377 protein-coding genes, 8 tRNA genes, 3 rRNA genes and 17 pseudogenes (2 of these 405 only partly in view) are annotated in these 461,373 nt (G+C 65.6%); 249 read left to right on the top strand and 156 right to left on the bottom strand.

Annotated elements, in window-relative coordinates; genetic code table 11:
• From MKAN_RS06390 to MKAN_RS06340, 10 genes are all read right to left on the bottom strand, one after another.
• Positions 1-1,033, bottom strand: partial view of an FHA domain-containing protein gene (locus MKAN_RS06390; protein ID WP_023366359.1) — the 5' portion only. Its footprint begins 1,358 nt before the window's first position; only the first 1,033 of its 2,391 coding nucleotides appear in the window; its start codon is at positions 1,031-1,033; the stop codon falls past the left edge of the window.
• Between the two features lie 221 nt (positions 1,034-1,254).
• Positions 1,255-3,033, bottom strand: a complete 1,779-nt coding sequence (locus MKAN_RS06385) for a serine/threonine-protein kinase (RefSeq protein WP_023366355.1) — start codon at positions 3,031-3,033, stop codon at positions 1,255-1,257.
• A 377-nt stretch (positions 3,034-3,410) separates the two neighbouring features.
• Positions 3,411-4,571 (bottom strand): ATPase/transcriptional regulator EmbR, encoded by a 1,161-nt coding sequence (gene embR, locus MKAN_RS06380; RefSeq protein ID WP_036392504.1) that lies wholly within the window; start codon positions 4,569-4,571, stop codon positions 3,411-3,413.
• Between the two features lie 321 nt (positions 4,572-4,892).
• Positions 4,893-5,588, bottom strand: a complete 696-nt coding sequence (locus tag MKAN_RS06370; RefSeq protein WP_023366349.1) for a C39 family peptidase — start codon at positions 5,586-5,588, stop codon at positions 4,893-4,895.
• Between the two features lie 204 nt (positions 5,589-5,792).
• Entirely contained in the window at positions 5,793-6,506 is a 714-nt protein-coding gene (locus MKAN_RS06365) for a C39 family peptidase (protein ID WP_023366347.1), read from the bottom strand.
• 129 nt (positions 6,507-6,635) lie between these two features.
• Positions 6,636-7,034, bottom strand: coding sequence for a DUF4189 domain-containing protein (locus MKAN_RS06360; protein WP_023366345.1), 399 nt, complete (start codon positions 7,032-7,034; stop codon positions 6,636-6,638).
• Positions 7,035-7,101: 67 nt separating this feature from the next.
• Positions 7,102-7,836 (bottom strand): LppX_LprAFG lipoprotein, encoded by a 735-nt coding sequence (locus tag MKAN_RS06355; protein WP_036392843.1) that lies wholly within the window; start codon positions 7,834-7,836, stop codon positions 7,102-7,104.
• Between the two features lie 171 nt (positions 7,837-8,007).
• On the bottom strand, positions 8,008-8,343 hold the full coding sequence (locus MKAN_RS06350; RefSeq protein WP_023366341.1) for a DUF732 domain-containing protein: 336 nt from the start codon (positions 8,341-8,343) through the stop codon (positions 8,008-8,010).
• 127 nt (positions 8,344-8,470) lie between these two features.
• Complete coding sequence (locus MKAN_RS06345; protein ID WP_103798008.1) at positions 8,471-10,390, bottom strand: ABC transporter ATP-binding protein; 1,920 nt, start codon at positions 10,388-10,390, stop codon at positions 8,471-8,473.
• A gap of 2 nt (positions 10,391-10,392) precedes the next feature.
• Positions 10,393-12,141, bottom strand: a complete 1,749-nt coding sequence (locus MKAN_RS06340; RefSeq protein ID WP_023366337.1) for an ABC transporter ATP-binding protein — start codon at positions 12,139-12,141, stop codon at positions 10,393-10,395.
• Between the two features lie 148 nt (positions 12,142-12,289).
• Between MKAN_RS06340 and MKAN_RS06335 the strand changes: the two genes are divergently transcribed.
• The gene (locus MKAN_RS06335; protein WP_036392846.1) at positions 12,290-12,847 is read left to right on the top strand and encodes a DUF3558 domain-containing protein; all 558 of its coding nucleotides are present in this window, start codon (positions 12,290-12,292) and stop codon (positions 12,845-12,847) included.
• Positions 12,844-13,386 (top strand): DUF3558 domain-containing protein, encoded by a 543-nt coding sequence (locus MKAN_RS06330; protein ID WP_023366333.1) that lies wholly within the window; start codon positions 12,844-12,846, stop codon positions 13,384-13,386. Before MKAN_RS06335 ends, MKAN_RS06330 begins: the two co-directional genes overlap by 4 nt.
• A 42-nt stretch (positions 13,387-13,428) precedes the next feature.
• On the opposite strand, the gene MKAN_RS06325 is transcribed toward MKAN_RS06330, so the two are convergent.
• The gene (locus MKAN_RS06325; RefSeq protein WP_023366331.1) at positions 13,429-13,950 is read right to left on the bottom strand and encodes a SixA phosphatase family protein; all 522 of its coding nucleotides are present in this window, start codon (positions 13,948-13,950) and stop codon (positions 13,429-13,431) included.
• 33 nt (positions 13,951-13,983) lie between these two features.
• Positions 13,984-15,348 carry an HNH endonuclease signature motif containing protein gene (locus MKAN_RS06320; RefSeq protein ID WP_023366329.1) on the bottom strand — a complete coding sequence of 455 codons (1,365 nt, stop codon included), beginning with the start codon at positions 15,346-15,348 and terminating at the stop codon, positions 13,984-13,986.
• 236 nt (positions 15,349-15,584) lie between these two features.
• On the opposite strand from MKAN_RS06320, the gene MKAN_RS06315 reads away from it, so the two are divergent.
• From MKAN_RS06315 to MKAN_RS06280, 8 genes are all read left to right on the top strand, one after another.
• On the top strand, positions 15,585-18,881 hold the full coding sequence (locus MKAN_RS06315) for a helix-turn-helix transcriptional regulator (protein ID WP_371686067.1): 3,297 nt from the start codon (positions 15,585-15,587) through the stop codon (positions 18,879-18,881).
• A gap of 473 nt (positions 18,882-19,354) precedes the next feature.
• Positions 19,355-19,843 carry a hypothetical protein gene (locus tag MKAN_RS06310; protein WP_225722861.1) on the top strand — a complete coding sequence of 163 codons (489 nt, stop codon included), beginning with the start codon at positions 19,355-19,357 and terminating at the stop codon, positions 19,841-19,843.
• Positions 19,840-20,595 carry a hypothetical protein gene (locus MKAN_RS06305; RefSeq protein ID WP_023366323.1) on the top strand — a complete coding sequence of 252 codons (756 nt, stop codon included), beginning with the start codon at positions 19,840-19,842 and terminating at the stop codon, positions 20,593-20,595. The genes MKAN_RS06310 and MKAN_RS06305 overlap by 4 nt, the downstream gene beginning before the upstream one ends.
• A gap of 239 nt (positions 20,596-20,834) precedes the next feature.
• Positions 20,835-21,902: a cupin domain-containing protein gene (locus MKAN_RS06300; RefSeq protein WP_023366321.1), complete on the top strand. Its 1,068-nt coding sequence runs from the start codon at positions 20,835-20,837 to the stop codon at positions 21,900-21,902.
• A gap of 251 nt (positions 21,903-22,153) precedes the next feature.
• Positions 22,154-23,305, top strand: coding sequence for a metallophosphoesterase family protein (locus MKAN_RS06295; RefSeq protein WP_023366319.1), 1,152 nt, complete (start codon positions 22,154-22,156; stop codon positions 23,303-23,305).
• A complete protein-coding gene (locus tag MKAN_RS06290) occupies positions 23,302-25,923 on the top strand; it encodes an AAA family ATPase (RefSeq protein ID WP_023366317.1) in 2,622 nt (873 codons plus the stop codon). The genes MKAN_RS06295 and MKAN_RS06290 overlap by 4 nt, the downstream gene beginning before the upstream one ends.
• Complete coding sequence (locus MKAN_RS06285; RefSeq protein ID WP_023366315.1) at positions 25,916-27,544, top strand: GMC family oxidoreductase; 1,629 nt, start codon at positions 25,916-25,918, stop codon at positions 27,542-27,544. Before MKAN_RS06290 ends, MKAN_RS06285 begins: the two co-directional genes overlap by 8 nt.
• Before the next feature lie 68 nt (positions 27,545-27,612).
• Positions 27,613-28,863, top strand: a complete 1,251-nt coding sequence (locus MKAN_RS06280) for an alpha/beta hydrolase (protein ID WP_036392509.1) — start codon at positions 27,613-27,615, stop codon at positions 28,861-28,863.
• On the opposite strand, the gene MKAN_RS06275 is transcribed toward MKAN_RS06280, so the two are convergent.
• From MKAN_RS06275 to MKAN_RS06260, 4 genes are read right to left on the bottom strand one after another with little or no spacing between them, the layout of a single operon-like run.
• Positions 28,850-30,514 carry an ABC transporter family substrate-binding protein gene (locus tag MKAN_RS06275; RefSeq protein ID WP_023366311.1) on the bottom strand — a complete coding sequence of 555 codons (1,665 nt, stop codon included), beginning with the start codon at positions 30,512-30,514 and terminating at the stop codon, positions 28,850-28,852. The genes MKAN_RS06280 and MKAN_RS06275 overlap by 14 nt on opposite strands.
• Complete coding sequence (locus MKAN_RS06270; protein WP_023366309.1) at positions 30,511-32,346, bottom strand: dipeptide ABC transporter ATP-binding protein; 1,836 nt, start codon at positions 32,344-32,346, stop codon at positions 30,511-30,513. Before MKAN_RS06270 ends, MKAN_RS06275 begins: the two co-directional genes overlap by 4 nt.
• Entirely contained in the window at positions 32,343-33,242 is a 900-nt protein-coding gene (locus tag MKAN_RS06265) for an ABC transporter permease (protein WP_023366307.1), read from the bottom strand. The genes MKAN_RS06270 and MKAN_RS06265 overlap by 4 nt, the downstream gene beginning before the upstream one ends.
• Positions 33,239-34,216, bottom strand: coding sequence for an ABC transporter permease (locus tag MKAN_RS06260; RefSeq protein WP_023366305.1), 978 nt, complete (start codon positions 34,214-34,216; stop codon positions 33,239-33,241). The genes MKAN_RS06265 and MKAN_RS06260 overlap by 4 nt, the downstream gene beginning before the upstream one ends.
• Positions 34,217-34,393: 177 nt before the next feature.
• Here MKAN_RS06260 and MKAN_RS32490 point away from each other — a divergent pair, with 177 nt between their 5' ends.
• The 6 genes and pseudogenes from MKAN_RS32490 to MKAN_RS06225 all read left to right on the top strand — a co-directional run bounded on the left by MKAN_RS32490 (position 34,394) and on the right by MKAN_RS06225 (position 42,351).
• The gene (locus MKAN_RS32490; protein WP_023366303.1) at positions 34,394-35,920 is read left to right on the top strand and encodes a PE family protein; all 1,527 of its coding nucleotides are present in this window, start codon (positions 34,394-34,396) and stop codon (positions 35,918-35,920) included.
• A 610-nt stretch (positions 35,921-36,530) separates the two neighbouring features.
• Positions 36,531-38,099: a PE family protein gene (locus tag MKAN_RS32485; RefSeq protein WP_023366299.1), complete on the top strand. Its 1,569-nt coding sequence runs from the start codon at positions 36,531-36,533 to the stop codon at positions 38,097-38,099.
• Positions 38,100-38,241: 142 nt separating this feature from the next.
• Positions 38,242-38,733 (top strand): beta-class carbonic anhydrase, encoded by a 492-nt coding sequence (locus tag MKAN_RS06240; RefSeq protein ID WP_023366297.1) that lies wholly within the window; start codon positions 38,242-38,244, stop codon positions 38,731-38,733.
• Positions 38,734-38,889: 156 nt separating this feature from the next.
• Positions 38,890-39,887, top strand: a pseudogene (gene cysD, locus MKAN_RS06235) (sulfate adenylyltransferase subunit CysD).
• Positions 39,887-41,737 (top strand): adenylyl-sulfate kinase, encoded by a 1,851-nt coding sequence (gene cysC, locus MKAN_RS06230; RefSeq protein ID WP_023366293.1) that lies wholly within the window; start codon positions 39,887-39,889, stop codon positions 41,735-41,737. The pseudogene cysD and the gene cysC overlap by 1 nt, the downstream one beginning before the upstream one ends.
• Positions 41,738-41,865: 128 nt before the next feature.
• Positions 41,866-42,351, top strand: coding sequence for an Rrf2 family transcriptional regulator (locus tag MKAN_RS06225; protein WP_023366291.1), 486 nt, complete (start codon positions 41,866-41,868; stop codon positions 42,349-42,351).
• Here MKAN_RS06225 and MKAN_RS06220 read toward each other — a convergent pair.
• Together MKAN_RS06220 and MKAN_RS06215 are read right to left on the bottom strand one after the other, a co-directional pair.
• Positions 42,348-42,737 (bottom strand): VOC family protein, encoded by a 390-nt coding sequence (locus MKAN_RS06220; RefSeq protein ID WP_023366289.1) that lies wholly within the window; start codon positions 42,735-42,737, stop codon positions 42,348-42,350. The genes MKAN_RS06225 and MKAN_RS06220 overlap by 4 nt on opposite strands.
• 40 nt (positions 42,738-42,777) lie before the next feature.
• Positions 42,778-43,191 (bottom strand): VOC family protein, encoded by a 414-nt coding sequence (locus tag MKAN_RS06215; RefSeq protein ID WP_023366287.1) that lies wholly within the window; start codon positions 43,189-43,191, stop codon positions 42,778-42,780.
• Between the two features lie 39 nt (positions 43,192-43,230).
• Here MKAN_RS06215 and MKAN_RS06210 point away from each other — a divergent pair, with 39 nt between their 5' ends.
• On the top strand, positions 43,231-44,109 hold the full coding sequence (locus MKAN_RS06210) for an LLM class flavin-dependent oxidoreductase (protein WP_023366285.1): 879 nt from the start codon (positions 43,231-43,233) through the stop codon (positions 44,107-44,109).
• A 1-nt stretch (position 44,110) separates the two neighbouring features.
• On the opposite strand, the gene MKAN_RS06205 is transcribed toward MKAN_RS06210, so the two are convergent.
• Positions 44,111-45,826: an NAD-binding protein gene (locus MKAN_RS06205; RefSeq protein WP_023366283.1), complete on the bottom strand. Its 1,716-nt coding sequence runs from the start codon at positions 45,824-45,826 to the stop codon at positions 44,111-44,113.
• Positions 45,827-45,970: 144 nt separating this feature from the next.
• Between MKAN_RS06205 and MKAN_RS06200 the strand changes: the two genes are divergently transcribed.
• Complete coding sequence (locus MKAN_RS06200; RefSeq protein ID WP_023366281.1) at positions 45,971-46,441, top strand: SRPBCC family protein; 471 nt, start codon at positions 45,971-45,973, stop codon at positions 46,439-46,441.
• Positions 46,442-46,453: 12 nt separating this feature from the next.
• Here MKAN_RS06200 and MKAN_RS06195 read toward each other — a convergent pair whose 3' ends face one another.
• Complete coding sequence (locus tag MKAN_RS06195) at positions 46,454-47,371, bottom strand: DUF2971 domain-containing protein (RefSeq protein WP_133163491.1); 918 nt, start codon at positions 47,369-47,371, stop codon at positions 46,454-46,456.
• Between the two features lie 115 nt (positions 47,372-47,486).
• Here MKAN_RS06195 and MKAN_RS06190 point away from each other — a divergent pair, with 115 nt between their 5' ends.
• The 3 genes from MKAN_RS06190 (at position 47,487) to MKAN_RS06180 (ending at position 49,287) form a co-directional block, all read left to right on the top strand.
• Entirely contained in the window at positions 47,487-47,972 is a 486-nt protein-coding gene (locus MKAN_RS06190; RefSeq protein WP_172836728.1) for an NUDIX domain-containing protein, read from the top strand.
• Between the two features lie 105 nt (positions 47,973-48,077).
• The gene (locus MKAN_RS06185; protein WP_023366275.1) at positions 48,078-48,599 is read left to right on the top strand and encodes an Rv2253 family sensor-like surface protein; all 522 of its coding nucleotides are present in this window, start codon (positions 48,078-48,080) and stop codon (positions 48,597-48,599) included.
• A 49-nt stretch (positions 48,600-48,648) separates the two neighbouring features.
• Entirely contained in the window at positions 48,649-49,287 is a 639-nt protein-coding gene (locus MKAN_RS06180) for a hypothetical protein (protein ID WP_023366273.1), read from the top strand.
• A gap of 11 nt (positions 49,288-49,298) precedes the next feature.
• Here MKAN_RS06180 and MKAN_RS06175 read toward each other — a convergent pair whose 3' ends face one another.
• The 5 genes from MKAN_RS06175 to MKAN_RS06155 all read right to left on the bottom strand — a co-directional run bounded on the left by MKAN_RS06175 (position 49,299) and on the right by MKAN_RS06155 (position 54,155).
• Complete coding sequence (locus MKAN_RS06175) at positions 49,299-50,723, bottom strand: DUF2254 domain-containing protein (protein WP_023366271.1); 1,425 nt, start codon at positions 50,721-50,723, stop codon at positions 49,299-49,301.
• Positions 50,724-50,886: 163 nt separating this feature from the next.
• Positions 50,887-51,222: a DUF732 domain-containing protein gene (locus MKAN_RS06170; protein WP_023366270.1), complete on the bottom strand. Its 336-nt coding sequence runs from the start codon at positions 51,220-51,222 to the stop codon at positions 50,887-50,889.
• 281 nt (positions 51,223-51,503) lie between these two features.
• Positions 51,504-52,154 carry a sensor domain-containing protein gene (locus MKAN_RS31030; RefSeq protein ID WP_023366267.1) on the bottom strand — a complete coding sequence of 217 codons (651 nt, stop codon included), beginning with the start codon at positions 52,152-52,154 and terminating at the stop codon, positions 51,504-51,506.
• 562 nt (positions 52,155-52,716) lie between these two features.
• On the bottom strand, positions 52,717-53,424 hold the full coding sequence (locus tag MKAN_RS29355) for a sensor domain-containing protein (RefSeq protein WP_160937578.1): 708 nt from the start codon (positions 53,422-53,424) through the stop codon (positions 52,717-52,719).
• A 658-nt stretch (positions 53,425-54,082) separates the two neighbouring features.
• Positions 54,083-54,155: transfer RNA gene (locus tag MKAN_RS06155), tRNA-Arg, on the bottom strand.
• A 125-nt stretch (positions 54,156-54,280) separates the two neighbouring features.
• Here MKAN_RS06155 and argS point away from each other — a divergent pair.
• The 21 genes from argS to MKAN_RS06050 all read left to right on the top strand — a co-directional run bounded on the left by argS (position 54,281) and on the right by MKAN_RS06050 (position 76,218).
• Positions 54,281-55,933, top strand: a complete 1,653-nt coding sequence (gene argS / locus MKAN_RS06150; RefSeq protein WP_036392520.1) for an arginine--tRNA ligase — start codon at positions 54,281-54,283, stop codon at positions 55,931-55,933.
• 68 nt (positions 55,934-56,001) lie between these two features.
• On the top strand, positions 56,002-57,336 hold the full coding sequence (gene lysA, locus MKAN_RS06145) for a diaminopimelate decarboxylase (protein ID WP_225722916.1): 1,335 nt from the start codon (positions 56,002-56,004) through the stop codon (positions 57,334-57,336).
• A 3-nt stretch (positions 57,337-57,339) separates the two neighbouring features.
• The gene (locus MKAN_RS06140; RefSeq protein ID WP_023366259.1) at positions 57,340-58,665 is read left to right on the top strand and encodes a homoserine dehydrogenase; all 1,326 of its coding nucleotides are present in this window, start codon (positions 57,340-57,342) and stop codon (positions 58,663-58,665) included.
• Positions 58,662-59,744, top strand: a complete 1,083-nt coding sequence (gene thrC / locus MKAN_RS06135) for a threonine synthase (protein WP_023366257.1) — start codon at positions 58,662-58,664, stop codon at positions 59,742-59,744. Before MKAN_RS06140 ends, thrC begins: the two co-directional genes overlap by 4 nt.
• Positions 59,745-60,066: 322 nt before the next feature.
• Positions 60,067-61,014 carry a homoserine kinase gene (gene thrB, locus MKAN_RS06130; protein WP_036392863.1) on the top strand — a complete coding sequence of 316 codons (948 nt, stop codon included), beginning with the start codon at positions 60,067-60,069 and terminating at the stop codon, positions 61,012-61,014.
• A 267-nt stretch (positions 61,015-61,281) separates the two neighbouring features.
• A complete protein-coding gene (gene rho / locus MKAN_RS06125) occupies positions 61,282-63,141 on the top strand; it encodes a transcription termination factor Rho (RefSeq protein ID WP_023366253.1) in 1,860 nt (619 codons plus the stop codon).
• Between the two features lie 181 nt (positions 63,142-63,322).
• Entirely contained in the window at positions 63,323-63,568 is a 246-nt protein-coding gene (gene rpmE, locus MKAN_RS06120) for a 50S ribosomal protein L31 (protein WP_023366251.1), read from the top strand.
• Positions 63,569-63,801: 233 nt separating this feature from the next.
• Entirely contained in the window at positions 63,802-64,875 is a 1,074-nt protein-coding gene (gene prfA, locus MKAN_RS06115) for a peptide chain release factor 1 (RefSeq protein WP_023366249.1), read from the top strand.
• Positions 64,872-65,720, top strand: a complete 849-nt coding sequence (prmC, locus tag MKAN_RS06110; protein WP_023366247.1) for a peptide chain release factor N(5)-glutamine methyltransferase — start codon at positions 64,872-64,874, stop codon at positions 65,718-65,720. Before prfA ends, prmC begins: the two co-directional genes overlap by 4 nt.
• On the top strand, positions 65,717-66,376 hold the full coding sequence (locus MKAN_RS06105) for an L-threonylcarbamoyladenylate synthase (protein ID WP_023366245.1): 660 nt from the start codon (positions 65,717-65,719) through the stop codon (positions 66,374-66,376). Before prmC ends, MKAN_RS06105 begins: the two co-directional genes overlap by 4 nt.
• Complete coding sequence (gene rfe, locus MKAN_RS06100) at positions 66,373-67,578, top strand: UDP-N-acetylglucosamine--decaprenyl-phosphate N-acetylglucosaminephosphotransferase (protein ID WP_103797783.1); 1,206 nt, start codon at positions 66,373-66,375, stop codon at positions 67,576-67,578. Before MKAN_RS06105 ends, rfe begins: the two co-directional genes overlap by 4 nt.
• 227 nt (positions 67,579-67,805) lie before the next feature.
• Positions 67,806-68,291 (top strand): ATP synthase subunit I, encoded by a 486-nt coding sequence (locus MKAN_RS06095; RefSeq protein ID WP_023366241.1) that lies wholly within the window; start codon positions 67,806-67,808, stop codon positions 68,289-68,291.
• Positions 68,284-69,033, top strand: a complete 750-nt coding sequence (atpB, locus tag MKAN_RS06090) for a F0F1 ATP synthase subunit A (protein WP_023366239.1) — start codon at positions 68,284-68,286, stop codon at positions 69,031-69,033. Before MKAN_RS06095 ends, atpB begins: the two co-directional genes overlap by 8 nt.
• A 60-nt stretch (positions 69,034-69,093) precedes the next feature.
• Positions 69,094-69,339, top strand: a complete 246-nt coding sequence (locus tag MKAN_RS06085) for a F0F1 ATP synthase subunit C (RefSeq protein ID WP_003406686.1) — start codon at positions 69,094-69,096, stop codon at positions 69,337-69,339.
• A 10-nt stretch (positions 69,340-69,349) separates the two neighbouring features.
• Entirely contained in the window at positions 69,350-69,874 is a 525-nt protein-coding gene (locus tag MKAN_RS06080; RefSeq protein ID WP_023366237.1) for a F0F1 ATP synthase subunit B, read from the top strand.
• Positions 69,875-69,880: 6 nt separating this feature from the next.
• Positions 69,881-71,221, top strand: coding sequence for a F0F1 ATP synthase subunit B/delta (locus MKAN_RS06075; RefSeq protein ID WP_023366235.1), 1,341 nt, complete (start codon positions 69,881-69,883; stop codon positions 71,219-71,221).
• Between the two features lie 62 nt (positions 71,222-71,283).
• A complete protein-coding gene (gene atpA, locus MKAN_RS06070; protein WP_023366233.1) occupies positions 71,284-72,945 on the top strand; it encodes a F0F1 ATP synthase subunit alpha in 1,662 nt (553 codons plus the stop codon).
• A gap of 6 nt (positions 72,946-72,951) precedes the next feature.
• A complete protein-coding gene (locus MKAN_RS06065) occupies positions 72,952-73,869 on the top strand; it encodes a F0F1 ATP synthase subunit gamma (protein WP_023366231.1) in 918 nt (305 codons plus the stop codon).
• 29 nt (positions 73,870-73,898) lie between these two features.
• Positions 73,899-75,368 carry a F0F1 ATP synthase subunit beta gene (gene atpD / locus MKAN_RS06060; protein WP_023366229.1) on the top strand — a complete coding sequence of 490 codons (1,470 nt, stop codon included), beginning with the start codon at positions 73,899-73,901 and terminating at the stop codon, positions 75,366-75,368.
• Between the two features lie 33 nt (positions 75,369-75,401).
• Positions 75,402-75,767: a F0F1 ATP synthase subunit epsilon gene (locus MKAN_RS06055; protein ID WP_023366227.1), complete on the top strand. Its 366-nt coding sequence runs from the start codon at positions 75,402-75,404 to the stop codon at positions 75,765-75,767.
• Positions 75,768-75,774: 7 nt separating this feature from the next.
• Entirely contained in the window at positions 75,775-76,218 is a 444-nt protein-coding gene (locus MKAN_RS06050; protein WP_023366225.1) for a DUF2550 domain-containing protein, read from the top strand.
• 94 nt (positions 76,219-76,312) lie between these two features.
• Here the strand turns inward: MKAN_RS06050 and MKAN_RS06045 are convergent, their stop codons facing one another.
• A complete protein-coding gene (locus MKAN_RS06045) occupies positions 76,313-76,915 on the bottom strand; it encodes a cob(I)yrinic acid a,c-diamide adenosyltransferase (RefSeq protein ID WP_023366223.1) in 603 nt (200 codons plus the stop codon).
• Between the two features lie 71 nt (positions 76,916-76,986).
• On the opposite strand from MKAN_RS06045, the gene murA reads away from it, so the two are divergent.
• From murA to rrf, 4 genes are all read left to right on the top strand, one after another.
• On the top strand, positions 76,987-78,243 hold the full coding sequence (murA, locus tag MKAN_RS06040) for a UDP-N-acetylglucosamine 1-carboxyvinyltransferase (protein ID WP_023366221.1): 1,257 nt from the start codon (positions 76,987-76,989) through the stop codon (positions 78,241-78,243).
• 284 nt (positions 78,244-78,527) lie between these two features.
• Positions 78,528-80,058: ribosomal RNA gene (locus MKAN_RS06035) — 16S ribosomal RNA — on the top strand.
• A 276-nt stretch (positions 80,059-80,334) separates the two neighbouring features.
• A 23S ribosomal RNA gene (locus tag MKAN_RS06030) occupies positions 80,335-83,441 on the top strand.
• 81 nt (positions 83,442-83,522) lie between these two features.
• Positions 83,523-83,636 (top strand): 5S ribosomal RNA (gene rrf, locus MKAN_RS06025).
• The 16S, 23S and 5S rRNA genes sit together here, the layout of an rRNA operon.
• Positions 83,637-83,689: 53 nt before the next feature.
• Here rrf and MKAN_RS06020 read toward each other — a convergent pair.
• From MKAN_RS06020 to MKAN_RS06005, 4 genes are all read right to left on the bottom strand, one after another.
• Positions 83,690-84,187, bottom strand: a complete 498-nt coding sequence (locus MKAN_RS06020) for a methylated-DNA--[protein]-cysteine S-methyltransferase (protein ID WP_023366219.1) — start codon at positions 84,185-84,187, stop codon at positions 83,690-83,692.
• Positions 84,184-85,701, bottom strand: coding sequence for a DNA-3-methyladenine glycosylase 2 family protein (locus MKAN_RS06015; protein ID WP_036392864.1), 1,518 nt, complete (start codon positions 85,699-85,701; stop codon positions 84,184-84,186). The genes MKAN_RS06020 and MKAN_RS06015 overlap by 4 nt, the downstream gene beginning before the upstream one ends.
• Before the next feature lie 89 nt (positions 85,702-85,790).
• Entirely contained in the window at positions 85,791-87,416 is a 1,626-nt protein-coding gene (locus MKAN_RS06010) for an adenylate/guanylate cyclase domain-containing protein (protein WP_023366215.1), read from the bottom strand.
• Between the two features lie 259 nt (positions 87,417-87,675).
• Positions 87,676-89,289, bottom strand: a complete 1,614-nt coding sequence (locus tag MKAN_RS06005) for an adenylate/guanylate cyclase domain-containing protein (protein WP_023366213.1) — start codon at positions 89,287-89,289, stop codon at positions 87,676-87,678.
• 326 nt (positions 89,290-89,615) lie between these two features.
• Here MKAN_RS06005 and nucS point away from each other — a divergent pair, with 326 nt between their 5' ends.
• Both nucS and MKAN_RS29340 read left to right on the top strand, forming a co-directional pair.
• Positions 89,616-90,287, top strand: coding sequence for an endonuclease NucS (gene nucS / locus MKAN_RS06000; protein ID WP_036392865.1), 672 nt, complete (start codon positions 89,616-89,618; stop codon positions 90,285-90,287).
• A gap of 2 nt (positions 90,288-90,289) precedes the next feature.
• On the top strand, positions 90,290-90,583 hold the full coding sequence (locus tag MKAN_RS29340) for a hypothetical protein (RefSeq protein WP_080674020.1): 294 nt from the start codon (positions 90,290-90,292) through the stop codon (positions 90,581-90,583).
• Positions 90,584-90,592: 9 nt separating this feature from the next.
• Here MKAN_RS29340 and mce read toward each other — a convergent pair whose 3' ends face one another.
• On the bottom strand, positions 90,593-91,048 hold the full coding sequence (gene mce / locus MKAN_RS05995) for a methylmalonyl-CoA epimerase (protein ID WP_023366209.1): 456 nt from the start codon (positions 91,046-91,048) through the stop codon (positions 90,593-90,595).
• A gap of 82 nt (positions 91,049-91,130) precedes the next feature.
• On the opposite strand from mce, the gene MKAN_RS05990 reads away from it, so the two are divergent.
• Together MKAN_RS05990 and MKAN_RS05985 are read left to right on the top strand one after the other, a co-directional pair.
• Entirely contained in the window at positions 91,131-92,324 is a 1,194-nt protein-coding gene (locus MKAN_RS05990) for an acetyl-CoA C-acetyltransferase (RefSeq protein ID WP_023366207.1), read from the top strand.
• A gap of 176 nt (positions 92,325-92,500) precedes the next feature.
• The gene (locus MKAN_RS05985; RefSeq protein WP_023366206.1) at positions 92,501-93,415 is read left to right on the top strand and encodes a thioredoxin family protein; all 915 of its coding nucleotides are present in this window, start codon (positions 92,501-92,503) and stop codon (positions 93,413-93,415) included.
• A 43-nt stretch (positions 93,416-93,458) separates the two neighbouring features.
• On the opposite strand, the gene glgB is transcribed toward MKAN_RS05985, so the two are convergent.
• Positions 93,459-95,666 carry a 1,4-alpha-glucan branching protein GlgB gene (glgB, locus tag MKAN_RS05980; RefSeq protein ID WP_036392867.1) on the bottom strand — a complete coding sequence of 736 codons (2,208 nt, stop codon included), beginning with the start codon at positions 95,664-95,666 and terminating at the stop codon, positions 93,459-93,461.
• A 5-nt stretch (positions 95,667-95,671) separates the two neighbouring features.
• Complete coding sequence (locus tag MKAN_RS05975) at positions 95,672-97,759, bottom strand: alpha-1,4-glucan--maltose-1-phosphate maltosyltransferase (RefSeq protein ID WP_023366202.1); 2,088 nt, start codon at positions 97,757-97,759, stop codon at positions 95,672-95,674.
• Positions 97,760-98,005: 246 nt separating this feature from the next.
• Here MKAN_RS05975 and glgP point away from each other — a divergent pair, with 246 nt between their 5' ends.
• Complete coding sequence (gene glgP / locus MKAN_RS05970) at positions 98,006-100,654, top strand: alpha-glucan family phosphorylase (RefSeq protein WP_023366200.1); 2,649 nt, start codon at positions 98,006-98,008, stop codon at positions 100,652-100,654.
• Here the strand turns inward: glgP and MKAN_RS05965 are convergent, their stop codons facing one another.
• Together MKAN_RS05965 and MKAN_RS05960 are read right to left on the bottom strand one after the other, a co-directional pair.
• On the bottom strand, positions 100,655-102,628 hold the full coding sequence (locus tag MKAN_RS05965) for an ATP-dependent DNA helicase (protein ID WP_023366198.1): 1,974 nt from the start codon (positions 102,626-102,628) through the stop codon (positions 100,655-100,657).
• A gap of 34 nt (positions 102,629-102,662) precedes the next feature.
• The gene (locus MKAN_RS05960; protein WP_230589266.1) at positions 102,663-103,922 is read right to left on the bottom strand and encodes a nicotinate phosphoribosyltransferase; all 1,260 of its coding nucleotides are present in this window, start codon (positions 103,920-103,922) and stop codon (positions 102,663-102,665) included.
• Between the two features lie 117 nt (positions 103,923-104,039).
• On the opposite strand from MKAN_RS05960, the gene clpS reads away from it, so the two are divergent.
• The 9 genes and pseudogenes from clpS to MKAN_RS05915 form a co-directional block, all read left to right on the top strand.
• The gene (clpS, locus tag MKAN_RS05955; RefSeq protein ID WP_023366194.1) at positions 104,040-104,345 is read left to right on the top strand and encodes an ATP-dependent Clp protease adapter ClpS; all 306 of its coding nucleotides are present in this window, start codon (positions 104,040-104,042) and stop codon (positions 104,343-104,345) included.
• Positions 104,346-104,369: 24 nt separating this feature from the next.
• Complete coding sequence (aosR, locus tag MKAN_RS05950; protein ID WP_023366192.1) at positions 104,370-104,957, top strand: oxidative stress transcriptional regulator AosR; 588 nt, start codon at positions 104,370-104,372, stop codon at positions 104,955-104,957.
• Positions 104,958-104,973: 16 nt separating this feature from the next.
• A complete protein-coding gene (locus MKAN_RS05945) occupies positions 104,974-106,023 on the top strand; it encodes a P1 family peptidase (RefSeq protein ID WP_023366190.1) in 1,050 nt (349 codons plus the stop codon).
• 34 nt (positions 106,024-106,057) lie between these two features.
• Complete coding sequence (locus MKAN_RS05940) at positions 106,058-106,438, top strand: M67 family metallopeptidase (protein ID WP_230589265.1); 381 nt, start codon at positions 106,058-106,060, stop codon at positions 106,436-106,438.
• A 52-nt stretch (positions 106,439-106,490) separates the two neighbouring features.
• The gene (locus MKAN_RS05935) at positions 106,491-106,763 is read left to right on the top strand and encodes a MoaD/ThiS family protein (RefSeq protein WP_023366186.1); all 273 of its coding nucleotides are present in this window, start codon (positions 106,491-106,493) and stop codon (positions 106,761-106,763) included.
• Positions 106,764-106,772: 9 nt separating this feature from the next.
• On the top strand, positions 106,773-107,744 hold the full coding sequence (locus MKAN_RS05930) for a cysteine synthase (protein ID WP_023366184.1): 972 nt from the start codon (positions 106,773-106,775) through the stop codon (positions 107,742-107,744).
• Between the two features lie 50 nt (positions 107,745-107,794).
• On the top strand, positions 107,795-108,463 hold the full coding sequence (locus tag MKAN_RS05925) for a rhomboid family protein (protein WP_023366182.1): 669 nt from the start codon (positions 107,795-107,797) through the stop codon (positions 108,461-108,463).
• On the top strand, positions 108,460-109,275 hold the full coding sequence (gene murI, locus MKAN_RS05920) for a glutamate racemase (RefSeq protein ID WP_023366180.1): 816 nt from the start codon (positions 108,460-108,462) through the stop codon (positions 109,273-109,275). Before MKAN_RS05925 ends, murI begins: the two co-directional genes overlap by 4 nt.
• A gap of 70 nt (positions 109,276-109,345) precedes the next feature.
• Positions 109,346-109,612 (top strand): annotated as a pseudogene (locus MKAN_RS05915) (MBL fold metallo-hydrolase); the annotation flags it as partial.
• 42 nt (positions 109,613-109,654) lie between these two features.
• On the opposite strand, the gene MKAN_RS05910 reads toward MKAN_RS05915, so the two are convergent.
• Positions 109,655-110,772, bottom strand: a protein-coding gene (locus MKAN_RS05910) for an IS3 family transposase (RefSeq protein ID WP_122443431.1) whose coding sequence is annotated in 2 segments (ribosomal slippage) — positions 109,655-110,505 and positions 110,505-110,772 — 1,119 coding nt in all. Because the reading frame shifts where the segments join, the coding sequence is not laid out codon by codon here.
• An 81-nt stretch (positions 110,773-110,853) separates the two neighbouring features.
• Between MKAN_RS05910 and MKAN_RS05900 the strand changes: the two are divergent.
• The 7 genes and pseudogenes from MKAN_RS05900 to rdgB form a co-directional block, all read left to right on the top strand.
• Positions 110,854-111,363, top strand: a pseudogene (locus MKAN_RS05900) (MBL fold metallo-hydrolase); the annotation flags it as partial.
• A gap of 32 nt (positions 111,364-111,395) precedes the next feature.
• Positions 111,396-111,842, top strand: coding sequence for a helix-turn-helix transcriptional regulator (locus MKAN_RS05895; protein WP_036392870.1), 447 nt, complete (start codon positions 111,396-111,398; stop codon positions 111,840-111,842).
• A gap of 5 nt (positions 111,843-111,847) precedes the next feature.
• Complete coding sequence (locus MKAN_RS05890) at positions 111,848-112,270, top strand: VOC family protein (RefSeq protein WP_036392872.1); 423 nt, start codon at positions 111,848-111,850, stop codon at positions 112,268-112,270.
• A gap of 38 nt (positions 112,271-112,308) precedes the next feature.
• Positions 112,309-112,478 (top strand): annotated as a pseudogene (locus MKAN_RS31700) (DUF1801 domain-containing protein); the annotation flags it as partial.
• Between the two features lie 190 nt (positions 112,479-112,668).
• Entirely contained in the window at positions 112,669-113,448 is a 780-nt protein-coding gene (rph, locus tag MKAN_RS05885; RefSeq protein ID WP_023366169.1) for a ribonuclease PH, read from the top strand.
• A gap of 296 nt (positions 113,449-113,744) precedes the next feature.
• Positions 113,745-114,344, top strand: a complete 600-nt coding sequence (locus MKAN_RS29335) for a DUF4395 domain-containing protein (RefSeq protein WP_225722859.1) — start codon at positions 113,745-113,747, stop codon at positions 114,342-114,344.
• A gap of 33 nt (positions 114,345-114,377) precedes the next feature.
• Positions 114,378-114,980 carry an RdgB/HAM1 family non-canonical purine NTP pyrophosphatase gene (gene rdgB, locus MKAN_RS05880; RefSeq protein WP_225722858.1) on the top strand — a complete coding sequence of 201 codons (603 nt, stop codon included), beginning with the start codon at positions 114,378-114,380 and terminating at the stop codon, positions 114,978-114,980.
• A 178-nt stretch (positions 114,981-115,158) separates the two neighbouring features.
• Here the strand turns inward: rdgB and MKAN_RS05875 are convergent, their stop codons facing one another.
• Together MKAN_RS05875 and MKAN_RS05870 are read right to left on the bottom strand one after the other, a co-directional pair.
• The gene (locus MKAN_RS05875; RefSeq protein ID WP_023366165.1) at positions 115,159-115,512 is read right to left on the bottom strand and encodes a DUF3817 domain-containing protein; all 354 of its coding nucleotides are present in this window, start codon (positions 115,510-115,512) and stop codon (positions 115,159-115,161) included.
• Positions 115,509-115,883, bottom strand: a complete 375-nt coding sequence (locus tag MKAN_RS05870; RefSeq protein WP_023366163.1) for a hypothetical protein — start codon at positions 115,881-115,883, stop codon at positions 115,509-115,511. Before MKAN_RS05870 ends, MKAN_RS05875 begins: the two co-directional genes overlap by 4 nt.
• Before the next feature lie 366 nt (positions 115,884-116,249).
• Here MKAN_RS05870 and MKAN_RS05860 point away from each other — a divergent pair.
• Positions 116,250-116,333 (top strand) — tRNA-Leu (locus MKAN_RS05860).
• A 477-nt stretch (positions 116,334-116,810) separates the two neighbouring features.
• Complete coding sequence (locus tag MKAN_RS28690) at positions 116,811-117,188, top strand: DUF4267 domain-containing protein (RefSeq protein ID WP_160937581.1); 378 nt, start codon at positions 116,811-116,813, stop codon at positions 117,186-117,188.
• A gap of 135 nt (positions 117,189-117,323) precedes the next feature.
• On the opposite strand, the gene MKAN_RS05850 is transcribed toward MKAN_RS28690, so the two are convergent.
• On the bottom strand, positions 117,324-118,484 hold the full coding sequence (locus tag MKAN_RS05850; protein WP_023366157.1) for an acyl-CoA dehydrogenase family protein: 1,161 nt from the start codon (positions 118,482-118,484) through the stop codon (positions 117,324-117,326).
• A gap of 71 nt (positions 118,485-118,555) precedes the next feature.
• Between MKAN_RS05850 and fabG the strand changes: the two genes are divergently transcribed.
• The 6 genes from fabG to MKAN_RS29330 all read left to right on the top strand — a co-directional run bounded on the left by fabG (position 118,556) and on the right by MKAN_RS29330 (position 124,061).
• Positions 118,556-119,296: a 3-oxoacyl-ACP reductase FabG gene (fabG, locus tag MKAN_RS05845; protein ID WP_023366155.1), complete on the top strand. Its 741-nt coding sequence runs from the start codon at positions 118,556-118,558 to the stop codon at positions 119,294-119,296.
• On the top strand, positions 119,293-120,504 hold the full coding sequence (locus MKAN_RS05840; protein ID WP_023366153.1) for an acetyl-CoA C-acetyltransferase: 1,212 nt from the start codon (positions 119,293-119,295) through the stop codon (positions 120,502-120,504). The genes fabG and MKAN_RS05840 overlap by 4 nt, the downstream gene beginning before the upstream one ends.
• Before the next feature lie 2 nt (positions 120,505-120,506).
• Positions 120,507-121,718: a CoA transferase gene (locus tag MKAN_RS05835; protein ID WP_023366151.1), complete on the top strand. Its 1,212-nt coding sequence runs from the start codon at positions 120,507-120,509 to the stop codon at positions 121,716-121,718.
• Positions 121,711-122,904 (top strand): acyl-CoA dehydrogenase family protein, encoded by a 1,194-nt coding sequence (locus tag MKAN_RS05830; RefSeq protein WP_023366149.1) that lies wholly within the window; start codon positions 121,711-121,713, stop codon positions 122,902-122,904. Before MKAN_RS05835 ends, MKAN_RS05830 begins: the two co-directional genes overlap by 8 nt.
• Before the next feature lie 4 nt (positions 122,905-122,908).
• The gene (locus MKAN_RS05825) at positions 122,909-123,616 is read left to right on the top strand and encodes a GntR family transcriptional regulator (RefSeq protein ID WP_023366148.1); all 708 of its coding nucleotides are present in this window, start codon (positions 122,909-122,911) and stop codon (positions 123,614-123,616) included.
• 85 nt (positions 123,617-123,701) lie between these two features.
• Positions 123,702-124,061: a hypothetical protein gene (locus tag MKAN_RS29330; RefSeq protein ID WP_080674018.1), complete on the top strand. Its 360-nt coding sequence runs from the start codon at positions 123,702-123,704 to the stop codon at positions 124,059-124,061.
• On the opposite strand, the gene MKAN_RS05815 is transcribed toward MKAN_RS29330, so the two are convergent.
• Positions 124,058-124,855 (bottom strand): TetR/AcrR family transcriptional regulator, encoded by a 798-nt coding sequence (locus MKAN_RS05815; protein ID WP_023366144.1) that lies wholly within the window; start codon positions 124,853-124,855, stop codon positions 124,058-124,060. The genes MKAN_RS29330 and MKAN_RS05815 overlap by 4 nt on opposite strands.
• A gap of 172 nt (positions 124,856-125,027) precedes the next feature.
• On the opposite strand from MKAN_RS05815, the gene MKAN_RS05810 reads away from it, so the two are divergent.
• The 7 genes from MKAN_RS05810 to MKAN_RS05780 are packed head-to-tail and all read left to right on the top strand — an operon-like array spanning position 125,028 to position 132,840.
• Positions 125,028-126,035, top strand: a complete 1,008-nt coding sequence (locus MKAN_RS05810) for a dihydrodipicolinate synthase family protein (protein WP_023366142.1) — start codon at positions 125,028-125,030, stop codon at positions 126,033-126,035.
• A gap of 33 nt (positions 126,036-126,068) precedes the next feature.
• Positions 126,069-126,896 carry an enoyl-CoA hydratase gene (locus tag MKAN_RS05805; protein WP_023366140.1) on the top strand — a complete coding sequence of 276 codons (828 nt, stop codon included), beginning with the start codon at positions 126,069-126,071 and terminating at the stop codon, positions 126,894-126,896.
• Between the two features lie 8 nt (positions 126,897-126,904).
• Positions 126,905-128,110: an amidohydrolase family protein gene (locus tag MKAN_RS05800; protein ID WP_036392876.1), complete on the top strand. Its 1,206-nt coding sequence runs from the start codon at positions 126,905-126,907 to the stop codon at positions 128,108-128,110.
• 21 nt (positions 128,111-128,131) lie between these two features.
• Entirely contained in the window at positions 128,132-129,724 is a 1,593-nt protein-coding gene (locus tag MKAN_RS05795; protein WP_036392542.1) for an acyl-CoA synthetase, read from the top strand.
• Positions 129,721-130,551: an amidohydrolase family protein gene (locus tag MKAN_RS05790; protein WP_023366134.1), complete on the top strand. Its 831-nt coding sequence runs from the start codon at positions 129,721-129,723 to the stop codon at positions 130,549-130,551. Before MKAN_RS05795 ends, MKAN_RS05790 begins: the two co-directional genes overlap by 4 nt.
• Before the next feature lie 2 nt (positions 130,552-130,553).
• Positions 130,554-131,618, top strand: coding sequence for an acyl-CoA dehydrogenase family protein (locus MKAN_RS05785; RefSeq protein ID WP_023366132.1), 1,065 nt, complete (start codon positions 130,554-130,556; stop codon positions 131,616-131,618).
• 16 nt (positions 131,619-131,634) lie between these two features.
• Positions 131,635-132,840, top strand: a complete 1,206-nt coding sequence (locus MKAN_RS05780) for an acyl-CoA dehydrogenase family protein (RefSeq protein ID WP_023366130.1) — start codon at positions 131,635-131,637, stop codon at positions 132,838-132,840.
• Positions 132,841-132,923: 83 nt separating this feature from the next.
• Here the strand turns inward: MKAN_RS05780 and MKAN_RS05775 are convergent, their stop codons facing one another.
• Positions 132,924-134,423 carry an acyl-CoA carboxylase subunit beta gene (locus MKAN_RS05775; protein ID WP_023366128.1) on the bottom strand — a complete coding sequence of 500 codons (1,500 nt, stop codon included), beginning with the start codon at positions 134,421-134,423 and terminating at the stop codon, positions 132,924-132,926.
• Between the two features lie 44 nt (positions 134,424-134,467).
• On the opposite strand from MKAN_RS05775, the gene MKAN_RS05770 reads away from it, so the two are divergent.
• The gene (locus MKAN_RS05770; protein ID WP_023366126.1) at positions 134,468-135,490 is read left to right on the top strand and encodes an LLM class F420-dependent oxidoreductase; all 1,023 of its coding nucleotides are present in this window, start codon (positions 134,468-134,470) and stop codon (positions 135,488-135,490) included.
• A pseudogene (locus MKAN_RS05765) lies at positions 135,487-136,722 on the top strand (cytochrome P450). Before MKAN_RS05770 ends, MKAN_RS05765 begins: the two are co-directional and overlap by 4 nt.
• 532 nt (positions 136,723-137,254) lie before the next feature.
• Here MKAN_RS05765 and MKAN_RS28685 read toward each other — a convergent pair.
• The gene (locus MKAN_RS28685; RefSeq protein WP_023366120.1) at positions 137,255-138,565 is read right to left on the bottom strand and encodes a serine hydrolase domain-containing protein; all 1,311 of its coding nucleotides are present in this window, start codon (positions 138,563-138,565) and stop codon (positions 137,255-137,257) included.
• A 77-nt stretch (positions 138,566-138,642) separates the two neighbouring features.
• On the opposite strand from MKAN_RS28685, the gene MKAN_RS05755 reads away from it, so the two are divergent.
• The 3 genes from MKAN_RS05755 to MKAN_RS05745 all read left to right on the top strand — a co-directional run bounded on the left by MKAN_RS05755 (position 138,643) and on the right by MKAN_RS05745 (position 140,771).
• Positions 138,643-139,470 carry an SDR family NAD(P)-dependent oxidoreductase gene (locus MKAN_RS05755; RefSeq protein WP_023366118.1) on the top strand — a complete coding sequence of 276 codons (828 nt, stop codon included), beginning with the start codon at positions 138,643-138,645 and terminating at the stop codon, positions 139,468-139,470.
• Between the two features lie 81 nt (positions 139,471-139,551).
• The gene (locus tag MKAN_RS05750) at positions 139,552-139,992 is read left to right on the top strand and encodes a VOC family protein (RefSeq protein ID WP_023366116.1); all 441 of its coding nucleotides are present in this window, start codon (positions 139,552-139,554) and stop codon (positions 139,990-139,992) included.
• Positions 139,989-140,771, top strand: coding sequence for an SDR family NAD(P)-dependent oxidoreductase (locus tag MKAN_RS05745; protein ID WP_023366114.1), 783 nt, complete (start codon positions 139,989-139,991; stop codon positions 140,769-140,771). Before MKAN_RS05750 ends, MKAN_RS05745 begins: the two co-directional genes overlap by 4 nt.
• Before the next feature lie 196 nt (positions 140,772-140,967).
• On the opposite strand, the gene MKAN_RS05740 is transcribed toward MKAN_RS05745, so the two are convergent.
• Positions 140,968-142,200, bottom strand: coding sequence for a cytochrome P450 (locus MKAN_RS05740; protein ID WP_023366112.1), 1,233 nt, complete (start codon positions 142,198-142,200; stop codon positions 140,968-140,970).
• A gap of 102 nt (positions 142,201-142,302) precedes the next feature.
• Here MKAN_RS05740 and MKAN_RS05735 point away from each other — a divergent pair, with 102 nt between their 5' ends.
• From MKAN_RS05735 to MKAN_RS05720, 4 genes are read left to right on the top strand one after another with little or no spacing between them, the layout of a single operon-like run.
• On the top strand, positions 142,303-142,662 hold the full coding sequence (locus tag MKAN_RS05735) for a Rieske (2Fe-2S) protein (RefSeq protein ID WP_023366110.1): 360 nt from the start codon (positions 142,303-142,305) through the stop codon (positions 142,660-142,662).
• The gene (locus tag MKAN_RS05730) at positions 142,659-143,723 is read left to right on the top strand and encodes an amidohydrolase family protein (RefSeq protein WP_023366108.1); all 1,065 of its coding nucleotides are present in this window, start codon (positions 142,659-142,661) and stop codon (positions 143,721-143,723) included. Before MKAN_RS05735 ends, MKAN_RS05730 begins: the two co-directional genes overlap by 4 nt.
• Positions 143,720-144,907 carry an amidohydrolase family protein gene (locus tag MKAN_RS05725; RefSeq protein ID WP_023366106.1) on the top strand — a complete coding sequence of 396 codons (1,188 nt, stop codon included), beginning with the start codon at positions 143,720-143,722 and terminating at the stop codon, positions 144,905-144,907. Before MKAN_RS05730 ends, MKAN_RS05725 begins: the two co-directional genes overlap by 4 nt.
• Positions 144,904-145,869, top strand: coding sequence for an alpha/beta hydrolase (locus MKAN_RS05720; RefSeq protein ID WP_023366104.1), 966 nt, complete (start codon positions 144,904-144,906; stop codon positions 145,867-145,869). The genes MKAN_RS05725 and MKAN_RS05720 overlap by 4 nt, the downstream gene beginning before the upstream one ends.
• Before the next feature lie 13 nt (positions 145,870-145,882).
• Here MKAN_RS05720 and MKAN_RS05715 read toward each other — a convergent pair whose 3' ends face one another.
• Together MKAN_RS05715 and MKAN_RS05710 are read right to left on the bottom strand one after the other, a co-directional pair.
• Positions 145,883-146,527 carry a hypothetical protein gene (locus MKAN_RS05715; protein ID WP_023366103.1) on the bottom strand — a complete coding sequence of 215 codons (645 nt, stop codon included), beginning with the start codon at positions 146,525-146,527 and terminating at the stop codon, positions 145,883-145,885.
• Positions 146,524-147,240 carry a hypothetical protein gene (locus MKAN_RS05710; protein WP_023366101.1) on the bottom strand — a complete coding sequence of 239 codons (717 nt, stop codon included), beginning with the start codon at positions 147,238-147,240 and terminating at the stop codon, positions 146,524-146,526. The genes MKAN_RS05715 and MKAN_RS05710 overlap by 4 nt, the downstream gene beginning before the upstream one ends.
• 195 nt (positions 147,241-147,435) lie before the next feature.
• Between MKAN_RS05710 and MKAN_RS05705 the strand changes: the two genes are divergently transcribed.
• Together MKAN_RS05705 and MKAN_RS05700 are read left to right on the top strand one after the other, a co-directional pair.
• Positions 147,436-148,578: an acyl-CoA dehydrogenase family protein gene (locus MKAN_RS05705; RefSeq protein WP_036392886.1), complete on the top strand. Its 1,143-nt coding sequence runs from the start codon at positions 147,436-147,438 to the stop codon at positions 148,576-148,578.
• Positions 148,575-149,810 carry an acyl-CoA dehydrogenase family protein gene (locus tag MKAN_RS05700; protein WP_023366096.1) on the top strand — a complete coding sequence of 412 codons (1,236 nt, stop codon included), beginning with the start codon at positions 148,575-148,577 and terminating at the stop codon, positions 149,808-149,810. The genes MKAN_RS05705 and MKAN_RS05700 overlap by 4 nt, the downstream gene beginning before the upstream one ends.
• On the opposite strand, the gene MKAN_RS05695 is transcribed toward MKAN_RS05700, so the two are convergent.
• Genes MKAN_RS05695 through MKAN_RS05685 form a run of 3 tightly spaced genes read right to left on the bottom strand, consistent with a single transcriptional unit; the run spans position 149,779 to position 152,411 of the window.
• Positions 149,779-151,038: an MFS transporter gene (locus tag MKAN_RS05695; RefSeq protein ID WP_023366094.1), complete on the bottom strand. Its 1,260-nt coding sequence runs from the start codon at positions 151,036-151,038 to the stop codon at positions 149,779-149,781. The two genes, MKAN_RS05700 and MKAN_RS05695, sit on opposite strands and share 32 nt — an antisense overlap.
• Positions 151,039-151,042: 4 nt before the next feature.
• Entirely contained in the window at positions 151,043-152,098 is a 1,056-nt protein-coding gene (locus MKAN_RS32480) for a PPE family protein (RefSeq protein WP_023366092.1), read from the bottom strand.
• Positions 152,099-152,114: 16 nt separating this feature from the next.
• Positions 152,115-152,411, bottom strand: coding sequence for a PE family protein (locus MKAN_RS05685; RefSeq protein WP_023366090.1), 297 nt, complete (start codon positions 152,409-152,411; stop codon positions 152,115-152,117).
• Positions 152,412-152,517: 106 nt separating this feature from the next.
• Between MKAN_RS05685 and MKAN_RS05680 the strand changes: the two genes are divergently transcribed.
• Entirely contained in the window at positions 152,518-153,012 is a 495-nt protein-coding gene (locus MKAN_RS05680; protein WP_023366088.1) for a MarR family winged helix-turn-helix transcriptional regulator, read from the top strand.
• Between the two features lie 18 nt (positions 153,013-153,030).
• On the opposite strand, the gene MKAN_RS05675 is transcribed toward MKAN_RS05680, so the two are convergent.
• Positions 153,031-154,992, bottom strand: coding sequence for a SpoIIE family protein phosphatase (locus MKAN_RS05675; RefSeq protein ID WP_023366086.1), 1,962 nt, complete (start codon positions 154,990-154,992; stop codon positions 153,031-153,033).
• A gap of 124 nt (positions 154,993-155,116) precedes the next feature.
• Complete coding sequence (locus tag MKAN_RS05670) at positions 155,117-155,857, bottom strand: GAF and ANTAR domain-containing protein (protein ID WP_023366084.1); 741 nt, start codon at positions 155,855-155,857, stop codon at positions 155,117-155,119.
• Positions 155,858-156,213: 356 nt separating this feature from the next.
• Between MKAN_RS05670 and MKAN_RS05665 the strand changes: the two genes are divergently transcribed.
• Complete coding sequence (locus MKAN_RS05665) at positions 156,214-156,774, top strand: hemerythrin domain-containing protein (protein WP_023366080.1); 561 nt, start codon at positions 156,214-156,216, stop codon at positions 156,772-156,774.
• Between the two features lie 13 nt (positions 156,775-156,787).
• Here MKAN_RS05665 and MKAN_RS05660 read toward each other — a convergent pair whose 3' ends face one another.
• From MKAN_RS05660 to MKAN_RS29325, 3 genes and pseudogenes are all read right to left on the bottom strand, one after another.
• The gene (locus MKAN_RS05660; RefSeq protein WP_023366078.1) at positions 156,788-157,993 is read right to left on the bottom strand and encodes an amidohydrolase family protein; all 1,206 of its coding nucleotides are present in this window, start codon (positions 157,991-157,993) and stop codon (positions 156,788-156,790) included.
• A gap of 71 nt (positions 157,994-158,064) precedes the next feature.
• Positions 158,065-159,066 carry a hotdog fold thioesterase gene (locus MKAN_RS05655; protein ID WP_023366076.1) on the bottom strand — a complete coding sequence of 334 codons (1,002 nt, stop codon included), beginning with the start codon at positions 159,064-159,066 and terminating at the stop codon, positions 158,065-158,067.
• 81 nt (positions 159,067-159,147) lie between these two features.
• Positions 159,148-159,541, bottom strand: a pseudogene (locus MKAN_RS29325) (hypothetical protein); the annotation flags it as partial.
• A 145-nt stretch (positions 159,542-159,686) separates the two neighbouring features.
• Here MKAN_RS29325 and MKAN_RS05650 point away from each other — a divergent pair.
• The 5 genes from MKAN_RS05650 (at position 159,687) to MKAN_RS05640 (ending at position 164,651) form a co-directional block, all read left to right on the top strand.
• Positions 159,687-159,929, top strand: coding sequence for a hypothetical protein (locus MKAN_RS05650; RefSeq protein ID WP_129111698.1), 243 nt, complete (start codon positions 159,687-159,689; stop codon positions 159,927-159,929).
• 225 nt (positions 159,930-160,154) lie between these two features.
• Positions 160,155-161,930 (top strand): IS1634 family transposase, encoded by a 1,776-nt coding sequence (locus MKAN_RS05645; protein WP_225722800.1) that lies wholly within the window; start codon positions 160,155-160,157, stop codon positions 161,928-161,930.
• Positions 161,931-162,034: 104 nt separating this feature from the next.
• Positions 162,035-162,751: a PPE domain-containing protein gene (locus tag MKAN_RS29320; RefSeq protein WP_141563909.1), complete on the top strand. Its 717-nt coding sequence runs from the start codon at positions 162,035-162,037 to the stop codon at positions 162,749-162,751.
• Positions 162,752-163,509: 758 nt separating this feature from the next.
• Positions 163,510-164,076, top strand: a complete 567-nt coding sequence (locus MKAN_RS30330; RefSeq protein ID WP_139800321.1) for a hypothetical protein — start codon at positions 163,510-163,512, stop codon at positions 164,074-164,076.
• A gap of 11 nt (positions 164,077-164,087) precedes the next feature.
• Entirely contained in the window at positions 164,088-164,651 is a 564-nt protein-coding gene (locus MKAN_RS05640; RefSeq protein ID WP_036392894.1) for a hypothetical protein, read from the top strand.
• Positions 164,652-165,221: 570 nt separating this feature from the next.
• On the opposite strand, the gene MKAN_RS05635 is transcribed toward MKAN_RS05640, so the two are convergent.
• The 6 genes from MKAN_RS05635 to MKAN_RS05610 form a co-directional block, all read right to left on the bottom strand.
• Positions 165,222-166,976, bottom strand: a complete 1,755-nt coding sequence (locus MKAN_RS05635; protein ID WP_023366062.1) for a PE family protein — start codon at positions 166,974-166,976, stop codon at positions 165,222-165,224.
• A gap of 120 nt (positions 166,977-167,096) precedes the next feature.
• Positions 167,097-168,593, bottom strand: coding sequence for a class I adenylate-forming enzyme family protein (locus MKAN_RS05630; protein WP_023366060.1), 1,497 nt, complete (start codon positions 168,591-168,593; stop codon positions 167,097-167,099).
• The gene (locus MKAN_RS05625; protein ID WP_023366058.1) at positions 168,590-169,525 is read right to left on the bottom strand and encodes an acyl-CoA dehydrogenase family protein; all 936 of its coding nucleotides are present in this window, start codon (positions 169,523-169,525) and stop codon (positions 168,590-168,592) included. Before MKAN_RS05625 ends, MKAN_RS05630 begins: the two co-directional genes overlap by 4 nt.
• Positions 169,522-170,697, bottom strand: coding sequence for an acyl-CoA dehydrogenase family protein (locus tag MKAN_RS05620; RefSeq protein ID WP_023366056.1), 1,176 nt, complete (start codon positions 170,695-170,697; stop codon positions 169,522-169,524). The genes MKAN_RS05625 and MKAN_RS05620 overlap by 4 nt, the downstream gene beginning before the upstream one ends.
• Entirely contained in the window at positions 170,694-171,800 is a 1,107-nt protein-coding gene (locus MKAN_RS05615) for an acyl-CoA dehydrogenase family protein (protein ID WP_023366054.1), read from the bottom strand. The genes MKAN_RS05620 and MKAN_RS05615 overlap by 4 nt, the downstream gene beginning before the upstream one ends.
• Positions 171,797-172,846, bottom strand: a complete 1,050-nt coding sequence (locus tag MKAN_RS05610; RefSeq protein ID WP_023366052.1) for an acyl-CoA dehydrogenase family protein — start codon at positions 172,844-172,846, stop codon at positions 171,797-171,799. The genes MKAN_RS05615 and MKAN_RS05610 overlap by 4 nt, the downstream gene beginning before the upstream one ends.
• Before the next feature lie 84 nt (positions 172,847-172,930).
• Here MKAN_RS05610 and MKAN_RS05605 point away from each other — a divergent pair, with 84 nt between their 5' ends.
• Positions 172,931-173,812 carry an LLM class flavin-dependent oxidoreductase gene (locus MKAN_RS05605; RefSeq protein WP_023366050.1) on the top strand — a complete coding sequence of 294 codons (882 nt, stop codon included), beginning with the start codon at positions 172,931-172,933 and terminating at the stop codon, positions 173,810-173,812.
• On the opposite strand, the gene MKAN_RS05600 is transcribed toward MKAN_RS05605, so the two are convergent.
• From MKAN_RS05600 to MKAN_RS05580, 5 genes are all read right to left on the bottom strand, one after another.
• Positions 173,754-174,494 (bottom strand): SDR family oxidoreductase, encoded by a 741-nt coding sequence (locus MKAN_RS05600; protein WP_023366048.1) that lies wholly within the window; start codon positions 174,492-174,494, stop codon positions 173,754-173,756. The two genes, MKAN_RS05605 and MKAN_RS05600, sit on opposite strands and share 59 nt — an antisense overlap.
• Before the next feature lie 5 nt (positions 174,495-174,499).
• On the bottom strand, positions 174,500-175,321 hold the full coding sequence (locus tag MKAN_RS05595) for a FadR/GntR family transcriptional regulator (RefSeq protein WP_023366046.1): 822 nt from the start codon (positions 175,319-175,321) through the stop codon (positions 174,500-174,502).
• Between the two features lie 281 nt (positions 175,322-175,602).
• The gene (locus MKAN_RS05590) at positions 175,603-178,482 is read right to left on the bottom strand and encodes an MMPL/RND family transporter (protein ID WP_023366044.1); all 2,880 of its coding nucleotides are present in this window, start codon (positions 178,480-178,482) and stop codon (positions 175,603-175,605) included.
• A complete protein-coding gene (locus MKAN_RS05585) occupies positions 178,479-178,883 on the bottom strand; it encodes an MmpS family transport accessory protein (RefSeq protein WP_036392902.1) in 405 nt (134 codons plus the stop codon). The genes MKAN_RS05590 and MKAN_RS05585 overlap by 4 nt, the downstream gene beginning before the upstream one ends.
• 210 nt (positions 178,884-179,093) lie before the next feature.
• A complete protein-coding gene (locus MKAN_RS05580) occupies positions 179,094-179,702 on the bottom strand; it encodes a TetR/AcrR family transcriptional regulator (protein ID WP_036392551.1) in 609 nt (202 codons plus the stop codon).
• An 82-nt stretch (positions 179,703-179,784) separates the two neighbouring features.
• On the opposite strand from MKAN_RS05580, the gene MKAN_RS05575 reads away from it, so the two are divergent.
• The 7 genes and pseudogenes from MKAN_RS05575 (at position 179,785) to MKAN_RS05545 (ending at position 188,200) form a co-directional block, all read left to right on the top strand.
• Positions 179,785-182,184: a CaiB/BaiF CoA-transferase family protein gene (locus MKAN_RS05575; RefSeq protein WP_023366038.1), complete on the top strand. Its 2,400-nt coding sequence runs from the start codon at positions 179,785-179,787 to the stop codon at positions 182,182-182,184.
• Between the two features lie 236 nt (positions 182,185-182,420).
• Positions 182,421-183,798 (top strand): annotated as a pseudogene (locus MKAN_RS05570) (HNH endonuclease signature motif containing protein).
• Between the two features lie 244 nt (positions 183,799-184,042).
• Positions 184,043-185,170, top strand: a complete 1,128-nt coding sequence (locus MKAN_RS05565) for an aromatic ring-hydroxylating oxygenase subunit alpha (protein WP_036392905.1) — start codon at positions 184,043-184,045, stop codon at positions 185,168-185,170.
• Between the two features lie 76 nt (positions 185,171-185,246).
• On the top strand, positions 185,247-186,752 hold the full coding sequence (locus tag MKAN_RS05560; RefSeq protein WP_225722914.1) for an AMP-binding protein: 1,506 nt from the start codon (positions 185,247-185,249) through the stop codon (positions 186,750-186,752).
• A 59-nt stretch (positions 186,753-186,811) separates the two neighbouring features.
• Positions 186,812-187,237: a nuclear transport factor 2 family protein gene (locus MKAN_RS05555; RefSeq protein WP_023366030.1), complete on the top strand. Its 426-nt coding sequence runs from the start codon at positions 186,812-186,814 to the stop codon at positions 187,235-187,237.
• 58 nt (positions 187,238-187,295) lie between these two features.
• Positions 187,296-187,769, top strand: a complete 474-nt coding sequence (locus MKAN_RS05550) for an FAS1-like dehydratase domain-containing protein (RefSeq protein WP_080674201.1) — start codon at positions 187,296-187,298, stop codon at positions 187,767-187,769.
• Positions 187,766-188,200, top strand: coding sequence for a MaoC family dehydratase (locus MKAN_RS05545; RefSeq protein WP_023366026.1), 435 nt, complete (start codon positions 187,766-187,768; stop codon positions 188,198-188,200). Before MKAN_RS05550 ends, MKAN_RS05545 begins: the two co-directional genes overlap by 4 nt.
• Here the strand turns inward: MKAN_RS05545 and MKAN_RS05540 are convergent.
• A complete protein-coding gene (locus MKAN_RS05540; RefSeq protein ID WP_023366024.1) occupies positions 188,178-189,668 on the bottom strand; it encodes an aldehyde dehydrogenase in 1,491 nt (496 codons plus the stop codon). The two genes, MKAN_RS05545 and MKAN_RS05540, sit on opposite strands and share 23 nt — an antisense overlap.
• A 90-nt stretch (positions 189,669-189,758) precedes the next feature.
• On the opposite strand from MKAN_RS05540, the gene MKAN_RS05535 reads away from it, so the two are divergent.
• On the top strand, positions 189,759-191,123 hold the full coding sequence (locus tag MKAN_RS05535; protein ID WP_023366022.1) for a hypothetical protein: 1,365 nt from the start codon (positions 189,759-189,761) through the stop codon (positions 191,121-191,123).
• Between the two features lie 37 nt (positions 191,124-191,160).
• On the opposite strand, the gene MKAN_RS05530 is transcribed toward MKAN_RS05535, so the two are convergent.
• Positions 191,161-192,309 carry an aromatic ring-hydroxylating oxygenase subunit alpha gene (locus MKAN_RS05530; RefSeq protein WP_023366020.1) on the bottom strand — a complete coding sequence of 383 codons (1,149 nt, stop codon included), beginning with the start codon at positions 192,307-192,309 and terminating at the stop codon, positions 191,161-191,163.
• 175 nt (positions 192,310-192,484) lie between these two features.
• Here MKAN_RS05530 and MKAN_RS05525 point away from each other — a divergent pair, with 175 nt between their 5' ends.
• The 3 genes from MKAN_RS05525 (at position 192,485) to acpS (ending at position 203,393) form a co-directional block, all read left to right on the top strand.
• Positions 192,485-193,207 carry a DUF1906 domain-containing protein gene (locus MKAN_RS05525; RefSeq protein ID WP_023366018.1) on the top strand — a complete coding sequence of 241 codons (723 nt, stop codon included), beginning with the start codon at positions 192,485-192,487 and terminating at the stop codon, positions 193,205-193,207.
• Between the two features lie 534 nt (positions 193,208-193,741).
• Positions 193,742-202,972, top strand: coding sequence for a type I polyketide synthase (locus MKAN_RS05520; protein WP_036445427.1), 9,231 nt, complete (start codon positions 193,742-193,744; stop codon positions 202,970-202,972).
• Between the two features lie 28 nt (positions 202,973-203,000).
• Positions 203,001-203,393, top strand: a complete 393-nt coding sequence (gene acpS, locus MKAN_RS05515; protein ID WP_023366014.1) for a holo-ACP synthase AcpS — start codon at positions 203,001-203,003, stop codon at positions 203,391-203,393.
• Positions 203,394-203,408: 15 nt separating this feature from the next.
• Here the strand turns inward: acpS and MKAN_RS05510 are convergent, their stop codons facing one another.
• From MKAN_RS05510 to macS, 3 genes are read right to left on the bottom strand one after another with little or no spacing between them, the layout of a single operon-like run.
• Positions 203,409-205,202, bottom strand: a complete 1,794-nt coding sequence (locus tag MKAN_RS05510) for a DUF2339 domain-containing protein (protein WP_036392908.1) — start codon at positions 205,200-205,202, stop codon at positions 203,409-203,411.
• A gap of 58 nt (positions 205,203-205,260) precedes the next feature.
• Positions 205,261-205,917, bottom strand: a complete 657-nt coding sequence (locus MKAN_RS05505; RefSeq protein WP_023366010.1) for a response regulator — start codon at positions 205,915-205,917, stop codon at positions 205,261-205,263.
• Complete coding sequence (macS, locus tag MKAN_RS05500) at positions 205,910-207,055, bottom strand: MacS family sensor histidine kinase (RefSeq protein ID WP_023366008.1); 1,146 nt, start codon at positions 207,053-207,055, stop codon at positions 205,910-205,912. The genes MKAN_RS05505 and macS overlap by 8 nt, the downstream gene beginning before the upstream one ends.
• Positions 207,056-207,085: 30 nt before the next feature.
• Between macS and MKAN_RS05495 the strand changes: the two genes are divergently transcribed.
• Positions 207,086-208,420, top strand: a complete 1,335-nt coding sequence (locus MKAN_RS05495) for a dipeptidase (RefSeq protein ID WP_036392911.1) — start codon at positions 207,086-207,088, stop codon at positions 208,418-208,420.
• A gap of 243 nt (positions 208,421-208,663) precedes the next feature.
• Positions 208,664-209,026, top strand: coding sequence for a hypothetical protein (locus tag MKAN_RS05490; RefSeq protein WP_023366004.1), 363 nt, complete (start codon positions 208,664-208,666; stop codon positions 209,024-209,026).
• A gap of 295 nt (positions 209,027-209,321) precedes the next feature.
• Here the strand turns inward: MKAN_RS05490 and bcp are convergent, their stop codons facing one another.
• Complete coding sequence (bcp, locus tag MKAN_RS05485) at positions 209,322-209,810, bottom strand: thioredoxin-dependent thiol peroxidase (protein WP_036392557.1); 489 nt, start codon at positions 209,808-209,810, stop codon at positions 209,322-209,324.
• A 91-nt stretch (positions 209,811-209,901) separates the two neighbouring features.
• Here bcp and MKAN_RS05480 point away from each other — a divergent pair, with 91 nt between their 5' ends.
• Positions 209,902-210,129: a DUF3618 domain-containing protein gene (locus tag MKAN_RS05480; protein ID WP_023366000.1), complete on the top strand. Its 228-nt coding sequence runs from the start codon at positions 209,902-209,904 to the stop codon at positions 210,127-210,129.
• A 214-nt stretch (positions 210,130-210,343) separates the two neighbouring features.
• Here the strand turns inward: MKAN_RS05480 and MKAN_RS05475 are convergent.
• Positions 210,344-210,416 (bottom strand) — tRNA-Lys (locus MKAN_RS05475).
• A gap of 207 nt (positions 210,417-210,623) precedes the next feature.
• On the opposite strand from MKAN_RS05475, the gene MKAN_RS05470 reads away from it, so the two are divergent.
• Positions 210,624-211,820: a L,D-transpeptidase gene (locus tag MKAN_RS05470; RefSeq protein ID WP_023365998.1), complete on the top strand. Its 1,197-nt coding sequence runs from the start codon at positions 210,624-210,626 to the stop codon at positions 211,818-211,820.
• 22 nt (positions 211,821-211,842) lie between these two features.
• Here MKAN_RS05470 and MKAN_RS05465 read toward each other — a convergent pair whose 3' ends face one another.
• The gene (locus MKAN_RS05465) at positions 211,843-212,274 is read right to left on the bottom strand and encodes a hypothetical protein (protein ID WP_225722857.1); all 432 of its coding nucleotides are present in this window, start codon (positions 212,272-212,274) and stop codon (positions 211,843-211,845) included.
• Here MKAN_RS05465 and MKAN_RS05460 point away from each other — a divergent pair.
• The gene (locus MKAN_RS05460) at positions 212,245-212,859 is read left to right on the top strand and encodes an SAM-dependent methyltransferase (RefSeq protein ID WP_023365994.1); all 615 of its coding nucleotides are present in this window, start codon (positions 212,245-212,247) and stop codon (positions 212,857-212,859) included. The genes MKAN_RS05465 and MKAN_RS05460 overlap by 30 nt on opposite strands.
• Positions 212,860-212,867: 8 nt before the next feature.
• Here the strand turns inward: MKAN_RS05460 and MKAN_RS30325 are convergent, their stop codons facing one another.
• The 3 genes from MKAN_RS30325 to orn all read right to left on the bottom strand — a co-directional run bounded on the left by MKAN_RS30325 (position 212,868) and on the right by orn (position 213,765).
• Positions 212,868-213,023 carry a hypothetical protein gene (locus tag MKAN_RS30325; RefSeq protein WP_155254701.1) on the bottom strand — a complete coding sequence of 52 codons (156 nt, stop codon included), beginning with the start codon at positions 213,021-213,023 and terminating at the stop codon, positions 212,868-212,870.
• Positions 212,991-213,066, bottom strand: a tRNA-His gene (locus tag MKAN_RS05455). Before MKAN_RS05455 ends, MKAN_RS30325 begins: the two co-directional genes overlap by 33 nt.
• A 51-nt stretch (positions 213,067-213,117) precedes the next feature.
• Positions 213,118-213,765 (bottom strand): oligoribonuclease, encoded by a 648-nt coding sequence (gene orn, locus MKAN_RS05450; RefSeq protein ID WP_036392914.1) that lies wholly within the window; start codon positions 213,763-213,765, stop codon positions 213,118-213,120.
• A 107-nt stretch (positions 213,766-213,872) separates the two neighbouring features.
• On the opposite strand from orn, the gene MKAN_RS05445 reads away from it, so the two are divergent.
• The gene (locus MKAN_RS05445; protein WP_023365990.1) at positions 213,873-215,471 is read left to right on the top strand and encodes a helicase HerA-like domain-containing protein; all 1,599 of its coding nucleotides are present in this window, start codon (positions 213,873-213,875) and stop codon (positions 215,469-215,471) included.
• Positions 215,472-215,747: 276 nt separating this feature from the next.
• Here MKAN_RS05445 and MKAN_RS30320 read toward each other — a convergent pair whose 3' ends face one another.
• Together MKAN_RS30320 and MKAN_RS30315 are read right to left on the bottom strand one after the other, a co-directional pair.
• Positions 215,748-216,233: an SPASM domain-containing protein gene (locus tag MKAN_RS30320; protein ID WP_129111696.1), complete on the bottom strand. Its 486-nt coding sequence runs from the start codon at positions 216,231-216,233 to the stop codon at positions 215,748-215,750.
• 31 nt (positions 216,234-216,264) lie between these two features.
• Positions 216,265-216,858: a hypothetical protein gene (locus tag MKAN_RS30315; protein ID WP_129111695.1), complete on the bottom strand. Its 594-nt coding sequence runs from the start codon at positions 216,856-216,858 to the stop codon at positions 216,265-216,267.
• A 482-nt stretch (positions 216,859-217,340) separates the two neighbouring features.
• On the opposite strand from MKAN_RS30315, the gene MKAN_RS05440 reads away from it, so the two are divergent.
• The gene (locus MKAN_RS05440) at positions 217,341-217,655 is read left to right on the top strand and encodes a PE family protein (RefSeq protein WP_023365986.1); all 315 of its coding nucleotides are present in this window, start codon (positions 217,341-217,343) and stop codon (positions 217,653-217,655) included.
• Positions 217,656-217,936: 281 nt separating this feature from the next.
• Here MKAN_RS05440 and MKAN_RS30310 read toward each other — a convergent pair whose 3' ends face one another.
• Together MKAN_RS30310 and cmrA are read right to left on the bottom strand one after the other, a co-directional pair.
• The gene (locus MKAN_RS30310; protein WP_023365984.1) at positions 217,937-218,107 is read right to left on the bottom strand and encodes a hypothetical protein; all 171 of its coding nucleotides are present in this window, start codon (positions 218,105-218,107) and stop codon (positions 217,937-217,939) included.
• 132 nt (positions 218,108-218,239) lie between these two features.
• Positions 218,240-219,046 carry a mycolate reductase gene (gene cmrA / locus MKAN_RS05435; protein ID WP_036392917.1) on the bottom strand — a complete coding sequence of 269 codons (807 nt, stop codon included), beginning with the start codon at positions 219,044-219,046 and terminating at the stop codon, positions 218,240-218,242.
• 450 nt (positions 219,047-219,496) lie between these two features.
• Here cmrA and MKAN_RS05430 point away from each other — a divergent pair, with 450 nt between their 5' ends.
• On the top strand, positions 219,497-220,837 hold the full coding sequence (locus MKAN_RS05430; RefSeq protein ID WP_023365980.1) for an MFS transporter: 1,341 nt from the start codon (positions 219,497-219,499) through the stop codon (positions 220,835-220,837).
• Here MKAN_RS05430 and MKAN_RS05425 read toward each other — a convergent pair.
• On the bottom strand, positions 220,834-221,625 hold the full coding sequence (locus MKAN_RS05425; protein ID WP_036392567.1) for an MmpS family transport accessory protein: 792 nt from the start codon (positions 221,623-221,625) through the stop codon (positions 220,834-220,836). The two genes, MKAN_RS05430 and MKAN_RS05425, sit on opposite strands and share 4 nt — an antisense overlap.
• Positions 221,626-221,864: 239 nt before the next feature.
• On the opposite strand from MKAN_RS05425, the gene MKAN_RS05420 reads away from it, so the two are divergent.
• Positions 221,865-222,923, top strand: coding sequence for an LLM class flavin-dependent oxidoreductase (locus tag MKAN_RS05420; protein WP_023365976.1), 1,059 nt, complete (start codon positions 221,865-221,867; stop codon positions 222,921-222,923).
• Here the strand turns inward: MKAN_RS05420 and MKAN_RS05415 are convergent.
• A complete protein-coding gene (locus tag MKAN_RS05415) occupies positions 222,910-223,551 on the bottom strand; it encodes an SACE_7040 family transcriptional regulator (protein WP_023365974.1) in 642 nt (213 codons plus the stop codon). The genes MKAN_RS05420 and MKAN_RS05415 overlap by 14 nt on opposite strands.
• Before the next feature lie 108 nt (positions 223,552-223,659).
• Between MKAN_RS05415 and MKAN_RS05410 the strand changes: the two genes are divergently transcribed.
• The 11 genes from MKAN_RS05410 to MKAN_RS05360 all read left to right on the top strand — a co-directional run bounded on the left by MKAN_RS05410 (position 223,660) and on the right by MKAN_RS05360 (position 236,700).
• Positions 223,660-225,303: an AMP-binding protein gene (locus MKAN_RS05410; protein WP_023365972.1), complete on the top strand. Its 1,644-nt coding sequence runs from the start codon at positions 223,660-223,662 to the stop codon at positions 225,301-225,303.
• A 122-nt stretch (positions 225,304-225,425) separates the two neighbouring features.
• A complete protein-coding gene (locus MKAN_RS05405) occupies positions 225,426-226,169 on the top strand; it encodes a CoA transferase subunit A (RefSeq protein WP_023365970.1) in 744 nt (247 codons plus the stop codon).
• A 100-nt stretch (positions 226,170-226,269) separates the two neighbouring features.
• A complete protein-coding gene (locus MKAN_RS05400; protein WP_023365966.1) occupies positions 226,270-226,917 on the top strand; it encodes a CoA transferase subunit B in 648 nt (215 codons plus the stop codon).
• Positions 226,914-228,494: a carboxyl transferase domain-containing protein gene (locus MKAN_RS05395; protein ID WP_023365964.1), complete on the top strand. Its 1,581-nt coding sequence runs from the start codon at positions 226,914-226,916 to the stop codon at positions 228,492-228,494. Before MKAN_RS05400 ends, MKAN_RS05395 begins: the two co-directional genes overlap by 4 nt.
• Positions 228,495-228,498: 4 nt before the next feature.
• Positions 228,499-230,472 (top strand): acetyl/propionyl/methylcrotonyl-CoA carboxylase subunit alpha, encoded by a 1,974-nt coding sequence (locus MKAN_RS05390; RefSeq protein ID WP_023365962.1) that lies wholly within the window; start codon positions 228,499-228,501, stop codon positions 230,470-230,472.
• Positions 230,469-231,635: an acyl-CoA dehydrogenase family protein gene (locus MKAN_RS05385; RefSeq protein WP_023365960.1), complete on the top strand. Its 1,167-nt coding sequence runs from the start codon at positions 230,469-230,471 to the stop codon at positions 231,633-231,635. Before MKAN_RS05390 ends, MKAN_RS05385 begins: the two co-directional genes overlap by 4 nt.
• Positions 231,632-232,195 (top strand): MaoC family dehydratase, encoded by a 564-nt coding sequence (locus MKAN_RS05380; protein WP_099184203.1) that lies wholly within the window; start codon positions 231,632-231,634, stop codon positions 232,193-232,195. Before MKAN_RS05385 ends, MKAN_RS05380 begins: the two co-directional genes overlap by 4 nt.
• Positions 232,192-233,013: an HpcH/HpaI aldolase/citrate lyase family protein gene (locus tag MKAN_RS05375; RefSeq protein WP_023365956.1), complete on the top strand. Its 822-nt coding sequence runs from the start codon at positions 232,192-232,194 to the stop codon at positions 233,011-233,013. Before MKAN_RS05380 ends, MKAN_RS05375 begins: the two co-directional genes overlap by 4 nt.
• Before the next feature lie 322 nt (positions 233,014-233,335).
• Positions 233,336-234,427, top strand: coding sequence for a pyruvate dehydrogenase (acetyl-transferring) E1 component subunit alpha (pdhA, locus tag MKAN_RS05370; protein ID WP_023365954.1), 1,092 nt, complete (start codon positions 233,336-233,338; stop codon positions 234,425-234,427).
• Between the two features lie 9 nt (positions 234,428-234,436).
• Positions 234,437-235,498, top strand: a complete 1,062-nt coding sequence (locus MKAN_RS05365) for an alpha-ketoacid dehydrogenase subunit beta (RefSeq protein ID WP_023365952.1) — start codon at positions 234,437-234,439, stop codon at positions 235,496-235,498.
• On the top strand, positions 235,495-236,700 hold the full coding sequence (locus MKAN_RS05360) for a dihydrolipoamide acetyltransferase family protein (RefSeq protein ID WP_023365950.1): 1,206 nt from the start codon (positions 235,495-235,497) through the stop codon (positions 236,698-236,700). Before MKAN_RS05365 ends, MKAN_RS05360 begins: the two co-directional genes overlap by 4 nt.
• A gap of 182 nt (positions 236,701-236,882) precedes the next feature.
• On the opposite strand, the gene MKAN_RS05355 is transcribed toward MKAN_RS05360, so the two are convergent.
• Positions 236,883-238,160 (bottom strand): PPE family protein, encoded by a 1,278-nt coding sequence (locus MKAN_RS05355; RefSeq protein WP_023365948.1) that lies wholly within the window; start codon positions 238,158-238,160, stop codon positions 236,883-236,885.
• Between the two features lie 886 nt (positions 238,161-239,046).
• On the opposite strand from MKAN_RS05355, the pseudogene MKAN_RS32915 reads away from it, so the two are divergent.
• Positions 239,047-239,624, top strand: a pseudogene (locus MKAN_RS32915) (2-oxo acid dehydrogenase subunit E2); the annotation flags it as partial.
• Between the two features lie 330 nt (positions 239,625-239,954).
• Entirely contained in the window at positions 239,955-240,374 is a 420-nt protein-coding gene (locus MKAN_RS05345; protein ID WP_023365944.1) for a PE family protein, read from the top strand.
• A 105-nt stretch (positions 240,375-240,479) separates the two neighbouring features.
• Here MKAN_RS05345 and MKAN_RS05340 read toward each other — a convergent pair.
• Positions 240,480-240,553, bottom strand: a tRNA-Arg gene (locus MKAN_RS05340).
• 187 nt (positions 240,554-240,740) lie between these two features.
• On the opposite strand from MKAN_RS05340, the gene lipQ reads away from it, so the two are divergent.
• From lipQ to MKAN_RS05295, 9 genes are all read left to right on the top strand, one after another.
• Entirely contained in the window at positions 240,741-241,994 is a 1,254-nt protein-coding gene (gene lipQ / locus MKAN_RS05335; protein ID WP_036392930.1) for an esterase LipQ, read from the top strand.
• A gap of 213 nt (positions 241,995-242,207) precedes the next feature.
• Entirely contained in the window at positions 242,208-243,680 is a 1,473-nt protein-coding gene (locus tag MKAN_RS05330) for a WS/DGAT/MGAT family O-acyltransferase (protein ID WP_023365940.1), read from the top strand.
• Entirely contained in the window at positions 243,677-245,455 is a 1,779-nt protein-coding gene (locus tag MKAN_RS05325; protein ID WP_023365938.1) for an HAD-IB family hydrolase/lysophospholipid acyltransferase family protein, read from the top strand. The genes MKAN_RS05330 and MKAN_RS05325 overlap by 4 nt, the downstream gene beginning before the upstream one ends.
• The gene (locus tag MKAN_RS05320; RefSeq protein WP_023365936.1) at positions 245,452-247,839 is read left to right on the top strand and encodes a glycerol-3-phosphate 1-O-acyltransferase; all 2,388 of its coding nucleotides are present in this window, start codon (positions 245,452-245,454) and stop codon (positions 247,837-247,839) included. The genes MKAN_RS05325 and MKAN_RS05320 overlap by 4 nt, the downstream gene beginning before the upstream one ends.
• Positions 247,840-248,609: 770 nt before the next feature.
• Complete coding sequence (locus tag MKAN_RS05315) at positions 248,610-249,125, top strand: single-stranded DNA-binding protein (RefSeq protein ID WP_036392933.1); 516 nt, start codon at positions 248,610-248,612, stop codon at positions 249,123-249,125.
• A gap of 77 nt (positions 249,126-249,202) precedes the next feature.
• Complete coding sequence (gene ettA, locus MKAN_RS05310; protein ID WP_023365930.1) at positions 249,203-250,879, top strand: energy-dependent translational throttle protein EttA; 1,677 nt, start codon at positions 249,203-249,205, stop codon at positions 250,877-250,879.
• Between the two features lie 433 nt (positions 250,880-251,312).
• Positions 251,313-256,136, top strand: coding sequence for an NAD-glutamate dehydrogenase (locus MKAN_RS05305; protein WP_023365928.1), 4,824 nt, complete (start codon positions 251,313-251,315; stop codon positions 256,134-256,136).
• A complete protein-coding gene (locus tag MKAN_RS05300) occupies positions 256,133-256,549 on the top strand; it encodes an acyl-CoA thioesterase (protein WP_023365926.1) in 417 nt (138 codons plus the stop codon). Before MKAN_RS05305 ends, MKAN_RS05300 begins: the two co-directional genes overlap by 4 nt.
• A complete protein-coding gene (locus MKAN_RS05295; RefSeq protein WP_042313363.1) occupies positions 256,546-257,232 on the top strand; it encodes a DUF8010 domain-containing protein in 687 nt (228 codons plus the stop codon). Before MKAN_RS05300 ends, MKAN_RS05295 begins: the two co-directional genes overlap by 4 nt.
• 16 nt (positions 257,233-257,248) lie before the next feature.
• Here MKAN_RS05295 and MKAN_RS05290 read toward each other — a convergent pair whose 3' ends face one another.
• The 4 genes from MKAN_RS05290 to MKAN_RS05275 all read right to left on the bottom strand — a co-directional run bounded on the left by MKAN_RS05290 (position 257,249) and on the right by MKAN_RS05275 (position 260,684).
• The gene (locus MKAN_RS05290) at positions 257,249-257,875 is read right to left on the bottom strand and encodes a class I SAM-dependent methyltransferase (RefSeq protein ID WP_023365922.1); all 627 of its coding nucleotides are present in this window, start codon (positions 257,873-257,875) and stop codon (positions 257,249-257,251) included.
• 16 nt (positions 257,876-257,891) lie between these two features.
• Entirely contained in the window at positions 257,892-259,481 is a 1,590-nt protein-coding gene (locus MKAN_RS05285; protein WP_023365920.1) for a glycoside hydrolase family 13 protein, read from the bottom strand.
• Positions 259,481-259,876: a globin gene (locus MKAN_RS05280; RefSeq protein WP_036392944.1), complete on the bottom strand. Its 396-nt coding sequence runs from the start codon at positions 259,874-259,876 to the stop codon at positions 259,481-259,483. Before MKAN_RS05280 ends, MKAN_RS05285 begins: the two co-directional genes overlap by 1 nt.
• A 73-nt stretch (positions 259,877-259,949) precedes the next feature.
• A complete protein-coding gene (locus tag MKAN_RS05275; RefSeq protein WP_023365916.1) occupies positions 259,950-260,684 on the bottom strand; it encodes a hypothetical protein in 735 nt (244 codons plus the stop codon).
• Between the two features lie 232 nt (positions 260,685-260,916).
• Here MKAN_RS05275 and MKAN_RS05270 point away from each other — a divergent pair, with 232 nt between their 5' ends.
• From MKAN_RS05270 to MKAN_RS05260, 3 genes are all read left to right on the top strand, one after another.
• The gene (locus MKAN_RS05270) at positions 260,917-261,591 is read left to right on the top strand and encodes an HNH endonuclease (RefSeq protein ID WP_036392577.1); all 675 of its coding nucleotides are present in this window, start codon (positions 260,917-260,919) and stop codon (positions 261,589-261,591) included.
• Between the two features lie 62 nt (positions 261,592-261,653).
• On the top strand, positions 261,654-261,881 hold the full coding sequence (gene ctaJ / locus MKAN_RS05265) for an aa3-type cytochrome oxidase subunit CtaJ (protein WP_023365912.1): 228 nt from the start codon (positions 261,654-261,656) through the stop codon (positions 261,879-261,881).
• On the top strand, positions 261,868-262,335 hold the full coding sequence (locus MKAN_RS05260) for a DUF5130 domain-containing protein (RefSeq protein WP_036392579.1): 468 nt from the start codon (positions 261,868-261,870) through the stop codon (positions 262,333-262,335). The genes ctaJ and MKAN_RS05260 overlap by 14 nt, the downstream gene beginning before the upstream one ends.
• A gap of 67 nt (positions 262,336-262,402) precedes the next feature.
• Here the strand turns inward: MKAN_RS05260 and pepN are convergent, their stop codons facing one another.
• Positions 262,403-265,006 carry an aminopeptidase N gene (pepN, locus tag MKAN_RS05255; protein WP_036392948.1) on the bottom strand — a complete coding sequence of 868 codons (2,604 nt, stop codon included), beginning with the start codon at positions 265,004-265,006 and terminating at the stop codon, positions 262,403-262,405.
• A gap of 140 nt (positions 265,007-265,146) precedes the next feature.
• Between pepN and MKAN_RS05250 the strand changes: the two genes are divergently transcribed.
• A complete protein-coding gene (locus MKAN_RS05250) occupies positions 265,147-265,758 on the top strand; it encodes an Rv2466c family mycothiol-dependent reductase (protein ID WP_023365906.1) in 612 nt (203 codons plus the stop codon).
• Here the strand turns inward: MKAN_RS05250 and MKAN_RS05245 are convergent.
• The gene (locus tag MKAN_RS05245; RefSeq protein WP_023365904.1) at positions 265,755-266,177 is read right to left on the bottom strand and encodes a type II toxin-antitoxin system VapC family toxin; all 423 of its coding nucleotides are present in this window, start codon (positions 266,175-266,177) and stop codon (positions 265,755-265,757) included. The genes MKAN_RS05250 and MKAN_RS05245 overlap by 4 nt on opposite strands.
• Before the next feature lie 6 nt (positions 266,178-266,183).
• A complete protein-coding gene (locus tag MKAN_RS05240; RefSeq protein ID WP_036392951.1) occupies positions 266,184-266,447 on the bottom strand; it encodes a type II toxin-antitoxin system VapB family antitoxin in 264 nt (87 codons plus the stop codon).
• A 100-nt stretch (positions 266,448-266,547) separates the two neighbouring features.
• Between MKAN_RS05240 and MKAN_RS05235 the strand changes: the two genes are divergently transcribed.
• The 3 genes from MKAN_RS05235 (at position 266,548) to MKAN_RS30300 (ending at position 268,281) form a co-directional block, all read left to right on the top strand.
• A complete protein-coding gene (locus MKAN_RS05235; protein ID WP_023365900.1) occupies positions 266,548-267,027 on the top strand; it encodes a ribose-5-phosphate isomerase in 480 nt (159 codons plus the stop codon).
• Between the two features lie 33 nt (positions 267,028-267,060).
• Positions 267,061-267,867, top strand: a complete 807-nt coding sequence (locus MKAN_RS05230) for an Fpg/Nei family DNA glycosylase (protein ID WP_023365898.1) — start codon at positions 267,061-267,063, stop codon at positions 267,865-267,867.
• An 87-nt stretch (positions 267,868-267,954) separates the two neighbouring features.
• Entirely contained in the window at positions 267,955-268,281 is a 327-nt protein-coding gene (locus MKAN_RS30300) for an Mtp family mycobacterial-type pilin (protein ID WP_133163539.1), read from the top strand.
• A gap of 46 nt (positions 268,282-268,327) precedes the next feature.
• Here MKAN_RS30300 and MKAN_RS05225 read toward each other — a convergent pair whose 3' ends face one another.
• Together MKAN_RS05225 and MKAN_RS05220 are read right to left on the bottom strand one after the other, a co-directional pair.
• A complete protein-coding gene (locus tag MKAN_RS05225; protein ID WP_023365896.1) occupies positions 268,328-269,512 on the bottom strand; it encodes a serine hydrolase domain-containing protein in 1,185 nt (394 codons plus the stop codon).
• Between the two features lie 30 nt (positions 269,513-269,542).
• Positions 269,543-269,613, bottom strand: a tRNA-Gly gene (locus tag MKAN_RS05220).
• A gap of 146 nt (positions 269,614-269,759) precedes the next feature.
• Here MKAN_RS05220 and MKAN_RS05215 point away from each other — a divergent pair.
• From MKAN_RS05215 to clpP2, 4 genes are all read left to right on the top strand, one after another.
• Positions 269,760-269,836: transfer RNA gene (locus MKAN_RS05215), tRNA-Pro, on the top strand.
• A 36-nt stretch (positions 269,837-269,872) separates the two neighbouring features.
• A complete protein-coding gene (gene tig, locus MKAN_RS05210; RefSeq protein ID WP_023365894.1) occupies positions 269,873-271,375 on the top strand; it encodes a trigger factor in 1,503 nt (500 codons plus the stop codon).
• A gap of 105 nt (positions 271,376-271,480) precedes the next feature.
• Entirely contained in the window at positions 271,481-272,089 is a 609-nt protein-coding gene (clpP1, locus tag MKAN_RS05205; RefSeq protein ID WP_023365892.1) for an ATP-dependent CLP protease proteolytic subunit ClpP1, read from the top strand.
• Positions 272,086-272,721: an ATP-dependent CLP protease proteolytic subunit ClpP2 gene (clpP2, locus tag MKAN_RS05200; protein WP_023365890.1), complete on the top strand. Its 636-nt coding sequence runs from the start codon at positions 272,086-272,088 to the stop codon at positions 272,719-272,721. The genes clpP1 and clpP2 overlap by 4 nt, the downstream gene beginning before the upstream one ends.
• A 2-nt stretch (positions 272,722-272,723) precedes the next feature.
• On the opposite strand, the gene mmuM is transcribed toward clpP2, so the two are convergent.
• Entirely contained in the window at positions 272,724-273,602 is an 879-nt protein-coding gene (gene mmuM, locus MKAN_RS05195; RefSeq protein WP_036392584.1) for a homocysteine S-methyltransferase, read from the bottom strand.
• A 292-nt stretch (positions 273,603-273,894) separates the two neighbouring features.
• Between mmuM and clpX the strand changes: the two genes are divergently transcribed.
• From clpX to proB, 17 genes are all read left to right on the top strand, one after another.
• Entirely contained in the window at positions 273,895-275,175 is a 1,281-nt protein-coding gene (clpX, locus tag MKAN_RS05190) for an ATP-dependent Clp protease ATP-binding subunit ClpX (protein ID WP_023365883.1), read from the top strand.
• A 382-nt stretch (positions 275,176-275,557) separates the two neighbouring features.
• Complete coding sequence (locus MKAN_RS05185) at positions 275,558-277,519, top strand: 2-oxoacid:acceptor oxidoreductase subunit alpha (protein WP_023365881.1); 1,962 nt, start codon at positions 275,558-275,560, stop codon at positions 277,517-277,519.
• A gap of 68 nt (positions 277,520-277,587) precedes the next feature.
• Positions 277,588-278,679: a 2-oxoacid:ferredoxin oxidoreductase subunit beta gene (locus tag MKAN_RS05180; RefSeq protein WP_023365879.1), complete on the top strand. Its 1,092-nt coding sequence runs from the start codon at positions 277,588-277,590 to the stop codon at positions 278,677-278,679.
• 1 nt (position 278,680) lies between these two features.
• Entirely contained in the window at positions 278,681-279,286 is a 606-nt protein-coding gene (mobA, locus tag MKAN_RS05175; protein WP_023365877.1) for a molybdenum cofactor guanylyltransferase, read from the top strand.
• 1,089 nt (positions 279,287-280,375) lie between these two features.
• Positions 280,376-280,993, top strand: a complete 618-nt coding sequence (locus MKAN_RS05170; RefSeq protein WP_036392956.1) for a transglycosylase family protein — start codon at positions 280,376-280,378, stop codon at positions 280,991-280,993.
• A gap of 114 nt (positions 280,994-281,107) precedes the next feature.
• Positions 281,108-282,364 (top strand): saccharopine dehydrogenase family protein, encoded by a 1,257-nt coding sequence (locus MKAN_RS05165; RefSeq protein WP_036392958.1) that lies wholly within the window; start codon positions 281,108-281,110, stop codon positions 282,362-282,364.
• Positions 282,365-282,436: 72 nt separating this feature from the next.
• Positions 282,437-283,039 carry a DUF937 domain-containing protein gene (locus MKAN_RS05160; protein WP_023365871.1) on the top strand — a complete coding sequence of 201 codons (603 nt, stop codon included), beginning with the start codon at positions 282,437-282,439 and terminating at the stop codon, positions 283,037-283,039.
• A gap of 44 nt (positions 283,040-283,083) precedes the next feature.
• Positions 283,084-283,704 (top strand): LysM peptidoglycan-binding domain-containing protein, encoded by a 621-nt coding sequence (locus tag MKAN_RS05155; protein ID WP_023365869.1) that lies wholly within the window; start codon positions 283,084-283,086, stop codon positions 283,702-283,704.
• A 136-nt stretch (positions 283,705-283,840) separates the two neighbouring features.
• Entirely contained in the window at positions 283,841-286,441 is a 2,601-nt protein-coding gene (locus MKAN_RS05150; protein ID WP_230589262.1) for a valine--tRNA ligase, read from the top strand.
• Positions 286,438-287,880 (top strand): bifunctional tetrahydrofolate synthase/dihydrofolate synthase, encoded by a 1,443-nt coding sequence (gene folC, locus MKAN_RS05145; protein ID WP_023365865.1) that lies wholly within the window; start codon positions 286,438-286,440, stop codon positions 287,878-287,880. Before MKAN_RS05150 ends, folC begins: the two co-directional genes overlap by 4 nt.
• Positions 287,877-288,281, top strand: coding sequence for a DUF4233 domain-containing protein (locus tag MKAN_RS05140; RefSeq protein WP_023365863.1), 405 nt, complete (start codon positions 287,877-287,879; stop codon positions 288,279-288,281). Before folC ends, MKAN_RS05140 begins: the two co-directional genes overlap by 4 nt.
• A gap of 49 nt (positions 288,282-288,330) precedes the next feature.
• The gene (gene ndk / locus MKAN_RS05135; RefSeq protein WP_023365861.1) at positions 288,331-288,741 is read left to right on the top strand and encodes a nucleoside-diphosphate kinase; all 411 of its coding nucleotides are present in this window, start codon (positions 288,331-288,333) and stop codon (positions 288,739-288,741) included.
• A 322-nt stretch (positions 288,742-289,063) separates the two neighbouring features.
• On the top strand, positions 289,064-292,078 hold the full coding sequence (gene rne, locus MKAN_RS05130) for a ribonuclease E (RefSeq protein ID WP_036392588.1): 3,015 nt from the start codon (positions 289,064-289,066) through the stop codon (positions 292,076-292,078).
• 213 nt (positions 292,079-292,291) lie between these two features.
• Entirely contained in the window at positions 292,292-292,603 is a 312-nt protein-coding gene (rplU, locus tag MKAN_RS05125) for a 50S ribosomal protein L21 (protein ID WP_023365855.1), read from the top strand.
• 13 nt (positions 292,604-292,616) lie between these two features.
• Entirely contained in the window at positions 292,617-292,871 is a 255-nt protein-coding gene (gene rpmA, locus MKAN_RS05120; RefSeq protein WP_023365853.1) for a 50S ribosomal protein L27, read from the top strand.
• Positions 292,872-292,950: 79 nt separating this feature from the next.
• The gene (gene obgE / locus MKAN_RS05115; protein ID WP_023365852.1) at positions 292,951-294,390 is read left to right on the top strand and encodes a GTPase ObgE; all 1,440 of its coding nucleotides are present in this window, start codon (positions 292,951-292,953) and stop codon (positions 294,388-294,390) included.
• On the top strand, positions 294,390-295,496 hold the full coding sequence (gene proB, locus MKAN_RS05110; RefSeq protein ID WP_023365850.1) for a glutamate 5-kinase: 1,107 nt from the start codon (positions 294,390-294,392) through the stop codon (positions 295,494-295,496). The genes obgE and proB overlap by 1 nt, the downstream gene beginning before the upstream one ends.
• Positions 295,497-295,498: 2 nt before the next feature.
• On the opposite strand, the pseudogene MKAN_RS05105 reads toward proB, so the two are convergent.
• Positions 295,499-295,862, bottom strand: a pseudogene (locus tag MKAN_RS05105) (TetR/AcrR family transcriptional regulator); the annotation flags it as partial.
• Between MKAN_RS05105 and MKAN_RS05100 the strand changes: the two are divergent.
• Complete coding sequence (locus MKAN_RS05100) at positions 295,848-297,104, top strand: cytochrome P450 (RefSeq protein ID WP_036392960.1); 1,257 nt, start codon at positions 295,848-295,850, stop codon at positions 297,102-297,104. The pseudogene MKAN_RS05105 and the gene MKAN_RS05100 sit on opposite strands and share 15 nt — an antisense overlap.
• On the opposite strand, the gene MKAN_RS05095 is transcribed toward MKAN_RS05100, so the two are convergent.
• Complete coding sequence (locus MKAN_RS05095; RefSeq protein ID WP_023365843.1) at positions 297,076-297,942, bottom strand: NAD-dependent protein deacetylase; 867 nt, start codon at positions 297,940-297,942, stop codon at positions 297,076-297,078. The genes MKAN_RS05100 and MKAN_RS05095 overlap by 29 nt on opposite strands.
• A gap of 72 nt (positions 297,943-298,014) precedes the next feature.
• Here MKAN_RS05095 and MKAN_RS05090 point away from each other — a divergent pair, with 72 nt between their 5' ends.
• On the top strand, positions 298,015-300,057 hold the full coding sequence (locus tag MKAN_RS05090; RefSeq protein ID WP_023365841.1) for an NAD(+) synthase: 2,043 nt from the start codon (positions 298,015-298,017) through the stop codon (positions 300,055-300,057).
• Between the two features lie 437 nt (positions 300,058-300,494).
• Positions 300,495-301,856 carry an HNH endonuclease signature motif containing protein gene (locus tag MKAN_RS05085; protein ID WP_023365839.1) on the top strand — a complete coding sequence of 454 codons (1,362 nt, stop codon included), beginning with the start codon at positions 300,495-300,497 and terminating at the stop codon, positions 301,854-301,856.
• 4 nt (positions 301,857-301,860) lie between these two features.
• On the opposite strand, the gene MKAN_RS05080 is transcribed toward MKAN_RS05085, so the two are convergent.
• Genes MKAN_RS05080 through MKAN_RS05070 form a run of 3 tightly spaced genes read right to left on the bottom strand, consistent with a single transcriptional unit; the run spans position 301,861 to position 304,495 of the window.
• Positions 301,861-302,373, bottom strand: a complete 513-nt coding sequence (locus MKAN_RS05080; RefSeq protein ID WP_023365837.1) for a LeuD/DmdB family oxidoreductase small subunit — start codon at positions 302,371-302,373, stop codon at positions 301,861-301,863.
• Complete coding sequence (locus MKAN_RS05075; protein WP_023365835.1) at positions 302,370-303,617, bottom strand: 3-isopropylmalate dehydratase large subunit; 1,248 nt, start codon at positions 303,615-303,617, stop codon at positions 302,370-302,372. The genes MKAN_RS05080 and MKAN_RS05075 overlap by 4 nt, the downstream gene beginning before the upstream one ends.
• Positions 303,608-304,495: an isocitrate lyase/PEP mutase family protein gene (locus MKAN_RS05070; RefSeq protein ID WP_023365833.1), complete on the bottom strand. Its 888-nt coding sequence runs from the start codon at positions 304,493-304,495 to the stop codon at positions 303,608-303,610. Before MKAN_RS05070 ends, MKAN_RS05075 begins: the two co-directional genes overlap by 10 nt.
• An 84-nt stretch (positions 304,496-304,579) precedes the next feature.
• Here MKAN_RS05070 and MKAN_RS05065 point away from each other — a divergent pair, with 84 nt between their 5' ends.
• On the top strand, positions 304,580-305,395 hold the full coding sequence (locus tag MKAN_RS05065; RefSeq protein WP_023365831.1) for a GntR family transcriptional regulator: 816 nt from the start codon (positions 304,580-304,582) through the stop codon (positions 305,393-305,395).
• Here MKAN_RS05065 and MKAN_RS05060 read toward each other — a convergent pair.
• On the bottom strand, positions 305,388-306,251 hold the full coding sequence (locus MKAN_RS05060; protein ID WP_178131771.1) for a ribokinase: 864 nt from the start codon (positions 306,249-306,251) through the stop codon (positions 305,388-305,390). The two genes, MKAN_RS05065 and MKAN_RS05060, sit on opposite strands and share 8 nt — an antisense overlap.
• 136 nt (positions 306,252-306,387) lie before the next feature.
• Here MKAN_RS05060 and MKAN_RS05055 point away from each other — a divergent pair, with 136 nt between their 5' ends.
• The gene (locus MKAN_RS05055; RefSeq protein ID WP_036392964.1) at positions 306,388-308,592 is read left to right on the top strand and encodes an adenylate/guanylate cyclase domain-containing protein; all 2,205 of its coding nucleotides are present in this window, start codon (positions 306,388-306,390) and stop codon (positions 308,590-308,592) included.
• On the top strand, positions 308,589-309,992 hold the full coding sequence (locus MKAN_RS05050) for a mechanosensitive ion channel family protein (RefSeq protein WP_023365823.1): 1,404 nt from the start codon (positions 308,589-308,591) through the stop codon (positions 309,990-309,992). The genes MKAN_RS05055 and MKAN_RS05050 overlap by 4 nt, the downstream gene beginning before the upstream one ends.
• A 103-nt stretch (positions 309,993-310,095) precedes the next feature.
• On the opposite strand, the gene MKAN_RS30295 is transcribed toward MKAN_RS05050, so the two are convergent.
• The 8 genes from MKAN_RS30295 to MKAN_RS05010 all read right to left on the bottom strand — a co-directional run bounded on the left by MKAN_RS30295 (position 310,096) and on the right by MKAN_RS05010 (position 318,192).
• Positions 310,096-311,067 carry a hypothetical protein gene (locus MKAN_RS30295; RefSeq protein ID WP_023365821.1) on the bottom strand — a complete coding sequence of 324 codons (972 nt, stop codon included), beginning with the start codon at positions 311,065-311,067 and terminating at the stop codon, positions 310,096-310,098.
• Entirely contained in the window at positions 311,054-312,124 is a 1,071-nt protein-coding gene (locus MKAN_RS05040) for a vWA domain-containing protein (RefSeq protein WP_023365819.1), read from the bottom strand. The genes MKAN_RS30295 and MKAN_RS05040 overlap by 14 nt, the downstream gene beginning before the upstream one ends.
• Positions 312,121-313,215, bottom strand: coding sequence for a hypothetical protein (locus MKAN_RS05035; protein WP_023365817.1), 1,095 nt, complete (start codon positions 313,213-313,215; stop codon positions 312,121-312,123). The genes MKAN_RS05040 and MKAN_RS05035 overlap by 4 nt, the downstream gene beginning before the upstream one ends.
• A complete protein-coding gene (locus tag MKAN_RS05030) occupies positions 313,206-313,679 on the bottom strand; it encodes a hypothetical protein (protein ID WP_023365815.1) in 474 nt (157 codons plus the stop codon). The genes MKAN_RS05035 and MKAN_RS05030 overlap by 10 nt, the downstream gene beginning before the upstream one ends.
• A complete protein-coding gene (locus tag MKAN_RS05025) occupies positions 313,669-314,541 on the bottom strand; it encodes a DUF58 domain-containing protein (protein ID WP_023365813.1) in 873 nt (290 codons plus the stop codon). Before MKAN_RS05025 ends, MKAN_RS05030 begins: the two co-directional genes overlap by 11 nt.
• A gap of 7 nt (positions 314,542-314,548) precedes the next feature.
• Positions 314,549-315,550: an AAA family ATPase gene (locus MKAN_RS05020; RefSeq protein ID WP_036392969.1), complete on the bottom strand. Its 1,002-nt coding sequence runs from the start codon at positions 315,548-315,550 to the stop codon at positions 314,549-314,551.
• Between the two features lie 37 nt (positions 315,551-315,587).
• On the bottom strand, positions 315,588-316,532 hold the full coding sequence (locus MKAN_RS05015; protein ID WP_051404515.1) for a DUF4878 domain-containing protein: 945 nt from the start codon (positions 316,530-316,532) through the stop codon (positions 315,588-315,590).
• A gap of 979 nt (positions 316,533-317,511) precedes the next feature.
• The gene (locus MKAN_RS05010) at positions 317,512-318,192 is read right to left on the bottom strand and encodes an esterase (RefSeq protein ID WP_023365807.1); all 681 of its coding nucleotides are present in this window, start codon (positions 318,190-318,192) and stop codon (positions 317,512-317,514) included.
• A gap of 245 nt (positions 318,193-318,437) precedes the next feature.
• Between MKAN_RS05010 and MKAN_RS05005 the strand changes: the two genes are divergently transcribed.
• Both MKAN_RS05005 and MKAN_RS05000 read left to right on the top strand, forming a co-directional pair.
• Positions 318,438-320,621 carry an adenylate/guanylate cyclase domain-containing protein gene (locus MKAN_RS05005; protein ID WP_036392593.1) on the top strand — a complete coding sequence of 728 codons (2,184 nt, stop codon included), beginning with the start codon at positions 318,438-318,440 and terminating at the stop codon, positions 320,619-320,621.
• Positions 320,618-322,021 carry a mechanosensitive ion channel family protein gene (locus MKAN_RS05000; protein WP_023365801.1) on the top strand — a complete coding sequence of 468 codons (1,404 nt, stop codon included), beginning with the start codon at positions 320,618-320,620 and terminating at the stop codon, positions 322,019-322,021. The genes MKAN_RS05005 and MKAN_RS05000 overlap by 4 nt, the downstream gene beginning before the upstream one ends.
• 27 nt (positions 322,022-322,048) lie before the next feature.
• Here MKAN_RS05000 and MKAN_RS04995 read toward each other — a convergent pair whose 3' ends face one another.
• On the bottom strand, positions 322,049-323,761 hold the full coding sequence (locus MKAN_RS04995; protein WP_023365799.1) for an amidohydrolase: 1,713 nt from the start codon (positions 323,759-323,761) through the stop codon (positions 322,049-322,051).
• Positions 323,762-324,060: 299 nt separating this feature from the next.
• Here MKAN_RS04995 and MKAN_RS04990 point away from each other — a divergent pair, with 299 nt between their 5' ends.
• From MKAN_RS04990 to MKAN_RS04980, 3 genes are read left to right on the top strand one after another with little or no spacing between them, the layout of a single operon-like run.
• Positions 324,061-325,374, top strand: a complete 1,314-nt coding sequence (locus tag MKAN_RS04990) for a glutamate-5-semialdehyde dehydrogenase (protein WP_225722856.1) — start codon at positions 324,061-324,063, stop codon at positions 325,372-325,374.
• Positions 325,375-325,399: 25 nt separating this feature from the next.
• Entirely contained in the window at positions 325,400-326,275 is an 876-nt protein-coding gene (locus MKAN_RS04985; RefSeq protein WP_023365795.1) for an AAA family ATPase, read from the top strand.
• A 13-nt stretch (positions 326,276-326,288) separates the two neighbouring features.
• Positions 326,289-327,728, top strand: coding sequence for a vWA domain-containing protein (locus MKAN_RS04980; RefSeq protein WP_023365793.1), 1,440 nt, complete (start codon positions 326,289-326,291; stop codon positions 327,726-327,728).
• 6 nt (positions 327,729-327,734) lie between these two features.
• On the opposite strand, the gene MKAN_RS04975 is transcribed toward MKAN_RS04980, so the two are convergent.
• Entirely contained in the window at positions 327,735-328,772 is a 1,038-nt protein-coding gene (locus MKAN_RS04975) for a class I SAM-dependent methyltransferase (protein ID WP_036392596.1), read from the bottom strand.
• A 769-nt stretch (positions 328,773-329,541) separates the two neighbouring features.
• On the opposite strand from MKAN_RS04975, the gene nadD reads away from it, so the two are divergent.
• The 5 genes from nadD to MKAN_RS04950 are packed head-to-tail and all read left to right on the top strand — an operon-like array spanning position 329,542 to position 332,777.
• On the top strand, positions 329,542-330,177 hold the full coding sequence (gene nadD / locus MKAN_RS04970; protein WP_023365789.1) for a nicotinate-nucleotide adenylyltransferase: 636 nt from the start codon (positions 329,542-329,544) through the stop codon (positions 330,175-330,177).
• Entirely contained in the window at positions 330,174-330,554 is a 381-nt protein-coding gene (rsfS, locus tag MKAN_RS04965) for a ribosome silencing factor (RefSeq protein ID WP_023365788.1), read from the top strand. The genes nadD and rsfS overlap by 4 nt, the downstream gene beginning before the upstream one ends.
• The gene (gene gpgP / locus MKAN_RS04960) at positions 330,551-331,216 is read left to right on the top strand and encodes a glucosyl-3-phosphoglycerate phosphatase (RefSeq protein ID WP_023365785.1); all 666 of its coding nucleotides are present in this window, start codon (positions 330,551-330,553) and stop codon (positions 331,214-331,216) included. Before rsfS ends, gpgP begins: the two co-directional genes overlap by 4 nt.
• Positions 331,206-331,943, top strand: coding sequence for a diglucosylglycerate octanoyltransferase (gene octT / locus MKAN_RS04955; protein ID WP_036392599.1), 738 nt, complete (start codon positions 331,206-331,208; stop codon positions 331,941-331,943). The genes gpgP and octT overlap by 11 nt, the downstream gene beginning before the upstream one ends.
• A gap of 3 nt (positions 331,944-331,946) precedes the next feature.
• Complete coding sequence (locus tag MKAN_RS04950) at positions 331,947-332,777, top strand: DegV family protein (protein WP_023365781.1); 831 nt, start codon at positions 331,947-331,949, stop codon at positions 332,775-332,777.
• 11 nt (positions 332,778-332,788) lie between these two features.
• Here MKAN_RS04950 and MKAN_RS32475 read toward each other — a convergent pair whose 3' ends face one another.
• The 4 genes and pseudogenes from MKAN_RS32475 to MKAN_RS04930 all read right to left on the bottom strand — a co-directional run bounded on the left by MKAN_RS32475 (position 332,789) and on the right by MKAN_RS04930 (position 339,066).
• Complete coding sequence (locus tag MKAN_RS32475) at positions 332,789-334,315, bottom strand: PecA family PE domain-processing aspartic protease (protein ID WP_023365779.1); 1,527 nt, start codon at positions 334,313-334,315, stop codon at positions 332,789-332,791.
• 231 nt (positions 334,316-334,546) lie between these two features.
• Positions 334,547-337,426: an MMPL/RND family transporter gene (locus tag MKAN_RS04940; RefSeq protein WP_023365777.1), complete on the bottom strand. Its 2,880-nt coding sequence runs from the start codon at positions 337,424-337,426 to the stop codon at positions 334,547-334,549.
• Positions 337,423-337,851 carry an MmpS family transport accessory protein gene (locus tag MKAN_RS04935; protein ID WP_099184953.1) on the bottom strand — a complete coding sequence of 143 codons (429 nt, stop codon included), beginning with the start codon at positions 337,849-337,851 and terminating at the stop codon, positions 337,423-337,425. Before MKAN_RS04935 ends, MKAN_RS04940 begins: the two co-directional genes overlap by 4 nt.
• Positions 337,852-338,016: 165 nt before the next feature.
• Positions 338,017-339,066, bottom strand: a pseudogene (locus MKAN_RS04930) (NAD(P)H-dependent amine dehydrogenase family protein).
• Between the two features lie 164 nt (positions 339,067-339,230).
• Here MKAN_RS04930 and MKAN_RS04925 point away from each other — a divergent pair.
• The gene (locus MKAN_RS04925) at positions 339,231-340,361 is read left to right on the top strand and encodes a GNAT family N-acetyltransferase (RefSeq protein WP_023365773.1); all 1,131 of its coding nucleotides are present in this window, start codon (positions 339,231-339,233) and stop codon (positions 340,359-340,361) included.
• Between the two features lie 200 nt (positions 340,362-340,561).
• On the opposite strand, the gene MKAN_RS28670 is transcribed toward MKAN_RS04925, so the two are convergent.
• Genes MKAN_RS28670 through MKAN_RS04910 form a run of 3 tightly spaced genes read right to left on the bottom strand, consistent with a single transcriptional unit; the run spans position 340,562 to position 343,460 of the window.
• The gene (locus tag MKAN_RS28670) at positions 340,562-341,134 is read right to left on the bottom strand and encodes a VOC family protein (RefSeq protein WP_023365771.1); all 573 of its coding nucleotides are present in this window, start codon (positions 341,132-341,134) and stop codon (positions 340,562-340,564) included.
• Positions 341,135-341,176: 42 nt separating this feature from the next.
• Entirely contained in the window at positions 341,177-342,286 is a 1,110-nt protein-coding gene (locus tag MKAN_RS04915; protein WP_023365769.1) for an acyl-CoA dehydrogenase family protein, read from the bottom strand.
• Between the two features lie 7 nt (positions 342,287-342,293).
• Positions 342,294-343,460, bottom strand: a complete 1,167-nt coding sequence (locus tag MKAN_RS04910; RefSeq protein ID WP_023365767.1) for an acyl-CoA dehydrogenase family protein — start codon at positions 343,458-343,460, stop codon at positions 342,294-342,296.
• A gap of 307 nt (positions 343,461-343,767) precedes the next feature.
• Between MKAN_RS04910 and MKAN_RS04905 the strand changes: the two genes are divergently transcribed.
• From MKAN_RS04905 to holA, 3 genes are read left to right on the top strand one after another with little or no spacing between them, the layout of a single operon-like run.
• Positions 343,768-344,649 carry a ComEA family DNA-binding protein gene (locus MKAN_RS04905; RefSeq protein ID WP_036392604.1) on the top strand — a complete coding sequence of 294 codons (882 nt, stop codon included), beginning with the start codon at positions 343,768-343,770 and terminating at the stop codon, positions 344,647-344,649.
• Positions 344,650-344,663: 14 nt separating this feature from the next.
• Positions 344,664-346,238, top strand: a complete 1,575-nt coding sequence (locus MKAN_RS04900) for a ComEC/Rec2 family competence protein (RefSeq protein WP_371686066.1) — start codon at positions 344,664-344,666, stop codon at positions 346,236-346,238.
• A 30-nt stretch (positions 346,239-346,268) separates the two neighbouring features.
• A complete protein-coding gene (holA, locus tag MKAN_RS04895; RefSeq protein WP_099184951.1) occupies positions 346,269-347,234 on the top strand; it encodes a DNA polymerase III subunit delta in 966 nt (321 codons plus the stop codon).
• A gap of 3 nt (positions 347,235-347,237) precedes the next feature.
• On the opposite strand, the gene rpsT is transcribed toward holA, so the two are convergent.
• Positions 347,238-347,501, bottom strand: coding sequence for a 30S ribosomal protein S20 (rpsT, locus tag MKAN_RS04890; protein ID WP_023365759.1), 264 nt, complete (start codon positions 347,499-347,501; stop codon positions 347,238-347,240).
• A 138-nt stretch (positions 347,502-347,639) separates the two neighbouring features.
• Between rpsT and MKAN_RS04885 the strand changes: the two genes are divergently transcribed.
• From MKAN_RS04885 to MKAN_RS04875, 3 genes are read left to right on the top strand one after another with little or no spacing between them, the layout of a single operon-like run.
• The gene (locus tag MKAN_RS04885; RefSeq protein ID WP_023365757.1) at positions 347,640-349,274 is read left to right on the top strand and encodes a circularly permuted type 2 ATP-grasp protein; all 1,635 of its coding nucleotides are present in this window, start codon (positions 347,640-347,642) and stop codon (positions 349,272-349,274) included.
• Positions 349,274-350,251 (top strand): alpha-E domain-containing protein, encoded by a 978-nt coding sequence (locus tag MKAN_RS04880; protein WP_023365755.1) that lies wholly within the window; start codon positions 349,274-349,276, stop codon positions 350,249-350,251. The genes MKAN_RS04885 and MKAN_RS04880 overlap by 1 nt, the downstream gene beginning before the upstream one ends.
• Complete coding sequence (locus MKAN_RS04875) at positions 350,251-351,090, top strand: transglutaminase family protein (protein WP_023365753.1); 840 nt, start codon at positions 350,251-350,253, stop codon at positions 351,088-351,090. The genes MKAN_RS04880 and MKAN_RS04875 overlap by 1 nt, the downstream gene beginning before the upstream one ends.
• Here MKAN_RS04875 and MKAN_RS04870 read toward each other — a convergent pair.
• A complete protein-coding gene (locus MKAN_RS04870) occupies positions 351,087-352,499 on the bottom strand; it encodes a PE family protein (RefSeq protein WP_023365751.1) in 1,413 nt (470 codons plus the stop codon). The two genes, MKAN_RS04875 and MKAN_RS04870, sit on opposite strands and share 4 nt — an antisense overlap.
• A gap of 92 nt (positions 352,500-352,591) precedes the next feature.
• Positions 352,592-353,434 carry a ribonuclease Z gene (locus MKAN_RS04865; RefSeq protein ID WP_036392994.1) on the bottom strand — a complete coding sequence of 281 codons (843 nt, stop codon included), beginning with the start codon at positions 353,432-353,434 and terminating at the stop codon, positions 352,592-352,594.
• Positions 353,435-353,583: 149 nt separating this feature from the next.
• On the opposite strand from MKAN_RS04865, the gene MKAN_RS04860 reads away from it, so the two are divergent.
• The gene (locus MKAN_RS04860) at positions 353,584-354,012 is read left to right on the top strand and encodes a CBS domain-containing protein (RefSeq protein ID WP_023365747.1); all 429 of its coding nucleotides are present in this window, start codon (positions 353,584-353,586) and stop codon (positions 354,010-354,012) included.
• Between the two features lie 91 nt (positions 354,013-354,103).
• On the opposite strand, the gene MKAN_RS04855 is transcribed toward MKAN_RS04860, so the two are convergent.
• Positions 354,104-354,715, bottom strand: coding sequence for a type II toxin-antitoxin system PemK/MazF family toxin (locus MKAN_RS04855; protein ID WP_023365745.1), 612 nt, complete (start codon positions 354,713-354,715; stop codon positions 354,104-354,106).
• Between MKAN_RS04855 and lepA the strand changes: the two genes are divergently transcribed.
• The gene (lepA, locus tag MKAN_RS04850; RefSeq protein ID WP_099184190.1) at positions 354,694-356,694 is read left to right on the top strand and encodes a translation elongation factor 4; all 2,001 of its coding nucleotides are present in this window, start codon (positions 354,694-354,696) and stop codon (positions 356,692-356,694) included. The genes MKAN_RS04855 and lepA overlap by 22 nt on opposite strands.
• 396 nt (positions 356,695-357,090) lie before the next feature.
• Here the strand turns inward: lepA and MKAN_RS04840 are convergent, their stop codons facing one another.
• The 3 genes and pseudogenes from MKAN_RS04840 to MKAN_RS29305 form a co-directional block, all read right to left on the bottom strand.
• Positions 357,091-359,145 (bottom strand): glycoside hydrolase family 15 protein, encoded by a 2,055-nt coding sequence (locus MKAN_RS04840; RefSeq protein WP_023365739.1) that lies wholly within the window; start codon positions 359,143-359,145, stop codon positions 357,091-357,093.
• A 53-nt stretch (positions 359,146-359,198) separates the two neighbouring features.
• Complete coding sequence (locus MKAN_RS30290; protein WP_155254700.1) at positions 359,199-359,372, bottom strand: hypothetical protein; 174 nt, start codon at positions 359,370-359,372, stop codon at positions 359,199-359,201.
• A gap of 99 nt (positions 359,373-359,471) precedes the next feature.
• Positions 359,472-359,830, bottom strand: a pseudogene (locus MKAN_RS29305) (FAD-dependent monooxygenase); the annotation flags it as partial.
• 111 nt (positions 359,831-359,941) lie between these two features.
• Between MKAN_RS29305 and MKAN_RS04830 the strand changes: the two are divergent.
• The 5 genes from MKAN_RS04830 (at position 359,942) to MKAN_RS04810 (ending at position 364,366) form a co-directional block, all read left to right on the top strand.
• Positions 359,942-360,145 carry a hypothetical protein gene (locus tag MKAN_RS04830; RefSeq protein WP_023365732.1) on the top strand — a complete coding sequence of 68 codons (204 nt, stop codon included), beginning with the start codon at positions 359,942-359,944 and terminating at the stop codon, positions 360,143-360,145.
• Positions 360,146-360,498: 353 nt separating this feature from the next.
• Positions 360,499-361,542, top strand: coding sequence for a sulfate ABC transporter substrate-binding protein (locus MKAN_RS04825; protein ID WP_023365730.1), 1,044 nt, complete (start codon positions 360,499-360,501; stop codon positions 361,540-361,542).
• Complete coding sequence (gene cysT / locus MKAN_RS04820; RefSeq protein WP_023365728.1) at positions 361,539-362,438, top strand: sulfate ABC transporter permease subunit CysT; 900 nt, start codon at positions 361,539-361,541, stop codon at positions 362,436-362,438. The genes MKAN_RS04825 and cysT overlap by 4 nt, the downstream gene beginning before the upstream one ends.
• The gene (cysW, locus tag MKAN_RS04815) at positions 362,435-363,253 is read left to right on the top strand and encodes a sulfate ABC transporter permease subunit CysW (protein WP_023365726.1); all 819 of its coding nucleotides are present in this window, start codon (positions 362,435-362,437) and stop codon (positions 363,251-363,253) included. Before cysT ends, cysW begins: the two co-directional genes overlap by 4 nt.
• Before the next feature lie 27 nt (positions 363,254-363,280).
• Positions 363,281-364,366 carry a sulfate/molybdate ABC transporter ATP-binding protein gene (locus MKAN_RS04810; protein WP_225722912.1) on the top strand — a complete coding sequence of 362 codons (1,086 nt, stop codon included), beginning with the start codon at positions 363,281-363,283 and terminating at the stop codon, positions 364,364-364,366.
• A gap of 88 nt (positions 364,367-364,454) precedes the next feature.
• Here the strand turns inward: MKAN_RS04810 and MKAN_RS04805 are convergent, their stop codons facing one another.
• Positions 364,455-364,691 (bottom strand): DUF6480 family protein, encoded by a 237-nt coding sequence (locus MKAN_RS04805; protein ID WP_023365722.1) that lies wholly within the window; start codon positions 364,689-364,691, stop codon positions 364,455-364,457.
• A gap of 534 nt (positions 364,692-365,225) precedes the next feature.
• On the opposite strand from MKAN_RS04805, the gene MKAN_RS04800 reads away from it, so the two are divergent.
• Positions 365,226-365,720, top strand: coding sequence for a hypothetical protein (locus MKAN_RS04800; protein ID WP_129111689.1), 495 nt, complete (start codon positions 365,226-365,228; stop codon positions 365,718-365,720).
• A gap of 216 nt (positions 365,721-365,936) precedes the next feature.
• Here MKAN_RS04800 and MKAN_RS33195 read toward each other — a convergent pair whose 3' ends face one another.
• From MKAN_RS33195 to MKAN_RS32910, 5 genes and pseudogenes are all read right to left on the bottom strand, one after another.
• Positions 365,937-366,074 (bottom strand): hypothetical protein, encoded by a 138-nt coding sequence (locus MKAN_RS33195; protein WP_023365718.1) that lies wholly within the window; start codon positions 366,072-366,074, stop codon positions 365,937-365,939.
• A 62-nt stretch (positions 366,075-366,136) separates the two neighbouring features.
• Positions 366,137-366,349 (bottom strand): annotated as a pseudogene (locus tag MKAN_RS33190) (CbiX/SirB N-terminal domain-containing protein); the annotation flags it as partial.
• Entirely contained in the window at positions 366,328-367,071 is a 744-nt protein-coding gene (locus tag MKAN_RS04790; RefSeq protein WP_023365714.1) for a phosphoadenylyl-sulfate reductase, read from the bottom strand. The gene MKAN_RS04790 and the pseudogene MKAN_RS33190, both read right to left, overlap by 22 nt.
• Positions 367,068-368,735, bottom strand: a pseudogene (locus tag MKAN_RS04785) (nitrite/sulfite reductase). The gene MKAN_RS04790 and the pseudogene MKAN_RS04785 overlap by 4 nt, the downstream one beginning before the upstream one ends.
• Positions 368,736-368,851: 116 nt before the next feature.
• Positions 368,852-368,905, bottom strand: coding sequence for an Ms4527A family Cys-rich leader peptide (locus MKAN_RS32910; protein ID WP_364469835.1), 54 nt, complete (start codon positions 368,903-368,905; stop codon positions 368,852-368,854).
• A 423-nt stretch (positions 368,906-369,328) separates the two neighbouring features.
• Here MKAN_RS32910 and MKAN_RS04780 point away from each other — a divergent pair, with 423 nt between their 5' ends.
• The 4 genes from MKAN_RS04780 (at position 369,329) to hemW (ending at position 373,538) form a co-directional block, all read left to right on the top strand.
• Positions 369,329-369,856: a hypothetical protein gene (locus MKAN_RS04780; RefSeq protein ID WP_225722855.1), complete on the top strand. Its 528-nt coding sequence runs from the start codon at positions 369,329-369,331 to the stop codon at positions 369,854-369,856.
• A gap of 92 nt (positions 369,857-369,948) precedes the next feature.
• The gene (locus tag MKAN_RS04775) at positions 369,949-370,305 is read left to right on the top strand and encodes a transglycosylase family protein (protein ID WP_042313332.1); all 357 of its coding nucleotides are present in this window, start codon (positions 369,949-369,951) and stop codon (positions 370,303-370,305) included.
• Between the two features lie 183 nt (positions 370,306-370,488).
• A complete protein-coding gene (locus MKAN_RS04770; protein ID WP_036392622.1) occupies positions 370,489-372,330 on the top strand; it encodes a PE family protein in 1,842 nt (613 codons plus the stop codon).
• 35 nt (positions 372,331-372,365) lie between these two features.
• Complete coding sequence (hemW, locus tag MKAN_RS04765; RefSeq protein WP_036392626.1) at positions 372,366-373,538, top strand: radical SAM family heme chaperone HemW; 1,173 nt, start codon at positions 372,366-372,368, stop codon at positions 373,536-373,538.
• A gap of 7 nt (positions 373,539-373,545) precedes the next feature.
• Here the strand turns inward: hemW and MKAN_RS04760 are convergent, their stop codons facing one another.
• Complete coding sequence (locus tag MKAN_RS04760; protein WP_023365700.1) at positions 373,546-374,781, bottom strand: sodium-dependent bicarbonate transport family permease; 1,236 nt, start codon at positions 374,779-374,781, stop codon at positions 373,546-373,548.
• Positions 374,782-375,070: 289 nt separating this feature from the next.
• On the bottom strand, positions 375,071-375,280 hold the full coding sequence (locus MKAN_RS04755) for a hypothetical protein (RefSeq protein ID WP_023365698.1): 210 nt from the start codon (positions 375,278-375,280) through the stop codon (positions 375,071-375,073).
• A 439-nt stretch (positions 375,281-375,719) separates the two neighbouring features.
• On the opposite strand from MKAN_RS04755, the gene MKAN_RS04750 reads away from it, so the two are divergent.
• The 3 genes from MKAN_RS04750 to MKAN_RS04740 all read left to right on the top strand — a co-directional run bounded on the left by MKAN_RS04750 (position 375,720) and on the right by MKAN_RS04740 (position 379,050).
• Positions 375,720-377,015, top strand: a complete 1,296-nt coding sequence (locus MKAN_RS04750) for a salicylate synthase (protein ID WP_042311799.1) — start codon at positions 375,720-375,722, stop codon at positions 377,013-377,015.
• Between the two features lie 195 nt (positions 377,016-377,210).
• A complete protein-coding gene (locus MKAN_RS04745; protein WP_178131779.1) occupies positions 377,211-377,963 on the top strand; it encodes a sigma 54 modulation/S30EA ribosomal C-terminal domain-containing protein in 753 nt (250 codons plus the stop codon).
• A 70-nt stretch (positions 377,964-378,033) separates the two neighbouring features.
• Complete coding sequence (locus tag MKAN_RS04740) at positions 378,034-379,050, top strand: acyl-ACP desaturase (protein WP_023365691.1); 1,017 nt, start codon at positions 378,034-378,036, stop codon at positions 379,048-379,050.
• Positions 379,051-379,071: 21 nt separating this feature from the next.
• Here MKAN_RS04740 and MKAN_RS04735 read toward each other — a convergent pair whose 3' ends face one another.
• From MKAN_RS04735 to MKAN_RS04725, 3 genes are read right to left on the bottom strand one after another with little or no spacing between them, the layout of a single operon-like run.
• Positions 379,072-379,956 (bottom strand): SDR family NAD(P)-dependent oxidoreductase, encoded by an 885-nt coding sequence (locus MKAN_RS04735; RefSeq protein WP_042313331.1) that lies wholly within the window; start codon positions 379,954-379,956, stop codon positions 379,072-379,074.
• Positions 379,934-380,935, bottom strand: coding sequence for an alpha/beta hydrolase (locus MKAN_RS04730; RefSeq protein WP_023365687.1), 1,002 nt, complete (start codon positions 380,933-380,935; stop codon positions 379,934-379,936). The genes MKAN_RS04735 and MKAN_RS04730 overlap by 23 nt, the downstream gene beginning before the upstream one ends.
• Positions 380,936-380,993: 58 nt before the next feature.
• The gene (locus MKAN_RS04725) at positions 380,994-382,688 is read right to left on the bottom strand and encodes a (2,3-dihydroxybenzoyl)adenylate synthase (protein ID WP_080674198.1); all 1,695 of its coding nucleotides are present in this window, start codon (positions 382,686-382,688) and stop codon (positions 380,994-380,996) included.
• Between the two features lie 156 nt (positions 382,689-382,844).
• Here MKAN_RS04725 and mbtG point away from each other — a divergent pair, with 156 nt between their 5' ends.
• A complete protein-coding gene (gene mbtG / locus MKAN_RS04720) occupies positions 382,845-384,203 on the top strand; it encodes an NADPH-dependent L-lysine N(6)-monooxygenase MbtG (RefSeq protein ID WP_023365683.1) in 1,359 nt (452 codons plus the stop codon).
• Positions 384,204-384,463: 260 nt separating this feature from the next.
• On the opposite strand, the gene nbtC is transcribed toward mbtG, so the two are convergent.
• The 3 genes from nbtC to MKAN_RS04705 form a co-directional block, all read right to left on the bottom strand.
• Entirely contained in the window at positions 384,464-387,469 is a 3,006-nt protein-coding gene (nbtC, locus tag MKAN_RS04715; protein WP_332909374.1) for a nocobactin polyketide synthase NbtC, read from the bottom strand.
• A 73-nt stretch (positions 387,470-387,542) separates the two neighbouring features.
• A complete protein-coding gene (locus MKAN_RS04710) occupies positions 387,543-388,847 on the bottom strand; it encodes a beta-ketoacyl [acyl carrier protein] synthase domain-containing protein (RefSeq protein WP_023365679.1) in 1,305 nt (434 codons plus the stop codon).
• Positions 388,844-389,602, bottom strand: a complete 759-nt coding sequence (locus tag MKAN_RS04705) for a thioesterase II family protein (protein WP_023365677.1) — start codon at positions 389,600-389,602, stop codon at positions 388,844-388,846. Before MKAN_RS04705 ends, MKAN_RS04710 begins: the two co-directional genes overlap by 4 nt.
• Before the next feature lie 218 nt (positions 389,603-389,820).
• Between MKAN_RS04705 and MKAN_RS04700 the strand changes: the two genes are divergently transcribed.
• The 5 genes from MKAN_RS04700 to MKAN_RS04680 all read left to right on the top strand — a co-directional run bounded on the left by MKAN_RS04700 (position 389,821) and on the right by MKAN_RS04680 (position 404,609).
• Positions 389,821-390,759, top strand: a complete 939-nt coding sequence (locus MKAN_RS04700) for a methionyl-tRNA formyltransferase (RefSeq protein ID WP_023365675.1) — start codon at positions 389,821-389,823, stop codon at positions 390,757-390,759.
• Positions 390,760-390,800: 41 nt separating this feature from the next.
• Positions 390,801-395,786, top strand: coding sequence for a non-ribosomal peptide synthetase (locus MKAN_RS04695; protein ID WP_036393008.1), 4,986 nt, complete (start codon positions 390,801-390,803; stop codon positions 395,784-395,786).
• Positions 395,787-395,804: 18 nt separating this feature from the next.
• Positions 395,805-400,361: a non-ribosomal peptide synthetase gene (locus tag MKAN_RS04690; RefSeq protein ID WP_023365671.1), complete on the top strand. Its 4,557-nt coding sequence runs from the start codon at positions 395,805-395,807 to the stop codon at positions 400,359-400,361.
• A 35-nt stretch (positions 400,362-400,396) separates the two neighbouring features.
• Positions 400,397-403,885 (top strand): non-ribosomal peptide synthetase, encoded by a 3,489-nt coding sequence (locus MKAN_RS04685; RefSeq protein ID WP_023365669.1) that lies wholly within the window; start codon positions 400,397-400,399, stop codon positions 403,883-403,885.
• A gap of 217 nt (positions 403,886-404,102) precedes the next feature.
• On the top strand, positions 404,103-404,609 hold the full coding sequence (locus MKAN_RS04680; RefSeq protein ID WP_036393010.1) for an MTB12 family secreted protein: 507 nt from the start codon (positions 404,103-404,105) through the stop codon (positions 404,607-404,609).
• A gap of 6 nt (positions 404,610-404,615) precedes the next feature.
• On the opposite strand, the pseudogene MKAN_RS04675 reads toward MKAN_RS04680, so the two are convergent.
• The 3 genes and pseudogenes from MKAN_RS04675 to MKAN_RS04665 all read right to left on the bottom strand — a co-directional run.
• Positions 404,616-405,195, bottom strand: a pseudogene (locus tag MKAN_RS04675) (sigma factor-like helix-turn-helix DNA-binding protein); the annotation flags it as partial.
• A 31-nt stretch (positions 405,196-405,226) separates the two neighbouring features.
• A pseudogene (locus MKAN_RS04670) lies at positions 405,227-405,576 on the bottom strand (hypothetical protein).
• A 157-nt stretch (positions 405,577-405,733) separates the two neighbouring features.
• A complete protein-coding gene (locus tag MKAN_RS04665; RefSeq protein ID WP_023365661.1) occupies positions 405,734-406,048 on the bottom strand; it encodes a type II toxin-antitoxin system VapB family antitoxin in 315 nt (104 codons plus the stop codon).
• 215 nt (positions 406,049-406,263) lie between these two features.
• Here MKAN_RS04665 and hrcA point away from each other — a divergent pair, with 215 nt between their 5' ends.
• Genes hrcA through MKAN_RS04650 form a run of 3 tightly spaced genes read left to right on the top strand, consistent with a single transcriptional unit; the run spans position 406,264 to position 409,268 of the window.
• Positions 406,264-407,295, top strand: coding sequence for a heat-inducible transcriptional repressor HrcA (gene hrcA / locus MKAN_RS04660; RefSeq protein ID WP_023365659.1), 1,032 nt, complete (start codon positions 406,264-406,266; stop codon positions 407,293-407,295).
• Between the two features lie 59 nt (positions 407,296-407,354).
• Positions 407,355-408,503 (top strand): molecular chaperone DnaJ, encoded by a 1,149-nt coding sequence (gene dnaJ, locus MKAN_RS04655; RefSeq protein ID WP_023365657.1) that lies wholly within the window; start codon positions 407,355-407,357, stop codon positions 408,501-408,503.
• A gap of 18 nt (positions 408,504-408,521) precedes the next feature.
• Positions 408,522-409,268, top strand: a complete 747-nt coding sequence (locus MKAN_RS04650) for a 16S rRNA (uracil(1498)-N(3))-methyltransferase (protein WP_023365655.1) — start codon at positions 408,522-408,524, stop codon at positions 409,266-409,268.
• A gap of 22 nt (positions 409,269-409,290) precedes the next feature.
• On the opposite strand, the gene MKAN_RS04645 is transcribed toward MKAN_RS04650, so the two are convergent.
• The gene (locus MKAN_RS04645; RefSeq protein WP_023365653.1) at positions 409,291-409,674 is read right to left on the bottom strand and encodes a type II toxin-antitoxin system death-on-curing family toxin; all 384 of its coding nucleotides are present in this window, start codon (positions 409,672-409,674) and stop codon (positions 409,291-409,293) included.
• Positions 409,671-409,868, bottom strand: coding sequence for a hypothetical protein (locus tag MKAN_RS04640; RefSeq protein ID WP_023365651.1), 198 nt, complete (start codon positions 409,866-409,868; stop codon positions 409,671-409,673). Before MKAN_RS04640 ends, MKAN_RS04645 begins: the two co-directional genes overlap by 4 nt.
• A gap of 115 nt (positions 409,869-409,983) precedes the next feature.
• On the opposite strand from MKAN_RS04640, the gene MKAN_RS04635 reads away from it, so the two are divergent.
• The 8 genes from MKAN_RS04635 to era all read left to right on the top strand — a co-directional run bounded on the left by MKAN_RS04635 (position 409,984) and on the right by era (position 417,273).
• A complete protein-coding gene (locus tag MKAN_RS04635; protein WP_023365649.1) occupies positions 409,984-410,553 on the top strand; it encodes a nuclear transport factor 2 family protein in 570 nt (189 codons plus the stop codon).
• Between the two features lie 69 nt (positions 410,554-410,622).
• Positions 410,623-411,414, top strand: a complete 792-nt coding sequence (locus tag MKAN_RS04630; protein ID WP_023365647.1) for a phthiotriol/phenolphthiotriol dimycocerosates methyltransferase — start codon at positions 410,623-410,625, stop codon at positions 411,412-411,414.
• Between the two features lie 82 nt (positions 411,415-411,496).
• Positions 411,497-412,942, top strand: coding sequence for a cytochrome P450 (locus tag MKAN_RS04625; protein WP_133163534.1), 1,446 nt, complete (start codon positions 411,497-411,499; stop codon positions 412,940-412,942).
• A 146-nt stretch (positions 412,943-413,088) separates the two neighbouring features.
• A complete protein-coding gene (locus MKAN_RS04620) occupies positions 413,089-414,138 on the top strand; it encodes a PhoH family protein (RefSeq protein ID WP_036392639.1) in 1,050 nt (349 codons plus the stop codon).
• 49 nt (positions 414,139-414,187) lie between these two features.
• The gene (gene ybeY, locus MKAN_RS04615; protein WP_023365641.1) at positions 414,188-414,724 is read left to right on the top strand and encodes an rRNA maturation RNase YbeY; all 537 of its coding nucleotides are present in this window, start codon (positions 414,188-414,190) and stop codon (positions 414,722-414,724) included.
• Complete coding sequence (locus MKAN_RS04610) at positions 414,721-416,052, top strand: hemolysin family protein (RefSeq protein WP_023365639.1); 1,332 nt, start codon at positions 414,721-414,723, stop codon at positions 416,050-416,052. The genes ybeY and MKAN_RS04610 overlap by 4 nt, the downstream gene beginning before the upstream one ends.
• Positions 416,030-416,365 (top strand): hypothetical protein, encoded by a 336-nt coding sequence (locus MKAN_RS04605; RefSeq protein ID WP_023365637.1) that lies wholly within the window; start codon positions 416,030-416,032, stop codon positions 416,363-416,365. Before MKAN_RS04610 ends, MKAN_RS04605 begins: the two co-directional genes overlap by 23 nt.
• Positions 416,362-417,273, top strand: coding sequence for a GTPase Era (gene era / locus MKAN_RS04600; RefSeq protein ID WP_023365635.1), 912 nt, complete (start codon positions 416,362-416,364; stop codon positions 417,271-417,273). Before MKAN_RS04605 ends, era begins: the two co-directional genes overlap by 4 nt.
• Positions 417,274-417,299: 26 nt before the next feature.
• Here era and MKAN_RS04595 read toward each other — a convergent pair whose 3' ends face one another.
• Complete coding sequence (locus MKAN_RS04595; RefSeq protein ID WP_036392642.1) at positions 417,300-418,808, bottom strand: amidase; 1,509 nt, start codon at positions 418,806-418,808, stop codon at positions 417,300-417,302.
• Positions 418,809-418,869: 61 nt separating this feature from the next.
• Here MKAN_RS04595 and recO point away from each other — a divergent pair, with 61 nt between their 5' ends.
• The 3 genes from recO to MKAN_RS04580 are packed head-to-tail and all read left to right on the top strand — an operon-like array spanning position 418,870 to position 421,002.
• A complete protein-coding gene (gene recO, locus MKAN_RS04590; protein ID WP_036392645.1) occupies positions 418,870-419,667 on the top strand; it encodes a DNA repair protein RecO in 798 nt (265 codons plus the stop codon).
• Positions 419,660-420,553 (top strand): decaprenyl diphosphate synthase, encoded by an 894-nt coding sequence (locus MKAN_RS04585; RefSeq protein WP_036392649.1) that lies wholly within the window; start codon positions 419,660-419,662, stop codon positions 420,551-420,553. The genes recO and MKAN_RS04585 overlap by 8 nt, the downstream gene beginning before the upstream one ends.
• Positions 420,553-421,002 carry a hypothetical protein gene (locus MKAN_RS04580; protein WP_023365627.1) on the top strand — a complete coding sequence of 150 codons (450 nt, stop codon included), beginning with the start codon at positions 420,553-420,555 and terminating at the stop codon, positions 421,000-421,002. Before MKAN_RS04585 ends, MKAN_RS04580 begins: the two co-directional genes overlap by 1 nt.
• A 77-nt stretch (positions 421,003-421,079) precedes the next feature.
• Here MKAN_RS04580 and MKAN_RS04575 read toward each other — a convergent pair whose 3' ends face one another.
• Complete coding sequence (locus tag MKAN_RS04575) at positions 421,080-421,472, bottom strand: Fur family transcriptional regulator (protein WP_023365625.1); 393 nt, start codon at positions 421,470-421,472, stop codon at positions 421,080-421,082.
• Positions 421,469-421,861, bottom strand: coding sequence for an ArsR/SmtB family transcription factor (locus MKAN_RS04570; RefSeq protein WP_023365623.1), 393 nt, complete (start codon positions 421,859-421,861; stop codon positions 421,469-421,471). The genes MKAN_RS04575 and MKAN_RS04570 overlap by 4 nt, the downstream gene beginning before the upstream one ends.
• Before the next feature lie 191 nt (positions 421,862-422,052).
• Between MKAN_RS04570 and MKAN_RS04565 the strand changes: the two genes are divergently transcribed.
• From MKAN_RS04565 to MKAN_RS31010, 7 genes and pseudogenes are all read left to right on the top strand, one after another.
• Complete coding sequence (locus MKAN_RS04565) at positions 422,053-423,447, top strand: glycine--tRNA ligase (protein WP_023365621.1); 1,395 nt, start codon at positions 422,053-422,055, stop codon at positions 423,445-423,447.
• A 308-nt stretch (positions 423,448-423,755) separates the two neighbouring features.
• On the top strand, positions 423,756-425,648 hold the full coding sequence (locus MKAN_RS04560) for a PPE family protein (protein WP_023365619.1): 1,893 nt from the start codon (positions 423,756-423,758) through the stop codon (positions 425,646-425,648).
• 280 nt (positions 425,649-425,928) lie between these two features.
• Positions 425,929-427,806: a PPE family protein gene (locus MKAN_RS33185; protein ID WP_023365617.1), complete on the top strand. Its 1,878-nt coding sequence runs from the start codon at positions 425,929-425,931 to the stop codon at positions 427,804-427,806.
• A 522-nt stretch (positions 427,807-428,328) separates the two neighbouring features.
• A complete protein-coding gene (locus MKAN_RS04550; RefSeq protein ID WP_041803325.1) occupies positions 428,329-429,504 on the top strand; it encodes a PPE family protein in 1,176 nt (391 codons plus the stop codon).
• Between the two features lie 21 nt (positions 429,505-429,525).
• Positions 429,526-429,633, top strand: a pseudogene (locus MKAN_RS31015) (type VII secretion protein EsxI); the annotation flags it as partial.
• A 291-nt stretch (positions 429,634-429,924) separates the two neighbouring features.
• Positions 429,925-431,109 (top strand): PPE family protein, encoded by a 1,185-nt coding sequence (locus MKAN_RS04545; protein WP_036393197.1) that lies wholly within the window; start codon positions 429,925-429,927, stop codon positions 431,107-431,109.
• 21 nt (positions 431,110-431,130) lie between these two features.
• Positions 431,131-431,238 (top strand): annotated as a pseudogene (locus tag MKAN_RS31010) (type VII secretion protein EsxI); the annotation flags it as partial.
• A gap of 163 nt (positions 431,239-431,401) precedes the next feature.
• Here MKAN_RS31010 and MKAN_RS04540 read toward each other — a convergent pair.
• Positions 431,402-432,190, bottom strand: a complete 789-nt coding sequence (locus MKAN_RS04540; RefSeq protein ID WP_023365611.1) for a GAP family protein — start codon at positions 432,188-432,190, stop codon at positions 431,402-431,404.
• A gap of 600 nt (positions 432,191-432,790) precedes the next feature.
• Between MKAN_RS04540 and MKAN_RS04535 the strand changes: the two genes are divergently transcribed.
• From MKAN_RS04535 to MKAN_RS04510, 6 genes are all read left to right on the top strand, one after another.
• A complete protein-coding gene (locus MKAN_RS04535; protein ID WP_036393039.1) occupies positions 432,791-434,326 on the top strand; it encodes a phospholipase C in 1,536 nt (511 codons plus the stop codon).
• Between the two features lie 214 nt (positions 434,327-434,540).
• Entirely contained in the window at positions 434,541-436,073 is a 1,533-nt protein-coding gene (locus MKAN_RS04530) for a phospholipase C (protein ID WP_023365606.1), read from the top strand.
• A gap of 392 nt (positions 436,074-436,465) precedes the next feature.
• The gene (locus MKAN_RS04525) at positions 436,466-437,992 is read left to right on the top strand and encodes a phospholipase C (protein ID WP_036393202.1); all 1,527 of its coding nucleotides are present in this window, start codon (positions 436,466-436,468) and stop codon (positions 437,990-437,992) included.
• Positions 437,993-438,286: 294 nt separating this feature from the next.
• On the top strand, positions 438,287-438,610 hold the full coding sequence (locus MKAN_RS04520; protein ID WP_089025206.1) for a hypothetical protein: 324 nt from the start codon (positions 438,287-438,289) through the stop codon (positions 438,608-438,610).
• Positions 438,611-438,757: 147 nt separating this feature from the next.
• Positions 438,758-439,054: a WXG100 family type VII secretion target gene (locus MKAN_RS04515; protein ID WP_036393043.1), complete on the top strand. Its 297-nt coding sequence runs from the start codon at positions 438,758-438,760 to the stop codon at positions 439,052-439,054.
• Between the two features lie 38 nt (positions 439,055-439,092).
• Entirely contained in the window at positions 439,093-439,377 is a 285-nt protein-coding gene (locus tag MKAN_RS04510) for a WXG100 family type VII secretion target (RefSeq protein WP_023363993.1), read from the top strand.
• A gap of 195 nt (positions 439,378-439,572) precedes the next feature.
• Here the strand turns inward: MKAN_RS04510 and MKAN_RS04505 are convergent, their stop codons facing one another.
• A complete protein-coding gene (locus MKAN_RS04505) occupies positions 439,573-441,582 on the bottom strand; it encodes a TPM domain-containing protein (RefSeq protein ID WP_023365598.1) in 2,010 nt (669 codons plus the stop codon).
• Positions 441,583-441,704: 122 nt separating this feature from the next.
• On the opposite strand from MKAN_RS04505, the gene MKAN_RS04500 reads away from it, so the two are divergent.
• Both MKAN_RS04500 and dnaG read left to right on the top strand, forming a co-directional pair.
• On the top strand, positions 441,705-442,988 hold the full coding sequence (locus tag MKAN_RS04500) for a deoxyguanosinetriphosphate triphosphohydrolase (protein WP_023365596.1): 1,284 nt from the start codon (positions 441,705-441,707) through the stop codon (positions 442,986-442,988).
• 16 nt (positions 442,989-443,004) lie between these two features.
• Positions 443,005-444,945 (top strand): DNA primase, encoded by a 1,941-nt coding sequence (gene dnaG / locus MKAN_RS04495; protein WP_023365594.1) that lies wholly within the window; start codon positions 443,005-443,007, stop codon positions 444,943-444,945.
• A gap of 21 nt (positions 444,946-444,966) precedes the next feature.
• Here dnaG and MKAN_RS04490 read toward each other — a convergent pair whose 3' ends face one another.
• Positions 444,967-445,233, bottom strand: coding sequence for a hypothetical protein (locus MKAN_RS04490; protein WP_042313320.1), 267 nt, complete (start codon positions 445,231-445,233; stop codon positions 444,967-444,969).
• Between the two features lie 193 nt (positions 445,234-445,426).
• Here MKAN_RS04490 and MKAN_RS04485 point away from each other — a divergent pair.
• A tRNA-Asn gene (locus tag MKAN_RS04485) sits at positions 445,427-445,502 on the top strand.
• Positions 445,503-445,506: 4 nt separating this feature from the next.
• Here MKAN_RS04485 and MKAN_RS04480 read toward each other — a convergent pair.
• The 5 genes from MKAN_RS04480 to MKAN_RS04460 are packed head-to-tail and all read right to left on the bottom strand — an operon-like array spanning position 445,507 to position 449,376.
• Positions 445,507-445,974: a DUF4395 domain-containing protein gene (locus MKAN_RS04480; RefSeq protein ID WP_023365591.1), complete on the bottom strand. Its 468-nt coding sequence runs from the start codon at positions 445,972-445,974 to the stop codon at positions 445,507-445,509.
• A gap of 26 nt (positions 445,975-446,000) precedes the next feature.
• On the bottom strand, positions 446,001-446,420 hold the full coding sequence (locus MKAN_RS04475) for a thioredoxin family protein (RefSeq protein WP_036393047.1): 420 nt from the start codon (positions 446,418-446,420) through the stop codon (positions 446,001-446,003).
• A gap of 51 nt (positions 446,421-446,471) precedes the next feature.
• Entirely contained in the window at positions 446,472-447,158 is a 687-nt protein-coding gene (gene cysE / locus MKAN_RS04470; protein WP_023365588.1) for a serine O-acetyltransferase, read from the bottom strand.
• A gap of 2 nt (positions 447,159-447,160) precedes the next feature.
• Positions 447,161-448,093: a cysteine synthase A gene (cysK, locus tag MKAN_RS04465; protein ID WP_023365586.1), complete on the bottom strand. Its 933-nt coding sequence runs from the start codon at positions 448,091-448,093 to the stop codon at positions 447,161-447,163.
• Positions 448,090-449,376: a TQXA domain-containing protein gene (locus MKAN_RS04460; RefSeq protein WP_023365584.1), complete on the bottom strand. Its 1,287-nt coding sequence runs from the start codon at positions 449,374-449,376 to the stop codon at positions 448,090-448,092. Before MKAN_RS04460 ends, cysK begins: the two co-directional genes overlap by 4 nt.
• Positions 449,377-449,738: 362 nt before the next feature.
• Here MKAN_RS04460 and MKAN_RS04455 point away from each other — a divergent pair, with 362 nt between their 5' ends.
• Together MKAN_RS04455 and MKAN_RS04450 are read left to right on the top strand one after the other, a co-directional pair.
• On the top strand, positions 449,739-450,662 hold the full coding sequence (locus MKAN_RS04455) for a family 2A encapsulin nanocompartment shell protein (protein ID WP_023365582.1): 924 nt from the start codon (positions 449,739-449,741) through the stop codon (positions 450,660-450,662).
• A complete protein-coding gene (locus MKAN_RS04450) occupies positions 450,649-452,568 on the top strand; it encodes a family 2A encapsulin nanocompartment cargo protein cysteine desulfurase (RefSeq protein WP_023365580.1) in 1,920 nt (639 codons plus the stop codon). Before MKAN_RS04455 ends, MKAN_RS04450 begins: the two co-directional genes overlap by 14 nt.
• Positions 452,569-452,586: 18 nt before the next feature.
• Here the strand turns inward: MKAN_RS04450 and MKAN_RS04445 are convergent, their stop codons facing one another.
• A complete protein-coding gene (locus MKAN_RS04445; RefSeq protein WP_023365578.1) occupies positions 452,587-454,227 on the bottom strand; it encodes an NAD-dependent malic enzyme in 1,641 nt (546 codons plus the stop codon).
• Between the two features lie 98 nt (positions 454,228-454,325).
• The gene (locus MKAN_RS04440; RefSeq protein WP_036393055.1) at positions 454,326-458,513 is read right to left on the bottom strand and encodes a bifunctional nitrate reductase/sulfite reductase flavoprotein subunit alpha; all 4,188 of its coding nucleotides are present in this window, start codon (positions 458,511-458,513) and stop codon (positions 454,326-454,328) included.
• A 489-nt stretch (positions 458,514-459,002) separates the two neighbouring features.
• Here MKAN_RS04440 and MKAN_RS04435 point away from each other — a divergent pair, with 489 nt between their 5' ends.
• Both MKAN_RS04435 and MKAN_RS04430 read left to right on the top strand, forming a co-directional pair.
• A complete protein-coding gene (locus MKAN_RS04435) occupies positions 459,003-459,467 on the top strand; it encodes an LppP/LprE family lipoprotein (RefSeq protein WP_129111962.1) in 465 nt (154 codons plus the stop codon).
• Positions 459,468-459,684: 217 nt separating this feature from the next.
• Positions 459,685-461,223 (top strand): nitrate/nitrite transporter, encoded by a 1,539-nt coding sequence (locus tag MKAN_RS04430; protein WP_023365572.1) that lies wholly within the window; start codon positions 459,685-459,687, stop codon positions 461,221-461,223.
• A 2-nt stretch (positions 461,224-461,225) separates the two neighbouring features.
• On the opposite strand, the gene MKAN_RS04425 is transcribed toward MKAN_RS04430, so the two are convergent.
• A protein-coding gene (locus MKAN_RS04425; protein WP_023365570.1) for an acyl-CoA dehydrogenase family protein crosses the window boundary here: on the bottom strand, positions 461,226-461,373 show its final stretch. It continues 1,805 nt past the right edge of the window; the window shows 148 of its 1,953 coding nt (coding positions 1,806-1,953); its start codon lies off the right edge, out of view; it ends in the stop codon at positions 461,226-461,228.

Here is a 461,373-nt window from a genome sequence, read left to right as displayed (position 1 = left end):
TGCGCTGGTTGCGTTCGGCGGCCGACACGTCGTGGGGAAAACGCAGCCGCGCAGCGTAATTGAGCGCGCGGCGCACCGTCAGCGGGGTGTGCAAGATGTCGTCTTGGGGCACGAACCCGATCCGGTGGCGCAGCTCGGCGTAGTTGTCATACAGGTCACGGTCGTCGTAGCGCACGCTGCCGCTGGTGGCCGGGCGGAACCCGGTCAGCGCCCCCAGCAGCGTGGATTTACCGGCCCCGCTGGGCCCCACCACCGCCAACAGGCTGCGCTGGGGCAGGGCAAAGCTGACATCGGCCAACAACACCTTGGATTTTTTGGAGCCCTTGTTGGTGACCACCCGCAGGTTGGCGGCCTCATAGGAGATGTCGCCGGTGTCAACGTATTCCACCAGCCGATCCCCGGACAGATGCAACAGCTGATGACCGATGCCGACAATGTCGCTGGGCCCCAGCAGCGCCCGGCTGATCCGGGTGCCGTTGACGTAGGTGCCGTTGGCGCTGTTGTTGTCGACCAGCTCCCACTGACTGCCCGAACGGCGCAGCATCGCATGCCGGCGCGAGACCAGCAGATCATTGAGCACCACATCGTTGTCGGGGCCACGCCCGATCGTCACCACCAACTGATCAATGGCATGCACCGCCGTGGGCGGGCGGGCCACCGTCGTCTGACCCACCACCGCCACAGGCTGCGGCGCCGCCGCCTCGGGCCGCCCGCCCGGCGCCAACTGCACCAGCTCACCCGAGGACGCCGACCCCAACATCACCGACACCGGCCGCGCAACGGCCACCCGCTCGACGCGGGCGCCCTCGACAAACATCCCATTGCTGCTGTGGTTGACCAAAACCCAGCCCCCCGGGCCCGGCTGCAACACCGCATGATCACGCGACACCCGCGGATTATCCAACCGCACATCAGCCTCAGCCGACCGACCAATCGTCCACACCCGATTCGGCGTGGCATGCCAGACCCGCCCACCAGCACGCACCTCCAACCGGGGCACATCCATCACGACCGCCTCGGTCCTACCCTCCATACCCAGCCTCCGGCACCTCCACCCCACAACCCCAAACCACTCACCACCCCACGGCAACGTAGCAATTTTGCATCCGTTACGGGGTGGAAAAGTCGTGCTTGGGAACCGCCAAGACGGCTACGGTTACACGGTTTGGCCCATCTCGTGCATCTTGGTCATCGCCGCCCATGCCGACAAACCTTGTTGTGCTGCTTGGGCTTCAGCTCTACTGACGGTCCGGATCAGCCGTACTTCGCCCACCAGGTGTGCAGTTCGTCGATGGTGGCCGGATCGCCGAAGACGTCGCTGAGCATCAGCTTTTCTTCGTTGGTCCAGATCACGTTCGGGTGGTTCTTATAGGTGCCACAAGCGATCATGCCGGCCGTCACGTTCGGCGTCCTGTCGTAATGCCAGCCGTCCGGCGACGGCCCTTCCCCGGGGCAGTTCATCAGATCTACCGCGGCGATGTCGTCGTTGAAGGCCTTTTTGAGCGCGTCAAGAGTCGGGAACAGTCCGTAGATGGCGCGGCTGGGGCCGCCCTGGTTGGTGTTCTGCCCGCAGTTGTACATGGCAGTCGCTCCGGTCCAAACGCTGTCCGGCTTGGGACTGGTCGGTGTGCACGTGCCACTGGTGTAGCCGGACGGCAGATAACTCATCAGCCTGCTTTGCGGGTCCCCGGCGGGGGTGGTTGTCGCCGGGGAACTCGGGGTTGTCGGCTTGGTGGTGGGGACGGAGGTCGTGGTGTCCGCCTTCGGGGTGGAATCCGGTCTAGTCGCCAACCAGACCCCGATGGCGGCAACGACGAGAACGACCACCAGTGCGGCAGCGCCGGCCACGATCGGCCACGGGTTGCGCTGGCGCGATGCGGGCTGATTCCAGGGTGCCGGGCCGCCGAGCTGTTGTGGCGGCGTGCCCGGTGGCGTGCCCCCCCAGCCGCCGCCTTGGTAGTACTGCGGGACCGGGGCGGGCTGACCGGCGGCCGGAATGGGACCGCTCGCGGGTGCCCACGCGGGCTGCCCGGTCGGGCTCGCCGGTGGCAACGGCCCCGAACCAGCCGGTTCCGGGTACTGCGGCGCCGGTGGCGGTGTGGCAGCAGCAAGCGTCGGCGGCTGGGGCGCAAAAGCGGTGCCCGGCAGGGTCGCTTCCTGGCTGCGGCGCAGGATGTCGGCCGCGTGGTCTTGATCCGGGTCGCTGAGCGCGTCGTGGGCGGCCCGGGCGAAATCGCCCGCGCTGGCATAGCGGTCCTCGGGCCTCTTGGCCATGCCGCGCGCGATCACCGCGTCCAACCCCTTGGGAATCCCCGAGCGCACGGCGCTGGCCTGCGGCACCGGATCCATCAGGTGCGCGGTGACCAATGTGGACGCGCTGTCGGCACGATAGGGCGGGGAGCCGGTCAGACATTCGTACAGCACGCACGCCAATGCGTAGATGTCGGCGCGGTAGGTCACCTCGTCGTTGGAAAACCGTTCGGGCGCCATGTATTTCCAGGTGCCCACCGCCGTGCCCAATTGGGTCAGCTTCTCGTCGGTGGTGGCGCTGGCGATGCCGAAGTCGACGAGGTAGGCGAAGTCGTCGCGGGTCACCAGGACGTTGGGCGGTTTGACGTCACGGTGCATCACCCCGGCGGCGTGGGCGGCGTCGAGCGCGGAGGCGACCTGGCTGATGATGGCCACCGCCCGCGGCGGGGTCAGCGGACCGAAACGCTTGAGCAGGGTGTCCAGGTCGGTGCCCTCGATCAGACGCATCTCCAGGTACATCTGCCCGTCGATTTCGCCGTAGTCGTGGATGGGCACCACATGGGGTTCCTGCAACCGACCGGCGGTGCGGGCTTCGCGCTTCATCCGCTCGCGAAATACCGGGTCCTTACTGAACTCCGCGGTCATCAGCTTGACCGCGCACGGCCACTCCTTGACGGTGTTCTCGGCTTCGTAGACCTCGCCCATACCGCCACGGCCCAGCAGCCGCTTGAGGTGGTAAGGGCCGAACATCGACCCCACACGCGAATCTGGCGCCTCGCCCATCGCTGATCCTCCCTCGACCCAACCCGAATTCCGCCGACCCTATCAAGCGGGCACGAGATATCGCAGCGAGTGCGACCCATCGGCCCAGCAACCCGTGACGGTAACCATGACGGTATGCCCTCGCCAACCTGACCGCATGAAAACGGGGCTTATCCGTCCGCGGGCGACCGGGCACCGGGGTGCCCCGTCGATCTTCGGATGAACACGGTCGGCCACGACGGCCGTCCGGTTATGGCCGCGCGCTAGCCGGGTGCCAGGCCGTGCGGTCACCGCGCGGCGAAAAGCCCTGGCGCAGTGCGACACTGAGCCGGCACCCGTCCTGTCCAGCCGGCTCGTCGCGGTCAAAGCAGTTGCGACACAACCGTGCTGGCGCCAGGCTAGCGGTCACGCCGGGCAGCGATCTGAAAGGTGAATTCGTGGTCGCAGATGCGGATGTGATCGCCATCGTTGAGCGTGGCGGCGCCGCGGATCCGCTGGTGCCCTACGTGCACACCGTTGGATGACCGGAGATCGTTGATGATGTAGTTAGTCCCGGTGTCGATGATGACCGCGTGATGGCGGCTGACCTTCGCGCTGTCGAGCACGATGTCGTTGTCACTGAGACGGCCGATACGGGTCGCCGCGGTGCGAAGCGGGTGGTCGTGCCCGGTGGCGATGTCGTGCAGGCAGGCCATGGCTTGTTGTCCGGTCACCATGGTGCGCTGGTCGAGCACGGTGACGGTGCCGACGGCGGTGGACTTCGCATTCATCTTGGCGTCCAACGGTTCCTGGCGCAGGATGCGTTCGTTGAGACCCCGCAGGGTCGGGCCGGGGTCGATGCCGAGATCCTCGGCCAGGGTTGTCTTTACCCGCCGGTACGCGCTCAACGCGTCGGATTGCCGATCGGTGAGGTAATAGGCGGTGATCAGCTGCGCCCACAGTGGTTCGCGATACGGGTGTTCGACAGTGAGGGCCTCCAGTTCGGTGATCACCTCAGCAGCGCGGCCGCAAGCGATCTCGGCTTCCGCCTTGGCGGTGTGGGCGAGAATCTTGTCCTCCACGAGCGCGGTGGCGAACGCGTTGACGAACTGGAAGTCGCGCAGGTCATCGAGCACGGGCCCACGCCATACCCGCAGTGCCGCAGCCAAATGCCGGCTGGCCTGTTCGAATTTGCCGGCAGCGGCCGCGTGTACCCCGGCAGCTTTTTCTGCGATGAACCGCCCGAGATCGCAGCTGTTCTCCGGAATGCTGAGCCGGTAGCCCGGGGGTGCCGCGGCCAATATGGCCCGGGGGTCGACCCCGGCGCCGCTGAGCAGCTTGCGCAGGTTGGACACGTAGGAATGAATGCTGGCCCGGGCCCCGGAGGGAGGCCACTCCTCCCAGAGGGCGGTGATCAGCGCGTCGACCCCGACCGGCCGGTTGCGGTTGATCACCAGCATGGCCAGGACCGCCCGCTGTTTAGGGGTGCCGGTCGGTACCAGGGCGCCGTCGATGCTCATCTCCAGCGGTCCCAGCAGACCGAATTCGAGACGTTTGCCCGTCATCGCGTTACCAGCCATCCCGGGTCCTCCGCGGCTTCATCTGCGCCTCATCTGCCTAGTGTCAAGCAACCGTCATCAATGGTCTTCATCAATGGCCTTCATCAATGGCCTTCATCAATGGCCTTCATCAATGGCCATTGTGGTACGAAGTTCGCCGATCCGGTACGAACCGACTGCCCGGGCACGTCGGTCCCGTCGCGCCGCCGGACCGCAAACGCCCGGTGATCGGTGTCCTCGAAGCGAATCACCTTGTCGCCCTGCGCGACACGCGATCGGCGGGTAGCTCAACGGGCGCGTTGCCGGCGGTGTCTGCCCGCCGCCGCAGTCCCGTGGTCGTCGTCAGGTGCCGGTGGTGACGACCAGGAAGTCGTGGCTGGTGGCCCATGCCTTGATGAAGGTCTCGATGGGGACCTGCTCGTCGCGGCCTTGTTTGGTACCGCTGTCGTTGAGGTGCACGATGCCGTTGGCGGTGTCGACTCCGGTGACCACCACCGCGTGGTCGGAGCGCGGATTGCCGTCGCTGTCTTTGTTTTCGATCGGCTGACCCCAGATCATTTCGGCGTTGAGGCTGACGATAACCTTGTGGCCGCCTCCCAGGTACTGCTCGAGCGCCTCCATGCCCGTGGGAATGCCGGTTTGCGGGGCGTCGTCGGTGTCGGTGACCTTGGCGTCAACGCCGTAGTGCGCCAGCAGGGCCGGTACGTCCCACATGCTGGTGCCCATGCCGGAATTCGGGTTCGACGGGTCAGCGGGCCTGATGTAGATCGAGCCGGGGTGGACGGTGCTGGGTGTCGACTGGGCCACCTTGACGATCGCCCTCTCCGAAGGTTCCTTGCCGGTGATCTGACCGATCACGTCGGCGCTCGACATGATGACGCAGTCGTCGTATTTCTGGTAGCGCCACCACTTGGCGGCCGCCACCGGGTCGCCGTACATCGTGCCCGTCGCCGCATCGGCCGGGACGGCCAGTCCCAGTGCCAGCGCGCCCGCGAAGGTGGCGGCGACGGCGGTCTTGGCGATGGTGGAGATCTTCATCGGTCTTTCCCTTTTTCTCGTTGTCTCGTTCCGCCCCCGTTGGACGGCTGCGGAATGGGCGTTGAGAAAAGGTTCGGATGACGGCCTTTTCGTTATCTCTATGAATCCTTGAAGTGATCTACCGGTGTATGTGGAGTTCCAGAACCGATGGCGGGCAGCCGACCCGGTGCTCGGGTGGCTGCCCGCCATCTGTGGGGCCAAGAACTACTTGTGTGTTTCCTGGGTGACGGTCATGAAGTCGTGGCTGGTGGCCCACGCCTTGACGAAGGTGTCCAGCGGGATCTGCTCGTCGCGACCGTCCGGGTTGCCGCTGTCGTTGAGGTGCACGACGCCGTTGGCGGTGTCGACACCGGTGACCACCACGGCGTGGTCGGCCCGCGGCTGGCCGTCGCTGCCCTTGTTCTCGATCGGCTGGTTCCAGATCATTTCGGCGTTGACGCCGACGATCACCGCGTGGCCGCTGCCCAGATACTGCTCGAGCGCGTCCAGGCCGGTGGCGACGCCGGTCTGCGCGGCGCTGTCCGAGTCGGTGTTGACGCCGTGGACTCCGTAGTGCGCCAGCAGTGTCGGCAGGTCCTCCGGGTTGGTGCCCATGCCCGAGTTCGGGTCGTTCTTGTCGGTCGGCTTGATGTAGATCGAGCCGGGGTGGCTGGCGCTGGGCGTCGACTGGGCCACTTTGATGATGGCCCGCTCCGAGGGCAGCTTGCCCGTGATCTGGCCGACCACGTCGGCGCTGGACATGATGGCGCAGTCGTCGTAGTTCTGATGGCGCCAGTACTTGGCGGCCGCGGCCGGGTCGCCGAACATGGTCCCGCCGACGGATGCGTCGGCCTGGCTGGCCAGGCCCAGTGACAGGCCGGCTGCAAGTGCGGCGGCGACGGCTGCCTTGGCGACGATGGAGATGTTGACGGTCTTCATGGCCGGGTCCTTTCTCAATTCCGCTCCGGTGGCGGGGCTGTTGAGAAAAGGCTCTGATGGTGGCCTATTCGTTATCTCGTCGAATTCTTGGAGTGACCTCGGGCCGCGACCCGACCGTGCGGGGGTGCGTCAGTTGCAGGCCCACGTGTCGATGTAGCCGCCGTCGAGTTTGCTCAGCGCGTCTTTCATGGCGGCGCTGAGGTTGGGACCCGTGCCGCCCCTGTAGTCGCGGTCTTTCGCGGCGACCGCGCCGCAGGCGGTGAACGAGGTGAGCACCTTGCAATCGGAGTAGCCGCACGACTTGACCGCGGTGGCTTCGGCGGCCGCCTTGGTGGGGTAGGCCCACGACCGGCCCCACGACCCGTTGCTGGAATAGGCGATCGCACCGTAGGAATCGGTGGCGCGTGCCGCGGGCGCCGGCGCCACGGTCGCCGCGGTTGTTGCGATGGCCGCGATGGTCGCGATGACAACCGCCAGCCGGGTGACCGTCACGGCGAACCGGCGCCGATGGGGAACCATCATCGTCATTGGTGAATCCTTTCCGAGCGTCGGCGGTCCGGCCGGATCAACATGCCGTGACGCCATCCGCCAGTGGCTAGACCGGTTTGGCAGCAGTGACCTGTTTGCCCCAGTCGGACATTGTCAGCGTCACCGAACTGTTGGGGGCCGGGACGATCTGGATTTGCACGAGATGTGAGGACCCGTCCGATGCGGTCCACACGGTGGTGGGCACCGTGGAAACGTTCTCGGTGGTCAACCGTGAGCCGGCCAGCGTCGCGATGTCGTCGGCACTCGATTTCCCGGTGATCTTGGTGGTGGCGACGCCGTTCACCTGCTGGGAGCCGGCCACCGACGCATCCTTGAGGTTGGCCAGTACGTTGGCCAAGCCCTTGTCGGGGTCCAGCAGCACCGACACGTTGTAGATCGAGGCGCCGTTGCCGAAGTCGGTGTACACGCCAGGTTGGCCGAGGTCGGAGTAGAGGTGACCGTCGACATAGACGAATTTGACGTCCTGGGTGTCCTTGCCGACGAGCATCGTCGCGCTGCCGGTGGCGACGGTCTGCGGTGTGTTGGATACATCACCGTCGAGCTTTGTCACGCGCAGGTTCGGCACGTCGCCCTGCACGGCGAGGCTGAGGTGCATACCGGTGACCTTGCGCATCACGTCGGTGGCCTGCTTGAGCAACCTCGCCGCCTCCCCGCTGGTAGCGGTGGCCGTAGCGCTCGACGATTTGGCGCCGGTATCCGGATGTCCGCAGCCGCTGATCGTCAGGGCGACAGCGAGTCCGGTGGCCGCGGCGGCGACAACGCTTCGACGCGCAAGCTTCATCGACATCTCCTTAGTCAGCCCGCAGTTGCTCAAGCCGAACTCCGAGCTTAGTGAGCCCTGGGTTGCGGCCGGCCGGTCTGGGTCCACCTACCGCGCCGCGGCTGACTGTTGCAGAATGCGCGATGCGGGGATCCCGGTTCTCGGGATCCCCGCATGCTGTGTGGGAGTCGATCAGGTGAGCTGGCTGGCGTACTGCGGGCAGTAGTCCTTGGTTGCGTAGACGACGAAGTAGGCGGCTTGCTTGGAGGTCAGGTTGGTCTGGCTGAGGATTTCACTGGCGATTTGGGATCCGGTTGCGCCGGCCGCCAATTCGGTGCAGACCTGGTGGCCCTCTTGGACCGCCGCCTGTGGCGAGCTGAACGTAACGCCAACCGACTCCATCTGCGAGATGAATGCCGCGTCAGCTGCGGTGGTGGCCGAGGCGACGCCGGCGGCGGCGACGGCAAGCCCGACGGCGGCGGCGCCGACGGCGGTGGCCAGGACTGCGGTGAGGCGTGCTGAGAACATTGGTGAGGTCCTTTGCTGAGTGCTGTGGGTTTCCTGCTTGGTGACCTCAGGTTCGGATCGACCTCTTGGCGAATTCTCAATAACTTCTTGATAACTTCCCGGCACCGGTTCGCCCGGCACGGCGAGGTTAGGCCTGACTCATCGCGTAGTAGGCACCGCGCCGGCCCAGCAGTTCGGCGCGGTTGCCTTGTTCGACGATCCGTCCAGCTTGTACGACCATGATGCGGTCGGCGTCGCGAATCGTCGAAAGCCGGTGGGCGATAATGAAACTCGTTCTGTCTCGGCGAAGTTCGCACATCGCTTGGGCGATGAGCAGCTCGGTGCGGGTATCGACCGAGCTGGTGGCCTCGTCCAGGATCAGCAGTTGGGGGCGGGCGAGGAACGCACGCGCGATGGTGATCAGCTGCTTCTCGCCGGCGCTGATGTTGCTTCCGTCGCCGCTGATCCGGGTCTCATAGCCGTCCGGCAGGCTACGCACGAAACGGTCGACATGCGCCGCTCTGGCGGCTTCGGTTATCTCGTGGGGCGCTGCGTCCGGCCGGCCGTAGGCGATGTTGTCGGCAATCGTCCCGTCGAACAGCCAGGTGTCTTGCAGCACCATGCCGATCCGTGACCGCAGTGCTTGCCGGCTCATCGAGGCGATGTCCACGCCGTCGATCAGGATCCGGCCGGAATCGACCTCGTAGAACCGCATCAGCAAGTTCACCAGCGTGGTCTTGCCCGCGCCGGTCGGTCCGACGATCGCCACCGTGCTACCCGGTTCGGCCACCAGCGATACGTCCCGGATCACCGGGTGACCGGGGTAGTAGCCGAAGCTCACGTGTTCGAACTCGACGCGACCGGGCCGGCTCGGGCCCTGGACCGGCTCCGGGCCCCGGATAGCCGACGCCAGCGCCGGCTCGGGCGATTCTTCGGCCTCGTCGAGCAGCTCGAACACCCGCTCAGCGCTGGCCACCCCCGATTGCAGGGTGTTGTACATCCCGGCCACCTGGCCCACCGGCGTGTTGAACTGGCGGACATATTGAATGAAAGCCTGGACACTGCCCAGCGTGATGTGTCCGGTGGCCACCTGCAGCCCACCCGCCACGGCGACGGCGACGTAACCGAGGTTGCCGATGAACGTCGTCGCCGGTCCGACCAGACCGGACAAGAACTGCGCGCCGAAGCTGGCCTGGTAGACGTCGTCGTTGAGCTTGCGGAATTCTTCTCGCGCGGCGGCCTGGTGGCCGAAGGTCTTGACCACCGTGAAGCCGCTGTATGTTTCTTCGATGTGGGCGTTGAGGCGCCCGGTGCTGGTCCAATGCGCAACGAACAGTCCTTGCGAACGTCGCGTGATCACCCGCGTCACCAGAAGCGACAGCGGCACCGTCAGCACCGTGATCAGCGCCAGCAGCGGCGAGATCCACACCATCATGAAGAGCACGGCCAGCACCGTCAGAATGGACGTCACCAGCTGGCTGATCGTCATCGACAGCGACGACTGGACGTTGTCGATGTCGTTGGTGACCCGGCTCAACAACTCGCCGCGTTGACGTCCGTCGAAGTAGGACAACGGCAGCCGGTGCACCTTGTCCTCGACATCGGACCGCAACTTCGTTATGGTCCGCTGCACCGTCACGTTGAGCAGCCGGGCCTGTGTCCAAATCAAAAGCGACGCAACCACATACAGCGCCAGTGCCAGCGCCAGCGTGCGTCCCACCGCGCCGAGGTCCACCCCCTGGCCCGGCACGACATTCATCCCCGACAGCAGGTCCGCGAAGGCGTTGTCACCACGGGCCCGGGCCGCCGCGACGGCCTGCGCCTTGGTGATGTCGGCCGGCAGCCGTCGCCCGATCACGCCGTTGAACAACAGGTCGGTGGCATGGCCCAGGATTCGCGGAACGACCACGCTGATCGCCGTACCGGTGATACCCAAAGTGATCACCGCAAGGCTGAGCCGGCGTTGCGGCGCGAGCCGTTTCACCAGACGCGCCGCCGAACGCCAGAAGTCTTGCGACCGCATGGTGGGCGCCGGCGCCGCGCCGCGCGGCCGCTGGTTCATTGCCATGCTCACGGGACGCCCCCGGCGCCGACGGTCACCGACTGCGAGACGGCGAATTCGGCATAGGTGGGGCAGTCGGCCAGCAGGGCTTCGTGGGTGCCCGCGCCGACGATCCTGCCGTCGTCGACGACGAGCACCTGGTCAGCCTGGCGCGCAGTCGAAACTCGTTGGGTGACAATGATAATGGTTGAAGCTGCGGCCACCTCGCGCAGGTGTGAGCGAACGCGAGCCTCGGTGTGCACGTCCAGAGCCGAGAACGCATCGTCGAAGAGGTAGATGGCGGGGCGGCGGATGACGGCCCGCGCGATCGCCAGCCGTTGCCGCTGCCCACCGGAGAAGTTGATCCCACCCTGGCCGACGCGCATGTGCAGCCCGTGCGCCCCCACGAAATCGTCGGCAGCGGCGACGCGCAGCGCCTCCCACATCTCCGCGTCGGTTACCGACTGGTTCGGAGCCGCGCCGTAACGCAAGTTGTCGGCGACGGTACCCGAAAAGAGGTAACCGCGCTGGGGTACCAAACCGATTGCTGCCCAAAGCCGTTCGGTGTGATAGTCACGGACGTCGATGCCGTCGATCAGGACGGCGCCGTCAGTGACGTCACGGAGCCGGCAGATCAGCGAGACCAGGGTCGACTTGCCCGACCCCGTGCTGCCGACGATCGCGGTCGTGGCACCCGGCCGTGCGGTCAGCGAGATATCTTGCAGCACCGGGCAATCAGCGCCCGGATAGGTGAACGTCACACCGTCGAGGTGGACCACACCGGTGATCCCGTCGGGCGGAAACGTGGGATTTGCCGGGTTGCCGATGGCGGAGCGGGTGGACAGCACCTCGGTGATGCGTTCGGCGCACACCGATGCTCGCGGCAGCACGACCAGCGTCATCGTCGCCATCAACACCGCCATCAGAATCTGGGCGAAATACGACAGGAAGGCGCTCAGCGAGCCCACCTGCATCTGGCCGTTGTCGATGCGCAGGCCGCCGAACCAGATCACCGCGACGCTGGACGCATTGATGGTCAATGTGGTCACCGGCAGCATCAGCGCTTGCCAGTTACCCGCTGCCAGTGCGGTCTTGGAGAGCGCCGTGTTCGCCCGGGCGAACCTGTCCCGCTCGAAGCCTTCCCGGGTGAAGGCGCGGACCACCCGGACCCCGGACAGTTGGTCTCGCAGCACTCGGTTTATGCCGTCGATCAGGCTCTGCATGCCGCGAAACAACGGCAGCAGGTGCGTCATGATCCAGTAGTTCGCTACCGCCAGGACCGGGACGCTGACCAGTAGCAGCCAGGTCAGCGCTGCTTCCTGGTGAATTGCCATGAGAATGCCGCCGATGCTCATGATCGGCGCGGCGACCAGCACGGTCGCCGTCGTCTGCACCAGGAACACGATCTGGCGCACGTCGTTGGTGCTTCGGGTCAGCAACGTCGAGGCGCCGAACCGGGCGGTCTCTCGTTCCGAGAAGGTGACGACGTGTTCGAACACGGCTGAACGCAGGTCACGGCCGAAGCCGGTCCCGGTCCGTGAGCCGACGTAGAGCGCACCGACCGCGCACAGCGCCTGTAAGCCGGTGACGCCGAGCATCACCACGCCTAGCCGGACGATGATGGTGGTGTTGCCCTTGGCGACGCCATCGTCGATGATCGCGGCGTTGACGGTGGGAAGGTACAGCGACGCCAGGGTGCTGATCAGCTGCAACACCATCAGTACCGCGACCAGCCGACGGTAGGGCCGGAGGTACTGGCGCAGCAGTGCCAGGAGCATGGGGTAACTGTCGCACATCGCGGCTGCCCGGCACCGGCGCCAGGTTCGCTCCTGAGACCGAAAGGCCTGATCAGCGAGCGTGTCGGTGGTTGACCTGTGGGGCTGCGGCTACAGTGCATGCTGTGACCGGCAGAAGAAGAGGTACGCGGTGCGGCGCAATGTGACGACGCTGGTGTTGGCGGCGTCGGCCCTGGTGGCTTTGACGCCCGCGATCGCTGGGTGTTCCAATTCCGGCGCCAACCAGCCGGGTGCGACGATTTCGTCGACGCCCGGCAACGCCGCGGGTAAGCACGGGCCGTTTTTCCCGCAGTGCGGCGGCGTCAGCGATCAGACGGTGACCGAGCTGACCAGGGTCGGCGGGCTGATCAACACCGCCAAGAACTCGGTGGGCTGCCAATGGCTGGCGGGCGGCGGCATCATGGGACCGCACTTCTCCTTCTCCTGGTACCGCGGTAGCCCGATCGGGCGGGAGCGCAAGACCGAGGAACTGTCGCGGGCGAGCGTCGAGGACATCAACATCAACGGCCACAGCGGCTTCATCGCGATCGGCAACGAGCCCAGTCTGGGCGATTCGTTGTGTGAAGTGGGGATCCAGTTCCAGGACGATTTCATCGAGTGGTCGGTGAGCTTTAATCAGAAGCCATTTCCCCCGCCGTGTGATGTCGCCAAGGAATTGACCCGCCAATCGATTGCGAACGCGAAATGAGACGTGTCCTGGTCGGTGCCGCCGCATTGATCACCGCGCTGATTTTCCTGGTGGGTTGCACGAGGTCGATTTCCGGCACCGCCGTGAAGGCGGGCGCGGGCGGGGTGCCGCGCAACGACAATTCCGAAAGGCAATATCCGAACCTGCTCAAGGAATGTGAGGTCCTGACCACCGACATCCTGGCCAAGACCGTCGGCGCAGATCCGCTCGACATCCAAAGCACATTCGTGGGCGCGATATGCCGGTGGCAGGCGGCCAACCCGGCCGGTTTGATCGACATCACCCGGTTCTGGTTCGAGCAGGGCAGTCTGGGCAACGAACGCAAGGTCGCTGAGGGCCTGAAATACCAGATCGAGAATCGCACCATCCAGGGCATCGACTCGATTGTGATGCGGACCGGAGATCCCAACGGCGGATGCGGCGTGGCCAGCGATGCGGCCGGAGTGGTCGGGTGGTGGGTCAACCCGCAGGCGCCCGGTATCGACGCCTGCGGGCAGGCCATCAAGCTGATGGAGTTGACGCTGGCCACCAACGCCTGAGTCGGCGGTTGCGGATGGCGCCAACGGCACCTCTATGCCCGGTCAACCCTCCCGCGGCACATGGAAGGCGACGAGTGCGGCACCGCCGGGTTCGAGGTCTTGCCAGCGGTCGGAGACTCGCAGCACTGCGATCGCCGACGTCGGGAACTTCTCCGAAATACGTTGTGCAGCGGTGTCATTGGTGCCATGGGTGCCATCGGCGGCGGCCAGGATGAGGGCCAGCGCTGAGGTGGTGGGCTCGTGCCCGACCACGAGGAGAGTCTTGACGCTATCGGCTACCCGGTTGATCTCCTCGATCACGGCGCCGGGTGTGGCGCCGTAGAGCCGCTCGGTGTAACGCACCGGCGCATCGACGCCGGTGCGTGCCAACGTCTCTCGGGTGCGGGTGGCCGTCGAGCACAGCACACCGTCGACCCTCGGCACGTTGGCCCGCAACCAGTTTCCGGCCAGCCCGGCCTCGCGGATGCCTCGTGACGCCAGCGGCCGGTCGTGATCGGCAACGCCGTCCGGATACGCCGACTTCGCGTGTCGCATCAGCACAAGGGTGCGGCGCTGCTCATTCATTGGGCTCACGTTAATGAGTGGGGCAGCGGGTGGTTATGCCGCGTCCTCATCGTCGTCTCCGTCGCGCAGGAGTTTCTCCGGGTGGTGGAAGGTGTTGGTGGTGGGCTGGCCGTGGTCTAGATGCGGCGGCGGTATCCATTCGGTGTCGCCGTGGGCGTTTTTGCGGGTGGTCCAGCCGCTGTCGAGGAGTTTGTGGTGGGGTCTGCAGGCCAGGGTGAGTTGGTCGATGTCGGTGCGACCGGTGGTGGCCCATTCCCGCACGTGATGGACCTCGCAGCGATAGCCCGGTACGTCGCATCCCGGTGCGCTGCAGCCACGATCGTTGGCGTACAGGACAATTCGTTGTCCGGGCGACGCGAGGCGTTTGGTGTGGTAGAGGGCCAGGGGTTTGCCGTTGTCGAAGAGTGCGAGGTAGTGGTGGGCGTGGCGGGCCAGGCGAATCACATCCGACATGGGCAACAAGGTGCCCCCGCCGGTGAGCGCCTTGCCGGCGGCGGCTTCGAGGTCGTCGAGTGTGGTGGACACGATGATGGTGGCCGGCAGGCCGTTGTGTTGGCCCAGCTCACCGCTGGCCAGCAGCCCGCGCAGGCCGGCCAGCAGTCCGTCGTGGTTGCGCTGGCTTTGCGAGCGGCTGTCACGCTGGGCGGCCGCCTCGGGTGCCGGGCCGTCGACCACCGGGCTTTCGTCGTGCGGGTTGCACATGCCCGGAGCGGCCAGCTTGGCCAACACCGCGTCGAGGGTGGCGCGTGCCTCCGGGGTCAGATAGCCGCTGATCCGCGACATCCCATCCAGCCCCTGCTTTCCCACGGTCAGACCGCGTCGCCGTGCCCTGTCCTCATCGGTGAAGGTGCCGTCGGGATTGAGGCAGTCCATGAGTCGCTGAGCCAGCTTGGCCAATTGGTCGGGCCGGTACTGGGTGGCCAGCCGGGCCAGATGGGCCTCGGCTTTCTCGCGCGTCTCGATGTCCACCTCGACGGGCAGGTGACGAAGGAAGTCGCGGATCACCCGTACCTGACCTTCGCCGATATGGCCGCCGCGCTGGGCGGCAGCGGTGGCGCCCAGCTGCGGCGCCAACGGTTCGCCGGTCAGCGCGCGGCGCTCACCGAGTTCGGCGGCCTCCGCCACCCGCCGGCTGGCCTCTGCCCGCGTGATCCGCAGCCGGGTGGCCAACGCCGAGGGCGGCCGCCCGCCCAACTCCTCCTCGCTGGCCTGCTCGACGATCTGGTTGATCAATGCATGCTCGGCTACCGGTAGCCGGCGTGCCACCCGCTCCAGACGCTCCAGTACCCGCAACCGCTCAGGCGTGGTGAGCGCGTCGAAAGACGTCTCAATCAACGCGTCGACGTCGGCATCGAGACGGTCGAGCACCGCCACCACCGACTCCCGATCCGAACGCATGTTCGAAGACTATCGCAGCCCACCGACAGACTCGTCGGCGAGCGCAAGCTCCTCGAGCCATGCATCCCCGGGCCCGGATATCCCGGTGACCGGCTTCCAGGGGCCGGTAAGCGGCCATCGGCGGAAATGCCTAATTCCGCGATCCGCGCAGTCGCGTAACAGGGCGCACCCGGCAACTCGCAGTATTGGCCATTTCGCTGATGTTTTGCGATCGGCGTATCCGCATGCTGGCTACCATGAGCGAAATCGACTGGAGCGACGTGGGCATGGGCGAGCTGCCAACCGGAACGGTGACGTTGCTGCTGGCTGACATTGAGGGCTCGACACGGCTGTGGGATACGCACCCCGGCGAGATGGCGGCCGCTATCACCCGCTTGGATCGGGTGGTATCCGAGGCGATCGCCGCCCACGACGGTGTCCGGCCGGTCGAGCAGGGCGAGGGCGACAGCTTCGTGATCGCGTTTGCGCGCGCCTCCGACGCGGTGGCCTGTGCCGTGCGGTTGCAGCGCGCGCCGCTGGCACCGATCAGGCTGCGTATCGGCGTGCACACCGGTGAAGTTCGGCTACGCAGCCAAACCGGCGGAGACGCCAACTACGTCGGGCCGGCGATCAATCGCACCGCACGGCTGCGCGACCTGGGTCACGGCGGCCAGACGGTACTTTCGGGCACCACCAGTGATTTGGTCGTCGACCAGCTCCCGACCGATGCGTGGTTGGCCGATCTCGGCAGTTACCCGTTGCGCGATCTGCCTCGGCCCGAGCGGGTTGTGCAGCTGTGCCATCCAGACCTGCGCAACGACTTTCCGCCGCTACGCACGCCGGAAACCGTTGCGACTCATAATATTCCGGTAGAACTGACGAATTTCGTTGGTCGCCAACCCGAAATCGCGAGCCTGCGCGACACGCTGGCGGGCAGCCGGCTGGTCACCCTGACCGGGGCGGGTGGGGTGGGCAAGACGCGGCTGGCGGTGCATGTCACCGCGCTGATCGCCGACAAGTTCCGCGACGGCGTGTTCTACGTGGATTTGGCGCCGATCACCCATCCCGACGTCGTGCCGGTCACGGCGGCCCGGGCGCTCGGTCTACCGGATCAACCGGGCCGATCAACCATGGACACGCTGTTGCGGTATATCCGCGAGCGTCAGCTGCTGATCGTGCTGGACAACTGCGAGCACCTACTCGACGCCAGCTCCAAGCTGGTGGCTGCGTTGCTTGTCGCCGCGCCGGGCTTGACGGTCCTGGCCACGAGCCGCGAGCCGCTTGGGGTGGCAGGAGAAGCGGCCTGGCAGGTGCCCTCGCTGTCGCTGGCCGACGACGCGGTCGAGTTGTTCGCCGACCGTGCCCGCCTGGCCCGGGCGGGTTTCACCGTCAGCGACGACAACGCCGTTGCGGTGAAACAGATCTGCGCCCGCCTCGATGGCATGCCACTGGCGATCGAACTGGCGGCTGCGCGAGTGCGGACGATGTCGCTGACAGAGATCGTCGACGGCCTGCATGACCGATTCCGCTTGCTGACCGGTGGTTCGCGCACCGCGGTGCGCCGTCAGCAGACGTTGCGGGCCTCGGTGGACTGGTCCCACGCGCTGCTCACCGACACCGAACGCAGCCTGTTTCGCCGGCTCGCGGTGTTTCTCGGTGGCTTCGACCTGGACGCCGCGCAAACGGTTGCCGGAGCCGACGACATCCAGCGTTACCAAGTGCTCGATCAGCTCACCCTGCTGGTGGATAAGTCGCTGGTGCTCGCCGAAAACACGAGTGGCCGAACGCGATACCGGCTGCTGGAGACCGTCCGCCAGTACGCACTGGAGAAACTGAGCGAATCCGAAGAGGCCGACGCCATCCGGGCGCGACACCGCGACTACTACACGTCGATGGCTGCGCTGCTGGACACGCCGGGACGTACCGACTACGAGCAGCTGCTTGTGCAGGCCGAAACCGACATGGACAATTTGCGAAGCGCTTTCACCTGGAGCATGGAAAACTCCGACCTGGAACAGGCGCTGCGCCTCGCGTCCGCGCTGCAACCGCTCTGGCACACGCGGGGCCGCATCCTGGAAGGGTGTGCGTGGTTCGACGCTATACCCATCGACGACGCGAGCGAACACCAAGTCACGGCCGCCACGCGCGCTCGGGCGTTGGCCGACATGGCGGTTGTCACCCTATTTCGGGGCGACAACACGGCTCGAGCGCAGCGCGCCTTGACGATTGCTCGTGAGCTCGACGAACCGGCTCTGCTGGCGCGGGTCCTGACGGCCTGCGGCATCGTCGCGGGCTACCTCTACGACGCCGAGGCGGCCGCAGCGTACTACGCCGAGGCGGCGGGCCTGGCCCGCGCAATCGGCGACCAGTGGAGGCTGAGCCAGGTCCTTGCCCAGCAGTCGAATACGGCTGTCATGCAGGGTGATCCGGTCGCGGCCCAAGCCGCCGCCGAAGAGGGGTGTGATCTCGCCGACGCCGTCGGCGATCGGTTCGGCGCGCGGCTATGTCGCCTCAGTCTCGGCTGGGCACTCTTGATGCGGGGCGAACTGATCCAGGCTGTAGCACAATTCAGCGCGGTGGTGGCCGATTGCCAAGCGGCCCACGATGAGTTTCCCACCGCGTCCGGCCTCATGGGCCTCGGTGTTGCGCACGCACAGCGGGGTGAGGTGAGCGCGGCAGCAGAGGCCGCGGAAGTGGCGCTGGAGGCCGTGGCGGACCTCGGCGAGTATTTTTTGGGATTGGGCTACGTGGCCGCAGCGCAAGCGGCGCTGGCCGGCGGCGATGTGGCGGAGGCACAGGTCGCGAGCGAGGCGGCTTGGCGCTACTTGAGCGTGGCTCAGCCCAAGATGGCGGTGGCGCAGCGCGGCTTCAACGCCGTCGAAGCCGCACGGGCACTGGGTGATCTCACCGCGGCGCGATCGTGGGCCGATGACGCCGTCGCCGTGGCGACCGGCTGGCACCGGGTGGCGGCGTATTTAGCCCGCGCGCGGGTGGCGACGGCTCAGGGCCTGCAAGACCTGTCGGAGCGCGACGCCCATGACGCCCTCACGTGCGCAGCGGACAGCGGCGTGTACCTCCACCTTGCCGACACCCTCGACTGCCTGGCCGACCTCGGCAAAGGCACTGACAATTGCCGAGCGGCAAGGCTTTTCGGCGCGGCCGATGCCTGTCGCCGGCGGATGGGGCAGGTGCTGTTCAAGATCCACCAACCCGACTACGAGGCGTCGGTGGCCGGACTGCGAGACACGATGGGTGATAACGATTTCGATGCCGCATGGGCAGCAGGCGCGACCCTGAGCGCCGAAGAAGCAATCGGCTACGCCCAGCGCGGCCGCGGCGAACGCAAACGTGCGTCCAGCGGCTGGGAGTCGTTGACCCCGGCCGAACTCGACGTTGTCCGGTTGGTCCGCGAGGGGCTGGGCAACAAAGACATCGCCGGACGGCTCTTCCTGTCACCACGTACGGTGCAGGCCCATCTGACGCACGTCTATACCAAGCTCGGTCTCACCTCCCGGGTGCAGCTCGCTCAAGAGGCGGCCCGGCGTTGTCAGTGATGGGTTGATACAGGGCTCTATACGGGGATCTCTACGGACAGCTGACTGGCGTGCGACCTCCGCTGCAGTGTGAGATGTTTCGTCAATCCGCGTGATAACGCAGACGGGAGGATCCGATGGCGTCCAGTAGGCGATTCGCGGCGCGTGTTTGGCGGTCAGGGACGCGCGCGCAGCACCGGTCGTGGCCATACCCGGTGGCCGGGGCGGCGCTAGCCATGCTCGGCGCGTGTGGGGTGACGATGCTTGTGATTGGCCCCCGCGCAAACTCGTCGACGAGTCTGGCATCGCGCGCGGATTGGGTTCTGGCCGGCGCGCTTCCGTCGAGTGACGACTTTCCGGCGGATTGGGGCTATGGCCTGTCTGGGTCGTTGCGCCGCTCGTCGCTCCCGGAAACCACCGCCTCGAGCACCGCGCCGCAGCCTGGCCCGCGAGCCGTGTATGAACCGGCGCAGTGCACAAAAATCCCGCAACTGTTGACCCATTCCGGCGCGGCACTCGCCGCGGAGCTGGACGTCGACCGCTACACCCAGCTGTTCGCCCGCAACGCTCGAATCTGGGATTGGCCGGCGACCGGGGAAAGCGACGAGCACGGCCCTAGTGCGCATTTCGAAATCTCGGTGGTTCCCGACGGTCCGGAGCGTATCGCCAATTACCTGGATTGGCTGGGCCGGTGCGGGTCCTACCAGGTGACCAACTACGACTTCAACGGGCGGTTCAAAGATCACCGCTCGGCCACCACGGTGCGCAAGGACCACTGGACCGACGACGCCGTTGTCGCCGCCGTCGTCACCAGGACATTTGTCACCGCCGGCAGGGACGAACCACCGGTGACCTACCTCGTCAGCTACTACGCGTTGCGTGGCGTCATCCTGGAATGCTCCGTCCACATGGAAACCACCGGGGATCGCGAGCTGGTGCAGCGTCGCGCCGCCGAAACGCTGCAGCGATTGCGCGCCCTATGAGCGGCACATCCGGCGACGGCAGGTCCGCGGGCGCCCAACGTGATTCGCGCGCGCCGCTTTTCAGTGCCGCGCTGTTGTGTTTGGTTGCCATCGCCGCGGTACTGGCGACTGCGCCTGTCGCGCTGCGACATTGGCGACCAACCGTCCAGTCGCTGGCCCCGGGACTGGCGGCGCTGTCTGACCAACAGCTGGCCGACCTGCTTCCCAAACCGGCCGACTTCCCGACAACATGGACCGTCGACACCAGGACCGGCGCCGACAGGTTCGGATACTTCAGGACGCAACCGTTCCGTAGCGGTGACCTGGACTACGATCCGCCCGAATGCGCCAACATCAATGACCTAGCTCCCGGCATCGCCGGCGGCGCCGAAATCGCGGGCCGCGATCCCGCCGATCCGCCCGAACGTTTTGGCCAGCATCCTGACGTCCGCCTGCAAATCGGCCGCGAGTTCAACCAAAGCGGCTTTGACGCGATGACCGCCCGGGTGTCCCGGTGCGCACGATTCACCTTCGCGGACACCATAAACCACACGGTGCATGTGATCGAAGACTCGCGCTCCGCTCGCGGGCCGCGTCTCTTCCGGATCTCGGTCACCACAGCTTTCGCAGGCTCCACCAACGCCGCGAGGACGCAATACCTCTCCTTCGCGCAGCTGTCGAACCTGGTGCTTGTCGGCGACGCCACCACAAGCAATCAGCATGTCCTCGACGTGCTATTCGAAAGCACCCTGCGCCGCATCGGCTCCGGCTGAGCGCGCCCCTTACTGCGCGCGCACGAGCACCGAAAACCCGTCCTAACAACCGATCCGCACCGGGTCGGCTTTCCGGCCGTCGCCGACACTAGCGGTCCAAACGCCGAGCGCGGACGCGTTTGATAACCAACGCTGATCGACACATCGAAACCGGGTCTTGGACGGCTCGTCGCCCACGCGGGGATCGTTGAGGGCAGCGATCCACTGCGATCTTCGATCCAGAAGTTGAGGAGAATGAAATGCTCACGCAGACAAGCACACACGTCGCATCGCTGATTGACGGTGAAAGCGGTGAAATTGTCGAAGAGTCCGACCTCGGTTCCATCCAGCGGCTGACGGCCGACACCTTCCCCATCCTCAAGGGGCTGTCGATCAAGCGGCTGCTGATCAACCCGGGCGCGATGCGAACGCCGCACTGGCACGCCAATACCAACGAACTGACCTACTGTGTTTCAGGCACCGCTCTGGTCTCGGTGCTCGACACCGGTAGCCAGTTCGCCTCATTCGTGGTGCACGCCGGCGACATGTTCCACATCGACTCCGGCTCGCTGCACCACATCGAAAACATCGGCACCGACGTGTGCGAATTCATCATCGCGTTCCGCAACGAACGGCCCGAGGACTTCGGGCTCGGGGCAGCGTTTGGCGCCATGACCGATGCGGTGCTCGGCAACACCTACGACCTGCCGGCCTCGGATTTCGCGGCGATGCGCCGCAGCACCACCGACCGCGCCCTAGCCGCCCGCGCCGGGGCACCCGATGTTCCTGACACGGCGTACTTCAATGACCCACACAAGTTTTCTGTCGATGCGATGACTCCGCCCGTGAGCATGGCGGTCGGCTCGGCCAGGACCGCGCGGCTGCAATATTGGCCGGCACTCAAAGACTTGTCGATGTACTCCCTACGAATCCGCGAGGACGGGATGCGTGAGCCGCACTGGCACCCGATCACCGCCGAGATGGGCTACGTCAACCGGGGCTCGGCGCGCATGACCGTGATGAGTCCCGGCGGCGAGCTGGACACGTGGTACCTGCGACAAGGCGACGTCTACTTCATTCCTCGCGCCTACCCGCACCACATCGAGGTCGTTGACGCCCCGGAAATGCACTTCTGCATCTTCTTCGACCAGCCGACCCCCGGCGACATCGGCTACCGGACGTCGGTGAGTGCTTACTCGCGCGAAGTGCTTGCGGCGACCTTCAACACCCACCTCGAGGACCTGCCCGACTTCCCGTTCACCAAAGCCGACCCGCTGATTGTCAACCGGCTCAACCCACTTGACGCCCACGCTGTAGGGGAGCGCTGAGATCAGGACCGTCGCTGCAATATTTCGATACCCGCCGCATCTGCCACGGCGCCTGCCGGCACGCGACGTCAATTAACGCCGCAGAGGAACTCAACGACTTCGCCGCGAAACCAGAGTGACGCGAGTGATTGCCTGTCAACGACACCGCGGCCCCGAGCCGAACCTGCCGAGCGAGGTCCCGCGACTTGTCGGCACCGAGTCCTACACTCGCGGTGCCTTGATAGACATGCGCTTCAGAGGGAGGTGCCGGGATGCGATTCCTGCACACCGCCGACTGGCAATTGGGCATGACCCGGCACTTCCTCGCGGGTGACGCCCAGCCGCGCTATTCCGCGGCCCGCCGCGACGCAGTCGCCGGACTCAAAGCGCTGGCGGCCGACGTCGGCGCCGAATTCGTGGTCGTGGCAGGCGACGTCTTCGAACACAACCAACTCGCTCCTCAGGTGATCAGCCAATCCCTGGAGGCCATGCGCGCCATCGGAATTCCCGTGTACCTCCTGCCCGGCAACCACGACCCGCTGGACGCGTCGTCGGTCTACACCAGCGCGCTGTTCAAGGCCGAACGCCCAGACAACGTGGTGGTGCTCGACCGGCCCGGCGCGCATGAGGTGCGGCCGGGTCTGCAGATTGTCGCCGCACCATGGCGGTCGAAAGCGCCCACCACCGACCTGGTCGCCGAGGTGCTGGCAACCCTGTCCGCAGCGGATGACACCCGGGTGCTCGTCGCCCACGGCGGCGTGGACGTCTTGGATCCCGACCGCGACAAACCCTCCCTGATCCGCCTCGCCGAACTCGACCGGGCACTGGCCGACGGCCAGATTCACTACGTGGCCCTTGGTGATAAACATTCGCTGACCAACGTGGGCGCCAGCGGCCGGGTGTGGTACTCCGGCTCCCCGGAAGTGACCAATTTCGACGATGTCGAAGCAGACCCGGGTCACGTCCTGGTGGTGGACATCGACGAAAGCATCCCCGAAAGACCCGTAGCCGTCGAGCCCCGTCATATCGGCCGCTGGCGTTTCGTCACGTTGCACAACCAGGTGGATACCAGCCGCGACATCGCCGATCTGGACATGAACCTGGACCTGATGACCGACAAGGTATGCACCGTGGTGCGGCTGGCACTGACCGGCTCATTGACGGTCGCCGACCGCGCCACCTTGGACGCCTGCCTGGACAAATACGCGCGACTGTTCGCCTGGCTGGGTCTGTGGGAGCGTCACACCGACCTGGCGGTGATACCGGCAGACGGCGAATTTGCCGACCTCGGCATCGGCGGGTTCGCCGCCGCCGCGGTCGATGAGCTGGTCGCAACTGCACGCGCGGGCGACACCGAATCGGCTACCGATGCTCAGGCGGCTCTGGCGCTGTTGCTTCGGCTCACCGACCGGAGCGTCGCGTGAAGCTGCACCGGCTCGTCGTGACGAACTACCGCGGGATCACCCACCGGGAGATCGCCTTCCCTGATCACGGGGTAGTGGTGGTCTGCGGTGCCAACGAGAGCGGCAAGTCGTCGATGATCGAGGCGCTGGACCTCCTGCTGGAATCCAAAGACCGCTCCACGAAGAAAGAAGTCAAGCAGGTCAAGCCCACCAACGCTGACGCCGGCTCGGAGGTCACTGCCGAAATAAGCGCTGGCCCTTATCGTTTCGTATATCGTAAGCGCTTCCACAAAAAGCCCGAGACCGAGCTGACGGTGCTGGCGCCGCACCGCGAGCAGCTGACCGGCGACGAAGCGCACGATCGGGTTCGGGCAATGCTGGCCGAGACGGTCGATACCGAGCTCTGGCATGCCCAGCGAGTGCTGCAGGCGGCGTCGACGGCCGCGGTGGATCTGTCCGGGTGCGATGCGTTGTCGCGCGCGCTCGATGTCGCCGCCGGAGCCGACGTGTCCCCCTCCGGCGCCGAACCCTTGCTGATCGAACGGATCGACGCCGAGTACGCGCGCTACTTCACCGCGACCGGCCGGCCCACCGGGGAGTGGGCCGCCGCCATCAACGAACTCGCCCAGGCCGACGCCGCGGTGGTGCAGTGCGCCGCTGCCGTCGCCGAGGTCGACGAGCGGGTTCGTCGCCATGCCGAGCTGACCCGGCGGGTGGCCGAATTAGCGGAACAACGGGCCGCTGCCGGTCCTCGGCTCGTCGCGGCGCAGGCCGCGGCGGACAGGATCGCCGCGCTGACCAACGAAGCGCGGGAAGCACAACTCATCGCCGCCGCTGCGGCCGCGGCCAGTGCCGCATCGACGACAGCACATGCCGAGCGGCTGAGCCTTGTCGCCGACGTCGACGCCGGCGGCGCCGCCGTCGCGGCCCTGCAGGCCGAAGCGCACCAGGCCGTCGACCGGCAGGCGGCGGCAACCGCGGCGGTAGCTGCCTGCGACGCCGCCGTCGAGCAGGCCATGCACGCGCTGTCGGCCGCACAGCGTCGCGCCGAATCCGCGCGGCGCTCGCTCGACCAGATCGTCGATCGCGAGGAGGCTGACCGGCTAGGGGCTCGGCTGGACAGGATCGACACCACCCGGCGCGAACGTGATCGCCTGGATGCCGAACTGGCCGCGGTGACGGTCACCGAACGGGTGATGCGCCGCATCGACGAGGCTGCTGCGGCTGCGGATCGGTCAGACGGACAGCTCGCGTCGATCTCCGCCGCGGTGGAATTCACCGCGGCTGTCGACATCGAGCTTGTCGTCGGCGAGCAGCGGGTGTCGTTGCCGGCGGGCCAATGCTGGTCGATCACGGCCGCCGGGCCCGCCGAGGTGGTGGTGCCGGGTGTCCTCACGGCGCGGATCAGCCAGGGTCCGGCCGCGCAGGAGATGCAGGCTAAACACGTTGCGGCACAACAAGAGCTGGCCCAAGCATTGACAGCCGGTGGAGTAGCCGCCGTGGCGGATGCGCGCGCTGCCGACCGGCGTCGCCGGGAACTGCAAAGCACGTGCGATCAGCTGACCGCCACCCTGGACGGCCTGTGCGGCGACGACCAGGAGGATCAACTCCGAGCCCGACTGGCGCAATTGCAGGCCAGCCAACCCGCCGAGCCGGATCTGTTCGCGACGGACGCCGCGGCCGCCCGAGTCGAACTGCAAGCGGCCGAGGCCGCCCGCATGGCCGCGGAGACCGAGTGCGAAACCCGGCGCCGGACTGCCGCAGCCGCTGCTCGCCAGCTGGCCGAGATATCCACGCAGGCAACGGTGCTTGGGCATCAGGTGGAAACGCGGCGCGCCGAACTCGACGCGGCCCGTGCCCGGTTGGCGCAGGAGCGGTCCTCGGTCAGCGATGCAGACCTTGCGGTCAAAGCCGACGCGGATCTGCGCGCGCGAGAAACGGCCGAGCGGCGGGTGGGCGAGCTGGCCGAAGCGCTTGCCGCCATGGCGCCCGACGCGGTGGCCGCCGAGCTGGCGGAAGCCATCGATATGGCGGAGTCGCTGCGCCAGCGCCACGACGATGCCCTGAACACGTTGCGAGAGATCAGCATTGAACTCTCGGTGTTCGGCAGCGAGGGCCGGCAAGGCAAGCTCGACGCCGCCGAGACGCAGCGTGAGCACGCCGCTGGCCGGCATGCCCGCGTCGGCCAGCGGGCCAGGGCCGCGCGGCTGCTGCGCTCGGTGATGGCGCGCCACCGCGACAGCACCCGCCTGCGTTACGTCGAGCCGTACCGCGCCGAGTTGCATCGGCTCGGCCGGCCGGTGTTCGGGCACACCTTCGAGGTGGAGGTCGACAGTGACCTGAAGATCTGCAGCCGCACCCTGGACGGCACCACCGTGCCCTACGAGTCGTTGTCCGGGGGTGCCAAAGAGCAGCTCGGCATCCTGGCCAGATTTGCCGGGGCTGCCCTGGTTGCCAAGGAGGACACCGTTCCGGTGGTGGTCGACGACGCGTTAGGGTTCACCGATCCAGACCGGTTGGCCAAGATGGGGGAGGTATTCGACACTGTGGGCACCCATGGACAGGTGATCGTGTTGACGTGCAGTCCCGGCCGCTACGACGGTGTCGCCAACGCGCACCGCATCGATCTCCATGGCTAGCGATCCGCGGCCGTCCCGCGGTTCACCGGCGACAGACATCCAGTGCGACTACGTGGTGGTGGGCACCGGCTCGGCCGGGGCGGTCGTGGCCAATCGGCTCAGCGAAGATCCGGCGACCTCGGTAGTGGCCCTGGAAGCCGGCCCCCGCGACAAGAACCGCTACATCGGCATTCCGGCGGCGTTTTCCAAGTTGTTCCGCAGCGAGGTCGACTGGGACTACCTGACCGAGCCGCAGCCGGAGCTTGCCGGTCGTGAAATCTATTGGCCCCGGGGCAAAGTGCTAGGCGGTTCGTCGTCGATGAACGCCATGATGTGGGTGCGCGGGTTCAAAGCCGACTACGACGAGTGGGCGCGGCGGGCCGGCCCGCAATGGTCGTACACCGAGGTGCTCGGATACTTCCGTCGAATCGAAAACGTCACCGCCGCCTGGCATTTCGTCAGCGGCGACGACAGCGGGGTGACCGGTCCGCTGCACATCTCCCGTCAGCGCAGCCCGCGGCCGTCGACCGCGGCCTTCCTGGCCGCGGCACGTGAGTGCGGCTTTGCCGGTGCGCAGCCCAATTCGGCAGAGCCGGAAGGCTTTTGCGAGACCATTGTCACGCAGCGCCGCGGTGCGCGATACAGCGCGGCCGACGCCTACCTCAAGCCCGCGATGCGCCGCAAGAATCTGCGTGTGCTCACCGAGGCCACCGCGACGCGAATCGTCATCGACGGAAACCGGGCAGTCGGCGTGCAATACCAGCGCGACGGCCAAGCCGGTGTGGTCCAGGCCCGTCGTGAGGTGGTGCTCTGCGGCGGCGCCGTCAACAGTCCGCAACTGTTGATGCTCTCCGGCATCGGGGACCGCGATCACCTCGCCGAGCACGGCATCGAAACCGTCTACCACGCGCCCGAGGTAGGGCAGAACCTGCTGGACCACCTGGTCACACCGATGGGGTTCGACGTCGCCGGCGACAGCCTGGCCGCGGCCGAAAAGCCGCGACAGGTGCTTGACTATCTGCTGCGGCGCCGCGGGATGCTCACGTCCAACGTCGGCGAGGCATACGGCTTCGTCCGCAGTAGACCCGACCTCGCGCTGCCTGATCTGGAGCTGATCTTTGCCCCGGCACCCTTTTACGACGAGGGTCTGCGCGTCCAGCCGCCGGGCCACGGGGTGGTGCTCGGGCCGATCCTGGTCGCCCCGGAAAGCCGCGGCCAGGTGACGCTGCGCTCGGCCGACCCGCATGCCAAACCGGTCATCGACCCGCGCTACCTCTCGGATCGCCACGGAGCCGACCGGGCCGCGATGATGGCCGGTTTGCGGATGTGCGCCCGCATTGCCGAGGCGCCGGCACTCAAACGTCTGCTCGGGCACATCGCCCGGCCGCGCAATTGCACCGAGTTGAACGAGGCGACCCTCGAGTTGGCGCTGGAAACGTGCTCGCACACCCTGTATCACCCGCTGGGCACCTGCCGGATGGGCACTGACGACAACAGCGTGGTCGATCCGCAGTTGCGGGTCCGCGGGGTCGAGCGGCTGCGGGTCGCCGACGCATCGGTGATGCCGAGCACCGTCAGGGGACACACTCATGCGCCATCGGTGCTGATCGGAGAGAAGGCCGCCGACCTCCTGCGCGGCTGAGGCACCACCGCTGAACTGCCGGCCTTGGCGGTTCTCGGCAGAATGGTACCCATGGCGGGGCAATACCGATGACGATGAATGCCAAACGGCGCCGGGTGCACGACAAGTTGGCGAAACTGCCGGGGGTGCGGCCGGTGCGCCGGCCGGTGTCACCCGGCAGTGACGACGAGTTCGATCTGTACTACGTGCGCACCGGTCGCAAATCCACGCATCCGCTGGTCATCATCCCGGGAGGGCCGGGAGTGGCGTCGATGCGGTTGTATCAGGGACTGCGCCGGCGCGCCGCCGCGGCCGGTCTGGACGTGATCATGATGGAGCACCGTGGCGTCGGCATGTCGCGCCACGACGACTCCGGTGCCGATCTGCCGCCGCAGGCGCTGACCGTCGACCAGGTCGTGGACGACGTGGCGGCGGTCCTCGACGACGCGCACGTGGACTCGGCCGTCGTCTATGGCACGTCGTACGGCACCTATATCGCGGCGGGCCTGGGGGTGCGTCATCCCTGCCGCGTGAAGGCGCTGATCCTCGACTCCCCGGTGCTGTCGCGCCACGACATCGTGCTGGCGCGCGACGCTCTCCGCAGGCTGCTGCTGAAAGGCGATGGTCCGGAGACGGCCGCGCTGGCGCCCAAGGTTCGGCGGTTGGTCGGCTCCGGGGTGATGAGCGCGTCGGCGGCCCAGGTCGCGGCGGCGATTTACGGCTACGGCGGGGCCAAGCTCCTCGGCCGGCAGCTGGACCTGTTGCTCGACGGCCGAACCATGTTGTGGCGTGCGCTGTGCCGGGTCACCACCGTGGTCGACCGCAAGGTGCCATACCGCTACGAGAACGATCTGGTCAGCCGTATCGCATTCCGCGAACTGGACTACGCCGCCGAACCGGACGGCCTGCCCCTCGACCCCGCGGTGGCGATGCGGGAAACCCTCACCGCCACAGCCGTTTTCGAAGCAGAACCATATGACCTGGTGGCCGAGATGCCGAAATTCAGCTGGCCGACGGTGGTGGTTTCCGGTGGCCGCGACCTCATCACCCCGCCCGCGGTGGCGGAACGTGTGGCGTCGCTGGTGCCCGGCGCGGTGCTCTTGGAGCTGCCGACCATGGCGCACAGCGCCCTGGATTTTCGGGAGCCCGCCGCCCTGGCCATCGCCGAAGCGGTATGTCGTGGCGAACACAACCGGCTCGCCGACCAGGTGCCCATGCTCGACGCGATGCCGCCACGCGCCCCGGTGCGGCTGCTGTGGAAGGCGATCGACATGGCTGCCGCTGCGGAGGCGGCCGTCCTACCGGCGCGGCGCCAGGTCGGCCAGGTCAGTCCCGCATGAATCCGATCGCGGTGTAATCCAGGTCGGCCAGGCCCGTGGCACCGAAGTTTGCCAGCGTGCTGCGCACCGCAATGGTTCCGGGCGATTGGGTCAGCGGCAGGCTGAATCCTTCCGCCCACACCAGTTTGTCGACCTCGTTGGCCAGCTCACGCGCCTTGGCCGGGTCGAGTTCCTGCAGCGTCCGCTCGATAGCGGCGTCGATCTCGGGGCTGCCGATTTTGCCGAAGTTACTTTCCCCGTCGGAGGTGTAGATCTGGGTGAGCGACGACAGCGGAAACGCGTCGCCGACCCACCCGAACAACGCGATATCGAAAGCTCCTACGTTGATGTAGTTGCTGAAAAAGCCGCTGCCGGAACGGGATTGCAGCTCGAGTCGAACGCCGATCGCAGCCAGGCTGTGCTGAGCGACCTGCCCGAACTGCCGAGTGCTCTGGGCGTCGTAGAACAGCAAACGCACCACCAGCTGGCGGCCGTTCTTCTCCCGGAACTTGCCGTTGAGCTTCCAGCCCAGCGCGTCGAGGTCCCGCTTGGCCTGCTCCGGGTCATAGGGGGTGCTGTTGTCTTGGTAGCCCTCCTGCCCGGCGACAAAGATGTGATTGTTCAGCGGGCTCGGATCGCTGGTGAGGCCGTAGAGGGCCACCTTGGCGATGGTCCGGCGGTCGATCCCCTTGCAGATCGCCAGCCGTAGCGCCGGATCGGCGAGAATCGCCCCGGGCGCGCCGTTGATGGTGAAGTGACTCCAGCTCGGAGCGGGAGCCCGCCGGATGGAGATGCCCTTGGTGCGCTCGGCGATGGTGAGTTGATCAAGCGAGCCGATTCCGGTCGCGTCGATCGTCGCGTTCTGCAGCGCCGGCAACCGTGCGGCGTCATCCAGCACCAGGTAGGTGATGCTGTCCAGCCGCGGCCGCTGGCCCCACCATTTGGGGTTGCGGGTCAAGACGATTCGCTGCGTGCTGCGGTCCAGAGAGCTCACGATGAACGGGCCGGCCGACGGGCCCGGCGCGTTCAGCTGGCCCGTGTTGAATGCCTCCGGCGTGGCGGTCATGCTGGCGGGCAGCAGCATCCCGTTGCCGGCGAACATTCCGCGCCACTCCGCGTAGTGCTTGGCGAAGGTCACCACGGCTTGGCGGTCGTCGGCGCCCCGGGTCACCGAGGCCACGCGGTCGGAGCCGTTGAGCGACGCGATCGCGAAGTTCTTGTCGGCGCCGCTGGTCGCGTGGATTTGGCTGGCGATGTCGCGCCAGGTGATCGGCGTGCCGTCGGACCAGAATGCCTTGGGATTGATGGTGTAGGTGATGACCTGCGGGTCGGTCTGGGTGAGTTCGACGCTGGTGAAGTAGTTGGTGTCGACTGTGGTCGAGCCGTCGGGCCCGATGACGAACGCGCGCGGCAAGGTGGCCTTCAACATCGCCGAGACCTCGGCCGAATTACCGTCGATGTGCAGGGTGTTGAAGTTGGGCGGGAAGTCGCTGAGCGCCAGGCGCAGGTTGCCGCCGTCGCGCAGCGTGGCCGGATTCTGCGGGTTGATATCGCTGGTCGTGCCGACGGCGCCATTGGGTGCGCCCGACGGTGTCACGGGCGCGGCCGAGCAGCCGGCGACCATCAGGGCGGCGATCAGTAGCGCAAGGATGACGCGGGTCCTGTTGGTCATGTTTGCCTGGGATTCGGTTGCGGCACCGCTCCAAGCAGCCGCCGCGTGTACTCGTGTTGTGGATTGGCGAAAACTCCCCGGCTGTCACCCTGCTCGACGATGGCGCCGGCGTACATGACGACGACATCGTGGGCGAGGTGTTTGACCACCGAAAGATCGTGGGAGACAAACAGATACGAGAGCCGGAATTGCTCTTGCAGGTCCAGGAGCAGGTTGATGATCCCGGCCTGGATCGACACGTCGAGCGCGGACACCGGTTCGTCGAGCGCCAGGATCTTGGGCTGCAACGCCAGCGCCCTGGCGATTCCGATGCGCTGCTTCTGGCCGCCGGAGAACTCCGCGGGATAGCGGCTGGCATCAGAGCGGCGGAGCCCGACGATGTCGAGCAGTTCGGCCACCCGGGCGTGGGTGTCGGTCTTGCTGAAGCCGTTGGCCTGTAACGGTTCGGCCAGCAGATCGGAGACGGGAAGCCGCGGATCCAGCGAGGCCACCGGGTCTTGGAAGACGACCTGGATGTCGCGGCGCAGCGCGCGCCGGCTCGACGGGGTCAGGGCGGCGACATCGGCGCCCAGCACTTCGATCGATCCCGATTGCGGCACAGCCAATTCCAGGATTTGATGCAGGGTGGTCGACTTGCCCGAGCCTGATTCACCGACGATGCCCAGCGTGCGGCCCTGCTGCAGTTCGAAACTGACGCCGTCCACGGCGCGAACTTCGCCGATCGACCGGCGCAACAGCAGGCCCTTGGTCAGCCGGTAGGTCTTGACCAGGCCGCTCACCCGGACGACGACCGGTGTGTCACAAGGTTCTGGCGCGATACGCTCGGTTTTCACACCGTAGATGTCGGCGGCGCTGCGGCCGTTGACCTGATCGGTGCGGATGCAGGCGGCCCGGTGATCCGCGCCGACCTGGATCAATTCGGGCTCGGCGCTGCGGCATTCGTCGATCACCAGCGGGCAGCGGGGCGCGAACGGGCAACCCGGATCCATACCGGCCAGCGATGGAGGGGCGCCGGGAATCGGCACCAGCCGGGTGCCCTGCGCGGCGTCCAGGCGGGGGACCGATCCCAACAGCCCCACGGTGTAAGGCATCTGGCGATCGCGGTACAGGTCATTGACCCCGGCGGACTCGACGACCCGGCCGGCGTACATCACCAACGCCCGGTCGGCGAACTCCGCGACCACCCCGAGGTCGTGGGTAATGATCAACACCCCGGCGCCGGTGACGTCGCGGGCCGTCCTGAGCACGTCGAGGATCTGCGCCTGCACGGTGACGTCGAGTGCGGTGGTCGGCTCGTCGCAGATCAACAGATCCGGATCGTTGGCAATCGCGATCGCGATCACCACACGCTGCCGCTCGCCGCCGGAAAGCTCGTGGGGGAAGGCGCGGGCGCGTCGCTCGGCTTGCGAGATACCCACCAGCTCAAGCAGTTCCACGGCGCGTCGGCGGGCCTCCTGCTTACCGACTCGGGACTGATGGACCCGGATCGCTTCGGCGATCTGGTCGCCGACGGTGTAGACGGGGGTCAGGGCGGACATCGGATCCTGGAACACCGTGCCGATCACCTTGCCGCGGACCCGTGACATCCCGTCGTCGCCAAGACCGAGCAGTTCGGTTCCCTGCAGCCGCACCGAGCCGCGTACCTCGGCGTACTCGGGCAGTAGTCCCACGACCGCCATGGCTGCCGCGGACTTACCCGATCCGGATTCGCCCACCATCGCCACCACTTCGCCCGGATCGACGCGGTAGCTGATGCCGCGCACCGCGGTCACCGGATCGCCGTCGGTGGGGAAGGCGACGGCCAGGTCGGTCACCTCGAGCAGGGCGGTCATCGCTCACCGCGGCGCAGTGTTCTGCTGCCCGGGTCCAGGGCGTCGCGCAGGCCGTCGCCGGTCAGGTTGGCGCACACCAGAATCAGCACCAGTACCCCGGCCGGAAACAGAAACACCCACGGGTACGTCGTCGCGGACTGGGTGCCGTCGGCGATCAGCGTGCCCAGCGATACATCGGGTGGCTGGATACCGAAACCGAGGAAGCTCAAACCGGTTTCGGCCAATATCGCGGATGCCACGTTCAGGGCCGCGTCGATGATCAGGATCGACGCCACATTCGGGATCACGTGGCCGGTGATGATCCTGCGGCTGGAAACCCCCATAAACCTTGCCGCACGGATAAATTCGCGCTCCCGCAAGCTCATCGTCATGCCACGTACCATGCGGGAGCTGACCATCCAGCCGAAGCCGGCCAGCAGCAACACCAGGAACATGATGTTGGCCGAATTCTTGGTTCGCGGAGTGACGATGGCGATCAGGATGAAGCTGGGCACCACCAACAGCAGGTCGACCACCCACATGAGTGCCCGGTCCCGCCAGCCGCCGAAATACCCCGAGATCGCCCCCACGGTAGCGGCGATGCCGGTGGAGATCACCGCGACACAGACGCCGATCAGCATCGACTTCTGCATGCCCCGCAATATCTGGGCCAGCAGGTCTTGGCCCAGCGCATTGGTGCCCAGCCAGTGCCGCGTGTTGGGCGGTTGCAGCAAGGCGTCGAAATCAAGGTCGTCATAGGAATAGGGGAGTAGCGCGGGCAGCGTGTAACAGCCGACGAACAGCAGCACCAGCACGGCGAGGGAGACCACCGCGGACCGGTTGCGCAGGAAGCGGCGCAGCACCAGGGCGCGCCGCGACGTGAACTCGGCGACCTCGGGCTCGGCTAAGGCGGTCATGCCACTCGCACTCTCGGATCCAGGGCCGCATAAATGACATCGGAGAGCAGGCCGGCCAGCAGGACCACCGCGCCGGAGAACACCGTGATCGCCGCGACGATGTTGGTGTCCTGGGTTGAAATACCCCGGACCATCCATTCGCCCATGCCATGCCAGCCGAAGATCTTCTCGACGAAAACCGCTCCGGTGACCAGTCCGGCCACGCCGTAGGCGAATAGCGTGGCCATCGGTATCAGGGCGGTCCGCAGCCCGTGTTTGATCAGCGCGCGCCGCCGGGTCAGCCCCTTGGCGCGGGCGGTGCGGATGAAATCCTGACCCAGGACGTCCAGCATCGCGTTGCGCTGATAGCGGCTGTAACCGGCGGCAGCTCCCAGCGCCAGCGTGAGCGACGGCAGGACTAAATGCTTCAGCCGGTCAGCGAAGGCTTCCCACGTCCCGGCCGCCACGCCGGGTGCGGTCTCGCCGGTGTAGTCGAATAGTTGCAGACCCAGCGCCCAGTTGACCCGCAGGGCGCCCAGGATCAGGAGGTTGGCCACGACGAAGGTCGGCGTGCTCAGCACCAGCAACGCCAGCATGGTGATGACGCGGTCACTGAGCCGGTATTGACGGATGGCGCCCCACGCCCCGATCGCCACACCCAGAATCGTGCCGACCACCGATCCGATGATGAGCAGCCGCAGGCTGGTTCCGATGCGCCGCCCCAGCTCGGCGCCGACGGGCTGGCCGGTGATGGTGACCCCGAAGTCGCCGCGAACGGCGTGGGAAACCCAGTTGGCGTAGCGGATCGGGATGGGCCGGTTCAATCCCAGTTGGGCGGCTTTGGCGTCGATCACCGCTTGCGGAGGCCGCGGACTGCGCTGCATCAGGCTTTCCAGCGGCGAGAACGCAAGAGAAGTCAGGCAATACGTCAAAAACGACGCCAGCGCCAGCAGCACGAGGTAATTGAGCAACCGGCGCGCCAGAAAGCGTGTCATGCCCCGCCACCGTGCCGCATTGGGACAGGGTAGCGAGACTCGGTGACAGATGGCGCACCGCTTCGGAGCCGACCTGCACATTTCACGACTTCTGAACATTCGCCGAAGGGCGCTCGGACAGGCTTTCCGCGGACTCGGGCTGGCCTTGGCCCGTTTGACGACGCATGGAGGACGCAGATGTCGTTCGTGATCGCAGTACCCGACTTCATCGGCGCCGCAGCAACCGAGCTAGCCAATATCGGTTCGACGATCAGCTATGCCAACGCGCTGGCCGCCCTGCCGACGACGGCCATCCCCGCCGCAGGGGGCGATGAGGTCTCGGCTGCCATCGCGGCGTTGTTCGGCGCACATGCTTGGCAGTATCAGGCGATCAGCGCGCAAGTGGCGGTGTTTCACGACCAATTCGTGCGCAATCTGCAAGCCAGCGTGACCGCGTATGCGAGCACCGATGCGGCCAGTGCCCTTGCCGCAGCAGAGCAACAAGTCCTCGACGTGGTCAACGGTCCCGCCAAGCTGCTGACCGGCCGCCCGCTGATCGGCGACGGTGCTGACGGAATATCCCCCGGCCAGGACGGTGGCGATGGCGGGTGGTTGATCGGCAACGGCGGCGACGGCGCCGACGGGACGGCACCTGGTCAGGCCGGCGGTCGAGGCGGCGACGCCGGTTTCATCGGCAGTGGCGGAAAGGGGGGCAGGGGCACCGATTTCCGCGTGATAGACGGATTGCAGGGCGGGTTCGGTGGCCGGGGAGGTAATGCCTGGGGATTCGGTAACGGCGGCGCCGGCGGGGCGGGTGGAATGCTGGCCGACGGTGGTCGTGGGGGTGATGCCGGGTTCTTTGCCGGCAACGGCGGGCCGGGTGGGGCAGGCGGGGGCTCTCCGCTGCCGGAGAATTTGGGCATCGGTCCCGGCATCCCCGGCGGGCGTGGCGGTGACGGCGGCGATGCCTTCCTTTACGGATTCGGTGGGGCCGGCGGGCCAGGCGGCGCCGGTGGTCCCGGCGTCGCCGACTTCAACAGCGACGCTGTATTCGGCGGTGGGCCCGGGGGCTCTGGCGGTAACGGCGGCACCGGCGGGTTCATCGGTGGTGGCGGTCCCGGCGGCGCCGGCGGGCCCGGCGGTACGGGTACCACGAGCGACGGCGGCGGCGGCGCCGGCGGCAGGGGTGGCGACGGCGGAATCGGCGGCTCCACCCGCCTGATCGGTCCCGGCGGTCACGGCGGCGCCGGCGGCCCCGGCGGTCAAGGCGGGTCCAGTCTTAACGCGGCCCTGGCCAACGGCAACGGCGGTGGCGGCGGCGACGGCGGTGCCGGCGGCTCGGGCGGGATCTCCTTCCCCTATGGCCCGCCGGACAACTTCGTGCAGCAGCTGCTGCAGCACCGTGGCGGTTACGGCGGCGACGGTGGCCCCGGCGGTAGCGCGGGGCAGGGCGCAGGGTTACCGGGCATCGGCGGCACCGGTGGTAAGGGCGGCAGCGGTGGCAATCTCTACGGCATGCCCGGCCTGCAGGGTGTCGACACCGTCACCAATTTCGTGACAGCGTTTGCTACGGGGCAGATGCAACTGACGACTGTAGTACAACCCGGTGAAGCTGGCGGAGTCGGCGAATTAGGTAACGGTCCAGGTGGGATCCTCGGCAATGGTGGCGGCGGTGGAGTCTACGCGGGCGGGGAGGGCGGGACCGGTGGTTCCCCGGCGGGTTAGCTAGACGCGGGTACCTAACGCCCACGTCAGGCACCGTCACATGACCGCCCGGCGTACCCGCCCGGTCTCGATGTGACCAGCTCGATGTGACCTGAAGGCCGCCTCGACATGAGCTGCGCAGGGTGTGGCTATGCCGGCGGCCCGGTTTGGCCCTTGCACTCATATGCGTGGCGGACGTTGATGTCGTTCGTCTGTGCGTTACCCGAGTTCGTCGATGCCGTGGCGGCGGAGTCGGGCCGCGGCTGCTCGACGATCAGCCAGGCGAATGCGGCCGCTTGCTGTCCCGACGACGTCGATCGCGGCCGCTGGGGCCGATGAGGCGTCGGCCGCCGGGTCACCCGCAGCTGGCGGCCAAACCGATTGGACTCGCGACGGAGCCGGCGGGGCAGCAGGATCCGGAGCCGGCCGATCCGCCACGCCGACGTCAACCGCGTCAGGAGCGCCCGGGCTACCGCCCCGCCTCGCGGCCAGCCCAACCACCCTCCAAGCGCCACCTGATCGGATGGACCAGCGCATTTCATGACTTCCAAACGTTCGTCTCAGAGCTCCTCGACAGGCTTTGCCCAGATCCGGGCACGAATGACGTCCGGTTGGGCTTAGGAGGACGCAGATGTCGTTCGTGATCGCAGTGCCTGAGTACGTCGACGCCGCCGCAACGGAATTGGGGCGCATCGGCTCGACGATCAGCCAGGCGAATGTGCTCGCCGCTTTCCCGACGACGACGATCGCGGCAGCAGGCACCGATGAGGTGTCCGTGGCCCTCGCGGCGTTGTTCGGGTCGTTTGGCCAGCAGTATCAGGCGATCAGCGAGCAAATGACGGCATTTCATGACCAGTTCGTGCGCAACCTACAGGCCGCGGTGAACGCCTACGCGAGCACCGATGCGGCCAATGCGCTCGCCGCGGCAGGGCAACAAGTGACCAATGCCGTCAACGGGCCCACGCAGGCGCTGACCGGGCGCCCACTGATCGGCGACGGCGCCGACGGGATAGCCCCCGGTCAGAACGGTGGCCACGGCGGGTGGCTCATCGGCAACGGCGGCGACGGCGCGCCGGGCGCTCCCGGCCAGGCCGGCGGCCGCGGTGGCGACGCCGGGTTCATCGGCAACGGTGGCCGTGGCGGGGCCGGCGGCGCGTCTATTTCTAGGCCGACGTCAACGCCCTTGCCTGGCGGGGCCGGCGGGGACGGGGGTAGGGCCTGGGGGTTCGGTGAGGGCGGCGCCGGCGGGTCGGGCGGAGCCGGCCAAGCCGGCGGCCGCGGTGGCGACGCCGGGTTCATCGGCAACGGTGGGCGCGGCGGGGCCGGCGGCGGGTCTATTTTCGGGCAATTCCCGCTAGACCCCACACGTGGCGGTGCTGGTGGGGACGGGGGTAATGCCTGGGGGTTCGGTAACGGCGGTGCGGGTGGGCCGGGAGGGATGCTCGCCGATGGCGGTCGCGGAGGTAACGGCGGATTCTTCATCGGCAACGGTGGGAACGGCGGGTCGGGAGGAATCACTGCGTTCGGAGCCGCCCACAACGATCCGGGGCTCAGCGGCGGGCGCGGCGGTGACGGTGGTCATGCCTTCCTCTACGGAGTCGGCGGCGACGGTGGAGCGGGCGGCGACGGAGCTCCCGGAGGCCGCGGCGCACTTTTCCAGTCCGCAGTGAACCCCGGCGGCCGTGGCGGTGATGGTGGTCATGGCGGCACCGGTGGGCTGATCGGCGGCGGTGGGGCGGGCGGGAACGGGGGCGCCGGCGGCCGCGGCAGCGAAGACCTTAGTTTTGGCGCTATCGACGGCGGCAATGGCGGTGCCGGCGGCAACGGCGGTATCGGCGGCAGCACCCGGCTTATCGGCCCCGGTGGTTTCGGCGGCGACGGCGGGCCCGGCGGCCGCGGCGGAAATGGCCGCATTGCGGTCGACTTCCAGGGCCAAACCCACATCGGGCGCAACGGAGACGGCGGCGCTGGCGGCAACGGCGGTGCCGCGGGCTCGGGCGGCATTCCCTATGGCTACGGCGGAAACCCCACCTTGCTGCAGTATGGCGGCGGTGACGGCGGCGACGGCGGCGACGGTGGCGACGCCGGCCGTGGGGCCGGCGCAAAGCCCGGGGTCGGGGGTGCCGGCGGCAGCGCTGGTACCGGTGGTTCACTCTACGGCGAAGATGGTTCAGGCGGGGTGACCGGCAAATCCAGCTGAGCCGGGTAGCGGCATCGATGCAAACCCGCGGGCTGAATCCGATCCGGTTGATTTTCATGGCTGAAATCCGGGCAGCCGATTGTTACGATCCTCGGGCGGCATCGTTCTGCGCAGTAAGACACCGATTCCCGAGGAGCCTGGCGTGACGGTCACCGACGAATACCTGTCTCACAACACCGAGTACGCAAAAACTTTCCAGGGGCCGCTTCCGCTGCCGCCCAGCAAACACATCGCGATTGTTGCCTGCATGGACGCCCGGATCGACGTCTACCGCGTGCTGGGCATCAACGAGGGCGAGGCCCATGTCATCCGCAATGCCGGCGGAGTGGTCACCGACGATGTGATCCGCTCGCTGGCCATCAGCCAGCGGCTGCTGGGTACCCAGGAGATCATCCTCATCCACCACACCGATTGCGGGATGCTCACCTTCACCGACGACGACTTCAAGCGCGCCATCCAGGACGAGACCGGCGTAAAACCCCCGTGGGCGGCCGAGTCATTCCCTGACGTCGCCGAGGACGTGCGCCAGTCGTTGCGCCGCATCGAGAACAGCCCCTTCGTCACCAAACACGTCTCCCTGCGAGGGTGCGTCTTCGACGTCGCCACCGGCAGGCTCAACGAAGTGACGCCGTAGCGCTGCCGTCCCACCTGCCTCGGGGGATCACGAATCACGAATCGCGACCCCGCATCCCACCTATCGGCAACTCACGCCTCGGTCAGGCAATCGCTAGGAACTTGCCAGCGGTCCTGTCGTTGACAGCGGCTGCACCGGCTGGTTCCATTGGTGACAATGACCACAAACCTGGTCAATCCAACCAACTTTATCAAGTATGAGGCCCGGACAATGACAGGAAAGCCATGACCAGCGGCGTGAAGGCCGGCCCCGCGCCAGGGCAGTACGAGTTGAGCCATCTGCGCTTACTCGAAGCCGAGGCGATCCACATCATTCGCGAAGTGGCCGCTGAGTTCGAACGGCCGGTGCTGTTGTTCTCCGGCGGCAAGGACTCCATCGTTATGCTGCACCTGGCGCTCAAGGCATTTCGTCCGGGACGGCCGCCGTTCCCCGTGATGCACGTCGACACCGGGCACAACTTCGACGAGGTGATCGCGACCCGCGACGAGCTGGTCGCAGAGTCCGGGGTGCGGTTGGTGGTGGCATCGGTGCAGGACGACATCGACGCCGGGCGGGTCGTCGAAACCCCGCCGTCGCGCAATCCGCTGCAGACGGTGACGTTGCTGCGGGCCATCCGGGAGAACAAGTTCGACGCGGCGTTCGGGGGAGCCCGACGCGACGAGGAGAAGGCGCGCGCCAAGGAACGGGTGTTCAGCTTCCGCGACGAATTCGGCCAGTGGGACCCCAAAGCCCAGCGGCCCGAGCTGTGGAACCTCTACAACGGACGGCATCACAAGGGTGAGCACATCCGGGTCTTCCCGCTGTCGAACTGGACCGAATTCGACATCTGGTCCTACATCGGCGAGGAGAACATCACCTTGCCGTCGATCTATTTCGCCCACCGGCGCAAGGTGTTTGAGCGCGACGGGATGCTGCTGGCCGTGCATCGCTACCTGCAGCCGCGCGCCGACGAGCCGGTATTCGAGGCCACGGTGCGGTTCCGCACCGTCGGTGACGTCACCTGCACCGGGTGTGTGGAATCAGATGCCTCGACGGTGGCTGAAGTCATCGCCGAGACGGCGGTGTCCCGGCTGACCGAACGCGGGGCGACCAGGGCTGACGACCGGATCTCGGAGGCTGGGATGGAAGACCGCAAACGGCAGGGGTACTTCTGATGACTGCATCCACCACGCTGTTGCGCATCGCGACCGCCGGATCCGTCGACGACGGCAAGTCGACGTTGATCGGGCGGCTACTCTACGACTCCAAGGCGGTCATGGAAGACCAGTGGGCGTCGGTGGAACAGACGTCGCGGGAACGCGGCCACGACTACACCGACCTGGCTCTGGTCACCGACGGTCTGCGGGCAGAGCGTGAGCAGGGCATCACCATCGATGTCGCCTACCGTTACTTCGCCACGCCCAAGCGAAAATTCATCATCGCCGACACTCCCGGCCACATCCAGTACACGCGCAACATGGTCACCGGCGCGTCGACCGCTCAACTGGTGATTGTGCTGGTCGATGCGCGTCACGGCCTGTTGGAGCAGTCCCGCCGGCACGCTTTCCTGGCCTCGCTGCTGGGCATTCAGCACATTGTGCTCGCGGTCAACAAGATGGACCTGATCGGTTGGGACAAGGACAAGTTCGAGGCGATTCGGGACGAGTTCCACGCCTTCGCCGCCCGCCTGGATGTGCAAGACGTCGCCACGATCCCCATCTCCGCGCTGAACGGCGACAATGTCGTGACCAAGTCCGACGAGACACCGTGGTACGAGGGACCGGCGCTGCTGACCCATCTCGAAGAGGTCTACATCGCGGGTGACCGAAATCTGGTCGACGTGCGGTTCCCGGTTCAGTATGTGATTCGCCCGCATACTCTCAAGCATCAAGATCACCGCAGCTATGCGGGCACCGTGGCCAGTGGGGTAATGCGTCCCGGTGACGAGGTGGTCGTGTTGCCGATTGGTAAGACAACGCGGATCACCGCCATCGAAGGCCCCAACGGTCCAGTGCCGGAAGCGTTTCCGCCGATGGCGGTCTCGGTGAGCATTGCCGACGACATCGACATCTCCCGCGGCGACATGATCGCCCGCACCCACAACCAGCCGAGGGTCGCCCAAAGTTTCGACGCGACGGTGTGCTGGATGGCAGATTCGTCGGTGTTGGAGCCGGGCCGGGACTACATCATCAAGCACACCACCCGAACCACCCGCGCCCGCGTTACCGGGCTCGACTACCGGCTCGACGTCAACACGCTGCACCGCGACAAGACGGCAACCGCCTTGAAGCTCAACGAGCTTGGCCGGATCTCGCTGCGCACCCAGATGCCGCTGCTGCTCGACGAATACACCCGCAACGCCGCCACCGGATCGTTCATCCTCATCGATCCCGACACCAACGGAACCGTCGCGGCGGGCATGGTGTTGCGCGAGGTCGCGGCCCACACGCCCAGCCCCAACACCGTGCGGCACAAGTCGCTGGTGACAGCCAACGACCGGCCGCGGGGACGCACCGTATGGTTCACCGGGTTGTCCGGCGCGGGCAAGTCGTCGGTGGCCACGCGGGTGGAGCAGAAGCTGCTCGAAAGCGGTGTTCCCGCTTACGTTCTCGACGGCGACAACCTGCGGCACGGGTTGAACGCCGACCTGGGATTCAGTATGGCCGATCGCGCCGAAAACCTGCGGCGGCTGGCGCATGTGGCGGTATTGCTCGCCGACTGCGGCCATGTCGTCCTGGTTCCGGCGATCAGCCCCCTGGCTGAGCACCGCGCGTTGGCCCGGAAAGTGCACGAAGACGCCGGGTTTGACTTTGTCGAGGTGTTCTGCGACACGCCGCTCGAAGACTGTGAGCGGCGCGATCCCAAGGGCCTGTACGCCAAAGCGCGCGCGGGGGAGATCACGCACTTCACCGGGATCGACAGTCCGTATCAGCGGCCGAAGAATCCCGACCTGCGGCTCACCCCCGACTGCGGCCTTGACGAGCAGGCGCAGATGCTGATCGACCTGCTGGAGTCTGAGGCCTAAGGGACGGATCCATAGCGCAACGCTTCGCGTTGCGCATCGTCGCTCAGGCGGTGCCGGATTGCCACGCTCCTTCTCGCAACGCTTCGCGTTGCGCATCGTCGCTCAGGCGGGTGGCACAATCCTGAAGCATGCGGATGTCGGCCAAGGCTGAGTACGCGGTGCGGGCGATGGTCCAACTCGCCACGGCTCCCACCGGCAACCTGGTCAAGACCGACGATTTGGCCCAGGCTCAGGGCATACCCCCGCAATTTCTCGTCGACATCCTGACCAACCTGCGCACCGACCGCCTGGTGCGCAGCCACCGTGGTCGCGAGGGCGGTTATGAGCTGGCGCGTCCGGGCAGCGAGATCAGCATTGCCGACGTGCTGCGCTGCATCGACGGACCGCTGGCGAGCGTGCGTGATATCGGGCTCGGCGACCTGCCCTACTCGGGACCCACCGCAGCGCTGACCGATGTGTGGCGGGCGCTGCGGGCAAGTATGCGGTCGGTGCTGGAAGAAACCACCCTGGCCGACGTCGCCGCCGGCACGCTACCCAAGCATGTCGCACAACTTGCCGACGACTATCGAGCGCAGGAGAGCAAACGCCACGGGTCAACCCGCAGCGGGGATTAGCCGCCCGAACCGTACGGCCGGGTGAGGATCTCCAGGAAATGTCCGGCAGGGTCCCGGAAATACACCCCACGCCCGCCATCGCGATGATTGACCTCGCCGGGCCTGGTGGCACCGGGGTCGGCCCAGTGTGCCAATCCGCGGGATTGGATCCTGCCGTAGATGGCGTCGAATTCCTCCTCGGAGACCAGGAAGGCGTAGTGCTGACGACGGATTTCGTCGTCTGCCGGGACGTCGGCGTAATCGAGGGAGGCGCCGTGTTCGAGTGGGACAACCATGAAGTGGCCGACCGCAACCGGCTTGGGCAAGCCGAACAGGTCGGTGAGGAACTCCGCGGACTCTCGCTTGTCGTGCGACGCAACAATGGTGTGATTGAAGCTGATGCCCATGTGTTGGCCTCCCCTCCTTTGCGGCGCCGTGTCGCGCCCGCTATTTGGGCGCGGTGAGTTCCAATGCAATGTTGTCGGGGTCGCGGAACTCGAGAATGTATGCCGGCCCGATGTCTTTGATCGGCTCGTGCCGGATGCCGAGATCGTCGAGATGTGTAGCAGCAACGTCTAATTCGGCTCTGCTGCCGACCCGGAACGCGATGTGGTCCAGGCCGGTGCGATCCTCGTCGAAGCGGTCGTCGGCTACTGGCCGCAGGCCTAACAGCGCGCCGCCGAGGTCGTAGATGACGCCGCCGAACAGAAAGCCCAACTGCCGGCGCGTTGCATCGTCGGCGTTGTCGGGAACTTCGATCAGCACCGGCCAGCTGAACACGCTCTCGTAGAACCGCCGCGATCGCTCGATATCGGTGACCGTGAGCCTGACATGCGCAATCGACGTGCTGGCGAACCCCATCTAGGCCATGCTGCCAGAATCGCCATCGTGCAGATAGCCATGACCATGCCCGTGATGGAGCCCGACCTCGACGCGGCGGTGCTCAAGAAGTGGGCGCGCGCAATAGACGACGGACCGTTCTCGTCGCTGTGCTGGGGCGAGCGCATCGCGTTCGACAACCCCGACAGCCTGACGCTGCTGGGTGCGCTGGCCGCCTGGACCGACCGGGTCCGGTTGGTGACGACGGTGATCGTGCCCCAATTGCATCACCCGGTGCTGCTGGCCAAAGCCCTGGCCACCGGCGACGTGCTGAGCGGTGGCAGGTTGACGGTGGGAGTCGGGATCGGCGGCCGGCAGGAGGACTACCACGCCGTGGGCGCCGACTGTTCGACGCAGACGATGCGCGGCATGGCCGAACGGGTGGCGGTCATGAAGCGGGTCTGGGCCGGCGAGAAGATCACCGAGTCACGGCGGCCGATCGGCCCGGCGCCGGTGCAGGCCGGCGGCCCGCCGCTGCTCGTCGGGACAATCGGGCCAAAGACCCTTCGCAGCGCCGCCGCATGGGCCGACGGGCTCGCAGGAACAACCCTCGACCTCGACGTCGCCAGGCAGAACGAGCTCTACGACGTTGCTCGCACCGCCTGGGCCGAAGCAGGCAAACCCAAACCACACCTGGGGACGTCGTTCTGGTTCGCCTTCGGGTCGCCGGATCAAGCACGCGCGCAGGTGCATCGTCACCTGCGGCACTACATGAACTGGATCCCGGCCGAATACGTCGATGCCATGGCGCCGATGACCGGCTGGGCGGGTGGTGAGGAGCAACTGCTGGCGGTGCTGCGAAAGTTCGACGAGATCGGCACCGATGAGGTTCAGCTGATCCCGACCAGTGCTGACGTCGATCAGCTTCGTCGCGCCACCGACGTGGTTGCCGCACTGTAGATCAACCAGTCGCCGCCTCGGGCAAGCCACCGACCGCGCGCTGCTGCACGGGTTGGCCCTTGCGTAGCGTCGCCAGCAGCTCGCGGTAGGGGCCGACGAGATAGACGGTGTCGCCGGCCCGCAGCCGTGCCTCCCGGCGCGGATGCAGGGTGACCGGCTCGTCGGCCCTGGTGATCGCGATGACCCGGGTATCGGTTGACAACTCGTACATCGGCAGCCCGTCGAGTTCGCTGCCGATGCCCACTTGCATTCCGCCCACCATGAAGGAACTTTGCCCCACCGAAAAGGTGCCCAGCACCTGCAGGCCCATTGCGGCGCCGATGAACCACGGTGCCGCCAATTCCACGGTCGAGCGCACACTTTCGAAGCCGAACCGCTGGGCCACCGCGGTGCCCAGCGTGCGGTCGTAGACGCGCAGGACGAGCGGAACGCTGCGTCCCTTGGCCTTGAGGCCACCCAGCATTTCCCGCAGCACGATCCCGGCTTCGACGTTGACCATGTCGTCCTGGGTGAGCACCGCCACCGCGCGGGCGTGAGCGACGCAGGCCGATTCCAGTGTCTGTGGCAACGTCGCATCACCAAAGATGACCGGCACCTCCAGCTCGGCCGCCGATGACAGGTATCGGCTGTTTTCGTCGAGCTCGATGACCGCGACGTCGTAGCCGGCGGCGGTCAAGTCCCTGACCACCCGGATGCCGAACGAGCCGAGCCCGACGACGATGACGTGGTTACGTAGGTGGCGTACCCGCATCCGTCCGGCCGAACGGGTGAAGCGGCGCGACAACAGCAGGTCGGCGAGGAAAGCGACCAGAATCGCGGTGAGGGTCACGCCGGCGAACATCAGCGAGATGCTGAACACCCGCAGCCACGTGGGCTGGTGGGCGAAGCTGAAGTCGCCGTAGCCCACGGTCGCGATCGTCTCGGTGCTGAAGTACAGCGCATCCAGCCACGTCATCCCGGGTGGGCGCAGGTAGGCAAAGCGCAACAAAATCGTCGATCCGACGAGCAGGACCGCCATCGCGGCCAAAGCCCGATAGAACATCGGGTTCACGTCGTTACGGAAAGTGCGTACCGCGTCGGACAGCTGGCGAAGCCACAGCAGGCGGAAACGCGTCGCTGTGGGCCGGGGGACCTTGATGCCGCGGACGGCCAGCTCGTCCGCGGTGCCGATCATCGCGGTCTGGTCGCCGGCGTGGACGCGCAGATCGCGGCCCGGACAGGCCACCAGCTCGCCGGGGTTGGACGAGTCCTTGCCGCGGACCACGGCCACCGGCGCAAGGTCGCCGTAGATTTCCCGCAAGGTCGCCTCCCGCGGTGCCTCGGACCGCCAGACGACGAACTTCATGCCGGCCACCTCGAACGGGTGAGCGGTGCGCGCCAAACAGGCCTCGACGACCGAAGGCGCAGCCAGATCAGCGACGTCGAGGATCGCGCCGGGCTCGTTGGCGGCAGTCATCGCTTCGCGCAGGACGTCGTTGGCCAGCCTCGCCACCACACGCACGTGCGGGTCGGCTTTCCTTGCCAGCAGCGCGATCTCGAGGTTTCGCGCGTCGTCGTCGCCGGCGCAGATGACGGCGATCGCCTGCGAAAGCTCGGCATCTTTGAGCTTGTCGGCGGCCAGCTTGACAATGTGGACGCCGGCGCTGTTCAGCTCCTCGACAATCGTGTTCGCCAGCGCGTCGTCACCGCTGACGATGATGTGCCGGCGCGCTCTCACCGATACCGCCGTGGCACCGGGTCGTCTGGCATTTTCAACCCTCCGCTGGCCGCTGTCGCTATCTACGGCTATCTGGCACCGTAACGGTTTGCCGGCCGAACATGTGCCGTAACTCGGCGCGCAGTCGGGTGGGATACTCGGGCCATGCCCACTGCCCGGCGCGGTCAGGAAAGTATCGATATTTCCGCACCTCCCGATCTGGTGTACGACCTCGTTGCCGACGTCACCCGGATGGGGGACTGGAGCCCGGAGTGCTATCGGTGCGAGTGGCTCGACGGGGTTTCCACGGCGGCCCCGGGTGCGCGGTTCCGCGGGTACAACCGGCTCGGTCTGATGCGCTGGGAAAGGACCGCGGTGGTGGGCACGGCCGAGCGGGGCCGCGAATTCAGCTTTACCACCGTCAACGACGGTGCCGGCCGTGAAGAAACACGCTGGCGATACACCATGGAGCCGACGCCGTCGGGCGGAACACTGCTCACCGAATCTTTCGAGTTTCTCTGGTGTTCGATGGTCAACAGGTTGGCCGAAGCGGCTATTCCGCGGGGGCGACAAATGGACCGCGGCATTCAGGAAACACTGCGACGCATCAAGAAAGCGGCCGAAACGGCGGCGTGAATCGCGGATATGTCAAATATCCCGATATGGCACGTTTGACCGAATCACCTCGGCTTTTGGGTACCAACGCCGCAGGTAGCGGCACAGTGACAGGGTTTTGGCGTCGCAGTGTTCGCTGGGCCCCACGAGCACGCCTTTGACCGCGCTTCGGTCGAATTCAAACCGCACCCGCGGGATCAAGCCGATGCGGGACGTGGAATAGAACGTCTCTGACGTATGGGATATCAGCCGCTGTTCTGCTTCGCCGAAGAACTTCTTGTGCTTCATCGAAGCCGCTAACGGAATTATTCGCCGGACCAGGCGCTGCTGAGCCGGATGAATGCCGGTGCCCGGGTCGTCGCCCACGGCGTTGATCAGCTCGTCGATATGGTCGTCGACCAGCCGGGCCACCCGCGCCGACTGCCGCTCCGGTAGATATTCCACCGGATGCAACTCGGGCACCGGGGTGGATTCACTGATCGGAAGTTCGGTGGGCAGGGTCGTCTGCTTGACGGAATCTTTCAGTATTCGGCTGTCGAACTCGATCGCGTAGCCGCCGTTGGCGTAGCCGCGCCACTGGGACAGGTCGTCTCCGAACATCGAAAAGCAGGCCACAAACGGTCCGAAATCGTCGGCGATCAGCTCTTGGGCGCGCAGCACGTTCTTACAGACGCCCAGGATCGCAGACGATCGCAATTCAGGTTCCGTCTGTGTGGACGCTTTAACGTGCTCCCCGTACCGCGCAATCATCGCGCATATGGCTTCCACGCCGTAGGAGAACTCCTGGGAGTCGTTCAGGTACGCGACATGAGTTCCCCAGATTTGTCCGGAGTCGAGAATTCCCTTGAGGCCCTTGATGTCTGTGTAGTGGTAAACGCTGCCGTCGCTTTCACGCACCGGCCAATCGGTTACTTGTTCTGCTGAGCCGCCCGCAGCTGCGTCATCGGACACGTCGCCTAGTGAAGCATGTCGGCCGAGGAGCGCTCCCCGCGGCGGCTGCCGCAATACTGGCCGGGTGCCCTACATCGAACCCGTCGCGTCCCGCGAGATCTATCGCAATCGCTGGATGGTGCTCCGCGAAGACGACATCCGCCGCCCCGATGGCAGCCCCGGGATTTACGGCGTGGTCGACAAGCCGACCTACGCGCTCGTGATGCCGTATGACGGGCGACGATTCCGGCTGGTCGAGCAATTCCGGTATCCCGTCGGGGCCCGACGCTGGGAGTTCCCGCAGGGCACTGCGCCCGATTTGGCCGATCTGGAGCCCGCCGAGCTGGCCGCGCGTGAGCTGCGCGAGGAGACCGGATTGTGCGCGGCGTCGCTTGAGTTGCTGGGCCGGCTCGACACCGCTCCGGGAATGACGAGCCAGCGTGGGTGGGTGTATCTGGCCACCGACATCACCGAGGGGGATTCCGATCCTGAGCACGAGGAGCAGGACATGTGCAGCGCCTGGTTTCCGCGTGGCGATGTCGAGCAGATGATCCGCTCTGGAGTGATCGTCGACTCGCAGTCGATCGCCGCGTATGGGTTGTTCCTCGTACTCGGCCGATGACGCGGATTGCCCTGTGTTGCTCACAGTTTCGACGCTTCTGCAGCCGAACGCGATCGTGTCCGCGCTGAGACCTGATTGCGTCGTCGAAGCCGCACCATATACCCGATGCGTCCGATTTCCAGGTGGGAAGCCCGTGTCGCCGGGATGCTCGCTGCCGCCGTGATCGCGGTGGTCGGCAACCCTGCCGTTGCGCTGCACGCGGCGACGCCATCGTGGAACGGGAAATACTCGCTGGTGCGCTACGCCGCAGTCAAGTCCGGCACCAGCATGGCCGCCGGCCAGGCCGAGCCCACCTTCAGCGCGGACTACGTCTTCACGACGACCTGTTCGGCCGCCAACTGCGTCGCCACTGCCACCAACGGGCCCACACCGAAGAACCCGACGCTGCCCCAGCCTTCTCACTACGCCTGGGATGGCACCAAATGGGTGGAGCACTTCGACTTCCAATGGGATTGCTACCTGGGAGAGGGGGTGGCCAAAGTGTGGGCGCCTGCGCGGTCGTGGGCGTTCTACACGCCTCAGTCAGACGGGTCGATGCGGGGCACCTGGCATACCGACATCGACAACGGTCCGTGCCGCGGCTCCGTCGAAATGCCGGTGGCGGCGTTTCCTGCTCGACCTCAGTAGGGCGGGCCGGTTGCGCCACGACCGAGGTACTGGCCGATAGCCTGATCGCATGACCGTGGGCGAGTCCGTTGCGCAGTCGCTGCAACAGTGGGATCGAAAACTGTGGGACGTGGCCATGCTGCACGCGTGCAACGCCGTCGACGGCACCGCCCGAAAACGCTATCCGGCGTTGGGAGTCGGCACGCGTTTCAGGAGAGTCATCCGGGATTCGCTCGACATCTTCGGTGTGATGGCGACTCCCGGTGTCAACCTCGAAGAAACGCGCTTTCCGGTGGCGGTGCGATCCGATCTGCCGGACAAGCGTCCCGACATTGCCGATGTTCTGTTCGGGATTCACCGGTGGTTGCACGGTCACATCGACGAAGGCCCGGATGGCTTCGAGGTAACGCCGTACGTGAACTCCGGTGCGGTACTGCGCACCGCAAATGACGGCAAAATTCAGCTGACCAAGTTCGCGATCCTGGGAATGCTGGCCGTGGCGGTGTTTGCGCCGGAGAACAAGGGCGAGTCCATTCCGGCCGATTACCAGCTGAGCTGGTTTGACCATGTGTTCTACATCAGTGTCTGGTGGGGTTGGCAAGACCACTTCCGCGAAATCGTCAACGTCGACCCGTCGTCGCTGGTCACGCTCAACTTCGGCGACATGTGGGATAGATGGACGCCGGTTTCGGCGACGGACAAGGCGTAGTCCCTGGGGCATCACCGAATGTCCGGGTCTTCGGCGGCCGTAATTGTCGAGGCCGCCGCCTGCGCCGCAGCCACCTGGCCGAACGCGGACGACGAGGGCGCCAAAGTACCGGGATTCTCCACGACCTCGGTCGCTCGTGCTGCGGCACTGACAACCAGGGCCCGATCCGCCTCGTCCGCCAACTCGCGCTGCGCAGCCCGGGCAACAAGGGCGATCTGGGTCCGCACCGCCGCTCGGCGTGAGGGGTCGACACAGTTCTGGGCGACGGCGCTCAACAGCTGCAGCAGCGCCGCAAGCACCAGCGGTTCGTGCATCCCGTAGCGACGAACCTGCCCACATCCGACCTGAAGGTAGGCAGCAAAGCCAGGGTAGGGAAGCCAGACGAGGAGTTCCCCGGCCCCGTCGCGGCGTACGTCGTCCGGAAGGGCCCGGGCGGCCAGCACCGACTCGACGGCCGAAAGATGGTGCACCACTTGGATCGCCGTGTACGGGTCGTTTATCGCCGGCGACAATGCCCGCAGCGCGATATCGACCAGCTGGCGCAGTCCGAAGCGGACATCTTGGTGCAGGGTGCGCTCGAACCCGATGTGCACATGACGCAAACAGTTTTGGGGGAAGTCTGATACCGGGGGACGCGGCGCCGCGCCGCCGCGCCAGCACCAGCCGAGCAAGCCACCGGCGGTGACGTAGTCGCCGACGAAAGTGACGAGCAGCACGGCATGCTTGTCGACCGCCGCTAATTCAGCGATGTCTTCGATGTCGACGGTTTGCAGATAGCCCGATTGCGGGGCCAACAGCGGCACCGCATCTTGCGGCGGGTTGGGTGGGGTTTCCACGCGCCGATCCGGCGAATCCGGGTCGGGGTACATCTCGTCGATCAGGCGAAGTGTGCGCAGCCGTACCTTCTCCATGATGGTGTCGATCTGGATCGAGTGCATGAGGTGGTGCAGGAAGTAGATCAGCGCGCCGAGGCTGACGAACGCCAGCGCGAGCGATCCGCTGACCGCGACCTTGGGAACAAACGCGGCTCCGCCGACATGCTCCCCGACCGTGTGTAGCCCGCCGGTGCTATAGGCGAAGGTGCAGGCGAAGACCGCCAGCACCACCTGGTTGGGCACATCGCGCAGGAAGGTTCGCAACAACCGGACGGAAAATTGGCTCGAGGCGATCTGCAGGGACAACACCGTCAGCGAGAAGACGATGCCGATCGTGGTGATCATGGTGGCGGACACCACGATCAGCACCCCGCGGGCGTCGCCGGCGGTGCCCTGAAACATCACCTTGTCGATCAGCGAGCCGGATTTGACGGGGATCAGCGACAGGATAGCCCCGGCCCCGAGACCGAGTATGACGCCGAGGGTCGGCAGCACCCAGACCGCGCCCTGCAGGTAATCCCGGATGACGCTGCGTCGGCTGAGGACGCTGCTTGCGGTCACCGATCAAGCATGCACCCTGGGCAATTGATAGGCGCAACGTTTGCCCACGCCGGAGACCCACGTCGCGTTCGTACCGAGGCGGTTTGGTCAATCAAGGCAACGCGGCACTAAACCGGCGCATGTGGGAACCCGGTCGGGGCCGCCGCATGCGCCGAGGCACTTGTTAGTCCGAGGTCACGTACTGCGGGCAGTAGGCCGATGCGGCGTCGATAGCGAACGTCTTGGCGCCCTTGGCGCTCAGACCGGTCGACTCGGCTACCGCGTTGATGACCTCCTTGGCCGAGTGGCCTTCGTCGAGGGCAGTGCAGACTGCGTGCGCTTCGCTGATCGCGCGCGCCGCGGTCGGCGGGGTGATCCCGTCCGCTTTCAGCTGCGCGAGGAACGCGTCATCGACGGAGTTGGCGCTGGCGGCGCCGGCGGAGCCGAGTGCCGCTAGGCCGAGGGTGGCGGCAGTCAGGGCGGCGCCGGCCATGGGGCCGGCGAAACGGCGAGTGAACATCGTGGATCTCCTGGTGCTGATCTGTTTGGGGCAGCGCTGGTGTGCTTGACCTCAGAATCAGTGCCGGGCCTATACGGATCCTCAATAGATTCTTGTCGAATTCGCGATGTCATAATTCGTCCACGCGGCCAGCGATTCGCGCAGCTCACGGAGCCGTTGCTGATTCCGGCGTGTCCGATGAGGCCGAGATAGTTGGGCGTGACGATGCCGGAGTAAGCCAACGCCCACGGAGCCGACGCGGAGAGTTGCTGGTGGGGTCGAACATCGGCGCTGGGCGCGGCTTACGACTGGGCGTCAACCTTGTTGTCAACCGCGGTGACAAATTGGGGTACTACAGATCCCGGCACGTTTCTTCCGCAGAGTTCAAGGTCTATGACGACATTGTTGCGTGCGCTGAGGGCGCGCTGGCAGTTCCAACCCTGAGCCTCCTGGATCATGGTCATTGCGAGAATACCGTCGGCCTGTGAGGCAGGCCCGGTTGTCCAAAAGAGGTTGCGTGGATCGTCTTTCTTAACGTTGCGGGTGTTGATCTCGCGATTGGCGCACTTTTTCCAGCTGGCTGCCGCGTCTGTCACAAAGGCTCGAGCGCCTTGAGCGTCCGAGAAGGACACGACGGCTTGAGTGAGTCGCCATCCTTTTGCTGTCGCGTCGCTCAGTGCTTGCGAACGAACCCCAGTCCAGCTGCTCTGCTCGTACGCCTTCTGCTCGGCAGCCCCTACCACGCCGGCGCAATCTTCGTCGACGATTGCCGTGGCAGCCAGTTTGTCTTGGACCGGCTCTCCCGACAGGGTCTGGGCACCCACCAGGTTCGCGGCTTCCTGCGAGCTCAGTAGCACATCTGATAGCGCAGACGGGGAGACAGTCTTGGTGCCGGTGCGGTGCGGCTCGTACACGATCACCGTGACCAGCAGGCCAATCGCTATCGTTGCCATGGCAATCGTGATCCGCCACCACCGCCGGACGCTGCGGCTACCATCATGCGACCACTGGCGCTGACTGGGGCCAGGATGACCGAGATAGGACGGGGTCGCCCGATTCGGCCAATAGGGGCTACCGGTGAACGGAGGCTGTGGTCCGGAAGAACTGTGGTAGCCAACCGGTGGCGCATGCAGCGGCTTAGCGGGGTGTGACGGAAGGGGGCTCGCAGTCGGGCCGGCCGGCGCCGCCGACATCGGCGCTGGCGTCCAATGTGATTCGGTGTGTATGTCGCGGGGTGGTGACCATTGCGCCGACGGTATGGGTCCGCTGTGCCGTCCACCGTGGTGGTCTACCCGTGGTTGCGGATCGGCGGCCTGCTGGCTCGGGATCCTGGCCGGGCCTACTTTGTCGCCGACGCCTTCTGCAGCAGGGTCGCCGGGAGTGCTCATTTCCTACCTCCTGATCGCGTGGAAGCAGTATTAGTCTTGAGAGCCCAGCACTGGTGGCCCTCCTTTTGAAGGGTCTCCGCGATTCGAAGCTGATCGCTTTGCTTGTTCGGTCCAACGCTGTCCATGTTCACTGCGTCGGTATCCGGGCGGCGACTTTGTTGACGAGTTCGGGGGCTTGATCGCTACCGCCGAAGTCACACACCCTCATGTCGATCACAACGTTGCTGCGGGGCATCAGCGCGCGCTGACAACCCCATCCGGTTCCGCCCGTCTTGACCCAGGACACCGTCAGCACACTGTCGAGAACTTTCGGATCGCCAACAGCGATGGTGCCGCCTTCGTGGCGGTTGACCAGAACCTCAGTTCTGGCACAGTGGTCCCACTTGGGTGCTATGTCTTCGAAGAAGGCCTCGGCATCTTTTGCCGTCGGAAACGCCACAAGCGACTGCAACGTCAATTTCGGGTACACGTCGCCCGGGCCGTGGATTTCCTCCACTAGCGCATCTATGAAGCGCGTACCGCCGTAGACCTGCTTCATGCCCGGCGCCCAAATGCCAGCGCAATCCGGCGGGTCGGCAGTATCCATAAACAAGCCGTTGTTGCTTTGGTAGACAGTCATTCCCGACGTATGCAAGATGTCACCAAGCTCCGCAGGGCTCAAGAGAAGATCTTTGAGATTTTCCGGGTGAACGAGACCCGGTGTCGTCGGTACCGACAAGCCAGGCGGCTCGCGGTGGGGTAAGGCAGAAGGTGCGTTGGCGCTCACCGTGCGGCGGACGAGGATGACGCCCAGCGCAAAAGACGCGAACGTGAAGATTGCCGTGGCCAGTATCAACCATCGTTTGGCGCGCGGGGGGCGGACTGGCCGCGACCCAAACGATGCAGGGGCCGGCCAGGCTGGTGCGCTAGGGGCCTGCGCGAAGAGAGTGTGCGGCCGGTGGCTGTTCCACGAAATGCTTTGTCCTGCCGCGGATGGATCGCGGCTCGCGCCGGAGTTCAAGGGTCGCTGGCTCAACCGGTCAAAGGTATGGGGTGGTTCATTACCTGTCATGCGGTCAGTCCGTTTCGTCGTTATCGCGGGGTATCCCCAATTCCTTCAGACGAGCGGACCCTGGCCGTACGTGCTCGCCCTGTGCGTGATCGAATTCTAGATCGAGATTGTGTTTCGGGAATGCCGCACTTTCTAAGCCACGTTGCGGAATCGGGTCTGGCTTAAGCCCTTCGTCCCAAGCAATCGTCATGCAGTGGCGTCTTGGACGGTGAGTATGAGCGCAGGAACGTCACGCCAGAATCGACGCTGCCAGCGTCGCTATCCTCGGCTATAACCCACGTCGCCTTCTTGATCGTCTTGATCGCAAACGTTGATATCGGCGCACCTGCACCGGGATGCCGGGGAAACTATCTGCGACTCGCTTCACAGCACCCGCGACTTTCAACCACGAGGTCAGATCCGTAAGCTCCGCCGATCCTCGATGTGCGGCCATCTGAAGCTGTGCCCCCGGCAGGATTCGAACCTGCGACCTTCTGCTCCGGAGGCAGACGCTCTATCCCCTGAGCTACGGGGGCGCATCAACACCATGGTGCGCCATTGGGGCTTGAACAAGCACGGACAGACTAGCGCATCGCGGTTGCCGCCGGGCCACCGCTCTGGGTTCGAGCCCCGAGCGGCCCAGACCATAGGATGGACGTTCGTGACCCCCGCCGACCTGGCTGAGCTGCTCAAAGCCACCGCTGCCGCGGTGCTGGCCGAGCATGGCCTCGACACGTCTGCCTTGCCCCAGACGGTCCTCGTGGAGCGGCCACGCAATCCCGAACACGGCGACTACGCCAGCAACCTGGCATTGCAGCTCGCCAAGAAGGTCGGTGTCAACCCGCGCGAACTGGCCGGATGGCTCGCCGCGGCGCTGACGAAAGCTGACGGTATCGCCTCGGCAGAAGTAGCGGGACCGGGATTCATCAACCTGCGCCTCGAGACCTCGGCGCAGGCCCAGATCGTCAACAGCGTCATCGACGCCGGCGACCATTTCGGGCACTCCGACCTGTTGGCCGGACAGAAAATCAACCTGGAATTCGTCTCGGCCAACCCGACCGGGCCGATTCACATCGGCGGCACCCGCTGGGCCGCCGTCGGCGACGCGCTGGGCCGCTTGCTCACCACGCAGGGTGCCGACGTGGTCCGCGAATACTATTTCAACGACCACGGCGCCCAAATCGACCGATTCGCCAACTCCTTGATCGCCGCCGCCAAGGGCGAGCCCACCCCGGCCGACGGCTACGCCGGCAGCTACATCACCGACATCGCCGCGCACGTGCTGGAAAAAGCTCCCGACGCGTTGAGCCTTCCCGATCCCGAGATGCGGGAGACGTTCCGCGAGATCGGTGTCGACCTGATGTTCGCCCATATCAAAGAGTCATTGCACGAGTTCGGCACCGACTTCGACGTCTACACCCACGAAGACTCGATGCACACCACCGGTCGCGTCGACCAGGCCATCGCAAGGCTTCGCGAGACCGGCAACATCTATCAGAAGGACGGCGCAACGTGGTTGCGCACCAGCGCTTTTGGCGACGACAAGGACCGTGTGGTGATCAAGAGCGACGGCAAGCCGGCTTACATCGCCGGTGACCTCGCCTACTACCTCGACAAGCGGCAGCGCGGTTTCGACCTGTGCATCTACATGCTCGGCGCCGACCATCACGGCTACATCGCCCGGCTCAAGTCGGCCGCGGCCGCATTCGGTGAGGATCCGGCGACCGTCGAGGTGCTCATCGGCCAAATGGTCAACCTGGTGCGTGACGGCCAGCCGGTCCGGATGAGCAAGCGGGCTGGCACCGTCATCACCCTCGACGACCTGGTCGAAGCGCTCGGCGTGGATGCCGCGCGCTACAGCCTCATTCGCTCGTCGGTGGACACGGCGATCGACATCGACCTGGCGCTGTGGTCTTCGGCGTCGAATGAAAACCCGGTCTATTACGTCCAATACGCACATGCCCGGCTATCCGCCCTGGCGCGCAACGCCGCTGAACTGGGGCTGATACCCGACACCGCGCACCTGGAGCTGCTCAGCCATGACAAAGAGGGCAAGCTGCTGCGGACCATCGGGGAGTTCCCGCGGGTGCTCGAAACCGCGGCAGCCCTGCGTGAGCCCCATCGAGTGTGCCGCTACCTGGAGGACCTGGCCGGCGACTATCACCGCTTCTACGACTCCTGCCGGGTGTTGCCCCAAGGCGACGAGCAGCCCACCGACTTGCACAGGGCGCGCCTGGCGCTGTGCCAGGCTACTCGCCAAGTCATCGCCAACGGGTTGGCAATACTCGGAGTCACCGCCCCGGAGCGAATGTGACCACCCATTCCGCCGGCGCCCGCCACGCCGAAGACAACCGGCCAGCGCGCCCGCAGTCGGCGCAGGAGCTGCTGCGACTCGACCCGAATGTGTGGCCGCGCAATACGGTTCGCGACCAATCGGGCGTAGCCTGCATTGCCGGGGTACCGTTGACCGAGCTGGCTCACGAGTACGGAACTCCGCTGTTCGTCGTCGACGAGGACGACTTCCGCTCCCGCTGCCAAGAGATTGCCGCGGCGTTCGGCGGCGGGCACAACGTGTACTACGCCGCCAAGGCTTTCCTCTGCAGCGAGATCGCGCGCTGGGTGGAAGAGGAAGGCCTCTCCCTCGATGTGGCCACCGGCGGGGAGTTGGCCGTCGCACTGCACGCTGATTTTCCTCCAGAACGAATCACCCTGCACGGCAACAACAAGTCTGTTGCGGAGTTGACAGCTGCGGTCAAAGCCGGTGTGGGCCATGTCGTTTTGGATTCGATGATTGAGATCGAGCGACTTGATGCCATCGCGGCGCAGGCAGGCGTCATTCAAGACGTCCTGGTAAGGGTCACCGTCGGCGTCGAGGCCCACACCCACGAGTTCATCTCCACCGCACACGAAGACCAGAAGTTCGGGCTGTCGGTGGCCAGCGGAGCCGCGATGGCCGCGGTTCGACGGGTTTTCGCCGCCGACCACCTGCGACTGGTCGGTCTGCACAGCCACATCGGTTCGCAGATTTTCGATGTCGCCGGCTTCGAAATCGCCGCACACCGCGTCATCGGCCTGCTGCGCGAGGTCGTCGGCGAATTCGGAGCCGAGAAGACGGCGCAGCTGTCCACCGTCGACCTCGGCGGCGGTTTGGGCATCTCCTATGTGCCCGCTGATGATCCGCCGCCGATCAGCGAACTGGCGGCCAAACTGAGCGCCATCTTGAGCAACGAATCTGCGGCGGTGGGGCTGCCCACGCCCAGGCTGGTGGTCGAGCCCGGACGGGCCATCGCTGGACCAGGCACCATCACGCTGTACGAGGTCGGCACCGTCAAGGACGTCGACGTGAGCGCCACCGCGAACCGGCGCTATGTCAGCGTCGACGGCGGCATGAGCGACAACATCCGAACGGCGCTTTACGACGCGGAGTACGACGTCCGCTTGGTGTCGAGAGTCAGCGACGCGCCGGCGGTGCCCGCACGTCTCGTCGGAAAGCATTGTGAGAGCGGCGATATCATCGTGCGCGATACCTGGATGCCCGAGGATCTTCGCCCCGGCGACCTGCTCGGCGTAGCCGCGACCGGCGCCTATTGCTATTCGCTGTCAAGCCGTTACAACCTGATCGGCCGTCCCGCTGTGGTAGCCGTGCGGCGGGGAAAGGCGCGCCTGGTACTGCGTCGGGAGACGGTCGACGATCTGCTGAGTCTGGAGGTGAGGTGACCTGTGCCGGGTGACGAAAAGCCGGTCGGCGTAGCGGTTCTCGGGCTGGGCAATGTCGGCAGCGAAGTGGTGCGCATCATTGAGGAGAGCGCTGACGATCTCGCTGCTCGAGTGGGCGCCCCGCTGGTACTGCGCGGTGTCGGCGTCCGCCGGGTGGCGCCCGACCGCGGAGTACCGGTCGAATTGCTGACCGACAACATCGAAGAACTCGTCTCGCGCGAGGACGTCGACATCGTCGTCGAAGTGATGGGTCCGGTGGAACCATCCCGCAAGGCGATCCTGACCGCGCTCGAGCACGGCAAGTCGATTGTCACCGCAAACAAGGCCCTGCTGTCCACGTCCACCGGCGAACTGGCCCAGGCCGCGGAAAGCGCGCATGTCGACCTCTATTTCGAGGCGGCCGTCGCCGGAGCCATCCCGGTGATTCGCCCGCTGACGCAGTCGCTGGCCGGTGACACGGTGCTGCGGGTCGCCGGCATCGTCAACGGCACCACCAACTACATCCTCTCGGCAATGGACAGCACCGGCGCCGACTACGAAAGCGCTCTGGCCGACGCGAGCGCGCTGGGCTACGCCGAAGCCGACCCCACCGCGGACGTCGAAGGCTACGACGCCGCGGCCAAAGCCGCGATCCTGGCATCCATCGCCTTCCACACCCGGGTACACGCCGACGACGTCTATCGCGAAGGCATCACTAAGGTCACCCCGGCCGACTTCGAGACCGCACATGCCCTCGGCTGCACCATCAAGCTGCTGTCCATCTGCGAGCGGATTACGGATGATGATGGGCAACAAAGAGTGTCAGCTCGCGTTTATCCGGCGCTGGTACCGCTGACGCATCCGCTCGCCACCGTCAACGGCGCGTTCAACGCCGTGGTGGTCGAAGCCGAGGCCGCGGGTCGGCTGATGTTCTACGGTCAGGGCGCCGGCGGTGCGCCCACCGCATCGGCGGTGACCGGCGACCTGGTGATGGCGGCGCGCAACCGGGTGCTCGGCAGCCGTGGGCCACGCGAATCCAAGTATGCCCAACTACCCATCGCACCAATGGGTTTGATCTCAACCCGTTATTACGTCAGCATGAACGTCGCCGACAAGCCAGGTGTATTGTCCTCGGTAGCAGCGGAATTCGCCAAGCACGACGTGAGCATTGCCGAGGTTCGCCAGGAAGGCGTGGCGGATGAAGGCGGTAAACGGGTGGGTGCCCGAATCGTGGTCGTCACCCACCTGGCTACTGATGCTGCGCTTTCGAAAACCGTTGCAGCGCTGGCTGATTTGGATGTCGTGCAGGATGTGACGAGCGTGCTGCGACTGGAAGGAACCGGCCTGTGACCACCCCGCGAACTGCCACCCACCAGCCCTGGCCGGGCGTGATCGCTGCCTATCGCGACCGGTTGCCGGTGGGCGACGACTGGACCCCGGTCAGTCTTCTCGAAGGCGGTACCCCGCTGATCGCCGCGACCAGGATCTCCGAACAGACCGGTTGCACAATTCATCTCAAGGTCGAGGGACTCAACCCCACCGGCTCCTTCAAGGACCGGGGCATGACGATGGCGGTCAGCGATGCGCTGGCCCGCGGACAGCAGGCCGTATTGTGCGCGTCGACCGGAAACACCTCGGCGTCGGCGGCGGCGTATGCGGCCCGTGCCGGCATTACCTGTGCGGTGCTGATACCCCAGGGCAAGATCGCGATGGGCAAGCTGGCTCAGGCGGTTATGCACGGCGCCAAGATCATCCAGATCGACGGCAACTTCGACGACTGTCTGGAGCTGGCCCGTAAGATGACCGCCGATTTCCCCACCATCTCATTGGTCAACTCGGTCAACCCGGTCCGTATCGAGGGCCAGAAAACGGCGGCTTTCGAGGTCGTCGACGCGCTCGGCGTCGCGCCCGACGTACACGCACTCCCAGTCGGCAATGCCGGCAACATCACCGCTTACTGGAAGGGCTACACCGAGTATCACCGCGATGGGGTGATCGACAAGCTGCCCCGCATGCTCGGCACTCAGGCGGCTGGAGCCGCGCCTCTGGTACTGGGTAAGCCGGTGAGCCACCCGGAGACCATTGCCACCGCGATCCGTATCGGCGCTCCCGCATCGTGGGCGCAAGCCGTTGCGGCGCAACAGCAATCGAACGGGCGCTTCCTGGCTGCAACGGACGAGGAAATTCTGGCCGCATATCACCTGGTCGCTGGCGCTGAAGGGGTTTTCGTCGAGCCTGCGTCCGCAGCCAGCATCGCCGGCCTGCTCAAAGCCATCGACGACGGTTGGGTGGCTCGCGGCTCGACGGTGGTGTGCACGGTGACCGGCAACGGCTTGAAGGATCCCGACACGGCGCTCAAGGACATGCCGGTGGTGTCTCCGCTACCGGTTGACCCGGTGGCCGTCGTCGAGCAGCTGGGCTTGGCCTAATGGCGATCGCAAGCGCGGCCAAGCCGGGCGCGGCGGGTCGCCGCTCGTCAAGCACCGCGGCGATCGCAAGCGCGGCGAAGCCGGGCGCGGCGGGTCGCCGCTCGTCAAGCACCGCGGCGATCGCAAGCGCGGCGAAGCCGGGCGCGGCGGGTCGCCGCTCGTCAAGCACCGCGGCGATCGCAAGCGCGGCCAAGCCGGGCGCGGCGGGTCGCCGCTCGTCAAGCACCGCGGCGATCGCAAGCGCGGCCAAGCCGGGCGCGGCGGGTCGCCGCTCGTCAAGCACCGCGGCGATCGCAAGCGCAGCGGGTCCGACGGAGGCCTGTTGGTGACCCAGTCACTGCCTGCCGGGCTGGTGGCGAGTGCCGTGGTGGCGGCATCCAGCGCCAACCTGGGCCCGGGATTCGACAGTATCGGTCTGGCATTGAGCCTCTATGACGAGATCGAGGTCGAAACAACGGATTCCGGTTTGACGGTGCTGGTTGAGGGGGAAGGTGCCGATCAGGTACCGCTGGGTCCCGAGCACCTGGTGGTGCGGGCTATCCGGCACGGGTTGCGGGCCGTTGGCGCCCAAGCCGGGGGCCTGGTGGTTCGCTGCCGCAACGCCATCCCGCACTCCCGCGGTCTGGGCTCTTCCGCGGCAGCTGTTGTCGGCGGCCTCGCAGTTGTCAATGGCCTTGTGGTACAGGTTGATTCGAAGCCCTTAAGCGATGCGCAACTGATTCAGCTTTCCTCGGAGTTCGAGGGTCATCCCGACAACGCTGCGGCCGCGGTGCTCGGAGGTGCGGTGGTCTCCTGGATCGACCGCACGGGTGATTGCCCCAATTACTCGGCTGTGCCTCTGCACCTTCATCCCGATATCCATCTCTTCTCGGCGATTCCCGAGGAGCGGTCGTCGACCGCGGAGACTCGGGTGCTGCTTCCGGCTCAGGTCAGCCACGACGAGGCGCGTTTCAATATCAGTCGCGTCGCGTTGCTGGTGGTCGCACTGACCCAACGGCCCGACCTATTGATGCCGGCCACGGAAGATGTGCTCCACCAACCCCAACGTGCGCCGGCGATGCCGGCATCGGCGGAATATTTGCGGCTGCTGCGGCGTCATAATGTCGCAGCGACCATTTCTGGGGCTGGTCCAGCGCTCATCACCATGACGACGGAGCCGGAACTGCCCTCAGAAGCGGTGGAGTACGGCGCCGCGCATGGATTCTCAGTCACTGCGATGACTGCCGGAGACAGAGTTCGCTGGAACCCGGGAGTCGCCATCATCGGTTGATCCGTAGCGGCATGGGAGCGTTTGCTTGCTTCCGGCCAGGAAGCGGGCTATCCTCGGAGCCGTCCAGCAATCGCAGCATCTGCATCTGCAAACATACTGCCTTGCCGCTAGGACAACTACCAATTCTTCTCGTGGACGAGGTTCGCCTTATTCGCGCCGATCCTGGCGATCACCGTTTCAGAGTCGATGATTGGGCGCACTCGGCGATTTGGCTGAATGCAACGAACCCCCCGTGTGACGTGATCAGCGGGGGAAGAAAGGAATTCCGTGACTGATACGGACCTCATCACGGCTAGCGAAAGCACCGGCGCCGAAAAGCAGCCGGAATCCGTGACCAAAGACACTTCAGACGTCAATACCATGGCGCCGGGCGGATCATTGTCCACCATGGTGTTGCCCGAGCTGCGTGCCCTGGCTAACCGAGCCGGCGTCAAGGGGACGTCGGGTATGCGTAAGAACGAACTGATCGCCGCAATTCAGGAGATCACCGGGCAGGCTAACGGTGCTTCGGCCAGCTCGACGTCATCCCAGGACTCCGACCGATCGGAGCCGACGGTGACCGCGAAGGCAGCCGCTGGTGAAGAGGCCCCCGCAGAGGGCCGCAGCGATTCGGGTGAGACCCAGCGACGGGAACGGCGCAAGTCCTCGCGTGAGGCGGGCACATCCGCCGCCGAATCGGGTGACCAAGCTGCTGCCGGGGAGGATGCGGCCACCACTGACGAGGACGCCAAAGGCCGGCCTGGGCAAGGAGGCGCCAGGACCGACGAACGAGGCGACAAGACCGATGAACGAGGAGACAAGACCGACGAGCGGGAAGACTCGGGCGGCGAGCAGCAAGGCTCAGGTGGCCAGCAGGCCCGCGGCGACGAGGACGGCGAAGGACGGCAGGGCCGCCGGGGCCGCCGGTTCCGCGACCGCAGGCGTCGTGGTGAACGGTCGGGTGACGGCGCTGAAGCCGAGGTGCGCGAGGACGACGTCCTCCAGCCGGTAGCCGGCATCCTCGACGTGCTCGACAATTACGCATTCGTGCGCACGTCCGGCTACCTGGCCGGCCCGCATGACGTCTACGTATCGATGAACATGGTGCGCAAGAACGGGTTACGCCGTGGTGACGCGGTGACCGGTGCCGTCCGGGTGCCCCGAGAAGGAGAAGCGGGCGACAAAAATCCGCGGCAGAAGTTCAACCCCCTGGTACGCCTGGACAGCGTCAACGGCGGATCGGTGGAAGACGCAAAGAAGCGTCCTGATTTCTCCAAACTGACGCCGCTGTACCCCAACCAGCGACTGCGCCTGGAGACGACGACCGACCGGCTCACCACGCGGGTGATCGATCTGATCATGCCGATCGGCAAGGGCCAGCGCGCCCTGATCGTGTCGCCGCCCAAGGCCGGTAAGACCACCATCCTGCAGGACATCGCCAACGCCATCACCAGGAACAACCCGGAATGCCACCTCATGGTCGTGCTCGTCGACGAGCGGCCCGAGGAGGTCACCGACATGCAGCGATCGGTCAAGGGCGAAGTCATCGCCTCAACGTTCGACCGGCCGCCGTCAGACCACACCTCTGTTGCCGAGCTGGCGATCGAGCGCGCCAAACGACTCGTCGAGCAGGGTAAAGACGTCGTGGTGCTGCTCGACTCGATCACCCGGCTGGGCCGTGCCTACAACAACGCCTCGCCCGCGTCGGGCCGGATCCTGTCCGGTGGCGTCGACTCCACCGCGCTGTACCCACCCAAGCGCTTCCTGGGCGCGGCCCGCAACATCGAGGAAGGCGGCTCGCTCACCATCATCGCCACCGCGATGGTCGAGACCGGGTCCACCGGTGACACCGTCATCTTCGAGGAGTTCAAGGGCACCGGCAACGCCGAGCTCAAGCTGGACCGCAAGATCTCGGAGCGCCGAGTTTTCCCGGCCGTCGATGTGAACCCCTCGGGCACTCGCAAGGACGAGCTGTTGCTCTCGCCGGACGAGTTCGCCATCGTGCACAAGCTGCGCCGCGTGCTGTCGGGCCTGGACGCTCACCAAGCCATCGACCTGTTGATGTCGCAGCTGCGCAAGACGAAGAACAATTACGAATTCCTCGTCCAGGTGTCGAAGACCACACCGGGCAACATGGACAACGACTAGCCGGCTGATTTCGGCGCCCGTCGCGGGGAATGCGCGGGCACATCCCGGTGTTTGGGCTGATGGTGATTGAGCTGGCATAATCGTCGCTTGACCACCAGAACCACTTCAGGTTCTCGAGTTCGGCCTGACCCGCCACAACCGAACGCCGGCCGCACGAGCGGCAACGATCGAAGAGGACAGCATGAAATCTGACATTCATCCCGCCTACGAGGAGACCACCGTGGTGTGTGGATGCGGGAACACGTTTCAAACTCGCAGCACCAAGTTGGGCGGCCGCATCGTGGTCGAGGTTTGCTCGCAGTGCCACCCGTTCTACACCGGCAAGCAGAAGATCCTCGACAGCGGCGGCCGGGTTGCCCGCTTCGAAAGGCGTTATGGCAAGCGCAAGGTCGGGGCTGACAAGGACGAAGCCGCAGCCAAGAAGTAACCGGATTACCGACGCCCGAACTGTGCAAGCCGGTGCACAGGCCGGGCGTCGGTTCGTGTATGTGACTGCCCGGTTGTTTCCCGCAGCCGGCTTGGGATACTGCCCCGAGAGGCAGGTGCCCCGGCCTCATGGGGGTATACGCCCAGGTCCGGCAAAGCGGGAAGACTCCCCGCGGACTACCGGGCCCGTAATTGTCGCCGGGTGCATGGTGCAGAGCTGGCAGGAGGTGTGACATGACGCAACCGGTGCACACGATCGACGTCCTCCTGGCCGAACACGCCGACCTCGAGCACGCGCTGTCCGATCCGGAGTTGCACAGCAACCCCGGTGCGGCGCGCAAGGCCGGACGCCGATTTGCGTTGCTTGCACCGATCGTCGCCACTCACCGCAAACTGGTAGCCGCTCGGGAAGACCTGGAAACCGCGCGCGAGCTGGCCGCCTCCGACGACTCGTTCGTAGCCGAGGCCGCCGAATTGGAGGCTCGGGTAGCCGAACTGGATGCCCAACTCACCGACATGCTGGCGCCGCGCGACCCGCACGACGCCGACGACATCGTGCTCGAAGTCAAATCCGGTGAGGGAGGCGAGGAGTCGGCGCTGTTCGCCGCCGACCTGGCCAGGATGTACATCCGCTACGCCGAGCGGCGCGGCTGGACCGTGACCGTACTGGATGAGACCACCTCGGATCTGGGCGGCTACAAGGACGCCACGCTGGCCATCGCGAGCAAAGGTGATTCAGTCGACGGCGTGTGGTCGCGGATGAAGTTCGAAGGTGGAGTACACCGGGTACAACGGGTCCCGGTGACCGAATCCCAAGGGCGCGTACACACATCGGCGGCCGGTGTGCTGGTCTACCCGGAACCCGAAGAAGTGGGCGAAGTCCAGATCGACGAGTCGGATTTGCGCATCGACGTCTACCGCTCCTCGGGCAAGGGCGGCCAAGGGGTCAACACCACCGACTCCGCGGTGCGGATCACCCATCTACCCACCGGGATCGTCGTCACCTGCCAAAACGAACGATCCCAGCTGCAGAACAAGACCCGCGCCCTGCAGGTGCTGGCCGCCCGGCTGCAGTCAATGGCCGAGGAGCAGGCACTGGCCGACGCTTCTGCGGATCGGGCCAGCCAGATCCGCACGGTGGACCGCAGCGAGCGCATCCGCACCTATAACTTCCCGGAGAACCGGATCACCGATCACCGAATCGGTTACAAGGCATACAATCTCGATCAGGTTCTGGATGGCGACCTGGATGCGCTGTTCGACGCACTCGCTGCCGCGGACAAGCAGGCCCGGTTACAACGGTCATGACCTCGCTGCGCCACGCGATCGATTCGGCTGCGGCCCTGCTGGCCGAAGCCGGGATCGACTCCGCGCGTTGGGATGCCGAGCAGTTGGCTGCTCATCTGACGGGCACCGAGCGCGGTTTGCTTGCCGTGCTTGACCACGCCCCCGGTGCTGAGTTCTTCGCGCAATACCACGACATCGTCACCGCCCGCTCGCGGCGGGTGCCGCTACAGCATCTGACCGGGACGGTGTCGTTCGGCCCGGTGGAGCTGCGTGTGGGCCCGGGTGTGTTCATACCGCGCCCGGAAACCGAGGCGCTATTGGAGTGGGCCACCGCGCAACCACTTCCGCAGCGAGCGGTCATCGTCGACCTGTGCACCGGTTCCGGCGCACTGGCGGTCGCACTGGCCCGGCACCGGCCGGCCGCGAGAATCATCGGCCTCGACGACTCCGAAGCAGCCTTGGAATACGCCCGCCGCAACGCCGAGGGCAGCAACGTCGAACTGATCCGAGCCGACGTCACCACACTCGGCTTGCGGCCCGACCTCGACCGGAGGGTCGACCTGGTCATCGCCAACCCGCCCTATGTTCCAGACAATGCCACTGTGGAACCCGAAGTAGCCCAACATGATCCGCGACACGCCGTGTTCGGCGGCCCGGACGGGATGGCGGTGATTGCGCACGTGGTGCGGCTGGCCGGCCGCTGGCTGCGTCCCGGCGGCCTGCTGGCCGTCGAGCACGACGACACCACTTCCGGATTGACTGTCGAATTCATCAGCAGCACGGGCCTTTTCGAGACCATCGTGGCACGCAAAGACCTGGCCGGACGGCCCCGCTTCGTGACGGCCGGCAGGCGGGAAACATCATGACGCCCGCCGAGCTGTTCAACTGTGCCGACCCCGGCCAGCGATCCAGCGGAATCACCGCTGCGGTCGCGGCGCTCAAGGCGGGCCGGCTGGTTGTCATGCCGACCGACACTGTCTACGGGGTCGCCGCCGACGCCTTCGACCGCAGCGCAGTCGACGCGTTGCTCGCGGCGAAAGGGCGTGGGCGCGATATGCCGGTAGGAGTACTGGTCGGCTCCTGGCACACGATCGAGGGGCTCGTTTATTCGGTGCCGCCCGGGGCGCGCGAACTGATTCGCGCATTTTGGCCCGGAGCGCTGAGCTTGGTCGTGGTGCAAGCACCATCGCTGCAGTGGGATCTCGGCGATGCGCGCGGCACCGTCATGTTGCGGATGCCGCTGCACCCGGTCGCCATCGAACTGTTGCGTGAGGTGGGGCCGCTGGCGGTGTCCAGCGCCAATGTCTCGGGTCAGCCTGCCGCGGTGGACGCCGGCGAGGCGCGCCGGCAACTCGGTGACCGCGTCGACGTCTATCTCGATGGGGGACCGGCTGCGCAGCAGGCCGCCTCGACGATCGTCGACCTGACCGGAGCCACCCCTCGCATTCTGCGGCCGGGTCCGGTGAGCGCGGAACGGATCGCCGAAGTGCTCGGGGTGGACGTGGCCACCCTGATCGCCTGAAGTACGGTCTCGAGGTGTCCAGCGATGTGACCAGCCTTGCCGGTGGTTTGCTCGCACTTTCTGTTCGCAGCGCGGGCGTCCCGCTGCGTGAGCTCGCCCTGGTCGGACTGACCGCTGCGATCGTCACCTACTTCGCGACGGGGCCGGTGCGGGTGCTGGCGACCCGGCTGGGCGCCGTCGCCTACCCGCGCGAACGAGACGTGCACGTGACGCCGACCCCCAGGATGGGGGGACTGGCGATGTTTCTCGGCGTTGTCGCCGCGGTCTTCCTTGCTTCGCAGCTTCCCGCCCTTACCCGCGGGTTCGTCTATTCCACCGGCATGCCCGCAGTGCTCGTCGCGGGTGCGGTCATCATGGGGATCGGTCTCATCGACGACCGCTGGGGCCTTGACGCGCTGACCAAGTTCGCCGGTCAGATCACCGCCGCCAGCGTGCTGGTCACCATGGGGGTGGCCTGGAGTGTCCTCTACATCCCGGTGGGTGGCGTCGGAACCATCGTGCTGGACCAAGCGTCCTCGATCCTGCTCACCCTGGCGTTGACCGTGTCGATCGTCAACGCGATGAATTTCGTCGACGGCCTCGACGGTCTGGCGGCCGGGCTTGGCCTCATCACGGCGCTGGCGATCTGTATGTTCTCGGTGGGCCTGCTTCGCGACCACGGCGGTGACGTGCTGTTCTACCCGCCTGCCGTGATCTCGGTGGTGCTTGCCGGGGCATGCCTCGGCTTTCTGCCGCACAACTTTCACCGGGCCAGGATCTTCATGGGTGATTCCGGTTCCATGCTGATCGGGCTGATGCTGGCCGCCGCCTCCACCACCGCAGCAGGCCCGATCTCGCAGAACGCCTACGGGGCACGCGATGTGTTTGCTCTGCTGTCACCGTTTCTGCTCGTGGTGGCCGTCATGTTCGTGCCGATGCTGGACCTGCTGCTGGCGATCGTTCGGCGTACCCGTGCGGGCCGTAGCGCCTTCAGTCCGGACAAGATGCACCTGCACCACCGGCTGCTGCAGATCGGTCATTCTCATCGTCGGGTGGTGCTGCTGATCTACCTATGGGTGGGCATCGTTGCATTCGGCGCGGCGAGCACGATCTTCTTCGACCCACGCCACACCGCGGCGGTGATGCTGGGCGCGATCGTCATCGCCGGCATCGCGACCGCGATCCCGCTGCTGCGCCGCCGCGACTACTACGACGACGAGTAGTAGTGGCGCTGACCTTGTGGTACGGTGCTGCTAGAACCCCGCAAAGAATCTCGCGGGCTGCCGGCCACCCGGCCTGTCGGATGGGTATCCGACCACGCCGATCGACGACCGACACAGGGAGCTACCCCTTGGGTGATTCCACCGCGACCCTTGCGATACGCTCGGCGGGCCACCGCTCAGTCGATCGGTGGTTTTCCGCTCCGTCTACCCGGGATTGAGGTGCTGCAGTGACGACACCAGCGCAGGACGCGCCGTTGGTGTTTCCCTCTGTTGCTTTCCGCCCGGTTCGCTTGTTGGTCATCAGCGTTGTACTGACCGCGGCGGCGATGCTCGTCGCCGGTTTAGGCGGGCACCTGATGGTCGGGGTGTTCTTGGGTGTCGGCTTGCTGCTGGGTTTGCTCAACGCCCTCTTGGTCCGGCGCTCGGTCGAGTCGATCACGGCAAGAGAGCATCCGCTGAAGAGCTCGATGGCCCTTAACTCCGCGTCGAGGCTGGCGATCATCACTGTTCTCGGGCTGATCGTGGCCTACATTTTCCGGCCCGCCGGGTTGGGGGTGGTGTTCGGACTCGCGCTCTTCCAGGTGTTGCTGGTGGCAGCGACCGCGTTGCCGGTCTGGAAGAAGCTCCGCGCCGGTGGGGGCTCTTCCAGTGACGACGGCGGTGTATTGACGGCATCTGAAGGGACGGAAGTGAGGAGCCCCAGCGATGACTGAGTCGATCCTGGCCGCTCAGATCGAGGTCGGCGAGCACCACACCGCCACCTGGCTCGGTATGACAGTGAACACCGACACCATCCTCTCGACGGCCATCGCCGCGGTGATCGTCATCGCGCTGGCGTTCTACCTGCGCTCGAAAGTCACGTCGACGGATGTGCCGGGCGGTGTGCAATTGTTCTTCGAGGCCATCACGATCCAGATGCGCAATCAGGTCGAAGGCGCCATCGGTATGCGGATCGCACCGTTCGTGTTGCCGCTGGCGGTGACCATCTTCGTGTTCATCCTGATCTCCAACTGGCTCTCCGTCCTCCCGGTGCAGTACACCGACAAGAACGGCCAGACCACCGAGCTGCTCAAACCGGCCGCTGCCGACATCAACTACGTGCTGGCGCTGGCATTGTTCGTCTTCGTCTGCTATCACGCGGCCGGCATCTGGCGCCGGGGTCTCGTCGGGCACCCGATCAAGCTGCTCAAGGGGCACGTGGCGATCCTCGCGCCGATCAACGTCGTCGAAGAGCTCGCCAAGCCGATCTCGTTGTCGCTTCGTCTTTTCGGCAATATCTTCGCCGGCGGCATCCTGGTCGCGCTGATCGCACTGTTTCCGCCGTATGTCATGTGGTTGCCTAATGCGATCTGGAAATCGTTCGACTTGTTCGTCGGCGCCATCCAGGCGTTCATTTTCGCTCTGCTGACGATCCTCTACTTCAGCCAAGCGATGGAGCTTGAGGAACATCACTAAACCGCACCGCTAACGAAACCTGGTCAACCGCAACCAGAGTCATCAAGGAGGATAAAAGGAATGGACCCCACTATCGCTGCCGGCGCCCTCATCGGCGGTGGACTGATCATGGCCGGCGGCGCGATCGGCGCCGGTATCGGTGACGGCGTCGCCGGTAACGCGCTTATCTCCGGTGTTGCCCGTCAGCCCGAGGCGCAAGGACGGCTGTTCACCCCGTTCTTCATCACCGTCGGTCTGGTCGAGGCTGCCTACTTCATCAACCTGGCGTTCATGGCGCTGTTCGTCTTCGCCACGCCCGTCAAGTAATTCGGCTGCGATGGGTGACCTGAACTCGATTGTTCTGGCCGCTGGCCAGGCAGCGTCGGGGGCGGAAGAAGGCGGCAAGAACCAAAACTTCCTCGTTCCCAACGGCACCTTTTTCTTCGTGCTGGCCATCTTCCTGGTGGTGCTCGGCGTCATCGGCACTTTCGTCGTGCCGCCGATCCTCAAGGTATTGCGGGAACGTGACGCCATGGTGGCCAAGACATTGGCCGACAGCAAGAAGGCGGCCGAGCAGTTCGCCGCTGCCCAGGCCGATTACGAAGAGGCCATGAGGAAAGCCCGAGTCCAGGCGTCGTCCTACCGCGACAACGCGCGGGCCGAAGGTCGTAAGGCCGTCGAAGACGCGCGCGCCCGTGCCGAACAAGAAGTGGCGTCGACGTTGCAAACGGCCAACGAGCAACTGAAGCGCGAGAGGGACGCCGTGGAACTGGATCTACGCGCCAATGTGGGAACGATGTCGGCGACGCTGGCCAGTCGGGTACTGGGCGTCGACGTCACCACCTCGGCCGCGACGAGGTAGTCAATCATGTCGACATTCATCGGACAGCTGGTCGGGTTCGCGGCCATCGTGTTTCTGGTGTGGCGTTATGTTGTGCCGCCCGTGCGGCGCCTGATGAGTGCCCGGCAGCAGACCGTGCGCCAGCAGTTGGCTGATTCGGCCGCTGCGGCCGACCGGTTGACCGAGTCGACGGCGGCGCACAGCAAAGCAGTGGAAGCCGCGACCGCGGAGGCTGAAAGGGTGGTCGAAGAGGCCAAGACGGATGCCACGCGGATCACCGAACAAATGCGGGCCCAAGCCGAGGTCGAGGCCGACCGTATCAGAGTTCAGGGAGCTCGTCAGGTCGAGTTACTCCGCACGCAGCTGACCCGTCAGCTGCGCCTGGAGCTCGGCCACGAATCCGTGCGCCAGGCAGGGGAGCTGGTTCGCAACTACGTTGCCGAGCCGGCCCAGCGGTCGGCTACGGTTGACCGCTTCCTGGACGAACTCGACGCTATGGCGCCGGCGGCGGCCGAAGTCGAATATCCGGTCGCGGCGAAGATGCGATCGGCCAGCCGACGGGCGCTGCAAAGCCTGGTCGACAAATTCGGCACGCTCGCCAAGGGCCTCGACAATGATGGGTTGTCAACTCTCGCCGACGAGCTGGTATCGGTTGCCAAGTTGCTGGATCGGGAAATCGTGGTCACGCGCTACCTCACCGTGCCGGCCGAAGACGCGACACCCAGGGTGCGGCTGCTGGAGCGGCTGGTCTCCGGCAAGGTCGGCAATGCCGCACTCGAGGTGTTGCGGGCAGCTGTTTCCGAGCGGTGGTCGGCGAACTCCGATTTGATCGACGCCATCGAGCACGTGTCGCGGCAAGCCCTGTTGGAAATCGCCGAACGCGAGGGTCAGGTCGACGAAGTCGAAGACCAATTGTTCCGGTTCTCGCGCATCCTCGATGCCCAGCCTCGACTTTCCATCCTGCTCGGCGATTACGTCGCTGCTCCCGAAGGCCGTGTCCGGTTGTTGCGCAACGTACTCGACCGCGCCGGCAGCAGCGTGAATCCGATCGCGCTCTCGTTGCTGTCCCAGACGGTCGAACTCTTGAGGGGTCAGCCGGCCGAAGACGCGGTACTGCTGCTAGCCGAAGTTGCAGTGGCTCGTCGCGGTGAAGTCGTCGCGCAAGTCAGTGCGGCGGCCAACCTCACCGACGCGCAGCGCAACCGGGTCACCGACGTGTTGAGCCGCATTTACGGCCACCCCGTCACCGTGCAGCTACAGATCGACCCCGAACTGCTCGGCGGCCTGTCCATTGCGGTCGGTGATGAGGTGATTGACGGTACGCTCTCGTCTCGTTTGGCCGCAGCCGAGGCTCAGCTACCCGACTAATGACGAAGCCCGACCGAAACCCGTACTAGTCAGCACAATCCGAAGTAGGAAGACGAAAAGCCATGGCCGAGTTGACAATCTCCGCTGATGACATTCAGAGCGCGATCGAAGAGTACGTGGGCTCCTTCACCTCGGACACCGCCCGCGAGGAGGTCGGCACCGTGGTGGATGCCGGCGACGGTATCGCACACGTCGAAGGTTTGCCCTCGGTGATGACGCAGGAGCTGCTCGAGTTCCCGGGCGGCGTCCTCGGCGTGGCCCTCAACCTCGACGAGCACAGCGTCGGCGCGGTGATCCTCGGTGACTTCGAGAACATCGAGGAAGGCCAACAGGTCAAGCGCACCGGCGAAGTTCTTTCGGTCCCGGTCGGCGACGCGTTTCTGGGTCGCGTAGTCAACCCGCTTGGTCAGCCGATCGACGGTCGCGGCGACATCGACGCCGAGACGCGGCGGGCGCTGGAGCTTCAGGCCCCGTCCGTGGTGCAGCGGCAAAGCGTCAAGGAGCCGCTGCAGACCGGTATCAAAGCCATCGACGCGATGACCCCGATCGGCCGGGGCCAGCGGCAGCTGATAATCGGCGACCGTAAGACCGGCAAGACAGCGGTGTGCGTCGACACCATCCTCAACCAGCGGGAGAACTGGGAGAGCGGTGACGAGAAGAAGCAGGTGCGCTGCGTTTATGTGGCCATCGGGCAGAAGGGCACCACGATCGCCTCTGTCCGACGCGCGCTGGAAGAGGGCGGCGCCATGGACTACACCACCATCGTCGCGGCACCGGCGTCGGATTCCGCCGGCTTCAAATGGCTTGCGCCCTATACGGGTTCGGCCATCGCACAGCACTGGATGTATGACGGCAAGCATGTGCTGATCGTCTTCGACGACCTGACCAAGCAGGCCGAGGCGTACCGCGCGATCTCGCTGCTGCTGCGGCGGCCACCCGGGCGCGAGGCCTACCCCGGCGACGTGTTCTACCTGCACTCGCGGCTCCTGGAGCGCTGCGCGAAACTGTCCGACGACCTCGGTGGCGGCTCGCTGACCGGTCTGCCGATCATCGAGACCAAGGCCAACGACATTTCGGCCTACATCCCGACGAACGTCATCTCGATCACCGACGGGCAGTGCTTCCTGGAGACCGACCTGTTCAACCAGGGCGTGCGGCCGGCCATCAACGTCGGCGTCTCGGTGTCCCGTGTCGGCGGCGCCGCACAGATCAAGGCGATGAAAGAAGTGGCCGGTTCGTTGCGGCTGGACCTTTCGCAGTACCGCGAGTTGGAAGCCTTCGCTGCTTTTGCCTCGGACCTGGACGCCACCTCGAAAGCGCAGCTGGATCGTGGCGCCCGACTGGTCGAGCTGCTCAAGCAGCCCCAGTACCAGCCGATGCCGGTGGAGGAGCAGGTTGTCTCGATCTTCCTGGGCACGGGAGGTCATCTGGACTCGGTTCCGGTCGAAGACGTCCGGCGCTTCGAAACCGAACTGCTGGACCACATTCGGGCCTCCGAAGAGAAGCTGTTGAGCACTATCCGCGACACCCAGAAGCTCACCGAGGAAACCGAGAAGGCGCTGACCGACGTCATCAACCACTTCAAGAAGGGCTTCGCGCCCTCAGGTGGCGGATCAGTGGTGCCCGACGAGCATGTCGAGGCTCTCGACGAGGAAAAGCTCGGCAAGGAAGCGGTGGAAGTCCACAAGCCGGCGCCGAAGAAAGAAAAGAAAGAGAAGAAGTAGCAACCAATGGCTGCCACACTTCGTGAACTTCGCGGGCGGATCCGCTCGGCCGGCTCGATCAAGAAGATCACCAAGGCCCAGGAGCTGATCGCGACGTCGCGTATAGCCAGGGCACAGGCTCGACTCGGGTCCGCCCGGCCTTACGCCGAGCAGATCACGCAGATGCTCACCACCTTGGCCGCAGACGCCGCGCTCGACCATCCGCTACTCGTCGAGCGCCCCGAGCCGAAGCGAGCCGGCGTGTTGGTGGTGTCCTCCGACCGAGGTCTGTGTGGCGCATACAACGCCAACGTCTTCCGGCGTTCTGAGGAGCTGTTCTCCCTGCTGAGGGAGGAGGGCAAGCAGCCGGTTCTCTACGTTGTCGGCCGTAAAGCGCTGGCCTACTACACGTTTCGGCATTGGGATATCACCGAGTCGTGGACGGGATTCTCCGAGCAACCCAAATACGAAAATGCGGCGGAGATCGCGTCAACCTTGGTCGACGCGTTCATGATGGGCACTGGCAACGGCGAAGGCCAGCAGACCGACGACAATCAAGGCGTCGATGAACTGCACATCGTCTTCACCGAATTCAGGTCGATGTTGTCGCAGTCAACGGAGGCCCGCCGGATGGCCCCGATGGTGGTCGAATACGTCGAGGAAGAGCCCACCCCGCGCACCCTTTACTCCTTCGAACCGGACGCGACGACACTGTTCGAGTCGCTGCTGCCGCGATACCTGACCACTCGGGTGTATGCCGCGCTGCTGGAATCCGCGGCATCGGAGTTGGCATCGCGGCAACGAGCGATGAAGTCGGCCACCGACAACGCCGACGACCTGATCAAGGCCCTGACGCTGATGGCGAACCGCGAGCGCCAAGCCCAAATCACCCAGGAGATCAGCGAAATCGTCGGTGGCGCAAATGCGCTCGCAGACGCCCGCTAGGTAGCCCCCACGAGGAAGCGAAGAAAATTATGGCTGCTACTACTGACACCAACGCAAAGACCGACAAGGCGAAAAAGCCGGAGCGCTCGGAGACCAGCGGCCGGGTGGTGCGGGTTACCGGCCCCGTCGTCGACGTCGAGTTTCCGCGCGGCTCCATCCCGGAGCTGTTCAACGCTCTCCATGCCGAGATCGACTTCGAGTCACTCGCCAAGACGCTGACGTTGGAGGTGGCTCAGCACCTCGGCGACAATTTGGTGCGTACCATCTCGCTGCAGCCCACCGACGGACTGGTCCGCGGAGTCGAGGTGACCGACACCGGCAAGCCGATCTCGGTGCCGGTCGGTGAGGCGGTAAAGGGCCACGTCTTCAACGCGCTGGGGAACTGTCTGGACGAGCCCGGCTACGGAGCAGACTTCGAGCACTGGTCGATTCACCGCAAGCCGCCGGCTTTCGAGGACCTGGAGCCCCGGACCGAAATGCTTGAGACCGGTCTGAAGGTTGTTGACCTGCTGACCCCGTACGTGCGTGGTGGCAAGATCGCGCTGTTCGGTGGCGCCGGCGTCGGCAAGACGGTGCTGATCCAGGAGATGATCAACCGCATCGCCCGCAACTTTGGCGGTACGTCGGTGTTCGCCGGTGTCGGGGAGCGCACCCGCGAGGGCAACGACCTGTGGGTCGAGCTTCAGGAAGCCAACGTGCTGAAGGACACCGCACTGGTTTTCGGCCAGATGGATGAGCCACCCGGCACCCGTATGCGGGTCGCGCTGTCAGCGTTGACCATGGCGGAGTGGTTCCGCGACGAGGCGGGCCAGGACGTGCTGTTGTTCATCGACAACATCTTCCGGTTCACCCAGGCCGGTTCGGAGGTCTCCACACTGCTCGGCCGGATGCCGTCAGCGGTGGGATACCAACCGACGCTGGCCGATGAGATGGGTGAGTTGCAGGAGCGCATCACCTCCACGCGCGGGCGTTCCATTACGTCGATGCAGGCGGTCTACGTGCCCGCCGACGACTACACCGACCCGGCGCCGGCGACGACGTTCGCCCACCTGGACGCCACCACCGAGCTGTCGCGTGCGGTGTTCTCCAAAGGCATCTTCCCGGCGGTCGACCCGCTGGCGTCGAGCTCCACCATCCTGGACCCCGGCGTCGTCGGTGACGAGCACTACCGGGTTGCTCAGGAGGTCATTCGAATCCTGCAGCGCTACAAGGACCTTCAGGACATCATCGCCATTCTGGGTATCGACGAGCTGTCCGAAGAGGACAAGCAGCTGGTGGGACGGGCGCGGCGGATCGAGCGCTTCCTCTCGCAGAACATGATGGCGGCCGAGCAATTCACAGGTCAGCCGGGTTCGACGGTGCCGGTGAAGGAAACCATCGAGGCGTTCGACCGGTTGACCAAGGGCGAATTCGACCACGTTCCGGAGCAGGCCTTCTTCCTGATCGGTGGCCTCGACGACTTGGCGAAAAAGGCGGAAAGCCTCGGTGCAAAGCTGTAACGAGCATCGGACCGAGCTGAAAGGTGGTGTGCCATGGCGGAATTGAACGTTGAATTCGTTGCTGTCGACCGCAAGATCTGGTCCGGCAAGGCGACATTCCTTTTCACCCGCACCACCGTCGGTGAGATCGGCATCCTGCCGCACCACATTCCGCTGGTGGCCCAGCTCGTCGACGACGCAATGGTTCGTCTGGAGCGGGAGGACGACAAGGATCTCCGCGTCGCCGTTGACGGCGGGTTCATGTCGGTAACCGAAGACGGAGTCACCATTCTCGCCGAATCCGCGGCATTCGAGTCGGAGATCGACGAGAGCGCCGCCAAACACGACGCCGAGTCCGAGGATCCCCGGATCGCCGCCAAGGGACGTGCGAGATTGCGCGCTATCGGCGCGATCGACTGACACGTCGATGAGCGTGCCCATGGTCGGCATGGTCGTGCTCGTTGTCCTGTTGGGTGTTGCCGTGCTCGCCCTGAGTTACCGGCTGTGGAAGCTACGCCGTGGCGGTACCGCGGGAATCATGCGAGATATCCCCGCGGTCGGAGGTCACGGTTGGCATCACGGCGTGATCCGCTACCGCGGTGCCGAAGCCGCCTTCTACCGGCTGTCCAGCCTGCGCTTGTGGCCGGATCGCCGGCTTAGTAGGAGAGGCGTCGAGATCGTGGCCCGGCGCGCACCACGCGGCGATGAGTTCGACATCATGACAAACGAGATCGTCGTTCTGGAACTGCGTGACGCGACCCAGGATCGCAGGTCGGGGTACGAGATCGCGTTGGACAAGGGGGCGTTGACCGCGTTCCTGTCGTGGCTGGAGTCGCGTCCTTCACCGCGTGCACGACGCCGCAGTGTCTAGCCTCGTCAACTTCGAAAGTTCAAGCGCCCGAAGCGATCTACGGGTGGCCGCGACGGCCGGCGAGGGCGGGCAACTACTGGATAGCTGTGCGGCCTTACTTCTCGGGCTTGTCTTCTCCGGAGCCACCGCCAGGCCGCCACATCAGGTCACCTCGCGGGTTGGCCACCCTGGACAGAATGAAGAGCAGATCCGAAAGCCGGTTCAGGTACTTCGCCGGTAGGACGCTGACCCCTTCCTGATGGGCGCTAACGGCGGCCCATGCCGACCGCTCGGCTCGGCGCACCACCGTCCGGGCGACGTGCAGGAGGGCCGACAGCGGCGAACCGCCGGGAAGCACAAAGGAATTCAGTGCCGGCAGGGCCTCGTTGTATGTGTCGCACCACTTTTCGAGCCGGTCGATGTAGGTCTGGGTGATTCGCAGCGCGTGGTGCGAGGAGTCTTCCGCCGGCTTTTTCAAGGGGGTGGACAGATCCGCGCCGACGTCGAACAGATCGTTTTGGATCTGTCGCAGCACGTCGGTCAGCTGGCGGTCCGGGTTTCCCAGTGCCACGGCCACACCGATCGCGGAGTTGGCCTCGTCGCAATCCGCGTACGCCACCAGGCGAGCGTCGGTTTTCGGGACCCGTGAGAAATCGCTCAACCCGGTGGTACCGTCGTCGCCGGTTCGGGTATAGATGCGGGTCAGGTGCACAGCCATAGCAAAAACGGTACCGGGCGCACTTGGTTGGCCGACTGACAAGCCGATAGCGCTTCACTAGACTGACCCGGGTGGCGGAGCGATTCATGGTGACTGGTGGTAACCGGTTGTCAGGCGAAGTCGCCGTCGGAGGCGCGAAAAACAGCGTTCTCAAGCTTATGGCCGCGACACTGCTGGCCGAAGGCACCAGCACAATCACCAACTGCCCGGACATCCTCGATGTGCCGCTGATGGCGGAAGTGCTGCGTGGGCTGGGTGCCACCGTGGAGCTCGACGGCGATGTCGCGCGCATCACCTCACCAGACGAACCGAAGTACGACGCCGACTTCGCCGCGGTGCGCCAGTTTCGGGCCTCGGTCTGCGTGCTGGGACCCTTGGTCGGGCGATGCAAACGGGCCAAGGTCGCTCTCCCCGGCGGCGATGCGATCGGTTCGAGGCCGCTGGATATGCATCAGGCAGGTCTTCGGCAACTGGGTGCGCGGTGCAATATCGAGCACGGGTGCGTGGTGGCCCAGGCAGAAACCTTGCGCGGTGCGGAGATTCAGCTGGAGTTTCCCTCAGTGGGAGCTACCGAGAATATCTTGATGGCTGCCGTATTGGCCGAGGGTGTGACCACCATTCACAACGCGGCGCGGGAACCCGACGTGGTCGACCTGTGCACGATGTTGAATCAGATGGGCGCGCAGGTGGAAGGTGCCGGTTCGCCGACGATGACCATCACCGGCGTCCCGCGGCTGTACCCCACCGAGCATCGCGTGATCGGGGACCGCATCGTCGCTGCCACCTGGGGTATCGCCGCGGCGATGACACGTGGCGACATCACCGTGACGGGCATCGACCCGTCACACCTCCAACTGGTACTGCACAAATTGCACGACGCGGGCGCTACCGTCACCCAGACCGATGACAGCTTCCGCATCGTGCAGTACGAACGCCCGAAGGCCGTCAACGTTGCGACCTTGCCGTTCCCCGGTTTTCCGACCGACCTGCAGCCGATGGCGATCGCGTTGGCATCGATCGCCGACGGTACCTCCATGATCACCGAGAATGTGTTCGAGGCGAGGTTCCGGTTCGTCGAAGAGATGATCCGGCTGGGGGCTGACGCGCGCACTGACGGCCACCACGCGGTTGTGCGGGGCCTGCCACAGCTATCCAGTGCGCCCGTCTGGTGCTCGGACATCCGGGCGGGGGCTGGCTTGGTCCTGGCCGGGCTTGTCGCAGATGGTGACACCGAGGTTCACGACGTGTTCCACATCGACCGCGGCTATCCGTTGTTCGTCGAGAACCTGGTCAGTCTCGGCGCCGAGGTCGAGAGGGTATGCTCTTAGATACGCCCGGCAGCCCCGGTCATCTTCTCAAAGTTGGCCGGAACCGGGGCTTGACCAAGCCGCCAGAATCGTATTAAGCTGGCAGGGTTGCCCCGAAGCGGGTGAAGACAAGCAAGCGTGTTGTTTGAGAACTCAATAGTGTGTTTGGTGTAATTGTTTGTTGTTGTTTTTTTGGCTACGCCGTTCACTCCCCGTGTGGGGCGTAGTCGCATATTCAGATGCCAGTAATTGGCGTCTTGTCAGGTATCTCTGATTGTAAATTCGCCTCGTTATCGAGGGGTTTTTGTTTGGAGAGTTTGATCCTGGCTCAGGACGAACGCTGGCGGCGTGCTTAACACATGCAAGTCGAACGGAAAGGTCTCTTCGGAGACACTCGAGTGGCGAACGGGTGAGTAACACGTGGGCAATCTGCCCTGCACACCGGGATAAGCCTGGGAAACTGGGTCTAATACCGGATAGGACCACTTGGCGCATGCCTTGTGGTGGAAAGCTTTTGCGGTGTGGGATGGGCCCGCGGCCTATCAGCTTGTTGGTGGGGTGACGGCCTACCAAGGCGACGACGGGTAGCCGGCCTGAGAGGGTGTCCGGCCACACTGGGACTGAGATACGGCCCAGACTCCTACGGGAGGCAGCAGTGGGGAATATTGCACAATGGGCGCAAGCCTGATGCAGCGACGCCGCGTGGGGGATGACGGCCTTCGGGTTGTAAACCTCTTTCACCATCGACGAAGGTCCGGGTTCTCTCGGATTGACGGTAGGTGGAGAAGAAGCACCGGCCAACTACGTGCCAGCAGCCGCGGTAATACGTAGGGTGCGAGCGTTGTCCGGAATTACTGGGCGTAAAGAGCTCGTAGGTGGTTTGTCGCGTTGTTCGTGAAATCTCACGGCTTAACTGTGAGCGTGCGGGCGATACGGGCAGACTAGAGTACTGCAGGGGAGACTGGAATTCCTGGTGTAGCGGTGGAATGCGCAGATATCAGGAGGAACACCGGTGGCGAAGGCGGGTCTCTGGGCAGTAACTGACGCTGAGGAGCGAAAGCGTGGGGAGCGAACAGGATTAGATACCCTGGTAGTCCACGCCGTAAACGGTGGGTACTAGGTGTGGGTTTCCTTCCTTGGGATCCGTGCCGTAGCTAACGCATTAAGTACCCCGCCTGGGGAGTACGGCCGCAAGGCTAAAACTCAAAGGAATTGACGGGGGCCCGCACAAGCGGCGGAGCATGTGGATTAATTCGATGCAACGCGAAGAACCTTACCTGGGTTTGACATGCACAGGACGCGTCTAGAGATAGGCGTTCCCTTGTGGCCTGTGTGCAGGTGGTGCATGGCTGTCGTCAGCTCGTGTCGTGAGATGTTGGGTTAAGTCCCGCAACGAGCGCAACCCTTGTCTCATGTTGCCAGCGGGTAATGCCGGGGACTCGTGAGAGACTGCCGGGGTCAACTCGGAGGAAGGTGGGGATGACGTCAAGTCATCATGCCCCTTATGTCCAGGGCTTCACACATGCTACAATGGCCGGTACAAAGGGCTGCGATGCCGCGAGGTTAAGCGAATCCTTTTAAAGCCGGTCTCAGTTCGGATCGGGGTCTGCAACTCGACCCCGTGAAGTCGGAGTCGCTAGTAATCGCAGATCAGCAACGCTGCGGTGAATACGTTCCCGGGCCTTGTACACACCGCCCGTCACGTCATGAAAGTCGGTAACACCCGAAGCCAGTGGCCTAACCCTCGGGAGGGAGCTGTCGAAGGTGGGATCGGCGATTGGGACGAAGTCGTAACAAGGTAGCCGTACCGGAAGGTGCGGCTGGATCACCTCCTTTCTAAGGAGCACCACGAAAAGCATCCCAACAAGTGGGGTGCAAGCCGTGAGGGGTTCTCGTCTGTAGTGGACGAAAGCCGGGTGCACGACAACAAGCAAAGCCAGACACACTATTGGGTCCTGAGGCAACACTCGGGCTCTGTTCGAGAGTTGTCCCACCATCTTGGTGGTGGGGTGTGGTGTTTGAGAATTGGATAGTGGTTGCGAGCATCAAATGGATGCGTTGCCCTACGGGTAGCGTGTTCTTTTGTGCAATTTTATTCTTTGGTTTTTGTGTTTGTAAGTGTCTAAGGGCGCATGGTGGATGCCTTGGCATCGAGAGCCGATGAAGGACGTGGGAGGCTGCGATAAGCCTCGGGGAGCTGTCAACCGAGCGTGGATCCGAGGATTTCCGAATGGGGAAACCCAGCACGAGTGATGTCGTGTTACCCGCATCTGAATATATAGGGTGCGGGAGGGAACGCGGGGAAGTGAAACATCTCAGTACCCGTAGGAGAAGAAAACAAAAGTGATTCCGTAAGTAGTGGCGAGCGAACGCGGAACATGGCTAAACCGCACGCATGGGTAACCGGGTAGGGGTTGTGTGTGCGGGGTTGTGGGATCGATACGTCTCAGCTCTACCCGGCTGAGGGGCAGTCAGAAAGTGTCGTGGTTAACGGAAGTGGCCTGGGATGGTCTGCCGTAGACGGTGAGAGCCCGGTACGTGAAAACCCGGCACCTGCCTTGTATCAATTCCCGAGTAGCAGCGGGCCCGTGGAATCTGCTGTGAATCTGCCGGGACCACCCGGTAAGCCTAAATACTCCTCGATGACCGATAGCGGAATAGTACCGTGAGGGAATGGTGAAAAGTACCCCGGGAGGGGAGTGAAAGAGTACCTGAAACCGTGTGCCTACAATCCGTCAGAGCCCTTTCGTGGGGTGATGGCGTGCCTTTTGAAGAATGAGCCTGCGAGTCAGGGACATGTCGCGAGGTTAACCCGTGCGGGGTAGCCGCAGCGAAAGCGAGTCTGAATAGGGCGTATCGCGCGCGAGCGTGTGTAGTGGCGTGTTCTGGACCCGAAGCGGAGTGATCTACCCATGGCCAGGGTGAAGCGCGGGTAAGACCGCGTGGAGGCCCGAACCCACTTAGGTTGAAGACTGAGGGGATGAGCTGTGGGTAGGGGTGAAAGGCCAATCAAACTCCGTGATAGCTGGTTCTCCCCGAAATGCATTTAGGTGCAGCGTTGCGTGTTTCACCACGGAGGTAGAGCTACTGGATGGCCGATGGGCCCCACTAGGTTACTGACGTCAGCCAAACTCCGAATGCCGTGGTGTATAGCGTGGCAGTGAGACGGCGGGGGATAAGCTCCGTACGTCGAAAGGGAAACAGCCCAGATCGCCGGCTAAGGCCCCAAAGCGTGTGCTAAGTGGGAAAGGATGTGCAGTCGCAGAGACAACCAGGAGGTTGGCTTAGAAGCAGCCACCCTTGAAAGAGTGCGTAATAGCTCACTGGTCAAGTGATTGTGCGCCGATAATGTAGCGGGGCTCAAGCACACCGCCGAAGCCGCGACAACCGCAAGGTTGGGTAGGGGAGCGTCCCTCATTCAGCGAAGCTGCCGGGTGACCGGTGGTGGAGGATGGGGGAGTGAGAATGCAGGCATGAGTAGCGATAAGGCAAGTGAGAACCTTGCCCGCCGAAAGACCAAGGGTTCCTGGGCCAGGCCAGTCCGCCCAGGGTGAGTCGGGACCTAAGGCGAGGCCGACAGGCGTAGTCGATGGACAACGGGTTGATATTCCCGTACCCGTGTGTGGGCGCCCGTGATGAATCAGCGGTACTAACCACCCAAAACCGGATCGATCACTCCCCTTCGGGGGCGTGGAGGTCTGGGGCTGCGTGGAGCCTTCGCTGGTAGTAGTCAAGCGATGGGGTGACGCAGGAAGGCAGCCGTACCAGTCAGTGGTAATACTGGGGCAAGCCAGTAGGGAGAGCGATAGGCAAATCCGTCGCTCACAAATCCTGAGAGGTGACGCATAGCCGATTGAGGCGAATTCGGTGATCCTCTGCTGCCAAGAAAAGCCTCTAGCGAGCACACACACGGCCCGTACCCCAAACCGACACAGGTGGTCAGGTAGAGAATACCAAGGCGTACGAGATAACTATGGTTAAGGAACTCGGCAAAATGCCCCCGTAACTTCGGGAGAAGGGGGACCGGAATACCGTGAACACCCTTGCGGTGGGAGCGGGATTCGGTCGCAGAAACCAGTGAGAAGCGACTGTTTACTAAAAACACAGGTCCGTGCGAAGTCGCAAGACGATGTATACGGACTGACGCCTGCCCGGTGCTGGAAGGTTAAGAGGACCCGTTAACCCGCAAGGGTGAAGCGGAGAATTTAAGCCCCAGTAAACGGCGGTGGTAACTATAACCATCCTAAGGTAGCGAAATTCCTTGTCGGGTAAGTTCCGACCTGCACGAATGGCGTAACGACTTCTCAACTGTCTCAACCATAGACTCGGCGAAATTGCACTACGAGTAAAGATGCTCGTTACGCGCGGCAGGACGAAAAGACCCCGGGACCTTCACTACAACTTGGTATTGGTGTTCGGTACGGTTTGTGTAGGATAGGTGGGAGACTGTGAAACCTCAACGCCAGTTGGGGTGGAGTCGTTGTTGAAATACCACTCTGATCGTATTGGACACCTAACGTCGAACCCTGAATCGGGTTCACGGACAGTGCCTGGCGGGTAGTTTAACTGGGGCGGTTGCCTCCTAAAATGTAACGGAGGCGCCCAAAGGTTCCCTCAACCTGGACGGCAATCAGGTGGCGAGTGTAAGTGCACAAGGGAGCTTGACTGCGAGACCTACAAGTCAAGCAGGGACGAAAGTCGGGACTAGTGATCCGGCACCTCTGAGTGGAAGGGGTGTCGCTCAACGGATAAAAGGTACCCCGGGGATAACAGGCTGATCTTCCCCAAGAGTCCATATCGACGGGATGGTTTGGCACCTCGATGTCGGCTCGTCGCATCCTGGGGCTGGAGCAGGTCCCAAGGGTTGGGCTGTTCGCCCATTAAAGCGGCACGCGAGCTGGGTTTAGAACGTCGTGAGACAGTTCGGTCTCTATCCGCCGCGCGCGTCAGAAGCTTGAGGAAACCTGTCCCTAGTACGAGAGGACCGGGACGGACGAACCTCTAGTGCACCAGTTGTCCCACCAGGGGCACCGCTGGATAGCTACGTTCGGACAGGATAACCGCTGAAAGCATCTAAGCGGGAAACCTTCTCCAAGATCAGGCTTCTCACCCACTTGGTGGGATAAGGCCCCCCGCAGAACACGGGTTCGATAGGCCAGACCTGGAAGCTCAGTAATGAGTGAAGGGAACTGGCACTAACCGGCCGAAAACTTACCAACACAAATAATCGCAACCACTTTCCACGCTCACGGTGTCAGCCGTGAGTCCACACCCCCCACCAATACAAATTTACATAGAGTTACGGCGGCCACAGCGACAGGGAAACGCCCGGTCCCATCCCGAACCCGGAAGCTAAGCCTGTCAGCGCCGATGATACTGCCCTTCTCGGGTGGAAAAGTAGGACACCGCCGAACATACAAAAACACCCCCGTTTATCGGGGGTGTTTTTGCATTGACAGGGCTCATTTCAGTCGAACAAAGTCAAATTGACCGATACGCGGTTCTTCTCCAATTCGAGCAGTGCTTGCTTTCGGTCAAGCCCGCCCCCGTACCCGGTGAGCTTTCCGCTGGCCCCAATGACCCGATGGCACGGGACGATGATGGCGATGGGATTTCGCCCGTTGGCCAAGCCGACGGCACGCGCCGCGCCCGGGACACCGATCTGTTCGGCGATTTCTCCATAGGATCGAGTTTCCCCGTAGGGAATCGTCAGCAAGGCTTTCCATACCCGCTGCTGGAATTCTGTGCCACGCAGGTCCAGGTCGACATCGAAATCGCGGAGGCCCCCGGCGAAATAGGCGTCAAGCTGTTCGACTGCGGCTGGAAAGGCACATTGATTCGGTGACCAACCGGATCGGTTCGGCTCATGGGTTTGATCGTCCATCCGCAGGTTGGTCAATACGGCCCCGCGCCCAGCTAGAGTCAACGGTCCGATCGGGCTGTCGATGGTGCGGTAATGAATCATGCGACTTCCTTCGGCGGCTTTTGTGGCCAATGGTTCACCGGGTGCTCGAGCGTGGTCCACAAATGTTGTGTGGCATATGACCGCCAGGGTCGCCACCGGGCGCTTCGCTCGGAAAGTGCGCGTCGTTGTTCGGGCAGGCCCAGTTGTCTGGCGGCCAACCGGACACCGAGATCACCGGCAGGAAATGCGTCGGGGTCACCCAGGCCGCGCATCGCAACGACCTCGGCCGTCCAAGGGCCCACCCCCGGCAGGGCCAGCAACTGGCTGCGCGCCTCCGTCCAGTCGCAACCGGCGTCCAGGCTGATCCTCCCGTCAGCAAGGCCACTGACGAGCGCGCTGAGCGTGCGCCGACGCGCCCCGGGGACGGCCAGATGGGCGGGGTCGATCTGCGACAGCTGCTCCACCGACGGGAAGGTGTGGGTAAGGCCGCCCGCGGCATCGTGCACTGGCTGCCCGTAAGCGGCGACAAGTCGGCCCGCGTGGGTCCGCGCGGCTTTGGTCGAAACCTGTTGAGCCAGCACCGCCCGTATCGCGAGTTCAGCCTCATCGACGGTACGCGGAATCCGCTGTCCGGGTGCGTTGGCGACCACTGGAGCCAACGCCGGATCCCCGCTGAGTGCCTCGACCACCGCGTCGGGATCGGCATCAAGGTCCAGCAGCCGACGGCACCGTGCGGTGGCGGCCGCGAGATCGCGGAAGTCGTCGAGTACCAGCAGACAGCGAACATGATCGAGCGCCGGTGTCAGCGTGACCAGGCCGCTGCCCGAGGAAAGTCGCAGTGTGCGTCGGTACGCGCCATTGCGGACCTCCTCGCAACCGGGGACCGCGCCGGCGGCCAGATGGCCGAAGACGCCCTCATAGGCGAATGGCGTACGGGCAGGCAGCCGCAGGGATATCGCTGCCGGGCCAGCGTGGTGCACGGCGGCCCCGGATTCGGCGGATCCCGACCGGCTTGCAGCGCGCTTGCGCAACGCCGTCGGCGTGCTGTCGCAAACCAGGCGCACGGTGTCGTTGAATTGCCGGATGCTGGAAAACCCGGCCGCAAAAGCCACCTCCCCGAACGGCAGATCGGTGGTCTCAATCAGCACCCGGGCCGTTTGCATTCGTTGGGCGCGGGCCAGTGCCAGTGGGCCGGCGCCCACCTCCGCACGCAGCAGCCGTTGCAGCTGACGCGGGGTGTAACCGAGACGGGCGGATAGCCCGGTGACGCCTTCGCGGTCCACCGTGCCGTCGGCGATCAGCCGCATGGCCCGGGCCACCACATCACCGCGGATGTTCCATTCCGGAGAACCGGGAGACGCGTCAGGACGGCAACGTTTGCATGCCCGGAAGCCCTCCTGTTGGGCCGCCGCAGCCGTGGGCAGGAACCGCACGTTGCGCGCGAACGGCGGCCGTACCGGGCAACTGGGCCGACAGTAGATCCGGGTCGTCAAGACCGCGATCACGAACCAGCCGTCGAACCGGGCGTCTTTGGCCTGGACCGCACGGTAGCAGCGTTCGAAATCTTCGTGCACAGTTCGACAATTACACCTGATCACCGACATGGCTGGCGGGAAAGCGACATCGTAGTAGGCACCGTCGCGCCCGGGCGGGTGGCCGGAGGTCACCTACGCGGTGTGGCCGGTTCGATCGGCGATGCCAGTCGAGTCGGCTGCTTGTGCCCACGAAGCTTCACGTGTCTTCCCAAAGTCCAATGGGCACGCTCACTTTCGCTCGCTGCCTCGACGGTCTGCGCCGAAGCCAGTAACTTGCCGGGGCGTGATTTCGCGCGTTCGCACAGTCGGGCCGCTTCGTTCACCGGCTCGCCGATCACGGTGTATTCGAACCGCTCCTTGGAGCCCACATTGCCGGCAACGACCTGTCCGGACGCCACCCCGATGCCTGCCTGGCACTCCCGCATTTCCTCGGCCAGCCGCTGAGCCAGGGTCCGCGCACAGGCCAACGCCTGGTCTTCGGGTTGGTCCAGATGGTTGGGGGCACCGAAGATGGCCAGCGAGGCGTCGCCCTCGAACTTGTTGACCAGCCCGTAATGGCGATCGACCTCTTCGACCACGATCGCGAAGAAGCGGTTGAGCAACTGCACGACCTCGGCCGGGGGTTGGCTGGTCACCAACTTGGTCGAGCCGACGATGTCAAGGAACACCACGGCGACGTGGCGTTCCTCCCCGCCCAGTTTCGGCCGCTCCCGCTCGGCGGCAAGCGCGACCTCACGTCCGACATGGCGGCCGAACAGGTCACGCACCCGCTCGCGCTCCCGCAGGCCGTGGACCATCGCGTTGAAACCACGCTGCAGCTCACCGAGCTCGGTTCCGTCGAACACCACCAGGTCGCCGCGGAGATCCCCTCGTTCCACGCGCTGCAGTGCCGCTCGGACCACGCGTACCGGTGTCGCCGTGAGCCAGGCCAAGATCCACATCAGGACAAACCCGAAGACCAATGTTGCCATCGACACGATAAGCACGCCGACCGCGAACTGGGTTGCCGTGAGATTCCGCATCCCGATCTGGAAGATCGCGATCAGGGCAATGCCGACGATGGGAACACCCGATCCCAGCAGCCACACCATCATGGTTCGCCCCATGATTCCCGATGCCAGTCGCCGGGGCGGCGGTCCCGCCTCGAGCGCCTGGGCCGCTACCGGACGTAACGCGAACTCGGTGAGCAGGTAGCTCCCGGTGGCGACCAGGAGTCCGCAAAAGCTCACCGCGAAGAGGAAGCGGGGGATGAACATGGTGTTGGCCATGCCGTAGAGCGTCGTCAGCAGCGCCGCGCCGACTCCCCAGAGGATCAAGTCGACGATGGCGACCCGCCAGGGTGTCAGGAAGGTGTTGCGCTCGTCGTCGTGGGTTGGCGGGCGTTCCTCGATTGCCCAGCGCAGCGCGATCACAGTTCGTCGCGTGATCCAATACGCTCCGAGCGCCAACGCCACCACGATGTAGGCCGGTACAACGGCGAACGACACCCACAACGGCGCATCGGAAAAGACACTCGGCTCGGGAATCGCGACCGTTACCAACAGGATGGAGACCGCTATCCCGATCACGTTTGCCGCCACCACCATCACCGTCAAGATGACCTGGATGCGTATCCGCCGGCGCCGTTGGTCCTCCGATACCCTGCCGAGCAGCCAGGAGCCGTAGGCGGGGGTCTCTGATAGCCGGCCGCTCTGACGGGTCACCGTCTCAAGTACCCGGCCCAAACGTTGCGCCATACTTTCCTCGGCCACCATTGTGGCGTCAGTCTAATCTCGCATCATTCGCGTGGCTGACGTGCTGCCCCGAGTGGTTCGGGTCGGTCTGGTTGCGGGCAACGAGTAAACCCTGGTGATGGCCTCGTGGTGCGATTCGAAAATAGCTGCAGTCATTGGCCTTTCGGTTCTCGGCAATGCATGTGGTGATCGGGCGCGGCGTCGATCTCGAAGCTCCGAATTCGGCAGTTGCCCGCTAGCAGTGTTGGTTGGCGACTGGGTTGCTCCGGTCGGTGGCTTGCTACCCGGCTTGTACCGGCGATGCCAGCCGGGTTTGCTGGTCGTGCCCGCGAAGTGTCACGACCTCGCCCAGGGACCACAGGGCACTCTCGTGTTCGGTTGCGCCCCGCACGGTGTCGGCGGTCGCCAACAGTTGACCCGGATGTGATTTGGCCAGTTCGCAAAGCCGGGCCGCTTGGTTGACCGGCTCGCCGATCACGGTGTATTCGAACCGTTCGTTGGCGCCGACATTGCCGGCGACCACTTGTCCCGATGCCACGCCGATGCCCGCCGGGCACTCGGGAACTTCGTTGGCCAGTCGTTCGGCGATGGCGCGTGCGGCGGCCAGGGCCTGGTCTTCGGGTCGGTCAAGGTGGTTGGGGGCGCCGAAGATGGCAAGCGACGCGTCGCCCTGGAACTTATTCACCAAGCCGCGATGACGGTCGATCTCGTCGATGACGACTGCGAAAAACCGGTTCAGCAACTGCACGACGTCGGCCGGGGGTTGGCTGGTCACCAACTTGGTCGAGCCGACGATATCGATGAACACCACGGCGACGTGACGCTCTTCACCGCCAAGTTTCGGCGGCTGGCGTTCGGCGGCGAGGGCGACCTCACGGCCGACGTGCCGGCCGAAGAGATCACGCACCCGTTCACGCTCACGCAGGCCGTGGACCATCGCGTTGAATCCACGCTGCAGCTCACCGAGTTCGGTGGCGTCGAACACCACCAGATCGCCAGCCAAGTCGCCCTGCTCGACGCGCTTGAGCGCCGCGCGTACCACGCCCACGGGCGTTGCTGTCATCCAGGCAAGCATCCACATCAGGACGAACCCGAAAACCATAACGGGCGTCCACAAGATCAGCACTGAAACGATGTACTGGTCATTCTCGAGCTCCCAAAACGTATTTTCGAATAGCGCGGTGAGGGCGATACCGATATTGGGTAGGCCCGAACAGAGCAGCCATACCACCATGGTGCGGCTCATGATGCCTGGCACGAGGGATCGCGACGTTGGTCCTACTTCGAGCGCCCGGGCGGCCACCGGGCGCAGCGCAAATTCGGATAACAAATAGCTGCTGGTGGCCACGAGGACGCCGACCACGCTCATCGAAAACAGGAACCGCGGGATAAATACTGGGTTGGCCATGCCGTAGAGGGTGGTCCACAAGGCCATCCCGAATCCCCATACGAAAAGAACCGCCAGCGACACGCGCGCTGGGATGCGGAACGTGTCGCGTGCCTCGTCTGGGGTTGGTGTGCGTTCCTCGATTGCCCATCGCAATGCGCGAGTTGTTTGCCGGGTAAGCCAAAGTGCGCCCAGCACCACAGCGAGCACGTTATAGGCGGGTACGAGCCCGAAGGACAGCCAACGCGGCGCGTCGAAGATCACGCTCGGTTTCGGGAAGGCAACCGTCAGCAGCAGAGCCGCGATGGTGATCCCGACCAATTGCGCGGCCAGAATGGTGACACTCATCATCACCTGGATGCGTATCCGCTGACGTTGCTGGCTTTCCGATGCACGTCCGAGCAGCCAAGACCCGTAAGCAGGGGTTTCTGACGGCCAGCGGAACCAGCGGGCCACTTTATCAAGCACCCGATCCAAGCGCTGCGCCACGGCCTTCTGGGACGACATCGTGGCAACAGCCTAAGTTGTCGGACCGGCTCTGACTGATTTTCCGCGGAAGTGTGTCGGTAATGGCTGTCGATAGCCGAAAGATCCTGTCCCGCAGCGCAGCATCGAATTGTCTGAGTTTCGCTGCGCATCTGCGGAAGAGGCATTTTCCGGCAGAGCAACCCGAAAACGCCCGCTGCGAGACCGCGACGTTGCACTGATCCATCACCATCCAGGACGGCCCCATCCAAGCCGCCGACACCGGCCGGACAAGTCGCATCTTCGAAAACAGCATCCACACAGGCCAATCCGTGACCCGATGCAAGGCCGAGGCTAAGGTGAGTCGGGTGCGTCTCGTCATTGCCCAATGCACGGTCGACTACGTCGGCCGGCTTACTGCGCATCTGCCGTCCGCGCGCCGGTTGCTGTTGTTCAAGGCCGACGGGTCGGTCAGCGTGCACGCCGACGACCGCGCCTACAAACCCTTGAACTGGATGAGTCCCCCCTGCTGGCTGACCGAGGAATCGGGCCCGCAATCACCGGTGTGGGTGGTCACCAACAAGTCCGGCGAACAGTTGCGCATCACCGTCGAAGAGATCGAACACGACTCGAGTCACGAGTTGGGTGTCGACCCCGGACTGGTGAAGGACGGCGTCGAGGCCCATTTGCAGGCATTGCTCGCCGAGCACGTTCAACTCCTGGGTGAGGGCTACACGCTGATCCGTCGCGAGTACATGACCGCGATCGGGCCGGTCGATCTGCTGTGCCGCGACGAACGTGGCGGCTGCGTGGCAGTGGAGATCAAGCGGCGCGGCGAGATCGACGGGGTGGAGCAGCTCACCCGATATCTCGAGTTGCTCAATCGCGACAGCGTTCTCGCGCCGGTCAAGGGTGTGTTCGCCGCTCAACAGATCAAGCCGCAGGCCCGCACCTTGGCTACTGACCGCGGCATCCGTTGCCTCACACTGGATTACGACAAGATGCGCGGTATGGACAATGACGAGTACCGGCTGTTCTGACAATGGCTCGCCGTCGTAGTCGTCCGATTCGGCAGCAGCCGGTCGCGCCGTCGCCGATCCCGCGCCGGGTCGAGACCGGGCCGGATGGCTACGACTACGAAGTCCGTGCGATCGCGGCTGCGCGTGCCCTCAAAACCTACCGGTGTCCCGGGTGCGATCACGAAATCCGTTCGGGAACTGCGCATGTAGTGGTATGGCCCGCTGAAAAACCGGAAGCTGTCGAAGACCGCCGGCACTGGCACACCCCATGTTGGGCTAACCGTTCGACTCGTGGACCGACCCGTAAGTGGTCTTAGCTCCGGCGCTCAGCGAGCAGGCTCGACCAGTTCGATCAGCACGCCGCCGGCGTCCTTGGGATGGATGAAGTTGATTCGGGAATTCGCCGTGCCACGCCGGGGAGCCTCGTACACCAAACGGACGCCCTGCGAGCGCAGTCGGCGGCTGAGGGCGTCAAGATCGGCGACCCGGCACGCGAACTGCTGGATGCCCGGTCCGCGCTTTTGCAGAAACTTTGCGATCGCCGACGATTCATCCATCGGGGCCATCAATTGAATCTGGGCTGTGGAGCCCGGCACCGCAAGCATGGCTTCGCGGATTCCCTGGTCGTCATTAAGCTCCTCGTGCACCAGGATCATGCCGAGGTGTTCGTGGTACCACTCGATCGCCGCGTCCAGATCGGCGACGGCGATGCCGACGTGATCCAGCCCGGTCACCAAGGAGGTGGCCACAACCTGACGGGCGTCAACTTGATCGGTGGTCATAACACAACGGTAACCTCATGGGAAAGAATCTGCTTCTCCGGGTTGGCTGGATCGGCCGTTCCCACGCTCTTAGGAGGTAGTCATGACGACGTCGGTGATCGTTGCTGGAGCCCGGACGCCCATCGGTAAGTTGATGGGTTCGCTGAAGGATTTCAGCGCCAGTGACCTGGGCGCCATCGCCATCAGGGCTGCCCTGGAAAAAGCGTTCCCAGGTGTGGAAAATCCGGCATCTCTAGTCGAGTACGTGATCATGGGCCAGGTGCTCACCGCGGGTGCGGGACAGATGCCCGCACGGCAGGCGGCGGTTGCGGCGGGCATCGGCTGGGATGTGCCGGCGCTGACCATCAACAAGATGTGTCTGTCCGGCATCGACGCCATCGCGCTTGCTGACCAGCTGATTCGTGCTGGAGAATTCGACGTGGTGGTTGCCGGGGGTCAGGAGTCGATGACGAAGGCCCCGCATCTGCTGATGGACAGCCGGGCCGGCTACAAGTACGGCGACGTCACGGTTCTCGACCACATGGCCTACGACGGTCTGCACGACGTTTTCACCGATCAGCCCATGGGCGCGCTCACCGAGCAACGCAACGACGTCGACAAGTTCACCCGCGCTGAGCAGGACGAGTACGCGGCGCAGTCACACCAGAAAGCGGCCGCTGCATGGAAGGACGGGGTGTTCGCCGACGAAGTGGTGCCGGTGAGTATTCCGCAGCGCAAAGGCGATCCACTGCAGTTCAGCGAAGACGAAGGGATCCGGGCCAATACGACCGCCGATTCGTTGGGCGGTCTCAAGCCGGCGTTTCGCAAGGACGGCACCATCACCGCGGGCTCGGCCTCGCAGATCTCGGACGGCGCCTGCGCGGTCGTGGTGATGGGCAAAGAAAAGGCCCAGGAGCTGGGAGTTTCGTGGCTGGCCGAGATCGGCGCGCATGGAGTCGTGGCCGGCCCGGATTCGACGTTGCAGTCGCAACCGGCCAACGCGATCAAAAAGGCGCTCCAGCGTGAGGGCATCTCGGTCGACCAGCTCGACGTCATCGAGATCAACGAGGCGTTCGCCGCGGTCGCGCTGGCTTCGACGAGAGAGCTGGGGGTTGATCCCGAGATCGTCAATGTCAACGGTGGCGCGATTGCCGTCGGTCATCCCATCGGGATGTCGGGCGCGCGCATCACGCTGCACGTGGCACTCGAACTGGCCCGTCGCGGCTCCGGTTACGGCGTTGCGGCCCTGTGTGGTGCGGGTGGCCAGGGTGACGCGCTGATCTTGCGGGCCGGCTAGCGCCGACAGGCGCGGCGACGTTGCTGGGATCCGTTCGTCGGGTGCCGATGTGATTTTCGTCATATATCGTGGCCGCGACCGCTCAGGCCACTCTTCGGTGATGATTTCCGCCGTCGGATGACGGTCGCCGCCACCGGCTGTACGGTGTGCGACCCCGGCGTGACAGACTTGATGACGTGACACGTCCCCGACCTCCGATCGGGCCTGCCATGGCCGGTGCGGTCGACCTTTCCGGTCTCAAACAACGAGCTCAACAAAACGCTGCAACAGCCGGGGCTGCCGGCCGGACACCTTCGGCTCAGCCCGGTGCGGTCGAGATCACCGAAACCAATTTCGAAGACGAGGTGATCGCCCGCTCCGATGAGGTGCCCGTCGTGGTGCTGCTGTGGTCACCGCGCAGCGACGTGTGCGTTGATCTGCTCGATACGTTGTCTGGCCTGGCCGCAGCCGATCAGGGCACCTGGCAGCTGGCGACGGTCAACGTCGACGTTGCGCCCAGAGTGGCTCAGATATTCGGCGTACAGGCGGTCCCGACCGTGGTGGCACTGGCTGCGGCGCAACCGATCTCGAGCTTCCAAGGACCTCAGCCCGCCGATCAGCTACGACGCTGGCTCGACTCGCTGTTATCGGCGACAGCCGGAAAGCTCAGGGGCCCAACGGGTTCGGGAGAGTTTACCGAGGTCGATCCGGCGGTGGCGCAGGCCCGCGCGGAACTCGAGGCCGGTGACTTCGAGGCGGCCAAGAAATCTTATCAAGCGATTCTGGACGCCGAGCCGGGCAATGTCGAAGCGAAGGCGGCGATCCGGCAGATCGACTTCCTCACCCGCGCAACCGCACAGCGGCCGGATGCGGTCCTGGTCGCCGACGCCGCGCCCGATGACATCGAGGCTGCCTTCGCGGCTGCCGACGTGCAAATCCTCAACCAGGATGTCACCGGGGCGTTCGATCGTCTGGTTGCCTTGGTGCGCAGCACTGCTGGCGATGAGCGCACGAGGGTGCGCACTCGGCTGATCGAGCTGTTCGAGCTGTTCGACCCTGCCGACCCCGAAGTCATCGCCGGTCGGCGCAATCTTGCCAACGCCCTGTACTGAGCGGTACTGAGTGGTGGGCCGAGCAGATTGGCGACTGCTCGCGCTAGGCCGGCTCCAGCCATAACGCCGACGTCGGCGGCAGCACCAGCACCGCCGATGCGGGGCGGCCATGCCACGGGTCGTCGGTGGCGTCGACGCCCCCGAGGTTGCCCACTCCGGTCCCGTTGTAGTCGGTCGCGTCTGTGTTGAGGACCTCGCGCCAGCGGCCCGCCGCCGGGAGGCCGAGCCGGTAGCCGCCGTGCTCGGTGCCCGCGAAGTTGAACACGCAGGCCATCACGGAGCCGTCGTTGCCGTAGCGCAGGAAGCTCAAGACGTTGTTGGCCGAATCGTTGGCGTCGATCCAGGAATAGCCCGCCGGAACGGTGTCCTGGCTCCACAGTGCCGGGTGGTTGCGGTAGATGTCGTTGATGTCGCGCACCAGACGCAGGATTCCGTTCGAGAAGCCTTGTTCGTCGAGCTGGAACCAGTCCAGACCGTTTTGCTCGGACCATTCGGCACGCTGGCCGAATTCCTGGCCCATGAACAGCAGTTGTTTGCCCGGGTGCGCCCACTGGTAGGCGAGCAGACTGCGAAGCCCGGCGGCCTTCATGTGGTTGTTACCCGGCATCCGGCCCCACAGCGTCCCCTTGCCGTGCACCACCTCGTCATGGCTGAGTGGCAGCACGTAGTTCTCGCTGAACGCATACAGCATCGAGAACGTCATCTCATGGTGATGAAAGCTGCGATAGACCGGGTCGCGACGAATGTAGTCGAGCGTGTCGTGCATCCAGCCCATGTTCCATTTCATCGAAAAGCCAAGGCCGCCAAGGCTCGTCGGTCTCGTCACCCCCGGCCACGACGTCGACTCCTCGGCGATGGTGACAATGCCCGGCGCTACCCGGTGCGCGGTGGCGTTCATCTCCTGCAGGAACTGCACCGCCTCCAGGTTCTCCCGCCCGCCGTAGATGTTGGGGGTCCAGCCGCCCTCGGGACGCGAGTAATCCAGGTAGAGCATCGATGCCACCGCGTCCACCCGCAGGCCGTCGACGTGAAACTCCTGCAGCCAGTACAACGCGTTGGCTACCAGAAAGTTTCGTACCTCCGGACGGCCGAAGTCGAAAACGTAAGTGCCCCAGTCTAGTTGCTCGCCACGTTTGGGGTCGGAATGCTCATAGAGGGCAGTGCCGTCGAAGCGTCCGAGCGCCCAGGCGTCCTTTGGGAAGTGGGCCGGCACCCAGTCCACGATGACCCCGATGCCGGCTTGGTGAAGGGCGTCGACCAGCGCCCGGAAATCGTCGGGGGTGCCGAAACGTGAAGTCGGCGCGTAGTACGACGTGACCTGGTATCCCCAGGATCCGGCGAAGGGGTGCTCGGCCACGGGCAGTAGCTCCACATGGGTGAACCCATGTTCCACCACGTAATCGGTCAGTTCACGGGCGAGCTGGCGGTAGCTCAGCCCGGGACGCCAGGAACCCAGGTGGACTTCGTAGGTGCTCATCGGCTCGAACACCGGATTGCGCTGGGCACGCCCAGTCATCCAGTCGGCGTCGCCCCAGGTGTAGTTACTCACCGTCACGCGCGATGCCGTCTGGGGCGGCACCTCGGCGCCGAAAGCGAACGGGTCGGCCCGATCGGTCACGACGCCGTCGGCGCCGTGCACCCGGAACTTGTAGAGGCCGTCGGCCGGGAAACCTGGCCAGAACAACTCCCACACTCCCGAGGAACCCAGCACGCGCATGGGCGCGTCGTTTCCGGTCCAGCCGTTGAAATCACCGATCAGGCTGACGCCCTTGGCATTGGGTGCCCACACCGCAAACGACACACCCTCCACGTCACCGTCGGCCGTGGTGAACGAGCGGGGATGAGCGCCAAGGACTTCCCAGAGTCGCTCGTGGCGGCCCTCGGCGAACAGATGGAGGTCGACCTCACCCAGGGTGGGCAGAAAGCGGTAAGCGTCGGCGACCGTATAGGGGTCTGCGCCCTCGTAGCTGACCTGCAACCGGTAGTCGATCAAGTTGACGAAGGGCAGCGCCACCGCGAACAGCCCGGCGTCGATGTGCTGCATCGGCAATTGGTCGTCACCGACGAGCGCGACGACGCTGGCCGCGTGCGGACGAAATGCCCGGATGACCGTGTGGTCGCCGTATTCGTGGGCGCCCAGGATGCTGTGCGGGTTGTGGTGGGCGCCGGCCACCAGGCGCGCCAGCTCGGCGGGGTCGGGCGCCAAGTGTGTTCCGGGCAGTTGATCGGTTCGGCTATTGGATCGGCTCACGTCGCTCACCTCCTGCGCAGCAGTGTGACTCGGGATTCCTCCGGAATGAGTGGCATGTTGATGACGTGGGCGACTGCTTGCGCCGGGTCGATGCGAACATAATTTGCTTGCCCCCAATTGAATTCCTGGCCGGTTATCTCGTCGCGGACCCAAAACCGCTCATAGGGCTCCATACCCAGCGCGGCCATGTCCAGCCACAGGGTTGCTTCCTCGGGCCCGAGGGCGTTGAGCGTGACCACCACCAGGACACAGTCTCCGGTCGCCGGGTCGAACTTGCTGTAGGCCAGCATCGCCTCGTTGTCGACATGGTGGAAACGAATGGTGCGTAGCTGCTGCAGCGCGGGATGCAGTCGCCGAATTGCGTTGAGCTGCGTGATGAACGGCTCCAGTGACCTGCCTTCGGCAAGCGCGCCTGCGAAGTCACGGGGACGCAGCTCGTATTTTTCCGAGTCCAGGTATTCCTCGCTGCCTTCCCGCACCGCCCGGTGCTCGAACAGCTCGTAACCGGAGTACACGCCCCAGGCCGGACCCATGGTGGCCGCCAGGACCGCGCGGATGGCAAACATGCCGGGGCCGTTGTGTTGCAGGACGGCGTGCAGGATGTCAGGGGTGTTGACGAAGAGGTTGGGTCGGCGAAAATCGGCGAATTCGGCGATCTCATTACCGAATTCGGTGAGCTCCCACTTGGACGTGCGCCAGGTGAAGTAACTGTAGGACTGCGTGAAGCCCAGTTTGGCCAGCCCGTACTGGCGGGCCGGCGGAGTGAATGCCTCGGACAAGAACAACACGTCGGGGTGGATGGTCTTTACCTGACCGATCAGCCAAGACCAGAAGTCGGGTGGCTTGGTGTGCGGGTTGTCGACTCGAAAGAACTTGACGCCGTGGTCGATCCAATGTCGTACCACGCGCAGCACTTCGTCGTAGAGTCCCGCGGGATCGTTGTCGAAGTTGAGTGGATAGATGTCCTGATACTTCTTCGGCGGGTTCTCCGCGTAGGCGATGGTGCCGTCCGGCAGCTGGGTGAACCAGTTGCGGTGTTCACGTGCCCACGGATGGTCCGGCGCGCATTGCAGGGCGAGGTCCAGGGCCACCTCCATGCCCAGGTCGCGCGCCGCGGCAACGAAGTCGTCGAAATCGTCGATGGTGCCCAGGCCCGGGTGGATGGCGTCGTGGCCGCCCTCGTCGCTGCCGATCGCCCACGGAGATCCCACGTCACCGGGCGCGGCGGTGGGGTTGTTGTTGCGGCCCTTACGGTGCACCTTGCCGATCGGATGAATCGGCGGCAGGTACACCACGTCGAATCCCATCCGCGCGATGCGCGGCAGTTCGGCCGCCGCGGTGGCAAACGTGCCGTGTACCGGTTTGCCGTCGTCGTCCCAACCTCCGGTGGAACGCGGGAACATCTCGTACCACGCCCCGAAGCGGGCCACCGGGCGGTCGACCCAGATGCCGAACTGTTCGCCGCGGGTAACCAGATCCCGTAGCGGATAAGTCTTGAGCAGGTCCTCGATTTCCGGGGACAGGGCCAGTGCGGAGCGGGTCACCGGGTCACCGGGATTCCGCAACGCCGCGGCTGCCTCCATCAGTGGCCAGCGTTGCGCGCGCGGCACCCCGGTGGCGGCGCGCTCGAGTAGCGCGGCGCCGATCAGCAAATCGTTGGACAATTCTTTTTCGCCTTGGCCGGCGTCGAGTTTGGCGACCAGGCCATGACGCCAGGTGTGTACCGGGTCACCCCAACCGTCGACCCGGAAGGTCCACAATCCGGCGCTGTCGGGGGTGAACTGGCCGTGGAAGACATAGGGCTCCTGGCCCATCGTCATCGGGAACAACAGCGGTTTGACGCGCTGTTGCTCGGCCGGCCTGGCCGTCGCCTCGGACTCCAGCGCCCGCACCGCCGAGACCCTGCGCACGTCACTGACCAGCGGATAACGCGGGCCGAGGTAGCGCACGACCAGGGTCGCGGCCACTGCTTCGTGTCCCTCGCGCCATACTGAGGCGCTGACCGGCACCACCTCGCCCACCACTGCCTTGGCGGGGTAGGCGCCACATGAGACGACGGGCTGGACGTCATCGATCTCGACACGACCGGGCACCAATCACTCCGTTCTGTTCGTGGCTCGCCCACGCAGGCGGGGAACCCGAGTTCGGCCCATGCCGCCCGTTCCCGGGCTCGTCACCCCGGGGACGAGCAACAGCGGTGTCGCCGGGGTGTCCATCGTGTGTCGTTGTCTGCTCGTCTTAGCGCCCCATACCCACCCTAGTGTCCGGCCACACCGGCGGGGCCCAACCTGTCGCCGAGTGCCCTGCGCCGGGCGGAATCCTCAGTAAGGTAAAGACGCGTGAAAGCCCTCCGCCGGTTTACCGTCCGTGCTCATTTGCCCGACCGTCTTGCCGCGCTGGACCAGTTGTCGACCAACCTGCGGTGGTCCTGGGAAAAGGCCACGCAGGACCTGTTCGCCAGCATCGACCCGGCATTGTGGGCAAGCTGCGGCAACGACCCGGTGGCGGTGCTGGGTGCGGTCAAACCGGCACGCCTGGACGAGTTGGCCCTCGACGAGGAATTCCTGCGCCGCCTCGACGAGCAGGCGGCCGACCTCAACGACTACCTGAGCCGTCCACTGTGGTATCAGCAACAAGAGCAGGGGTATCAACAACAAGAGCAGGGGTATCAGCAACAAGAGCAGGCGGGCACCGCGGCTGCGTCCGGGCTGACGCTGCCCGCCAGCATCGCGTATTTCTCGATGGAATTCGGCATTGCCGAGGTGCTGCCCAATTACTCCGGCGGCCTTGGGATCCTGGCGGGAGATCACCTCAAGGCCGCATCGGATCTGGGATTGCCGCTGATCGCGGTCGGTCTCTACTACCGGTCGGGATACTTTCGGCAGTCCCTGACCGCTGACGGCTGGCAGCAGGAGACCTATCCGTCGTTGGATCCGCACGGGTTGCCGTTGCGCCTGCTCACCCATTCCAGTGGTGATCCGGTGCTGGTCGAGCTGGCGCTGCCGGATTCCGCGCAACTGCGGGCGCGGATCTGGGTCGCACAGGTGGGCCGGGTTCCGCTGCTGCTGTTGGATTCCGACATCCCGGAAAACGAGCACGAGCTGCGCAGCGTGACCGACCGCCTTTACGGGGGTGACCAGGAACACCGGATCAAGCAGGAGATCTTGGCCGGCATCGGTGGGATACGGGCAATCCGCGCGTTCACCGCCATCCAGGGGTTGCCGTCCCCCGAGGTTTACCACATGAACGAGGGTCACGCCGGGTTCCTGGGAGCCGAACGCATCCGGGAACTCATCACAGATTCGGGATTGGACTTCGATACCGCGCTGACGGTGGTGCGGTCCAGCACGGTGTTCACCACGCACACTCCGGTGCCAGCCGGTATCGACCGGTTCCCGGTGGACATGGTGCAGCGTTACTTCGGCGATGACGAGGCGAGGCTGCTGCCGGGGGTGCCGACCGATCGGATCCTCGCGCTGGGCGCCGAGGACGATCCCACCAAGTTCAACATGGCCCACATGGGTCTGCGGCTGGCGCAGCGTGCTAACGGTGTCTCGCTGCTGCACGGCAGGGTCAGCCGGGCCATGTTCAACGAGCTGTGGCCCGGATTCGACCCAGACGAAGTACCGATCGGGTCGATCACCAACGGGGTGCACGCCCGCAGCTGGGCCGCGCCGCAATGGCTGCAACTGGGCCGCGAATTGGCCGGTTCGGACTCCTTCGCCGAGCCGGCCGTCTGGCTGCGGTTGCAGCAGGTGGATGCCGGCCATCTGTGGTGGATCCGGTCTCAGCTGCGCTCGTTGCTGGTTGCGGACGTTCGGGCGCGGTTGCGTCAGTCATGGCTGGAACGCGGTGCCTCTGAAGCTGAATTGGGTTGGATTGCAACGGCTTTCGATCCGGATGTGTTGACCATCGGGTTCGCCCGCCGGGTTCCGACATACAAGCGGCTGACCCTGATGCTGCGTGATCCGGATCGACTCGAGAAGCTGCTGCTCGACCCGGAACGGCCGATACAGCTGATCGTTGCGGGCAAGTCCCATCCGGCCGACGACGGGGGAAAGGCGCTCATCCAGCAGGTGGTGCGCTTCGCCGACCGGCCGCAGGTGCGCCACCGCATCGCCTTCCTGCCCAACTACGACATGTCCATGGCCCGGTTGTTGTACTGGGGTTGCGACGTGTGGCTGAACAACCCGTTGCGGCCGTTGGAGGCGTGTGGAACCTCAGGGATGAAGAGTGCGCTCAACGGGGGGCTGAACCTGTCCATCCGCGACGGGTGGTGGGACGAATGGTACGACGGCGAAAACGGCTGGGAGATAGCGTCTGCCGACGGCGTGGCCGATCCGGAACGACGCGATGACCTCGAGTCCAGTGGGCTGTACAACCTGCTGGAACAGGCGGTGGCACCGAAGTTCTACGAGCGCGACGAACGCGGCGTTCCCCCGCGATGGATGGAGATGGTGCGCCACACCCTGCAGACGCTGGGGCCCAAAGTGCTGGCTTCCCGCATGGTGCGCGACTACGTCGAGCACTACTACGCGCCGGCGGCGCATTCGTGGCGCAAGACCATCGGTGTCGCCGACGACGGCACCGAGTTCGGCGGGGCCCGCGAGCTGGCCGCCTACCGGCGGCGGGCCGCAGCAGCGTGGCCGCAAATCGAGATCACCGACGTGGACAGCGCCGGGCTGCCCGACACTCCGCTGCTGGGCTCCAAGCTGACCTTGACCGCAATCGTGCAGCTGGCCGGACTGCAACCCGACGAGGTGACCGTGCAAGCGGTGCTGGGCAGGGTCGACACCGGCGACGTGCTGCTGGACCCGACCACCGTCGATATGGCGCATACCGGCACTGACGGCGTCAGCCACATCTTCTCGACGACTACGCCGCTGCCGCTGGCGGGGTCCGTCGGGTACACCGTGCGCGTGCTGCCGCGCCATCCGATGCTCGCCGACGGCAACGAGCTCGGGCTGGTCACCTTGGCCGGGGGCTGATCAGCCGGCGGCCGACAGTCGTTGCAGTGCCGCGCGGACCTGCGTGGCGCTGGTGGTCTGCCAGAACGGGGGCAGCGAGGCTCGCAGGTAGTCCCCGTAGCGTGCGGTCACCATGCGCGAGTCCAGCACCGCCACCACACCACGGTCCGTGACCCGGCGCAACAGCCGGCCCGCGCCCTGCGCCAGCAGCAGCGCCGCATGGTTGGCGGCGACCGTCATGAAACCGTTGCCGCCGCGAGCCGCCACCGCGCGCTGGCGCGCGCTCAGCAGTGGGTCGTCCGGGCGCGGAAACGGGATGCGGTCGATCAGGACCAACGACAGCGAGGGTCCGGGAACGTCGACGCCCTGCCATAACGACAGCGTGCCGAACAGCGAGGTGGCAGGGTCGGCGCTGAACTGTTCGACCAGCGCGGAGGTGGTGTCGTCGCCCTGGCACAACACCGGTGTGGAAAGCCGGTCGCGCATGGCTTCGGCTGCTGCTCGCGCCGCGCGCATCGAGGAGAACAGGCCAAGGGTGCGCCCGCCGGCCGCGGTGATGAGTTCGGCGATTTCGGTCAGCTGCTCGGCCGATCCGGTGCCGTCCCGCCCGGGCGACGGAAGATGGGCCGCCACGTAGAGAATTCCCGACTTCGCGTGCTGGAACGGCGATCCCACGTCCAGCCCGCGCCAGCCGGTATCCGAAGGCGGGTCTGACGTCAGGCCCCAGGCCGCCGCCATCGCGTCGAAGGTGCCGCCGATCGTCAGCGTCGCAGAGGTCAGCACCGCCGTCGAGCGGTCGAACACCTGGCGGGCGAGCAGGTCGGCGACCGACAGCGGGGCCACCCGCAGCACGCTGCGCGGCGAACCGCGGTTCTCCTCGTGGTCGAGCCAGACGACGTCGGTGCGCTCGGGAATGGCGGGGGTGAAGGACGTCAGGATTCGCGATGCGGTATCGCAGATGTCGGTCAGGGCCGCCGCGGCTTCGGCCCTGGCGGATGCCGCTTTCGCGTCGCTGCTGCTGTCGATCGCCGATCGGGCTGCGCCGGCTGCGTCGCGTAGCGCCGTCAGGTATGTCGCCAACTCGTCGTCGAGGTAATCGATGCGTCCGGGTGACGCGTCGTGGATCGCCGAGGACAACGTCGCCGATGCCGCTTCCAACCGCTCGAGCACTTCGGGGCCGACCAACCGCGCGATCCGCCGCGCCGCCACACCGAGTGTCGCCGACGTCAGCTCAGCGGTTGCCACCGAGGTCACCCGGTCGGCCAACTCATGCGCCTCGTCGACCACCAGCAGCCGGTGCTCCGGCAGCACCGAGGATTCGGCAACGGCGTCCACGGCCAGCAGCGCATGATTGGTGACGACGATGTCGGCCGCGCCCGCCCTGGCGCGGGCCCGTTCGGAGAAGCACTGGGAGCCAAACGGGCATCGGGCCACGCCGATGCATTCCCGTGCGGAGACGCTGACCTGCGACCACGACCGGTCAGCCACGCCGGGCTTGAGGTCGTCGCGGTCCCCGGAGTCGGTCGTAGCCGCCCATTCGGTGAGGCGTTGCACGTCGCGGCCCAGGGCGGTGACGGCCATGGGGTTGAAGAGCTCCTCCTGCGGCTCCCCGGCCGGGTCACTGGTTGCGCTGCCGTTATGAACCTTGTTGAGACACAGGTAGTTTCCCCGCCCCTTCAGCAACGCGAACTGCGGCCGGCGGGGCAGTGCGGTGGCGAGCGCATCGGCTAAGCGGGGTAGGTCGCGATCGACGAGTTGCCGCTGCAGGGCGATCGTTGCGGTAGACACCACGACGGGCCCGTCGTCGCCGACCGCACGGACAATCGCCGGAACCAGGTACGCCAGCGACTTCCCGGTGCCGGTGCCGGCCTGGACGACGAGGTGCTGGCCGGTCGTGAAAGCCTGCTCGACGGCGTTGGCCATTTCCAGCTGGCCGCGGCGTTCGCTGCCACCCAGCGCGGCCACGGCGACGGCCAGCAGCTCTTGAACGGACAACCCAGGCGTGGCGTGCTCCTTGTCAGATCCCTTGTCAGATCGTCTGCGTCGGGATGGCCGGTTCGCCGGGCGCCAATTTCAGTCCCTCCCAAGGCAAGCTGCCCAACCCGGATGCGACGAGCTTGCGTGCCGCCGCAAGCGCAGCGGTACCCGTATCGGCGACCACGTCCCCGCCGCGAACCAGCGGCGTGGTCAACAGTCGGTGCGGCTCGGTGGTGGCCGGCGGGCGCCCAGCCGGATGCACGATCTCCTCGGTGATGGTGCCGGTGGGCTTCGACAGCCGCAGGGCTTCTTTGCGGCCGCCGCGGGACTCCTTGTGGCTGCTGCGTTTTTGCACCGGGATGCCGTCGACCTCGACCAGTTTGTAGACCATGCTCGCGGTGGGTGCACCCGAACCGGTGACCAGCGACGTGCCGACGCCGTAGCTGTCGACCGGCTCGGCGCGCAGCGCGGCGATGGAGAACTCGTCGAGGTCGCCCGAGAGCATGATGCGGGTCTGGTGGGCGCCGAGTCGGTCGAGCTGATCGCGCGCTTGCCGTGCCAGCACGCCCAACTCGCCGGAGTCGATGCGGACCGCACCGAGCCCGGTACCGGCGGCCGCGACAGCATTGGCGATGCCCATCGTCACGTCATAGGTGTCCACGAGCAGCGTCGTGTCCGCGCCCAACGCCTCGACCTGCGCGCGGAATGCGGCTAACTCGGCCACTTCCGGTGGGCCGTCCCGGCGGGCGTGAAGCATGGTGAACGCGTGGGCGGCGGTGCCTTCGGTCGGTATCCCGTATCGCCGCTGGGCTTCCAGGTTGGACGAGCCCGAAAAGCCCGCGACGTACGCGGCCCGGGCGGCGGCGACGGCGGCGCGCTCATGCGTCCGGCGTGAGCCCATTTCGATCAGCGGGCGGTCTCCGGCGGCGCTGACCATCCGCGCTGCCGCCGATGCGATCGCCGTGTCGTGGTTGAAGATCGACAGCACCACCGTTTCCAGCAGCACGCATTCGGCGAAACTGCCGTGCAATGACAGAACCGGGGAACCAGGAAAGTACAGTTCGCCTTCGGCGTAGCCGTCAATATCACCGCAGAAGCGAAAATCCCGGAGGTAATCCAGGGTCTGGGTGTCGAGGAATCGGGCCAGCAACTCGCACGCGTCGTTGTCGAACCTGAACTGCGGCAACAGCTCCAGCAGTCGACCGGTTCCGGCCACCACCCCGTACCTCCGGCCGGGGGGAAGCCGGCGGGCGAAGACTTCCCACGTGGTCCGGCGATTGGCTGTGCCGTCGCGCAGCGCGGCCGCCAGCATGGTCAGCTCGTACTTGTCGGTCAGGAGCCCAGCGGAGGCCGAGTCATTCACCCCGCAACCGTATCGGTTGGCGTCGGGGTCTCGGTATCCACCGCAGTGGCTCGCTATCCTATGGCTATGGTTGCTGCATCAGCGCCCGCCAAGCCCGGATCGACCGGGCAACGCGAATCCGCGCCGGTCGATGTGACGGCCAGTCCGTGGGTGACCGTCGTCTGGGACGATCCGGTCAACTTGATGAGCTATGTGACGTATGTGTTCCAGAAGTTGTTCGGCTACAGCGAGCCGCATGCCACCAAGCTGATGCTGCAGGTGCACAACGAGGGAAAGGCAGTGGTCTCGGCCGGTAGCCGGGAGGCCATGGAGGTCGACGTGTCCAAACTGCACGCCGCCGGATTGTGGGCGACGATGCAGCAGGACCGGTGAGCTTCGAGGGTATCCGGATCCAGCGTGCGCAAATGGAAGCGCGTCGAAACCCGCAACGGCCCCCGTTTTCGATCCGCCTTGGCTCCCCACGAGGCAGCCCTGCTCAAGAATCTGGTCGGCGCGATGGTCGGGCTGTTCGATGAACGCGAATCGACTACTCCGACAGACGAACTCGAAGAGATTACCGGCATAAAGACCGGCCACTCCGATCGTCCGGGTGACCCGACGCTGCGTCGGCTGCTGCCGGATTTCTACAAGCTGGATCCGGGCGACCCGATGACCCTCGATGCCTCCGAGACGCTCAACGCCGCCCTTCGCAGTTTGCATGAGCCGGCCATCATCGACGCCAAACGCGGTGCGGCACAGCAGTTGCTGCAGACGGTCCCGGAAAACGGCGGTCGGTTCGAGCTGACCGAGTCCGATGCCAACGCCTGGGTTGCCGCCGTCAACGACTTGCGGCTGACTCTTGGAGTGCTGCTCAACGTCGGCCCGCAGGGGCCTGAGCGGCTGCCGGCTGACCATCCCATGGCGGCGCATTACGACGTCTACCAATGGCTGACAGTTCTGCAGGAGTACCTCGTCCTGGTGCTGATGGGTAAACCCGCCGGATGACCGCGACGGCAGCCGGATGAACGCCATCACCGACGTCGGCGGTATCCGCGTCGGCCACTACCAGCGGCTTGATCCCGATGCGTCCCTCGGTGCCGGCTGGGCGTGCGGCGTCACCGTTGTGCTGCCGCCACCCGGAACGGTCGCTGCGGTCGATTGCCGCGGAGGTGCGCCCGGAACCCGCGAGACCGACCTGCTGGATCCGGTCAACAGTGTCCGCTTCGTGGACGCGGTGCTGCTCGCCGGCGGCAGCGCCTATGGCCTGGCCGCCGCCGACGGTGTCATGCGCTGGCTCGAGGAACATCAACGCGGTGTCACTGTCGGTATGGGGGGCGCCGGGGTGGTGCCCATTGTCCCGGCCGCGGTGATCTTCGACCTGCCGGTCGGGGGCTGGAATTGCCGGCCGGGAGCTGACTTCGGCTATCTGGCCTGTGACGCCGCGGGGACCGATGTCGCCACCGGGACCGTGGGCGCGGGCGTGGGCGCACGCGCCGGCCTCCTGAAGGGCGGCGTCGGCACAGCGTCCATCACGCTGCCGTCCGGCGTGACCGTCGGCGCGGTCGTCGTGGTGAACTCGGTGGGCAACGTCGTCGATCCGGCGACCGGCCTGCCGTGGATGGCGGAGCTGATCGACGAGTTCGAGCTGACCAAACCACCCGCCGAGCAGGCCGAGGCGTTAGCACAGCTGCCGACGGAGGCGAGCCCCATGAACACCACCATTGGGGTGGTCGCGACGGACGCGGTGCTGAGTCCGGCGGCGTGCCGGCGCGTCGCGATCGCGGCTCACGACGGGCTGGCCCGCTCGATCCGGCCGGCCCACACGCCGCTGGACGGCGATACCGTCTTCGCGCTGGCCACCGGTGCGGTCGAGGTGCCGCCGGACCCCGGGTTACCCGCGGCTCTCTCACCGGAGACGGGGCTGGTCAGCGCGGTGGGAGCGGCCGCCGGCGATTGCCTGGCCCGAGCGGTCTTGGCTGGTGTCATCGCCGCCGCGCCCGTGGCCGGAATACCGAGCTACCGCGCCATGTTGCCCGGAGCATTCGGAACGCGTGCGGAAGGGAACGGCTGAGGTGCTGGTGATTCGTGCCGACCTGGTCGATGCGATGCTCGCGCATGCGCGCCGCGATCACCCAGACGAAGCCTGTGGGCTGCTGGCGGGGCCGGAGGGTTCCGACCGTCCCCAGCGCCATATCCCGATGACCAATGCGGAGCGCTCGCCGACGTTCTACCGTTTCGATTCCGGCGAGCAACTCCAGGTGTGGCGATCCATGGAAAGCGCGAACGAAGTGCCGGTCGTCATCTATCACTCGCATACGGCGACCGAGGCTTACCCGAGCCGCACGGATGTCAGCCTGGCCGCGGAACCCGAGGCGCATTATGTGCTGGTGTCCACCCGTGATGCCGAGCGTTGTGAGCTACGTAGCTATCGCATCGTCGCCGGTGCCGTCACCGAAGAGCCTGTCCATATCGTCGAGCAGTACTGAGCATCTGTGAAAATCCCGGAAAAGTGCCCGGAAAAATGCGAGGAAGGCCTGCATGAGCGTCACGGTGTCCATCCCGACCGTCCTGCGACCCCACACCGGCGGCCAGAAGCGCGTCTTTGCGACCGGCGACACGCTCGGCGCGGTTATCAACGACCTCGAGGCCAATTACGCGGGCATCTCCGAGCGGCTGATCGATAACGGCAAGCTGCACCGCTTTGTGAACGTCTACGTCAACGACGAGGATGTGCGCTTCTCCGGTGGTCTGGACACCGTGCTGTCCGACGGCGACTCGGTCACCATCCTGCCCGCCGTGGCGGGCGGGTAAGCGGAGCGCATGGCGCGTTACGACTCGCTATTACAGGCCCTGGGCAACACCCCGCTGGTGGGTCTGCGGCAGCTGTCCCCACGATGGGTAGACGAGGCCGACGCAGCGCACGTGCGGTTGTGGGCCAAGCTCGAGGACCGCAATCCGACCGGATCGATCAAAGACCGGCCGGCGCTGCGGATGATCGAACAGGCCGAACAAGACGGGCGGTTGTCGCCCGGCGCCACCATCATCGAGCCCACCAGCGGCAACACCGGTATCTCGCTGGCAATGGCGGCCCGGTTGAAGGGCTACCGGCTGATATGCGTGCTGCCCGAGAACACCTCGGTGGAACGGCGTCAGCTGCTGGAGCTGTACGGCGCGAGAATCATTTTTTCGCCGGCCGAGGGGGGATCCAATGCAGCGGTGGCCGCGGCCAAAGAGCTTGCCGCCGCCAACCCGTCGTGGGTGATGCTGTACCAGTACGGCAATCCGGCCAACACGGACGCGCATTACCGCGGCACCGGTCCCGAGTTGCTGGATGACCTACCCGAGATCACCCATTTCGTCGCCGGCCTGGGCACTGCCGGCACGCTGATGGGTACCGGCCGGTTTCTGCGCGAGCGGGTTCCCGGCATCCACATCGTGGCCGCCGAGCCACGCTACGGCGAGGGGGTGTACGCGCTGCGCAACATCGACGAGGGCTTTGTTCCCGAACTGTATGACCCTGAGGTGCTGACCGCGCGGTATTCGGTGGGCGCGCACGACGCGGTGCGCCGTACCCGTGAACTGGCGGCGGCCGAGGGCATCTTCGCGGGTATCTCGACGGGCGCGGTGCTGCACGCCGCACTGGGAATCGCGGCAAATGTCGTCCAGTCGGGTAATCGCGCGGACATTGCCTTGGTGGTTGCCGACGCAGGGTGGAAGTATCTGTCGACCGGCGCCTACGGCGGTAGCCTTGCTGATGCCGAGAACGCTCTGGAAGGGCAGCTGTGGGCATGACCCGCGCCGGCGACGATGCCGAGCGATAGCGATGAGGAGGAGCGGCGCCAATGACCGCCTATCCGCGAACACCCGCGAAGCAGCCGGAAAGGCGACCGCGCTGGATCGTCGGCGGGGCGACCATCCTCACGTTCGTCGGGCTGCTGTATCTCGTTGAACTGATCGACCAGCTGTCGCGGCATTCGCTGGACGTCAACGGCATCCGCCCGCTGAAAACCGACGGGTTGTGGGGCATTGTTTTCGCGCCGCTGCTGCATGCCAACTGGGCACACCTGATGGCCAACACCATTCCCTTGCTGGTTTTGGGATTCCTGATGACGCTGGCCGGATTGTCGCGGTTCGTCTGGGCGACGGTGATCGTGTGGATCCTGGGCGGCTTCGGCACCTGGCTCATCGGAAATGTGGGCAGCACCTGCGGTCCGACCGACCACATCGGAGCGTCCGGGCTTATCTTCGGCTGGCTGACCTTTCTGTTGGTGTTCGGCCTTTTCGTGCGCAAGGTCTGGGACATCGTCATCGGTTTGGTGGTCTTGTTCTTCTATGGTGGCGTCCTGCTGGGAGCCCTTCCGCGACTGGGCATGTGCGGCGGGGTGTCATGGCAGGGACATCTGTGCGGTGCGCTTGCCGGCGTGGTGGCGGCATACCTCTTGTCGGTACCGGAGCGTAAAGCCCGCGCCCTGAAGAAGGCCGGCAACCGGCAGTTGCGTCCGAAGACATGAGCTCGCCGTTGGCGCCCGTCGGAATCTTCGACTCCGGCGTCGGCGGACTGACCGTCGCGCGGGCCATCATCGACCAACTGCCCGACGAAGACATCATCTACGTCGGTGACACCGGCAACGGCCCCTACGGTCCACTGACCATCCCGGAGATCCGCGCACACGCGTTGGCGATCGGCGACGACTTGGTTGACCGGGGTGTCAAGGTTTTGGTGATCGCCTGCAACTCGGCGTCCGCGGCCTGCTTGCGAGACGCGCGGGAGCGATACGACGTGCCCGTCGTCGAGGTGATCCTGCCGGCCGTCCGCCGCGCGGTTGCTGCCACCCGCAACGGCCGCATCGGGGTGATCGGCACTCGCGCGACCATCACCTCCCACGCCTACCAAGACGCGTTCGCCGCCGCGCGCGACACCGAGATCACCGCGGTGGCCTGTCCGCGGTTCGTGGATTTCGTCGAGCGTGGGGTCACCAGTGGCCGTCAGGTGCTGGGGCTGGCGGAGGGTTACCTGGAGCCGTTGCAGCGTGCCGGGGTGGACACTCTGGTGCTCGGTTGTACGCACTACCCGCTGCTGTCCGGACTCATTCAACTGGCCATGGGAGACCACGTCACGCTGGTCTCGAGCGCCGAGGAGACCGCCAAAGAAGTTCTCCGGGTGCTGACCCAGAGCGACCTGCTGCGCCCGCACGATGCGCCGCCGGCTACCCGGGTGTTCGAAGCCACCGGCGACCCGGAAGCGTTCACCCGGCTGGCGGCGCGATTCCTCGGGCCGGCGATTACCGGCGTGGAAGCCGTTCATCATCCGCCTGTCAAATAGCGTCACGCGAGATTCTGCTCACCTATTGCGGCAATGTTTTTCTCATCGCGGTAATGGGCATGGCACAGTAGTGTCCGTGCGAATAACCGTGCTCGGATGCTCCGGCAGCGTCGTGGGTCCGGATTCGGCCGCGTCGGGTTATCTGCTCCGGGCTCCGGACACCCCGCCGATGGTCATCGACTTCGGTGGCGGTGTGCTCGGCGCACTACAGCGACACTTGGATCCCGGGTCGGTGCATGTGCTGTTGTCGCATCTGCACGCGGACCACTGTCTGGATATGCCTGGGTTATTCGTATGGCGCCGTTATCACCCGACGCCTCCCAAGGGCAAGGCGTTGTGACCGGACCCCGTGAACTGGTCCACGGCGAACGAGAGTCGTTCATTGGTGGGTGCAGGTGGCAGCGTAGTGGGCGGGGGCTTGGTAGCCCAAGGCAGAGTGCCGCCGGTGATGGTTGTAGTCATGTTTCCAGTCGCTGATGACCACGCGGGCCTGGGCTAGAGACCAGAAGCTGTTGATGTTGAGGCATTCGTCGCGGATGCGGGAGTTAAATGATTCGACGTAGCCGTTTCGCCAAGGTTCACCGGGCGGGATAAAGTGCAGCCCGACGTGACCGTCGGCCCAGTCTGCCATTGCCGCACAGGCTAATTCGGGTCCGTTGTCACATCTGAGCACGTTCGGATAGGTACCGCGTTGAGCGGCGATGCGGTCAAGTTCGTCGATGAGGTCCTCGCCGGTGATGCTGCGGTCTACCTTGTCGCCGAGACATTCGCGGGTGTGCTCGTCGATGATCGAGACGATCTTGAACGGGCGCCCATCGGTAGTGGAATCGAACTGAAAGTCCACGGCCCAGACCCGGTTGGGGGCATCGGCGCATACCTCGGGCCGGGCGGTGGAGCTACCGCGTCGTTTACGGCGCCGCCGCTGCGGCACGCGCAAGCCTTCCTCACGCCAGAGCCGTTGCACCTTCTTGTGATTGACTTGCCAACCTTCAGCGCGGGCATCGTGATAAGCGGGCCGAAACCCACGCCGCGGATGGTCTTTGGCGTAGCGGCGCAGCCAGGCCCGCAAGCCGGCATCGGGGTCCTGGGCAGTCTCGGCGGCGGGTTCGTGGCGTTGGGTGGCCCGATGCTGCCCGGTCACGCGGCAGGCGAACCGTTCGCTGACCCCCAGCACACGCTGGAGGTGACGAACGGCTGCCCGCCGACGCTCCGGGCCTAGAAGTTTCCCCGCGCGATCTCCTTGAGTGCAGCCTTCTCTAACTCGGCATCTGCCAAGAGCCGCTTCAGCGTTGCGTTCTCGCGCTCGAGGTCCTTCAGGCGCTTGGCATCCTCGGCCTTCAAACCACCGAACTGATTGCGCCATCGGTGATACGTCGCCTCCGACACACCCAGCTCGCGGCACACTGCCGCTGTGTCCTTGCCCTCGGACAACAGCCGATCCGCCAGCGTCAGCTTGCGCACGATCTGCTCGGGGCTATGCCGCTTCCTTGTTGCCATGATCTTGTTGAGCCTTCCTGCCCACAGCGTGGGCTGCAAGACTCTCATAAGCCATGGACCAACCGATCGGGGTCAGGCCAGTTGTTATACGGCCCGAGCGATACCTGGTCGCGCCTGGGGGCAGCGTCATCGCCCTACGGCGGCGAGATCGACGATTGCTCGGACATCTTCGACGTCCACCACTGGGTGGACGGCGAGCCGGTGACGTTCGGCACGGTTACCGTGGTGCCCCGGATCGTTGCTCACCCGACCGAGTCCTACGGCATGCGTTTTACCGATTCCACCGGCGCCTCATTGGCCTACAGCGGCGACACCGGCATCTGTGACCAGCTCGTCGAGTTGGCTCGCGGCGTTGACGTCTTTCTGTGCGAGGCCTCCTGGACACACTCCCCGGATCGTCCGCCGGACTTACATCTGTCCGGCACCGAAGCGGGAAGGGCCGCGAGGCGGGCCGGCGTCCGCGAGCTCCTGCTGACCCACATTCCGCCATGGACATCGCGCGAGGACGTCATCAGTGAGGCCAAGGCCGAGTTCGACGGACCCGTACACGCGGTGGTGTGCGGCGAGACTTTCGAAGTCCGGCGGGCCTGAAGTTCGCTGGCGAAGGCGGTGGTTCGGCGCAGATGAGCACACCGGCCCAGGATCAGCGCTTACGCGACCTCAAGCTGCTGCGGCGCGCTCGGGACAGGATGGACCGCGAGTATGCACAGCCGCTGAACGTCGACGCGCTCGCCCGAAGCGTGAATATGTCCGCCGGGCACTTCAGCCGCCAGTTCAAGCTGGCCTATGGCGAATCGCCGTATTCGTATCTCATGACGCGGCGAATCGAGCGCGCGATGGCGCTCTTGCGTCGCGGCGACCTTAGCGTCACCGAGGTTTGCTTCACCGTCGGTTGCTCATCGCTGGGCACCTTCAGCACTCGCTTTACCGAGCTGGTCGGCATGCCACCCAGCCTTTATCGAGAGCGGACAGCAGGCGCCGCGAAGGCCATTCCGGCGTGCCTGGAGAAGCAGGTGACCCGACCGATCAGGAATCGAGAAGCCTCGGTTACCGAGCTGCACCTAGCGTGAGCGTCATGGACATCACCATTCATTCGAGCTTCCTTCCGCACGAGGACCCAGAGGAATCGCTCGCCTTTTATCGCGACGTTCTCGGCTTCGAGGTCCGCCTCGACGTCGGCAAGGGCAAGATGCGCTGGGTCACGGTCGGTCCTCCCCATCAGCCTGACACCTCCATCGTCTTGTACCCGCCGAACGCCACCCCCGGCATCACCGACGAGGAGCGCCGCACCATTGCCGAGATGATGGCCAAAGGCAGCTACGGCACCCTGCTCTTGGCAACCAAAGATCTCGATGCCACCTTTGAGCGGCTGCAGACCTGCCTGCACGACGGCCAAGGCGAGGTGATTCAGGCGCCGACGGATCAGCCGTACGGGGTTCGAGACTGCGCACTGCGTGATCCCGCCGGCAACCTGATCCGCATTCAGGAGTTGAGCTGAACCCATGAGCGACACGACGCAGAACATCGACACGCGGGATAGCTGAGCTGGCCGACTGGCGGGGCGACACGCTCGCGCGGATCCGCAAGCTCATCAAGCAGGCCGACATCCGGACGTCATCGAGGAATGGAAGTGGCGCGGCGTTCCCGTCTGGCCACTCGACGGAACGATCTGCACCGGTGAGACCTATACGGCTCAGGTGAAGGTGGTTGAACGTCGTGTGCGGCCGCGCACTGGGACGGACCGCCGCTATGCCGATCTGCGAGGCGTCGGTCTGCCCGAGTGGGCGGATCTGGCTTCGAGGGTGTACACACGGCAGCCGACCGCTTGAACCCGAGGCACGTCGCGACACCGTGGACGCACACTCGATGAGGACGGTGCCCGCTAGGGTTGGCGTCGTGTCCAAACGAGAAGACGGCCGCCTCGACGACGAGCTTCGTCCGGTGGTCATCACCCGCGGGTTCACCGAAAACCCTGCAGGCTCGGTGCTGATTGAATTCGGTCGCACCAAGGTCCTGTGTACCGCCAGCGTTACCGAGGGGGTTCCACGCTGGCGCAAGGGATCTGGTGTGGGATGGCTCACTGCCGAGTACGCAATGCTGCCGTCGGCTACCCATACTCGCTCCGACCGCGAATCGGTCAAGGGGCGAGTCGGTGGCCGCACCCAGGAAATCAGTCGACTGGTCGGTCGGTCGCTGCGGGCGTGCATCGACTTGGCGGCCTTGGGGGAGAACACCATTGCGGTCGACTGCGATGTGTTGCAAGCCGATGGCGGTACCCGCACGGCGGCCATCACGGGTGCCTATGTGGCGCTGGCGGACGCCGTCACCTACCTGGCGGCGGCCGGCAAACTGTCTGATCCCCGGCCGTTGTCGTGCGCCATCGCCGCGATCAGTGTGGGGGTGGTCGACGGCCGGATCCGGGTTGACCTGCCGTACGAGGAGGATTCCCGAGCCGAGGTCGATATGAATGTCGTCGCCACCGACACCGGGACTCTGGTGGAGATCCAGGGCACCGGCGAGGGCGCGACGTTCCCGCGATCGACGCTGGACAAGCTGCTCGACATGGCGCTGGGCGCTTGCGACAAATTGTTCGCCGCCCAGCGGGAGGCGTTGGCGCTGCCGTATCCAGGTGTCCTGCCCGAAGGACCGCCAGCGCCGAAAGCGTTCGGAAGCTGACCAAGATAATCCACCAATCGGAACACTCAAGCCTCAATGGCCCGGGTGTTCCTTCCGAGTGCTCCTAATGAGGCCGGTCAACTTCACAAACGGCACGTCGTTCAACGCCGTTCATGAAGACTATGTCTTTGCTCCCGGTCACCGGCAGTGCGGCGCCGCTCGGCTTGGTCGGTCGTAGCGTTTGGCATTGTCGTCGACTCAATTGTGGCTGGCCAGAGGCGCACACAATACCGTTATGATAAGCTTCTCGACGTCCAATTGAGCTTTGCCAAAACCAATTGTTTTAGGATTAATTGATGGCCAGCCGGCAAGTCCCACTTGAACATGCTTTTCTCAACCACCCGTGGTGGGCAATGGGACAGATGACGAATGCGCATGCGGAACCGCGCATCAACGAGACGGCGACCCGCGCAAGAGCGGGTTTGCTAAACATTATCTCTGCAATCACGATCGCATTATTGCTGATGCGTCCGGAAACCGATCCGGTGATCATTGTTGGTCCGCTCGTGCTTTTTGATATGTTGGCTGCGGCGGCTACCGGATTAACTCCATTCAGCCCCACCGGCATTCTGGGCACCGCGTTGACAATGGGAATTCGTCCGGTGTGGAAACCAACTCGCCCGAAACGGTTTGCATGGTTACTCGGTGGCAGTTTAGCCGCGATATGTCTTGCCATGCGCCTGTTCGGCGCGTCGCCCGTGGCGATGGCGGCTGTTGTTGCAGTCTGTTTTGTCCTGACGTGGTTGGAGGCCACGCTGGGATTTTGTGTGGGCTGTTACATGCACAAATTGATTTGGGGTTGTCAAGACTGCGAAGTCCCTTATGTCAGGGAAATAGCACCGCGACCAGCACTAAACCAGGAAAGTCCAGCAATCAACCTGGAAAGTCGCGCGTAGGCCCCGGGCCGGGACGACTATGTTTCGGATTGATTGGTGACCAAGCTGCTGGTTGCCAGCCGCAACCCCAAGAAGCTGGCCGAACTGCGCAGGGTGTTGGACGGTGGCGGATTGTCAGGGGTGACATTGGTGTCGCTGGATGACGTCGCGTCATTCAACGAGACACCAGAAACAGGTGCGACATTCGAGGACAACGCGCTGGCCAAGGCGCGCGACGCGTTCGCCGCGACCGGTCTGGCCAGCGTCGCTGACGACTCCGGTTTGGAGGTGGCGGCGCTCAACGGCATGCCCGGGGTGCTGTCGGCCCGGTGGTCCGGCGTCCACGGCGATGACGCGGCCAACACCGCCCTGCTACTGGCCCAGTTGCGCGATGTACCCGACGAGCGGCGCGGTGCGGCATTCGTCTCGGCCTGCGCATTGGTCTCGGCGTCCGGCGAAGTCGTGGTGCGTGGCCAGTGGCCTGGCACGATCGCGCGGGAGCCACGCGGTGACGGCGGGTTCGGCTACGACCCCGTCTTCATTCCCGACGGCTATCAGCGGACCGCGGCGCAGCTGAGCCCCGAGGAGAAGGATGCGATGTCGCATCGGGGCCGCGCGCTGAGGCTGCTGTTGCCGGAGTTGGTAGCCCTCGCCTAGCGACCCTTGGTCGCTAGGACCATGAGACTTGTCTTGAGTGCCGCAAAGTACGCCGAGACCACCGTCCCGCTATCTCAGATGCCCACTACTTCTGGGCAACCTCAACCGGCTCGCCCAGAACGAATGTTAAGGAGGTGACTGGCACAGCCGGTACTCCGCTGAGCGCGGGCACCGCCATCTAGAGGTTGTAACGCGACTTGACGTCCCTGGTTTGGAAATGTTCGACGATGATGCCCAGTAGCGGGATGGTACCGGCGAGCAGGACACCGACTGTCTTGCCGATCGGCCAGCGAACTTTCACGGCGAGATTGAAAGCGGCCAACACATAGACGAAGTAAACCCAACCGTGCACGATCTCGATCCAGCGGATCTCGTGGTGGAAGACCAGGTGGGAGATCAGTTCATAACACAGGGCGATGAGCCAGATACCCGTTGTCCACGCCATCACGCGATAGCCGAGCAGCGCGGTGCGGATCTTTTCCGCGGGAAAGATAGTGCTCCGCTGCGTTTCGGGTGTCTCAGGCGTTGTCATGCGCTGTTCCTGTTCTGCCTCTCGGCATCGTGCTTAGCGAGTTCGGCCAAGTATGCGTTGTACTCCTGTAGGGCAGGATCGTCGGAGGGCTGTGGCGCGGGCTTGGGCCGTTCGGGCAATAGTCCGGCTGGTATCTCGGTCATCGCGTTTGGCGGCTCTGGCGGTACCTCTTCATAGCGAACGAACTTGCGGTACGCGTAGATGCAGAACCAGGCGAACATCGGCCACTGCAACGCGTATCCCAGATTCTGGAAGGTGCCAGACACCGACTGGAACCTGGTCCACTGCCACCAGCCCAAGGCCAGACAGCCGCACGCGGCGCTGATCGCCAGGGCGATCAGCGCGGGCCTGCGACGGTGCGTAGTCGACACTCTTAGACGGTACCGCGACCATGCGTCATGACTTGGGTCCGACGAACTCGTCGAGACGCGCGACCGCGCAACAATGAATGTCTTGCGGTACACGGCGATGATGTAATGGCTCGACCGCGTCCAGGGGACCCACGTCGTCGAGTGCCCCGGTGAACAAGTCCAGCTTGTTTTCGGATCTGTTCGAGAAGTGGCAGCGAACGCTTCGCGTTCCGCGATCGTTGGCGACCACCCCGGCACCCGTCGCTGGCGATCAATCCGCGAACAACTCCGCGGATCGCAGTTGGCTCCTTTCGGCGTGCTGACCCCAGGTAGGAGAGACCACTGACCGACTCGCCTGGCGCGCCGGACGGTACGATCGGCAGCGCTGCGGGCGTGGCGGAATTGGCATACGCGATGGTTTTAGGTGCCATTGCTCGAGAGAGCTTGAGGGTTCGAGTCCCTCCGCCCGCACCCCTTGCGATTGTGTGTTGGTCGACGATCGCTGCCCCCGGGTGGTGAGGTGCAGCCGGGAGACAGGCGATTTCCCGCTATGCCGTGATGTGACGCCTCCGCGACTGAAAAGAGTATTCGGCTAGCGCCCGGTCGGCGGCTTGGGTCTGGCCGGCGACAAGCCCGATACCGAGCTCTTAACTTGCTTGAATCCGCGGCTCAGCTCAGCAATCGAACAACCTGACCGGGTGACTATCACCGAGCACTATCGAACTACGGCGTCAGCGGCTGTTCACCGCGAAAGCTGTTGGGCAATTGCCGGCTGCGAATGCCAGCGGCCGTGCTGAATGCCCCTGCACCGGGATTTCCCTATTGCCACGCCGGCCGACGCGACGACCACATCGTGCCGAGGATGCTGCGCCAGGGTTATCCGCGGCAATCCGCGGCGTCCTGGCCGGCACGCGTCTCATCTGAAAGCGCATGATCTATGTTCATGAAATGGCGACTTATTCCACTGCACGTATTGCGCTTGGCGCAACCCGCGCTGCCGTCGGTCTCGGCAGCTGGCTCGCCCCGGACCTGACGGCGCGACTCTTCGGCATTGATCCCGTGACCGCAAATCGCTTCCTGACAAGACTTTTCGGTGCTCGAGAACTCGCCCTGGCGGTGGCGTTGCTCGCGGCCCCGAGCGGTGCGGTTCGGGCGGTCGCGGTGGCGGGCGCGGCGATCGACACGGTCGACGTAATCGCAGGATTTGATGAGGGCCGACGCGGAAACCTCAGCACACAGGCGATTCTGTTGGGCGCAGGCGGCGCACTGGTTTTCGCCGCACTAGGGTCTTCCGTGGCATGCGAGAGCGGTTCGGACGACGGCTGAGCGACGCGGCATTGCCCCACGCTCAACTGCGCGGCGAATCGGGGCGATAGTAGATGGTGCCGCGCAGTCGTTGGGCTACCGTCAGCAGGGCGGTCTGACGATCCGCGATCTGGCTGACGCCGTACGGCGCCGAGTTCAGCGCTGCGCCGCTCGCACCAGGTTCGACCCGACGATCAGCCGCTGAATCTCGCTGGTGCCCTCGTACAATCGCAGCAGCCGAACATCGCGGTAGATGCGTTCCACCGGGACGCCACGCATGTAGCCACTGCCACCATGAATCTGCACCGCGAGATCGGCTACCTTGCCGGCCATTTCGGTGCAGAAGAGCTTCGCCGCCGACGGGGCGATGCGGCGGTCCTCTCCTGACACCCACAGCCGCGCGGCATCGCGAACCAGCGCGCGTCCGGCCAGCACGCCGGTCTGCTGATCGGCCAGCATCGCCTGCACCAACTGAAAATTCCCGATCGGCGTGCCACCCTGCGTTGCGGTGGTGGCATAGGCCACGGATTCGTCGAGTGCCCGCTGAGCCGTGCCGACCGCGATCGCGGCGATATGCACCCGGCCGCGTGCCAACGACGTCAGGGCCGCTCGATAGCCGATGTCCTCGGTGCCGCCGATCAGCGCCTCGGCGCCGACCCGGACGTCGTTGAAGTTGACGTCGGCGGTCCAGGCCCCTTCCTGGCCCATCTTGGCGTCCTTGGCACCGACTTCAACTCCTGCCGTGTCCGCGGGAACCAGGAAGACCGCGATACCGGCGCCCTGCTCGTCGGCCGGCCTGGTCCGCGCGAAAACCACGAACAAACCGGCGACCGGTGCATTGGTGATGAAGCGCTTCTGCCCGGATATCACCCAATTGCCGCTGTCCCGAACGGCTTTGGTGCGTAATCCGGCTGGATTCGACCCGGCGCCGGGTTCGGTCAGTGCGAACGAGGCGACGACGTCGCCGGAGGCTATCGGCCCCAGCCAGCGGGCTTTCTGCTCGTCGGTGCCGAAGCCGACCAGTACCTGCCCCGCGATGCCGTTGTTGGTGCCGAACATCGACCGCAACGCCAACGAGGTGTAGCCCAATTCCATGGCAAGTTCGACGTCCTGCGGCAGGTCGAGGCCAAGCCCGCCCCACTCTTGCGGAATCGCATAGCCGAACAATCCCATCTTCTTGGCATGCTCACGCAGGTCGTCCGGCACCCGATCGTTGTCCAGGATCTCCTGCTCACGAGGGATCACGGCGGTGCGGACGAAGTGACGGGTCTGGGCCAGGATCTGCTGAAAGTCCTCGTCGTTGACTGTCACGGGCATCGCGTCATCATATATGAAATATTATATTTGAACGAGCGCCCGGCTGCGGGCGGGACAGTAAGGAATAGTCGATGTCATTGCTTAACGGTCAGACGGCGGTGATCACCGGTGGAGCCCAGGGACTGGGCTTGGCCATTGCCGAGCGATTCGTCGCCGAGGGCGCGCGCGTAGTTCTCGGTGACGTGAATCTCGAGGCGACCCAAGCCGCGGCCCGGAAGCTGGGCGGCGACGGAGTCGCGGCGGCCGTGCAGTGCGACGTAACCAAAGCCGACGAGGTCGAAACGTTAATCCGCACGGCCGTAGAGCGTTTCGGCGGCCTCGACATCATGGTCAACAACGCCGGCATCACCCGCGACGCGACGATGCGTAACATGACCGAGGAGCAGTTCGACCAGGTCATCAACGTACATCTGAAGGGTACGTGGAACGGCACCCGGCTGGCGGCGGCCATCATGCGCGAAAACAAGCGGGGCGCAATCGTGAACATGTCGTCGGTGTCGGGCAAGGTCGGGATGGTGGGCCAGACAAACTACTCTGCGGCCAAAGCCGGAATCGTGGGAATGACCAAGGCCGCCGCCAAAGAGCTCGCCCACGTGGGTGTTCGAGTCAACGCTATCGCCCCGGGATTGATTCGGTCGGCGATGACAGAAGCCATGCCGCAACGTATTTGGGACCAAAAGCTGGCCGAGGTCCCGATGGGCCGGGCGGGCGAGCCCAGCGAAGTCGCTGGTGTCGCGTTGTTTTTGGCCTCCGACCTGTCGTCGTACATCACCGGAACCGTCCTGGACGTCACCGGCGGGCGATTCATATGAGCGACGCCTTCATCTGCGAGCCGGTCCGCACGCCGATTGGCCGCTACGGCGGAATGTTCAAGTCACTGAGCGCCGTTGACCTCGGCGTCGCCGCGCTCAACGGACTGATGGACCGCACCGGCTTGCCGCCCGAGGCGGTGCAGGACGTGATTCTGGGGCACTGCTATCCCAGCAGCGAGGCACCGGCCATCGGCCGCGTGGTCGCGCTGGATGCCGGCCTGCCGGTCACGGTTCCCGGGATGCAGGTCGACCGCCGCTGCGGCTCGGGTCTGCAGGCCGTGATCCACGCCTGCCTGCAGGTGAGCAATGGCGACAACGACCTCGTCATCGCCGGCGGCTGCGAAAGCATGAGCAATGTCGCGTTCTATTCCACCGATATGCGCTGGGGTGGTGCCCGCGGTGGCATCCGGGTGCACGACGGCCTGGCCCGTGGCCGCACCACGGCCGGGGGCCGGCATCATCCGGTGGCCGGCGGAATGCTGGAGACCGCCGAAAATCTGCGCCGCCGGTACGGCATTTCGCGGCTGGAGCAAGATGAACTCGCGGTGACGTCGCATCGGCGTGCGGTCACCGCGCAACAGGACGGCTTCCTGGCCGCGGAGATCATTCCGGTCGCAGTGCCCACCCGCCACGGCGAGCAGTTGATCGGCACCGACGAACATCCCCGCGCCGACACGACGCTTGAGTCGCTGGGCAAGCTCAAACCCGTTCTGCTGAACCAAGATCCGCAGGCCACGGTGACAGCCGGCAACGCCAGCGGCCAAAACGATGCGGCATCGATGTGCGTGGTCACCACGCCGGCCAAAGCCGCCGAGTACGGCTTGAGGCCGTTGGTCCGTTTGGTGTCCTGGGGGCTGGCGGGGGTGGCTCCCGACATCATGGGCATCGGCCCGGTGCCCGCGACCGAGGCCGCACTCGCCAAGGCGGGCCTGCGGCTGGCCGACATCGATCTCATCGAACTCAACGAAGCGTTCGCCGCGCAGGCGCTTGCGGTGATGCGGGAGTGGAACTTCGGTGCCGTCGACCGGGAACGCACCAACGTGCACGGCTCCGGCATCTCGTTGGGTCATCCCGTCGGCGCGACCGGCGGCAGGATGCTGGCCACCTTGGCACGTGAACTGGATCGGCGCCAGGCGCGCTACGGCCTGCAAACCATGTGCATCGGCGGGGGTCAGGGGCTGGCCGCCGTCTTTGAACGGGTCGCATAGACATGCAAGGTCCCGCGTTGCCGTTGAGCGGCATCAGCATTGTCGAGGTTTCCAGCTTCGTGGCCGCACCGCTGTGCGGCATGACGCTCAGCCAGCTTGGTGCGCAGGTGATCCGCGTCGATCCGATCGGCGGCGCCGCCGACGTGCAGCGCTGGCCGCTCGCTGCAACCGGAACGTCGATCTACTGGACAGGTCTGAACAAGGGGAAGCGTTCGGTGACCGTGGATCTGCGGTCGGCGGAAGGACAGCAGCTGGTGCAGCGGCTGGTCGTCGAGGGCGACGGCATCGTCGTGACCAACGCCGGCTTTCCCTGGCTGAGCCACGAGCTGCTGGCCGCCAGGCGCTCCGATGTCATTCATCTCCAGCTGCTCGGGCGGGGCGACGGGTCAACCGCTGTCGACTACACCGTCAACGCGGCCACCGGCTTCCCGCTGGTCACCGGTCCGGTCGGCCATGCCGGCCCGGTCAACCATGTGCTGCCGGCCTGGGACGTCTGTTGCGGTGTGTATGCCGCGCTCGCCGTCGTCGCTGCGGTGTGCCGCCGTGACCAAACGCGGATGGGGGCTCGGGTCAGTCTGGCACTGGAAGACGTTGCGCTGGCGACGGCGGGAAACCTGGGGCTGTTGACCGAGCCACAGGTCAATGGGACGCAACGGCCGCGGCTGGGTAATGCCGTCTACGGCCAGTACGGCCAGGACTTCAGCAGCTGCGACGGGGTCGGGTTCATGGTTGTCACGTTGACCGGACGGCACTTTCGCGATCTGGTCGACGTGACCGGCACCGGGACGGCGGTGTCGGCACTGGCCGAGGCGCTGGGCGTGGACTTCGCCGCCGAAGGCGACCGGTACCGCTACCGCGATGTCCTCACGGGCCTTTTCGCGACCTGGTTCGCCGACCACACCGCGGACGAGATCACTGCGGCACTGTCGGGTACCAGCGTGCTCTTCGAACGCTACCGCAGCTTCGCGCAGGTCGCTGCGAGCTCGAAAGTGACTGCCAATCCCTTGTTTTCCGTGCTGCATCAGCCGGGGGTCGGCGAATATCTGGCTCCGGGCCTGCCGGCCGCGTTCGACGGCGCCCACCCGGCCAGCGCGTCTGCACCGGCACTAGGGCAGGACACCGCGGCGGTGCTCACCGAGCGCCTCGGACTGACGGCCGCCGATATCGCGCGGTTGTCGAGCGCTCAGACGATAGGAACAACGGCGCATGACTAGACTTGCCCAGACCCTCGGGCTGACCGAGTTGCAAACCGAAATCATCAGCGCCGTAAGGAAATTCGTCGACAAAGACATCATCCCCAACGCGCCGGAGCTGGAGCGCGCCGACACCTATCCGCAGGCAATCGTCGACCAGATGCGCGCCCTGGGTTTGTTCGGTCTGATGATCTCCGAAGAATACGGCGGGCTGGGGGAGTCCCTGCTGACTTACGCGTTGTGTGTCGAAGAGCTGGCCCGGGGCTGGATGAGTGTCTCCGGTGTGCTCAACACCCACTTCATCGTGGCTTACATGCTGCGCCAGCATGGCACCGACGAGCAGCAGCAGCGCTTCCTGCCACGCATGGCCACCGGCGAGTGCCGCGGCGCGTTCTCGATGTCCGAGCCGGAACTGGGCTCCGACGTCGCCGCGATCCGCACCCGGGCCCGCCGCGATCCCGGTGGCGACTACCTCATCGATGGCCAGAAGATGTGGCTGACCAACGGCGCCAGTTCGACGCTGGTGGCGGTGCTGGTGCGCACCGACGAAGGCGCAGCCAAGCCGCACCGCAACCTGACCGCGTTCCTCATCGAAAAGCCAACGGGTTTCGGTGAAGTAGCTCCGGGCCTGATGATCCCCGGCAAGATCGACAAACTGGGCTACAAGGGCATCGATACCACCGAACTCATCTTCGACGGCTATCGGGCACCCGCCGACGACATCCTCGGCCGCGTCCCGGGGCAGGGCTTCTTCCAGATGATGGACGGCATCGAAGTCGGCCGGGTGAACGTTGCGGCGCGAGCCTGTGGTGTGGCCATTCGGGCCTTCGAGCTGGCGGTGCGGTACGCGCAGCAGCGCCACACATTCGGCAAGCCGATCGCTGAGCACCAGGCCATCGCCTTCCAGCTGGCCGAGATGGCGACCAAGGTCGAAGCGGCACACCTGATGATGGTCAATGCGGCGCGGCTGAAAGACTCGGGTGAGCGCAACGACGTCGCCGCCGGAATGGCGAAATATCTTGCCAGCGAATACTGTTCGGAAGTTACCCAGCAAAGCTTCCGCATCCACGGCGGTTACGGATACTCGACGGCCTACGAGATCGAGCGGTTGATGCGCGATGCGCCGTTCCTGCTGATCGGCGAGGGTACCAGCGAAATACAGAAGTCCATCATCAGTAAGCGGCTGCTCGACGAGTATCGGATGTGAAGCGATGACTGTCCCGGATTTCGCTGCGCGACCCCAGCTTTCCGACGATGTGGCGAATTTTGTCCGCAAGAGGATTTACGAAGGCAGCTACGCCGCTGGCAACTACATTCGCCTCGATCAGCTGGCCGCGGAATTGGGAATCAGCGTGACACCGGTGCGTGAGGCGTTATTCGCTTTGCGCGCCGAAGGATTGGTCGCCCAGCAGCCGCGCCGCGGGTTCGTGGTGTTGCCGGTGACCAAACGCGACCTCGCCGACGTCGCCAACGTGCAGGCGCATGTGGGCGGCGAGCTGGCGGCGAGGGCCGCGATCAGCATCAGCGACCAGCAGTTGCGTGGCCTCAGGCAAATCCAGGCGCAGCTCGAGGAGGCTTACGCCGCCGACGACGACGAGCGGACGGTCCAGCTCAACCATGAGTTTCACCGAGCCATCAATATTGCGGCCGACTCGCCGAAGCTGGCGCAATTGATGTCTCAGATCACCCGTTACGCACCCGAATCGGTGTTTCCCAGCATCGAGCATTGGCCGGCACGGGCGATCAAGCATCATCGGCGGATACTGTCCGCCCTGGCGAAGCACGACGACAAGCTGGCCCGCGCTGCCATGGCCGACCATCTTGCCGCCAGCGCAATCCCGTTGATTGACCATCTGATTGCGCGTGGAGTGGTGGCGGAAGGCGGAGCGCTCGGCACATCGCGGCCGGGCCGAAGCTAGGGCGGTTAGGCCTAGCAATTCGGCGCTATCCGGTGTTGGCTGGGTATAGGCTGCCGCTAGGCCGAGCCAGATTGAAGAGGACGACATGCCCGATGCATCTCGACCGTCAGCCGCGTTGGTTGCCTGCGTAGCGGCGATATCGCTTGCGTCACCGGCACGTGCCGAACCGGGCGACCAGATCCCCGGCGATGGGGTTTTTCTGGTGGGGACTGACATTGCACCAGGTACTTACCGCACCGAGGGACCGTCGAATCCCCTTATCCTGGTGTTCGGTCGGGTGTCCGAACTCTCAACCTGCTCGTGGTTGATGCACAGCACACCCGCGGCCAGCGCCGACGACATTGTGAATTCGAATACCTCGATGGGTCCGATGTATGTGACGATCCCGGCAACCGTGGCAGCTTTCGAGACGAGAAACTGCAAACTTTGGATGCGGGTCTCCTAGCCTCGATCCGTGGACGGCCCGGCCCTGGTCCGTTTTCGCGGAGCCGACGACTTGGCCGTTTTACGTTGCGGTGACGGCGGTTTGGCTGCTTTCGGCCGTTCCTCGATCAACCGGCCGGCGTGGTCGAGGATGCAGTTGAGGCCGTATTCGAAGTTGGCCTCATCAGGGGTCGCGATGCGGTGTCCCTTCCCGGTGACCCGGGCGATCAACGGTGTGGTTTGCGGGTCGATCTCCATGGCGTCTTCGAGGGCGCGTGGCCCGCTGTCCGCGGACTGGTGCTTCTCGTTGAGTCGATGTAGCACCACCGACCCGCGGACGTGAAGCGAGACCGCGGCGTATGTGTCGAAGGCGTCCTCGGGAGACAAACCTGCCTGCACCAGATTCGCGATGGCCCGCTCCATCTCCTGGGCGCCAAGCCTGGCGGCCCTGGGACTGAGCGCCGACCGGATAAGGATCAGATCGCACAGTATCGGGTTGCCCATGAAGGTCTTCCGCATCAGGCGGGCATGATTGCGTAAGGTCTCACGCCAGTCGTCGGCCTCCACGTAGGGGGTGGCAAAGACGTACTTGCTCAAGGCGCGATCGGTCATCGCGTTAAGCAGATCGTCCTTCTTGCGGAAGTACCAGTAGATGCTGGTGACGCCTACTCCGAGGTGTTTGCCGAGCAGCGGCATACTCAGGTTGTCGATGGACACCTGTTCTGCCAGTTCGAATGCGCCGGTGATGATGTCGTCTGGATTGATGGACCCGCGCTCGCGCCGCTGACGTTTGTCGGCGGTTGCCTGCTTTGCCACTACGCGGCTACCTCCATCGAAGATCTGTGTTGCGTACGCGGTCCTGGTTGTGCCGCCGTTCCGCCTGACCCGGCACCGCTTCAGGCGTCTTTACGTCTGCTACTGTAATACCTATCGTAGGCTTTTTGGTATAAGCGGCTGGGCGGGGCGAGCATGACCGGGCTGAGGCAGCGTGGCAACGGCCGGTGAGGCGCGTGCCTGGGCACGGGGTGCGTTGCGGGGCATCGGCGACTCGCTCTATACGCCGTTTTGCGGGAACGACGGGGACGACATCGACTGGGACGCTTACCGGACGCTGGTCCGCTATTGCGTCGGTGATCTCGGACATCCGATGCTGTGGTGCACCAGCGGAATCGGGGAGTTCTGGTCGCTGACCATCGACGAGCGCAAGCGCTTGCTCGAGGTTGCGATCGACGAAGGGCGCCGCGTAAATCCCGACGTCGTCATCCAGGCCTGCACATCATCCATGACGGCCAAGGACTGCCTGGAGTTGACGCTGCACGCCCAGGCGGCGGGCGCCGACATCGCCTATCTCCAGACACCGATGATGGAGACCCACGGTGGCGACGGAGTGCTGAGATTCTTCAAATATATTGCGGCACACACGGATATCGCGCTAGGCATGTTCAATTCCCCGTCCTCCGGTTATGTGTTGACGCCGGCCGAAAGTGCGCGCATCTACCACGAAGTGCCCGCGGTATGTGCCACCAAGGAAGGCGCCTTCCGCCCGCAAGCCAGTCGGGTGCTCCATGAACTCGCCCCCGGACTGGTGCTCTGGGAATGCGACAAGACTATCTACCGCGCCGGATGGCTGCGCGCCGGGATCGTCTGCCCGGGACAGCTGGGCACGGCCGGCTATCTGATGGAGACGCCGCAACTGCCGCTGCTGTCCGAATACTGGGATTTGGTGTTGGGGGACAAGCTCATCGAGGCGATGGACTATGGACGTGATTCCGGTCTTGACCAGTTCGATGTGGACCTCGGTTCATGGTGGACCTGCTATCCGGGCAGACCTGACTACTTCACCCACTGGGGCGGTGCGTTCAAATACGCGGCGTCGGTGCTGGGCCTGCCGATCGGGTCCTATCCGCATTCACGGCCGCCCCAGGCCGAGTTGCCGCCCGAGGCCAAGACCCAAATCGCCGCTGCCTACCGGCGGCTGGGGCTCATCGATGCCTAACTGCTGCGCCGCGGTGGGGTCGAGGAGACACCGATGAGCAACGATGCTGACGACGCGGTGCTCTACGACGCAACCCCTGGCGGGGTAGCGATCCTCACCTTTAACCGCCCCGATCGTCTCAACGCCTGGGGTCCCGACATTGCCGCGGGGTTCTATGCGGGGCTCGACCGCGCCGAACAGGATCCGGAGATCCGGGTGATCGTGCTGACCGGCCGTGGCCGGGGCTTCTGTGCCGGCGCCTATCTGGGCTCGCCGGATTCGGCGGCGGGATACGGCGCCACCATGGCGACAGCACGTCAGACGGATCTGGCCGATTTGGTCGGTGAACGCCCACCTCATTTCGTGACGACGCTTCGCAAGCCGGTGATCGCCGCGATCAACGGTCCCTGCGCGGGCATCGGGCTGACGCAGGCGCTGATGTGCGACGTTCGGTTTGCCGCCGCGGGGGCGAAGTTCGCCGCCGTATTCGCCCGGCGCGGGCTGATCGCCGAGTTCGGGATCTCCTGGATACTTCCGCGCTTGACAAGCTGGGCGGTCGCACTGGACCTGTTGTTGAGCGGCCGAACGTTTTTGGCCGAGGAGGCTGCAGAGTTGGGTTTGGTCAAGGAAGTCGTCGCGGCCGAGGATTTGATGAAGCGCGCTCTCGAGTATGCGGAGGACATCGCCCGCAACTGCTCGCCTGCGTCGATGGCGGTGATCAAGCGCCAAGTCTATGGTGACGCCACTGGCGATGTCCTCGAAGCCACCGCCCGTGCCGAAGTTCTGCTGCGCGAGGCGATGCCTAGGCCGGACGTTGTCGAAGGAATCGTGAGCTTCCTGCAGAAGCGCGTGCCGCGGTTTCCTTCGCTCACATCGGAATAAGGATGATCATGGGGCACTTGAATTACCTGGCGATCGACGTCGACAACCACTACTACGAACCTCTGGATGCGTTCACCCGCCATCTGGACAAGCGGTTCCGCCGGCGTGGTGTGCAGATGTTCAGCGACGGCCGGCACACCCAGGCGATCATCGGCGACCGCGTCAACCGATTCATCCCCAATCCGACCTTCGACCCGATCATCGTGCCGGGCTGCCTGGACGTGCTGTTCCGCGGCGAGATTCCCGCGGGTGTGGACCCGGCGTCGCTGATGAAGGTCGAGAAGCTGGAATTGCGGCCGGAGTACCAGCACCGGGACGTACGCGTCGCCGTGCTCGAAAGCCAAGGCATCGAAACGATTCTGGTGTTCCCGACCTTCGGCTGCGGAGTCGAGGAAGCGCTCCGGGGTGACATCGAGGCGACGATGGCATCCCTGCATGCGTTCAACCTGTGGCTCGACGAGGATTGGGGTTTCGACCGCCCGGACCATCGCGTCCTTGCCGCGCCGATGATCTCGTTGGCCGACCCCGAAGAAGCGGTCAGAGAAATCGATTTCGTGCTCGCACGCGGTGCACGACTGGTGCATGTGCGTCCGGCGCCGGTTCCCGGTATTCCGAAGAACCGCTCGCTTGGCCACCGCTCGCACGACCCGGCCTGGGCGCGGCTGGCCGAAGCCGGCGTGCCGGTGGCGTTCCACCTGGGCGACAGCGGCTACCTGAAAATCGCTGCGATGTGGGGCGGAAAGGAAACCTTCGAGCCGTTCGCGGCACCGCCCGACCCGCTGGACAAGATACTCGTCGACGATCGTGCCATCCATGACACCATGGCTTCGCTGATCGTCCACGGGGTTTTCGATCGTCATCCCGAACTCCGGGTGGCCAGCATCGAGAACGGTTCGGAATGGGTGCATCGGCTTGCGAAGCGGCTCAAGAAGTTGGCTAACCAGCATCCGCGCTCGTTCCCCAATGATCCCGTCGATACGTTGCGCGAGCACGTGTGGGTGTCACCGTACTACGAGGAAGATCTCGAGTTGCTGGCCGACAAGATCGGCGTCGATCGCATTCTGTTCGGCTCGGACTGGCCCCACGGCGAAGGTCTGGAGTCACCCCTGTCGTTCACCGGGGAACTTGCCGCGTTCAGCGAAGCCGACACCCGAAAGATCATGCGCGACAACGCGTTGGCCTTCCTCGGCATCACGGTGTCTGCGGCGACCTAGGAAAGACCGTGCCCCAATGGACTGGACGCCATCGCGGAGGTCATTCCGGATCACCAGATGACGGTGTGCGGTCCGCGCCGCAGCACCTTCGCCGAGTCGGCGGCGCGAACGGACCGGTTGGCAAACTACCTGCACGGCAATGGTTTCGGAGTCCACCAGTCGCGCGAGACGCTGCAGCGGTGGGAATGTGGTCAGGACCGGGTTGCCCTGATCATGTACAACGACCTGTATCCCGACATGGTGATCGGCTGCCTCAAGGCGCGCGTCGTGCCGGTCAATGTGAACCACCACTACTCGCCGCGTGAGATCGCTGAGCTGCTCGACTATGTCAAGCCGCGGGGCGTCATCTATCACCGCTCGCTTGGTGCGCGATTCGCCGAAGTGTTGCCGCCCCACGAGACCGAGTTACTGATATCCATCGACGACGCGAGCGGCGCTGCCGAGCTGCCGGGCGCGGTTTCGCTCGATGACGCACTGGCAACCTGTGGCGCTGGCCGCACGGTCGCGGGTTCGCCGGACGATCTGATCATGATGTGCACCGGCGGAACGACAGGACGCCCCAAGGGGGTGCTGTGGCGCCAAAGCGATATCTACGTGACGTCGATGGTGGGCGCCGACCACGCAGGCGTCGAAGAGATCCATCAGCTGGTGCGCGCAGGGGGCCCGCCGTGGTTCGCCGTTTCACCGCTCATGCATGCCGCCGGGATGTGGACGGCGTTCGCGGCTCTACTGCACGGCCTCACCGTCGTCATGTACGACGACCGCAACCGGCTCGACGCGCGGTCGGTCTGGGCGACCGCCGAGCGCGAACAGGTGGGCATGATCACCATGGTCGGTGACGCATACGCCGCACCGCTGGTCGCCGAACTGCGGAACCGTACGTACGACCTGTCGTCGGTGCACTCGATCGGCACGGGCGGGGCGGCCACCAACGCGAAATACAAACGTGCATTGATGGAGTTGCTGCCGCAGGCCACCATCATCGAGGGCTATGGCTCGTCGGAGACCGGCAATATGGCATTCGGGTACAGCCGCGACGGAACCGCCAGCGAAACCTTCGAACCCAGAGTCGGTGCGACCGTCGTCTCCGCGGACCGCAGCCGATTCCTGCGGCCCGGTGAGCCCGAGATCGGCTGGGCGGCAAGAATCGGCCGGATTCCCATGGGATACTTCAACGACGCCGACGCCACCCAACGCACTTTCCCCGAGATCGCCGGCCGCCGTGTGGTGATACCCGGCGACCGGGCTTGCCTCGAGAAGGACGGAACCATCCGGTTATTCGGCCGCGACTCCCTGGTGGTGAACACCGGTGGCGAGAAGGTGTTCGTCGAAGAGGTCGAGGACGTACTGCGCACACATCCCGGCGTTGCCGATGCGCTCGTGCTGGGACGGCCCAGCGAGCGCTGGGGACAGGAAGTGGTCGCGCTCGTCGTGTTACGCCCGGATGCCCGCGTCGGTGAACCGGGACTGTATGCCTTCTGTACCTCGCAGCTGGCGCATTTCAAGGCCCCCAAGGCGTTCATAGTCGTCGAGCACATCCAGCGTCTGGGCAACGGCAAGCCGAACTATCGGTGGGCGAGAGAGCAAGTGACGCGGCAGGTCCCGGCACCATGACGCAGACGACGATCGACTGCCTGGTGAACGTCCACTTCGGTGAGGCCGGGTCCCAGCCGACCTGGATGCTCAAGGTTCGTCACGACTACTTCAAGGGCCCCGAGTCGATGTTCGAACCAGTCGAGCTGCCCGCGCTGCTCGCCGAGATGGACGAACAGGGGGTGCACAGGGCGATCCTGATGGATTCGCTGGCCAACCCGTCCGTCACCGCGCGCGCGTTCGTCGAAGCCGAGCCCGACCGGTTCGCGCTGGCCATGGGCGGAGTCGACCTGCTGCGTCCGGTCAAGCCGTTGCGTGAATTGAGCGCCATTGTCAGCGACCTGCCCGTAGCGTATGCCGTTGTCGGGCCCAGCTTTTGGGGAGACGGGCAATACCCGCCCAGCGACGCCGTCTACTATCCGCTCTACGCCAAGTGCGCCGAACTCGACCTTCCGCTGTGCGTCAACACCGGCATACCCGGGCCGCCGATCCCCGGAGAAGTGCAGCATCCGATGCATCTCGACCGGGTGTGCGTGCGGTTTCCGGAGCTGCGGCTGTGCATGATCCACGGCGCCGATCCATGGTGGGACGTGGCGATCCGGCTGCTGCTCAAGTACGCCAACCTGCGGCTGATGACCTCGGCATGGTCGCCCAAGCGATTGCCGGAAGCTCTGCTGCATTACATGCGGACCCGGGGCAAGAACAAGGTGATCTTCGCCTCGGATTGGCCGGTATTGCCGATGCGCAGGGTCATACCCGAGGCGCGGGCCCTGGACCTGCCGTCCGACGTCCTGCAGAACTACCTCTACAACAACGCCCAAGAATTTTTCTTCGGTGAGGAGCGCTGACGATGGACCGTTTCGAATTGCGCAGGCTGGACTACAGCTTGTCCGAGGACCATATCGCGTTGCAGTCGGCGTACAAACAGTTCTTCAAGACCCACTGCTCGATCGAAACGGTCCGTGCCGCAGAGCCATCCGGTTTCGACAAGAGCCTGTGGGAGCGGTTGTGCGGGATGGGCGCCACGACGATGGCGCTACCCGAGTCCGCCGGCGGCGATGGCGCGACGCTGGTCGACCTCACCCTGGTGGCCGAGGAGATCGGCCGCTCACTGGCGCCGGTCCCGTGGATCGACCATGTCTGCGCGACGCGGCTCCTGGCACGTCTCGGGATGCTGGATGCCGAAACCGCGGCCCTGGCCAACGGAGAACAGCTCGCGGCGCTCGACCCGCGGATCGATGGTGGGCCGGGCCGGCGGCTGATTCCGGCCGGGTCGATTGCCGGCCGCGTCGTCGTCGTCGACCGCGACCGTATCCTGAGCCTGACGTTCGGCACGCAGCCGGCGAAGGTGGACAACATCGGCCGGCTGCCGATGGCCTGGGTTGATCCGGCAGCCGCTGACTCTCGGACGGTGGTGGCCCGCGGGTCCGAGGCGCTGGCGAATTATCAACGAGCCCTGGATGAATGGCGACTGCTGATGGCCGCGGCGCTGGTTGGTCTGGTCGAGGAGACGATGACGATCGCGGCGGAGTTCGCCAAGACCCGTTACACACTGGGCGTGCCCATCGCTACGCTGCAAGGCATTTCGCACCCGCTGGCGAACATGGCCATCACCGTGCACAGCGGGCGCAATCTGGTTCGGCGTGCCGCCTGGTTTTTGGACAACGAACCCGGTGAACGACCGGAACTGGCACCGGCAGCGTTTCTGTTCATGGCGGAGGAAGCCGCCAAGGCCGCCACCATGGCGGTCCACATCCAGGGAGGCCTGGGGGTTTCGGCCGAGGCCGCCGCCACCGCCTATCTGGTGCGGGCCCGCGGATGGCCACTGGCCGGGGGTGATCCGGGCGCGTGCGCCCGGCGCATTGCCGAGATCGTGGCCACCCGCGAAACCGCGTCCCGGGCCGCGTGCTTCTAGGAACAGGAGCCCAACGATGGACTTTTCCCTGGTTGAACTTTCCGAAGAGGACCAGGCATTCCGCGACGAGGCGCGCCGGTTTCTGGCCGAGCACGTGACCGACGAGGTCCGCCGTCACGACCGTGAGACGGGCGACAACTTCCATGAGGGTCTGCACCTGAAGTTCGGCGCCGCAGGGTATTTGGCAGCGGAGTGGCAGACGGAATCCGAAGGCGGATTCAGCCGGGTGCAGCGGCGCATCTGGGAGCTGGAGAAACGCCGCGCCCGAGTGCCGTGGGTGACGTGGGGAACGACCGCCATGGTGGCTCGGTCGGTGACGAAGTTCGGCTCAGCCGAGCTCGTCGAGGAGGTATTGCCAGGTGTCTTCAGCGGCCATGTCCGGATGTGCCTGGGCTACACCGAGCCCGAAGGCGGATCCGACGTCGCCACCTGCAAGACCCGCGCGGTGCGCGACGGCGACAGCTGGGTGATCAACGGTTCGAAGATGTTCACCACCGGCGCGCATAACTGCCAATACGTCTTTCTGATCACCAACACCGACCCGCACGCCCGAAAGCACAAGAGCCTGACCATGTTTCTGGTGCCGCTGGACTCGCCGGGCATCGAGATCCGGGGCATCCGCACGGTGGACGGCGACCGGACGAACATCGTCTACTACAGTGACGTGCGCGTCGATGACAAGTATCGGCTCGGCGAGGTGAACGGGGGCTGGACGGTCCTGCGGGAGCCGCTCAACGTCGAGCACGGCGCGGTCGCGCCGGCACCCGACGGGTTGCAGGACACCTCGATCATGATGCACCAGGCCGGTGTCATGGCCGAAGCGGTCGACCGGGTCGCGGCGCAGGTGACCAGGCCCGGTCCCGGCGGGTACCGCCTGCTCGACGACGGGTCGGTGGCATATCGATTGGGCCGCGGCGTCGCGCGGGTGGAGGCAGCGCTGTCGGCACCGGGCATCTTCGGGCGGGTGGCGATCGCGCAAACGATGCGTGACATCTCTTCCGACCTGATGGACGTTCTGGGGACCGCTGCTGCGTTGCCGTTCGGGGCTGACGGCGCGGCCGATGACGGCGGCGCCGAATATGTCTACCGCTTCGCACCGTTGGTCGGAATCTACGGCGGCACATTGGAAGTGTTCCGCAACATGATTGCCGAGCACGTGCTCGGCCTGGGCAAGCAGATCCACGCGCCGCCCGCCAGCAAGGTTTTCTCCCGCCGAGCGTGAACACACTGTGGTGCGCGTCGGCGTGTCGTCGCAGTGGGTTCACGTTCGACGCGGTGCGTGCGACGCGGGTGGCCAGAACAACGTCACGGCATGATGAGCGTGCGCATCACCGGTTCCGCGGTGGCCTGCCGGGCGTTGATGCCGCGCTGCAGCGCGGCCAGCAACGCGTCACGGGTTTCACGGGGGTCGATGAGTTCGTCGAAGCCCATATGCTCAGCCGACCGAAATGACGCCTGCAGCTCCGCGTTTCGCAGCTTGGCGGACAACTCCTGGTCGGCATGTGAGGCGCGGCTGAGCGCCACGGCACCCATGGCGCCCATCGTCGCGCCCGGATAGGCGAAGGTCGCCACCTGGCCGTCGAAGCTGATCAGGCCCATCACCATGGAGCCGAAGCCGTAGGCCTTACGCAATGTCACGTGCAGCTTCAGCGTGGTGGCCGAGGTCTGCGCGGCGAACATCCGTGCCCCGCTGCGCAATACGCCGGCACGTTCAGACCGGCTGCCCGGCAGCATGCCCGGGTTGTCGGCCAGGAAAACGATCGGCAGGTGGAAGGAGTCGGCCACCGTGATGAAGTGTGCGGCCTTGTCGGCAGCGTCGGCGTCGATGGACCCGGCCAGTACCTGCGGCTGGTTGGCGACGACCGCGACCGGATGGCCCCCGAGGTGGGCGAGGGCGCAGATGATCGCCCCGCCGAAATGTGGTTGTACTTCCAGCCAGTCGGGCGAGTCGAAGACGACATCGAGCACCGAGCGCATGTCGTAGATGCGGCGGTTGTCCCGCGAGACGATGTCCAGCAACTCCGGCGTGGACCGCTGCCCGGGTGTCGCCTCCGAGGCCGGCAGCGGCGGTGGATACGACCACGCGCTCGGCGGAAAATAGGACAGGTAGCGGCGAATGGTATCCAGCGCGGCCGCGTCGTCGTCGGCGACATTGTGGATGACGCCGCTGGTCAATGCGACGTCCGGACCGCCCAACGCTTCTTTCGAAATGTCTTCGCCCGTGGACTCTTTGACCACCGGCGGCCCGGCGGTGAAGATCGCGCCCTGTCGGCTCATGACGGTGAAATCACAGATCGGGGCGACGAGGGCGCCGTGTCCGGCCGAGGAGCCGAGCACAGCGGCCACCGTCGGAACCCGGCCCGAGCACCGTGTCTGGGCGAGCAGGTCGGTCGGGCTACGTCCGTAATGGGTACCGGTGGGGCGAAACCCGGCGCCTTCGAGCAGCATCACCAGCGGTATCTTGTCGCGCAACGCCAGCTCGGCGATGCGGTAGCGCTTGGAATTGCTACCCGGCGCGATGGTTCCGGCCAGCGTCGTGAAGTCCTCGGCGCCCACCATCACGGGGACTCCGTTGATCCGCCCCCAGCCGGTGACGATCGCGTCGGCCGCGACCTCGCCGCCGACGATGGTGCCGAGTTCACGGAAGGTGCCCGGGTCGAGGAGCCGTTCGACTCGGGTGCGCGCGTCGAGTTTGCCCAAACCGTGCTGTTTGTCGAGTCGCTCCGGCCCGCCCATCGCCCGTGCCTGCCGGCGGCGACTGTCGAGGTCCTCGAGCGTCTGCTGCCAATCCTCGGCTTTGGTCATGCGTCTGTCCTACATACTGGATTGCTTACTGTAAAGTCGCTCCAATGGGTAGCGCGCCCCGCCTCAAAGTCGACGGGGGCATTCCCAATCAGCTCGCCCGGGTCGTCGAGGCGGCCGATGCGTTGGAGCGAAACGGATATGACGGTGGCTGGACGGCCGAGACCAGTCACGATCCGTTTCTGCCGCTGCTGCTGGCCGCCGAACACACGTCGCGGATCGAACTCGGCACCAACATCGCGGTGGCCTTCGCGCGCAATCCGATGACCGTGGCCAACCTGGGCTGGGATCTGCAGAGCTATTCCCGGGGACGGTTCATCCTCGGGCTGGGCACCCAAATCCAGGCCCACATCGAGAAGCGATTCAGCATGTCCTGGAGCCACCCGGCACGCCGGATGCGGGAATTCGTTGCCGCGCTACACGCGATCTGGTCCGCCTGGCGCGACGGCGGCAAGCTCCGTTTCGAGGGCGAGTTCTACACCCACAAGATCATGACCCCCATGTTCACGCCGGAGCCCCAGCCGTATCCGGCACCGAAGATCTTCCTCGCCGCCGTGGGCGACGCAATGACCGAGATGTGCGGCGAGGTCGCCGACGGCCACCTCGGACACCCGATGGTGTCCCGGCGCTACCTCGAAGAGGTGACCATGCCAGGGCTGCTTCGCGGTCTGCAGCGCTCCGGCCGGGATCGCGGCGACTTCGAGGTGTCCGCCGAGGTGATGATCGCGACGGGCGAGAACGACGCGGACCTGGAGACGGGGGTCGCGGCCCTGCGCAATCGGATCGCCTTCTATGGGTCCACGCCGGCCTACCGCAGGGTTCTCGACGTGCACGGCTGGGGAGACCTGCACAACGAACTGCGCCGCCTTTCCCTGAACGGTGAGTGGGACGCCATGGGATCTCTGATCGACGACGAGATGCTAAGTGCCTTCGCGGTTGTCGGACCGGTCGACGGCATCGCCGCCGCGCTGCGCGATCGGTGCGACGGCGTAGTCGACCGGGTGCTGCCGATCTTCTTCGGCGCCTCGCAGGACTGTATCCGAGCCGCATTGACGGACTTTCGGCAATGACGGTACGGACCGTGGACGAGGCCGCCAAAGTATTGGCGGACCCGCTGGCCTATACCGATGAACCGCGGTTGCACACCGCGCTGACTCACTTGCGCGCCACCGTTCCGGTGTCGTGGGTCGAGGTGCCGGACTATCGCCCGTTCTGGGCGATCACCAAGCACGCCGACATCATGGACATCGAGCGCGACAACATGCTGTTCACCAACTGGCCCCGCCCCGTGCTGGCAACCAGACAGGGCGACGAGCTGCAGGCGGCGGCGGGTGTCCGCACGCTCATCCACCTCGACGACCCGCAGCACCGGGTGGTCCGCGCGATCGGCGCGGATTGGTTCCGCCCAAAAGCCATGCGGGTGATGAAGCGTCGCATCGACGAGTTGGCCAAGAGCTACGTCGACAGGATGACGGCGGTGGGGCCCGAATGCGATTTCGTGCAGCAGGTCGCCGTCAATTACCCGCTCTACGTGATCATGTCGCTGCTTGGGCTGCCGGAGGCCGACTTCGGCCGCATGCTCACGCTGACCCAGGAGTTGTTCGGCAGCGACGACAGCGAATACCAGCGCGGCACGTCCAGCGAGGACCAGTTGCCCGCGCTACTGGACATGTTCGAGTACTTCAACGCAGTGACCGCGGCGCGCCGCGAGCATCCGACCGACGATCTCGCGTCGGCGATCGCCAACGCCCACATCGACGGCGATCCGCTGTCGGACATTGAAACGGTGTCGTATTACCTGATCGTGGCGACCGCCGGGCACGACACCACCAGCGCAACCATCTCCGGCGCACTGCAGGCACTCATCGAGAATCCGGACCAACTGCAGCGGCTGCGCGACGATCTCGGCCTTATACCGCTGGCCACCGAGGAGATGATCCGTTGGGTCACCCCGGTCAAGCACTTCATGCGCACCGCTGCCGCCGACACCGTCGTGCGCGGAACACCCATCGCGGCAGGCGAATCCGTCCTGCTATCGTATGCATCGGCAAACCGCGACGAAGACGTCTTCTAGGAGCCGTTCCGCTTCGACGTGGGACGCGAGCCGAACAAGCATTTGGCCTTCGGCTACGGCGTGCACTTCTGCATGGGTGCCGCACTGGCCCGGATGGAAGTCAGCAGCTTCTTCGCCGCGTTGCTTCCCAGGCTGGAATCCATTGAGCTCTGCGGTGATCCGCAGCTCGTCGCCACCACGTTCGTCGGCGGTCTCAAGCACCTCCCCATTCGGTACTCGGTGGTGTAACCGCGGCAAGACATCCCGGCGGTGAGGTGTTCCCGATATTCAAGGTGCCCGGCTCACTCGGAGATTCACGGTGACCAGTAGTTGGTGAGTGGGCTGCCCGCTGGTGTTAGGCGGCATCGGCGTGGGGGCGCGGGTGAGCATCGTGTGTTCGAGCGTAACGATGGCAGTTCGCTCGGCGGCGGGATGGCTGACAAGACTGTTATTCCGCCGCATCGGGTGTGCGGTGACGGCTTTGAGTGTGCGTGGAGGGCGGGAACATCCGCGCGATCGGCCCGCCCCGACGGCACACTCGACACCGTCAGCGCGCACTCGGCGTCACACCCCACCACGCACCCAATAACACCAGCCGCGATTTCCATCTCCCCATACCGGGGCGCGGCCCACGCCGGCTCTGAGCGACAAATTCGTTGCGCCCCTGAGGGTGTCGCTGACAGGCGGACAAAGCGGGTACCGGCTTCACCCGACTTGGCCGGGAATGGCCATGGCCCGGGATGGAGTCGGGGCGGTGACCGGCGCAGCGACCGAAGTTTGGCTATCCGGCCGCCGAGATTTCTTTGATGATCGCCGGGCCGTGATTGTCGGCCAGGATAGCCGGCTTGTCCTTGTTCCAGAAGCCGTTGACCAGGATGGCAATTCCCATCGACTCGTTCGCGGGGCCGGCGGGCGTGATCCCTATCCAGCAGGAGCAGCCGCCCGCAGAGGTCAGGCCGTCTTTCCAGATGATCTGGGCCGGACCGGTTTCGACCTGCCAGGCTAGGCCCATCTGGGTGGGTCCTCGGGTGTGCTTGCCGCACATCTCGACCGATAACGGCTCGAGTCGGATCGTGGTGGCCAGTGCCTGCATCAGGTGCTCAGGCCCGCGCACGGCGCCCAGATGCGCCAGCAGCCAGGTGTGCATATCGGCCGCCGAAGACTTCAGATCCGAAGGGGCAGCTGGCGATACCTCCCGGCCGTTGGGGTAGGCGCGCGCTAGCTGTGCGCCGTCAGCCACCGTCGTACCGGTGTCGGGCATGGCTAGTGGCCCGGTGATCTGATCACGCAGCACACCCGCATACGACCCACCCATGCCCGCACACCGGTAGGCCGACACGGCGGCGAAGCCTAACGTGACGAAGCCGAGGTTGGAGTATTGCCAGCAGCTTCCAGGTTGCGGGCCGCGGTGGGTCCGCCACGCGTTGAGCAGGCTTGGCGGCGGCGCGGAGGGGTTGGTGAGGAACAGGCCGTCACCGTCGGCCGGGCCGGTGGAATCGTGCGCCAGACCCGATGTGTGCTGGGCGAGCATCCTCGGGGTGACCAGTTGCATGGCCTTGCTCAGATCTCCGGTGTCGCCGAGATAGGTGCTCAGGTAGCGCTTCAGCCCGGCATCCCAGTCGAAGCAGTCCGGCCGCATCGCTACCCCGGCGGCGAACAGTGCGGCGGTGAAGGTCTTGGTCACGGATCCGATGGAGAAGATCGTTCTTTCGGTGGGCGGGTTGTTCTCGCCCACCGTTCCGTACATGTAGAACGGCTTGAAAGCGCGGCTCGGATGCGCGAAAGCCACCGCGACGCCGTAGTCGCGTCCCGGGGCTCTGGCTCGCAGATGGTCAAGCAGCGTCTGGGCATGGTTGCCGATGATCCGATCGACATCGGACTGGGTAGGCCGGATCGGCCTGCCGCGGGTCTCCGGGCTTGCGGTGGTCGTCGGATCGGGGCGGCGCGGTGTGGGGGTCGCACCACAGGCGATAAGCGCACCGCTTACGCCGGCAACACCGACATGCGTGGCGAGTCGCCCGAACTCGCGGCGAGGAAAAACGCCCATCGCGGCCTTTCGTGATCCGTACTCGACAAACGATCCGGTCGGCATCGGTCTCGGCATAAGTCAATGACATTCGGCGCGGTATCGCTACACTCTCGTTGGAATACGCACGAGGACGCAACGATATGACGCGCAAGACGATTGTCATCACCGGCGCCAGCGACGGCATCGGGGCGGCGGCGGCGCGGCGGCTCAGTCGCAACGGCGAACACGTCGTCGTGGTCGGACGCTCGGAAGCCAAGACCACCGCAGTGGCCGCGGAGTTGGGTGTGGATTACTTCGTTGCCGACTTCGCCGACCTATCCCAGGTGCGGGCCCTAGCGGACAAGATTCGCTCGGAGTACCCGCGCATCGACGTGTTGGCCAACAACGCCGGCGGCATGAGCAGAGCAACTCAGCTCACAGCCGACGGCTACGAGAAAACATACCAGGTCAACTATTTGGCGCCGTTTCTGCTCACCACGCAGCTGTTGACAGTGCTGCTCGATTCTCGCGCGACGGTCATCAATACGACCAGCTCGTCGCAGAAAATGCTGCCCCGAGTGACCATTACCACCCTCGAGAACACGGCTCACCATCGGCCCAGCATTGCCTACGTGCTGACCAAATTGGCAATCGTGTTGTTCACCAAGGAATTACACCGCCGTTACCATGGCAGCGGACTGTCGGCCGTGACGTTTCATCCGGGCTATGTGAACTCCAACTTCGGCGATGCATCGGGATCGCGGGTCCTGACCTTCATGAAACACCACGTACCGATATCGGCCCGATTCACGGCCACGCCGGAACAGGGAGCCGAACAACTGGTCTGGCTGGCGTCCAGCCGCCCCGGCGTCGATTGGACGTCAGGCGAGTACTACTCCCGGCACAAGATCGCCAAAGCCAACCGCGCGGCCTACGATCCGCGTCTGGCCGGCGAGCTATGGGAAAGCACGATGGCCAAGCTCGCTTAGGTGCGGCTCCGGCGTTGCGAATGAGTTCCGGGCGCTGTCCCGCCTCAACGACTGAAATACTGCCAGCTAACATTGCATTTCGTGCTAGGTGTTCATCACGCCGCGATCTGCACCGCTAATGTCGAAAGTTCTCTGCGATTCTGGCGGGACGGTCTCGGGCTGACCGAATTGTTCGACCATACTTTCACCGGTAATTGGCCGGAATTGTTCGGCGCCAAGGCCGACCAACTGCGATCTATCTTCCTGGGTGATCCGCAGACGCCCGATTGCGGGATCGTCGAACTGGTGGAGTTGTTCGGTGCCGATGAGGCGCTACCCGCGCCTCGCACGCCGCGGCACGGCTTCTTCCTGCTGTCGTTGCAGCGCGACGTCGACGCGACGCTGTCCGCGCTGGCGGCTTTGGGTTTCGCCGACGGGGTACGGCGGATCAGCATGCCGGCTCCGGCAGGCAAGACCGTTCCGATGGCGGTCGTCATCGCACCGGACGGCGTCCTTGTCGAGCTGATCGGACCCGCGGTATGAACGCGGTGACTGCCCTGGTAACCGGCGGCTCCTCCGGGATCGGACGAGAAGTCGTGGCGCGGCTCCGCGACGCGGGCCACGACGTCGTCGTGTGGGATTTGTCCGATGCCGACGTCATCTGCGATGTCAGCGATCCCGACGCGGTGGCGGCCGCGATGGCACAAACCGTGCGCGAGCACGGGGTGCCCACCCGGGTGGTCACCTCCGCCGGCGTCGGGGCGTCCGGTCTGTTGCTGAAACAAACACCCGCGGAATGGGAACGTGTCTTGGGGGTCAACCTCACCGGCACCTGGCTGACCATCCGCGCCGCCGCGCAAGCCATGATCGATGCCGGAGTGGGAGGTTCGATCGTCGCGGTCTCCAGCATCAGCGGCACCGTCGCCGACCGCGATATGGGCGCCTACTGCGTGTCCAAGGCCGGGGTGGACATGCTGGTGAAGGTCGCCGCGGTGGAGTGGGGCACCCACGACATCCGGGTCAACGCCGTCGGACCAGGCGTCACACGAACACCGATGCTGCCCAATCCGGAAGCCTGGCCCGGCTGGGTGGACGGCTTGTCCAGGCGGACGGCCCTGGGCCGCCTGGGCGAGGTCAGCGACGTGGCCGCGGCCATCGTCGGCGTCCTCGAACTGCCGTGGGTGACCGGGCAGGTGGTACACGCCGACGGCGGCCTGGCTCTGCACAGCCCGATCGACGCATACGGGCAAGTCGAGCGGCTGATGCGCCTGAAGCGATTGAGAGAACTCAGAGACCAGCGGGAGAACGCCAAGAAGGCTTAGCGGGCATCGAAATCGATGATGCCGCAGATTATTTACCGTTGCACAATTCGGTGTAGGCGGTGTTGATGTCATCGAGGCGGTAGCGCCGGGCGCCAAGCCATCTGCACCAGGACCTCGCCGGCACGGGACGCGTCCGACTCGAATTCCTCTACGAACCAACGCCCCCAGACGTCATGCGGGATCGCGGCCCGGCTCCTCACGCGGCCGGGGTGAACGTGACCGGAAGCTTGTTGGGCGACCGGAACGTGAGCCCGACGATCCTGGATTCCTCACCGGTGCCGTCGTCGGGGACGAAAGTCAGGTCCGTGATCCGGTCGAGCAGGCTGTTGAGCATCACCCGCGTCTCCAACCGGGCCAGATGCATGCCCAGGCACATGTGGATGCCGCCCGCGAAGGCGATGTGTGCGTGCCGCGGACGCCGGATGTCGAACGTGTCGGGGTCGGTCCAGCGAGTTTCGTCGCGGTTGGCCGAACCCATGCACAGGTCGATCTGCGCATCGGCCGGAATGGTCTTGCCGCCGATTTCGACGTCTCCGGTGGTGGTCCGCATGACCATGGTCAACGGGGTTTCCACCCGTAGGCCCTCTTCGATCGCGGTGGGTATCAACGAGCGGTCTTGGCGGACCATCGCCAACTGCTCGGGGTGAGTCAGCAGGAGGTACAACAAGTTTCCCGAGGACCGGTACGTGGTCTCCAGGCCGGCCGGCAGCAGCAGGCGCAAGAACGCGATGATCGCCTCATCGGTGAGCTTTTCGCCGTCGATCTCGGCGGCGACCAGGTCGCCGATGATGTCGTCGGTGAGTTTGCGCCGCCGCTGCTCGACCTGGTCGAGAAAGTAGGCGTGCAGCTCGGCCGCCGCGGTCAACCCGGCCATGATGTCGGTCGGGATCGAGATGAGGTCGAGTGACAGCCGCCGGAACAGGTCGAGGTCGTCCCGGGGCAGCCCCAGCAGTGTCGAGATGATCCGCGTCGGAAACTCGAACGTCAGCGCCTTCACCAGATCGGCGTGACCGTCATGCTTGATTTCGTCGATCAGCTGGTCGCAGACCGGCCCGATGACCGACGGTTCCCAGCGTTCCAGCGCGGTGGCCCGGAAGGCCTTGGCCACCAGGCTGCGGTGGTCGTGGTGCTCTTTGCCGCCCATCGCCAAAATGGTGTGGCCCATAACCAATCCGATGGTCTTGTCGTAGTTGGCCGACGTGAAGATGCGGTCGTCGCGAAAGGCCTGAAACACGCCGTCGTAGCCGAACAACACCCATTCGTCGTTGGGCCGCAGTTCTTCGGGCATCTGCTCGTGGTCCATGAGGGCGCCATGCCACACCGGGTCGGTGCGCCGCATGTACTCGAAGAACGGGTAGGGGCTGGTCTGGCCGCTGGTATCAAGCGTGGGGACGACGGCCTGGCCTTCGGAGTTGGTGGACAGCGTCATCAGCGCTCCTCCCGGTACGGAATGTCGCTATTATAGTATAAATAGCAACGAAGCCAGGCGGTGGTGGCGGCTGCCGTACCGGGCAGAAGGCGGGGTACACCGGTGCTGCAACGGCGACTTGTGTGTACCGTCGACGAACTGCCGCCGGGCACCATGAAGCTGGTCGACGCCGGGAAGTACGGGGTGGGTGTCTACAACGTCGGCGGTGCGCTGTATGCCATCGTCAATTACTGTCCGCACGAGGGCGCCCCGTTGTGCCGTGGCCTGATCGGCGGCACCAACGAGTCGGTCCCCGGCGAACCCGGGCGACTACGCCGGGTAAGGGACGGCCAAATCGTGCGATGTCCTTGGCACAACTGGGAATTCGACGTCACCACCGGCCGCAATGTCGCCGATCCGCGACGTCGGGTTCGCACCTATCACGTCGACGTGACCGACGGGAAGGTGTACCTGACCGCATGAGCCCGGTTATCGATGCCTGCATTGACACCAACGTGCAGCCCCATTTCCGCCACAACGCGGAGATACGGCGTTATCTGCCCACTGCCCATCAACTGCGGTCGATCCCCGACGTTGAACAGCAGTGGTACCAGGCTCCCGGCGGTGACTACCGGCCGGACCTGTATGGAAAGCATTACCCCGGCTCGGATCCCGAGACCGTCAGCAGGCATCTTTTCGACGACGCGGCTGTCGACTACGCCATCCTCAATCCGCTGACCCGGGGCAACATCGCCGACTACCTGCTCAACAGCTGCATCTGCGCAGCGGTCAACGACTGGCTGCTCGACCGGTGGCTAGATCCCGACCCCACCAACCGATTCCGGGGAACCATCCGGGTCAATCCGGAGGACCCCAAGGGTGCCGTCGCCGAAATCGAACGACTCGCCGGTCATCCCAAGCTGGTTCAGGTAGGTGTTCCGATGCAATCGCGCGAGCCGTACGGCAAGCCGATGTTCGAGCCCATCTGGGAGGCCGCCGCCGCTCACGGCTTACCGGTGGCGGTGCACATCAACGGCGGCAACGGCGTCGACTATCCGCCGACGTTCGCCGGGCACGCGCACACCTATCCCGGGTACGCGGCCTTCATGCCGCTGAACTACTTCGTGCACCTGGCCACGCTCATCGTCGAGGGTGTCTTCGGCCGGCACCCCGGCCTCACGTTCGTGTTCGCCGACGGCGGATACGACATCCTCACCCCGCTGATATGGCGGCTGGACACTTTCTGGCTGTCGATGCGTGACCAGACGCCGTGGGTGGATCGCTATCCCAGCGAATATCTGTCCGCTCATGTCCGGTTTTGCTCGTCGGCTTTCGACGGACCCGTCGATGCCGGGCAGATGCCGCGCTGGATGGACTTCTCCGACAAGGCCGACCTGGTGATGTACGGTTCGAGCTACCCCCATTGGTCCACGTCGCCACCCGACGCGGCCGTCACCGGTTTGGATGAGCTTCAGCGCGCGAAGATGTTGTGGCGCAACGCCAGCGAGCTCTACGGCCTGAAGGTGGAAAGCAGCGTTACATGACCACGACCGAACGAGCCGACGCCGGCACGCAACGGCGAGAGATAGCGGTCACCATCGTCGACACCGACGTTCACCCGCTGCCCGTCTCTGTCGACGTGCTCAAGTCCTACGCGCCGGCCGAATGGGTGGCCAAGATCTGGCCTACCGGCAATGCGGTCACGCCGGTGCCGCACTTCTACGACACCCCGGACTCCTACAAGACGATGTCGTTGCGGCTGGACGCCGTCCCGCCGGGCGGCGGGTTCGCCGGCAGCGACCCCGATTTCGCCGCCAAGCAGTTGCTGGTGGATGCCGGCGTCAGCATCGCCTCGCTGGAGCCGATGTGTGACGCGCAATTGCCGCAGGCCGAGCAGGTGCTGAAGTCGACATACAACGACTGGCTGGCCGACGTCTGGCTGGACAAGCACAATGCGCACGGCCGGTGGCGCGGGTCGATCAGCGTCAGCGCCCAGACACCGGAACTGGCGGGCCGTGAGATTGAGCGCTGGGCCGGCCATCCCTATATGTGCCAGATTCTGATGACCCCGCAGACTCGTGGAATCCCTTTCGGCAGTCCGCATTTCGATCCCCTCTACGAGGCCGCGGCCCGCAATGGGCTGCCGGTGGCCACGCATCTGATGGGTCAGACGCCGTTCGAGTTGATCCCGCTGTATCCCGTCGGCAACCCCGCGCACTGGCATGACTTCTTCGCCTCCTGGCCGCTGCTGTACGTGTCGCACTTGATGAGCCTGGTATTCGACGGCGCGTTTGATCGCCATCCGAACTTGCGGGTGGTATTCATCGAAGGTGGCTTCACCTGGGCGATGCCGGTGATGTCGCGGATGGACCAGATGTGGCAGGCCCGCCGCGGCGACCTTCCGCATGTGCGCCGGTCCCCGTCGGAGTATGTGCGCGAACACGTCCGGTTCACCACCCAGCCGCTCGAAGAGGTCGACACCGTGAAGTTTCGCCAGTATCTGGACATGATGGACCTGGGCGACAATCTGATGTTCTCGACGGACTACCCGCACTGGAGCTACGACTCTCCGGCGTATGCGTTCAACCGGTTCCCCCCCGACCAGCGGGAGCGGATCATGCGCGGCAACGCGACCGCGCTCTACGGGCTGCCCGCGACCGTCAAAGCACTGCCCGGAGAACGGCTCGGCGCTGCCTATGGCACTGAGCCGGAAGGCGAGTCATCATGACTCAGACGAATCTCGCACGGCCGCAAGGCCTCAGCCGTATCGACCCGGCGCTGCGAGATACCGCCGCCGCGCTGAGGATCGTCGAATTCAGCGTCGAGACGTTGAGCGCGGAGCGACAGCATGCCGACCGGGTCGCCGCCGAGCAGGCCGCGGCGGTCGACACGGGTGTTGCCGGGGTGAGCATCGAATCGCGATACATTGCCGGTCCTGACGGCGGGCGGCTGGGCTTACGGCTGTATCGGGGTGGCAGCGGGTCAACCGCGCCGATAGTGATCTACGCCCACGGTGGCGGATTCGTCACCGGCAACCTCGACACCGACCACGGGCACTGTGTGGAGCTGGCTCACGCGGCCGACTGCCTGGTCGTGTCGGTCGGCTACCGGCTGGCGCCCGAGCATCCGTGCCCGGCGGCCCTCGATGATGTCGAGGCGAGTCTGCGTTTTGCTGTCGACAACTGCGCCGAACTAGACGCCGATGCCCATCGGCTGGCGGTGATGGGCCGTGACGCCGGTGCGGCACTGGTGGCCGGATTGGCTCAGCGCATGTTCGACGAGGAAGGCCCGCCGATCCTGGTGCAGATTCTGCATCAGCCGATGCTCGATTCCGACGCCACGCCGTCGCGGCGGGAGTTTCAGCGCACCCCCGGTCTCAACGGTCAGGCGGTGTCCCGGGCCTGGGCCCATTACCTGGGCCACACCACGGCGAATCGTCACCACGTTCCGGCGCACCGGGCGAATCTGGAAGGCTTGCCGCCGACATTCATCAGCTGCTCGGAGATCGACCCCTGCCGCGATGAGGCCATCGACTACGCGAACCGTCTGCTGCACGCGTACGTCCACACCGAACTGCACGTCTTCGCGGCGACGTTCCATGGCTTCGACTCCGTCGTCACCGATTGGGTCGTCTCCCAAGAGAACCGGGCGCTGCATGCTCAGACGCTGCGGCGAGCCTTCGCGACCTAAACCGGGGCGAGACCTAGACCGGGTTGAATTTGGTGATCAGCCACTTGCCGCCGACCTGGGTCACGCTCACCAGCACGCTGCTGGGCTTGATGGTCGGTTCGGGGTTGTCCTTGGTGGTGGTGCTCTGGTCGACGAAGACCAGCACGACGGCCGAACCCGGATGCAGCTCCGACACTGCGGCGCGCATCACCTTGGCGGTGGTCTTCAGCGCTTTCTGCTTGGCCCCCGGAACCACGAACTGCTGCGTGAATTGGTTGTAATAGTCCAGGAAATCCCCGCCGAGATGTGACCTGGCGGCGGCGATGTCCTTGTCGAGCGTGTCGGACGAATACGACAACAGCGCGACTGTACCGTCAGAGGCCGCGCTGACCGCGGCGCGTGCGACGCTGGGGCCGACCTGCTGATCGGGCCGGTACAGCTTGGCGTACAGCCAGGCGGTGATGCCGCCGGAAATCAGAATGAGCACGATCAAAATCACCGGGACCGGTTTCAGATTGATCTTTCTGCGCCATAAGTCCTGCGCCCAGCCACGGGCCGGTGCGGGGGAGTCGTCAGCCGGCGCTTCGTCGTCCCACTCGTCGCTCGCCGGGATCACCGACGTCGCTGAATCGTCGAATTCGCTCTCGGCGTCGCCGATGTCACGCATGTGATCGGTCACGGTACGAACTCAACCTTCGACATCTTGTACTGCCCGTCCTCCTCGGTCACGGTCACCTTCAGCCTCCACTCACGTGGTTCCTCTTTGCCGTTCCCGCCGTTGGTGACCCGCGATGTCGCCGAGACGAGCACCAAAGCGGTGTTCCCATCCATGGATTCGACGGCCGTGGCGGTGACCGTTCCTTCCGTCACGACTTTGGACTGCTCGACAACCTTGGTGAAATCGGCTGCCCGCTGCTGGAATTCGTCCTTGAACTCGCCCGTGGAACTGTCGATCACCCGCTGGACGTCTTCCTTGGCTTTGCGGAAGTCCAGGGAAATCATATTGATGATGCCCTTTTTGGCCCCGTCGGCGAACGCCTCGGCGCGTTCGTGACGCTGCGTGGTCTGGTGGTGCTGCCATACCATGATTCCGCTGAGCGCGGCGAAGCCGCAGATGATGACCACCGCGGCGGCCTTGGCGAGTCCGGCCAGCAGCACCCGCAACCACCGCCAGGACCGGCCTCGGGGGGCGGCCGCCTCGGCGGCGTCCTGGCCTTCGACCTCGTCTGTCTCGTCGTCGGCTGCGACAAACTCGTCGTAGTCGACGTACTCGTAGTCGGCGTCGCTGTACTCGGCATCGTCTTCCCCGGCGGCATCGGCTTGTTCGGCCCATGCCCTCACCTCGGGTTGCGAGTTCGCCGACCCCGAGTGCGGTTGCGTTGCGTCAGCCATTGCGGTTACAGCCCGTGGCCATCATTATCGACTGAACTCCGGTATCTCTTACGGTATCGCCCATTGCTAACATCAGAGTCGCCACCGAACTCCGCTCCAGCGAGGACCGATTAGGCGGATGATCAGCCACCCGAGCTTTCCCACCGACGTCCTTTGCGGCGGCGAAGGACGGCCCAGGAGAGTACGGGCGGCATGATGACCGCTGTCGACTCTCCCGAAAACATACTCTTTACCTCCACTACCCACGCATTTCTGCGAAAAGAAGCCTCGCTGCGCCGTGTCCGGGAGTTGCATGCCGCGGGCCTGTCCTTTGACCCGCAGTGGTGGCAACGGGCCGCTGAGCTGGGGTGGACGGCTCTGCTCGTTCCCGAGGATTTGGGCGGCGGCAGCATCTCGGGCAACGGCGTCGAGGATCTGGCCATGGTTGCCGAGCAGCTTGGTAAGACGGTGGCGCCCGGGCCGTTGTATCCGGTCAGCACCGTGCTTGCGGCGTTGGTCGACTGCGCCGAGCCGCACGCGCACGCCGGGGTGATCGCGTCCCTGATGTCTGGCGAAGCGGTGGCCTCGTGGGCGGTCTGCGAACCGGGCCGGGGTTGGTCGCCGCTGGATCCGACGGTCACGGCCACACCCGTCGACTCCGGCTACCGCATCGAGGGCGTCAAAGACCGGGTGGAAGCCGGTGCCCAGAGCGCGCTGTTGCTGGTGGTCGCGCGGTGCGGTGATGAGGTCCGCCAGTTCCTGGTGCCTGCGGATGCGCACGGAGTGCGGACTGCGCCCCAGCAGTCGCTGGACTTGGTCAAGCAGTACGCGAGGGTCGATTTCGACGGCGTCGTGGTGGCTGAGTCGGCGGCGGTCGGCACCGCCGCCGAGACGGCGGGGCTGATCGATCGGCAAAGTCAGATCGCTCAGGTACTGCAGTGCGCCGAGGTGGTCGGCATCCTGCAAACGGTCTTCGACTTCACCGTGCAATGGGCGCTGGATCGGCACACATTCGGACGTCCGCTGGCCTCCTACCAAGCGCTCAAACACAAGTTCGCCGACATGAAGCTGTGGCTGGAGGCTTGCCGCGCCACCACGGCCGCCGCGGTGAAAGCGGTTGGCGCGCGCTCGCCGGCAGCGGGCCGGGCGGCCAGTGTTGCGAAGTCCTATGTCGGTGAAATGGCGGGACAGATCGTTCAGGGTTGCGTGCAGATGCACGGCGGTATCGGCATCACCTGGGAGCACGACCTGCACCTGTACCTGAGGCGAGTTACGTTGTACCGCGCCATGTTCGGCACGCCGGAAGAACACAATCGCCGGGTATACGCGCTGGAAGCCGAAGCGAAGGCGCCTCGATGACGCCGACCCAGTCCGTTGCGGAATTCGCCGCCCGGGCCCGGGCGTGGCTGGCCGACAACATGCCATCTGTCGACCCTATGTCACCGCCTGCGGCGCCTCGCGATCAAGAACGCTCCTGGCAGCGGGCTCGTGAACTGCAAAAGCGGCTCTACGAAGGAGGATTCGCCGGGATCTGCTTCCCCCGCGAGTACGGTGGCCAGGGTCTACCGTATGAATACCAACGGGCGTTCGACGAGGAATCCTTGTGCTACGAGATGCCGTTGATCCTCAACACCCCGACGTTCACCATCTGCTGTGCCACACTGCTCGACACCGCCAGCGAGGAGCAGAAGAAGACTCACATCGGGGCGGCGTTGCGCGGCGACGAGGTGCTGGTGCAACTGCTCTCGGAGCCCAGCGGCGGATCGGACTTGGCGGGCGTCCTGACCCGCGCCGTGCGACGCGGTGACCGCTGGGTGATCGACGGTGCCAAGACCTGGAGCACCAGCGCGTTCGCGGCCGACTACGGACTGTGTCTGGCCCGCACCGACTGGGATGTGCCCAAACATGAGGGGCTGACGATGTTCCTGGTGCCCATCGATCACCCCGGAATCACGTTGCGCCGGATCACCCAGGTGAACGGCTCCTCGGAGTTCTGCGAGGAATTCCTCGACGGGGTGGACGTCGGCGAGGATGCGGTGGTCGGGGAGGTGAACAACGGCTGGGCCGTGGCCTCGCGACAGCTCTATCACGAGCGCCGGGCGGTCGGGATGGGCTCGGAGTTCGCCAGTGGCGGTGGCAGCGAGGGCGGTCACACGACGCCGGTCGACTACGCCGAGCTCGCGCGGCAGGCCGGCCGGGCCGACAGTGATTGGGTACAGGAGACGGCCGGTCGGGCGTTGGTGCACCGCGCGGTGGCCGAGCAGCTGATCGAGCACGTCTACCGCAGCGTCGGCGACGGCACGCTGCCGCCTGCCGGTGGAACGCTGATCAGGCTCTTCCACGCCGAGACGGTGATGTGTGAGATGGACACCGCGCTGGCGATCGCCGGAGCCGCCGGTGTGGTGGGGCAACCCGGCGAGGGCCTGCAGGCCGGACTGCGCTACCTCGCGCGGCAGTCCGTCGCCATCGGCGGTGGAACAACCGAGATGGCGCGCAACGTCATCGGTGAGCGGGTGCTGAACTTCCCGCGGGAATACGCCGCCGACCGCGGCGTGCCGTTCAATCAGGTACGGCACGGCCAGGCGCGTTGATCTGTGCGTCATGTCGATATAGTCCCGTCGCGGCGATTAGCCCGACGAGAATCAGTGCGGCCCACACGAGTTCGTCGGTGTCTAGGCGGTGTTCGGTGCCCAGCAGCGCCCCGATCGCGAAATTGCCGGCCAGGATGCCGACTCCGATGATGGTGTTGTAGAAGCCATAGTGGGTCGCCACCAACCGTTCGCTGGACAGCGACACCACGATGTGCATCTCGAAGGGAAACACCGCTGCGGACGCGACGGCGAGCAAGGCCGCCGCGGCAAGCAACGCCGCGACGGCCGCTGGAGTGCCTAACCGCTGCGAGTCGGGGATGGCGGCCAGCGGCGCAAACGATGCCGCCATCAGCGCCACCCCGATGTACACACTGCGCCCGGGCCGCCATCGTGCCGAGAACCATCGCGTGATGCGCAGCTGGCCGGCCACCGCAACCAGGCCTGACGTGCCGAAAACTGCTGCCACCAATTGTGCTTGGGAGTGTGGCGCCACCACCGAGGCCTGCGCGGGAAGCATGAGATAAATCTGGGAGGACAGCAGATAGGAGCCGGTCATGGTGGCGGCGAACCGCAAGAACGATCTATTGCCCGCGACCGCCCGCCAGTCCGAGATGATCGACGTCTTCGCCGGCGCGGCCGGCCCCGGATCTGCGAATCGGTGCCCCGGTAACGCCAGGAGTTGTGCGAGGGCAAGGACGGCGAAGATCACCGTAGCCGCCAGTACACTCATCCGGAAGTTCGACGTCACAAAGGCCAGTCCGATTAGTGGGCCGAGGAAGATTCCCGCTCGGTTGAACATGTTCAAGGTGGCGAATGCTTCGATTCGGCGGTCGTCGGCTTCGGTGGCGAGATACGCCCGCAGCGCCGGGTTGAACAGCGCACCAGCGAAACCCGTTGCCGCTGCGGCAATCAACAACGTCGATAGCGACTGGGCGATCGCCAACAAACCGAATGCGCCAATGCGCAGCAGACAACCGGCTACGATCAACGGTTTGTAGCCGAGCCGATCGGCGAGCGTACCGCCCACGAAAAACATGCCCTGCTGGCTGAAGTTGCGCACACCCAGCACCAGGCCGACAGCCCACGCTGCCAAGCCAAGGGTCCCTGCCAGATAGCTGGACAAGTAGGGCATCAGCATGTAAAAGCCTATGCTGGCCCCGAATTGGTTGATCATGAGTACGCGGCTTGGGCGGCTGAAGCTGCGAAACTGGGCCCAGAATCCGTTCATGGCACTATCCGACGTACTGTGATTGCGGAAGGACGTTGAGGCGCAACAGGTCTCGCACAACTGCGCTGCCGGCTTGTTGCGTGGACTTCGAACTCGCGGGAATCCCGCCGACCAGGCTGCCCGGCCCGCTTCCCACGCCCAACGGTTGTGCAACCGAGTTGACAGCCGGTATGGCGTCGACGCTGGTGCCGGCCAGTGCTTGCGGAGCGGGGATCGTCGCCGCGGCCGCGCTGGCCGGCATGCGTGGCACCGATAGCCCACCGACCCTGGTCGCCTGGCCCAGCCCGGCCGACACCGTACCGCCGACTTTCACTGTGTCAGCTGCTCCCTGGGTGGGGACCATCCCGACGGTCATGCCGGCGGGCATAGTGAGGTCGCGCAGCGCACCGGGCACGAAGCACAGCAGTGATAACACCGAGATGACCGTGGAACTGATATTCAGCGTCTGCAAGGTCACAACGGCCGCGTGCACGATCTGCTGCGTTTCCGCACCGGCTGCCTGGCCGACCGAAGCGGCGTGGGACGCCAGCCCGGCGGTGTTGGTGGTCCGCGGCGGCCACGCGAAGGGTGTGTGCCTCGTCGCGGCATCCGACGAGGCGGCATAGGCGTACATGGTGGCTGCGTCCTGGGCCCACATCTGGCCGTAACGCGCTTCGGTGGCGGCGATCGCCGGACCGTTTTGGCCCAAGATGTTCGTCGCGACCAACGTTGCCAACAGCGCGCGGTTGGCTGCGATCACCGGCGGCGGCACAGTGGCTGCGAACGCCGCCTCGTACGCCGACACCGCAGCCCTGGCGTGGGTGGCCGTTAGCTCGGCGTGGGCAGCGGTCGCGCTCAACCAAGCCACATGGTGTGCGGCCGCCGACGCCATCGATGTCGACGCGCAACCCTGCCACGTGGCGGTCAGTGCCATAATCGCCGAGCGGTGCGCGTCGGCCGCCGAATGCAGCTCGGCGGCCAACTCGTCCCATGCGGTCGCCGCGGCCAGCATCGGTCCCGCGCCCAGACCGCAGTACATCCGCCCCGAGTTCACTTCGGGCGGCAATGATCCGAAATCCATTGCCATCACTCGGGTTTCAGCGCGCTGCCGTCGCGTTGGCCGCCTCGGCCGCCGCATACGAACGGCCGCTGGCCAGCAGGGCCGCCACGAAATCCTGGTGTGTGGCCAAGGCTTGAGCACTGACCTGCTGGTAGCGCTCACCGTGAATGCCGAACCGCTGGGCGGTCAGCGCCGATACCGCATCGGCGGCTGCGGGGAGCACCGCGGTGGTCACGGCAGCCGCTGCCGCATTTCGTGCCGCCACGGCCGAACTGGCAGTCGCCAAGGCGGCGGCGGCTATGCCGAACTCGTCAGGTTCTGTGATGACGTACATGTCTTCCTCTCCTGGGCCAGATGACAATCCGGCCAAAATTTGATGAAGGTATTGTACGTATAGCAACTATTGAAATTGCAAGTGTGAGCCCTGTTACTATTTGCATGTGAATAGAACCAATGAGGGTGACTCGCGAGCGGGCGTCCGGCTCAGCGAGCTGGATCCCAAGCAGGAACAAGCCTGGGAGCTGTGTATTCATTCGGCTGCGTTGTTGCAACGCACTCTGGATGCCGAGCTGCGTGCCGAGTGCGGCATGAGCCTGCTCACCTTGGACACGCTGGTGCAGTTGTCCCGCGCGCCCGGCCAGGCCCTGTACATGAAGGACCTGGCCACGGCCCTGGTCTACAGTGCCAGCGGAATCACCCGGATTGTTGACAACCTGGAACGATCGGGTCGTGTCGCGCGTAACCCGGATCCGGCCAATCGTCGGGCCACGCTTGTCCAGCTGACCCCGCGAGGACTCGGTGAGCTGCAATCAGCGTGGCAGCTTCATGCCCGCGGCGTCGAACGTTGGTTCGCCAAACACGTCAACCCGCGTCAGGCGAATGTTCTCGTCGAGGTGTTCGGCGCGGTGACCGCGGATTTAGAACGGCTGCGGTAGTGCAGGTTAGTGCCGGCGTCAATCTTCGGCGAAGACGTTCTCGGCGTCGCCGCTGACCACCGGTATCCGGACCAGCGACAAGACGTGGTGTGCCGGGCTGCCCGGCGGCGCCATCAGCGCGCAGTCAGCGCCCTGTTTGCGTGCCCGGTCCCGGGCGGCCACCAGGGCGGCGACACCAGCTGATCCGAGGTGTGTGACGGCACTGAGATCGATCGTCAAAGACGCCAGCCCCGAACGGCTTTCGACGGCGATCTGGCTGTCCAGGGTGGTCGCTGCGTTGGCGTCGACGTCGCCGCGCACGATGATGCGACCGGGCTCGGCGACCAATGTGACGAACTCCGTGTCGATCGCCGCCGGGAAGGCGGTACGGCTGACCACCGCGTCGGTGACGAACTGCGCAGGCCGGGACAGCCGATGGGTGATGGTGGCGGTGGTCCCCTCGGCGTCGTGCCTGACATGCGATTCGCCGACCAGGGCCGCGGCCATCGCGAGTCCACGCCCGCGGCCCTTTTCGCCTTCGCGGTGATCCTTCCACGTGCCCCGGTCGATCACCGATGCCCGCAGTTTGCCGTGACCGTCCAGCGTCGCCTCAATCACGAGACCGTCGGGAACCTCTGTGCCGTAACCATGTTCGACCGCATTCTCGACGAATTCGGAGATCGCGTGCACGACATCGGAGATGTCGGCTGAGTCCGCACCGATCTGCACAAGCCATTCACGGAGCCGAGCGCGGATCCGGCGCGCGGCGTGGATCGTCGCGTCGGTCGTCATGCACAGCGGCGGCGCCGGGATCCGGCGTTGTGCCGCAAGCAGTGTGACGTCGTCGTTGTAACCGGTGGATCGCAGCAGCAATTCGAGTGTTTCCGAGCACAGGCGGTCGATGGGTCGGGCCTGCGCATCGATGACGAAGCCGCCGCCGCTGGCGATGGTTGTCGCCAGTTCGGCGAATTCTGCTGTGCTGGCCCCCAGCGGCCTGCCCGGGCGTTCGACCAGACCGTCGGTGTACAGCATGATCGAATCGTCGATGTTGAGCATTTCGGTACGCACCGGGAATCCGGTCGCGCTGCCGAGCGGACCCCCGCCCGACGGCTCCAGGTAGCGGGACTTCGCATCGGCGGTCACCAGCAACGGCGGTGGGTGCCCGGCGGTGCAGTACTGGAATTCTCCGGTGGCCAGGTCGAGGGAGCCGACACAGATCGTCGCCGAGGTCGAGCCGGGCACCTGATCGTGGAATGCCTCCACCGCCTGCAGGGCTTCGACGATGGTGTGTCCCGCCCAAACCTGCATCCGCAGCGCCGTGCGCAACTGTGACATCACCGCCGCGGCTTCCACACCGTGGCCCACCACGTCTCCGACGATCAGCACCAGCCGATCGCCCAGGGCCACCGTGTCGAACCAGTCTCCACCGGCCGCGGTGTCCCGCGCGGCGACGAGATACTGCGCGGTGAGGTCGGCGCCGGAAACGACGGGCACCGACGGAGCGAGCAGCGCCTGCTGCATCACGATGGCCGAGTCACGGACGTGGCGGTACCGCTCGGAGAGTTCCTCGACCTGCGCTTCGGCGGCCAGTCGTTCGCGTACCCGGCTTGTGACGTCGTCGAAGAGGATCTGCACGCCCTCGATCGATCCGTCGGCCCGGCGTCGCGGCGTGACGACAAAGTCGAAGAATCGCTCCTCGATTCCGGAACCGTCGAAGTCGGCCTGCAGCCGCCACTCGGATCCGGACTGTGGCTCGCCGGTTTGATACACCCGGTCGAACATGTGGTAAATCTGCTGTCCCTCGAGTTCGGGATAGACCTCGCGCGCCAGCTGTCCCACGCCGACAAATGTCGGGCTGAGGGTGCGATACGCGGCGTTAGCTGCGACGAAACGGTGGTCGGGTCCCTCCAACCCCACTAGCATTGCGGGCACATTCTCGAAGATCCGGCGAACGTCCTCTGCTGTGCCGACCTTCCTGTCCCAGTCCATGTCGGGCGCCATGTGGCTGTCCCTCCTACGGACCGATCGAGCAACAAGGCAAGCGCGTTGACGGATCTTGCCAACGGCCAACAATCAGATTAGCAATGCCCACGGCCAGGTCGCGGCACCAAAAGTTCGGTCGGGGTCAGGTGGCATTCGTGTTGAGCACCCGGTCGGCGGTCTCAGGCAGCACCTGCCGATACTTCGCGGACAGTTGGGTCAGCAGCACAAATGCCGCAGGCGCGTCGATGTTGAAGCGTTCCATCAGCACACCGGTCGCTTGCGCGATCAAGTCGCGGTCGACCAGTGGTTCGCGTCGTGCTCGCGTACGGCGGTCGGTTTCGATGGCCATGGCCGCGTGTGCCGCGAACGTCAAGGAAATCTCCTCGGTTTGCTCGTCGAACGCATTCGGGTGCTCGGCGTAGAGATTCAGGACCGCTCCGCCGTCGGAGTGCCCGAACAACTGGATTGACAGCATCGAACGGACCGAGGTCTGTGACAGCACCTCTTGAGTGAAAACTGGCCACCGGGTCTCGCTGTTGACGTCATCCACCCGCCAGATTCGTTGCTCCTTGGGCACTTCGAAGCACGGACCCTGTAGATAACGCTGCGCGATGTTGTCGATGACGAGGGAGTCGGCGTCGCTGGCTGCCACCGAGCGGATGACACCGCGGTGGGTGATTAACGTGATCCCGGCATAACTTACGGCCGGAATATGCACTGCCGCAGCGGCTGTGATCCACTTCAGCCGTTTGGTCGTAGTCATCTCTTTGCCGTAGCCGTCCAGCAATTCCGCTGCGGCGATGTCGATATCGGCATCAATGTCAGCGTCGATATCGGCTGCCTCGGGTGACTTGGCGACGAACTTCTCGCCGGGCCGGTTCACCGCGTCCTCCTGTTGGGTGATGCGCTACGCAAGCTCGACGATCGGGCCGTAGCTTTCGTTTCGGCGCATGCTCGGTAATCGGAACGACTCCAACCAATCCCGGCGCTGGTCTCGGTCGAGATCGGCGATCAGCAACGCTTCGCGCAATTGGGGACGTCTGGCGCCAAGCACGCGTCCTCGTCGCGTCTGCACGTCTATCGGATACCCAGACGGTCCGCTAACAACCCCGGATTCGGTGATTCGGCGAGGTGATGGCGGTGTGGGTTTGTGGTTCTGCCGATCGGGTAGCCGATACCACGCGCGATTACCAAACAGCCCACGCGCACTGAGCGCGATTGAGAGCGAGGAGGACATCAATGGCGCAGGCCCCTCTGAAATCACCGACCGATGTGATCGACTTTCTCGTTGACCAGCACGAGCAGATCAAATCGCGGTTCGCGACGACATTGTCCAGCTCGGGTAAACAGCGAGAAGAGGCGTTCCTAGAGTTGCGTCGCTTGTTGGCGGTGCATGAAACCGCCGAGGAGGAAATCGTTCATCCCCGGGTCAAGCGCAAGATTGCCGGTGGGGAGACCGTAGTCACCAAGCGACTGTCGGAAGAGCACGAAGCCAAGACCGTGCTCAGCGAACTGGAGAAGCTCGACGTCGACAGCGCCGAGTTCACCAGCAAACTCACCAAGCTTCGCGATGCCGTCGTCGACCACGCCGAGCATGAAGAATCCGAGGAGTTCGCCAAGCTGGGCGACGAACTGAGCAGCGACGAGCTCGAACGGATGGGCCGCGCCGCCAGGCTGGCCGAGGCGACCGCACCCACTAGACCCCACGCCGGGGTGGAGTCCCAGATCGCCAACCTGATGGTCGGACCGTTCGCGGCAATGCTGGACCGGGCCCGCGACGCTATCGTCGGGAAAGGCTGACTCGGCGTCCTGATTACGCGCTGACCGGTTTGGTTGCCGGTGCTTCGACCTTCATCACTTCCATCATGTTGCCGCCCATGATCTTTGCGACATCTTCCTGGTCGAAACCGGCAAGTTCGTCGACGAACGAAATCGGGTCCTTCAGGCCTTCGGGGTGCGGCCAGTCGGAACCGAAGACCACCCGGTCGGTGCCCACCATCTTCACGATTTCGGAGAACCGGTCCTCCCAGAACGGGCTGACGTAGATGCACCGCTTGAACGCCTCGATCGGGTCTTCGCCGAATGCGTTCGGCATCTTCTTGTAGACGCCCTTGAGTCCTTTGAACAGGTGCGGCACCCAGTCCGCGCCGTTCTCGATGGACAGGATGCGCAGCTCCGGATTGCGCGACAGCGCGCCATGGCAGACCAGCGCACCCATGGCATCCTCGATCGGACGATGTCCCATCGCCAGGCTCCGGAAGGCGGTCGGCTTGAACGGCAGGAACTCGTCGCCGGGTTCCCACACGTTCATGAATTCCGAATAGCCGCTGTCCGATGCGTGCATCGAAACCGGGATCCCGGCGCGGATGCAGGCTTGCCAGAAGGGGTCGAACTCCTCGAAACCGAACGAGCGGCTGCCGCGGTAGCCGGGTACCGGGGCCGGGCGGACCAGCACCGTGCGAGCGCCACGCTCCAGGCACCACTCGAGCTCTTCGAGCGCCCGATCCACGATGGGCAGGGTGATCACCGGGGTGGCGAAGATGCGGTCCCGGTAGTTGAACGACCAGGTCTCGTACATCCACTGGTTGAGTGCGTGGATGACGTCGTGGGTCATCTCCGGGTCGTCCTTCATTCGCTCCTCGACCAGGCTGGCCAGGGTGGGAAACATCAGCGCGTAGTCGATACCCAGCTCGTCCATGACTTCCAGCCGGGGGCCCGGTTCCCGGAAGGCCGGGATCGCCTTCATCGGCTCACCCAGCACCTCGCGGTAGCTCTTGCCTCCGCTGCCGTGCCGGAAGTACTCCTCCTGGGCGCCCGGGCGGGCCACCACTTCGAACGTCGGGTTGGGGATGTATTCGCTGATATGGCCGCGTACCACGATCTTGGTGCGCCCGCGGATCTGCACGTAGTCGATCACGTGCTTGCGCTTGTCGGGCAGGAACTTGGTCAACGCCTCCTGCGGCTCGTACATGTGGTTGTCGGCGTCGAACACCGGAAAGGGAAGCTCGCGAGACGGCATGGCGATCTCCTTGTAGAAGTCTCGATTCTCAGCATCTGGTAATGACGTTACCACCTCGCGCAAGGGTTCCGCTAACCGCTGTCGGGGGTGTCTTTGCGGTCGATGACGGCGAAATTCACCGTTGCCGTTGCCGCGAGTTCGCTATCGCTGTCCCCGAAAATATCGACCTGCATGACCAGGGATCGCCGGCCGGCCCGCAGCACCCGCGGCACCGCGAGCGCGGAGCCCTGCCTGATGGGGCGCAGGTAGCGGATGAAGAGGTCGGCTGTCGTCATAGCGGTGCCCGGCTGCAGGTACTCCAAGCCCAGCTGTCCTCCGGCCACGTCGGCGAGCGTGGCGATCAAGCCACCCTGCAGCGCTCCCGAGGTGTTGACCACCTGCGGACTGACCGGCATCGTCATCGCGAAGGCGTCGTCGTGGGCGGTGGCTGGGCGCATCCCGATCTGGGCGAACAGTTCGGCCAGTGAGGACACCGGCTGATCGTCGACATCCCGAATGCCCAGGGCGCGGCTGCAGAACTCGTACAGTTGGCCGGCGTCGATGGGCGTTCCGTTCAATTCTGTTCCCAGCCAATGCAATCGGAGCGCACCCAGCACCGTCTGCATGATGATGGCAGCCGCGGCCCCGACGTCGAGTCCGGGGTTGAACACTCCTTCGGTGATGCCTTGCCCGACGATATCGCGCAGCAGTCGATGCAGGGGCGATAGCACCCGCGCGTATTCACGGGGCCGGTTCTCGGCCAGGTACTGGTTGTAGAGGCTCAGCGCCCGGTTGAGGCTGTCCTGGGTAGTGGACTCCGGTCGCGCGCTGATGCGGTCGATGACCAGCTTCAGGGCCGCGGTGCTGTCGAGCCCGGCGGTTTCGGTGCGCCACAGCTGTGCCGTCTGCGCCATGGTCCTGTCGAACAGGGCCAGCAGTAGTTCGTCCTTGCTGCCGAAATGCTGGTAAAACGCCCGCAACGAGGTCTTGGAGCGCGCGACGACTTCCTGCACGGTGAAGTCGGTACGCCCGGTCTCGCCCAGAATTTCGACCGCCGTCTTGATGAAGCGATCGGCGCGCGTTACTTCGGCCACGGGCGTTCTCCTCTTCCGGCGCCACAAGACAGGGCGCTTCGAGAATGAGGTTACCGCGGTTTGCGGTGATTCCCGCGAAGCTCAGAACGGGGGAGGCTCATCTGGTGGCGCGGGGCCGTTTTGGGTGGGATGGTCGGGTGAGGTGGTGCGGGAGTTGCGGTTGCATCGGCGTTCGCCGGCGATGCGCTGGGCTCGCTCTTGGGCGCGGGTGCGGCCGCGTATGGGCATCATGGCGGTTTTGTCGGTGCAGTGGTTCGGTGGTGGTGTGGTGGGTGTGGGCAGCCCGGTGGTGGGTGTGCACAAACTTGGGAACAGCAGGGCGCTGCCGGGGGGTGGTGACATGGGTGCGCCCAGCCGGGGAAGTCAAGATCAACGTTCCGTCGGGCAACTGCTCTTCGCGCCATCCCCAAAAGGTCTTGACCAAATGGTGAGTTCGGCAGTAGCACTTGAGATTTGACGCATGCGTGAGCCAGCCCTGTGGTTGGGCTTGCGAGCCTGGCGTGGCGGTTTGTGCGGCCTGCGGGCTGGCTGGTGCGGGGTTTGTGTCGTGCCGGGGTTGGCGGGTGCGGTTTAGGCTTGGCCGACGTTGGTCTGCGGGCAATGAGTCGGGGGTCTGAGTGGTGGTGTTTGCGGTGGAGCCGGCTGTGGTGGGAGCGTCGGCGGTCAGCCAGGCGGGGTTGGCGGCGCAGCATGGTGCTGGTGTGGCCGGTTGTGCGGCGGCGTTGGTGGGGGTGGTGCCGATGGGTGAGGTTGCTGATTCGGCGGCGTTCGCTGGGGTGGGGGCGGCGTATGTGAGCGCCGCTGGTGAGCATGCGCGGCGCGAAGGGCGTTTTCTGATGCGCAGTCGGGGGCGGCCGGGATGACGGTGGCTAGTGAGGCGTTGCGCGCGGCGGCGATGACGCTGTAGCGGTTCGGGGTTTGGGGTGTCGCATCCGTGGCCGGCGTTTAGCCGGAAGTTACGACGGGTTCTGACTGGGGATTAGTGTTCTGAGCTGGCGCTATGGGCTGTTGTCTCGTGCTGATATGTAGTCACGAATATGTGCGTGTCATTCGTATCTGATCGGCGGAATCAGTCTATGATGCTTCGTATGCCGCGTAACCAGGGCAAAGCTCACGTAGTCAGAGTTAAAAAGACGCATGTGGATAAGCAGGGCAAACAGCGCGTCTATCAGTCGGTGCTGTTGCGCCGCACCTTCCGCGACGGGCCCAAGGTGCGCAACGAGACCGTGGCCAACTTGTCGATGTTGCCCGAGGCGGCGATCGCCGCGCTGGAGGCGACGCTGAAGGGACACAGCCTGGTGCCCGCTGGTCAGGAGGTGACGGTGCTACGCGCGTTGCCGCATGGGCATGTGGCCGCGGTCGCGGCGATGGCCCGCCAGCTGGGACTGCCCGCGCTGCTGGGGTCGCCGTGTCGGTCCCGCGATCTGGTCTACGGGCTGATCGTCTCGCGGGTGATCCATCCGGCATCCAAGCTCTCGACGCTGTCGCGCTGGGCCGATTGCACCCTGGGCGCAGACCTGCAGATCGCCGGCGCTTCCACCGACGAGATCTATGCGGCGATGGACTGGCTCAGCGACCGCCAAGACGGCATCGAAAAGAGGCTCGCCGCTAAACACCTTGGTCCAGAAGCCAATCCGTCACGGATGGCGTTGTTTGACCTGACCTCATCGTGGGTGACGGGCCGGCATTGCCAGCTGGCCAAGCGCGGCTATTCCCGCGACCGCAAAAAGGGCTTACCGCAAATCGAATACGGGGTGCTCACCGACCCTGCCGGCCGGCCGGTGGCGGTGCGGGTCTTTGCCGGTGATACCGCCGATCCGGTCGCCTTCACCGACATCGTGGAGGTCATCCGCACCGGCTTCGGGCTGGATCGGCTGGTGCTAGTCGGCGATCGCGGCATGATCACCGCCGCTCGCATCGCCGCGATCAAAGAACTCAACGACACCGGAACCGATTTCGGGTGGATCACCGCGCTGCGCGCTCCAGCGATTGCCAAACTGGCCGCCGACGACGGGCCGCTGCAGATGAGCCTGTTCGATACCCACGACCTGGCCGAGATCACCCACCCCGACTACCCACACGAACGGCTGATCGCCTGCCGCAACCCCGCCCTGGCCGCTGAACGGGCCCGCAAACGCAACGAACTGCTGGCCGCCACCGAGACCGCCCTAGCGCGTATCGCCGAACGGGTCGAGCGCGGCAGCCTGGCCGGGGCCGGCAAGATCGGCGAAGCTGTCGGGCAGATCGTCAACAAATACAAGGTAAGCAAGCACTTTCACCGCACCATCACAGACACCAGCTTCGCCTATGAACGCGACCACGCAGCCATCACCGCCGAAGCCGCCCTCGACGGCATCTACGTCCTGCGCACCTCGGTGCCCGCCACCGACCTCGACGCCCCCGCGGTGGTCACCGGGTATAAGAACCTGGCCTATGTCGAACGCGACTTCCGCAGCATCAAAACCGACGACCTCGACCTACGCCCCATCCACCACCGGCTGTCTGAGCGCGTCAAAGCCCACGTACTGATCTGCCTGCTGGCCTGCTATGTGACCTGGCACTTACGCAAAGCCTGGGCGCCGCTGACCTACACCGACGAACACCCACCAACCCGCGACAACCCCGTCGCACCCGCACAACGCTCACCACATGCGCACACCAAAGCATCTCGCCACCAAACCACCGACGCCACTCCACTGCGCAGCTTCCGCGCTCTGCTCGATCACCTGGCCACCTTGACCCGCAACCGAATCCGCTACCAGGACACCAACATCGAAATCGAGACTCTCACCGAACCCACCCACGACCAACGCCGCGCCTTCGACCTCATCAAGGCCACCATCCCCCTCACCATCGCGGCGTAGTCAGACCTAAAACACCCAAAACCAACAAAACCCCACGTCAAAGCCCAAATCACCTATCCAGACGGTCGCAACTTCGGTTTAGCCCGGACGCCAACTACACGGTGTTGGCGTCGGGGTCTGGTCCGGCGTCGACGTTGGCGTATGCCGAAACGCTGAGCGCGCAGGCGGCGAACTTGCAGGCGGTGGTGGCGGCCTCGGCGGCCAGTGGGGCCGCCACGTACGGCGGCGGTTGGCGTGGGGTGGGTGCGGCGGCGTCGGCGGTCGCCCAGGCCGCGTTGGATACCCAGCATGAGTTGCTGGCGGCGGCGCTGCTGGAGAAGGCATCCCATGTCGCGGCGGCGGCCGGTGCGCATCAGAGTGCGGTGGCCTCGATGGTCACCGCGCAGGAGGCGGTGGCCAATCGTAGGGATGAGGCCGTCGCGCAGGAGATTAACCCGTTGGTGTGGGGGGCGTTGACCCCGCAGATCGTGGCGTTGAGTCTGGAGTATTACGGGCAGATGTGGCCGCGGAATGCGGCTGCGGGGGCGGCTTATGGGGCGGCGTTGCGCGCGGTGGCGGCCGCGATCATGGTGCCGTTTCCCCCGGCGGTGGCGGGGGGATCACCGGCTGCCGCGGTGGTGGGGTGGCCGAAACCGCGGCGATCAGCGCGGCCGGGGCAACCCTGCAGGCCGGCGAGCAAGGCGCCCACGCGCTCATCCCCCGGCAACAGCCGGTGCCGGGATGGGGGGTTGGGCCGGCGGCGCCGTTGGCCGGCTCGGTCTCAGCGTCGGTGTCTCCGAGTGGTGCCTCGGCGGCCACGCCCGCCGGGGCTCCGACGTTAGCCCGGGCGCCGCAGCCTCCGATGGGGATGTTCGCCCAGGTCGCACACGCCGGAGGAGTCGCCGCCCCCAGCCCAGCCATCCCGGGGTCGGGTTCAGCGCAGCTCAGCGAGGCGATGCAGAGCCGTGCTGGCACCCTGTCCCCGCCAGCCGGATCGGGTCCAGGAACCGGTGGTGTGGTCAGCGGTTATCCGGGTGCGGGCTTCACCAGCTACATCCGGCCTACCGGTGACGGTTTCAGCCCGCCGGCCGCGCAGCGGCCCGGCAGCGGCGCGCCCGCTGGCATGCTCACCACCGCTACGCTGTACGGTCCGGTCACCGCCGCGCCCAGCTCGACGGGGCAGCCGTTGGCCTACGTCCACCCACAGCCACCCCGACCCAGCGGCGCGTCTTCACCAGCGCCCCCGCTCGACCCTGGCGAGACCGCCCACACTCTCAACTCCCCACCCCCACCACAACCTCCGGCATCCCCACCACCGGCCGCCCAACCGGCTACACCGCAGGGCGGCCCACCCGGTCCCTGCACCGGTAGCGACGGCCCTAGCGGCTCCGGGAGCCCCGGCGCCCAGATGCTGGGTTCTGGACCCGGCCAAGCACCCCAGGCGCCACCAATGCTGCCACCGCTGGCGCCGCAACCACCGATTCCGCCGCCACCGTCTCCGCCGCCGGGCACACCACCGCTGGGGCAGCCCCCCATTCCGCCCTGGGCCAGCCCACCGCCACCGCCATCGCTGCAAGCGACACGGGAGGCCTACAACCAGTTGATCAACGACATCGACCACCACAATGGAAATCCGCCCAATCCTTCCGATTGGAACGCGGTTCAGGCTTATAACCAAGAAGCCTGGTATTACAACTCCTTGAAGGCCCAGCTCGAGCGCCAATTAGATGCGGCCAACGCACAATACACGCCCCCCAACGACGCCAAACGCGCCGACATCCCATACTGGACACAACCCGCACCACAACAACCACGTACACCCGGCGCCCGACCACAACCGGGCACGCCCCCAAGCCCAAGTATTGCCGACCAGGCCACAGAAATCGGTAGGGAAATCTCGACTCTCCCGAGAGGAACCAGGCTAGATACTTTAGCGGACAGGATTACGGGACTGCACGTTAGTCAGGAAGAGGCTGTCGAAGCAACAGACATCGCCGCTAAGGCCGCTTTTGGTGAAACTGGGGGAATTGTTAACGTGCCTGACGGAACAAAAGTGGTGCTGCCCGCGGACTTAACGTATGGGAGGGCAATGGTGGTACATCCTGACGGCTCGGTGACGGTTTTTGTGGGCGACCTTCACAAATTCTTGCCGTACATTGGCCGATGAAGGGTGGAGAGATGAACGTATCCGCATATGCAATGATCATTGACTTTGAGGTCTACCTGCTCATGACGATGAGGCTAAGAATGTCAATGGCGAACAAGGAAGCTCAACTCGAAGCCAAGCTGGCCGAGCACGGGCTCTCCTTGAAAGATGCGGAACGCATACATGAGCGAATAGCAAGAGCGCTTAGCGACGAAGATTCCCGGTATGAGAACATGAAAAAGCTGTTAGGCGTTACTGAACAGGACTCTGCAGGATTGAAATACAGCAGTGTATTGTGGCCTGGATTCGACTTCAATGCTATAGCCGGCGACGAAGGAGTGCTTGAATCGGCGGGTTACCGGCACACGAGGCGCGATTCGCCTCCCGTTGATTCCCCTACCGAGCTGCCAACTTGGAGCGTGGACATCGCCGAATTCGCAGAGCGGTTTGGCCCCATGACTCTTCGCGGCAAGTGGCCCCTATTCGATGAGTTCTTGCCAGCATACGAGGAGTACGACTTTTTTTGGAATGGAGAACATTACGGTGCACGATTCGTCTGGGGCCTATTCTTGTCTTCTTCAATCTACTGGGATTGAGCTTCTGCGGAGTGTTGTGGCCGGGATTCGACTTCAAAGCCGTCGCGGGTGAAGAAGGAGCGCTTGAATCGGCGCAGTATTGGTATACGGCGTTGGAGTCACCTCGCCGCCGATTATCCGATCATGACTTGATAGCAGGGAAGACAGTTCTCACGCGCTGTGGCAGAGCAGGTCACGGCTCGACCCGTAATGCGCCGTCGACAAGCTCGCCAAGGAATCGCACCTCGGTGATAACGAGCGTGGGGACGTCAGCGGGCGGGTGTTTCGACAACGTGAGCGACGAAGCATGGCGCGCATCATCTGCGTCGACGTCGACATAGACCGGCCGACGTCGACGACAATCGGCGCTATCGCCGCACCTCGGCGGCAAAGATCTCCGCGATGCGCTCGCAGATGTCAATGCGGCCGCTGCGGCCGACGCCGACGGTATGAAGGCGACGGTGCCGGCCGGGCCGACCGACGTCAGCATCGAGAGTCCGGATCTTGATTGTGGTGCGCCGCATGAATGTCAGCCGGCCTATCCGACGATGGGCCGGTGTGCATGCGGCACAACGGGATTGAGCGCTGCAGCTAGATAAGCTGACTGGTGACTCCCAAGAGCGACCTGAGTTGGAAACCAGCCAAGAGGGTGCCCAACGCGATGTCAGCCGCTATGGGAGCGCCGAACGCATAGACCAGCCCACCGGCGGGGTCGCCGTTGAGTGCTTGTTCCAACCCGCTGAGGAACAGGTTGACGTTGTACGACGGCACCGTGGTGAGGATTGCATTCGCGATGTCGGCTGTCGGAAGCAAAGCGGCGTAGGTGTTTGCAGCCGTCCTGGTAATGAAATTGGTGACAGTCGTGTTCGTTGACTGCAGGAAGTGGATGAAGTCGGTCGGGGAGAACGCCGCCGGCGAGAGCCCGGACAGCAACGACGGTGAGCCGGCCGCGCCCAGTGGAGTCGCCAGCAGCGCGGGTAGGTCCGGAAACGTCGCTATCCCGGCGCTGATGTCGTTCATGAACGCGCTGATTCCCTGCTGGGTTCCGATAGCCAAGTAGCCGGGTAGGGAAGTGGTGGCGCTGAGTGGCGGCAGCACTCCGAACGGTGTGGGCACATTCGGCGGCGAGGTCGACCAGCCATAGGCGGGATCCCCGTAGCCCCAGTTGACCAGATACCTCAAGTTCGGCTGGACCAAATCCGCGATCGGCTTACCGACGAATGGGATTGCCCGCACCGGGTCCAGGAGCGGCAAATTTTGGGTGGGAATCATGTAGTAGCTGGTCGAGGTGGGGCCCACGGTGTTGGTCAACGGAATAGCTGTAGCAAGCTGCTCGGGGGTGAGCGTCGCATACTGGCCGTGTAGGGATTGGATACCCATGAAGGCGTTGAGGTCCGCCAGGACATTGATCGGGTATCGGGGAAAGTCGGCGGCGCCGTCGTATTCGATCGTGAAGATCTTGGTCGGGAAGGCATTGTCCGGTGTTGCGCCGTACATTTCGATCCCCAGGCTTGGGAGACTGAGCCCGACGAAACGCTCGAACAGACCTCCGTTGGGGTTCATCGGATTACCGACCAGCGAAAAGTTCAAATTATTGAAGTACGGGCTTCCGGCGGCCCCCGAATTGGTGGGATTCAGCGACCGCATGACCAGTGACGCGATCATGGCGCTCTGCGATTCGCCCGACACGTTGACGGTGTTTCCGCTGGTCAATAGCCCTGCGTAGGGGGGGTTTGTGCCGACGAGCGTGTTGGTCAGGATGGTGACGCCCTGAGCCACCGACACGTTGAGGGGCAAAGTCTTGATTCCGGTGTCGATATAGAACCCCTCCGGTGTGAAAAGGCTCTGTACGAAGTTCGGATCGACCGGGAAAAAGGGTGCGATGTACCTCGAGACGATGTTGTTGACAAAATCAATCGAAGGAATCGGGTTCCCACTGCCACCCATGACCAGGGTGTTCACCGCTGCCGCCGAGGGAACCGCGGACGTCAGGGGCGCGGCGCCGCCCAGCATCGCACGGACGGGTGAGCTGATGGCGGCCAGCGCCTCCGTCACTGTGGCTGCATTAGCAGCCTCGGCCTGCGCGTAGGAAGTGGCTGCTGTGGCCAATGACTGTGCGAACGCGTCGTGAAACGCGCCAGCTTGCGTCATGACGGCTTGGCATTCCTGGCCGTACGCCCGGAACAGGCTTGCGATGAGTTCCGATACCTCGTCGCGCGCCGCAGCTATCACCCCGGTTGTCGAGGCCACCGTGGCCGCGTTGGCGGAGCCGATCGCCGAGCGGATTTCCGCCACAGATGCCGCAGCGGCCGTCAAGGTGTCCGGCTGCGTGATCATGTAGGTCATCGGACCGTCCTTCTCAACGATGAGGGCCGGAAGCGTTACCAGTGAGCGTAGAGCGGGTCGCACCGGTGTGTCCGGCGTTTATGCCTCCGCATTTCCGGTCGCGTCCACTGTTTGCGAAGCTCAGCCGCCCCGGGCGGCGATCATGGCCGAGCGATTGACCTTGGTAGCCGCCGTGCGGGGAATCCGATCGACGAATTCCACCGTCTTGGGCACCTTGTAGGGGGCGAGCCGGTTCTTGGCGTAATCAATCACCTGTTCTTCGGTCAGCGGCGCCGCGGCTTGCACTACGGCATGGACCCGGCGTCCCCAGTGCGGGTCCGAGATGCCGATGACCACGACGTCGGCGATGTCGGGGTGCCCCGCCAGCGCGGACTCGACCTCGGCGGGAAAGACGTTGGCGCCGCCGGTGATGATCATGTCGGCGCGACGGTCGGTGATGTAGAGGTAGCCATCCTCGTCTAGGTGACCGATGTCGCCGGCGGACCGAAACCCGTCTTCGGTCGACGGAAGTGGCGGCGCGCCACCAAGATAGCGGTATCCCGCGCTCATCGGCGCGCGCAAATACACCTCGCCCTGCTCGCCGGGGCCCAGTGGCTGCTGATCGGCGTCCAGGATGCGGATCTCGGTGTCCCGGAAGCCGCGGCCGACGCTGCCCTGATGCGTCAGCCATTCGTCGCCGCGCAGGGCGGTGAGCCCGAGATTTTCGGTCATGCCGTAGGCCATCACAATCTGTTCCGGGCTCAGTAACTCGAACCAGGTGTGCAGCAGCGTGGGCGGCATTACTGCGGCGCCCTGCAAGATGAAGTCGATGCTGGACAAGTCGCGCCGACTAATGTCGGGAACCGCGGCGATGCGCTTGAGCATGGTCGGGGTGGCCGTGAAGTTGGTGATCCGGTATTGCTCGACGGTGTCGACCACCCGCGCGGCATCGAACTTTTCCAGCACCACCAAATGATCGCCGCCCAACAGGAAGTGCAGGGTGGCAAAGCCGTTGGTGTGGTACATCGGCGCGGGCACCAGTATGGTCTGCGGCTGAGCCACCGATGTCCATGCCGACAAGAACGGCTCGCTGTGCTGAGGCGTCCACAGCGACGGCGCCAGGTTGAGGATCACCTTGGGCACACCGGTTGACCCGCTGCTGCAAATTCCATGGGCAGTGGGTGAAACAGCTTCGGGCAGTGGGCTTTCCGACTCGACGGTGGCGCGCACTTCCAGTTCCCAGCGGCTCCTCTCGTCGATCACCACGGCGGCGTCGATCACGTCCAGCACCCGGTTTCGCTCCCACTCGGGTAGGTCCCAGTGCATGGGAACGGGAACCGCACCGATCTTCCAGCAGCCCAGTACGGTCAGTATGAGGTGCACCGAATTGGGGATCGCGATGGCGACCAGAGAACCTATCTGGGCGCCACTCGCGTCCAGCGCCCGCGCCCATTGATTGGCCCGGGCGTCGAGTTCGGCAAAGGTCAGCGTGCGGGTGCTGCCGTCGGGCGCGACGGTGGTCAGGGCCGCGTCGTCGCTTCGCTGCTCGGCCAGATCCTGCAGTCTGGTTCCGAATGGGATGCCGTCGGCCAGCGGGTTCGGGGTGGCCGAGGATCCGATGGGTTGGGCGCGGCTCATGCCGGCACCGGCCCGGTGCAGAGCGTCTCCAGATAGCCGTCACGGACATCGGAGATCAGGCGCCGGCTGAGTGCTTCGGTGCTCAACGGCAACCGGATCAGCGGTTGGGTGTGCCGGTCCAGCACGCTGATGTCGGACTCGTCGCAGAAGCCCAGCGCGCCGAGCAGTTGGTGCGAGGTGCGCAGCACCTGCCGCGCGGTGTCGGCGGCCTTGAGCCGCAGCACCAGTGCGTCGGCCGAACCCACTAGCGGCGCAGTCGATTGCGATCGGCTCACGGTGTGCTTGGCGAGTTCGAAAAGCCCGCGGGCCGCGACTGACGCATCGGCGACGGCGAACCTGACGGCCTGGAAATCGGCCAGCGGCCTGCCGAACTGAATGCGGCTCCGCACGTGGTTCGTGGCGATGTTCAGCGACTGCTGTACCGCTCCCAGCATCCGCCACGATCCCAGCACAAGGTGAAGGTTAACGTCGCTGTCCGGCACGGTTCCGTCGGGCGCGCCCAGGGTGGCCGGCACCAGAAACGGCCCCAGTTTGGCGGCGGTGCGCGATGCCGGTTGCACCGGATAACGAGTGCCGTCGAGGTCGGTGGCGATCCAGTCACCGGGCAAGTCGCCGTGGTCGACGCGGGGTGCTTGCGGATTCACCAGCGCCAGGCGGGCGCCGTCGATGGCCAACAGCTCTTCGACGACTGGATAGGGTAGCGCGGCGGCGCCGGCGGCCTGGCACAGCACCGCGGCGGCCAGCAGATCGTCAGGCGCGGATCGCACGTCGAGCTCGAATGCACCCAGCTGCGCCAAAGCCTCGCGCGCCGTGTAGCGAACGGTGTCGTCGGTCTCGGCCCGCAGCGCCGCCGGCGGGCCGCCGACCCGCGCGAGCCGTTTGGCCGCGACGGCGGCGAAGTCGGTAATAGCCTGCGGCAGTTCGGTATTCATCGGTGTTCCCCCAAGACGTCTCGTGCCACGAGCATGCGCTGTACTTCGATGGTGCCCGACGCCACGGTGGCCGCCTGCGCGTAGCGCCAGTGATCTTCGATCGCGCCGTGCAGCGGGGCCGTGACACCGCTGTCCAGCGCCGCCGGACCCAGCACGTCGAAAAGCAGTTCGGCGACCTGTTGGTCGCAGATGGTGGTCGCGATGCGGGCGGCGCTGGCCGCCGCACCCGCCCGCGGGTCCTCCTGCAGCGACACCGCTCGATAGGCCAGCAGTCTGGCCACCCGTAAGTCAACAAGCGCGCGCACCCAGCGGATGCGAATGGATTCGGGCAGCCGGTCCCAGTCGTCGCCGAGTTCGGTGCGCAGCCGGTGCAGCAACGATTCGCAGCGCGCGTAACGGGCGATGCCCACGCGTTCGAAGGCCAACGCCTCCCTCATGATTCGCCAACCGTCGCCGGGCTCGCCGAGCACATCGCCGGGGAAGGCGGGTACGCCGTCGAGAAACATCTCGTTGAGGTGATGCGGGCCCAGCATCGACGGAATCGGCCGAACGGTGATGCCGGGCCGGTCCATCGGGATCAGAAACAGAGTGAGCCGCTTGGGTTTAGGAGCATCCGGGTGTGTACAGGCCGCCAGCACGCACCAGGAGGCCATCTGGGCATACGACGTCCACACTTTCTGGCCGGTAATGCGCCAGCCTGTTCCGTTCGGGCCGTTCGGGCCGTCCGGGAGGGCGCGGGTGCGCAGCGAGGCAAGATCTGTTCCGGCCTCCGGTTCGGAAAAACCTTGGCACCACACCACTTCGCCCGCCGCGATCGCCGAGAGGTGCTTGGCCTTCTGCGCCGCCGTTCCGTGTCGCATGATCGCCGGGCCTACCCAGTTGATGCCCATATACTGAGGACCGCGCGGCTCGTGGTGGGCCCACATCTCTTCGCGCAGCACGGTCTGTTGCCAGATCGAACCTCCGCCGCCGCCATGCTCTTTCGGCCACGCCAGCGCCAGCAGCCCTTCGGCGGCCAGGAGTTTGCAGAACGACTCGGTGGTGGCCAGGTCTTGGGGGTCGTCGGTGCAGGCACCGAGGAAGCCGGCCGGCACGTGGTTGGCGATCAACTGCCGCAGCCGGGTTCGCAGTTCAGCGGCGTCATCGCCGAGGTCGTAATCCATCGTCGTCATCCCTTCGGCAGCCCGAGCAGCCGCTCGGCGATGATGTTGCGCTGGACCTCGGAGGTTCCGCCGTAGATGGTCGCGGCAAGCGCATCCTGGCGTTCGAAGAGCAGGTCGGCGTCACCGGTCGAAGCCGGGCCCGCAGCCGCCGCGCTCAGATCCCAAACCCGTTGCAGGGTAACCGATCCGAGCAGCTTGAGGATGTCGGCCTCGGGGGTGGGCCGGCCGGCGAGTTCGTTGCTCAGGGCGCGGTAGCCGGTGGCCCGTAGCGCCTCGGCATCGGCCAGTAGCGAGCCCAGATCGGCGTAGTTGCCGGGGTCGCGGGTGCCGCGTACCGAGTCGAGGCCGCGTTTGATCTCGACCCAGTTCATGATCCAGATCATCTGGCGCTCATGATGCAACGACGCCAACGCCACGTTCCAGCCGCCGTTGCAGGGACCCAGAAGGTTGTCGACGGGCACTTCGACGTCGTCGAGGAAGACCTCGCAGAACGTCTCGTCGGACGCCGACGCCATCCGGATGGGTTCGACACGCACCCCGGGCGAGTGCAGGTCGAGGATGAGACACGAGATGCCGCGGTGTTTCGGCGCATCGGGGTCGGTTCGGGCGTACAGGGTGCACCACCGCGACTCATGGGCCTGCGTCGTCCAGACCTTGTGGCCGTTGACCCGGAACAGATCTCCATCGCGCTCGGCGCGGGTGCGCAGGCCGGCGAAGTCAGACCCGGCCTCCGGTTCGGACATGCCCAGCGCCCACCACTCGTCACCGCGCAGCAGCGGAACCAGCAGCCGGTCGATCTGCTCGGGTGTGCCGAATTGCCGGATGCCGGGTGCGGCGACGTTGGGTCCGGCGATGTTGGGCAGTTTGGGGGCAGAGCGCAGCGCGGCCTGGATCCGGATTTCCATCGCATCGCGCAGGTTCAGCGAACGGCCACCATGCTCGCGGGGCCAGGTGGGTTGGATCCACCCCGCCTCGAAGGCGGCCCGCTGATACTCGCGTCGCAACCGAATGTCCCAGCGGTACTGGCGATATCGCTGGTAGTAGTCGTCGGGCAGGAACTCGGTCAGCCACTCGGCAAACTCTTCGACCGGCGCCGTCAGGGAAGTCGTCATGCCGCACCGCCTGCGAAGCGCCGGCCCACCTCGTGGTACAGCGCGCGGCTGTCGCCCAGCATGGCGGCGCCCTGCCAGGCATGCCGGACATAGAGGTGGATGTCGTGTTCCCAGGTCTGGGCCAGGGCGCCGTGCACCTGGACGGCGGTGCGCGCACAGCGGGTCGCGGCCTCGCCGGCCGCGGCCTTGGCCAGCGCGGCCGCGGCCCAGGTGACGTCGGGGTCGGCCGCCGCCGCGTAGGTCAGGCTGCGGGCGCGTTCGATGCTGACGTAGTTGTCGGCCAGCGCGTGCTTGATTGCCTGGAACGCGCCGATCGGCTTGCCGAACTGGTGTCGGGTCTTGGCGTGTTCGACGGCGCGGTGCAGCACCGCGCTCGCCACTCCGACCAGGTCGGCGGCGGCGGCTATCAGCGGTGTCGTCAGCACCGGTTCGATGCCGGCGACCGGTGCGGTGGCTACCGCGGGCGTGTCGATCTCGACGTCGGCGACGGGTTGCGCGGGATCGGTCGACTCTCGGGGTTGGATGACCGCCCCGTCGCCGACGCGCGCGACCGCGGCCACCGGGCCCTGGTCCGACGTCGCCAGCGTGACGATCAGCTCGGCCCGAACCAGATTGGGCACCGCGACGGCATGGCCGCGCAGGCGTCCGTCGTGCAGCGTCATGGGTGGCCGCGGCAGCCGGTGTCCGGGGGAGTGGACGGCCAGCGTTGCGACGACACCTCCGGCGATCTCGGCCAGCACATCGTCGAGACGGCAGGCCCGCAACACGCCCGCGGCCAGGCCGACGCTGCTCAGCAACGGGATCGGGGCGATGGCCGCGCCGCATTCTTCGAGCACCAGCACCAGCTCGACGGGGCCGAAGTCACCGGCCGAATCGGCCACGGCGAGTTCGGTCCAGCCAAGCCCGACGACCGTCTTCCACAGCGCGCGCCAGCGCTCGGGATCGGTGATTGCCTGCCGGGCGACGTCGGGTGGGCACTCGGCGCGCAGGATGTCGCGCACGGTGTCGCGCAGCGCCAGCTGCTCTGAAGTCAGACCGACATCCATAACACCCCTAACATAATAAAAATAGTAAACTAGGCGATCCGGCGCAATCACGCTGGACACTGCCGGACACGCATGGGTGGGCATATGGTCGAGTGGTATCTGTTCCTGCCGCAGGTGCGGTTGCCGGTGACAGATTTCGTGGAGCGGGCGCGGCAGGCCGAAGCCAGTGGGTTCGAGGGTGTGGCGTTCATCGATCATCTCGAGGCTCCCGGGCAGCCCGCTGAAAACATCTGGGAGGCAATGACGGTCGCCACCTGGGTGGCGGCCAGGACGCAGCGGCTCCGCATCGGCCACCTGGTGCTCTGCGATGCGTTCCGGCATCCAGCCGTTCTGGCCAAACAGGCGGTGACGCTGTCAGCGGCGTCGGATGGCAGGTTCGAGCTCGGCATCGGTTCGGGATCGTGGCCCGCGGAGTTCGCCAGATTCGATGTCGGTCAGCAGGATCCGGTGGCCCGCGTCGAGCAACTGCAGCGCCACCTAGCACTGATCACGCAGTACTGGGCGGACGGGGAGAATGCCCAGTCGCCCAGTCCGGCGCACCCGATACCGCTGATCCTGGGCGGCAGCGGGCGCCGGATGATGGAACTGGTTCGCAAATACGCGGATTGGTGGAACCTGCAGGCCAACCACCTTGACCGGTTGTCCCGCCTGGCCCCGGCTGCGGGATCGGCGCGGATCTCCGTGCAGCAGATGGTGGGCTTTGTCCAGGCGGGAGCCGATCCGGATGCGGTACGCCAGGTGAGCGCCCGGCGATTCGGCTATCTCGGGCCGGGGCTGGTATGCGGTAACGCCGACGAATTGATTGAGCACTTCGTCGGCCTGGCCGCGCAACGGGTCGAGCGCTTCTACGTGTGGTTCGCCGACTTCGCCGCGCCGGATTCGCTGGCCGAGTTCGGCGAGTCGGTGATCAAGGGTTTTCCGGAGATCTGGGAGGCTTCAGCCCCGCGCGACGGCGGGCCTCGGTAGGCACCACCGGTGGCCGGGCGAACGGACCGCGCCGCACCGCGCTGAGTCGGATCTCCGGCAGGTCGACGGACGAGTCGACGGTATCGAGCCAGGCCACCGTTTCGGCGATGTCGGACACCTGGATCGCATACATCTCGAACGGAACATCCTGCAGCATCTCGGTTTCCACGGGTCCCGGGGTCACCAGGTGGACGCTGATGCCGTCGCGATCGACCTCGAGCGCCAGCGCGCGCGCAAAGGCGTTCATGCCGGCCTTCGATGCCGAGTACGCGGTTCGGGCCGGCATCGGCTCGTGCGCGGCCGACGAGGAGATGAAGACCAACCGTGAACCTGGCCCCATGCGGGGCAGCACCGCGGAGGTCACCACAAAACAGGAATCCAGATTGGCCGAGATGATCGTGCGCCACTGCTCGAAGGTCTGCTTGCGCGCATAGGTTCCGCCCAGCGTTCCGGCCGCGTGCACGACGAGATCGATGGTGTCGAGTTGACTTATGGCGGCGGCGAATCCGGCTGGCTCAGACACGTCGGCGACAATGTAGTGCGCGCCGATCTCCGCGGCTGCCGCCCGCAGCGGGCCTTCGCGGCGCGCCACCAACACCACGTCGTAACCCAGCTCGCAAAGCTTGCTGGCACACCCTTTTCCGATTCCACCGCTGCCGCCGGTGACCAACGCGGTTCGCACCGGATTCAGGGGCGCCTGATGTCCCGCGGGCGTGACAGCGCCTGCGGCGACAGGGCATAGATCCGTTGTTCACCACCACCGGACAACACGTAAGTCTGGGTATCGGCGAGGTGTCGGCACGCGATGCGCCGGGCCCGGTCGACATCTCCCTCGGCAATCGTCTCGGCCAGCTTGATGTGGGTGTTGAGGACCGCGCGCCGTTTGGCCAACGACGGGTAGGTGCCCCGCGCCGCGCTCTCGTCGGCCCATTGTTGTTCATGGCTGGTCCACAGGGTTTCCAGACTGCCCACGACCGCGATGATGGTGTGGTTCCCGCAGCCGCGGACGATGAGATCGTGGAATTGACGGCCGATTTCGGTGAACTGCCGCCCGTCATCGAGGTGCTCGGCCATGGCATCGTTGATCTGCTTGAGCTCGGGCACCAAAGTATCTGCGCGGTCCGGTCGTTGGGCCGCCAGTGCGGCGCAGGCAGGCTCGAGTTCTTGCAACGCGGCGCCCAGGTCGCTGACGGCGACGGACTCGCTTTGCAGCAGCAGGCCGAGCATGTAGGCGGCGCTGGTCTTGGCCGGCGCATGCACGACGGCCCCGCCTCGGTTACCGCGGCGGACGGACACCAATCCCTCGGTCTCCAAGATCCGCAACGCCTCCCTCAGCGACACGAGGCTGACGTTGAACTGTTCGACCAGCACTTCCTGGCGGGGTAGCAGATCACCGTCGGCGAGCTCGCCGTCGATGATCTGGCGACGCAACTCATCGGCTACTATTTCGGCGATCCGCGGCGCAGACAGCCTGCGTCGGGTATCAGGGCCAGTTCCCAGGGTGGTCATCCGATCCTCGATAGAACAAGCAGGGAACCTACAGTAGTTTGCCTGCCAACTCGACTGGCTTAACTATTTTAGCAGTAATGCTAAAGATAGCAGTCTCCGATCGAGCATTCCTGATCGTGTGTCCCGCACGTCTTGACTGGTACCACAGAAATTACCCGGTCGCTCCCAGGCTGAGGGTCTCCAACGGCAGCGACACGCCGCTGACCGCGAAATCACGCCTACCTGCCATGCGATTGCCCGTCACGCATCGAAATAGCAAAGGGGGGAGGCTAATTCACAACTCATCCCATCTCTTGCGCTTCCCGCAGGAGCAGTTTACGAACCAGCCGACGTGGTCCGTACGGACGGAGCATCCGACTGGCGGGGCGGGGGCGTACGCGTTGCGGCCACCAGAACCATCGTCCGAGGAGCGCCGCGATGGACGGCGTCATGAATGAGCGCACGATCAGCGTGTCGAACAGCAGGCCGAGGCCGATGGTGGTCCCTATCTGACCGAGCACCCGCAAATCGCTGAACACAAATGAAGACATGGTGGCGGCGAACACCAGGCCGGCGGCGGTGACCACTCCGCCGGAGCCGCCCATCGCCCGGATGATGCCTGTGTTCAATCCGGCGCCGATTTCCTCTTTCAACCGAGAAATCAGCAGCAAGTTATAGTCGGAGCCGACCCCCAAGAGGACGATGACGGCCAGCGCAAGCACGATCCAATACAATTGGATACCGAAGATATGCTGCCATACCAGCACGGACAGCCCAAATGAGGCACCCAAAGAAAGCGCCACCGTACCCACAATGACGATCGCGGCAACCAGGCTTCGCGTGACGATCATCATGATGAGCAAAATCAGGCTGAGTGCGGCTATTCCTGCGATCATCAGGTCGTATTTGGCGCCATCTTGGATGTCTTTGTAGGTCGGCGCGGTGCCGGCGAGGTAGATCTTGGAGGCTTGTAGGGGAGTTCCTTTCACGGCCTCTCGCGCCGCCTTCTTGATCGGGTCGACATGCGAGATACCCTCGGGGGTCGCGGGATCACCCTCATGGGAGATGATCATGCGAGCGGCCTTGCCGTCCGGCGAGAGGAACATCTGCAAACCGCGCTTGAAATCGGGGTTGTTGAAAGCCTCCGGAGGAAGGTAGAAAAAATCGTCGTTCTTGGCGGCGTCAAAAGCCTGGCCCATCGCCGTCGAATTTTCGGTCATCGCGGCCGTCTGGTCGTAGATCCCGGATATGGTGGAGTAGTTCGACAGCGTCAGGTCATGATTAGCCTGCTGGCTCGCGATCTGGTCGGGTATCAGCGCCAGCAACTGCGGCTGGATCGCATCCAATTTGTCCAGAGTTTTCCGCACGCTTTCTAACTGGTCACTGAGCCGGTCGATACCGTCGATTGCGTCAAAGGCGGACCTCGCCGCCCAGCAGGCCGGGATATCGTAGCAGTGCTGCTCCCAATAGAAATAGCTGCGAATCGGCCTCAGGAAGTCGTCCAAATTCGCGATTTTGTCTCGCAGTTCAGTCAACGTGGCGGCCGTTTCGTGAAAACTCACGGCCTGTTCGTGCGTCGCCGCGGCCAATTGTTGCTGGAGTGCATACTGACGCTTCAAAATCTCGATCGATCTCGCGAGCTCGTCAGCTTGCTTCAGCATGTCGGCCGCACGGTCTTGCTGGTATTTCAGGTTCATGACTTGGCCGGTGTTTTGCATGCTGATCTGGAAGGGTATCGAGCTGTGGTCGATCGGGGATCCCAGGGGCCGGGTTATGGACTGTACCTGGGCAATACCGGGAAGGTGAAAGACTGCCCTGGCTATTCTGTCCAAGACGAGCATGTCGGCCGGATTACGCATATCATGATCGGTTTCGATCATCAACAGGTCGGGATTCAGTCGAGCTGGTGAGAAATGGCGCTCCGCAGCCGCGTACCCGATATTGGCCGGGGCGCTCGCAGGGATGTAGTGACGAACGTCGTAACTCGTCTGATACCCCGGCAGTGCGAGCAAACCGATGAGGGCCACCGCGCACGCGACCGTAAGAATCGGCCCTGGCCAGCGGACGATGGCCGTACCGATCCGTCGCCATCCACGCGTCCGCATCTTGCGTTTCGGCTCGAAAAGACCGAAATGACTGCCTATCGTAAGCACGGCGGGCGTCAGGGTGAGCGCGGCCGTCAGCGCAACCAGGATGCCTATCGCAACCGGAACGCCCAGACTCTGAAAATAAGGTAATCGGGTGAAACTCAGGCAGTACACCGCGCCGGCAATGGTCAAGCCCGAGCCCAGCACAATGTGGGCGGTCCCGTGAAACATGGTGTGGAAGGCCGTTCCCTGGTCCTCACCGGTCCCGCGAGCTTCCTGATAACGGCCGACGAAGAATATCGCGTAATCGGTGCCGGCGGCGATGACCAGTAACGTGAGCAGATTCGTCGCATACACCGAAAGCCCGATAATTCCGGAGTCAGCCAGCAGCGCGATGATTCCCCGGGCCGCGAGCAATTGAACAAGGACCGTGAGCAGCACCAGGAACATGGTGACGACGGAACGGTAGACGAAAAACAACATCACCGCGATCACGAGAAGAGTGATCAGCGTGACTTTCACGGTGCCTTTGCTGCCCACTCCGAACTGATCCGCGAGCAGTGGCGCCGCGCCGGTGACATAGGCCTTCATCCGGTTCGGTGGTGGCGTATGTGCCACGATGTCACGCACCGCCGCAACGGATTCATTGGCCAATGCCTCGCCTTGATTACCGGCAAGATAGACCTGGACATATGCGGCCTTACCGTCGGTGCTCTGCACACCCGCCGCCGTAAGCGGGTCTCCCCAGAAGTCCTGGACGTGCTCGACATGCTTGGTGTCCTGCGACAGCTTGTCGATCAGGGTGTCGTAATACCGGTGAGCTTCGTCGCCAAGCGGCTCGTTGCCTTCCAGGACGATCATGGCCGCGCTGTCGGAATTGTACTCGCGGAATACTTTTCCAATGCGTTTCATGGCCTGCAGCGAGGGCGCATCTGCCGAGCTCAGCGCCACGTTATGTGCCTCGGCGACTATTTCCAACCGCGGGACTGCAATATTCGTTATGGCTGCGAGGGCTACCCAGAACAACAGGATCGGAACCGAAAGCCGGCGAATCGTTCCCGATAGCGAAATCCGATGACCGTGTTTGTCGCTCATGAGGACTTGTCCAGGCAGAAGGTGTAGGCATTCACTTTGTTGACGGTCCTTTCGTCTTTGACGACACCGTTGACGGTGATGCGACAGCCGATGGAATTGCTATTGCCCTGTGCCACCACATTGGCGAAGACCGCGGGCTGCGTTGTCGTTATCGTGTAAGACCACGGCAGGGTTGTGTCGAGAACTTGCTGCGGCTGAGCATTCACGTCCAAGTAGTTGATGGTTGCCACCGTCCCCGGCGCGCCGAATACCTCGAGAGTCACCTGCTTGGGGTTGAATGGAATGATCTCATTCGAGATGCCGCCGGCGGCCGAGGTGTCGTCCTGTGAACCGAATATGCCGTGCAAGCGATAGACACCGAACCCGGCGGCGGCTACCACGACCACTGCGACCAGCAGCATCCACCCTCGTTTGATCATGCGGCCAACTGAAATTTTTTGCACCCGTTAGCCTTTCGATGTCGCTCGACACGACCGCTCCGGCACCCAGCAACCGCCTACGCCGCGAGCAGTGAATCGACAGCTTTGACAGTACGGTACCGTACTGGACTCCGCAAGGCTGTGGTCACCCGCGGCTGGCCGGCTCTGCTCCGCCGGCGCCCTGTTCTGTCGTCACTCCGTGGATCGGGTGAGGCTCGGAAGGATGATGTTGTCGACGAGGGCTTGCACTGTGCGCCGGGTGGGGGGGCGGCTCGGAACGATGAATCGAAACATGAGGTAGCCGGGCAGCACGTCCCAGAGTTCGTCGTCGATGGCGGCGCCGTCGATCTCACCGCGATCAACGGCCTGTTGCACGATGTGGTGCATCAGGGCTTTCCGCTGGTCAACGAACTGGTGCTGCATGACGTCGTTCAGCGCGGGATTACGCGCCACCTCAACCAGCACCGCGCGGATGGTGCTGGTGTGCTGACGGGCCTGCTCGCAGACCAGCTCGCCGAGTTGCAGCAAATCGCCTCGTAGTGTGCCGGTGTCGGGCGGGACCACGACCTGGCGAATGCCCTCGACGAACGCGGCCAACACCAATTCGGCCTTCGACGGCCAACGCCGGTACACGGTGGCCTTGCTGGCGCGGGCAGTGGCCGCGACCGCGTCCACGGTCAACCGGTCATACCCGTGTTGCTGCAGCAACTGCAACGTCACGGCCAACAATTCGGCCTCCCGTGGCGACCACGATGAGGACTGCGAGGAGCGATCGGCAATCTGGGTCACAGCGCCCACGATAGAGTCATTACGGCAGTACAGACCAGTACCGTACCGTCGGGAGTTGCGTGCGCCCAGTGCGGAGGTCCCGCGGAATCGAATTATGCTCGGCAGCGTGAGTCAGGGGTTAGGCAGGCGGCCGACACCGCTTGACGAATTGCGCGTCGTCGAAATCAGTGACCGCATAGCCGGCAGCTACTGTTCCAAGCTGTTGGTCGACGCCGGTGCGCGGGTACGCAAAATCGAACCACCGCAAGGGGATCCGCTGCGCCGGTACTCGCCCAGCTGTTCGCCGGTGCCCGACGGTTTGCCGGCCTCGCCGTTGTATTGCTACCTCAATGCCGGCAAGCAGAGCCTGACCTTGGCCCCGGATTCCGAGCGATACCGTGCCGAACTCGCTGCTGCCGACGTCGTGATCGTCACCTGTGGCCGGTCGCAGGCGGCCGCCCTGGGCATCGATCCCCGACGGTTGCTGGCCGAGTCTCCGCGGGCGATCGTGGTCACGATTTCCGATTTCGGCTGGACCGGTCCCTTCGCCGATCGAGCGGCCACCGAGTTCACACTGCAGGCATGGGCGGGCTCGCCCGGCTTCCGGGGTGATCCCGCCGGACCGCCCCTCTCGATCGGCGGTGGCCTAGGCGAGTACATGGGTGGGGTGTTCGCCGCGTTCGGCGCACTGGCCGTGCGCCGCCGCGTCGAACATGGCGGCCCGGGTGAGCATCTGGATCTGTCCATGCTCGAGGCGATGAGCCTGATGCAAAGCAGCGAATGGCTGCATTCGCAGCTGCTGCGGGTACCGCCGGTCCGCCGCACCCTCGAAGTGCCCTCGATCGAACCCGCCAAGGACGGCTACGTCGGAATTACCATGGTCACCGGCCAGCAGTGGCTCGACTTCACCGCGATGGTCGAATGCCCTCAGCTCGAGGAGATTCCGCAGTTGCGATTCCAGATCGGCCGGTGGGAATACCGAGACCTGATCCGCGAATCTATCCGTCCGTGGATGGCCGAGCGGACCGTCGAGGAGATCGTCGCATTGGGTCAGCTGTTCCGGCTGCCGATCGCGGCGTTGGGCAACGGCGCCACCATCCGCGACATGGAGTACGTGACCGAGCGTGGGGTGTTCGTCGACAACCCCGCCGGCTTTCACCAGCCGCGCCCGCCCTGGCTGATGTCGCGGTGCGCGACGGCGCCGGTGTGCCGTACTGCTGAGCTCGGCGCTGATAACGACGAATCACCATGGTGCGCGGGCGAATCCGCCTCTGATCCGGTGCCGGTCGGGCTGCCGTTGGACGGTGTTCGGGTGATCGATCTGACCGCCTTCTGGGCCGGGCCGGCCGCCACCCATCTGCTGGCGGCCTTCGGCGCCGACGTGGTCAAGGTGGAGTCGATCCAGCGCCCGGACGGCATTCGCTACTCGGGGGGCATGCGCACCGATGTGGACGACTGGTGGGAGTACGGCTGGGTGTTCCATGCGATGAACACCAACAAGCGTTCGATCACATTGGATTTGGGCTCCGAAGACGGACGCCGGTTGTTCCTGGCGCTGGCCGCGGATGCCGACGTGGTGATCGAGAACTTCTCGCCGCGCGTAATGGAGCATTTCGGGCTCACGGCCGAGGTGCTGTTGAAGGCGAACCCCCGACTCGTGGTCGCCCGCATGCCGGCCTTCGGATTGACGGGACCGTGGCGTGACCGGGTCGGCTTCGCGCCCACCATGGAGCAGATCGGCGGCCTGACGTGGGTGACCGGATTGCCGGAGGAGCCGCCGGTGACCCCGCGCGGCGCGTGTGATCCACTGGCCGGCGTGCACGCGGCGTTCGCCGTGCTGGCCGCGCTGAACTTCGCCGAACGTAGCGGGGTCGGCCAGCAGGTCGAGCTGCCGATGGTCGAGTCGGTGTTGAATACCACCGCAATTCAGCCGATCGAGCACGAGGTCTACGGAGTCACCCTCAACCGGTGCGGTAATCGTGGTTTCGGCGGGGCGTTACAGAACATCTACCGGTGCGCCGGTGACGACGACTGGATCGCGGTCAGTATTCGTGACGACCAAGACTGGAATGCGCTGGCAGAGTTGATGGAGCGGCCGTCCTGGTGCGACGAGTCGCTGTCGACTACGGCGTTGCGCCGCGAGCGGGCCGACGAGATCGATGGCCGGCTACGGGACTGGTTTGCCGCGCAATCCCTGATGCCGACGGTGGAATCGCTTGCCGCTTCGGGCATTCCGGCTGCGCCGGTTGTCTCGCCGTCGCTGGTCACCGAAAACCCGCAACTGTGTGACCGCGGGTACTTCGAGCCGCTGGTCCACTGCCGTATCGGGCAAGCCCTATATCCCACACCACCTTTCGCGCGGTTGGCCGGCCAGCGGGAGTGGTTGCGCCGCCCGCCGCCAACCCTAGGCGAGCACAATGAAGAAATACTGCGTGAGCGGTGCGGGCTGACCGACGAGGAACTCGCGCGGCTGGCGGCAAGCGGCGTCATCGGGACCCGGCCCAAGGGGGTATAGGGCACTGCTGATCGCCCGCGACCGGTTGTCTCGTGCATCGCGAAGAAGATTGTGTTCGGCTCCATGTGGCGCGCTGCCAGACCGCCGCCGGGGGTGCCTAGCCGGATCCTCGTGCTAGTCCGGGCTAGTGGGACGGAAAGCAGTCTGATGTCCACTCTGGGTGAACACGTGAAATCGGTTGCTCGGCAGGTACTTTCTGTCCGGTTCTTGTCGGTGGCGGTCGATAGATTGCGGGTATGAGCTCGGGCGGTGTCGTGGATCGGGAGACGGTCACGGCGGCCCTGGATGCACTCGACGCCGCGGTCGACAGGTTGGTGGAGTTGAACTTTGATGCGTTGACCACTCCGGAGTGGTTGGCGTTGGTGGAGCGGTGTGAAAAGGTGCGCCGACGGCTGCCGGTGGCTGAGCATCAGCTGATCAACCACCTGGCCCGCCAGGCCAGCGCCGAGGAGCTGGGCGGCAAGCTGTCGCATGCGATCGCCGACTGGGCGTTGATCAGCCGCACCGAGGCCGCCCGGCGCATCAAGGCCGCCGCCGATCTGGGGCCGCGGCGCGGGCTGACCGGGGAGCCGATCGCCCCGGTGTTGGCCGGGGCCGCCGCGGCCCAACGCGACGGAAAACTGGGCGGCGAAAGCATCCAGGTGATCCGACGCTTCTACCACCAGCTGCCCGCCTGGATTGACCAGGCCACCCGGGAGCGCGCCGAAGCCCAGTTGGCCCGCCAGGGTAGTCAGTTTCGCCCCGAACAGTTAGCCGGGTTGGCGGCCACGATCGCCGATTGTCTCAACCCCGATGGCATCTACCGCGATGAGGACCGCGCCCGCCGCCGCGGCCTGACGTTAGGCAATCAGCAAAGCGATGGCATGTCGGAGCTGCGCGGGCTGATCACCCCCGAGCTGCGCGCCACGTTAGAGGCCGTGTTGGCCAAGCTGGCCGCCCCGGGCATGGGCAACCCCGAATCCCAAACCCTCTCTGTGGACGGCACTCCCAGTCAAGAGGCCATCGACACCGACACCCGCTCAGCCCCCCAACGCAACCACGACGCCCTTACCGCCGGGCTGCGCGCCCTGTTGGCGTCGGGAGAGTTGGGTCGGCACAACGGCTTACCCGCCTCGATCATCGTGACCACCACGCTGGCCGAGCTGGAAGCCGCTGCCGGACAAGGACTGACCGGCGCCGGCACGATCTTGCCGATGAGCGATGTGATCCGGCTGGCCCGCCACGCCCGCCATTATCTAGCGGTGTTCGACAAGGGTAAGGCGTTGGCGCTGTATCACAGCAAAAGGCTGGCCGCACCGGGGCAGCGAATCGTCTTATACGCCAGAGATCGTGGCTGCAGTGCGTCGGGTTGTGATGTCACGGGCTATTTCTGCGAGGTCCATCACGTCGTTCCCTACGCCCAATCACCCACCACCGACGTCAACCAACTCACCTTCGCCTGCAGCGGCCACCACCCACCAGCCGACAAAGGCTGGACCACCCGCAAAAACACCACGGCGACAGCGAATGGACACCCCCACCCACCTCGATCGCGGCCAACCCCGCACCAACATGCACCACCCCAGAAAACTCCTCCGCACAGACGAAGACGAGGATGCTGCGGAATCCCCGTAATCGTGCAACTGGCGAAGCTATGCCATCGGGAAGGGTAACTTACGGCAAAACCGTTGTGCGACAAGGGTCCCGCCGGAGCCTCGGCGGAAGCCAGCCGGCGCAGCAGTCCGGGGCACCACCGGCTACCCGCTAAATCCCCGTTGACGTTCAATCCCTAAGATAGTAAAAATAGACCTAGTCGTCGAACCACGGTGAGTCAGACGCGGCCTGGTTGCCGCTCGGCCGCGTGGGAAACGGAGATCTCGTGACGCAGACCATTTCAGGCTCGGCTTCCGAATCGGCCCAGGATCCGTCGGAACGAGAGTTCGGTGCGAGCGGGATTGCGCTGTCGTCGTACCGGTTCCCGACGGGATGGTTCATCGTCGCGTTCGCCTCTGACCTGGCTCCCGGCGATGTCAAGCGTGCGCATTATTTCGGCGAGGAGCTGGTGCTGTTCCGCACCGCTTCGGGGCGGGCGCACGTGCTGGACGCCTACTGTCAGCACCTCGGAGCGAACCTGGGTGTCGGCGGCACGGTGGAGGGCGAACACATCGCGTGCCCCTGGCATGGCTGGCAATGGCGCGGTGACGGCACCAACGCGCTGATTCCCTACAGCAAGATCGGCTGCAAGAACAACGTCCGGATCCGCAGCTACCCGAGCATGGAGTGGTACGGCTTCATCCTGGTCTGGCACGAACGCCACGGCCGGGCGCCGTACTGGCAACCGCCGGTGCTGCCGGAGCTGGAAACCAACGAATACTACCCGCTGCACCCGCACAGCCGGATGCTCAACCGGGTCAAGGTGCATCCGCAGATGATCATCGAGAATGCCGCCGACCCGTATCACGTGCAGTACGTGCACAAGGCCGCCAACCCGGCCACCACCGCGTCGTTCGAGGTCTCCGGTTACCACCTGCACGCCACCGTGAACGCCCACTTCGGCGGCGGCAGACCCACGACCTGGTTGACCCCTAACGGCCCGATCGACGCCAAGATCATCTACGACAACTATTCGCTGGGGTTGGGTCTCGTGCGCTTCCCGAACGAGCTGGTGGGCACGGTCCAAGTGACCGGACAGACACCGGTCGACGAGGACTACACCGACTACTTCTACACCCAGGCCTCCCTCCGCGAGCCCGGTGACACCGGCGACGTGCCCACCGGTCGCGCCGCGAAGTTCCTTGCCTTGCAGCAGGAAGTCATCAAACAGGACTTCTTCACCTGGGAGAACATGAAGTACTTGGAGAAGCCGAACCTGGCGCCGGAAGAAGCCCACGACTATGCGGCCCTTCGGCGCTGGGCGCACCGCTTCTACCCGGGGGCACAGCCCTCGGCCGAGGACTTCGGGTACACCGCCGACGGCAAGCCCGACCCGGCGGCTGCGAAGGCGTGATGTGAGCAGGCCCCCGGGGCCCTCCGATTTCGGAGTCGATCGCTTCACCGTTGCCGATGTGCTCGACCGCCGCGCCATGCAGCATCCCGATCGGGTGATGCTGTCGGTAGCCGGCATCGACGTCACTTTCGAGGACGTGCGGCGGCGGTCCTGTGCTGCGGCGAGCATGCTGACCGGCCTCGGAGTCGGTCGCGGTGACACCGTGGCGCTGTTCACCGCAACGTGCCCGGAATGGATCTACTTCTGGCTGGGCGCGGCGCGAATCGGTGCCGTCAGCGCGGCGGTGAACGCGGCCAACAAGGGCGATTTCTTGCTGCATACCTTGCGGCTGTCGCGGGCCACGATGATACTCACCGACCCCGAGCGGCAACACCGCATCGAGGACATCGCCGACCGGCTGGACACACTGAAGGAAGTTGTGGTGCTGGGAGATTCGCTGAGCTCGGCGCTGAGCCGCGATGCCGGCGGCACCCCGGACCGCAGCCTCGGCGCCGCGGAGGTGGCATCGCTGTTCTTCACCTCGGGGACCACCGGGCCGTCGAAAGCCGTTGCCACGAGCTGGCATTACCTGTTCACGGTGGCCGCCACCGTGGCATCGGCCTGGCGATTCGGCCCGGGAGAGGTGCTCTGGACCGCGATGCCACTGTTTCATCTGAGCGCGGCGCCCATTGTGCTGGCCCCGATGCTGGTCGGCGGAACAACGGTGCTCGCCAACGAATTTCATCCTAGCGAGGTCTGGGACGACGTGCGCGCGCATGGCGCCGTCGGTTTCGTCGGCGCCGGCGCGATGGTGTCGATGCTGCAGAATCTCCCCCCGGATCCACGTGACGCCGAGCTGCCGTTGCGGTTCATCTCCGCCGCACCGATTAGCGCGAACGCCTACCGCGAGATCGAAAGGCGTTATGGCTGCCGCGTTGTCACGATGTACGGATTGACCGAGGCATTTCCCCTTACCGTCAAGGGCGTTGCCGACGACGGCGTTCCGGGGACATCGGGCAATCCAAACCCGAATTTCGAGGTGCGCATCGTTGACGACACGGGCAACCCGTTACCCGCCGGAATGGTTGGAGAGATCACCTGCCGGCCTCGATATCCGCACGTGATGAGCGAAGGGTACGTAAGCCAGGAGGCGCCGGGCTTGCCGGTCGATCCACATCAGGACTGGTTTCACACCGGAGACCTGGGCAAATTCGACAACGAACAGAACTTGACCCATGTGGATCGCATCAAGGATTCGCTACGCAGACGCGGCGAGAACATTTCTTCGGTGGAAGTGGAGACCGTCGTGACAGGCCATCCGGCGGTGCTGGAGGCCGCGGCCGTCGGCATCCCCAGCGACGTGGGCGAGGACGACATCCTGCTGCTCGTCGCCATTCGCCCCGGTGCCGTCATCGACTGCGCGGAGTTGCTCGATTATTGTGCTGCCCGCATGCCCTACTTCTGCGTGCCGCGATTTGTGGAGACGGTCGATGAACTCCCGAAGAACGGAATCGGACGAATACGTAAAGATCTATTGCGTGCCAGGGGTTTAACACCGGCAGCATGGGATCGCGAAAGGCATGGCTACCAAGTCAGCCGATAAGTTAACGTAGTCTCACGTCAGTCGGTCCCAACATCCCGCGAGTGTGGCTGGAGAGCACAATGGCGTTGTCCTATCAAGAACAGCAGATGCTGCACGCTGCGACGGGCCGCGCTGCCATTTTGGATTTGACCGCCCGGCACAATCGGGCTTATTCCGACGGTGACCGCGACGCCTGGATTGCCACCTTCCGTCATTCCGGTGCCAGTTATAGCCGTGACGGCGAACCATTCGGTGATCCGCGAGCGGCCTTCGACGGCGGCGACGGGCAACGCCTGGTCACCGTCGACCATGAGATCCACGTCGACGGCGTCGACGCGACGCAGTGCTGTGTCGCTCTGCTCTTTGCGCGCGTGCATGGCGACACCGCGCTGCGAGCCACCGGGACATTCCGCGATCAGCTGATCTACGAACGCGGCGGTTGGTATTTCACTTCCCGGGCACTGCAATGGGATTCGGTACCGAGCCGGCACCCGCTCGTCATGTAATCCGGCCTTGAACGTGACCTACCAACTGGCCTTCGGCAGCTATCAGGATGCGCTGCAGATGGTCGGCGCGACTACGGAACCGCGAACCGCCGCGACCGTGGTCAGCGGCGCGCGCATTCAGCTCTTCGCCGCCATGGTCCGTGACGGTAACCGGTCGTATTGGGACACCGAATACGCCCGGCGGCGGTGGGGCGGCTTGCTGGCTCCGCCGGCGCTGTTGATGGGCTGGCTGATTCCGCCTCCCTGGCAACCGGGAGGCCGGGTTCCCGCGGCATCGTTGGCGTTGCGGGTGCCGTTGCCGGGCACCACATTCGTCAACGCGGCCAACGATGCCGAGTTCCTGCGACCCATCGTCGAGGGTGACCGGCTCACCGTTGTCGAGGAGCTGGTGTCGGTGTCCCCGGAAAAGCGGACCCGGCTCGGGGTCGGTCATTTCGTCGAGACGCTGGAGACCTACCGTCGCCAGGACGGTGCGGTGGTCGCCACATCGCGAAATACGCTGTTCCGCTTCACACCTGGGCCGGGATCATGACCGATCTGACTTGGAACGAAATCACCGTTCCGCTCGGGCTGCCTGAGGTCGTCGACCAGATCAGTTATCAGCGCGTGGTGGAGAACGCGGGGGCGACCTGGGACTATTTTCCGGGCCATTTCGATCCGGAGTACGCCCAAAGCCAGGGGAATCCAACGATTTTCGTCAACACCATGCATCTCGCGGGATTCGCCGACCGGATCGCGACCGACTGGGCGGGTCCGGGCAGCCGGGTGGTACGCCGTTCCATGCGGCTGGCCGGCTCGATCTATGCCGGCGACACCATGGTGGGGCGGGCCCGGGTGGTGGCCAAGCGGTGTGACGAAAGTGTCGACCCGCCGCGTTATCTGGTCGACCTCCGAGTCGAGGTGGCCAATCAACACGGCGGGTTGTGCTGTCCCGTGGAGATCACCCTGCAGCTGCCGCAATGACATTGAGCGGTGGCATTTTTCCGTTGCACAGCACCGATTGCAGCTCGGCGTATTCGGCTAGGCCCTCTGGCCCGAATTCGCGGCCGATGCCCGACTTCTTGAAGCCGCCGAACGGTGTGCTGATGTCGAGCATGTACATGTTGATGCCGTAGGTGCCGGTCCGGATCCGTGCGGCGATTTCGAGGCCGTGGGCGGTGTCGGCTGTCCAGACCGAACCGGCCAAGCCGTAATCGCTGTCGTTGGCGATCCGGATCGCGTGCTCTTCGTCACGGTAGGTCAGAACGGTCAACACCGGTCCGAATATCTCCTCCCGCGCGATGCGCATGTCATTGGTCGCGCCGGTGAACAGCGTCGGCCGCACGTACCAACCACGGTCGGCCGGGCTGTCGTCACCGCCGACCACGATGCACGCGCCCTGCTGCCGCCCGGATCTGATGTAGTCCTGAACCCGAAGCTGTTGGCGGCGGGCGACAAGTGGCCCGATGTCGGTCTTTTCGTCAGCGGGGTCGCCGACGTGCAGCGCCGCCATCATGTCGGCCAAGGCGTCGACGACTTCGTCGTGACGGCGTTCGCTGACCAGGATGCGGGTCTGGGCGACACAGGCCTGGCCGTTGTTCATCAGGCCGGCCGTCTTCAATCCGGCGACCGTCTTGTCGAGGTCGGCGTCGTCGAGGATGATTGCCGCCGACTTGCCGCCCAGTTCCAGGCTGACCCTTTTCAGCTGCTCTCCGCAGATTCCGGCGATCCGGCGGCCGATGGTGCTGGAGCCGGTGAACGCGATCTTGTCCACCCCGGGATGGCGCACCAGCGCCTCGCCGACAGCGGGTCCGCCGGTCAGTATCGAGACGACGCCCTCGGGCAGTTCGATCTGCTCGATCATCTCGGCCAACCACAAAGCGTCCAAAGGAGTTTCGGGCGCGGGTTTGACGATGACGGTGCAGCCGGCGATCAGCGCCGGAATCAGCTTGGGCATGATCAGGCACTGTGGCACGTTCCACGGCACAATGGCGCCGACGACGCCGACGGGGGCACGACGCACATGGGCCTCGCCGAGCACGCCCTGCCGGCGTTCCGCCCACGGGAAGTCCCGGGCGGCCGCCAGCGCCAGATGGATCATCGACGCCGCACCAGCCGCCTGGCCCAGCCGGCTGAAGCTGCGCGGCGACCCCATCTCCGCGGTAATCAGGTCGGCCATGTCGCCGAGGTGTCGCGTGTAAATCGCGGCGAGCTGCTCGATCTTGCTCATCCGCTCGTGCGGATCCAGCAGCGGCCACGGACCGTGGTCGAACGCGTGCCGCGCGGCTGCCACGGCCGCCTCGACATCGCCGGGACCAGCCGCCGGTGCTTCGCCCACGGGTTGCTCCGAGTGCGGCGAAATGACGGAAAGCCGCTCCGGCGTGGTGGGTTTGCGCCAGCGCCCGCCGATGAACAGTTCGTCATAGCGGTGTTGCGGGGATTCTGCCGTCATCGGACATCCCCTCGGGGCAGACGATAGGTAACTTTGCTATTGATGCTAACATAGCGAAAAAGCGTGGCATGGCGCCTGGGAAGGCTTGACATGAGCAGCGACTGGCGCAGTTACCCGTTCCAGCTGGTCGATGGTGACAGCGCACTGGAGTTTCCCGCCGCCGAAGGCGTCCACGCCGACCAGGAATCCGATACCTGGTTTCTCGCGGGCCAACTGGACACAGCCGGTACCAGCCGGTCGTTTGCGTTCCTGACCATTTTCAACAAGAACCGGCCCGGTGGCTCGGTGGTCGCCGACTTCTACACGCTGGCGCTGTTTGACCTCGACACCGGCGAGTACGGCACCTACACCGACTACGACATGCCGCCGGCCAGCATGGCGCCCGGCGCCCAGCCCAAGCTGTCGGCTGCAGCGGGACACCTGGACCTCGAATACCGCAGCGGCGCCGGCACCGTCTCGTGGACCACCTGCCATGACGCCGATGGACAGTTGTTGCCCTACACCTACCGGGTCAGTCTGGTGGGAACCGATCAGGCCGGTCGCTTGATGCGGCTGGATCTGGCGGTGACGCCCACGCGCGCGCCCACCCCGGTGGGGGCGTCGGCCTACAACGGAAAGATCGTCTGCTTCGGCCAGCCCGACACCCACTCCTACTTCCACACCGGAATGACGATGACCGGAACGCTGTGCTGGGGCGAGGCGAGCGAACAGGTCACGGGTACGGCCGGGCATATCGACCGGCAGTGGTTCCCGACGTATGCCGGTGGCGGGGGAGACCCACGGGGCCGGTCGCACGAATGGCGCACCATCCATTTCGACAATGGTGTCGACATGAGCATCTGGAGACAGTTCGACCGTATGAACGGCAATGCGGTGCAACCGTTTACCGGGTTGACGGCCAGCTATCCCGATCCCGGCCGGGCGCCGGAATGCGCCGAGGACATCGAGGTCACTATCCTCAGCTATGTCCGGTGGCCGGATTCCGTGCGGCCGCTGTTGCCTCCGGTCCGGCCGGCCCGCTATATGCCCGACCGCCACCGGATTACCAGCGCTGCAATGCAATTGGACCTCACCGGCGAGCCGCTCGTGGCCGCGCCGGCCCACGGCCTGCCGATCGAATACATGGAGGGCCCCTACCGTTACCGCGGCATGCTGCACGGTGAGCCGGTGACCGCCTTCGCGTTCTACGAGCGATCATTGGCGTTGTATCGCGACTGGGAGCTGATTGACGTGCTGGCCGCTACCGTCGCCAATGCTCGGCCACCGACGCCGGAGCTGGCCGCCCTGGTGGAACGCGTTGCACCAGTGGTGCTTTCGGGCCGTCGCGGGGAGGCCCTGGAGATGTTGCGGACGGGATCAGCAGCGCTTCCGGACGATTGTGATCAGGATTCTCGTGAAGTTCTCGAGGCGCTGATCGGCTCGCTGGCGCAGGAGATTCCCGCGGCGAAGCTGTAATTTGGCAGGAGTCTTCTCGACCTTTTGCTGCGAATCTTCAGCCTCGGCGCAACGCGTCGAGCGCGCGCTCCCATGCTAGGTGACGGTGTTGTAGCCCCGGCTCGTTGCGCCCGAACACCAGTCGCTCCCGCGCGCCCGATTCGAGGTTGGCTTGCAACGACTCGGCCAGTCGATAGTCCTCGTCGCGGACCGTTGCGTGTGCGTACTCGAATACGGCCTGGGCGCCGGTGGCCACCGAATCATCTGAGATGTCCAGCGCGGTGGAGTTCTGGTGGACGGTGACGGATCGGCCCGGCTTCTCACCGGGGTAAACGCGGAACAGCTCGCCGTTGGCGATCGTCACCGACAGCACGATGTTGGGAAACAGCGCGTAGATCACGACCATGTGGTGGAACGGATTCCACTGGTCTTCGGGCGCGGTGTCCAGCTCCATGATGGTGTTCAGCGGAAAGATCAATCGGTGGTGCGGTCCATAGGAGTCGAAAACCGTGCAATTGCTGCGGGCGATGGTGGCGAAGGTTTGCTTGTGCACCGTGGCGAAGTGGTAGTTCTCCGAAAATGTGTCGATCGCCAGCTTCCAGTTGATCCGCGAGTCGAGCACCTTCTCGCCCAGTGGGGACCAGTGCCCGATTCCCCATGAGTCGAGTTCGCCGGCCAGCGGTCCCAGGTGGGTTGCGATGTCCAGGGTGGCGCCCGGGTCCAGTGCAACCCACAGAAAGCCGGCGAATTCGGTGGCCGGAAGCCTGGTCAAGCCGTCGTCCTTCAACGTCATCTCGGGAAAGCCCTCCCGACCCGGCAGTCCGACCAATCGCCCGCTGTTGTCATACGTCCAGGCGTGGTAGGGGCAGCTAAACCGCTTCGCGGTGCCACATCCGGTCGCCACCTGCGCCTGCCGGTGCAGGCAGACATTGTCGAAGGCCCGCACCGAGCCGTCCGACGTCCTGGTCAGCAGCACGGATCGCCCCAGCACCGTCTTGGTGCAATACGAGCCGGGCCGCGGCAGCTCGGAGACGTAGCCGACCAGTTGCGGGCTGGACATCAGCATGGCCCGGTCGCGTTCGTGGCGCTCGAGGGAGGTGTACTCCCGCGCGTGGACCGTATGCTGCCGCGGTGCCAGGTCCGTGGTCTGGTCGCGGGCGAGCTTCAGGGCACGGCGGGTGAGGTCGATGAGCTGGTGGTGATCCATCGCGACCCCCGTTGCGATCGAGTGCGGTCTGCTCGCCTCTAACTTTACTAACTTTGCATTGACAGTAAGAATCGGCTGCCGACCCGTCGCCCAAACCTCTGTTGTGACATTGTGATGCAGATGTGACTGGCGAGCTCAATGAGCCAATTGATGCCGGTGTCGTACTCTGTGGCATGTGGAGGCCTCGCGTCGGGACGTGCTCAAGTACGCGGCGGCGGTGCCCGGCCTGCTGGGCCTTGGCATCGCGGCCGCGTCGCTGCGCGCCGCGCCGGCATCGGCGGGTTCGCTTGGCACCTTGTTGGACTATTCGGCCGGGGTCATCCCCGCCAGCCAGATCAGGGCCGCCGGGGCGGTGGGTGCGATCAGGTACGTGTCGGATCGGCGACCTGGGGGTACCTGGATGCTGGGCAAGCCGATCCAACTCGGTGAGGCCCGCGATCTGAGCAGCAACGGGCTCAAGATCGTTTCGTGCTACCAATTCGGCAAGGGCAGCACGTCCGATTGGCTGGGCGGTGCAGCTGCAGGTGTTCAGCATGCCAAGCGGGGCATGGAGTTGCATGCCGCGGCGGGCGGTCCGGTGAGCGCCCCCATCTATGCCTCGATCGACGACGATCCGTCATACGAGCAGTACAAGAACCAGGTCGCGCCATATCTGCGGTCCTGGGAGTCGGTGATCGGGCATCAGCGCACCGGTGTGTACGCCAACTCCAAGACGATCGACTGGGCGGTGCGGGACGGGTTGGGCTCTTATTTCTGGCAGCACAACTGGGGTTCGCCGAAGGGGTTCACGCATCCGGCCGCCAATTTGCACCAGGTGGAGATCGACAAACGCAAAGTCGGCGGAGTCGGCGTGGATGTCAACGAGATCCTCAAGCCCCAATTCGGGCAGTGGGCCTAATTTTCCGTCCCGTCAGGCCCCGTCAAGCCCCGTGTGCGGCGCAGCTCCAGCAAACACTCGTTCGCTTAGATCGAAGCAGCGCAAAATGCGCCGATTGCGCGGCGCTACGGCCGATGCGACGTCACAGGCCGGGCGCAGCACCCAATTTCAACATAACGATTTGGTAACAATACTGCCTTGATCAGCGCAGTTAGAGCTACTCGACCGTAACCACCTGCACGCAGGACGTTTGGTCCGCGCGCCCGCGCCGACGGTGAAAGCAGGTGTTACCGATGGCGTGGTTACCCGCGCGTAGAACTCGCCAGTAACCGAGCGGCGTCAAAAAAGTGGACTGATCCTTATGACACTCTTATAGAGCCGATGCAGTCCGTCGCGCCACCCGGTCCACGGGCCGGCCCGCCGACAACGCACCGGTCAGACGTTTTCCGGCTGCGATTCGATGCGGAATCGGCCGGAGTTCACGAGGCCCCGCAGGGGCGGTCCGGGCCGGCCGAACGAACCGACACGTACAGGCGCATACAGGAGATAAAGACGGTGACGATCCACGAGCACGACCGGGTGTCAGCTGACCACGACGGGACTGGCCCGCATCGCGCCCATGCTCTGGTCGATCGCCTGACCGCCGGTGAGCCGTTCGCGGTCGCGTTCGGCGGCCAGGGCAGCGCCTGGCTGGAGACGCTCGAGGAATTGGTTTCGGCGGCCGGGATCGAATCGGAGCTGGCCGCGCTGGCAGGTGAGGTGGAGCTGCTGCTCGAGCCGGTTGCCAAAGAGCTGGTCGTGGTTCGCCCGATCGGCTTCGAGCCGCTGCAGTGGGTACGTGCGCTGGCCGCCGAAGACGCGGTCCCGCTGGACAAGCACCTGACGTCGTCCGCGGTGTCGGTGCCGGGCGTGCTGCTCACCCAGATAGCCGCCATCCGTGCCCTGGCACGCCAGGGTATGGACCTCGTTGCCACCCCGCCGGTTGCCCTGGCCGGGCACTCCCAGGGGGTGCTGGCGGTCGAGGCGCTCAAGGCCGGTGGCGCTCGCGACGTGGAGCTGCTGGCGTTGGCCCAGCTGATCGGCGCGGCCGGGACGCTGGTCGCGCGCCGGCGCGGGATCTCGGTGCTCGGCGATCGTCCACCGATGGTGTCGGTCACCAACGCCGACCCCGAGCGCATCCAGCGATTGCTCGAGGACTTCGCACAGGACGTGCGCACGGTGCTGCCGCCGGTGCTGTCCATCCGCAACGGCCGGCGCTCGGTCGTCATCACCGGTACCCCCGAGCAGCTCTCGCGCTTCGAACTGTATTGCCGTCAGATCTCGGAGAAGGAGGAAGCCGACCGCAAGAACAAGGTCCGTGGCGGCGACGTCTTTGCGCCGGTATTCGAGCCGGTACGGGTGGAGGTGGGCTTCCACACGCCGCGGCTGGGCGACGGCATCGACATCGTCGGCAGCTGGGCCGAGAAGGTCGGCCTCGACATCGCGTTGGCCCGGGAACTGGCCGAATCCATCCTGGTCCGCAAGGTCGACTGGGTCGACGAGATCACCCGCGTCCACGAGGCCGGTGCGCGCTGGATCCTTGATCTGGGTCCAGGGGACATCCTGACCCGGCTGACCGCGCCGGTGATCCGTGGCCTGGGTATCGGCATCGTGCCCGCTGCGACCCGCGGCGGTCAGCGCAACCTCTTCACCGTAGGGGCCACGCCCGAGGTGGCGCGGGCCTGGTCGAGTTACGCGCCGACCGTGGTCCGCCTGTCCGACGGCCGGATCAAGCTCTCGACGAAGTTCACCCGCCTTACCGGACGGTCGCCGATCCTGCTGGCGGGCATGACGCCGACCACCGTCGACGCCAAGATCGTCGCCGCCGCGGCCAACGCCGGGCATTGGGCCGAGCTGGCCGGCGGCGGGCAGGTCACCGAGGAGGTCTTTCACAGCCGCATCCAGGAGATGTCGCGTCTGCTGGAGCCGGGCCGGACCTACCAGTTCAATGCCCTTTTCCTCGACCCGTACCTGTGGAAGCTTCAGGTCGGCGGCAAGCGGCTGGTGCAGAAGGCCCGCCAGTCCGGCGCGGCGATCGACGGTGTGGTGATCAGCGCGGGCATCCCGGATCTCGAGGAAGCCGTCGACCTGATCCACGAGCTCAACGACATCGGGATCAGCCATGTCGTGTTCAAGCCCGGAACCATCGAGCAGATCCGCTCGGTGATCCGCATCGCCACCGAGGTACCGACCAAGCCGGTAATCATGCACGTCGAGGGCGGCCGCGCCGGTGGCCACCATTCCTGGGAGGACCTTGACGACCTGCTACTGGCGACCTACTCCGAGCTGCGCTCGCGCGCCAACATCACCGTCTGCGTCGGTGGCGGCATCGGCACCCCCGAGCGCGCGGCCGAATACCTGTCCGGTCGCTGGGCGCAGTCCTACGGCTTCCCGTTGATGCCGATCGACGGGATCCTGGTGGGCACCGCGGCGATGGCGACCCTAGAGTCCACCACGTCACCCTCGGTCAAGCGCATGCTGGTCGAAACCCAGGGCACCGGCGAGTGGATCAGCGCCGGAAAGGCCCGGGGCGGCATGGCTTCCAGCCGCAGCCAACTCGGCGCCGACATCCACGAGATCGACAACTCCGCGTCGCGGTGCGGCCAGCTGCTCGACGAGGTCGCCGGCGACGCCGACGCGGTGGCGGAGCGTCGCGACGAGATCATCGCCGCCATGGCCAAGACCGCCAAGCCCTACTTCGGCGACGTCGCGGAGATGACCTACCTGCAGTGGCTGCGCCGTTACGTGGAACTGACCATCGGCGAAGGCAATTCGACCGCCGACACCGCCGGGGTCTTGGGGCCGGACAGCCCTTGGCTGGCCGACACCTGGCGCGACCGCTTCGAGCAGATGCTCCAGCGCGCCGAAGCCCGCTTGCATCCAAAGGATTTCGGCCCTATCGAAACGGTCTTCACCGACCCGGCGCTGCTGGAGAAGCCGACCGAGGCCATCGCCGCGCTGCTTGCCCGCTATCCGGACGCCGATACCGTCCAGCTGCACCCGGCCGACGTTCCCTTCTTCGTCACCCTGTGCAAGACCCTTGGCAAGCCGGTGAACTTCGTGCCGGTGATCGACAAGGACGTCCGGCGCTGGTGGCGAAGTGACTCGTTGTGGCAGGCCCACGATGCCCGCTACGACGCCGACCAGGTGTGCATCATCCCCGGCCCGGCGGCGGTGGCCGGTATCACCCGCCTGGACGAGCCGGTGGGTGAGCTGCTGGACCGCTTCGAGCAGGCCGCCATCGACGAAGTGCTGGCCGCCGACGGGGAAGTCAGGGACGTCACGTCGCGCCGGTTGGGCCGCCCCGACGCCACCGGACCCCTGGCCGTCGTGCTCGACGCGCCCGACGTGCTGTGGGCCGGCCGCACCGCGATCAATCCCGTGCACCGGATCGCCGACCCAAGCGATTGGCAGGTACACGACGGACCCGAAAACCCCCGTGCCACACACTCTTCCACCGGATCCCGGCTCCAGATCGACGGGGAAAACGTGGCGTTGAGCGTGCCGGTGTCGGGCACCTGGATCGACATCCGGTTCAGCCTGCCGCCCAACACCGTCGACGGCGGTATCCCGGTGGTCTCGACCGAGGACGCCGCTACCGCGATGCGCTCGGTGCTGGCGATTGCAGCCGGTGCCGACGGGCCGGAGCTGCTGCCGCCGGTCACTGACGGCGTGGCCCGGGTGACCGTCGACTGGGACCCGGAGAAGGTCGCCGACCACACCGGGGTCACCGCGACCTTCGGCGAGCCGTTGGCGCCCAGCCTTACCACCGTTCCCGATGCGCTGGTCGGTTTGTGCTGGCCGGCTGTTTTCGCGGCGATCGGATCGGCGGTTACCGACACCGGTGTGCCCGTGGTGGAAGGCCTGCTCAATCTGGTGCATCTTGATCATGCGGTCCGCATGGTCGGCACTTTGCCCGCGGCGCCCACCCAATTGACCGTTACCGCAACGGCTTCGGAAGCCCGCGACACCGAGGTGGGCCGGGTGGTGCCAGTCTCGGTGACGGTCGCCGGGCCTGGCGGCGAAGCGATCGCCGTCCTCGACGAGCGATTCGCCATCCTCGGCCGAACCGGGGCAGCCGAGCTCGTCGACCCGGTGCGGGCCGGTGGTGCGGTGTCGGAGAACGCCACCGACACGCCGCGCCGCCGCCGCCGTGACGTCACCCTGACCGCGCCGGTCGACATGCGCCCGTTCGCGGTGGTGTCCGGCGACCACAACCCCATCCACACCGACCGGGCCGCCGCGCTGCTCGCCGGCCTGGAATCGCCCATCGTGCACGGCATGTGGCTGTCGGCCGCAGCCCAGCACGTGGTGACCGCCACCGACGGGCAGGCCCGTCCGCCGGCCCGGCTGATCGGCTGGACCGCGCGTTTCCTGGGTATGGTGCATCCGGGCGACGAAGTCGACTTTCGCGTCGAGCGCGTCGGAATCGACCGGGGCGCAGAGATTCTGGAAGTGGCCGCGCGGATCGGCTCCGACCTGGTGATGTCGGCGACCGCGCGACTGGCCGCACCCAAGACGGTGTACGCGTTCCCCGGCCAAGGCATTCAGCACAAGGGCATGGGCATGGAAGTGCGGGCGCGCTCCAAGGCGGCCCGCAAGGTGTGGGATACCGCGGACAGGTTCACCCGCGACACGCTGGGCTTCTCGGTGCTGCACGTGGTCCGGGACAACCCCACCAGCATCATCGCCAGCGGTGTGCACTACCACCACCCCGACGGCGTGTTGTACCTGACGCAGTTCACCCAGGTCGCCATGGCCACCGTCGCGGCCGCGCAGGTGGCCGAGATGCGCGAGCAGGGCGCCTTCGTCGAGGGCGCGATCGCCTGTGGCCACTCGGTCGGCGAGTACACCGCGCTGGCCTGCGTCACCGGCGTCTACGAGCTGGAAGCCTTGCTGGAGATGGTGTTTCACCGCGGCTCCAAGATGCACGACATCGTGCCGCGGGACGAACTGGGCCGCTCCAACTACCGGTTGGCGGCGATCCGGCCGTCGCAGATCGATCTCGACGACGCCGATGTCCCGGCCTTCGTCGCCGGGATCGCCGAGCGTACGGGTGAGTTTCTGGAGATCGTGAACTTCAACCTGCGTGGCTCGCAGTATGCGATTGCCGGCACCGTGCGTGGTCTGGAGGCGCTCGAGGCCGAGGTGGAGCGGCGCCGTGAGCTCACCGGTGGGCGCCGTTCGTTCATCCTGGTTCCCGGTATCGACGTGCCGTTCCACTCCCGGGTGTTGCGGGTCGGGGTGGCGGACTTCCGGCGTTCACTGGACCGCGTGATGCCGCGCGACAAGGACCCGGATGTGATCATCGGGCGCTACATCCCCAACCTGGTGCCACGGCTGTTCACCCTGGATCGTGACTTCATCCAGGAGATCCGGGATCTGGTGCCGGCCGAACCGCTCGACGAGATCCTCGCCGACTACGACACCTGGCGCCGGGAACGGCCCCGCGAGCTGGCCCGCGTCGTCCTGATCGAGCTGTTGGCTTGGCAATTCGCCAGCCCGGTCCGCTGGATCGAAACCCAGGATCTGTTGTTCATCGAAGAGGCGGCCGGTGGCCTGGGAGTGGAGCGGTTCGTCGAGATCGGCGTGAAGACCTCGCCGACGGTGGCGGGCCTGGCGACCAATACCCTCAAGCTGCCCGAATACGCCCACAGCACAGTGGAAGTGCTCAACGCCGAGCGTGATGCCGCGGTGCTGTTCGCTACCGACACCGACCCCGAGCCGGAGCCCGAAGCCGACGAACCCATCGGCGAAGTGGCAGAGTCGGTTGAGCCGGCCGGAACTGCCTCTGCCGCACCGGCTCCCGCGCCTCTGGCACCTTCGGGTGCCGCTCGGCCGGACGACATCGCCTTCGATGCCGCCGATGCCACGCTGGCGCTGATCGCGCTGTCGGCCAAGATGCGCATCGACCAGATCGAAGAGCTCGACTCCATCGAATCCATCACCGACGGCGCGTCGTCTCGGCGCAACCAGCTGCTGGTGGACCTGGGCTCCGAGCTGAACCTGGGCGCCATCGACGGCGCCGCCGAGGCCGATCTGGCCGGGCTGCGGGCGCAGGTCACCAAGCTGGCGCGCACCTACAAGCCTTACGGCCCAGTGCTTTCCGATGCGATCAACGATCAGCTGCGCACGGTTCTCGGGCCCTCGGGCAAGCGGCCGGGTGCGATCGCGGAGCGGGTGAAGAAGACCTGGGAACTCGGTGACGGCTGGGCCAAACACGTCACCGTCGAAGTCGCTCTGGGAACCCGTGAGGGCACCAGCGTCCGTGGCAGTGCGCTGGGCAACCTGCACGAGGGTGCGTTGGCGGATGCCGCGTCCGTCGACAAGGTGATCGACGCCGCGGTCGCCTCGGTTGCCGCGCGTCGGGGCGTCGCCGTGGCGCTGCCGTCTGCGGGCGGTTCCGGCGGCGCCACCGTCGACGCGGCCGCGCTGAGCGAATTCACCGATCAGATCACCGGTCCCGACGGGGTGCTCGCGTCGGCGGCTCGCCTGGTGCTGGGCCAGCTGGGGCTCGACGACCCGGTGACCGTGCCCGCGGCGGCGACCGACGCCGAGCTGATCGACTTGGTCACTGCCGAATTGGGCGCCGACTGGCCGCGGTTGGTGGCTCCGGTGTTCGACGCCAAGAAGTCCGTCGTCTTCGACGACCGCTGGGCCAGTGCCCGCGAAGACCTGGTCAAGCTGTGGCTGACCGACGAAGGCGACATTGACGCCGACTGGGCGCGGCTGTCCGAGCGCTTCGAGGGTACCGGCCACGTCGTGGCGACCCAGGCCACCTGGTGGCAGGGCAAGTCGCTGGCCGCGGGCCGGCAGATCCACGCGTCGTTGTACGGCCGGATCGCCGCCGGTGCCGAGAACCCGGACCCCGGACCCTGCAGCGACGAAGTGGCCGTGGTGACCGGCGCGTCGAAGGGCTCGATCGCGGCGTCAGTGGTGGCACAATTGCTCGACGGCGGCGCCACCGTCATCGCCACCACCTCGAAGCTCGACGACCAACGACTGGCGTTCTACCGCACGCTGTATCGCGACCACGCCCGCTACGGCGCGGTGTTGTGGGTGGTCGCGGCCAACATGGCGTCCTACGCGGATATTGACGCGCTGGTCGAGTGGGTTGGCACCGAGCAGACGGAAAGCCTTGGGCCACAGTCGATTCACATCAAGGACGCGCAGACTCCGACACTGCTGTTCCCGTTCGCGGCGCCCCGTGTCGTCGGCGATCTGTCGGAGGCCGGCTCGCGTGCCGAGATGGAAATGAAGGTGCTGCTGTGGGCCGTGCAGCGGCTGATCGGCGGCCTGTCGACCATCGGCGCCGAGCGTGACATCGCGTCGCGGTTGCACGTGGTGCTGCCCGGCTCACCCAACCGCGGGATGTTCGGCGGCGACGGCGCCTATGGTGAAGCAAAGTCGGCGCTGGATGCCGTGGTGAGCCGCTGGCACGCCGAATCTTCGTGGGCGACCCGCGTCAGCCTGGCGCACGCCCTGATCGGCTGGACCCGCGGCACCGGGCTGATGGGCCACAACGACGCCATCGTCAGCGCCGTCGAGGAGGCTGGTGTCACCACCTACTCGACCGACGAGATGGCGGCGCTGCTGCTCGGCCTATGCGACGTGGAATCCAAAGTCGCCGCGGCCAGTTCGCCGATCAAGGCGGACCTGACGGGAGGCCTGGCCGAGGCCGATCTCGACATGGCTGAACTGGCCGCCAAGGCGCGTGAGCAGATGTCTTCCGACGCGTCGGCTGTCCAGGAGGAGTCGGCGCCGGGCATCATCGCCGCGCTGCCATCGCCGCCGCGCGCGCACACTCCGGCGCCGCCGCCGGATTGGGCCGACATCGACGTCGACCCAGCCGATCTGGTGGTGATCGTCGGAGGCGCCGAATTGGGCCCCTACGGCTCGTCGCGCACCCGCTTCGAGATGGAGGTCGACGACGAACTGTCGGCGGCCGGTGTTCTCGAGCTGGCCTGGACCACCGGATTGATCCGCTGGGAAGACGACCCGCAACCCGGTTGGTACGACACCGAATCGGGCGAGCTGGTCGACGAGGCCGAGCTGGTCGAGCGCTACCACGACGCCGTGGTGCAAAAAGTGGGAATTCGCGAGTTCGTTGACGACGGCGCGATCGATCCCGACCACGCGTCGCCGCTGCTGGTATCGGTGTTCCTGGACAAGGACTTCAGCTTCGTGGTGTCTACGGAGGCCGAGGCCCGGGCGTTCGTCCAGTTCGACCCCGAGCACACCGTCATCCGGCCGGTGCCCAACTCCGCCGACTGGCACGTTATCCGCAAGGCGGGCACCGAAATCCGAGTGCCGCGCAAGACGAAGCTGTCGCGGACCGTCGGGGCGCAGATCCCCACCGGGTTCGACCCGACGGTGTGGGGAATCAGCCAGGACATGGCCGCCTCGATCGACCGGGTGGCGTTGTGGAACATCATCGCGACGGTCGATGCGTTCCTGTCCGCCGGCTTCACGCCGGCCGACCTGATGCGCTGGGTGCACCCAAGCCTGGTGGCCAACACGCAGGGCACCGGCATGGGCGGAATGACCTCGATGCAGACCATGTACCACGGAAACCTGCTGGGCCGGAACAAGCCGAACGACATCCTGCAGGAAGTGCTGCCCAATGTCGTTGCCGCGCACGTGGTTCAGTCCTATGTCGGCAGTTACGGCGCGATGATCCACCCGGTCGGCGCCTGCGCGACCGCCGCAGTGTCGGTGGAAGAGGGCGTCGACAAGATCCGGCTGGGCAAGGCCGAGCTGGTGGTGGCCGGCGGGTTCGACGACCTGACACTGGAGGCCATCATCGGCTTCGGTGACATGGCGGCCACGGCGGACACCTCGATGATGCGCGGCCGGGGTATCCACGACTCGAAGTTCTCCCGGCCCAACGACCGGCGGCGGCTCGGATTCGTGGAAGCTCAAGGTGGCGGCACCATCCTGCTGGCCCGCGGCGACCTGGCCCTGAAGATGGGCTTACCGGTGTTGGCCGTGGTGGCCTACGCGCAATCCTTCGCAGACGGTGTGCACACCTCGATCCCGGCCCCTGGTATCGGGGCGCTGGGAGCCGGCCGCGGTGGCCGGGATTCGGTCCTGGCGCGGTCGCTGGCCAAGCTCGGCGTGGGTGCTGACGACATCGCGGTGATCTCCAAGCACGACACCTCGACGCTGGCCAACGACCCCAACGAGACCGAACTGCACGAGCGACTCGCCGACGCGCTGGGCCGCTCCGAAGGCGCCCCGCTGTTCGTGGTGTCGCAGAAGAGCCTCACCGGCCATGCCAAAGGCGGCGCCGCGGTCTTCCAAATGATGGGGCTGTGCCAGATCCTGCGCGACGGCGTCATTCCGCCCAACCGCAGTCTGGATTGCGTCGACGACGATCTGGCGAGCTCCGCGCACTTCGTGTGGGTCCGCGAGACCTTGCGGCTGGGCGGGAAGTTCCCGCTCAAGGCCGGGCTGGTGACCAGTCTCGGGTTCGGTCACGTGTCGGGCCTGATCGCACTCGTGCACCCGCAGGCCTTCATCGCGTCGCTGGATGCCGCGCAACGTGCGGACTACCAGCGCAGGGCCGACGCGCGGTTGTTGGCCGGGCGGCGCCGTCTGGCCGCGGCAATTGCCGGCGGTACGCCGATGTACGAGCGGCCCGCGGACCGCCGTTTCGACCACCATCAGCCGGAGAAGCCGCAGGAGGCCGCGATGTTGCTGAATCCGGTCGCCAGGCTGGGCGACGGCGAGGCATTTATCGGATGACTTCGATCATCCGTTAGCGTGGCGACCCATGGGCATCGTCGGTGTGGGGATCGACCTCGTCTCCATTCCTGATTTCGCCGAGCAGGTCGACCAACCCGGAACGGTGTTCGCGACGACCTTCACCCCCGGTGAGCGGCGGGACGCCTCGGACAAGAGTTCGTCGGCGGCACGGCACCTGGCGGCCCGCTGGGCCGCCAAGGAGGCGGTGATCAAGGCCTGGTCCGGCTCGCGGTTCGCGCAGCGGCCCATGCTGCCCGAGGACATCCACCGCGATATCGAGGTGGTCACCGACATGTGGGGCCGGCCGCGGGTGCGGCTAACCGGCGAAATCGCCAAGCACCTGGCTGACGTGACCATCCATGTCTCGCTGACCCACGAAGGGGATACCGCCGCCGCGGTGGCCATTCTCGAGTCACCCTAGAGTGCTCGCGCTCGGTCAGCGAGCGAGGCTGCGGGCGTATCCGGCACCCATGCCCAGCAGTACCAGACCGACGACGATGAATGCCGCCACCCGGAACATGCCGTCCAGGGTCGCCAGATCGAACACGAATAGTTTGGCGGTGGCGGCGGCCGTAAGCGCCAGTCCGGCAGTGATCGGGGCCGTGCGGTCTTCCCGGCCGGCGTGATGCAGCGCATAGCCGAACAGCGCCGCCGCCATGCCGATCCAGCACACAGTGGCGATCAAGTGCCCGGCCAGGAACCCGACATCGGTACCGCCGAAAAGTACACCGGCGGTCACGGTGAACGCCGTGAAGGCATAGACGACCAGCATCCCGGCAACCACGCTGAGGATCGCCCTCGTGTCGGAATCCTGCACACCTGCGCACGCTCGTGCTATCGCGAACACGGCGGCGATGACGAGCAGGCTGGCGGCAAGAGTGGACACCGCAATCGAGGTCGGCATCACGGTAGCGGTCAGCAAGGCACCGAGTGGCGCATAGCTGTAGCACAGGCCCGTCCCAATGACACCGAATCCTGCTGCGGCCCAACGTGCTACCGCATCGCCACGACCGGCAATGGCGACGATGACAGCCAGCGAGAGCAGCACCGGGCCCTCGACGTAGCCGTCGAAGGCCACGGTAGCGGCGACAAGCGCCGAAATCGCCGACCACCCCGACCAAACCTGTCTGGCGATCATGGGCAGTTCGGTGCCGACCAGCACGATCGCCAGCATGGCTGACGCCAGGGCGGCTGCCAGCACCGCGGCCATTACGCGATCGACTGCCATTCCAGCGGCCAGGGCGGGCAGGGTCCCGGCCGCCGTCAGTACCGCCAATGCGGCGGTATTGCTGATAGCCGGTAGCACGACGAGGCCGCTGGCGATCGCGAGGATCGCGGCGATTCCGCAGGCGGCACCGATCACCCAGGCGCCGTCGTGTCGGACCGACATCAGCGCCACCAGCAGGGGCAGCGTGGTGGCCGCGATCCGGGCAGCGTGCAGCCAGATCCAGTCCTTGCCCAGTTGTACCGGCAGCGCGGCGGCCGAGAGCGCCAGCATGAAGCTGACCAACAATATGTCGACACCGCGGGTGATGACGGGCGCCAGACCGATCAGTGGCACCAGCACCAGCAGACCCAGATGTTCGGAGTCCCACCGCCGAGCCAGCGCCAGACCCGCACCGCCGACCACCGCGGCGAGCAGGAGCCCGGCCGGCGCCGGCACCCACTTGTAGATGGTGGTGAGGGCGATGACGTCCAGGTAGGCGGCGGCAATACCGGTGGCGGCCAACGCGATCGCGCCGATCCGTCCGCCGGGGCGGTTGCGTAACCAGGTGGCCACGCCAACGAGCCCGAGCGCCAAAAGGGTGCCACCGGTGACCCGGATCTCCGGCCGCAGCAGGCCAGCCTGCGCGGCGAGGACGAGCAGCAGCACCACGCCGATCAGCGTCACCGCCACCCCGGCGACGGCCAGCAGCTTGCCGATCCAGCCGGATTCGCGGTCTGAAGCCGGCCGCATCGGTGCCGGAGCGGGTGCAGGTGTGTGCTGAGGTGGTGACGGAGCGAACGGGCGTGGCGGTGCCGGCGCCGCGGGTTGCCAGTGCTGCCAGTACGACTGCCAGTACGGTGCTACGGGCTGCGGTGGTGTTGGGGCGGGCTGGCGTGCGGCGGGTGAATCGGAGATCAGCCGGTCGAGTTGACCGAGTTCGCCGGAGACGCGGGCTATTTGGCGGGACAAAGCATCGAACTCGGCGGCGAGCCGGCTGATCACGGCATGAGGGGATTCGGTCATGGCGGCCACCATGCCGGGTGACGCATAGAAACGGATGAGTAGGACTACCCGAATCCGGCTATTCGTCGAGCCCGTGCTCGATGGCGTAGCGGGTCAACTCCACCCGATTGGCCACCTGCAGCTTGCGGAATGTCGCCTGGACGTGGTTTTCGACGGTGCGGTGACTCAACGAGAGTTTTTCGGCAATCTGCTTGGCGGACAATCCTTTTGCAACGTATCGCAATACCTCGGTCTCGCGCTCGGTGAGGCTGGGGCGAGCCGGTCCCGAGTCGGTGCTCGTGGCGATGCGACGGTATTCACCCAGTACCAGTCCGGCCAAGCTCGGGGTGAACACCGCACGCCCGGCCGCGGTGGCTCGCACGGCGTCACTCAATTCCGCCTTGGAGGCGCTCTTGACCAGGTATCCCGTCGCCCCGGCCTTGACCGCCTCCAAGACGTCCTCGCGTTCGTCCGAGGCCGACAGGACCAGCACCCGGGTAGCCGGGGAGACCTCGAGCACCTCCGTCGTCGCCTGCACGCCGTTGCCGTCGGCCAGGCGCATGTCCATGAGCACGACGTCCGGCTTGACGACCGCGGCCCGTCGCCGCGCCGCCGCCACGCTGTCGGCGGTGGCGACCACGTTGAACCCGTCGTCGGCAAGGTCGCGCACGACCGCGTCGCGCCAGATCGGATGGTCATCGACAACCATCACGGTCGGGGATTGCTGTTCACTCATGAGGTCCTTCCCGGCGCGGTACCGTCAGTTCCCACTCGGTGCCCTCGCCCGTGTTCGTGCTCAGCTGCGCGGTGCCGCCCAGCGCCGCCAACCGCCCCACGATCGACTTCGAGACCCCAAGCCGACCCTGGCTGGCGGCTTCCTCGAGCCGCCCCGCGGCAATGCCGACTCCGTCGTCGCGAACGCTCACCGTCACCACATCGCCCATATCTTCCAGTAGTACATAGGCGCGGGCGTTCGGCCCGGCGTGCAAGCGAACATTGTCCAGAGCATTGCCCACCGCCGCGTCCAACTCTGTGGCCACCCCACGCGCCAACGGCACCGGCGTTCCCGGCAAGCTCATGGACACGTGGTCGGACGCCCGCCGCCGCAACAGGGCACCAATGTCGACCGACTGGTTGCCGCCGTCGTGCTCGGTGTCGGTGGAGACCACCCAACGGCGCAGCGCGCCTTCTTGTTCACTGGCCAGTTCCGCTAATTCGGCTGCTTCGCCGCCTATTTCGTGGCCCCGCTTGGCGACCAGGGCCAACACCTGGATGACTCCGTCGTGAACTTGCCGGGACAGCCGTTCCCGTTCGTGCAGCGCTGCCGACAATTCAGCGGCTCGCTGCAGTTCGTCGTGGGCACGCCGGGCGGTCCGAGCGGCCATCCCCACCGCGAGGCCGACTGCCAGCTCGATGACGATGGTCGCACTACGACCGAGATTGACGTTGACGTAACCCTTGACGGCTTCGTTGGCGGCCGTCACCGCCACGCCGGTCAACATGCCGCCGGCCGGACCGAACTGCAGGGCCGCCGAAATGGTGGCGTTGCTGGCCCACAGGGTCGTCGGCCAGGTCTGGTTATCCAGTGCCCATTGTCCGGTGGCTACCACCTTGGTGGACAGCATCAGCAGCACGACGACGGCAATCTCGGCGATCACCCAGGCAGGCCGCCGCCCGAAGCCGCGCAGGTAGGCGAATGCGCACGCCGCGCTCCAGCCGATCAGCACCGCGAAGAGCGCCCAGCCCACCGCCGGCAGCCGCAGGTCGGAGTTGACCGCGATCTGAAAACCCAGGGCGTAAACGCAGCTCAACAGCCGGAACAGCTGCGCCGCCCGCCAGAGCGGCGCCGCCGGGTCGGGGCCGCGCGTCGCCATATCGGGCTCAGCATAGCTAGCCTCGTGATCGTGACTGATCTGGTTGAGCGGGTTCGTGCGGTGTTGCCGTCGGTGCGGCGTGATCTCGAAGATCTGGTACGCATCGACTCCGTGTGGGCCGACCCGGCGCGACACGATCAGGTACATCGCAGTGCACAGGCAGTGGCGGATCTGTTGTCGCAGGCGGGTTTTGACGATGTGTGGACAGTCAGTGAAGGCGGTGCGCCGGCGGTCATCGCGCGGTATCCGGCGCCACCGGGTGCGCCGACGGTGCTGCTGTATGCCCACCATGACGTGCAGCCCGAGGGTGACCGCGACCAGTGGGCGTCGCCGCCTTTCGAGCCCACCGAACGCGACGGACGACTGTACGGGCGTGGCACCGCCGACGACAAGGCTGGCATCGCAACGCATTTGGCCGCATTCCGGGCCCACGGCGGCCGGCCGCCGGTGGGCGTGACCGTCTTCGTGGAGGGCGAAGAAGAATCCGGATCTCCGTCACTGGGCCGATTGCTCGCCGCCCACCGCGACATGCTGGCCGCCGACGTGATCGTCATCGCCGACTCGGACAATTGGAGCACCGACGTCCCCGCGCTGACGGTGTCGCTACGCGGACTGGCCGATTGCGTCGTCGAGGTCGCCACGCTCGACCACGGGCTGCACTCCGGCTTGTGGGGCGGTGTGGTTCCCGACGCGTTGAGCGTGCTGGTGCGGCTGCTGGCCAGCCTGCACGACGACGACGGCAACGTGGCAGTCGCAGGGCTGCATGAAACCGACGTTGCGGCCCTGAATTTCCCGGACTACCCGCCCGAGCGGGTGCGCGCAGGCGCTGGCCTGCTGGATGGGGTGAGCGAAATCGGTTCCGGCACGGTACCCCAGCGACTCTGGGCGAAACCCGCGATCACCGTGATCGGCATCGACACCACATCGGTTGCGGCAGCGTCGAATACGTTGATTCCGCGGGCTCGCGCCAAGATCAGTCTTCGGGTTGCCCCCGGGGGTGACGCCGTCGCGCATCTGGACGCCCTGGAGACCCATCTGCGGCGGCACACACCGTGGGGCGCGCGGGTCAGCATTCACCGGGGCGAGGTCGGCCAGCCGTACGCCATCGAGGCCAGCGGTCCGGTCTACGACGCCGCACGCGCGGCGTTCCGGCGGGCCTGGGGCACCGATCCCATCGACATGGGCATGGGCGGGTCGATTCCGTTCATCGCCGAGTTCGCACGGGCGTTTCCGGCGGCGAAAATCCTGGTCACCGGCGTCGAGGATCCCGCAACTCAAGCACACAGCATCAACGAGAGCCTGCATCTGGGGGTATTGGAGCGCGCCGCGGTCGCCGAAGCGCTGTTGCTGGCTAACCTGGCCTGATCAGACCGGCACATCGGGGCGCCGTGTCGCGATGTGTCCGGTGGCTTTGACGTTGTACTGGGCGCGCTACGGATGGGCCTCGCACACGAGCAGTTGCACGGGCTGCTAAGGGTTTGTCGTCTTTCCTCGATGTGACCATTTGACGGTGGGAGGCTGCAATAATGCCACGATGACGGATCGGCGGCCACGGGGGTGAGAGCCGCGATCCCGTGCGGGTTTGCCGGATGCGGTCAGACAGCTGCGGTGGTCGAGCTGATTCCTAAGGGTGCCGTCTACGCCGATGGTCGGAAGGACATCTTGCACGAGCTCGATTCCGGCTTTTCCGGCAGGGGCACCTTCAGGGTCAGGGACTTCCTCCGGCACGCGAACTACTCCCTCGCTGTCGCGGACTACGAGGCGGTCGCCACCGTGGTGCGCGGCGAGACCGACGACGTGGCCGCGGCGCTCTACAGGCGCGACAAGGAATATGCGCCGTTCTTCTGCGCAGAGTGCGGGTATTCGTATTGCGGAACGCACTGGAAGCTGAATCCGGTCTTCGACGAATGTGGCTTCGACTACTACACCGGATGCTGTCCCGTCGGGCACCGAAAGTTCATCGATCACTGACGGAGCGTCGCTGAGGCACGCCCGATCCTGCCGCGGAGGAGTTGTGCTCGGTGCCGCGGTCCATCCGGCCGGAACGCCGATCGAGGGTCAGGGCGGGGATTCGAGACCTGAGCAACCGGAGGCCGGGTATCCGAGCGGGCCCGGTGCTCAGAGTCAGGTCGAATGGAACGGCGAGTGGTGAGCGATCGACGGAGATCCCATGAGGGACAAGGGGAGTCGCCGCACGGCTCACATTGAGTACGTGATTACCAGGGGCTGAGATCGTTTGGAAGCGCCGTAGCCACCGTGGCAGTGACTAGCCGGCAGCGGTCGCCTGCGTGATGATCTTCTGGATCAACGTTGCCGTGTGTGCGGCCTTGACGTTGTACTGGGCAAGGGCGATCTTGCCCTTCTCGTCGACGACGAATGTGGACCGGATGACGCCCTGCACGGTCTTGCCGTACATCTTCTTCTCGCCGTAGGCGCCCCAGGCCGTCAATGCCTTGCGGTCGGGATCGGACAGCAGCGGGAACGTCAACGCCTCGGCGTCGCGGAACTTGGCCAGCTTGGCGGGCGCGTCAGGGGAAATTCCGACGACGTCCAGGCCGGCGTCGTTGAGATCGTGCAGGTTGTCGCGGAAGTCGCAGGCCTCTTTGGTGCATCCCGGTGTCGAGGCGGCCGGATAGAAATACACGACCACGCGGCGTCCCTTGTAGTCGGCCAGCGACACCTTCTTGCCGTCGGCGTCGGGCAAACTGAAGACAGGCGCTTTGTCGCCGGGAGCCAGGCGGGTGGACTCGCTCAACGTATGTTCCTTTCTGTTCACCGGAGCGTAGCGACTCGCACCGGCTCATCTAGGGTAGTTCGTCAGGTGCATCGACTTGGAGGACAGACACGTGGCGGACCGTGATCCCGAGACCATCAAGCAGGAGATCGACCTCGCCCGCGACCAGCTGGCGGCGACGGTCGACTCGCTTGTTGAACGTGCCAACCCCCGCCGCCTCGCCGACGACGTGAAGGCCAAGGTGATCGAATTCGTCACCAAACCCGCGGTGACCGTGACACTGGTCGGCGTCGGGTCTGTCGTCGTCATCGTGGTGATCCGCAACATCAGGAATCGGTAAGCGCTGCAGTGACACTCACTGGCTGCGTAGCTGACACCAACCTTCAGTGGTCGGCACGCCTCACACTAATCCCATTGTGCCGGTGGGTTTCTCGCGCTGGCTACGCCGCCGAACACCGCGGTGCCGCAGGCTCCGGGGCCGGGTTGTTTGGCCGCAACGCCGATCCGAGTTTCCCGGTCAAATCGACGACACGCGACGTGATGCGCCATTGAGGTGCGCCGTCAGGGTTTCGAACCCCGGACCCGCTGATTAAGAGTCAGCTGCTCTACCAACTGAGCTAACGGCGCCGTGGACGGCCAGAGACCGCGTACGCGACAATAACAGGCATCGTGGCGCAGTGGGAAATCTCCAGATCAGGACGGGGTGAGGTGCGACACTGAACCAGCCGACAAGCCGACAAATTCTGTCGTGGCCGCGGTTAGACACTACAATACAGGGAACAATCCAGGGTCAGCGGTGACCGGAGTAAGCGAGAGTATCTGGAAGGTCACGTGATGACGCCTTTGCGCAGAAGTCGATCGTGGCTGGCTGCGATCATGGTCCCGGTCGCTGTTCTCGCCGTGGCGTGCAGCAGCGGCAGTGCGGCCGCGCCGGTCAAGGTCATCGTCAACAAGGGCACACCCTTCGCCGACCTGCTGGTGCCCAAGCTGACCGCGTCGGTGACCGACGGAGCCGTCGGTGTCACCGTGGATGCGCCTGTCACCGTCAGCGTTGCCGACGGTGTGCTGGCGGCGGTCACCATGGTGAACGAAAACGGCAAGTCGATCAGCGGCCAGCTCAGCCCCGACGGACTGCACTGGTCGACCACCGACCAACTCGGCTACAACCGGCGCTACACGCTCAGCGCGAAGGCGCTCGGACTGGGCGGCGCGGCGACTCGCCAGATGACATTCCAGACCAGCTCGCCCGCACACCTGACGATGCCCTATGTGAATCCGGGCGACGGCGAGGTTGTGGGGATCGGCGAGCCGGTGGCGATCCGGTTCGACGAGAACATCGCCGACCGGGTTGCTGCGGAAAAGGCTATCAAGATCACCACCAACCCGCCCGTCGAAGGCGCCTTCTACTGGCTGAACAACCGCGAGGTGCGTTGGCGCCCAGAGCATTTCTGGAAGCCTGGCACCGCCGTCGACGTGGCGGTCAACACCTATGGCGTGGATCTCGGTGAGGGAATGTTCGGCGAGGACAACGTCAAAACGCATTTCACCATTGGCGACGAGGTCATCGCGACCGCAGACGACAGCACCAAGGTACTGACAATCCGGGTCAACGGTGAGGTCGTCAAGACCATGCCGACGTCGATGGGTAAAGACAGCACGCCGACCGCCAACGGCGTCTACATCGTGGGCGCGCGGTTCAAGCACATCATCATGGACTCGTCGACCTATGGCGTTCCGGTGAACTCGCCCAACGGGTATCGCACCGACGTCGACTGGGCCACGCAGATTTCCTACAGCGGTGTCTTCGTCCACTCCGCGCCGTGGTCGGTGGGAGCTCAAGGCCACACCAACACCAGCCACGGGTGCCTGAACGTGAGCCCGAGCAATGCCCAGTGGTTCTACGACCACATCAAGAGCGGTGACATCGTCGAAGTGGTCAACACCGTGGGAGGCACGCTGTCCGGCACGGATGGCCTCGGTGACTGGAACATTCCCTGGGATCAATGGCGCGCCGGTAACGCCAAGGCCTGAGCCTGGCCGGCGGGCCTGATCGTCACACCAGACAGGCGGGGGCGGTCACCTCGACGGCGGCGACTCCCCGGCGTCCCGGCACGACGGTGGCCGGACCGTCGACGATCATATGAAAGCGCTCCAGCCTCGGGATGTGCCCGTGTACGGCGGTGATCCCGTTGGACAGGCGATGTGCTTCGTCGAGGTAGACGGTGAATCCCCGGTCGGCAAGTTGCGCCAATAGCTGGCTCAAGTGCTCGGCGGGCGAGCAGGGGGCTGCGGTCTCGACGTAGGGCACCAGTCTCGCGGAAGCGGCCAGTGACTTCTTCAACCCGGGAGCGGTCGGTGAATTGGATCCAGGCGAGGTCGACGACGACGCACCGCTGGGCATGAGGCGGTTAGCCGACTCGATGGCGGTGTCCACGCGGGTTTCGACGAATTTTTCATGGCGGCCGTCGAGTCCGGGGTCCGCCAAGCGGTGATCCTGGCCTCCGGGTTGGACACGCGTGCCTACCGGTTGCCGTGGCCGGGTGGAACAACGGTGTACGAGATCGATCAACCGCAGGTCATCGAATTCAAGACGAAAGCCCTGGCAGCACTGGGTGCCGCTCCGACCGCTGAACACCGCGCGGTAGGCATCGACCTTCGCCACGACTGGCCGGGCGAACTGCGCGACGCGGGTTTCGACATGAGCCGACCGGCGGCATGGAGTGCCGAGGGTTTTCTTCCCTTCCTGCCGACCGATGCCCAGGATCGATTGTTGGACAGCGTGACCGCTCTCAGTGCCGCCGGCAGCCGGTTTGTCGCGGAGAGCCTGGGGCGTTCCGGGGAGCTGCATGCAATGATGCACACCCGCACCAGGGCGGCCGTCGATCGTTGGCGACAGCACGGTTTCGACATCGACCTGACCGAGCTGGGATACGTTGGCGAACGCAACGATGCCGCCTACCTGGAAAGCCGCGGCTGGACGACGGCTTCGACCAAGGTAGCCGACTTGTTTGTCGAGAATGGGCTGAGGTTGCCGGTCGATGAGGCAGCGGAGCAGGCATTGATGTCCTAATCGTTCACCTATTTCGCCGCAACCCGGATATAACGCGTCGGGGCGCGGAAGCCGCCGGCGTCGACAGCGGCCATCGTGGTGCCGGTGCCGGTTAGGCGCTGGGCCAGCGTCGCCAAAATCCCGCTGACCTGTGGGGTGAGTGACGGGACTCGAACCCGCGACACCCAGGATCACAACCTGGTGCTCTACCAACTGAACTACACTCACCATGGCCGCCGGCCGGCCCTCCGGGAGGGCTAAAGAGCGGCGACGTCGATATTAACCGGTCGGAGGCTCCTCGGCCGAATCAATTGTCACCGGTGCGTCGGCTCCGACTTGAATATCGGCGACCACCGCGGCGATTTCGCTGGTAGACGGCCCTGGCGGCGGAACGAACGCGGTACGCCGGTAGTACTGCAGTTCGCGGATGGATTCGTGAATGTCGGCCAGCGCCCGATGCGCCAGGCCTTTGGGCGGCTGGCCGAAGTAGATGCGTGGGTACCAGCGCCGGCAGAGCTCCTTGATCGAGCTGACGTCGATCATCCGGTAGTGCAGAAAAGCGTCCAGAGCGGGCATGTCGCGGGCGATGAACGAGCGGTCGGTGGCGATGGAGTTTCCCGCCAGCGGCGCCGTCTTGGGTTGCTTGACGTGCTCGTTGATGTAGTCGAGCACCATCGCTTCGGCCGTCGCCAGGTCGACGGTGGAAGCCTTGACTTCCTCGATCAGTCCCGAGCGGGTGTGCATCTCGGCTACGACGTCGATCATCGACGACAGCGCGTCGTCGTCGGCATGGATGACCACGTCCACGCCGTCGCCGAGAATGTTCAGGTCGGCGTCGGTGACCAGGACGGCGATCTCGATCAACTTGTCCGAAGCTATGTTCAGCCCGGTCATCTCGCAGTCGATCCACACCAGTTCGTCGCGCACAGCGCTCAAGAGTAGGCCCATCTCCGCTGTCGTAACTGCAACACCCGTGCAAGTAGTGTGATTGCTTTGCCAAGCGGTACGGGTAACGACGGGGAAGAGGTGGCGCGATGAGCACCGAAGCGGCGGCGGCCGGCGGGCTTGGCGGGCCCGCGCAGCGGATCGCGGCGGGTTACTCCGTGGCAGGCCAGGCGCTGGAATTGGGCACCGTGGTCGTCGACGGTAACGCCGACCCGACTGCGCAGATTCGCATTCCACTGGCCACCATCAACCGGCACGGTTTGGTAGCCGGGGCCACTGGAACCGGGAAAACCAAAACGCTGCAGCTCATCGCCGAGCAGCTCAGCGCTGCGGGCGTGGCCGTGCTCATGGCCGACGTGAAGGGCGACCTGTCCGGACTATCCCGGGCGGGAGAGGTCAACGACAAGACGGCCGCACGGGCGAAAGATACCGGCGACACTTGGACGCCGACGGGCTTCCCGGTTGAGTTTCTGTCGCTGGGCACCAGTGGAGTCGGTGTTCCGGTACGCGCGACCATCTCCAGCTTCGGACCTATTCTCTTGTCAAAAGTGTTGGGGCTCAACGCTACCCAGGAATCAACGCTGGGGCTGATCTTCCACTGGGCTGACCAGCGGGGACTTCCGTTGCTGGACTTGAAAGATCTGCGTGCCGTGATCACCCATCTGACCAGCGATCAGGGCAAGGCGGAGCTGAAAGCCCTTGGGGCCGTTTCGCCGACGACTGCCGGTGTCATCCTGCGAGCATTGGTCAACCTCGAAGCCGAAGGTGCTGATACCTTCTTCGGCGAGCCGGAACTGAGACCTGACGACCTGATACGCGTAGACAGTCAGGGTCGCGGCATCATCTCGCTGCTGGAGTTCAGCGGTCAGTCGCTGCGCCCCGTGCTGTTCTCCACCTTCCTGATGTGGGTGCTGGCCGACCTGTTCACCTTTCTGCCCGAGGTGGGCGATCTGGACAAGCCTAAGCTGGTCTTCTTTTTCGACGAGGCGCACTTGCTGTTCACCGACGCATCCAAGGCTTTCCTGGAGCAGGTCGAGCAGACGGTCAAGCTCATTCGCTCCAAGGGTGTCGGGGTGTTCTTCTGCACCCAATTGCCGACGGATCTGCCCAACACGGTGTTGTCTCAGCTGGGGGCGCGAATCCAGCATGCGCTACGGGCGTTCACACCCGACGATCAGAAAGCGCTCAGCAAGACCGTTCGCACGTATCCGAAAACCGATGTCTACGACCTGGAATCGGCGCTGACGTCGCTGGGCATCGGTGAGGCCGTCGTGACCGTGCTCTCCGAGAAGGGCGCGCCGACCCCGGTCGCCTGGACACGCATGCGGGTTCCCCGGTCGCTGATGGGCGCGATCGGCACCGACGCCGTTGCCGCGGCGGCCCACTCAAGCCCGCTGCAGGCCGCCTATGGCCAGACCATCGACCGGGTGTCCGCCCACGAAATGCTGAGCACCACATACGCGTCGGCAGAGGCGCCGCCACCGGTCCAGCCGCCGAGGGGAAAGTACGATCCGCTACCGTGGCCGGACGAGAACCAGGTGCCGCCCATGCCGGCCCCCGTTGAACCCAAGGGTCCGGGCATGTGGGAAGAGATCCTGAAGAACCCGACCGTGAAGAGCGCCATCAACACGGGGGTGCGCGAAATCACGCGCAGCATCTTCGGCACCGGGCGGCGCCGCAGCAAGTAACGACTAGCCTGCGCTGAGCCGAAGCGCGACGGGTCGGGCCAGCCGATGGCTGACGGGTTCGTGGTCCGAACCGCCACGCGACTCGGTGCCGTTGAGCTGAGGCCACGCCTGGCCTATCGCCGAAGTCGTTGTGGGCAGGAAGTTTTGCGTCTGCGTTGGGAATCGTCATGTCGCACGGACACCTCACGCGCGCACCGCAAGCGGGTAGGCAAGCAGGCCCACTGAGCAACGCTCCAGTTCACCGCACGCTGCCGTCTGGTCGCTGCGGATCGTGACCTATCTGGTCCGCGAAGCGGGAGGCGCGCCCTCGCCGACGCCGGAGGTTGCTTGTTGTGGATTGCATGGCTGCTTCGGGTGGCTGCGCGGAAATGTGCGCAAGAACTTCGGGGAACGCTTGCTAAGGGCTGGGGAGGCAGCTAATTCGGCTATCGTGTGTGTGCGGACGTCGCCGATGATAATGGTTGAAAGAGCGCCCGAGTCGAATGTGTAGACTTCGCCATTGGCCGAGATGAAGAAATGCGTTCGCGCCCGCTTGTCAATCGTGCCGGACGCTATTCTCAACCGGGGGTACTTTTGTTTCAATTGCAGTACGCGTTCCTGGAAACCCGACTGATCGATCTGCATTCGTTCTCGCAGGGCGCGTGGCGATCGCAGGTCCCACCACTGAAACAGATGCCAGGCGAACACTGCGTCAAAATTGGACAACGTCCGTGCGATGTTCCCCAAGTCATCAACGTTGCCCCTTGTAACGGTTGTGTTCACTTTGATCGGTATACTGTACGCAGCGCAAACGCTAATTGCGTGTAGAATGCTCGCGACAGATCACTTTTCCTTTGCGGAAATCTGCGATTACGTCTTCTCGACCGCCATCGATCGGTAGTCCCAAATAAGAAACCCTTCCGCTCAACGCTTTGGCCATCTCGGGCGTGAGACTGTATCCCACGGTAATGCCCCAGTTCGCTTGTTTGAGTCGACCACCCCTACTGGCTGCGGATTCCGCAAGCATCGCGCGAACACTGCGGTGGACATCGGGAGCGCTATGTTGCTGGTCTTCCGATAGATCGCAACCAGGACGCGTAGCCCGCATCAACAGTTGGTCGGCTCGGCGCAGCGAGCGAGCAGTGGGCATGCATTGAGCGAGAGTAGTTGCGAGCTGATAACAAACGGTGTCCGTCGGCGCCACCCGAAACTGACGCTCCAGCTCCGCTTCTAGGTCTTTGAAACCAGCGATCGTGAAATTCTCGAACAACAACCGACGCTCGAAAGAACTGTGCCGGTCAACGGACGGTTTGATCCAGTCGACCGGCCGCAGCAGGCTGTCGCTTTGGTGGGATCTCGTTGGGAACACGGCACCGGACTCACCATTTAGTGGTAATACATCAGACATCACATCGACCTCGCCATTGCTAAGGCGCTGTTCGTCGTCTCATTAATGCTCGGATATTCAGTCCATCCTTCCGGCGTCACAGTCGGGTTCGGCGTGGATTCTTTGTGCGAACATCGGAAATACCACCCGCGAAGGATTCAATTGGTGCATGGCCCTCCCGGGGGCCGGCCTGACGAAGATGTCGCGCCGGTGAGCCGATATGGGTTCGATCGGCGCAGCGCCCCATGGCGCATTCCCGCGCCAGATAACTGCATTGTCCGCCGCCACGGCTTATTGCTCACTAGCGCGTGGTCTGAGTGACCCGGATTTTCGCGCCCGCGCTTCATGGCATGTTCAAAACCGTATCGAGAACTTTTCGTTAGGTCAAGCGATTAGTCGTAATAACTCAAATTTATGAATCTAGCGACAATATCGATCGACTGAGTTGTCGAAATTCTCCTAGTCTGAACCGGTTCGCCAGACGTGTTGAAAGGGGTGCTGTAATGACATTGTGGGTAGTTCCTGAGGGTTTGGCGGCGGCCAGTGCTGCGGTGGAAGCGCTGACCGCTCGTTTGGCTGCTGCACATGCTGCCGCGGCGCCGGTGATTACGGCGGTGGTGCCGCCGGCGGCTGATCCGGTGTCGCTACAGACTGGGATCGGGTTAAGCGCGCTGGGCAATGAGCACGTCGCGATGGCCGCTGAAGCTGTCGAAGAGCTGGGCCGTTCTGGAGTAGGTGTGGGCGAATCCGGCGTCAGCTATGCGGCCGGTGATGCTGCGGCGGCCGGGACTTATCTGGGTGCGGGCGGCTTGGCATGACCGAACCGGTGTGGATGGCCGCGCCGCCGGAGGTGCAGTCGAGATCGCTCAACGCCCGTCCGGGATCTCGCCGTGTTGCTGGCGGCCGCGGGTTCGTATGGCGGGTGCCCCGATAATCGGTCGGCCCGGTTCTGGAGCCACGTTGTGTTCGATATCGGTTGCAGTTGATCTGGTGGGTCACAGGTATGTGGTGTCCGCGGGATTTAGGACAACCCGATTTCATTTTGGAAAATGCTTGCAGCACTTGAGAGACCAACCCGGGCCGTTGTCCGTCCGCAGCACTATCGGGGTCCGCCGGCCGCGGTGAACAATTGATCTAACTCCGTGATGAGCCGCTCGGTGGTGGTCGAGCGCTCCACGATGTTGAGCAGCGATTGGCGAGTGTGCTCGTCGATGACCAGGCGGCCCTTGATGACGTTGCCGTTGATGGTGGAATCGAACTCGAAATTCAAGGCCCGCGCCTGCAGTGGAATTCCGCCGCAGACTCGATACCCGCAACGTGGTTCTCTCGCTCGCTCACTCACCGGCTGGTGTGGTCGATCACGGATGCGGCGGCCGCCGAGACCGGCTACCGCATCCTGTTACTAGCCGCCCCCGAGCTTCTTGTAGAAGCTGCCGACGATGGGCGCGACGATGGCACGCGGCGCGTACTGACTTGCCACCGACATGGCCTTCGAGGTCAGGCCGGGAACCACGCGCATTTTGTTGCGCTCCAAGGCATCCAGCGATACCCGGGCGGTGTGCTCCGTCGAGATCCACAAAAACTCCGGCACCAGCCTTTCGACCAGCGACGCCTCGGCCTCATCGGGTAAATCGGTACGTACCGGTCCCGGCGCCAGCAGCGTGACATGCACACCGGACCCGCGTAGTTCACCGCGCAACGATTCGCTGAAGGTGTTGGCGAAGGCTTTAGTGGCGGCATAGGTTGCGTTGTACGGAATGGGCGAATTTCCTGCTGCTGAGCCGGAAATCAAAATGCCGCCGGCCTTGCGCTCGACCATGCCGCGCAGCACTGCCAACGTGAGGTCATGCACCGCAACGGCATTCAGCTGTACTTGCGCTTTCTCGCCCGCCGGGTCGAGCGACGCGAGTGGGCCGAACGTCCCCGTGCCCGCATTGGCGCACAGGATCGAGATGTGCCGTTCCGCTAACTCGTCGCACAGCTTCGTCCGCTCCTGCGGGTCGGCAAGATCGGCCGGCCGCACCTCGACAGCGACGCGATACTTGTCGGTGAGCCGGGCTGCGAGTTCGGTCAGCAAAGCTTCGCGACGCGCGGTGACGATCAGACTGTGTCCGCGTGCGGCCAATTCGATGGCCAACGCCTCGCCGATATTCTGCGAAGCTCCGGTGACAACGGCGCGGGCGTCGGGACTCGGAGCGGGTATCGGCATGCGCCAATCGTAGACAAGCGGCATGCGGAGTCGGGCGCTGCGGGTCGCTGCCAACACGAATCAAATCGGCAGCGATCGCAAGCGCGACGGAGTCGGGCGCTGCGGGTCGCTGCCAACACGAATCAAATCGGCAGCGATCGCAAGCGCGACGGAGTCGGGCGCTGCGGGTCGCTGCCAACACGAATCAAATCGGCAGCGATCGCAAGCGCGACGGAGTCGGGCGCTGCGGGTCGCTGCCAACACGAATCAAATCGGCAGCGATCGCAAGCGCGACGGAGTCGGGCGCTGCGGGTCGCTGCCAACACGAATCAAATCGGCAGCGATCGCAAGCGCGACGGAGTCGGGCGCTGCGGGTCGCTGCCAACACGAATCAAATCGGCAGCGATCGCAAGCGCGACGGAGTCGGGCGCTGCGGGTCGCTGCCAACACGAATCAAATAGAGTGCCGGACATGACCAACCGGGGTTTGGGCACGTACGTGCGATCTCGGGTAGTGGCCTGGGCGCTGTGGGACTGTGGTTCTACGGGCCTGAACGCGATGGTGACCACCTTCGTGTTCTCCGTCTATCTGACCAGCACTGTGGGGGAGGGCATGCCCGGCGGTAGCTCGCCGGCGAGTTGGCTGGGTCGGGCCGGGACGGCCGCCGGGTTGACTATCGCTCTGCTGGCTCCAGTGGTGGGTGTGTGGGTCGAATCTCCACATCGGCGGCGGGTGACGCTGGGCGTCTTGACGGGCCTGACCGTGGGACTGACTGCTGCGATGTTTCTGATTCGCGACAGCCCCGGTTACCTATGGCCTGGGTTGGCGTTGTTGGCAGCGACGGCGTCATGCAGTGACCTGGCCAGCGTTCCGTACAACGCGATGCTGCGCCAGCTCTCGACACCCGAGACGGCCGGCCGGATTTCCGGCTTCGGGTGGGCAGCGGGTTACGTCGGAAGTGTCCTGCTGCTGTTGTTGGTCTATGTGGGCTTCATGGCCGGCGCCGGTGACGTTCGTGGGTTGCTGCACCTGTCCGCCCATGACGGTCTCAACGTCCGGGCGGCGATGCTGTTGGCCGCGGCGTGGCTGGCCTTACTGGCTCTGCCGTTGTTGTTCGTCGCGCATAGACTGCCGGATTCCGTTGGAGTGCCTCGCCCGAATACGAGCATGCTGGGTGGCTATCGAAAGTTGTGGACGGACATCACCGCTGAATGGCACCGCGACCGCAATCTCGTCTACTTCCTTGTGGCCAGCGCAATCTTCCGGGATGGGCTGGCGGCCATATTTGCCTTCGGTGCGGTACTGGGTGTCAACGTGTACGGGCTTACCCAGGCTGACGTCCTGGTGTTCGGGGTTGCCGGAAGCGTGGTGGCCGCAGTCGGCGCGGTGCTGGGTGGATTGGTTGACCACCGGCTCGGCTCCAAGCCGGTCATCGTCGCGTCGCTGGCCGCAATCTTGGCCGCGGCACTGACGTTGATGGCGCTCTCCGGTGCGTTGGCCTTCTGGGTATGCGGACTGCTGCTATGTCTTTTCGTCGGACCGTCGCAGTCGTCGGCGCGCGCATTGTTGTTGCGCATGGCTCAGCATGGCAAGGAGGGGGTTGCCTTCGGGCTGTACACGATGACGGGCCGGGCGGTTGCATTCCTGGGACCCTGGTCGTTTTCGGTCTTCGTTGATGCGTTCAGCGCGGTCCGCGCCGGGTTGGGTGGTATCTGCCTGGTGTTGCTGGTGGGCCTGCTGGCCATGCTGGCCGTGCGCGTTCCGCGCCGCAGCGTCGTCATAGCCAACGAAGCGGTAACCGAGTCGAGTTAGCCGGAGGCGTCGCAGATGGTGAGGCCAACCCCGGTGCGCTGGCGTACCTGAACTCCGGCCACCGTTACCGAGCAGGTCACGTTGTGGCCGATGTTGATAATGGTGACGCTCGCGGGGTGAAGGGAAGACTTGGGCAGGCTCACCTCTTTGCTCCACGGCAGCGCGACGTTGAACTCGGTCTGTATGACGTCACCGGTATCGATATAGGTCACGCTGATCGCGCGGCCCTCGCCGGTGACGTTGTAGACGACGGTCTGCATCGCGCCGGGGGTGGGCGTCTCGCTGGGCGTGCCAGAGCCACCTGTCGTTGTGGGCGCCGGCACGATGCTGGGTGTTGGTGTCATTGTTCGTGTCGTCGGAGGCTTGAGTGTTGAACTCGGGGTGGGCATCGGCGGCAGGGGCTCGACAGCCGTCTGGTTCTTGACCGACATGTTCGCGATCACCAACGCGATGACCAACCCGACGACAAGCAGGACGGCCGCGCCGGCAGCGACCCACAACCATCGCGGGGTGCTCGGATCGTGCGGCGGTGGCGCGGCCCCGTGAAGCACTTCGCCCGGCTCCGGGTGGTCCTGCTGCCAATATCGGGGCGGTAATTGCTGGGTCGGGTTCGGTTCGTAGGCGCCGGGCGCCCACTGGGGAATGTGGCCGCTGTAGGTGGGCGCATAGGGCGCCTGGCCGGCGTAAGCCGGGTCGACGGGCGGCGGATTTACGGGACCCTGCGGCCACGTGGGTCCAGGCCCCGGTTGAGGGGGACCATACCGCTGGGGTCGGCGTGGATCGTTCATGCCCACCTCATGGTTTGAAGGGTACCTAAGAGTTGGGCGGCGGTGCCGCCGCACCGCTCCGTCGGCAGGGCCGCGCCGGACGGAGCCCCTACTTGCCTCGGCCCAGGGCAACCACCAACACATTCTTCAACAATCGTTGATGTCTTCGTGCATGCCGGGTATTGTTTCTTCAACAACCGCTGAAGAACTTCTCCACAGGGGGCGCGGCAACCTTCGCGCGGCGGTGACAGGAACCGGGGGTGAACGGCGTGAAATTCGGAATCGATGTACCGACGTGTCTGTCCGGGATGGCCTACCCGGTCCCGTTCGCCACGGCCGACGAGGTGATTCGGATCGCACTCGAGGCCGAGGCGCTCGGCTTTCACGAGGTCGCCGGCAATGATCATCTGAGCACCCAACGGTTCGTGCGGGAGGCATGGTCGGTCCCACCGGACTACTTCGAGCCGCTGATGATGCTGGCGACGATCGCGGCCAAGACATCGGTGGTGCGGCTGGCTACCGGGATCCTCGTCTTGCCGATGCGTGAGCCGGTGCTGCTGGCCAAGCAGGTCGCCACACTGGATCAGATCAGCGGCGGACGTGTCACATTGGCGGTAGCAGCAGGCGGGTATCGAGACGAATTCGAAGCGGTAGCACCGGATTTGGCCGACGCGTCGCGCACCCTGCTGATGGCCGAGGGCATCGCGGCGTTGCGCATTCTGTTTGGACAGCGTCGGTCGAACTATGAAGGCCGGTACCGCCGATTCTGCGATGTCGAGTCGTATCCCAAGCCGGTCCAGTCGCCGTTGCCGATTTTCTCCGGCGGCAATGCCAAGGGTGCCATTCGCCGAGCGGGGGAGCACTGTCAGGGTTGGCTGCCGGCCAAACTCGGTCCGGACGAAATAGCCTCTGGCCGAGACGAAGTCGCGAAATTCGCCCGAGCCGCGGGCCGCGATCCCGCCGAGGTAACTATCGGATTGCAGACGGTCGTGTGCCTAGCCCCGACTGCTGAGAAAGCACGTGAGCGCCTGGAGCGGTCGACATTCGAGCTGTTCCGGACCTCCCTGCGGGACACCATGATGAAAGGTGTGAGTCTGGACAAGTATGTGGCCGACAATCTCATCGGCACGCCGGATCAGGTGTGCGCCAAGGTAGCTGCGTTCGAGCGCGCCGGGCTGGACGGGTTCTACGCCACCTTGTTCGTCGCCAATACCGTGAGCGAAATGCTGGAACAGATGCGGCTTTTCGCCAAGTATGTGATCCCGGCCTTTCCGGACGTCCTGGCCTCCCGGCCGACCCTGAACGCTAGTGGTCAGTGACTCGCAGCGCCGCCACGGTCATGGCACGCATGATGGTGCGGGAACGCAGTACCCGCGCCGATCTGGCGTCGGCCGACTTCATGCTGTGCGGTGTGGAGTTCAGCAGCCCGAACACGGCGTGCGCCATCAGCCGCGCATCGGCTTCGGCCAGGTCGGGATCACGCTCGCGCAGCACCCCCACCCAGACCTCCACGTACTGGCGCTGCGCTTTACGCACCTGTCGTTCGGCTGCTGCCGGCAGGTGCGCAAGGTCACGGTCCTGGATTCGGATCAGATCCGGTTCACCCAGCGCAAAGTCGAGGTGAAAATCAATTAGCCCATCCAACGCTGCGGCCGGATCAGAACCGCGGGCCGTCACATCGCGCGCGCCGGCGAGGAGCCGGGAACTGATGCCTACCAACAATTCAACGAGCAGCGACTCTTTGTTGGGGAAGTGCCGATAGATCGCCGGACCGCTGATGCCCGCCACAGCACCAATGTCCTCCAACCGCACTGCGAGAAAACCGCGTTCGGCGAATAACCGTTCAGCAGCCGACAACAGCTGCAGACGCCGGTCCGACTTCAACTGACTGCGGCGACTCGAGGCTTCAGGTTGAGCGGGCCGGCCGTCCGGAGCGGACGCTGTCATGACGGCCTCCGTAGAAAACTCGTCCTGGACACTTCGGTTAATCGTCACTAACGTAGCACGAGTTAGTCGATGTTAACCCGTACGCGGTAAGCGGCAGGCGGAGGAACCGTGGCAGCCAACGGGGCTGCAGACCACAGCGCCCTTTCTTATGAGCGCGGTCCCAACGTGCCCGCCCTACTGGAGACCACCATCGGCGTCAATCTCGCCGAGACCGCCTCTCGGCACGGACAGCGGCACGCGCTGGTCGACGCGCATGCCGGGCGGCGCTGGAATTACGCCGAATTCCTGGCGGACGTTCGGAGATTGGCTACCGGACTAGTGCGTGCAGGTATCGGCGTGGGTGACCGAGTGGGTATTTGGGCGCCCAACCGGTGGGAGTGGGTGTTGGTTCAATACGCGACCGCAGAAATCGGCGCCATCCTGGTGACCGTGAACCCGGCCTACCGGTCCATCGAGTTGCGTTATGCGCTAAGGCAATCCGGGGTCTGCATGATCATCGCAGCGTCGGGCTTCAAGGATGCGGATTACCGGGCGATATTGGCCGAAGTGGCACCTGATTGCCCGGACCTGCGGGAAGCGGTGTTCATGGACAGCGATCGGTGGGACGAGCTGGCCGGTACGCAGTCCGATTTGGCCGCGCTGCAACAGATCGCGTCGACACTGACCGGCAGTGACCCGGTCAACATCCAATACACTTCTGGCACAACGGGTCATCCGAAAGGTGTAACGCTCAGCCACCGCAACATCCTCAACAACGGATATTTCGTGGGGGAGTTGCTCGACTACACCGCCGATGATCGGATCTGCATCCCGGCGCCGTTTTATCACTGCTTCGGCATGGTGCTGGGCAATCTGGCCGCCACCAGCCACGGCGCTGCCGTGGTGATCCCGGCACCCGGGTTCGACCCCGCCGCCACCCTGCGGGCCGTCCAGACCGAACGATGCACCAGCCTCTACGGCGTGCCGACCATGTTCATCGCCGAACTTGGACTGCCGGACTTCACCGACTACGACCTCACCAGCCTGCGAACCGGGATCATGGCCGGCTCGACGTGCCCGGTCGAGGTGATGCGCATGGTGATCGAACAGATGCATATGCCGGCGATTTCGATCTGCTATGGCATGACCGAAACATCTCCGGTGTCCACCCAGACCCGTACCGGTGATTCCCTGGAGCGCCGGGTGGGCACCGTCGGCCGGGTGGGGCCGCATCTGGAGATCAAGGTGGTGGACCCGGTCACCGGCGAGACCGTGCCCCGCGGCGTCCCCGGTGAGTTCTGCACCCGGGGTTATTCGGTGATGGCCGGTTACTGGAATGACCCGGAGCGGACCGCAGAAGTGATCGACGACGACGGCTGGATGCATAGCGGAGACCTGGCCGCCATGGACGCATGCGGGTACGTGCAGATCACCGGCCGGATCAAGGACATCGTCATCCGCGGTGGTGAGAACGTTTCGCCCCGCGAGATCGAGGAGTTCCTGCACACCCACCCCGATGTCGTCGATGCCCACGTCATCGGCGTGCCCGACGAACGCGTGGGCGAAGAGCTCATGGCGGTGATCAAGCTGCGGGACGGCGCACCGCAGTTGACCATCGCGCGACTACACGAATTCTGTGCGGACCGAATCGCCAGGTTCAAGATTCCGCGGTATGTGCGGATCGTCGACGAGTTCCCCATGACCGTTACCGGCAAGGTCCGCAAAGTCGAATTGCGTCAACAGGCAATCGACTACCTGCAAGGTCGAGGGTGAGGACCCGGATGCTGGTTACCGTCCCTTTACCCACCGCGCGGGCGATGGTATTGTCATGCCCCGGTTAATGAGGATTAACTGAAGGACCCGGCCGGCCGGACAGCGAGGAGACTCTGCGGGTAATGGACAAGGTGGTGGCTACCGCCGCCGAAGCGGTAGCGGACATAACCGACGGGTCCTCCCTGGCGGTCGGCGGGTTCGGGCTGTGCGGCATCCCGGACGCGTTGATCTCGGCGCTGGTGGACAGCGGTGTAACTGACCTGGAAACGGTGTCGAACAACTGCGGCATCGACGGGGTCGGTCTGGGAGTGCTGTTGGAACACAAGAGAATTCGTCGGACGATCTCCTCGTATGTTGGGGAGAACAGGGAATTCGCTCGTCAATTCCTGGCCGGCGAACTCGAGGTGGAACTCACCCCCCAGGGCACGCTGGCCGAGCGGCTGCGCGCCGGCGGAATGGGCATCCCGGCCTTCTACACACCGGCCGGCGTGGGTACCCAGATTGCCGACGGCGGGCTGCCGTGGCGCTACGACGCGTCGGCTGCGGTTGCCGTGGTGTCGCCGCCGAAGGAGACTCGCGAGTTCGATGGTGTCACATACGTTTTAGAGCGGGGAATCCGCACCGACTTCGCGCTGGTGCATGCCTGGAAAGGGGACCGGCACGGCAACCTGGTGTACCGCTACGCCGCCGCCAACTTCAACCCCGAGTGCGCGCCCGCGGGGAGGATCACGATTGCCGAGGTGGAACACCTCGTCGAACCGGGTGAGATCGACCCGGCGATGGTGCATACCCCGGGTGTGTTCGTGCAGCGGGTGGTACACGTGCCCAATCCCACCAAGCGGATCGAGAAGGAGACGGTGCGCTGATGACCGCGCCGACGAAGACGCAGCGGGGGTACCGCCCGCTTGCGCGGGACGCAGCGATGAAGCGGGGGCACCTCCCGCTTGCGGGGGAAGGTGGCGCCAAATGAGCTGGAGCAGAGACGCGATGGCCGCACGGGTCGCCGCCGAATTCCGGGACGGCCAGTACGTGAACCTCGGCATCGGTATGCCCACGTTGATTCCCAACCACATTCCTGAGGGCGTGACCGTTGTCCTGCACTCCGAAAACGGGATCCTGGGCGTCGGGCCATATCCCAAGCCCGAGGATCTCGATGCCGACCTGATCAACGCCGGCAAGGAGACGGTGACCACGCTGCCGGGCGCGGCGTTCTTCGGCTCGTCGACCTCTTTCGGCATCATCCGCGGCGGCCATCTCGACGTCGCGGTGCTTGGCGCCATGCAAGTTTCGGTCACCGGCGACCTCGCCAACTGGATGATCCCGGGCAAGATGGTCAAGGGCATGGGCGGCGCGATGGACCTGGTGCACGGCGCCCGCAAGGTGATCGTGATGATGGAGCATGCGGCCAAAGACGGCAGCCCCAAGATCGTCGAGCAGTGCACGTTGCCCTTGACCGGCGTGGGCTGCGTGGACCGCATCGTCACGGAATTGGCAGTCATCGATGTCTGCGACGACGGCCTGCATTTGATCGAGACCGCGCCCGACGTGACGGTCGACGAGGTCGTGGCGAGAACCGAACCACGGCTCATATTGCGGGATCTGGTTACCCCGTGACCGCCGTCGCCGCGCCATCCTTCGCCGACGAACACCGCCGGCTGGTGGCCGAGTTGAACACGAAGCTCGCCACTGCTGCACTGGGCGGCAGCGAACGCGCTCGAGAGCGTCATGTCAGCCGTGGCAAGCTGCTGCCCCGGGAACGGGTGGATCGGCTGCTCGATCCGGGCAGCCCGTTCCTGGAGTTGGCGCCCTTGGCCGCCAACGGAATGTACGACGACGAGTCGCCGGGCGCGGGGATCATCATTGGAATCGGCCGGGTATCCGGGCGCGAATGCGTGATCGTCGCCAACGACGCGACCGTCAAGGGCGGGACCTACTACCCGGTCACGGTCAAGAAGCACCTGCGCGCCCAGGAGATCGCGCTGCAGAATCGACTGCCGTGCCTCTACCTGGTCGACTCCGGCGGCGCCTTCCTGCCACGCCAGGACGAGGTGTTTCCCGACCGCGAGCATTTCGGACGGATCTTCTACAACCAGGCGACCATGAGCGCCAAGGGAATTCCGCAAGTGGCGGCAGTATTGGGCTCCTGCACGGCCGGCGGCGCCTATGTGCCGGCGATGAGCGACGAGGCCGTCATCGTCCGTGAGCAGGGCACCATCTTCCTGGGCGGACCGCCACTGGTCAAGGCCGCCACCGGCGAGATCGTCACGGCCGAGGAGCTCGGCGGCGGCGACTTGCACTCGCGGACATCGGGTGTCACCGACCATCTCGCCGACGACGACGAACATGCGCTGCGGATCGTGCGTTCTATCGCGGCCACCTTCGCGCCCCGCGATCCGTCTCAGTGGGATGTGGCGCGTGTGGTCGACCCCAAGTACCCGCAGACCGAGCTTTACGACGTCGTGCCCCCCGACCCGAGGGTGCCTTATGACGTGCACGAGGTCATCCTGCGACTGGTCGACGGCAGCGAATTCACGGAATTCAAGGCGAAATACGGCAAAACCCTGGTGACCGCCTTTGCACGCATTCACGGACACCCGGTCGGCATCGTCGCTAACAACGGCGTATTGTTCAGCGAATCCGCGCTCAAGGGAGCGCATTTCATCGAACTGTGCGACAAGCGCAAGATCCCGCTGCTGTTCCTGCAGAACATTGCCGGGTTCATGGTCGGCCGTGACTACGAGGCCGGCGGTATCGCCAAGCACGGCGCCAAAATGGTCACCGCCGTGGCCTGCGCCCGGGTGCCGAAGCTGACCGTCGTGATCGGCGGATCCTATGGCGCAGGCAACTATTCGATGTGCGGACGGGCGTACTCGCCGCGCTTCCTATGGATGTGGCCGAATGCGCGGATCTCGGTGATGGGCGGTGAGCAGGCGGCGTCGGTGCTGGCCACCGTGCGCGGCGAGCAGCTGTCCGCGGCCGGCACGCCCTGGTCTGCTGACGATGAGGAAGCGTTCAAGGCGCCGATTCGTGAGCAGTACGAGTACCAGGGCAACCCCTACTATTCGACCGCCCGCCTGTGGGACGACGGAATCATCGACCCGGTTGATACTAGAACTGTTGTCGGGCTTGCTCTTTCAGTGTGCTCTCGGGCACCGCTGGAACCGGTTTCCTACGGCGTCTTCCGGATGTGACGTGATGTTTGACACGGTATTGGTGGCCAACCGCGGCGAGATCGCGGTACGGGTGATCCGCACGCTGCGCCGGCTGGGTATCCGCTCGGTGGCCGTCTACAGCGACCCCGACGCCGAAGCAAGGCATGTGCTGGAAGCCGACCAGGCGGTGCGGCTGGGGCCCGCCGCGGCGCGTGAGAGTTACCTGGACATCGACAAGGTGCTCGAGGCCGCGGCGCGCACCGGATCGCAGGCGATCCACCCCGGTTACGGGTTCCTTTCCGAGAACGCCGATTTCGCGGCGGCCTGTGAGCGCGCGGGAGTCGTTTTCCTCGGGCCGCCGACCCGGGCGATCGAGGTGATGGGTGACAAGATCACCGCCAAGAACGCGGTCGCCGCCTTCGACGTGCCCGTGGTACCCGGCGTTGCGAAGCCGGGGCTCAACGACGACGACCTGGTGGCGGCGGCCGACGAGGTCGGCTATCCGGTGCTGATCAAGCCGTCCGCGGGCGGTGGCGGCAAGGGTATGCGGTTGGTCGAGGACCCGGCGCGGCTGCGTGACGCGTTGGTGAGCGCGCGTCGTGAGGCCGGCTCCTCCTTCGGTGACGACACACTGTTTCTGGAACGATTCATATTGCGGCCCAGGCATATCGAGGTGCAGGTGCTTGCCGACACGCACGGCAACGTGGTGCATCTGGGCGAGCGTGAATGCAGCCTGCAGCGCCGCCATCAGAAGGTCATCGAGGAAGCGCCGTCGGCGCTGCTCGACACGCAGACGCGGGCGCGAATCGGCGCCGCCGCCTGCAACACCGCCCGCAGTGTCGACTACGTCGGGGCCGGAACGGTGGAATTCATTGTCTCCGCCGAGCGTGCCGACGAGTTCTTCTTCATGGAGATGAACACCCGCCTGCAGGTGGAACACCCGGTCACAGAGGCGGTCACCGGGCTGGATCTCGTCGAGTGGCAGCTACGGGTGGCTGCCGGCGAGAAGCTGCCATTTGCACAGGACGACATCGAACTTTCCGGACATGCGATCGAGGCGCGGGTGTACGCCGAGGATCCCGCACGCGGCTTTCTGCCCACCGGCGGGCGGGTGCTGCGGGTGATCGAACCCGCCGGTGCGGGTGTGCGGGTGGACTCGTCGCTGCTGGCGGGCACGGTGGTCGGCAGTGACTACGACCCGATGCTGAGCAAAGTGATCGCGCACGGGGCCGATCGCGAGCAGGCGCTGGCGCGGCTGGACCAGGCGCTGGCGCACACCGCGGTCCTGGGCGTGCAGACCAATGTCGAATTCCTGCGCTTTTTGCTCGCCGACGAGCGGGTGCAGTCCGGGGATCTGGACACCGCACTGCTGGACGAGCGGCTGGCCGACTTTGCGCCGCTGGCGGCGCCCGACGACGTGTTCGCGGCGGGTGGCCTCTACGTGCAGTGGGTGCTGGCTCGCCAAGCTGCGGGCGACCTGTGGGCCGCCCCGAGTGGATGGCGGGTCGGTGGCGGCAGCGCCCCGGTGCGAACCGCGATGCAGACTCCGTTGCGCACCGAGACGGTGTCAGTGTGGGGCTTGCCGGGGGCGGCCCGGGTGCAGGTCGGCGACGGTGAAACCATGTGCGCCAGTGTGCAACTGGAGCGGGACCGGATGAGTGTGACGGTGAACGGGGTGCGCCGTGATTACCGTTGGGCCGAGGCCGACCGCCATCTCTGGATCGCCGACGAGCGCGGAACCTGGCAAATCCGCGAGGCCGAAGAGCGCAAGATTCATCGCGCTGCCGGCGAGCGGCCGGCCGAAGTCGTCAGCCCCATGCCCGGCAACGTCATCGCGATGCAGTCTGCCTCCGGCGCCGAGGTTGCCGAGGGCGACGTGGTGGTGGTGGTGGAGGCGATGAAGATGGAACACGCGCTCACCGCACCGGTTTCGGGGCAGCTGGAGGTGCTGGTGTCCGTCGGAGAGCAGGTGAAGGTCGACCAGGTGTTGGCCCGGATCAAGGATCAAGGATCATGACGACAATGATTACCGCGGGGACGCTGCCCAAGGAATATCAAGACCTTCGTGACACGGTGGCTGACTTCGCACGCACGGTGGTCGCGCCGGTTTCGGCCAAACACGATGAGGAGCACAGCTTCCCGTACGAAGTTGTCGCCAAGATGGGCGAGATGGGACTGTTCGGCCTGCCGTTCCCCGAGGACTACGGCGGCATGGGCGGCGACTACTTCGCGTTGGCGCTGGCGCTGGAAGAACTCGGAAAAGTCGACCAGTCGGTGGCCATCACCTTGGAGGCCGCGGTAGGCCTGGGGGCTATGCCGATCTACCGGTTCGGCACCGAAGAGCAGAAGCGCAAGTGGTTACCGGATCTGACCGCCGGCCGGGCGCTGGCCGGCTTCGGGTTGACCGAGCCCGGTGCGGGCTCGGACGCCGGCAGCACCCGCACCACCGCCCGCATCGAGGGCGACGAGTGGATCATCAACGGCAGCAAGCAGTTCATCACCAACTCGGGCACCGATATCACCTCCCTGGTCACGGTCACGGCGGTCACGGGAAGCGTGGCGGACGGCAAGAAGGAGATCTCGACGATCATCGTGCCCAGCGGCACACCGGGATTCGTCGTCGAGCCGGTCTACAACAAGGTCGGCTGGAATGCGTCGGACACCCATCCGCTGACGTTCACCGATGCGCGCGTGCCGGCCGAGAACCTGCTGGGTGCCCGGGGAACGGGTTATGCCAACTTCTTGTCCATACTCGACGAGGGCCGTATCGCGATTGCCGCGCTGGCGACTGGGGCGGCGCAGGGCTGTGTCGACGAGAGCGTCAAGTATGCCAAGGAGCGTCAGTCGTTCGGCCAGCCGATCGGTTCGTATCAGGCGATCAGTTTCAAGATCGCGCGGATGGAAGCGCGGGCCCATGTGGCCCGCACGGCATATTACGAGGCCGCGGCAAAGATGTTGGCGGGCAAGCCCTTCAAGAAGGAGGCGGCGATCGCCAAGATGGTCTCCTCGGAAGCGGCGATGGACAACGCGCGCGACGCCACCCAAATTCACGGCGGCTACGGTTTCATGAACGAATACCCGGTGGCGCGTCACTACCGCGACAGCAAGGTCCTCGAAATCGGTGAGGGCACCACCGAGGTGCAACTGATGCTGATCGCACGATCACTGGGGCTGTCGTGAGCAGACCTGCCGGCGAGCGTGAACCTGCCACATCGGCGAGTCGCGTCGCAGAATCCACAGTCGGCGCAAGGATTGTCCAGAGGGGCTTGTGGTTCGAAGAGTTCGAGATCGGCACCACCTACCTGCACCGGCCCGGACGCACCGTCACCGAGGCAGACAACGTCCTGTTCACCACGCTCACGATGAACACCCAATCGCTGCATCTCGACGCGGCCTGGGCTGCTGAGCAACCGGGTTTCCGCGGTGAGCGGCTGGTGAACTCGATGTTCACCCTGTCGACGATGGTCGGGCTGTCCGTGTCGCAGCTGACGCTCGGCACCATCGTGGCCAACCTCGGCTTCTCGGAGGTGTCGTTTCCCAAGCCGGTCTATCACGGCGACACCCTGTACGCCGAGACGGTGTGCACCGGCAAGCGGGAGTCGAAAAGCCGTCCCGGCGAAGGCATTGTCACCCTGGAGCACACCGCACGTAATCAGCACGGCGAGATGGTCGCCCGCGCGGTGCGCACCACGTTGGTCCAAAAACGGGTCCAAAAACGGCCGGTCGAGGAGGCGCGATGAACCTGCGCGCCGCGGGACCGGGGTGGCTGTTCTGCCCGGCCGACCGCCCGGAGCGCTTCACCAAGGCAGCCGCCGCCGCCGACGTGGTTATCCTCGATCTCGAAGACGGTGTGGCCCAAGCGGAGAAGTCGGCTGCGCGTCAAGCTCTGCGGGATAACCCGCTGGACCCCGAACGCACCGTGGTGCGCATCAACGCGGCCGGTACCGATGAGCAGGCCCGTGACTTGGAGGCCTTGGCCGCCACCGCGTACCCGACGGTGATGCTGCCCAAGGCCGAGTCGGCGGCACAGGTTGCCGCGCTCGCACCGCGCGACGTCATCGCGCTGGTGGAGACGGCGCGCGGTGCGGTATTTGCCGCCGAGATCGCCGCCGCCGACGACACCGTGGGAATGATGTGGGGGGCCGAGGACCTGATCGCCACCCTGGGCGGCAGCTCCAGCCGGCGCGCGGACGGCGCTTACCGGGATGTGGCCCGCCACGTGCGGTCAACGATCCTGCTGGCCGCGTCCGCGTTCGGCCGTTTGGCCCTGGATGCGGTGCACCTGGATATCCGCGACGTCGAAGGCTTGCAGCAGGAGGCGGTCGACGCTGCCACGGTGGGTTTCGACGCGACAGTGTGCATTCACCCGAGCCAGGTCCCGGTGGTGCGCAAGGCGTATCGACCCAGCGACGAGAAGCTTGACTGGGCGCGGCGAGTGCTGGCCGCCTCGCGGAACGAGCGTGGGGTGTTCGCGTTCGAGGGGCAGATGGTCGACTCACCGGTGCTGCGGCACGCGGAAATGCTGTTGCGGCGGGCGGGGGAATCCGCGCTCGGGTGACGACCGCTTTGCTGTCTGCGGTCCCGGGGCGCGACCGTCGGACCGCGCCCGGCCGCCACGTCTGACCAGTTGGGGTGCTCCCGACACGTCCGCACCGGCGCAGCCGATCAGCCCGGTGTCTTCGGATTTGGGAGCATAATGGGAGAAGCGCCAGTGTTGCGGCGATCCGAGCCGAATGTTCAGCCAGCTGCTGACTCCGGCTCGAAGCAGCTGCTGGCTCGGCTTTGCTATTGACCCGCCGCACCACGCGCGCCGACGCGAAGATGCGGCCTGCCCGGCGGCATCCTCATCATGGCGTGACGGCGTGAGCTGAGGAGGCGGCATGGCTCGGAAGTGTCAGACACCGATGACGGTCGACCTCGAGCCGGTGCAACTCATAGGTCCAGACGGGAAGCCGACCGCGGAAGAGCGTTACAGCCGTGATCTGTCCGCGGAAACACTGTGCTGGCTCTACGAAATGATGGTGGTCACACGGGAGCTCGACGACGAGTTCGTGAACCTGCAGCGCCAGGGTGAATTGGCGCTGTTCACACCCTGTCGCGGCCAGGAGGCTGCCCAGGTGGGGGCGGCCGCATGCCTGCGTGCGGCCGACTGGTTGTTTCCGCAATACCGCGAATTGGGCGTATACCTGGTGCGCGGCATCCCGCCCGGACACGTGGGCGCCGCATGGCGCGGAAGCTGGCATGGCGGGCTGGAATTCACGACGAAATGCTGCGCTCCGATGTCCGTTCCGGTTGGCACTCAGACATTGCACGCCGTCGGCGCCGCGATGGCCGCCCAACGCCTCGGCGAGGACTCGGTGACTGTCCCCTTCCTGGGCGACGGCGCCACCAGCGAGGGCGACGTCCACGAGGCGCTGAATCTCGCGGGCGTATTCCGGGTGCCGTGCCTGTTCTACGTGCAGAACAACCAGTGGGCGATATCGACGCCAGTCCGAAAGCAGACGGCCGCTGTTTCCATCGCGCACAAGGCAATCGGCTATGGGATGCCCGGCATCCGAGTGGACGGCAACGATGTGCTGGCGTGCTATGCGGTGATGGCCGAGGCCGCCACTCGGGCCCGAGCCGGTAACGGTCCCAGCCTGATCGAGGCGGTTACCTATCGCCTGGGCCCACACACCACCGCCGACGACCCGACCCGGTATCGCGACCAGCAGGAGCTGGATCGGTGGCTGGCTCTGGACCCGATTCCGCGTTTTCGGCGCTACCTGCAGGACCTGGGGCTGTGGTCGCAGAGCCTCGAGGACCGGGTCGCCGCCCGTTCGGCGGGGCAACGGGCCGAACTGCGCGATGCCGTGTTTGACGCGCCCGATTTCGACGTCGACGAACTCTTCACCGCGGTCTACGCCCACATCACACCGGAGTTGGAAGCGCAGCGCCGGCAGTTGCGCGCCGAATTGGCGCGGACCGAGTAGGAGGCGTCCATGACACAGATTGCCGATCGCCCAACCCCCTCGCAGGAAAGGCTGTCGCTGTCGCAGTTAGCTCAACCGCTGTGGCCGGCGCCGCACCCGATCACAATGGTGCAAGCGATCAACCGCGCACTGCACGACGCTATGGTCGCCGACGAGCGGGTCCTGGTCTTCGGTGAGGATGTCGCGACCCAGGGTGGGGTATTCCGGGTGACCGAAGGACTGGCTGAAACATTTGGCGAAGCCCGCTGTTTCGACACACCGCTGGCGGAGTCCGCGGTGATCGGGATCGCCGTGGGGTTGGCGTTGCGTGGGTTTGTGCCGGTACCCGAGATTCAGTTCGACGGCTTCACCTACCCGGCGTTCGACCAGATTGTCAGCCACCTGGCCAAGTATCGCTTCCGCACCCGCGGTCAGGTGGACATGCCCGTCACGGTCCGGGTTCCGTCGTTCGGCGGTATCGGCTCGGCCGAACATCATTCGGAGTCCACCGAAACTTATTGGGCCCACACGGCGGGTCTGAAGGTGGTTGTTCCGTCGGAGCCGTCGGATGCCTACTGGCTGTTGCGGCATGCCATCGACTGCCCCGACCCGGTGATGTACTTGGAGCCGAAGCGCCGGTATTGGTCTCGCGGGGTCGTCGATACCAGCCGGCCGGGGGCCCAGATCGGGCAGGCCATCGTGCGGCGGGCCGGTGGCGATGTCAGCGTGCTGACCTACGGTGGCTTGGTGGGTACGGCGCTTGCAGCCGCGGATGTTGCTGAGCAGCAACGAGGTTGGAATCTCGAGATTGTTGATTTGCGTTCGTTGGTGCCGTTGGACTTCGCCACGATCGCGGAATCGATCAGCCGGACGGGTCGGTGTGTGGTGATGCACGAGGGGCCGCGAAATGTGGGCTATGGTGCGGAGCTGGCCGCTCGTATCCAGGAAGAGTTGTTCTACGACTTGGAGGCTCCGGTGCTGCGTGCCTGCGGCTTCGATACTCCGTATCCACCGGCACGTCTGGAGAAGGTGTGGCTTCCCGGCCCGGATCGGTTGCTGGACTGCGTGGAGCGAATTTTGGGGCAGCCATGAACCCCGAACCGCAGCGGATCAAGGACTTCCGGGTTCCCGACCTTGGGGAGGGACTCGACGAAGTCACGGTGACATCCTGGAATGTCTCGGTGGGTGAGGATGTGCAGCTCAACCAGACGCTGTGCTCGGTAGAGACCGCCAAGGCGCAGGTCGAGATCCCCAGCCCGTTCGCCGGGCGGATCGTCGAGATCGGTGGCGCCGAAGGCGATGTCCTCCAGGTGGGCGCGATGTTGGTGCGCATCGATACCGCACCGGATCGCGCAATGGCGGCAGCAACGGTTGGCGATGGCGAGGCCGGTGCGCCGACGCTGGTGGGGTATGGGGCCGACGCAAACTTCGACTGCAGCAGGCGAGGCGTTCGGTCGGCTCGGCCGCGCGCGGTGCCGTCGGCGCGCAAGCTGGCCAAGGAATTAGGGGTGGATCTGGCCGCACTGCAGCGCGGGCCGGACGTCGCCCGGGTGATCACCCGGGCGGACGTGCTCGCCGCAGCTCACGAGTCCGGGATTGATGCGGACGTGCGACCGGTGCGCGGTGTGCAGGCCCGGATCGCGGAGCGAATGATCTCGTCTCACAAGGAAATCCCCGACGCGCTGGCCAGTGTGCAGGTTGACTGCAGCGGTTTGTTGGAGCTCTCCGAGACGCTTCGCGGCGGCCGCGGGGAAGATGTCACGCCATTTGTGCTGTCATTGCGGTTTGTCGTTATCGCTTTGACCCATAACATTATTCTCAATTCGACATGGGTTGACTCGGCTTCCGGGCCGCAGGTGCATGTCTACCGTCGTGTGCATTTGGGGTTTGCCGTGGCCACCGAGCGGGGACTGCTGGTCCCGGTCATCACCGACGCGCAACAACTGACCACCCGCGAACTTGCTTGCCGCACAGCAGAATTGATCAGTGGTGCGCGCGAAGGCACGCTAACCCCGGCCGAGTTGAGTGGTTCGACGTTTACCGTGTCGAACTTCGGGGCGTTGGGCGTCGACGACGGGGTGCCGGTGATCAACCACCCCGAAGCGTGCATCCTGGGGATGGGAGCCATCAAGGCGCGGCCGGTGGCCGTCGACAACGAGATCGTCTCCCGGCCGACGATGACGTTGACATGCGTTTTCGACCACCGCGTGGCGGACGGCGCCCAAGTGGCCCGGTTCCTGTGCGAACTACGTGACCTGATCGAGTCGCCGGCGACAGCTTTGTTGGACCTGTAACGACAAGTCGGGGTGCGATCCGGTCTTGGCTGCACAACTCCCAAATCGCCACCCCTGGTCGACGAAGCCCACGCCAGACCTGGAACGATTCGGTATGACGGCATAATCGTGTGGTCCGAACCGTCGAAAAGCGGTGTTATTTCACCATGAACTCTAAGCGGCGAGCAAACCATATCCGGATGTCAACAGGCCGGTAACATGGGCACTCGCGGGGGCTCACCCAATTCGCCACCTCCAACCGTTGCCAAACCAGCAGCCTGCGCCACGACCCCCTTGGACACGGTCCCGGCAAAGCCCGGCGTGCCGACACCTCGCTCAGTAGCCATCGCCGGCTCTGCGATTCCGCTGATGTGGTGTCCCGGAGAACCTCCCGACGCCGAGGCCATAGGTGTTGCCGCCGATGACGCTGACATAACCGTCAACGGCTCCACACCGCCGACGGCCGCGCCCGTCACAGGTGCGGCAACCGCAGCCGACATGGTGCTCGCGTTCGTGGCGGCAGCAGCCACTGAAGCCGACAGCGCCGTCTCGGCCGCCAAGGGACTCGCCAGCGTCGAAACAATCCCTGCGCTCAGGTGCGTGATCCAGTAGATCACCGCATTGGCGATGTCATAGCCCAGCACAAAAGGCATCATCATGAAGGCGAGAGCCATCACTGCGATAGCAAACCACGTGAGACTCAGATATTGTAATATATTCGCGGCGAAAGCCGAGTACCCCAGCAATTCGGCTAAGACGAAGGCAAACAGCCATAACGGCGATAGGATTATCACCGAAATTACAAAAAGCGTGAAAAATGGAACACCGATGATCTCTATCAACATGGTTTCCACCAAGCCCCACAGCAAACTCCATAGTGGAAACGGGTCATAGCCGAGCTCCTGACCAATTGCCGCGATATTGCTGGCCTCGCCGGTGCGGGATTTAATGATCACGGGTGCCGGCGGGGCGTGCGGCGCCGAGGCCAACGCTGCGGCACTGAATCCCTCATAGACACTCATCGTGGTAGCGGCCTGGATCCACATCCGCACATAATCGGCCTCGTTAAGCGTGATCGGGATGGTATTGATGCCGAAGAAATTCGTCGTGACCAGCAGCGCATGGGTTGCGTGGTTGGCGGCCAATTCGCCCATTGTCGGCATCGAGGCCAACGCCGTAGCGTAGGCCCCGGCCGCAGACTCGTGTGCGGCCGCAGCGGCGGCGCTATCGGCACTGGCCTGCATCAACCACGCCACATACGGCGCGTAGGCACCCACGCATATCCCGGAACTCGGCCCCCGCCACGCCTCCGCCTGAATGGCGCCCAATACCGTCGAGAGCTCTTCGGCCACTGATGCATACTCAGCACTCAGCGACGACCATCCCGCGGCAGCCGCCAACAGCGAACTTGGACCTGGACCGGCGCTCAGCAGGGCCGAATGCACCTCCGGTGGCGACGCAAACCAGATCGGCGCGGTCATGACAAACCGCCATAAACCCCGCCACCGGCCAGTGCCCGCTGCTCGTCGGCAGCGTCACTTGCCGACCGCGCCAAGCCTGCGGCGTTGTGGGGTGTCACCCTCGTTGCTACCGTGGCGACGGCAGGGGCCCAGGGCTCCGGCGGCAAGCTCAGCAACGCAGCCGCCATGCTTTCCGAACGCATGTTGCCCACCGGCACCCTCCGGTGAGGACACAGATCTAACCGGCACATGACAGACCCGACCCATGAGTTGCTGTCCCTGTCAAGAGTGTGCGGCCACGCTCGCCAGGGTGATTCCGTGCACGTGAGTGCCAGTGCTCCCAACGCCACCCAGGACATGTATATGCTGCGCCGCGATCGGGGCGCTCGGGTGGCGATCAAGGTTGGGTCGAAGTTGGTCGCGACGGCGCGGGCGCCGGTCTTGAGGCTCTGGTCGTCTAGATGGCCGTCGAGAAACATGTGCGCGCAACCTTTCGGTAGGACGGCGGTCACCCGGCCGCGAGTGCGTCGCTGTGTGCGTTTGTCCGACAACGCTGGGTGCTGCGTAGCCCGGGCTACCGATCCGATACGAATGACTGGTTAGCAATACAAATGAATTGTCTGTGCAACTATGATGAGCCGCTGGAACGCAGCGCAACCATCCCCCGAACGGGGGAAAATCAAACCCCCCGGATGGGGGGTCGTGTGTCCGCTGACTGGGGGACATCGGAGCCCTTGCGAGCGAGGGTCGGAAACGAGGAAAGCCCAGGAAGGCCGACGGGTCATTGGTCGCGCCCATGCCGTCGCATCATCGAAGGTTGGGTGCTGACGAAAACATCAACCACACGAAACATATGCGGTGAATACCGATCACCGAGCAGAGGTGCGCGCCGGGTCACGCTGCCGTTGCGGGCACTGGCCTGAGACGGGTGGGTGTACATGCTTACATGGCAGCGAAATGCCGTTGTTCCACAGGGAGATACCGACCGCAACGGCCACGCTGGAGGTGACGCGCACCGAGATTACCGTCTATGCACTGAGGTTGCGGCTGCCGGTTATCGCGTTGACTCGCAACGTTATTCTCAACTCAGCCTGGGCCGATTCGCCCGATGGTCCGCAGGTGCGTGCGCATCATGATGTGCATTGTGGCTTCGGTGTCGCCACCTAACGCGGGCTGCTGGTGCCGGTGAATCGACAATGAGCACACCAAGACCACCGGTGAAGTAGCTTGCGGGACAAATCAATTGATCATCACGGACCGCCAAGTCGCACTCATTCCGGCTGAGCTGCTACGTCTAGCGTTCCAGCTTCGGTGCGTCGGGTGTCGATGCCGGCGTTCCGATGATCAACCATCCCGAGGCGGCCAACCGACGGTGACCCTTATCTGCCTGTTGGACCATCGGGTCGTGGGCAGTGCCCAAGTGCTCAGTTCCTCTGCGAACTGCGTGATCTGATTAAGTCGCCCGAAACCGCCCTGATGGACCTGAAGCGAAATCGGAGCTCAAGTCCGCCGGACCGGCTGGCGTGGGAGGCCTCGCTCACCGTCAGATCGTCCGCGGCTCGGCGCCGGTGGGCGGCCTCGTCCGCAACGAGTACCTACCTGCGCGGGCGACCAGCGCATTTCATGATTGACGAATCGTTGCCGAAGGGGCGGCAGGCACCGTTGGTGGCGAAATGTCCGTCACAGTCGATTCACCCGTTGGATTAGCAACGCGTCAAGCTCTTGGGCCCGCGCGATGGGCGATGGAGTCGATCAGCGGATGCAAGTGGGTTTCCGCGCCGAGGCCTCGAGTACGCGGGTAGTCGAAGGAAAAGCATGTCCCTCGTGACCACGACGCCGGCACTGTTGACCTCCGCGGCAACGGATTTGACCGCTCTTGGGTTGAGCGTTGATGCGGCCAACGTCGCTGCGGCGGCCGCAACCACAGGAGTGCTAGCCCCGGCGGCCGAGGGGGTGTCGACGGCGATCGCCGAGCTGTTTAGCGCGCACGCTCGAAGCTATCAAGCCCTGACCGCTCAAGCCGCGACGTTTCTCGAGGAATTCTTGGAAACCCTGACTGCGGGTGCTCGGGCTTACGCAAGTGCTGAGGCCGCCATTGCGTCGTCACTGCAAGATCTAGTCAGCGAAGCGAACGCGTCCACCCAGGCGTTCGGGCGCTCGCTGATTGCCGGCGGCTCCGGCGTGGCTGGCGAACGTCTGAGCGAACCGACCTGGCAATCGGCGCCGCTGGTCTGAGCCCGGGTCGACAGCAAACGAGAATCACCGGAGGTGCACGATGAGGTCGAGCCGACCACCAACTCAAGTCACGCCTGACACAAGGACAACAAAGGTCACAGTCGGTGCCCCCGGCACGACTCGAACGTGCGACCTAGGGATTAGAAGGCCCTTGCTCTATCCACCTGAGCTACGGAGGCAATGCGCAGGTCAGTCTATCCAAACCGGGATTCAAGATCAGTCCCGGCGACACGACGGGTCTGAAAAGTCTTCCGCTACGCCGAAAATCGGTTATGGTGTGAGCCTCGACACACGTACAACACCGGCCGGTAAGCGGCCGTTAACCGCAACGACGCGTGTGCCCGACGTCGAGGGGTGGGCTTTGTGATGTGCATGGCCAGTGTGACTTCGCGGTGCTCACGTGCTGGTGCCGAGGCGCTGCGGCAGGGAGCGCAGCTCGCCGCAGACGCCAAAGACACCATTCGGTCCGGTGCCGTGCTGCTTCGGGGTTCGCCGTTCGCGCTCGGTTGGGTCGCGGGTTGGGTGTCCACAGAGTTTCCCCTGCACGTATTGACCGGACATGCGCTGTCTCGGGTGTCGCCCCCGGCGATCGGTCGGTTCGGCACCGCCTGGGCGGCGCAGCGAGCGGACCTGGCGCTCACCGCGGCTCTCGAGGAATCTTTTGGTCCGGACTTCCGTGACCTGGTATCGCACCCGAGCGGGGATCCTTCCGCGTTCACCAGGCGAGGCAGCCTGCTGCCGTCGGGGCCTCGCCGCCGCTACGCGGCCCAGACCTCCGACATTTCCTACGGTCCTGGTGGCCGGGCGCATCTGCTCGACATCTGGCGGCGTCCCGACCTGGCGCCGGGGCGCCGTGCGCCGGTGCTGATCCAGGTTCCCGGGGGTGCGTGGACGGTCAACGGCAAACGTCCGCAGGCGTATACGTTGATGAGCCGGATGGTGGAACTGGGTTGGATCTGCGTGTCGATCAACTACAGCAAGAGCCCGCGCTGCAGTTTCCCCGCACACGTCATCGACGTCAAAAGGGCCATCGCCTGGGTCCGTGAGAACATCGGTGACTACGGTGGCGACTCCGACTTCATCGCCCTCACCGGCGGATCAGCCGGGGCGCACCTGGCTTCCTTGGCGGCGCTCACTCCCAACGATCCGAGGTTTCAGCCCGGGTTCGAACACGCCGACACGACAGTTCAGGCGGTCGCGCCGTATTACGGGGTGTACGACTTCACCGACTTCGACAACATGCACGAGATGATGTTGCCGTTCCTCGAGCATTTCGTGATGAAGACCCGGTATGCCCAAGACCCGGAGCGATTCACCTCGGCCTCACCGATTTCCTATGTGCACCGGGACTCGCCCCCGTTCTTCGTGCTGCACGGCGACAAAGATCCACTGGCGCCGTGCGCGCAAGCAAGGGCCTTCTGCGCGGCATTGCGCGGGGCGGGTGCCACCACGGTGGCCTACGCCGAACTCGCCAACGCCCACCACGCTTTCGACATCACCCCGACGGTCCGATCCCGGCTGGCGGCCAATGCCGTCGCTGATTTCCTCGGGGTTGTGTACGGTCGGCGGGCCAGCTCGTTGCTGAGCACCCTGGCCCTGCAGGCGACTCCGGCCAGCTGAACTCATCGGGCGCAAGCCGAACTCGCGTGCCCTCGGAGGTCGTGTCGCGGGGGTCTCCGGCCACCGGAGCCAACGTGCGGATCCTCACTTTCACCGCCGCTGCAACCGGACTAGCGTTGTGTCTGCATTTCGGTTGACGGTCTGACGCAGGAGGCTTGATGGCGGTGACAGGTTTGGCGCGTCGAGTTATCCCGTCCTGGTGGGGTCGTGACCATGGCTGAACCCGTCGAGACCGCCGCATTGTCCGACGAGCTGGGACCCGTCGACTATTTGTTGCATCGCGGCGAGGCCAATCCGCGGACCCGTTCGGGGATCATGGCTCTGGAACTGCTCGATGCCACGCCTGACTGGGACCGTTTCCGGACCCGCTTCGAAAACGCCTCCCGACGCGTGTTGCGGCTGCGGCAAAAGGTCGTCGTTCCGACGCTGCCGACCGCGTCACCGCGCTGGGTAGTGGATCCCGACTTCAACCTCGACTTCCATGTGCGCCGGGTGCGCGTCACCGAACCGGGCACGCTGCGCCAGGTGTTCGATCTCGCCGAGGTGATTCTGCAGTCGCCGCTGGACATCTCGCGGCCGCTGTGGACGGCCACGTTGGTTGAGGGTCTGGCCGATGGGAAGGCGGCGATGCTGCTGCATGTCAGCCACGCCGTCACCGACGGTGTCGGCGGTGTCGAGATGTTCGCTGAAATCTACGACTTGGAGCGGGATCCAGCACCCAGGCCGACGCCGCCACAACCCATTCCGCAGGATTTGTCGCCTAACGACTTGATGCGCGAGGGTATCAATCATTTGCCCATGGCCATTGTCGGCGGTCTTTTGGGCGCGGTGTCCGGGGCGGTGTCGGTGGCCGGGCGAGCGGTTCTGGATCCAGTCTCCACGGTGTCAGGAATTGTGGGCTACGCGATGTCGGGCGTTCGGGTGTTGAACCGCGCCGCCGAGCCCTCGCCGCTGCTGCGGCGGCGTAGCCTGACCACCCGCACCGAGGCGATCGACATCCGCCTCTCCGAGCTGCACAAGGCGGCCAAAGCGGGCGGCGGATCGATCAACGACGCCTATCTCGCGGGTGTGTGTGGTGCGCTGCGGCGGTACCACGAGGCCCACGGCCTGCCGATCAGCACCCTGCCGATGGCGGTGCCGGTGAACCTGCGTGCCGAAGGCGCGGCGGCCGGCGGCAATCAATTCACCGGCGTCAACTTGGCGGCGCCGATAGGCACCGTCGATCCCGTGGCCCGGATGAAGAAGATCCGTGCCCAGATGACCCAGCGCCGTGATGAGCCGGCGATGAATATCGTCGGTTCGATCGCGCCGGTGTTGAGCATCTTGCCCACAGCCGTGCTCGAAGGGATCACCGGTTCGGTGGTCGGCTCGGACGTGCAGGCCAGCAATGTCCCGGTCTATCCCGGCGACACTTTCATCGCCGGTGCAAAAATCTTGCGGCAGTACGGTATTGGCCCGCTACCGGGTGTGGCGATGATGGTGGTGCTGATATCCCGGGGCGGGTGGTGCACCATCACCGCACGCTACGATCGGGCATCCGTGCGAAACGACGAGCTGTTCGCCCAGTGCCTGCTCGACGGTTTCGACGAGATCCTGGCGCTCGCGGGTGAGCCCGCGCCGCGGGCGATCCCCGCTTCCTTCACCGCCACGGCCGGTATGGCGTCTCGCTCGGTGTCGGGCTCATGAACACCTCACCAGAGCGAGGCGAACAACGCGAAACGGGTAAGCCCGCCAGCGATCTGCGGTTACCCGGCTCGGTCGCCGAGATCATGGCCAGCGCTCCGGGGCCGAAGGTCGGCGCGTTCTTCGATCTCGACGGGACGTTGGTCGCGGGCTTTACCGCCGTCATCCTTACCCAAGAACGGCTGCGGCGCCGCGATATGGGTGTCGGTGAGCTGCTCAGTATGGTCCAGGCCGGTCTGAACCATACGCTGGGACGCATCGAGTTCGAGGATCTCATCATCAAGGCGTCTTCGGCGCTGCGGGGACGGCAGTTGAGCGATTTGGAGGAGATCGGCGAGCGGCTGTTTCACCAGCGGATAGAGCCCCGGATCTATCCGGAAATGCGTGAGCTGGTCCGGGCCCATATGGCGCGTGGGCATACCGTGGTCCTGAGCTCGTCGGCGCTGACCATCCAGGTCGAACCGGTGGCCCGCTTCTTGGGCATCACCAACATGCTCACCAACAAGTTCGAGGTCAATGAAGACGGATTGCTGACCGGCGATGTGGTGCGGCCGATCTTGTGGGGGCCCGGCAAAGCCGCAGCGGTACAGCGTTTTGCGGCCGAGCACGGCATCGACCTCAAGGACAGCTACTTCTACGCCGACGGGGACGAGGACGTCGCCCTGATGTACTTGGTCGGCAATCCGCGGCCGACCAACCCCGAAGGCAAGATGGCCGCCGTCGCCAAACGCCGCGGCTGGCCGATTCTGAAGTTCAATAGCCGCGGCGGTGTCGGTCTGCGGCGGCAGCTGCGAACACTCGCCGGTTTCAGCACGATGTTCCCGGTCGCGGCCGGGGCGGTAGGCCTCGGTGTGCTGACCGGTAGCCGGCGACGTGGGGTGAACTTCTTCACCGCCAACTTCTCCCAGTTGTTGCTCGCCACCAGTGGTGTTCACCTGAATGTGATCGGAAAGGAAAACCTGACCGCAAAGCGTCCAGCGGTCTTTATCTTCAACCACCGCAACCAAGTTGACCCGGTTATCGCCGGAGCGCTGGTGCGCGACAACTGGGTTGGCGTGGGCAAGAAGGAACTGCAGAACGACCCGATCATGGGCACCCTCGGCAAGCTACTGGACGGTGTATTCATCGATCGCGACGACTCGGCGGCCGCGGTGGAGACGCTGCACACCGTCGAGGATCGTGCCAGAAACGGGTTGTCAATCGTGATCGCGCCCGAGGGCACCCGGTTGGACACCACCGAAGTCGGGCCCTTCAAGAAGGGGCCCTTCCGGATCGCGATGGCGGCGGGGATCCCCATCGTCCCCATCGTGATTCGCAATGCCGAGATCGTCGCTTCGCGAAATTCCACGACGATCAATCCCGGCACGGTCGACGTCGCGGTCTTTCCGCCGATCCCGGTCGACGACTGGTCTCTCGACGCACTCCCGGACCGTATTGCCGAGGTGCGCCAGCTCTATCTGGACACCCTGAAGAACTGGCCGGTCGACGAGCTGCCCGAAGTCGACTTTTCCGCAGAGCAAAAGGCGGCGAAGAAAGCACAGGCCGCGAGGAAGCAACCGGCCAAGAAGGCGACGGCCAGAAGCGCGGCGAAGAAGCAACCGGCCAAGAAGGCTCCGGCCAAGAGCGCTGCCAAGAAGGCCGCGAAGACCACATCGGGCAAAGCGAACCCCCGCCGCGCGTCGAAGGCCGCCGTCACCGATGGTGAGGCTCAACAGCCGGGCATCGACCAAGCCGATGCCCCCGAATCGTCGAGCCCTGGGCCCGAAGGACTGCCGTGACCAAACCGGTCGCCGACACCAGCGCAGTCCTCACTGCTGAAGACACGCTGGTGCTGGCTTCGATGGAATCGCCGGTCGAGATGCAGCTGATCATGCGTTGGCTGGATGAACAGCGGACCCGTCATCCCGAGGCGAAATTCGACGTTCTGAGGCTGCCGCCCCGCAATGCTCCAGCGGCGGCGCTGACCGCACTTGCCGAGCAGCTCGGGTGCGGGCCCGAAGCTGACTCCGAATGTCTCGAGGATCGATCGATTGTGCCGGTGCGGGTGTTCTGGCTGCCGCCACCGGATCGCAGCAGGGTGGCCAAGGTGGCAGGGCTGCTTCCGGGCCGGGATCCCTACCACCCCAACGCACGTCAGCAGCGCCGCATCCTGCGCTCTGACCCACGGCGGGCCAGGGTGGTGGCAGGGGAGGCCGCCACGGTCTCCGAGTTGCGCCAGCAGTGGCGCGACACCACCGTCGGCGACAACAAGCGCGATTTCGCCCAGTTCGTCACCCGACGGGCAATCCTGGCGTTAGCACGTGCCGAATACCGGATCCTCGGACCGCAATACAAGTCTCCGCGGCTGGTGAAGCCAGAGATGTTGGCGTCAGCGCGGTTTCGTGCCGGGCTGAAGAAAATCCCCGGTGCCACAGTCGAAGAGGCCGGGAGAATTCTCGATGAACTGGCCACCGGTTGGAGCCAGGTGTCGGTAGACCTGATTTCCGTCCTGGGCAAGCTGATCAGCCGCGGTTTCGATCCCGAATTCGACTACGACGAATACCAGGTCGCGGCCATGCGCTCCGCGCTGGAATCGCACCCGGCGGTCTTGCTGTTCTCCCACCGGTCTTATATCGACGGCGCCGTGATACCGGTGGCCATGCAGGACAACAGGTTACCGCAGGTGCACATGTTCGGCGGCATCAACCTATCGTTCGGCGTGATGGGTCCTCTGATGCGTCGTTCGGGGATGATCTTCATCCGGCGCAATATCGGCGACGATCCGCTGTACAAGTATGTGCTCAGGGAGTACGTCGGCTATGTCGTCGAGAAGCGCTTCAATTTGAGTTGGTCTATAGAAGGTACGCGGTCTCGCACCGGAAAGATGTTGCCGCCCAAGCTGGGACTGATGAGCTATGTGGCCGACGCCTACCTTGACGGCCGCAGCGAAGACATCTTGCTGCAAGGTGTGTCGATCTGCTTCGACCAGTTGCACGAGATCGCCGAATACGCCGCCTACGCGCGCGGCGCGGAGAAGACGCCTGAGGGTTTCAGCTGGCTCTACCGGTTTATCAAGGCGCAGGGGGAGCGCAACTACGGCAAGATCTATGTCCGTTTCCCCGAAGCAGTTTCGATGCGACAGTATCTCGGCGAACCGCACGGTCCGCTAGCTCATGATCCGGCTGCGAAATGGCTTGCGCTGCAGAAGATGACGTTTGAGGTGGCGTGGCGGATCTTGCAGTCGACGCCGGTGACCGCGACCGGATTGGTGTCTGCGTTGCTGCTTACTACCCGCGGGACCGCGCTGACGCTCGATCAGCTGCACCACACCCTGCAGGATTCACTTGACTACCTGGAGCGCAAGCAGACCCCGATGTCGACGAGTACGCTGCGGCTGCGTGCGCGCGAAGGAGTGCGTGCAGCGGTCGACGCATTGTCCAACGGACACCCGGTCACCCGGGTGGACAGCGGCCGGGAACCGGTGTGGTACATAGCGCCCGACGACGAACTGGCGGCGGCGTTCTATCGGAACTCGGTGATCCATGCCTTCTTGGAGACCTCGATCGTCGAACTGGCGCTCGCCCATGCCCGGCACACCGACGGTGACCGCATGGCCGCTTTCTGGGACCAGGCGATGCGGTTGCGCGATCTGCTGAAATTTGACTTCTACTTCGCCGATTCTGCAGCGTTTCGTGCCAACATCGCCGAAGAGATGGCCTGGCACCAGGATTGGGAGAGCCAAGTCGCCGCCGGCGCCGACGGGATCGACGCGATCCTTTATGCCAAGCGGCCATTGATGTCAGACGCGATGCTGCGGGTGTTCTTCGAAGCGTACGAGATTGTCGCCGACGTGTTGCGCGACGCTCCTCCCGATATCGGGCAGAAGGAACTGACGGAGTTGGCGCTCGGAGTCGGCCGTCAGTACGTTGCCCAGTCACGGGTGCGCAGCAGTGAGCCGGTGTCGACGCTGCTGTTTGCCACTGCGCGCCAGGTTGCCGTCGATCAGAACCTGATCGCGCCGGCTCCGGACCTGCTGGAACGCCGGATCGCCTTCCGGCGCGAACTGCGAAACATTCTGCGCGACTTCGACTACGTCGAGAAGGTCGCGCGCAACAAGTTCATCGCCCGCGAGTTCCGAGCACGTCAGGGGCACGCCGAGCACAAGTCCTCGGGCATCGCTTAGTCGAAGTGCCATGGTGCTGGCGTGCTCGCCGGGTCGACTGCCATGTCGCCGTATCGAGTGTGCTCAGGCTCGGCGGCGTCAGCGTTGCTCGCTCGACACCATCTGTCCCGCCGCAACCGGACACCCTGATTCACGTGACCGTCTGCGATGTGCCCCGCGCCGCATAACAGGTAGCCAACGCGACGGGGTCGCCGAAAAACCCTTTCAGCGTCAAGCCCAATCGCACCAGCCCGGGTTTCATCTCCCGCACCGGACGCGGCCCCATACACGCTTCCGGCGACAACCGAAGGCGTGCAACTGATTTGCCGCTCAAAGCTGAGCAAGACTGACACCTCACGCCGTGTGCAGACTCGTGTGGATGATGTGACAGTCGCAGCCGCGTCGTACAACGCGGCGCACCGGGATCAGCGCCGTCCGAGGTCATCCTGACGGAACACCCAAGGCAATGCGGAATCCAACGAACTCCAAAATCGTGCGCGCGCTGTCTCAACCGCCGTATGACGCAAGATCCGAGGCCCTGCGCCTAAACATCTGCATTACCAACCGACGCCGACTTGCCGTCTATAGAACATGAGACCAACGGTCGCGCAGGAGTTTGTCCCGGCAATCGGAGACACGGCAACATCGCGAGGCGGCCATCCCCAGTCATGGCTTCTTCCACAGGTTTACCTCGCCAGCGCGCTTTGTTGCTGACTTGTCGGTGACCCGGGGCTCAATAGGCATCGGCACGAGCACTACCTCGCACGAACGGGAAAGGAATGTGGAGTCACATGTTTGAAACGCAGCTGACCGTCGTCGGTCATATCGTCAATGACCTCCAGCGCCGGAAGGTCGGAGACCAAGAGGTCGTCAAGTTCCGGGTGGCCAGCAATTCACGCCGACGCACCAGCGACGGCGGCTGGGAGCCGGGAAACTCGCTGTTCATCACCGTCAACTGCTGGGGCAGGCTGGTCAGCGGCGTAGGCGCGGCGCTGGGCAAGGGTGCGCCGGTGATCGTGGTGGGCCACGTGTACACCAGCGAGTACGAGGACCGCGACGGCAATCGCCGGTCCTCGCTGGAGATGCGGGCGACGTCGGTCGGGCCAGACCTCTCGCGGGTCTTCGTGCGGATCGAGAAGCCCAGCTACACTGGCCCGAGTTCCGAGAACGCTCCGGCAGCCGGAATGACAGGACAGTCCGGGACCGTCGTGAACGACGACTACCTCGCGGCCCGGGTTGATTCCGTCCCGGACGCGGCTGCCGCCCAGAACGCCGCCGACCACACCGCGCTACCGCTGTCGGCTTGATGCCGGTGGGCGGTGCCTAGGATGGTCGGCGGGATACCCCGGATAACCCGGCAAGACCAGAAAGGCAATACCGCGGCATGGCTGAGTTCATCTACACGATGAAAAAGGTCCGCAAGGCGCACGGCGACAAGGTGATCCTCGACGACGTCACGTTGAGTTTCTACCCCGGTGCCAAGATCGGTGTGGTCGGCCCGAACGGGGCCGGTAAGTCGAGCGTCTTGCGGATCATGGCCGGTCTGGACAAGCCGAACAATGGTGACGCTTTCCTGGCTACCGGGGCCAGCGTCGGCATCCTGCAGCAGGAGCCGCCGCTGAATGACGAAAAGACAGTCCGGGGCAACGTTGAAGAGGGCCTGGGAGACATCAAGGTAAAGCTCGACCGGTTCAACGAGGTCGCCGAATTGATGGCCACCGACTACTCCGACGAGTTGATGGAGGAGATGGGCCGGCTCCAGGAGGAATTGGACCACGCCGAGGCATGGGACCTGGACTCGCAGCTGGAGCAGGCCATGGACGCCTTGCGCTGCCCGCCACCCGACGAGCCGGTGACCAACCTGTCCGGAGGTGAGCGTCGCCGCGTCGCGTTGTGCAAACTGCTGCTGTCGAAGCCTGACCTGCTGCTGCTCGACGAGCCCACCAACCATCTGGACGCAGAAAGCGTGCAGTGGCTCGAACAGCATCTCGCCGCCTATCCCGGCGCTATTTTGGCCGTCACCCACGACCGCTACTTCCTGGACAACGTCGCCCAATGGATCCTGGAACTGGATCGTGGCCGCGCCTACCCTTACGAAGGCAACTACTCGACGTATCTCGAGAAGAAGGCCGAGCGGATCGCGGTGCAGGGCCGCAAGGACGCCAAGCTGCAGAAGCGTCTCCAAGACGAGCTGGCTTGGGTCCGCTCCGGCGCCAAGGCGCGCCAGGCCAAGAGCAAAGCGCGCCTGCAGCGCTACGAGGAGATGGCCGCCGAGGCGGAGAAAACCCGCAAGCTTGACTTCGAAGAGATTCAGATCCCGGTGGGACCGCGACTGGGCAATGTGGTCGTCGAGGTCGATCATCTCGACAAGGGCTATGGCGGACGCACGCTGATCAAGGACCTATCCTTCACTTTGCCGCGCAACGGTATCGTCGGGGTCATCGGGCCCAACGGCGTCGGCAAGACCACACTGTTCAAGACCATCGTCGGGCTCGAAGAACCGGACAGTGGCACTGTCAAGATCGGCGAAACCGTCAAGCTGAGCTACGTCGACCAGGCCCGGGCCGGCATCGATCCGAAGAAGACTGTGTGGGAGGTCGTGTCCGACGGCCTGGATTACATCGAGGTCGGTCAAAACGAGATACCGTCGCGAGCCTATGTGTCGGCGTTCGGTTTCAAGGGTCCAGATCAGCAGAAGCCGGCCGGGGTGCTTTCGGGTGGCGAACGCAACCGGCTCAACCTTGCGTTGACCCTCAAGCAGGGCGGCAATCTGATCCTGCTGGACGAACCGACCAACGACCTGGACGTCGAGACCCTGAGCTCATTGGAGAACGCCCTGGTGAACTTCCCTGGCTGTGCTGTGGTGATCTCGCACGATCGCTGGTTCCTCGACCGCACCTGCACGCACATCCTGGCGTGGGAAGGTGATGCCGACAACGAGGCCAAGTGGTTCTGGTTCGAGGGGAATTTCGGCGCCTACGAGGAAAACAAGGTGGAACGGCTCGGTATCGAAGCTGCGCGTCCACACCGAGTTACCCACCGGAGGCTGACGCGCGACTAGTGTCAGGTCTGCCGGTCCCACGACGATGCGGCCGGTGCGGCCGTTGAGGAGTGGGGCAAGTTAGGCACAGTCCCACGACGATGCGGCCGGTGCGGCCGTTGAGGAGTGGGGCAAGTTAGGCACAGCCCCACGACGATGCGGCCGGTGCGGCCGTTGAGGAGTGGGGCAAGTTAGGCACAGTCCCACGACGATGCGGCCGGTGCGGCCGTTGAGGAGTGGGGCAAGTTAGGCACAGTCCCACGACGATGCGGCCGGTGCGGCCGTTGAGGAGTGGGGCAAGTTAGGCACAGTCCCACGACGATGCGGCCGGTGCGGCCGTTGAGGAGTGGGGCAAGTTAGGCACAGTCCCACGACGATGCGGCCGGTGCGGCCGTTGAGGAGTGGGGCAAGTTGAACAGCCCGCGGTATCGGTGGTGAGTTGGGAGCAGTCGGTATGACGAGCGATCCCGAAGTTAAGCAGGATGTCGGGGCGTGGACTACGTTCACCCAGCCCGCTGACGTCCCTGACTGGATCTCGCAGGCCTATCTGGAGAGCTACCGGGGCCAGTCGGACGGCGGGTCGCAGAGCCCCGACTCGCTGCTGACGCCGCGCATGTTGGGTGCGCATTACCGGCTCGGTCAGCACCGTGCGGCCGGTGAGAGCTGTGTAGCTGTGTATCACGCGGACGATCCGGAGGGGTTCGGGCCGGCGCTGCAGGTGGTCGCCGAGCACGGCAGCATGCTGATGGACTCGGTGACGGTGCTGCTGCACCGGCTCGGGGTGGGCTACACCGCCATCATGACGCCGGTGTTCGATGTGCGCCGCAGTCCCGCGGGTGAGCTGTTGCGCATCGAACCCAAAGCGGTCGGCACGTCACCGTACACCGGCGAGGCCTGGATTTTCGTCCAGCTCGCGCCCTCGGTGGACCGCAACGCCCTGACCGAAGTCGAACGGCTGTTACCGAGGGTCCTGGCCGACGTCCAGCGGGTCGCGACGGATGCGGCGGCGATGATCGCCACCCTGAGTGAATTGGCCGAGGCAGTCGACACTGATCCCGAAGGCCAGTATGCGGCTCCTGACCGTCAGGAGGTCGCGGCGTTGCTGCGCTGGCTGGGCAATGGCAACTTTCTGCTACTGGGTTACCAGCCCTGCCGGGTCGACGAGGGGATGGTCATCGGTGACGGGTCCAGCGGCCTCGGCGTGCTGCGGGCGCGGGCGGGCATCCGGCCCCGGCTGACCGATGAAAACAAGTTGCTGGTCTTGGCCCAGGCGCGGGTCGGCAGCTACCTGCGTTACGGGGCTTACCCCTATGCCATCGCGGTGCGCGAGTACGTAGGGGACGGCAGCGTAACCGAGCATCGCTTCGTCGGGCTCTTCACGGTCGCCGCCATGAACGCCGATGTCCTGGAAATCCCGGCGATTTCGCGCCGGGTTCGGGAGGCCCTCGAGTTGGCCGGCAGCGACCCCAGCCACCCGGGTCAGCTGTTGCTCGATGTCATCCAGACCGTTCCACGCCCCGAGCTTTTCACCCTGAGCGCCGAGCGGCTGTTGGAGATGGCCAAAGCCGTGGTGGACCTTGGATCCCAGCGACGCGCTTTGTTGTTCCTGCGGGTGGATCGGCTACAGTTCTTCGTCTCGTGCCTGGTCTATGTGCCGCGTGATCGCTACACCACGGCCGTGCGCTTGCAGATCGAGGACATCCTGGTCCGCGAGTTCGGCGGGACGCGACTGGAATTCACCGCTCGCGTCAGTGAATCGCCTTGGGCGCTCATGCATTTCATGGTCCGGTTGCCCGAAAAGGACGACGGGGTTTCCGCACCCGGCTCGGTGGATGTTTCCGAGGCCAACCGGCTCCGGATCCAGGCGTTACTGAGCGAGGCCGCGCGAACCTGGGCCGACCGGCTGATCGGGGCGGCGGCGGTCGGCTCCGTCGGGCACAACGATGCCGAGCATTATGCGGCTGCCTTCTCCGAGGCCTACAAGCAGGTGGTCAGTCCGACCGATGCCATAAACCACATCGCCATCATCAACGAGCTGACCGACGACTCGGTCAAGCTGGTGTTCTCCGACCGCGACGAACAGGGGCTCGCGCAGCTGACCTGGTTCCTCGGCGGATGCACCGCCTCGCTCAGCGAGCTAATGCCGATGCTGCAGAGCATGGGTGTCGAGGTGCTCGAAGAGCGGCCGTTCACCGTGACCCGTCCCGACAGGCTGCCGGTGTGGATCTATCAGTTCAAGATCTCGCCGCATCGAACCATCCCGCGGGCGACGACGACCGCTGAGCGGGATGCGGCCGCACAACGGTTCGCCGATGCCGTCACCGCAATCTGGCAGGGCAGGATCGAGATCGACCGGTTCAACGAACTCGTGATGCGCGCGGGACTGACCTGGCAGCAAGTTGTCGTGCTGCGTGCTTACGCCAAGTACCTACGGCAGGCAGGCTTCCCCTACAGCCAGTCCTATATCGAATCGGTGCTCAACGAGCATGCCTCGACCGCACGCTCGCTGGTGACTCTGTTCGAGGCGATGTTCGATCCCCGGCCAGCGGGCTCACGGCGCGACGCGCAGGCGGCCGCGGCCGCGGTGGCCGCCGACATCGACGCGGTGGTGGGTCTGGACACCGACCGCATCCTGCGCGCCTTCGCCTCGCTGGTTCAGGCCACATTGCGGACCAATTACTTTGTGACACGCGAGAGTTCGGCCCGGAGCCGCAATGTGCTGGCGGTCAAGCTGGACGCGCAGTTGGTCGACGAGCTGCCGCTGCCGCGCCCCAAGTTCGAAATTTTCGTGTACTCACCGCGGGTGGAAGGCGTGCACCTGCGGTTCGGTCCGGTCGCGCGCGGCGGCCTGCGCTGGTCGGATCGCCGCGACGACTTCCGCACCGAGATCCTGGGCCTGGTCAAGGCGCAGGCGGTGAAGAACGCCGTCATCGTGCCGGTCGGCGCCAAGGGCGGATTCGTCGTCAAGCGGCCGCCGCTGCCCACCGGCGACGCGGCCGCCGACCGCGATGCCACCCGCGCCGAGGGTGTGGCGTGTTACCAGCTGTTCATTTCCGGATTGCTCGACGTCACCGACAACGTCGACCACGCGACCGGAAAAGTCAGCCCACCGCCGGAGGTGGTGCGTCGCGACGGCGACGACGCCTACCTGGTGGTGGCCGCCGACAAAGGAACCGCCACGTTCTCCGACATCGCCAACGACGTCGCCAAGTCCTACGGGTTCTGGTTGGGTGACGCGTTCGCCTCCGGTGGATCGGTGGGCTACGACCACAAGGCCATGGGCATCACCGCCAGAGGTGCCTGGGAGGCCGTCAAACGACACTTCCGGGAAATCGGGGTCGACACGCAGACCGAGGATTTCACCGTCGTCGGTGTCGGCGACATGAGCGGCGACGTGTTCGGCAACGGCATGCTGCTCAGCAAGCACATCAGGCTGGTCGCCGCCTTCGATCACCGGCACATCTTCCTCGACCCGGACCCGGACGCCGCCGCCTCCTGGGAGGAACGGCGGCGGATGTTCGAGCTGCCCCGATCAAGTTGGGATGACTACGACAGGTCGCTGATCAGCGAGGGCGGCGGCGTCTACAGCCGCGAGCAGAAGGCCATTCCGATCAGCCCACAGGTGCGTGCCGCGCTCGGCATCGACACTGACGTCACCGAGATGTCCCCGCCCAACCTGATCCGCGCGATTCTGCAGGCGCCGGTCGACCTGCTCTTTAACGGCGGCATCGGCACCTACATCAAGGCCGAGTCGGAATCGGACTCCGATGTCGGCGATCGGGCCAACGACCCGGTGCGGGTCAACGCCAACCAAGTGCGGGCCAAGGTGATCGGCGAAGGCGGCAACCTCGGGGTCACGGCGCTGGGCCGCGTCGAATTCGATCTGTCGGGCGGCCGGATCAACACCGACGCGATGGACAACTCCGCCGGCGTGGATTGCTCCGACCATGAGGTCAACATCAAGATCCTGATCGATTCGCTGGTCACCGCGGGCAAGGTCAAAGCCGACGAACGCAAACAGCTGCTGGAGTCGATGACTGACGAGGTGGCTCGGTTGGTGCTCACCGATAACGAGGACCAGAACGACCTGATGGGTACTAGCCGCGCCAACGCGGCCAGCCTGTTGCCGGTGCACGCCGACCAGATCAGGCACTTGGTGGCCGAGCGGGGAATCAACCGGGAATTGGAGGCGCTGCCGTCGGAGAAAGAGATTGCGCGGCGGGCCGAGGCGGGTATCGGGCTGACCTCGCCCGAGTTGGCGACGTTGATGGCCCACGTCAAGCTGGCGCTCAAAGAGGAGGTGCTGACCACCGAGCTGCCCGATCAGGACGTGTTCGCGTCCCGATTGCCCGATTATTTTCCGCGGCCGTTACGGGAACGGTTCACCTCGGAGATCCGCTCGCACCAGCTGCGTCGCGAGATCGTCACCACGATGCTGATCAACGATCTGGTGGACAACGCCGGTATCAGCTACGCCTTCCGGCTCGCCGAGGATGTCGGAGTAACCTCGATCGACGCCGTGCGTACCTACGTCGCCATCGACGCCATCTTCGGAGTGAACCATCTCTGGCGGCGCATCCGCGCGGCGAATTTGCCGGTCGCACTGTCGGACCGGCTGACACTCGATACCCGTCGGCTGATCGACCGGGCGGGACGCTGGCTGCTCAATTATCGTCCGCAGCCGCTGGCGGTCGGCGCTGAGATCAACCGCTTCGCCGCGAAGGTCAAGGCCATGACGCCGCGCATGTCGGAGTGGTTGCGCGGTGACGACAAAGCCATCGTCGAGAAGGAAGCGGCTGAGTTCACGACTCAAGGCGCGCCCCACGACTTGGCCTACCGGGTCGCGGTGGGCCTGTACCGCTACAGCTTGCTCGACATCATCGACATCGCCGACATCATCGAGATCGACACGGCTGAAGTCGCCGACACCTACTTCGCCCTGATGGACCGGTTGGGCACCGACGGACTGTTGACCGCGGTCTCCGAGCTTCCCCGCAACGATCGGTGGCAAGCGTTGGCGCGGTTGGCGATCCGCGACGACATCTATGCCTCGCTGCGGGCGTTGTGTTTCGACGTGCTGGCTGTCGGCGAACCCGACGAAAGCGGGGAGCAGAAGATCGCCGAGTGGGAGCACATCAGCGCATCCCGGGTGGAGCGGGCTCGCCGCACGCTCAACGAAATCCGGGAGTGCGGCGCGAAAGACCTCGCGACGCTGTCGGTGGCGGCGCGCCAAATCCGACGGATGACCCGCACCAGCGGGCGCGGGGCGTCCACATGAGCGTCGGTTTCGTAGCGCCGGTGCCGGTGCGCTGGTCCGACATCGACATGTACCAGCACGTCAACCACGCCACCATGGTCACCATCCTGGAGGAGGCGCGCGTTCCGTTTCTCAAAGACGCGTTTGCGGCTGACATCACCACCACCGGCCTGCTCATCGCCGATGTCCGGGTCAGCTACAAAGGTCAACTGCGGCTTTCCGATTCGCCGCTGCAAGTGACGATTTGGGTCAAGCGGCTGCGCGCGGTCGACTTCACCCTGGGTTACGAAGTACGGTCGGTTAGCGCGGAACCGGACTCGAAGCCGGCCGTCCTAGCCGAGTCACAGCTAGCCGCGTTCCATATCGAAGAACAGCGGTTGGTCCGCCTGTCCCCACATCATCGGGAGTATCTGCAACGGTGGCTTCGCGAATAGGGGGCGCGTTAGCGGAGGGAACCGGGGGCGGAGCCGAGCGCGGCCTGTGGCTGGCTGACCCGGCTCACCGCGCGGATCTGGCCACGTTCGTCGAACGTGCGATGCGGCTCGACGACGCGGCGATCATTCGGATCCGGGCACGATCGGCTGGATTGCTGACGGCTTGGGTGGCGACGGGTTTCGACGTGCTGGCCAGCCGGGTGGTGGCGGGCAGGGTGCGGCCCGACGATTTTTCGGTGGGCGCAGCAGGATTGGCGCGCGGCCTGGCCGCGATGGACACGTCGGGCTATGTCGACCCGGGCTATGCGATGGACTCGGCATGGCGGGGTGCGCTTCCCCCGGAGTCCGGTTTCGTCCACCTCGACGACGTGCCGGCGAGGGTGATGCTGGATCTGGCCGCGACTGGCGCACGGCTGGCCAAGGAATACGGCAGTTCCCAGGGTCCGCCGGCCTCGCTGCTGGATCAGGAGGTCATCCAGGTCAGTTCCGGCGACGTCGTCGTCGGTCTACCGATGCGCTGTGTGTTCGCTTTGACCGCAATGGGTTTCCTGCCGCAGCCGGCGGAGGCGATCGACTCCGACGAGATAATCCGGGTCCGGGTTCTGCCGACCTGGTTGCGGCTCGACGCCCGCTTCGGGTCTGTGTATCGGCGGCGCGGACATCCCGCTCTGGTACTGCGCTGACGCCAGAGTCTGTTGCCTAGCGCGGGTCTCGCCAGTGCAAACGGTACCGATAGTAGAGGCCCCGCCGGACTTTGGCATTGGGCAGAACCTCGTTGGCTACCCGTCGGATCTGATCGAGGTTTTCGTTGGGTTCGGTGACCGGTACACCGATGTCACGGGTCTCGCCATGAAGGCGCGACCCTATGCGGGCCCAGGGGGTGCAGAGCAACGACCATGCCCAGTCGCGGATCGTCTTGTTCGCCGCAAGCCCAACGACGGCCAGCTCGCCGCCGGGCTTGAGCAGTCGTCGCGCTTTCGCCAGCGCTTCTCGCAGCGGCTGGTGATGAATGCTGGCCAGGAATGTGATGACATCGAAGCTTTGCCCGGGTGCGGTGAAGCTTTGAAAGTCGCAGCGATCGACCGATGCGTTGTCTATCGACTGCAATCGGCGCCGGGCTCGCTCGACCGTGCCCGCGTCAGGATCGATGCCGACCACCCGGTGTGATACCGCCGCCAGCCGCTGCACCAGCAGCCCCTCACCGCACCCCACATCCAAGACGTCGCCGTGGTGTCGCGCTGCGATGTCGACCAGCCATGGGTGATAGGCGGTGTTGTGGTTCCAGTAGTCCGCCACATTTTGCAAGTCTTCCAGTGTCTGGCCCATCGACGGGCGACCCGAGCTAAACCAACCAGGCCGCGGTGTCCGGTGGCAGCTGCCCGTCGACCAGCGGTCCGCTCGCCATGAGCAGCTCGCCCGGGGGCAGGGTTGTCGGGTGACGGCCCGCATTCAACGCGCACACCAGTCCGCCGCCGCGGCGCCGAAATACCAATGCGTCGCCTGTTGCCGGCAGCCAGTCGATCTGGCTGCCATCGAATTGGTCGTGTTCCCTTCGCAATTGGAGCGCACGACGGAAGAACGACAACGTCGAATCGGGATCTGCACGTTGCTTCTCGACGGTCAACGCGGCCCACTCGCGCGGCATCGGTAACCAGGTGTCGGCGCACGTCGAAAACCCGAACGGGGGAGCGTCGCCTGACCACGGCAGCGGAACCCGGCACCCGTCGCGGCCACGTTCGGTGTGGCCGGAGCGTTTCCACGTCGGGTCCTGCAGTACCTCGTCGGGCAGGTCCACATCGGGCAGCCCGAGTTCCTGACCGTTGTAGAGAAATACCGCGCCAGGCAGGGCGAGTATGACCATCGCCATGGCCCGCGCCCGGCGCAGCCCAGTCACGCCGCCGCCGTAGCGGGTGACCTCCCGTCCCACGTCGTGGTTCGCCAGCGTCCAGGTCGGCGTGGCGTTTTCTATCGCCGCAGCCGCCAGCGAGTTCTGCACGGCATCGTGGATCTCGGTGGCGTCGAACTCGGTCCGGGTCAGCCGGAAGTTGAAGCCGAGGTGCAGTTCGTCGGGCCTGACATATTCGGCCCATCGGGTGTTGTCCTGCACCCAGACCTCGCCGACGGTGACCGCTCCCGGGTAGTCGTCGATAACTGCGCGGATATCGCGGTGGATCGCATGCACATGCGGGCGGTTGAAGCGTGGATCGTCATCGGTGTGGCGCAAGATTTTGGCTTCGTCTGCGGCGTCGGGCAGGCCAGCGGGCTTGGCCATGCCGTGCGCCACGTCGATGCGGAAGCCGTCCACACCGCGTTCCAGCCAGAAGCGCAGTGTCTTCTCGAAGTCGTCGAAAACCTCTGGGTTGTCCCAGTTGAGGTCGGGCTGCTCGGCGTCGAAGAGGTGCAGATACCACTGGCCTGGGTTGCCGTCCGGTTCGGTCACCCGAGTCCATGCCGGTCCGCCGAAGACGGACTCCCAGTTGTTCGGCGGCAGCGACCCGTCCGGGCCCCGGCCGTCGCGAAAGAAATAGCGGTCCCGCGCGTCGGTGCCGGGACCGGCGGCGAGCGCCGCTTGAAACCACGGGTGCTGGGAGCTGGTGTGGTTGGGCACCACGTCCATGGTGACCTTGATGCTCCGCTGATGTGCGGCCGCGACCAGTCGTTCGAACGCTGCCATCCCGCCGAAAAGCGGATCGATGTCCCGAGGGTTGGCAACGTCATAACCGTGGTCGGCCATCGGCGAGACGGTGACCGGGTTGATCCAGATACCGTCGACACCGAGTCGTTGCAAATACTCCAAGCGGGTCGTTAGCCCGTCGAGGTCACCGACCCCGTCTCCGTCGCTGTCGGCGAACGAGCGCGGATACACCTGGTAGAACACCGCGTCCGACCACCACGACCGCGGCTGATCTTTTCGATCCACTGCGGCGGCCATCAAAACGCGGAGTTCACCAACGAGTGGGCTGCCATCTCGAGATAGGCGAGCAACTCGCGGCGGCGCTCGTCGTCCAAGGTCTGTGCATCGATGGAGGCGACAGCGGTGTGCATGCACCGCAACCAGGCGTCGCGATGGATGGGCGTGATCCGAAACGGCATGTGCCGCATCCGCAGCCGCGGATGCCCGCGCTGTTCGGAGTAGGTTCGCGGGCCGCCCCAATATTGCTCGAGGAACATCCGCAGTCGTTCTTCGGCGCCCGATAGATCCTTCTCGGGATAGAGCGGACGCAGGATCTCGTCTTCGGCGACTTGTTCGTAGAAGCGTGACACGATGGCGTCGAACGTCTTGGCGCCGCCCACGGCATCGTAGAAGGATTGTTGTTGCGGTTCCATTGCTTCCATTGTGGTCTATGAATCGCCGACGTCGCGTGATGTCGATCTCACCTTCGGCTCCGGTCCGAGCATCCTAGAGGTTGGAGCCAAACCGTCGCTTGGCGCTCGCCATGTCGGCAGCAAGCCGGTCCAACAGGTCGCGCAGCGGCGACGGCGGCAGCCCTGCGCCACCCGTTTCGAAAGTGCTCAGTTCGACTCCGGCCTTGGCGCACTCGATGAAGGACCAGGGTATCCCCGGTTCGTCGGCGCCCAATCGTTCGGCGATCGTGGCCACCGAGCGCTCTTGCACCGCAGCCATCTCCGCGAGCACCGACATGAGGCGATGCTCGTAACGGGCGCGGCGCATGGTCGTCTCGTCGCTTACCGAGCGCTGATGTGCTGTCCCGATGCTGACGCAGCCGTCTGATGCCACCACGAAGCCTTCCTGGCGCGCAGCGGAGGCGATATCCAACCTATTCCCGTCGAGGAGCTGCATCGCGGAAATGCAGTCATCTATCGCTCGCAGTGCGCTCTGGAGCCGTTCGGGCAGTTCTCGGCGCCGAGGCTCGGCGCGATCGGCGGCATCTCGTTCAGCCAAACCCTTCGCTATCCCGCGCTTGGCGTCCAGCGCGGCTTGCCTGGATCGCGAGAAGCTCAGCGCTACCGGCAACTGTGGATCTGGCTCGGTGATTTCGATGACGCGATTCATCGAGGCGAGCAGCTCCGCCACGGCGGCACGCGGAGTGAGCGGGTTTCGCGCGGTGTGGCGATAGCGCTCTGCCGTGTCCTCGTTACCGGGATCACCTGGCGGACCCGCATCACCCGCCATGTCGTCAGCTCCTGTTCTTGACCGCCGGATTGCGCAGCGCCATCCCGACAAGTGCTGCCAGTGTTGCACTCCGCTAGTGCCGCTGCCGACGGCAATCGGCGGCATCCGTCGGGCAATTATCAGGGAAGGATCGGGCAGGGTACCCCGGTGTTCACCCGATCGACATGGCGTGGTCCAGGCAATTGGCGTGCGGTCGGCAAAAAATCATGGTGGACTGTTCCGCGGAGGATCTATGGCGCAGGGCAAAAAGCGCCGCAGCCATCGCAATAGCGGTGCCGCGGCAGGCGGAACAGGGCCTGCAACCGCGTCATGCCTGCACGGTGCCCACTCCCACCGACCCGCCCTGGGGGTCGAAACCCATCCGCCCAACCGCTCAGAGAGCGCATCGATCTGGAACCGCCGGCGCGTATTGCTGCTGAACTCCACCTACGAGCCGCTGACCGCGTTGCCGATGCGGCGGGCGGTCGTCATGGTGATCTGCGGTAAGGCCGACGTGGTACACGACGACCCCGCCGGTCCGGTCATCCACTCGGCGACCAGCTCGATCGTGGTGCCGTCGGTCATCCAGCTGCGGACCTACGTCCGGGTTCCCTACCGGGCCCGCGTCCCGATGACCCGCGCCGCGCTGATGCACCGCGATCGTTTCTGCTGCGCCTATTGCGGGGCAAAGGCCGATACGGTCGACCATGTGGTGCCACGCAGCCGTGGGGGCGAGCACTCGTGGGAGAACTGCGTCGCGTGCTGCTCGACATGCAATCACCGCAAGGGCGACAAGCTGCTGACCGAACTTGGCTGGTCACTGCGCCGCAAGCCGCTGCCGCCGACCGGGCAGCACTGGCGGCTGTTGTCCACGGTCAAAGAGCTGGACCCCTCGTGGGAGCGATACCTCGGTGAAGGCGCGGCCTGAATTTCTGCTGTCCTCAGTGCCCGGACCGGCCCCGGTGGGATACGGTTTGCGTCGTGAACGCTATGGAGATTCACCTCTTGTTCGTCGGAATCCCGCTGTCGCTGGTGGTCGTGCTGGCATTGATGATCTTCACCCGCAAGGGACCGCACCCGGCAACCTATGAAATGTCGGAACGTTGGACACATCCTCCGATCTTGTGGGCCGCGACCGACGAAGATGTCGGTGGCTCCCACGGCGGGCATGGTTCGTCAGAGTTCTCGGTTGGAGGTGGCGCCAGTGGCACGTGGTGACGTTGCGACGATCGAACCGACCGATCTGCCGAAGGGTTGGGTGATCACCAGCAGCGGCCGGATCTCCGGGGTCACCGAGCCCGGGGAACTGTCGGTGCACTATCCGTTCCCGACCAAGGACCTCGTGGCTTTGGACGACGCGCTGGTCTACAGTTCGCGGGCGTCCAGGGCTCGCTTCGCCGTCTACCTGGGTGATCTGGGTGATGACACGGCCACACGGGCGCGGGAGATTCTGGCCAAGGTGCCCACACCCAACGACGCGGTGCTGATCGCGGTTTCACCCAACCAGTCCGCCATCGAGGTGGTCTACGGCTCGGCGCTGCGGGGTCGCGGTGCCGAGTCGGCTGCGCCGCTCGGCGTGGCCGCCGCATCGTCGGCGTTCGAGCAGGGTCACCTGATCGACGGGCTGATCAGCGCGATCCGCGTAATCAGTGCCGGGATCTCGGCGGCCTAATTCCACCCGCGCGCGGCCGTGCACACCTGCGGCGGTTCGCGATACAGGCGCGGACGCGACGCGCGCGCTATTCGGCCGTGTCGAATCGCCGGGCCCGCAGCGACCGTTTGACGCCGGCTTGGCCCTCCAGCACCAGGCGGCGCAACGGCGGCGGCAGCTCGGGGTCCGGGGCGGACAGGAAGTTGTCGGCGGCGGCGATGCCGTCCTCGCTGATGTCGGAACCGGGATACAGCCCTATCACCACCGATTGGGCGACCTCGCTGGATCGCCGTGCCCACACTCCCGGGATCGCCTCGAAATAGCGTGATGTGAACGGCTTGAGCAGCTCACCTTGCCCCGGCGCGGCGATGCCCGCGATGATCGCGCGGCTGGTGGCGTTGGCCAGGGTGTCGTCTTCGACCACGGTGGTGAAGGCGGTCTCCTTGACCTCGAATTGCGGCCGCGCCGCGCGGGCCTGGGCGGCGTACCGCTTGCCGGTGGCGGTCGGGTCGCGTTGTTCTTCGGCATCGATCGTCGGTGACTGTGGTCCGTCGGCGTCAATGGCGCCGGCGGTTGCCAGCGCGATTACGATGCGCCAGCGCAGGTCGGTGTCGACGTCCAAACCTGCCAGCCCCAATTCGGCGGGGTCACCGTCGAGCAGCGCGGCCACGGTTTCGACGTGGCGGGGCGACAGCACCGAACCGCACAGCGCGTTGACCAAGGCCAGCTGATGGTCGGAACCGGCCGCGGCCGCGCGGGCCAATTCCAGCAGCTTGTCGGCGAACTGCGGCCAACCATGCTCGCGGGCCCAGCCCGGCTCGGCGTAGGCGTTCAGCGCCGTCTGCGCCTGCATCAGCAACCGCTGCGCCACGCCGACCTCGGTCTCGGCGTGCACGCCACCGGACACCAGTGACACGAAGTCGCGGGCGCGCAATTCGGCCTCGCGGGTCATTTCCCACGCCGCCGACCACACGAGGCTGCGCGGCAGCGGCTCGGCGATGTCGGCGATGCGCTGCAGCGCGGTCTGCAGCGACTCCGGGTCCAGCCGCAGCGAGCAGTAGGTCAGGTCGTCGTCATTGACCAGAATCAGCTTGCCTCGTGGAACGCCCACCAGCGCAGGCACTTCCGATACCGGGCCGGCGACGTCGAGTTCCTCGCGGTGGACCCGGACCAGCTTGCCCGAACCGCCGGCGACGTCGTCGTCGTAAATGCCCACCGCCAGCCGGTGCACCCGGGTCTCACCCGCGCCCGGCGTGGCCCCGCTCTGCTGCACCGCAAAGCGGGTGAAGCTACCGTCCTCGTTGACGTCGAAATCGGGCCGCAGGGTGTTGAGCCCCGTCGTCTTGAGCCACTGCTGGCCCCAGGTCGACAGGTCACGACCGGACGCCTTTTCCAGTGCGGCAATCAGATCGTCGAAGGTGGCATTGCCGAATGCGTGGGTGCGGAAGTAGTCACGCAGCCCGGCCAAAAAATGCTCCAAGCCGACATAGGCGACCAGCTGTTTGAGCACCGACGCGCCCTTTGCGTAGGTGATGCCGTCGAAGTTCACCTCGACGGCGGCCAGGTCGGGAATATCGGCGGCGATCGGGTGGGTCGACGGCAGTTGGTCCTGGCGGTAGGCCCACGATTTTTCGACGGTGGCAAACGTCGTCCACGCTTCGGTGAATTCGGTGGCTTCGCTCTGGCACAGCACCGACGCGAAGGTGGCGAAGGACTCGTTGAGCCACAGGTCGTCCCACCACTTCATGGTGACCAGGTCGCCGAACCACATGTGGGCCATCTCATGCAATACCGTCTCGGCGCGCCGCTCGTAGGAGGCCCGGGTGACCTTGCTGCGGAACACGTAGTCCTCCAGGAAGGTCACCGCGCCGGCATTTTCCATCGCACCTGCATTGAATTCCGGCACGAACAGCTGGTCGTACTTGCCGAACGCATAAGGCAGTCCAAAGTGCTTGTGGTAGAAGCCAAATCCCTGCTTGGTCTGGGTGAACAACCGCTCGGCGTCCATGTACTTCGCCAGCGAAGCCCGGCAGTAGAGACCCAACGGGATCTCGGTGTGCTCATCGCGGTAGGTGTCCTGCCAGGCGGCATACGGACCGGCGATCAGCGCCACCAGATACGTGCTCATGCGCGGGGTGGTGGCGAAGGTGTGCACCCCGTTGTCCACCCCTTTGTCCAACGAGGTGGCCGCGGCGTTGGAGATCACCTTCCAATGCAGTGGTGCGGTGACCCGCAGGTCGAACGTCGCCTTGAGGTCGGGCTGGTCGAAGCAGGCGAACATGCGCTTGGCGTCGGCGGTCTCGAATTGCGAATACAGGTAAGTCTCGCCGTCGACGGGGTCGACGAAGCGGTGCAGACCTTCGCCGGTGTTGGAGTACCGGCAGTCGGCGTCGACGATGACGACGTTGCGGTTGGCCAGGCCGCGCAGCGGGATTCCGGTCGACTCGTCGTAGTCGGAGACGTCCAGTTGTCGGCCATTGAGGCTGGCGCTGCGGACGGTGTCGGCGGCGATGTCGATCACCGTGTCGGCGCCGGCGAGCGCGTCGAACACCACGGTGGTGGTGGATCGGAAGGTCTGTTCGCCGGGGGCGCCATGCCCGTCCGTCACGTCGAGGTTGATCTGATAGCTGTCGACGGAAATCAGGGCGGCGCGTTCGATTGCTTGTTCGCGGGTGAGATTCGGAAGGGCCACGGGATCCAACATATCGGCTGGATGGTTCGCCGTCGGTTGGCACGGCATTGCCGCAACCCGTGGGAACACTCGCGCCGCGGCCGTGGTTGTGCTGGACGGTGTTTTCGCCGTCACCGAACTTTCCCGGAGAGGATCGCAGTATGCCCGACAAGTCTGTTGCCGACTTCTGGTTCGACCCGCTGTGCCCGTGGGCATGGATCACGTCGCGCTGGATTCTCGAGGTGGAAAAGGTCCGCGATATCGAGGTGAATTTCCACGTCATGAGCCTGGCTGTGCTGAACGAAAATCGCGAAGGGCTGCCGGAGCAGTATCGCGAAAACATGAAGAGGGCGTGGGGGCCGGTACGAGTGGCGATCGCGGCGGAGCAGGCCCACGGCGCCGGCGTGTTGGCTCCGCTGTACACCGCCATGGGTAGCCGGATTCACAACAAGGGCAACAAGGACCTCGACGAGGTCATCAGCCAATCGCTGGCTGAGGTCGGACTGCCTGCCGAACTGGCTGCGGCCGCCACCACCGATGCCTACGACGACGCCCTGCGCAAGAGCCACCACGCCGGTATGGACGCCGTGGGAGACGACGTCGGCACCCCGACCATTCACGTCAACGGGGTGGCGTTCTTCGGCCCGGTGCTGTCGAAGGTCCCGCGCGGCGAGGAGGCCGGCAAGCTCTGGGACGCGTCCCTGACGTTCGCCGCCTACCCGCATTTCTTCGAGCTCAAGCGGACTCGCACCGAGCGTCCCGAGTTCGACTAGCCGCAGGGCGATGGCCAGTAGCCGATGACACCGTCGGATTCGAGGTCTGTTTGAGCGAAGTCATTGCCGATCGCGATGAGCGGTTCGTGCGCGAGTTTGGCGGTGGCGTAGGCCATGGTGTCCCCGCAGTTGAGGCCAGCAGGGTGTCGGCCCCTTCCATATCGCAGGTATGCGAGATGCGCGGCCATCGCGAGCTCGAAGTTGAACGGCTGGAAGCCGAGGTTGATTTCGAATCGCAGGCGGTCGAAGACGGTGCGGGCGATGAAGCCGTGTCGGCTAGTGAGCACGATCAGGCATTCAGCTGCGTTCGCCGTTGACATGACCGGACTTCGGTCCCCAGTGAGAGCTGCCGCGATCTGTTCGGTGTAGGGAGCCTCGCCCTGGATGAGCGCGACGAAGGCCGACGAGTCGAGGATCACGGCCGATCACACGCCCGTCGCCGCGTCGTATCCGAGGGCTTGTTCGCGTTCGGACTTGGTGATCGGGGATCGATCGTGCAGCAATGGCCAGATCTCGGTTCTGAGGACGTCGAGGAGTTCATCGGCACGGTTTGCAGTGCGGGACTGCGTGATCTCGATCTGGGCGCGCAGTGCATACCGGATAGCGTCGATGCGGCTCGGGTGGTGAAGACGTGCGGCGAGCTCATCGGCCAAGCGGATCACCTCTTCATCCTTGACGTTGAATGCCACGGGTATGGGGTACCACTCGTCAGGTGTCTGGTACCCGTTGTGCGGGCCTGTGCCGCGGGCAGCGACGGCCTTGCGCCGGGCGTCGGGCACAATGTCGGGCATGCGCGTCTACCTGGGCTCTGACCACGCCGGATTCGAACTCAAGCAGCACGTCATCGAGCACCTCAAGGCGTCGGGACACGAACCGATCGACTGCGGCGCCTTCGCGTACGACGCCGACGACGACTACCCGGCGTTTTGTATAGCCGCCGCGCAGCGGACGGTGGCTGATCCGGGCAGCTTGGGCATCGTGCTGGGTGGATCCGGCAATGGCGAGCAAATTGCGGCCAACAAGGTGCCGGGCGCGCGCTGCGCGCTGGCGTGGAGTGTGGAGACAGCGTCGCTGGCTCGTGAACACAACAACGCCCAGTTGATCGGCATCGGCGGCCGCATGCACAGCGTCGCCGAGGCGCTGGCGATCGTCGACGCATTTCTGTCCGCGCAGTGGTCGGAGGCCGAACGCCATCAGCGCCGAATCGACATCCTCACGCAGTACGAGCGCACCCACCAAGCACCACCGGTACCCGGCCCGGTGGCCTGAGATCTGAGACCAGACCCGGAGACAAGGACGGCAATGCCCGAAGGGCATACCTTGCACCGGTTGGCCCGGCTGCATCATCGACGTTTCGCCGGTGCTCCGGTCGCGGTGTCCAGCCCCCAGGGCCGCTTCGCCGATTCGGCGGCCGCGGTGGACGGCCGGGTCCTGCGGCGAACCAGCGTCTGGGGCAAACACCTGTTTCATCACTACTCCGGCGGCGGGATCGTCCACGTGCATCTCGGGCTTTACGGAGCCTTCACCGAATGGGAGCGTCCGGCGGCTGATCCCCTTCCCGAACCTGTCGGACAGGTGCGGATGCGCATGGTCGGCGCCGCATTTGGTTCCGACCTGCGCGGCCCGACGGTATGTGAGGTGATCGACGAGAGCCAGGTTGCCGAGGTCGTTGCCCGGCTAGGACCGGACCCGCTGCGCCGGGATGCTGACCCATCGTGGGCGTGGGCCCGGATCATGAAGTCCCGCAGGCCTATTGGTGCGCTGCTGATGGACCAGACGGTGATGGCGGGGGTGGGCAACGTCTACCGCAGCGAGCTGTTGTTCCGCCACCGCATCGACCCCTACCGGGCCGGGCAGCGGATCACCGAGGCAGAGTTCGCCGCGGCCTGGACCGACCTGGTGGCGTTGATGAAGGTGGGCCTGCGGCGCGGCAAGATCATCGCCGTCCGCCCCGAGCATGACCACGGTGCGCCGTCATACCGGCCGGACCGGCCCCGCACTTACGTCTATCGGCGCGCGGGCGACCCGTGCCGGCTGTGCGCGACAACGGTGCGCACCGCCGAGCTGGAAGGCCGCAACCTGTTCTGGTGTCCTACCTGCCAGTCGTGACGGCCCATCCCGGTCGGGCCACCGTCGGGGGCAAGAGACGTTCGCGGCTACTGTTTCGGCTCGGGGCACGTGGGTACTCGTCGCAGTATGAGAGTCTCTTCACGCGTAGCCGCAACGACTTTCGCACTGACCGTCGGTTTCAGCCTGGGCGGTTTGGCCGTCGCTCCGGAAATTCAGGCGGCACCGGCTCCCGTCCCACAGTGGTGGTGCCCGGGCGACTTCTGGGATCCCGGCTGGGGCAACAACTGGGACTGGAACAACTGCCATGACAACTGGCGCGGCCCGGGACCCAACCCGAACGGCGGGCCCGGCTGGGGGCCTGGGCCGGGCGGAGGCGGCGGGCCGGGGCCCGGCCCTGTTGGACCTGCCGGACCACGCGGATCTGGAAACGGCGGCCCCGGGGGCGGGCACTGACGCGCGGCTATCCGGCGGCTATCCGGCCGCTATCGGCTGGGTGCGTTCAGCGCGGAGTGACACCGAGCGTGGCGTAGACCTCGTTGCTCAGGGCGACGCTGCGCGGGTCGGCGTTGGCCTTACTGGCGTCGTAGCGGTTCATCACGTACGCGTAGCCGATCCCGTGTTCCAGATCGACAAACCCGAATGAACCACCGAGGCCGCCGTGGCCGAAGGTGCGCGGATTTGGGCCGTTGACGGCGCGCTGGTTGAGCATGTAGCCCAGCCCCCAGCCGTGATCGGCTACCCGGGGACCGAGCACCAGATCGGTGTCGAAGCCGCCTTGCGACACCCGGGCCAGGTCCATGTGTTCCCGGCTGAGCAGCTTCTCCTGGGCCAGCGCGTTGTAGAACGTCGCCAGCCCAAGTGCTGAGACCAGTCCGTTGGTGCCGGGGAACTCCAGCTCACGCCACAGTTGCATGTCGTTGTTGCCGACTTCGTCGGCGGGGGCGAATCCCATCGAGACCGACAGTGCCGCCTTGGGGTGTTCGTTCAGGCTGGTCGGGCAGTCGGGTGCCTGCACGTCAGCGAGCATCCCGCGCACCTTCGGCTCGTTCACCATGTCGGCACAGCGATGCTGTTCGTACCGGGGCAGGCCGATGTGGATGTCGGCGCCGATCGGTTCGGCGATCTCGGTGCGCAGGTAGTGGCCGATCGTGCGACCGGTGATCCGGCGAAACACTTCGCCGAGGATGAAACCGAACGTGGTCATGTGGTAGCCCTGAGCAGTGCCCGGCTCCCACCACGGTGTCGCCGCAGCCAGCTGATCGCAGACGAAATCCCAATCGGTGACTTGCTCCCAGCTCAGTCGCTTGTTCGGCCCGATCACGCCGGATCGGTGGCTCAGCACCATGGCCACGGTCACGGCGTCCTTGCCCTTTTGCCCGAACTCGGGCCAATAGCGGGCCACCGGTGCCTGCAGGTCCAGCTCACCGCGGTCGGCAAGCTGGTGGATGCAGGTGGCTGCCAGGCCCTTGGTGCCGGACAGCACGTTGGTCAGGGTGTCCTGTCGCCAGGGCCGGCTACCGGCGGCGTCCGCCGAACCACCCCAGAGGTTGACGACGAGGTCGCCGTCCACCCATACGGCGACCGCCGCGCCGACCTCGTGACCCAGCTCGAAGTTGCGCTCGAACGCGTCACGTACTTTGCCGAAGTCGGGTGCGCATGAGCCCTTGACGTCGGCGTTACACATGGCGCATTCCCCCCGGGGCAGCTAAGTCTGAGCGGGCGACGGGAATCGAACCCGCGTCGCTAGTTTGGAAGACTAGGGCTCTACCATTGAGCTACGCCCGCACGCATTAAGTCGAGCGAAACTCTACGTGGTGGCCGAGATCAAATCTAATCGACGCAGGTATGTGACGGGCGTCGCATGCGCCGTCAGGTCCCCGGAGGTCCATGCAGGCCCGGTGCCGCCGGGCCGTAGGATCGCGAGGTCAGCGCGGGGTGTAGCGCAGCTTGGTAGCGCATCCGCTTTGGGAGCGGAAGGCCGCAGGTTCAAATCCTGTCACCCCGACCAGCCGACCGTCCGGAACGACCACCGAGGAGCACATCCGTGAAGAGCAGCGTCGAGCATTTGAGCCCCACCCGGGTTCGTATCAATGTGGAGGTGCCCTTCGAAGAGCTCGAGCCCGATTTCCAGCGGGCCTACAAGGAGCTGGCCAAACAGGTTCGGCTGCCCGGGTTCCGGCCGGGCAAGGCGCCGATCCGGCTGCTCGAGGCGCGCTTCGGCCGCGAGGCGATGCTCGATCAGATCGTCAACGATGCCCTGCCCAGCCGGTACGGACAGGCGCTGGCCGAGTCGGAAATCCAGCCACTGGGCCGGCCCGACATCGAGGTCACCCGAAAGGAATACGGCCAGGATCTGGCTTTCACCGCGGAGGTCGACGTCCGTCCCCAGATCACACTGCCCGACCTGGGCCAGTTGACGGTCTCGGTGGAGTCCATCGAGGTCAGCGATGACGACGTCGAGACTGAGCTGCAGTCGCTGCGCGTCCGCTTCGGCACGCTCAACCCGGTCGAGCGGCCGGTGGCGGTCGGCGACTTCGTCACGATCGACCTGACGGCGACGGTCGACGGGGAGGAGGTGCCCAACGCCGCCGCCGAGGGACTGTCCCACGAAGTCGGCTCCGGTCGCCTCATCGCGGGGCTCGACGACGCGATCGTCGGCCTGTCCGTCGACGAGTCCCGGGTGTTCACCGCCAAGCTTGCAGCCGGCGAACACGCCGGGCGCGACGCGGAGGTCACTGTCACCGTCAAGTCCGTCAAGGAGCGCGAGCTGCCCGACCCCGACGACGAGTTCGCCCAGTTGGCCAGCGAGTTCGACACCATCGAGGAGCTGCGGGAGAACCTGCGTGAGCAGGTGCTGCAGGCAAAGCGCGCCCAGCAGGCGGAACAGATCCGCAACGCCACCATCGACACCCTGCTCGAACAGGTCGACGTGCCGGTGCCGGAGTCCTATGTCCAGGCGCAGTACGACAGCGTCATCCACAGCGCACTGAGTGGCATCAACCACGACGAGGCCAGGTTCAACGAGCTGCTCGCCGAGCAAGGCTCGTCACGTGAGGCGTTCGATGCGGAGGCCCGCAGCGCATCGGAGAAGGATGTCAAGAGGCAGCTGCTGTTGGATGCCCTCGCCGACGAGCTGAAAGTCCAAGTGGGTCAGGAGGACCTCACCGAACGACTACTGACGACGTCGCGGCAGTACGGCGTCGAGCCGCAACAACTGTTCGCCTACCTTCAGGAGAACAACCAGCTGCCGTCGATGTTCGCCGACGTTCGGCGCGAGTTGGCGGTACGGGCCGTCGCCCGGGCCGCAACGGTCACCGACAGCGACGGCAACACGATCGACACCGGCGAGTTGTTCGGCACGAGCCCCGAGGCTTCGGAAGAGCCCGACGCGGGTGCCGAAGAGACACCCGCGGGAGCCGAAGACTCCGACGTCCCGGCCGAGGCTGCCGACGTCTCGGCCGAGGCTGCCGACGTCTCGGCCGAGACCGCCGACGTCCCGGCGGTGACCGACGCGACCGATCCGCCCGGCCACGAGCACAGCGCGTGACGCTGTGAGCGAACGCGCCCATTTCAGAGGTGCGGGAGCGCCACACAGGCAGTGCGGTTGGTTAGGGTCGGTTCATACGGAACTCAAGAAAGCAGGTGTCCCACTGTGAGCCAAGTGACTGGCATGCGTTCGAACTCGCAGGGCCTTTCCCTCACGGACTCGGTCTATGAGCGTTTACTCTCCGAGCGCATCATCTTCCTGGGTTCAGAGGTGAACGACGACGTGGCCAACCGGCTGTGTGCGCAGATTCTGCTGCTCGCGGCCGAGGACCCCACCAAGGACATCTCGCTGTACATCAACTCCCCGGGCGGATCGATCAGCGCCGGCATGGCGATCTACGACACCATGACCTTGGCGCCCTGCGACATCGCCACCTACGCGATGGGGATGGCCGCCTCCATGGGCGAGTTCCTGCTGGCCGCTGGCACCAAGGGCAAGCGTTACGCGCTGCCGCACGCTCGCATCCTCATGCACCAGCCGCTGGGCGGCGTCACCGGCAGTGCGGCCGACATCGCAATCCAGGCCGAGCAGTTCGCGGTCATCAAGAAGGAGATGTTCCGGCTCAACGCCGAATTCACCGGCCAGCCGATCGAGCGCATCGAGGCGGACTCGGATCGCGATCGCTGGTTCACCGCCCCCGAAGCCCTGGAATACGGTTTCGTCGACCACATCATCACCCGCGCCACAAGCGTCACCAATGGAGAAATGCAATGAATCCTCAGAGCCAGCCCCAGGCGCGGTACATCCTGCCGTCGTTCATCGAGCACTCCAGCTTCGGTGTCAAGGAGTCCAACCCCTACAACAAGCTGTTCGAGGAACGCATCATCTTCCTTGGTGTCCAGGTCGACGACGCATCGGCCAACGACATCATGGCGCAGCTGCTCGTGCTCGAGTCGCTGGACCCCGACCGCGATATCACCATGTACATCAACTCGCCCGGCGGTGGGTTCACGTCCCTGATGGCGATCTACGACACCATGCAGTACGTGCGGGCCGACATCCAGACGGTGTGCCTCGGTCAGGCCGCCTCGGCGGCGGCTGTGCTGTTAGCTGCCGGGACGCCTGGTAAGCGGATGGCACTGCCCAACGCGCGGGTGCTGATCCACCAGCCGTCATTGTCGGGGGTGATCCAGGGTCAGTTCTCCGATCTGGAGATCCAGGCCGCCGAGATCGAGCGGATGCGCACGCTGATGGAGACCACGCTGGCGCGCCACACCGGCAAGGACGCCGCGGTGATCCGCAAGGACACCGACCGAGACAAGATCCTGACCGCCGAAGAGGCCAAGGACTACGGCATCATCGACACCGTTCTGGAATACCGGAAGCTGTCCGCGCAGAAGGCCTGAACCTAGGCCTCGACAGCCCGCCGGATCTCGGCAATGTCGGCCGGCCCCACCCGGCAGCATCCGCCGACGATGCGCGCTCCCGCGGCAACCCACTGCCTGGCGAGCTCACCAGAAAACCGGCGTGGGCCTACCCAGGCACGGCGCCGGCTGTCCCAATGCTCGCCGCTATTGGGGTAGACGATCACCGGCTTGCCCACGTCGGCACAGGCGATTGCCGCCAATACATCGTCGGGAGCGCAGCAATTGACGCCCACCGCGACGATCTCCGGAACGCCAGCGGCCACCGCGAACGCGTCGGCCAGCGGTTGCCCGGCTCGGGTTCGGGTTCCCTCGATCGTGTAGCTGAGCCACGCCGGCACGCCCACCTGACGCACCAGGTTGACGAGTGCTTCGGCCTCGTCGACATCGGGGATGGTTTCCACTGCCAGCACGTCCGCGCCGGCGGCGGCCAACACCTCCAGCCGGGGCCGATGCCACTTGGTTAGTGCCCTGACGCTGAGTCCGTAGCGGCCGCGATATTCCGACCCATCGGCGAGCGCGGCGCCGTAGGGTCCGACCGAGGCGGCCACCAGAAGGCCGGCCGCGCCGACCTCGTCGCGCGCATTCGCGGCGAGTTCGACACTGCGGCGCAGCAACGCTACCGCTTTGTCGTGGCCGATCCGGTGTGCCGCGAATCCCTCGAACGACGCCTGGTAGCTGGCAGTCGTGGCGATCGTGGCGCCGGCGCGAAAATACGCCGCATGCACCGCGGTGATCTCCTGCGGCGCGTCGGTCAGCAGCCGCGCCGACCACAACCGATCGGTGAGGTCATGACCGCGGGCCTCGAGCTCGGTGGCCAGGCCGCCGTCGCTGATCACCACGGAATCAGCAGCCAACCGCACAACGTCACTGTAGGGTGGTCGCCTGGGGTGTGGGCCGCCACCGGGTGCCAGTTGATGAGCATCGGTTGCATCACGACCGCGACACGCCAGAGACACCGATTGCGCGTCTCGACGAGTGCCGGGCGCCGTCGGGCTATATGTTTCATTCAGACACGAGGCTATGAATACCCAGGAATATCAAAGACGCTATTCGGCGCCAACAGTCGCGGTGGGCCGCAGCAAGCGGGTAGCGTCGGGGAGTACACGCGGCACGGTAAGACGAACGGCGAACAGGAAGTAGGCCCTCACCATCATGGCGCGCATAGGAGACGGCGGTGACCTGCTGAAGTGCTCGTTCTGCGGGAAGAGTCAAAAACAGGTCAAGAAGCTCATCGCCGGTCCCGGAGTGTACATCTGCGATGAGTGCATCGACCTTTGCAACGAGATCATCGAAGAGGAACTCGCCGACGCCGACGACGTGAAACTCGATGAACTGCCCAAGCCCGTTGAAATCCGGGAATTCCTCGAGGGCTACGTCATCGGACAGGACACCGCCAAACGGACTCTGGCCGTCGCGGTCTACAACCACTACAAGCGCATCCAAGCCGGCGAGAAGAGCCGCGACTCCCGGCACGAGCCGGTCGAGCTGACCAAGTCCAATATTCTGATGCTGGGACCGACCGGTTGCGGCAAGACCTATCTGGCCCAGACGCTGGCCAAGATGCTCAACGTGCCGTTCGCCATCGCCGACGCCACGGCGCTCACCGAGGCCGGTTATGTCGGTGAAGACGTCGAGAATATCCTGCTCAAACTGATCCAGGCGGCCGACTACGACGTCAAGCGCGCCGAGACGGGCATCATCTATATCGACGAGGTCGACAAAATCGCCCGCAAGAGCGAGAACCCGTCGATTACCCGCGACGTCTCGGGAGAAGGTGTTCAGCAGGCCCTGCTGAAAATTCTCGAGGGCACCCAGGCATCGGTTCCCCCGCAGGGCGGCCGCAAGCACCCGCACCAAGAGTTCATCCAGATCGACACCACCAACGTGCTTTTCATCGTCGCGGGCGCATTCGCCGGGCTGGAGAAGATCATCTACGAGCGGGTGGGCAAGCGTGGCTTGGGCTTCGGCGCCGAAGTCCGCTCCAAGGCCGAGATCGACACCACCGACCACTTTGCCGAAGTGATGCCCGAGGACCTGATCAAGTTCGGTCTGATTCCTGAATTCATCGGCCGCCTGCCGGTGGTTGCCTCGGTCACCAACCTGGACAAGGAGTCGTTGGTCAAGATCTTGTCCGAGCCGAAGAACGCTTTGGTCAAGCAGTACACCCGGCTCTTCGAAATGGACGGCGTGGAGCTTGAGTTCACCGACGATGCGCTGGAAGCGATCGCGGACCAAGCGATCCACCGCGGCACCGGTGCTCGTGGCTTGCGGGCGATTATGGAAGAAGTTCTCCTGCCGGTCATGTATGACATCCCCAGCCGCGACGATGTCGCCAAAGTGGTGGTCACCAAGGAGACCGTGCAGGACAACGTGCTGCCGACGATCGTGCCGCGCAAGCCGTCCCGTTCCGAGCGCCGCGACAAGAGCGCCTAGCGTCGCGAAGGTACGGGCCCCGACGCCACGAACCGAGCCCGTCGCGAACCCAGTTCTGTACCCGCGCATCGCCCAGCTGCGACACGATCGACCGGTCTCAGACGGTCCTAAGCGCGGTCGGTGAGAAAGTGACCAAGACCACAGTTTGGGTTGCCACCGCAACCGTCGCCGCCCTGACGTCGGCTTTTAGCGAATCGACCGCCCTCCGCCGAGGTTCTGTGACGGCCAAACGCGCAGGAACAAGTGTCATACTTGATACCGCCAGTGACACAAAAACGTGAGGTGGGGGAGCCATTCCGACGGCGTAACCTGAAACCGCACCGGAGTGCTTCTCCTGATTAGGGCCTGATTAAAAGCCTGATTACGGACGGAAGGCGGAGACGTGGATCCGAATGGCAGCGGAGCCGAGTCAGAGTCTCATGCCGTGGCGTCGCATGCCCGGCACGAGCGGCGGCGCCTGGAACATGTCGTCATCCGTTTCGCCGGCGACTCCGGCGACGGGATGCAGCTGACCGGCGACAGGTTCACTTCAGAAGCGGCCCTATTCGGCAACGACCTGGCCACCCAGCCGAACTATCCCGCCGAGATCCGGGCCCCGGCGGGCACCCTGCCCGGGGTTTCGTCCTTTCAGATTCAGATTGCCGACTACGACATCCTGACGGCCGGTGACCGGCCGGACGTGCTGGTCGCGATGAACCCGGCAGCGCTGAAGGCCAATATCGGTGACCTGCCCCGCGGGGGCATGGTGATTGCCAATTCGGACGAGTTCACCAAGCGCAACTTGATGAAGGTCGGCTATGTGACCAATCCGCTGGAGTCCGACGAATTGGACGAGTACGTCGTGCATTCAGTGCCGATGACCACGTTGACCCTGGCGGCAGTGGAAACCGTTGGCGCGTCGAAGAAAGACGGCCAGCGCGCCAAGAACATGTTCGCTTTGGGGTTGTTGTCGTGGATGTACGGCCGGCCGATCCGGACCAGTGAAAACTTCATCAGAGAGAAGTTTGCGCGCAAACCCGACATCGCGGAGATCAACGTGCTGGCCCTCAAGGCGGGGTGGAATTACGGCGAGACCACCGAGGCATTCGGCACGACGTACGAAGTTCCGGCGGCGGCCTTGCCGCCCGGTGAATACCGGCAAATCTCGGGAAACACTGCGTTGGCGTACGGGATCGTTGCAGCGGGTCAGCTCGCCAATGCTCCGGTGGTGCTGGGCAGCTATCCGATTACCCCGGCGTCCGACATCCTGCACGAGCTGTCCAAGCACAAGAACTTCAATGTCATCACCTTCCAGGCCGAAGATGAGATCGGGGGTATCTGTGCGGCCCTGGGCGCGGCCTACGGCGGTGCGATCGGTGTCACCAGCACGTCAGGGCCGGGTATTTCGCTGAAGTCCGAGGCGTTAGGCCTGGGCGTGATGACCGAACTGCCATTGATCGTCATCGATGTGCAGCGAGGTGGACCGTCGACCGGCCTGCCCACCAAGACCGAGCAGGCTGACCTGCTGCAGGCGTTGTATGGCCGCAACGGTGAGTCGCCGGTTGCGGTGCTTGCGCCGCGGTCGCCGGCCGATTGCTTTGAGGTCGCCGTCGAGGCGGTGCGGATCGCTCTCGCCTACCAGACGCCGGTGATCGTCCTGTCCGATGGGGCCATTGCCAACGGCTCGGAACCTTGGCGAATTCCCGACATCACCACCTTCGAGCCCATCGTGCACAAGTTTGCCAAACCGGACGAGCCCTTCCAGCCGTACAATCGCGACCCCGAGACGCTGGCCCGTCAGTTCGCCATACCCGGCACCCCAGGTCTGGAGCACCGCATCGGCGGGCTGGAAGCTGCCAATGGCTCCGGTGCCATCTCCTACGAGCCGATGAATCACGACCTCATGGTTCGGATTCGCCAAGCCAAGATTGACGGAATCCGAGTTCCCGACCTCGAGGTCGACGACCCGACGGGGGACGCGGAGCTGTTATTGATCGGCTGGGGCAGTTCTTACGGGCCGATCGGTGAGGCGTGCCGGCGGGCGCGGCGCAAGGGGATCAAGGTCGCGCATGCCCACTTGCGGTACCTCAGCCCATTGCCGGCGAACTTGGGTGACGTGCTGCGACGTTATCCGCAGGTAGTTGCACCCGAAATGAACCTGGGCCAGTTGGCGCTGGTGCTGCGCGGAAAGTATCTGGTCGACATTCAATCGGTCACCAAAGTGCAAGGGTTGTCGTTCTTGGCCGACGAAATCGGCCGAGTTATCCGCGCGGCACTGGGCGGGACGCTGGCCGAGATTGAGCAAGACAAGACGATGGTCGCCAAATTGGGGGCGGCCCCCATTGGAGCGGGAGCTGTCGAATGACCGGCGCCGCGCCCCGGTGGGGCGCCGCCCGCCAGCGCGGGACCAGGCAATGAGGAGGAGCGGCGCTCATGACTAGCGTGACCGGCGACCTGGCGGGCACAGACCTCGGGCTAACCCCGAGTTTGACCAAGAACTCGCGGGTGCCCACGACGGACCAACCGCAGAAGGCCAAGGATTACACCAGTGACCAGGAGGTCCGCTGGTGCCCCGGGTGCGGGGACTACGTCATCCTCAACACCATTCGCAACTTTCTGCCCGAACTCGGATTACGCCGCGAGAACATCGTGTTCATCAGCGGCATCGGATGCTCCAGCCGCTTCCCGTACTACCTCGAGACCTACGGGTTCCACTCGATCCACGGCCGCGCTCCGGCAATCGCGACCGGGCTGGCGCTGGCCCGCGAGGACCTGTCGGTATGGGTGGTCACCGGCGACGGCGATGCGTTGTCGATCGGTGGCAACCATCTGATTCACGCAATGCGCCGAAACGTCAACATCACGGTTCTGCTGTTCAACAACCGGATCTACGGGCTGACCAAGGGTCAATACTCACCCACATCGGAGGTCGGCAAGATCACCAAGTCGACCCCGATGGGTTCGCTCGATACTCCATTCAACCCCGTCTCGCTGGCCTTGGGTGCCGAGGCGACGTTCGTCGGCCGCGCGCTGGATTCCGACCGCGCCGGGCTTTCCGAGGTGCTGCGCGCTGCCGCCCAGCACCGCGGTGCCGCGCTGGTCGAAATCCTGCAGGACTGCCCGATATTCAACGACGGCTCCTTCGACGCGCTGCGCAAGGAGGGGGCGGAAGAGCGGGTGATCAACGTCCGCCATGGTGAACCCATCGTGTTCGGCACCAACGGTGAATACTGCGTCGTGAGGTCTGGCTTCAGCCTCGACGTGGCCAAGACCGCCGACGTGGCTGTCGAGGACATCGTGGTGCACGACGCGCACGCCGACGACGCGGCGTATGCGTTCGCGTTGTCTCGGCTGTCCGATCAAAACCTCGAGCACACCGTGCTCGGAATCTTCCGCCACATCAGCAGGCCCACCTACGACGACGCGGCACGTTCACAGGTCAGCACCGCCCAGAGTGCGGTTCCGTCCGACGCCACCGCGCTGCAAGCGCTGCTCCGCGGGCGTGACACCTGGACTGTCGGCTGACGTGGGCGAACCGGTGCCGGGCGCAGGGTCACTCGCCGGGGTCGTCTTGGCCGGCGGAGAGTCGCGGCGGATGGGTCGTGACAAAGCGACGCTGCCGCTGCCGGGAGGGGCCACAACGCTGGTCGAGCACGTGGTCGCTGTTGTCGGACAGCGCTGCGACCCGTTATTCGTGATGGCGGCTCCTGGGCAGCCATTGCCCCCGTTGCCGGCTGATGTGCTGCGCGACGAAGTGCGAGGGCTCGGTCCGTTGCCGGCGACTGGGCGCGGCTTGCGTGCGGCCGCAGCGGCCGGCGCGCGGCTTGCGTTCGTGTGCGCCGTCGACATGCCTTTGCTGACAGTCGAATTGATCGATGATCTGGTGCGCCGTGCGGTGCAGACCAACGCCGAAGTGGTGCTGCCGTGGGACGGTCGCAGCCACTACTTGGCTGCGGTATACCGGACCGAGTTGGCCGATCGGGTTGATGCATTGGTTGCCGCCGGTGAGCGCAGGATGAGCGCCTTCGTCGATGCTTGCGACGCTCAACGGATCGTCATGCCGGATTCCGGGGCGCTGTCGAATGTCAATACCGCGACCGACTTGCGGGTACCCGCACAGCCTCGGCACTGACCGTTAGCTCTTTGTCGTGCCCGTGCGACGGGCTGCAAAATTCGCGCCCGGTTTGCGTCGGTCTGTTCTCCCCATCGATCGCAATCGAATTTCTGTGGAGGGCGTAGTATTTTATTTCTGACTGTTTTCTCATTTAAATGTTATTAGTATACGTAGAATTTCGTTCTTTATTAGGGTCATTTTCAGCCACGGACAACCGTGCACCCTTGTGCTGCACCTCCATATGTTGTTGTAACACAGTGCATTTCGGCTGTCAGCTACTTAGTAAGTCGTTCCGCTGCCATCGTCGGTAAGTGTGTCCATGCAAGAAAATCAACAACAGCGCAGCCAACGGCAGGCATCCGGTCGCGTGCAATCAGCGGCTGGGCCGGCGCCGGTATGCCGTGGTGCGCGGCTTACCGCACCGGACCTCGGCGATGAGGTCGTCGTACACGAAAAACCTTATTGGGAAGTCACTTTCGCTGATTGTGAGTTGCGTTCTCGACCCCGCGACGTCCTCCGGGATTGTGATTTCGCCGGGACCTGCGTGGCGGCGAGGTCTACCGGCGATGGCGGGGAGCGGTGCGCTATGAGCTGGGTCACGTTCACCTGCCGACGGATCCGTTGAATAGTCCGGCGACCAAGAGCGGCAAATACGTGGCGCAGCTCACAAAATACACGTGATTCGGCTCACCGTGGCACCGGAGGCACGAAGCTCCGACCGCAGCTATGAACAGGCGCTTGACCTGCGTAGACCATTGTGCGACCGCGTCGTGATCCGCTCGTTATAGAACCGAAATATCACTTCGGTCGGGATGACGAATTCAAATCGTTATCGTACGGTGCGTTTAGCCCGAAACCGGGCATCAGTAGTTGACCACAATTGAATCCACGGATCCCGCGTGTGAGCGGAGCTGAGGGCGGCACCGATCCAGCACAGCCGTCGCAGCAGTCGGGCATAGAAACCCCCGACGGGCAACTCGGGCCCTCCGCTGTCGTGCCGAAACGAGACGGCACGTCCCAAAGCAGCAATTCCACCTGGACATCGCATCCAACCCACCGCCGTGGGCTGGCTCGCTTTGGCGCGCGCGCACCGCGAAAGGAACAATGTTGAAGAACGTCCGTAAGACGCTCATCGTCGCCGCGATCACAGGGACGCTCGTGACTGTGCCGTCCGGTACCGCCGCTGCGGACGAGGGCCTTGACCCGAACGCGGCGCCCGGCCCCGATGCGGTGGACTTCGACCCGAACGTGCCTCCGGCCCCGGACGCCTTTGCTTCCGGCGCCCCGGACGACGCACCGGCTCCAGAGCTCGTCGGGTTCGACCCGAACGTCCCGCCGCCTGCGGCTCCCGACGCGGTGATCGCGCCGGTCGACCTGCCGGATGGGCCGGCCCCGGACGCCGCGCCGCCGGCCCCGGAACCGGTGGACTTCGACCCGAACATGGCGCCGCCGCCGGCCCCCGACGTTCCACCTCCGCCGCCGGCTCCGCGGGCGTACAGCGTGAACTGGGACGCCATCGCGCAATGCGAGTCGGGTGGCAACTGGGCCATCAATACCGGTAACGGATACTCCGGCGGGCTGCAGTTCACTTCCAGCACCTGGCATGCCAACGGCGGTTCAGGCTCGGCGGCCAGCGCCAGCCGTGAGGAGCAGATCCGCGTGGCCGAGAACGTACTGCATTCGCAGGGGATCGGCGCCTGGCCGGTCTGTGGTCGTCGCGGCTGACCACACCGCCAGGCGATATAGCCGAACACCGGGTGCCGGGCCTTCGGGCCCGGCACCCGTCGTATTCGGGGTCGCATGCGCGCTGGGCCGCGCACCGCGGGTAGCGTCTGGCCCGTGACCGCAGCGCCGCGTGAATTCGACATCATCCTCTACGGGGCCACGGGTTTCGTCGGCAAGCTGACCGCCGAATACCTGGCTCGAGCCAGCGGAGACGCGCGAATCGCGCTGGCCGGCAGGTCGACCGAGCGATTGCTCGCCGTTCGCGACACGTTGGGAGAACCCGCGCAGTCCTGGTCGGTCGTCGCCGCCGACGCCGGGTCGCCCGCGACCCTCGAGGAGATGGCATCCCGCACCCGAGTCGTCGTCACCACGGTCGGGCCCTATATGCGCTACGGGCTGCCGTTGGTGGCCGCGTGCGCCGCCGCCGGCACCGATTACGCCGATCTGACCGGCGAGCCACCGTTTGTCCGCGACAGCATCGATCGGCACCACAAGCAGGCTGCCGACACCGGTGCCCGGATCGTGCATGCCTGCGGCTTCGACTCGATCCCGTCAGACCTCAGCGTGTACGCCCTGTACCACGCCGCGCACGACGACGGCGCCGGGGAACTGGGCGACACGCATTTTGTGGTCCGGTCCCTCGCCGGCGGGCTATCCGGCGGCACTATCGCGTCGATGCTGGAGATTCTGCGTGCCGTCTCCGCCGACCCGGACCTGCGTCGGCAATTCGCCGACCCGTACACGCTGAGCACCGACCGCGCCGCCGAGCCCGAACTCGGCCCGCAGCCCGATCTGCCATGGCGGCGCGGCAGTCAACTCGCCCCGGAATTGAGCGGACTGTGGACGGCCGGGTTCCTGATGGCGCCGACCAATACCAGGATCGTGCGCCGCAGCAACGCGCTGTTGGATTGGGCCTACGGCAGGCGGTTCCGGTACAGCGAGCACATGAGCCTGGGATCGTCGCCGCTGGCGCCGCTCGCGTCGGCGATGGTCAGCGGCGTTGGCAACGTGACGACCGGATTGGGCAGCCGATATTTCCGGCTGCTACCGCAAGGGTTGGTGCAGCGGTTGGTGCCCAAGCCGGGCTCCGGCCCGAGCGCGGCGGCCCGCGAGCGTGGCTACTACCGGATCGAGACCTACACCACCACAACCTCGGGCGCCCGATACGTGGCGCGCATGAAGCAGGACGGCGATCCCGGTTACAAGGCGACGTCGGTGTTGCTGGGGGAGTGTGGTCTGGCGCTGGCATTCGATCGCGACAAGCTCTCGGATCTGCACGGGGTGCTGACCCCGGCCGCCGCGATGGGTGACGCGCTGCTGGCTCGCTTCCCGGCCGCCGGTGTGTCGTTGCACACCGAGCGGCTGGTCTGAGCCGGTGACGGAGTACGTCTAGGGTCAGAAGAGTGGTGGCTTGATATGCGACTCCGAAGGCAACCCGCACCGATGCCCGGCCTTGATGATCTCTACACCCAGATTCCTACATCTGACATCGCGCGCAAGCTCGGCGCCGACGAAACCGAGGTGGACGCGGCGGTCCGCACGCTGGTACCGGTGCTGCTTACCGGATTGCACCGGCATTCGCAGGATCCCGAACACGCCGGCCGGATCGAGTCAGCCGCCAGCAGCCACGCCGCGCGTGGCCTGCTCGACGCGGGCGGGGCGCTCGACCAGGTTGACCGGCGCGGCGAAGAAGAGGCCGAAGAGGCCGTCGCCACGCTATTCGCCGGCAATGACAGCGACTGCGTGGCATCGGCACTGGCCAGTGGTGGGGCCGGAAGGAGAGAACTTCTGCAGCGGTTGTTGCCGCTGGTGCTCCCGATCGTGCTGGCATACCTGGGAAATCAGCTCCGGCCGGGCGGCGCACTGCAGGGTACCGCGGTCGAGCACGAGGAACACGAGGAAACAGGCTCCGGTGGCGGCCTGGCTCAGCTGCTCAGCGGGATCCTCGGGGGCGGAAATGATGAAGCGTCCATCGGCAACCTGCTGGGTGGCAGAGGCCGCGCGCTGGGGGACATCATCGGCGGGCTGCTCGGCGGCAAAAAGTAACCCGGCGCAATCAGTCGGCCGGACCGGATAACGAAAGGCAAAGCATGTCAGACACGCTCGGCGAGGGACAGCGGCTGCAGCGAGGAGAATCCTTGGTCTCCAATAACGGGGCCTACACCTTGACCCTGCAAGAAGACGGCAACCTGGTGCTCGCCGCTGACGGCACGCCGGTATGGGCCACGGCGACCGACGGCCAGGACGTGGTGCGCGCCGAGCTGCAGACCGATGGCAACTTCGTCCTCTACACGCCGGAGCGACCGGTCTGGCACAGCGACACCGTGGGCAGCAAGAGCGTCAGGCTGGTGCTCCAGGATGACCGTAACCTGGTGCTCTACGCGGCCGACGGCCCCGCCTGGGCCACCGCGACGCAGACCGACACGCCGCCGGCCGACCTGCAGAAATCTGTTGGCGCCCCGGAGATGACCGGCGCGGCGCAGGCGGCCCAGCCCGTCGGGGAGGCGGCGCCGGAGCCCATCGCAGAGGCGGTCGCCGACGAGCCGGCTGAGCCCGCTCCCAATTCGTACACCGTGGTCTCCGGCGACACCTTGTGGGGCATCGCCGAACGGTTCTACGGTGACGGGAACAAATACCAGGTGCTGGTCGACGCCAACGCAATTCCCAATCCCGACCTGATCCATCCCGGCCAGGTGCTCACGATTCCCTGATCGACTCCTTGATAGTCGTTCACCTGCGGTTTTAGGCGCCTACACGCCGCTACGCGGCGGTTCCTAGAATTGACCGGTGACCGCGCGCGCCCGCTCCGACGCCGACCAGCTGCCCAAGTCGTGGGACCCGGGTGCGATGGAGGGCGCCATCTACCAGAAGTGGCTGGATGCCGGTTACTTCACCGCGGACCCCACCAGCAGCAAGCCCGCCTACTCGATTGTGCTGCCGCCGCCGAACGTGACCGGCAGCCTGCATATGGGCCACGCACTGGAACACACCATGATGGACGCCCTGACCCGCCGAAAACGGATGCAGGGCTACGAGGTGCTGTGGCAGCCGGGCACCGACCATGCCGGTATCGCCACCCAGAGCGTGGTGGAAAAGCAGCTGGCGGTCGACGGCAAGACCAAAGAGGACTTCGGCCGTGAGCTGTTCGTCGACAAGGTCTGGGACTGGAAGCGGGAGTCGGGCGGGGCGATAGGTGGTCAGATGCGCCGCCTCGGCGACGGGGTGGACTGGAGCCGCGACCGGTTCACCATGGACGAGGGGCTGTCGCGGGCGGTGCGGACGATCTTCAAGAGGCTCTACGACGCCGGGCTGATCTATCAGGCCGAGCGGCTGGTCAACTGGTCACCGGTGCTTCAGACGGCGATCTCGGATCTGGAGGTCAACTACCTCGACGTCGAAGGCGAGCTGGTGTCGTTCCGGTACGGCTCGCTGGACGACTCGCAACCGCACATCGTTGTCGCCACCACCCGCGTGGAGACGATGCTCGGCGATACCGCCATCGCGGTCCACCCCGACGACGATCGCTATCGCGACCTGGTCGGCACGAGCCTGCCGCACCCGTTTGTCGACCGGCAGCTGATCATCGTTGCCGACGAGCATGTGGACCCCGAATTCGGCACCGGCGCAGTCAAAGTCACGCCCGCTCACGACCCGAATGACTTCGAGATCGGGATGCGGCACAGCCTGCCGATGCCCTCGATCATGGACACCAAGGGCCGGATCGCCGGCACCGGAACACCATTCGATGGCATGGACCGATTCGAAGCACGGGTCGCGGTGCGCGAGGCGCTGGCCGCCCAAGGCCGCGTCGTCGAGGAGAAACGCCCCTACCTGCACAGCGTGGGACATTCCGAGCGCAGCGGGGAGCCGATCGAACCGCGGCTGTCGTTGCAGTGGTGGGTTCGGGTGGAGTCGTTGGCCAAGGCCGCTGGCGACGCGGTGCGCAACGGCGACACCGTGATTCACCCCGCCAGCCTGGAACCGCGCTGGTTCACCTGGGTCGACGACATGCACGACTGGTGCATCTCGCGACAGCTGTGGTGGGGTCATCGCATCCCGATCTGGTACGGACCCGACGGCGAAAAGGTATGTGTCGGACCGGATGAAACGCCCCCGGAGGGCTGGGACCAGGACCCCGACGTGCTGGACACCTGGTTCTCCTCCGCGCTGTGGCCGTTCTCCACGCTGGGCTGGCCCGAAAAGACGCCGGAGCTGGAAAAGTTCTATCCGACAAGCGTTCTGGTCACCGGCTACGACATCTTGTTCTTCTGGGTGGCGCGGATGATGATGTTCGGCACCTTCGTGGGCGGCGACGACGTCATCACGCTCGACGGCCGCCGCGGCCCCCAGGTGCCGTTCACCGACGTGTTCCTGCACGGGCTGATTCGTGACGAGTTCGGCCGCAAGATGAGTAAGTCCAAGGGCAACGTCATCGATCCGTTGGAGTGGATGGACACGTTCGGTGCCGATGCGTTGCGGTTCACGCTGGCCCGTGGAGCCAGCCCCGGTGGCGACCTGGCGATCGGCGAAGACGCCGTCCGCGCGTCGCGCAACTTCACCACCAAGCTGTTCAACGCGACGCGCTACGCACTGCTCAACGGCGCCACCAAGCCTTCCGAAGCGCCCTTGCCGGCGCCGGCCGAGCTGACCGACGCCGACCGCTGGATCCTGGGACGACTGGAAGAGGTTCGAGCCGAAGTGGATTCGGCCTTCGACAGCTACGAGTTCAGCCGCGCCTGCGAAGCGTTGTATCACTTCGCCTGGGACGAGTTCTGCGACTGGTATGTCGAACTGGCAAAAACCCAACTGGCCGAAGGGCTCTCGCATACCACCGCGGTACTGGCAGCGGCGTTGGACACGCTGCTTCGGTTGCTGCACCCGGTGATCCCGTTCATCACCGAGGCGCTCTGGCAGGCTTTGACCCGGGAAGAGTCCCTGGTGGTCGCCGACTGGCCGCGGCCCTCCGGGATCACTCTGGATCCCGTTGCTGCGCAGCGCATCAGCGATATGCAAAAGCTGGTGACCGAGGTCCGGCGATTCCGCAGCGATCAGGGCCTCGCCGACCGGCAAAAGGTGCCGGCCCGGCTGGCCGGTATCGACGAGTCGGACCTGAACACTCAGGTTGCCGCCGTGACATCGCTGGCATGGCTCGCCGCTGCGGGGCCGGATTTCCGCCCGTCGGTGTCATTGGAAGTTCGGCTGAGCCGGGCAAGGGTCGTCGTCGAACTCGACACCTCCGGCACGATCGACGTGGCCGCTGAACGTCGCCGGCTGGAAAAGGAATTGGCCGCGGCGCAAAAGGAGCTGGCAGCAACCGGCGCCAAATTGGCGAACGCGGATTTCTTGGCCAAGGCGCCCGAAGCTGTTGTTGACAAGATCCGCGACCGGCAGCGGCTGGCGCAAGAGGAAACCGACCGCATCACCGCCAGGCTGGCTGCGCTGCAATGAGTTTCGAGTCGACAGACCGGCCATCCACCGGCATGGCGCCCACACCGGACGAGATCGCTTCGTTGCTGCAGGTCGAGCACCTGCTGGACCAGCGCTGGCCGGAGACCCGCATCGAGCCGAGCCTGACCAGGATCAGCGCGCTGCTGGACCTGCTGGGTTCACCGCAACTCAGCTATCCCTCGATTCACATCGCCGGGACCAACGGCAAGACGTCGGTGGCGCGGATGGTCGACGCATTGGTGACCGCGTTGCATCAACGGACCGGCCGCACCACCAGCCCGCACCTGCAGTCGGTGGTGGAACGGATCTCGATCGACGGAAAGCCGATCAGCCCGGCGCAGTACGTGGCGACGTACCGGGAAATCGAGCCGTTCGTACAGATGATCGATGAGCAGTCGCAGAATGCCGGCGGGCCGGCGATGAGCAAGTTCGAGGTGCTCACCGCGATGGCGTTCGCCGCGTTCGCCGACGCGCCCGTCGACGTCGCCGTGGTCGAGGTGGGTATGGGTGGACGATGGGACGCCACCAACGTCATCAATGCGCCGGTGGCGGTGATCACCCCGATCAGCAAGGACCATGTCGACTACCTCGGGGACGACATCGCCGGGATCGCAGGCGAGAAGGCGGGCATCATCCATCAAGCCGCCGAAGGCTCGCCCGATACGGTCGCGGTGATCGCGCGTCAGCGCCCGGAAGTCATGGAGGTGCTGCTGGGCCAGGCGGTCCGCGCCGACGCCGCGGTCGCCCGGGAGGAATCGGAGTTCGCCGTGCTGGGCCGCCAGGTCGCCGTCGGCGGTCAGGTGCTGCAACTGCAGGGCCTGGGCGGCGTGTACTCCGACATCTACCTGCCGCTGCACGGTGAACACCAGGCGCACAACGCGGTGGTGGCGCTGGCCGCCGTCGAGGCCTTCTTCGGCGCGGGTGCCCAGCGTCAGCTCGACGTCGAGGCGGTGCGGGCGGGATTCGCCGCGGCCACCAGCCCCGGCCGACTGGAACGGATGCGCAGCGCACCGACCGTGTTCATCGACGCCGCCCACAATCCCGCCGGGGCGGCTGCGCTGGCCCGGACGCTGGCCGCCGAGTTCGACTTCCGGACGTTGGTCGGGGTGGTCAGTGTGCTGGCCGACAAGGACGTCGACGGCATTCTGCAAGCGGTGGAGCCGGTGTTCGACTCGGTTGTGGTGACCCACAACGGGTCACCGCGCGCGCTGGATGTCGAGTCGCTGGCCGCGGCGGCCCGGGAGCGGTTCGGACCCGATCGGGTGCTGTCCGCCGCGAACCTGAGCGATGCCATCGACACGGCGACCGCGCTGGTCGACGAGGCGGCCGCCCAACAAGGAGCCGAAGGGGGCTCGTTCCCCGGCTCCGGAATCGTCGTCACCGGATCGGTCGTCACCGCCGGGGCCGCCCGCACGCTATTCGGACGTAACCCGCAATGACCGGCCAGCCGCAAGGGCCCGCCGACTCCGGTGATCCGACACCGCGGGCCGACCCGTGGAAGAGCTTCGGTGCGGTCATGGCCGCGACACTGCTTCTCGAGGCGATCGTGGTGCTGCTGGCCATACCGGTGGTGGGCGCGGTGGGCGGCGGGCTGAGTCCGGCGTCGCTGGGGTATCTGATCGGGCTGGCCGCGGCACTGATCCTGCTCGCCGGGCTGCAGCGCAGACCGTGGGCGATCTGGGTGAACCTCGGCGTGCAGCTGGTACTGCTCGCCGGGTTCGCCGTGTACCCGGGCGTCGGCTTCGTCGGCGTGCTGTTCACCGGGGTATGGGTGCTGATCGCGTACTTCCGGGCCGAGGTCCGGCGGCGGCAGCGAGGGGGAGCGTCGCCGCCAGGCTGAGCCGGGCCTGCCGTGCGAGTTCAGCGTTGGCCATCTACTCTTAGCCACCGTGACTGAACGGACCCTCGTGCTGATCAAGCCGGACGGTGTGCAACGCGGACTGATCGGCGAGATCATCGGCCGCATCGAGCGCAAAGGCCTGACCGTCGCGGCGCTGGAGCTCAGGAACGTCAACGACGAGCTGGCCGGCCGTCATTACGCCGAGCACGAAGGCAAGCCGTTCTTCGGGTCGTTGCTCGAGTTCATCACGTCGGGCCCGGTGGTGGCGGCCGTCGTGGAAGGGCCGCGAGCGGTCGCGGCGTTTCGCCAGCTCGCCGGCGGCACCGACCCGGTGGACAAGGCCACGCCCGGCACCATCCGCGGCGACTTCGGCTTGGAAACCCAATTCAACCTGGTGCACGGCTCAGATTCGGCCGAGTCGGCGCAGCGCGAGATCGCGCTCTGGTTTCCCGGCGCCTAGCGCCGGGAGACGTGCTTGCGAGCCGGATTCACCGGTGTACCGCTCAGACGAGGGTGATCCAGCCCAGTGATATGGGATACTGACTGCGGGTGAACGTCGCCGGACCGGCGTCGAACACCCGAATGAAGACTTCGACAAGCGCGACCATCGCCATCCGATGGGGCGCGGCGTGTCAAGCCGTCATTCAGCACGGCGCCGAGTGTGCTCGCCCGAGCGGCTCGGAGCAAGACCATCACAAGCCCGGGAGAAGTGACCCGAGCACATAGCGGAGCCCTCGCGTGGCCGCGTCGAAACGACGCGCCCGGGGGCTTGAGGAGAATACGTGGTAGACGGTGCCCCATCTTCAGACCCAAAAGAGCCGACACGGCATGAGGAACTGCCGGACCGCCTGAGAGTCCATTCGCTGGCACGAACGCTGGGGACCAGCAGCAGGCGGGTGCTCGATGCCCTCAACGCGCTGGACGGTCGTATCCGCAGCGCACATTCCAGCGTGGACCGGGTCGACGCAGTCCGGGTGCGCGACCTGCTGGCCGAAACGCCCATCGAAGAACCCGCCAACGAACCCAACCAAGCCAAACCAGAAGAAAACGCTGAACTCGGTGTCGCCGCGGCGGCTGTCGCACCGGGCGAAGCTGACGACGAAGCTGACGACGAAGCTGACTACGAAGCTGACTACGAGGCTGACGAGGCCCCGGAACCCGAATCCCGGCTGCTGCTGGAAACGCAGGAAACGGTGCAGGTCGTCGAGACGTGGGTGGAGCGGCCGCATTACCTGCCGCTGTTCGTCGCGCCGCAGCCGATTCCCGAGGCGATCGATGAGGACAACGGCACCGACGACGAGGCAGCCGACGATTCCGATGATGACGACGAACATGAGCAGATCGACCGGCCGAGCGGTCGGCGGCGTCGGCGTGGCCGTCGTGGCCGTGGTCGGGGACGCGGTGAACAGGGTGGATCCGACGGCCCCGGCGAAGATGACGGCGACGAAGCCGACCGGAAAGCGAATGGGGACTCTGCCCGTTCCGACGACTCCGAAAGTGACGATGCAGCGGACTCCGACGACACCGACACCGACGCCGGCGACGATGACAACGGCTCAGCAGAGGGCGCCAGCCGTCGTCGCCGCCGCCGCAGACGACGCAAGTCGGGTTCCGGAGAGGACGGCGACGAGGGCCCAGCGCCCGACGATCCGCCCAACACCGTCGTGCACGAACGCGCGCCCCGCAACGGCGGCGCCGGGGACGAAGAGTCCGGCAGCAACGAGATCAAGGGCATCGACGGCTCGACCCGGCTGGAAGCCAAACGGCAACGCCGCCGGGACGGCCGCGACGCCGGGCGGCGCCGTCCACCGGTACTGACCGAGGCCGAATTCCTGGCCAGACGAGAGGCCGTCGAGCGAGTCATGGTTGTGCGTGACCGGGTCCGCACCGAGCCGCCGCACCCGGGCACGCGCTACACCCAGATCGCGGTGCTCGAAGACGGCATCGTGGTCGAGCATTTCGTGACTTCCGCGGCTTCGGCTTCCCTGGTGGGCAACATCTACCTGGGCATCGTGCAGAACGTGTTGCCGTCGATGGAGGCGGCCTTCGTCGACATCGGTCGCGGCCGCAACGGTGTGCTCTACGCGGGTGAAGTCAACTGGGACGCAGCCGGACTCGGTGGGGCCGACCGCAAGATCGAACAGGCCCTCAAACCCGGCGACTACGTCGTCGTCCAGGTCAGCAAGGACCCGGTGGGCCACAAGGGAGCACGGCTGACGACGCAGGTGTCGCTGGCCGGCCGCTATCTGGTCTACGTGCCGGGCGCGTCGTCGACCGGGATCAGCCGCAAGCTGCCCGACACCGAACGCCAGCGGCTCAAGGAGATCCTGCGCGAGGTGGTGCCGTCCGACGCGGGAGTGATCATCCGCACCGCGTCCGAGGGGGTCAAAGAGGGCGACATTCGTGCCGACGTCACCCGGTTGCAGGAGCGCTGGCAACAGATCGAAGCCAAGGCCGCCGAGGTCAAGCAGAAGGCGGCCGGCGCTGCGGTGGCGCTCTACGAAGAACCGGATGTGCTGGTCAAGGTCATCCGCGACTTGTTCAACGAGGATTTTGCCGGGCTCATCGTTTCCGGCGACGAGGCCTGGACCACGATCAACGACTACGTGAATTCCGTTGCGCCCGATCTGGTTTCGAAATTGACCAAGTACGAGCCGGCCGAGCTTGCTGAAGGTCAGACGCGCCCCGACGTCTTTGCGGTGCATCGTATCGACGAGCAGCTGACGAAGGCGATGGACCGCAAGGTGTGGCTGCCGTCGGGCGGGACATTGGTGATCGACCGGACCGAGGCCATGACGGTGATCGACGTCAACACCGGCAAATTCACCGGGTCGGGGGGCAATCTCGAGCAGACCGTCACCAAGAACAACCTGGAGGCGGCCGAGGAGATCGTGCGTCAGCTGCGCCTGCGTGACATCGGCGGCATCGTGGTCATCGACTTCATCGACATGGTGCTGGAATCGAACCGCGACCTGGTGCTGCGCCGGCTGACCGAGGCGCTGGCCCGCGACCGCACCCGTCACCAGGTGTCCGAGGTGACCTCGCTGGGCTTGGTCCAGCTCACCCGCAAACGTTTGGGAACCGGCCTGATCGAGGCCTTCTCGTCGTCGTGTCCCCAGTGCAGCGGGCGTGGGATCCTGCTGCATGCCGATCCGGTGGATGCTGCGCCGGCGACCGGGCGAAAGTCGGAATCCGGAGGCCGGCGCAACAGGCGCTCGAAGAAGAGTCGCGCCGAAGAGCCCAGTGACAAAGGGATCGTGGCCAAGGTCCCCGCTCACGCCCCCGGCGAGCATCCGATGTTCAAAGCGATGGCAGCGGGCTCGTCCCTGGGACCCGGCCGTGGGGACGGGGAACCCGAGGAGTCCGGTGAGGAGTTCGCGGCCGCGATCGACGAAGAAACTGCGGTGGCGGTGTCCGACGGCATAGATGATCTCGAAGAAGACGCAGACAACGCCGGTGAGCCCGACGACATCGAAGACTTCGAGGACACCGACGAAGAAGACACCGATGAAGAGGACACCGACGAAGATGCCGACGAGGACACCGACGAGGACGAAGAACTCGACGACGAGGAGCTCGATGACGACGAGCTCGACGACGACGACCTCGGTGATGACGACCTCGATGACGAGCTCGACGTCGATGATTCCGACACCGACGACGACGACACCGATTCCGAGCCCGCCGACAGTCCCGATGGCCCGCCGGGACCCGTCGAGGTGGCATCGTTGCCGGAACGTCCGCGGCGGCGACGAGCGGCGGGCAGGCCGGCCGGTCCGCCGATCCATGTGGACTGACCGTCACGACCGCTGCGCCGGTTTGACCCTGTAGCCGCTGGTCACGTAACCTGGGTCAGTTGTCGCCAGGCTGCCAGCCTACGACGGCGATCCGGTCCAATCGCGCCTGCGGTGGCGCTGTGTGCCGAATCGCGAACCAGACCCGCACGCGTAGGCAACCGGTGGCGCGTGCCCGCAAATGTAAGCACGACAACGAGCAGAGGTGCACCCACGATGGCGACCTACGCAATCGTCAAGACCGGCGGCAAGCAATACAAGGTTGCCGTCGGAGACGTGGTCAAGGTCGAAAAGCTCGAATCCGACCCCGGCGCGAAGGTGTCGCTGCCGGTCGCCTTGGTCGTCGACGGTGCCACCGTCACCTCCGATGCCAACGCCCTGGCCAAGGTTGCGGTGACCGGCGAGGTCCTCGAGCACGTCAAGGGTCCCAAGATCCGGATCCACAAGTTCAAGAACAAGACCGGCTACCACAAGCGGCAGGGCCATCGTCAGCAGCTGACGGTCCTGAAAGTCACCGGCATCAAATAGCGGAGGCGACAAAATGGCACACAAGAAGGGCGCTTCCAGCTCACGCAACGGTCGGGACTCGGCCGCGCAGCGGCTGGGTGTCAAGCGGTTCGGCGGCCAGGTCGTCAAGGCCGGCGAGATCCTGATTCGTCAGCGTGGCACCAAGATCCATCCCGGCATCAACGTCGGCCGTGGCGGGGATGACACGTTGTTCGCCAAGGCGGGCGGTGCGGTCGAGTTCGGCATCAAGCGTGGGCGCAAGACCGTCAACATCGTGCCGCAGCCCTAAGCGCTTCGCGAGCGTAACGACAGGGCGGTTTCGCGGGCTTTGTTTCGCCCTCACGTCACATTCGGAGGGTGGGTAACCGATGCCCCGGTTCGTGGATCGGGTGGTCGTTCACGTGCGGGCGGGCTCGGGTGGTAACGGCTGCGCCTCGGTCCATCGGGAGAAGTTCAAGCCGCTGGGCGGTCCCGACGGCGGCAACGGCGGTCGCGGCGGCAGCATCGTCTTTGTAGTAGATCCGCAGGTGCACACCCTGCTGGACTTCCATTTCCATCCCCACATCACCGCGCCCTCGGGCAAACCGGGGATGGGTAGCAACCGCGACGGCGCCGCGGGTGCCGATCTGGAGGTGAAGGTGCCCGACGGCACCGTCGTGCTGGACGAAACCGGGCGGTTGCTGGCCGATCTGGTCGGGGCCGGCACCCGCTTTGCGGCCGCCGCTGGTGGCCGCGGCGGGTTGGGCAACGCCGCGCTGGCGTCGCGGGCCCGCAAAGCCCCCGGATTCGCGCTGCTCGGCGAACCCGGACAAGCGCGGGATCTGACCCTGGAACTCAAGACCGTCGCCGACGTCGGGCTCATCGGATTCCCGTCGGCCGGAAAGTCGTCGCTGGTGTCGGTCATTTCGGCGGCCAAACCCAAGATCGCCGACTACCCGTTTACCACCCTGGTGCCCAACCTCGGGGTGGTCTCGGCAGGCGAACACGCATTCACCGTCGCCGACGTGCCCGGCTTGATCCCGGGCGCGGCCCAGGGCCGCGGGCTTGGCCTGGATTTCCTGCGGCACATCGAGCGGTGCGCGGTGCTGGTGCATGTCGTGGACTGCGCGACCAACGAGCCCGGCCGCGACCCGATCTCCGACATCGACGCGCTGGAAGCCGAACTGGCGGCCTACACACCCACGCTGAGGGGGGATTCGGTGCTCGACGATCTCACCGAGCGGCCCCGGGCGGTGGTGCTCAACAAGATCGACGTCCCCGAGGCCCGGGAACTCGCCGAGTTCGTTCGCGACGAGATCGCCCAACGCGGCTGGCCGGTGTTCCTGGTGTCCACGGTCACCCGGGAGAACCTGCAGCCGTTGATCTTCGGGCTGTGGCACATGGTTGCGCGATACCACGCCGCACGGCCTCAGGTGGTGCCGCGACGGCCGGTCATTCGCCCGGTGCCCGTCGACGACAGTGGTTTCGACGTGCAGCCCGACGGCCGCGGTGGCTTCGTGGTGACCGGGGCCCGGCCCGAACGCTGGATCGGGCAGACCGACTTCGACAACGACGAGGCCGTCGGCTATCTCGCGGACCGCCTGGCGCGCCTGGGTGTCGAGGACGAGCTGTTGCGACTGGGTGCCCAGCCGGGGTGTGCGGTGACGATCGGTGAGATGACCTTCGACTGGGAGCCGCAAACTCCCGCGGGCGGTCACGTCACGATGTCGGGCCGGGGCACCGATGCGCGCCTGGAGCGCAACGAGCGGGTCGGCGCCGCCGAGCGCAAGGCGGCCCGCCAGCAGCGACGCGAACGCGGTGAGAGCTGATGACCAGTGCGCACCGGGAAGCCATCCGGACGGCCCGCAGCCTCGTCGTCAAGGTCGGCACGACGGCGCTGACCACCCCGTCCGGCATGTTCGACGCCGGCCGGCTGGCCGAGCTCGCCGACGCTATCGAGGCGCGGATGAAGGCGGGCACCGACGTCGTCATCGTGTCTTCGGGCGCGATCGCCGCGGGCCTCGAGCCGCTCGGATTATCCCGCCGCCCTAGGGATTTGGCGACCAAGCAGGCTGCGGCCAGTGTGGGGCAGGTGGCGCTGGTGAACTCGTGGAGCGCGGCGTTCGCCCGGTACGGGCGCACGGTCGGGCAGGTGCTGTTGACCGCCCACGATATTTCCATGCGGGTGCAGCACACCAACGCCCAGCGCACCCTGGACCGGTTGCGGGCACTGCATGCAGTGGCGATCGTCAACGAGAACGACACGGTGGCCACCAACGAGATCCGTTTCGGCGACAACGATCGGCTCTCGGCGCTGGTCGCTCACCTGGTGGGCGCCGAGGCGCTGGTGCTGCTGTCCGACATCGACGGCCTCTACGAGGCGGATCCGCGAAAACACCAGGGGGCGCGGTTCATTCCCGAGGTCTCCGGCGTCGCCGATCTGGACGGGGTTGTCGCCGGGCGCAGCAGCCACCTGGGTACCGGCGGAATGGCGTCCAAGGTCTCGTCGGCGCTACTGGCCGCCGATGCGGGGGTGCCGGTGCTGCTGGCGCCCGCAACCAACGTGGCGACGGCGCTCACCGACGCGTCGGTGGGCACCGTTTTCGCGCCGCGGCCCGGGCGCATGTCTGCGCGGCGGTTCTGGGTACGGTATGCCGCCGAGTCCGCCGGCTGGCTGACGCTGGACGCGGGTGCGGTGCGGGCCGTCGTGCGGCAGCGCCGGTCGTTGCTGCCGGCTGGCATCACCGCGGTGTCGGGCAAGTTTTTCGCCGGCGACGTCGTCGAACTCCGTGGACCCGACGCGACCACGGTGGCCCGCGGCGTGGTCGCCTACGACGCGGCCGAACTGGCCGCGATGATGGGCCGGTCCACCTCGGAGTTGCCCGGTGAACTGCGCCGGCCCGCGGTGCATGCCGACGACCTGGTGCCCGTTTGACCTTACGTAGCCGAGGCGGCTTTGAGATACAGTGCGCCCCAAACTATTTCGGTTAGCGTGGTGGCCAGCTCGGCGTCGAACTCGGGTGGTTTCGCCGGCAGGCTCTGCTGACAGACCCGCTCGACCATCCAGGTCAGCGCATCGGCGGTGATGGCCGCGGGCAGTTCGGCACGTTTGGAGCCGCCGGCCTGGCCGTCCTCGATGACGCGGGCCAGACGCTCGGAGATGGCGGTCAGCAGAACGCGATAGGTTTGTGCCGCCATCGGGTCGTAACCGGCCATCTCGCTGAGCGACAAACAGTGGTTGGTGATGCCGATAGCTGGCGATGATGGCCGACATCACCATATGGTCATGGTCGTGGATGCCGGTACCCGTGGCTACGACGCGATCGATCTGTCATCGCGCGCATTCTGGGCGTCGACCGCGGCCGAGCGGGAACGCTCGTTCGCGGTGCTGCGGGCCGAGCGCCCGGTGAGCTGGCATCGACCGGTCGAGGACGCCCTGCTCCAGGATCCGGACGACCCCGGCTTCTGGGCGGTCACCCGGCGTTCCGACATCGTCACGGTCAGTCGCGCCAATGAGGTGTTCCTGTCCGGCAAGGGCGTGATCTTCGAAAACGTGCCCGTGGAATTGCTGGAAGGTTCGCAGTCATTCTTGGCGATGGACCCGCCGCGACACACCAAGCTGCGCAAGCTGGTCAGTGCGGCGTTCACCCCGCGGCAGGTGCGCCGCATCGAGGACTCCATCAAGACGAACGCCAAGGTCATTGTCGAAGAGCTGCGGGCGGCGGGCAGCGGCGTCGATTTCGTCGAGCACTGCGCCAAAGAACTGCCCATGCGCACCTTGTCGGACATGGTCGGGATTCCCGCATCGGAACGCCAGCGCGTGGCGCACGCCGCCGACGCATTGGTCTCCTGGGCCGACTCGGTCTACCTCGACGGGCGCAACCCGCTGCAAGTCCTGTTCGAGAATCAGGCCTATCTGCATCAGCTTGCCGCCGAGCTGGCTGCCGAACGGCGCGACCACCCCGGCGATGACCTGTTCAGCGGCCTGGTGAACGCAGAAGTGGACGGCGACCGGCTCTCCGATGCCGATGTGGCGGCGTTCTTCGTGTTGCTTGCGGTGGCCGGCAATGACACCACTCGCCAAGCCACCAGCCACACGCTGCGCGCGCTCACCGATTTTCCCGCCGAAAAGGCTTGGCTGGTAGTGGATTTCGACAATCGGATCGGCACCGCGGTCGAGGAGTTCATCCGGTGGGCCACCCCGGTGATGACATTTCGACGCACGGCAGCAACGGATTTCGAGCTGGCCGGCCAGACCATCCGGGCCGGCGAGAAGGTGGTGATGTTCTATGCGTCCGGCAATCGGGACGAGGACGCGTTCGAGCATCCAGAGCGCTTCGAGCTGAGCCGCAGTCCCAACCCGCACGTGGGCTTCGGAGGTGGCGGTGTGCACTTTTGCCTGGGTGCTCATGTGGCCAGGGCGCAGCTGCGCGCCATTTTCGGTGAGCTGTTGCGGCAATTGCCCGGCATCCAGGCCGGCGATCCGGCCTACGTGCCGGGCAACTTCGTGCACGCTATCCGCACCATGCCCTGCACCTTCTGATGAGCGGCTGGCTCGCCAGTTCGGCGGCCAGCATCGTCAACGTCTCCGAGCATCCGCTGTCGATCTTCACCGCGGCCAAGCCGTCGCCGCGGGTGGGTCCCCGGTTGACGATCGCGATGGGGATCGCCAGGGCGGCGGCGCGGCGCACGAATCGGTAGCCGGAGTACACCGCCAGCGACGAGCCGGCGACCAGCAGCGCTTCGGCCTGATCAACCAGCGAATATGCCTCAGCCACAAGGTCTTTAGGCACGTTTTCACCGAAGTAGACGATGTCGGGTTTGAGTATGCCGGCGCAGCACGGGCAATCGAGATAGCGGAAGGATTCGGTGTGGGCTACCGAGGCGATGTTGGCGTCCGCGTCGGGCGCCACCGCTAATGCGCCGACCGCCGCGGTGTGCTCGATGAATCCGGGGTTGAGTGCCTCCAGCTGTTCGGCCAGCGCGGCCCGGCTGATCGTGTAACGGCAACTCAGGCAGACCACCTGCGCATAGGTGCCGTGCAGATTGACCACGTTGCGGCTGCCGGCCTTGGTATGCAGCAGATCGACGTTCTGGGTGATCACGCCCGTCACCACCCCGGCCCGCTCCAACGCGGCCAGTGCCCGGTGCCCGGGGTTGGGCGCGGTGTCGTCCATATGCCGCCAGCCGACGTGATTGCGGGCCCAGTATCGCCGGCGAAACGCCGGATTTGAGGTGAACTGGCCGATGGTCATGGGATTGCTCGGCGGTGAGTCGGGTCCCCGGTAATCGGGTATGCCCGAGTCGGTGGAAATCCCCGCGCCCGTGAGCACCGCGACCCGGCGGCCGGCCAGCAGCGCGACGAGTTCGGGAGATTCCACCCAACCGAGCGTAGGTGTCCGCGGACACCCCGTCACCCGATCCAGATGGCGATACCGCGACAATGGAGGGCAATGAGCTTCTATTCCGCATACCGGCACGGGTTCGTGCGCGTCGCCGCGTGTACGCACCACACCACCATCGGCGATCCCGCGGCCAATGCCGCCTCGGTGTTGGGCCTGGCGCGCCAGTGTCACGACGACGGCGTCGCCCTGGCGGTGTTTCCCGAGCTGACGTTGTCCGGCTATTCGATCGAGGACATCCTGATGCAGGATGCCCTGCTCGACGCCGTCGAGGATGCACTGCTGGACGTGGTGGCGCAGTCCGCCGACCTGCTGCCCGTCCTGGTGGTCGGTGCGCCGCTGCGGTATCGGCACCGCATCTACAACACCGCGGTCGTCGTCCATCGCGGCAGCGTGCTGGGTGTGGTTCCGAAGTCCTACCTGCCCACCTACCGGGAGTTCTACGAGCAGCGCCAGGTCGCGGCCGGCGACGACGAGCGCGGCAGCGTGCGGATCTGCGGATCGGACGTGCCGTTCGGGCCGGATCTGCTCTTCACCGCGTCGGACCTGCCCGGGTTCGTCCTGCACGTGGAGATCTGCGAAGACATGTTCGTCCCGGTCCCGCCCAGTGCCGAGGCGTCCCTGGCCGGTGCGACCGTGTTGGCCAACCTGTCCGGCAGCCCGATCACGATCGGGCGCGCCGAGGACCGCTGCCTGCTGGCCCGGTCGGCGTCGTCGCGGTGCCTGGCGGCCTACGTCTATGCCGCCGCGGGTGAGGGGGAGTCGACGACGGACCTGGCGTGGGACGGCCAGACCATGATCTGGGAGAACGGGGTGCTGCTGGCGCAATCCGAGCGCTTCCCGAAGGGCGAGCGCCGTTCGGTCGCCGACGTGGACACCGAGTTGCTTCGCTCGGAGCGGCTGCGGATGGGCACCTTCGACGACAACCGGCGTCATCACCGGGCAGCAGCGGAGTCGTTCCGGCGCATCGAGTTCCGGGTCGATCCGCCCACCGGTGACATCGGGTTGCGGCGGACCGTCGAGCGGTTCCCGTTCGTGCCGGCCGATCCGCGACGGCTGCAACAGGATTGCTACGAGGCCTACAACATCCAGGTGTCCGGCCTCGAGCAGCGGCTGCGGGCGCTGCACTACCCGAAGGTGGTCATCGGCGTCTCGGGCGGCCTGGACTCCACGCACGCGCTGATCGTCGCGGCCCGCGCGATGGACCGCGAGGAACGCCCGCGCAGCGACATTCTGGCGTTCACCCTGCCCGGCTTCGCCACCGGCGAGCGCACCAAGACCAACGCAGTCAAGCTGGCGCGAGCGCTGGGGGCCACGTTCGAGGAAATCGATATACGCGACACCGCCGCGCTGATGCTCAGCGAGATGGGTCATCCGTTCGCGCGCGGCGAAAAGGTCTACGACGTCACCTTCGAGAATGTGCAGGCCGGCCTGCGCACCGATTACCTGTTCCGCATCGCCAACCAGCGCGGCGGAATCGTCCTCGGCACCGGTGATCTGTCCGAGCTGGGGCTGGGCTGGTCGACATACGGTGTCGGCGACCAGATGTCGCACTACAACGTCAATGCCGGGGTACCCAAGACGCTGATCCAGCACCTGATCCGCTGGGTTATCACCTCGGGCGAATTCGACGAGCACGTGGGCGAGGTGCTGCAGTCGGTGCTCGACACCGAGATCACCCCGGAGCTGGTTCCCAGCGGCGAAGAGGAGGAGCTGCAGAGCAGCGAGGCGAAGGTCGGACCCTTTGCGCTGCAGGACTTCTCGCTGTTCCACGTGTTGCGCTTCGGGTTCCGGCCGTCGAAGATCGCGTTTCTGGCCTGGCATGCATGGCATGACTCCGAACTCGGCACGTGGCCGCCCGGCTTCCCGCACGACAAGCGCCCGTCCTACTCCCTGTCCGAGATCCGGCATTGGCTGCAGGTTTTCGTCGAGCGGTTTTACTCTTTCAGCCAGTTCAAACGCTCGGCATTGCCCAACGGCCCCAAAGTGTCGCACGGGGGAGCGTTGTCCCCACGCGGGGATTGGCGCGCCCCGTCGGACATGTCGGCCCGGACGTGGCTCGACCAGATCGAGCAGGAAGTGCCACAAGACTGAACACGACTCATCCGGTAATAGAGCGAGTCGTTGCGTGAGGTCTGTGGCAGGAAATTCTGGTAGCCGGCGGGACGGCTCCAGAGTGCCTGCACGGCGTGACTTTCCATGCCTCAAGGACCGGCGGACGGCTGCAGCCGATATGTTCGCCCGCGGCAAGCGTCAGATCGACGTAATAGACAAGCTGGGCGTTTCGGCGCAGACTGCATCGCGCTGACACCGGAATTTCCTGGCCGGCCTGTCTCCAGACACGATCGAGGAGGCCACGCCGCAACCGAATCCAGGGTCAACCGGGTCGGGTACAACTACGACCTGTGTCTTGTCGTGCTCCCATACGGGACTTTCTCCATCTGCGGATCTCCGTAATCCCTTGTGTCACTGTGGTTTCAGTGGTCACATGACGGCGATTGTTGTCGGTGGCTGTTCGTAGAATTTCAGGCATGGGTTCGAGCAGTCGTGAAGACATCGTCGGGGTCTTCAACACGCTCGACGCGGATCTGGATCGTTTGTGCGAGTTGTCTTTTGACGTGCTCACCACCCCCGAGCGAATGCGCGCCCTGGAGCGCCTGGAAAGCTTGGCGCGCCGGCTGCGGACACCGCAGCACACGCTGATCAATCAGCTCGGCGCGCAGGCCGGCGAGGAAGAACTGGGCGCCAAACTGCGCTCGGCGCTGGCTGATCGGTTGCGTATCACCAAGGCCGAAGCGAGCCGGCGCATCGACGAGGCAGCTGATCTCGGGCAACGGTGGGCGCTCACCGGTGCGCCATTGGCGCCGCAGTTGACCGCGACCGCGGTCGCCCAGCGCGACGGGCTCGTCGGCGACGGGCATGTGCGGGTGATCCGCAGCTTCTTCGCCCACCTGCCCGCCGAGGTGGACCTGGCTACCCGGGAGGCCGCCGAAGCCGACCTGGCCCGCAAAGCCTGCGGGTATCGCCCCGACGAGTTAGCCAAATACGCCCAACGGATCATGGATTGGCTCAACCCCGACGGGGAATGTCGCGACCAGGAGCGGGCCCGCAAGCGCGGGATCATGCTGGGCAGGCAGGAATTCGACGGGATGTCGCGCATCAGCGGCATGCTGACCCCGGAGTTGCGCGCCGCCGTGGAGGCCGTGTTGGCCAAGCTGGCCGCCCCCGGGGCGTGCAACCCCGATGACCAAACCCCCGTCGTGGATGAGACGCCCGATGAGGATGCGGTGCGCCGTGACACGCGCAGTCAGGCGCAACGCAACCACGACGGCGTCCTTGCCGGACTGCGGGGGCTGTTGGCGTCGGGGGAGTTGGGCCAACACAACGGGTTACCGGTGTCGATCGTGGTGACCACCACGCTGCAGGACCTGGAATCCGCCGCCGGCAAGGGCCTGACCGGCGGGGGCACGCTGTTGCCGATGAGCGATGTGATCCGCCTGGCCAGCCACGCTCACCACTATTTGGCCATTTTCGATCGCGGCAAGGCCCTGGCGCTGAATCACACCAAACGGCTGGCTTCCCCCGCGCAGCGAATCATGCTCTACGCCAGGGACCGTGGCTGCACGAAGCCGGGATGCGATGCCCCCGCCTACCACAGCCAAGTCCACCACGTCCAAGGCTGGAAGGCCACCGGCCGCACCGACATCGACGAGCTGACCCTGGCCTGCGGAGTCGACAACCGACTCGTCGAAAAAGGCTGGACCACCCGCAAAAACGCCCAAGGCGACACCGAATGGCTACCCCCGGCCCAGCTAGATCGCGGACAGCCCCGGACCAACCCGTATCACCACCCCGAAAGATTCCCACGCGACGGCGACGACGAGCCGGTTTGACGCGTTAGACCTTACGGCAATGCGGCAGATAACCCTGTGCGGCCAACCGTGGTAGGACACCGCCGCTGTCGATGATGTCGAGGATCAACGCCGGCAGGGTGGTCACCGTTCCGCAGGCGCCGGTGGTGTCGTTGCGCCAGCTGCCCTCGGCGAGATCGAACGTTGCCTGATCGCCTTCGGCAAAGATGGTGGTGGCGTGGGGCACTGTCATCGCGGGCAGTCCGGCATTGACCGCATTGCGGAAGAACAGGGAGTTGAACTCCTCGGCGACCAGCCCGGCGATGCCAAGCTCGACGAACAGCGCCGCGACCGGTCGCGATGATCCGACGCCGAAGTTCTTGCCGGCCACCAGGATATCGCCCGGAGACACCCCGTCTGCCCACCCGGGACGGAGCTGGTGGAAGACATGCCGAGCCGCCTCGGGCCGATCCATCTTCATGGCAAAAGCTGGGTACATGGCGTCGGTGTTGAGGTCGTCGCCGAACAGCCAGACTCTGCCGCTGAAAGTGAGTGTCATGCAACCAGACTCCTCGGGTCGGTGATGTAACCGGTGACCGCTGACGCAGCGACGGTCGCCGGTGAGGCCATGAAGATCCGTGCCGCCGTGCTGCCCATCCGCCCGGTGTAGTTGCGGGTACTCGAGGTGATACACACTTCGCCGGGCCCGACCAGTCCCATGTGGTAGCCGAAGCAGGCGCCGCAGGTGGCGTTGGTGACCACGGCGCCGGAGTCGGCGAGGTCCTGTAAGTAGCCGCGCCGCATGGCCTCCCGGTACACCGCTTGGGATGCGGGCGTGACCAGCAGCCGCACCCCCGGCGCGATGCTGCGGCCGCGCAGCACCCGAGCGGCGATTTCGAGGTCTTCGAGTTGACCGTTGGCGCACGACCCGATGAATGCCTGGTCGACCGCCTGTCTGCCGAGTTGCGAAACGGGCAGCCCATTGCGGCTGACGGTGCCCGGAAGAGCGACATACGGCTCGAGCGTGGCCAGGTCGACGGTCCGGATGTCGTGGTACCCGGCGTCGTGATCCGGCGCCGCAACGCGGTATCCATCGATACCCCGCGCGTCCAGGTTTCCGGTCACCATGTCGTCGGCTTCGAAAATGCTGAAATCAGCGGATAATTCGGCCCCCTGGGTCGCGATGGTGCGCCGATCGTGCAGCGGGATAGTGGGTAGGCCGCTACCGCCGTATTCCAGATTCCGGTTGGCGGCATCACCATAACGGCTGGCGATGTGCAGGAAGATGTCCTTGCCGCTGACGGTGTCCGGTTTGACGCCACGCAACTCGTATCGGATGGTCGGCGCGATCTGGTACCAGGTCTGGCCGGTGCACATGATCGAGTACACCTCGTCGGTCCCCAGGCCGCGGGCCGCGGTGTTGTACGCTCCGGCGGCGCAGGTATGGGAGTCACTGCACGCCAGTACTTCTCCCGGCCGGGCCAGTCCGTTCTCGGCGATGACCTGATGGCTGATGCCATGCCTGCCGACGTCGTAGAAGCGCCGGATGCCGAAGTCGGCGACGAATTTCCGGGCATGCTGACCGCCGACCGCATCTCGGACCGTCGGTGCCGGCACGGCGTGGTCCATCACCACCGCCAGTTTCTCAGGGTCGTGAATCCGGTGGGGCTGTATCCATTCTCGCGCGAATTGGAGGTCGATCAGCACGGTCATGTCGACATCGACGACGACGGTGTCACCGGGCGATACGGTGTATTGGCCGGTCTTGCGGGCGAAGATCTTCTCGAGGATGGTCATGCCCATGCGCAGGCCTCCGTCGGCGCGTACCTGGCTTCAATGTCCGACCACTCCGCCAAACCGACCAGGTTGAAGAATTCGGTGGGCGTACCTGCCCGGTGGGTGCTGGGATCGGTCCCGTTGAGCTCACACAGCGCCGCCAGCATGGCCGCCGTCGCGCGCCGAGCCAGCTGACCCGGATGAATCGCCACCGCGTAACCCAATTCCTGCAACCGCGTCACCGGCACCCGCGGAGTCAGGCCGCCGACGACCAGATTGATCAACAGCGGGGCCTCGACTTCACGTGCGATGCGCTCGATTTCACCGATGCTCTGCGGAGCTTCGATGAAGACGATGTCGGCGCCAGCGGCGGCAAACCGGTTGGCGCGTTCGATGGCCACGTCCAGGCCGAGCGGGGCCCGCGCGTCGGTGCGCGCCACGACCAGCAGGCCGTCGTCGGTCCGGGCGTCGAGCGCGGCTGCCAGGGTCTGTTCGAACACCGCGGCGTCCACGACCCGTTTGTCCGGCAGATGGCCGCATCGCTTGGGAAATACCTGATCTTCCAACTGGATTGCGGCCACACCGGCGTTGTCGTAGGACCGGACGGTGCGCACCACGTTCTTGGGCGCGCCGTAGCCGGTGTCGGCGTCGGCGATCAGCGGGATGTCGCCCAGTACGCCGACGATCATCCGCGCCCGCTCGGCCATTTCCGACGCGGTGACCAGGCCGATGTCGGGCAGGCCGTATCCGGATGCCGCCACCCCGGAGCCGGTCAGATACGCCGCGACGTGACCGGTGCGTTTGGTCAGGTGCGCGGAAATCCCGTCGAAAACCCCTGGGGCAACGATGAGTTCACGAGTGTCGAGCAGGGCTCGCAGTCGGCGGCGGGCCGGTGTCGTTGGCATGGATGGCAGTCCTCTCCGGAAACAGGTTGTTATATACATATAACAACCTGTTCCTTCGTGGTGCAACCGCAACGGTGTGGAAGCATGAGAACCGTGCACCAAGTCGGCGGCAAGACCGCACCCGTGTCGGCCGGCGCCGGCGTGCCGCTGCACCGGCAGCTCTTCCTGGTGCTGCACGACGAGATCGAACGCGGCGTGCTCGCCCCCGGGGATGCGCTACCCACCGAACAGGCGTTGTGTGACCAATTCGGTGTTTCTCGGATCACCGTGCGGCGCGCCCTGGCAGACCTGGCCGAGCAGGGCTATATCCAGCGCAGGCACGGTGTGGGTTCCTTTGTGCGCGAAGAGTTTCCTGCGGACCGGTCAGCGCCCGGCCGCTCGTATCTGGAGGGGCTGAGGCAGACCCAGTTCGAAACCGAAGCCGAGATCATCGAACTCGGCGTGCGGCGACCGCCGCGGGCGGTGGCCCGAGCGCTGCAGACGACCGGCGAGCTGCTGCACGTGGTGCGGTTGCGGCGGCAACGCCGCACCGGCGAGCCGCTGATCGTCAGCGACGTCTGGTTGCCGGCCGAACTGGCCGGCACGCTCACCGAATCCGCGCTGCGCAAGGCGCCGCTGTACGAACTGGTGAAACGAACCGGGGCGGTCGTGGACCGGGTGCAGCACGAGATCACCGCCGAGATCGCGGGCCCGCGCTACGCGCAGCTCCTCAAGACCGCGATCGGGGCGGCGCTGCTGCGGATCAACCGGCTCATCTTCGCGGCGGGCGTGCCGCACCACTACCAGTCGGTGCTGTTGTCGCCGACCCGCAGCCGGCTGCTGCTGACGCAGTCCTCCGATGAACTCGAGGCGGCCGACGGTCTGGCGATCGCCCACGACGTGCGCCGCGAACCTAGGTGAGTGCCGCCTCGATCGCATCGGCGGGCGGCGCACAATCTCCGGCGCCCGCCACCGTGGTCGCCAGTGCCCCTGCCGCGCAGGCTCGCTGCAACGCGCGCAGTCGCTGGGCCGGCGAAGCACCGTCCGGTGGCCAATGGGCAGCCAGGACCCCGGCGAATACGTCACCGGCTCCGGTGGTGTCCACCGCGGTCACTGCGGGGGCGGCCACGTCCAGTTCGCCGTCGACACCGACGTAGCGGGCACCGCGCGCGCCGCAGGTGACCACGAGGTGGGCCGGCGACCAACGCCATTGCTGGGCTTCGGACTCGTTGGCGATCACGACGTCGGCCACCGCCGACAATTCGGGCCCGGCGCCGTGCAGTCGGCCGGCCGGGGAGACATTGACCATGACGATTGCCCCGGCCGACCGGGCCTGCCGGGCCGCGGCCACCGCCGTCTCCGGCGGAATCTCCAACTGGGTCAGCAACACGTCGCAGTCGCCGACCGCCGCGGGCGGCAGCTTCAGCTGCCCATTCGCGCCGGGAGCCACCACGATGGTGTTCTCGGCGCCGGTATCGACCACAATGATCGCCGTCCCGCTCGGGCCGGGCACCCGGACCATTCCGTCAATGCCGACACCGTTGGCCAGCAGGTGGGCCCGCAGCTGGTCGGCAGCCGCGTCGTCGCCCACGGCGCCGACGAACTGGACGTGCGCGCCCGCGCGTGCGGCGGCTACCGCCTGATTACCGCCCTTGCCACCGGGCGCACAGTTCAGTGCCGATGCCAGCACCGTCTCGCCCGGGCGCGGCAGCGTGGTGACGGCGAACGTCAGATCCATGTTCAGGCTGCCCACCACACAGACTCGCCGCGCCGTCATTGTGCCGACGTTAACAACGCTCGGCCCGGTCATCACATTGTCGGCAAACATCGTTTAGCCGAGCGTGTCGGCGCTAGTCTGCGAGGTGATTCGGTGCTTGTAGAGCGGAAGCAAAGAGGAAGTGGAGAGGAAGCCGGTGACATCGGGCGAGGCAACAGATTCCGTGCCGGAGGCACCCGCCCCGGTCCGCACGAGCATCATCCCCAAGCGCCTGAGAAAGGAGAGCCGCCGCCGCCCGCGGTTCCGGGTGAGCATCCAGTCCAAGCTCATGGTGCTGCTGCTGCTGTCGAGCATCGTTTCAGTGGCCGCGGTCGTTATCGTCGGTTACCAAACCGGCCGTGCCTCACTTCGGGAAGCAGCATACGAACGGTTGACCGAGTTGCGCGAATCGCAGAAGCGGGCAATCGAGACGCTGTTTTCCGACCTGACCAATTCGCTGGTCATCTATGCGCGCGGCTTGACGGTGGTGCAGGCCGTCGCGCAGTTCACCGCGGGTTTCGACCAATTGGCCGACGCGACCATCAACCCGGCCCAGCAGCAGGCGATCGTCAACTACTACAACAACCAGCTCATCAAACCGGTGGAACGAACGACGGGCGAAAAGCTCGATATCACCGCGTTGCTGCCGACGTCGCCCGCCCAGAAGTATCTGCAGGCCTACTACACCGCGCCGTTCACGTCGGATCAGGACTCGATGCGATTCGACGACGCCGGTGACGGCAGCGCATGGTCGGCCGCCAACGCGCGATTCAACGGCTACTTCCGCGAAATCGTCACCCGGTTCGATTACGACGATGCGGTGTTGCTGGACACCCGGGGCAATATCGTCTACAGCCTGAGCAAGGATCCCGACCTGGGCACCAACATCCTGACCGGGCCGTACCGGGAATCCAACCTGCGCGACGCCTACCTTAAAGCGCTGGGCGCCAACGCCGTTGACTTCACCTGGATCACCGACTTCAAGCCGTATCAGCCGCAACTGGACGTACCGACGGCGTGGCTGGTGGCACCGGTTCAGGCCGACGGGAGAACCCAAGGTGTGATCGCCCTGCCGCTGCCGATCGCCAAGATCAACCGGATCATGACCGCCAACCAGCAGTGGCAGTCCGCGGGCATGGGCCGGGGCACGGAGACCTATCTCGCGGGCCCGGACAGTCTCATGCGTTCTGATTCGCGGCTCTTCGTGGAAGACCCCGACGAGTACCGGCGACAATCGGTGGCCGCGGGCACCCCGCTCGACGTGGTTAACCGCGCGATCCAACTCGGTGGCACGACGCTGCTACAGCCCGTTGCAAGCGCGGGTTTGCGCGCCGCTCAGCGCGGTCAGACCGGAACCATCACCGCCACCGACTACACCGACAACAAAGAGTTGGAGGCCTACGCGCCGCTGGATGTGCCCAACTCCGACCTGCACTGGTCGATTCTGGCAACACGCGACAACTCCGAGGCATTCGCCGCGGTGGCCGCGTTCAGCAGGGCCCTGGTGTTGGTCACCGTGGCCATCATTCTCGGCATCTGTGTCGCTTCGATGCTGATCGCCCAGGCGATGGTGCGGCCGGTCCGTCGGCTGGAGGCCGGCACCCAGAAGATCAGCGCCGGCGACTACGACGTCACCATTCCGGTAACCACGCGTGACGAAATCGGTGATCTCACAGCGGCTTTCAACGAGATGAGCCGAAACCTGGAAATCAAGGAGGGTCTGCTCAACGAACAGCGCCGGGAAAACGACCGGCTGCTGCTGTCGATGATGCCCGAGCCGGTGGTGCAGCGTTACCGCGAGGGGGAGAAGACCATTGCCCAGGAGCACCAAGACGTCGCGGTGATCTTTGCCGACATCCTGGGGCTGGACGATATTTCCAGGGACCTCTCGGGCAACGAGCTGGTCGGAATCGTCGACGACTTGTTCCGGCAGTTCGACTCGGCGGCGGAATCCCTTGGGGTCGAACGGATTCGCACATTGCACAACGGTTACCTGGCCAGTTGTGGGGTGACCACGCCGCGGCTGGACAATGTCGCGCGGACCATCGACTTCGCGCTGGAAATGCGGCGCATCATCGACCGGTTCAACCGACAAACAGGTCACGAACTCCGCCTGCGGGCCGGTATCAACACCGGCAACGTCATTAGCGGGCTGGTCGGCCGATCCAGCGTCGTCTATGACATGTGGGGCGCCGCGGTGAGCCTGGCTTACCAAACGCACAGTGGCTCACCGCAACCCGGAATCTACGTCACCTCGCCGGTGTACGAGGCGATGCGGGATGTGCGGCAGTTCACCCCGGCGGGCACCATCTCCGTCGGCGGAGTAGACCAGCCGATCTACCGATTGTCGGAGCGATCATGAATGTCCTGAGTACGCCGTGGTTTTACTGGGCTGTGGCCATCGCCATCGGATTACCGGTCGGGCTGATCATCCTCACCGAGTTGCACAACTCTCTCGTCCGCCGCAAGAGCCACCTGGCCCGGCAAGTCGGCCTGCTGCGTAACTATCTGCTGCCGCTGGGTGCCCTGCTGCTGCTCCTGGTGAAGGCGTCCCAGATCCCGGCCGGAGACGGCACGGTGCGAATCCTCACCACACTGTTCGGCTTCCTGGTGCTGGTATTGCTGTTGTCGGCGCTCAACGCCACGGTATTTCAGTCAGCGCCGGAAGACAGCTGGCGCAAGCGACTGCCCACCATCTTCCTCGACGTGGCCCGGTTCGCACTGATCGGCGTCGGCCTGGCGATGATCCTGTCCTACGTCTGGGGGGTCCGGGTCGGGGGCATATTCACCGCTTTGGGGGTGACCTCGGTTGTCATCGGCCTGATGCTGCAGAACTCCGTGGGCCAGATCGTGTCGGGGTTGTTCATGCTGTTCGAGCAGCCGTTCCGGATCGACGATTGGCTGGACACGCCCACCGCGCGGGGGCGAGTTGTGGAGGTGAACTGGCGCGCGGTGCACATCGAGACCGGAACCGGCTTGCGGATCACTCCGAACTCGATGCTGGCAACCACGTCGTTCACGAACTTGTCCCGCCCGGGTGGCTCGCACAAGTGCACGATCACCACGAAATTTGCCGCCGCCGACGCACCGAACCAGGTGTGTGCGATGCTGACCCGGATAGCCGGCGGGCTACCGCAACTCAAGCCCGGAACCATTCCGGAAACCGTCGCACTGGGCGGCGGCGAGTACCGCACCACGGTCCGGCTGAGATCACCCGCCGACGACGGTGCCGCACAGGCGACGTTCTTGCCGTGGGTCTGGTACGCGGCCCGACGGGAAGAGCTTCACCTTGACGAGTCCGACGACGAATTCTCGACGACCGAACGCGTGTGGGACGCGTTGCGCACGGTGGTCGGCCCGGAGTTGCGGCTTAGCCTGACCGAGCAGCAGTCATTGGTGCCCTACGCGAGGGTGGTGCGCTACGGCGCCGACGAGATCGTGCAGCACGCCGGCGTCGTTCCCAAGGGAATGGCCTTCATCATCGCCGGCAGCGTTCGCCTGACCGCGACGGCCGAGGACGGTTCGGTTGTCCCGATCGGCACCCTCAACCAGGGCGCGTTCTTGGGGTTGACCGCGCTGACCCGCCAACCCAACCCCGCCGGCGCGGTGGCGCTGGAGGAGATGACCGCACTCGAGATCGACCGCGAACACCTCGAGCACGTCGTCATGAACAAGCCGATGTTGCTGCAGGAGTTGGGCCGGCTCATCGACGAACGGCAAAGCAAGGCGCAGCGGGTGACCGGGCGTGAGCGGGTCGGTTGAGCTGTCGCCCATTTAGGGCGCCGTTGGGCGCCGCCTAGGACGTAGGAATGAAACTGCTGCCCGAAGCGTGTATGACCACGGGTAGGTGCTATTTTCCCGGCGTTCAGCTGTGAGCGGCGGTGTCCTCGCTGCTGGCGCCGGTGGCGTCGGCATCGCTGAGGGCGTTTTGAAGCTGATCGAGCGGATTGCTGCCGGCTCCGGTGCCGAGGCGGTGCGATGGGGCAGACCCGTTGCCGGACACCGGGATGCGGTCCGGGCTGACGTCATTGATGACGTCGGGACCGCCGTTTGAACCGTCGCCCCCGGGACCAAGAACCGGGCCGTTGCCGCCGGGTCCGGGTGGCGGCGGTGGCGGTGTCGGCGTCGACGTGGCACCGGGCGGCGGCGGCGCCGGCAGTGACGTGGATGTCAGTGAGGTTGGCGGTGGTTGGGGGTTGGCGGTTTGCGGTGGCGGCGGCGGGGGACTCGGCGGGAGGTGCAGCGCTTTGATCTTGTCGGTCAGCCGTGCCGCGGCGTCGTTACGGATGCGACGGCGGTCGGGGTTGGGGTCGGTGTTGTCTTGGAAGCAGTGCGGCGGCGCGCCGGAAATGAGTTGCAGCGCACTGTTGTAGCGTTGCTCGGCGCGGGAAATGTCGGCACTGCGAGCCGCCAGGTCACCTTGGGTCTCGCGAACCAGCTCCAAGTTGACGCGTGCCGGGCAGGAGCCGGCGTTGCTGCTGCGGTCCAAGACATCGGTGAAGTGTCTTTCGGCGTCGTCAAGTCGGCCTTCCAGGACGGCGAGATCACCGGCGACATACGCCGCTTGGCCGGGCTCGATGACATTCAGTGTGCTCAGCGTGGCGACATCGGCGCGAAGCGCGTCGATGTCGTGACGAGCAAAGTCCGATACGGCCGCATCGCCGGTCAGCATGGTCGAGATGATCTTTCCGACTGCCAGCAGCGCCACCAGCGCGATCGGCGAGGAGTAGGCGACCAGGCGTCGGCGCAGCCGCAACCGGGACGGCCCGGACTGCCACCACCACGCCGCGCGTTGCCAGGCGCGACGCGCGCCGGTTCGGGGGTCACGTTGCAGCATTGGGCCTCGCTCGTTGTGGTATGCGGTTGCGGCGGAATTCCCGCAGTGTCAACGAGATTTCCCCCAGCGCCAGTACGGCGGCCAGACCGGTGAACACCCAATACAATTCGGTGCGCTCCACTGTGGCCGACGCGATCACTGGCGAGTCGGTTGATCGAGAGCCGGTCAAGTCGACGGCGGGCACGACGGGGGTGATTGGGCCGCTGTCTCGGTGAAAATACGGCATGCCTAGCTGAGCTGCGACCGCCTTGAGACCGCCTTCGTTGAGGCCCGAGTGCGCGGCCCGGTCGGTTTGCTTGTCCCACATGTAGACGCGGTCGCCGTTGACGTAGGCCTGCGGGATGGGGCCGCCGGTAGCGGTTCCATAGCCCAGCACGGCGCCACCAGCGATCGTTGCGTGCGGTATATCAAAGTCGCCCTGGGCAGCTCGTGAGCCGCCGGCGCCCTCGCCGAAATAGAACACGAGGTTTTTCGAGTCGTGGTATTGCTGGCCGGCTTCGGCCAGCTTGATCCGCAGCAGGTCGTCAGCGGCTGCCACGTTGACCTGAAACATCGCGTCCTGCGGGACCTCCGTGTAAGTCGACAGCCCTTTGACGAACGGTTTGAGGCTCCAGACGTCGTCGGACAGCGGCCAGTCCAGGCTGGCTTTGGCCGCAAAGCTGATGACCTCGAAGCGGGCGCGCGGATATTGGTCGATCAGCGCCAAGATGTCACTGCGGATGCCCGACATTCGTGATTTGGCGTCCGAGTAGTCCTCGACGCGTCCGTCCACTGACCGGTCGACGACAAAGAACACATTGGCATTGGCCGAGGAGCCACCGGCGGGCCTGGTGTCAGCGCGCCCGTGCGGGTCGCCCTGCGGAAGGCCGGGGCGGGCCGCGGCGAGGACCAGCAGCAGCCCGGCTGCGGTGAGCGCACCCCAGCGCAGCACCACTCGCAGGTAGCGGCCGGTGCCGGTCCGAACCAGCACCCGGTAGAGGGCGGCCATGCGGATGGTGATGAGCGCGACGGCGACGACGACCAGCACGCCGGCGGACACGATCGGCTGAAATGTCATCGCCGCAGCACCGCCAACGAGATGAACAACAGTCCCGCTACTGCCAGCGAGCAAAGTAGCGGCACGTTGGGGTAATCCCACGATCGATTGGTGATGATTGTGCCGCTTGGCAACACGACATTGGGGGGATTGGCGCGGATCTTGTCCAGCAACGCGGCCAGGGTGAGGTCGGTACCGGCCGGATCGGCACCGGCCGTGCCGGCCGGGTTGTAGACGCTGTAGCGGCCGCCGGTGGCGTTGGCAATCGCAGCCAGCGCCTGATTGGACTGCTCGGGTGACTTGACCACGTCGGCGCGGGCGATGACGTTGATCTGCACACCCGCGGCGGTGGCCATGTCCTTGACTTGCTGATCAGAAAACAACGCCGGACGGTCTTCCGCTGCCGCGCGGAAGCTGCTGTACCCCAAGTAGATCAGCGAACGCCGGCGGATGCTCTTGTCCTCGAAAGACGGAAACCCGGTCATGCACAAGGCCAAGACGTCTTGCACACTGCGCGCATAATCGGCATAACTGACTTCTCGCGAGAAACTGTTGATACCCGCGCGTAGTTCCTCGGCTCGGGGCCCGGACAGCTCTTTGGTGGTCTCCAGTTGGTGCTGAAGGCCCGCCATGCCGGCGTAGCGGCTGAACTGGGAGTGAGCGTAGTCGTAATCGCGGGTCAACGGCACGACACGCAGAGTGGGCGAGGTCATACCGATGCGTTGGGTGTCGAATGTTTTGACCTGCCGGGCGAAGTAAGCCAGGAGTCCGGCGGTGGTGGGGTCGGTGATGGGCTCGCCCACGCACACCATGATGTCTTCTGGGTGCACCGCCTCGAAATTACGGCTGGCCGAGGAGAATCCGACCGGTCGTGAGGTAGTCAGCAGTGCTGTGGCGAACACCGTGAGCAGCAGTACGAACGTGATCAGCATTGACCAGAATTGGATACGTGCCACGCGAACGTATTCGGGCATCCCGGTGAGCCGGTCGACGTGTGCCAGCGGCCGCAGCACCTTGGTGATCTTGGCCATCGGCGCCAGCAGTGCCGCGACGACCACGGCGGCCAGTGTGCAGGCGCCGACGATGAAAACGACCCACCATCTCAGGTCCACGTGCAGATCACCTCCGTCGCCGCATGAATCACGCCGTGCATGTCTATGCGTTCGGTGGCGAACCGGGCGTCGTTTAGGGCCGCGAATATCGTTGTAGTCGAGGCCAGTTGGGCATGCGTGGCGATGTCGTTGATGTGCATGTATTGCACCCGTGCGCCGGTCGACAGGAACAGGAAGCCGCGTAGCGCGCGGCTGATTGCTGCGGCGGCCTGACCCTCTGACAGCTGACCTGCCCCATACTGGTCGCCGATAGTGGTGACCGTTCGGGCGAAGCGCCGCCGCAACAGATAGGAATGCACGCCGCGGATGACCGGGATACGGCGCAGCCGCGCGGCGGGCAGGGTCCACACGTACACCCCGGCGTAGTAGCCGATGACGGCGCCGGCGCAGACACCGGCCACAAGCCACCACCAGCCGGAGTATCCGGTGGGCCCGCCGAGGTAGCGCAGCAGGTCACCCGGCATGCTGGAACGCCTCGGTCAGTGCGACGATCTTGGCACGTATTTCGGCGCTGCCGCCGATGCGGGTGGATTGCACGCCCTGGGTTGTCAGGAACTCGTCCAGTTCGGCGATACGCGCGGCTTCGCGGCGACGATAGGCGTCGATGATGCGGGGCCCCAGGGTGGCGCCGTTGAGGACATAACCCCCAGTAGCCACGTCGTAGCCGTCACGTTCGCCCTCGGCGGATCCCACGGCGGGCATGTCGGAGACCATCGCCCACATCAGGTCGTGACGTCCGGACAGCTGTTGCAGCGCGACGGCGAGCCGGCGATCGGCGTCGGGTTCATCAGAGATCACGATGATCAGCATGCGGCGACGGTAACCCGTTGCTACGTAGGTCAATTGGGTAACGATGTCACTGGTGGCGGGCTGGCTGCAGGTGTGGGTGTAGAAGCGCTGCAGCAGGCTCTCGATGTGGGTTTCGCCGCGGCGCGCCCGAATGTTGGCGCTGCCGCGGGAGTCCCCGTACACCATGCCCAGCTCGTCGGAGCGGCCCAGCGTGATCAACCCGATCGCGCCGATCACGTGCAGCGCGACGTCGCGTTTGACCTCGCCGCTCGGTGCCAGCGCGGTCATGTTCCGGCCGGTGTCGGCGATCAGCAAGATCTTGTGGTGCTTTTCGGAGACATAGCGTTTGATCAGTACCGACCCGGAGCGCGCGGAGGCTTTCCAGTCGATGTCGCGGATGTCGTCGCCGGCCACATAGGGGCGCAGGTCGTCGAATTCCAGGCTGCGTGTATGCAGCAACGCGTAGCGACCTCCGTCGAGAAGACCACGAGTGTCGGTACCGAAATACAATTTGGCCCGATTGAGGTGCTTGCCCATGATGTGCTCAGGGCACCCGCACCGCTTGCAGGACTGCGTCGACCGCAACTTGCGGGGTGATTTTTGCGCTGCTGGCTTCGAAGCCCAGAATCAAGCGATGTCCCAACACCCGATGGGCCAGATGCTGAATGTCTTCCGGCCGCACGTGGTTGCGGCCACGCAGCAGTGCCAGCGCGCGGGCGCTTTCGCAGAATGCAATGGTGGCCCGCGGCGAGGCGCCGTATTCGATCACTCGGGCCAGTTGCGGCGGTAAGAACTGCGACGGGTTGCGAGTGACGGCAACCAGTTGGCTTGCGTAGTGCATCAAGGCGGGATCCATGTGGATGCCGCGCACCACCGCTTGCAGCCGGCGCACATCGTCCAGTCCGATCACCGGATCGATCGGACGGTCTTTGTCGTAGATACCGGCATCGCGGCGGACCATGACCTCCACTTCTTCCTGCGCAGTCGGATAGCGCACGATGTCTTTGAGCATGAAGCGGTCGGTCTGGGCCTCTGATAGCGGATAGGTGCCCTCCTGGTCCACCGGGTTTTGGGTGGCGATCACCAGGAACGGCTGCGGTATCGGGTAGACCGTTCCCGCGATGGTGGTCTGGCGTTCCTCCATCGCCTCGAGCATCGCGCTTTGAGTCTTGGCGCTCGAGCGGTTGATCTCATCGAGCAGCACGATGTTGGCATGCACCGGACCCAGCTGGGTGGCGAACGAGTTCGTTTCCGCTTCGTACACCTGGGTGCCGAGAATATCGCTGGGCAATAGGTCCGGCGTGCATTGGATGCGCTGGAACCGGCCGCGGATCGATTCGGCGATTACCCTGGCGGCTGTCGTTTTGGCAAGTCCCGGAACGCTTTCGATCAACACATGACCGCCGGCGAGCAGCCCGATCAACAGCGACTCACGCAGATTATCCTGCCCAACCACCTTGGTGCTGAATGCATGTGACAGCGCGGCGATGCTGCGCTGGGCGGCATCGACGTCGTGATGGTTGGGTTGCACTCGGATTGCGGTCATCGCGGCCTTCCACATGTCAAGAACGGGGTCTCGGGGCTCATCGAAAACTCAATTCCGGCGGTGTCTTGGCCAGATCAGCGGTGCCCGAAAGGAATTGGCTTGCCTCGCCCTGCTTGGTGGCGCCCCCGGTGGTCCTGACCGTTATCGGCGCTTTGACCTCGCCGAAAAACATCAGCGCCAGCCGATAGGGATCGAAGCTGTCGAATTTGACTGCGCTGATATCCGCGGGCCCCCACGCGGCGGTGCCGTCGGCCAAGCCGTAGGGATCCACGCTCATCGGGCAGCCGGGCGGGGCCAGCAGGTTGGACTTTTGACACTTGGCCATCGCCGCGGCGAGCTGGTCTTTCGCCGCGTCGCGGCCCTTGTCCGACAGCACGAAGGTCGGCTGTATCCAGGTTTCGCTGATCAGCGAAACCTGGTCCAGCAAAATTGGTTTCGCCGTCACTGTGATGTACGGGTTGGTCGTGCCTACGTCGATCCAGCCGGGAAACACATACACCGTGGAGTCACCGACGGGCTTACCGAAGAATGTCACCGTCTTGCCGGCAGCATCCCTGTCGCCGACAAGTCCGGGCTTGACCTTGATCGCCGCCGAGGGAAGTTTCCAGCTACCGTGGTCCTTCTTCATCGACAGGGTGGTGTCGGAAACCTTGTCCCCGAAGTTGGCGACCACATGCACCTGAGCGAAGCCGACCGCGGCACCGGCCCCCGTCGAGTCATCGCTGAGAATCCTGATATTGCTGATCGGCCATTGCGCGATCTGCTTTTTGAGGACCTCGTCGGTGAGTAGTTCTTTGGTGGCCGGCAGGTCAGCGCCGTAGGACAGAGCCGCCTCGGCATCCCCGCGGGCGAGCGCCTGCAGATAACCTTTGACCGCATCGCCGGCCGACCCGCCGCCGCCCGGGCCGCCTCGGCCGGCCAGGGTGATGACCAAGACAATGGCCACCACCACGAGCACCGCGCCGCCAGCACCCAGCGTCACCCATAACGGCTTACGGCTCTTGCGCGGTCCCGGCGCCGATGACCAGCCCGGCGGTTGCCCCGGCAAGGGCGGCCCGATGGGCGTCGGTGCACCCGGATGGGGATGCCACCCGGCGCCAGCGGGAGGCTGCTGGCTGCCCCAGCCGCTCTGCAGTGGCGCTTGCTGCGGCTGCCACGGCCCTGCTGCGGGCGGTTGTTGGGGGGCCCATTGGCCCGATGTCGGCGGCTGCGGTTGCCAGCGATCTGCGCCCGGAGCGATGGGATGCGATCCACCCACCGGGTTGGGGCCTCCGAACCGCCCACCCGACCAATCAGTCAAAGCAACAACCTCCAACTAAAGGCACTGACTGTTCAGTGCGGAATCTTGACGGCCGGACGCATTGCGCGCTGCCTGGGCCACAAATTGCCCCTCGCGTCGGCGCTGCGATACCACGTACCACGCCCGATCGGGCTCGTGGGTCGGTCCGGGCTTGCCCAGATTGCGGCCAGCAGCCCACAGGCAGCTGCTGCCATCACCGGTATGTCAGACAGGGTCTTTGGCCTGGCCGGTTCCGAAAAGCGCCTTCCCGCTGCTGGTGTGAGGCCCTCACCAGTCTTAGCCTCAATTCAACGATGGGCTACTGCCTCTCTCGATCGTGAAAATGAACGCCTTAAGTAAACCGGAACCGCCCGATCACGCAACTCAGCCGGTTCGGCCATCGGAAGACAACAGTGACAACAGTGCAACCGGCTCCCACCACGGTTTCGGAACCTTTGGAACCACCGATTCGGCTGCTGGCATCGGTACCGCCAGGCCGGGCCAGAGCGTAAGCGTGGTGCCCCGGGCCTAAAACCCGGGCGCGGGTGCAGTGTTGAGCCGCATCGGTGACCAAACTCACCAACCAGCCGAGCGAGCGTTTCCGCCGCGCCAATGGCCTGGAAGCAACCATCGATAGTTGAGGCGCTTTAGTCTCGAGCTCAACTTTTGTCGCTACCTGGCCTTAAGCCAGCATCGAGTCGATAGCGGAGCGCGGGACCGATGCCTGGACGGGGCCGGCGGACTCGGGCAGCAGCTCACCCGGGTTGAAGAAAAACGTCACCCCGTCGTTGGTGATGGCGAAATTTTGGTAATTCGCGGGATCCAAACCGGCTGTGGGCGCTACCTGCTGTCCGGTCTGCTTTTGCAGGGCGGTTTGCACGATGGGGAAGACGGTCGGTAGCGGGTCGGTTTTGGGCTGCCACAGCGTGTCGTAGGTGATCGGCTTGCGATATCCCTGATCCCAGTTGAACGCCTTGTACTTCGTCGTGGGCTGCCCGCTGCCGACGTTCTGAACGACCTTGAGCACCAAGGACTGGGTGCCGCGAGGCGGTATCGCCGATTCGTAGTTGGTCGAGGTGATCTCCAACTGGTAGGGCGCATCGCGGGGAGCGGACGATTTGGCGACGTTGAGGAAGTCGTCTCGCGTCTGGGCGACGTAGCTTTGCAGCGCCTTCTGGTCGGGGTAGTTACTCGGGAGGCTGATATTGATGGTGTATGCCGGATCCGAAACCTGAATCTGGCATACCTGGCCAGTAGTGGTGCCCTTCAGCTCGTCGCAGTAGGTCTTGGGTGCGGCCGCGGCGATTCCGGGACTGCCGAGCGCGACGACGGCCAGGACAACCAGGGGCACTTTGATTCGCATGCGAGGTTCCCTCCGAGGCAAAGTTGCGGCGCCGGGGTAACGGACCAGTGTCCGGCTGCGGTGACGACCGAGTCGTCGACCAACCGGGCCATCGACCAACATAAGCCATGGCGGCACCCGCGGCGTTCCTGGGGCAGCGGACCCTGGGGCGGCATGTTTTCGGCCAAACCCGATTTTCCCTGCATTTTCGCGTTAGTCTGCTGCGTGATCTGCCGGTCTTGCCGCCGTAAGCGAAAGGAAGCCGAGTGACATCGGGGCAGCCAACGCAACCGGTATCCCAAGAAGAGCCCGCCCCAACCGGGAATCGAGGGCGGCGGCTGCTGCGGTTGTTCCGGGTGGGCATCCAGTCGAAATTGTTGGTGACGCTGCTGCTCTGCAGCATCATGTCGGTGGCGGTCGTCGGCCTCACCGGATATGTGACCGGGCGCAACGCGTTACAGCAAGTGGCAACGGAGCGGTTGCTCGAACTGCGGGAGTCCCACAAGCGACAGCTGGAGGGGCTTTTCGGCGAGTTCACCAATTCCCTGGAGGTATATAGCAGCGGTTTCAGTGCCGTCCAGGCGATCGAGGCTTTCACCGACGGCTTCAACCAGTTGTCCAACGCCACGATCAGCCCGGCCCAGCAGGAGTCGATCGTCAATTACTACAGCAATGCGGTGGTCAAACCGATCAGTCAGCTGACCGGTGACGATGTCGACATCAATGCGCTGCTGCCGACCTCCAACTCGCAGAAGTACCTTCAGGCCAACTACACCCCACAGTGCGCGTCGGCGACCGAATCGGTGTCGTGCAGCGACGCCGGTGACGGCAGCACCTGGTCGGCGGCCAATGCCCGCTACAACGACTTCTTCCGCGGGATCGTCACCCGCTTCGACTATCGAGACGCGTTGTTGCTCGATCTTCACGGCAATGTCGTCTACACCGTGAGCAAAGGCCCAGACCTGGGTACCAACATCTTCACCGGGCCCTATCGGGAAACGGTCTTGCGGGACGCGTACCGAAAAGCGTTGCGCTCCAACAACGTTAACTTCGTGTGGATCACCGATTTCCAGCAGTATCAGCCGCAGCTGGACGCTCCCACCGCATGGGTGGTGTCGCCGATCGGGATGGCCGGCAAGATCGAAGGCGTTATGGCGTTGCCGCTGCCGATATCGAAGATCAACGACATCATGAACGCCCACAAGCACTGGGAAGCCGTCGGCATGGGCCGCTCGACTGAGACCTACCTGGTGGGCCCGGACAATTTGATGCGTTCCGATTCACGGCTGTTCCTGCAAGACCGAGACAAGTATCAACGGGAGGCGATAGCGGGCGGCACTCCACGCGACGTGGTGGACAGCGCGATCCGGCTGGGAACCACCGTTCTGGTGCAGCCGGTCCCGAGCGCGGGGGTTCGGTACGCCGAACGCGGACAGACCGGCGTCACGAAGGACACCGACTACCTGGGCAATCGGGAGCTGCAGGCCTACGCGCCGGTGGATGTGCCGAACTCCGATCTACACTGGTCGATCCTGGCCACCAGGGACGACTGGGATGCCTATCAGCGGCTGTCCACGTTCGGCAAGACTCTGGTACTGGCAGTCGCGGGGATCACCTTGGCGATCTGCGTGGTATCGATGCTGCTTGCCAAGCTGCTCGTGCGCCCGATCCGACGGCTGGAGGCCGGCACCGAGAGAATCAGCGCCGGCGACTACGAGGTAACCGTTCCGGTGCGGTCACGCGACGAACTCGGTGATCTCACTGCGGCTTTCAACGAGATGAGCCGCAACCTCAAGATAAAAGAGGAGTTGCTCAATGAGCAACGCAAGGAAAACGATCGCTTGCTGCTGTCACTGATGCCCGCACCGGTCGTGCAGCGGTATCGCGAGGGAGTGCAGACCGTCGCGCAGGAACACCAGGACGTCGCCGTCATCTTCGCCGACATGGTGGGGCTCGACGACATGTCCGACGACCTGTCCGGAGACGAACTGGTCGCCGTCGTCAACGAACTTTTCCGGCAGTTCGACTCGGCGGCCGAAGCGCTTGGCGTGGAAAGGATTCGAACGTTCCACAACGGCTACCTGGCCAGCTGCGGTGCCACCACCCCGCGGCTGGACAACATCCACCGAAGCGTTGACTTCGCCATCGAGATCCAGCGCATCATCGACAGATTCAACAGCCGGTCCCGACACAAGCTCCGGCTGCGGGTCGGCGTCAATACCGGGAAGGTCATCAGCGGCTTGGTCGGTCGCGCCAGCCTCGCCTACGACATGTGGGGTGCCGCGGTAAGCTTGGCCTACCAAATGCACAGTGGCTCACCGCAACCCGGCATCTATGTCACTTCACAGGTGTACGAGGCGATGCGCGACATCTGGAAGTTCGTGCCGGCCGGCACCATCTCGGTCGGCGGTTCGGAGCAGCAAATCTGGCGGTTGGTGGAACGCCAATGAACATCTTCGGTGCCTCGTGGTTCTATTGGGCGGTCTCGGTCGCGCTGGGACTGCCGGTCCTGATCGTCATTCTCACCGAGTTGCAGCACACGTTGCGCCGCAGAGGAAGTCATCTCGCCAGGCAGATCAGCCTGCTGCGCAACTACTTGCTGCCGCTGGGCGCGCTGCTGCTGCTCATCGTGAATTCGGAGGGCGTCCCGGCCCACGACAACGCCGTCCGGATTCTCACCACGGTATTCGGTTTCCTGGTGCTGGTGCTGCTGTTATCCGGGCTCAATGCGACCGTCTTCGCCGCCGCGCCGCAAGGTTCGTGGCGCAAGCGGTTACCGGTGATCTTCCTGGACGTGGCCCGGTTCGTGCTCATCGGAGCCGGGCTGGCGGTGATCCTCTCCTATGTATGGGGTGTGCGGATCGGCGGACTGTTCACCGCCGTGGGTGTGACATCGGTCGTCATCGGCCTGATGTTGCAGAACTCCGTCGGCCAGATCGTGTCCGGCCTGTTCATGTTGTTCGAGCAGCCCTTTCAGATCGACGACTGGCTCGACACCAGCACCGCGCGCGGACGAATCGTCGAGGTGAACTGGCGCGCCGTCCACATCGACACCGGCAGCGGCCTGCGGATCACCCCGAACTCGGTGCTGGCCAGCACGCCGTTCACCAATCTGAGCCGGCCGGCGGGCGGCTACCAACTGGCGATGAAGACCACATTTTCCGACGCGGACTCGCCCGACCGGGTTTGTGCGTTGCTGTCGCGGATTGCCGCCGAGCTGCCGCAGCTCCACAGCGGTTTCATCCCCACCTCCGAGCCGCTCGGCGGCGCCGAGTACTGCACCACGATCGGCTTGCGGTCACCGGCTGACGAAAGTGACGCTCGAGCGACTTTTCTGCGGTGGATCTGGTATGCCGCGCGGCGGGAAAAGCTACACCTCGACGGCGCCGACGACGACTTCTCGACGACCGAGCGCCTGCGGGACGCCCTGAAAGCGGTGGTGGGACCGGCATTGCGGCTCAACGACGCTGACCAGCAGACGTTGCTGTCGCACGCGAGATTGCTGCGATACGGTGCCGGCGAAATCGTGCAATGCGCGGGCGAGGTGCCCGTGGAGATGATGTTCGTCGTCACCGGGCTGGTGCGGCTGACCGCAACGGCCGACGACGGATCGGTGGTGCCGATCACCACCCTGGAAGAAGGCGGGTTTCTGGGTCTGACCGCGCTGACCCGGCAGCCCAATCTCTCCAACGCCTACGCGATCGATGAGGTGACCACGGTGGAGATCGGTCGCGAGCACGTCGAGCATCTCGTGATGCGTCAACCGTTGCTGCTGCAGGACTTCGGCCACATTCTCGAAGAGCGACAAAGCCAGGTGCGCCAGAGTCTGCATCGGGAATGGTTCAACTGAGGAGACCGCCGTGCCAACCGCATGCCCTTACCCGAGCGGATGCGCTTCTCCTTCGAACACCGTGCCCCAGATGCCGACGTCCTTGAGGCCCTCGGCGCCAACGTCATAGGGGTTTTCCTCGAGCACCGCGAAGTCCGCTTTCTTGCCGGCGCGAATGGAGCCGAGCTCGTCTTCTTTGCGCAGGATCCAGGCGGCGTCGATGGTGATCGCCTTGAGCGCGGTGTGCAGGCTGACCCGCTCCTGCGGACAGTTCAGGTTGCCGTTGATCGTCACCCGGTTGGCCGCCACCCAGGCCAGGGTGAGCGGCGACAACGGCGCCATCGGACAGTCGGAGTGCACGGTGAACGGCATACCCATCCGCTCCAGCATCCCCATGCGCACCATCTGTGTTCCGCGATCCGGACCCAGCCATTGTTCGCTGAAGATGTCGCTGAGCATGTACAGGTAGTACGCGTTGCAGGAGACCAGCATGCCGATCTCGTTCATTTGCCGGCACTGGTCCTCGCTGTTGAAGGCATAGTGCTCCAGCGTGGCGCGATGGCCGAAGCGCGGCTTGACGTCCAGCAACCTGCGGATGATGTCAATATAGGTTGCGGAACTGAGGTCACCGTTGATGTGGGCGTGCAGCTGGTAGCCGGCCTTCCAGAATGGTTCGGCGTAGCTGTATAGCAGCTCGGGCGGGGCCATCCACACGCCCTGGTGGCCGTCCAGATAACCCGGGAAGGCGCATTGGGAGAGTCCGCTGTAGATCGCGCCGTCGGCCTGCAGCTTGAAGTGACGGTCGAACATCACCCGCCGGCTGTTGTGCGTTGCCCACTCTTCGGCCGCCTCGAGCGCTGCTGCCGGGTTGACGCCGCGGGGGATGAAGTCGGCCGTGGTGGGCGTGAGAATGATGCGGCAGGGCGCCTGGGTCGACTCCGCGGTGTCGCGGATCAGTTTGGTCTCGCCGACCGGGTCGCCGAAGATGCCAACTCCCATGTCCAGGCACGTGGTCACGCCGGCCATATGCACCATTTCCAGGAAGTTCTGCATCCCCTTGCGATAACGGTCCGGATCGAAGTGGAGTCTGCCCAGCCGAGACGCGTTCAATAGCTGCGCCCCGTTCTCCCAGAAGTGTCCTTCTTCCCAGTTGGCGTCCGGATGCCCGCTGAACTGCTCTGACGTGACCCCGGTCCAGTTGAGCGCGGCGTCGTTGAGGAACAGCTCGTGAAACGACCGATGCCACAAGATGATCGGCTTGTCGCCGTAGCGCTGAGTCAGGTCGGACTTGGTGAGTTTTCCGTGCCACAGCGGATGGTAGCCCCAGGTGACGAACGGCAGCGTCCAATCCTGGTGTGCCGCAACCAGTTTGTCGAGCCCGGCAAGGTAAGACTCCGGAGTTTTCGCCCCGGGGAACTTCCCGGTCGGCAGGGTCCAGTCGTCGGGCGCCAGAAACGGATACTGAGTCAAGACGGCGGGCAAGGACGGGTGAACGTGCGGGTCGATGAAGCCCGGCATCAGGACCTTGTCCCTCATCCGGTCGTCGATTTCGTACTCGTAGCGGTCGAGCCACGGTTGCAAGCTGTCCAGCGTTCCGACGGCGACGATCCTTCCGCCACCCACGGCCACCGCCGTTGCCGTCGGCATCGCCTCGCACATGGTGATGATCTCCCGCGCGGGGAAGACGGTGATTTTCTCGAATGCTTTGTGCGTGAGCTTCTTGGCCGGCCCGTTTCCGGAAAACGTTTCGTCAGAAGGCATGCATGTGGTCCTTTCCCGTCTTCCCGGCCTGCCGCGTTCCGCCAGCACTCACGACTCGGTCGCATCGGATCAAGTCGCATCGGATCAAGAGGCCCCATTGTGCCGAACCCGCCGTTCGGTTATCGCCGAACGATCCCAGTCGCTGCCGTCCGCGGTGCAATATCTTGCCCCACTCGGCCTCGACGCGATTGGGCGGGCGAATTCTCAACTGCTTCGGCCCGTTCGTTCCCGGCCTGGCTCGCGGCGCCCCGGAACCGGGCCGTCGTACCCGGTCGTCTAACGCCCGTTACGCTGGGGCAATGAGTGTGCAAGCGCCGTCCCCGAGCGCTGGGGGCACCTCCCGCCCCCAGGCCCGGGGGACAACTCAGGAGCGAGAGCCGGACTACCGTCGACAGGTGCACGACGCCGCCCGCCGGGCGCGGGTGGCGGCCCGGCTGCTGGCCGTGTTGCCCAGGACCGTCAAAGACCGCGCGTTGCATGCCGCAGCCGACGAGATCTTGTCGCGCGCCGAGCGGATTCTGGCTGCCAATGCCGAAGATCTCGATGCGGCGCGCGCCGCCGGCACACCCGCCGCGATGCTCGACCGGCTTGCCCTGAACCCGCAGCGTATCGACGGTATCGCCGCCGGTCTGCGCCAGGTCGCGGGCCTACCCGATCCGGTCGGCGAGGTGCTGCGCGGCTACACCCTGCCCAACGGGCTGCAGCTGCGCCAGCAGCGCGTCCCGCTCGGGGTGGTCGGGATGATCTACGAGGGCCGGCCCAACGTCACCGTCGACGCCTTCGGCCTGACCTTGAAGTCGGGCAACGCCGCGTTGCTGCGCGGTAGCTCCTCGGCCGCGAGGTCCAACGAAGCGCTGGTCACGGCGTTGCGCACGGCGCTGGCCGGCCAGGATCTGCCGGTCGATGCGGTACAGCTGCTCCCATCCGCCGACAGGTCCACCGTCACCCACCTGATCCAGGCGCGCGGCCTGGTGGACGTGGCCATTCCGCGCGGGGGCGCGGGCCTGATCGAGGCCGTGGTTCGCGACGCCCAGGTGCCCACCATCGAAACCGGTGTGGGCAACTGCCACGTCTACGTCCACGAAGCCGCCGACCTGGAAGTGGCCGAACGGGTGCTGCTGAACTCCAAGACCCGTCGGCCCAGCGTCTGCAACGCGGCCGAGACGCTGCTGGTCGACGCGAACATCGCCGATCACGCACTGCCCCGGCTACTGGCGGCGCTGCAGGACGCCGGCGTCACCGTTCACCTCTGTGCTGATGAGAAAGCCGACGACGACAACCTGCGCCGGGAATACCTGGCGATGGAGATCGCAGTGGCCGTGGTCGACGGTGTCGACGCGGCGATCGCTCACATCAACGAGTACGGCACCGGACACACCGAAGCCATCGTGACCACCAATCTTGCTGCGGCTCAACGGTTCACCGAACGGGTCGATTCCGCCGCGGTCATGGTCAACGCGTCGACGGCGTTCACCGACGGTGAGCAGTTCGGCTTCGGCGCAGAGATCGGTATCTCCACCCAGAAACTGCATGCCCGCGGTCCGATGGGACTGCCGGAATTGACTTCGACCAAGTGGATCGTGTGGGGAGACGGCCATACTCGTCCGGCCTAGCCGGCCCTGTTAAGGAGAACTGATTGTGACGGTACCCGCTCGGTCCACGCCACTATTCGCCGACATCGCCGACGTCTCGCGGCGGCTGGCCGAGACCGGTTACCTGCCCGACACCGCCACCTCGACGGCCGTCTTCCTAGCCGACCGGCTCGGTAAGCCGCTACTGGTGGAAGGCCCGGCCGGCGTCGGCAAAACCGAACTCGCGCGTGCCGTCGCCCAGGCCACCGGATCCGGCCTGGTCCGGCTGCAGTGCTATGAGGGCGTCGACGAGGCACGGGCCCTCTACGAGTGGAACCATGCCAAGCAGATCCTGCGCATCCAGGCCGGCTCGGGCGACTGGCAGAGCACCAAGGACGACGTATTCAGCGAGGAGTTCCTGCTGCAGCGTCCGTTGCTGACGGCGATCCGGCGCACCGATCCGACGGTGCTGCTGATCGACGAAACCGACAAAGCCGACATCGAAATCGAAGGCCTGCTGCTGGAGGTGCTCTCCGACTTCGCGGTGACCGTTCCCGAGCTGGGCACGCTCACCGCCGAGCGGGCGCCGTTCGTGGTGCTGACCTCCAACGCCACCCGCGAACTGTCCGAGGCACTCAAGCGTCGCTGCCTGTTCCTGCACATCGATTTCCCCAGTCCCGAGCTGGAGCGACGCATCCTGCTGTCGCGGGTTCCCGAGCTGCCCGGGCACCTGGCCGAGGAGCTGGTGCGCATTATCGGGGTACTGCGCGGCATGCAGCTCAAGAAGGTGCCGTCGATCGCCGAGACCATCGACTGGGGACGGACGGTGCTGGCGCTGGGCCTGGACACCATCGACGACGCCGTGGTGGCCGCCACGCTCGGCGTCGTGCTCAAACACCAATCCGACCAGCAACGCGCGGCCGGCGAGCTGCGGCTCAACTGAAGGGACTGCACCGATGGCCACCCGACGTATCCGTCCCACCCGGCCGCTCGCCCCGCACGGGCTGCCCGGCCATCTGGTCGGGTTCGTGGAAGCGCTTCGCGCCGTTGGGATTTCGGTGGGTCCGTCCGAAACGGTGGATGCCGGGCGGGTGATGGCAACCCTGGGTCTGGGCGATCGTGACGTGTTGCGGGAGGGCATCGCGTGCGCGGTGCTGCGCCGCCCTGATCACCGCGAGACCTACGACGCGATGTTCGACCTGTGGTTTCCCGCAGCACTGGGCGCCCGCGCGGCGGTCACCGAGGACGACGCCGCCGACGACGGTTCGCTGCCGCCCGACGACGTCGAGGCGATGCGGCAGTTGCTGCTGGATCTGCTGACCGACAACCCCGACCTGGCCGATATGGACGAACGGCTGGTGGCGATGATCGCGCGCATCGTCGAGGCCTACGGCAAATACAGCTCCAGCCGTGGCCCGTCGTTCTCGTCGTATCAGGCGCTCAAAGCGATGGCGCTGGACGAACTGGAGGGCAAGCTGCTGGCCGGGCTGCTGGCACCCTACGGCGACGAGCCCACCCCCACCCAGGAGCAGATAGCCAAAGCGCTTGCAGCGCAACGGATTGCACAGTTGCGTAAGTTGGTCGACGCGGAGACCAAGCGACGTACCGCCGAGCAGCTTGGCCGGGACCACGTCCAGATGTACGGCATCCCGCAGCTTTCCGAGAACGTCGAGTTCCTGCGCGCTTCCGGTGAGCAACTTCGACAGATGCGCCGGGTGGTGGCCCCGCTGGCCCGCACGCTGGCGACCCGGCTGGCGGCACGCCGGCGCCGGGCCCGCGCCGGATCGATCGACCTGCGAAAGACGCTGCGCAAGTCGATGTCCACCGGCGGCGTCCCGATCGACGTGGTGCTGCGCAAACCGCGCCCGGCCCGTCCGGAACTGGTTGTCCTGTGCGACGTTTCCGGTTCCGTCGCCGGGTTCAGTCACTTCACGCTGTTGCTGGTCCATGCGCTGCGCCAACAGTTTTCCCGAGTTCGGGTGTTCGCCTTCATCGACACCACCGACGAAGTGACCCACATGTTCGGCCCGGAAGCCGATCTGGCCGTGGCTATTCAGCGGATCACCCGCGAAGCCGGGGTGTATGCCCGCGACGGCCATTCCGACTACGGCAACGCGTTCGTCTCGTTCCTACAGGCGTTCCCGAGCGTGCTGTCGCCGCGCAGCTCACTGCTGGTACTCGGCGACGGCCGCACCAACTACCGCAACCCGGCCGTCGACGTGCTGGCCGACATGGTCACCGCGAGCCGCCACGCGCACTGGCTCAACCCCGAGCCCAAACACCTGTGGGGCAGCGGCGACTCGGCAGTGCCGCGCTATCAGGAAGTGATCGCCATGCACGAATGCCGCTCGGCCAAACAGCTGGCCGAAGTGATCGACCAGCTGCTGCCGGTGTGACCCGGCTCAGCGGGTTTTGCGGAAGACGAGCCAGCGCATCGTGATCGGGCTCGTCTCCCGCTCGACGGGGAACACGTCGAGGCCGCTGACCCAGTCGGCATACCAGCTGGTGGGCGGCCAGGCGCCCGGGGGCAGGTGCGCCTTCTCGTAGTCGTAGACGGAGTCGTCTCCGACGAGCTCCAGCGGAAGTCCGCCTGCGGCAGCCGCCATCTCGGGTCGGGTGAAGATGCTCGTGTACACCTGTTGCCCGAACTCCCGGGTGGCCTCGTCGAGGATGTAGTCCGGGTCGGTCAGGAATGCGTTGAACACCAAGCGGCCGCCGGGAACCAGGCACTGTGCCGCCAGTTCGAACAGGCCGCGCAACTGCTGTGTCGTCCGGAAATCAGATACCACTTCGGAGAGCACAATCAGCTGGTAGTCGCGCCGCAGCTCGTCCATGCTCGAAAAGACATCCCGCACGATGACCCGCACGTCGAGGGATTCCCGTTCGGCGTCGCACCGGATGATGTCGGCGAACTTCGGGGTCATTTCCACCACGTCGACCGGATGTCCGCGCCGCGCCAGGGCAAGGGTGTTTCGGCCGGTTCCCGCCCCGATCTCGAGCACCCGGACAGTGCGGGGTTCGGCCGCTTCGTTGGCCAGCGCCCACACCCGTGCGTCAGGCTCGGTCCCGAACAGCGGGGGCTCGCGGGTGCTGATCCAGTTCTCGTATTCCTGGGCCACGGTTCGCCAATGGGCGCGCACCTGGTAGTGCAGGGTGGGGCCGATCGGAGCATTGAACGAGATGATGATGTTCGAGCGATGCGAGGCGGCGTACGCCTCGGCCAATTGGGCCTCGAGGACCTTTCTGACATGGGCAAGTTCGTCGTCGGAAAACTGCCGGCCCACGGTGGCGAAGAGCTTGGCGCACATCGCCACGTATTCGTCGATCATGCCCGGCACGGCCGGCAACGTGATCTCGCCGGTGACCTGGGAGCGGGTGTAGAACCGCCGGGTCATGGACTCCTTCAGCAACGCTGTGGGCTGGTCCGGCCTGGGCGCCATGTTATCCACAGACACCTTTTACACGACCTGGCGCGCGGTTACACCGGCATTGAAGCAATGGTGTAGGCCGGCTTAGGCCGGCTTAGGCCGGCTTAGGCCATGCTGAGGCCCGACGTCCTCCGAACTGGCGCCGGCCAACGAATGGCTGACGGATCGCGGCGCTCGGATCAGCAACTCGATGTCCAGTTCCGGGCGGTCGCGGGGGCCGGTGTGGGAGATGGAAGATCGCGTGCTGGTGCGGTTAGGTCGGTGGCTGGCGGCGCCGAGTGTGCGCTGGCGGCGCCGAGTGTGGCTGGCAGCGCCGAGTGTGCGCTGGCGGCGTCGAGTGTGCCGTCAGGGCGGCCGACTCGTGCACGTGCCCGCCCTACATACACAGTCAAAGCCGTCACTGCACACTCGATCCGGTGGCATGGCCGCCGATTGGGTCAGCACCTGAGGCATCTCCCCAACGCCTGCCATGACGAGCGGTTTGAGCCAAGCTGCGGTATCGGCGTGCCGAAAACAGAGCCCGGCGTCCGGGGGCTGCGCCCAGAGGACATCGTTGACCAGCAGCATTCGTGGTCAGCTCAACCATGAATTTCCGAGTGAGGCGCGGAGACGTCCGGCGCCCGCCGATTCCGGCGTGCCAGGATCCGCCGATGCTCTTCGGCGGTTGCATCCGGCCAGCGCATCGTCGACGATGCAGGCCAGCTGAACCGCGCGACAAGATCCGCGAAAGGTCGAAGTAAGCTGGCAAATCGTGCAAAGGCACCGTCGCAGGCTGGGAGTGATGGGTGGGACATTCGATCCCATCCACCACGGCCACCTGGTGGCCGCCAGCGAGGTCGCCGACCGGTTCGACCTGGACGAAGTGGTGTTCGTGCCCAGCGGCCAGCCCTGGCAGAAGGGCGGCGACGTTTCCGCCGCCGAGGACCGCTATCTGATGACGGTGATCGCGACCGCGTCCAATCCCCGCTTTTCGGTGAGCCGGGTCGACATCGACCGCGGCGGCCCCACCTACACCAAGGACACGTTGCGCGATCTGCACGACCTCGACCCGCAGGCGCAGCTGTACTTCATCACCGGCGCCGACGCACTGGCGTCGATTCTGTCGTGGCACCGCTGGGAGGAGCTGTTCGAGCTGGCGCGGTTCGTCGGTGTCAGCCGACCCGGCTACGACCTGCGCCACGACCATGTCACCGCCGCCCTGGCCGGGCTGTCCGAGGATGCCTTGACCCTGGTCGAGATCCCGGCGCTGGCCATCTCGTCCACCGATTGCCGTCAGCGGGCCGCAGAATCACGGCCATTGTGGTACCTGATGCCCGACGGCGTCGTGCAGTACGTCTCCAAGCGCCGCCTCTACCGCAAACCCGAGGAGCCCGCGAACCCCACGAGCTCCAGCCTGACTGCGGGAAACAGCGCATGACCGCCACTCAGGAAGCCATCGATATGGCGACCGTGGCCGCCGGTGCGGCCGCAGCCAAGCTCGCCGACGACGTCGTGGTCATCGACGTCTCGGGGCAACTGGTCATCACGGACTGTTTCGTCATTGCCTCGGCGTCCAACGAACGGCAGGTCAACGCGATCGTCGACGAAGTCGAGGAGAAGATGCGCCGGGCTGGTTACCGGCCGGCGCGGCGCGAGGGCGCCCGGGAAGGCCGCTGGACGTTGCTGGATTACCGCGACATCGTCGTGCATGTCCAGCACCAGGATGACCGGGACTTCTACGCCCTGGACCGGCTGTGGAGCGACTGCCCGGTGGTGCCGGTGAACCTGGCGCCGACCTCCGAGGATCTGCAATGAGGGTGCGGCGGCTGGTGATGCTGCGCCACGGGCAAACCGATTTCAACCTGGGCAGCCGGATGCAGGGTCACCTGGACACCCACTTGACCGACCTGGGCCGAGCCCAGGCGGTCGCCGCCGCCGAAGCGCTGGGCAAGATGCAGCCGCTGCTGATCGTGTCGTCGGATCTGCGGCGTGCCTACGACACGGCGATGACACTGGGAGAACGGACCGGATTGCCGGTCCGGGTTGACCGCCGGTTGCGCGAAACTCACATCAGCGACTGGCAGGGCATGACCCACGCCGAGATCGACGACGAAGCGCCTGGTGCGCGGCTGGCCTGGCGGGAGGATGCGACATTGGCACCGCACGGCGGGGAAAGCAGGATTGACGTCGCCGCCCGAAGTCTGCCGGTGGTCACCGAATTGGTGTCCGCCGAACCCGGTTGGGGTGACCCTCAACAACCGGATCGACCGGTGGTGCTGGTGACCCACGGAGGGCTCATCGCCGCGCTGACCGCCGCGCTGCTGCAGCTGCCGGTAGCCCACTGGCCCGCCCTGGGTGGTATGGGCAACGCCAGTTGGACACAACTCAGCGGACATTCGGCCAGCAATAACGCCGAGATCCGCTGGCGCCTCGATGTGTGGAATGCCTCGGCTCAGGTTGTCGGCGATGTCCTCTGAGGCTCGGCCGGTGCTGCTGGTCTTCGCCGACTCGCTGGCCTATTACGGGCCCACCGGCGGCCTACCCGCCGACGACCCGCGCATCTGGCCCAATATCGTTGCAGCCCAACTGGATTGGGATCTAGAATTGATCGGCCGCATCGGCTGGACGTGCCGGGACGTGTGGTGGGCGGCGACCCAAGACCCGCGTTCGTGGGCGGCGCTGCCCCGGGCGGGAGCGGTGGTCTTCGCCACCAGCGGGATGGATTCGCTGCCGTCGGTGCTGCCGACCGCGCTGCGTGAACTCATCCGGTACGTCCGCCCACCCTGGTTACGGCGGTGGGCGCGCGACGGCTACGCCTGGGCGCAGCCCCGGTTTTCGCCGGTGGCCCGGTCCGCGCTACCCCCGCACCTGACCGTCGAATACCTCGAACAGACCCGCGGCGCAATAGATTTCAACCGGCCCGGCATCCCGGTGGTGGCATCCCTGCCGTCGGTGCACATCGCCGAGACCTACCGCAGGGCGCACCACGGCCGGAAGGCTACCGCGGCCGCGATCATCGAATGGGCACAGGGTCACGATATTCCCCTGGTGGACCTCAAAGCCGCTGTCGCCGAGCACATTATGAGTGGGCGAGGCAATCCGGACGGCATTCACTGGAACTTCGAAGCCCATCAGGCGGTCGCGGAACTGATGCTCAAGGCGCTGGCCGAAGCCGGGGTGCCGAACGAGAAGCCGCGCGGCTGAGCCATGTCCGTCGTGGTGGTGACGGATACGTCGGCGCGCCTACCTGCCGACCTGCGCGACACCTGGGCGATACGCGAAGTGCCGCTGCATATCCTGCTCGACGGCGCCGACCTTCGCGACGGTGTCGATGAGATACCCGCCGACATCTACCAGCGCCACGCCACCACCGCCGCGGCCACCCCAGCCGAGCTGGATGCCGCCTACCGGCAGGCGCTGGCCGACAGCGACGGCGACGGCGTGGTGGCGGTACATATCTCGTCGGGACTGTCGGGAACCTGCCGTGCCGCCGAGCTGACCGCGGCCGGCCTCGGCCCGGCCGTGCGGGTCATCGACTCGAAGTCGGCGGCGATGGGCACCGGATTCACGGTGCTGGCTGCCGCGCGTGCCGCGGCGGCCGGCAATGACCTGGATGCCGTTGCTCGCGCCGCCCAGGAAGCGGTGCGGCGTACGCAAGCGTTCATCGTCGTACACCGGCTGGACAACCTGCGCCGCAGCGGGCGGATCGGCGGAGCCAAGGCATGGCTGGGTACCGCGCTGGCGCTCAAGCCGATACTTCGCATCGACGACGGGAAACTTGTTCTGGCCCAACGTGTTCGCACGGTCAAACACGCGATGGCGGCGATGATCGACAGGGTGTGCGAGGTGGTGGGCGAAGGCCCTGCTGCTGTTGCGGTGCATCACGTCGCCAACTCCGGCGGCGCCGGGGAAGTGGCGGCGGAGCTGGCCCGGCGGCTCCCGGCGGGTGAGCCGGCAATCGTGACCGACTTGGGGCCGGTGCTGGCGGTACACGTGGGCGCCGGGGCGGTCGCAGTCTGCCTGCACGTTGACCGTTAGCGCTGAAGCGGTCAGGCCAGTCGGTCAAAGACCGTCGTTCCTATCGGGCTGGGATCGTTCCAGATATAGATCGGCCCGATGGAGAAGGGGTAATTCCCGGTATTGAACGGATTGCCCGAGGACACAACGGTTGGGGAGTTGGCAGCAGTGACCGTCTGCGTGTAGAGGGGCACACCGTTGATCGTGGTGACCGTGATGGTTGTGCCTTCGGGAAGGTGATTGCCGACCGCCAGGTCAGGCACCAACGATTGTGGGATGGTTCCGCCCACGCCGCCGGAATCGATGTATGCGGGAACGGTCTGCGGCAGCCCGTTGTTGATCTGCACCTGAACCATGGTTCCCGGCGCTCCATTGAGCTGGACGATGGGCGGCAGTGAATTTGGGCCGAACTCCAGCAAACCGCGAGGCATATTGATGAGCACACCCTGATTCATGCCGACCGGCAAAGCCGCATTTGTGGGCGTGGCGAACGGAAACATGTTGTTGGGACCCACGCCCAGATAGGCGGGTAACAACGAAGGGTCGATGGGGTGGCTTGGCGTACCCAGATATGCGGAGGTGGCGACCGCAACGGTGGCCGACGGGCTGACAATTCCGTTCCCGAAATTCACGGTCGTTTGATATGTCTGGTAGTCGATGTAGAGGCGACCGGTGTTGCTGAGGCCGTAACTGACGGAGCCCGTCCCGGTGGGCGGGCCGAGAGCCGCCACATTGACATATTGCGGTGGGACCAAGAGTCCGGTGGAGCCGGAGTCGACGATGACGGGCAGACTTGGTCCGCCGCCCACCGAGATGTTGAGCAGCGGGTTGCCGTATTGATCCACATAGATCAGAGTTTGGTTCGGGGAAAGCAGGGTGCTGATGCCGGCGGTGCCGGTGTGCCCCCACAGCAAACCGGCACGGCCGCCAATGCCGCCGACGCCGCCGGGACCGCTGGCCCCGCCGGTGCCGCCGTCACCGATCAGGATCGCGGGCCCGCCGGCACCTCCGGGCGCCCCACCGTAAACGCTGCTGCCGCCGGTACCGCCGGTGCCGATCAGACCCGCTGCCCCGCCGGCCCCCCCGGGCACTCCGGCCCGCGTGCTGATGCCGCCGGTTCCGCCGTTGCCGTACAGCCAGCCGCCGGGCTTGCCGGCCGTCCCCACGCCTTGAGCGTTGGTGTACCCGTCGGCGCCGTTGCCGAACAGCGGGCGGCCGGTCAGCTCCAGAACCGGCTCATTGACCGCGTTCGCCACGTTTGTCGCAAGCTGGGTGATGTTGGCGACCTCGGCGGCGGCATAGGCATTCACGCCCGCCAGCACCGTGCGGGTGAATTGGTCATATGATGCCGCGACCTGTCCGGCCAGCGCCTGATACTGGCGACCGTATTCGGCAAACAGCGTGGCCATCACTGCCGAGACCTCATCGGCGCCGGCGGACAGCAGCGCGGTCGTCGGGACGACGGCGGCGCTGTTCGCGGCGCTGATTGCTGAGCCGATACGGGTCAGGTCCGTCGTCGCGACCGCCGCCGGCTCGGGCGCCACGCTCACGAACGACATCTCGTACCTCCCGTCCGCCAACACTTGTGCCGTCGCCAGATGAGGATCTGCATCGGCGATGAAACAGCGATGAAATTATTCTGATATCGCCTGCAGTGGCTTGTACACGGTTGCATGAAAATAGGTTCGGCGTGGCTGTGCGGAGGAACCAAGCCACCTGTTGTGGTTATCGATCCCGCATCGACCGCGCAGGACTTGAAAACCAAAGTACCCGAACGATTTTCTAGAACGTTACGCTCGCCGTGCATTGTGACCGCGCGGGTGGACCACCTGCGGCCACCAGAACCAGCGGCCCAGCAGCGTGGCGATCGACGGCATCAGCAGGGTGCGCACGATCAACGTGTCGAGCAGCAGCCCGATACAGACCGTCGACCCGAACTGGCCGAGCACCCGCAATTCGCTGCCCAGCATGGCGGCCATGGTGAAGGCGAACACCAGACCCGCGGCCGTCACCACCCCGCCGGTGCCGGCCATGGAGCGGATGGTTCCGGTCTTGAGTCCGGCATGGATCTCCTCGCGGAAACGCGAGACCAACAGCAGGTTGTAGTCGGACCCCACGGCCAGCAGGATGATGACCGACAGCGCCGCCACGATCCAGTGGATCTTGAAGCCGAACAGATCTTGCCAAATCAGCACCGACAACCCGAAGGACGCGGCGATCGAGCTGGCCGCGGTGCCGACGATAACCAGCGCGGCGACCACGCTTCGGGTGAGCAACAGCATGATCATGAAGATCAGCGTCAGTGCCGACACCACCGCGATCATCAGATCGTACTTTTCGCCGTCGGCCATGTCCTTGAACGTCGCGGCGGTGCCCCCGAGATACACCTTGGCATCCGAGAGCGACGACTGCTTGAGACCCTCCTGGGCCGCGGTGCGCTCGGCGTCGACGCGCGAGATTCCCTCCGGGGTCATCGGATCGCCCTGGTGGGTGATGAAGAAGCGCGCGGACTTGCCGTCCGGCGACAAGAACATCCGAAGCCCGGTCTGGAAGTCGGGGTTGTCGAAGGCTTCCGGTGGCAGGTAGAAGAAGTCGTCGTTCTTGGAGGCGTCGAAACTCTGCCCCATGACGATGGCGGTATTGCTCAGCTCGTCCATCTGGTCGAGCATTGCCGAGAAGGTGGCCTGCATGGTCAGCGTCAGGGCCTTGGTGGTCTTCATGGTGTCGATCATCGGCGGGATCAGCACCAGCATCTCGTGGGTGGCGGTGGCGGTGCGCTGGATGTCCGCGGTCAGCTCGTCGAATTGCCCGGCCAGCTGGTCGAAGCCGTCCAACGAGTCGAACAGCGACCGTATCGACCAGCAGATGGGAATGTCGTAGCAGTGCTTCTCCCAGTAGAAGTAGCTTCGTATCGGACGCCAGAAGTCGTCGAAATCGGCGATGTGGTCCCGTAATCGGTTGGTGATATCGGCTGTTTCCGCCGTGGTCCGCGCGCTGTCGTCGGCGGCGCTGGAAAGTTCTTGGGTCACCTGGTACATGCGCTGCATCGTGTCGATCATGAATTGCATTTCGTCGGCCATCTTGGTGATGTCGGCCATGCGGTCCTTCAGGAACGCCATGTTCTGCATGGTCGTCTGGCTTTGCATGCTGTTCTGGAATGGTATGGAGCTGTGCTGAATTGGGATGCCCAGCGGTCGGGTGATGTCCTGGATCATGGCGATTCCGACGACCCGGATGACGTTCTTGGCCACCTTGTCCAAGACCAGCATGTCGGCGGTATTGCGCATGTCGTGGTCGGCCTCGATCATCAGCATGTCCGGGTTCATCCGCGCTTGGGAGAAATGCCGGTCGGCGGCGGCTTGCCCGAGGTTGGAGGGCGCTGCGGCCGGCAGGTAGTAGCGGTCGTTGTAGCTGGTCTTGAAGGTCGGCAGCGCGACCATGCCCACCAGCACGATCGCACCGCTGACCGCCAGAATCGGTGCGGGCCAACGCACCACGGCGGTGCCGACGCGCCGCCACAGCCTGCCTTTCCGGGCCGCCCGCCGGGACTCGAACAGGTGGAACCGGCTGCCGACGAAGACCACCGCGGGACCCAGCGTCACCCCGGCCAACACCACCACGAGCATGCCGATCGCCACGGGCGCGCCCATGGTGTTGAACCAGGGCAGCCGCGCGAAGCTCAGGCAGTAGGTCGCCCCGGCGATGGTCAGTCCCGAGCCCAACACTACCGGGGCCACCCCGCGAAAGGTGGTGTAGTAGGCGGTTTCTCGGTCCTCGCCGGCCCGTAGCGCCTCCTGATAGCGGCCGACCAGGAAGATCCCGTAGTCGGTGCCGGCGGCGATCGCCAGCATGGTGAGGATATTGGCGGCAAACGTCGTGAGCCCGAAGACGTTGTGGTACCCCAGAACCGCGACCACCCCGCGCGCGGAAGCCAGCGCGATGCCGGTCATGAACAACTGGACGAGCGTGGTGACGATGGAGCGGTAGACCAGCAGCAGCATGATGGCGATGGCACCGAGGGTGAACAGGGTGATCTTGGCCAGGCTGGCGTTACCGATGATGTGCATGTCGTCACTGAGCGCGGCGGGACCGGTGACGTAGGCCCGCACTCCGGGCGGCGGCTGGTTGCGGTCGATCACCTTTCGGACGGCCTCGACGGATTCGTTGGCCAGCGTGGTGCCCTGGTTGCCGGCGAGGTTCAGCATGACGTAGGCGCCCTTGGCGTCGGCGCTCTGCGCGCCGGCCGCGGTGAGCCGGTCTCCCCAGAAATCCTGGATGTGCTGGACGTGCGTGCGGTCCTGACGCAGCTGGCGAATCAGGTCGTCGTAGTAGTGGTGCGCGTCGTCGCCCAGCGGCTGCTGACCTTCCAGGACGATCATGACCGTGCTGTTGGAATCGAACTCCCGGAAGTTGTGCCCCAACAGCATCATCGCTTTCATCGACGGCGCGTCCAATGGCGTCATCGGCGCGGAATGTTCCTCGCTGACGACTTCCAGTCGCGGCACGGCGACGTTGACGATGACGGTCAGCACCACCCAGGCCAGGATGATCGGCACCGCGAAGATACGGATGGTGTGGGGGATGACGGGCCGGTGCGGGTGGCTGCTGGGGCGGGTCTCGGGGTCTTGGGTGCTGATCGGGCTCGTGGCCGCATCTTCCACGTGTGTCATGCGGATTTCACCAGGCAGAAGGTCTGAGGGTTGACGCCATCGGACTTCTTCTCTTGCCGGACGACACCGTCGACCGTGATGCGACAGCCGATCCGGCTGCCGTCGCCCTGAGCCATGATGTTGGCGCTCACCGAGGGCAGCGTCGTCGAGATCGTCACCGACCACGGCAGCGGTGCGGCGTTGACCTGGTGGGTGTTGGCGTCGGCATCCCAGTAGTTGATGTTCGCGGTGCTGCCGGGCGGGCCGAAGACCTCATAGGTGACGACCTTGGGGTTGAATTGCACGATCTCGATCCCGCCGCCGGCGTTCGCGTTGAGGTCCTGGGAACCGAAGATCCGGTGCAGCCGCATCACCACCAAACCGGAGACCGCAAGCACGATCACCAGGACCAGCGGTATCCATAGGTGCCTGGTCACGCGGGTAATGCGAATCGTTCTCACTTGACCGCCTTCCGCTCACCGCCAAAAGGTCGTCGCGGCCCACCCGGTAAGCCAGGCCCGGTGCAGACAGAACCTTTGCTTGGCTAAGCACCTTACTCTTAGTGCACGTGACCGTTCCTCGGGGGTGCCGGTCGGCTGCCGGACCCGGCGCTAGCGCGCCACGCGGCCGGTGACGGGAGGCAGATCGGCAAGGGTCACAATCCCCGGTTTCGCGGCCACCACCGCCGGCACCGCGTTGGTGACCGGCATCGCGGTGTAGATCATGCCCAGGCCCATGAAACCCGGCTCCGTCCAATCCTTCGGCGGCAGGCAGTGCAGCACGGTGCGCATGTTGGGCAGCCCGAATACCTGGATGACGTGGCCGTGCTCCAGCGGTTTGGGCGGCACCACGTGGTTGCCCATGGTCCAGTTGAATCCCACGCTGACGACGTTGCGGTCGCCCTGCCAGCCGCGGTGGTAGCCGTAGACGCTGCCGACGGTGCCGGCGGGGATCTTCATGAACCCCAGATCGGTATCCGCGGTGGCCGCCGTGAACGTCACGTCGAAGGTCACCCGGTCCAGCTTCGCCCCGATCGCGTCGGCCATCATGGCTGCCGATTCGGCGAAGACCTCGCTTTCGGACCGCACGCTCTCGGCGAGGCCGGGGGTGTCGGGATCCTGCGAAAAACCCATGGCCGTCTGCGTTTCCGCCGACTCGTAGGTCGAACAGTCCACCGATTCGGTGATGCGGATTTAGTCCACCCGCTCACAGGCCGCGCTGAGCACCATGCCGACCATGTTGGTCATACCGGGATGCGCGCCGCTGCCGAAGATCGTCGAGCCGCCTCGTTCGCAGGCAGCGATGATGCGCTCGCGGTCCTGCGGTGTCTGCTTGCCGCCGGTGATCCAGGCCGCGCTGGTGCACACGTTGACACCGGATTCCAGCAAGCGCACCAGTTCATCGATGTTGGGCCACAACGGGTTATAGCAACATGCGTCGGCGCCCAGCGCCAGCAGCGCGTCGATGTCGTTGGTGGCCTGCACGCCCGTCGGCTCCGGCCAGCCGGCCAGGTCCGCGGCGTCGACACCGACCTTTTCCGGGCCGTGCGCGTACACGCCCACCAATTCCATGTCGGGCCGGTCGATGATGGCGTGCAGCGATCGCCGCCCGATGTTTCCGGTGGTCCACTGGATCACGCGCATTGGGCGGTCCGTGCTCATCTAAGGCTCCTTTGCCGGTTGCGATGAGACCCATTATTGCTGCGATATTCAGATGCGCGGGGGCACGGGTATGTGCCAGAGTCGGTTTCGTGACCGTCGCCGCGCCAAAGGCTTTACCGACATCCCTGACACTTCGTAGCCCGACGGAGGACGACTGGGCGTCAATGTACTTCCTGGCGGCCGCCAGCTTTCCGGACTTCATGGGTCCTCGTCCGGCCAACACCTGGCGCAGTCTGGTACCCGCTGATGGTGCAGTGGTGAGTTGCGACGGTGGCGACGTGGTGGGCATGGCGCTGTATCTCGACCTGCGGTTGACGGTGCCCGGCGGCGCGGTGCTTCCAGCGGCCGGCCTCAGTTTCGTCGCGGTTGCCCCCACCCACCGGCGACGTGGACTACTGCGCCTGATGTGCGCCGAATTGCATCGTCGGATCAGCGATTCCGAGTACCCGATGGCGGCGTTGTATGCCAGCGAGGGCGGCATCTACGGCCGGTTCGGCTATGGGCCTGCCACCGTACTGCAGGAGCTGACCCTCGACCGGCGCTTCGCCCGTTTCCACCTCGACGCACCCGATGGCGGAAGGGTCCGGTTGGTGAATCCCGCCGAGCATCGCGACGAGTTCGCTGCGATCTACGAGCGCTGGCGGCAACAGGTGCCCGGCGGGCTGGCCCGTCCTGACGTGCTTTGGGAAGACGCGCTGGGCGAATGCACGAATTCACCACGCGGTGACACAAGATTGTTTGCCTTCCTGCACACCGACGGCTATGCGTTGTATCGGGTGGACGCCACGGATCAGAAGCTGGCGCGTGTCGAGGAGCTGCGAGCCGTTACCGCCGACGCGCATATCTCCCTATGGCGTGCGCTGCTGGGGCTTGACTCGATGGAGCGAGTCAGAGTTATCACCCATCCGGACGACCCGCTGCCGTTCCTGCTCACCGATACGCGATTGGCCAGCCCGACATTTCGCCAAGACGGTCTGTGGCTGCGAATCATGGATATCCCGGCCGCGCTCGAGGCGCGTGGCTATTGTGCCGACCTCGCCATGGTGATCGGTGTATCGGATGGGGGGCGATATCGGCTGCAGATCCGGGATGGACGTGCCCTCTGTAGCCCGACCGATGCGTCGGCGGACGTCGTGCTGGGTCGTGACGTGCTGGGCAGTCTGTACCTCGGGGTGCACCGGGCGTCCACGTTGGCCGCGGCGAACCGGCTGCGCACCAGGGACTCTGGCTTGGTGAATCGGCTTGATGCAGCGTTTGCCAGCGACGTCCCGGCCCAGACGGCGTTCGAGTTCTGAAGGACTTGCCACCGTTACTTACTACAGTCTGGCAAGCTCGTATTCGGCCGATGTTTCCGGTGGTTCACTTTGATTACCCGCAGCGGACGGTCTGCGCTTTCGAAGGCACATCTGCCGCTGCGACGGGACCCATTATTGCCGCGATCGCTCCCCGTCACTCGCCGCTTCAGTTGCGCGGCCGGGCAGCGATCCTGAAATTCCTATGGCCCCATGATCGCCAGACCCCAGTCCAGGTGGCCGTGCCATACCGTTGCGATGCGACCGCCTTGGACCGCGGGCTTCGGGTCCGAGATCGGGCCACCGGCGGCCCGGATCGCGCTCACGGTGGCATCCAGGTCAGGAGAACGCAATGCCAGCCCGATCAGCGCCGGCTCCGCACCGCTGGCCACCACCTCGATGAATGCCTCGCCAACACGGTAGAACGCCATTTCCGGACCGTCTGGCCCACGCGGATGAAAGCGGCGGCGCGGCGGGGTGCCCAATGTCGCTGTGAGAGCGGTGGTTCCGGTGTCCAAGTCGGGCACCGTATACACGACGTGGTCGACGTGCGTCACCCCGCACGGGTGCACCGCACCGGCAAGTGCCGGGCGAACCGTGGTCGGGATCCCGAGAATTGCTGCGTCGCCGTGGGTTTCGTCGAAACCCCAGCAACGCTCGTCGGTGAGCGCACAGCACACCCGGCCGATTTGGATCTCGCGGTCGTCGACAGTGAATCCGAGTGCGGTCCATGCGCGCTCATCTCCGGGTACACCGAGCCAGGTCAGCGCGGTCATGTCGCCGATACGGCGGTTCGGCCACCCGTGTTGGCGGCTGGCTCAAAGCCGGACAAGCTCGTAGTCGCCGAGGTGGTCGATGAGGACGTGCAGGTGGTCCTGGGCGGAACCCAGAGTGTGCTCGATCGCGGTGAGCCGGGCCGCGTAGTGTCCCACCGGATATTCCGCGGTCATTCCGATGCCGCCGTGCAACTGGATCGACTCCTGCGCGATGTGGCGGGCGGACCGGCCCACCTGCAGCTTGGCCCGGGACGCGATCAGCGGGTCGAGGTTGCCGTCGGCGATCGACATCGCTGCGTAGAGATCCATGCTGCGGGCCATTTCCAGCGAGACGTACATGTCGGCGGCACGCTGGGTCAGCGCCTGGAACTTGTTGAGCGTGACGCCGAATTGCTTGCGGGTCTTGAGGTAATCGGTGGTCAGGCGCAGGGCTTCGGACATCGCGCCGACCGCTTCCGAGCACAATGCCGACTGGATGCGAATGATGGCGTCGCGGATCGCCGATGACGCGTCTTCAGCGGCCTCGCCCAGAGGTTCACCGGGCGTCTGGTCCAGGTCAATCTGGGCGCCGCGGTGGGCGTCGAATGTCGGGTACGGGTGCCGGGTGACAGTCTCGGCGTCGACCAGGAACAACCCCACGCCACCGTCGGGCAGTGCGGCGCTGACCACCAGCGTGTCGGCGCAGTCACCGGCCAGCACCGGATTCTTATGTCCGCTGAGCAGCCACGAATCTCCTTGCCGCACAGCGCGAGTCGAGATATCGGCGGATGGCGTCCGGTGGCCGGGCTCCTGGTGCGCGAACGCCAGCAGCAGCTGCCCGGCGGCGACGTCGTCGAGCAGCTGTAGCTGTGCGTCGTTGCCCAGCTCGGCGATGAGCGCACCCGGTGCCAGCGCGGCATGTACCACGGGTTCGGGCGCCAGCCGCCGCCCGACTTCGGTCATCACGACCATGATCTCGATCTGCCCGGACTCGGCCGGGTCGAATCCGAGGCTCAAGATCCCGGTGTCGGCGAGTTGGCTCCACACCTCGCGGCTCCAGCCGAGCTCGGTGCCGATGACCTTGTTGCGGCTCTCCGCGTCGTAACTGCGCGACAACAGGTCGCGGGTGGTGTCACGCAGCAGCGTCTGCTCGTGGCTCAGCTGAAAATCCATGACTGCCTCACAATCCCAGAATGGTGGACGCGATGATGTTGCGCTGCACTTCGTTACTGCCGCCGTAGATGGACGTCTTGCGGTAGTTGAGGTAGCGGGCCGCGCTGGTTTGTGCCCAAGTCGGCGAAGCGATCTCGTCGCCGTGGGAGCCGTCTGCCGGCAGCGCATCGGGACCGGCCACCTCGACCAGTAACTCGGTGGCGATCTGTTGCAGTTGGCTGCCGCGGAGCTTGAGCACCGACGATGCCGGGTTCGGCTTACCGTCTGCGGAGTCCGACACCACCCGGGCCTGGGTGAGTTCCAGTGCCAGCAGCTCGTTTTCGGCTTCGGCCAGTCGTGCCGCGAACAGCGGATCGTGCAGCAAGCCCGTCTGCGCGGCATGCTTTTTCACCTCGGCCAGGCGCACCTTGGTGCGGCCCACCCCGGCGATTCCGGTGCGCTCGTTGCCCAACAGGAACTTCGCGTATGTCCAACCCTGATTCTCTTGTCCGACAAGCTGATCGACGGGTACCCGGACGTCGGAGAAAAAGACCTCGTTGACCTCGTGGCCGCCGTCGATCGTCTTGATCGGCCGCAGGGTAATGCCGGGCGTGGCCATGTCGATGAGCAGAAACGAGATGCCGGCCTGGCGTTTGGGCGCTTGCGGGTCGGTGCGCACCAGGCAGAAAATCCAGTCCGCGTACTGGCCCAGCGTCGTCCACGTCTTCTGTCCGTTGACCACGTAACTGTCGCCGTCGCGGACCGCGGTGGTGCGCAGCGAGGCGAGGTCGGAACCCGCCTCCGGCTCCGAGAAGCCCTGGCACCACCAGATGTCGATGCTGGCCGTCGGCGGCAGGAACCGCTGCTTGATCTCCTGGGAGCCGAATTCGGCGATCACCGGCCCCACCATCTTGGTGTTGAAGTTCAGCGGTTCCGGGACACACGCCAGTTGCATCTCGTCGGCCCAGATTTGGTGTTGGGTGGGTGTCCAGTCCTTACCGCCCCAATCGACCGGCCAATTCGGTACCGCCAGCCCGTGATCGTTGAGGATCTTCTGGCAGCCGACGATGTCGTCCTTGCTCAGCGAGTCGCCGCGGCGCACCCGGTCACGAATGTCTTGGGGGATCTGCGTGGTGTAGAAGGTGCGAAGCTCGTCGCGGAAGGCGGCTTCGTCGGTCGTCAGCGCCAGCTTCATCGGTAGCCTCCTGTGTCGGGTGACCGCCGGTGCGTGCCCCTCGTGGAGCTGGAACCATCCGCATGGCCACCGGCAATCCTGCCCTGCACGTTAGGCGTCGGGCGGGGCCGAACGTCAACCGGGGTGGCGCGGCCGTGGTCAGCCTCGGTCGCGCCGCCACCAGAGGGAGCCGGCGAGCCAAATGTGATAGGCCGCGGACGGTACGGATGAGGTCACGCATTCACAGCCCTGGTTTCATCCACAGACAGGCGTCGCGACGCGGTGGTCGGGGATCGTGGTGGCGGTCGACGCACCTACCGTCGGCGCCATGCGAACTGAACTGCCTGCCGAGCGCTTGCATCGCCGGCTTGGCGCCGACCCGGATTGCCGGCCGGCCGCCAACCCGGCTGCCGTCGAAGCCGAGAGCGCCGATGAAGGCCCGGACGACGACCCGAACTCGCTGTTGCCGCGCTGGCTTCCGGCGACAACCGGCAGCCATGGATGGCTGGCCAAGGTGCGCGCAGATCCGGGACGTGCCGGTGCCATCGCGTTGGCGCTGGTCGCGGCCCTTGCGGTACTGGTCACCGTGTTCACGTTGCTGCGCGACCGGCCTGCTCCGGTAATGTCGGCCAAACTTCCCGCGGTGGAACGGGTTTCAGGGCCGTCGGGAAGCGGCCCGAGACCGTCGGCGACCCCGGGGCAGCCGCCCGGCCCGGACCGGCCGGTGGTGGTCAGCGTCGTCGGACTGGTGCACACCCCGGGACTGGTCACCTTGGCTCCGGGTGCGCGGATCGCCGACGCCCTGCAGGCCGCCGGCGGCGCGGTCGACGGTGCGGACACCATCGCCCTGAACATGGCTCGCCAGCTGGTCGACGGGGAACAGATCGTGGTCGGGCTGGCGCCGGTTCCGGGGCAACCGATTACGCTGCGCAGTTCGATCGGCGCGGGCACCCCGGCGCCGGGACCGGCCACTTCCGGCGCTCCTCATCCGGGCACCCAGCCGAGCTCCAAGCCGGCCGAGGTGCTCGATCTGAACACCGCGACGGTGGAGCAGCTGGACACGCTACCCGGCGTCGGCCCGGTCACCGCCGCCGCGATCGTCGCGTGGCGGCAGGCCAACGGCAGGTTCACCAGCGTCGACCAGCTCGCCGACGTCGACGGCATCGGCCCGGCGCGGCTGGAAAAACTGCGGTCCCTGGTCCGTGTCTGACGCCGGTGCACCCCCTGACCGGGCCCGTCGACCCCGTTCCCGGCGCTGCGGCGCGGCTGGATGTGCGCCTGGTTCCGGCCGCGCTGACCAGTTGGGTGGTGACCGCGGCGGGGATCGGGTGGCCGGTCGGCCGGCCGTGCGCATCCTGCTGCCTGATGGTGGCTACCGGCTCGGCCGCGCTGTGGTGGCACGCCGCGCGCCGGCCGAAGTGCCCGCCCCAACTGCGCGCCATCAGCGCCGCCCTGGTGGCGGTCGGTGTGGTGGGCGCCGGGTATGGATTCGCGATCGCGTTGCGAGCCGATGCGGTCGGGCGCCACCCGATCAGTGCGGCGTTCGGAACGTCCGCGCCGGTGACCGTCACGCCCAGCGAAACCGCCCTGTCGCTGGGGGCCGGCCGATTGATCTTCCGGGCGACCATCCAACGGCTACGGGACGACGAAATATCGGGCCGGGTAGTCGTTTTCGCACGGGCGTCGGAATTCGGCGAGCTGATGGCAGGCCAGCCGGTGCGGTTCACCGCGCGCATCACCCGGCCGACGCGCCGGGACCTGACGGTCGCGGTGCTCACCGCGGCGGGCCGGCCGCGAACCGTGTGCGCGGGTCGTGCGGGTGCGGTGTACCGGGCCGCACACACCGTTCGCGGCCGGTTTGCCGCCGCGGTTCGGGAGGTGTTGCCTGGCGATCAGGCCGCGATGCTGCCCGCGCTGGTGCTCGGCGACACCTCGGCAATCGGCCCGGCGACCGGCCGGGAATTCCGCGCGGCAGGGATGACGCATCTGACGGCGGTGTCGGGTGCCAACGTCACGATCGTGTGTGCGGCAGTGCTGTTTTCGGCACGGCTGGTCGGGCTGCGCGCGGCCGTCGGGCTGACCGTGGCAGCACTGGCGGCATTCGTCGTCGTGGTGCAGCCGACGGCCAGCGTGTTGCGGGCGGCCGTGATGGGCGCGATCGGCCTGGCGGGAATGCTGTCTTCGCGGCGGCGACAGGCGATTCCGGCGCTGTCGGCCAGCGTGCTGGTGCTGATGGCCACGGCACCCCAGCTGGCCGTCGATATGGGTTTCGCGTTGTCGGTGGTGGCGACGGCCGGGCTGGTCGTCATCGCTCCGCTGTGGTCGCGCCGCTTGGTCGCGCGGGGCTTGCCCAAACCGCTGGCGGATGCGCTGGCCGTCGCCGCGGCCGCGCAGGTGGTGACGGCTCCGCTGGTAGCGGCGATCTCCGGCCGATTCAGCCTGGTTGCGGTGTTCGCCAACCTCGCGGTCACAGCGGTGATCGCCCCGATCACCGTGTTGGGCAGCGCGGCAGCCCTGCTGGCCGTCCTGTGGCCAGCCGGGGCGCAGCTGTTGATCCGCTTCACCGGGCCGGAGATGTGGTGGGTGTTGCGGGTGGCGCATTGGGCGGCCGGTGTGCCGATGGCGACGGTGCCGGTCCCCGAGGGCCCGGCCGGCGCGCTGCTCGTCGGCGGCGTCACCGTGCTGGCGGTTGCCCTGTGGCGATTCCGGTGGTTTCGTCTTGCGACGAGTTGGGCGCTGGTGGCCGCCCTGGGATGCCTACTGGCCTGGTCGCTGGCCGGTCTGGTCGGTCCCACATGACACCATCGTGGGGTGAGCGAGATTTCGCCGTTGCATTTGGTCCTGGGCGACGAAGAACTGCTGGTCGAACGGGCGGTCGGGGAGATACTGCGGTCGGCGCGGCAACGCGCGGGAGCCGGCGCCGGCCCGGGCGCCGATGACGTGCCGATCAACCGCCTGCGCGCCGGCGACGTCAGCACCTATGAGCTCGCCGAGTTGCTGAGCCCCTCGCTGTTCGCCGACGAGCGGATTGTCGTGCTGGAGGCCGCCGCAGAGGCGGGCAAGGATGCCGTCGCGATGATCGCGTCGACCGCTGCCGACCTGCCACCGGGCACCGTGCTGGTGGTGGTGCACTCCGGCGGCGGGCGAGCCAAAGCCCTGGCCGGTCAACTGCAGTCGCTGGGCGCGCAGGTGCATCCGTGCGCGCGGATCACCAAGCTCAGCGAACGCCTCGACTTCGTCCGCGGTGAATTTCGTTGTCTGCGCGTCAAGATCGACGACGAGACCGTGGCAGCGTTGCTCGATGCGGTCGGTTCGGAACTGCGTGAACTCGCCGCGGCCTGCTCGCAGCTGGTCGCCGACACCGGTGGTCACGTCGACGTGGCGGCGGTTCGCCGCTATCACAGCGGCAAGGCCGAAGTGAAGGGCTTCGACATCGCCGACAAGGCCGTCACCGGCGATGTGGCCGGAGCCGCCGAAGCGCTGCGCTGGGCCATGATGCGCGGCGAGCCGCTGGTGGTGCTGGCCGACGCGCTGGCCGAAGCGGTGCACACGATCGGCCGGGTGGGCCCGTTGTCCGGCGACCCGTACCGGCTGGCGGCGCAACTGGGCATGCCGCCCTGGCGGGTGCAGAAGGCGCAAAAGCAGGCGCGGCGCTGGTCACGCGACAAGGTGGCGACGGCGATGAAGCTGGTCGCCGAACTGAACGCCAACGTCAAAGGGGCCGTGGCCGACGCCGACTATGCGCTGGAATCCGCGGTCAGGAAGGTGGCCGAGTTGGTCGCCGACCGCGGCTAGGACTCAGCCCAGCTTGTTGAGGGTCCGCGCCAGGGCCGACTTCTTGTTGGCCGCCTGGTTCTTGTGGATCACGCCCTTGCTGGCCGCCTTGTCCAACTTGCGGTTGGTCGACACCAGGAGCTCCGCGGCCTTCTCTTTGTCGCCGGCGTGTGCGGCCTCGCGAAACGCCCGGACAGCGGTACGCAGCGACGACTTCACCGACTTGTTGCGCAGTCGGGCGCGTTCGTTGGTCCGGTTGCGCTTTTGCTGCGACTTGATGTTGGCCACGCGTTGATTCCTTATGTCGATTCGGGGATTGCTCGGGCGCCCCAGTCGCCCGACAACGACTGCTCAGGTTAGCAGTCGGTTACGTTTTCGCCCAAAAGAGCAGTCCCTGGCCTGGAGAAACGCCCGAAGTGAGGCAGCATGACACGGGTGAGTCTTTCTGACCCGATCGAAGCGACCAGACGGCGATCATCCGCCCGTTCGGAGCGCATCTTCGACGGCTATCACAAGTCGGACGGTTACGCCCTGGCCTTCGACGAGATGTTCGACGCGCAAGGCAACGTTCGTGGCCCCTACAAGGGCATCTATGCCGAGCTGGCGCCCACCGACGCATCGGAGCTCAAAGCGCGAGCCGATGCGCTGGGCCGAGCGTTCATCGACCAGGGCATCACCTTTTCGCTGTCGGGTCAGGAGCGACCGTTTCCGCTGGACCTGGTGCCCCGGGTGATCTCGGCTGCCGAGTGGACGCGGCTGGAACGGGGCATCATTCAGCGCGTCCAGGCCCTCGAGCGCTACCTCGACGACATCTATGGTGACCAGGAAATCCTGCGCGACGGCGTGATCCCACGCCGGCTGGTGACCTCTTGTGAGCACTTCCATCGCGAGGCGGTGGGGATCGTTCCGCCCAACGGGGTGCGCATCCATGTGGCCGGCATCGACCTGATCCGCGACGACCGCGGCGACTTCCGGGTGCTGGAGGACAACCTGCGCTCGCCGTCGGGCGTGTCCTACGTGATGGAGAACCGGCGCACCATGGCGCGGGTTTTTCCGAACCTGTTCGCCACCCACCGGGTCCGCGCGGTCGACGACTATCCGGCGCACCTGCTGCGGGCTCTGCGCAACTCGGCGGCCACCAACGAGGCCGATCCCACGGTCGTGGTCCTGACCCCCGGGGTCTACAACCCGGCCTACTTCGAGCATTCGCTGCTGGCCCGCCAGATGGGCGTGGAGCTGGTCGAAGGCCGCGACCTGTTCTGCCGGGACAACCAGGTGTACATGCGCACCACCGAGGGGGAGCGCCAGGTCGACGTCATCTACCGGCGCATCGACGACGCATACCTGGACCCGCTGCAGTTCCGCGCCGACTCGGTGCTCGGGGTGGCGGGACTGGTCAACGCCGCCCGCGCCGGCAATGTCGTCATCTCCAGTTCGATCGGTAACGGTGTCGGCGACGACAAGCTCGTCTACACCTACGTGCCCGCCATGATCGAGTACTACCTGCGTGAGAAGCCGCTGCTGGCCAACGTGGAGACGTATCGGTGCTGGCTGGAGGACGAACGCGAGGAAGTTTTGGACCGGATCGGCGAATTGGTGCTCAAACCGGTCGAGGGCTCCGGCGGCTACGGCATCGTCTTCGGCCCGCAGGCCTCCGAGAAAGAGCTGGCCGCCGTCGGCAAGAAGATTCGCGACAATCCCCGCAGCTGGATCGCCCAGCCGATGATGGAGCTGTCGACGGTGCCGACCCGGATCGAGGGCTCGTTGGCGCCGCGCTACGTCGATCTGCGGCCGTTCGCGGTCAACGACGGCAATGACATCTGGGTGCTACCGGGCGGACTGACCCGGGTAGCTCTGGTAGAGGGCTCCCGCGTGGTCAACTCCAGTCAGGGCGGCGGATCCAAGGACACCTGGGTGCTGGCGCCGCGCGCTTCGGCCGCCGATCGTGAACTGGGCCGCGCGCAAGTGGTGCGGTCGCTGCCGCGGGTGGTGCCCGAGCAACCGCCGACCGACTCGCCGCGCAACGAACAATCCCAGCAACAGCAGAAAGCGACCGACTGATGCTCGCGCGCAACGCCGAAGCGCTCTATTGGATCGGCCGCTACGTCGAGCGCGCCGACGACACGGCGCGCATCCTGGATGTCGCGGTGCACCAACTGCTCGAGGACTCCAGCGTCGACCCCGACCACGCCTCCCGACTGCTGTTGCGGGTGCTCGGCATCGAACCCCCCGACCACGAACTCGACCTGTGGTCGCTGACGGACTTGGTGGCTTTCAGCACCACCGCCCAGGGCGGCTCGTCGATCGTCGCTGCGATCTCGGCGGCGCGGGAAAACGCCAAGTCGGCGCGCGAAGTCACCTCCATCGAGATCTGGGAGTGCCTCAACACCACCTACAATGCGCTGCCGGAACGCGAGCGAGCCGCCAAACGTCTTGGGCCACATGAATTCCTGTCGTTCATCGAAGGCCGCGCGGCGATGTTCGCCGGGCTCGCCGACTCGACGCTCTCCCGCGACGACGGCTACCGATTTATGTTGCTAGGCCGCGCCATCGAGCGGGTCGACATGACCGTGCGCCTGCTGTTGTCGCGGGTGGGTGACAGCGCCTCGTCCCCGGCGTGGGTCACCCTGCTGCGCTCGGCCGGCGCGCACGACACCTATCTGCGGACCTACCGCGGGGTGCTGGACGCCGGACGGGTCGTCGAGTTCATGATGCTCGACCGGTTGTTCCCGCGCTCGGTGTACTACTCGCTGCGGCTGGCCGAACACAACCTCGAGGAGTTGCTGCACAATCCGCAGAGCCGAATCGGGGCCACCACCGAAGCGCAGCGGCTGCTCGGGCAGGCGCGCAGTGAACTCGAGTTCGTGCAGCCCGGTGTCCTGCTCGAGTCCCTCGACAACCGGTTGGCGGGCCTGCAACGAACCTGCCGTGATGTCGGAGAAGCGTTGACCCTGCAGTACTTTCACGTATCACCGTGGGTGGCCTGGACCGATGCGGGGCAGCGTGGCCAACTGCTCGGCAGGCAAGGGGAATCCTGATGTGGCGGATGCGGGTGGTACACACCACCGGGTATGCATACCCGTCGCCGGTCACGGCGTCCTACAACGAGGCGCGGCTGACACCACGTTCCAACACCCGCCAAAACGTCATCCTCAACCGGGTCGAAACCGTCCCGGCCACCCGGTCCTACCGCTACATCGACTATTGGGGCACCGCGGTGACGGCCTTCGACCTGCACGCGCCGCACACGCAGCTGACGGTCACGTCGTCCTCGGTTGTCGAGACCGAGCGCCCGGAGCCGCCGACGGCCAAGACCAGCTGGGAGGAGCTGCACTCGGTGACCGTAATCGACCGGTTCGACGAGGTGCTGCGCCCCACCTGGTACACCCCGACCAGCAAACGCATCGCGGCCGTGGGCCGGCGGATCACCAAATATCACGACCCCGCCGAAGCCGTCGTTGCCGCATCCCGTTGGGCCCGAAGCGAATTGGAATACCTCCCAGGTACCACCGGCGTCTATTCGACGGGACTGGACGCGCTGGAGCAGGGCCGCGGCGTCTGCCAGGACTTTGTCCACCTGACGCTGATCCTGTTGCGCAGCATGGGGATTCCCGGACGCTACGTATCCGGCTATCTGCATCCCGAGCGAGACGCCGTGGCCGGAAAAACTGTCGCCGGACGTAGCCACGCCTGGATTCAGGCCTGGACGGGCGCGTGGTGGAACTACGATCCCACCCACGACACCGAGATCACCGAGCAGTACATCAGCGTGGGTGTCGGCCGCGACTACAGCGACGTGTCTCCGCTGAAGGGCATCTACTCCGGGCTGGGCGCAACCGACCTCGACGTCGACGTCGAGATCGCCCGGTTGGCTTAACCGTCCGGACCGGGATTTCCCGCCCAGCCAATGACCCCGGCAGTGCCGCCACCCCCGCCCTTGCCGGGCGTGCCGGCGCCGAAGCCGTGCCCGCCGGCGCCGCCGTTGCCGCCGTTGCCGATGAAGAAGGCGTCCCCGCCGTTCCCGCCTTGGCCACCGGCCACGCTGTTGATGTTGCCGGCACCGCCGGCCCCGCCGTCGCCGGCGCTGCCGATCAGCCAGGCGCCCGCCCCGCCCTGACCCCCGTAGCCGCCGCCGGAGCCACCGTGTCCGCCCACCCCGCCGAGGCCGAAGAGCACGGCGGCGCCGCCGGTCCCGCCGGCGCCGCCGGATGGGAAAAGGGCATAGTTGCCGGTGCCGCCGTTGCCGCCGGCGCCGCCGAACCCGAAAATCGTCGCCGCCCGGCCGCCGTCCCCGCCCTGGCCGCCGAACACGGTGCCGCCATCGCCGCCCACGCCGCCGGCCCCGCCGCTGCCGATCGCGTAGCCGGCGGAACCGCCGTTCCCGGCGGCTCCGCCGGTGGCGCCGCCGTTGCCGCCGCCACCGCCGATGCCGCCGTTGCCGAAAAGCGCTCCGCCACTGCCGCCGTCGCCGCCCAGCCCGCCTTGGCCACTGAGGTTGAAAGTGTTGTCGCCGCCCTGGCCCCCGGCCCCGCCGCTGCCGAATAGCCAGGCATCGCCGCCGAACCCGCCCATGCCGCCGATGGTGGTCGCAGCCACCCCGGCGCCGCCGGTTCCGCCCGCACCACCGTTGCCGTAGAGCAGGCCGCCCAAACCGCCGTTGCCGCCGCTGCCCGCGAACCCGGTGCCGACGGCCGCGCCGCCGGTGCCCCCGGCGCCGCCGCCGCCGATCAGGAAGGCGTTGCCACCCAGCCCGCCGCTGCCTCCCGTGCCGCCGGTGCCGCCGGTGCCGCCGTTCCCGATGAGGCCGGCGGCCCCGCCGTTTCCGCCGGCCACTCCGGCCAGCGTGCTGTCGCCACCCCGGCCGCCGTTGCCGTAGAGCAATCCGCCCGGCCCGCCGGGCTGACCTATTCCGCCGACGGTCCCGCCGTCGGCGCCGTTGCCGATCCATGGGCGACCAAACAGCGCCAGGGCTGGTGCGTTGATCAGGTCGAGAAGGTTCTGGGCGCTGGCGGCCTCGGCATCGGCGTAGGCCGCACCGCCGGCGGACAGGGCCTGCACCAGCTGGTCGTGAAACGCCGCCATCTGGGTGCTGATGCCCTGATAGCCCTGGGCCTGCGCCCCGAAGAACGCCGCGACGGCCGCTGACACCTGGTCGGCGGCGGCCGCCGGAACGCCGGCCGTCACGGCCGCTGCATTCACGTTGGCCTGGCTGATCGTCGAACCGATTCCGGCCAGCTCGGTGGTCGCCGCAGCGATTGCCGCCGGACCTGCGATCACATACGACATGCCGCACCCCTGAGATCGAGCGAGATCAAGACCACTGGTCGGGGACTGGATCCTATCGCGATATGAGCCCAAGTCCGTGCATTACGGACACGCTATCGCCGCGGGTGCACCTCGACTCGGTGCAGGTCGTCGCCGAGCTCGATCGTTCCGCTGAACTCGGTCGCGGCCAAAGCCCGCCACTGGTCCTCCTGCCCTGCGATGATGGCCGGCACGTAGTGCGTCATCACCAAGGTCCCCACCCCGGCGCGGTTGGCGGTCGCCGCAGCCTCCTGCACCGACGAGTGGTAGTCGCAGACGTCTTTGACCCGCTGCTGCGGAACATGCGCCAGGATGTCCTTTCGAATAACGGTGTGCACCAAGGCGTCTGCGCCGGCGGCCAGCTCGTCCAGGCTGGCGCACGGCACGGTGTCGCCAGCCAGCACCACCGAAACACCGCCGGATTCGATCCGGAACCCGATCGTCGGCGCCACCGGCCGGTGATCGGTGGGCGCCACCCGAATCGTCACACCCTCGCGGTCCCATACGGTGCCTTCTGTGTATTCGTGGACCTCGACCGGCGGCGGTGCGTCGAGATCGGCGTGGTGGGCGATGCGGTAGCCGATGTCGTGCCCGAAGGCCCGCAGCGTCGCCGCCACCACCTCGGCGGTGCCCGGCGGCCCGATGATCTGCAGCGGCGGGGCAGCAGGAGCGAAGTTGGTGACCCAGTTGGTGATGATCACGTCGCCGAGCTCGGCGATGTGGTCGCTGTGCAGATGGGTGATCAGCAGGGCCGACAAGCCGGCCGCGCCCACGCCGACGGCGGCCGCGCGCTGCAGAACACCGCGCCCGCAATCGATCAAGAACACCTGTCCGTCGGCCCGCACCAAGGTGGCCGGCCCGGCGCGGTTCGGATCGGGAATGGGGCTGCCGGTGCCAAGCAAGGTGATCTCGATCATGGCCACATCCTTACCAGCCGGGACCGTGCGCGGCGGCGCAACCCGGCGATTCGCGCGGCGGGCCACGTCGTGTAGGGGTGGCGGCTTTCCCGCCGCGCAAGTTAGCCGTAGCCTGGTGTGAATCGGGTCACTACCGGCGGGAGGCCTCAATGCGGATCGCGGACGTCTTGCGGAACAAGGGGGCGGCGGTGGTGACGATCAATCCCGACGCGACAGTGCGGGAACTGCTTGCCGGTCTGGCTGAGCAGAACATCGGCGCGATGGTGGTGGTCGGCGCGGAAGGGGTGGTCGGCATCGTGTCGGAACGCGACGTGGTACGCCAGTTGCACACCCACGGCGCCAGCGTGTTGTCTCGTCCGGTCTCCAAGATCATGACCAGCGCCGTGGCCACCTGCACGAAATCGGACACGGTAGACAGCCTGAGCGTGCTGATGACCAACAATCGGGTGCGCCACGTACCGGTGCTGGACGGGAAAAAGCTCATCGGCATCGTCAGCATCGGTGATGTGGTGAAGACCCGGATGCAGGAACTCGAGGCCGAACAGCAGCAGCTGCAGTCCTACATCACGCAGGGCTAGTCAGGCCGCCGGCCTGAGACTTCAGCCAGCGGAACACCACGGCGAAAAATCGCGTGGATTTTCGCCGTGGCGTTACGGTCGCGAGCTGGTCTTAACGCCAGGCGTATTCGGTGCGCAGCCGGGCGGCGACCACATCGAAGGTGTCGCGGGGCAGGATCGCCCCTTCCCGGCGGATGCTTTCCTCCGGCACGTCGAGCACCCGGTCCAGCCGGACCCAGCTCTGCTTACCCTCGTAATCCCAATCACCGGAACCGATTCCGACCCAGTCGCGATCGGCGGCGCGGTCTTCCCGGACGGACAGCATGAGCCCCAGCAACACATTGCGGTTACGGCCGACGACAAGCACCGGCCGGTCCTTGCCGCGGGTCGGGTCGTCTTCGTAGACCACCCACGTCCACACGATTTCCCCCGGGCCGGCCCGGCCATCGAGGTCAGGGGCGTAGACCAGCCTGCGCGCCCGCTGTGCGGTGGGAAAGCTGGTGCTGGTCACCGGGCGGCCGGCGGCGATCTCCTGGGGTGGCGGCGGGAGGCCCATCGCCATGATGTTTGCGGTGATTTTCACCGCACGCTGAAGCTCCTGCAGCACGGCCTGCGAATTCTGTAGTTGACGCACTGCCTTGGGAGCCTCGTTGAACACCAGGTTCCCTAAATTCTCGGTGAAGCGCTGGAACGTCTTCCACTGTGACTTCCGGGCGGACGCCATGTTGGCAGCATAGTCGCGCGCGGGAACGCGCGATTGTGTCCCGGAGCACCTGCCTGGATACCCTGGACATACCCACGAACCGCCCAGCTGGCAGGCTCACGACCGTCCACCAGGAGACTCCCATCAGCAGTTTCGCCGACAAGACCTTCACGCCGCCGGCACAGATTCGCAACTTCTGCATCATCGCTCACATCGACCACGGCAAGTCGACGCTGGCCGACCGGATGCTGCAGTTGACCGGGGTGGTCGACGAGCGTTCGATGCGGGCGCAATACCTGGACCGGATGGACATCGAGCGGGAACGCGGCATCACCATCAAGGCCCAGAACGTGCGGCTGCCCTGGCAGGTGACCGGCGGCACGGACGCCGGGAAAGAATTTGTGCTGCACCTGATCGACACGCCCGGCCACGTCGACTTCACCTACGAGGTGTCGCGGGCGCTGGAGGCGTGCGAGGGTGCGGTGCTGCTGGTCGACGCCGCGCAGGGCATCGAGGCGCAGACGCTGGCCAACCTGTATCTGGCCCTGGACCGCGACCTGCACATCATTCCGGTGCTGAACAAGATCGACCTGCCGGCCGCCGACCCGGACCGCTACGCGGGCGAGATCGCCCACATCATCGGCTGCGAGCCGCACGACGTGCTGCGGGTGTCCGGCAAGACGGGCGAGGGCGTGGCACAGCTGCTCGACGAGGTGGTCCGGCAGGTGCCGCCGCCTCGGGGCGACGCCGACGCACCCACTCGCGCAATGATTTTCGACTCCGTCTACGACATCTACCGCGGTGTGGTGACCTACGTCCGGGTGGTCGACGGCAAGATCACCCCGCGAGAGCGCATCGCCATGATGTCCACCGGAGCCACCCACGAGCTGCTCGAGGTCGGCATCGTCTCGCCCGAGCCGAAGCCCTGCGAGGGCCTCGGTGTGGGCGAGGTGGGATATCTGATCACCGGCGTCAAGGACGTGCGCCAGTCCAAGGTCGGCGACACCGTGACGACGGTCCGCAACGGCGCCAAGGAGGCGCTGACCGGCTACCGCGAGCCCAAGCCGATGGTCTACTCGGGGCTGTATCCCGTCGACGGTTCGGACTACCCCAATCTGCGCGATGCCCTGGACAAGCTGCGGCTCAACGACGCGGCGCTGACCTATGAGCCGGAAACATCGGTGGCGCTGGGTTTCGGGTTCCGGTGTGGCTTCCTGGGTTTGCTGCACATGGAGATCACCCGCGAGCGTCTGGAGCGCGAGTTCGATCTGGACCTGATCTCCACCTCGCCCAACGTCGTCTACCGAGTGCTCAAAGAGGATGGCTCCGAGATCATCGTCACCAATCCGTCGGACTGGCCGGAGGGCAAGATCCGTACCGTCTACGAGCCCGTCGTGAAGACCACCATCATTGCGCCCAGCGAGTTCATCGGCACCATCATGGAACTGTGCCAGTCGCGCCGGGGGGAGCTGGGCGGCATGGATTACCTGTCGCCCGAACGAGTGGAGCTGCGCTACACAATGCCGTTGGGGGAGATCATCTTCGACTTCTTCGACGCACTGAAGTCGCGCACCCGCGGCTATGCCAGCCTCGATTACGAGGAGGCCGGGGAACAGGAAGCGCAACTGGTCAAGGTCGACATCTTGTTGCAGGGCGAGACCGTCGATGCGTTCAGCGCGATCGTGCACAAGGATTCGGCGTTCGCCTACGGCAACAAGATGACGACCAAGCTCAAGGAGCTGATCCCGCGTCAGCAGTTCGAAGTGCCGGTCCAGGCCGCCATCGGGTCGAAAATCATTGCACGCGAGAACATCCGCGCGATTCGCAAGGATGTGCTGTCGAAGTGCTATGGCGGTGACATCACTCGCAAGCGCAAACTGCTGGAAAAGCAGAAGGAAGGCAAGAAGCGGATGAAAACCATTGGACGGGTTGATGTGCCGCAGGAGGCGTTTGTCGCGGCGCTATCCACCGACACCGCGGGAGACAAGGGCAAGAAGTGACAAACCGGTGGTGCTTGGTGGCCGCCACGTTGTTGGCCGTGGTCTGTCGAGCGGGTGCACCGCAACGACCGGCGGCAATGCGGGACCGGCGCCGAACATCGTGCCGCATGCGCTGACGGGCCCAGTTATCAAGCACGCCATGATTGACGGCACCGCTTTGGCGATGTTGCTGAACCAGCCGTTCCAGACCGCCTATCGGCCCTGCCCGCCGACTGCCTAGGTGTCGTCCACATGATGCAGCAGGGTCCCTATCGCCGCGCGCCGGTCCAAAACACGGCCAGCGAAATGTGGGGCAGCTGACACCGGTCTCGCCCGCGAGCAGACGCGGAATCGCACGAATTCCGTCGGAATTGCGCGATTATGTGTCTGCTCGCCGCGAAACTCGCCCGACACCGCCTACATGGGCGCGTTGGCCGGCTGGAACATCCCCGACCCGTCGGCTTCTTCCTCGGCGCGGATCACGTGGACCACCGCGTTGATCAGCGCCAGATGGGTGAACGCCTGCGGGAAGTTGCCCAGCTGATGCCCGGTGCGCGGCTCGATCTCCTCGGCGTAGAGGTGCAACGGGCTGGCGTAGGACAGCAGCTTCTCGCACAGCCGTTTGGCCCGCGCCACTTCGCCGATCTCTACCAGCGCCGACACCAGCCAGAACGAGCAGATGGTGAACGTGCCTTCTTCACCGGACAGGCCGTCGTCGGTCTCGTGCACCCGATACCGCAGCACCAGGCCTTCCTCGGTCAGTTCATCGGCGATGGCCAGCACCGTGTTGCGCACCCGCGGGTCGTCGGGTGGCAGGAACCGGGTCAGCACCGCCAGCAGCAGCGACGCGTCGAGGGCGTCGCTGCCGTAGCGCTGGGTCAGCACGCCGCGGGAGTCCACGCCGTGCTCGAGGATGTCGGCCTTGATCTCCTCGGCGATCTGGCGCCATTGCTGGGCATAGCTTTTTTCGCCCTGCCGCGCGGCCAGCTTGGCGCCGCGATCCAGCGCCACCCAGCACATCACCTTCGACGAGGTGAAGTGCTGCGGTTCCCCGCGCACTTCCCAGATGCCGCGGTCGGGTTCGCGCCAGTGCTTGATCGCCTCCTCGACCTGGCGCTTGAGCACCGGCCACAACGTCTCCGGGACCTGCTCACGCGATTTGGCGTGCAGGTAGAACGAGTCCAGAATCGAGCCCCAAATGTCATGCTGCTGCTGGTTGTAGGCGCCGTTGCCGATCCGGACCGGACGCGCGTAGTCGTAGCCGGACAGGTGGTGCAGTTCCTCTTCGACCAGGCTGCGCTCGCCGCCCACGCCGTACATCACTTGCAGCGGATGGCGCTCGTTGTTGTTGGCGCCGGACACGTCGGCGATGAAGGCGAAGAAGTCGTCGGCTTCGCGGTCCAGTCCCAGGGTGTAGAGCCCCCACAATGCGAACGTCGAGTCGCGGACCCAGGCGTAGCGGTAATCCCAGTTGCGTTCGCCGTGCGGTGTTTCCGGCAGCGACGTGGTGCTGGCGGCCAGCAGCGCGCCGGTGGGCGAGTACGTCAACCCTTTCAGCGTGAGCGCGCTGCGTTGCAGGTATGCCCGCCACGGATGGTCGGGGAAATTACCGATGTTGATCCACTGCCGCCAGCACTCGGTGGTTTGCCACATCTTCTGTGCGGCCTCTTCGTAGGTCTGCGGCGCCGGATGCTTGGTCCAGCTCAGGGCGACGAATACGTCGTCGCCTTCCTTCATCCGGGTGCGGGCGCGCGCTTCGCGGCCCTCCAGCCCGATCCGCAGGTTTGTGGTCAGCTGCAGCGTCGGGTGGGTGTCGGGTTGATGGCTGGCCCGGGCGATCGCCTCACCGTACGCGTTGGCCGAGTATTCCCAGGTGGCGCCGAGACGGTGGTAGTCGAACGCCGGCTCGCAACTCATCATCAGCTCGACCGTGCCGCTGACGCAGCGCACCGTGCGCAGCAGGATGTGCTCGGCGTCCCAGTCCATCGGCGTGCGTCGGTGGGTGCGCGATCGTCGTTCGATGTCGTGCCACGGCCCCATCACCAACGCGTCGCGCACGATCAGCCAGCCGGTGTGGGTCTGCCACGTGGTCTCCATGATCAGGCTGCCGGGCAGATAACGGCGTGCCGAGGGCACCGAAACGCCGTAAGGGCCCAGCCGGAAATGGCCCGCGCTGCGGTCCAGGATCGCGCCGAACACGCTGGGGGAGTCCGGCCGGGGCACACACATCCACTCCACCGATCCCGCCGGCGAGATCAGGCAGGTCGTCTCCCAGTCGGACAGGAAGGCGTAATCGGCAATGGGTGGAAACGGATTGCGCAGCGATGAGCTGGATGTGAAAGTGCCCTTCGCGTCGGACTTGACGGACGGGACGGGTGCTGCCTGGAACGCTGGAATGTCGGTGACGTGAGAGACCTGGGCGGCTTCAGCGACCTCGGCGGCCTCGTCTGCGGGTTCGGCGTGCAGGACCATGCGGTCATCATCAACTGTCGACCTACTTCGCGTCCACCACTTCGGCTGCCCTGTTATCCAGGTGAGGCGATGTAGCCGCCGCGCCGCGCGTAGTCCGGCGCGCGCTCGGATAGCGCACCGATCGAGACCAGATAGCCGAGCACCCGCCGTAGCGGCCGTGACCTGCCCACCGGCTGGACGGCCAGCGGCGGCGCCGGGTCGGCGCCGGTCATTGCGACCGCGACCACACGGGCATGGATGGCCCGTTGTAGCGCTTGTGGAGACGCGGTTAGTGCTCACCGGCGCGCCGGTACCCGCGCCGGCCGGCGGGTCGACACCGAGGACCCGTCGTCGCCGCCTAGCAGCCCGGTCACCTCGCTGCTGCGCAGCAACCGAAAAGTGCGCTCCGTCTGCGCGGCAGTGGCCAGTGACTCCAGCAGATCCCGCTGCGGCACCAAAGCGATGTGCTGATGGGGGCTGGGCAGCCGGGTCAGGTCCACCTCGACCGGTTGGCCCTGCAACTCCATCGGGATGGTGTCGCTCAGGCGATGTGGGATCCGGGCGAACCGCGACCCAACCCCAGTTCGTCGAGCAGCCGCAAGGTGCCGGCATGCAAGGCACCGCGGAAGTCGCGCAGGAGGTCGGCGTGCATTTCCATCACCGTGACGTCAACGCCGGCGCGGGCCAACGACAAACCGAGCATCATGGCTGCCGGCCCACCGCCGGCGACCAGACACGTGGTTTCGTCCGACTGCTGGAGCACGCCTGATCTTGTGCGGATCGTGGCACGTTGGATTCGGTTGCCGCGCCGAATAGGGTGTGTTCAGTGAACGGATTCCTGAATTGGTGGGACGGCGTCGAGCTGTGGCTTTCCGGTCTTCCGTTCGCGCTGCAGGCGTTGGCGGTGATGCCGGTGGTGCTGGGCCTGGCATACATCACCGCGGCGGTACTCGATGCCCTGCTCGGCAAGGGCATCAAAGTGATGCGGCGAATCCGCCACTCCGACGAAGCACCCGAGTAAGCCGATGCCGCGGTCGCACGTCACCCTGGTCCTGGTCGCGCTCGTGGTGCTGGTGATCGCCATGTGGTTGCTGACGCGGTAACGGCCGCGCGCTCGACATGGGACTGCGGCCGATTCTGTTAGGCTTCCCGGCATGCACGCGGTAGCCGATCGCCCCGGGCGCGCTCATGGCGCGCCCGGCTGTGTGGTTGCGGCTGTGGCGATCTGCGCCGCCGTCGACGTGCACTGTTGTCGCTGACTCCCGCCCGTGCGCGGTCTGGCATGGAGTTGGTGAAGCTCTCCAGTTAGTGACCGATCGCCTTCCGCAGCCACGGGACCGACGCTTACCACTCCCGCACCCCGGAAGGCCACCAATGCCACAGACGCCGAAGACCCCGTGGCGGCATGCCGTTGCCCGCCCGGTGGTGCTCGCGCTGGTCGTCGGTGTCGTCGCGGCGTGTCACGGTGGTCCCAGCGACGTCGTCGGCGGCGGCGGGCCCACCGGCGCGCACACCAGCATCACCCTGGTCGCTTACTCCGCCCCGGAACCCGGCTGGCGCACGGTGATCCCGGCGTTCAACGCCTCCGAGGAAGGCAGGGACGTGCAGGTGATCACGTCATACGGGGCCTCCGGTGACCAGTCCCGCGGTGTCGTCGACGGCAAGCCGGCCGATCTGGTGAATTTCTCCGTCGAACCCGACATCACCCGCTTGGTCAAGGCCGGCAAGGTTTCCAAGGACTGGAATGCCGACGCCACCAAGGGCATTGCCTTCGGGTCGGTGGTGACGCTGGTGGTACGCGCCGGCAATCCCAAGAACATCAAGGATTGGGACGACCTGTTGCGCCCCGGCGTGGAGGTCATCACGCCCAGCCCACTGAGTTCGGGTTCGGCCAAATGGAACCTGCTCGCTCCCTATGCGGTCAAGAGTGAGGGCGGCCGGAACACCCAAGCGGGGATCGACTACGTCAGCACCCTGGTGCGCGAACACGTCAAATTGCGTCCCGGATCGGGACGGGAAGCCACCGATGTCTTTGTCCAGGGCAGCGGCGATGTGCTGATCAGCTACGAGAATGAGGCCATCGCCACCGAACGGCAGGGTAAGGCGGTCCAGCGCATCATCCCATCGCAGACGTTCAAGATCGAAAATCCGCTGGCGGTGGTCACCAGTAGTTCCCACCTTGCCGCCGCGACGGCATTCAAGAACTTCCAGTACACCGCGGCCGCGCAGAAACTGTGGGCGCAGTCCGGGTTCCGGCCCGTCGATCCCGCGGTGGCCGCCGACTTTCGCGGGCAGTTTCCGGTGCCGGCGAAACTGTGGACAATCGCCGATCTGGGCGGCTGGGACGTAGTGGATCCGCAGCTGTTCGACAAGGGCACCGGCAGCATCACCAAGATCTATATGCAGGCCACCGGATGACCGCACCGACCCCGCCGGTTTCAGAGCCGGATTCACAGCCGGATCCACCGGCCGACCGGGTCCTGCTCGCCGACGACAGCGTTCCAGGCCGCCGCGGTCCCGGCCGGTGGGGCAGCACGTCACTGCGGGTCGGAGTTTCGGTGGTGTGGTTGTCGATCATCGTGCTGCTGCCGTTGGCCGCCATCGCCTGGCAAGCTTCGGGCGGCGGCTGGCAGGCGTTCTGGTTGTCGGTCACGTCACGCGCCGCGCTGGACTCACTGCGGGTGACGCTGACCATTTCCGCGGGGATCACTCTCGTCAACACGGTGTTCGGCCTGCTGATCGCCTGGGTGCTGGTGCGCGACGACTTCGTCGGCAAACGGCTCGTCGATGCGATCATCGATCTTCCCTTCGCGCTGCCAACCATCGTGGCCAGCCTGGTGATGCTCGCCCTTTACGGCCCCACCAGTCCGGTGGGTCTTCAGTTGCAGCACACCGCCTGGGGGGTGGGCGTGGCACTGGCGTTTGTCACCTTGCCGTTCGTGGTGCGCGCCGTTCAGCCGGTGCTGCTGGAAGTCGATCTTGAGGCCGAGGAGGCGGCGGCGTCGCTGGGTGCCTCCGGTCCCAAGATCTTCACCTCCGTGGTGTTGCCGTCGCTGCTGCCGGCGTTGTTGTCCGGTGCGGGCCTTGCGTTTTCGCGGGCCATCGGGGAATACGGCTCGGTCGTGCTGATCGGTGGCGCGGTGCCGGGCAAGACCGAGGTGTCGTCCCAGTGGATCCGCACCTTGATCGAGAACGACGACCGGACCGGCGCCGCCGCGATATCCATTGTGCTGTTGACGATTTCCTTTGTGGTGTTGCTGCTGTTGCGCGTCGTCGGTACGCGTGCGGCCCGGCGGGACGAGATGGTCGCATGACGCCCTCGGCCGGCGTCCGTTACCTGCTCCGATCCATCGCGCTCGGATATGTCACGGTGCTGCTGGTGGTTCCGGTGGCGGTGATCCTCTGGCGGACCTTCGAACCGGGCCTCGGCCAGTTCTACGCCTGGATCAGTACGCCGGCGGCGATATCGGCACTGAATCTGTCCCTCCTGGTGGTGGGTATCGTGGTGCCGTTGAACGTGCTGTTCGGGATCCCGACTGCATTGATGCTCGCCCGCAACCGATTTCGGGGCAAGGGTGTAGTACAGGCGATCATCGACCTGCCGTTCGCGGTCTCACCGGTCATCGTGGGTGTGGCGTTGATCCTGCTGTGGGGATCCGCCGGTGCGCTGGGCTTCGTCGAGAAGGACCTGGGGCTGAAGATCATCTTCGGCCTGCCCGGCATTGTCCTCGCCAGCATGTTCGTCACGCTGCCGTTCGTGGTGCGCGAAGTCGAACCGGTGTTGCACGAGTTGGGCACCGACCAGGAGCAGGCGGCCGCGACGCTGGGTTCCGGTTGGTGGCAGACATTTTGGCGGATCACGCTGCCGTCCATCCGGTGGGGCCTGACCTACGGGATCGTGTTGACCGTTGCCCGCACGCTCGGCGAATACGGTGCGGTCCTGATCGTGTCGTCGAACCTACCGGGCACGTCCCAAACGCTGACGTTGCTGGTCTCGGACCGCTACAACCGTGGCGCCGAGTACGGGGCCTACGCGCTGTCGACCCTGCTGATGGCCGTCGCGGTGGTGGTGTTGATCGTTCAGGTGGCACTGGACGCCCGCCGGGCACGAGCGGCCGGCCAGGCCTGAAGAGGAGACGCTGAGATGACCACAGCCATGACGAAGGGTCGCAACGGCTACGCCATCGTTGTGCGCAACGCCGCCAAGCGCTATGGCGATTTCGTTGCCCTGGACCACGTGGACTTCGTGGTGCCCGCCGGTTCGCTGACCGCGTTGCTGGGCCCCAGCGGCTCCGGGAAATCGACGCTGTTGCGCACCATCGCGGGCCTTGACCGACCGGACGCCGGCTCCGTCACGATCAACGGGCGCGACGTGACCGGGGTGCCGCCGCAGCGGCGGGGCATCGGATTCGTCTTTCAGCACTACGCCGCCTTCAAGCACCTGACGGTTCGCGACAACGTCGCCTACGGGTTGAAGATCCGCAAGCGGCCCCGGGCCGAGATCAAGGAAAAGGTCGACCACCTGCTGGAGGTGGTGGGCCTGAGCGGATTTCACGGCCGCTATCCCAATCAGCTCTCCGGTGGCCAGCGTCAGCGGATGGCACTGGCCCGCGCGCTGGCCGTCGACCCGGAGGTGTTGCTGCTCGACGAACCGTTCGGTGCCCTGGACGCCAAAGTCCGTGAGGACCTTCGCAGTTGGCTGCGCCGCCTGCACGACGAGGTACACGTCACCACGGTGCTGGTCACCCATGACCAGGCCGAGGCCCTGGATGTGGCCGATCGGATCGCCGTGCTCAACAAGGGCCGTATCGAACAGGTCGGATCTCCGACCGACGTCTACGACGCCCCGGCGAACGCGTTCGTCATGTCCTTCCTGGGGGCGGTTTCCATGCTCAACGGCGCCTTGGTCCGCCCGCATGACATCCGAGTCGGCCGGACTCCGGAGATGGCCGTTGCCGCCGCCGACGGTACCGCGGAGTCCACCGGTGTCGCCCGCGCCACCGTGAACCGGGTGGTGGTGCTGGGCTTCGAGGTTCGCGTCGAGTTGACCAGTGCGGCAACCGGAGGCGCCTTCACGGCCCAGATCACCCGCGGTGACGCCGAGGCGCTGGCCCTACGGGAGGGCGACACCGTCTACGTGCGCGCCACCCGGGTCCCGCCCATTCCCCACGACATCGCGGGTCCAGGCGATGACGGCGTCGGCGGGGCCGAGACGGATCAGGCCGCGCTGACGTCGGTGTGATCCCCGGTCGATTCGCCTACGCCAAAGGCCGCGGGCCGGCATGCTTCGGGGGCGGAAAGTCCAGCCCGGCCTTACCGCAAAATCCGGGCTAATGCATGCCCAGGACAAGTGCCAGTGCCACCGTCACGAACAGCAGCACAAAAAGCGCGACGGCGACAAGGCTGACCAGCACCGTGGGGGTGACTCGTCGCCGGGGCCGCGGTTGCGGGTCCGACAATCCCGAAGTTTGCGCCGAGTCCGGCGGCGTGGCGCCGGGCGTGACACCTCCACCCGGTTCGAGCGCCGGGGTTGTCGCGGGATCGGGATCAGGGGGCAATGCGGTCATGGGCTTCCTGGCCTCCGTCGCGGCTCGGTGTGGTTTCTGGCAACCCCGTGACTGTGGGGTACCCCGTTGAAGCGAGGTCACCCAATCCGCGCCGCACCTGGCGAGCTGCGAGTTGGCGGTCTGAGCGCTCCATCGGTGTCGGCGAGCACCTGTGAGTCTTGCCGTCGTGCGGCCCGTTTCAGGCGATGGGCAAGCGCCAACCGTGGGAAACCTCACACACCGTCTGCCGTTGCGCCCGAAAGCGCCGGCGCCTCACCGGATTGCCCTGCCATCGGTACCCTCACGAATCTCCATGGACCCCAAGGTGATCCGCGCCGGGAGCTAGACGGCCGCGGTGCGACAGAGGATCGCGAAACTGGCGCGTGCTTCGCCGGCGCTCGCCGGCGACAGGTGCGACAGCCACAGCACGCGGCGCTGAGCGATCTAATTAGATGTACTATCGGTCGGTCGGATCTGGGGCGTAACGCCTCGCCATGCCGGTCAACATACGCAACGGCAACGGCGCCGGTTGAGTCCGCAGCAAAGGAGTGATCGATGAACGGGATAGTGGCTTCGGGTGTCCGCAGCACAGTGACGACTATTGCGGTGGCTGCGGCGCTTGTCGTAATGCCCGTGGCGGGTGCGACGGTTCCGGCGAACGCAATGCCCGGCTCGGGTAGCACGTTCGCCTCGCCGGTTCTGCTCGACGATCCCAGCCCTGGCGATCCCTCCGACGGGGACGCTCCCACCAGCCCAAATGATCCGCGATGCATCCAGATGCCGTTGTCCCCGATATGCCACGGTGGCCCGTACTATCAGGGTCCCCCCACCGGCCCCGACGATCCGCAGTGCGCCCGGATGCCCGGCGATGGGGTGTGCGCCGGGGGTCCGTATGCTCCCAAGCCCATGGATCCCGTGGCCCCACCGATCGTTGCCGCCCCACCGCCGGAGGCCCCGCACGTCGACGCGCCACAGCTGCCCGAGGCCCCGCACATCGATGCACCACAGATGCCCGAGATGCACTTCCCGTCGGAACCCGGTCACATTTAGCGGGCAATGCTTTCGGCCGCGATTGCGGCTGCGACGCACCCGGCGCCGACGCAGACCGCCAGGTGCTCCCACTGCCGGCCGGTCTGGCGCCGAATCCCCCTGAGCGCCAGCGCCTTCGGCGCACGAATCAGGGGCCGGCGGCCTGGCGGCTGAACCCAAGCGCCCGCGACCGATTCCAGCCCTGCGGCGCGCTGGTGTCTGCAGCGTTGCCCGGCGTCAGGCGGCGATGCGCTCCGCCACCGCCTGATCGAAACGATCCAGCACCGTCTCGGCAACCAGGTGGTGTGCACCCAAAGGCGCTGTCATGGGGATGCCGGCGCCATGCGCGTAGGTGTGCACCCGGTCGGTCAACACCCCCGGCGCCAGAAACCACGACGCGATCCGGCGGCCGCCGCGGCCGAGCAGCTGGTCGACGGCAGCGGGGGAGCGACGACGGCGTCAGCCGGACATTCGCCGAGCACCTCGACCAGGCTTGGCGGATTCTGCTCACAAAACGCCACCCGTACGTCAAGGCCCGGCCGCAGGCGAGCCAGGCGGCCCGCCACCGCCCGCGCATTGGCCGCCGACCGGGGATCCGGGCTGCCGTGCGCCGTCAGCACGAGTGCCGTCACGAGGCGTGCAGCCCGCATTCGGTTTTGGCCAGCCCTTGCCACCGGCCGCTGCGCGGGTCGGCGCCGTCGGCCGGTTTGGCTGTGCATGGGGCGCAGCCGATCGACGGATAGCCATCGTACACAAGGGGATTCACCAGCACGTCGTGTTCGGTGATGTAGTCCTGCATATCCTGGTCGGTCCAGGCCGCCAGCGGATTTACCTTCACCAGTTTGAACGCTTCGTCGAAGCTGATCAGCGGGGCGTTGGCGCGGGTCGGTGCCTCGACTCGGCGCAGTCCGGTCACCCAGGCCGAATAGCCGCGCAGAGTCTTGCTCAGCGGGACGACTTTACGTAGCCGGCAGCACTCGCCCGGGTTCCGGGCGAACAGGTCCTTGCCCAGCAATTCGTCTTGTTCGGCGACCGTGTGCTCGGGCCTGAGGTTGAGCACCCGTACGTCATAGACGGATTCGATCGCATCGCGGGTGCCGATGGTTTCCGCGAAGTGGTAGCCGGTGTCCAGGAAAATCACCGGCACGCCCGGTCGCACCTTGGCGGCCAGATCGACCAGCACGGCGTCGGCCATGTTGGAGGCGACCACGTAGTTGCAGGTCGCCCAGCCGCGCGGTCCGTTGACGCCGCCGAAGGTTTCATCGGTCCACCGCAGCAGGTCGGTGGCGCTGGCGCCGTCGAGTTCGGCCGCAGCGCGCGCCGCCAACTCCCGTAGCTCCGGTTCCGTCGGTTTGGTTGCCGGAGAGGTCATCGCAGGTCGTCCTCCTCGGCCCGAATCGCCCACTGCGCGAAGCGTTCGCCGTCGGCCCGATGTTTGATGAAGTTGCGCACCACCCGCTCGATGTAATCGCCCAGCTCGCCGCTGGTGACCTTGTGCTGACGCAGTTTGCGGCCGAAACCACTGTCCAGTCCGAGGCTTCCGCCCAGATGCACCTGGAAGCCCTCCACCGAGCCGCCATGACCGTCGTCGACCATCTGCCCCTTGAACCCGATGTCGGCGACTTGGATTCGCGCACAGGAGTTCGGACAACCGTTGATATTGACCGTGATCGGTACGTCAAGCTGGGAATTGACGTCCTCCAAACGCCGCTCCAGCTCGGGCGCCAATGACTGTGCCCGCACCCGGGTTTCGGCGAAGGACAGTTTGCAGAACTCAATTCCGCTGCAGGCCATCAGATTTCGACGCCAACGTGATGGGTTGGATTGCAGGCCCAGCGCCTCCAGGCCGGCGATCGTCTCGTCGAGCACGGCGTCGGGTATGTCGAGGATGACCAGCTTCTGGTACGGCGTGAACCGGATCCGGTCCGACCCGGCCCGCTCGGCCAGCTCCGCCACCGCCGACAATATGGTGCCGGATACCCGTCCGGCGATAGGCGCAACCCCGACGGCGTTGCGGCCGTTCTTGAGCCGTTGCACCCCGACGTGGTCTATCGGATGCTTGATCGGCTCGGGGGCGGGGCCGTCGATGAGGGGACGCTTGAGGTATTCGGTTCAGAGCACCTGTCGGAATTTCTCGATACCCCAGTCCTTGATCAGGAACTTGAGCCGCGCCTTGGAGCGCAGCCTGCGGTAGCCGTAGTCACGGAATACCGACGTCACCGCGGCCCACACCTCGGGCACCTCCTGAAGGGGAACCCAGGCACCGAGCCGTTGGGCCAGCATCGGGTTGGTCGATAGCCCGCCGCCGACCCAGAGGTCCAGTCCCGGCCCGTGTTCGGGATGGTTGACGCCGACGAACGCGACATCGTTGATTTCGTGCGCGACGTCCTGCAGACCCGAGATGGCGGTCTTGTACTTGCGCGGCAAGTCGGCGAAGTCGGGCTGGCCGATGTAGCGGCGCACGATTTCGTCGATCGCCCACGTCGGGTCGAGCACCTCGTCCAGCGATTCACCCGCCAGCGGCGAACCCAAGATCACGCGCGGACAGTCACCGCAGGCTTCGGCGGTCTGGAGCCCGACCGCGTCCAGCCGCCGCCAGATCTCCGGGACGTTTTCCACTTCAATCCAGTGGTATTGGATGTTCTCCCGATCGGAGATGTCGGCGGTGTCCCTGGCGAACTGGGTCGAAATCTGGCCCAGCGTGCGCAGCGCCGCCGCCGAGATCGCGCCGCCGTCGCAGCGAACCCGCATCATGAAGTACTTGGCCTCGAGCTTCTCGATGTTCTCGTCGCCGGTCCAGGTGCCGTCGTAGCCCTGCTCACGTTGGGTGTACAGGCCCCACCACCGGAACCGCCCGCGCAGGTCGTCCTTGTCGATACTGTCGAATCCGCCTTGGGCGTAGATGTTTTCGATACGTTGCCGGACATCGAGCGGGTTGCCGGCCTTCTTCATCTCCTCATTGGCGTTGAGCGGCTCCCGATCTCCCAGCGCCCATTGGCCCTCATTGCGGGGCCTGACGGGACGGGTTGTGGTCATTGGGCCGTTCTCCTTCACAAACATTGCCGACCTTGGCGCGCGGAAACCACCGATTCGTACGGGGAGGCGCAGATCCGGTGGCCAGCTGGAGGGACAGGTGGGCTGGGTCTACGACATCAAGGCCGACAGCAACAGCTGCAGACGCGCTTGAGGTCGATGTGCCGACGCATTACCAGCGCAAGATGCGGGGTCGAATGGGCGACGGTCACGCCGACATTCTGCCATGGCCCGCTGCCGGCCGCGCGACCAGGTCCGATTTGTTCTCACCGTGAGCAAAACAAGGGCACGAGCCCCGGGTGATCGGGGAGGCGCGTGGCTGCTGGTGCCCTGGTCGCGAGGTCGACCAGGCGATCGCCACCAAAACGTTATTTGGCCGCTATAGAAACTATTGCACTAAGAAAATATTGTCGCCTTCGTTTCCGGGTTACGAGCTCCTTGCTCCTAACCCGCCGACGATCCGTCGTTGCTAGCAGCGTGACAGGGGAAGCCTTAGGTGAGCAATGTGGTCTAGGTCCAAATGTGTTGCCCGTCGGGCCCATACATTCGCCGGCCAGGGTTCAGTGGCAACGCCGGGTGCCCAAGACGGCGTACCGGTGCCAAGAGTCAGCCGGTATACGGCTGCGGCCGGTGCCGCTCGCTCGGCCAGGCCCAACCATCGCTGGCTCGACGTGGTTGCGGTGGCCGTCGTCGCGGCGTTGGGTGGGCTGGTTTTCGGCGGTTGGGTGCTGTTTCAGCAGCACCAGAAGGATGACGCTGCCAAGGAGGCACTCGCCGCGGCGCAGAACTACGTCCTCAAGCTGACCAACCTTGATTCGGAAGCAGTCGACGCCCGTTTCGCCGACATCATGGACGGCTCGACCGGTGAATTCAACGACTCCTACCGCAAATCCAGTCAGCAGTTCCGCCAGGAGATGGTCCAACGCCAGGTTCATACGCGCGGCTCTGTGGTGGCGGCGGCGGTGAAGTCGGCTACGCCGGACAAGGTTGTCGTCTTGATGTTCGTCGACGAATCGATAAGTAACCGAGACAGTTCGCGGTCTCAACTCGACCACGTCCGCATCAAGGTGACGATGGTGAAGCTCAACGGTCGTTGGATGGCGAGAAAGGTGCAGCTGCTATGAGTTTCGGGACACCGACGATGTGCGCCGGTCGCAGCGCCGGCGCGGTCGGGCGGAGAGTCTTCGCCGTGGCGGCCGCCGCGGGCGCCGCGTGGATGTTGGGGCCCGCCGTGTCGCCGGGCAGCTCGCATGCCGATAGCGTCAATTGGGAAGCCATCGCGCAATGTGAGTCCGGCGGCAATTGGGCGGCCGACACCGGCAACGGTTTTTACGGTGGTTTGCAGATCAGCCAGCCGACGTGGCAAGGCAACGGCGGCTCCGGGTTGCCGTCGGCCGCCAGTCCCGACGGGCAGATCGATGTGGGGGAGCGAATCATGACGACTCAGGGGCCAGGCGCATGGCCAAGGTGCAGCTCATGTAGCCGTGGCGACGGCCCGGTAGGTTCCCTGACGCACATCCTGACAGCCCTGATGGCGGCAAACGGGGGTTGTACGGGTAACACCGACGACTGAGCTGGGCCCGACCCGGCACGGCGGCGAGCCATAACCAGTCGTTCGGCGCGACTTCCCAAATTGGCGGAACTCCCGCGTCGGACTGGTCACGCAGTCAATAATCGCCGGTACCGGACGCTCGGCGGTGGACAGCGATGGTGCCGTCGGGTGGCCTAACTCGTGACGAGCCCTCGGGAGGTATGGGTGTCTTTTGTGACGACGGTGCCCGAGCTTGTGGATGCGGCGGCAACAGATTTCGCAAGAATCGGTTCGGCAATCAACGCGGCGGCCCAGGCCGCGGCTATCCCCACCACGTCGGTGTTGAGCGCCGGTTCCGATGAGGTGTCGGCGGGCATCGCGGCGGTGTTCGGAGCACATGGGCGGGCATATCAGGCGCTTGCCGCCCACGTCTCGGCATTTCATGACCAGTTCGTCCAGAATCTCGCCGCGAGCGCGGGCTCCTATGCCAGCGCCGAGGCCGCCAATGCCGCACCGAGCTTGCTGAATGCGATCAACGCGCCCAGCTTGGCGCTGCTGGGCCGTCCCCTGATCGGCAACGGCGCCGATGGAGCTCCCGGGACCGGGGCAAATGGCGGGCCCGGCGGGATATTGATCGGCAATGGCGGTGCGGGCGGTTCTGGTGGCACCGGCCAAAACGGCGGAAATGGCGGGCCCGCCGGGTTATTCGGCAACGGTGGCGCGGGCGGCAACGGCGGATTGGGTGTGACCACAAACGGTGGCAAGGGCGGGGCCGGCGGTGCCGGCGGGTTGTTTGGCTCCGGGGGTGCGGGTGGTAACGGCGGGCTCTCAATAATTTTCGACGGCGGCGTGGGCGGCGCGGGCGGTGCCGCGGGACTGTTCGGCGGCGGCGGTGCCGGCGGCTCCGGCGGGTTCTCCGGACAGGCTAACGGCGGCGGCGGCGGTGCTGGTGGATCCGGAGGATTTCTGGGTGCCGGAGGTGTCGGCGGGGCAGGTGGTTTCGGAGGACTCAGTGGTGGGCAGGGCGGGGGCGGCGGTAGCGCCGGGTTGCTCGGCGGCCTCGGCGGGTTCGGCGGCGGTGGTGGCACAGGTCAAACCGTCAACGGTGGTGATGGTGGAGCCGGCGGGTCCGGCGGGCTGGTCGGCATCGGTGGCGACGGCGGTGTGGGCGGAGCCGGCGTGGGCAAAGCCGGGGTCGGCGGAACGGGCGGCAGTGCCGGCGTCCTGGGCGGGGTTGGTGGCGCCGGCGGAGCTGGCGGATTTGGAGATGTTGGCGGCAACGGTGGTGCCGGCGGGATGGGTGGGGCCGGGGGCCTGGTCGGCGTCGGCGGCCACGGCGGAGTCGGCGGATTAGCGAGCGGCTCAGCCGCCGGCGCGGGTGGAGCTGGCGGAGCCGGTGGCATCCTGGTCGGTGCCGGGGGCGCAGGTGGCGCGGGGGGAGGTGGCGGAGTCAACAACCCCCTCGGCTCCGGCGGCGGTGGCGGAGCCGGCGGCAACGCTGGACTTTTCGGCATCGGTGGGGTCGGCGGAATCGGCGGTCAGGGCTCACTTGACGGCGGCGCCGGCGGGTCGGGCGGAAACGGTGGCGCAGTAGGCGGCTTTGGCGGCGCTGGCGGCGCCGGCGGATTCGGCAACGTTGGCGGCGCCGGCGGGGCAGGTGGAGCCGGTGGGCTAATCGGTAACGGCGGAGCAGGTGGAGCCGGCGGGATTTCGTTGTCCAGCGCGCCCACCACCGGCGCGGCGGGCGGGGCCGGCGGCAGTGGCGGCATGATCGTCGGCTCCGGCGGAGCGGGCGGGCAGGGTGGCTTCACCTCGGTCGGCACCGGCGGAATCGGCGGGGCCGGCGGTAAGGCCGGGCTGATCGGCAACGGCGGCGCCGGTGGCGCCGGTGGCCAGGGCGCACCCGGCGCGACTGGGGGTGACGGCGGCCGCGGTGGCGACGCCGTCGTCATCGGCAACGGCGGCAACGGCGGTAACGGCGGCCTGGGCCCACCCAACGGTAACGGTGGCCTGGGCGGCGCCGGCGGGTCGTTGCTGGGCCAGCCGGGTCTGACGGGCACCGGGTAGGCGGTGCGGCGCACCGGCACGTGCGAAGATTTGGCATGACTCTTCGCGAGCGACCAGTCGAGCTACCTGGGATGCTGCGCAGTCCCGGGCAGCCGTTCGGGCTGTATGTGCATGTCCCGTTCTGCGTCACCCGATGCGGGTATTGCGACTTCAATACCTACACCCCTGCCGAGCTGGGCGGCGTCAACCCGGACGCCTGGTTGCTGGCTCTGGGTACTGAGCTGGAGCTGGCCGCCGCACGGCTCGACGCACCCACGCTGAACACGGTATTCGTCGGCGGCGGGACACCGTCGCTGCTCGGTGGTGAGCGCCTGACGAGGTTGCTCGGCATGGTTCGCGACTGTTTTGCGCTGGCGCCGGATGCTGAGATCACCACCGAGGCGAATCCCGAGTCAACCTGGCCGGAGTTCTTCGACGCGATCAGGGCAGCCGGGTACACGCGGGTATCGCTCGGCATGCAATCGGTGGCGCCGCGGGTGCTGGCCACCCTGGACCGGGTGCACTCGCCGGGCCGGGCCAGCGCCGCCGCGCGCGAGGCAATGGACGCAGGCTTCGAACACGTCAACCTCGACCTGATCTACGGCACCCCGGGGGAGTCCGACGATGATCTGCTGCGTTCGGTAGCGGCGGCGATCGACGCCGGCGTCGACCACGTTTCGGCCTACGCCCTGGTCGTCGAGGACGGAACGGCGCTGGCCCGGCGTGTGCGGCGCGGCGAGCTGAGCGCCCCGGACGGCGACGTGCTCGCCCATCGTTACGAGTTGGCCGACGCGCGGCTGACCGCGGCCGGGTTGAGGTGGTACGAGGTGTCCAACTGGGCCCGGCCGGGAGGCGAGTGCCGACACAACCTCGGGTATTGGGACGGTGGCCAGTGGTGGGGCGCCGGTCCCGGTGCACACGGTTACGTCGGCGCGACGCGATGGTGGAACGTCAAACATCCGAACGCCTACGCGGAGCTGGTTGCGGGTGCGACGCTGCCGGTGGCGGGCTTCGAGCAGCTCGGAGCCGACGCGTTGCACACCGAAGACGTGCTGCTGAAAATCCGGTTGCGTCAGGGATTGCCGATGAGTCGGCTCGATTCCGCCGAACGAGAGCGTGCCAAAGTGGTGCTGGCCGACGGGTTGCTGGCAACCGAGGGTGACCGGCTGGTCCTCACGGACCGGGGGCGATTGCTGGCCGACGCCGTGGTGCGCACGCTGCTGGGATGATCCGCGCTCACGCGGTGGTATGGAACCACTGCCCGACCATGCGGGCGACCTCGATATACAGCGGGATCCCGATCGTGACGTTGTAGGAGAACGTCAAACCCAGCGATGCGGCGAGCGGCAGCGTCGGACTTGCCTCGGGGATCGCCAGTCGCTGCACCGCCGGAACGGCGATGTAGGACGCCGCGCCGCACAGTACCGCGAATAACACGTAGGTGCCCGGCTTGAAGTCGCTATTGGTCAGGTAGGCGTAGCTGTGGGCGACCACGATTCCCAGCGTCGCAAAGAGGTTCGGCGCCAACAGGCCGAACAAGATGAACCCCCGACCCGCGGTCCTCAGGTCCTTGAGCTTGCGGGATGCCGTCATGCCCATCTCGAGCAGGAACAGCGCCAGTACGCCCTGGAAGGCCGTGACGAAGAAGGTGTCATCGTCGTGGACGACTTTCTCTCCTTGTAGTCCGCTGATGAGTCCGATGATGATGCCGCCGAGCAGCAGACACAGCCCAGGGTTGAGGAAGACTTCCTGCAGCAGCTCACGCGAGAACAGGGATGCCTTGCGGCTGCCTTCCCCGGCTTCCTCCCAGTCCGGATGCTCCTGCTTTTCCAGCGAGAGCTCCAACTCCTGCTCGATTCCGCGGTCGTTGGTGGCTTCGAGAGTTTCCCCGCGGGCCGGCCGCGCCGCGGTTCCCGGCCCGAGTGAGACCTTGGCCGGGGGGGTGTAGCCCGGCTCGTCGGGCATATACCCGGCCTCGTCCATTCCCCGGTGCCGCAGGCGTGCCACCAGGTAGAGCGCCACCAGGCAGCCGGGAATCTCCATGACAGCCAACATGACCGGCATGTAGGCGTTGAAGGCGATGCCGACGCTGGTAAGCACCGCGACGCAGGTGGCGAAGGTCCCGGCGGAATCCGACCCGTAGTAGCCGGCGACGGTCGCTCGATCGACTCGCCGCATCGAACTCATGCGGCTCAGCAGTAGGTAAGCCAGTCCGCCGATCGCGAAGTTCAGGAGAAAGCCCAAAACCATGAATCCGACGATCGTTCCGATGCTGGACGCCTTGATCTTGGCGAGCTCTTCACCGCCATGCCAGCCGATGGCCAGCAGCAGGTACATGGTGAGGCCCTGGTAGATCACGTAGGGGAACTCGAACCGCACCTTGAGGATCGGGATCAAGAACCCGAAGTAAAAGAACAGCAGCAGCGGTTTGAAAAGGTTGTGGGTGAAATTCTCCCAGAACTCATGCAGCATTGGCGCCTCCCATGCTTCGTGCCGCGATCCAGGAAGCAACCACCTTCAGCGGAGCGACCGGGAACACCCCAGACAACGCTGAGAATTTAGCGAGGCTGCGGCCGGACCGCTACTCTTGACGCGCGCAAAATCCCTGGATTCGCGGTATTTTCGGGCACTCGGCGACCCCCGGTACTGCCGTGTGGCAGTCCGCGGTGCCAATTGTGCTGGCAGTGCGCTGTCAGCGCCCTAATGGCGTGAGTTCAATGTGAATCAGCTGCCAATATGCTGTGAAATCCTGTTCGGGCCATCAGCGCGCGGAAGAAATCAGCGACGGCCGGACACCGATGTCCCGCTTGCGGTGGGTCACCGTCCGCCACGCAATGGGCGAGTAGTGCGTCGTGGTCTCCTCGAAGCCGTCGACCTTGCATACCGTAAGCACGCCGGTGTCCTGGTTGATCGAGAGCTCCTCGCTTTCACCATGGACTTCTTCGCCGTCCGCGAGATGGATCACGAACATGTGCTGGTCCCTCCTCGTGCTTGCCTGCGGGTGGGCATACGACTGCCGCCGGCGGACACACAGCCGGTTAGGCAGTGATGCTAGGAGAGTCGCGCGCACAGCAATCCGTCGTTATGTGGCCCGCAAGTAAACGATTGGTAAACGTTTGGCGTTTCCTGTGTCTGGCGTGAGCGCCGGCGAGCAGCCGGGAACGACCGGCCACCTGCTGGCAGCCTGCCGAAGAGGACGGAAACTCGGCCCGGCCAGGTGGCGCACTTCGGCCCGATGATGCCATGACGCAGGCGCCCCGACAACGATCGACTCACCGTGAGCCCTGGTGCGGACGGCATCCGCGCGACAAGGCCGCGGGATGTATTTAGTAGGTTAGGCTACGTTTACTAATGCTGTGGAGGGGAGCATCGCGATCAGTACTGCCAGTACCGCTGAAGTGTCGATTCCGATGCCGGCCGACCTAGAGCCGGCTGATCTTGCGGCTGAGTTGGCCGCCGCCCTCTGCGAGACCCCCGGGGAGCAGTACCTGCTGTACGAATACGACGGGCAATGGGTCCTGGCCTTGGGCGTGCAGACGATGGTGGAGCTGGACAGCGACGAGCTGCGCGTGGTCCGCAACGGCACCACTCGCCGGCAAGCCTGGTGCGGGCGGCCGGCATCGGTCCTGGGCGAAGCCATCGACCGGTTGCTGTTGGAGACCGACCAAGTCTTCGGCTGGATCGCCTTCGAATTCGGTGTCTACCGATACGGGCTGCAGCAGCGGCTGGCGCCCCGCACTCCGTTGGCCCGGGTATTTTGGCCCGGCAGCCGCATCGTGATGACCAGGACCGAGATTTGCTTCATCGGGGCCGGGGCGCACCACCGCCAGGCGGTGCACCGGTTATTGCGCGACGGGATAGCCGGCGTGCCGCAGTCCCGCGCAGTCGAATTGTCCGCCGACCCGTCCGGATATCGCGACCGGGTGGCCACGGCCCGCCGCGAGATCTTGGCCGGCCGGTACCGCAAGGTGATCCTATCCCGTTGTGTGGACGTGCCTTTCGAGCTCGACTTCCCGTCGACCTATCGCGTGGCGCGTCGGCACAACACTCCGGTGCGATCGTTCATGTTGCAGCTTGGCGGAATTCGGGCGCTTGGCTTCAGCCCGGAACTTGTCATGTCCGTTCAGCCCGACGGCGCCGTGGTCACCGAGCCACTGGCCGGCACACGTGCGCTGGGCCGGGGCGTCGCAGACGACCTGGCAGCCCGCCGCGATCTGGAGTCCAACGCCAAAGAGATTGTCGAGCATGCTATTTCGGTGCAGACGTCATTTCGGGAGATTGCTCAGATCGCGAAACCGGGAACTGCGGCCGTCACCGATTTCATGACGGTGCGGGAGCGCGGGAGTGTGCAACACCTCGGCTCGACGATCAGTGCGCGCCTAGACCCCGCGAGTGATCGGATGGATGCTCTGGAAGCACTTTTTCCTGCCGTAACGGCGTCGGGAATTCCCAAAGCGGACGGGGTCGAAGCCATCTTGCGTCTCGACGAAGGTCCGCGGGGATTGTATTCGGGTTCGGTCGTGATGTTCTCCGCAGACGGCGGTCTCGATGCCGCGCTGACGTTGCGGGCGGCCTATGAACGGGACGGGCGTACGTGGCTGCAGGCCGGCGCCGGGATCATCGAGGCCTCGCAACCCGAGCGGGAATTCGAAGAGACCTGCGAGAAGCTTTCTGTGTTGGCGCCCTACCTGGTTGAACGTCGGTAGCTGGCGCCGGAGTCCGGTTCGACCGGACGAATCCGCCCGCGCGGTGATCGGCAGCACATCGTCACAGGGACTTTCGGCCCTAGCGGACCGAAAGGCAGCCGGGGACGCTTCGACTGAAGCGATCAGTTCGACTGCTGTTCGGGCCGATGAAGAAAGCGGGGTCGCTGCGGGGTGTACGCGCTCAAACCGTGGTCGGTGCGAGAATTCCCCGATCTGACAGTGCTTTCCGGCCCACGGGTGTCGGCTTCGCAGGGTGAGTACGTGGCGCGTGCGGTGGGGCGGGTGCTGGCCCATCACGAGATCTCCGGAGGCGCTCGGGTTCGGCTGAAAACCGGAGCCTGTGGCCGCGGGCCGTTGATCATGCAGGTGAACCTGCGCGTCGGCGAGCTACCGGCACGGGTGCTCGCCGTCACGACGGGTATCGACGACCTGACACCGGCATTGCTGCGGCTGGATCGTCATATCGCGCGCATGTACGGGCAGTGGTGCCCTCGTCCCTGGCCCGATCCGACCCGCAGGCTCTTGACCATCACCACCGGGGCCGTCGTGCTACGCCGCAAATCGGTGGTGCTGCAGCGCACTACGCCGTTGGAGGCGGTGGCGGTGATGGATGCCATGGACTACGACGCCCACCTGTTCACCGACGTGGAGACGGGCGAGGACGCGGTGGTGTACCGGGCCGGCCCCTCGGGGCTGCGACTGGCTCGCCAACGACATGTGTATCTGCCGGGATGGGCGTGGTCGTCGAGCACCGGCGAGCCTGCGGTGCCGCTGATCGTGAACTCCCGCCAGACGCCGTGTCTCACCGAGGACGCAGCAGTGCACCGCGCCGGTGAACACCGGCTTCAGCTGCTGTTTTTCACCGACCCGGCCACCGGTCGCGGCAACCTGCTCTACCCGCGCTACGACGGCAACCTCGGATTGATCGCTCCGTTCCAGCGTGTCTGACTTGCATGTAACCGGGGTTCACAGATATATTCACTGTTACTGAACGGCACACATAGCTGGGAGACCCCTCATGCCGAAGGAAATGACCAACCTGCAGCTACTCCATGAACTTGAGCCCGTGGTGGAGCAGCTGCTCAACCGCCACCTCTCGATGTTCAAGGAGTGGAACCCGCACGACTACGTTCCTTGGTCGGACGGCAAGAATTTCTATGCCCTCGACGGCCAGGACTGGGAGCCCGGACAGAGCCAGCTCTCCGATGTGGCCCAGGTGGCGATGGTCCAGAACCTGTTGACGGAGGACAACTTACCGTCGTACCACCGCGAGATCGCGATGAACTTCAGCATGGACGGCCCCTGGGGGCAGTGGGTCAACCGGTGGACCGCCGAGGAGAACCGGCACAGCACCGCGTTGCGTGACTACTTGGTGGTGACCCGCGCGGTGGATCCGGTCGAGCTGGAGAAGCTTCGCATGGAGCAAATGACACGGGGCTTCAGCCCGGGCCAGAACCACCAGGGCGATATGTTTGCTGAGAGTGTATTTGACTCGGTGATGTATGTCTCGTTCCAGGAGTTGGCGACCCGCGTGTCGCATCGCAACACCGGTAGGGCCAGCAACGACACCATCGCGGAGCAGCTGATGGCCAGGGTGTCGCACGACGAGAACCTGCACATGATCTTCTACCGGGACGTCAGCGCGGCCGGACTCGACATTGCGCCCAACCAGGCGATCAAGTCGGTCCACCGGATTCTGCGGAACTTCAAGATGCCCGGCTTCACGGTGCCGGAGTTCCGCCGCAAGGCGGTGATCATCGCCGTCGGCGGCGTCTATGACCCGCGCATCCACCTCGACGAGGTGGTCATGCCGGTGTTACGGAAGTGGCGGATTTTCGAACGCGAGGACTTCACCGGCGAGGGCGCGTGGATGCGCGACGACCTTGCCGTGCTGATCAAGGAGCTCGAGGAAGCCAGCGAGAAGTTCGAGGATTCCAAACAGCGCTACCTTGAGCGCGAGGCTCGCAGGGCCGAGAAGATCACCGCTGACCGCGTGCTCAAGACCGCGGGGACGTTGACGCTCAGCCGACGCTGAGCGTGCCCTGACTGTGGACGGTCAGGGGATGGTCGTCCGCGAGATCCGGCCGACGGCCCGCGTGTATATCCCGGGAGCCAGGCGTTTGACGTTCCAGCCGATCTTGGCATCCAGCTGGGGCAGGCAGTAGAGGTCGCCCCGGTCGTGCGCGTCCAGACACACGCGGGCGACCTTTGCGGCCGAAAAGCCGGTCCAGCGGATAAGTTTGGAGGCCAGTTCACTGGATTGTTCGCTGATGCGCCCGGATTCGATGATATTGGTCTTGACGAAGGTCGGGCACAACACCGTGACCTTGATGGCGGTACCGGATAGCTCGGCCGCCAGGGTCTCCGATAGGGAGAGCACGCCGGCCTTGCTGACGTTATATGCAGCCATGCCCGGGGCTGCGGCGAACGCTGCTGCCGAGGCGACATTGATGATGCCCCGCGGCGTTCGTGACGGCTCGGCCGTGCGCAGGATCGGAGTGAATACGTGGCAGCCGTGGATGGGCCCCCAGAGATTGATGCCCAGTACCCACTGCCAATCATCCAGGGGTACTTCACCGATGGGCGCGCCGCCGGCCCCGACGCCGGCGTTGTTGATCACCAGCGTGGGTGCCGCATCGAACCAGGATTGCGACTGTTCGGCCAACGAACACACGTCGTCCACGCGGGAGACGTCGCAGCGAATCGCAATGGCTTTCGCACCACGTTCGGTGAGCATCGCGGCCGTCTTGTGAGCGGCTATTTCGTCGACGTCACTGCAGACCACCGCACCGCCGCGGCGGCCGAGTTCGACCGCGAACGCGGCCCCGATCCCACTGCCGGCGCCGGTAACCACGGCCAAGGCCCCGTGTGTGGTGGCCTTCGATTTGCTCAGCAGCCTGCCCACAGGCCCCAACACTTCAGCCGGCCTCAGCAGCGGCATTGTCCTGCAACGAATTTGCGATGAATTCGCAGGCGTATGCCATGGCCTTGGCTGCTTCCGGCGCCATTCGCGGAAGCGCCTGGAATACGTGCATCTGGTCGGGCCACACCTGTAGGTCGCAACTGCCGCCGGCGGCGCGGATGTCAGCGGCGAGTTGACGCGCGTCGGCCTCCAGGATTTCCGCCGCGCCGGCCTGGATCAGGGTGTTCGGCAGCACCGGTCCGCCGGCGACGTCGAGGGTCAGGCGGTGATGGGTGGGGTCGATGCCGTCGTAATACAGGCCGACCACCCGGGCCGCCGCGGCCGCCCGGACAGCTGGATCTGGGCGTAGCCGTTCGCGAGCGGCCGAGAGCGTGAACGTAAGGTCGATCAGCGGCGAAAACAACACCAGTGACGCCGGTGGATTCGCGGCCACATCCCGTTGCAGCAACATATCCACCGATAGGTGGCCACCGGCCGAATCGGCAACCACCACAATGCGTTCCGGCGGCAGGCCGGACGCCTCCGGTAGCCAGTCCCAGCCGGCACGAACGTCGTCGGCGGCGGTGGGGAAGCGGTAGCGCGGCGCCAATCGGTAGTTGACACAGAACACCGGCAAGCCGGTCAGTGACGACAGCCATGACGTCAGCCGCCGGTGTGTCCGGGGTGAACACATGGTGTAGCCGCTGCCGTGCACGTAGTAGATCACCCCGGCGGTGCCGGCCGACGAGCGGTGCGTCGCCTCCATGTGCGGTCCGAACACCCATTCACCACGGACCCGACGGCCGTCCGCCAGAACGGAATTCACGTATTCGACCCGGGTACCCGCCAGAGAGGGCCCGAATGTGCCCAGGAGTCTGGCGATGAGCTGCCGCGTCAGCCACATTCCCCATGCTCGCTCCGGCGGTATCGCGCCGGTGATCGTCGGCATGATCGCCGTGCTCACCGCTACGGCAGTGCGGGAGCGTAACGACCCGCGCGCCGGAACGACGTCCGTCATGGCACGGGAGTCAATATCAAACGGCGACATTAGTCAATGGTAAGTTTCGAGGCAGGATTCATGGTTCGCCGGGGGAGTGGCGCCGCGTGCGGGCCTGACGCGCGATCGCCTTCTTGTCGATCTTGCCGACCGCCGTGGTGGGCAGCGATGCCAGCGGCAAGAGCATGTCCAGGCGTGCATGTACCGCCACTCCGCGCTCGTCGAGGTAGCCGTTCAATTCCGCAAGTGTGATCGGAGCTCCGACGAAAACAACAGCAGCACAAGCTATTTCACCCAGGGCCGGATCAGGAAGCGGAACCGCCGCGGCCGACCCGATGCCCGGATGGCGCAGCAGCTGCTCTTCGAGCTCTTGGGCGGACACGGTTTCGCCGGCACGACAGATGACGTCCTTGACCCGGCCGGTGACCACCAGGTAGCCGTCCTCGCGAAGGCGGACCAGGTCCCCGCTGCGATAGAAGCCGTCTGGATCAAAGCAGAGCTGGTTGTCATGTTCGGCGCGAAAGTAGCCGTTGATCGTGTACGGCCCGCGGGTCAGTAGTTCGCCTTCAGCACCGGGTGCCACCGGATGGCCGTCGGCGTCGACGACGCGCAGTTCGTCGGCGGCGCACAGTGGTCGTCCCTGTGTGTGTTCCACCACTTCGGGGGGGTCCTCGAGCCGGGTGAAGTTCAACAACCCCTCCGCCATCCCGAACACCTGCTGCAGGCCCGGGGTCAACGCCGCCCGAACCGCGCGGGCATCCTCAGGCTCCAGCTTGGACCCGCCAACTTGCAGGAGCCGCAGCGTCTTTGGAGTCACCGGCTCCCAATGGCAGGCTTGGGCCCACAATTTGGCCAGGGCCGGCACCAAGGCTGTCACGGTAACGCCGTGACGCTCGATCGTGGCGAACGCGGCTTCCGGGCTGGGGTCGGTGCCGAACACGACGGTGCCGCCCGCGCTCAGTGTCCCGAGAATGCCGGGGCATGCCAGCGCGAAATTGTGGGCGGCCGGCAGCGCCACCAGATAGACGTCATCGCAGGTCAGGCCGCACAGCTCGGCACTGGCGGTGGCGTTGTAGACGTAATCGTCATGCGTGCGCGGGATGAGCTTCGGGGTGCCCGTGGTGCCACCCGACACCAGCAGCAAGGCCGGTGCGGCGGTGTCGGCCGCGATGTCGGGTGGCCGGCCGCCGGGCAATGCCGACCACGACAGGAAGGGGCCGGCATTCCCGTCGATGATGACGTGGCGCAGCTGCGGGTGCGCGGCCGCCAGCTGCTCGGCCATCGGCCGATAGTGGAAGCCGCCCGCGGTCTCGGCGACGACGAGCCCGATCGCGCCGCTGACGCCGACGAAGTGGTCGAGTTCGGCGAATCGATGCCCGGGCAGGCACATCACCGGAATGGCCCCGGCGCGCAGCAGGCCGAACAACGCGACACAGAACCGCGCCGAATTGGGCAACTGCAGCACCACCCGGTCCCGCGGCGCGACCCCGAGTGCGGCGAACCCGGCGGCGGCTCGGTCGGCGAGTTCGTCGAGTTCGGAGTAAGTGTGGCGGCCAACGGCATCCGCCACCGCAACGCGGCCGGGCCACGCCGTGGCGGCCCGTCGTAACAGCGAATCCACGGTGCGCCCGGTCCAGTAGCCGGCAGTACGGTAGGCGGTTTCACGGTCCGGCGGAAACGGGACAAAACCATGCAGCGACGCGGGTCGACGCTGCTGGTCGGGGGTGAGCGACACCAGACAACTCCCTGAGGGCGAGTTCCTCGGGTCCGGCATGTCCAATGCCACGGACATAGGGTAGCGTACACAAAGTTAGGGCAGCCTGGGCTAATCAGGAGGTGGGGTGGTGGGCGGTGCAGCATTCGCCGGAGGGCTGGCGAACCGGGGTTGCCACCGCTGTCCTCATGATTCGGCGCCGGTGCCCGGTACCCGATGAGCGGGACGCTCGCGATCGTCGGTGCCGGCGCCAAGGCGGTGGCGGTGGCCGCGAAGGCGGCTGCGCTGCGGGAAATGGGTCTCGACGCGGTTGACGTAGTCGCCATCGAACGCGCCGGCGTGGCGGCCAACTGGCGGGCCCGCGGCGGCTGGACGGACGGCCGGCAGCGGCTGGGCACCAGCCCGGAAAAGGACGTCGGCTTTCCGTATCGGTCTGCTCTGGTTCCTGGTCGCAACGCCGAACTCGACGAGCGGATGATGCGGTGGAGTTGGCAATCGTATCTGGTTGCGACGGACCAATTCGTGGGCTGGATCGACCGGGGTAGGCCGGCGCCCACCCACGACAGCTGGGCTCGATATTTGCGCTGGGTTGCCAACGCGGTGGGGCTGAAAGTCGTTCGCGGGGAGATGGTTCACTTGTCGGTAGCCGGATTGCGCTGGATCGTGCACACACCCGACACAACCGTGACGGCTGATTCGGTCATGATCACCGGTCCGGGTCAGCCGCAGCGGTCGATGCTCCCCGAGGACCCGCGGATGTTGTCGATCGCACAGTTCTGGCAGCGCACCGCAGGTGACAACCGGATCGTTGCCGACGAAGTCGCGGTCATCGGGGGCGGCGAGACTGCCGCCTCGATACTAAACGAGCTTTTCCACCATCGGGTTTCAACGATTACCGCGATCTCGCCGCAAGCGACGTTGTTTACCCGTGGCGAGGGGTTCTTCGAGAATTCGCTGTTTTCCGATCCCGCGCAGTGGTGCAGCCTGACCCGCGCCGAACGGCGCGACTACATTGCCCGCACCGACCGAGGGGTGTTCTCCGCGCGGGCACAGGAGCTACTGCTTGCCGACGAGAGAATCAGGCATTTGCGGGGGCGGGTGGCCGATGCGCAAAATCGTGCCGGGCGTATCCGGATCACGGTGCACACCGACCGGCCCCAGCCGGCGGACCGGGGTGGTCTTGCCCCGGCGGGAGTGACCACCGCCGGGTTGTGCCACAGCGCTCCTGGCAATGAATTGTCCACGACTGTACACGATTTCGATCTGGTCGTGGATGGCTCCGGTGCCGACCCGCTGTGGTTCCTGCCGCTGCTGGATCAGGATGCCGTGGACATGCTCGAGTTGGAACTGGGCGGTCCGCTGACGAGTGACCGTCTCGAGGAGTCTATCGGGCACGACCTTGCTGTGCAGGGGCTGCATCCGAAACTTTTCCTGCCCAACCTATCCGGCTTCAACGCGGGGCCGGGATTTCCTAACCTGAGCTGCCTGGGACTGCTCGCCGACCGGGTGCTGGGTGCCGAAATCGGTGTCAGCGATGCGTCACGGGGACGAAGCGGTGAGTATCAATCCGTGTGACGCAGGTTTTAGAACGGTGCCGATCTGGTTGCCGGGCTCTGTGGACGGCTAACTGCGGCAGTCACGCCTTTCACAGTCGTCGCTGGGAAGCCGGCACGCGATTTGCCGTCTTTCAGCGACACGCCAAGGCGCGCAACGAATTTGTCGCTGACGACCGGGCATGTCGCGGTCCCGGCCCCAATGGCGCCACTCGGCGCCGGCCTAGAGCGACAGATCCGTTGCGTGGCCGGGTTGGGCCGGGGCCCGGGTGCTCGGCGGAACTAGCGCAACATGGCCAGAACGTCGTCGATCGACGCTCCGCCCAGCAGATCGGAGACCTCGAGTTCGTGATCGAACTCCGCCCTGACGCGGCGACGCAATTCCAGCGCTTGCAACGAATCCAAGCCGAGCGCGACCATCGGAACCGCGGTGTCGATCTCTTCGACGTCGTCGACGCCGATCGCGCCTGCCAGCAGGCTTAGCAAGCGGCGGATAGCACCCGTCGCAGTCGCATCCTGAGCCGAGTTGCCTACCGTCACCGGCGAAGTCAGCTGTGACAACAGCGTGCCGTGGCCGCAGGCCTGCAATACCGAAGTCGCACGCTCCGCATCGAACGCGGCAACGATCGCATTCCCGCGAAGCCGACCCATCCCCAGGGCCAGCGCTTCGGAGGCGGACATCGGCAGCAGACCGGTGAAAGCCAGCTTCGCCATCCCGGTGTCGGCGGCAGCGGAAGCGAGGTGCCACTGGCCCCACTGCACCGACACGCAATCCAGGCCCTTGGATCGGAGCCGGTGCGCCATGGCGTCGAGCATTCGGTTGGATGCGGCATAAACGATCAGGCCTCGACCCCCGACGGTCGCCGCTACCGACGAACAGAGCAGGATGCGGCAGTCGGCGGTCCGCGGAAACGTTTCCAGTATCGTCGAGATGCCAACCACCTTGGCGCACAACGCTTGTTGCGCCTTCTCCGTGGTGATGTCGGCCAGTTCCATTCCCGAATACTGGACGGCGGCGTGGACGATGAGATCCGCGGGTGCGTCGTGAGCGGCTTTGGCCAGCCGGACCACTGCTGCGGGGTCACCGACGTCGCACGCGGCGACCTCGATGCGCGCCGAGGTGGCAGACCGGATCTGCTGTAACCGGTTTGCCACTGCCGCGGTCTCACCGGATCTGCTGACCAGCGTGATTCGCCGCGCCCCGCGGTGCGCAAGGTACTCACAGAAATCGAGTCCGAGGTTTCCGGTCCCGCCGATGATGAGGACATGCTGTGGTGCGGTGAGACTCGAATCGGCTACCGAAGCGTCGCTTTCGACGATCCGCTTGGCGTACAGAACACCGTCGCGCAGGGCAACCGCCGATTCCTGCCCGGTGTGCAGCGCCGAGAGTACGGTGGACGGCGCGTCCGGGAACGGCGACTCGGCAGGCAGATCGAGATACCGGAAACAGACGCCCGGATGTTCGCAGCCGATACTGCGGAAACCCGAAATTGCGGCCGCATGCACGGGATCCGGTGACGGATCGTCGGCAACCACCGCCTCGCCGCCCACGGTCACCAGCCAACAATCGGTGATTGCCTCACTGATACCCGGCCACCACGTGCGGTCGGAAAAAAATGCCGCAACCGCGGCTGCGGCCGCGCCGTCGTCGAGTTTCGCCGACCGTGGGAGAAGTACCACGAGCGTATCCAGACCGGTTGTCGCAGAGCTGTTTCGGTCATCGATGACGCGGGCGGTTGCGCCCAGATCTGCGGCCGCGGCGCACAGGCCGGCGGCCAGGGCGGCGCAGGCGCCGGTGTGATCCACCAGTCCGATCGAGCGCGGCGGTACCAGCGAGCGCTGGGACAGCCGGACCCAATTCTCGACGAGAAGTCGCGGCGTGGCGGTCGGTGCGGTCAAGTTGCGGGCGGGGCCGGGTGTGGTTGCCGCGGTGGATGTTTGAGCAGCGCGCCGGGATGACGCCTCGTCGTAGGGCAGCCACAGTTTCGTCTCGTTCATCACGGTGTTGGGGAAGTCGGGCAGCGGCAGCGCGACCGGGCCGTCGCGCTCGACGCACAGGCGGTCCCAGGGATAGGTCAGGTCGTGTACGGCAGCGTGCGCGAGGTTTCGGGTGAAGTCGCCGAGATCGGTCGCCGTCCGATTGCAGGTGCCCACCACTATGGGATCGCGGTCGTCGCCGTCGTCGGAAACGGCGGCGAGGTTTTCTTCGATGGCCAATTGCAGCGACGGATGTACGGCCAGTTCGACAAAGGTGTCGATGCCGCGTGTTACCGCGGCGGCGATCGCCTTGTCGAATCGAACGGTATTGCGCAGGTTCCAGAACCAGTACTGGTCCAGCGGCAGATCCTGTGTGATGGGTCCGCCCAGCGTGGCGCCGAGGCAGTCGATATCGGTGTCGAGAAACTTCGGATTCCGCAGTTCGCGTCGGATGGCAGCGCAGAAGTCGTCGCCCAGCGCACTGATCGCGCTGGTGTGTGCGGGGAATCGGACTTCGATAACCCGGGCGAACGTGTCGCGCCGAGAAAAGGTGTCGACGATGGCCTGCACCGTTTCCCGATCGCCCGAGATTCCGGCCAGGTTGGGCGAATTGATCACCGACAGCTGCGCCCAGCCCGAACACCGTGCGAGCGCGTCCTCGCAGGCGTCGCGGTCGGCGGCGATGACTGCCATGGCGTAATCACCGGCGGCGAACCCGTCGGCGGCGCGAGCGCGGATCCCGATGATGCTGACCGCGTCCGCCAAGGTGATTGCGCCCGAGACGTAAGCCGCGGCGATCTCTCCCTGGCTGTGCCCGATGGTGGCGTTCGGCGCAACGCCCACCGATCGCCACATCGCGGCCAGGCCGGCCATCTGGGTGAACAACGCGGGCTGGAGGGTGATCGCGGCGTCGTCAACCGAAAGGCCTTCGTCGAGAAGGTAATTCAGTGGCGAGGTGCCCAGCTGTGCCTGAAATGCCTCGGCGCAGCGATTGACCTCGGCCCGGAATGCCGGGACCGTCTGGTAGAAAAGTCGCCCCATCCCCGGGCGCTGGCCACCCTGGCCGGGAAACACGTAGGCCACTCGCCGGGGCGCGGCGGCGCACTGAGTGCGCACCACCGACGGGTGCTCGCTCCCGGCGATAATGGCCCGCAGGGCGCTGATCAACCCGTCGCGGTCGGTTACCATGGCCAGGGCCCGGTGCTTGCGGGCAATCCTTGTCCGGAAAAGCATGTCGGCGATCTGATGCGGGGCCACGCCGGGATGGTCGGCCACATACGTCAGCACCGCAGCGGCCTCGCGGGACACCAGATCGGGGTTGTCCGAGCTGACCAGTACGGGAATGGCGCCATCGGGGAGCAGGTAGGTGGCAGGCGTCACTTTCTCACTCCCCGTTGGTTACCGGCATGGCGATGATGGCGTGCGCATTGGCGCCGCCGGCGCCGAACGACGACACGGCGCCGTAACGGACACCGTCTCGCGGCTGCCACTCGTGCAGCGTGGTGGCCAGACGCAGGCCGGTCAGGTCCCAGTCGAGCTTTTTGGTCGGGTTGTCCGCGAACAGGGTTGGCGGAATCCGGCCGTGCCGGCCCGCGAGCAGCAGTTTGATCAGTCCGAGGATTCCCGCCGCCGCCTGCGCGTGCCCGGCGTTGGACTTTACCGAGCCCAGCAATGCTTCGGATCCCGCTGCGCCGTAAGTCTTGAAGAGCGCCAGCAATTCCACCGGGTCGCCCGCCAGCGTTGCGGTGCCGTGCCCTTCGATCATGCCCACGTCGGCGGCGTCGATTCCGGCCGCGTCAAGCGTCTTGCGGATGACCTGCTCCTGCGCGCGCACTCGCGGCACCAGGATCGGCTTGCCTTTACCGTTGTGGTTGGTGCGGACAGCCAGGATGCGTCCGTAGATCCGGTGACCCAATTGCCGCGCCCGCGACTCCCGTTCGACGAGAACCATTCCGGCGCCCTCACCCCATACCGTGCCGCTGGCATCGTCGGAGTAGGCGCGGCAATGCCCGTCGTCGGCAAGGGCGTTGAGCTTTGCGAACTCGAAAAACGCGGCCGGTGCTCCCAGAACACATACGGCACCGGCCAGCGCCCATTCGCACTCGTCCATGGCAACCGCGTTGGCGGCCAACTGAAGTGCCGTCAACGACGATCCGCACGCCGAGTCGATGCACATGGAGGGGCCGGTCAGTCCAAGACAGTGTGAGATGCGGCCCGCCCCGCCGAGCTGTCCCATCCCGACGGTGCGGTGGCCGGTGTAGGCATCGGCCTGCGCGGTGCGGGGGCCGTACTCGGTCATCGACATGCCGACATAACAGCCGCCGAATTCGCCTTCGAGCGCGCCCGGATTGACCCCGGCGTTTTCCAGCGCCTGCCACGCCACCCGCATGGCCACCCGTTGCTGGGGATGCATCACCAGGGCCTCGCGATGGGTGATGCCGAAGAAGGGCGGGTCGAATGTCGTTGCGCCATCGAGGAATCCGCCGGCGTCGCACACCCGGCCCCAGCTGTCGCGCCGGGACAGGGATAGCAGCTCGTCGATCGGCCAGCCGCGATCGCGGGGAAACGGGCCGAGCAGCTCGCGCGACTCGGACAGCGCCGACCACAAGGCGCCGGGGCTGTCGATTCCCCCGGGTGCCTCCACGGCCATGCCGGAAATGACGACGTGATCGCCTGCGGCGTCGATCATGACGTCTGCTGGCATTGCGCGCACGAGGCCAGCAGCCGGGCGACGGCGTCGAGATGATCGTCCAGGAAAAAATGTCCGCCGTCGAACATGGTGACCTGAATGGTGTCGGTGTGCTTGCCCCACCCGTACAGATCACCCAAGGTGACAATCGGGTCGCGATCACCCCCCAGCGCATGAATCGGGGCCGTGATTCTGACGGTTTCAGCGCAGCAGTACGCGTCGAAGGCTCGATAGTCGGCTTTGATGACCGGAAGCGCCAATCTCATCAGGTCGCGGTTGCCGTAGACGCCGGAGTCGGTGCCTTCGAGTGTGGCGATGTGGGTGAGGATCTCCTCGTCATCCGCCGGATGCGGTGGTTTGGCGGCGGCGTGACACGGGGCCACCGCCGCGGACACATAAACCTGCCGGACCTGGATTCCCTGGGCTTCGGCAAGCCGGGCGAACTCGAACGAGACCATGGCGCCCAGGCTGTGACCGAAGGTCACCAGCGGAACCCCGTCATTGTGCGCCGATGCCGAGAACTCGTCGAACGCTCCGCGCGCGAGGTCGGGGATCGACTCCAACAGAGGTTCGGCTGCCCGGTCCTGACGTCCCGGGTATTGGAAAACAACGACGTCGAACGTCGCGCTCAGCGCTTTCGAGAGTGCGCGGTAGGCCGAGGCGCCGGCGCCGGCGTGCGGAAAAATCAGCAGCGGCGGGCTCGCGGGCGAACCCGGTTGGTGAAACTGCCTGATCCACCCTAGTTTGCGGGGCATGCGCTAGTACCTTCCATCGCTTCGCTCCCCATGGCAGTGGTCCCGCACGATTCACCGGCCAGAAATCCCGGCCTCGACGGCCGCTATACCCATGCAACTTAGCGAAGGCTAACATAATCCGCCGGACCTGTGGTTGGTGCCCGGCCAAGGCTGGCCCACCCCAAGTCCGGCCCGCGCCGAGGCCGGCCGGGTTACGAGTCAGGGGAGGCTGGTCCGCAATGCGCGTCGTGTCGTTCGGTTTTCAGACCTGGGGGTACAAGACGCTGCAGGCGCTGATCGAGCTGGGTCACGACGTGGTGCTTGCGGTCACCCATCCGGCCAGCGACCAGTCGTACAAGGCCATCTGGTCGGACTCGGTGGAAAAGCTCGCGCGTGACCATGGCATCCCGGTGCACATCACCGAGCGAGCCGACCCGGAAACCATCGACGTCGTCAAGCGCGCCGAACCCGACGTCATCGTGGTCAACAGCTGGTACAGCTGGATGCCGCCGGAGCTCTACAACCTGCCGCCGCACGGCACGCTGAACCTCCACGATTCGCTGCTGCCGAAGTTCACCGGGTTCTCCCCGGTGCTGTGGGCGCTGATCAGCGGCGAGTCCGAATTCGGGTTGACCGTGCACCGCATGGACGACGGCTTCGACACCGGCGACATCCTGATCCAGCATTCGTTGCCGATCGGGCCCACCGACACCGCGACCGAACTGGTCGTTCGCGGCATGGGATTGATCCCCGGTGCGCTACGGGAAGCGCTGGACGCGCTGGAGTCGGGCACCGCCGTCTGGCGCCCGCAGAACAAGGCCGAGCGGACGTATTTCCACAAGCGCGCCGAGCGCGACAGCCTGATCGACTGGAACTGGCCGGCCGAGGACCTCGAGCGGTTCGTACGCGCGTTGTCCGACCCCTATCCGCGCGCGTTCAGCTACTACCGGGGCGAGCGGATCGAAGTGCTCGAGGCTCAGGTTTCCCAGGCCCGGTACGGTGGTACGCCGGGCCGGGTGATCGTGCAGGAGGGCGGCGGCGCGGTGGTGTCCGGGCCCAGCGCCTATCGGGGGGCCAACCGGGGCCTGGTCATCACCCGGGTGCGCGGTGCCGACGGGGCCGAGCACCGTGGGGAGCAGTTCTTTTCCCGCGGCGGCTATTTGGGCAGTCAGGCTTGATACCGATTCCGGCGAACCGAATTCTAGGAGTGAAACAGGCCATGGCCGCCGATGCCAAGACTGTGCGGGAGCGCCGCCGCGAATTATTGCGCAAACGGATCGCTGAAAGCGGTTTAGCGACAGGCGAACCGGCGGAGCAAACCCAGGTTCGGGCCGGCGAACGTTATCCGCTGTCGACTGGTCAGCGCCGGATGTGGTTCCTGCAGGCCATGGATGCCGGGGACCCCACCCTCAATATCTGTGTCGCGTATCGACTGACGGGCGCGCTGGACGTCGCGAGGATGCGCGCCGCGGTCAGCCATGTCGTTGCCCGCCACGCGATCTTGCGCACCACCTATGGCGTGGACGCATCGGGGGAACCGTATCAGGTGTTCACGGATGATGTCGAAATACCTTGGCGCACAATCGACACCAGCCAGGTTCCGCAGCATGAGCGCAATCAGCACGTCGACACCATCGCACGAGACGAATTCGGCCGGCCCTTCGACCTCACGCGTGAGCTGCCGCTGCGCATTTCTCTGATCCGCACGGGCGCCGACGAATTCGTGCTGCTCTTGGTGGTCCACCACATCTGTTGGGACGACGACTCCTGGAAGATCTTCTTCGACGATCTCAGCGCTGCCTACAACCATGGCCCCCAACCGAATAGCCCGGCGCCGCAGTTCGTCGCAACGGCGGTGCTGGACAACACGATAGGACCCAGCGATACCGACATCGAGTACTGGCGTAACCGCTTGCAGCCGTTGCCCGAACCCCCGGATCTGCCGGGTGCGGCCGCACCGGATCCGTCCCGGCGTGCCGAACGCCGGACTCGCGCGCTGCCCGCCGGGCTGTTGCAACGGGTAGAAGGGTTTGCCCGCGAGCACTCCGCGTCTCCGTTCATGGTGTTATTGACCGCCTTCAGCGCCTTGGTGCGTCGCTATGCCGGCGCATCCGATTTCCTCGTCTCCGTTCCGGTCACCGAGCGCAGCGCCGCCGCGGAGGCGGCCATCGGGTACTTCGGCAACATCGTGCTGCTGCGCATCGTCTCGGGACCTGACGACACGTTCGCCGCGCTCACCGACACCGTGCGGGAAACCTGCCTCGGCGGCTTCGCCCACCGGTCGGTGGGCATCGATCGGGTGGTCCGCGCCGTGAATCCGCAGCGCAGCGCCGGGCGTGATGGACTGGACCGGCTGGTCCGGCTGGGTTTCAGCATGCGCAAGAGCGTCGACGGGTTCAGTTTCGACGGCGTCACCGCCCGACAGCTGGAGCTGGGAGCGGTGACCGCGCAGCTGCCGTTGTCGCTGGCGATCGTGTTCGAGCCCGAGGACCCGGAGCAGGTCGCGGTCGAGTTCGAATACCACGTCGATGTGTTGGCCGGCCCGCTGGTTGATCGGATGCTGACGCACTACCTGCGGCTGCTGGACAACGCGCTGCGGGCCCCCGGGGATCGCCTCACAGGTCTGGACATGCTCGGCCCGACGGAGCGCGGCGCCATCCTGGCCCAGTCGCACGGCGAGCTCGTCTCGACACCCGCCACCACGATGGTCGCGCTGCTCGAATCGGCCGCGGCCACCGCACCCGAGCGGGTCGCGCTGGTGTCCGACGACGCGGAGCTGAGTTATGCCGAACTTCATCGCCGGGCAAACCGCCTGGCGCGCTGGCTTATTCGTCACGGGATCGGCGCCGAGGACATCGTCGGGCTGCGCATGGCCACCTCGGTCGAGTTCGTCGTGGCCATGTTTGCCGTGCTGAAGGCCGGAGCCGCCTACCTGCCCATCGATCCGGCCTATCCGCAGGACCGCATCGACTACCTGATCACCGACACCGAACCCAAAATGGTGCTCGGCCACCATGACTTCGACGCCGCCGAACAAGCCGCCGCCCACCTGCCCGACGATGTGCTCACCGACGCCGACCGCATCCGGCCGTTACACCCTGCGCATCTGGCCTATGTGATCTACACGTCCGGCTCCACCGGACGGCCCAAGGGCGTGGCGGTCCCGCATCAGGCCATCGCCGAGCACGTGGACGGGTTCATCGCCGAGTGGAGCATGACCGCCGACGACCGGTTGCTGCAATCGTCGTCGGTGAGCTTCGACGCGTCCCTGCTGGATATCTTCGTCACGCTGTCGCTGGGTGCCCGGCTGATCGTGCCCAAACCCGGCGCCTTCGCCGACATCCCCTACGTCGCCGATCTGATCAGCCGCCACCGCGTCACCGTGCTGCACATGGTGCCCTCCATGCTGAGCACGTTGCTGTTGCTGCCGCAGATCGACGAGTGGCGCCAGCTGCGGCACGTGCCGGTCGGCGGCGAAGCACTTCCCGGAGAACTGGCCGACAAGTTCGCCCGCCACTTCGACGCGGAATTACGCAACCACTACGGCCCCACCGAGGCGGTTGTCTGCGCCACGCACCTGCAGGTATCGGGGCCGCAGGGAACCGGCGTGGTGCCAATCGGCGTGCCCAACCGCAATGTCTACGCCTACGTCCTGGACTCGGAGTTGCAGCCGGTGCCCGCCGGTGTGGTCGGCGAGCTCTACCTGGGCGGTACGCAGTTGGCGCGCGGATATCTGGGCCGTCCGGGGCTGACGGCGCAACGGTTCGTCGCCGACCCGTTCAACCCCGGGATGCGGCTGTACCGGTCCGGAGATCTGGTGCGCCGCAACCTCTCCGGGCAGCTGGAGTTCGTCGGGCGCGCCGACGAGCAAGTCAAGATCCGTGGTTTCCGCATCGAACTTGGCGAGGTCGAGTCGGTCATCGCCACCCATCCCGCAGTACGGCATTGCCTGGTCGTCGCAGAAGACACCGCGACCGGGCCGGCACTGGCCGCATACCTGGTGCCCGCCGCCGGTGAGAGCGGGCCAACGGTGGGAATCGATTTCGACGATATCCGCGCCCACGCCGCGGCGGTGCTGCCCGACTACATGGTGCCCGGCGCGTTCGCGGTGATCCGGGAAATCCCGCTGGGCGTCAGCGGCAAACTGGACAAGCGGGCGTTGCCCGCGGCGACTCCGATCACCGCGCGCCGCTGCCGAGAGCCGGCGACCGCGGCCGAGCGACGGATGTGCGGGATCTTCGCGCGACTGTTCGGCTGCCGCGACGTCAGCGTCGACGATTCGTTCTTCGGCCTGGGAGGCCATTCGCTGCTGGCAGCCCGGCTGATCGCCCAGATCCACGCCGAATTCGGTGTGCGACTGAACGTTCGCGCCGTATTCGACACCCCGACCCCGGCGGGGTTGGCGGCCCGGTTGGTGGACGCGCCAGAATTGCGCGGTGCCCGCCCGGAACTCGTCACAGCGGCTCGCCCGCCATGGCCGCCGTTGTCGTATTCCCAGCTGGCGATGTGGTTCCACTACCGGATGCGAGGCGCCAACGACGTCTTCAACATGGCACTGGCGCTTCGGTTCGACGGTCCGCTGGACACGGCTGCGCTGCTCGAGGCGATCAACGACGTGGTAGCCCGTCACGAGGTGTTGCGCACGAACTTCGTTGAACACGAGGGTGTTCCGTATCAGCTGGTGCACCCGGCGATGCGCGTGCAACTCGAGGTGCGCGACGTTTCCGCTGACCAGGCCGATCAGGTGCTTGCCGAGCTGCGCCGGCACGTGTTCACGCTGGAATCCGAGCCGCTGATCAGACCCACCCTGCTGCGGCTTGGCCCTGCTACCCATGTGTTGCTAGTACTGGTCCATCACATCGTCACCGACCACAGCTCGTTCGGTGTCGTCGTCGACGACCTCATCACCGCCTATCGGGCGCGGTTGCGGGCCGGGCCGCCGCAGTGGTTCGAAGCCCCCTTACAGTTCGCCGATTTCGCGGTATGGCAACGCAACACATTCGACGAGCCGGGCGAATGGGGACACGTCGAGCTGGCTTGGTGGCGTCAGGTATTGGCGGGGCTGCCCGGCGACATCTCGATAGCGTTGGACCACACGCGTCCGCCGGTCCTCGGAAGGCGCGGGGAGGTGGTGACTTTCACCGTGTCCGCGCCGCGCCGGACGGCGCTGACCCGGCTTGCCGAGGATCATGGCGCCACTGAGTTCATGGTTTACCACGCCGCGCTCGCTGTCGTATTGCACAAGCTCGGCGGCGGCACCGATCTCGCCGTCGGCAGCCCGGTAGCGGCGCGGGTTGACCGGGCAACCGAACAACTGGCCGGCCCGTGCGCCAACGTGGTCGTGCTACGCAGCGATCTTTCCGACGACCCTTCCTTGCGGGGCATCCTGATCGGTAGCCGCGACACGGTGCTGGGCGCCTTGGCGCACCAGGAGCTGCCCATCGAACGATTGGTGGAGGCGATCAACCCGCCGCGTTCGCCGTCGCGCAACCATCCGCTGTTCCAGCACTCGATTCATTTCCGGGGCCACGACTGGGCGCTGCTGCCGCGGGACCTCACCGGCGACGGAGCCACCACGGTCGTTGCGCTGTCAATGGACTTCGAGGTTTCGCTGCTGGATCTCAACGTGGGCCTGGACGTAACACCGGACGGGGGACTCGCCGTACGGGTGGTGGCCAATGCCGATCTCTACGAACCCGATTCGGTGCAACTCATCGCCAGCGCGCTCGACGCCGCGCTCGATGCTTTCGCGACCATGCCCGACGCTGCGCTGTCCACCGTGTGCTTGCTGCCGGCAGCTGACCTCGAAACGCTGTTCGCGCCGCCGACGCCAGTCGATGCTGAGCCGACCCGATCGGTCACCGGCGGTTCGGCGGAAACCGAACGGACCCTCATCGCGCTGCTGGAGGAATTGCTCGAGATCAGCGACGTCGACCCCGACGACAACTTCTTCGCCCTCGGCGGCGACAGCATCGTCTCCGTCCAGTGGTCGGCCCGGGCCGCAGCGCACGGCCTGGCACTGACCCCGGCAATGGTGTTCGCGCACCTGACCATTGCCGAGCTGGCCGCGGCGGTCGACGCGGCCGCCGATCAGCCCGCCGCCGAGGCGGCTTCGACACCCGCACCGGCAGCGCCGATGAGCGCCTCCGGTTTGGACGACGACGCGCTGGCTGCGCTTGCCGCGTCGTGGCAGCAGCATTCGTAAGGCGGGAACCAGGCAATCGTGACCATCGCTTCACCGCAGATCGAGGACGTTCTGGCGCTCAGCCCACTGCAGCAGGGGTTGTTTGCCTTATACCGGCTGGCCGAGGACAGCCTCGACCTCTACACCATGCAGTTGCGGATCGACATCGACGGGCCGGTGGACGTCGAACTGCTGCGCCGCAGCGCCGCGGCAATGCTTGCCCGGCACCCGAACCTGCGCGCCGCCTTCTGGGATCGCGATGTTCCCAAGCCGGTGCAGATCGTGCCCGCACGGGCCGAGCTGCCGTGGGTCGAACGCGTCGCACCGCCAACCGAATTCGAGTCGATTGCGCGATCCGAACGACGCCGCCCGTTTGACCTGAGCCGAGGCCCCGCGTTACGCGTGGTGCTGCTTTCGGCCCCCGGTGAGACCAGCCGGCGGATGATCTTCACCGCTCACCACATCGTGATGGACGGCTGGTCACTGGGGGTGTTCTTCACCGAGTTGCTGGCGGTGTACCGGGCCGGCGGCTCGGCGGCGGCGTTGCCGAACCCGCGTCCCTACCGCGACTACATCAGCTGGCTGGCTCAGCAGGACACCGGCGCGGCCATGACCCGGTGGACCGACTACCTGAGCGGCGCGTCGGGACCACTCATGGTGGCCGACGGCACGCTCGCCGCGCGCGAGGCGGTACCGGAAAAAGTCGAGCTGCTGCTTGCGGCCGCCGACACGGGACGGCTGCGAAACTGGGCCGCGCGCAACGGCCTTACCCTCAACACCGCGGTGCTGTTCGCCTGGGCAGTGGTGCTCAGCCGGCTCACCGACCGTCGTGACGTCGTATTCGGCACCGTCGTCTCCGGCCGTCCACAGCACCTGGCCGGGGTCGAGGGCATGGTCGGGCTGTTCATCAACACCGTGCCGGTCGTACATCAGGTCAGTGGCACCGCGCCGGTGGTCGAGCAATGCGCGCGGCTGCAGCGCGAGACCTCGGCGATGCGCGACATCGGTTATCTCGGCCTGTCCGAGCTGCAGCGGGCGCACGGGCGCGGAGCGTTGTTCGACAGCCTGTTCGTGTTCGAGAATGCGCCCGTCGAGCATGCGATCCGGCCGGTGACCACTCCCGACGGGGCATGTTTTAGTCCCGTCGACATGGACAGTCTGACGCACTACCCCCTGACCGTGGTCTCACATCTCCGAGACGACGCGCTGGTGGTGGTTGTCGAGGCGATTCGCGACGCGCTGCCGCATCTTCCCGCGGCACAGGTTTGCGAGCGGCTGCTCGGCCTGCTGCGCCAACTGCCCGATATCGGCGACGCCACCCCCGACTCGCTCGATGTTCTCACCGCGGCCGAGCATGCCGAGTTCGCCGAGCGCGCAGCGTGGTCCGCAACCGCGCCGGAGGGGACGATATGGGAAACCTTCGAGCGGCAAGCGTCGGCCACCCCACATGCCGTAGCGCTGACCACGTGCCGCGGTGATCGCTATACCTATGCCGAACTGCACACCGCGGCATGCTGTTTGGCAGGGGAGCTGGCCGCCCTCGGCGTCGGCCCGGAGACCGTGGTGGCCCTGGCGCTGCCCCGCTCGAGCGAATCCATCGTCGCGATCCTCGCCGTGCTGGCAGCCGGCGGGGCCTATCTTCCGGTTGATATCACCCTTCCGGCCGCTCGTATCGAATCGATTGTGCGGCAAGCCAATCCGGTGATCTTCATCGCCGAATCCGGCTCCGGCGAGCTGAGAGGAGTGGGAGTTCCGACCCTGCTCGTCGACGATCCTGCTGTGGCCGAACGGGTTTCGCGACGGCATCCCGTGGCACCGTCGGTGCCTCGTCATCCCGAACACGGCGCGTACGTCATCTTCACGTCCGGTTCCACCGGCGAGCCCAAGGGCGTCATCGGTACCAATGCCGCGCTGCTCGCGTATTTCGCCGACCACCGCGAACGGGTGTACCGGCCGGCCCTCGGGCGGCTGGGCCGTCCGCTGCGCATCGCGCATGCGTGGTCGTTGAGCTTCGACGCGTCGTGGCAGCCGATGGTCGGGCTGCTGGACGGTCATGCCCTGCACCTGTTCGACGCCGCGCAGCTGCGCGACGCCGACCTGCTGGTGAAAGGCATTGCGCACCAACAGATCGACATGATCGACACCACGCCGTCGATGTGGGTACAACTGCGCGCCGCGGGACTGTTGGATCACGGCGTCTCGGTGCTGGCGCTGGGCGGCGAGGCCATCGACAGCGCGTTGTGGCAAAGCCTGCGCTCGGTGGCGCCGACCGCGGTGTACAACTGTTACGGCCCCACCGAGATGACGGTCGAGGCGGTGGTGGCCCCGGTCGACCAATACCCGGCGCCCACCATCGGCACGGCGAACGCCGGAACCTGCTGCTATGTCTTGGATTCGGCGTTACGGGTAGTACCCACCGGTGTGGTGGGCGAGTTGTACCTGGCCGGCTCGCAACTGACTCGCGGCTATGTGAACCGGCCGGCGATGACCGCCGCCCGCTTCGTAGCGGACCCGTTTCGCCCGGGGCAACGCATGTACCGCACCGGTGACCTGGTGCGTCGCCTGCCGCACGGCGGATATGCCTACCTGGGACGCAGCGACAACCAGGTCAAGATTCGCGGCTACCGGATCGAGATCGGTGAGATCGAAGCCGCGCTGCGCGGCCAGCCCGGGGTCCACGATGCGGCGGTTAGCGTGCTGCGCCGTCCCGGCGGCACCGTGCTGGTGGCGTTTGTTGTGTGGCAAGAGGATACGGACGGCGACGCGATCCGGCTGCGCACCGCACTGAGCGAACGGCTGCCCTCCTACATGATTCCGGCCCGGGTTGTGGCAGTGCCGCGACTGCCGGTCAACGCCAACGGCAAGCTGGACAGCCGGGTATTGGACCGGCTGGCAGAGACTATCCTCTCGGGGGCAGGTGACAAGGAGTCGCTGGCGGCGGGCACGAGTACCGAGCGAGCTCTGTGCGAAATCCTCGAAGAACAATTCAACGGTGTCGTGCCGCACCTCGACGACGATCTGTTCCTGTTCGGCATGGACAGTATCGTGGCGATTTCGTTGGTGCACAAGGCGCGACGGCGCGGCCTAAACCTCAGTCCGCGGATGGTGTTCACCGCGCCCACCATCCGGCAGCTCGCGGCCACGATCGACACCGCGGTCGACCCGGACACAACCGTCGGGCAGGCCGAATACGGTGAGGTGCTGCCGCTGCCGATGGTGTCCTGGCTCTACGAGCACGGCAATTTCCGGCGCTTCACCCACACCGTCTTGCTTCGGCTGCCACCCAGGATCGACCGTTCGACGGTCGAGATGATGCTGCAGTTGTTGCTCGACGGACACGACACCTTGCGCTCGATTCTGACCGACACCGCCGCGGGGCCTCGCTTGCTCACCCGGGAACCCGGTGTGGTCCGGGCCCGCGACATTCTCACCCGGATGCCGCTCCCGGAACCGACCGATGCCGAACTGGTGGCCGCCATCGGGCGCTGCGCGCGTGCCGTCATGGACCAGATCGACCCGCGCGCCGGCGCGATGGTGCGGGCCGTCTGGTTCTCCGGCGGTGACGGTGGTCCCGGCCCCGGGGATGCGCTGCTGCTCACCGCGCACCACCTGGCGGTCGACGTGGTGTCCTGGCACATCCTGCTGGGTGATCTCGCCGCGGCCTGGCGTTCGCTCAACGGGGGTGCGCCGCCGAAAATGTTGCCGGAGTTCACCTCTTACCGTCGCTGGTGTGAGTTGATGTGGCAACGGGCCGCAGCACCCGAGGCTCAGGCCCAACGCGAGTACTGGGCGCTACAGGTCTGCCAACCCGATCCCGCGCTGGGCGTGCGGCCGCCGGACCCGACCCGCGATACCTGGTCCACGCTGCGCGTCACCCGGGTGGTCACACCTGCCGACGTCACCGCGCGAATACTCGCTGCGGTCAAGCGTCACGAGGGAGTGCGCGAATTCCTTTTGGTGGCAATCACGATGACCATCGCGAGTTGGCGCCGCGCTCGTGCGCAGAATCCGGCGTCGGGCGCCCTGGTGGCGCTGGAGAGCCACGGCCGCGCCGATGCGATTGTGGACACCGACACCACGAACACGGTCGGGTGGTTCACCAGTGCCTACCCGGTGCGACTCGGAGCGGGTTCGGCATCGGTGGAAATCGAGCAGGCCGAGCGTGATTCGGCCGTAGCCCGCAGCCTGGTCGAATCGGTGGTCACCGAGCTGCGCGCAATCCCGAACGACGGCTTGGATTACGGTCTGCTCCGTTATGTGAACAAGGTTCCGGAGTTGCGGGAGGCCGCCGAGCCGCAGATCCAGTTCAGCTATCTGGGCCGTCTGGACCTCGGCGGAGTCACCGACCAACCGTGGTCGCTGCTCACCGGGCCGTACCTCGACGCGCTGCCGGACGATCCCGAGCCAGAGCTGCCGCTGCGTTTCGCGGTGAACCTCAGCGTGTTCGTTGCCACGACACCGGAGGGCGCCCAACTGATCAGCAACTGGCGCTGGAGTGATGCGCTGTTCACACCTTCGGACATCGATCACCTGACGCATTTCTGGCAGCGCGGGATCGCAGTGCTGGCGGCCGCCCTGGACAGCACCGCGGTCTGATCACACCCGCCCCGACACGCCGAGAAAGGACCGGTATGAAGCCGCTCGGAGACAACTGGATCAGCAAGGACGAGATCAGGGCGGCGATCGCGGCCGAACTCGGCTGTCCTGCAGACGAACTTGGCGACCACGACGATCTGATCCAGTTGGGCTTGAACTCCATCCGAATGATGGGCTTGGCCGGCGGCTGGCGTAAACGCGGCGCCGACATCACCTTCGCCCAACTTGCGGCCGCGCCAACGGTGGCTTCGTGGTATGCGCTACTCAGCGGGGATACGGCGTCGAGTGCCGCAGCCCCGGCAGCCGTGGCGCCTGACGAGCCCGAGGCGCATGACGCTCCTTTTCCGTTGGCCGGCATGCAGCTCGCGTACTGGATCGGTCGATCCGACGAGCAAGAGCTCGGCGGTGTCGCCGCGCACCTTTATGCCGAATTCGACGGACCGGCAATAGATCCGGACCGCCTGCAACGGGCGGTGCGCGACCTCGTCGCAACCCATCCGATGCTGCGCACGAGATTTCTCCCCGACGGGACTCAGCAAACGATGCCCAAGCCGGGGCGGCCGGTTTTTACCGCGATCGACCTTCGCGGACGCGGTTCGCAGGAGGTGCAGTCGACACTCGCGGAATTGCGCGAGGCCAAGACACACCAACGGCTGCACATCGAAGACGGTCAGGTCATCGACATCACGCTGACCCGATACGGCGACAATCACAGCCGGCTGCATCTGGACATCGACATGCTCGCCGGTGACGCGATGAGCTACCGGGTGCTGGTTTCGGATCTGGCCGAGCTGTACCGGGGGGCCGCGGTGCCGGCGCCCGGCTACAGCTACCGCCGCTATCGCACCGCGCGGCAACCGGACAGCGTCGCGCGGCAGCGGGATCGCCAGTGGTGGCAACGGCGGCTGCCCCAGATGCCCGGAGCGCCAGAACTGCCCACCGTACCGGTAGGGAGCCGTCGGGCACCCCATCGCACGGTCCGCTACCACCACTGGCTGGCGCCAGATGCCAAGCGCAGCCTGATAGCCGGGGCTCACGCCCGCGGCGTCACGCCCGCCATGGCGGTGGCGGCGCTCTTTGCCGACACCGTCGGCGGCTGGTCGGCGCAGACCAGATTTCTGCTGAATGTGCCGCTTTTTCAGCGTGAGTCGGTGCATTCCGACGTCAACCGGGTGATCGGTGACTTCACCACGTCGGTCATGCTCGAAGTCGACGTGACCGAGAATATGTCGGTTGCCGACCGGGCCCGAGACATTCAGCACCGGATGTACGAAAGTGCCTCACACGCGGCCTATTCCGGGCTCGAGGTGTTGCGTGATCTGGGCAGGCAGCGCGGTGAGGCAATGCTGGCGCCGGTCGTGTTCACCAGCGCGCTCGATCTCGGGGAACTGTTCGCCGACGGGGTGATCCAAACGTTCGGGGAGCCGGTATGGATCATCTCGCAAGGACCTCAGGTGTTGTTGGATGCCCAGGTGACCGAGCTGCGCGGCGGGTTACTGGTCAACTGGGACGTACGGGAATCGGCGTTTCCGGCCGGACTGGTCGATGCGATGTTCACCCGGTTCGCTCAGGCTGTCGACCGGCTCGCCCGGGGTGATGCCGGCTGGGACGCCGAAGCGGCGGTGCAGTTGCCCAGCGAGCAGGCAACGGTCCGTGCCGCCGTCAACGCAACCGATGGTCCGGTCAGTGGTCGGTGCCTGCACCAAGGCTTCTTCGAGCAGGCCGCGATGAATCCGGATGCGCCCGCGGTGGTGTGGGGCCTGGACAACGAGGACGGCGCCTGGAGCTACCGGGAACTCGGCAATCAGGCGCTTTCCGTCGCCGGGGCGCTGCAAGCCCACGGGGTACGGCACGGCGACACCGTTGCCGTCCAATTACCCAAGGGACGCGATCAGGTGGTGGCAGTACTGGGCATCCTCGCGGCCGGCGGCGCGTATGTGCCGATCGGCTTCGACCAGCCGGACGCCCGGCGCGCCAAGATTCTTCAGACCGCAGATGCCGTCGCGGCGCTCACCGTCGAAAGCGCCGACATGGGTACCGGAATCACCTGCCTGTCCATCGACGCGGCACGTAACTACCCAAATCCGCTGCCGGAGCCCGTCTTTCCCGATATCACCGAGATCGCCTACGTGATCTTCACATCCGGTTCGACGGGCCTGCCCAAGGGTGTCGAGGTGCGGCATAGCGCGGCGATGAACACGATCGACGCCGTCAACGACTGGTTCGCGGTGGGCAGCACCGATCGAGTGCTCGCGTTGTCGGCTCTCGAGTTCGACGCGTCCGTCTACGACATCTTCGGCATGTTCTCGGCCGGTGGCTCATTGGTCGCCGTCGACGCCGAGCAGAAGGCGGTGGCCACGACGTGGGTGGAATTGATTCGTCGCCACCGGGTTTCGATACTCAACTGCGTACCCAGCATGCTCGACATGATCTTGGAACTCGGCGGCGATCAACTCGGCGGTTCCCTGCGGGCAGTCACCCTCGGCGGGGACTGGGTGGGCGCGGACCTGGCGCGCCGGCTGGCGCGGCAGGTGCCGGGATGCCGGTTCTCGGGGCTGGGCGGCGCGACCGAGACCGCCATCCACCACACCATTTGCGAGGTGGCCGGCGAACCACCGGCGCACTGGACCACCGTGCCGTTCGGAAGACCGTTGCGCAACGTCCGGTGCCGGGTCGTTGCGCCGTCGGGCCGCGATTGCCTCGACTGGGTGCCCGGCGAATTATGGGTCGGCGGCGTCAATGTCGCCGCCGGCTACCGCAATGATCCGCAACGCACCGCCCGGCAGTTCGTCGAGCACGACGGTCTTCGCTGGTACAAGACCGGTGATTTGGCCCGATACTGGCCCGACGGAACCATCGAGTTCCTCGGCCGGGCAGACCATCAGGTCCAAATACGCGGATACCGGGTCGAACTCGGTGAGGTGGAGAGCGCATTGCGTACGGTGCCGGGGGTGCGCCATGCCGTCGCCACCGTGGTCGGCTCCGGCGCCCCCAAGCTCGTCGCCGCGGTCGCGGGTGACGCCGACGCGGCCGGTGACCTCACCGCGGCGGTCGCTACCTTGTTGCCCGACTACATGATTCCCACACGGATCGTGTTCTTCGAACACCTTCCACTCACGGCTAACGGCAAGTTGGATCGTCGTGCCGTGGCCGCGCTGCTCGAACCGCGCCCGGAAGACAGCGCACCCGCCAGCAGCGGGCCGCGCAACGACCTGGAAGCGGCCCTCGCCGACATTACTGCCGAGGTTCTCGGTGTGGATTCCGTTGGCGTGCAGCAGGATTTCTTCGCGTCGGGTGGTGACTCCGTGCTGGCCACCACGCTCATCGCACGGGTGCGTGACTGGCTGCAAACCGACCATGCCGTGGTTGCCGACCTGTTCGCGACCCGAACGGTGGCCGGTTTGGCCGAGCGGCTGGCGCAACGGGAGGCCCGGCGCGGCACGCCGGAGCGGCTGGGCCTGGTCGCACGGCACTACCTCGACGTTTCAGCGTTGACCGATGAGGAGGTGTTGGCCCAAGGCTGATTTCGGGGCGGCGCACCAAGCCCGCCGGCCGCTGCGAGGCTTTTCATGCCTGCTGCACAGCGTCGTCACAGACTCGCCGCAGTTTCCACATGTAGCCTTCCTGTAACGCAGATCGTCGGCCCGACGAAAGCTCAGTGCATACTCCAGTACGAGACATGACCGGCCATGCCCGTCATGTTCGGTACCAATCGAAGGGGGAAACCACACCGTGAACACCGTGAAATCCGTGAAAGGGCTGATCATCGGCGCGGCCGCCGTGGCCGCAATCGGCGCTGCCGCCGCGGGTGTGACGTCCGTAGCATCCGAGAGCTCGGCGGTAAACCAGGTGCTGCCGGTGGTCTTCGGGGCGCCCATGCCACAGGACCCGGCCACGGCCGCAAATCTGCCGACCGCCGCTCAGCTGACCAGCCTGCTCAACAGCCTTGCCGATCCCAGCGTCTCGTTCGCCAACAAGAGCGACTTGGTCGAGGGGGGTATCGGCGGGACCGAGGCGCGCCTGGCCGACCATGAGCTGAAGAAGGCCGCCAAGAACGGGGACCTGCCGTTGTCGTTCACCGTGTCCAACATCCAGTCGGCCGGGGCCGGGACTGCCACGGCCGACGTTGCCGTCTCCGGCCCCAAGTTGACCTCGCCGGTCACGCAGAACGTCACGTTCGTCAACCAGGGCAGCTGGATGCTGTCGCGCAGCTCGGCCATGGAACTGCTGCAGGCCGCCGGACACTGACCCGTCCTAGCGGTTCAGCCCGCCCAGATCGAGCTTGGCGACGCGCTGGGGATCGGCCAGCACGTCGATCGCGGCGATGCGTCCGCTGCGCACCAGGAAGCCCATGACCGCGGCGGGGCGGCCGGCGGCGAAGATCACTGCGCCGGCCGCGCCGTTCACGGTCGCGGCGCACCTCGCGTTCGGGTGCCGCATAGCTACGGGCCAGTGCGGCCACGGCCGAGGCTCCGTGTGCCGAGCGGACGGCGCCGTGCCCGAGGTCGCCGCGTAACACGACGCCGCGGTCGGGCAGCGACACCAGCCGGTCGAAGTCGCCGGTGCGTCCCGCCGCGAAGAAGGCGTCGACGAGCCTGCGCTGTGCCGCGATGTCGCAGTCGGGAACGACATCGGCGCGCTCGATGCGCCGGCGCGCGCGACTGGCCAGCTTGCGTGCCGCCTCCGGCGAGCGCTCGACGATGGACGCGATCTGCTCGAACGGGACGGCGAACACGTCCTGCAGCACGAAGGCCAGCCGCTCCGCCGGGGGCAGCGTGTCCAACTCGAAAAACAACGCCAGCCCCACCGCGTCGGCCAGCATCGCACGGTGCTCAGCCGCGGTCTGGCGGCCTCGAAACGCACGGTCAGCGCCGGGTCGGCCATCGTGCCGTGGTGGGGGGCAGCGCGCACACCCGGTTGCCCGAGAAGCCCGAGAAACCCGAAGCCTCGATGCCCAGGGCGATGTTGAACCGGGCCCGCAGATTGCCCAACGTGATGATGTGCGTGAGCGCGACGAGTTGAGCCGTGTCCAGGTGAACGCGCAGCGCCTCGAACAGCTCGTCGTCGACGTCCAGTTTCGATTCCGCCTGCTCGAGCCTGCCGTAGGCGCTGAGCAATGTGGGAATGTGGGCGTACATCCGCAGCGGTTCCAGCATCGCGGCCGTTTGCAGCCCGGTCATCTTGGCCAGCTTGCGCTTGGTGAAAAGAAGGCGATCTTGGTGGCCGGGCCGGCGTCGCGATCACCGACCCGATAATGCGGGACATGACGGGCTCCTCACGGATTGGTGGTCTTTCTTAGATCGACACCTGGCGGCATCAGAATGTGACCGGCCGATCCGCATCCGGCGAGCAGCGAAACCAGCCGGTCGAAGCTAGTTCGGGCGACCCGGCTGCATGTCCATGTCGAACACCCGCGCATGCAGCACCGTCCGGTTACGCAGCGCCGCTCGCACCGCCCGGTGCAAGCCGTCCTCGAGATACGTCACCCCGCGCCACTTCACGGCATGCGGGAAGAGGTCGCCGTAGAACGTAGAATCCTCCGACAGCAATCGATCCAATGCGAGCACCGTGGTCGTGGTGACCAACTCGTCGAGGCGTATCTGCTGCGGCGGAATCTGCGACCAGTCCCGATAGGACAACCCGTGATCGGGATACGGCTTACCTTCCCGCACGCCCTTGAAAATCATTGGCGGATCGCCGCTGACGCGCCGTGGGAGCCGCACATGATCATGCCGAACAGGCTAGCCGCAAGGGCGGCAGGGAAGCAGACCTCCACCGAATCTGCCGAATTTCCCGGCCGGCACTGTCCCGGTGATGCGGTGCTATCCACAGCTGGACGTTCAGATACTTCCGAGACCGTAAAATGAACCCGGCCGACCGGGCGTGAAGGAGGTGACAGTCGATGGGAAACGCGGACGAGCGCCGCTTCGAGGTGCTGCGTGCCATTGTCGCCGACTTCGTCGCCACCCAGGAACCGATCGGCTCGAAATCCCTGGTAGAGCGCCACAACCTGGGGGTGTCCAGCGCCACGATCCGCAACGACATGGCGGTGCTGGAAGCCGAGGGATACATCACCCAGCCGCACACCAGCTCCGGGCGGGTGCCCACCGAAAAGGGATACCGGGAGTTCGTCGACCGCCTCGACGACGTGAAGCCACTGTCCAAGGCGGAGCGGCGCGCGATTCAGAGCTTCTTGGCCTCCGGTGTCGATCTCGACGACGTGCTCCGCCGGGCGGTGCGGCTACTGGCCCAACTGACCCGGCAGGTCGCGGTGGTGCAGTACCCGACGTTGTCGAGCTCGACCGTTCGCCACCTGGAAGTCATCGCGCTGACCCCAGCGCGGCTGCTGATGGTGGTGATCACCGACTCCGGGCGCGTGGACCAGCGGATCGTCGAACTCGGCGACGTCATCGACGACCACCAACTGTCCCAGCTGCGCGAGCTGCTCGGGCAGGCTCTGGAAGGCAAGAAGCTCTCGGCGGCCTCCATCGCGGTGGCCGACCTCGCCAGCCAGCTGAACGGTGCCGGCGGCTTGGGCGACGCGGTCGGCCGCTCGGCGACGGTGTTGCTGGAGTCGTTGGTGGAACACACCGAGGAGCGCCTGCTCATGGGCGGCACCGCAAATCTGACCCGCAACGCCGCGGACTTCGGTGGGTCGCTGCGCTCCATCCTGGAAGCGCTCGAGGAGCAGGTGGTGGTGCTGCGGCTGTTGGCGGCACAGCAGGAAGCGGGCAAGGTGACGGTGCGCATCGGCCATGAAACGGAGGTCGAGCAGATGGTCGGGACCTCGATGGTGAGCACCGCCTACGGCTCCAACGACACCGTCTATGGCGGCATGGGTGTGCTGGGGCCGACCCGGATGGACTACCCGGGAACTATCGCCAGTGTCGCCGCGGTTGCCATGTATATCGGCGAAGTGTTGGGTGCTCGATGACCGCGCACCCGCTGCAGAGGTTGTGGACAGCCGCGTAGGGCGGCACAGGAAGGTCAATCGTGGCACGCGATTACTACGGGCTGCTCGGCGTCAGCAAGGGCGCCAGCGAAACAGAGATCAAACGCGCATATCGCAAGCTGGCCCGCGAACTGCATCCCGATGTCAATCCCGACGAGGCGGCGCAGGCGAAGTTCAAAGAGATCAGCGCCGCCTACGAAGTGTTGAGCGACCCCGAGAAACGCCGGATCGTCGACTTGGGCGGGGATCCGCTGGAAAGCGCCGGCGCGTCGGCCTCCGGATTCGCCGGTTTCGGCGGGCTGGGCGACGTCTTCGAGGCGTTCTTCGGTGGCGGCTTCGGCGGCGGTCCGGCGTCGCGCGGCCCGATCGGCCGTGTTCGCCCGGGTTCGGACTCGTTGCTGCGCATGCGGCTGGATCTCGAGGAATGCGCGACCGGTGTCACCAAGCAGGTAACCGTCGATACCGCGGTGCTCTGTGACCGCTGCCAGGGCAAGGGCACCAACGGCGATTCCGCGCCGGTGCCCTGCGACACCTGCGGTGGCCGCGGCGAGGTGCAGACCGTCCAGCGTTCGTTGCTCGGGCAGATGCTGACGTCGCGCCCGTGCCCCACCTGCCGAGGTGTCGGGGTGGTCATTCCCGACCCCTGCCACCAGTGCATGGGTGACGGCCGGGTGCGGGCGCGCCGCGAGATCACCGTCAAGATCCCGGCCGGCGTCGGCGACGGTATGCGGGTGCGCCTGGCCGCCCAGGGTGAGGTCGGTCCCGGGGGAGGGCCGGCGGGCGACCTGTATGTCGAGGTCCACGAGCAGGCGCATGACATCTTCGCGCGCGAGGGTGACGACCTGCACTGCACGGTGTCGGTCCCGATGGCCGACGCGGCGCTGGGCGTCACCGTAACCCTGGACGCCATCCTGGACGGCCCCAGTGAGATCGTCGTTCCGCCGGGGACCCAACCGGGTTCGGTCATCACACTGCGGGGCCGCGGGATGCCGCACCTGCGCTCCCACACTCGCGGAGACCTGCACGTCCACGTCGAGGTGGTGGTCCCCGCCCGGCTGGACCACCACGACGCCGACCTCTTGCGCGAGTTCAAGAACCGCCGAAGTCGCGACGTGGCCGAGGTACGGTCGGCGCACGGCGCCGGCGGCGGGCTGTTCAGCCGGCTGCGCGAAACCTTCACCGGACGCTAGCCGGCTGGCGGCGCGCACATGGTGGCGACGCTGTTCTACGTCGACGCGCTGCCCGATCCCGGCACGCTGGCCGTGGTGGACGGAGACGAAGGTTTTCACGCCGCCACGGTGCGGCGGATCCGTCCCGGCGAGGAGGTGGTGCTCGGCGACGGCGAGGGCGACCTGGCCCGCTGCCGGGTCGAGCGGGCCGGACGCGACGGCCTGGCTGCCCGGGTGCTGGAGCGTTGGAGCACCGTGCCGGCACGGCCGGCGGTGACGGTGGTGCAGGCGCTGCCGAAATCTGAGCGCTCCGAACTGGCGATCGAGCTGGCCACCGAGGCCGGCGCCGACGCGTTTGTGGCGTGGCAGGCGGCGCGCTGCGTGGCGAGCTGGAACGGTTCGCGCGTCGACAAGGGACTGCGCCGGTGGCGATCGGTCGCCCGCTCGGCGGCACGACAGTCCCGGCGGGCCTACATCCCGCCGGTCGACGGCCCGCTGTCCACGGCCGCGTTGACCGTGCGGGTCCGTGACGAGGTGGCCCGCGGTGCGATGGTGCTGGCGTTACATGAGTCGGCGACCGCCCGGCTTGCCGAAGTTGCTCTGGCACAGGCGAATTCGCTGATGCTGGTGATCGGCCCCGAAGGCGGTATCGCGCCGGAGGAGATCGACGCGCTGACCGGCGCCGGAGCCGTCGCGGTCCGGCTGGGCCCGACGGTGTTGCGGACGTCGACCGCGGCCGCGGTGGCGCTGGGCGCGCTGGGGGTGCTGACCCCGAGGTGGGATTAGCCCAGATTCGGCTGGCGCACCGCTAGGCGGACGCGAACTGGCGCAGTGTTTCGGCGATGTCGTCGACGGTCAGTTCACCGCGCTCGGCTACGTCGTACATGAACCTCTCGGCGGTGTCTACATCAAACCCGGCCACAAGCTCGATCCCGTTGATATACAAGAACGTCCACGCCGACGCCCAGGCGGTTCGCTTATTGCCGTCTACCAGAGCACGGTTGCGGGCCAGCGACTGTAACAGCGCCGCTGCCTTGGTATAGAGATCGGGGTAGGCGTCGACCCCGTAAACGGTGGCCTGAGGTCGCGCGACCGCGGCGTCGAGCAGCCCGAAGTCGCCGACCTCGAGCACCGCGCCCACGGCGAGCGCGCCGGCGGTGAGGACGTCGTCACGATCGAAGAATTCCGTCACGCCAGGCGGCGGTTCAGCTCCGCGGAGCGCTGAGCCACCAGAGCCGCAGCTTCGGCGACCCGTCGCTTGCGATCGCTGGCGGCGACGACGGCCGCGCGGTGAACAAACGCGCGCAGCGACAAGTTTTCACCGGCTGCTGCGTCGCGAACGGCAACAAGTTCTTCGTCGGTGAAACCGATGTTCAGCGATGGCACGGCGTCGTGGTACCGCGAGTAGTACCAGAGTCGGTGCTACTCGCGACTGAGCCGCTGGTTCTCCCACATCATCGTTGCCGCCGTGGGACTCTCAGGTGCGAAAGGAGCCTGCCCCATGACCGACACCGTCCGCGATCTGAGCGCCATCTTCGACGAACACGTCGCCCACGAGTTCGTCGCCAAGGACCTCGCCGCGACCATGGCGACGATGACCGCCGATCCCTACGTCAACCATGTGCCCACGATGATGGGCGGCGTTGGCGCCCGCGGGGTCGCCGAGTTCTACGGCCAATACTTCATCGGGCACTGGCCCGACGACACCAGGATCATCCCGGTCTGTCGCACCGTCGGCACCGATCGCGTCGTCGACGAGATGGTCATGTCGTTTACCCATGACATTGCGATGCCGACCTTCCTGCCCAACGTGGCGCCCACCGGCCGCGCGGTGATGCTGCCCGTCGTCGTCGTGATGGGGTTCGAGGCAGACCCGGAATCCGGGGAGCCGAAAGTCGCCTACGAACGGATCTACTGGGATCAGGCCTCGCTGCTGGTGCAGGTGGGGCTGCTCTCAGCGGACCTGCTGCCGGTCGCCGGCGTGGCCCAGGCGCACAAGGTCCTGGACAAGGATGTGCCGGCAAATACGTTGCTACGCCGCGGCCAGCCGGAGGGCGCGCCGGGGGATTGACCCGCGGTGACGTGAACCACTGGGCACCACCGGGTGTGTATTCCCCGGGCTAGTGGGCATACCAGAACCATGGGCCTTGCAACCAGACTGGTGTCGACTCCCGCCTGGAGAGTCTTCGCCAAGTACTACTACCCCTTCATCACCCGCCACGGCGCCGACGACGTGGCGTTGCTGAATCTCGGCTATGAGGAAGACCCACCGATGGCCATCCCGTTATCGGAGACCGACGAGCCCCACCGGTATTGCATTCAGCTCTACCACCGCACGGCGACCCAGGCCGACATTGCCGGAAAGAAGGTGCTGGAGGTGAGCTGCGGCCACGGCGGCGGAGCCTCCTACCTGATGCGCACCCTGAACCCGGCCGCCTACACCGGCCTGGACCTCAACCCCGCCGGCATCGAGGTCTGCCGCAAGACCCACCAGCTGCCGGGGCTGGACTTCGTGCAGGGCGACGCCGAGAATCTGCCATTCCCCGACAATTCCTTCGACGCCGTCGTCAATATCGAGGCCTCGCACTGCTACCCGTCGGTGCCTCGCTTTCTCGCCGAAGTCGCGCGCGTGCTGCGCCCGGGCGGACATCTCCTGTACGCCGATGTCCGGCACAGCGACCACATCGCCCAGTGGGAGAGCGAGCTGGCCGACGCGCCGCTGCGGATGCTCTCCAAGGAGATCATCAACGAGCAGGTGGTGCGCGGGCTGGAAAAGAGCCTGCCGCGCTCGCAGCACATGTTCACTCGCCGGACCCCGGCGATGCTTCGTGGGCTGGTCCGCGGCGCCGTAGCCGCCTCGAACGCCAGGCTCTGCCGCGGGCTGCAAAACGGCGAGAGCTCCTACCGGATGTATTGCTTCGAAAACGGCTGACCGGCAACACCTTTCGATATCGAGGCCGGCGATACCCGCCGCCGAGGCACCAGTGCGGATCAACAGTGCGGAGAGCTATTCCATGACAGCGACCGAACGAGACACCTTCTGGGTCACCCGCAACCCCGTCGGCCGCGCGCGCGATGCGCTGGGTGCGCGGCGCCACCATCGGGCGCCGCGCCCGCCCGGCCCGCGTGGGCGCCCCTTCGTCGGGGTCCTTCCCGAACTCAAGTCAGACCCATTCGCATACCTGCAACAGCTGGGGACGACCTACGGCGACATCTACCGGCTGCCGTTGCCGCTGTACGACGTGGTGGTCCTGAATCATCCCGACCACGTGCGTCACGTCATGAGCCACCGCGACGGCGAGTACAGCCTGATCGGCCCCGCCGCGGGCGCGGCGAAAAAAATGCTGGGCGCTTCCATGCAGATGATGGAGGGCGCCGAGTTCCGCCGCCGCCGCAAGCCGCTGACACCGATGATGGGCCGCCAACAGCTGAGCCGGGTCGCCGCCACCGTCGCCGACGAATTCGCCAACCGCCTGACCAGATGGGACCGGTTCGCGCAGTCCGGCGAACCGATCGACCTGCAGCACGAGATCAACGGCGTGGTGATTCCGGCGTTCATGCGGGCGATGTTCACTGTGGGGCTCTCCGATGCCGAGTTGCACCGGCTCGACGTCGACGTCCGCACGCTGATGCAGAGCGCATCGTCACCGCTGCTGCTCGGTGCTGCGCCGCGAGTGCTGCCGGGAGACGGTAACCCCGTGCAGGCATGGTTGCGGATGCGGCGCTGGGTGAAGCAGCGGGTCGAGGAACGGCTGGCCGATTCCCGCTCCTACCACGACCTGCTGCAGATTCTCCTCGACGCGCGCTATGAGGACGGCACGCCCATCAGCCGGCGCGACGTGATCACCGAGGCGATCATGCTGATCGGCGGCGGATATGAAACCGTGGTCGCCGCATTGGCGTGGACGCTGGCGCTGCTTCCGCAGAATCCGCAGGCTCAGCGGCGACTGTACGACGAGGTCGACGCACTCGGCGGAGCCCTGCCCTGCTACGCCGACCTGGACAGGTTGGAGTGGGCGAAGGCGTGTTTCGACGAGGGCCAGCGCCTGCAGGGCCTGCTGCTGCAGCCGCGGTTCGCCATGATCGACGACGTCATCGGCGGCTATCGCATTCGTCGCGGCACCCTGATCGGCCTGCCGATCTATGCCCTGCAGCGTGATCCGCGCTGGTGGGGCCCCGACGCCGACAAGTACGAGCCGATCCGGTTCTACGACAAGGACATCGTCGCCGCCCGGCCGAATCTGGCTTTCCTGCCCTTCGGCGCCGGGCCGCACCGCTGTTTCGGCGCGGCCATGGGTTACCTGGAGGCCCAATTCTTTCTCGCCCAGGTTCATCAGCGGTTCCGGATACAGCTCCCCGCCGGTTGGGCGCCCGAACACGACCCCGCCCTTCCGTGGCCGGTCAAAGGTGGCGTGCCGGCCGTCGTCAGCAAGATTCCGGTGGCGGCGCAGCGGATCTAGCGCACCGCAGTCACCTCCGCCGGTTCTGCGGCCTCGGTTCCGGGGCGGCATTTCGACTGGACCAGGCCCGCGAGGCGCACCCGGCGGTAGACTTGACTACCGGCTGTCGTCGCCCGCGAACCCAGAAAGTAGGCATCAGAAACCACGTGACGCCCCGCGAAACCAAGGCTGCTGACGCCTTACCGGCTTCATCTCAGGTTCGCAGCAGCATCGATGTTCCGCCTGACTTGGTCGTGGGCTTACTCGGATCGGCAGACGAAAACCTGCGCGCACTGGAACGGACCCTGACCGCCGGCCTGCACGTACGAGGCAACTCGGTGACGCTTTCCGGCGAACCGGCCGATGTGGCGCTGGCCGAACGCGCAATTTCCGAACTGGTCGCGATCGTTGCCGGGGGACAGTCGTTGACGCCGGAGGTGGTGCGTCACAGCGTTGCCATGCTGCTCGGCGCAGGCAACGAGTCACCGGCCGAAGTGCTCACCCTCGACATCTTGTCGCGCCGCGGCAAGACGATCCGGCCCAAGACGCTCAACCAGAAGCGCTATGTCGACGCCATCGATGCCAACACCATCGTGTTCGGGATCGGCCCGGCCGGCACCGGGAAGACCTATCTGGCGATGGCCAAGGCGGTGCATGCATTGCAGACCAAGCAGGTCACCCGCATCATCTTGACCCGTCCGGCGGTGGAAGCCGGTGAGCGCCTTGGGTTTCTGCCCGGCACGCTGAGCGAGAAGATCGACCCGTACCTGCGGCCACTGTATGACGCGCTGTACGACATGATGGATCCCGAGCTGATCCCGAAGCTGATGACCGCCGGGGTTATCGAGGTGGCGCCACTGGCGTATATGCGTGGCCGCACCTTGAACGACGCCTTCATCGTGCTCGACGAGGCGCAGAACACCACCGCCGAGCAGATGAAAATGTTCCTCACCCGCTTGGGGTTCGGGTCGAAAGTCGTCGTCACCGGGGACGTCACCCAGATCGACCTGCCGGGTGGCGCCAAGTCCGGCCTGCGGGCGGCGGTCGACATCCTCGAGGACATCGACGACATTCACATCGCGGAGCTGACCAGCGTGGACGTGGTGCGTCACCGACTGGTCTCGGAGATCGTCGAAGCCTACGCCCGGTCCGAGGAACCCGGGTCCGGGATGAACCGGGCGGCTCGGCGGGCCTCCGGCGCGCGTGGTCGTCGATGATGAGTGCGTGAGAACTCTCGTGAGCATCTATGAGCATCTATGAGCATCTATGAGCATTGAAGTATCCAACGAGTCGGGCATCGACGTCTCCGAGACCGAGCTGGTCAGCGTCGCGCGATTTGTCATCGACAAGATGGATGTCAACCCGGGCGCGGAGTTGTCGATGGTGTTGCTGGACACCGCCGCGATGGCCGACCTGCACATGCGCTGGATGGATCTGCCCGGGCCGACTGATGTGATGAGCTTTCCGATGGACGAGCTGGAGCCCGGGGGGCGCCCCGACGCGCCCGAGCCCGGCCCGGCGATGCTCGGCGATATCGTGCTGTGCCCGGAGTTCGCGGCGGAGCAGGCGGCCGCGGCGGGCCACAGCCTCGGACATGAGCTGGCGCTGTTGACAATCCACGGCGTGCTGCATCTGCTCGGCTACGACCACGGTGAGCCGGACGAGGAGCGGGAGATGTTCGCCTTGCAGGAGCGGTTACTGGAAGAGTGGGTGGCCGCCCAGGTCGAGGCTTACCAGCACGACCGCCAGCATGAACGAGACCGCCGGCTGCTGGACAAGTCCAGGTACTTCGACGAGTCGTGACCGGTCTTGCTCAGCTGCTCGGTGCGATCGTGTTGATCGGACTCGGCGGTGTATTCGCGGCGCTGGACGCCGCCTTCAGCACCGTGTCGCTGGCCCGTGTGCAGGAGCTGGTGCGCGAGGCCCGGCCGGGAGCGGTGGCACTGCTCAAGGTGATGGTGGAACGGCCGCGCTACATCAACTTGGTGGTGCTGCTGCGGATTGTGTGTGAGATCACCGCCACCGCGTTCCTGGTGGTGTTTTTCCGGCACAATCTGAACCTCAACGGCGGGTTGTTCGTGGCCGCGGCCGTCATGGTGGTGACCAGCTTCGTCGTTATCGGTGTGGGTCCGCGCACGCTCGGCCGCCAGCATGCCTACTCCATCGCGCTGGCCACCGCCGTTCCGTTGCAGGTGATTTCATGGCTGTTGATGCCGATCAGCCGGTTGCTGGTGCTGCTGGGCAACGCGCTCACCCCGGGCCGTGGGTTTCGCAACGGGCCGTTCGCCTCCGAGGTCGAACTGCGCGAAGTCGTCGACCTGGCGCAGCAGCGCGGCGTGGTTGCCGCCGACGAACGCAAGATGATCGAGTCGGTCTTCGAACTCGGCGACACCCCCGCCCGCGAGGTGATGGTGCCGCGCACCGAGATGATCTGGATCGAGGGGGACAAATCACCGGCTCAAGCGATGAACCTGGCCGTGCGCAGCGGCCATTCCCGCATTCCGGTGATCGGCGAGAACGTCGACGACATTCTCGGCGTGGTGTACCTGAAAGACCTTGTGCGCCAGACATTCTTCTCGCCAGGCGGCGGTCGGGAAAGCACCGTGGCGGACGTCATGCGCCCAGCGGTGTTCGTGCCGGACTCCAAGCCGCTGGACGCGCTGCTGCGGGAGATGCAGCGCGACCGCAACCACATGGCACTGCTGGTCGACGAATACGGCGCCATCGCCGGCCTGGTCAGCATCGAAGACGTGCTGGAGGAAATCGTCGGTGAGATCGCCGACGAGTACGACGAGGCCGAGATAGCGCCAGTAGAAGACCTGGGCGACAAACGATTTCGTGTGTCGGCGCGGCTCCCGATCGAGGATGTGGGCGAGTTGTACGGCATGGATTTCGATGGCGACCTCGATGTCGACACCGTAGGCGGTTTGCTGGCATTGGAATTGGGTCGCGTTCCACTGCCCGGTGCCGAGGTGGTATCCCATGGCCTGCGACTGCAGGCTGAGGGGGGTCGCGACCACCGCGGCCGGATGCGAATCGGCACCGTTTTGGTGAGCCCCGTAGAGCTGGGCGAAACCGTGGCAACCGACTGCTCCGGGTACCGCCCAGATGAAGGCGATTCCGATGGCTGAGCCGGCGGACCCCGAGGACGCCAAGCTGGTGATGCTGGCACGAGCGGCCATGGCGCGGGCCGGGGCCGACAGCGGGGCGGCGGTACGCGACCACGAAGGGCGCACCTACGTAGCCGTACCGGTGAACTTGCCGGCGCTACGGCTGACCGGATTGCAGGCGGCGGTGGCTGCTGCCGTATCCAGCGGGGCGATCGGTTTGGAGGCTGCCGCGCTGGTCGCCGGATCCGTCGACGACCCGGGCATTGCGGCCCTACGCGAGCTGTCGCCGATGGCGGTGGTGGTCGTCACCGACAGCACCGGAACCCCGTTATGACGGCTGAATTCCGTTCCGGCTTCGTCTGTTTGGTCGGCCGGCCGAACACCGGAAAGTCAACGCTGACCAATGCGCTGGTGGGTGCCAAAGTCGCGATCACGTCAATGCGGCCGCAGACCACTCGGCACACAATCCGCGGCATTGTGCATCGAGAGAACTTCCAGATCATCCTGGTCGACACGCCGGGCCTGCACCGGCCGCGGACGCTGCTGGGCAAGCGGCTCAACGACCTGGTCCGGGCCACCTACGCCGAGGTCGACGTGATCGGACTGTGCATTCCGGCTGACGAAGCGATCGGCCCGGGTGACCGGTGGATCCTCGAGCAGATTCGCTCCGTGGCACCTGGCACAACACTGGTTGTCATCGTCACCAAGATCGACAAGGTGCCCAAGGACCGGGTGGCCGCGCAGCTGGTGGCGGTCGGCGAGCTGGTGGAAAACCTGCCCGGCTCAACAGAAATCGTCCCGGTGTCGGCCGTGACCGGCGCGCAGGTCGACGTGCTGGTCGATGTGCTGGCCGGGGCTTTGCCGCCCGGCCCGGCCTACTACCCCGACGGTGAGTTGACTGACGAGCCCGAAGAGGTCCTGATGGCGGAGTTCATCCGCGAGGCCGCCTTGGAGGGCGTCCATGACGAACTGCCCCATTCGCTGGCCGTGGTTATCGACGACGTCAGCCCGCGCGACGGAAGGGACGACCTGATCGACGTGCACGCCGTGGTGTATGTCGAGCGGGACAGCCAGAAGGGGATTGTCATCGGCAAGGGCGGCGCCCGGCTGCGACAAGTTGGCACCGCGGCGCGCGGTCAGATCGAGAAACTGCTGGGGACCAAGGTCTACCTCGACCTACGCGTCAAGGTGGCAAAGAACTGGCAGCGTGACCCCAAACAGCTTGGCCGGCTGGGATTTTGAACGATGAGCAGGAGGCTCGGCACGGGTCAGCGCTGCCAACGCTGCGGCGGCCGCACGCTGTGGGGGGCAGGTGTGTCGGTGCCCTCGTTCCACCAGACCGTCGGCTGCTTGGCCGCCCAGCCGCTGACGGCTTCCAACTCGGCGGCCAGCGAGATCAGCATGCCTTCGCTGTTGGCCGGTCCCATGAGTTGAACACCGATCGGCAGGCCCTCGACGGTGAACCCTGCCGGCACGTTGATCGCCGGCCAGCCCAGCAGATTCCATGGCCACGTGTAGGGGCACGCGGCGATAATGGCGCGGTCGGTGGCCAGCCCGCCCATCTGGTCGAAGGCGCGGGCCAGCGGCGGGGGCAGCGCGGTGGTCGGTGCCAGCACCACGTCGACGATGTCGAAGATCGAGCCCACTCGCCGGTGCGCGGCGGCTTCGTGGCGGCGCGCGCTGCGCAGGATGGCCTGGGAAAGCATGTGTCCGGTGCGCAGATTGGACACCGTGCGCGGGTCCAGCGTGACATCGTCGCCCAGTCGCTGCGCCCACTCCCACAGTCCGGCGGTGGACCGGGCGAGAAAGTCCCACGACATCTGCACGCTGTAGTCGGGGTTGCCCCGCACCACGGTGTGGCCGAGCAGCTGAAGCTGTTCGCCCACCTGACGCGTCGCGGCAAGGATCTCCGGATGCAACTTTGCCCGGAAACCGTTGAAAGGGGCCCGGGTCGACAGTGCGATCTTCAGCGGACCGGGGGCGATGCCGACGTAGTCGGATGCGGTCACCGGCGGCGGCCGGTGTAGATCGCCCTCGACATTGCCCGACGCCGCATCCAGCACCAGGGCCGCGTCGGCTACCGTGCGGGCCAGCACGCCGTTGACCGTGATGCCGTTGAACGCCTCCGGCAGCGGCCAGGTGGAGATGCGGCCGCGCTGCGGTTTGATGCCCACCAAGTGGGTCCACGCCGCGGGGACCCGGATGCTGCCGGCCCCGTCGGAGCCAATTGCCGCGGTGACCAGGCCTGCGGCCACGGCGGCCGCGCTGCCCCCCGACGATCCGCCGGGTGTATGCCGGCGCGCCCACGGGTTGCGGGTGTGTCCGAACCCGGGCCCGCTGGTGAATGGCCACTGGCCGAGCTCGCAGGTGTTGGTCTTGCCGACGATCACCGCCCCGGCCGCCTTGAGCCGCCGGACGACCTCCGAATCCGCGGTAGCGGGAGCGACATACCCTTCGGTGCCGTAGGCGGTGGGCACGCCAGCAACGTCGACGTCGTCTTTGACCGCGATCGGGATGCCCAGCAGGGGCCCGGTGTCGCCGGCCGCCCGTCGCCGGTCTGCCGCGGCCGCGTCGGCCAGCGCCGATTCGGTGAAGACCACCCGGAATGCGTTCAACGTGGACTGGCTCGCCTGGATCTCGCGCAGGGACCTGCGTACCAGGTCAACGGAGGTCACCGAGCCGTTGGCCAGCTGATAGAGAAGATCGGTCAAGGTGGGCAAGCGCTGGTTACCGGACCCGGAAACGGCCCCGGAAGCGGACTCAGAAGCGCCAACCACGGGGTACGAGACTATCGGCGCGGATACCCGCGATGTCGCGGCGGGGTGCGAAACTATGGGGATGCGGCTATATCGAGACCGGGCTGTTGTGCTGCGCCAGCACAAGCTCGGCGAAGCCGACCGGATCGTCACCCTGCTGACCCGCGACCACGGGCTGGTTCGTGCGGTGGCCAAAGGGGTACGTCGCACCCGCAGCAAATTCGGTGCCCGGCTGGAGCCGTTCGCACACATCGATGCGCAACTGCATCCCGGCCGCAACCTCGACATCGTCACCCAGGTCGTCTCCGTCGATGCCTTCGCCACCGACATCGTCAACGACTACGGCCGGTACACCTGCGGCTGCGCGATGCTCGAAACCGCCGAACGCCTTGCCGGTGAAGAGCGGGCGCCCGCCCCGGCCCTGCACCGGCTCACGGTGGGCGCGTTGCGGGCGGTCGCCGACGGACGTCGTCCTCGCGACCTGCTGTTGGACGCCTATCTGCTGCGTGCCATGGGTATCGCCGGATGGGCGCCGGCACTGACCGAGTGCGCTCGCTGCGCCACACCCGGGCCACATCGGGCGTTTCACATTGCCGCGGGGGGCAGTGTCTGCGCGCACTGCCGTCCCGCCGGTGCGACGACACCGCCGCTGGGCGTGCTGGAGTTGATGTCCGCCCTACACGACGGCGATTGGGCGGCCGCCGAGCAGGCCCCGCAATCGCATCGCGGGTATGTCAGCGGGTTGGTAGCCGCGCACCTGCAATGGCACCTGGAACGTCAGCTCAAGACGTTGCCGCTGGTGGAGCGGACCTATCGGATCGATCACACCATTGCCGAGCGTCGCGCCGCGCTGACCAGACAGGTAGGTGAGTGTGGCTAAGAAGGCCGAACGAACGCTGACGTCCGCCGACTTCCCGCAGCTGCCCCCCGCCCCGGACGACTATCCGACCTTTCCCGACACCTCGACGTGGCCGGTTGTCTTCCCGGCACTGCCGCCGTCGCCCGACGGCGGCCCGCGCCGGCCGCCGCAGCACATCTCGAAGGCGGCTGCGCCCCGAATTCCGGCCGACCGGTTGCCCAATCATGTCGCCATCGTGATGGACGGCAACGGCCGGTGGGCCACCCAGCGTGGCCTGCGTCGCACCGAGGGACACAAGATGGGCGAGGCGGTGGTGATCGACATCGCTTGTGGCGCAATCGAACTCGGAATCAAATGGCTCAGCCTCTATGCCTTCTCCACCGAAAATTGGAAGCGTTCGGCCGAGGAGGTCCGCTTCCTGATGGGTTTCAACCGCGATGTGGTGCGGCGACGCCGGGAGAATCTCAAGGAGATGGGTGTGCGGATCCGGTGGGTGGGTTCGCGGCCGCGGCTGTGGCGCAGCGTCATCAACGAACTGGCGGTGGCCGAGCAGATGACGAAGTACAACGACGTCATCACCATCAATTACTGCGTCAACTACGGCGGACGCACCGAAATTGCCGACGCCACACGGCAAATCGCGCGCGAGGTGGCCGCCGGCCGGTTGAACCCGGAGCGGATCAGCGAGTCCACGATCTCCCGTTACATGCAGCGCCCCGACATCCCCGACGTCGACCTGTTTCTGCGGACTTCGGGCGAGCAGCGGTCCAGCAACTTCATGCTGTGGCAGGCCGCTTACGCCGAGTACATATTCCAGGACAAGTTGTGGCCCGACTATGACCGCCGCGATTTGTGGGCCGCTTGCGAGGAGTACGCTTCCCGCAATCGACGGTTCGGGAGCGCCTAGTGCCCTCACTGCAGCAGCGGCTGGCATCGATACTGCCTGACGTCCTTTCGGTCGAGCAGGAACCTGACGGGGCCATGACGGTTCGTCATAGCGGCACGTTCGCGTCGTTACGGGTGGTGAGCATCGCCGAGGGTCTCGAGTTGGTGTCGCTCACCCAGATATTGGCCTGGGACCTGCCGCTGACCAGGAAGATTCGCGAGCGGGCGGCCAAGCAGGCGCGTGATGTGAACTTCGGCGCAGTCACCGTGCTGGAGAAGAGCCCCGACAACGGTACGGCCAAGGGTGCGGCCAAGACGGCCGCCAAGACAGCGTCCAAAACCGGGGATGTCATGCTGCGGTACAACTTTCCCGGCGCCGGGCTGAGCGACGACGCGCTGCGCACCTTGATCCTGCTGGTGCTTGACACCGGCGTCCAGGTACGCGACGCGTTGATTGCCGGGGCTCGCTGACGCCGACGGCGGCGCAGAAAAGTTCGAGGAGGACTTCGCTGTGCTGTCGATTTCGGTGTGGCAGCGCGGCCCGAATTTCAGGACCGGCAGTCTGCGCAGTTGCCGAAGATTTCGATGGTGTGGCTGACGTCGGAAAACCCATGCCGGGCAGCCACTTCCGCGGCCCAGGCCTCCACTTCGTGGTCGGCCACCTCGATGGTGGAGCCGCAACTACGGCACACCAGATGGTGGTGATGATGTTCCGAGCACCGGCGGTACACCGACTCACCGGTGTCGGTGCGCAGCGTGTCGACCACACCCGCGGCGGCCATCGACTGCAGGGTGCGATAGACGGTAGTCAGGCCGATGTTTTCGCCCCGGCGGCGCAGTTCGTCGTGCAATTCCTGTGCCGAGCGGAAATCATCGACCGTCTCCAGCAACGTCGAGATCGCCGCCCGCTGGCGCGTGGACCGGACACTGGGTCCGGTCACGGCGACTCCTCACTGGCGTGGGCGACCGCGTCGACGACGATATGCGCGAGGTGATGATCGGCAAGCCGGTATAGCACCTCACGGCCCGACCGCTCTCCGGTGACGACGCCCGCTGCCTTGAGGATCTTCAGATGCTGACTGACCAGCGGTTGCGGTACACCCAACGCGTCGACCAGTTCATGCACACAACGTTGCGATTCCCGCAATTGCAGCACGATGGCGATGCGTACCGGTGCGGCCAGCGCACGCAGCAACTCGCCGGCGGCGTCGAGAATTTCCCGCGGTGGGGGTGCGGGGGAGGCAGGATGTCCCGAGGAGCTGCGGGCGCCGTGCTCATGATGACCGACCAGGTCGTCGACGGCGACAGGCGTAGCGGGGGACGTCGCCATATCTGAACCACCTCGAGACGTACCGGCATCGGGACCGCTTGTCGCGAAAAAGCTCGCGGACACCTGCGGCTGTCCTCCACTGTCACATGCGTGATGGTGCATGTCAAAGAAGCGCCGGCCGATCGCTACCATGACTGAGGTTTGTGCGCAGTGATTGCCCGCTGCATGCAATTGCCCGATTCGGGAAGGGAGTGCGGTACCGCGTGGCGTCTGTCATCGACACTGTGGTGAACCTGGCCAAACGGCGCGGCTTCGTCTATCCGTCTGGTGAAATCTACGGCGGTACCAAGTCGGCGTGGGACTACGGTCCGCTGGGGGTGGAACTCAAAGAGAACATCAAACGGCAGTGGTGGCGGTCGGTGATCACCAGCCGTGACGACGTGGTGGGTATCGATTCGTCGATCATCTTGCCGCGTGAGGTATGGGTCGCCTCGGGCCATGTCGAGGTCTTCCACGACCCCCTGGTCGAGTCGCTCATCACGCACAAGCGCTACCGGGCCGATCACCTCATCGAAGCCTACGAAGCAAAACACGGGCATCCGCCGCCCAACGGGCTGGCCGATATTCGCGACCCGGACACCGGCGAGCCCGGCCAGTGGACCGAGCCGCGCGAATTCAACATGATGCTCAAGACCTACCTCGGACCAATCGAGACCGAGGAGGGGTTGCACTATCTGCGCCCGGAAACCGCGCAGGGCATCTTCATCAACTTTGCCAACGTTGTGACGACGTCCCGCAAGAAGCCGCCGTTCGGCATCGGCCAGATCGGCAAGAGCTTCCGCAACGAGATCACCCCCGGCAATTTCATCTTCCGCACCCGCGAGTTCGAGCAGATGGAGATGGAGTTCTTCGTCGAGCCGTCGACCGCGAAGGAGTGGCACCAGTACTGGATCGACACCCGGCTGCAGTGGTACGTCGAACTGGGCATCGACCCGCAGAACCTGCGCCTGTGGGAGCACCCCAAGGAGAAGCTGTCGCACTACTCCGACCGCACCGTCGACATCGAGTACAAATTCGGCTTCCTCGGCAATCCATGGGGTGAGCTGGAAGGAGTCGCCAACCGCACCGACTTCGACTTGTCAACACACTCAAAGCATTCCGGTACCGACCTGAACTTCTATGACCAGGTCAACGACACTCGGTATACGCCATATGTCATCGAACCGGCAGCGGGCCTGACCCGGTCGTTCATGGCGTTCTTGATCGACGCCTATAGCGAGGACGAGGCCCCCAATGCCAAGGGTGTGATGGAGAAGCGGACGGTCCTGCGACTGGATGCCCGGCTGGCACCGGTCAAGGCAGCGGTGCTGCCGCTGTCGCGGCATGCCGACTTGAGCCCCAAGGCCCGTGACCTCGCCGCCGAATTGCGCACCTGCTGGAACATCGAGTTCGACGATGCGGGCGCCATCGGACGTCGCTACCGGCGTCAGGACGAGATCGGGACACCGTATTGCGTGACCGTCGACTTCGACTCGCTCGAGGACAACGCCGTCACCGTCCGCGAGCGCGATGCCATGACCCAAGAACGGATCGCGATCGACAAGGTCGCCGATTATCTGGCGGTCCGGCTCAAGGGCTGCTGCTAGCAGCACCCGGATTTCACCGCGCCGACCGTTTGCTGCGGGGCAACGGGGCCCGGCGCGGCTTCACACGAGCGACGAAGATACGGTTCGCATCCCGCACCGCCGCCCCTGTTTTTGTCGTGGTTGGGTGGTCGACACGGGTGGGTGGTGGGGGTAAATGCGGGGGTTTGGTGGGGGGTGTGGCCTAGGGTCGCTGCCAGGAGCGGTTTGCCGGTGTGCGGCGTGTTTTGTTGGCGCCGGTGCCGGGGTGGTGGTTGCGGTAACGCCTGCGGGTGGTGTTGAGAATATTCCGTTGAAGGAGGGGCGGGTTCATGAATTTTTCGGTGTTGCCGCCGGAGATTAATTCGTTTCGGATGTTTTCTGGTGCGGGTTCGGGGCCGATGTTGGCGGCGGCGGCGGCGTGGGCTGGGTTGGCTGATGAGTTGGGGTCGGCGGCGGCGGCGTTTGGGTCGGTGACTTCGGGTTTGGCGGGGGGGCCGGGTTCGGCGTGGCAGGGTCCGGCGGCGGCGGCGATGGCGGCGGTGGCGGCTCCGTATTCGGGGTGGTTGAGTGCGGCGGCGGCGCGGGCTGCGGGTGCGGCTGCGCAGGCGCAGGCGGTGGTGGGGGCGTTTGAGGCGGCGCGGGCGGCGGTGGTTCATCCGTTGGCGGTGGCGGCTAATCGCAATGTGTTTGTGCAGTTGGTGATGTCGAATCTGTTTGGTCAGAATGCGCCGGCGATTGCGGCTGCCGAGGGTGTGTATGAGGAGATGTGGGCGGCCGATGTGGCGGCCATGGTGGGTTATCACGGTGGGGTTTCGGCGGCGGCTGCTCAGTTGGCGTCGTGGTCGGGTTCGGTGGCGGGGTTGCCCGGGTTGTCGGGTCTGGTCGGTGGCGTGTCGGGGACCGGCGCGGCGGCCGGCGCACCGTCGGCGCTCGCCGCACAGGCGACCGCCGGCCCGGCGGCGGTTTCGCAATGGCTTGACGACTTCGTCTTCAACCTGGGCTTCGGCAACATCGGTTCGTTCAACCTGGGCAGCGGCAACATCGGTGGGATCAACCTCGGCAGCGGCAATATCGGCGACACCAACCTCGGCAGCGGGAATTACGGCAGCCAGAACTGGGGCGGTGGCAATACCGGGACCGCCAATAGCGGCAGCGGCAACATCGGGGACTTCAACTTCGGCAGCGGAAACTTCGGCAGCGGCAACCTGGGCAGCGGCAACATCGGCAGCCTCAACCTGGGCAGCGGAAACTTCGGCACCATCAACATCGGCAGCGGAAACCTGGCCGACGTGTCCCTGGGCAGCGGAAACACCGGCGACTTCAACCTCGGCAGCGGGAATCTCGGTGGCGGCAACATCGGATTCGGAAACCTCGGTACCGGCAATATCGGGTTCGGCAACAAGGGTAACGACAACATCGGTTTCGGGCTCACCGGCAACGGACAAATTGGCTTCGGCGCCTTGAACTCCGGCAGCAACAATATCGGTTTGTTCAACTCGGGCAACAACAACATCGGCTTTTTCAACTCAGGTAACAATAACATCGGCTGGATAAACTCTGGCAACGGGAATACCGGTTTCGGTAACGCTGGCGACTTCAATACCGGTTTCTGGAACGCGGGTAGTTCAAATACCGGCTTCGGCAGTGCCGGTAGCGCTAACTTCGGTATTTTCGACGCGGGAAACGGAAACTTTGGCAGCTTCAACGTGGGCACCCATAACACCGGCTTCGGAAATTCTGGTGCGGGAAATACCGGTTTTATGAACGCGGGTGACTCGAACACCGGTGCCTGGAACGCGGGTAATGTCAACACCGGCTTTTTCAACGGCGGCAACACCAACACCGGCGGATTCAATGGCGGCAACCTCAACACCGGCTTCGCGAGCGCGGTGGACCAGCCGGTCTTGAATTCCGGATTCGATAACCAAGGCGCCGGCAACTCAGGCTTTGGGAACAGTGATCCCAACGGTACCGTCAACTCTGGCTTCTTCAACACCGGCATCGGTAATTCGGGAATCTCGAATGCCGGGCCCGCGCTGATCCCCGGCTTCAATTCTGGTTTCAGCAATATTGGCACCAACAATGCCGGATTTGTAAACTCGGGTAATACCCTTGCAGGCATCTCGAATTCCGGCGACGACAGCTCGGGCATCGTTAATTCCGGCGATCAGAACTCCGGTGGCTTCAATTCAGGTTCAGGGATTTCCGGGTTCTTCCGGTAGCGGCCGAATCTGGCCTGCCCCCAGCGGCTTTGGTCCCGCGGGCATGGGCGGCGGCATCCCATCCCGCGGCGAAAGCCCGAGGCTAGCGGTGGTTGGGTGGTCGACACGGGTGGGTGGTGGGGGTAAATGCGGGGGTTTGGTGGGGGGTGTGGCCTAGGGTCGCTGCCAGGAGCGGTTTGCCGGTGTGCGGCGTGTTTTGTTGGCGCCGGTGCCGGGGTGGTGGTTGCGGTAACGCCTGCGGGTGGTGTTGAGAATATTCCGTTGAAGGAGGGGCGGGTTCATGAATTTTTCGGTGTTGCCGCCGGAGATTAATTCGTTTCGGATGTTTTCTGGTGCGGGTTCGGGGCCGATGTTGGCGGCGGCGGCGGCGTGGGCTGGGTTGGCTGATGAGTTGGGGTCGGCGGCGGCGGCGTTTGGGTCGGTGACTTCGGGTTTGGCGGGGGGGCCGGGTTCGGCGTGGCAGGGTCCGGCGGCGGCGGCGATGGCGGCGGTGGCGGCTCCGTATTCGGGGTGGTTGAGTGCGGCGGCGGCGCGGGCTGCGGGTGCGGCTGCGCAGGCGCAGGCGGTGGTGGGGGCGTTTGAGGCGGCGCGGGCGGCGGTGGTTCATCCGTTGGCGGTGGCGGCTAATCGCAATGTGTTTGTGCAGTTGGTGATGTCGAATCTGTTTGGTCAGAATGCGCCGGCGATTGCGGCTGCCGAGGGTGTGTATGAGGAGATGTGGGCGGCCGATGTGGCGGCCATGGTGGGTTATCACGGTGGGGTTTCGGCGGCGGCTGCTCAGTTGGCGTCGTGGTCGGGTTCGGTGGCGGGGTTGCCCGGGTTGTCGGGTCTGGTCGGTGGCGTGTCGGGGACCGGCGCGGCGGCCGGCGCACCGTCGGCGCAGGCGGCCAGCGTCGTGCCGGCGCCTCTTCAGGGCATCAACTTCGGTTTCGGCAACATCGGCTCGCTCAACCTGGGTAGCGGCAACATCGGTGACACGAACATCGGAAGCGGCAACGTCGGCTCGTTCAACTTGGGCAGCGGCAATATCGGCAGCACCAACATCGGTGGCGGAAACCGGGGCGACATCAACCTGGGCAGCGGCAACGTCGGCAACTTCAACGTCGGTAGCGGAAACTTCGGCAGCCAGAACCTGGGCAGCGGCAATATCGGTAGCACCAATCTGGGTGGTGGAAATATCGGCAACACCAACGTGGGCAGCGGCAATATCGGCGACACGAATTTCGGCAACGGTAATGGTGGTAACTTCAATTTCGGCAGCGGAAATTCCGGGAGTAGCAACGTCGGCTTCGGTAACACCGGGAATGGCAATTTCGGCTTCGGCAACACTGGGAATAACAATATCGGCATCGGGCTCACCGGCAACGGTCAAATTGGCTTCGGCGCGTTGAACACCGGCAGCAACAATATCGGTTTGTTCAACTCAGGCAGCGGTAACGTGGGCTTCTTCAACTCGGGTACCGTCAACGTAGGCTTCGGTAATTCTGGCGTGGGGAACACGGGCTTCGGGAACGCGGGCAGTGTCAACACCGGGTTCTGGAACGGCGGTAGCACAAACACCGGCGCCGTAAATGCCGGGGCCGGCAACTTCGGCTTCTTCGATTCCGGCAACTTCAACGCGGGCAGCTTCAATGCCGGCAACTCGAACACCAGCTTCGGTAACTCGGGCAACGTCAACACCGGCTTTTTCAACGCGGGCGACATCAACTCCGGGTTCGGGAACGCGGGCGACGTCAATACCGGTTTCGCCAACGCGGGCAACACCAACACCGGTGGCTTCAACGGTGGCGCACTCAACACCGGGTTCTTCAGCGCTATAGCCCACCCCGGTCCTAACTCCGGCTTCTTCAATGTCGGCACCGGTAACTCGGGCTTCGGTCAGAACGACCCAAATGGTAGCGGCAACTCGGGTATTCAAAATTCGGGATTCGGCAACTCGGGCTACGTCAACACCAGTACCACGAGCATCTTCGGCGGCAACTCTGGCGCGCTCGACACCGGCTACGGGAACGCGGGTTTCTATAATGCGGCTGTCCAGAACGCGGGCATCGCCATCGCGGGTGTCACGACCTCGGGCATCCTGAACTCCGGGACCGGAAGCTCGGGACTGTTGGTCTTCGGCAACGGGCTTTCGGGCTTCTTCAAGAACCTTTTCTAGCGGCGCCCTAACGCCAATTTTCCGATGGTAAGCCTGTCGATGGGTATTGGAAGGGTATGGGGTCTGCGGCAATGGCCGGGTGCTGACCGTGCGGACCTCAAACCGCCGGACGACACACCCGGCGTAGCAGCCGGTCGCCACGGGCTGACCAGGCGGTTCTAGGCAGCGCCGCGCAGTTGGCCGGCGTCGGCGCGCATCAACTGATCAGGCCTCGGCTGCCGACGGTCGGTCATTGCCTTCCCGTCGTGGTGGCGATAGGGAAATCACTCGGCGAACCAATCAAGCGGATCATTGTTTGTCCACGTCATTGACATTACGCAGGCATGGCTGCCTGGCCTCGCCGAGATAGTTCCGAGATCTGGCGCGCTGGTGGACCGGCCCTTATCCAATCTTTATGGATAACTCGGCGAATCTGGAGTTTTTCGCTGTGAGTTGGCTTACGATCCGCCCATGGGTTGGTGAGTGTTCGGGTTCGGTTGGTTGTCGGTGCCGTTGGTGACGGCTGGTTGGTTTGGGGTTGGAATGGTTCCTGAGTTTGCGTGGTTGCCGCCGGAGATCAATTCGGCGCGGATCTTTGCTGGTGCTGGGGCGGGGCCGTTGTTTGCGGCGGCGTCGGCGTGGGAGGGTCTGGCTGCGGAGTTGGCGGGGGCGGCGTCGTCGTTTGACGCGGTGATTGCGGGGTTGACGGGTGGGCCGTGGGCGGGTCCGGCGTCGGTGTCGATGGCGGCGGCGGCGGCGCCGTATGTGGGGTGGTTGAGCGCGGCGGCGGTGCAGGCGGAGACGGCGGCGGCCTCGGCGGTGACGGCGGCGACGGCGTTTGAGTCGGCGGTGGCGGCGACGGTGCATCCGGCGGCGGTGGCGGCGAATCGGGTGTTGTTGGGGGCGTTGGTGGCGACCAATTTCTTGGGTCAGAACACGCCGGCGATTGCGGCTACTGAGTTCGATTATGTGGAGATGTGGGCTCAGGATGTGGGGGCGATGGTGGGCTATGACGCGGGGGCGGGGGCGGCGGCTGCGGAGTTGATGCCGTTTGGTGTGCCGCCGTTGGATTTGGCGGGGTTGGCTGGGCAGGTCGCGGCCCAGGTGAGCGCGGCGGCGACGGGGGCGGTGTCGCCGGCGTTGCAGGGTGCGCTGGCGGGGGTTCCGGGGGTGGTGAGCGGGGTGCAGTCGTTGGCCTCGTCGCTGCCGTTGTCGTCGGTGATGCAGGTGGCGCAGGTTGCGGCGCAGCCGGCCAGCATGATGCTCGGGCCGCTGATGCAGTTGGCCAACACGGCCAATGCGGGTACCGCGGGGTTGGCGGGGGCGGCGGCGTGGGAGGGTCTGGCTGATGCGCCGAAGTTTGTCGGTGATGTCAATCCGATGAAGGGCCTCGGCGGTGGCGCGGGGGTGGGTGCGGGTATTGGCGCGGAGTTGGGTAAGGCGCGGTTGGTGGGGGCGATGTCGGTGCCGCCGACGTGGGAGGGGTCGATGCCCAAGGGGTTGTCGAGTGCGGCGATGGCGGGGTTGGGTGGTTTGCCCAATGCAGCGGAGCTGGCGCAGGCAGCCGGGACCGGTGGTGGGATGGGGATGATGCCGATGCCGATGGGGATGGGTGGTGCCGGGGCGGGGATGCCCGGCGGGATGATGGGCCGCGGCGGTGCTAATCCGCATGTGGTGCAGGCGCGCCCGAGTGTGATCCCGCGTACCGGTGTCGGGTAGAGCCGGGACTTCCGCGGCGAGGCCTGCCAGGAGTTCATCACCGCGGTAGGCCGCAACATGCAGGTGATCTACGAACAAACCAATGCCCACGGCCAAACCGCCTCCGCCGTCGGCTCCAGCTGGGCCTGACCAACACCGAGCCGGCCTCACCAGCCAGCTCTACGGGGCGCGGGTAACACCAACCAACCAGTGTTACCCGCGCCCTCACCATGTCAGCATCATGTGAGCCGCCTGGCCGCTACCCACGCTTCGGTGGCACGTAACTCGCGGAGATCACCGAATGCCCCTGCGGTTTCAGCGTTTGGCGAATCTGGAGTTTTTCGCTGTGGGTTGGCTTACGATCCGCCGATGGGTTGGTGAGTGTTCGGGTTCGGTTGGTTGTCGGTGCCGTTGGTGACGGCTGGTTGGTTTGGGGTTGGAATGGTTCCTGAGTTTGCGTGGTTGCCGCCGGAGATCAATTCGGCGCGGATCTTTGCTGGTGCTGGGGCGGGGCCGTTGTTTGCGGCGGCGTCGGCGTGGGCGGGTCTGGCTGCGGAGTTGGCGGGGTCGGCGTCGTCGTTTGATGCGGTGATTGCGGGGTTGACGGGTGGGCCGTGGGCGGGTCCGGCGTCGGTGTCGATGGCGGCGGCGGCGGCGCCGTATGTGGGGTGGTTGAGCGCGGCGGCGGTGCAGGCGGAGACGGCGGCGGCCTCGGCGGTGGCGGCGGCGACGGCGTTTGAGTCGGCGGTGGCGGCGACGGTGCATCCGGCGGCGGTGGCGGCGAATCGGGTGTTGTTGGGGGCGTTGGTGGCGACCAATTTCTTGGGTCAGAACACGCCGGCGATTGCGGCTACTGAGTTCGATTATGTGGAGATGTGGGCTCAGGATGTGGGGGCGATGGTGGGCTATGACGCGGGGGCGGGGGCGGCGGCTGCGGAGTTGATGCCGTTTGGTGTGCCGCCGTTGGATTTGGCGGGGTTGGCTGGGCAGGTCGCGGCCCAGGTGAGCACGGCGGCGACGGCGGCGACGGGGGCGGTGTCGCCGGCGTTGCAGGGTGCACTGGCGGGGGTTCCGGGGGTGGTGAGCGGGGTGCAGTCGTTGGCCTCGGCGGTGCCGGTGTCGTCGGTGATGCAGGTGGCGCAGGTTGCGGCGCAGCCGGCCAGCATGATGCTCGGGCCGCTGATGCAGTTGGGCGGCACGGCCAATGCGGGTACCGCGGGGTTGGCGGGGGCGACGGCGTGGGAGGGGTTGGCTGATGCGCCGAAGTTTGTCGGTGATGTCAATCCGATGAAGGGCCTCGGCGGTGGCGCGGGGGTGGGTGCGGGTATTGGTGCGGAGTTGGGTAAGGCGCGGTTGGTGGGGGCGATGTCGGTGCCGCCGACGTGGGAGGGGTCGATGCCCAAGGGGTTGTCGAGTGCGGCGATGGCGGGGTTGGGTGGTTTGCCCAATGCAGCGGAGCTGGCGCAGGCAGCCGGGACCGGTGGTGGGATGCCGATGATGCCGATGCCGATGGGTGCCGGTGGTGCGGGGGCGGGGATGCCCGGCGGGATGATGGGCCGCGGCGGTGCTAACCCGCATGTGGTGCAGGCGCGCCCGAGTGTGATCCCGCGTACCGGGATCGGATAAGGCCGGGACTTCCGCGGCGAGGCCTGCCAGGAGTTCATCACCGCGGCGGGCCGCAACATGCAGGTGATCTACGAACAAACCAACGCCCACGGCCAAACCGCCTCCGCCGTCGGCTCCAGCTGGGCCTGACCAACACCGAGCCGGCCTCACCGGCCAGCTCTACAGGGCGCGGATAACACCAACCAACCAGTGTTACCCGCGCCCTCACCATGTCAGCCGAAGCGATTCGCGGTCTGTGCGCCGGACACGATGTGTGACGAGGTAAGGCGGCAGCCGCCATCAGGGCGGGCGCTTATACGCGGCCCATCCCCCTGGTCATCAGGAATGCCCCCAGCAGGGCAATGACGACAGCGAAGATCTGGTGCCGCCGAGCCTTGACCCAGCGCTGCAGCACCGACATGATCTGGCCGGTCTTAGCCGGCGCTGCCAGCTGGCTGGCGAGCGGGAGCTCGACGAACGTCAGCGCCACAAGGGTGTACACCCCCGCCGCGGTGACCTGGGTGGCCACCGCAGCTCCCGAGGCCAAAATCGCAGTGAGCGCCACCAGAAACCGGAGATCCGCCAACATCCCGACTCCGAGGACGAACGCCACCCGCAGCGGCCGGGCCTGCAGCGCGAACTGGGCGCGCGTCGACAACCTCGAGATCGTCATGGACGTCCGGACCTGCAACTGTGATGGATTGGCGCCTGTCATCCCCAGCCGTATCCGCTGGCCTGGGGAGAGGCGGATCGCCAGGGCGGCGATGAGCAGCGCCGTGACACCCATGGCGATCTGAATGTGTCCGGCGGTGGAACTGGCGGTGGCAACTTCCACCCGGTGCATGACGTCGAGCGCGAATCCTCGTAGTCCGAAGAGCACACCCGTAGCCAGAGCAACGCTGGTGAAAATGCCGCCGAGCCAAAATGCAACGAGCTGGCCGACGGCACGAGGTTGCGACGACAGGAGAACGCTGATCCCGATCCGCACCGGGTCGGCCGTCGCGACGAGCCCCAACACGAGCACCGTGCCCCACATGGCAACGGACGCTACAACGACGACGACGATCACGAAACCCGGTCGGGACAATGGTTTTCCGATCACGACCGGGTCACTCGCGCCACGACATCATTCCTGGCGTCAGATTAAGACCGGCGGTGCCGAATGCCATTCGTTTGAAAAGTCGAAGAACGGGCGCTGACCTCGAGTAATCGCGGAGTTGCCGGCGCCGACGCCAAGTCAAGAAATGGCACTATGAGGGATCGATTAGGAATGTGGGATTCGATAAATTTTTGTCGTGACGCACTTTAATCCGATGGGCATTGGCACGTTGGCCGCAATGGGTTGCGCCGGCATGGCGTACCGCCCGCTTCGATAACAGGGCACCGGGTCGGCGCGCTGCGGGAGGGGCGCCGCCGCGTGTGGGCACCGCTTCCAGCCGGGCTTAACCAGGCCCGGCGGTTTACGCCGCGGTTCTCGTGGCTTCGACAACGCCGGCCAAACATACCGAAACTCCGTACCCACCGGTATCGCGCGACCGGCCAATACCGATCCCGGTAACCGATTCCAGCGCGTTTGCTGCAGGTGAGAGTAGGTCTGCGACACGCCGGTCGGCCTGCCGCGATCAATCGGCGTCGTAACTATACCGTGAGCTGAACTGTGCGCAGGGAGGCGAATTACGTGACGGAAAACCCCTTCCGGGGAATGTCACGCCGGGAGTTTTTTGCAAAGCTCACCGGCGCCGGCGCTGCGGCGTTGCTGATGGACTTTGCCGGCCCGGTGATCGAAAAGGCGTATGGTGCGGGCCCATGCTCGGGGCATTTGACCGACATCGAGCACATCGTGTTGTTGATGCAGGAGAACCGGTCATTCGATCATTACTTCGGCACACTTTCTAGCACCCGAGGTTTCAACGACCCGTCGCCGGCATACCAGCAAAAGGGTTGGAACCCGATGACGCAGGCGCTCGACCCTGCTGGAATCACCATTCCGTTCCGGCTCGATACCACCCGTGGCCCCATTCTGGACGGCGAGTGCGTCAATGATCCCGACCATGCCTGGATCGCGATGCACAACTCCTGGAACAACGGCGGCAACGACAACTGGCTTCCGGCGCAATCGGCGACCCGCACCGGGCCCTATGTCCCGATGGTCATGGGGTATTACACCCGTCAGGACATCCCGATCCACCATCTGCTGGCTGATACCTTCACCATTTGCGACGGCTACCACTGTTCACTGCTCGGTGGCACGCTGCCTAATCGGTTGTATTGGATGAGCGCCACCATCGATCCGGCCGGCACCAATGGGGGACCGCAGTTGGTGGAGCCCGGCTTCCTGCCCGAGCAGCAGTACAGCTGGCGCATCATGCCGGAGAACCTCGAGGACGCCGGCATCAGTTGGAAGGTTTACCAAAGCAAAGATGCTGGGCGGTTCATCAACACTCCGATCAGCAATAACGGGCTAGTGCAGGCTTTCCGGCAGTCCGCAAACCCGAGGTCGAACCTGGCTCGGTTCGGCATTGCGCCGACTTATCCGTTGGACTTCGCGGCCGACGTCAAAGGCAACCGGCTGCCGCAGGTTTCCTGGCTGGTTCCACCGTTCATCCAGTCGGAGCATCCCGCATTGCCGGTGGCGCTGGGTGCCGTGGCGATGGTCAATGCGCTGCGCATCCTGCTTTCCAACCCGGCGGTGTGGGAGAAAACCGCCTTGATCATCAGCTATGACGAAAACGGCGGTTTCTTCGACCACGTGACGCCGCCGACGGCACCGCCGGGTACTCCAGGTGAGTACGTCACGGTGCCCGACATCAATGCGGTGACCGGTTCCGGCGGTATCCGCGGCCCGATCGGGCTGGGGTTTCGGGTGCCCTGCCTGGTCATTTCGCCGTTCAGTCGCGGCGGGCTGATGGTCCATGACACCTTCGACCACACCTCGCAGCTGAAATTGATTCGCGCCAGGTTCGGTGTACCCATTCCCAACTTGACCGCGTGGCGCGACGGCGTCGTGGGCGACATGACCTCCGCGTTCAACTTCGCAACACCGCCGAACCCGACGAGACCTAACTTGAGCCATCCGCTCTTGGCCGCGGTACCGAAACTGCCGCAATGCATCCCCAACGTCGTATTGGGAACGACGGACGGCACGTTGCCGGCCATTCCGTACCGAGTGCCTTACCCCCAAATAATGCCCACTCAGGAAAGCAGCCCCACCCGCGGGATTCCCAGCGGGCTTTGCTGATCGGCCGGGAAAAGCCGGTACAGCCGGCACAGCTTTCGGTGACGGCGGCGGATTCGCGCTCCGTGATTGAAATGATCAGCACTGGCTTGCGTATCAGGTCCGACACGCCGGTGGGCTTATCAGGATTGATCGCCGGCGCAACTATACCGTGATCGGGAATGTGCGTAGCGGCCGTCAAGGAGGGCGTGTGGGGGGCGAGCACCCAGTCGACGGAATGACCCGTCGACAATTCTTCGCCAAAGCCGCTGCCGCCACCACCGCCGGCGCTCTCACGTCGTTAGCCGCTCCGATTATCGAAAAGGCGTATGGAGCCGGGCCCTGCTCGGGGCATTTGACCGATATCGAGCACATCGTGTTGTTGATGCAGGAGAACCGGTCATTCGATCACTACTTTGGCACGTTATCGGGGACTCGGGGTTTCAACGATCCGTCACCGGCATTCGCGCAGAAGGGCTGGAATCCGGCGACGCAGGCGGTCGACCCGGCCGGCACCACCATTCCGTTTCGATTCGACACCACCCGGGGGCCGCTGCTTGACGGCGAATGTGTCAATGACCCCGATCACGGCTGGATCGCCATGCATAACTCATGGAACGGGGGCGCCAACGACGGCTGGTTGCCGGCGCAGGCCGCGTCCAGCCCGCTGCAGGGCAACGTCCCGGTGACGATGGGTTATTACACTCGCCGGGACCTCCCCATCCATTACCTGCTCGCGGACACATTCACAGTTTGCGACGCCTACTACTGCTCGCTGCTGGGCGGGACCACGCCCAATCGGCTGTATTGGATGAGCGCCTGGATCGACCCGGACGGCACCAACGGTGGACCGATTCTGATCGAACCCAACATCCAACCGCAACAAAAACTCAGCTGGCGGATCATGCCGCAGAACCTCGAAGATGCCGCCGTCAGCTGGAAGGTCTACCAGAACAAATTTCTGGGGCCGCTCAACAATACGGTTGTGGGCTACAACGGACTGATCAACGATTTCCAGCAGGCCGCAGATCCGAGATCCAATCTGGCCCGCTACGGCATCGCCCCTACGTATCCCTTGGACTTCGCCGCTGACGTCAAGAACAATGCGCTGCCCAAAGTTTCCTGGGTGCTGCCGGGATTCCTGTTGTCCGAACATCCCGCATTACCCGTTTCCATCGGTGCTGTCGGAATCGTCGACGTGCTGCGGATTTTGCTGTCGAATCCGGCGGTGTGGGAAAAGACCGCGGTGATCGTCAATTACGACGAAAATGGAGGATTCTTCGACCACGTGACACCGCCGACGCCGCCGCCGGGTACCCCCGGGGAGTACGTCACCGTCCCCGATATCAACGCGGTACCGGGTTCGGGCGGTATTCGCGGGCCCATCGGTTTGGGTTTTCGCACCCCGTGCATCGTCATTTCGCCCTACAGTCGCGGTCCACTGATGGTCCACGACACGTTCGACCACACGTCGACGCTGAAATTGATCAGTGCGCGGTTCGGAGTGCCCGTTCCCAACCTCAGCGCCTGGAGAAACGGCGTGGTCGGCGATATGACTTCGACATTCAATTTCGCGGTCCCGCCGAACCCGTCGAAACCCAATCTGGATCACCCGCTGCTGAAGTCAGTCCCCAAACTGCCCCAGTGCGTTCCGAACGCGGTATTGGGAACGACGACCAAGACATCAATTCCGTATCGGGTGCCATTTCCACAGATGATGCCCACCCAGGAAACGTCTCCGACCCGCGGAATTCCCAGCGGCGTCTGCTGAATCAGGCTGCGCAAGTCGCCGGCTGCCATGGCTGCGGTTCGGCGATCCCGATCCGTTTCTGCTGGCTATGGGGGTATGGCGGGAGGCACCTCCCGCGCCGGAATGCACGCAACGTGGCAACAAGTTTCGGCACCGAGTCCTTTTCCCTATCGGGTCGCACCTGCGCCGAATATGCCGGTGCCAGCAACGGGTCCGCACGGGCATTCCCGGCAAGCCAGGTTATGTCGACGGGGCCGATTCAAGGTCGAACCGGACACCGCGGACTGTCATCGGAGCGATTGAATACGCCAGGACACGCCGGTTTGCGTTTCGCGGCCGACTTCCGTCACACCTATACGGTCAACTCAAACATCGATAAAGGAGGGCCGGTGGGCGGCGGTGCATTTGCTGGAATGTCGCGTCGAGAATTCCTGGCCAAGGCCACCGGCGCCGGCGCGGCAGCTTTTCTCACGGACTGGGCCGCCCCGGTGATCGAGAAGGCCTATGCGGCCGGCCCGTGTTCGGGACATCTGACCGACATCGAACACATCGTGTTGTGCCTGCAGGAAAACAGGTCATTCGACCATTACTTCGGCACGCTCTCCAGCGTGGACGGGTTCGACACCCCGACGCCGCTGTTCGCCCAGAAGGGCTGGAATCCGCAGACACAAGCGGTTGACCCCGCCGGCATTACCTTGCCGTATCGCATCGATACCACCAGGGGGCCCAACGGGGTTGGCGAATGCGTCAACGACCCCGATCACCAGTGGATCGCGGCGCATTTGTCGTGGAATGGCGGGGCCAACGACGGCTGGCTTGCGGCGCAAGCCAGAACCCGGTCGGCGGCCAATACGCCCGTGGTGATGGGCTACTACGCACGCCCCGACATACCGATCCACTACCTGCTGGCCGACACGTTCACCGTCTGCGACCACTACCACTCTTCGCTTCTCGGCGGGACAATGCCCAATCGGCTCTACTGGATCAGCGGCACCGTCAACCCTGACGGCGACCAGGGCGGACCACAGATAGTCGAGCCGTCCATTCAACCGAAACTGACGTTCAGTTGGCGCATCATGCCCCAGAACCTCAGCGACGCCGGCATCAGTTGGAAGGTCTACAACAGCAAGCTGCTCGGCGGCCTCAACGACACGTCGCTGAGCCGCAACGGCTATGTGGGCAGTTTCAAGGCGGCGGGAGATCCGCGCTCGGATCTGGCGCGATACGGGATCGCGCCGACATATCCCATGGACTTCGTCCTCGACGTCATCAACAACAGGCTGCCGCAGGTCTCCTGGGTTGTGCCGCTGACCGTCGACTCCGAGCATCCGTCCTTCCCGATCGCCGTGGGTGCCGTCACGATTGTCAATCTGATCCGGACGTTGCTCCGCAATCCAGCCGTATGGGAAAAGACCGCGCTGATCATCGCTTACGACGAACACGGCGGATTTTTCGACCACGTCACGCCACCGACGGCGCCGCCGGGCACACCCGGCGAATGGATTCCCAACAGCGTCGACATCAACAAGGTCGACGGCTCGGGCGGTATCCGGGGGCCGATCGGTCTGGGGTACCGGGTGCCATGTTTCGTTATCTCTCCCTACAGTCGAGGCGGGCTGATGGTCCACGACCAGTTCGACCACACGTCGCAGCTGCAACTCATCGGTAAGCGCTTCGGGGTTCCGGTCCCCAACCTGACCCCCTGGCGGGCCAGCCTGACCGGCGATATGACGTCGGCATTCAATTTCGCCGCTCCGCCCGACCCGTCGCGACCCAACTTGGACCATCCGGCTCGGCAATTGCCGAAGGTTGCCAACTGTGTGCCCAACGTGGTCCTGGGGTTTCTCAACGAAGGGCTTCCCTATCGGGTGCCCTATCCGCAGACGATGCCGGTCCAGGAATCGGGGCCGGTCCGCGGAATTCCCAGTGGCATCTGCTAGCCATCGAATGCCTCTTGAATTTGAATGCATCTCTAAACCGGACCTGTGCTGCAAGCCGGTGTGCAGGGTTGTTTCCCGCTGCGCGGATCGAGCGCCAGGCTCGGCTGTTGCGAGCGGCGATGGTGCAGCCCGGCCGCGGGACGTGGGTCCAGTGCCGCTGGTCGTGCTGGCATGCAGAGAAATCGGAGAAATGGGGATATTGGCCGCGGCATTGTCATACGATGCGAAGTGCTCGATGGTTTGTGGTTGCCATTGAGGGTTGGTTTATTGGAATCGGCACTGGAAGGGGGCAGCGTGCTTTTGCCTCTTGGTCCGCCCTTGCCGCCCGATGCCGTGTCGGCGAAGCGCGGTGAGTCGGGGATGCTCGGCGGGTTATCGGTTCCGCTCAGCTGGGGTACGGCCGTCCCACCGGATGACTATGACCACTGGGCCAAAGAGGATGAAGCGGCCGAGGTCGCCGTCGTGCCCGGTGCGGTGGATCCCGAACCCGCCGAATCCAGCACCGACGAGTGGGACGAGTGGGCGGAGTGGAACGAGTGGGAGGCAGCCAATGCCGAACCTCGGTTCGAGGTGCCGCGTAGCAGCAGGGTCGTACCGCATTCTCCGGCGGCCGGTTGAGAGAAAGGGGTAACTGTCGTTCTTCATGACCGTTTGGTGACTTCGGTATCACCGCGGTCGGCACTACAAGGAGTCAATCTGCACAAATAACTCCCGACTAAGAGCCCAGTTGACTATATAAGCCCAGTTGACAAGGAGACAGGCAACATGGCAACACGCTTTATGACCGACCCGCACGCGATGCGCGCGATGGCTGGCCGCTTCGAGGTGCACGCTCAGACGGTTGAGGACGAGGCCCGCCGGATGTGGGCGTCCTCGCAGAACATCTCCGGCGCGGGCTGGAGCGGTCTGGCCGAGGCCACCTCGCTGGACACCATGGGCCAGATGAACCAGGCCTTCCGCAACATTGTGAACATGCTGCACGGAGTGCGTGACGGGCTGATCCGCGACGCCAACAACTACGAGCAGCAAGAGCAGGCCTCCCAGCAGATCCTCAGCAGCTAGCCCCGGCCCGACAGCTTCGATTCAGGAGGACAAGACCAATGACCATCAATTACCAGTTCGGCGATGTCGACGCCCACGGCGCCACGATTCGTGCCCAGGCGGCGTCGCTCGAGGCCGAGCACCAGGCCATCGTTCGCGATGTGCTGGCTGCCGGCGACTTCTGGGGCGGCGCCGGTTCGGTGGCTTGCCAGGAGTTCATCACCCAGTTGGGTCGCAACTTCCAGGTGATCTACGAGCAGGCCAACGCCCACGGCCAGAAGGTCCAGGCCGCCGGCAGCAACATGGCACAGACCGACAGCGCCGTCGGCTCCAGCTGGGCCTGACTTCTGCCGGATCTGAGAGGTTTGCGTTTCCGGCTGCGTATTGCAGCCGGAATCCGCCTCTACGGTTGATTGCGCACGCCTACGCACGGGTAGTTGATACTTCGTGCGTAGGTGTGCGCACTTTTTTGTGCTGTGATTCGCGGGTCCAGCCCTGGTCCAGTCCTGGTCCAGCCCTAGTCAAGCCCTAGAAGGGCCCTAAAATCGCCCGCCGCCACCCATGAACCCGCCGCCGGACGAGCCACTGGACGAGCTGGAAGAACCACCGAACGACGTCGGGCTCCAGCCGCCGAAACCGCCGCGCAGGCCCCCACTGAGCAGGTTCCCGATAATGATGCCGCCGAGGATCGCTCCCGCATTGTCGCCGCCCTGCCGGGTGTAGGCGCGCTGAGCCGCCTGCACGTCGGCGTTGGCCAGCGCCTGGGCGTTGGCTGCCAGCGTCGATGCCGCATTGGCATGACCGACCGCTTCGGTGACGTTGGTCGAACGTTTGTCACGCGCGGCGTGCAGCTGACGTTTCGCCTCGGCCAGCCGGGTCCGTGCTTCGGGCCCGATACTGCCGCGACGAGTATCGATATAGTCCGACACCGCGCGCACCCGCGACTCCGCGGTGAACAATGCCTGCTCGAAGGAACGGTTGAGTCGCTCGGCGTTGGCCTGCTCCTGAGCCACGGTGGTCAAGACCCGATCCAGATCCGCGCCGGCCTTGCTCACCCGGGCAAAAGTGCCGAGCGGATCGGCGACGCCCGTGCCGCGAGTGTTGCGGGACTCTTCGAGGGCTTGTGCGGCCGCATCCCGCGCGGCGACGAGTTCGCGGGTGTGTGCCGACGTGCTGCCCGGTGTCTTCTGCAGTTGCTCGTCGGCTTGCTTGATGCCCGCCGTCACATCAGCCAGGACCGACGGCAGCTCGGTGACGGCGTGCCGGATGTCACCGGCGGCGCTGTCTACCGCGTCGAGTAGCGAACGGGCCTGTCCGAGCGCGGATTCAGCGGCGCGAACGGCATCCACCAAGCCTGATTGCCCGCCGCTGACGGCTTGAGTCGACAGCTCACGTGCCATGCCGATGTTGCGGTCGGCGAACACCAGTCGTTCCTGGGCGGCGGTGACGTTGCCAGCCACGGAAGTCAGCGCCGTCTCGCCGAATTCGTCGTGCAATTCGGCCAGCCGCTGCTGGCTGGGGGCAATGCGGGTGGTGAGTTCGACGTATTGCTGGGTCAGCATGTCCAGCCGGGACGGGGCATTGATCACCAAGTCGCGCAGCTGCTCGAAGGCCTCCGTCTGCGCCTCCAGTTCGCGGTCGGCCGTCGCCGCCGACACGATGACCCGGGTCAAGAGCTCGCGCCGTTGCGCCGGTGTCTCGGGAACGCTGTCGTCAAGCTGTTGGCGCACGCTGAACGCCTGGGCCAGAGCCGCTTTGGCGTTGTCCACGGCCCGGGTGAACGGCGCGGTACGCTCTTGGCCGAACTCGTCGATCGCCACTGCGAGCTCGTTGGAGCTGGTGCGCACCGCATTGTCGACAGCGACCACCATCGACCGGGACAAGTCGTCGAGGATGTCCGGCGGCACGGCGGCCAGTGCCCGCTGATCGGTGGGGTCCACGCGTCGTGCCGCGGCCAACGCGTCAGCGCGCCGGCGGCGGGCCCGGTAACGCGTCACCACCAGCAGGATCACCACCGCGACGACGATGACGCCCAGAGCCACCAGCAATGTCACCCGGCCCGACGAACTGGGCGACTTGTTGAGTCCGTTGGCCGCCGCAACAGCGGCACCGCCCCAGTCGCCGCTGCGCAGCGCGGGTTCGATCTGATTCCGGCGAAGCTCTTCAACCTGGCCGGCGCTGACATCTGGAACGGTGGACGGCACCAGGAAGACATAGGACCGGGCGACGGTGGCGACGGCCAGCAGGGCGTCATAGCTTCCCAGCTCGCTGCTCCGGAAAGTGCTCTGTCCCCAATTCATCGCGCTCTGCCCGGAGAAGTTGTCGACGTAGACCACCCACAGCCGGATATGGCGATCGGCATAAAGCTCGTTGATGGCCGATGTGACTTCGGCGCGATCAGAACCGCTCAGCACGCCGGCGTTGTCGGTCACATAGCCTGGTAGCCGAAACGGCGGTTGTGCGGCTGAGGGGGGTGCCAGGAGCACGCCTCCGGCGAGGCCCACAGTGACGACCGTCAGAACCACGCCGAGCAGGCGAGCGATGCGCATACGGCTAATCTAGCCCGGCAAAGAGGCCGGTCCGAAGGAAGCGTGGCGCGGTTGCAGCCGCATTGCGGGATGGGGCCGCAACGACACCACCGGCAGCGACCTGCCTGGCAGACTGTCGGTCGGTGACCACGAATCAGCAAGACCCCTATGGCGACTTCGACCGCCAGCGGCGGGTAGCCGAGCCGCCGAAGTCGGCTGGTCTGCCGGGCACGGAAGGGCAGCACCGCACCGACTTCGCCCGGGACCGCGCCCGGGTGTTGCACAGCGCCGCGCTGCGCCGCCTCGCCGACAAGACCCAAGTCGTCGGGCCGCGGGAAGGTGACACCCCGCGCACCCGGCTGACTCATTCGCTGGAAGTGGCCCAGATCGGTCGGGGCATGGCGATCGGATTGGGTTGCGACCCGGACCTTGTCGAGCTGGCCGGTCTGGCCCACGACATCGGGCACCCGCCGTACGGGCACAACGGCGAGCGCGCACTCGACGACGTCGCGGCCTGCTGCGGCGGCTTCGAAGGCAACGCCCAGAACTTCCGCATCCTGACCAGCCTTGAGCCGAAAGTTCTTGATAGCCAAGGGCTCAGCGCGGGGCTGAACCTGACCCGCGCAGCATTGGACGCGGTCACCAAATACCCGTGGACGCGCGGTGACGGGCGGCGCAAGTTCGGCTTCTACGAGGAAGATCAGCAGCCGGCGGCCTGGGTGCGCACCGGCGCACCGGCTGATCGGCCATGCCTGGAAGCGCAGGTGATGGACTGGGCCGACGATGTCGCGTATTCAGTCCACGATGTCGAGGATGGCGTCGTCTCCGAACGCATCGACTTGCGGGTGCTCGCCGACCACGACGACGCGGCCGCGCTGGCCCGGCTGGGCCAGAGCGAATTCCGCCGCCTTGGTGCCGACGAGTTGATGGCCGCCGCCCGCCGGCTGTCGGCGCTGCCAGTGGTCGCGGCGGTGGGCAAGTACGACGCCACGTTGGCGGCGTCGGTCGCGCTGAAGCGATTGACCAGCGAACTGGTGGGGCGGTTTGCTTCGGCGGCGATCGCCACCACCCGTGCCGTGGCGGGTTCCGGGCCGTTGACCCGTTACCAGGCCGAGCTGCAGATACCCGACCTGGTGCGGGCCGAGGTTGCGGTGCTGAAAATCCTGGCGCTGCAGTTCATCATGTCCGACCCACGGCATCTGGAAGCCCAGGCTCGCCAGCGGGAACGCATCCACCGGGTGGCGCAGTGGCTATCCTCCGGTGCGCCGCGGACGCTCGACCCGGTCTTTGCCGCGGCGTACCACACCGCGGACGACGATGCCGCCCGGATGCGGGTCATCGTCGATCAGATCGCCTCCTACACCGAGGGGCGGCTGGAGCGCATCGACGCTGGTCAATTCCCGGGCCGGACCACGGTTTTGCACTGAGCCCTAAGATGAGCGAATGTCGAGTCCGGCGGGGCGCTCCAGGATTTCCGACCGCGACATTGCGGCCATCCGTGACGGCGCCCGCATCGAGGACGTGGTCGGCGACTACGTCCAGCTGCGGCGCGCCGGGGCGGACTCGCTGCGCGGTCTGTGTCCGTTTCACAACGAGAAATCTCCGTCGTTTCATGTGCGGCCCAACCACGGTCACTTCCACTGCTTCGGCTGCGGTGAAGGTGGCGACGTCTATGCATTCATCCAAAAGATCGAGCACGTCAGCTTCGTCGAGGCGGTCGAACTGCTGGCCGACCGGATCGGCTACACCATCAGCTATACCGGCGCGGCCACCAGTGTGCAGCGCGACCGGGGCAGTCGCAGCCGACTCCTCGCGGCCAACGCGGCCGCGGCGGAGTTCTATGCGGTTGCTCTGGAGTCCGACGAGGCCGCACCGGCCCGCCACTACCTGACCCAGCGCAACTTCGATGCCCAGGCGGCGCGTCGTTTCGGCTGCGGATTCGCGCCGTCGGGCTGGGACTCCCTGACGAAACATCTGCAGCGCAAGGGCTTTGAGTTCAAGGAGCTGGAAGCGGCGGGACTGTCCCGGCAGGGCCGGCACGGTCCCATGGACCGGTTTCATCGGCGGCTGCTGTGGCCCATCCGGTCGTCGGCCGGCGAGGTGATCGGTTTCGGGGCTCGGCGCCTGTTCGACGACGACCCGATGGAAGCCAAGTACGTCAATACCCCGGAGACGCTGCTGTACAAGAAGTCGTCGGTGATGTTCGGCATCGACCTGGCCAAACGTGACATAGCCAAGGGGCATCAGGCGGTGGTCGTCGAGGGCTATACCGACGTGATGGCCATGCATCTGGCCGGGGTCACCACCGCGGTCGCGTCCTGCGGCACCGCATTCGGCGACGAGCACCTGGCCATGCTGCGCAGGCTGATGATGGACGACAGCTTCTTCCGCGGCGAGCTGATCTATGTTTTCGACGGCGATGCCGCCGGCCGCGCCGCCGCACTGAAGGCCCTTGACGGCGAACAGAACCTGGCGGGTCAGTCTTTTGTAGCGGTAGCCCCGGACGGCATGGACCCCTGCGACCTGCGGCTGGCATCCGGCGATGCGGCCCTGCGGGACTTGGTGGCACGACGAACCCCGTTGTTCGAGTTCGCAATTCGGTCCGCGCTCGCCGAGACGGACCTGAACAGCGCCGAGGGTAGGGTGGCTGCGTTGCGACGGTGTGTGCCGATGGTGGGCCAGATCAAAGACCCGATGCTGCGCGACGAGTACGCCCGGCAGCTGGCCGGCTGGGTCGGTTGGGATGACGTCGCCCAGGTCGTCGACCGGGTGCGCAGTCAGGCCAAAACCCCCGCCAAGGTGCCGGGCAGGGGTCATCCCGGCTCGAAGGCACCCCGGCGGGCGACGCAGCAGCCCCCTGATGCGCCTTCGGCCGAACCCGCCGCCGCTCGTCCGGACCCCCGCGACCCGACGCTGTGGCCGCAACGTGAGGCGCTCAAATCGGCCCTGCAGTACCCGGCGCTGGCCGGACCGGTTTTCGACACCTTAACCGTCGAGAGCTTCACCCACCCCGGATACTGCGCCGTGCGTGCGGCCATCGAGGCGGCGGGAGGGACATCGGCGGGGGTCACCGGGGCGCAGTGGATGGACATGGTGGCCCGGCAGACCACGTCGCCGTTGACCACCGGCCTGATCAACGAGTTGGCGGTAGAGGCGATTGCGGTCGACGATGACAAGCTGCCGCGCTATATCGGCGGAGTGCTGGCCCGCCTACAGGAGGTATGGATGGGCCGGCAGATAGCCGAGGTCAAATCGAAGCTGCAGCGCATGTCGCCGATCGAACACGGCGACGAATATCACGCGCTGTTCGGCGATCTGGTGGCCATGGAAGCCTACCGGCGCAGCTTATTGGAGCAGGCCAGCGGCAACGACCTGACCGCGTGAGGGTGATGCGGCGTCAGCGCGCTATTTCGCCTGGCGCTCGACGACCCGCTCCACCCGCTCGGCCCGCTCGATGATGGCCGTCTGCTCGTCGATCTCGGTCACCGTCACAAAGCCCGAGTCGGGGGAGATTCGATTGGCGATCTTGCGGCGGCCCCCCTCGATCATCGATCTGGCCACGGGACTCCCGGTCAGCGCGCGGTAGGTGCCGGCGATCTGCTGATAGCGGCGACGGCCGGCCTTCGCCCCCAATACGTACCCAATCCCCAACACGGCGACATACCCGATCAAAGCGGTCCCTCCGACTATCAGCGCGGTTCGTTCCATCCTGCCTCATCCGCCCGGGTGCGGGCGCGCCGATCCCGCGAGGCGGGTGCCCACCGACCGGGCTTGGCAGTCTGGCTGATCCCGCTAGTTGGCGCGGGTATGCCAGTACGCTAGAGTCGTCCCGCGATCCGCGACAGCGTTCTCGTGGACGCGCCGGTCCCCTGTAGCTCAACTGGCAGAGCATTCGGCTGTTAACCGAAGGGTTGAAGGTTCGAGTCCTTCCGGGGGAGCCAGGTCTTAGCGATGCGGCGCATTGGCCGCCCTCGCGCGCCGGAGCCGGGCGACCAACGGGTAGAGCTGGCAGCCGAGGCAGATGCCGAAGGCGGCGTTCAGGAACGCAGCGAACAGCGCGAACGACGTCGCCACCACGCCCAGCTCCGGGACCGCCATAGCGAAGCCGACGGCCCCGATGACCGCGAAAACAAGTCCGACCAGCTGGGCGAACTTCAACGGTGGCACCGGTTCCCGCTCGGTCACCGGTCCCAGCCGGGGCGCTACCAGCATGGCGAACAGCAGGCCGTAGGGGCTGTTGCGCGGGCCGCGCAGCGCACTGATGGCGAAGACGATGGCCTGGGCAACCAGTATCACCGCCGCCGCCTTGGTGCTGAACACCGAGACGATCAAGGCCACGACGAGGACCGTCGTGGTGATCCACGCGGCAAATCGCGGACCGCGGACGTCCACTTGTCCGGCATTATTCGACATCAAGTCCGCTCCTTTTGTGCAAGGTCTCAGGTGAGCAGGGGCTGCAATGCTGCCCGCAGATCGGCCGCCTTCGGCACCCCCGCGGTGCGGTACAGCTGCCGCCCGTCCGCGTCGAAGATGAACGTGGTGGGGAGCGACAGCACAGACATCCGCTGTGCGGCCACCGGATTGGCGTCGATGTCGATCTCGACGTGTGCCACATCGGGCAATCCGGCGCACACCTCGCCGACCACGCGGCGCACCACTGCGCACGGACCGCACCACGCGGCGCTGAAGTGCACGACGGTGGGACCGGTGTCGGACAAGCCGAGATCGGAGGCGTCCTGATGAACTGCGGCGCCGGTTTCGCGCAGCACGCCGGACCGTCGATTGACCGTCCAACCGATCGCCGTCGCACCTGTCAACGCTGCGATGAGCGCCGCCGAGGCCATTGCGATCGAGCTCATCGGCTCGCCATGCTATTCGTCGTCGTCATAGTCGGGTCGTCCTCAGATAGATCAGATGGAGAAATCTTCGCCATGCCATACACCGGCTTCGGGCGGCCGGATCACCCGTCCGGCCGGCGGGTGGTGGTCGGCTTTGGCCTCCAGCCTGGCCACCCGGCTGAGCAGCGACTGGAGGCTGACCCCCACCAAATCGGGCAACACCGAGTCGTCGTGTCTGGACGAACCGTTGCGGCTGATGACCTGCCCGGGGACGCCGACCACCACCGCGGCGGACGGAACCTCTTTGACCACAACGGAGTTGGCGCCGATCCGGCTGCCGTCGCCGATCTTGATCGGGCCGAGGATCTTGGCGCCGGCCCCGATGATCACCCGGTCACCGACCGTGGGGTGGCGCTTACCGATGTCCGTTCCGGTGCCGCCGAGCGTGACGCCGTGGTAGAGCGTGACGTCGTCGCCCACTTCGGCGGTCTCACCGATGACCACGCCGGTCGCGTGATCGATGAACAGGCCCGAGCCCAGGACAGCGCCGGGATGGATGTCGACACCGGTCAGGATGCGGGTGAGTTCCGCCAACGCCCGGGCGGCCAACCGTGCGCCGCGCAGCCATAGCCAGTGGCTGATCCGGTGGCCCCACACCGCGTGGACACCCGGATAGCAGAAAACGACCTCCAAAGCGGTCGGCCGGGCCGGGTCGCGCTGCCTGGCCACCCGGATGTCGCGCCGTATCTCTGCCAGCATGGTCAATCACTCAGATCCGCGAACAACGCCGTGCTCAGATAACGCTCGCCAAAGTCGGGAAGTACGACGACCACGAGTTTGCCGGCGTTCTCCGGCCGACGGGCCACTTCCACCGCGGCCCACGCGGCCGCGCCCGAGGAGATGCCGACGAGCAGACCTTCCTCCGTGGCCAGCCGCCGGGCCAGGTTGAACGCGTCGTCGTTGGCCACGGTGATGACCTCGTCGACCAAGCCCATGTCGAGCACCGGCGGGACGAACCCGGCGCCGATGCCCTGGATCGGGTGTGGTCCCTTCTGGCCCCCGGACAGCACCGGCGACGCGGCCGGTTCCACGGCGACGAACTGCGCCGACGGCCTGCGTTCCTTGATGACCTGCGCGACACCGGTGATGGTGCCGCCGGTGCCGATGCCCGACACGAAGACGTCGACCTTGCCGTCGGTGTCCTTCCACACCTCCTCCGCAGTGGTCACGGCGTGGACCGCGGGGTTGGCCGGATTTTCGAATTGCTGCGGGATGAAATACCGCTCGTCGGTCTTGGCCAGTTCTTCGGCCTTGGCAATGGCGCCTGCCATGCCGTCGGCGCCGGGGGTGAGCACGAGTTCGGCGCCGTAAGCGCGCAGCAGCATGCGTCGCTCGATGCTCATGGTGTCGGGCATGGTGAGCACGCACTTGTAGCCGCGCGCGGCGGCCACCATCGCCAGCGCGATGCCGGTGTTCCCGCTGGTCGGCTCCAGGATGATGGTGTCCGGCTTGATCAGGCCCGCTTTCTCGGCGGCGTCGATCATGGCTACCCCGATGCGGTCTTTCACACTTCCCGCCGGATTGAAGGATTCCAGCTTGGCCACCACGTCCGCCACTGCGCCGTCGGTGACCCGTCGCAGCCGGACCAGCGGCGTGCCCCCGATCAGCTGGGTGATGTTTTCGGCGATCGTCATTGGCGGTCTCCAGCGATGTCGGCGCGGGCCTCGGCGGCCTGCCAGTTGATGTCGAACTCGATTGTCACGTGCACGGGTGTCGTCAGCGCAACCGGCGTGAGCCGCTGAGTTGTACTCTCCAATGCCACTCCGGTCAGCACCCGTCCACCCACGTGGTGGGTAGTCGTGGCAGTCAGTGTCGTCGCCGTGGTGCCGGGTGCTCGGCGCAGGTAGAAGTCCGCACCGGGCTGAACGGTTCCGGTGACGGCACGCCCGTCGGCGTCGACCAGCTCGTGGCCGTCAGGCACGCTGAACGTCAACGGAATTCGGACCCGGAACGGCCCCACGAGTTCCGAGTCGACAGCGGCGGCGGTGTCGAGGAGGTGCGGTTCGCCGTCGTCTCTCAAGGCCGTGTATGCCCCCGCGAGCAGATAGTTGTAGAGGTGCACGACACGGTCGGCGTTGCGATAGTGGCTGGAACCGGTCAGCCAGAAGTCGACGTGGTCGATCACCGGCGTGGTGTCGGAGGTGGCGACCAGCCGGTAGCAGCGGTAGCCGTGCGCGCCGTATCCGTGGCTGCTGGTCGACAAGGTGCTGCCGACGCCGAGGGTGCGCTGGTAGCGCCCGCGGCCGGCATCGGTGGTCAGTTGGGATCCGGAGATGTCTTGCCAGACAACGCCATCCGTCGACTTTTGCAGCTTCACCGCCACGGGGGTGTCGGACGCCGTCCACAGTGAATAGCCGCCCAGCTGTGGCCGCCCGTCGAATTCGAAGGTGAGCACCGGTCCCGGTCCGCGGTGCACCGCGACGGGGGCATTGAGCGGGCGGGTGTCCAGCGCCATGCCGTTGGTGAAGCACCAGATCGCCGCCTGCGTTGCGGCGATGGCTTCGTGTTCGCTGATGTTGGCCGGCCCCAGCGGATACCCGGCGGCGCGTAGCCGCCGGCTCAGCTCGGCGATCGGGCACACCGGGAAGGAGTTGCGCAGGATCCAGTCCACCTCGGCTTCGCAGTCGCGGGTGCGCAGATGTGGCAGCGCGGACCAGGTGCCCAGGCGGTAGGGCGACGGCTGGTGTGGTGCGACGCCGGTGAAATCCAGCGAGTAGGCCTGCACGTTCGGGTTCAACCTGATCAGGTCGGTGCGGGCGGTGGTGCCGTCGGCGAACACGATCCGGTCGACGGTGTGTGAGTACGTCCCGCCTCGGTAGCGGGTCATCCGGGTCAACTCGGTGGCCGGTCGTAACCGGATGCGCCGACGGGTCGCCACCGGAGCCGGCGCGCGGTGCGGGATGGACAAGACAGTCATAGGGGCGGTTGCTCTTCCTGAAGACTTTGGGTCGCGCGCGTCATCAAGGCGTGAAGCGCCGCAGCGCGACGATTGCTGAACGGTCAGAAGACGTCAGGAATCAACAGCAACAACAACAGTCCGCGGCGATGCAGCGCGTAAGGACAAAGCGCAGCGGTACGGCCTGTTGCATGGCATCCACTATAAGGCATGCCGCGTATCTGACGTTCGGCTCAGCGATGATGTAACGCTTTGCCCGGCCAACCGCGTCGAATACGCTCAGCGGACGTCGGGGCGCGACCGACGATGATTGCGCCCGAGAATGCACCCGACCTCCAGGCCCGGCGCCTGCGCAGGGATCGATCATGCACGGAAGGACAACGATGAGTTCGCCGCAAAACGAGTCTCAGGCACTGGGTGATCTTGCTGCCAGGCAGCTTGCCAACGCCACCAAGACCGTCCCGCAGCTGTCGACGATCACGCCCCGCTGGTTGCTGCATCTGCTCAGCTGGGTGCCGGTGGAAGCGGGTATCTATCGGGTGAACCGGGTGATCAACCCCGAGCGGGTGGCGATCAAGGCCGAGGCGGGCGCCGGCACGGACGGGCCGCTGCCGGAGACCTACGTCGACTATGAGACCAGCCCGCGGGAGTACACGCTGCGAACCATCTCCACGCTGCTCGACATCCACACCCGGGTGTCCGACCTCTACTCCAGTCCGCATGACCAGATCGCGCAGCAGTTGCGACTGACCATCGAAACCATCAAGGAGCGCCAGGAGTTCGAACTGGTCAACAGCCCCGAGTACGGCTTGCTTGCCCAGGCGACACCCGGGCAGACCATCCGGACCCTGGCCGGTGCGCCCACGCCGGACGATCTGGACGCGCTGATCACCAAGGTCTGGAAGACGCCCAGCTTTTTCCTGACCCACCCCCAGGGCATCGCGGCGTTCGGCCGTGAGGCCACCTACCGTGGTGTGCCGCCGCCGGTGGTGAGCCTGTTCGGCGCGCAGTTCATCACCTGGCGCGGCATCCCATTGATTCCCTCGGACAAGGTGCCGGTTGTCGACGGCAAGACCAAGTTCATCCTGGTGCGCACCGGCGAAGAACGCCAGGGCGTGGTGGGCCTGTTCCAGCCCGGGCTGGTGGGGGAGCAGGCGCCGGGGCTGTCGGTGCGGTTCACCGGCATCAACCAATCGGCGATCGCGACCTATCTGGTGACTCTTTACACGTCGTTGGCCGTGCTCACCGACGATGCGCTTGCCGTGCTCGACGACGTGGCGGTGGACCAGTTCCATGAGTACAAGTGAGTACCTGCCGCCAGACGCCGCAGGTGAGGCGCCGATCAGCGCCGCGGAGCTGGCCGCATTGGCCGGTCAGCTCTACGCTGCCGGCATTCGGCCGGGCTTCGACAGCCCGCCGCAGGCGGCTCCGGTGGCCCCGCGCGGCAACATGCCCGACATGACGGCCGCAGCGGCGGCCGGGCGGGCAACCGCCGGCGCGTTCGACGTGGTGCCGGCTGCGGTTCCGTCCGTCGGCGTAGCCGACATCTACTTGCCGGCGCCGGCGTCACCGGAGCCCGAGGGGCTGCCCCAGACGGCACCGGTAGCTCCGCGCGGAAGTGTTCCGGATACGACGGCAGCGCCATCGGCGGCCACCACCGCTGCCGGGGTGGCGGATCGCTACCCACCGGGTGCCGGTGAGCTGACGACGTTCGCGGTACCGACTTCGGGCATCGTGCCGACGGTGCCGGGGGTGCTGGCCGGAGCGGCGCCCCGCGTTCCGGTGGCTCCGCACGGCTCGATACCGGTCCTGCGGCCCGAATGGCCACGTGCGGCGCTGTCGGTCGGCGACCTCGGTTGGTCCGACACCGTACCGGCCCGCCGCGACCGGCCGCTCGGTGACGAGCGCAGCTACTCCTTCCTCACCCCGTTGCTGACCGAGGCCGACTCGGTGCCTAAGCCGGACGACGATCACCGGGCGATCGATGTCTTCGACGTCGAGGCCGTGCGTGCCGACTTTCCGATCCTTCGGGAGACGGTCCACGGTAAGCCGTTGATCTGGTTCGACAACGCGGCGACCACCCAAAAGCCGCAAGTGGTCATCGACCGGCTCGCGCACTTCTACGCCCACGAAAACTCCAACATCCACCGCGCCGCGCACGAGCTGGCGGCCCGGGCCACCGATGCCTACGAAGAGGCGCGCGACACCATCCGCCGCTTCATCGGCGCCGCCCGCGACGAAGAGATCATTTTTGTCCGCGGCACCACCGAGGCCATCAATCTGGTGGCCTACGCATGGGGTGGAAAACATCTGCGCCCGGGTGACGAGATCGTCATCACCCACTTGGAGCACCACGCCAATATCGTTCCGTGGCAACTTATTTCGCAGCAGACCGGTGCCGTGCTGAAAGTGGCACCGGTTGATGAAGCCGGCAATCTGCTGCTGTCGGAGTTCGAGGCGCTGCTGGGTCCGAAGACCAAACTCGTTGCGGCAACTCATGTCTCGAATGCCTTGGGCACCGTGACACCGGTACACCAGATTGTCGAGCTCGGACACCGATACGGCGCCCGGGTGCTGATCGACGGTGCCCAGTCGATTCCGCACCTGCCGATCGACGTTGCCGAGCTCGGAGCCGATTTCTTCGCGTTCTCCGGGCACAAGGTCTACGGCCCCACCGGAATCGGTGTGCTCTACGGGCGCGAGGACGCTCTCGCCGAGACACCGCCCTGGCAGGGGGGTGGCAACATGATCACCGACGTCACCATGGAGCGCTCGCTGTATCAGGGGCCGCCGAGTAAGTTCGAAGCCGGCACCGGCAACATCGCCGATGCGGTGGGTCTCGGGGAGGCATTGCGTTACGTCGAGCGGGTGGGTGTCGAGCGTATCGCCGCCTACGAGCACGCGCTGTTGCAGTATGCGACCCCGCGACTGGCCGATGTCCCCGGTGTCCGCCTGGTGGGCACCGCGACCGAGAAGGCCAGTGTGTTGTCGTTCGTGCTGGCCGGCCATGAGCCTCTCGAGGTGGGCAAGGCACTCAACGCCGAGGGCATCGCGGTGCGCGCCGGCCATCACTGCGCCCAGCCGATCCTGCGTCGCTACGGGTTGGAGGCCACGGTTCGCCCGTCGTTCGCCTTCTACAACACCTTCGACGAGGTCGACGTGTTCATCAGCGCGGTACGCCGTATCGCCGAGGGCGGTACGAACGCCGGCTGAGCGGGATTACGGCCGCATTCAGTCGTAGACCGGCAGCCACATGGTCTCGACGATGGCTCGCGCGACGTCGTCATGGGCCTTGGTGGCTACGCCGTCGTCGACTGCGGCGTGATAGACGGCCTCGGCGACCGTCGCAGAAATCCCGCGGAGATCCTGAACGTCGGGCAACAGCGAGTCCCCGGTCTTGGTCGGATTAGCCCGGCGCGCAAGGGCTTTGGCCGCCGCACGCAGCATGCCCTGGGTCAGCAGCCGGGCTCCGGCCACGACGACGCCCAGACCGATGCCCGGAAACACCAGCACGTTGTTGGCCTGGCCGATGGTGTAGGTGGTGCCGTCGTATTCGACGGGCGCGACCGGGGTACCGGTAGCAACTAGAGCCTTTCCGTTCGACCACGTCAGGACGTCGGCCGGCATGGCTTCCATCCGCGAGGTGGGATTGGACAGCGGGAAGATCATCGGGCGTTCGCACGATGCCGTCATCGCTTCGACGACCTCCTGGGTGAACGCGCCGGAGACCGTCGAGGAGCCGAGCAACACGGTCGGCGAGGCCAGCTTGATCGCGTCGACCAGTCCGATCCGTGCCTGGACGCCCAGCCGGTTACGGTTTTTGGCGTAGGGCAGCTGGAATTCCCGCAGACCCTCCATGTCGTCGAACAGCAGCCCCTGCTTGTCGATGGCCCAGATCTGCGACGCCGCCTGCTCGACGGTGGCGCCGTCGGCCACCATGGCGTCCCGGATCTGGTCGGCGACACCCATTCCCGCGGTGCCGGCCCCGAAGACGATCACCTTCTGGTCGCGGACCGGGACGCCGGTGACGTGCGATCCCCCGTCGATGGCGGCCACCACCACCGCGCCGGTACCTTGCACGTCGTCGTTGAACACGCTGTACTGCACACCGTAGGTCTGCAGGATCATCCGCGCGTTGGCCGGCCCGAAGTCCTCGAAGTGCAGCATTGCCCGCGGAAACATCCGGTGGGCTGTCTCGATGTAGCGCTTGATGAACTCGTCGTATTCGGCGCCGCTGCGCCGGGCGTGCCGATTACCCAGATAGAACGGGTCCTGCAGCAGCTGCTCGTTATCGGTGCCGACGTCGAGCGACACCGCCAGGCAGCGGCGCGGATCGATGCCGCCACCGGCGGTGTAGAGCGCCAGTTTGCCCACCGCGATCTGGATGCCGCCGACGCCCCAGTCGCCGATGCCCAGGATGGCTTCGGCGTCGGTGCAGACGATCAGGTCGACGTCGTCTGGTCCGAGCCCCAGGGTTTCGAAGGCCGCCGCGATGTCGTCGGGTTCGTCGATGCTCAGGAACAGGCCGCGTTGCCCACGGTATTCATCCGAGAACCGTTGGATCGCTTCGCCGACCGTCGGCGTATACACCACCGGCATCAGTTCGGGCAGATGGTCGATCAGCACCTTGTAGTAGAGCAGTTCGTGGCGGTAATGCAGCTGTTCGAGCAGCAGGTTGCGGCCCAGATCGGTGGCCAGGCTCTGCAGTTGATGCCATACCCGGTCGGCCTGTTGGTCCAGGGTGAGTACCGCGGCCGGAAGGCGACCGACGAGGCCGAGCTGCCGGCGTTGCTCGTGGGTGAAGCCGACCCCGCGATTGAGACTGGGCGTGGACAGTGCTGCCGGAAACCGGGGCACGTGGGCATCGCTCATCACATCTCCGTCCGTGACCTGACGCGTCAAGCCACGGTAACGCCGGGGGCCTGGACGCGCCCCGAAGAGTCCACCAAGTGCGAGTTCTGGGTTAGTGGTTAGTACACGTCGCGGTGGTAGCGCTTGGCCGCGCTCAGCGACCGTACGTAGGCGGTGGCCGCTTCGGTATCGAGATGTCCATGCTCGGCGGCGATGTCGCAGAGCGTGCGGTCGACATCTTTGGCCATCGGATCGGCGTTGCCGCACACGTATAGTTGCGCTCCGTCCTGCAGCCATTGCCACAGCTGCGCTCCGCGCCGGCGCATCAGATGCTGCACGTAGACCTTCTCCCGCTGATCGCGCGAGAACGCAAGATCGAGTTCGGTGAGGAAGCCGTCGGCATGCATCGCCTGGATCTCCTCGCGATAGTAGAAGTCGGTGGCGGCGTGGCGTTCCCCGAAGAACAACCAGTTCGGTCCGGTGTGGCCGAGCGCGCGTCGCTCCTGCAGGAACGCCCGAAAAGGCGCGATACCGGTTCCGGGACCGATCATGATCATCGGCGTGTGCGGATCACTGGGCGACCGAAAGCTGCTGGCTTTCTTCACATAGACCGCGATCTCGTCGCTGGGGGAGCGGTCGGCCAGATAGGTCGAGCACACCCCGCGCCGCGGCACGCCCTGGAAGTTGTACCGCACCGGCGACACGGTCAGGTGCACTTCCCCCGGGTGCTGTTTGGGGCTGGACGATATCGAATACAGCCGCGGCTGAAGCGGTTTGAGTACGGCTAGCCACTCGTCGGCGGTCGCGGTGACCGGCGCCTGCGCCAGCAGGTCGACCGACTGCCGACCCCAGGACCAATCATCAAGGGCAGCTTTGTTTTCCGGGCACATCAGGTCGGCGAGCTGGTCGGCGACGTCGCGGTCTGCGGTGCGTTGCTGGACGAAGCGCAGCAGGGCGGGACTGATGTGCGCGATCTCGAGCCGATCGGTCAACGCCGCGCGCAGCGACATCGACCCGTGGTTGACGACGTCGACTTCGGTGTGGCCATTCAGTCCGGTCACCGTCAGCCATTCGTCGACCAGCCGGCTGTCGTTGCGGGGCCACACCCCCAGCGCGTCGCCGGCTTCGTAACTGACCGCTTGCTCGGGAGCGTGAAAAACCAACTGCCGCACGTCTTTTCCTGACCGCGGCTTACTGAGCATGGTATTTCGGACCACGTTGGTGATCAGTGGGTTCTTTTTCGTGAACGCCGGTGGTGTTCGGGTAGCCGTCGGTGAGATGTGACGTGGTGTGACCGTGGTCGACACCGAGCTGCGCAGCTCGCGCAGAACCCGGCTCAGCCAGCCGGCGGCGGGATCCTCGTAGTCGGGTTCGCAGTCGACGCGGTCGATGATGCGGGTCGCTCCCAGTTCGGCCAGACGCTGGTCCAGTGCGCGCCCGTGACCGCAGAAGTTGGCATAGTTGGAGTCGCCCAGCGCCAGGACGGCATAGCGGATACCGGCCAGCTCCGGCGCGGTTTCAGTCGTCAGCGCCCGCCAGAAGGCTGAGCCGTTGTCCGGTGGCTCGCCGTCCCCGGTGGTGCTGGTGATCAGTAACAGCTGCTCAACCGTCGGCAGCCGCGACACCGGGAACTCGTCCATGCCGTGCAACGCGACCGGCAGCTGGGCCGCGCGCAGTTGCGCGGCGACATCGGCGGCGAACTCTTCCGCGGTCCCGGTTTGCGACGCCCACAACACCACGATCGGCGCGGTTGCCTCGGCGGGCTCTTCGGGGTGAGCGTCGGCGGCGCGAGGTCGGGCGACCGGCACCGGTTGCGGCGTCTCGGTGCGCGCGAACATTCCCGCGAGCAAGCCGTCCAGCCATAGCCGGGTGGGGGTATCGAAGGGAGCGCTGACCGGCACGGTGGGCACCCCGGCCATCCGCCGACCGGTTTCGGTGCGCAGCCCCGCCAGTAAACCGGCAAGGTAGGAACGAGCGAACGGACCGAACTGGGGCATCGGTTCGGTTGCCACTCCGAGGAATTCGGCGAGTGCGTCGACGTCGGCCAGATCGAGGCGCGGGGTGTCGGTGAGTACCGGTTCGGGTGCGCCGGCCTCGCTGGGTTCGTCTGCCGAAGGTGGCTCGGCTGCGCGTTGGGCAACCTTCGTCAAGGTGACCGCACACGCCTTGTATTCCGGTTGCCGCGATATCGGGTCGACGGCGTCGTTGGTGACCGCATTGATCGAGAGGTACTCGCCGAAGACGTCGTTCCAGTGGAACGGGGCAAAACAGTTGCCGGGCCGCACCCGGTCGGTGACCAGGGCAGGCAGCACCGCGCGGCCGCGGCGAGACGCTATCTCGACGTGGTCACCGTCGCGGATCTGCAGCCGCGTGGCGTCATCGGGGTGGATCTCGACCAGCGGGCCCGGGTTGAGTTTGTTGAGTTTGGCGACCTTGCCGGTCTTGGTCAGCGTGTGCCATTGGTGCGGCAGGCGTCCGGTGTTGAGCAGGAACGGGTAGTCACCGTCGGGCATCTCGTCGGGCAGCAGATGGGGGCGGGCGAAGAACACCGCACGTCCGCTGGCGGTCGGGAAAGCCAACCGCGGCACCGTGCCGTCGTCGCGCACCAACCGTGTCTGGCTGACCCCGTCGTTGCGGTAGCGGATCGGGTTGCGGCCACTGCTGTCTGGTGGGCAGGGCCACTGCAACGGTGTCTGCCGCAACCTGTCGTAGCTGATGCCTCGCAGGTCATATCCGGTTGCCGGGTTCGAGAACCGCGTGATTTCGTCGAACACGTCGGCGGCGGATTGGTAGCTGAACGACTCCGAATAGCCCATCTCGCAAGCGATCCGGGCAATGATCTGCCAGTCCGGCAGCGCCTGTCCGACCGGCTCGACGGCCTTCTGGAACAACGTCATGGTCCGCTCGGAATTGACCATCACCCCCTCGGACTCGGTCCACAGCGCGGCGGGCAGCAACACGGTTGCGTACTCGTTGGTCTCGGTCTCCGCGAACGAGTCCTGGGTGATCACCAGTTCGGCCTTCTCCAGCCCGGCCAGCACCGTCTTCCGATTAGCCACAGTGGCAACGGGATTGGTGCACATGATCCAGCATGCCTTGATGTCGCCGGCGGCCATCCGGGAGAACATGTCGACCACACCGGCGCTGACGTCGGTGCGCAGGGACCCGTGGGCAATGCCCCACTGCTGCTCCACGAATTCGCGGTCGGCGGCCGAGAGCACCGAGCGCTGGCCCGGCAGACCCGGACCCATGTAACCCATTTCGCGTCCGCCCATGGCATTGGGCTGCCCGGTGAGGGAGAAGGGGCCATTGCCCGGCTTGCAGATCGCGCCGGTGGCCAGATGCAGGTTGCACAGCGCATTGGTGTTCCAGGTGCCATGGGTGCTCTGATTGAGTCCCATCGTCCAGCAGCTCATCCAATTTGCGGCCTCGCCGATCCAGCGCGCTGCAGTGCGAATGTCTTCGACAGGGATGCCGGTGATTTCGGAGACCACCTCGGGTGTGAACTGCTCGAGAAAGCTCGGCATCACCTCCCAGCCCTCGGTGAACTCGGCGATGAAATGCGGGTCTGTGTGGCCGTTTTCGACGATCAGCTGCAGTAAGCCGTTGAGCAGCGCCAGGTCGGTTCCGGGGGCGATCTGCAGGAACAGGTCCGCCTTGTCCGCGGTCGCGGTGCGGCGCGGGTCCACGACGATCAATTTGGCGCCCGCTTGAACGCGTTCCATCATCCGCAGGAACAGGATCGGGTGGCAGTCGGCCATATTGGCGCCGATGACGAAAAACACGTCGGCCTGATCGAAATCCTCATACGAGCCGGGCGGTCCGTCTGCTCCCAACGACAGCTTGTAACCCGAACTGGCACCGGCCATGCACAGCCGCGAATTCGCCTCGATCTGGTTGGTGCCGATGAACCCCTTGGTCAGCTTGTTGGCCAGGTACTGGGCCTCGATGGACATCTGTCCCGAGACGTACACCGCGACGGCGTCCGGGCCGTGCTCATCGATGATGGCGCGTAACCGCTTGGCGCAGTGGGTGATCGCAGCGTCGATGGCGACGGGTTCGAGGGGCTCCCCGCGGTCGTTACGCAGGTATGCCGACTCCAGGCGTCCCGGTGCGGCGAGCAGGTCGGCGGTGGTGGCGCCCTTGGTGCACAACCGCCCAGAATTAGCCGGATGTGAGGTGCGGCCAATTGACTTGGCAATGTGGCGCTTTCCGGTTGCCGAGTCCGTTGTGACCTCTAGCACAATGCCGCAGCCCACGCCGCAATAGGCGCACATAGTCTCCACGGCGTCCTTACCGGGCGCCATGAGTTCCCTGGCCACGCCTTACGTCCTTTCTGCAACCGCTGCTACGCACCACTGCGCAACGGTGTATTCGCCAAATCCTGCGACAAGGATGTTTCGGTACGGGATGTCGGACGTTTCGGCCGTTTTACGGTTTCCTCGCAGCGGGTTAGCCGTCCCAGTGCGTTGCTGGAACTCGGCGAACACGTCTGCCGGGCCGTCAAGCCGAGCCGGTCATCCCCGGGTCGTCATCGACCGGTGATCTCGAGGTCAGATTACCCGCGAGTTTCCTGCGGCGATGCCCGTCGGGGCGGTGCAGCTGCAGTTTTGACCAAACTTGGGGAACATTGACAGTTTTCGCCAAGCTCCCGGCGTCCGTCCCGAACCGGGTCTGCGCAGACCCCAAGAGGTTCGCCCACAGAGATTTGCCTGGTAGTGCACAGATTTCGCTAAGCTCGCGGGGTGCGTCGTCGGCCGGCTGTTATCCGCCTGTACCTGGGTGCGCTGCTCGGGATCGCAGGGATTGCCGGGGCTGCCGGTTGCGCAGGGAATTCGTCGACACCGCCGCCTCCGCCGCCGGATACCTGCAGGCAGTCCGATGGACCGACGGCCGACACGGTGCGACAGTCCATAGCCGCCGTCCCGATCGAGGTGCCAGGGTCCAACTGGGTGGAAATCGCACGGGGACACACCAGGAAATGCCGGCTGTACTGGGTGCAGATCATCCCTACCATCGCCTCCGAGTCGACTCCGCAGCAGTTGCTGTTCTTCGACCGGAACACTCCGTTGGGATCGCCGACCCCCGATCCGAAACCCTACATAACGGTGCTGCCTCCCGGTGATGACACCGTGACGGTCCAGTACCGGTGGCGAGTCGGCGGTGATCCCGAATGCTGTCCCAGCGGTATGGGCACGGTTCGATTTCAGATCGGACTCGACGGCAAGCTGAAAGCACTGGGCCCGATACCGCACTCGTAGCGACTCGTAGCGGCCCAATAGCGACCAACAGCATTGGCCCACAGTCGGTTACGGTGACGTAGCCAAAGGATCGCGGCGGGCGCCTACAGGACTTGTTCAGCTGTTCTTCAGCAGATTCAGGCTGCCCACAACGTGCCGCGCGACTGCAAGTTTGGCACTCTGGGAGTTCGTGGTTGTTTCCCGGCGGGAAGCAACGTGGCCGGGGCTAAGGAGAGTGATGGAACAGCAGATGCTGCTGCAACGCGAGGAGCCGCTGAGCAATTCCGGCCACGCTCAGCTCAATTCGGACACTTCAGCAAGGCGCAGGAGTAACCCGCGGGATATTTCGCATTGGGACGCCGAGGATGTCGCGGCCTGGGAAGCCGGCAACAAGGTCATTGCCCGGCGCAATCTGTTCTGGTCGGTTGTCACCGTGCATCTGGGCTACTCCGTGTGGACGCTTTGGCCGGTGCTGGTGTTGTTCATGCCCCAGAGCGTCTACGGTTTCTCCGCCGGCGACAAATTCATGCTCGACACCGTCGCCACCCTGGTGGGGGCGTGCACGCGGCTGCCCTACTCGCTGGCCACGACGATCTTCGGCGGTCGCAACTGGGCGATTATCTCGGTGACCGCGCTGCTGGTCCCCACCATCGGCACGTTGGTGCTGTTGACTCATCCGGGTCTGCCGTTGTGGCCGTATCTGGTGTGCGCGGCGCTGACCGGGTTGGGCGGCGGCAATTTCGCGGCGTCGATGAGCAACGCCAACGCGTTTTACCCGCATCGGCTGAAAGGCTCGGCGCTCGGCATTGCCGGCGGCGTGGGAAATCTCGGGGTGCCGACCATCCAGTTGGTCGGGCTGCTGATCATCGCCGTGTTCGGGGACGGAAAGCCGTACCTGGTGTGTGGGCTCTACGCGGTGCTGCTGATCTGCGGGGCCATCGGTGTGACGCTGTTCATGAACAACGTCGAGCAACACCGCGTGAAAGCCAACCGACTGCGCCCGATCATCTCCGCGGTCCTGTCCATTCGCGACACCTGGCTGCTGGCACTGCTCTACCTGGGCACCTTCGGCTCGTTCATCGGGTTTTCGTTCGCATTCGGGCAGGTGCTGCAGACCAACTTCGTGGCAGCCGGCGAAAGCACCGCGCAGGCCGCGTTGCACGCCGCCGAGCTGGCTTTCCTGGGACCGCTGCTGGCGGCAGTGGCCCGGGTCTACGGCGGGCGGCTGGCCGACCGGCTCGGCGGCAGCCGTCTCACCCTGGTGGTCTTTGTCGCCATGACGCTGGTTGCCGGGCTGCTGATCGGCGCCGGCAGCCTGGAAGACCGGCACAGCGGCCCCATGCGCGGAGCCAGCATGGCCGGTTACTTCGTCTGCTTCATCGCGTTGTTCATCCTGTCCGGGTTGGGCAACGGGTCCGTCTACAAGATGATCCCTACGATTTTCGAGGCATGCAGCCGCGAGCTGCATCTCGGCTCGGATCTCAGCGAAGCCGACCGCCGGGACTGGTCGAGGCTGATCTCCGGGGTGGCCATCGGGCTGGTCGCGTCCTTGGGTGCGTTCGGAGGGGTCGGAATCAACCTGGCGTTGCGCGAGTCCTACGTGGCCACCGGCGCCGCGACCGACGCGTTCTGGATCTTCATGGTGTTCTACGCCGGTGCGGCCGCCCTGACCTGGAAGGTCTACGTTCGCCGACCGGTGGGATACCTTCCGGCCCTGCAGCCGGCCGCCGTCGAGCTCGTGGCGCAGCCGGCCGCCGTCGAGCTGGTGGGTCGCTGAGCTCAGTCGGGCAGGTTCTCCGGATGCAGCATCTCGGCATAGCGCAACGGTTCGGGGATTCCGAAGCCGTCCACCAACGTCTTGGCGTGGGGGCGTAGCACCCGGCACCGGTCGTTGATGCCGCGGGTAACCGCCTTGGCTCGTTCCGTC

The organism is Mycobacterium kansasii ATCC 12478 (genome assembly GCF_000157895.3).
In the GTDB taxonomy this organism is placed as follows: domain Bacteria; phylum Actinomycetota; class Actinomycetes; order Mycobacteriales; family Mycobacteriaceae; genus Mycobacterium; species Mycobacterium kansasii.
Note: the sequence above shows the minus strand (reverse complement) of the source record. Positions and strands in the feature narration are given on the sequence as shown.

What these genes read in the sequence shown, in the direction of transcription:
- MKAN_RS05445 (WP_023365990.1), top strand. Translation starts at nt 213,873, where the DNA reads ATGAGCACCGAAGCGGCGGCGGCCGGCGGGCTTGGCGGGCCCGCGCAG.
- macS (WP_023366008.1), bottom strand. Translation starts at nt 207,055, where the DNA reads ATGGCGACGCGCGGCCCCGACCCGGCGGCGCCGCTCTGGCGGGCGGCG.
- MKAN_RS05305 (WP_023365928.1), top strand. Translation starts at nt 251,313, where the DNA reads ATGACGAGCGATCCCGAAGTTAAGCAGGATGTCGGGGCGTGGACTACG.
- MKAN_RS05720 (WP_023366104.1), top strand. Translation starts at nt 144,904, where the DNA reads ATGACTCAGACGAATCTCGCACGGCCGCAAGGCCTCAGCCGTATCGAC.
- MKAN_RS04695 (WP_036393008.1), top strand. Translation starts at nt 390,801, where the DNA reads ATGGCCGCCGATGCCAAGACTGTGCGGGAGCGCCGCCGCGAATTATTG.
- cysC (WP_023366293.1), top strand. Translation starts at nt 39,887, where the DNA reads ATGACTGCATCCACCACGCTGTTGCGCATCGCGACCGCCGGATCCGTC.
- prmC (WP_023366247.1), top strand. Translation starts at nt 64,872, where the DNA reads ATGACCTCGCTGCGCCACGCGATCGATTCGGCTGCGGCCCTGCTGGCC.
- MKAN_RS05935 (WP_023366186.1), top strand. Translation starts at nt 106,491, where the DNA reads ATGAGCGTCACGGTGTCCATCCCGACCGTCCTGCGACCCCACACCGGC.
- MKAN_RS06275 (WP_023366311.1), bottom strand. Translation starts at nt 30,514, where the DNA reads ATGACCAACAGGACCCGCGTCATCCTTGCGCTACTGATCGCCGCCCTG.
- MKAN_RS33185 (WP_023365617.1), top strand. Translation starts at nt 425,929, where the DNA reads ATGAATTTTTCGGTGTTGCCGCCGGAGATTAATTCGTTTCGGATGTTT.
- clpS (WP_023366194.1), top strand. Translation starts at nt 104,040, where the DNA reads ATGGTTGCTGCATCAGCGCCCGCCAAGCCCGGATCGACCGGGCAACGC.
- MKAN_RS06280 (WP_036392509.1), top strand. Translation starts at nt 27,613, where the DNA reads ATGACGATGAATGCCAAACGGCGCCGGGTGCACGACAAGTTGGCGAAA.
- MKAN_RS04940 (WP_023365777.1), bottom strand. Translation starts at nt 337,426, where the DNA reads ATGACACACGTGGAAGATGCGGCCACGAGCCCGATCAGCACCCAAGAC.
- folC (WP_023365865.1), top strand. Translation starts at nt 286,438, where the DNA reads ATGAGTTTCGAGTCGACAGACCGGCCATCCACCGGCATGGCGCCCACA.
- MKAN_RS05625 (WP_023366058.1), bottom strand. Translation starts at nt 169,525, where the DNA reads ATGAATACCGAACTGCCGCAGGCTATTACCGACTTCGCCGCCGTCGCG.
- ybeY (WP_023365641.1), top strand. Translation starts at nt 414,188, where the DNA reads ATGAGCATTGAAGTATCCAACGAGTCGGGCATCGACGTCTCCGAGACC.
- MKAN_RS04910 (WP_023365767.1), bottom strand. Translation starts at nt 343,460, where the DNA reads ATGAAGCTGGCGCTGACGACCGACGAAGCCGCCTTCCGCGACGAGCTT.
- MKAN_RS05660 (WP_023366078.1), bottom strand. Translation starts at nt 157,993, where the DNA reads ATGCCGTCTCGCGAGCTTCCCTTTCCGGTGTTCGACGCCGACAACCAC.
- MKAN_RS05385 (WP_023365960.1), top strand. Translation starts at nt 230,469, where the DNA reads ATGACGACAATGATTACCGCGGGGACGCTGCCCAAGGAATATCAAGAC.
- MKAN_RS05325 (WP_023365938.1), top strand. Translation starts at nt 243,677, where the DNA reads ATGAACACCTCACCAGAGCGAGGCGAACAACGCGAAACGGGTAAGCCC.
- MKAN_RS04605 (WP_023365637.1), top strand. Translation starts at nt 416,030, where the DNA reads ATGAAGGCGATTCCGATGGCTGAGCCGGCGGACCCCGAGGACGCCAAG.
- MKAN_RS05415 (WP_023365974.1), bottom strand. Translation starts at nt 223,551, where the DNA reads ATGACAGCGTCCGCTCCGGACGGCCGGCCCGCTCAACCTGAAGCCTCG.
- MKAN_RS06200 (WP_023366281.1), top strand. Translation starts at nt 45,971, where the DNA reads ATGCCCACTGCCCGGCGCGGTCAGGAAAGTATCGATATTTCCGCACCT.
- cysK (WP_023365586.1), bottom strand. Translation starts at nt 448,093, where the DNA reads ATGACGATCGCCGAAAACATCACCCAGCTGATCGGGGGCACGCCGCTG.
- clpP2 (WP_023365890.1), top strand. Translation starts at nt 272,086, where the DNA reads ATGAATCCTCAGAGCCAGCCCCAGGCGCGGTACATCCTGCCGTCGTTC.
- MKAN_RS30300 (WP_133163539.1), top strand. Translation starts at nt 267,955, where the DNA reads ATGAGAGTCTCTTCACGCGTAGCCGCAACGACTTTCGCACTGACCGTC.
- MKAN_RS04800 (WP_129111689.1), top strand. Translation starts at nt 365,226, where the DNA reads ATGAACGGGATAGTGGCTTCGGGTGTCCGCAGCACAGTGACGACTATT.
- MKAN_RS05960 (WP_230589266.1), bottom strand. Translation starts at nt 103,922, where the DNA reads ATGCTGGCGGCCGCGCTGCGCGACGGCACAGCCAATCGCCGGACCACG.
- MKAN_RS06320 (WP_023366329.1), bottom strand. Translation starts at nt 15,348, where the DNA reads ATGCGTTCGGATCGGGAGTCGGTGGTGGCGGTGCTCGACCGTCTCGAT.
- atpD (WP_023366229.1), top strand. Translation starts at nt 73,899, where the DNA reads ATGGCTGCTACTACTGACACCAACGCAAAGACCGACAAGGCGAAAAAG.
- acpS (WP_023366014.1), top strand. Translation starts at nt 203,001, where the DNA reads ATGGGCATCGTCGGTGTGGGGATCGACCTCGTCTCCATTCCTGATTTC.
- MKAN_RS04525 (WP_036393202.1), top strand. Translation starts at nt 436,466, where the DNA reads ATGTCGCGTCGAGAATTCCTGGCCAAGGCCACCGGCGCCGGCGCGGCA.
- MKAN_RS04750 (WP_042311799.1), top strand. Translation starts at nt 375,720, where the DNA reads ATGCCGGCCGACCTAGAGCCGGCTGATCTTGCGGCTGAGTTGGCCGCC.
- MKAN_RS30315 (WP_129111695.1), bottom strand. Translation starts at nt 216,858, where the DNA reads ATGTCTGATGTATTACCACTAAATGGTGAGTCCGGTGCCGTGTTCCCA.
- MKAN_RS04515 (WP_036393043.1), top strand. Translation starts at nt 438,758, where the DNA reads ATGGCAACACGCTTTATGACCGACCCGCACGCGATGCGCGCGATGGCT.
- MKAN_RS06045 (WP_023366223.1), bottom strand. Translation starts at nt 76,915, where the DNA reads ATGGCTGTGCACCTGACCCGCATCTATACCCGAACCGGCGACGACGGT.
- MKAN_RS04735 (WP_042313331.1), bottom strand. Translation starts at nt 379,956, where the DNA reads ATGCCGCTGCTGAGGCCGGCTGAAGTGTTGGGGCCTGTGGGCAGGCTG.
- MKAN_RS06055 (WP_023366227.1), top strand. Translation starts at nt 75,402, where the DNA reads ATGGCGGAATTGAACGTTGAATTCGTTGCTGTCGACCGCAAGATCTGG.
- MKAN_RS05710 (WP_023366101.1), bottom strand. Translation starts at nt 147,240, where the DNA reads ATGGCTGACGCAACGCAACCGCACTCGGGGTCGGCGAACTCGCAACCC.
- MKAN_RS05550 (WP_080674201.1), top strand. Translation starts at nt 187,296, where the DNA reads ATGGTCGGCGCGACTACGGAACCGCGAACCGCCGCGACCGTGGTCAGC.
- MKAN_RS05040 (WP_023365819.1), bottom strand. Translation starts at nt 312,124, where the DNA reads ATGACATTTCAGCCGATCGTGTCCGCCGGCGTGCTGGTCGTCGTCGCC.
- MKAN_RS04760 (WP_023365700.1), bottom strand. Translation starts at nt 374,781, where the DNA reads ATGCTGCATGAGTTCTGGGAGAATTTCACCCACAACCTTTTCAAACCG.
- MKAN_RS05645 (WP_225722800.1), top strand. Translation starts at nt 160,155, where the DNA reads ATGCCGCGTAACCAGGGCAAAGCTCACGTAGTCAGAGTTAAAAAGACG.
- lipQ (WP_036392930.1), top strand. Translation starts at nt 240,741, where the DNA reads ATGTGCATGGCCAGTGTGACTTCGCGGTGCTCACGTGCTGGTGCCGAG.
- MKAN_RS04510 (WP_023363993.1), top strand. Translation starts at nt 439,093, where the DNA reads ATGACCATCAATTACCAGTTCGGCGATGTCGACGCCCACGGCGCCACG.
- MKAN_RS05850 (WP_023366157.1), bottom strand. Translation starts at nt 118,484, where the DNA reads ATGCCCGTGACAGTCAACGACGAGGACTTTCAGCAGATCCTGGCCCAG.
- MKAN_RS05785 (WP_023366132.1), top strand. Translation starts at nt 130,554, where the DNA reads ATGGACCGTTTCGAATTGCGCAGGCTGGACTACAGCTTGTCCGAGGAC.
- MKAN_RS04855 (WP_023365745.1), bottom strand. Translation starts at nt 354,715, where the DNA reads ATGGCGTCCGCCCGGAAGTCACAGTGGAAGACGTTCCAGCGCTTCACC.
- MKAN_RS05725 (WP_023366106.1), top strand. Translation starts at nt 143,720, where the DNA reads ATGACCACGACCGAACGAGCCGACGCCGGCACGCAACGGCGAGAGATA.
- MKAN_RS04880 (WP_023365755.1), top strand. Translation starts at nt 349,274, where the DNA reads ATGCTCGCGCGCAACGCCGAAGCGCTCTATTGGATCGGCCGCTACGTC.
- MKAN_RS05430 (WP_023365980.1), top strand. Translation starts at nt 219,497, where the DNA reads ATGACCAACCGGGGTTTGGGCACGTACGTGCGATCTCGGGTAGTGGCC.
- atpA (WP_023366233.1), top strand. Translation starts at nt 71,284, where the DNA reads ATGGCCGAGTTGACAATCTCCGCTGATGACATTCAGAGCGCGATCGAA.
- MKAN_RS05830 (WP_023366149.1), top strand. Translation starts at nt 121,711, where the DNA reads ATGACTAGACTTGCCCAGACCCTCGGGCTGACCGAGTTGCAAACCGAA.
- MKAN_RS05100 (WP_036392960.1), top strand. Translation starts at nt 295,848, where the DNA reads ATGGTCGTGGATGCCGGTACCCGTGGCTACGACGCGATCGATCTGTCA.
- rpmA (WP_023365853.1), top strand. Translation starts at nt 292,617, where the DNA reads ATGGCACACAAGAAGGGCGCTTCCAGCTCACGCAACGGTCGGGACTCG.
- MKAN_RS32480 (WP_023366092.1), bottom strand. Translation starts at nt 152,098, where the DNA reads ATGGATTTCGGATCATTGCCGCCCGAAGTGAACTCGGGGCGGATGTAC.
- MKAN_RS05425 (WP_036392567.1), bottom strand. Translation starts at nt 221,625, where the DNA reads ATGAACGATCCACGCCGACCCCAGCGGTATGGTCCCCCTCAACCGGGG.
- octT (WP_036392599.1), top strand. Translation starts at nt 331,206, where the DNA reads ATGTCCTCTGAGGCTCGGCCGGTGCTGCTGGTCTTCGCCGACTCGCTG.
- MKAN_RS05825 (WP_023366148.1), top strand. Translation starts at nt 122,909, where the DNA reads ATGACTGTCCCGGATTTCGCTGCGCGACCCCAGCTTTCCGACGATGTG.
- MKAN_RS05065 (WP_023365831.1), top strand. Translation starts at nt 304,580, where the DNA reads ATGAGAACCGTGCACCAAGTCGGCGGCAAGACCGCACCCGTGTCGGCC.
- MKAN_RS04635 (WP_023365649.1), top strand. Translation starts at nt 409,984, where the DNA reads ATGACCGACACCGTCCGCGATCTGAGCGCCATCTTCGACGAACACGTC.
- MKAN_RS06330 (WP_023366333.1), top strand. Translation starts at nt 12,844, where the DNA reads ATGAGACGTGTCCTGGTCGGTGCCGCCGCATTGATCACCGCGCTGATT.
- MKAN_RS05375 (WP_023365956.1), top strand. Translation starts at nt 232,192, where the DNA reads ATGAACCTGCGCGCCGCGGGACCGGGGTGGCTGTTCTGCCCGGCCGAC.
- MKAN_RS06300 (WP_023366321.1), top strand. Translation starts at nt 20,835, where the DNA reads ATGCTCACGCAGACAAGCACACACGTCGCATCGCTGATTGACGGTGAA.
- MKAN_RS06325 (WP_023366331.1), bottom strand. Translation starts at nt 13,950, where the DNA reads ATGAATGAGCAGCGCCGCACCCTTGTGCTGATGCGACACGCGAAGTCG.
- MKAN_RS05585 (WP_036392902.1), bottom strand. Translation starts at nt 178,883, where the DNA reads ATGCTGCTGGTCGCAGTGGTCGTGGTAGCCGCCGCCGGGTTCGGTGTC.
- MKAN_RS05060 (WP_178131771.1), bottom strand. Translation starts at nt 306,251, where the DNA reads ATGACGGCGCGGCGAGTCTGTGTGGTGGGCAGCCTGAACATGGATCTG.
- MKAN_RS04805 (WP_023365722.1), bottom strand. Translation starts at nt 364,691, where the DNA reads ATGACCGCATTGCCCCCTGATCCCGATCCCGCGACAACCCCGGCGCTC.
- nadD (WP_023365789.1), top strand. Translation starts at nt 329,542, where the DNA reads ATGGGTGGGACATTCGATCCCATCCACCACGGCCACCTGGTGGCCGCC.
- MKAN_RS05070 (WP_023365833.1), bottom strand. Translation starts at nt 304,495, where the DNA reads ATGCCAACGACACCGGCCCGCCGCCGACTGCGAGCCCTGCTCGACACT.
- MKAN_RS04530 (WP_023365606.1), top strand. Translation starts at nt 434,541, where the DNA reads ATGACCCGTCGACAATTCTTCGCCAAAGCCGCTGCCGCCACCACCGCC.
- MKAN_RS05875 (WP_023366165.1), bottom strand. Translation starts at nt 115,512, where the DNA reads ATGACAACGCCTGAGACACCCGAAACGCAGCGGAGCACTATCTTTCCC.
- MKAN_RS05685 (WP_023366090.1), bottom strand. Translation starts at nt 152,411, where the DNA reads ATGTACGTCATCACAGAACCTGACGAGTTCGGCATAGCCGCCGCCGCC.
- dnaG (WP_023365594.1), top strand. Translation starts at nt 443,005, where the DNA reads ATGTCGAGTCCGGCGGGGCGCTCCAGGATTTCCGACCGCGACATTGCG.
- MKAN_RS06260 (WP_023366305.1), bottom strand. Translation starts at nt 34,216, where the DNA reads ATGACACGCTTTCTGGCGCGCCGGTTGCTCAATTACCTCGTGCTGCTG.
- MKAN_RS06315 (WP_371686067.1), top strand. Translation starts at nt 15,585, where the DNA reads ATGAGCGAAATCGACTGGAGCGACGTGGGCATGGGCGAGCTGCCAACC.
- MKAN_RS04825 (WP_023365730.1), top strand. Translation starts at nt 360,499, where the DNA reads ATGCCACAGACGCCGAAGACCCCGTGGCGGCATGCCGTTGCCCGCCCG.
- MKAN_RS04810 (WP_225722912.1), top strand. Translation starts at nt 363,281, where the DNA reads ATGACGAAGGGTCGCAACGGCTACGCCATCGTTGTGCGCAACGCCGCC.
- MKAN_RS04915 (WP_023365769.1), bottom strand. Translation starts at nt 342,286, where the DNA reads ATGGATTTTCAGCTGAGCCACGAGCAGACGCTGCTGCGTGACACCACC.
- MKAN_RS05925 (WP_023366182.1), top strand. Translation starts at nt 107,795, where the DNA reads ATGACCGCCTATCCGCGAACACCCGCGAAGCAGCCGGAAAGGCGACCG.
- MKAN_RS04685 (WP_023365669.1), top strand. Translation starts at nt 400,397, where the DNA reads ATGAAGCCGCTCGGAGACAACTGGATCAGCAAGGACGAGATCAGGGCG.
- MKAN_RS05150 (WP_230589262.1), top strand. Translation starts at nt 283,841, where the DNA reads ATGGAGGGCGCCATCTACCAGAAGTGGCTGGATGCCGGTTACTTCACC.
- MKAN_RS04975 (WP_036392596.1), bottom strand. Translation starts at nt 328,772, where the DNA reads ATGGCGCCCAGGCCGGACCAGCCCACAGCGTTGCTGAAGGAGTCCATG.
- MKAN_RS06355 (WP_036392843.1), bottom strand. Translation starts at nt 7,836, where the DNA reads ATGAAGCTTGCGCGTCGAAGCGTTGTCGCCGCCGCGGCCACCGGACTC.
- MKAN_RS04550 (WP_041803325.1), top strand. Translation starts at nt 428,329, where the DNA reads ATGGTTCCTGAGTTTGCGTGGTTGCCGCCGGAGATCAATTCGGCGCGG.
- MKAN_RS04775 (WP_042313332.1), top strand. Translation starts at nt 369,949, where the DNA reads ATGTTGGGGCCCGCCGTGTCGCCGGGCAGCTCGCATGCCGATAGCGTC.
- proB (WP_023365850.1), top strand. Translation starts at nt 294,390, where the DNA reads ATGACCAGTGCGCACCGGGAAGCCATCCGGACGGCCCGCAGCCTCGTC.
- MKAN_RS06080 (WP_023366237.1), top strand. Translation starts at nt 69,350, where the DNA reads ATGGGTGACCTGAACTCGATTGTTCTGGCCGCTGGCCAGGCAGCGTCG.
- MKAN_RS04885 (WP_023365757.1), top strand. Translation starts at nt 347,640, where the DNA reads ATGACACGGGTGAGTCTTTCTGACCCGATCGAAGCGACCAGACGGCGA.
- MKAN_RS06220 (WP_023366289.1), bottom strand. Translation starts at nt 42,737, where the DNA reads ATGGGCATCAGCTTCAATCACACCATTGTTGCGTCGCACGACAAGCGA.
- MKAN_RS06215 (WP_023366287.1), bottom strand. Translation starts at nt 43,191, where the DNA reads ATGGGGTTCGCCAGCACGTCGATTGCGCATGTCAGGCTCACGGTCACC.
- MKAN_RS05560 (WP_225722914.1), top strand. Translation starts at nt 185,247, where the DNA reads ATGCAGCATCCCGATCGGGTGATGCTGTCGGTAGCCGGCATCGACGTC.
- MKAN_RS05075 (WP_023365835.1), bottom strand. Translation starts at nt 303,617, where the DNA reads ATGGGCATGACCATCCTCGAGAAGATCTTCGCCCGCAAGACCGGCCAA.
- MKAN_RS05000 (WP_023365801.1), top strand. Translation starts at nt 320,618, where the DNA reads ATGAACATCTTCGGTGCCTCGTGGTTCTATTGGGCGGTCTCGGTCGCG.
- MKAN_RS04905 (WP_036392604.1), top strand. Translation starts at nt 343,768, where the DNA reads ATGCGAACTGAACTGCCTGCCGAGCGCTTGCATCGCCGGCTTGGCGCC.
- MKAN_RS05440 (WP_023365986.1), top strand. Translation starts at nt 217,341, where the DNA reads ATGACATTGTGGGTAGTTCCTGAGGGTTTGGCGGCGGCCAGTGCTGCG.
- MKAN_RS05360 (WP_023365950.1), top strand. Translation starts at nt 235,495, where the DNA reads ATGAACCCCGAACCGCAGCGGATCAAGGACTTCCGGGTTCCCGACCTT.
- MKAN_RS05535 (WP_023366022.1), top strand. Translation starts at nt 189,759, where the DNA reads ATGAGCAGCGACTGGCGCAGTTACCCGTTCCAGCTGGTCGATGGTGAC.
- MKAN_RS28685 (WP_023366120.1), bottom strand. Translation starts at nt 138,565, where the DNA reads ATGCCGACCGGATCGTTTGTCGAGTACGGATCACGAAAGGCCGCGATG.
- MKAN_RS05590 (WP_023366044.1), bottom strand. Translation starts at nt 178,482, where the DNA reads ATGAGCGACAAACACGGTCATCGGATTTCGCTATCGGGAACGATTCGC.
- MKAN_RS05615 (WP_023366054.1), bottom strand. Translation starts at nt 171,800, where the DNA reads ATGACGACTTCCCTGACGGCGCCGGTCGAAGAGTTTGCCGAGTGGCTG.
- MKAN_RS06285 (WP_023366315.1), top strand. Translation starts at nt 25,916, where the DNA reads ATGGCTAGCGATCCGCGGCCGTCCCGCGGTTCACCGGCGACAGACATC.
- MKAN_RS05140 (WP_023365863.1), top strand. Translation starts at nt 287,877, where the DNA reads ATGACCGGCCAGCCGCAAGGGCCCGCCGACTCCGGTGATCCGACACCG.
- cysE (WP_023365588.1), bottom strand. Translation starts at nt 447,158, where the DNA reads ATGCTGGCAGAGATACGGCGCGACATCCGGGTGGCCAGGCAGCGCGAC.
- cysW (WP_023365726.1), top strand. Translation starts at nt 362,435, where the DNA reads ATGACGCCCTCGGCCGGCGTCCGTTACCTGCTCCGATCCATCGCGCTC.
- rplU (WP_023365855.1), top strand. Translation starts at nt 292,292, where the DNA reads ATGGCGACCTACGCAATCGTCAAGACCGGCGGCAAGCAATACAAGGTT.
- MKAN_RS05800 (WP_036392876.1), top strand. Translation starts at nt 126,905, where the DNA reads ATGGGGCACTTGAATTACCTGGCGATCGACGTCGACAACCACTACTAC.
- MKAN_RS06105 (WP_023366245.1), top strand. Translation starts at nt 65,717, where the DNA reads ATGACGCCCGCCGAGCTGTTCAACTGTGCCGACCCCGGCCAGCGATCC.
- MKAN_RS04625 (WP_133163534.1), top strand. Translation starts at nt 411,497, where the DNA reads ATGACAGCGACCGAACGAGACACCTTCTGGGTCACCCGCAACCCCGTC.
- MKAN_RS05090 (WP_023365841.1), top strand. Translation starts at nt 298,015, where the DNA reads ATGAGCTTCTATTCCGCATACCGGCACGGGTTCGTGCGCGTCGCCGCG.
- MKAN_RS06360 (WP_023366345.1), bottom strand. Translation starts at nt 7,034, where the DNA reads ATGACGATGATGGTTCCCCATCGGCGCCGGTTCGCCGTGACGGTCACC.
- MKAN_RS04455 (WP_023365582.1), top strand. Translation starts at nt 449,739, where the DNA reads ATGAGTTCGCCGCAAAACGAGTCTCAGGCACTGGGTGATCTTGCTGCC.
- gpgP (WP_023365785.1), top strand. Translation starts at nt 330,551, where the DNA reads ATGAGGGTGCGGCGGCTGGTGATGCTGCGCCACGGGCAAACCGATTTC.
- MKAN_RS04650 (WP_023365655.1), top strand. Translation starts at nt 408,522, where the DNA reads ATGGTGGCGACGCTGTTCTACGTCGACGCGCTGCCCGATCCCGGCACG.
- MKAN_RS05400 (WP_023365966.1), top strand. Translation starts at nt 226,270, where the DNA reads ATGAGCTGGAGCAGAGACGCGATGGCCGCACGGGTCGCCGCCGAATTC.
- MKAN_RS05160 (WP_023365871.1), top strand. Translation starts at nt 282,437, where the DNA reads ATGCCCGGCCTTGATGATCTCTACACCCAGATTCCTACATCTGACATC.
- MKAN_RS04710 (WP_023365679.1), bottom strand. Translation starts at nt 388,847, where the DNA reads ATGATCGACGCCGCAGGCGATCACGTCGTCATTTCCGGCATGGCCGTG.
- MKAN_RS28690 (WP_160937581.1), top strand. Translation starts at nt 116,811, where the DNA reads ATGGCGACTTATTCCACTGCACGTATTGCGCTTGGCGCAACCCGCGCT.
- MKAN_RS05355 (WP_023365948.1), bottom strand. Translation starts at nt 238,160, where the DNA reads ATGACCGCGCCGATCTGGTTTGCGTCGCCACCGGAGGTGCATTCGGCC.
- MKAN_RS04950 (WP_023365781.1), top strand. Translation starts at nt 331,947, where the DNA reads ATGTCCGTCGTGGTGGTGACGGATACGTCGGCGCGCCTACCTGCCGAC.
- MKAN_RS04535 (WP_036393039.1), top strand. Translation starts at nt 432,791, where the DNA reads ATGTCACGCCGGGAGTTTTTTGCAAAGCTCACCGGCGCCGGCGCTGCG.
- MKAN_RS06170 (WP_023366270.1), bottom strand. Translation starts at nt 51,222, where the DNA reads ATGTTCACTCGCCGTTTCGCCGGCCCCATGGCCGGCGCCGCCCTGACT.
- MKAN_RS04700 (WP_023365675.1), top strand. Translation starts at nt 389,821, where the DNA reads ATGCGCGTCGTGTCGTTCGGTTTTCAGACCTGGGGGTACAAGACGCTG.
- MKAN_RS05180 (WP_023365879.1), top strand. Translation starts at nt 277,588, where the DNA reads ATGACTAGCGTGACCGGCGACCTGGCGGGCACAGACCTCGGGCTAACC.
- MKAN_RS04440 (WP_036393055.1), bottom strand. Translation starts at nt 458,513, where the DNA reads ATGGCGCCCGGTAAGGACGCCGTGGAGACTATGTGCGCCTATTGCGGC.
- MKAN_RS05805 (WP_023366140.1), top strand. Translation starts at nt 126,069, where the DNA reads ATGAGCAACGATGCTGACGACGCGGTGCTCTACGACGCAACCCCTGGC.
- MKAN_RS30295 (WP_023365821.1), bottom strand. Translation starts at nt 311,067, where the DNA reads ATGCTGCAACGTGACCCCCGAACCGGCGCGCGTCGCGCCTGGCAACGC.
- pdhA (WP_023365954.1), top strand. Translation starts at nt 233,336, where the DNA reads ATGGCTCGGAAGTGTCAGACACCGATGACGGTCGACCTCGAGCCGGTG.
- ettA (WP_023365930.1), top strand. Translation starts at nt 249,203, where the DNA reads ATGGCTGAGTTCATCTACACGATGAAAAAGGTCCGCAAGGCGCACGGC.
- MKAN_RS05990 (WP_023366207.1), top strand. Translation starts at nt 91,131, where the DNA reads ATGACGACGTCGGTGATCGTTGCTGGAGCCCGGACGCCCATCGGTAAG.
- MKAN_RS04460 (WP_023365584.1), bottom strand. Translation starts at nt 449,376, where the DNA reads ATGACTGTCTTGTCCATCCCGCACCGCGCGCCGGCTCCGGTGGCGACC.
- MKAN_RS05840 (WP_023366153.1), top strand. Translation starts at nt 119,293, where the DNA reads ATGAGCGACGCCTTCATCTGCGAGCCGGTCCGCACGCCGATTGGCCGC.
- rsfS (WP_023365788.1), top strand. Translation starts at nt 330,174, where the DNA reads ATGACCGCCACTCAGGAAGCCATCGATATGGCGACCGTGGCCGCCGGT.
- MKAN_RS05790 (WP_023366134.1), top strand. Translation starts at nt 129,721, where the DNA reads ATGACGCAGACGACGATCGACTGCCTGGTGAACGTCCACTTCGGTGAG.
- murI (WP_023366180.1), top strand. Translation starts at nt 108,460, where the DNA reads ATGAGCTCGCCGTTGGCGCCCGTCGGAATCTTCGACTCCGGCGTCGGC.
- MKAN_RS05555 (WP_023366030.1), top strand. Translation starts at nt 186,812, where the DNA reads ATGGCGTTGTCCTATCAAGAACAGCAGATGCTGCACGCTGCGACGGGC.
- MKAN_RS06225 (WP_023366291.1), top strand. Translation starts at nt 41,866, where the DNA reads ATGCGGATGTCGGCCAAGGCTGAGTACGCGGTGCGGGCGATGGTCCAA.
- MKAN_RS05505 (WP_023366010.1), bottom strand. Translation starts at nt 205,917, where the DNA reads ATGAGTGAACAGCAATCCCCGACCGTGATGGTTGTCGATGACCATCCG.
- MKAN_RS29340 (WP_080674020.1), top strand. Translation starts at nt 90,290, where the DNA reads ATGGCTCGCCGTCGTAGTCGTCCGATTCGGCAGCAGCCGGTCGCGCCG.
- mce (WP_023366209.1), bottom strand. Translation starts at nt 91,048, where the DNA reads ATGACCACCGATCAAGTTGACGCCCGTCAGGTTGTGGCCACCTCCTTG.
- MKAN_RS29330 (WP_080674018.1), top strand. Translation starts at nt 123,702, where the DNA reads ATGCCCGATGCATCTCGACCGTCAGCCGCGTTGGTTGCCTGCGTAGCG.
- MKAN_RS06075 (WP_023366235.1), top strand. Translation starts at nt 69,881, where the DNA reads ATGTCGACATTCATCGGACAGCTGGTCGGGTTCGCGGCCATCGTGTTT.
- MKAN_RS05940 (WP_230589265.1), top strand. Translation starts at nt 106,058, where the DNA reads ATGCTCGCGCATGCGCGCCGCGATCACCCAGACGAAGCCTGTGGGCTG.
- MKAN_RS05510 (WP_036392908.1), bottom strand. Translation starts at nt 205,202, where the DNA reads ATGACCGAATCCCCTCATGCCGTGATCAGCCGGCTCGCCGCCGAGTTC.
- MKAN_RS05545 (WP_023366026.1), top strand. Translation starts at nt 187,766, where the DNA reads ATGACCGATCTGACTTGGAACGAAATCACCGTTCCGCTCGGGCTGCCT.
- MKAN_RS04865 (WP_036392994.1), bottom strand. Translation starts at nt 353,434, where the DNA reads ATGATCGAGATCACCTTGCTTGGCACCGGCAGCCCCATTCCCGATCCG.
- MKAN_RS05155 (WP_023365869.1), top strand. Translation starts at nt 283,084, where the DNA reads ATGTCAGACACGCTCGGCGAGGGACAGCGGCTGCAGCGAGGAGAATCC.
- MKAN_RS05010 (WP_023365807.1), bottom strand. Translation starts at nt 318,192, where the DNA reads ATGCGAATCAAAGTGCCCCTGGTTGTCCTGGCCGTCGTCGCGCTCGGC.
- era (WP_023365635.1), top strand. Translation starts at nt 416,362, where the DNA reads ATGACGGCTGAATTCCGTTCCGGCTTCGTCTGTTTGGTCGGCCGGCCG.
- MKAN_RS32475 (WP_023365779.1), bottom strand. Translation starts at nt 334,315, where the DNA reads ATGTCGTTCGTGAGCGTGGCGCCCGAGCCGGCGGCGGTCGCGACGACG.
- MKAN_RS06180 (WP_023366273.1), top strand. Translation starts at nt 48,649, where the DNA reads ATGACCGTGGGCGAGTCCGTTGCGCAGTCGCTGCAACAGTGGGATCGA.
- mbtG (WP_023365683.1), top strand. Translation starts at nt 382,845, where the DNA reads ATGAGCGGGACGCTCGCGATCGTCGGTGCCGGCGCCAAGGCGGTGGCG.
- MKAN_RS04665 (WP_023365661.1), bottom strand. Translation starts at nt 406,048, where the DNA reads ATGATTTTCAAGGGCGTGCGGGAAGGTAAGCCGTATCCCGATCACGGG.
- MKAN_RS04980 (WP_023365793.1), top strand. Translation starts at nt 326,289, where the DNA reads ATGGCCACCCGACGTATCCGTCCCACCCGGCCGCTCGCCCCGCACGGG.
- MKAN_RS05610 (WP_023366052.1), bottom strand. Translation starts at nt 172,846, where the DNA reads ATGGATGTCGGTCTGACTTCAGAGCAGCTGGCGCTGCGCGACACCGTG.
- MKAN_RS05530 (WP_023366020.1), bottom strand. Translation starts at nt 192,309, where the DNA reads ATGGATCACCACCAGCTCATCGACCTCACCCGCCGTGCCCTGAAGCTC.
- hemW (WP_036392626.1), top strand. Translation starts at nt 372,366, where the DNA reads ATGACTCTTCGCGAGCGACCAGTCGAGCTACCTGGGATGCTGCGCAGT.
- MKAN_RS05290 (WP_023365922.1), bottom strand. Translation starts at nt 257,875, where the DNA reads ATGGGCCAGACACTGGAAGACTTGCAAAATGTGGCGGACTACTGGAAC.
- MKAN_RS05050 (WP_023365823.1), top strand. Translation starts at nt 308,589, where the DNA reads ATGAATGTCCTGAGTACGCCGTGGTTTTACTGGGCTGTGGCCATCGCC.
- MKAN_RS06370 (WP_023366349.1), bottom strand. Translation starts at nt 5,588, where the DNA reads ATGAAGATCTCCACCATCGCCAAGACCGCCGTCGCCGCCACCTTCGCG.
- MKAN_RS05405 (WP_023365970.1), top strand. Translation starts at nt 225,426, where the DNA reads ATGGACAAGGTGGTGGCTACCGCCGCCGAAGCGGTAGCGGACATAACC.
- MKAN_RS31030 (WP_023366267.1), bottom strand. Translation starts at nt 52,154, where the DNA reads ATGGCAACGATAGCGATTGGCCTGCTGGTCACGGTGATCGTGTACGAG.
- MKAN_RS05595 (WP_023366046.1), bottom strand. Translation starts at nt 175,321, where the DNA reads ATGACCACCCTGGGAACTGGCCCTGATACCCGACGCAGGCTGTCTGCG.
- MKAN_RS06050 (WP_023366225.1), top strand. Translation starts at nt 75,775, where the DNA reads ATGAGCGTGCCCATGGTCGGCATGGTCGTGCTCGTTGTCCTGTTGGGT.
- MKAN_RS04450 (WP_023365580.1), top strand. Translation starts at nt 450,649, where the DNA reads ATGAGTACAAGTGAGTACCTGCCGCCAGACGCCGCAGGTGAGGCGCCG.
- MKAN_RS05665 (WP_023366080.1), top strand. Translation starts at nt 156,214, where the DNA reads ATGGCGCAGGCCCCTCTGAAATCACCGACCGATGTGATCGACTTTCTC.
- MKAN_RS06010 (WP_023366215.1), bottom strand. Translation starts at nt 87,416, where the DNA reads ATGGTGGCCGAGGAAAGTATGGCGCAACGTTTGGGCCGGGTACTTGAG.
- MKAN_RS06385 (WP_023366355.1), bottom strand. Translation starts at nt 3,033, where the DNA reads ATGGGCGAGGCGCCAGATTCGCGTGTGGGGTCGATGTTCGGCCCTTAC.
- MKAN_RS04430 (WP_023365572.1), top strand. Translation starts at nt 459,685, where the DNA reads ATGGAACAGCAGATGCTGCTGCAACGCGAGGAGCCGCTGAGCAATTCC.
- MKAN_RS04840 (WP_023365739.1), bottom strand. Translation starts at nt 359,145, where the DNA reads ATGGTCCTGCACGCCGAACCCGCAGACGAGGCCGCCGAGGTCGCTGAA.
- MKAN_RS05780 (WP_023366130.1), top strand. Translation starts at nt 131,635, where the DNA reads ATGGACTTTTCCCTGGTTGAACTTTCCGAAGAGGACCAGGCATTCCGC.
- MKAN_RS05330 (WP_023365940.1), top strand. Translation starts at nt 242,208, where the DNA reads ATGGCTGAACCCGTCGAGACCGCCGCATTGTCCGACGAGCTGGGACCC.
- MKAN_RS32490 (WP_023366303.1), top strand. Translation starts at nt 34,394, where the DNA reads ATGTCGTTCGTGATCGCAGTACCCGACTTCATCGGCGCCGCAGCAACC.
- MKAN_RS04545 (WP_036393197.1), top strand. Translation starts at nt 429,925, where the DNA reads ATGGTTCCTGAGTTTGCGTGGTTGCCGCCGGAGATCAATTCGGCGCGG.
- MKAN_RS04705 (WP_023365677.1), bottom strand. Translation starts at nt 389,602, where the DNA reads ATGCCCCGCAAACTAGGGTGGATCAGGCAGTTTCACCAACCGGGTTCG.
- MKAN_RS28670 (WP_023365771.1), bottom strand. Translation starts at nt 341,134, where the DNA reads ATGACCGCGCTGACCTGGCTCGGTGTACCCGGAGATGAGCGCGCATGG.
- MKAN_RS05225 (WP_023365896.1), bottom strand. Translation starts at nt 269,512, where the DNA reads ATGTGTAACGCCGACGTCAAGGGCTCATGCGCACCCGACTTCGGCAAA.
- MKAN_RS05020 (WP_036392969.1), bottom strand. Translation starts at nt 315,550, where the DNA reads ATGACCGCAATCCGAGTGCAACCCAACCATCACGACGTCGATGCCGCC.
- MKAN_RS06350 (WP_023366341.1), bottom strand. Translation starts at nt 8,343, where the DNA reads ATGTTCTCAGCACGCCTCACCGCAGTCCTGGCCACCGCCGTCGGCGCC.
- MKAN_RS29335 (WP_225722859.1), top strand. Translation starts at nt 113,745, where the DNA reads ATGGCCAGCCGGCAAGTCCCACTTGAACATGCTTTTCTCAACCACCCG.
- recO (WP_036392645.1), top strand. Translation starts at nt 418,870, where the DNA reads ATGCGGCTATATCGAGACCGGGCTGTTGTGCTGCGCCAGCACAAGCTC.
- MKAN_RS05890 (WP_036392872.1), top strand. Translation starts at nt 111,848, where the DNA reads ATGGACATCACCATTCATTCGAGCTTCCTTCCGCACGAGGACCCAGAG.
- MKAN_RS04570 (WP_023365623.1), bottom strand. Translation starts at nt 421,861, where the DNA reads ATGGCGACGTCCCCCGCTACGCCTGTCGCCGTCGACGACCTGGTCGGT.
- MKAN_RS05775 (WP_023366128.1), bottom strand. Translation starts at nt 134,423, where the DNA reads ATGACCAAAGCCGAGGATTGGCAGCAGACGCTCGAGGACCTCGACAGT.
- MKAN_RS05730 (WP_023366108.1), top strand. Translation starts at nt 142,659, where the DNA reads ATGAGCCCGGTTATCGATGCCTGCATTGACACCAACGTGCAGCCCCAT.
- MKAN_RS05695 (WP_023366094.1), bottom strand. Translation starts at nt 151,038, where the DNA reads ATGAACGGATTCTGGGCCCAGTTTCGCAGCTTCAGCCGCCCAAGCCGC.
- MKAN_RS06005 (WP_023366213.1), bottom strand. Translation starts at nt 89,289, where the DNA reads ATGTCGTCCCAGAAGGCCGTGGCGCAGCGCTTGGATCGGGTGCTTGAT.
- MKAN_RS04925 (WP_023365773.1), top strand. Translation starts at nt 339,231, where the DNA reads ATGTACTTCCTGGCGGCCGCCAGCTTTCCGGACTTCATGGGTCCTCGT.
- MKAN_RS06305 (WP_023366323.1), top strand. Translation starts at nt 19,840, where the DNA reads ATGAGCGGCACATCCGGCGACGGCAGGTCCGCGGGCGCCCAACGTGAT.
- MKAN_RS05345 (WP_023365944.1), top strand. Translation starts at nt 239,955, where the DNA reads ATGTCCCTCGTGACCACGACGCCGGCACTGTTGACCTCCGCGGCAACG.
- MKAN_RS06085 (WP_003406686.1), top strand. Translation starts at nt 69,094, where the DNA reads ATGGACCCCACTATCGCTGCCGGCGCCCTCATCGGCGGTGGACTGATC.
- MKAN_RS05275 (WP_023365916.1), bottom strand. Translation starts at nt 260,684, where the DNA reads ATGGCGGGTGATGCGGGTCCGCCAGGTGATCCCGGTAACGAGGACACG.
- MKAN_RS04740 (WP_023365691.1), top strand. Translation starts at nt 378,034, where the DNA reads ATGCCGAAGGAAATGACCAACCTGCAGCTACTCCATGAACTTGAGCCC.
- MKAN_RS05470 (WP_023365998.1), top strand. Translation starts at nt 210,624, where the DNA reads ATGACGCCTTTGCGCAGAAGTCGATCGTGGCTGGCTGCGATCATGGTC.
- MKAN_RS04860 (WP_023365747.1), top strand. Translation starts at nt 353,584, where the DNA reads ATGCGGATCGCGGACGTCTTGCGGAACAAGGGGGCGGCGGTGGTGACG.
- MKAN_RS05280 (WP_036392944.1), bottom strand. Translation starts at nt 259,876, where the DNA reads ATGGAACCGCAACAACAATCCTTCTACGATGCCGTGGGCGGCGCCAAG.
- MKAN_RS05250 (WP_023365906.1), top strand. Translation starts at nt 265,147, where the DNA reads ATGCCCGACAAGTCTGTTGCCGACTTCTGGTTCGACCCGCTGTGCCCG.
- MKAN_RS05575 (WP_023366038.1), top strand. Translation starts at nt 179,785, where the DNA reads ATGCTCGGCAGCGTGAGTCAGGGGTTAGGCAGGCGGCCGACACCGCTT.
- MKAN_RS05835 (WP_023366151.1), top strand. Translation starts at nt 120,507, where the DNA reads ATGCAAGGTCCCGCGTTGCCGTTGAGCGGCATCAGCATTGTCGAGGTT.
- MKAN_RS05745 (WP_023366114.1), top strand. Translation starts at nt 139,989, where the DNA reads ATGAACGCGGTGACTGCCCTGGTAACCGGCGGCTCCTCCGGGATCGGA.
- atpB (WP_023366239.1), top strand. Translation starts at nt 68,284, where the DNA reads ATGACTGAGTCGATCCTGGCCGCTCAGATCGAGGTCGGCGAGCACCAC.
- MKAN_RS04875 (WP_023365753.1), top strand. Translation starts at nt 350,251, where the DNA reads ATGTGGCGGATGCGGGTGGTACACACCACCGGGTATGCATACCCGTCG.
- MKAN_RS05300 (WP_023365926.1), top strand. Translation starts at nt 256,133, where the DNA reads ATGAGCGTCGGTTTCGTAGCGCCGGTGCCGGTGCGCTGGTCCGACATC.
- MKAN_RS06065 (WP_023366231.1), top strand. Translation starts at nt 72,952, where the DNA reads ATGGCTGCCACACTTCGTGAACTTCGCGGGCGGATCCGCTCGGCCGGC.
- MKAN_RS05030 (WP_023365815.1), bottom strand. Translation starts at nt 313,679, where the DNA reads ATGCCGGGTGACCTGCTGCGCTACCTCGGCGGGCCCACCGGATACTCC.
- MKAN_RS06365 (WP_023366347.1), bottom strand. Translation starts at nt 6,506, where the DNA reads ATGAAGACCGTCAACATCTCCATCGTCGCCAAGGCAGCCGTCGCCGCC.
- MKAN_RS04870 (WP_023365751.1), bottom strand. Translation starts at nt 352,499, where the DNA reads ATGTCGTATGTGATCGCAGGTCCGGCGGCAATCGCTGCGGCGACCACC.
- MKAN_RS04445 (WP_023365578.1), bottom strand. Translation starts at nt 454,227, where the DNA reads ATGAGCGATGCCCACGTGCCCCGGTTTCCGGCAGCACTGTCCACGCCC.
- MKAN_RS05675 (WP_023366086.1), bottom strand. Translation starts at nt 154,992, where the DNA reads ATGGCGCCCGACATGGACTGGGACAGGAAGGTCGGCACAGCAGAGGAC.
- MKAN_RS05315 (WP_036392933.1), top strand. Translation starts at nt 248,610, where the DNA reads ATGTTTGAAACGCAGCTGACCGTCGTCGGTCATATCGTCAATGACCTC.
- MKAN_RS05770 (WP_023366126.1), top strand. Translation starts at nt 134,468, where the DNA reads ATGGGTAGCGCGCCCCGCCTCAAAGTCGACGGGGGCATTCCCAATCAG.
- MKAN_RS06020 (WP_023366219.1), bottom strand. Translation starts at nt 84,187, where the DNA reads ATGATTCATTACCGCACCATCGACAGCCCGATCGGACCGTTGACTCTA.
- MKAN_RS05605 (WP_023366050.1), top strand. Translation starts at nt 172,931, where the DNA reads ATGGTCGAGTGGTATCTGTTCCTGCCGCAGGTGCGGTTGCCGGTGACA.
- hrcA (WP_023365659.1), top strand. Translation starts at nt 406,264, where the DNA reads ATGGGAAACGCGGACGAGCGCCGCTTCGAGGTGCTGCGTGCCATTGTC.
- MKAN_RS05705 (WP_036392886.1), top strand. Translation starts at nt 147,436, where the DNA reads ATGACCGCTGTCGACTCTCCCGAAAACATACTCTTTACCTCCACTACC.
- MKAN_RS05460 (WP_023365994.1), top strand. Translation starts at nt 212,245, where the DNA reads ATGGCGGCCGTCGAGTCCGGGGTCCGCCAAGCGGTGATCCTGGCCTCC.
- MKAN_RS05930 (WP_023366184.1), top strand. Translation starts at nt 106,773, where the DNA reads ATGGCGCGTTACGACTCGCTATTACAGGCCCTGGGCAACACCCCGCTG.
- MKAN_RS05285 (WP_023365920.1), bottom strand. Translation starts at nt 259,481, where the DNA reads ATGGCCGCCGCAGTGGATCGAAAAGATCAGCCGCGGTCGTGGTGGTCG.
- MKAN_RS05895 (WP_036392870.1), top strand. Translation starts at nt 111,396, where the DNA reads ATGAGCACACCGGCCCAGGATCAGCGCTTACGCGACCTCAAGCTGCTG.
- MKAN_RS04755 (WP_023365698.1), bottom strand. Translation starts at nt 375,280, where the DNA reads ATGTTCGTGATCCATCTCGCGGACGGCGAAGAAGTCCATGGTGAAAGC.
- MKAN_RS05630 (WP_023366060.1), bottom strand. Translation starts at nt 168,593, where the DNA reads ATGAGCCGCGCCCAACCCATCGGATCCTCGGCCACCCCGAACCCGCTG.
- MKAN_RS05085 (WP_023365839.1), top strand. Translation starts at nt 300,495, where the DNA reads ATGGGTTCGAGCAGTCGTGAAGACATCGTCGGGGTCTTCAACACGCTC.
- MKAN_RS05755 (WP_023366118.1), top strand. Translation starts at nt 138,643, where the DNA reads ATGACGCGCAAGACGATTGTCATCACCGGCGCCAGCGACGGCATCGGG.
- MKAN_RS05945 (WP_023366190.1), top strand. Translation starts at nt 104,974, where the DNA reads ATGAACGCCATCACCGACGTCGGCGGTATCCGCGTCGGCCACTACCAG.
- ctaJ (WP_023365912.1), top strand. Translation starts at nt 261,654, where the DNA reads ATGGAGATTCACCTCTTGTTCGTCGGAATCCCGCTGTCGCTGGTGGTC.
- MKAN_RS04725 (WP_080674198.1), bottom strand. Translation starts at nt 382,688, where the DNA reads ATGCCGGACCCGAGGAACTCGCCCTCAGGGAGTTGTCTGGTGTCGCTC.
- MKAN_RS04630 (WP_023365647.1), top strand. Translation starts at nt 410,623, where the DNA reads ATGGGCCTTGCAACCAGACTGGTGTCGACTCCCGCCTGGAGAGTCTTC.
- MKAN_RS05025 (WP_023365813.1), bottom strand. Translation starts at nt 314,541, where the DNA reads ATGGGCAAGCACCTCAATCGGGCCAAATTGTATTTCGGTACCGACACT.
- MKAN_RS04560 (WP_023365619.1), top strand. Translation starts at nt 423,756, where the DNA reads ATGAATTTTTCGGTGTTGCCGCCGGAGATTAATTCGTTTCGGATGTTT.
- MKAN_RS05235 (WP_023365900.1), top strand. Translation starts at nt 266,548, where the DNA reads ATGCGCGTCTACCTGGGCTCTGACCACGCCGGATTCGAACTCAAGCAG.
- MKAN_RS06185 (WP_023366275.1), top strand. Translation starts at nt 48,078, where the DNA reads ATGCGTCCGATTTCCAGGTGGGAAGCCCGTGTCGCCGGGATGCTCGCT.
- cmrA (WP_036392917.1), bottom strand. Translation starts at nt 219,046, where the DNA reads ATGCCGATACCCGCTCCGAGTCCCGACGCCCGCGCCGTTGTCACCGGA.
- MKAN_RS06295 (WP_023366319.1), top strand. Translation starts at nt 22,154, where the DNA reads ATGCGATTCCTGCACACCGCCGACTGGCAATTGGGCATGACCCGGCAC.
- MKAN_RS04505 (WP_023365598.1), bottom strand. Translation starts at nt 441,582, where the DNA reads ATGCGCATCGCTCGCCTGCTCGGCGTGGTTCTGACGGTCGTCACTGTG.
- cysT (WP_023365728.1), top strand. Translation starts at nt 361,539, where the DNA reads ATGACCGCACCGACCCCGCCGGTTTCAGAGCCGGATTCACAGCCGGAT.
- MKAN_RS05620 (WP_023366056.1), bottom strand. Translation starts at nt 170,697, where the DNA reads ATGACGACGATGGATTACGACCTCGGCGATGACGCCGCTGAACTGCGA.
- MKAN_RS05080 (WP_023365837.1), bottom strand. Translation starts at nt 302,373, where the DNA reads ATGACACTCACTTTCAGCGGCAGAGTCTGGCTGTTCGGCGACGACCTC.
- MKAN_RS05390 (WP_023365962.1), top strand. Translation starts at nt 228,499, where the DNA reads ATGTTTGACACGGTATTGGTGGCCAACCGCGGCGAGATCGCGGTACGG.
- rpmE (WP_023366251.1), top strand. Translation starts at nt 63,323, where the DNA reads ATGAAATCTGACATTCATCCCGCCTACGAGGAGACCACCGTGGTGTGT.
- MKAN_RS05640 (WP_036392894.1), top strand. Translation starts at nt 164,088, where the DNA reads ATGAACGTATCCGCATATGCAATGATCATTGACTTTGAGGTCTACCTG.
- MKAN_RS04475 (WP_036393047.1), bottom strand. Translation starts at nt 446,420, where the DNA reads ATGAGCTCGATCGCAATGGCCTCGGCGGCGCTCATCGCAGCGTTGACA.
- MKAN_RS04995 (WP_023365799.1), bottom strand. Translation starts at nt 323,761, where the DNA reads ATGCCTTCTGACGAAACGTTTTCCGGAAACGGGCCGGCCAAGAAGCTC.
- MKAN_RS05740 (WP_023366112.1), bottom strand. Translation starts at nt 142,200, where the DNA reads ATGACGCTGTCCACCAACTCCGAAGGCCAGGCCGTCGTCCCCACGCTT.
- MKAN_RS06190 (WP_172836728.1), top strand. Translation starts at nt 47,487, where the DNA reads ATGGTGCTCCGCGAAGACGACATCCGCCGCCCCGATGGCAGCCCCGGG.
- clpX (WP_023365883.1), top strand. Translation starts at nt 273,895, where the DNA reads ATGGCGCGCATAGGAGACGGCGGTGACCTGCTGAAGTGCTCGTTCTGC.
- embR (WP_036392504.1), bottom strand. Translation starts at nt 4,571, where the DNA reads ATGGCTGGTAACGCGATGACGGGCAAACGTCTCGAATTCGGTCTGCTG.
- MKAN_RS04480 (WP_023365591.1), bottom strand. Translation starts at nt 445,974, where the DNA reads ATGTCGAATAATGCCGGACAAGTGGACGTCCGCGGTCCGCGATTTGCC.
- MKAN_RS05365 (WP_023365952.1), top strand. Translation starts at nt 234,437, where the DNA reads ATGACACAGATTGCCGATCGCCCAACCCCCTCGCAGGAAAGGCTGTCG.
- MKAN_RS04790 (WP_023365714.1), bottom strand. Translation starts at nt 367,071, where the DNA reads ATGACCTCTCCGGCAACCAAACCGACGGAACCGGAGCTACGGGAGTTG.
- MKAN_RS06340 (WP_023366337.1), bottom strand. Translation starts at nt 12,141, where the DNA reads ATGCTCCTGGCACTGCTGCGCCAGTACCTCCGGCCCTACCGTCGGCTG.
- prfA (WP_023366249.1), top strand. Translation starts at nt 63,802, where the DNA reads ATGACGCAACCGGTGCACACGATCGACGTCCTCCTGGCCGAACACGCC.
- MKAN_RS05540 (WP_023366024.1), bottom strand. Translation starts at nt 189,668, where the DNA reads ATGACGGCAGAATCCCCGCAACACCGCTATGACGAACTGTTCATCGGC.
- MKAN_RS05635 (WP_023366062.1), bottom strand. Translation starts at nt 166,976, where the DNA reads ATGACCTACATGATCACGCAGCCGGACACCTTGACGGCCGCTGCGGCA.
- fabG (WP_023366155.1), top strand. Translation starts at nt 118,556, where the DNA reads ATGTCATTGCTTAACGGTCAGACGGCGGTGATCACCGGTGGAGCCCAG.
- MKAN_RS06270 (WP_023366309.1), bottom strand. Translation starts at nt 32,346, where the DNA reads ATGACCGCCCTGCTCGAGGTGACCGACCTGGCCGTCGCCTTCCCCACC.
- MKAN_RS05270 (WP_036392577.1), top strand. Translation starts at nt 260,917, where the DNA reads ATGGCGCAGGGCAAAAAGCGCCGCAGCCATCGCAATAGCGGTGCCGCG.
- MKAN_RS06210 (WP_023366285.1), top strand. Translation starts at nt 43,231, where the DNA reads ATGACCATGCCCGTGATGGAGCCCGACCTCGACGCGGCGGTGCTCAAG.
- MKAN_RS06345 (WP_103798008.1), bottom strand. Translation starts at nt 10,390, where the DNA reads ATGGCAATGAACCAGCGGCCGCGCGGCGCGGCGCCGGCGCCCACCATG.
- MKAN_RS04730 (WP_023365687.1), bottom strand. Translation starts at nt 380,935, where the DNA reads ATGACGGACGTCGTTCCGGCGCGCGGGTCGTTACGCTCCCGCACTGCC.
- MKAN_RS04990 (WP_225722856.1), top strand. Translation starts at nt 324,061, where the DNA reads ATGAGTGTGCAAGCGCCGTCCCCGAGCGCTGGGGGCACCTCCCGCCCC.
- MKAN_RS32485 (WP_023366299.1), top strand. Translation starts at nt 36,531, where the DNA reads ATGTCGTTCGTGATCGCAGTGCCTGAGTACGTCGACGCCGCCGCAACG.
- obgE (WP_023365852.1), top strand. Translation starts at nt 292,951, where the DNA reads ATGCCCCGGTTCGTGGATCGGGTGGTCGTTCACGTGCGGGCGGGCTCG.
- MKAN_RS05700 (WP_023366096.1), top strand. Translation starts at nt 148,575, where the DNA reads ATGACGCCGACCCAGTCCGTTGCGGAATTCGCCGCCCGGGCCCGGGCG.
- MKAN_RS06265 (WP_023366307.1), bottom strand. Translation starts at nt 33,242, where the DNA reads ATGACCGCCTTAGCCGAGCCCGAGGTCGCCGAGTTCACGTCGCGGCGC.
- MKAN_RS05230 (WP_023365898.1), top strand. Translation starts at nt 267,061, where the DNA reads ATGCCCGAAGGGCATACCTTGCACCGGTTGGCCCGGCTGCATCATCGA.